Source organism: Curtobacterium sp. AC268 (genome assembly GCF_979258745.1).
In genome coordinates, this window is the sequence record NZ_OZ409878.1 from 1,207,180 (window position 1) to 1,659,696 (window position 452,517).

Annotated in this window: 427 protein-coding genes, 3 tRNA genes, 4 pseudogenes and 1 riboswitch (1 of these 435 only partly in view); of the genes and pseudogenes, 211 read left to right on the top strand and 223 right to left on the bottom strand. The window is 71.4% G+C overall.

Features of this window, described 5'->3' with window-relative positions; all coding sequences use genetic code 11:
* A protein-coding gene (proC, locus tag ACZZ9K_RS05615) for a pyrroline-5-carboxylate reductase (RefSeq protein WP_138803871.1) crosses the window boundary here: on the bottom strand, window positions 1–238 show its 5' end (the start). Its footprint begins 593 nt before the window's first position; only the first 238 of its 831 coding nucleotides appear in the window; it begins with the start codon at window positions 236–238; its stop codon lies beyond the left edge, outside the window.
* Between the two features lie 64 nt (window positions 239–302).
* Here proC and ACZZ9K_RS05620 point away from each other — a divergent pair, with 64 nt between their 5' ends.
* Window positions 303–1,259 carry a cation diffusion facilitator family transporter gene (locus tag ACZZ9K_RS05620; RefSeq protein WP_027466331.1) on the top strand — a complete coding sequence of 319 codons (957 nt, stop codon included), beginning with the start codon at window positions 303–305 and terminating at the stop codon, window positions 1,257–1,259.
* Here ACZZ9K_RS05620 and ACZZ9K_RS05625 read toward each other — a convergent pair.
* Entirely contained in the window at window positions 1,240–1,674 is a 435-nt protein-coding gene (locus ACZZ9K_RS05625; RefSeq protein ID WP_071247896.1) for a nucleoside deaminase, read from the bottom strand. The two genes, ACZZ9K_RS05620 and ACZZ9K_RS05625, sit on opposite strands and share 20 nt — an antisense overlap.
* A gap of 76 nt (window positions 1,675–1,750) precedes the next feature.
* Here ACZZ9K_RS05625 and upp point away from each other — a divergent pair, with 76 nt between their 5' ends.
* From upp to ACZZ9K_RS05655, 6 genes are all read left to right on the top strand, one after another.
* Window positions 1,751–2,386: a uracil phosphoribosyltransferase gene (gene upp, locus ACZZ9K_RS05630; protein ID WP_110861591.1), complete on the top strand. Its 636-nt coding sequence runs from the start codon at window positions 1,751–1,753 to the stop codon at window positions 2,384–2,386.
* 670 nt (window positions 2,387–3,056) lie between these two features.
* Complete coding sequence (locus tag ACZZ9K_RS05635) at window positions 3,057–3,824, top strand: winged helix-turn-helix domain-containing protein (protein WP_027466328.1); 768 nt, start codon at window positions 3,057–3,059, stop codon at window positions 3,822–3,824.
* Between the two features lie 258 nt (window positions 3,825–4,082).
* Window positions 4,083–4,595 carry a MarR family winged helix-turn-helix transcriptional regulator gene (locus ACZZ9K_RS05640; protein ID WP_027466327.1) on the top strand — a complete coding sequence of 171 codons (513 nt, stop codon included), beginning with the start codon at window positions 4,083–4,085 and terminating at the stop codon, window positions 4,593–4,595.
* Window positions 4,592–5,941 (top strand): cryptochrome/photolyase family protein, encoded by a 1,350-nt coding sequence (locus tag ACZZ9K_RS05645; protein WP_138803873.1) that lies wholly within the window; start codon window positions 4,592–4,594, stop codon window positions 5,939–5,941. The genes ACZZ9K_RS05640 and ACZZ9K_RS05645 overlap by 4 nt, the downstream gene beginning before the upstream one ends.
* On the top strand, window positions 5,938–7,014 hold the full coding sequence (locus tag ACZZ9K_RS05650; protein ID WP_463443517.1) for a serine hydrolase domain-containing protein: 1,077 nt from the start codon (window positions 5,938–5,940) through the stop codon (window positions 7,012–7,014). Before ACZZ9K_RS05645 ends, ACZZ9K_RS05650 begins: the two co-directional genes overlap by 4 nt.
* Complete coding sequence (locus ACZZ9K_RS05655; RefSeq protein ID WP_463443518.1) at window positions 6,963–7,409, top strand: hypothetical protein; 447 nt, start codon at window positions 6,963–6,965, stop codon at window positions 7,407–7,409. The genes ACZZ9K_RS05650 and ACZZ9K_RS05655 overlap by 52 nt, the downstream gene beginning before the upstream one ends.
* A 55-nt stretch (window positions 7,410–7,464) precedes the next feature.
* Here the strand turns inward: ACZZ9K_RS05655 and ACZZ9K_RS05660 are convergent, their stop codons facing one another.
* Window positions 7,465–8,436, bottom strand: a complete 972-nt coding sequence (locus tag ACZZ9K_RS05660) for a carbohydrate kinase family protein (protein WP_349849383.1) — start codon at window positions 8,434–8,436, stop codon at window positions 7,465–7,467.
* 157 nt (window positions 8,437–8,593) lie between these two features.
* Here ACZZ9K_RS05660 and ACZZ9K_RS05665 point away from each other — a divergent pair, with 157 nt between their 5' ends.
* Window positions 8,594–9,211, top strand: a complete 618-nt coding sequence (locus tag ACZZ9K_RS05665; RefSeq protein ID WP_463443519.1) for a hypothetical protein — start codon at window positions 8,594–8,596, stop codon at window positions 9,209–9,211.
* A 109-nt stretch (window positions 9,212–9,320) separates the two neighbouring features.
* On the opposite strand, the gene ACZZ9K_RS05670 is transcribed toward ACZZ9K_RS05665, so the two are convergent.
* From ACZZ9K_RS05670 to ACZZ9K_RS05690, 5 genes are all read right to left on the bottom strand, one after another.
* The gene (locus tag ACZZ9K_RS05670; RefSeq protein WP_027466323.1) at window positions 9,321–9,935 is read right to left on the bottom strand and encodes a superoxide dismutase; all 615 of its coding nucleotides are present in this window, start codon (window positions 9,933–9,935) and stop codon (window positions 9,321–9,323) included.
* Window positions 9,936–9,980: 45 nt separating this feature from the next.
* Entirely contained in the window at window positions 9,981–10,490 is a 510-nt protein-coding gene (locus ACZZ9K_RS05675; RefSeq protein WP_027466322.1) for a flavin reductase family protein, read from the bottom strand.
* A 238-nt stretch (window positions 10,491–10,728) separates the two neighbouring features.
* A complete protein-coding gene (locus ACZZ9K_RS05680) occupies window positions 10,729–12,252 on the bottom strand; it encodes an MFS transporter (protein WP_027466321.1) in 1,524 nt (507 codons plus the stop codon).
* Window positions 12,253–12,464: 212 nt separating this feature from the next.
* On the bottom strand, window positions 12,465–13,472 hold the full coding sequence (locus ACZZ9K_RS05685; protein ID WP_463443520.1) for a LacI family DNA-binding transcriptional regulator: 1,008 nt from the start codon (window positions 13,470–13,472) through the stop codon (window positions 12,465–12,467).
* Complete coding sequence (locus ACZZ9K_RS05690; protein WP_463443521.1) at window positions 13,451–15,487, bottom strand: aldo/keto reductase; 2,037 nt, start codon at window positions 15,485–15,487, stop codon at window positions 13,451–13,453. The genes ACZZ9K_RS05685 and ACZZ9K_RS05690 overlap by 22 nt, the downstream gene beginning before the upstream one ends.
* Before the next feature lie 154 nt (window positions 15,488–15,641).
* On the opposite strand from ACZZ9K_RS05690, the gene ACZZ9K_RS05695 reads away from it, so the two are divergent.
* Both ACZZ9K_RS05695 and ACZZ9K_RS05700 read left to right on the top strand, forming a co-directional pair.
* Window positions 15,642–16,190 carry a TetR/AcrR family transcriptional regulator gene (locus ACZZ9K_RS05695; RefSeq protein WP_027466318.1) on the top strand — a complete coding sequence of 183 codons (549 nt, stop codon included), beginning with the start codon at window positions 15,642–15,644 and terminating at the stop codon, window positions 16,188–16,190.
* Between the two features lie 66 nt (window positions 16,191–16,256).
* Window positions 16,257–16,427, top strand: a complete 171-nt coding sequence (locus ACZZ9K_RS05700; protein ID WP_017888559.1) for a hypothetical protein — start codon at window positions 16,257–16,259, stop codon at window positions 16,425–16,427.
* 133 nt (window positions 16,428–16,560) lie between these two features.
* On the opposite strand, the gene ribH is transcribed toward ACZZ9K_RS05700, so the two are convergent.
* The 5 genes from ribH to ACZZ9K_RS05725 all read right to left on the bottom strand — a co-directional run bounded on the left by ribH (window position 16,561) and on the right by ACZZ9K_RS05725 (window position 21,961).
* Window positions 16,561–17,040, bottom strand: a complete 480-nt coding sequence (gene ribH, locus ACZZ9K_RS05705; protein ID WP_027466317.1) for a 6,7-dimethyl-8-ribityllumazine synthase — start codon at window positions 17,038–17,040, stop codon at window positions 16,561–16,563.
* Window positions 17,037–17,726 carry a 3,4-dihydroxy-2-butanone-4-phosphate synthase gene (gene ribB / locus ACZZ9K_RS05710; protein WP_463443522.1) on the bottom strand — a complete coding sequence of 230 codons (690 nt, stop codon included), beginning with the start codon at window positions 17,724–17,726 and terminating at the stop codon, window positions 17,037–17,039. The genes ribH and ribB overlap by 4 nt, the downstream gene beginning before the upstream one ends.
* Window positions 17,726–18,379 carry a riboflavin synthase gene (locus tag ACZZ9K_RS05715; RefSeq protein WP_463443523.1) on the bottom strand — a complete coding sequence of 218 codons (654 nt, stop codon included), beginning with the start codon at window positions 18,377–18,379 and terminating at the stop codon, window positions 17,726–17,728. The genes ribB and ACZZ9K_RS05715 overlap by 1 nt, the downstream gene beginning before the upstream one ends.
* A gap of 94 nt (window positions 18,380–18,473) precedes the next feature.
* Window positions 18,474–18,608, bottom strand: a riboswitch (FMN riboswitch).
* Between the two features lie 311 nt (window positions 18,609–18,919).
* Window positions 18,920–20,593, bottom strand: coding sequence for a hypothetical protein (locus ACZZ9K_RS05720; protein ID WP_463443524.1), 1,674 nt, complete (start codon window positions 20,591–20,593; stop codon window positions 18,920–18,922).
* An 87-nt stretch (window positions 20,594–20,680) separates the two neighbouring features.
* Entirely contained in the window at window positions 20,681–21,961 is a 1,281-nt protein-coding gene (locus ACZZ9K_RS05725) for a hypothetical protein (RefSeq protein ID WP_463443525.1), read from the bottom strand.
* Window positions 21,962–22,072: 111 nt separating this feature from the next.
* Between ACZZ9K_RS05725 and ACZZ9K_RS05730 the strand changes: the two genes are divergently transcribed.
* The gene (locus tag ACZZ9K_RS05730; protein ID WP_027466313.1) at window positions 22,073–22,504 is read left to right on the top strand and encodes a GNAT family N-acetyltransferase; all 432 of its coding nucleotides are present in this window, start codon (window positions 22,073–22,075) and stop codon (window positions 22,502–22,504) included.
* Between the two features lie 15 nt (window positions 22,505–22,519).
* On the opposite strand, the gene ACZZ9K_RS05735 is transcribed toward ACZZ9K_RS05730, so the two are convergent.
* Window positions 22,520–23,047: an Lrp/AsnC family transcriptional regulator gene (locus ACZZ9K_RS05735; RefSeq protein WP_027466312.1), complete on the bottom strand. Its 528-nt coding sequence runs from the start codon at window positions 23,045–23,047 to the stop codon at window positions 22,520–22,522.
* A 9-nt stretch (window positions 23,048–23,056) separates the two neighbouring features.
* On the bottom strand, window positions 23,057–23,623 hold the full coding sequence (locus ACZZ9K_RS05740; RefSeq protein WP_463443526.1) for a TetR/AcrR family transcriptional regulator: 567 nt from the start codon (window positions 23,621–23,623) through the stop codon (window positions 23,057–23,059).
* A gap of 122 nt (window positions 23,624–23,745) precedes the next feature.
* Between ACZZ9K_RS05740 and ACZZ9K_RS05745 the strand changes: the two genes are divergently transcribed.
* Entirely contained in the window at window positions 23,746–25,221 is a 1,476-nt protein-coding gene (locus ACZZ9K_RS05745) for an MFS transporter (protein WP_463443527.1), read from the top strand.
* A 174-nt stretch (window positions 25,222–25,395) separates the two neighbouring features.
* On the top strand, window positions 25,396–25,842 hold the full coding sequence (locus ACZZ9K_RS05750; protein WP_463443528.1) for a phage holin family protein: 447 nt from the start codon (window positions 25,396–25,398) through the stop codon (window positions 25,840–25,842).
* Between the two features lie 45 nt (window positions 25,843–25,887).
* On the opposite strand, the gene ACZZ9K_RS05755 is transcribed toward ACZZ9K_RS05750, so the two are convergent.
* Together ACZZ9K_RS05755 and ACZZ9K_RS05760 are read right to left on the bottom strand one after the other, a co-directional pair.
* Window positions 25,888–26,394, bottom strand: coding sequence for a hypothetical protein (locus ACZZ9K_RS05755; protein WP_463443529.1), 507 nt, complete (start codon window positions 26,392–26,394; stop codon window positions 25,888–25,890).
* Between the two features lie 40 nt (window positions 26,395–26,434).
* Window positions 26,435–26,824: a DUF5997 family protein gene (locus tag ACZZ9K_RS05760; RefSeq protein WP_017888549.1), complete on the bottom strand. Its 390-nt coding sequence runs from the start codon at window positions 26,822–26,824 to the stop codon at window positions 26,435–26,437.
* Window positions 26,825–26,857: 33 nt separating this feature from the next.
* Between ACZZ9K_RS05760 and ACZZ9K_RS05765 the strand changes: the two genes are divergently transcribed.
* Window positions 26,858–27,664, top strand: a complete 807-nt coding sequence (locus ACZZ9K_RS05765) for a LysR family transcriptional regulator substrate-binding protein (RefSeq protein WP_463443530.1) — start codon at window positions 26,858–26,860, stop codon at window positions 27,662–27,664.
* Window positions 27,661–28,131, top strand: coding sequence for a GNAT family N-acetyltransferase (locus tag ACZZ9K_RS05770; protein WP_463443531.1), 471 nt, complete (start codon window positions 27,661–27,663; stop codon window positions 28,129–28,131). The genes ACZZ9K_RS05765 and ACZZ9K_RS05770 overlap by 4 nt, the downstream gene beginning before the upstream one ends.
* 194 nt (window positions 28,132–28,325) lie before the next feature.
* Here the strand turns inward: ACZZ9K_RS05770 and ACZZ9K_RS05775 are convergent, their stop codons facing one another.
* From ACZZ9K_RS05775 to ACZZ9K_RS05785, 3 genes are all read right to left on the bottom strand, one after another.
* A complete protein-coding gene (locus tag ACZZ9K_RS05775) occupies window positions 28,326–29,006 on the bottom strand; it encodes a DJ-1/PfpI family protein (protein ID WP_463443532.1) in 681 nt (226 codons plus the stop codon).
* A gap of 76 nt (window positions 29,007–29,082) precedes the next feature.
* The gene (locus ACZZ9K_RS05780) at window positions 29,083–29,703 is read right to left on the bottom strand and encodes a DNA-3-methyladenine glycosylase I (protein ID WP_214522265.1); all 621 of its coding nucleotides are present in this window, start codon (window positions 29,701–29,703) and stop codon (window positions 29,083–29,085) included.
* Between the two features lie 37 nt (window positions 29,704–29,740).
* Window positions 29,741–30,157, bottom strand: coding sequence for a VOC family protein (locus ACZZ9K_RS05785; RefSeq protein ID WP_463443533.1), 417 nt, complete (start codon window positions 30,155–30,157; stop codon window positions 29,741–29,743).
* On the opposite strand from ACZZ9K_RS05785, the gene ACZZ9K_RS05790 reads away from it, so the two are divergent.
* Window positions 30,138–30,782 (top strand): DUF3800 domain-containing protein, encoded by a 645-nt coding sequence (locus ACZZ9K_RS05790; protein WP_463443534.1) that lies wholly within the window; start codon window positions 30,138–30,140, stop codon window positions 30,780–30,782. The genes ACZZ9K_RS05785 and ACZZ9K_RS05790 overlap by 20 nt on opposite strands.
* A gap of 220 nt (window positions 30,783–31,002) precedes the next feature.
* On the opposite strand, the gene ACZZ9K_RS05795 is transcribed toward ACZZ9K_RS05790, so the two are convergent.
* Window positions 31,003–31,338 carry a hypothetical protein gene (locus tag ACZZ9K_RS05795; protein ID WP_071247515.1) on the bottom strand — a complete coding sequence of 112 codons (336 nt, stop codon included), beginning with the start codon at window positions 31,336–31,338 and terminating at the stop codon, window positions 31,003–31,005.
* 22 nt (window positions 31,339–31,360) lie between these two features.
* Entirely contained in the window at window positions 31,361–33,031 is a 1,671-nt protein-coding gene (locus ACZZ9K_RS05800; RefSeq protein ID WP_071405106.1) for a sodium:solute symporter family protein, read from the bottom strand.
* Window positions 33,032–33,173: 142 nt separating this feature from the next.
* Here ACZZ9K_RS05800 and aroQ (ACZZ9K_RS05805) point away from each other — a divergent pair, with 142 nt between their 5' ends.
* A complete protein-coding gene (gene aroQ, locus ACZZ9K_RS05805) occupies window positions 33,174–33,617 on the top strand; it encodes a type II 3-dehydroquinate dehydratase (protein WP_463443535.1) in 444 nt (147 codons plus the stop codon).
* A gap of 256 nt (window positions 33,618–33,873) precedes the next feature.
* On the opposite strand, the gene ACZZ9K_RS05810 is transcribed toward aroQ (ACZZ9K_RS05805), so the two are convergent.
* On the bottom strand, window positions 33,874–34,470 hold the full coding sequence (locus ACZZ9K_RS05810) for an NAD(P)H-dependent oxidoreductase (protein ID WP_027466300.1): 597 nt from the start codon (window positions 34,468–34,470) through the stop codon (window positions 33,874–33,876).
* A gap of 88 nt (window positions 34,471–34,558) precedes the next feature.
* Here ACZZ9K_RS05810 and ACZZ9K_RS05815 point away from each other — a divergent pair, with 88 nt between their 5' ends.
* Entirely contained in the window at window positions 34,559–35,026 is a 468-nt protein-coding gene (locus tag ACZZ9K_RS05815) for an MSMEG_6728 family protein (RefSeq protein ID WP_071247521.1), read from the top strand.
* A 22-nt stretch (window positions 35,027–35,048) separates the two neighbouring features.
* Here ACZZ9K_RS05815 and ACZZ9K_RS05820 read toward each other — a convergent pair whose 3' ends face one another.
* The 7 genes from ACZZ9K_RS05820 to ACZZ9K_RS05850 form a co-directional block, all read right to left on the bottom strand.
* Window positions 35,049–35,339, bottom strand: a complete 291-nt coding sequence (locus tag ACZZ9K_RS05820; protein ID WP_138803890.1) for a hypothetical protein — start codon at window positions 35,337–35,339, stop codon at window positions 35,049–35,051.
* 218 nt (window positions 35,340–35,557) lie between these two features.
* On the bottom strand, window positions 35,558–35,824 hold the full coding sequence (locus ACZZ9K_RS05825) for a hypothetical protein (RefSeq protein WP_111233264.1): 267 nt from the start codon (window positions 35,822–35,824) through the stop codon (window positions 35,558–35,560).
* Between the two features lie 79 nt (window positions 35,825–35,903).
* Window positions 35,904–37,043, bottom strand: coding sequence for a cysteine desulfurase family protein (locus ACZZ9K_RS05830; protein WP_463443536.1), 1,140 nt, complete (start codon window positions 37,041–37,043; stop codon window positions 35,904–35,906).
* Window positions 37,044–37,045: 2 nt separating this feature from the next.
* Window positions 37,046–37,948: a carboxylating nicotinate-nucleotide diphosphorylase gene (gene nadC / locus ACZZ9K_RS05835; RefSeq protein WP_463443537.1), complete on the bottom strand. Its 903-nt coding sequence runs from the start codon at window positions 37,946–37,948 to the stop codon at window positions 37,046–37,048.
* The gene (locus ACZZ9K_RS05840) at window positions 37,945–39,693 is read right to left on the bottom strand and encodes an L-aspartate oxidase (RefSeq protein ID WP_463443538.1); all 1,749 of its coding nucleotides are present in this window, start codon (window positions 39,691–39,693) and stop codon (window positions 37,945–37,947) included. The genes nadC and ACZZ9K_RS05840 overlap by 4 nt, the downstream gene beginning before the upstream one ends.
* 32 nt (window positions 39,694–39,725) lie before the next feature.
* Window positions 39,726–40,997: a quinolinate synthase NadA gene (gene nadA, locus ACZZ9K_RS05845; RefSeq protein WP_463443539.1), complete on the bottom strand. Its 1,272-nt coding sequence runs from the start codon at window positions 40,995–40,997 to the stop codon at window positions 39,726–39,728.
* 8 nt (window positions 40,998–41,005) lie between these two features.
* A complete protein-coding gene (locus tag ACZZ9K_RS05850) occupies window positions 41,006–41,713 on the bottom strand; it encodes an NUDIX hydrolase (RefSeq protein ID WP_463443540.1) in 708 nt (235 codons plus the stop codon).
* Between the two features lie 144 nt (window positions 41,714–41,857).
* On the opposite strand from ACZZ9K_RS05850, the gene ACZZ9K_RS05855 reads away from it, so the two are divergent.
* The 3 genes from ACZZ9K_RS05855 to ACZZ9K_RS05865 all read left to right on the top strand — a co-directional run bounded on the left by ACZZ9K_RS05855 (window position 41,858) and on the right by ACZZ9K_RS05865 (window position 45,143).
* On the top strand, window positions 41,858–42,139 hold the full coding sequence (locus ACZZ9K_RS05855; protein WP_035808828.1) for an acylphosphatase: 282 nt from the start codon (window positions 41,858–41,860) through the stop codon (window positions 42,137–42,139).
* Window positions 42,140–42,322: 183 nt separating this feature from the next.
* Window positions 42,323–43,789 carry an MDR family MFS transporter gene (locus tag ACZZ9K_RS05860; protein WP_463444739.1) on the top strand — a complete coding sequence of 489 codons (1,467 nt, stop codon included), beginning with the start codon at window positions 42,323–42,325 and terminating at the stop codon, window positions 43,787–43,789.
* A gap of 106 nt (window positions 43,790–43,895) precedes the next feature.
* Window positions 43,896–45,143 (top strand): D-arabinono-1,4-lactone oxidase, encoded by a 1,248-nt coding sequence (locus tag ACZZ9K_RS05865; RefSeq protein WP_463443541.1) that lies wholly within the window; start codon window positions 43,896–43,898, stop codon window positions 45,141–45,143.
* A gap of 60 nt (window positions 45,144–45,203) precedes the next feature.
* Here ACZZ9K_RS05865 and ACZZ9K_RS05870 read toward each other — a convergent pair whose 3' ends face one another.
* A complete protein-coding gene (locus ACZZ9K_RS05870; protein WP_463443542.1) occupies window positions 45,204–45,713 on the bottom strand; it encodes a 2'-5' RNA ligase family protein in 510 nt (169 codons plus the stop codon).
* 181 nt (window positions 45,714–45,894) lie between these two features.
* Here ACZZ9K_RS05870 and ACZZ9K_RS05875 point away from each other — a divergent pair, with 181 nt between their 5' ends.
* Entirely contained in the window at window positions 45,895–47,937 is a 2,043-nt protein-coding gene (locus ACZZ9K_RS05875) for a MetQ/NlpA family ABC transporter substrate-binding protein (RefSeq protein ID WP_463443543.1), read from the top strand.
* Entirely contained in the window at window positions 47,934–48,608 is a 675-nt protein-coding gene (locus tag ACZZ9K_RS05880) for a methionine ABC transporter permease (RefSeq protein WP_214529670.1), read from the top strand. The genes ACZZ9K_RS05875 and ACZZ9K_RS05880 overlap by 4 nt, the downstream gene beginning before the upstream one ends.
* A gap of 754 nt (window positions 48,609–49,362) precedes the next feature.
* Here the strand turns inward: ACZZ9K_RS05880 and ACZZ9K_RS05885 are convergent.
* The gene (locus ACZZ9K_RS05885; RefSeq protein ID WP_051596881.1) at window positions 49,363–50,139 is read right to left on the bottom strand and encodes an endonuclease/exonuclease/phosphatase family protein; all 777 of its coding nucleotides are present in this window, start codon (window positions 50,137–50,139) and stop codon (window positions 49,363–49,365) included.
* A 133-nt stretch (window positions 50,140–50,272) separates the two neighbouring features.
* Entirely contained in the window at window positions 50,273–51,682 is a 1,410-nt protein-coding gene (locus ACZZ9K_RS05890; RefSeq protein ID WP_463443544.1) for an MFS transporter, read from the bottom strand.
* A 205-nt stretch (window positions 51,683–51,887) separates the two neighbouring features.
* Here ACZZ9K_RS05890 and ACZZ9K_RS05895 point away from each other — a divergent pair, with 205 nt between their 5' ends.
* The gene (locus tag ACZZ9K_RS05895) at window positions 51,888–53,135 is read left to right on the top strand and encodes a hypothetical protein (protein ID WP_176709140.1); all 1,248 of its coding nucleotides are present in this window, start codon (window positions 51,888–51,890) and stop codon (window positions 53,133–53,135) included.
* A gap of 122 nt (window positions 53,136–53,257) precedes the next feature.
* On the opposite strand, the gene ACZZ9K_RS05900 is transcribed toward ACZZ9K_RS05895, so the two are convergent.
* From ACZZ9K_RS05900 to ACZZ9K_RS05910, 3 genes are all read right to left on the bottom strand, one after another.
* Window positions 53,258–53,749, bottom strand: a complete 492-nt coding sequence (locus ACZZ9K_RS05900) for a pyridoxamine 5'-phosphate oxidase family protein (protein ID WP_071247568.1) — start codon at window positions 53,747–53,749, stop codon at window positions 53,258–53,260.
* 284 nt (window positions 53,750–54,033) lie between these two features.
* Window positions 54,034–54,696, bottom strand: coding sequence for a hypothetical protein (locus ACZZ9K_RS05905; protein WP_463443545.1), 663 nt, complete (start codon window positions 54,694–54,696; stop codon window positions 54,034–54,036).
* A 191-nt stretch (window positions 54,697–54,887) separates the two neighbouring features.
* A complete protein-coding gene (locus ACZZ9K_RS05910) occupies window positions 54,888–55,997 on the bottom strand; it encodes an LLM class flavin-dependent oxidoreductase (protein WP_111233255.1) in 1,110 nt (369 codons plus the stop codon).
* 145 nt (window positions 55,998–56,142) lie between these two features.
* Between ACZZ9K_RS05910 and ACZZ9K_RS05915 the strand changes: the two genes are divergently transcribed.
* Complete coding sequence (locus ACZZ9K_RS05915; protein ID WP_463443546.1) at window positions 56,143–57,081, top strand: SDR family oxidoreductase; 939 nt, start codon at window positions 56,143–56,145, stop codon at window positions 57,079–57,081.
* 127 nt (window positions 57,082–57,208) lie between these two features.
* Here the strand turns inward: ACZZ9K_RS05915 and ACZZ9K_RS05920 are convergent, their stop codons facing one another.
* The gene (locus tag ACZZ9K_RS05920; protein ID WP_463443547.1) at window positions 57,209–58,000 is read right to left on the bottom strand and encodes an NRDE family protein; all 792 of its coding nucleotides are present in this window, start codon (window positions 57,998–58,000) and stop codon (window positions 57,209–57,211) included.
* A gap of 64 nt (window positions 58,001–58,064) precedes the next feature.
* On the opposite strand from ACZZ9K_RS05920, the gene ACZZ9K_RS05925 reads away from it, so the two are divergent.
* From ACZZ9K_RS05925 to ACZZ9K_RS05955, 7 genes are all read left to right on the top strand, one after another.
* Complete coding sequence (locus tag ACZZ9K_RS05925) at window positions 58,065–59,330, top strand: bifunctional phosphopantothenoylcysteine decarboxylase/phosphopantothenate synthase (RefSeq protein WP_463444740.1); 1,266 nt, start codon at window positions 58,065–58,067, stop codon at window positions 59,328–59,330.
* 49 nt (window positions 59,331–59,379) lie between these two features.
* Window positions 59,380–59,778, top strand: coding sequence for a DoxX family protein (locus tag ACZZ9K_RS05930; RefSeq protein ID WP_176709143.1), 399 nt, complete (start codon window positions 59,380–59,382; stop codon window positions 59,776–59,778).
* Entirely contained in the window at window positions 59,775–60,566 is a 792-nt protein-coding gene (locus ACZZ9K_RS05935; protein ID WP_051596878.1) for a YqjF family protein, read from the top strand. Before ACZZ9K_RS05930 ends, ACZZ9K_RS05935 begins: the two co-directional genes overlap by 4 nt.
* On the top strand, window positions 60,563–61,030 hold the full coding sequence (locus tag ACZZ9K_RS05940; RefSeq protein WP_463443548.1) for a DUF1810 domain-containing protein: 468 nt from the start codon (window positions 60,563–60,565) through the stop codon (window positions 61,028–61,030). The genes ACZZ9K_RS05935 and ACZZ9K_RS05940 overlap by 4 nt, the downstream gene beginning before the upstream one ends.
* Before the next feature lie 170 nt (window positions 61,031–61,200).
* A complete protein-coding gene (locus tag ACZZ9K_RS05945; RefSeq protein ID WP_463443549.1) occupies window positions 61,201–61,851 on the top strand; it encodes a GntR family transcriptional regulator in 651 nt (216 codons plus the stop codon).
* A gap of 176 nt (window positions 61,852–62,027) precedes the next feature.
* Entirely contained in the window at window positions 62,028–62,483 is a 456-nt protein-coding gene (locus ACZZ9K_RS05950) for a MarR family winged helix-turn-helix transcriptional regulator (RefSeq protein WP_138803909.1), read from the top strand.
* A 298-nt stretch (window positions 62,484–62,781) separates the two neighbouring features.
* The gene (locus ACZZ9K_RS05955) at window positions 62,782–63,654 is read left to right on the top strand and encodes an aggregation-promoting factor C-terminal-like domain-containing protein (RefSeq protein ID WP_463443550.1); all 873 of its coding nucleotides are present in this window, start codon (window positions 62,782–62,784) and stop codon (window positions 63,652–63,654) included.
* Window positions 63,655–63,743: 89 nt separating this feature from the next.
* On the opposite strand, the gene ACZZ9K_RS05960 is transcribed toward ACZZ9K_RS05955, so the two are convergent.
* The 5 genes from ACZZ9K_RS05960 to ACZZ9K_RS05980 form a co-directional block, all read right to left on the bottom strand.
* Entirely contained in the window at window positions 63,744–64,052 is a 309-nt protein-coding gene (locus ACZZ9K_RS05960; protein WP_463443551.1) for a hypothetical protein, read from the bottom strand.
* Entirely contained in the window at window positions 64,049–64,699 is a 651-nt protein-coding gene (locus ACZZ9K_RS05965; RefSeq protein ID WP_301601011.1) for an Asp23/Gls24 family envelope stress response protein, read from the bottom strand. The genes ACZZ9K_RS05960 and ACZZ9K_RS05965 overlap by 4 nt, the downstream gene beginning before the upstream one ends.
* The gene (locus ACZZ9K_RS05970; RefSeq protein WP_214545261.1) at window positions 64,696–65,250 is read right to left on the bottom strand and encodes an RNA polymerase sigma factor; all 555 of its coding nucleotides are present in this window, start codon (window positions 65,248–65,250) and stop codon (window positions 64,696–64,698) included. Before ACZZ9K_RS05970 ends, ACZZ9K_RS05965 begins: the two co-directional genes overlap by 4 nt.
* Before the next feature lie 9 nt (window positions 65,251–65,259).
* On the bottom strand, window positions 65,260–65,409 hold the full coding sequence (locus ACZZ9K_RS05975) for a hypothetical protein (protein ID WP_155896873.1): 150 nt from the start codon (window positions 65,407–65,409) through the stop codon (window positions 65,260–65,262).
* 124 nt (window positions 65,410–65,533) lie between these two features.
* Window positions 65,534–66,370 carry an alpha/beta fold hydrolase gene (locus tag ACZZ9K_RS05980; protein WP_463443552.1) on the bottom strand — a complete coding sequence of 279 codons (837 nt, stop codon included), beginning with the start codon at window positions 66,368–66,370 and terminating at the stop codon, window positions 65,534–65,536.
* Window positions 66,371–66,550: 180 nt separating this feature from the next.
* Here ACZZ9K_RS05980 and ACZZ9K_RS05985 point away from each other — a divergent pair, with 180 nt between their 5' ends.
* Entirely contained in the window at window positions 66,551–67,180 is a 630-nt protein-coding gene (locus tag ACZZ9K_RS05985; RefSeq protein WP_138803914.1) for an MOSC domain-containing protein, read from the top strand.
* 34 nt (window positions 67,181–67,214) lie between these two features.
* Here the strand turns inward: ACZZ9K_RS05985 and ACZZ9K_RS05990 are convergent, their stop codons facing one another.
* Entirely contained in the window at window positions 67,215–67,598 is a 384-nt protein-coding gene (locus tag ACZZ9K_RS05990; RefSeq protein ID WP_138803915.1) for an MmcQ/YjbR family DNA-binding protein, read from the bottom strand.
* 141 nt (window positions 67,599–67,739) lie between these two features.
* Between ACZZ9K_RS05990 and ACZZ9K_RS05995 the strand changes: the two genes are divergently transcribed.
* Window positions 67,740–68,039: an excalibur calcium-binding domain-containing protein gene (locus ACZZ9K_RS05995; RefSeq protein ID WP_214561282.1), complete on the top strand. Its 300-nt coding sequence runs from the start codon at window positions 67,740–67,742 to the stop codon at window positions 68,037–68,039.
* A 158-nt stretch (window positions 68,040–68,197) separates the two neighbouring features.
* Here the strand turns inward: ACZZ9K_RS05995 and epsC are convergent, their stop codons facing one another.
* The 3 genes from epsC to ACZZ9K_RS06010 all read right to left on the bottom strand — a co-directional run bounded on the left by epsC (window position 68,198) and on the right by ACZZ9K_RS06010 (window position 70,937).
* Window positions 68,198–68,758, bottom strand: a complete 561-nt coding sequence (gene epsC, locus ACZZ9K_RS06000) for a serine O-acetyltransferase EpsC (RefSeq protein ID WP_138803917.1) — start codon at window positions 68,756–68,758, stop codon at window positions 68,198–68,200.
* Window positions 68,759–68,778: 20 nt separating this feature from the next.
* Complete coding sequence (gene cysK, locus ACZZ9K_RS06005) at window positions 68,779–69,717, bottom strand: cysteine synthase A (RefSeq protein WP_027466262.1); 939 nt, start codon at window positions 69,715–69,717, stop codon at window positions 68,779–68,781.
* 182 nt (window positions 69,718–69,899) lie between these two features.
* Window positions 69,900–70,937 carry a dipeptidase gene (locus tag ACZZ9K_RS06010; RefSeq protein ID WP_027466261.1) on the bottom strand — a complete coding sequence of 346 codons (1,038 nt, stop codon included), beginning with the start codon at window positions 70,935–70,937 and terminating at the stop codon, window positions 69,900–69,902.
* 43 nt (window positions 70,938–70,980) lie between these two features.
* Between ACZZ9K_RS06010 and ACZZ9K_RS06015 the strand changes: the two genes are divergently transcribed.
* Both ACZZ9K_RS06015 and ACZZ9K_RS06020 read left to right on the top strand, forming a co-directional pair.
* The gene (locus ACZZ9K_RS06015; RefSeq protein ID WP_463443553.1) at window positions 70,981–71,556 is read left to right on the top strand and encodes a GNAT family N-acetyltransferase; all 576 of its coding nucleotides are present in this window, start codon (window positions 70,981–70,983) and stop codon (window positions 71,554–71,556) included.
* Window positions 71,553–72,062, top strand: a complete 510-nt coding sequence (locus tag ACZZ9K_RS06020; RefSeq protein WP_463443554.1) for an SRPBCC family protein — start codon at window positions 71,553–71,555, stop codon at window positions 72,060–72,062. The genes ACZZ9K_RS06015 and ACZZ9K_RS06020 overlap by 4 nt, the downstream gene beginning before the upstream one ends.
* Here ACZZ9K_RS06020 and ACZZ9K_RS06025 read toward each other — a convergent pair.
* The 6 genes from ACZZ9K_RS06025 to ACZZ9K_RS06050 form a co-directional block, all read right to left on the bottom strand.
* A complete protein-coding gene (locus tag ACZZ9K_RS06025) occupies window positions 72,029–72,862 on the bottom strand; it encodes a MurR/RpiR family transcriptional regulator (RefSeq protein WP_138803920.1) in 834 nt (277 codons plus the stop codon). The genes ACZZ9K_RS06020 and ACZZ9K_RS06025 overlap by 34 nt on opposite strands.
* Complete coding sequence (locus ACZZ9K_RS06030) at window positions 72,859–74,118, bottom strand: allantoate amidohydrolase (RefSeq protein ID WP_138803921.1); 1,260 nt, start codon at window positions 74,116–74,118, stop codon at window positions 72,859–72,861. Before ACZZ9K_RS06030 ends, ACZZ9K_RS06025 begins: the two co-directional genes overlap by 4 nt.
* Window positions 74,115–75,368 carry a pyridoxal-phosphate-dependent aminotransferase family protein gene (locus tag ACZZ9K_RS06035; RefSeq protein WP_463443555.1) on the bottom strand — a complete coding sequence of 418 codons (1,254 nt, stop codon included), beginning with the start codon at window positions 75,366–75,368 and terminating at the stop codon, window positions 74,115–74,117. Before ACZZ9K_RS06035 ends, ACZZ9K_RS06030 begins: the two co-directional genes overlap by 4 nt.
* Window positions 75,369–75,411: 43 nt before the next feature.
* Window positions 75,412–76,788: an allantoinase AllB gene (allB, locus tag ACZZ9K_RS06040; RefSeq protein WP_463443556.1), complete on the bottom strand. Its 1,377-nt coding sequence runs from the start codon at window positions 76,786–76,788 to the stop codon at window positions 75,412–75,414.
* Window positions 76,785–77,549, bottom strand: coding sequence for an aspartate/glutamate racemase family protein (locus ACZZ9K_RS06045; protein ID WP_463443557.1), 765 nt, complete (start codon window positions 77,547–77,549; stop codon window positions 76,785–76,787). The genes allB and ACZZ9K_RS06045 overlap by 4 nt, the downstream gene beginning before the upstream one ends.
* 157 nt (window positions 77,550–77,706) lie before the next feature.
* Window positions 77,707–79,272 carry an NCS1 family nucleobase:cation symporter-1 gene (locus tag ACZZ9K_RS06050; protein WP_035808813.1) on the bottom strand — a complete coding sequence of 522 codons (1,566 nt, stop codon included), beginning with the start codon at window positions 79,270–79,272 and terminating at the stop codon, window positions 77,707–77,709.
* A gap of 240 nt (window positions 79,273–79,512) precedes the next feature.
* Here ACZZ9K_RS06050 and ACZZ9K_RS06055 point away from each other — a divergent pair, with 240 nt between their 5' ends.
* A complete protein-coding gene (locus ACZZ9K_RS06055; RefSeq protein WP_463443558.1) occupies window positions 79,513–80,076 on the top strand; it encodes a VOC family protein in 564 nt (187 codons plus the stop codon).
* Between the two features lie 74 nt (window positions 80,077–80,150).
* On the opposite strand, the gene ACZZ9K_RS06060 is transcribed toward ACZZ9K_RS06055, so the two are convergent.
* Entirely contained in the window at window positions 80,151–80,882 is a 732-nt protein-coding gene (locus ACZZ9K_RS06060) for a FadR/GntR family transcriptional regulator (RefSeq protein ID WP_035808810.1), read from the bottom strand.
* A gap of 86 nt (window positions 80,883–80,968) precedes the next feature.
* Between ACZZ9K_RS06060 and ACZZ9K_RS06065 the strand changes: the two genes are divergently transcribed.
* From ACZZ9K_RS06065 to ACZZ9K_RS06080, 4 genes are all read left to right on the top strand, one after another.
* Window positions 80,969–81,874 carry a proline iminopeptidase-family hydrolase gene (locus ACZZ9K_RS06065; RefSeq protein ID WP_463443559.1) on the top strand — a complete coding sequence of 302 codons (906 nt, stop codon included), beginning with the start codon at window positions 80,969–80,971 and terminating at the stop codon, window positions 81,872–81,874.
* Between the two features lie 163 nt (window positions 81,875–82,037).
* On the top strand, window positions 82,038–83,444 hold the full coding sequence (locus ACZZ9K_RS06070; RefSeq protein ID WP_463443560.1) for an APC family permease: 1,407 nt from the start codon (window positions 82,038–82,040) through the stop codon (window positions 83,442–83,444).
* On the top strand, window positions 83,441–84,370 hold the full coding sequence (locus ACZZ9K_RS06075; protein ID WP_071247644.1) for an acetamidase/formamidase family protein: 930 nt from the start codon (window positions 83,441–83,443) through the stop codon (window positions 84,368–84,370). Before ACZZ9K_RS06070 ends, ACZZ9K_RS06075 begins: the two co-directional genes overlap by 4 nt.
* A 75-nt stretch (window positions 84,371–84,445) precedes the next feature.
* The gene (locus ACZZ9K_RS06080) at window positions 84,446–85,213 is read left to right on the top strand and encodes an SGNH/GDSL hydrolase family protein (RefSeq protein ID WP_232536507.1); all 768 of its coding nucleotides are present in this window, start codon (window positions 84,446–84,448) and stop codon (window positions 85,211–85,213) included.
* Between the two features lie 33 nt (window positions 85,214–85,246).
* Here the strand turns inward: ACZZ9K_RS06080 and ACZZ9K_RS06085 are convergent, their stop codons facing one another.
* The 3 genes and pseudogenes from ACZZ9K_RS06085 to ACZZ9K_RS06095 form a co-directional block, all read right to left on the bottom strand.
* Window positions 85,247–85,738, bottom strand: a complete 492-nt coding sequence (locus tag ACZZ9K_RS06085; protein ID WP_463443561.1) for a GNAT family N-acetyltransferase — start codon at window positions 85,736–85,738, stop codon at window positions 85,247–85,249.
* Between the two features lie 4 nt (window positions 85,739–85,742).
* Window positions 85,743–87,097 (bottom strand): annotated as a pseudogene (locus ACZZ9K_RS06090) (LLM class flavin-dependent oxidoreductase).
* Between the two features lie 185 nt (window positions 87,098–87,282).
* On the bottom strand, window positions 87,283–87,651 hold the full coding sequence (locus tag ACZZ9K_RS06095) for a VOC family protein (RefSeq protein WP_463443562.1): 369 nt from the start codon (window positions 87,649–87,651) through the stop codon (window positions 87,283–87,285).
* A gap of 62 nt (window positions 87,652–87,713) precedes the next feature.
* Here ACZZ9K_RS06095 and ACZZ9K_RS06100 point away from each other — a divergent pair, with 62 nt between their 5' ends.
* The 3 genes from ACZZ9K_RS06100 to ACZZ9K_RS06110 all read left to right on the top strand — a co-directional run bounded on the left by ACZZ9K_RS06100 (window position 87,714) and on the right by ACZZ9K_RS06110 (window position 88,651).
* On the top strand, window positions 87,714–88,163 hold the full coding sequence (locus ACZZ9K_RS06100) for a MarR family winged helix-turn-helix transcriptional regulator (RefSeq protein ID WP_463443563.1): 450 nt from the start codon (window positions 87,714–87,716) through the stop codon (window positions 88,161–88,163).
* Window positions 88,164–88,245: 82 nt separating this feature from the next.
* Window positions 88,246–88,419, top strand: coding sequence for a hypothetical protein (locus ACZZ9K_RS06105; protein ID WP_463443564.1), 174 nt, complete (start codon window positions 88,246–88,248; stop codon window positions 88,417–88,419).
* 4 nt (window positions 88,420–88,423) lie between these two features.
* Window positions 88,424–88,651, top strand: a complete 228-nt coding sequence (locus ACZZ9K_RS06110; protein ID WP_138803934.1) for a hypothetical protein — start codon at window positions 88,424–88,426, stop codon at window positions 88,649–88,651.
* Here the strand turns inward: ACZZ9K_RS06110 and ACZZ9K_RS06115 are convergent.
* Complete coding sequence (locus ACZZ9K_RS06115) at window positions 88,639–89,208, bottom strand: uridine kinase family protein (protein WP_138803935.1); 570 nt, start codon at window positions 89,206–89,208, stop codon at window positions 88,639–88,641. The two genes, ACZZ9K_RS06110 and ACZZ9K_RS06115, sit on opposite strands and share 13 nt — an antisense overlap.
* A gap of 53 nt (window positions 89,209–89,261) precedes the next feature.
* Here ACZZ9K_RS06115 and ACZZ9K_RS06120 point away from each other — a divergent pair, with 53 nt between their 5' ends.
* Complete coding sequence (locus ACZZ9K_RS06120) at window positions 89,262–89,717, top strand: GNAT family N-acetyltransferase (RefSeq protein WP_463443565.1); 456 nt, start codon at window positions 89,262–89,264, stop codon at window positions 89,715–89,717.
* On the opposite strand, the gene ACZZ9K_RS06125 is transcribed toward ACZZ9K_RS06120, so the two are convergent.
* On the bottom strand, window positions 89,671–90,246 hold the full coding sequence (locus ACZZ9K_RS06125; protein WP_463443566.1) for a TetR family transcriptional regulator: 576 nt from the start codon (window positions 90,244–90,246) through the stop codon (window positions 89,671–89,673). The genes ACZZ9K_RS06120 and ACZZ9K_RS06125 overlap by 47 nt on opposite strands.
* A 95-nt stretch (window positions 90,247–90,341) precedes the next feature.
* Here ACZZ9K_RS06125 and ACZZ9K_RS06130 point away from each other — a divergent pair, with 95 nt between their 5' ends.
* A complete protein-coding gene (locus ACZZ9K_RS06130) occupies window positions 90,342–91,394 on the top strand; it encodes a zinc-binding alcohol dehydrogenase family protein (protein ID WP_463443567.1) in 1,053 nt (350 codons plus the stop codon).
* Window positions 91,395–91,412: 18 nt separating this feature from the next.
* Complete coding sequence (locus ACZZ9K_RS06135; protein ID WP_463443568.1) at window positions 91,413–92,225, top strand: hypothetical protein; 813 nt, start codon at window positions 91,413–91,415, stop codon at window positions 92,223–92,225.
* Between the two features lie 3 nt (window positions 92,226–92,228).
* Here the strand turns inward: ACZZ9K_RS06135 and ACZZ9K_RS06140 are convergent, their stop codons facing one another.
* The gene (locus ACZZ9K_RS06140; RefSeq protein ID WP_463443569.1) at window positions 92,229–92,705 is read right to left on the bottom strand and encodes a GNAT family N-acetyltransferase; all 477 of its coding nucleotides are present in this window, start codon (window positions 92,703–92,705) and stop codon (window positions 92,229–92,231) included.
* 99 nt (window positions 92,706–92,804) lie between these two features.
* On the opposite strand from ACZZ9K_RS06140, the gene ACZZ9K_RS06145 reads away from it, so the two are divergent.
* Entirely contained in the window at window positions 92,805–93,512 is a 708-nt protein-coding gene (locus tag ACZZ9K_RS06145) for a hypothetical protein (protein WP_463443570.1), read from the top strand.
* 84 nt (window positions 93,513–93,596) lie between these two features.
* Here ACZZ9K_RS06145 and sufU read toward each other — a convergent pair whose 3' ends face one another.
* The 6 genes from sufU to ACZZ9K_RS06175 all read right to left on the bottom strand — a co-directional run bounded on the left by sufU (window position 93,597) and on the right by ACZZ9K_RS06175 (window position 100,368).
* Entirely contained in the window at window positions 93,597–94,046 is a 450-nt protein-coding gene (sufU, locus tag ACZZ9K_RS06150; protein WP_463443571.1) for a Fe-S cluster assembly sulfur transfer protein SufU, read from the bottom strand.
* Complete coding sequence (locus tag ACZZ9K_RS06155) at window positions 94,043–95,335, bottom strand: aminotransferase class V-fold PLP-dependent enzyme (RefSeq protein ID WP_027466239.1); 1,293 nt, start codon at window positions 95,333–95,335, stop codon at window positions 94,043–94,045. Before ACZZ9K_RS06155 ends, sufU begins: the two co-directional genes overlap by 4 nt.
* A gap of 136 nt (window positions 95,336–95,471) precedes the next feature.
* Complete coding sequence (locus tag ACZZ9K_RS06160) at window positions 95,472–95,684, bottom strand: Rv0909 family putative TA system antitoxin (RefSeq protein WP_071247674.1); 213 nt, start codon at window positions 95,682–95,684, stop codon at window positions 95,472–95,474.
* Between the two features lie 95 nt (window positions 95,685–95,779).
* The gene (locus ACZZ9K_RS06165) at window positions 95,780–97,063 is read right to left on the bottom strand and encodes a chloride channel protein (protein ID WP_463443572.1); all 1,284 of its coding nucleotides are present in this window, start codon (window positions 97,061–97,063) and stop codon (window positions 95,780–95,782) included.
* A gap of 100 nt (window positions 97,064–97,163) precedes the next feature.
* Window positions 97,164–99,275: an alpha-galactosidase gene (locus ACZZ9K_RS06170; RefSeq protein WP_463443573.1), complete on the bottom strand. Its 2,112-nt coding sequence runs from the start codon at window positions 99,273–99,275 to the stop codon at window positions 97,164–97,166.
* 109 nt (window positions 99,276–99,384) lie between these two features.
* A complete protein-coding gene (locus ACZZ9K_RS06175) occupies window positions 99,385–100,368 on the bottom strand; it encodes a magnesium and cobalt transport protein CorA (protein WP_027466235.1) in 984 nt (327 codons plus the stop codon).
* A gap of 153 nt (window positions 100,369–100,521) precedes the next feature.
* Between ACZZ9K_RS06175 and ACZZ9K_RS06180 the strand changes: the two genes are divergently transcribed.
* Window positions 100,522–101,331, top strand: coding sequence for a tryptophan-rich sensory protein (locus tag ACZZ9K_RS06180; protein WP_027466234.1), 810 nt, complete (start codon window positions 100,522–100,524; stop codon window positions 101,329–101,331).
* A 93-nt stretch (window positions 101,332–101,424) separates the two neighbouring features.
* Here the strand turns inward: ACZZ9K_RS06180 and ald are convergent, their stop codons facing one another.
* The 3 genes from ald to ACZZ9K_RS06195 form a co-directional block, all read right to left on the bottom strand.
* On the bottom strand, window positions 101,425–102,534 hold the full coding sequence (gene ald, locus ACZZ9K_RS06185; RefSeq protein ID WP_463443574.1) for an alanine dehydrogenase: 1,110 nt from the start codon (window positions 102,532–102,534) through the stop codon (window positions 101,425–101,427).
* Window positions 102,535–102,675: 141 nt separating this feature from the next.
* Window positions 102,676–103,635 (bottom strand): AraC family transcriptional regulator, encoded by a 960-nt coding sequence (locus ACZZ9K_RS06190; protein WP_463443575.1) that lies wholly within the window; start codon window positions 103,633–103,635, stop codon window positions 102,676–102,678.
* A gap of 48 nt (window positions 103,636–103,683) precedes the next feature.
* Window positions 103,684–104,646, bottom strand: coding sequence for a sugar-binding transcriptional regulator (locus ACZZ9K_RS06195; protein WP_027466231.1), 963 nt, complete (start codon window positions 104,644–104,646; stop codon window positions 103,684–103,686).
* Between the two features lie 192 nt (window positions 104,647–104,838).
* On the opposite strand from ACZZ9K_RS06195, the gene ACZZ9K_RS06200 reads away from it, so the two are divergent.
* Entirely contained in the window at window positions 104,839–106,581 is a 1,743-nt protein-coding gene (locus ACZZ9K_RS06200) for a glycerol-3-phosphate dehydrogenase/oxidase (protein ID WP_463443576.1), read from the top strand.
* Window positions 106,582–106,693: 112 nt separating this feature from the next.
* Here ACZZ9K_RS06200 and ACZZ9K_RS06205 read toward each other — a convergent pair whose 3' ends face one another.
* Window positions 106,694–107,350: a histidine phosphatase family protein gene (locus ACZZ9K_RS06205; RefSeq protein WP_176709180.1), complete on the bottom strand. Its 657-nt coding sequence runs from the start codon at window positions 107,348–107,350 to the stop codon at window positions 106,694–106,696.
* 28 nt (window positions 107,351–107,378) lie between these two features.
* Entirely contained in the window at window positions 107,379–107,501 is a 123-nt protein-coding gene (ykgO, locus tag ACZZ9K_RS06210; RefSeq protein WP_071247691.1) for a type B 50S ribosomal protein L36, read from the bottom strand.
* Between the two features lie 45 nt (window positions 107,502–107,546).
* On the opposite strand from ykgO, the gene ACZZ9K_RS06215 reads away from it, so the two are divergent.
* Window positions 107,547–108,575 carry a GTP-binding protein gene (locus ACZZ9K_RS06215; RefSeq protein WP_463443577.1) on the top strand — a complete coding sequence of 343 codons (1,029 nt, stop codon included), beginning with the start codon at window positions 107,547–107,549 and terminating at the stop codon, window positions 108,573–108,575.
* Between the two features lie 96 nt (window positions 108,576–108,671).
* Here ACZZ9K_RS06215 and ACZZ9K_RS06220 read toward each other — a convergent pair whose 3' ends face one another.
* Window positions 108,672–110,195: an MFS transporter gene (locus ACZZ9K_RS06220; protein WP_027466228.1), complete on the bottom strand. Its 1,524-nt coding sequence runs from the start codon at window positions 110,193–110,195 to the stop codon at window positions 108,672–108,674.
* Window positions 110,196–110,387: 192 nt separating this feature from the next.
* Here ACZZ9K_RS06220 and ACZZ9K_RS06225 point away from each other — a divergent pair, with 192 nt between their 5' ends.
* Complete coding sequence (locus ACZZ9K_RS06225) at window positions 110,388–110,912, top strand: DinB family protein (protein ID WP_173034827.1); 525 nt, start codon at window positions 110,388–110,390, stop codon at window positions 110,910–110,912.
* 196 nt (window positions 110,913–111,108) lie between these two features.
* On the opposite strand, the gene ACZZ9K_RS06230 is transcribed toward ACZZ9K_RS06225, so the two are convergent.
* Together ACZZ9K_RS06230 and ACZZ9K_RS06235 are read right to left on the bottom strand one after the other, a co-directional pair.
* Window positions 111,109–112,116: a sugar-binding transcriptional regulator gene (locus ACZZ9K_RS06230; protein WP_463443578.1), complete on the bottom strand. Its 1,008-nt coding sequence runs from the start codon at window positions 112,114–112,116 to the stop codon at window positions 111,109–111,111.
* Between the two features lie 53 nt (window positions 112,117–112,169).
* Entirely contained in the window at window positions 112,170–113,027 is an 858-nt protein-coding gene (locus ACZZ9K_RS06235) for a GolD/DthD family dehydrogenase (protein ID WP_463443579.1), read from the bottom strand.
* A gap of 107 nt (window positions 113,028–113,134) precedes the next feature.
* Between ACZZ9K_RS06235 and ACZZ9K_RS06240 the strand changes: the two genes are divergently transcribed.
* The 4 genes from ACZZ9K_RS06240 (at window position 113,135) to ACZZ9K_RS06255 (ending at window position 117,959) form a co-directional block, all read left to right on the top strand.
* Window positions 113,135–114,322, top strand: a complete 1,188-nt coding sequence (locus ACZZ9K_RS06240) for a zinc-binding dehydrogenase (RefSeq protein WP_463443580.1) — start codon at window positions 113,135–113,137, stop codon at window positions 114,320–114,322.
* A gap of 29 nt (window positions 114,323–114,351) precedes the next feature.
* Window positions 114,352–115,668 (top strand): MFS transporter, encoded by a 1,317-nt coding sequence (locus tag ACZZ9K_RS06245; protein WP_232536509.1) that lies wholly within the window; start codon window positions 114,352–114,354, stop codon window positions 115,666–115,668.
* 72 nt (window positions 115,669–115,740) lie between these two features.
* Window positions 115,741–117,480 carry a dihydroxyacetone kinase family protein gene (locus ACZZ9K_RS06250; RefSeq protein WP_463443581.1) on the top strand — a complete coding sequence of 580 codons (1,740 nt, stop codon included), beginning with the start codon at window positions 115,741–115,743 and terminating at the stop codon, window positions 117,478–117,480.
* A complete protein-coding gene (locus tag ACZZ9K_RS06255; RefSeq protein WP_138803953.1) occupies window positions 117,477–117,959 on the top strand; it encodes a ribose-5-phosphate isomerase in 483 nt (160 codons plus the stop codon). The genes ACZZ9K_RS06250 and ACZZ9K_RS06255 overlap by 4 nt, the downstream gene beginning before the upstream one ends.
* Before the next feature lie 94 nt (window positions 117,960–118,053).
* Here ACZZ9K_RS06255 and ACZZ9K_RS06260 read toward each other — a convergent pair whose 3' ends face one another.
* Window positions 118,054–119,535: an FGGY-family carbohydrate kinase gene (locus ACZZ9K_RS06260; RefSeq protein ID WP_426724674.1), complete on the bottom strand. Its 1,482-nt coding sequence runs from the start codon at window positions 119,533–119,535 to the stop codon at window positions 118,054–118,056.
* Between the two features lie 125 nt (window positions 119,536–119,660).
* On the opposite strand from ACZZ9K_RS06260, the gene ACZZ9K_RS06265 reads away from it, so the two are divergent.
* The 3 genes from ACZZ9K_RS06265 to ACZZ9K_RS06275 all read left to right on the top strand — a co-directional run bounded on the left by ACZZ9K_RS06265 (window position 119,661) and on the right by ACZZ9K_RS06275 (window position 122,594).
* Window positions 119,661–120,737 (top strand): LolA family protein, encoded by a 1,077-nt coding sequence (locus ACZZ9K_RS06265; RefSeq protein ID WP_463443582.1) that lies wholly within the window; start codon window positions 119,661–119,663, stop codon window positions 120,735–120,737.
* Window positions 120,738–120,817: 80 nt separating this feature from the next.
* Window positions 120,818–121,747: an ABC transporter ATP-binding protein gene (locus ACZZ9K_RS06270; protein WP_138804042.1), complete on the top strand. Its 930-nt coding sequence runs from the start codon at window positions 120,818–120,820 to the stop codon at window positions 121,745–121,747.
* Window positions 121,734–122,594: an ABC transporter permease gene (locus ACZZ9K_RS06275; RefSeq protein WP_027466217.1), complete on the top strand. Its 861-nt coding sequence runs from the start codon at window positions 121,734–121,736 to the stop codon at window positions 122,592–122,594. The genes ACZZ9K_RS06270 and ACZZ9K_RS06275 overlap by 14 nt, the downstream gene beginning before the upstream one ends.
* Before the next feature lie 52 nt (window positions 122,595–122,646).
* On the opposite strand, the gene ACZZ9K_RS06280 is transcribed toward ACZZ9K_RS06275, so the two are convergent.
* The 4 genes from ACZZ9K_RS06280 to ACZZ9K_RS06295 form a co-directional block, all read right to left on the bottom strand.
* Window positions 122,647–123,708: an NADP-dependent oxidoreductase gene (locus ACZZ9K_RS06280; protein ID WP_051596869.1), complete on the bottom strand. Its 1,062-nt coding sequence runs from the start codon at window positions 123,706–123,708 to the stop codon at window positions 122,647–122,649.
* A 198-nt stretch (window positions 123,709–123,906) separates the two neighbouring features.
* Window positions 123,907–124,839 carry a metallophosphoesterase gene (locus tag ACZZ9K_RS06285; RefSeq protein ID WP_463443583.1) on the bottom strand — a complete coding sequence of 311 codons (933 nt, stop codon included), beginning with the start codon at window positions 124,837–124,839 and terminating at the stop codon, window positions 123,907–123,909.
* A gap of 118 nt (window positions 124,840–124,957) precedes the next feature.
* On the bottom strand, window positions 124,958–125,299 hold the full coding sequence (locus ACZZ9K_RS06290; protein WP_412163353.1) for an L-rhamnose mutarotase: 342 nt from the start codon (window positions 125,297–125,299) through the stop codon (window positions 124,958–124,960).
* Window positions 125,296–126,651, bottom strand: a complete 1,356-nt coding sequence (locus ACZZ9K_RS06295) for an MFS transporter (RefSeq protein ID WP_463443584.1) — start codon at window positions 126,649–126,651, stop codon at window positions 125,296–125,298. Before ACZZ9K_RS06295 ends, ACZZ9K_RS06290 begins: the two co-directional genes overlap by 4 nt.
* Window positions 126,652–126,981: 330 nt before the next feature.
* Between ACZZ9K_RS06295 and ACZZ9K_RS06300 the strand changes: the two genes are divergently transcribed.
* The 11 genes from ACZZ9K_RS06300 to ACZZ9K_RS06350 all read left to right on the top strand — a co-directional run bounded on the left by ACZZ9K_RS06300 (window position 126,982) and on the right by ACZZ9K_RS06350 (window position 142,787).
* A complete protein-coding gene (locus ACZZ9K_RS06300; protein WP_463443585.1) occupies window positions 126,982–127,992 on the top strand; it encodes a LacI family DNA-binding transcriptional regulator in 1,011 nt (336 codons plus the stop codon).
* A gap of 43 nt (window positions 127,993–128,035) precedes the next feature.
* Complete coding sequence (locus ACZZ9K_RS06305) at window positions 128,036–129,142, top strand: LacI family DNA-binding transcriptional regulator (protein WP_138803958.1); 1,107 nt, start codon at window positions 128,036–128,038, stop codon at window positions 129,140–129,142.
* A 535-nt stretch (window positions 129,143–129,677) separates the two neighbouring features.
* A complete protein-coding gene (locus ACZZ9K_RS06310) occupies window positions 129,678–130,997 on the top strand; it encodes an ABC transporter substrate-binding protein (protein WP_463443586.1) in 1,320 nt (439 codons plus the stop codon).
* Window positions 130,998–131,002: 5 nt separating this feature from the next.
* Window positions 131,003–131,935: a carbohydrate ABC transporter permease gene (locus tag ACZZ9K_RS06315; protein WP_253183710.1), complete on the top strand. Its 933-nt coding sequence runs from the start codon at window positions 131,003–131,005 to the stop codon at window positions 131,933–131,935.
* 101 nt (window positions 131,936–132,036) lie between these two features.
* The gene (locus ACZZ9K_RS06320; protein ID WP_259410429.1) at window positions 132,037–132,843 is read left to right on the top strand and encodes a carbohydrate ABC transporter permease; all 807 of its coding nucleotides are present in this window, start codon (window positions 132,037–132,039) and stop codon (window positions 132,841–132,843) included.
* Window positions 132,844–132,964: 121 nt separating this feature from the next.
* A complete protein-coding gene (locus tag ACZZ9K_RS06325; protein ID WP_463443587.1) occupies window positions 132,965–135,283 on the top strand; it encodes a family 78 glycoside hydrolase catalytic domain in 2,319 nt (772 codons plus the stop codon).
* Between the two features lie 176 nt (window positions 135,284–135,459).
* Window positions 135,460–136,632 (top strand): L-rhamnose isomerase, encoded by a 1,173-nt coding sequence (gene rhaI / locus ACZZ9K_RS06330; protein ID WP_138803962.1) that lies wholly within the window; start codon window positions 135,460–135,462, stop codon window positions 136,630–136,632.
* A 40-nt stretch (window positions 136,633–136,672) separates the two neighbouring features.
* Window positions 136,673–138,721: a bifunctional aldolase/short-chain dehydrogenase gene (locus ACZZ9K_RS06335; protein WP_463444741.1), complete on the top strand. Its 2,049-nt coding sequence runs from the start codon at window positions 136,673–136,675 to the stop codon at window positions 138,719–138,721.
* Between the two features lie 26 nt (window positions 138,722–138,747).
* Window positions 138,748–140,235: a rhamnulokinase gene (locus ACZZ9K_RS06340; RefSeq protein WP_463443588.1), complete on the top strand. Its 1,488-nt coding sequence runs from the start codon at window positions 138,748–138,750 to the stop codon at window positions 140,233–140,235.
* The gene (locus ACZZ9K_RS06345) at window positions 140,232–141,557 is read left to right on the top strand and encodes an alpha-hydroxy acid oxidase (protein WP_463443589.1); all 1,326 of its coding nucleotides are present in this window, start codon (window positions 140,232–140,234) and stop codon (window positions 141,555–141,557) included. The genes ACZZ9K_RS06340 and ACZZ9K_RS06345 overlap by 4 nt, the downstream gene beginning before the upstream one ends.
* Window positions 141,558–141,848: 291 nt before the next feature.
* Window positions 141,849–142,787: a glycoside hydrolase family 16 protein gene (locus ACZZ9K_RS06350; protein WP_463443590.1), complete on the top strand. Its 939-nt coding sequence runs from the start codon at window positions 141,849–141,851 to the stop codon at window positions 142,785–142,787.
* Between the two features lie 103 nt (window positions 142,788–142,890).
* Here ACZZ9K_RS06350 and ACZZ9K_RS06355 read toward each other — a convergent pair whose 3' ends face one another.
* Window positions 142,891–143,697: an isocitrate lyase/PEP mutase family protein gene (locus ACZZ9K_RS06355; protein WP_463443591.1), complete on the bottom strand. Its 807-nt coding sequence runs from the start codon at window positions 143,695–143,697 to the stop codon at window positions 142,891–142,893.
* 114 nt (window positions 143,698–143,811) lie between these two features.
* Entirely contained in the window at window positions 143,812–144,174 is a 363-nt protein-coding gene (locus ACZZ9K_RS06360) for a hypothetical protein (RefSeq protein WP_071247743.1), read from the bottom strand.
* A gap of 193 nt (window positions 144,175–144,367) precedes the next feature.
* Here ACZZ9K_RS06360 and ACZZ9K_RS06365 point away from each other — a divergent pair, with 193 nt between their 5' ends.
* Both ACZZ9K_RS06365 and ACZZ9K_RS06370 read left to right on the top strand, forming a co-directional pair.
* Window positions 144,368–145,906: an MFS transporter gene (locus ACZZ9K_RS06365; RefSeq protein ID WP_463443592.1), complete on the top strand. Its 1,539-nt coding sequence runs from the start codon at window positions 144,368–144,370 to the stop codon at window positions 145,904–145,906.
* A complete protein-coding gene (locus ACZZ9K_RS06370) occupies window positions 145,899–146,879 on the top strand; it encodes an alpha/beta hydrolase (RefSeq protein WP_463443593.1) in 981 nt (326 codons plus the stop codon). The genes ACZZ9K_RS06365 and ACZZ9K_RS06370 overlap by 8 nt, the downstream gene beginning before the upstream one ends.
* Before the next feature lie 65 nt (window positions 146,880–146,944).
* Here ACZZ9K_RS06370 and ACZZ9K_RS06375 read toward each other — a convergent pair whose 3' ends face one another.
* Together ACZZ9K_RS06375 and ACZZ9K_RS06380 are read right to left on the bottom strand one after the other, a co-directional pair.
* Window positions 146,945–147,574, bottom strand: coding sequence for a hypothetical protein (locus ACZZ9K_RS06375; RefSeq protein WP_463443594.1), 630 nt, complete (start codon window positions 147,572–147,574; stop codon window positions 146,945–146,947).
* A 168-nt stretch (window positions 147,575–147,742) separates the two neighbouring features.
* Window positions 147,743–148,204 carry a hypothetical protein gene (locus ACZZ9K_RS06380; RefSeq protein ID WP_463443595.1) on the bottom strand — a complete coding sequence of 154 codons (462 nt, stop codon included), beginning with the start codon at window positions 148,202–148,204 and terminating at the stop codon, window positions 147,743–147,745.
* 102 nt (window positions 148,205–148,306) lie between these two features.
* On the opposite strand from ACZZ9K_RS06380, the gene ACZZ9K_RS06385 reads away from it, so the two are divergent.
* Genes ACZZ9K_RS06385 through ACZZ9K_RS06395 form a run of 3 tightly spaced genes read left to right on the top strand, consistent with a single transcriptional unit; the run spans window position 148,307 to window position 150,867 of the window.
* The gene (locus ACZZ9K_RS06385; protein WP_214560725.1) at window positions 148,307–148,912 is read left to right on the top strand and encodes a TetR/AcrR family transcriptional regulator; all 606 of its coding nucleotides are present in this window, start codon (window positions 148,307–148,309) and stop codon (window positions 148,910–148,912) included.
* A 38-nt stretch (window positions 148,913–148,950) separates the two neighbouring features.
* On the top strand, window positions 148,951–150,507 hold the full coding sequence (locus ACZZ9K_RS06390; RefSeq protein ID WP_463443596.1) for an FAD-dependent monooxygenase: 1,557 nt from the start codon (window positions 148,951–148,953) through the stop codon (window positions 150,505–150,507).
* Between the two features lie 3 nt (window positions 150,508–150,510).
* Window positions 150,511–150,867 carry a hypothetical protein gene (locus ACZZ9K_RS06395; protein ID WP_463443597.1) on the top strand — a complete coding sequence of 119 codons (357 nt, stop codon included), beginning with the start codon at window positions 150,511–150,513 and terminating at the stop codon, window positions 150,865–150,867.
* A 98-nt stretch (window positions 150,868–150,965) separates the two neighbouring features.
* On the opposite strand, the gene ACZZ9K_RS06400 is transcribed toward ACZZ9K_RS06395, so the two are convergent.
* From ACZZ9K_RS06400 to ACZZ9K_RS06415, 4 genes are all read right to left on the bottom strand, one after another.
* A complete protein-coding gene (locus tag ACZZ9K_RS06400) occupies window positions 150,966–151,811 on the bottom strand; it encodes a hypothetical protein (RefSeq protein WP_463443598.1) in 846 nt (281 codons plus the stop codon).
* A gap of 41 nt (window positions 151,812–151,852) precedes the next feature.
* On the bottom strand, window positions 151,853–152,278 hold the full coding sequence (locus ACZZ9K_RS06405) for a hypothetical protein (RefSeq protein WP_463443599.1): 426 nt from the start codon (window positions 152,276–152,278) through the stop codon (window positions 151,853–151,855).
* Between the two features lie 240 nt (window positions 152,279–152,518).
* Window positions 152,519–153,625 (bottom strand): SGNH/GDSL hydrolase family protein, encoded by a 1,107-nt coding sequence (locus ACZZ9K_RS06410; RefSeq protein WP_463443600.1) that lies wholly within the window; start codon window positions 153,623–153,625, stop codon window positions 152,519–152,521.
* Between the two features lie 142 nt (window positions 153,626–153,767).
* Window positions 153,768–154,400 carry a TetR/AcrR family transcriptional regulator gene (locus tag ACZZ9K_RS06415; RefSeq protein WP_463443601.1) on the bottom strand — a complete coding sequence of 211 codons (633 nt, stop codon included), beginning with the start codon at window positions 154,398–154,400 and terminating at the stop codon, window positions 153,768–153,770.
* Window positions 154,401–154,504: 104 nt separating this feature from the next.
* Between ACZZ9K_RS06415 and ACZZ9K_RS06420 the strand changes: the two genes are divergently transcribed.
* A complete protein-coding gene (locus ACZZ9K_RS06420; protein ID WP_463443602.1) occupies window positions 154,505–155,632 on the top strand; it encodes an FAD-dependent monooxygenase in 1,128 nt (375 codons plus the stop codon).
* A gap of 288 nt (window positions 155,633–155,920) precedes the next feature.
* Here ACZZ9K_RS06420 and ACZZ9K_RS06425 read toward each other — a convergent pair whose 3' ends face one another.
* Entirely contained in the window at window positions 155,921–156,385 is a 465-nt protein-coding gene (locus ACZZ9K_RS06425) for a hypothetical protein (protein WP_463443603.1), read from the bottom strand.
* Between the two features lie 166 nt (window positions 156,386–156,551).
* Window positions 156,552–156,959 (bottom strand): MerR family transcriptional regulator, encoded by a 408-nt coding sequence (locus ACZZ9K_RS06430; RefSeq protein ID WP_463443604.1) that lies wholly within the window; start codon window positions 156,957–156,959, stop codon window positions 156,552–156,554.
* An 89-nt stretch (window positions 156,960–157,048) separates the two neighbouring features.
* On the opposite strand from ACZZ9K_RS06430, the gene ACZZ9K_RS06435 reads away from it, so the two are divergent.
* Complete coding sequence (locus ACZZ9K_RS06435; RefSeq protein ID WP_463443605.1) at window positions 157,049–158,032, top strand: aldo/keto reductase; 984 nt, start codon at window positions 157,049–157,051, stop codon at window positions 158,030–158,032.
* 116 nt (window positions 158,033–158,148) lie between these two features.
* Here ACZZ9K_RS06435 and ACZZ9K_RS06440 read toward each other — a convergent pair whose 3' ends face one another.
* From ACZZ9K_RS06440 to ACZZ9K_RS06450, 3 genes are read right to left on the bottom strand one after another with little or no spacing between them, the layout of a single operon-like run.
* Window positions 158,149–158,682, bottom strand: a complete 534-nt coding sequence (locus tag ACZZ9K_RS06440; protein WP_463443606.1) for a hypothetical protein — start codon at window positions 158,680–158,682, stop codon at window positions 158,149–158,151.
* Between the two features lie 38 nt (window positions 158,683–158,720).
* A complete protein-coding gene (locus tag ACZZ9K_RS06445; protein WP_463443607.1) occupies window positions 158,721–161,228 on the bottom strand; it encodes a bifunctional lysylphosphatidylglycerol flippase/synthetase MprF in 2,508 nt (835 codons plus the stop codon).
* Window positions 161,225–162,556 (bottom strand): alpha/beta hydrolase, encoded by a 1,332-nt coding sequence (locus ACZZ9K_RS06450; RefSeq protein ID WP_138803983.1) that lies wholly within the window; start codon window positions 162,554–162,556, stop codon window positions 161,225–161,227. Before ACZZ9K_RS06450 ends, ACZZ9K_RS06445 begins: the two co-directional genes overlap by 4 nt.
* A gap of 183 nt (window positions 162,557–162,739) precedes the next feature.
* Here ACZZ9K_RS06450 and ACZZ9K_RS06455 point away from each other — a divergent pair, with 183 nt between their 5' ends.
* Window positions 162,740–163,432, top strand: coding sequence for an NUDIX hydrolase (locus tag ACZZ9K_RS06455; RefSeq protein ID WP_260678891.1), 693 nt, complete (start codon window positions 162,740–162,742; stop codon window positions 163,430–163,432).
* A gap of 15 nt (window positions 163,433–163,447) precedes the next feature.
* Here ACZZ9K_RS06455 and ACZZ9K_RS06460 read toward each other — a convergent pair whose 3' ends face one another.
* The gene (locus ACZZ9K_RS06460; protein WP_138803984.1) at window positions 163,448–163,945 is read right to left on the bottom strand and encodes a hypothetical protein; all 498 of its coding nucleotides are present in this window, start codon (window positions 163,943–163,945) and stop codon (window positions 163,448–163,450) included.
* Between the two features lie 68 nt (window positions 163,946–164,013).
* Window positions 164,014–164,982, bottom strand: a complete 969-nt coding sequence (locus ACZZ9K_RS06465; RefSeq protein ID WP_463443608.1) for an ROK family protein — start codon at window positions 164,980–164,982, stop codon at window positions 164,014–164,016.
* Between the two features lie 323 nt (window positions 164,983–165,305).
* On the opposite strand from ACZZ9K_RS06465, the gene ACZZ9K_RS06470 reads away from it, so the two are divergent.
* The 6 genes from ACZZ9K_RS06470 to ACZZ9K_RS06495 all read left to right on the top strand — a co-directional run bounded on the left by ACZZ9K_RS06470 (window position 165,306) and on the right by ACZZ9K_RS06495 (window position 172,576).
* A complete protein-coding gene (locus ACZZ9K_RS06470) occupies window positions 165,306–166,604 on the top strand; it encodes an ABC transporter substrate-binding protein (RefSeq protein WP_463443609.1) in 1,299 nt (432 codons plus the stop codon).
* Window positions 166,605–166,616: 12 nt separating this feature from the next.
* Window positions 166,617–167,573, top strand: a complete 957-nt coding sequence (locus ACZZ9K_RS06475; RefSeq protein WP_138803985.1) for a carbohydrate ABC transporter permease — start codon at window positions 166,617–166,619, stop codon at window positions 167,571–167,573.
* On the top strand, window positions 167,573–168,487 hold the full coding sequence (locus ACZZ9K_RS06480) for a carbohydrate ABC transporter permease (RefSeq protein ID WP_027466185.1): 915 nt from the start codon (window positions 167,573–167,575) through the stop codon (window positions 168,485–168,487). Before ACZZ9K_RS06475 ends, ACZZ9K_RS06480 begins: the two co-directional genes overlap by 1 nt.
* Before the next feature lie 43 nt (window positions 168,488–168,530).
* Window positions 168,531–170,189, top strand: a complete 1,659-nt coding sequence (locus tag ACZZ9K_RS06485) for a glycoside hydrolase family 13 protein (protein WP_463443610.1) — start codon at window positions 168,531–168,533, stop codon at window positions 170,187–170,189.
* Between the two features lie 234 nt (window positions 170,190–170,423).
* Window positions 170,424–171,359 (top strand): ABC transporter ATP-binding protein, encoded by a 936-nt coding sequence (locus ACZZ9K_RS06490; protein ID WP_463443611.1) that lies wholly within the window; start codon window positions 170,424–170,426, stop codon window positions 171,357–171,359.
* A complete protein-coding gene (locus tag ACZZ9K_RS06495; protein WP_463443612.1) occupies window positions 171,356–172,576 on the top strand; it encodes an ABC transporter permease in 1,221 nt (406 codons plus the stop codon). The genes ACZZ9K_RS06490 and ACZZ9K_RS06495 overlap by 4 nt, the downstream gene beginning before the upstream one ends.
* A 25-nt stretch (window positions 172,577–172,601) precedes the next feature.
* Here ACZZ9K_RS06495 and ACZZ9K_RS06500 read toward each other — a convergent pair whose 3' ends face one another.
* Window positions 172,602–173,234: a TetR family transcriptional regulator C-terminal domain-containing protein gene (locus ACZZ9K_RS06500; RefSeq protein ID WP_138803989.1), complete on the bottom strand. Its 633-nt coding sequence runs from the start codon at window positions 173,232–173,234 to the stop codon at window positions 172,602–172,604.
* Between the two features lie 90 nt (window positions 173,235–173,324).
* A complete protein-coding gene (pnuC, locus tag ACZZ9K_RS06505; RefSeq protein ID WP_071404263.1) occupies window positions 173,325–173,990 on the bottom strand; it encodes a nicotinamide riboside transporter PnuC in 666 nt (221 codons plus the stop codon).
* A 393-nt stretch (window positions 173,991–174,383) separates the two neighbouring features.
* On the opposite strand from pnuC, the gene ACZZ9K_RS06510 reads away from it, so the two are divergent.
* The 8 genes from ACZZ9K_RS06510 (at window position 174,384) to ACZZ9K_RS06545 (ending at window position 181,096) form a co-directional block, all read left to right on the top strand.
* The gene (locus ACZZ9K_RS06510; RefSeq protein WP_071404262.1) at window positions 174,384–174,938 is read left to right on the top strand and encodes an alternate-type signal peptide domain-containing protein; all 555 of its coding nucleotides are present in this window, start codon (window positions 174,384–174,386) and stop codon (window positions 174,936–174,938) included.
* Between the two features lie 45 nt (window positions 174,939–174,983).
* Window positions 174,984–175,562 carry a TasA family protein gene (locus ACZZ9K_RS06515; RefSeq protein WP_463443613.1) on the top strand — a complete coding sequence of 193 codons (579 nt, stop codon included), beginning with the start codon at window positions 174,984–174,986 and terminating at the stop codon, window positions 175,560–175,562.
* Entirely contained in the window at window positions 175,559–176,455 is an 897-nt protein-coding gene (locus ACZZ9K_RS06520; RefSeq protein WP_463443614.1) for a hypothetical protein, read from the top strand. Before ACZZ9K_RS06515 ends, ACZZ9K_RS06520 begins: the two co-directional genes overlap by 4 nt.
* The gene (locus ACZZ9K_RS06525) at window positions 176,452–177,267 is read left to right on the top strand and encodes a signal peptidase I (RefSeq protein WP_463443615.1); all 816 of its coding nucleotides are present in this window, start codon (window positions 176,452–176,454) and stop codon (window positions 177,265–177,267) included. Before ACZZ9K_RS06520 ends, ACZZ9K_RS06525 begins: the two co-directional genes overlap by 4 nt.
* A complete protein-coding gene (locus ACZZ9K_RS06530; protein ID WP_463443616.1) occupies window positions 177,233–177,664 on the top strand; it encodes a hypothetical protein in 432 nt (143 codons plus the stop codon). Before ACZZ9K_RS06525 ends, ACZZ9K_RS06530 begins: the two co-directional genes overlap by 35 nt.
* Before the next feature lie 608 nt (window positions 177,665–178,272).
* The gene (locus tag ACZZ9K_RS06535) at window positions 178,273–179,592 is read left to right on the top strand and encodes a GNAT family N-acetyltransferase (protein WP_232750461.1); all 1,320 of its coding nucleotides are present in this window, start codon (window positions 178,273–178,275) and stop codon (window positions 179,590–179,592) included.
* Window positions 179,592–180,056, top strand: a complete 465-nt coding sequence (locus tag ACZZ9K_RS06540) for a DUF2087 domain-containing protein (RefSeq protein ID WP_463443617.1) — start codon at window positions 179,592–179,594, stop codon at window positions 180,054–180,056. Before ACZZ9K_RS06535 ends, ACZZ9K_RS06540 begins: the two co-directional genes overlap by 1 nt.
* Window positions 180,057–180,106: 50 nt before the next feature.
* Window positions 180,107–181,096: a squalene cyclase gene (locus ACZZ9K_RS06545; protein ID WP_214521401.1), complete on the top strand. Its 990-nt coding sequence runs from the start codon at window positions 180,107–180,109 to the stop codon at window positions 181,094–181,096.
* Between the two features lie 44 nt (window positions 181,097–181,140).
* Here ACZZ9K_RS06545 and ACZZ9K_RS06550 read toward each other — a convergent pair whose 3' ends face one another.
* From ACZZ9K_RS06550 to ACZZ9K_RS06625, 16 genes and pseudogenes are all read right to left on the bottom strand, one after another.
* Complete coding sequence (locus tag ACZZ9K_RS06550; RefSeq protein WP_027466175.1) at window positions 181,141–182,145, bottom strand: ABC transporter permease; 1,005 nt, start codon at window positions 182,143–182,145, stop codon at window positions 181,141–181,143.
* The gene (locus ACZZ9K_RS06555; RefSeq protein WP_259410060.1) at window positions 182,142–183,077 is read right to left on the bottom strand and encodes an ABC transporter permease; all 936 of its coding nucleotides are present in this window, start codon (window positions 183,075–183,077) and stop codon (window positions 182,142–182,144) included. The genes ACZZ9K_RS06550 and ACZZ9K_RS06555 overlap by 4 nt, the downstream gene beginning before the upstream one ends.
* A complete protein-coding gene (locus tag ACZZ9K_RS06560) occupies window positions 183,074–184,834 on the bottom strand; it encodes a dipeptide ABC transporter ATP-binding protein (RefSeq protein ID WP_463443618.1) in 1,761 nt (586 codons plus the stop codon). Before ACZZ9K_RS06560 ends, ACZZ9K_RS06555 begins: the two co-directional genes overlap by 4 nt.
* Entirely contained in the window at window positions 184,831–186,498 is a 1,668-nt protein-coding gene (locus ACZZ9K_RS06565; RefSeq protein ID WP_463443619.1) for an ABC transporter substrate-binding protein, read from the bottom strand. The genes ACZZ9K_RS06560 and ACZZ9K_RS06565 overlap by 4 nt, the downstream gene beginning before the upstream one ends.
* 204 nt (window positions 186,499–186,702) lie before the next feature.
* Window positions 186,703–187,617 (bottom strand): cation-transporting ATPase, encoded by a 915-nt coding sequence (locus ACZZ9K_RS06570; RefSeq protein WP_463443620.1) that lies wholly within the window; start codon window positions 187,615–187,617, stop codon window positions 186,703–186,705.
* Window positions 187,618–187,732: 115 nt separating this feature from the next.
* Window positions 187,733–188,236: a tetratricopeptide repeat protein gene (locus tag ACZZ9K_RS06575; RefSeq protein ID WP_463443621.1), complete on the bottom strand. Its 504-nt coding sequence runs from the start codon at window positions 188,234–188,236 to the stop codon at window positions 187,733–187,735.
* A 53-nt stretch (window positions 188,237–188,289) separates the two neighbouring features.
* The gene (locus ACZZ9K_RS06580; protein WP_463444767.1) at window positions 188,290–188,721 is read right to left on the bottom strand and encodes a hypothetical protein; all 432 of its coding nucleotides are present in this window, start codon (window positions 188,719–188,721) and stop codon (window positions 188,290–188,292) included.
* Window positions 188,722–188,754: 33 nt separating this feature from the next.
* Window positions 188,755–189,018, bottom strand: a pseudogene (locus tag ACZZ9K_RS06585) (hypothetical protein); the annotation flags it as partial.
* Window positions 189,018–190,583 carry an alpha/beta hydrolase family protein gene (locus ACZZ9K_RS06590; RefSeq protein WP_463443622.1) on the bottom strand — a complete coding sequence of 522 codons (1,566 nt, stop codon included), beginning with the start codon at window positions 190,581–190,583 and terminating at the stop codon, window positions 189,018–189,020. The gene ACZZ9K_RS06590 and the pseudogene ACZZ9K_RS06585, both read right to left, overlap by 1 nt.
* A 363-nt stretch (window positions 190,584–190,946) precedes the next feature.
* Window positions 190,947–192,284, bottom strand: a complete 1,338-nt coding sequence (locus ACZZ9K_RS06595) for an NAD(P)/FAD-dependent oxidoreductase (protein ID WP_463443623.1) — start codon at window positions 192,282–192,284, stop codon at window positions 190,947–190,949.
* Window positions 192,265–192,822: a GNAT family N-acetyltransferase gene (locus ACZZ9K_RS06600; RefSeq protein ID WP_463443624.1), complete on the bottom strand. Its 558-nt coding sequence runs from the start codon at window positions 192,820–192,822 to the stop codon at window positions 192,265–192,267. Before ACZZ9K_RS06600 ends, ACZZ9K_RS06595 begins: the two co-directional genes overlap by 20 nt.
* Window positions 192,815–194,044, bottom strand: a complete 1,230-nt coding sequence (locus ACZZ9K_RS06605) for an MFS transporter (protein ID WP_463443625.1) — start codon at window positions 194,042–194,044, stop codon at window positions 192,815–192,817. The genes ACZZ9K_RS06600 and ACZZ9K_RS06605 overlap by 8 nt, the downstream gene beginning before the upstream one ends.
* Window positions 194,016–195,632 (bottom strand): hypothetical protein, encoded by a 1,617-nt coding sequence (locus ACZZ9K_RS06610; RefSeq protein ID WP_463443626.1) that lies wholly within the window; start codon window positions 195,630–195,632, stop codon window positions 194,016–194,018. Before ACZZ9K_RS06610 ends, ACZZ9K_RS06605 begins: the two co-directional genes overlap by 29 nt.
* Before the next feature lie 137 nt (window positions 195,633–195,769).
* Entirely contained in the window at window positions 195,770–196,378 is a 609-nt protein-coding gene (locus ACZZ9K_RS06615; protein ID WP_463443627.1) for a JmjC domain-containing protein, read from the bottom strand.
* Window positions 196,354–196,941: pseudogene (locus tag ACZZ9K_RS06620) on the bottom strand (JmjC domain-containing protein); the annotation flags it as partial. The pseudogene ACZZ9K_RS06620 and the gene ACZZ9K_RS06615, both read right to left, overlap by 25 nt.
* Window positions 196,865–198,049 carry a JmjC domain-containing protein gene (locus ACZZ9K_RS06625; protein WP_463443628.1) on the bottom strand — a complete coding sequence of 395 codons (1,185 nt, stop codon included), beginning with the start codon at window positions 198,047–198,049 and terminating at the stop codon, window positions 196,865–196,867. The pseudogene ACZZ9K_RS06620 and the gene ACZZ9K_RS06625, both read right to left, overlap by 77 nt.
* 542 nt (window positions 198,050–198,591) lie before the next feature.
* On the opposite strand from ACZZ9K_RS06625, the gene ACZZ9K_RS06630 reads away from it, so the two are divergent.
* Complete coding sequence (locus tag ACZZ9K_RS06630; RefSeq protein WP_463443629.1) at window positions 198,592–198,987, top strand: transposase; 396 nt, start codon at window positions 198,592–198,594, stop codon at window positions 198,985–198,987.
* A gap of 41 nt (window positions 198,988–199,028) precedes the next feature.
* Here the strand turns inward: ACZZ9K_RS06630 and ACZZ9K_RS06635 are convergent, their stop codons facing one another.
* The 5 genes from ACZZ9K_RS06635 to ACZZ9K_RS06655 form a co-directional block, all read right to left on the bottom strand.
* On the bottom strand, window positions 199,029–200,303 hold the full coding sequence (locus tag ACZZ9K_RS06635; protein WP_463443630.1) for a D-arabinono-1,4-lactone oxidase: 1,275 nt from the start codon (window positions 200,301–200,303) through the stop codon (window positions 199,029–199,031).
* Between the two features lie 17 nt (window positions 200,304–200,320).
* Window positions 200,321–201,856 (bottom strand): L-arabinose isomerase, encoded by a 1,536-nt coding sequence (araA, locus tag ACZZ9K_RS06640; protein ID WP_138804001.1) that lies wholly within the window; start codon window positions 201,854–201,856, stop codon window positions 200,321–200,323.
* Window positions 201,853–202,563 carry an L-ribulose-5-phosphate 4-epimerase gene (locus tag ACZZ9K_RS06645; RefSeq protein ID WP_110862339.1) on the bottom strand — a complete coding sequence of 237 codons (711 nt, stop codon included), beginning with the start codon at window positions 202,561–202,563 and terminating at the stop codon, window positions 201,853–201,855. The genes araA and ACZZ9K_RS06645 overlap by 4 nt, the downstream gene beginning before the upstream one ends.
* Window positions 202,560–204,299 carry a xylulokinase gene (locus ACZZ9K_RS06650; RefSeq protein ID WP_463443631.1) on the bottom strand — a complete coding sequence of 580 codons (1,740 nt, stop codon included), beginning with the start codon at window positions 204,297–204,299 and terminating at the stop codon, window positions 202,560–202,562. Before ACZZ9K_RS06650 ends, ACZZ9K_RS06645 begins: the two co-directional genes overlap by 4 nt.
* Before the next feature lie 702 nt (window positions 204,300–205,001).
* Complete coding sequence (locus ACZZ9K_RS06655) at window positions 205,002–206,000, bottom strand: LacI family DNA-binding transcriptional regulator (protein ID WP_463443632.1); 999 nt, start codon at window positions 205,998–206,000, stop codon at window positions 205,002–205,004.
* A gap of 164 nt (window positions 206,001–206,164) precedes the next feature.
* Here ACZZ9K_RS06655 and ACZZ9K_RS06660 point away from each other — a divergent pair, with 164 nt between their 5' ends.
* From ACZZ9K_RS06660 to ACZZ9K_RS06675, 4 genes are all read left to right on the top strand, one after another.
* Window positions 206,165–208,174 carry a glycoside hydrolase family 127 protein gene (locus ACZZ9K_RS06660; RefSeq protein ID WP_463443633.1) on the top strand — a complete coding sequence of 670 codons (2,010 nt, stop codon included), beginning with the start codon at window positions 206,165–206,167 and terminating at the stop codon, window positions 208,172–208,174.
* Window positions 208,175–208,179: 5 nt separating this feature from the next.
* Window positions 208,180–209,487, top strand: a complete 1,308-nt coding sequence (locus ACZZ9K_RS06665; protein WP_260678896.1) for an ABC transporter substrate-binding protein — start codon at window positions 208,180–208,182, stop codon at window positions 209,485–209,487.
* 87 nt (window positions 209,488–209,574) lie between these two features.
* The gene (locus ACZZ9K_RS06670; RefSeq protein ID WP_027466165.1) at window positions 209,575–210,543 is read left to right on the top strand and encodes a carbohydrate ABC transporter permease; all 969 of its coding nucleotides are present in this window, start codon (window positions 209,575–209,577) and stop codon (window positions 210,541–210,543) included.
* A gap of 4 nt (window positions 210,544–210,547) precedes the next feature.
* Complete coding sequence (locus tag ACZZ9K_RS06675; RefSeq protein WP_138804124.1) at window positions 210,548–211,501, top strand: carbohydrate ABC transporter permease; 954 nt, start codon at window positions 210,548–210,550, stop codon at window positions 211,499–211,501.
* A 206-nt stretch (window positions 211,502–211,707) separates the two neighbouring features.
* On the opposite strand, the gene ACZZ9K_RS06680 is transcribed toward ACZZ9K_RS06675, so the two are convergent.
* Window positions 211,708–212,757 carry a LacI family DNA-binding transcriptional regulator gene (locus tag ACZZ9K_RS06680; RefSeq protein ID WP_138804123.1) on the bottom strand — a complete coding sequence of 350 codons (1,050 nt, stop codon included), beginning with the start codon at window positions 212,755–212,757 and terminating at the stop codon, window positions 211,708–211,710.
* A 180-nt stretch (window positions 212,758–212,937) separates the two neighbouring features.
* On the opposite strand from ACZZ9K_RS06680, the gene chvE reads away from it, so the two are divergent.
* The 3 genes from chvE (at window position 212,938) to mmsB (ending at window position 216,889) form a co-directional block, all read left to right on the top strand.
* Entirely contained in the window at window positions 212,938–214,065 is a 1,128-nt protein-coding gene (gene chvE, locus ACZZ9K_RS06685; RefSeq protein ID WP_027466162.1) for a multiple monosaccharide ABC transporter substrate-binding protein, read from the top strand.
* Between the two features lie 102 nt (window positions 214,066–214,167).
* Window positions 214,168–215,721: a multiple monosaccharide ABC transporter ATP-binding protein gene (mmsA, locus tag ACZZ9K_RS06690; RefSeq protein WP_463443634.1), complete on the top strand. Its 1,554-nt coding sequence runs from the start codon at window positions 214,168–214,170 to the stop codon at window positions 215,719–215,721.
* Window positions 215,708–216,889: a multiple monosaccharide ABC transporter permease gene (gene mmsB / locus ACZZ9K_RS06695; RefSeq protein WP_027466160.1), complete on the top strand. Its 1,182-nt coding sequence runs from the start codon at window positions 215,708–215,710 to the stop codon at window positions 216,887–216,889. The genes mmsA and mmsB overlap by 14 nt, the downstream gene beginning before the upstream one ends.
* 81 nt (window positions 216,890–216,970) lie before the next feature.
* On the opposite strand, the gene ACZZ9K_RS06700 is transcribed toward mmsB, so the two are convergent.
* Entirely contained in the window at window positions 216,971–218,311 is a 1,341-nt protein-coding gene (locus ACZZ9K_RS06700) for an alpha-amylase family glycosyl hydrolase (protein WP_463443635.1), read from the bottom strand.
* An 81-nt stretch (window positions 218,312–218,392) separates the two neighbouring features.
* On the opposite strand from ACZZ9K_RS06700, the gene ACZZ9K_RS06705 reads away from it, so the two are divergent.
* Both ACZZ9K_RS06705 and ACZZ9K_RS06710 read left to right on the top strand, forming a co-directional pair.
* Window positions 218,393–218,791, top strand: coding sequence for a DUF3253 domain-containing protein (locus ACZZ9K_RS06705; protein ID WP_017888385.1), 399 nt, complete (start codon window positions 218,393–218,395; stop codon window positions 218,789–218,791).
* Between the two features lie 37 nt (window positions 218,792–218,828).
* Window positions 218,829–219,929 (top strand): SDR family oxidoreductase, encoded by a 1,101-nt coding sequence (locus ACZZ9K_RS06710; RefSeq protein WP_138804120.1) that lies wholly within the window; start codon window positions 218,829–218,831, stop codon window positions 219,927–219,929.
* A gap of 16 nt (window positions 219,930–219,945) precedes the next feature.
* Here ACZZ9K_RS06710 and ACZZ9K_RS06715 read toward each other — a convergent pair whose 3' ends face one another.
* On the bottom strand, window positions 219,946–221,019 hold the full coding sequence (locus ACZZ9K_RS06715) for a spore photoproduct lyase family protein (protein ID WP_463443636.1): 1,074 nt from the start codon (window positions 221,017–221,019) through the stop codon (window positions 219,946–219,948).
* A 44-nt stretch (window positions 221,020–221,063) separates the two neighbouring features.
* On the opposite strand from ACZZ9K_RS06715, the gene ACZZ9K_RS06720 reads away from it, so the two are divergent.
* Both ACZZ9K_RS06720 and ACZZ9K_RS06725 read left to right on the top strand, forming a co-directional pair.
* Window positions 221,064–221,363 carry a biopolymer transporter Tol gene (locus ACZZ9K_RS06720; protein ID WP_463443637.1) on the top strand — a complete coding sequence of 100 codons (300 nt, stop codon included), beginning with the start codon at window positions 221,064–221,066 and terminating at the stop codon, window positions 221,361–221,363.
* Window positions 221,360–221,824 carry a hypothetical protein gene (locus ACZZ9K_RS06725; RefSeq protein WP_463443638.1) on the top strand — a complete coding sequence of 155 codons (465 nt, stop codon included), beginning with the start codon at window positions 221,360–221,362 and terminating at the stop codon, window positions 221,822–221,824. Before ACZZ9K_RS06720 ends, ACZZ9K_RS06725 begins: the two co-directional genes overlap by 4 nt.
* Window positions 221,825–221,904: 80 nt before the next feature.
* On the opposite strand, the gene ACZZ9K_RS06730 is transcribed toward ACZZ9K_RS06725, so the two are convergent.
* The 4 genes from ACZZ9K_RS06730 to ACZZ9K_RS06745 all read right to left on the bottom strand — a co-directional run bounded on the left by ACZZ9K_RS06730 (window position 221,905) and on the right by ACZZ9K_RS06745 (window position 227,200).
* On the bottom strand, window positions 221,905–223,734 hold the full coding sequence (locus tag ACZZ9K_RS06730; protein WP_463443639.1) for a glycoside hydrolase family 35 protein: 1,830 nt from the start codon (window positions 223,732–223,734) through the stop codon (window positions 221,905–221,907).
* Window positions 223,735–223,855: 121 nt separating this feature from the next.
* Window positions 223,856–225,190, bottom strand: a complete 1,335-nt coding sequence (locus ACZZ9K_RS06735; protein WP_185974214.1) for an ABC transporter substrate-binding protein — start codon at window positions 225,188–225,190, stop codon at window positions 223,856–223,858.
* A 97-nt stretch (window positions 225,191–225,287) separates the two neighbouring features.
* Window positions 225,288–226,259: a carbohydrate ABC transporter permease gene (locus ACZZ9K_RS06740; protein ID WP_027466151.1), complete on the bottom strand. Its 972-nt coding sequence runs from the start codon at window positions 226,257–226,259 to the stop codon at window positions 225,288–225,290.
* Window positions 226,256–227,200 (bottom strand): carbohydrate ABC transporter permease, encoded by a 945-nt coding sequence (locus ACZZ9K_RS06745; RefSeq protein ID WP_027466150.1) that lies wholly within the window; start codon window positions 227,198–227,200, stop codon window positions 226,256–226,258. Before ACZZ9K_RS06745 ends, ACZZ9K_RS06740 begins: the two co-directional genes overlap by 4 nt.
* 195 nt (window positions 227,201–227,395) lie before the next feature.
* Between ACZZ9K_RS06745 and ACZZ9K_RS06750 the strand changes: the two genes are divergently transcribed.
* On the top strand, window positions 227,396–228,421 hold the full coding sequence (locus ACZZ9K_RS06750) for a LacI family DNA-binding transcriptional regulator (RefSeq protein ID WP_463444742.1): 1,026 nt from the start codon (window positions 227,396–227,398) through the stop codon (window positions 228,419–228,421).
* Window positions 228,422–228,723: 302 nt separating this feature from the next.
* Here ACZZ9K_RS06750 and arfA read toward each other — a convergent pair whose 3' ends face one another.
* Complete coding sequence (arfA, locus tag ACZZ9K_RS06755; protein ID WP_434769548.1) at window positions 228,724–230,229, bottom strand: arabinosylfuranosidase ArfA; 1,506 nt, start codon at window positions 230,227–230,229, stop codon at window positions 228,724–228,726.
* Between the two features lie 295 nt (window positions 230,230–230,524).
* Here arfA and ACZZ9K_RS06760 point away from each other — a divergent pair, with 295 nt between their 5' ends.
* The 3 genes from ACZZ9K_RS06760 to ACZZ9K_RS06770 all read left to right on the top strand — a co-directional run bounded on the left by ACZZ9K_RS06760 (window position 230,525) and on the right by ACZZ9K_RS06770 (window position 233,849).
* The gene (locus ACZZ9K_RS06760; RefSeq protein ID WP_138804113.1) at window positions 230,525–231,880 is read left to right on the top strand and encodes an extracellular solute-binding protein; all 1,356 of its coding nucleotides are present in this window, start codon (window positions 230,525–230,527) and stop codon (window positions 231,878–231,880) included.
* 84 nt (window positions 231,881–231,964) lie between these two features.
* Entirely contained in the window at window positions 231,965–232,936 is a 972-nt protein-coding gene (locus ACZZ9K_RS06765) for a carbohydrate ABC transporter permease (RefSeq protein ID WP_027466146.1), read from the top strand.
* 1 nt (window position 232,937) lies between these two features.
* Entirely contained in the window at window positions 232,938–233,849 is a 912-nt protein-coding gene (locus ACZZ9K_RS06770; protein ID WP_027466145.1) for a carbohydrate ABC transporter permease, read from the top strand.
* 638 nt (window positions 233,850–234,487) lie between these two features.
* Here the strand turns inward: ACZZ9K_RS06770 and ACZZ9K_RS06775 are convergent.
* Entirely contained in the window at window positions 234,488–235,318 is an 831-nt protein-coding gene (locus ACZZ9K_RS06775) for a siderophore-interacting protein (RefSeq protein ID WP_463443640.1), read from the bottom strand.
* A 28-nt stretch (window positions 235,319–235,346) separates the two neighbouring features.
* Between ACZZ9K_RS06775 and ACZZ9K_RS06780 the strand changes: the two genes are divergently transcribed.
* From ACZZ9K_RS06780 to ACZZ9K_RS06810, 7 genes are all read left to right on the top strand, one after another.
* Window positions 235,347–236,450: a FecCD family ABC transporter permease gene (locus ACZZ9K_RS06780; RefSeq protein WP_260678897.1), complete on the top strand. Its 1,104-nt coding sequence runs from the start codon at window positions 235,347–235,349 to the stop codon at window positions 236,448–236,450.
* A gap of 11 nt (window positions 236,451–236,461) precedes the next feature.
* Window positions 236,462–237,556: a FecCD family ABC transporter permease gene (locus ACZZ9K_RS06785; RefSeq protein ID WP_463443641.1), complete on the top strand. Its 1,095-nt coding sequence runs from the start codon at window positions 236,462–236,464 to the stop codon at window positions 237,554–237,556.
* Entirely contained in the window at window positions 237,553–238,470 is a 918-nt protein-coding gene (locus ACZZ9K_RS06790; RefSeq protein WP_138804111.1) for an ABC transporter ATP-binding protein, read from the top strand. Before ACZZ9K_RS06785 ends, ACZZ9K_RS06790 begins: the two co-directional genes overlap by 4 nt.
* Window positions 238,471–238,481: 11 nt before the next feature.
* Window positions 238,482–239,501, top strand: coding sequence for an ABC transporter substrate-binding protein (locus tag ACZZ9K_RS06795; protein WP_138804110.1), 1,020 nt, complete (start codon window positions 238,482–238,484; stop codon window positions 239,499–239,501).
* Between the two features lie 202 nt (window positions 239,502–239,703).
* On the top strand, window positions 239,704–240,273 hold the full coding sequence (locus tag ACZZ9K_RS06800; protein ID WP_463443642.1) for a GNAT family N-acetyltransferase: 570 nt from the start codon (window positions 239,704–239,706) through the stop codon (window positions 240,271–240,273).
* 55 nt (window positions 240,274–240,328) lie between these two features.
* Window positions 240,329–240,520: a hypothetical protein gene (locus ACZZ9K_RS06805; RefSeq protein WP_027466139.1), complete on the top strand. Its 192-nt coding sequence runs from the start codon at window positions 240,329–240,331 to the stop codon at window positions 240,518–240,520.
* A gap of 122 nt (window positions 240,521–240,642) precedes the next feature.
* On the top strand, window positions 240,643–242,409 hold the full coding sequence (locus tag ACZZ9K_RS06810; protein ID WP_463443643.1) for a hypothetical protein: 1,767 nt from the start codon (window positions 240,643–240,645) through the stop codon (window positions 242,407–242,409).
* Window positions 242,410–242,513: 104 nt separating this feature from the next.
* Here the strand turns inward: ACZZ9K_RS06810 and ACZZ9K_RS06815 are convergent, their stop codons facing one another.
* Window positions 242,514–243,008, bottom strand: a complete 495-nt coding sequence (locus tag ACZZ9K_RS06815; protein ID WP_138804107.1) for a MarR family winged helix-turn-helix transcriptional regulator — start codon at window positions 243,006–243,008, stop codon at window positions 242,514–242,516.
* Window positions 243,009–243,112: 104 nt separating this feature from the next.
* Between ACZZ9K_RS06815 and ACZZ9K_RS06820 the strand changes: the two genes are divergently transcribed.
* Window positions 243,113–244,045: an NADP-dependent oxidoreductase gene (locus ACZZ9K_RS06820; RefSeq protein ID WP_463443644.1), complete on the top strand. Its 933-nt coding sequence runs from the start codon at window positions 243,113–243,115 to the stop codon at window positions 244,043–244,045.
* A 59-nt stretch (window positions 244,046–244,104) separates the two neighbouring features.
* A complete protein-coding gene (locus tag ACZZ9K_RS06825; RefSeq protein WP_111057625.1) occupies window positions 244,105–245,094 on the top strand; it encodes an alpha/beta hydrolase in 990 nt (329 codons plus the stop codon).
* A gap of 46 nt (window positions 245,095–245,140) precedes the next feature.
* On the opposite strand, the gene bla is transcribed toward ACZZ9K_RS06825, so the two are convergent.
* Window positions 245,141–246,115: a class A beta-lactamase gene (gene bla, locus ACZZ9K_RS06830; protein ID WP_463443645.1), complete on the bottom strand. Its 975-nt coding sequence runs from the start codon at window positions 246,113–246,115 to the stop codon at window positions 245,141–245,143.
* A 42-nt stretch (window positions 246,116–246,157) separates the two neighbouring features.
* Here bla and ACZZ9K_RS06835 point away from each other — a divergent pair, with 42 nt between their 5' ends.
* Entirely contained in the window at window positions 246,158–246,715 is a 558-nt protein-coding gene (locus tag ACZZ9K_RS06835; protein ID WP_463443646.1) for a GNAT family N-acetyltransferase, read from the top strand.
* Between the two features lie 84 nt (window positions 246,716–246,799).
* Here ACZZ9K_RS06835 and ACZZ9K_RS06840 read toward each other — a convergent pair whose 3' ends face one another.
* Window positions 246,800–248,302: a mannitol dehydrogenase family protein gene (locus tag ACZZ9K_RS06840; protein ID WP_463443647.1), complete on the bottom strand. Its 1,503-nt coding sequence runs from the start codon at window positions 248,300–248,302 to the stop codon at window positions 246,800–246,802.
* Window positions 248,303–248,487: 185 nt separating this feature from the next.
* Here ACZZ9K_RS06840 and ACZZ9K_RS06845 point away from each other — a divergent pair, with 185 nt between their 5' ends.
* The 10 genes from ACZZ9K_RS06845 (at window position 248,488) to ACZZ9K_RS06890 (ending at window position 259,582) form a co-directional block, all read left to right on the top strand.
* Window positions 248,488–249,126: a TetR/AcrR family transcriptional regulator gene (locus ACZZ9K_RS06845; protein ID WP_027466131.1), complete on the top strand. Its 639-nt coding sequence runs from the start codon at window positions 248,488–248,490 to the stop codon at window positions 249,124–249,126.
* 87 nt (window positions 249,127–249,213) lie between these two features.
* Complete coding sequence (locus ACZZ9K_RS06850) at window positions 249,214–251,865, top strand: MMPL family transporter (RefSeq protein ID WP_463443648.1); 2,652 nt, start codon at window positions 249,214–249,216, stop codon at window positions 251,863–251,865.
* Between the two features lie 134 nt (window positions 251,866–251,999).
* Window positions 252,000–252,443: a MarR family winged helix-turn-helix transcriptional regulator gene (locus tag ACZZ9K_RS06855; RefSeq protein WP_017888357.1), complete on the top strand. Its 444-nt coding sequence runs from the start codon at window positions 252,000–252,002 to the stop codon at window positions 252,441–252,443.
* A gap of 51 nt (window positions 252,444–252,494) precedes the next feature.
* Window positions 252,495–252,707, top strand: a complete 213-nt coding sequence (locus ACZZ9K_RS06860) for a hypothetical protein (protein ID WP_027466129.1) — start codon at window positions 252,495–252,497, stop codon at window positions 252,705–252,707.
* Window positions 252,708–252,771: 64 nt separating this feature from the next.
* A complete protein-coding gene (locus ACZZ9K_RS06865; RefSeq protein WP_463443649.1) occupies window positions 252,772–253,866 on the top strand; it encodes an alkene reductase in 1,095 nt (364 codons plus the stop codon).
* Window positions 253,867–253,975: 109 nt separating this feature from the next.
* Window positions 253,976–256,102: an acyltransferase family protein gene (locus ACZZ9K_RS06870; RefSeq protein WP_463443650.1), complete on the top strand. Its 2,127-nt coding sequence runs from the start codon at window positions 253,976–253,978 to the stop codon at window positions 256,100–256,102.
* Between the two features lie 171 nt (window positions 256,103–256,273).
* On the top strand, window positions 256,274–257,935 hold the full coding sequence (locus tag ACZZ9K_RS06875) for a glycoside hydrolase domain-containing protein (RefSeq protein ID WP_463443651.1): 1,662 nt from the start codon (window positions 256,274–256,276) through the stop codon (window positions 257,933–257,935).
* A 29-nt stretch (window positions 257,936–257,964) separates the two neighbouring features.
* A complete protein-coding gene (locus tag ACZZ9K_RS06880; RefSeq protein ID WP_138804098.1) occupies window positions 257,965–258,180 on the top strand; it encodes a hypothetical protein in 216 nt (71 codons plus the stop codon).
* Complete coding sequence (aroQ, locus tag ACZZ9K_RS06885; protein ID WP_463443652.1) at window positions 258,177–258,857, top strand: gamma subclass chorismate mutase AroQ; 681 nt, start codon at window positions 258,177–258,179, stop codon at window positions 258,855–258,857. Before ACZZ9K_RS06880 ends, aroQ (ACZZ9K_RS06885) begins: the two co-directional genes overlap by 4 nt.
* Before the next feature lie 92 nt (window positions 258,858–258,949).
* Entirely contained in the window at window positions 258,950–259,582 is a 633-nt protein-coding gene (locus ACZZ9K_RS06890) for a TetR/AcrR family transcriptional regulator (protein ID WP_463443653.1), read from the top strand.
* Window positions 259,583–259,741: 159 nt separating this feature from the next.
* On the opposite strand, the gene ACZZ9K_RS06895 is transcribed toward ACZZ9K_RS06890, so the two are convergent.
* The 3 genes from ACZZ9K_RS06895 to ACZZ9K_RS06905 form a co-directional block, all read right to left on the bottom strand.
* Window positions 259,742–259,814: transfer RNA gene (locus ACZZ9K_RS06895), tRNA-Arg, on the bottom strand.
* Between the two features lie 110 nt (window positions 259,815–259,924).
* Window positions 259,925–260,710: a dienelactone hydrolase family protein gene (locus ACZZ9K_RS06900; RefSeq protein ID WP_412147658.1), complete on the bottom strand. Its 786-nt coding sequence runs from the start codon at window positions 260,708–260,710 to the stop codon at window positions 259,925–259,927.
* A 29-nt stretch (window positions 260,711–260,739) separates the two neighbouring features.
* The gene (locus ACZZ9K_RS06905) at window positions 260,740–262,161 is read right to left on the bottom strand and encodes a glucose-6-phosphate dehydrogenase (RefSeq protein ID WP_463443654.1); all 1,422 of its coding nucleotides are present in this window, start codon (window positions 262,159–262,161) and stop codon (window positions 260,740–260,742) included.
* A gap of 76 nt (window positions 262,162–262,237) precedes the next feature.
* On the opposite strand from ACZZ9K_RS06905, the gene ACZZ9K_RS06910 reads away from it, so the two are divergent.
* The 3 genes from ACZZ9K_RS06910 to ACZZ9K_RS06920 all read left to right on the top strand — a co-directional run bounded on the left by ACZZ9K_RS06910 (window position 262,238) and on the right by ACZZ9K_RS06920 (window position 266,890).
* On the top strand, window positions 262,238–263,395 hold the full coding sequence (locus ACZZ9K_RS06910) for a Gfo/Idh/MocA family protein (RefSeq protein ID WP_463443655.1): 1,158 nt from the start codon (window positions 262,238–262,240) through the stop codon (window positions 263,393–263,395).
* Window positions 263,392–264,318 (top strand): sugar phosphate isomerase/epimerase family protein, encoded by a 927-nt coding sequence (locus tag ACZZ9K_RS06915; protein WP_463443656.1) that lies wholly within the window; start codon window positions 263,392–263,394, stop codon window positions 264,316–264,318. Before ACZZ9K_RS06910 ends, ACZZ9K_RS06915 begins: the two co-directional genes overlap by 4 nt.
* 193 nt (window positions 264,319–264,511) lie before the next feature.
* Complete coding sequence (locus tag ACZZ9K_RS06920) at window positions 264,512–266,890, top strand: bifunctional metallophosphatase/5'-nucleotidase (protein WP_463443657.1); 2,379 nt, start codon at window positions 264,512–264,514, stop codon at window positions 266,888–266,890.
* Window positions 266,891–267,219: 329 nt separating this feature from the next.
* On the opposite strand, the gene efeB is transcribed toward ACZZ9K_RS06920, so the two are convergent.
* Genes efeB through efeU form a run of 3 tightly spaced genes read right to left on the bottom strand, consistent with a single transcriptional unit; the run spans window position 267,220 to window position 271,341 of the window.
* The gene (gene efeB, locus ACZZ9K_RS06925; RefSeq protein ID WP_463443658.1) at window positions 267,220–268,506 is read right to left on the bottom strand and encodes an iron uptake transporter deferrochelatase/peroxidase subunit; all 1,287 of its coding nucleotides are present in this window, start codon (window positions 268,504–268,506) and stop codon (window positions 267,220–267,222) included.
* A complete protein-coding gene (gene efeO / locus ACZZ9K_RS06930) occupies window positions 268,503–269,726 on the bottom strand; it encodes an iron uptake system protein EfeO (RefSeq protein WP_138804090.1) in 1,224 nt (407 codons plus the stop codon). The genes efeB and efeO overlap by 4 nt, the downstream gene beginning before the upstream one ends.
* Complete coding sequence (gene efeU / locus ACZZ9K_RS06935) at window positions 269,713–271,341, bottom strand: iron uptake transporter permease EfeU (RefSeq protein ID WP_463443659.1); 1,629 nt, start codon at window positions 271,339–271,341, stop codon at window positions 269,713–269,715. The genes efeO and efeU overlap by 14 nt, the downstream gene beginning before the upstream one ends.
* A gap of 69 nt (window positions 271,342–271,410) precedes the next feature.
* On the opposite strand from efeU, the gene ACZZ9K_RS06940 reads away from it, so the two are divergent.
* Window positions 271,411–272,172 (top strand): trimeric intracellular cation channel family protein, encoded by a 762-nt coding sequence (locus ACZZ9K_RS06940; protein WP_111038270.1) that lies wholly within the window; start codon window positions 271,411–271,413, stop codon window positions 272,170–272,172.
* A gap of 248 nt (window positions 272,173–272,420) precedes the next feature.
* Window positions 272,421–273,023, top strand: a complete 603-nt coding sequence (locus ACZZ9K_RS06945) for a TetR/AcrR family transcriptional regulator (RefSeq protein WP_463443660.1) — start codon at window positions 272,421–272,423, stop codon at window positions 273,021–273,023.
* A 399-nt stretch (window positions 273,024–273,422) separates the two neighbouring features.
* On the opposite strand, the gene ACZZ9K_RS06950 is transcribed toward ACZZ9K_RS06945, so the two are convergent.
* The 5 genes from ACZZ9K_RS06950 to ACZZ9K_RS06970 all read right to left on the bottom strand — a co-directional run bounded on the left by ACZZ9K_RS06950 (window position 273,423) and on the right by ACZZ9K_RS06970 (window position 280,535).
* Window positions 273,423–275,774: a transglutaminase TgpA family protein gene (locus tag ACZZ9K_RS06950; RefSeq protein ID WP_463443661.1), complete on the bottom strand. Its 2,352-nt coding sequence runs from the start codon at window positions 275,772–275,774 to the stop codon at window positions 273,423–273,425.
* Between the two features lie 5 nt (window positions 275,775–275,779).
* Window positions 275,780–277,111 carry a DUF58 domain-containing protein gene (locus tag ACZZ9K_RS06955; RefSeq protein ID WP_463443662.1) on the bottom strand — a complete coding sequence of 444 codons (1,332 nt, stop codon included), beginning with the start codon at window positions 277,109–277,111 and terminating at the stop codon, window positions 275,780–275,782.
* A complete protein-coding gene (locus ACZZ9K_RS06960; protein WP_463443663.1) occupies window positions 277,111–278,115 on the bottom strand; it encodes an AAA family ATPase in 1,005 nt (334 codons plus the stop codon). Before ACZZ9K_RS06960 ends, ACZZ9K_RS06955 begins: the two co-directional genes overlap by 1 nt.
* 201 nt (window positions 278,116–278,316) lie before the next feature.
* Window positions 278,317–279,321, bottom strand: coding sequence for a sugar phosphate isomerase/epimerase family protein (locus ACZZ9K_RS06965; protein WP_463443664.1), 1,005 nt, complete (start codon window positions 279,319–279,321; stop codon window positions 278,317–278,319).
* The gene (locus tag ACZZ9K_RS06970; protein WP_463443665.1) at window positions 279,318–280,535 is read right to left on the bottom strand and encodes a Gfo/Idh/MocA family protein; all 1,218 of its coding nucleotides are present in this window, start codon (window positions 280,533–280,535) and stop codon (window positions 279,318–279,320) included. Before ACZZ9K_RS06970 ends, ACZZ9K_RS06965 begins: the two co-directional genes overlap by 4 nt.
* A gap of 116 nt (window positions 280,536–280,651) precedes the next feature.
* Here ACZZ9K_RS06970 and ACZZ9K_RS06975 point away from each other — a divergent pair, with 116 nt between their 5' ends.
* Window positions 280,652–281,656, top strand: coding sequence for a LacI family DNA-binding transcriptional regulator (locus ACZZ9K_RS06975; protein WP_463443666.1), 1,005 nt, complete (start codon window positions 280,652–280,654; stop codon window positions 281,654–281,656).
* Window positions 281,657–281,734: 78 nt separating this feature from the next.
* On the opposite strand, the gene ACZZ9K_RS06980 is transcribed toward ACZZ9K_RS06975, so the two are convergent.
* A complete protein-coding gene (locus ACZZ9K_RS06980) occupies window positions 281,735–282,184 on the bottom strand; it encodes a MarR family winged helix-turn-helix transcriptional regulator (protein ID WP_463443667.1) in 450 nt (149 codons plus the stop codon).
* A 127-nt stretch (window positions 282,185–282,311) separates the two neighbouring features.
* On the opposite strand from ACZZ9K_RS06980, the gene ACZZ9K_RS06985 reads away from it, so the two are divergent.
* Window positions 282,312–283,502 carry an MFS transporter gene (locus ACZZ9K_RS06985; RefSeq protein ID WP_463443668.1) on the top strand — a complete coding sequence of 397 codons (1,191 nt, stop codon included), beginning with the start codon at window positions 282,312–282,314 and terminating at the stop codon, window positions 283,500–283,502.
* A 66-nt stretch (window positions 283,503–283,568) separates the two neighbouring features.
* On the opposite strand, the gene ACZZ9K_RS06990 is transcribed toward ACZZ9K_RS06985, so the two are convergent.
* The 4 genes from ACZZ9K_RS06990 to ACZZ9K_RS07005 form a co-directional block, all read right to left on the bottom strand.
* Window positions 283,569–283,658 (bottom strand) — tRNA-Ser (locus ACZZ9K_RS06990).
* A 510-nt stretch (window positions 283,659–284,168) separates the two neighbouring features.
* Window positions 284,169–285,455 carry an LCP family protein gene (locus tag ACZZ9K_RS06995; protein ID WP_463443669.1) on the bottom strand — a complete coding sequence of 429 codons (1,287 nt, stop codon included), beginning with the start codon at window positions 285,453–285,455 and terminating at the stop codon, window positions 284,169–284,171.
* Window positions 285,456–285,656: 201 nt separating this feature from the next.
* The gene (locus ACZZ9K_RS07000) at window positions 285,657–286,337 is read right to left on the bottom strand and encodes a GntR family transcriptional regulator (protein WP_138804076.1); all 681 of its coding nucleotides are present in this window, start codon (window positions 286,335–286,337) and stop codon (window positions 285,657–285,659) included.
* Between the two features lie 166 nt (window positions 286,338–286,503).
* Complete coding sequence (locus tag ACZZ9K_RS07005) at window positions 286,504–287,958, bottom strand: MFS transporter (protein WP_371836744.1); 1,455 nt, start codon at window positions 287,956–287,958, stop codon at window positions 286,504–286,506.
* 210 nt (window positions 287,959–288,168) lie between these two features.
* Between ACZZ9K_RS07005 and ACZZ9K_RS07010 the strand changes: the two genes are divergently transcribed.
* Complete coding sequence (locus tag ACZZ9K_RS07010; protein ID WP_027466108.1) at window positions 288,169–289,554, top strand: MoxR family ATPase; 1,386 nt, start codon at window positions 288,169–288,171, stop codon at window positions 289,552–289,554.
* A complete protein-coding gene (locus ACZZ9K_RS07015) occupies window positions 289,547–291,565 on the top strand; it encodes a vWA domain-containing protein (RefSeq protein ID WP_463443670.1) in 2,019 nt (672 codons plus the stop codon). Before ACZZ9K_RS07010 ends, ACZZ9K_RS07015 begins: the two co-directional genes overlap by 8 nt.
* A gap of 70 nt (window positions 291,566–291,635) precedes the next feature.
* Here the strand turns inward: ACZZ9K_RS07015 and ACZZ9K_RS07020 are convergent, their stop codons facing one another.
* The 3 genes from ACZZ9K_RS07020 to ACZZ9K_RS07030 are packed head-to-tail and all read right to left on the bottom strand — an operon-like array spanning window position 291,636 to window position 293,698.
* Window positions 291,636–292,394 carry an SCO1664 family protein gene (locus tag ACZZ9K_RS07020; protein WP_463443671.1) on the bottom strand — a complete coding sequence of 253 codons (759 nt, stop codon included), beginning with the start codon at window positions 292,392–292,394 and terminating at the stop codon, window positions 291,636–291,638.
* Entirely contained in the window at window positions 292,391–292,918 is a 528-nt protein-coding gene (locus ACZZ9K_RS07025) for a DUF3090 domain-containing protein (RefSeq protein WP_027466105.1), read from the bottom strand. Before ACZZ9K_RS07025 ends, ACZZ9K_RS07020 begins: the two co-directional genes overlap by 4 nt.
* Window positions 292,919–292,951: 33 nt before the next feature.
* On the bottom strand, window positions 292,952–293,698 hold the full coding sequence (locus ACZZ9K_RS07030) for an MSMEG_4193 family putative phosphomutase (protein ID WP_463443672.1): 747 nt from the start codon (window positions 293,696–293,698) through the stop codon (window positions 292,952–292,954).
* Window positions 293,699–293,766: 68 nt separating this feature from the next.
* Here ACZZ9K_RS07030 and ACZZ9K_RS07035 point away from each other — a divergent pair, with 68 nt between their 5' ends.
* The 3 genes from ACZZ9K_RS07035 (at window position 293,767) to ACZZ9K_RS07045 (ending at window position 296,667) form a co-directional block, all read left to right on the top strand.
* On the top strand, window positions 293,767–294,984 hold the full coding sequence (locus ACZZ9K_RS07035) for an MFS transporter (protein ID WP_463443673.1): 1,218 nt from the start codon (window positions 293,767–293,769) through the stop codon (window positions 294,982–294,984).
* Window positions 294,985–294,994: 10 nt separating this feature from the next.
* Window positions 294,995–296,149, top strand: a complete 1,155-nt coding sequence (locus ACZZ9K_RS07040; protein WP_463443674.1) for an AI-2E family transporter — start codon at window positions 294,995–294,997, stop codon at window positions 296,147–296,149.
* An 89-nt stretch (window positions 296,150–296,238) separates the two neighbouring features.
* Window positions 296,239–296,667 carry a BLUF domain-containing protein gene (locus tag ACZZ9K_RS07045; RefSeq protein WP_138804070.1) on the top strand — a complete coding sequence of 143 codons (429 nt, stop codon included), beginning with the start codon at window positions 296,239–296,241 and terminating at the stop codon, window positions 296,665–296,667.
* A 43-nt stretch (window positions 296,668–296,710) separates the two neighbouring features.
* On the opposite strand, the gene ACZZ9K_RS07050 is transcribed toward ACZZ9K_RS07045, so the two are convergent.
* The 5 genes from ACZZ9K_RS07050 to ACZZ9K_RS07070 all read right to left on the bottom strand — a co-directional run bounded on the left by ACZZ9K_RS07050 (window position 296,711) and on the right by ACZZ9K_RS07070 (window position 301,380).
* Window positions 296,711–297,319 (bottom strand): ScbR family autoregulator-binding transcription factor, encoded by a 609-nt coding sequence (locus tag ACZZ9K_RS07050; protein ID WP_463443675.1) that lies wholly within the window; start codon window positions 297,317–297,319, stop codon window positions 296,711–296,713.
* 131 nt (window positions 297,320–297,450) lie between these two features.
* On the bottom strand, window positions 297,451–297,921 hold the full coding sequence (locus ACZZ9K_RS07055; protein WP_051596847.1) for a BLUF domain-containing protein: 471 nt from the start codon (window positions 297,919–297,921) through the stop codon (window positions 297,451–297,453).
* Between the two features lie 131 nt (window positions 297,922–298,052).
* Window positions 298,053–299,426 (bottom strand): ABC transporter substrate-binding protein, encoded by a 1,374-nt coding sequence (locus tag ACZZ9K_RS07060; protein WP_463443676.1) that lies wholly within the window; start codon window positions 299,424–299,426, stop codon window positions 298,053–298,055.
* Window positions 299,427–299,452: 26 nt separating this feature from the next.
* Window positions 299,453–300,394 (bottom strand): carbohydrate ABC transporter permease, encoded by a 942-nt coding sequence (locus ACZZ9K_RS07065; protein WP_463443677.1) that lies wholly within the window; start codon window positions 300,392–300,394, stop codon window positions 299,453–299,455.
* Between the two features lie 11 nt (window positions 300,395–300,405).
* Window positions 300,406–301,380, bottom strand: a complete 975-nt coding sequence (locus ACZZ9K_RS07070) for a carbohydrate ABC transporter permease (RefSeq protein ID WP_228516654.1) — start codon at window positions 301,378–301,380, stop codon at window positions 300,406–300,408.
* 201 nt (window positions 301,381–301,581) lie between these two features.
* Between ACZZ9K_RS07070 and ACZZ9K_RS07075 the strand changes: the two genes are divergently transcribed.
* Window positions 301,582–302,847: a Gfo/Idh/MocA family protein gene (locus ACZZ9K_RS07075; RefSeq protein WP_395876573.1), complete on the top strand. Its 1,266-nt coding sequence runs from the start codon at window positions 301,582–301,584 to the stop codon at window positions 302,845–302,847.
* A 76-nt stretch (window positions 302,848–302,923) separates the two neighbouring features.
* Window positions 302,924–303,937, top strand: coding sequence for a LacI family DNA-binding transcriptional regulator (locus ACZZ9K_RS07080; protein ID WP_463443678.1), 1,014 nt, complete (start codon window positions 302,924–302,926; stop codon window positions 303,935–303,937).
* 70 nt (window positions 303,938–304,007) lie between these two features.
* Here the strand turns inward: ACZZ9K_RS07080 and ACZZ9K_RS07085 are convergent, their stop codons facing one another.
* Window positions 304,008–304,463 carry a winged helix-turn-helix transcriptional regulator gene (locus ACZZ9K_RS07085; RefSeq protein WP_110865514.1) on the bottom strand — a complete coding sequence of 152 codons (456 nt, stop codon included), beginning with the start codon at window positions 304,461–304,463 and terminating at the stop codon, window positions 304,008–304,010.
* Between the two features lie 84 nt (window positions 304,464–304,547).
* On the opposite strand from ACZZ9K_RS07085, the gene ACZZ9K_RS07090 reads away from it, so the two are divergent.
* Window positions 304,548–305,243, top strand: coding sequence for an SDR family oxidoreductase (locus ACZZ9K_RS07090; RefSeq protein ID WP_138804065.1), 696 nt, complete (start codon window positions 304,548–304,550; stop codon window positions 305,241–305,243).
* A gap of 17 nt (window positions 305,244–305,260) precedes the next feature.
* Here the strand turns inward: ACZZ9K_RS07090 and ACZZ9K_RS07095 are convergent, their stop codons facing one another.
* From ACZZ9K_RS07095 to serS, 10 genes are all read right to left on the bottom strand, one after another.
* The gene (locus tag ACZZ9K_RS07095) at window positions 305,261–305,824 is read right to left on the bottom strand and encodes a GrpB family protein (RefSeq protein ID WP_214562836.1); all 564 of its coding nucleotides are present in this window, start codon (window positions 305,822–305,824) and stop codon (window positions 305,261–305,263) included.
* A complete protein-coding gene (locus ACZZ9K_RS07100; RefSeq protein WP_463443679.1) occupies window positions 305,821–306,339 on the bottom strand; it encodes a GNAT family N-acetyltransferase in 519 nt (172 codons plus the stop codon). The genes ACZZ9K_RS07095 and ACZZ9K_RS07100 overlap by 4 nt, the downstream gene beginning before the upstream one ends.
* A 253-nt stretch (window positions 306,340–306,592) precedes the next feature.
* Window positions 306,593–307,714, bottom strand: coding sequence for an MFS transporter (locus tag ACZZ9K_RS07105; RefSeq protein ID WP_027466093.1), 1,122 nt, complete (start codon window positions 307,712–307,714; stop codon window positions 306,593–306,595).
* 101 nt (window positions 307,715–307,815) lie between these two features.
* Window positions 307,816–308,997: a glycosyltransferase gene (locus ACZZ9K_RS07110; RefSeq protein ID WP_463443680.1), complete on the bottom strand. Its 1,182-nt coding sequence runs from the start codon at window positions 308,995–308,997 to the stop codon at window positions 307,816–307,818.
* Entirely contained in the window at window positions 308,994–309,503 is a 510-nt protein-coding gene (locus ACZZ9K_RS07115; protein WP_139179084.1) for an NUDIX hydrolase, read from the bottom strand. The genes ACZZ9K_RS07110 and ACZZ9K_RS07115 overlap by 4 nt, the downstream gene beginning before the upstream one ends.
* On the bottom strand, window positions 309,500–310,648 hold the full coding sequence (locus ACZZ9K_RS07120; protein WP_463443681.1) for a DegT/DnrJ/EryC1/StrS family aminotransferase: 1,149 nt from the start codon (window positions 310,646–310,648) through the stop codon (window positions 309,500–309,502). The genes ACZZ9K_RS07115 and ACZZ9K_RS07120 overlap by 4 nt, the downstream gene beginning before the upstream one ends.
* On the bottom strand, window positions 310,629–311,645 hold the full coding sequence (locus ACZZ9K_RS07125; RefSeq protein WP_463443682.1) for a Gfo/Idh/MocA family protein: 1,017 nt from the start codon (window positions 311,643–311,645) through the stop codon (window positions 310,629–310,631). The genes ACZZ9K_RS07120 and ACZZ9K_RS07125 overlap by 20 nt, the downstream gene beginning before the upstream one ends.
* 1,303 nt (window positions 311,646–312,948) lie before the next feature.
* Window positions 312,949–313,033, bottom strand: a tRNA-Ser gene (locus ACZZ9K_RS07130).
* Window positions 313,034–313,116: 83 nt separating this feature from the next.
* Entirely contained in the window at window positions 313,117–313,980 is an 864-nt protein-coding gene (locus ACZZ9K_RS07135; RefSeq protein ID WP_111029845.1) for an HAD family hydrolase, read from the bottom strand.
* Complete coding sequence (gene serS / locus ACZZ9K_RS07140) at window positions 313,977–315,242, bottom strand: serine--tRNA ligase (RefSeq protein WP_027466078.1); 1,266 nt, start codon at window positions 315,240–315,242, stop codon at window positions 313,977–313,979. The genes ACZZ9K_RS07135 and serS overlap by 4 nt, the downstream gene beginning before the upstream one ends.
* A gap of 55 nt (window positions 315,243–315,297) precedes the next feature.
* On the opposite strand from serS, the gene ACZZ9K_RS07145 reads away from it, so the two are divergent.
* The gene (locus ACZZ9K_RS07145; protein ID WP_027466077.1) at window positions 315,298–316,368 is read left to right on the top strand and encodes a diacylglycerol/lipid kinase family protein; all 1,071 of its coding nucleotides are present in this window, start codon (window positions 315,298–315,300) and stop codon (window positions 316,366–316,368) included.
* A gap of 18 nt (window positions 316,369–316,386) precedes the next feature.
* On the opposite strand, the gene pheA is transcribed toward ACZZ9K_RS07145, so the two are convergent.
* The 4 genes from pheA to ACZZ9K_RS07165 are packed head-to-tail and all read right to left on the bottom strand — an operon-like array spanning window position 316,387 to window position 320,097.
* A complete protein-coding gene (gene pheA / locus ACZZ9K_RS07150; RefSeq protein ID WP_071406510.1) occupies window positions 316,387–317,343 on the bottom strand; it encodes a prephenate dehydratase in 957 nt (318 codons plus the stop codon).
* Window positions 317,344–317,382: 39 nt separating this feature from the next.
* On the bottom strand, window positions 317,383–317,928 hold the full coding sequence (locus tag ACZZ9K_RS07155; protein ID WP_463443683.1) for a MarR family winged helix-turn-helix transcriptional regulator: 546 nt from the start codon (window positions 317,926–317,928) through the stop codon (window positions 317,383–317,385).
* A gap of 28 nt (window positions 317,929–317,956) precedes the next feature.
* Window positions 317,957–318,445 carry a hypothetical protein gene (locus ACZZ9K_RS07160; RefSeq protein WP_463443684.1) on the bottom strand — a complete coding sequence of 163 codons (489 nt, stop codon included), beginning with the start codon at window positions 318,443–318,445 and terminating at the stop codon, window positions 317,957–317,959.
* Window positions 318,442–320,097, bottom strand: a complete 1,656-nt coding sequence (locus ACZZ9K_RS07165; RefSeq protein ID WP_463443685.1) for a molybdopterin-dependent oxidoreductase — start codon at window positions 320,095–320,097, stop codon at window positions 318,442–318,444. Before ACZZ9K_RS07165 ends, ACZZ9K_RS07160 begins: the two co-directional genes overlap by 4 nt.
* Window positions 320,098–320,166: 69 nt before the next feature.
* On the opposite strand from ACZZ9K_RS07165, the gene ACZZ9K_RS07170 reads away from it, so the two are divergent.
* Genes ACZZ9K_RS07170 through ACZZ9K_RS07180 form a run of 3 tightly spaced genes read left to right on the top strand, consistent with a single transcriptional unit; the run spans window position 320,167 to window position 322,721 of the window.
* Window positions 320,167–321,411, top strand: coding sequence for a glycosyltransferase 87 family protein (locus ACZZ9K_RS07170; RefSeq protein WP_214521324.1), 1,245 nt, complete (start codon window positions 320,167–320,169; stop codon window positions 321,409–321,411).
* Window positions 321,412–321,416: 5 nt separating this feature from the next.
* Window positions 321,417–322,469: a GTP 3',8-cyclase MoaA gene (gene moaA / locus ACZZ9K_RS07175; RefSeq protein WP_463443686.1), complete on the top strand. Its 1,053-nt coding sequence runs from the start codon at window positions 321,417–321,419 to the stop codon at window positions 322,467–322,469.
* 3 nt (window positions 322,470–322,472) lie between these two features.
* Window positions 322,473–322,721, top strand: coding sequence for a MoaD/ThiS family protein (locus ACZZ9K_RS07180; RefSeq protein WP_463443687.1), 249 nt, complete (start codon window positions 322,473–322,475; stop codon window positions 322,719–322,721).
* Window positions 322,722–323,196: 475 nt separating this feature from the next.
* On the opposite strand, the gene ACZZ9K_RS07185 is transcribed toward ACZZ9K_RS07180, so the two are convergent.
* The 6 genes from ACZZ9K_RS07185 to ACZZ9K_RS07210 all read right to left on the bottom strand — a co-directional run bounded on the left by ACZZ9K_RS07185 (window position 323,197) and on the right by ACZZ9K_RS07210 (window position 328,495).
* Window positions 323,197–324,297, bottom strand: a complete 1,101-nt coding sequence (locus ACZZ9K_RS07185; protein WP_412148711.1) for a calcium:cation antiporter — start codon at window positions 324,295–324,297, stop codon at window positions 323,197–323,199.
* A gap of 12 nt (window positions 324,298–324,309) precedes the next feature.
* On the bottom strand, window positions 324,310–325,350 hold the full coding sequence (locus ACZZ9K_RS07190) for an ABC transporter ATP-binding protein (protein ID WP_463443688.1): 1,041 nt from the start codon (window positions 325,348–325,350) through the stop codon (window positions 324,310–324,312).
* Window positions 325,347–326,147, bottom strand: coding sequence for an ABC transporter permease (locus ACZZ9K_RS07195; protein WP_071246956.1), 801 nt, complete (start codon window positions 326,145–326,147; stop codon window positions 325,347–325,349). Before ACZZ9K_RS07195 ends, ACZZ9K_RS07190 begins: the two co-directional genes overlap by 4 nt.
* Window positions 326,148–326,150: 3 nt before the next feature.
* On the bottom strand, window positions 326,151–326,954 hold the full coding sequence (modA, locus tag ACZZ9K_RS07200; RefSeq protein WP_463443689.1) for a molybdate ABC transporter substrate-binding protein: 804 nt from the start codon (window positions 326,952–326,954) through the stop codon (window positions 326,151–326,153).
* The gene (locus tag ACZZ9K_RS07205) at window positions 326,951–327,367 is read right to left on the bottom strand and encodes a TOBE domain-containing protein (RefSeq protein ID WP_463443690.1); all 417 of its coding nucleotides are present in this window, start codon (window positions 327,365–327,367) and stop codon (window positions 326,951–326,953) included. Before ACZZ9K_RS07205 ends, modA begins: the two co-directional genes overlap by 4 nt.
* 69 nt (window positions 327,368–327,436) lie before the next feature.
* The gene (locus ACZZ9K_RS07210; RefSeq protein WP_463443691.1) at window positions 327,437–328,495 is read right to left on the bottom strand and encodes a ThiF family adenylyltransferase; all 1,059 of its coding nucleotides are present in this window, start codon (window positions 328,493–328,495) and stop codon (window positions 327,437–327,439) included.
* Between the two features lie 95 nt (window positions 328,496–328,590).
* Here ACZZ9K_RS07210 and ACZZ9K_RS07215 point away from each other — a divergent pair, with 95 nt between their 5' ends.
* Window positions 328,591–330,243, top strand: coding sequence for a glycosyltransferase family 39 protein (locus ACZZ9K_RS07215; RefSeq protein ID WP_463443692.1), 1,653 nt, complete (start codon window positions 328,591–328,593; stop codon window positions 330,241–330,243).
* Between the two features lie 72 nt (window positions 330,244–330,315).
* Here the strand turns inward: ACZZ9K_RS07215 and ACZZ9K_RS07220 are convergent, their stop codons facing one another.
* The 6 genes and pseudogenes from ACZZ9K_RS07220 to ACZZ9K_RS07245 form a co-directional block, all read right to left on the bottom strand.
* Window positions 330,316–331,248, bottom strand: coding sequence for a 4-(cytidine 5'-diphospho)-2-C-methyl-D-erythritol kinase (locus tag ACZZ9K_RS07220; RefSeq protein ID WP_027466065.1), 933 nt, complete (start codon window positions 331,246–331,248; stop codon window positions 330,316–330,318).
* Window positions 331,249–331,257: 9 nt separating this feature from the next.
* Window positions 331,258–332,577, bottom strand: a complete 1,320-nt coding sequence (locus tag ACZZ9K_RS07225; protein ID WP_463443693.1) for an O-acetylhomoserine aminocarboxypropyltransferase/cysteine synthase family protein — start codon at window positions 332,575–332,577, stop codon at window positions 331,258–331,260.
* Window positions 332,577–333,617 carry an LLM class flavin-dependent oxidoreductase gene (locus tag ACZZ9K_RS07230; RefSeq protein ID WP_463443694.1) on the bottom strand — a complete coding sequence of 347 codons (1,041 nt, stop codon included), beginning with the start codon at window positions 333,615–333,617 and terminating at the stop codon, window positions 332,577–332,579. The genes ACZZ9K_RS07225 and ACZZ9K_RS07230 overlap by 1 nt, the downstream gene beginning before the upstream one ends.
* 86 nt (window positions 333,618–333,703) lie before the next feature.
* Window positions 333,704–334,702, bottom strand: coding sequence for an ATP-grasp domain-containing protein (locus ACZZ9K_RS07235; RefSeq protein WP_111091130.1), 999 nt, complete (start codon window positions 334,700–334,702; stop codon window positions 333,704–333,706).
* 250 nt (window positions 334,703–334,952) lie between these two features.
* Window positions 334,953–335,333, bottom strand: coding sequence for an MmyB family transcriptional regulator (locus tag ACZZ9K_RS07240; protein ID WP_463443695.1), 381 nt, complete (start codon window positions 335,331–335,333; stop codon window positions 334,953–334,955).
* A 44-nt stretch (window positions 335,334–335,377) separates the two neighbouring features.
* Window positions 335,378–335,794, bottom strand: a pseudogene (locus tag ACZZ9K_RS07245) (helix-turn-helix domain-containing protein); the annotation flags it as partial.
* Between the two features lie 101 nt (window positions 335,795–335,895).
* Between ACZZ9K_RS07245 and ACZZ9K_RS07250 the strand changes: the two are divergent.
* Window positions 335,896–336,636, top strand: coding sequence for an SDR family oxidoreductase (locus ACZZ9K_RS07250; protein ID WP_463443696.1), 741 nt, complete (start codon window positions 335,896–335,898; stop codon window positions 336,634–336,636).
* 160 nt (window positions 336,637–336,796) lie between these two features.
* Here ACZZ9K_RS07250 and rsmA read toward each other — a convergent pair whose 3' ends face one another.
* The 4 genes from rsmA to rsmI form a co-directional block, all read right to left on the bottom strand.
* Entirely contained in the window at window positions 336,797–337,648 is an 852-nt protein-coding gene (rsmA, locus tag ACZZ9K_RS07255) for a 16S rRNA (adenine(1518)-N(6)/adenine(1519)-N(6))-dimethyltransferase RsmA (RefSeq protein ID WP_111030773.1), read from the bottom strand.
* 2 nt (window positions 337,649–337,650) lie between these two features.
* Entirely contained in the window at window positions 337,651–338,583 is a 933-nt protein-coding gene (locus ACZZ9K_RS07260; protein ID WP_463443697.1) for a TatD family hydrolase, read from the bottom strand.
* On the bottom strand, window positions 338,580–340,148 hold the full coding sequence (metG, locus tag ACZZ9K_RS07265; protein WP_463443698.1) for a methionine--tRNA ligase: 1,569 nt from the start codon (window positions 340,146–340,148) through the stop codon (window positions 338,580–338,582). Before metG ends, ACZZ9K_RS07260 begins: the two co-directional genes overlap by 4 nt.
* Window positions 340,149–340,282: 134 nt before the next feature.
* Complete coding sequence (gene rsmI / locus ACZZ9K_RS07270; RefSeq protein ID WP_463443699.1) at window positions 340,283–341,104, bottom strand: 16S rRNA (cytidine(1402)-2'-O)-methyltransferase; 822 nt, start codon at window positions 341,102–341,104, stop codon at window positions 340,283–340,285.
* A gap of 65 nt (window positions 341,105–341,169) precedes the next feature.
* On the opposite strand from rsmI, the gene ACZZ9K_RS07275 reads away from it, so the two are divergent.
* On the top strand, window positions 341,170–342,801 hold the full coding sequence (locus tag ACZZ9K_RS07275; RefSeq protein WP_440227892.1) for a dolichyl-phosphate-mannose--protein mannosyltransferase: 1,632 nt from the start codon (window positions 341,170–341,172) through the stop codon (window positions 342,799–342,801).
* A 109-nt stretch (window positions 342,802–342,910) separates the two neighbouring features.
* Here the strand turns inward: ACZZ9K_RS07275 and ACZZ9K_RS07280 are convergent, their stop codons facing one another.
* Window positions 342,911–343,573, bottom strand: coding sequence for a TetR/AcrR family transcriptional regulator (locus tag ACZZ9K_RS07280; RefSeq protein WP_463443700.1), 663 nt, complete (start codon window positions 343,571–343,573; stop codon window positions 342,911–342,913).
* Between the two features lie 171 nt (window positions 343,574–343,744).
* On the opposite strand from ACZZ9K_RS07280, the gene ACZZ9K_RS07285 reads away from it, so the two are divergent.
* The 7 genes from ACZZ9K_RS07285 to ACZZ9K_RS07315 all read left to right on the top strand — a co-directional run bounded on the left by ACZZ9K_RS07285 (window position 343,745) and on the right by ACZZ9K_RS07315 (window position 354,318).
* Window positions 343,745–345,286: an MFS transporter gene (locus tag ACZZ9K_RS07285; RefSeq protein WP_138801794.1), complete on the top strand. Its 1,542-nt coding sequence runs from the start codon at window positions 343,745–343,747 to the stop codon at window positions 345,284–345,286.
* A gap of 296 nt (window positions 345,287–345,582) precedes the next feature.
* Window positions 345,583–346,443 (top strand): sulfurtransferase, encoded by an 861-nt coding sequence (locus ACZZ9K_RS07290; RefSeq protein WP_463443701.1) that lies wholly within the window; start codon window positions 345,583–345,585, stop codon window positions 346,441–346,443.
* 63 nt (window positions 346,444–346,506) lie between these two features.
* Complete coding sequence (locus tag ACZZ9K_RS07295) at window positions 346,507–347,574, top strand: NAD-dependent epimerase/dehydratase family protein (RefSeq protein WP_463443702.1); 1,068 nt, start codon at window positions 346,507–346,509, stop codon at window positions 347,572–347,574.
* Window positions 347,575–347,578: 4 nt separating this feature from the next.
* Window positions 347,579–348,109, top strand: coding sequence for an ATPase (locus ACZZ9K_RS07300; protein ID WP_463443703.1), 531 nt, complete (start codon window positions 347,579–347,581; stop codon window positions 348,107–348,109).
* A gap of 91 nt (window positions 348,110–348,200) precedes the next feature.
* Window positions 348,201–350,039, top strand: a complete 1,839-nt coding sequence (locus ACZZ9K_RS07305) for a thioredoxin domain-containing protein (protein ID WP_463443704.1) — start codon at window positions 348,201–348,203, stop codon at window positions 350,037–350,039.
* A gap of 39 nt (window positions 350,040–350,078) precedes the next feature.
* The gene (gene hrpA / locus ACZZ9K_RS07310; protein WP_463443705.1) at window positions 350,079–353,930 is read left to right on the top strand and encodes an ATP-dependent RNA helicase HrpA; all 3,852 of its coding nucleotides are present in this window, start codon (window positions 350,079–350,081) and stop codon (window positions 353,928–353,930) included.
* A gap of 19 nt (window positions 353,931–353,949) precedes the next feature.
* Window positions 353,950–354,318, top strand: a complete 369-nt coding sequence (locus ACZZ9K_RS07315; protein ID WP_463443706.1) for a VOC family protein — start codon at window positions 353,950–353,952, stop codon at window positions 354,316–354,318.
* Here the strand turns inward: ACZZ9K_RS07315 and ACZZ9K_RS07320 are convergent.
* Window positions 354,299–354,856 carry a YbaK/EbsC family protein gene (locus ACZZ9K_RS07320; protein WP_463443707.1) on the bottom strand — a complete coding sequence of 186 codons (558 nt, stop codon included), beginning with the start codon at window positions 354,854–354,856 and terminating at the stop codon, window positions 354,299–354,301. The genes ACZZ9K_RS07315 and ACZZ9K_RS07320 overlap by 20 nt on opposite strands.
* A gap of 41 nt (window positions 354,857–354,897) precedes the next feature.
* Here ACZZ9K_RS07320 and ACZZ9K_RS07325 point away from each other — a divergent pair, with 41 nt between their 5' ends.
* Genes ACZZ9K_RS07325 through ACZZ9K_RS07340 form a run of 4 tightly spaced genes read left to right on the top strand, consistent with a single transcriptional unit; the run spans window position 354,898 to window position 358,680 of the window.
* Complete coding sequence (locus ACZZ9K_RS07325) at window positions 354,898–355,551, top strand: CatA-like O-acetyltransferase (protein ID WP_173035094.1); 654 nt, start codon at window positions 354,898–354,900, stop codon at window positions 355,549–355,551.
* A gap of 39 nt (window positions 355,552–355,590) precedes the next feature.
* Entirely contained in the window at window positions 355,591–356,613 is a 1,023-nt protein-coding gene (locus ACZZ9K_RS07330; protein ID WP_463443708.1) for a Gfo/Idh/MocA family protein, read from the top strand.
* Window positions 356,610–357,638 (top strand): Gfo/Idh/MocA family protein, encoded by a 1,029-nt coding sequence (locus tag ACZZ9K_RS07335; RefSeq protein ID WP_463443709.1) that lies wholly within the window; start codon window positions 356,610–356,612, stop codon window positions 357,636–357,638. The genes ACZZ9K_RS07330 and ACZZ9K_RS07335 overlap by 4 nt, the downstream gene beginning before the upstream one ends.
* A gap of 28 nt (window positions 357,639–357,666) precedes the next feature.
* The gene (locus ACZZ9K_RS07340) at window positions 357,667–358,680 is read left to right on the top strand and encodes a LacI family DNA-binding transcriptional regulator (protein WP_463443710.1); all 1,014 of its coding nucleotides are present in this window, start codon (window positions 357,667–357,669) and stop codon (window positions 358,678–358,680) included.
* A gap of 78 nt (window positions 358,681–358,758) precedes the next feature.
* Here the strand turns inward: ACZZ9K_RS07340 and ACZZ9K_RS07345 are convergent, their stop codons facing one another.
* Together ACZZ9K_RS07345 and ACZZ9K_RS07350 are read right to left on the bottom strand one after the other, a co-directional pair.
* Window positions 358,759–359,526, bottom strand: a complete 768-nt coding sequence (locus tag ACZZ9K_RS07345) for an esterase/lipase family protein (RefSeq protein ID WP_463443711.1) — start codon at window positions 359,524–359,526, stop codon at window positions 358,759–358,761.
* Window positions 359,523–360,296 carry an alpha/beta fold hydrolase gene (locus tag ACZZ9K_RS07350; protein ID WP_463443712.1) on the bottom strand — a complete coding sequence of 258 codons (774 nt, stop codon included), beginning with the start codon at window positions 360,294–360,296 and terminating at the stop codon, window positions 359,523–359,525. The genes ACZZ9K_RS07345 and ACZZ9K_RS07350 overlap by 4 nt, the downstream gene beginning before the upstream one ends.
* Before the next feature lie 82 nt (window positions 360,297–360,378).
* On the opposite strand from ACZZ9K_RS07350, the gene ACZZ9K_RS07355 reads away from it, so the two are divergent.
* From ACZZ9K_RS07355 to ACZZ9K_RS07375, 5 genes are all read left to right on the top strand, one after another.
* Complete coding sequence (locus tag ACZZ9K_RS07355) at window positions 360,379–360,888, top strand: hypothetical protein (RefSeq protein ID WP_463443713.1); 510 nt, start codon at window positions 360,379–360,381, stop codon at window positions 360,886–360,888.
* A gap of 21 nt (window positions 360,889–360,909) precedes the next feature.
* Complete coding sequence (locus ACZZ9K_RS07360) at window positions 360,910–361,458, top strand: dihydrofolate reductase family protein (protein WP_463443714.1); 549 nt, start codon at window positions 360,910–360,912, stop codon at window positions 361,456–361,458.
* A 102-nt stretch (window positions 361,459–361,560) separates the two neighbouring features.
* Window positions 361,561–362,859, top strand: a complete 1,299-nt coding sequence (locus ACZZ9K_RS07365; RefSeq protein WP_111032782.1) for an NAD(P)/FAD-dependent oxidoreductase — start codon at window positions 361,561–361,563, stop codon at window positions 362,857–362,859.
* A 291-nt stretch (window positions 362,860–363,150) separates the two neighbouring features.
* Window positions 363,151–364,386, top strand: coding sequence for an acyltransferase family protein (locus ACZZ9K_RS07370; protein WP_463443715.1), 1,236 nt, complete (start codon window positions 363,151–363,153; stop codon window positions 364,384–364,386).
* 85 nt (window positions 364,387–364,471) lie between these two features.
* Window positions 364,472–365,665, top strand: a complete 1,194-nt coding sequence (locus ACZZ9K_RS07375; protein ID WP_463443716.1) for an FAD-dependent oxidoreductase — start codon at window positions 364,472–364,474, stop codon at window positions 365,663–365,665.
* A gap of 59 nt (window positions 365,666–365,724) precedes the next feature.
* Here the strand turns inward: ACZZ9K_RS07375 and ACZZ9K_RS07380 are convergent, their stop codons facing one another.
* The 3 genes from ACZZ9K_RS07380 to ACZZ9K_RS07390 all read right to left on the bottom strand — a co-directional run bounded on the left by ACZZ9K_RS07380 (window position 365,725) and on the right by ACZZ9K_RS07390 (window position 369,199).
* Entirely contained in the window at window positions 365,725–366,594 is an 870-nt protein-coding gene (locus ACZZ9K_RS07380) for a UbiA family prenyltransferase (RefSeq protein WP_176709316.1), read from the bottom strand.
* Window positions 366,595–366,636: 42 nt separating this feature from the next.
* Window positions 366,637–368,223: a long-chain-fatty-acid--CoA ligase gene (locus ACZZ9K_RS07385; RefSeq protein WP_138801810.1), complete on the bottom strand. Its 1,587-nt coding sequence runs from the start codon at window positions 368,221–368,223 to the stop codon at window positions 366,637–366,639.
* 70 nt (window positions 368,224–368,293) lie between these two features.
* On the bottom strand, window positions 368,294–369,199 hold the full coding sequence (locus tag ACZZ9K_RS07390) for a DMT family transporter (RefSeq protein WP_083404362.1): 906 nt from the start codon (window positions 369,197–369,199) through the stop codon (window positions 368,294–368,296).
* 71 nt (window positions 369,200–369,270) lie between these two features.
* On the opposite strand from ACZZ9K_RS07390, the gene ACZZ9K_RS07395 reads away from it, so the two are divergent.
* The 9 genes from ACZZ9K_RS07395 to ACZZ9K_RS07435 all read left to right on the top strand — a co-directional run bounded on the left by ACZZ9K_RS07395 (window position 369,271) and on the right by ACZZ9K_RS07435 (window position 378,919).
* Window positions 369,271–370,119 (top strand): LysR family transcriptional regulator, encoded by an 849-nt coding sequence (locus ACZZ9K_RS07395; RefSeq protein WP_138801811.1) that lies wholly within the window; start codon window positions 369,271–369,273, stop codon window positions 370,117–370,119.
* A gap of 85 nt (window positions 370,120–370,204) precedes the next feature.
* The gene (locus tag ACZZ9K_RS07400; RefSeq protein WP_463443717.1) at window positions 370,205–371,419 is read left to right on the top strand and encodes a sensor histidine kinase; all 1,215 of its coding nucleotides are present in this window, start codon (window positions 370,205–370,207) and stop codon (window positions 371,417–371,419) included.
* On the top strand, window positions 371,407–372,141 hold the full coding sequence (locus ACZZ9K_RS07405; protein ID WP_138801813.1) for a response regulator: 735 nt from the start codon (window positions 371,407–371,409) through the stop codon (window positions 372,139–372,141). Before ACZZ9K_RS07400 ends, ACZZ9K_RS07405 begins: the two co-directional genes overlap by 13 nt.
* A 116-nt stretch (window positions 372,142–372,257) precedes the next feature.
* Complete coding sequence (locus ACZZ9K_RS07410) at window positions 372,258–373,070, top strand: fructosamine kinase family protein (protein WP_463443718.1); 813 nt, start codon at window positions 372,258–372,260, stop codon at window positions 373,068–373,070.
* Window positions 373,071–373,332: 262 nt separating this feature from the next.
* Window positions 373,333–375,507 carry an ArnT family glycosyltransferase gene (locus ACZZ9K_RS07415; RefSeq protein ID WP_463443719.1) on the top strand — a complete coding sequence of 725 codons (2,175 nt, stop codon included), beginning with the start codon at window positions 373,333–373,335 and terminating at the stop codon, window positions 375,505–375,507.
* A gap of 35 nt (window positions 375,508–375,542) precedes the next feature.
* Entirely contained in the window at window positions 375,543–376,265 is a 723-nt protein-coding gene (locus ACZZ9K_RS07420) for a response regulator transcription factor (RefSeq protein WP_463443720.1), read from the top strand.
* Window positions 376,262–377,818, top strand: a complete 1,557-nt coding sequence (locus ACZZ9K_RS07425) for a sensor histidine kinase (protein ID WP_463443721.1) — start codon at window positions 376,262–376,264, stop codon at window positions 377,816–377,818. The genes ACZZ9K_RS07420 and ACZZ9K_RS07425 overlap by 4 nt, the downstream gene beginning before the upstream one ends.
* 100 nt (window positions 377,819–377,918) lie before the next feature.
* Window positions 377,919–378,188, top strand: a complete 270-nt coding sequence (locus tag ACZZ9K_RS07430; protein WP_138801816.1) for a hypothetical protein — start codon at window positions 377,919–377,921, stop codon at window positions 378,186–378,188.
* Between the two features lie 224 nt (window positions 378,189–378,412).
* Window positions 378,413–378,919 (top strand): hypothetical protein, encoded by a 507-nt coding sequence (locus ACZZ9K_RS07435; RefSeq protein WP_231495687.1) that lies wholly within the window; start codon window positions 378,413–378,415, stop codon window positions 378,917–378,919.
* A gap of 60 nt (window positions 378,920–378,979) precedes the next feature.
* On the opposite strand, the gene ACZZ9K_RS07440 is transcribed toward ACZZ9K_RS07435, so the two are convergent.
* Window positions 378,980–379,804: a helix-turn-helix transcriptional regulator gene (locus tag ACZZ9K_RS07440; protein ID WP_232750567.1), complete on the bottom strand. Its 825-nt coding sequence runs from the start codon at window positions 379,802–379,804 to the stop codon at window positions 378,980–378,982.
* A 113-nt stretch (window positions 379,805–379,917) separates the two neighbouring features.
* On the opposite strand from ACZZ9K_RS07440, the gene ACZZ9K_RS07445 reads away from it, so the two are divergent.
* From ACZZ9K_RS07445 to ACZZ9K_RS07455, 3 genes are all read left to right on the top strand, one after another.
* A complete protein-coding gene (locus ACZZ9K_RS07445) occupies window positions 379,918–381,210 on the top strand; it encodes a bifunctional glycosyltransferase family 2/GtrA family protein (protein ID WP_463443722.1) in 1,293 nt (430 codons plus the stop codon).
* Window positions 381,211–381,501: 291 nt separating this feature from the next.
* Window positions 381,502–387,072, top strand: a complete 5,571-nt coding sequence (locus tag ACZZ9K_RS07450; protein WP_463443723.1) for a glutamate synthase-related protein — start codon at window positions 381,502–381,504, stop codon at window positions 387,070–387,072.
* The gene (locus ACZZ9K_RS07455) at window positions 387,069–388,859 is read left to right on the top strand and encodes a sulfite reductase subunit alpha (protein ID WP_463443724.1); all 1,791 of its coding nucleotides are present in this window, start codon (window positions 387,069–387,071) and stop codon (window positions 388,857–388,859) included. Before ACZZ9K_RS07450 ends, ACZZ9K_RS07455 begins: the two co-directional genes overlap by 4 nt.
* A gap of 423 nt (window positions 388,860–389,282) precedes the next feature.
* On the opposite strand, the gene ACZZ9K_RS07460 is transcribed toward ACZZ9K_RS07455, so the two are convergent.
* Genes ACZZ9K_RS07460 through ACZZ9K_RS07475 form a run of 4 tightly spaced genes read right to left on the bottom strand, consistent with a single transcriptional unit; the run spans window position 389,283 to window position 392,284 of the window.
* Window positions 389,283–389,678, bottom strand: coding sequence for a DUF7882 family protein (locus ACZZ9K_RS07460; protein WP_027466019.1), 396 nt, complete (start codon window positions 389,676–389,678; stop codon window positions 389,283–389,285).
* Window positions 389,679–389,686: 8 nt separating this feature from the next.
* Window positions 389,687–390,907, bottom strand: a complete 1,221-nt coding sequence (locus ACZZ9K_RS07465; RefSeq protein ID WP_463443725.1) for an alpha/beta hydrolase family protein — start codon at window positions 390,905–390,907, stop codon at window positions 389,687–389,689.
* Window positions 390,908–390,911: 4 nt separating this feature from the next.
* The gene (locus tag ACZZ9K_RS07470; protein ID WP_027466018.1) at window positions 390,912–391,817 is read right to left on the bottom strand and encodes a hypothetical protein; all 906 of its coding nucleotides are present in this window, start codon (window positions 391,815–391,817) and stop codon (window positions 390,912–390,914) included.
* A complete protein-coding gene (locus ACZZ9K_RS07475; RefSeq protein WP_027466017.1) occupies window positions 391,817–392,284 on the bottom strand; it encodes a hypothetical protein in 468 nt (155 codons plus the stop codon). The genes ACZZ9K_RS07470 and ACZZ9K_RS07475 overlap by 1 nt, the downstream gene beginning before the upstream one ends.
* 79 nt (window positions 392,285–392,363) lie before the next feature.
* Between ACZZ9K_RS07475 and ACZZ9K_RS07480 the strand changes: the two genes are divergently transcribed.
* Both ACZZ9K_RS07480 and ACZZ9K_RS07485 read left to right on the top strand, forming a co-directional pair.
* Window positions 392,364–392,747 carry an ArsR/SmtB family transcription factor gene (locus tag ACZZ9K_RS07480; RefSeq protein WP_111047295.1) on the top strand — a complete coding sequence of 128 codons (384 nt, stop codon included), beginning with the start codon at window positions 392,364–392,366 and terminating at the stop codon, window positions 392,745–392,747.
* Entirely contained in the window at window positions 392,747–393,730 is a 984-nt protein-coding gene (locus ACZZ9K_RS07485) for an SRPBCC family protein (RefSeq protein WP_463443726.1), read from the top strand. Before ACZZ9K_RS07480 ends, ACZZ9K_RS07485 begins: the two co-directional genes overlap by 1 nt.
* Before the next feature lie 125 nt (window positions 393,731–393,855).
* On the opposite strand, the gene ACZZ9K_RS07490 is transcribed toward ACZZ9K_RS07485, so the two are convergent.
* The 5 genes from ACZZ9K_RS07490 to mvk are packed head-to-tail and all read right to left on the bottom strand — an operon-like array spanning window position 393,856 to window position 399,118.
* Window positions 393,856–395,007 (bottom strand): hydroxymethylglutaryl-CoA synthase, encoded by a 1,152-nt coding sequence (locus ACZZ9K_RS07490; RefSeq protein ID WP_463443727.1) that lies wholly within the window; start codon window positions 395,005–395,007, stop codon window positions 393,856–393,858.
* A complete protein-coding gene (locus tag ACZZ9K_RS07495; protein WP_027466013.1) occupies window positions 395,004–396,068 on the bottom strand; it encodes a hydroxymethylglutaryl-CoA reductase in 1,065 nt (354 codons plus the stop codon). The genes ACZZ9K_RS07490 and ACZZ9K_RS07495 overlap by 4 nt, the downstream gene beginning before the upstream one ends.
* Window positions 396,061–397,143 (bottom strand): phosphomevalonate kinase, encoded by a 1,083-nt coding sequence (locus ACZZ9K_RS07500; protein ID WP_138801824.1) that lies wholly within the window; start codon window positions 397,141–397,143, stop codon window positions 396,061–396,063. Before ACZZ9K_RS07500 ends, ACZZ9K_RS07495 begins: the two co-directional genes overlap by 8 nt.
* The gene (mvaD, locus tag ACZZ9K_RS07505) at window positions 397,140–398,141 is read right to left on the bottom strand and encodes a diphosphomevalonate decarboxylase (RefSeq protein WP_138801825.1); all 1,002 of its coding nucleotides are present in this window, start codon (window positions 398,139–398,141) and stop codon (window positions 397,140–397,142) included. Before mvaD ends, ACZZ9K_RS07500 begins: the two co-directional genes overlap by 4 nt.
* The gene (gene mvk / locus ACZZ9K_RS07510) at window positions 398,135–399,118 is read right to left on the bottom strand and encodes a mevalonate kinase (RefSeq protein ID WP_138801826.1); all 984 of its coding nucleotides are present in this window, start codon (window positions 399,116–399,118) and stop codon (window positions 398,135–398,137) included. The genes mvaD and mvk overlap by 7 nt, the downstream gene beginning before the upstream one ends.
* A 104-nt stretch (window positions 399,119–399,222) precedes the next feature.
* On the opposite strand from mvk, the gene ACZZ9K_RS07515 reads away from it, so the two are divergent.
* From ACZZ9K_RS07515 to ACZZ9K_RS07525, 3 genes are all read left to right on the top strand, one after another.
* Window positions 399,223–399,690, top strand: coding sequence for a MarR family winged helix-turn-helix transcriptional regulator (locus ACZZ9K_RS07515; RefSeq protein ID WP_463443728.1), 468 nt, complete (start codon window positions 399,223–399,225; stop codon window positions 399,688–399,690).
* 101 nt (window positions 399,691–399,791) lie between these two features.
* Complete coding sequence (locus ACZZ9K_RS07520) at window positions 399,792–400,214, top strand: organic hydroperoxide resistance protein (protein ID WP_071406102.1); 423 nt, start codon at window positions 399,792–399,794, stop codon at window positions 400,212–400,214.
* A gap of 27 nt (window positions 400,215–400,241) precedes the next feature.
* Window positions 400,242–401,216 carry a zinc-binding dehydrogenase gene (locus tag ACZZ9K_RS07525; protein ID WP_463444743.1) on the top strand — a complete coding sequence of 325 codons (975 nt, stop codon included), beginning with the start codon at window positions 400,242–400,244 and terminating at the stop codon, window positions 401,214–401,216.
* Window positions 401,217–401,285: 69 nt separating this feature from the next.
* On the opposite strand, the gene ACZZ9K_RS07530 is transcribed toward ACZZ9K_RS07525, so the two are convergent.
* Complete coding sequence (locus ACZZ9K_RS07530; RefSeq protein WP_173035136.1) at window positions 401,286–402,743, bottom strand: sugar porter family MFS transporter; 1,458 nt, start codon at window positions 402,741–402,743, stop codon at window positions 401,286–401,288.
* 155 nt (window positions 402,744–402,898) lie between these two features.
* Entirely contained in the window at window positions 402,899–403,435 is a 537-nt protein-coding gene (locus tag ACZZ9K_RS07535; RefSeq protein ID WP_463443729.1) for a hypothetical protein, read from the bottom strand.
* A 132-nt stretch (window positions 403,436–403,567) separates the two neighbouring features.
* On the opposite strand from ACZZ9K_RS07535, the gene ACZZ9K_RS07540 reads away from it, so the two are divergent.
* Window positions 403,568–404,473, top strand: a complete 906-nt coding sequence (locus ACZZ9K_RS07540) for a LysM domain-containing protein (RefSeq protein WP_463443730.1) — start codon at window positions 403,568–403,570, stop codon at window positions 404,471–404,473.
* A gap of 187 nt (window positions 404,474–404,660) precedes the next feature.
* On the opposite strand, the gene pgi is transcribed toward ACZZ9K_RS07540, so the two are convergent.
* The 5 genes from pgi to ACZZ9K_RS07565 all read right to left on the bottom strand — a co-directional run bounded on the left by pgi (window position 404,661) and on the right by ACZZ9K_RS07565 (window position 410,352).
* The gene (pgi, locus tag ACZZ9K_RS07545) at window positions 404,661–406,382 is read right to left on the bottom strand and encodes a glucose-6-phosphate isomerase (protein WP_071246100.1); all 1,722 of its coding nucleotides are present in this window, start codon (window positions 406,380–406,382) and stop codon (window positions 404,661–404,663) included.
* Window positions 406,383–406,626: 244 nt separating this feature from the next.
* On the bottom strand, window positions 406,627–408,858 hold the full coding sequence (locus ACZZ9K_RS07550) for a heavy metal translocating P-type ATPase (protein WP_463443731.1): 2,232 nt from the start codon (window positions 408,856–408,858) through the stop codon (window positions 406,627–406,629).
* Window positions 408,855–409,073, bottom strand: a complete 219-nt coding sequence (locus ACZZ9K_RS07555) for a heavy-metal-associated domain-containing protein (protein ID WP_027466002.1) — start codon at window positions 409,071–409,073, stop codon at window positions 408,855–408,857. The genes ACZZ9K_RS07550 and ACZZ9K_RS07555 overlap by 4 nt, the downstream gene beginning before the upstream one ends.
* 31 nt (window positions 409,074–409,104) lie before the next feature.
* Window positions 409,105–409,395: a metal-sensitive transcriptional regulator gene (locus tag ACZZ9K_RS07560; RefSeq protein WP_027466001.1), complete on the bottom strand. Its 291-nt coding sequence runs from the start codon at window positions 409,393–409,395 to the stop codon at window positions 409,105–409,107.
* A gap of 33 nt (window positions 409,396–409,428) precedes the next feature.
* Entirely contained in the window at window positions 409,429–410,352 is a 924-nt protein-coding gene (locus tag ACZZ9K_RS07565) for a hypothetical protein (RefSeq protein WP_463443732.1), read from the bottom strand.
* A gap of 86 nt (window positions 410,353–410,438) precedes the next feature.
* On the opposite strand from ACZZ9K_RS07565, the gene ACZZ9K_RS07570 reads away from it, so the two are divergent.
* The 12 genes from ACZZ9K_RS07570 to ACZZ9K_RS07625 all read left to right on the top strand — a co-directional run bounded on the left by ACZZ9K_RS07570 (window position 410,439) and on the right by ACZZ9K_RS07625 (window position 417,897).
* A complete protein-coding gene (locus ACZZ9K_RS07570; protein ID WP_301565851.1) occupies window positions 410,439–411,659 on the top strand; it encodes an AraC family transcriptional regulator in 1,221 nt (406 codons plus the stop codon).
* A gap of 169 nt (window positions 411,660–411,828) precedes the next feature.
* The gene (locus tag ACZZ9K_RS07575; protein ID WP_110864125.1) at window positions 411,829–412,287 is read left to right on the top strand and encodes an Asp23/Gls24 family envelope stress response protein; all 459 of its coding nucleotides are present in this window, start codon (window positions 411,829–411,831) and stop codon (window positions 412,285–412,287) included.
* A complete protein-coding gene (locus ACZZ9K_RS07580) occupies window positions 412,284–412,475 on the top strand; it encodes a DUF2273 domain-containing protein (protein ID WP_017885412.1) in 192 nt (63 codons plus the stop codon). Before ACZZ9K_RS07575 ends, ACZZ9K_RS07580 begins: the two co-directional genes overlap by 4 nt.
* Window positions 412,472–412,786 carry a hypothetical protein gene (locus ACZZ9K_RS07585; RefSeq protein WP_463443733.1) on the top strand — a complete coding sequence of 105 codons (315 nt, stop codon included), beginning with the start codon at window positions 412,472–412,474 and terminating at the stop codon, window positions 412,784–412,786. Before ACZZ9K_RS07580 ends, ACZZ9K_RS07585 begins: the two co-directional genes overlap by 4 nt.
* Before the next feature lie 9 nt (window positions 412,787–412,795).
* Window positions 412,796–413,371, top strand: a complete 576-nt coding sequence (locus ACZZ9K_RS07590) for a DUF6286 domain-containing protein (protein ID WP_027465998.1) — start codon at window positions 412,796–412,798, stop codon at window positions 413,369–413,371.
* A complete protein-coding gene (locus ACZZ9K_RS07595; protein WP_111058059.1) occupies window positions 413,368–413,931 on the top strand; it encodes a hypothetical protein in 564 nt (187 codons plus the stop codon). The genes ACZZ9K_RS07590 and ACZZ9K_RS07595 overlap by 4 nt, the downstream gene beginning before the upstream one ends.
* 83 nt (window positions 413,932–414,014) lie before the next feature.
* Window positions 414,015–414,188 carry a CsbD family protein gene (locus tag ACZZ9K_RS07600; protein ID WP_071246087.1) on the top strand — a complete coding sequence of 58 codons (174 nt, stop codon included), beginning with the start codon at window positions 414,015–414,017 and terminating at the stop codon, window positions 414,186–414,188.
* A gap of 79 nt (window positions 414,189–414,267) precedes the next feature.
* Window positions 414,268–415,269 carry an Asp23/Gls24 family envelope stress response protein gene (locus ACZZ9K_RS07605; RefSeq protein ID WP_463443734.1) on the top strand — a complete coding sequence of 334 codons (1,002 nt, stop codon included), beginning with the start codon at window positions 414,268–414,270 and terminating at the stop codon, window positions 415,267–415,269.
* Window positions 415,266–415,682 carry an MFS transporter permease gene (locus ACZZ9K_RS07610; protein ID WP_463443735.1) on the top strand — a complete coding sequence of 139 codons (417 nt, stop codon included), beginning with the start codon at window positions 415,266–415,268 and terminating at the stop codon, window positions 415,680–415,682. The genes ACZZ9K_RS07605 and ACZZ9K_RS07610 overlap by 4 nt, the downstream gene beginning before the upstream one ends.
* Window positions 415,683–415,801: 119 nt before the next feature.
* Window positions 415,802–416,341: an RNA polymerase sigma factor gene (locus ACZZ9K_RS07615; RefSeq protein ID WP_110860933.1), complete on the top strand. Its 540-nt coding sequence runs from the start codon at window positions 415,802–415,804 to the stop codon at window positions 416,339–416,341.
* Complete coding sequence (locus tag ACZZ9K_RS07620; RefSeq protein ID WP_463443736.1) at window positions 416,331–417,164, top strand: hypothetical protein; 834 nt, start codon at window positions 416,331–416,333, stop codon at window positions 417,162–417,164. The genes ACZZ9K_RS07615 and ACZZ9K_RS07620 overlap by 11 nt, the downstream gene beginning before the upstream one ends.
* 79 nt (window positions 417,165–417,243) lie before the next feature.
* Window positions 417,244–417,897 (top strand): gamma-glutamylcyclotransferase family protein, encoded by a 654-nt coding sequence (locus tag ACZZ9K_RS07625; RefSeq protein ID WP_463443737.1) that lies wholly within the window; start codon window positions 417,244–417,246, stop codon window positions 417,895–417,897.
* On the opposite strand, the gene ACZZ9K_RS07630 is transcribed toward ACZZ9K_RS07625, so the two are convergent.
* The 3 genes from ACZZ9K_RS07630 to ACZZ9K_RS07640 form a co-directional block, all read right to left on the bottom strand.
* Entirely contained in the window at window positions 417,873–418,886 is a 1,014-nt protein-coding gene (locus tag ACZZ9K_RS07630) for an NAD-dependent epimerase/dehydratase family protein (RefSeq protein ID WP_463443738.1), read from the bottom strand. The two genes, ACZZ9K_RS07625 and ACZZ9K_RS07630, sit on opposite strands and share 25 nt — an antisense overlap.
* 124 nt (window positions 418,887–419,010) lie before the next feature.
* Window positions 419,011–421,728, bottom strand: a complete 2,718-nt coding sequence (locus ACZZ9K_RS07635) for an alpha/beta fold hydrolase (protein WP_463443739.1) — start codon at window positions 421,726–421,728, stop codon at window positions 419,011–419,013.
* A complete protein-coding gene (locus ACZZ9K_RS07640; RefSeq protein WP_042537701.1) occupies window positions 421,725–422,798 on the bottom strand; it encodes a 3-oxoacyl-ACP synthase III in 1,074 nt (357 codons plus the stop codon). The genes ACZZ9K_RS07635 and ACZZ9K_RS07640 overlap by 4 nt, the downstream gene beginning before the upstream one ends.
* 141 nt (window positions 422,799–422,939) lie before the next feature.
* Between ACZZ9K_RS07640 and ACZZ9K_RS07645 the strand changes: the two genes are divergently transcribed.
* Entirely contained in the window at window positions 422,940–430,487 is a 7,548-nt protein-coding gene (locus ACZZ9K_RS07645; RefSeq protein WP_463443740.1) for an Ig-like domain-containing protein, read from the top strand.
* Between the two features lie 95 nt (window positions 430,488–430,582).
* Here ACZZ9K_RS07645 and ACZZ9K_RS07650 read toward each other — a convergent pair whose 3' ends face one another.
* On the bottom strand, window positions 430,583–431,776 hold the full coding sequence (locus tag ACZZ9K_RS07650) for a RimK family alpha-L-glutamate ligase (protein WP_463443741.1): 1,194 nt from the start codon (window positions 431,774–431,776) through the stop codon (window positions 430,583–430,585).
* A gap of 87 nt (window positions 431,777–431,863) precedes the next feature.
* On the opposite strand from ACZZ9K_RS07650, the gene ACZZ9K_RS07655 reads away from it, so the two are divergent.
* The gene (locus tag ACZZ9K_RS07655) at window positions 431,864–432,346 is read left to right on the top strand and encodes an ATP-dependent zinc protease family protein (protein ID WP_027465989.1); all 483 of its coding nucleotides are present in this window, start codon (window positions 431,864–431,866) and stop codon (window positions 432,344–432,346) included.
* A 118-nt stretch (window positions 432,347–432,464) separates the two neighbouring features.
* Here the strand turns inward: ACZZ9K_RS07655 and ACZZ9K_RS07660 are convergent, their stop codons facing one another.
* Window positions 432,465–433,358, bottom strand: coding sequence for an alpha/beta hydrolase (locus tag ACZZ9K_RS07660; protein ID WP_463443742.1), 894 nt, complete (start codon window positions 433,356–433,358; stop codon window positions 432,465–432,467).
* A complete protein-coding gene (locus ACZZ9K_RS07665) occupies window positions 433,355–433,942 on the bottom strand; it encodes a TetR/AcrR family transcriptional regulator (RefSeq protein ID WP_463443743.1) in 588 nt (195 codons plus the stop codon). Before ACZZ9K_RS07665 ends, ACZZ9K_RS07660 begins: the two co-directional genes overlap by 4 nt.
* A gap of 62 nt (window positions 433,943–434,004) precedes the next feature.
* On the opposite strand from ACZZ9K_RS07665, the gene ACZZ9K_RS07670 reads away from it, so the two are divergent.
* The gene (locus ACZZ9K_RS07670; protein WP_463443744.1) at window positions 434,005–435,207 is read left to right on the top strand and encodes an MFS transporter; all 1,203 of its coding nucleotides are present in this window, start codon (window positions 434,005–434,007) and stop codon (window positions 435,205–435,207) included.
* Here ACZZ9K_RS07670 and ACZZ9K_RS07675 read toward each other — a convergent pair.
* Window positions 435,113–435,457 (bottom strand): YciI family protein, encoded by a 345-nt coding sequence (locus tag ACZZ9K_RS07675; RefSeq protein WP_463443745.1) that lies wholly within the window; start codon window positions 435,455–435,457, stop codon window positions 435,113–435,115. The two genes, ACZZ9K_RS07670 and ACZZ9K_RS07675, sit on opposite strands and share 95 nt — an antisense overlap.
* Before the next feature lie 65 nt (window positions 435,458–435,522).
* Here ACZZ9K_RS07675 and ACZZ9K_RS07680 point away from each other — a divergent pair, with 65 nt between their 5' ends.
* The 4 genes from ACZZ9K_RS07680 (at window position 435,523) to ACZZ9K_RS07695 (ending at window position 439,791) form a co-directional block, all read left to right on the top strand.
* Window positions 435,523–436,797 (top strand): sensor histidine kinase, encoded by a 1,275-nt coding sequence (locus ACZZ9K_RS07680; protein WP_463443746.1) that lies wholly within the window; start codon window positions 435,523–435,525, stop codon window positions 436,795–436,797.
* A complete protein-coding gene (locus ACZZ9K_RS07685; protein WP_349849612.1) occupies window positions 436,779–437,495 on the top strand; it encodes a response regulator transcription factor in 717 nt (238 codons plus the stop codon). The genes ACZZ9K_RS07680 and ACZZ9K_RS07685 overlap by 19 nt, the downstream gene beginning before the upstream one ends.
* A gap of 341 nt (window positions 437,496–437,836) precedes the next feature.
* The gene (locus ACZZ9K_RS07690) at window positions 437,837–438,718 is read left to right on the top strand and encodes an ABC transporter ATP-binding protein (protein WP_138801847.1); all 882 of its coding nucleotides are present in this window, start codon (window positions 437,837–437,839) and stop codon (window positions 438,716–438,718) included.
* Window positions 438,715–439,791 (top strand): ABC transporter permease, encoded by a 1,077-nt coding sequence (locus ACZZ9K_RS07695; RefSeq protein ID WP_138801848.1) that lies wholly within the window; start codon window positions 438,715–438,717, stop codon window positions 439,789–439,791. The genes ACZZ9K_RS07690 and ACZZ9K_RS07695 overlap by 4 nt, the downstream gene beginning before the upstream one ends.
* Before the next feature lie 80 nt (window positions 439,792–439,871).
* On the opposite strand, the gene ACZZ9K_RS07700 is transcribed toward ACZZ9K_RS07695, so the two are convergent.
* The 3 genes from ACZZ9K_RS07700 to ACZZ9K_RS07710 all read right to left on the bottom strand — a co-directional run bounded on the left by ACZZ9K_RS07700 (window position 439,872) and on the right by ACZZ9K_RS07710 (window position 441,822).
* On the bottom strand, window positions 439,872–440,102 hold the full coding sequence (locus tag ACZZ9K_RS07700; protein WP_071245067.1) for a helix-turn-helix domain-containing protein: 231 nt from the start codon (window positions 440,100–440,102) through the stop codon (window positions 439,872–439,874).
* Window positions 440,102–440,713: a hypothetical protein gene (locus tag ACZZ9K_RS07705; protein WP_463443747.1), complete on the bottom strand. Its 612-nt coding sequence runs from the start codon at window positions 440,711–440,713 to the stop codon at window positions 440,102–440,104. Before ACZZ9K_RS07705 ends, ACZZ9K_RS07700 begins: the two co-directional genes overlap by 1 nt.
* Before the next feature lie 77 nt (window positions 440,714–440,790).
* Window positions 440,791–441,822, bottom strand: a complete 1,032-nt coding sequence (locus ACZZ9K_RS07710) for a YeiH family protein (protein ID WP_463443748.1) — start codon at window positions 441,820–441,822, stop codon at window positions 440,791–440,793.
* A 57-nt stretch (window positions 441,823–441,879) separates the two neighbouring features.
* Between ACZZ9K_RS07710 and ACZZ9K_RS07715 the strand changes: the two genes are divergently transcribed.
* Window positions 441,880–442,545, top strand: coding sequence for a hypothetical protein (locus tag ACZZ9K_RS07715; RefSeq protein ID WP_463443749.1), 666 nt, complete (start codon window positions 441,880–441,882; stop codon window positions 442,543–442,545).
* Here ACZZ9K_RS07715 and ACZZ9K_RS07720 read toward each other — a convergent pair.
* Complete coding sequence (locus ACZZ9K_RS07720; RefSeq protein WP_463443750.1) at window positions 442,539–443,144, bottom strand: LppP/LprE family lipoprotein; 606 nt, start codon at window positions 443,142–443,144, stop codon at window positions 442,539–442,541. The genes ACZZ9K_RS07715 and ACZZ9K_RS07720 overlap by 7 nt on opposite strands.
* A 133-nt stretch (window positions 443,145–443,277) precedes the next feature.
* Here ACZZ9K_RS07720 and ACZZ9K_RS07725 point away from each other — a divergent pair, with 133 nt between their 5' ends.
* The 3 genes from ACZZ9K_RS07725 to ACZZ9K_RS07735 all read left to right on the top strand — a co-directional run bounded on the left by ACZZ9K_RS07725 (window position 443,278) and on the right by ACZZ9K_RS07735 (window position 444,598).
* A complete protein-coding gene (locus ACZZ9K_RS07725) occupies window positions 443,278–443,727 on the top strand; it encodes an alpha/beta hydrolase fold domain-containing protein (RefSeq protein WP_463443751.1) in 450 nt (149 codons plus the stop codon).
* Entirely contained in the window at window positions 443,721–444,107 is a 387-nt protein-coding gene (locus ACZZ9K_RS07730) for an alpha/beta hydrolase (RefSeq protein ID WP_463443752.1), read from the top strand. The genes ACZZ9K_RS07725 and ACZZ9K_RS07730 overlap by 7 nt, the downstream gene beginning before the upstream one ends.
* Before the next feature lie 146 nt (window positions 444,108–444,253).
* Window positions 444,254–444,598, top strand: coding sequence for a hypothetical protein (locus ACZZ9K_RS07735; protein WP_110864146.1), 345 nt, complete (start codon window positions 444,254–444,256; stop codon window positions 444,596–444,598).
* Window positions 444,599–444,715: 117 nt separating this feature from the next.
* On the opposite strand, the gene ACZZ9K_RS07740 is transcribed toward ACZZ9K_RS07735, so the two are convergent.
* Window positions 444,716–446,080: an MFS transporter gene (locus ACZZ9K_RS07740; protein ID WP_463443753.1), complete on the bottom strand. Its 1,365-nt coding sequence runs from the start codon at window positions 446,078–446,080 to the stop codon at window positions 444,716–444,718.
* A gap of 215 nt (window positions 446,081–446,295) precedes the next feature.
* The gene (locus ACZZ9K_RS07745; protein WP_173035184.1) at window positions 446,296–446,466 is read right to left on the bottom strand and encodes a hypothetical protein; all 171 of its coding nucleotides are present in this window, start codon (window positions 446,464–446,466) and stop codon (window positions 446,296–446,298) included.
* Window positions 446,467–446,635: 169 nt separating this feature from the next.
* Here ACZZ9K_RS07745 and ACZZ9K_RS07750 point away from each other — a divergent pair, with 169 nt between their 5' ends.
* From ACZZ9K_RS07750 to ACZZ9K_RS07765, 4 genes are all read left to right on the top strand, one after another.
* On the top strand, window positions 446,636–447,397 hold the full coding sequence (locus tag ACZZ9K_RS07750) for a LamB/YcsF family protein (protein ID WP_463443754.1): 762 nt from the start codon (window positions 446,636–446,638) through the stop codon (window positions 447,395–447,397).
* Window positions 447,394–448,035 carry a 5-oxoprolinase subunit B family protein gene (locus ACZZ9K_RS07755; RefSeq protein ID WP_463443755.1) on the top strand — a complete coding sequence of 214 codons (642 nt, stop codon included), beginning with the start codon at window positions 447,394–447,396 and terminating at the stop codon, window positions 448,033–448,035. The genes ACZZ9K_RS07750 and ACZZ9K_RS07755 overlap by 4 nt, the downstream gene beginning before the upstream one ends.
* Window positions 448,032–448,916: a 5-oxoprolinase subunit C family protein gene (locus ACZZ9K_RS07760; RefSeq protein ID WP_301625638.1), complete on the top strand. Its 885-nt coding sequence runs from the start codon at window positions 448,032–448,034 to the stop codon at window positions 448,914–448,916. Before ACZZ9K_RS07755 ends, ACZZ9K_RS07760 begins: the two co-directional genes overlap by 4 nt.
* A gap of 63 nt (window positions 448,917–448,979) precedes the next feature.
* Entirely contained in the window at window positions 448,980–449,282 is a 303-nt protein-coding gene (locus tag ACZZ9K_RS07765; protein WP_232750604.1) for a putative quinol monooxygenase, read from the top strand.
* Between the two features lie 87 nt (window positions 449,283–449,369).
* Here ACZZ9K_RS07765 and ACZZ9K_RS07770 read toward each other — a convergent pair whose 3' ends face one another.
* The 3 genes from ACZZ9K_RS07770 to ACZZ9K_RS07780 form a co-directional block, all read right to left on the bottom strand.
* Window positions 449,370–449,552, bottom strand: coding sequence for a hypothetical protein (locus ACZZ9K_RS07770; RefSeq protein WP_138801858.1), 183 nt, complete (start codon window positions 449,550–449,552; stop codon window positions 449,370–449,372).
* Window positions 449,553–449,614: 62 nt separating this feature from the next.
* Window positions 449,615–450,676 (bottom strand): DUF2891 family protein, encoded by a 1,062-nt coding sequence (locus ACZZ9K_RS07775; protein ID WP_463443756.1) that lies wholly within the window; start codon window positions 450,674–450,676, stop codon window positions 449,615–449,617.
* Window positions 450,663–452,450, bottom strand: a complete 1,788-nt coding sequence (locus ACZZ9K_RS07780) for a 5-oxoproline transporter, DUF979 family subunit (protein WP_463443757.1) — start codon at window positions 452,448–452,450, stop codon at window positions 450,663–450,665. Before ACZZ9K_RS07780 ends, ACZZ9K_RS07775 begins: the two co-directional genes overlap by 14 nt.
* Window positions 452,451–452,517 lie beyond the last annotated feature (67 nt).

The window sequence follows — 452,517 nt, forward strand, 5'->3', positions numbered from 1 at the left end:
GCTTCACGCCGACCACGACGAGGGCCGCGCCACGGACGGCCGCCCGGTTGGCGTCGGGGTCGGTGTCGCTCGCGGTGGCGTCGAGGCCGCGCTCCCGGTGGGCAGCAGCGGACGCCTCCGACTTCGTGGTGAGGGTCACGGTGGCCGGGTCGAGTCCCGCGGCGAGCAGGCCGTCGAGGACCGCGCCGGACATGGAGCCGACGCCGAGCAGGGCGGTGCGGGGCAGGTCGATCGTCATGCTCCCGACCCTACCGACGCGACCCGCCTAGGATCGTGTCGCAGACCACGAGAAGGGGACAGCTGTGAGCGCTTCCGGAGGCACGAAGGCGATCTTCGCCGCACTCGGTGCCAACATCGGCATCGCGATCGTGAAGTTCATCGCGGCGGCGATCAGCGGATCGGCGTCGATGCTGGCCGAGGGCGTGCACTCCCTGGCCGACTCCGCGAACCAGCTCCTGCTGCTGCTCGGTGGCCGCAAGGCCCGGCGAGCGGCGGACCAGGAGCACCCCTTCGGCTACGGGCGTGAACGCTACGTGTACGCGTTCGTCGTCTCCATCATCCTGTTCTCGGTCGGCGGTGTCTTCTCGCTCTACGAGGGCATCGAGAAGCTCGCCCACCCGCACCCGCTCGAGAACTGGTGGCTCCCCCTCGTCGTGCTCGTCATCGCCATCGGTCTCGAGGGCTTCTCGCTCCGCACCGCCCTGCACGAGGCCCGACCGCAGAAGGGTTCGCAGAGCTGGGTGCAGTTCGTGCGCCGTGCGAAGGCCCCCGAACTGCCCGTCGTGATGCTCGAGGACACCGCGGCCCTGCTCGGCCTGGTCTTCGCCCTGTTCGGCGTCGGCCTGACGGCGATCACCGGCAACGGGGTGTTCGACGCGATCGGCACGATGCTCATCGCGGCGCTGCTCATCGCGGTCGCGGTGGTGCTCGGCATCGAGACGAAGAGCCTGCTCGTCGGCGAGGGCGCGACCGCCGCCGACGTCGAGCGCATCAAGCAGGCGGTGCTCGACGGCCCCGAGGTCGACGCGATCATCCACCTGAAGACCCTGTACCTCGGACCGGACGAGCTGATGGTCGGCGTGAAGGTCGCCGTCGACGGGGACCGCCGACTCGGCGACGTCGCCGCCGGCATCGACACCGTCGAGCAGCGTGTCCGGAGCGCCGTACCGATCGCCCGGGTGATCTACGTCGAACCGGACGTCCTGCGCACCGGGCCGCAGCCGCCGACCGAAGCGATCGTCATCCTCGCCGCGGACTGAAGAAGTCGTCGAGCAGCTCGGCACACGCCTGCTCGAGCACGCCCCCGATGACCTCGGAGCGGTGCGGCAGCCGGCGGTCCCTGGCGATGTCGTAGACGCTGCCGCTGGCGCCCGCCTTCGGGTCCCACGCGCCGAACACGACCCGGGGCACCCGTGCTGCCATGACGGCGCCAGCGCACATCGGGCAGGGCTCGAGCGTCACCACGAGCGTGTGCTCCTCGAGGTGCCAGTCCCCCGTCACCGCCGCCGCGGCGCGAAGAGCCAGGACCTCGGCGTGGGCCGTCGGGTCCTGCCGCGCCTCGCGCTCGTTCCGGCCGGTGGCGACCACGACGCCGTCGCGGTCGAGCACCACCGCGCCGACCGGCACGTCGTCGGTCTCCAGGCACCGTCGGGCCTCGTCGAGCGCACGCTCCATCGCCGGGACGAACGGGCGGGCTGCGGGCTCCTCCACGGGACCTCCTGACGGTCGGCGGCACGCTAGGCTCGACCCTATGCGAGTCCACGTCGCCGACCACCCGCTCATCACCCACAAGCTCTCGGTGCTCCGCGACCGTACGACGCCCTCCCCCACGTTCCGCGCCCTGACCGAGGAGCTCGTCACGCTCCTCGCGTACGAGGCCACGCGGGGCGTCCGGGTCACGGCGACGCCGATCGACACGCCGGTGGCGCACACCATGGGCGTCGCGATCGCCAAGCCGCGGCCGCTCGTCGTCCCGATCCTCCGCGCCGGGCTCGGCATGCTCGAGGGCATGGTCAAGCTCGTCCCGACGGCCGAGGTCGGCTTCCTCGGCATGGCCCGCAACGAGGAGACGCTCGAGCCGCAGACCTACGCCGAGCGCCTGCCCGACGATCTGTCCGGTCGGCAGTGCTTCGTGCTCGACCCGATGCTCGCCACCGGTGGCACCCTCGCCGCCGCGATCGACTTCCTGTTCGCCCGCGGCGCGCAGGAGGTCACGTGCGTGTGCATCCTCGGTGCCCCCGAGGGGCTCGCCATGGTCGAGCAGGCCGTCGGCGACCGCAACGTCTCGATCGTCCTCGGTGCGCTCGACGAGAAGCTCGACGAGAACGGGTACATCGTCCCGGGCCTCGGCGACGCCGGCGACCGCCTCTACGGCCTGGCCGAGTAGCGCAGACCCGACACGTCTCGGACAGGAGGCGCGGTGCCGGCTGGCACCGCGCCTCCTGTCGTTCGTGCGGTCGTGCGTCGCGTCGGCCCCACCCGCCCGTTCCGGGCGTACCCGCCTGTTCCGGGCGCACCTGCCCGTTCCGGGCGTACCAGGTCGGTTCTTTCGACCCGGTACGCCCGATTCGACTTTCCATCGCGTGCGCAATGGGAAAGAACGGGCGTGGCGCTCGACGTCCCTGCAGTCGCGCCCACCGCACCGTCCGCGCGGACGGTTGACACCGCGTTGGTATACCGCAGATACTCGTCACATGACTGCAACCGTGTCCACCCGCGTCCTCTCCGAGGCGTGCTCCTCCGCAGGGGCAGTGGGGACCGTCGGTGTGATGATGCCGACCATGCCGGTCATGCGTTGTCGAATGTGTGCCTGATCGGCACCCGTTCCAGCCGGATCCCCCGCGACACCACCCCCGTCGCGAGCGCGTGATCCCCGGGTGACGGACACCGTCGGCGACGCGCACCACGTCACGAGGTCTGTCTCCCGTTCCCCCGGGTCGGCCCCGGTCCGCAGCAGGACCGCAGGGCACATCGGCGTACCGCCGTACCCGGGATGACGCATTCGACACCGGCCGCCGCGCCACCCGCGCACCGGCCACACCGCCCGGAGAACCACCATGTCGCTGACCATCGCCCAGCCCCGCACCGCGCTCCGCACCGCACCGGCCCCGACCGACCTCGGCACCGTGACGCCGATCCGCCCGCGCCCGGCCTCCCCGGCAGCCACCGGACCGGCCACCGTGCCGACGAGCCCCGTGGTCGCACCGCAGCGGAACCGCGCGCTCCCCGAGGGCACCGAGGCCCGCGGCTTCGCCCTGTACGTCGGCATCGACGAAGCGAAGGCCGCAGCCGCCGGCACGACCCTGGCCGCGGTGGTCGAGCAACTGAAGGCCCTCACCGCGCAGCTCGTCCCGTCGTCCGAGACCTACGCGGCCGTCGCCGTCGCCGCCGAGCACTCCGGTGGCCGTGACGTCGACGTCGTCCGGCTCGCCCTGCAGGACCGCTCCGCGGTGGCCGCCCGCAAGCAGGCCGAGAAGCCCGAGCCCGAGGAGACCGGTGTCGTCATCGACATCTCGCGGAAGCGCGTGACCCTCGACGGCGAAGCGGCACCCCTGACCTACAAGGAGTTCGAACTCCTGCAGTTCCTGGTCCTCCGCGAGGGCCAGACCGTCGACCGTTCCGCGATCATCGAGGGCCTCTGGTCGGACGGCGAGGACGAGACCCCGAACGAGCGCACCATCGACGTGCACGTGCGTCGGCTCCGCTCCAAGCTCGGCGCGTTCGAGGAGATCGTCCGCACCGTGCGCGGCGTCGGCTACCGCTTCGACCGGCACGCGGACGTCGCCGTGCGGTACGCGTCGACCCCGTCGCCCGACCTCTTCTGAGCCTGATCGACTGCTCTTGGTGAACTCGCAGCGAACCGGCCCCGGAGAGGCTGGCGCGCCGTTACCGCTTCGTTATACAGTCGGTGGTGCAGACGGTGTTTGCTGTGGCACCGCCTGCGGAATGTGATTGCAGGAAACTCTTGGTGCAAGGGAGAGGGCCGGTCGCCGACAGGCGGCCGGCCCTCGTGCATGTCGCCCGGTCCCTGTCGGACCCCGTCGGTAGTGTGGTCAGACCGTACGACCGGAGGGAACGCGAACGTGAGCGAGACACGCCGCAGTGAGAAGGCGACCGCCGTCGCCGCCTGGGAAGCGCTCTTCCGCGCCCAGGTCGCCGTGATGCGGAGTCTCAACGCGGACTTCCCCGGCGACGAGATCTCGTTCAACGAGTACGACGTCTGCTTCAACCTGTCGACCCAGCCCGGCCGCCGCTGCCGGATGCGCGACCTCACCGGGCACCTGCTCCTCACCCAGCCGAGCGTCAGCCGCCTGGTCGACCGGCTCCTCGCCCGCGGCATCGTCGAGAAGCAGCCGGACCCCACCGATGCCCGCGGTGTGATCGTGGCGCTGACCCCGCACGGCTTCGACGTCTACCGGCAGGTCGCCGTGCAGCACGCGGCGAGCATCGCGCAGCAGGTCGGTGCCGGGCTGTCCGACCCCGAACTGCGCACCCTCACCGAACTCTGCACGAAGCTCCGGCTGGCGGTCGGCACGGCACCGGGCCGGCGATCGACGACCCGCCCGGTGGCTGCTCCGGATGCGGCGACGGTGTGACCGGCGCGATCGTCTGGCTCCGTGACGACCTGCGGCTGTCGGACAACCCCGCGCTCCGTGCGGCGATCGACCACGGTGGCGACGTCACCGTGGTGGTCGTCCTCGACGAGCAGTCCCCGGGGCTCCGGCCGATCGGTGCCGCGAGCCGCTGGTGGCTGCACCAATCGCTGACCGCCCTCGACGCCGACCTGCGCGAACGGGGTTCCCGGCTGGTCCTCCGACGCGGTGCCGCGGCGACGGTCATCGACCAGCTCGTCGCCGACACCGGTGCGGACGCCGTGTACTGGAACCGTCGGTACGGTGCCGTCGAGCGGGACATCGACGCCGGCATCAAGGCGGCCCTGCACGACCGTGGCGTCGAGGCGCACAGCTTCGCCGCGAACCTGCTCTGGGAACCGTGGACCGTGCTCACCGGGCAGGGCGAGCCGTACAAGGTCTTCACCCCGTTCTGGAACGCCGTCCAGGCTCTGCCCGAACCGCGCCACCCCCTGCCCGACCCCGACGACCTGCCCGCTGCGGCCGACGTCACCGGTGATGCTCTGACCGACTGGGCACTGCTGCCCACGAAGCCCGACTGGGCCGGCGGGCTCCGTGACGCCTGGACCCCGGGTGAGCACGGCGCCCAGCAGCAGCTCGAGCACTTCGTCGAGCACGCGCTCGAGGACTACGACCAGCGCGACGAGCCCGCGATGGAAGCCACCAGCAGCCTGTCGCCGTTCCTGCGTTGGGGCGAGATCAGCCCGTACCAGGTGTGGCACCGCCTGCACGAGCGGCTCGAGCCCGCGCAGCGCCAGAACGCCGCCGCGTTCCTCCGCCAGCTGGCATGGCGGGAGTTCAACTGGAACGAGTACTTCCACTGCGACGACATCGCCACCGTCAACGTCCGTCGGAACTTCGACGCGTTCCCGTGGCGTGACCCGGAAGCGGCCGAGCTCGACCGCTGGCGGCAGGGCCTGACCGGCTTCGACCTGGTCGACGCGGGCATGCGCGAGCTCTGGCACAGCGGCGCCATGCACAACCGGGTGCGGCTGGCGGCCGGGAGCTTCCTCGTGAAGAACCTGCTCGTCGACTGGCGCGTCGGGGAACAGTGGTTCTGGGACACCCTGGTCGACGCCGACCCCGCCAACAACGCGGCGAACTGGCAGTGGGTCGCGGGCTCCGGCTTCGACGCCGCCCCGTACTTCCGTGTCTTCAACCCCGACCGGCAACTCGAGCGCTTCGACCCGCACCGCGAGTACGTCCACCGCTGGGTCCCCGCCGACGAGCTGCGCCCCGAGCCGATGGTCGACCTGAAGGCGTCGCGGCAGCGGGCGCTCGATGCCTACGAACGGATGCGTCGATCGTGACCGGGTCGCACCCCGCGGTCGCCGCCGTCGTCGACCAGGTCGACGAGCTGTTCCGTGCTCGTGTCGAACAGGGCATCGCGCCGAGCAGCGTGTGGGGCGTGTTCGACCGCTCCGGGCTCGTCGCGTCCGGTGGGCACGGCGACCGCGGGGACGGCCGTCGACCGGACGCCGACACCGTCTACCGCATCGCCTCCTGCACCAAGAGCGTCACCGCCGCGACCCTGCTGACCCTCGTCGCACGGCGTGCGCTCGACCTCGACGCGCCGATCACCGACTTCGTGCCGGCGTTCGGCGCCGTCACCCTGCCGACCCCGGACTCCCCCGTCCCCACGGTGCGGATGCTGCTGACGATGTCGGCGGGCTTCCCCACCGACGATCCCTGGGCCGACCGGCAGGAGTCGATCTCGGACGCCGAGCTCGACGAGGTCCTGCGCGGCGGCCTGCTGTTCGACTCGCTGCCCGGCACCCGCTTCGCCTACTCGAACCTCGGCTACGCGCTGCTCGGCCGGGTCGTCGCCGTCGTGACGGGGAGGCCCTTCACCGCGGCCGCCGAAGAGACCGTGCTCCGTCCCCTCGAGCTCACCGACACGGTGTTCAGCGCCGACGAGTCCACCGGGTTCGTCGTCACCGGTGTCCGCGGCCACCAGGGCGGTTGGGAACCCCTGCCGATGACGGGCCCCGGCGCGTTCTCGTCGATCGGCGGGCTCTTCTCGACCGTCCGCGACCTGGCGCGCTGGGCGACGCACCTCGGTTCGGCGTTCTCCGCAGCGCCGGAACCCGGCCCGGTCTCCCCGCAGATCGCCGGCTCATGCAGCAGGCGATGCGGGTCGTCCCGTCGTCCGTCGTCCCGGGTTCGGCCCGCGCGACGGCGTACGGCTTCGGGCTGTTCGTCGAGCAGGACGACCGCTTCGGCGAGCTCGTCTCGCACTCCGGCGGCTACCCGGGCTTCTCCGCGCACATGCGGTGGTCCGTGCGCGACGGCCTCGGGGTCGTCGCGTTCGAGAGCGCGACGCAGGCCAAGGTGTCCGCGGCCGCACAGCAGGCGCACGACCTCGTGCTCGACGCGGCGCTGACGGCCCGGACACCCGGCCCATCGGACGCCGGCACCGACGTGACCGGAGCGACCAGCGGGGTGGCGGCGACCACCCGCGCGACGCGGGTCGCCCAGGCCGCCGTGACGCGCCTCCTGGCCGACTGGCACGACGACCTGGCGGACGCGATCTGCACGCCGAACGTGGCCATGGACGTGCCCTACGACCGCCGACGGCGGGCGGTGGCGCAGGCCGTCGCCGATGTCGGCGCCGACCTCGGCGCCGCACCGGTGTCCGAGTACTCGGCGACGCCGTCGCACCTGCGCTGGTGGCTCCCCGGCACCTGCGGGCGACTGCGCGTCGAGATCCGGCTCGCACCCGCAGCCGCGGGGCGCGTCCAGACCCTGAACGTCGTCGCCGAACCGTCGGAGCACTGACCGAGCGCTGACCCGACCGAGCGCTGACCAGGCGGTGCCACGTGGGTACCCCGGCTCAGACCGGCGGTCGACCGCCCACGAAGCCGAGTGCCCGCGCGGCGACCCGGGTGCCCTCGCGGGCTGCCGCACCGACGCGGACCGGATCCGTCGCCCACGCACGGACGAACCCGGCGACGAAGGCATCCCCGGCGCCGATGGTGTCGACGACGGTCGCCGGTGTCGCGGGGACCCGGTGGACGCTGCGGCCGCGGCGCCCGATGAGCGCGCCGTCGGCCCCGGCCGTGACGACGACCAGTGGGACGTGCTCCGTCAGCCGCCGCACCGCGGAGTCGAGGTCGTCGCCCCCGCCGAGGGCGAGCGCCTCGTGCTGGTCGGGGAAGAGCACGTCGACGCCCCGCAGGGCGTGGAGGAACCGGTCGGCGCCGATCGTCTCGATCACCGCCACCGACGAGGGGTCCACCGCCACGCGCGCCGGCCCCGTCCGGGCGCACGCCACCAGGTCGGCGAGCCGGTCGGCCCCGCCGCCGAGCATGGCGGCCCCGGTCAGGTGCACGATGTCGGCGCGGGCGACCACCGACGGCGGGACGTCGGCGGCACTGATCTTCCCGCTCGCGGCGGGGTCGGACATCGCGGTGCGACCGTGGTCGTTGCGGACCGAGACGACGACCCCGGTGGACGTCATCGCGTCGTAGCGCAGGTGGGCGCGGACCCCGGCGTCCTCGAGCGCGCGCTCGTGGCGGTAGACGTCGTCGACCCCGACCCGGGCGACGACGTCGACCTCGGCCCCGAGCCAGCCGAGCCAGGTGGCCGTGTTGCCACCGGCGCCGGTCGGACGGTGGCGGATCTCCGCAGCGGGGTCGTGCACCCCGATCCGGTGTGCGGTGGTGTGCACGAGGACACCGTCCAGGACGTCGCCGACGACCAGGAAGCGTTTTCCGGCGCCACGACGGCGACCCGTGAGCACCCGTCCGGCGCGGGTCCCCTCGGGCCGGGATGGCGGCGGAGCACCCTCGTACGGCATGGACATCCAGAACAGTGTACCCGGAGCCGAGTTTTTCTCCGTTTCTATCGGTGAAAACGGAGGTTTCCAAGAGGGATCACACACGACGACCATGGTGTCACTGAAATACTGCCTGCTAGTATGTGGGCGGTCGCGCGACCACCGCCCAGACGACGGAGATGCCATGCCCAGGAAGCCCGACCCCACCCGCAAGCCCGCGATCCTCCAGAAGGTCGTCGACCACTTCGTCGAGACCAAGATCGAGGACGTCACGGTCCGGGGGCTCGGCCGCGTGCTCGGGACGAGTGCCTACCCGGTCGTCTACCACTTCGGCTCACGCGAAGCCCTGATCGACTCCGTCGTCGAACACCTGGCGGCCTCGCGGCCGGTGGCGACGCTCGACCCCGACGCCGACGCGGACGCCCTCGCCGATCACCTGGTCGCGGCCTTCGGTGGGCTCGATGACCCGCACCGTGCGCTGGCCGCGCGACTCACCTTCGAACTCGGATCGGTCGAGTCCCTCGACGGACGCGACCGCCAGCGCCGCGCGCACCGCTGCCACGTGGCGGCCATCCGGGCGTGGTGCCGGGCACACGGTGCCGACCCCGTCCTCGCCGAACGTGCGGCACAGGACACGGTGATGGCCGCCCGCGGAGCCCAGTGGAGCGCGCTCGTCGACCGCGCGCACACCGAGGCCGACGACGCACTGCGTCGCATCGCCCACGACCTGGCTTCGAGCACGACCGGCGCCGACCGCGCGCTGCGCGCGACCGCGACAGAGAACCGGTCGCGGACCCGGTGACGGCGTGCGGTCCGGAACGGCACCCGGACCACGAACGGGAGGCACGGTGCCAGCTGGCACCGTGCCTCCCGTTCGTCAGGTGGTCACCGTGGTGACCCGCCGACGCGGATCAGAGCGTGACGAACCGCTGCGACTTCGCGTTCTCGAAACGAGCGGCGACGTTCTCCCAGTCGACGATGTTCCAGACGGCCTTGACGTAGTCCGCCTTGACGTTCAGGTAGTCGAGGTAGAAGGCGTGCTCCCACATGTCGAGCATGAAGATCGGGACCAGACCGAACGGGATGTTGCCCTGCTGGTCGAAGAGCTGGAACGTGGTGAGCTTCTGGCCCACGGTGTCCCAGGCCAGCACGGACCAGCCGGAGCCCTGGATGCCGTTCGCGACGGCGGCGAACTGCGCCTGGAACTTCTCGAACGAACCGAAGAACTCGTCGATCGCCGCGGCGAGCTCGCCCTCGGGGACCTTCGTGTCCGGGCCGAGGTTGGTCCAGAAGATCGAGTGGTTCACGTGGCCACCGAGGTGGAACGCGAGGTCCTTCTCGAGCTTGTTGATCGCGCCGAAGTTGCCGGACTCACGGGCCTCGCCGAGCTGCTGGAGCGCGGTGTTGGCACCGGTCACGTAGGCCTGGTGGTGCTTGTCGTGGTGCAGCTGCATGATCTTGCCGCTGATGTGCGGCTCGAGCGCGGCGTAGTCGTACGGCAGTTCCGGCAGGGTGTACTCAGCCATGTGAGGTCCTTTCGATCAGTGGGGTTGTGGACGCGGCTCCGCGGCTCACGAGAGCCGGGAACGATCGGTGAGGGAGTGGAATTCCCGGTTGTGGTAGACCAGCGGCTCGCCGCGGTCGGCGCCGACGATGATGTCGAGCACCTCGGCCACGACGACGGTCGAGCTGCCGATGGGCGTCGTCGACAGCGGTCGGCAGCGGAGTGCACTCGCCGCACTCGGCAGGTAGCGGTCGCCGGACGGCAGCGTGCCCCAGATCGGGTCGTCGGCGGCCGGGCTGCCGGTCGACGCGAAGCGCTTGGCGAGTGCGACCCCGAGCGAGTCGACCAGGTGCACGACGAACAGCGGCGCACCGAGCACGACCCCGGCCGAGCCGGAGTTCGTCGAGAGCGAGAAGACCAGCACGGGCGGGTCGACGGCCACGCTCGCGACGCTCGAGGCGGTGAGGCCGGTCGGTCCGTCCGGGCCTTCGGCCGTGATGACGGCGACGCCGGCAGGGTGCCCGCGGAAGGCGGACTTGTACGCGTCGGCGATGGTTGCCGGTGCTTCGTCGGGCATGGTGATCGTGGTCGTTCCTTCGGGAGGGGCTGCCGTCACTCGGCGGCTGTCACCCAACGTATGACCTGAACCCTGGTTGAGGTCAACGATTCACAGGTTCGGGCTCGGCCGGGCGCGCCGTGGCGGCGCTTCGTGAGCAGGAATGGTCGGGTCACCGTGCGCGACCCGACCATTCCTGCTCACGAAGCGCAGCTCGCGCCCGCAGTGCGCTCGCGCGGCCGCTCAACCGCGCGGCCGCTCAGCGGCGCTTGAGCATGACGAGCGCCCCCGCGGCCGCCACCACCATGAGCACCGCGGCGACGCCCGCCGTGATCGTCACGCCGGAGTCGAAGGCCGCCCGCGCCGACTCGAGCAGCACCTGCCCGGCGCTGCCGCCGAGCTGCCCCGCCGCGGCGACCGCGCCGCCGAGGGTCTCCTGCGCCGCGACGTGCGCCGCCGAGGACAATCCGTCGGGCACCACGACGTGCGCCCGGTAGGTCGTCGCCAGGATCGTGCCGAGCACCGCGGTCCCGAGCACGGCCCCGATCTCGTACGCCGTCTCCGACATCGCCGACGCCGCACCCGCCTTGTCCGCCGGAGCCGTCGAGATGATGAGGTCGTTCGTCACCGTCTCGGACGCCCCGATCCCGATGCCGAGCAGCACGAACGCGAACGCCAGGGCGGCGATGGAGGCGTGGTGTCCGAGGACCGCGACGAGGGCGTACGCCGCCGCCGAGAACAGCAGCGCGACCGACACGACCCAGCGCGGGGCGACACGCGCCACGATCGGCACGACCGCGAGCCCGGCGACGATGGTCAGGACCGACCCCGGGATGAGCACGACGCCGGATGCGAACGGGTCGAGCCCGGCCACGAGCTGCAGGTGCTGGGCGATGAAGAACAGGAACCCGGTGAGCGAGAACATCGCCGCCAGGTTCATCAGCACGCTGCCCGTGAAGGCCGTACTGCGGAACAGCCGCAGGTCGAGCATCGGCGTGCGGGACCGCAGCTGCCGACGGACGAACGCGATGCCGCACACGACACCGACCGCGAGCATGGCGATCGCGAGGCCGCGCTCCTCGGGGTGCACGACCGACTTGATGGCCCACGCGATCGGCGCGAGGGCGCCGAGGGACAGGAACATGCTCGGCAGGTCGACCGGCCCGGGCATCGGGTCGCGGGACTCCGGCACGCAGAACGGCACGCCGACGAGCATGAGCACGAGGATCGGCACCGCGACGAGGAACACGCTGCCCCAGTGGAAGTGCGCGAGCAGCGCGCCGCCGACGAGCGGGCCGAGCGCGTTGCCGGCCGCGAACATCGTCGACCAGACGGCGAGCGCCATCCGCCGCTCCCCCGCGTCCACGAACACGTTGCGGATGATCGAGAGCGTGGCGGGCATGAGCATCGCGCCGAACACGCCCATCGCGATGCGGGCCGCGACGAGCATCCAGGCGTCGGTCGCGAAGGCCGCGGCCACCGAGAACAGTGCGAAGCCGGTCGCGCCGATCACCAGGATCCGCCGTCGACCGATGCGGTCACCGATGCTGCCCATCACGACGAGCAGGCCGGCGAGCACCAGCGGGTACGCGTCCACGATCCAGAGCTGCGTGGTGGCGTCCGGGTTCAGCGCGCGACTGATCGACGGCAGCGCGAAGCTCAGGATGGTGTTGTCGACCGAGATGAGCAGGACCGGCAGCATGAGCACGGCGAGCGCCAGGAACCGTCGGGCGCGGCTCCCGGTGACGCGGGTGGCGACGGGGCTGGTGAGCAGTGCGGACACGGCGGACTCCTGGGACTTCGAGCCGGACCAGGTCGACGGCGGGTGGTACGTGGGGCAGACGAGACGGGACGCGGGATGGACACGCGCCCCGTCAGGACTCCGTTAGTGTACCGTCCGGACGGTTTTGGTTGCAAATGCAACTGCGACGGCCGGGAGACCCGTGGCGGTCCCGCCACGGGCCTTGCGTCCGTCCACTGGTCGCGTCGTCGGGCCTACGCCGATTCGCGGAGCAGCAACCGGTGTCGCACCGTGCGCTCGACGGCCTCGCCCGAGCGCGGCAGCTCGCCCGCCAGCATGCCGAGCGCCAGGTCGAGGGCCTGGCCTGCGACCTCGTCGAGGTCGACGGCGAGCGTGGTGAGCGTCGGCGCGACGAGTGTCCCGAGCGGCAGGCCGTCGACGCCGACCACGCGGACGTCACCGGGGACGTCGACACCGGCACGACGGCAGGCCGACAGCACCCCGAGGGCCAGCACGTCGTTGAAGGCCAGGACCGCGTCCACCCGGCGGTGCTCGGCGAGGATCCGCTCCGTCTGTCCGGCGCCGGCCTCGGCGGTGGGTGCGGACGCGACGACGAGGTCGGGCAGGTACCCGCGACGCCGGAGTGCCGCGACCATGTGCTCCCCGCGCTGGCTCGGCGCGCCGTCGGCCGCGGCGTCGAGCACGACGGGGTGCTTCACCCCGACGTCGACGAGGTGGTCGGCGAGGTCCTCGATCGCGGCGGTCGGGTCGATCCGGACCGCGGCGCGGGTCACCGGTCCCGAGGGGTCGAGCTCGACGACCGGGACCGAGCCGAGCCGTTCGATCCACTCCGGCGCACGGGACCCGAGGTAGCCGATCACGACGTCGGTCTGGGCACCGAGGGACTCCACCATCCGGTCCGAGTCGCTCGCGAGCCCGACGTCGGCGAGCATGACGTTCCACCCGCGGGCGGCGGCCAGGCCGAGCACGGCGGAGGCGAGTGCCGGTGCGTAGGGGTTCCGCAGGTCGTTGACGACGAGCCCGAGCTGGTGGTCGCCACCCGTGACGAGCCCGCGGCCGAACCGTGACGGACGGTAGTCGAGCGCAGCCGCGGCCTGGAGCACGCGGTCCTTGGTCGCCGCGCTGATGCCGGACATGCCGTTCATCGCACGGGTGACGGTCTGCCGGGACACCCCGGCGGCCGCGGCGACGTCGATGATCGTCGCGCGGCCGCCCGGGGTCAGGCGCGGAGGTCCAGCCATGCCACCTGTTCCGGGGAGAGGTCGACGGTGAGGCCGGTCATGGACGACCGGGCCTCCGCGATCGTACGGGGTCCGAAGAGCGGGAACGTCGGGAACGGCTGGTTGAGCACGTACGCCAGTGCGATCGCCGTCGCGGGGACACCGAACTGCTCGCCGAGTTCGCGCGCACGCCGGAGCCGCTCGAAGTTGTCGTCCGAGTAGTAGCAGCGGACGAGTTCGGCGTCGCTGGTGTCCTCGGGCGTCGCGCGGCCGGTGAAGAACCCGCGGGCCTGCGACGACCACGGCAGCAGCGGGACCTGGCGTTCCTCGAGCCAGGCCTTCGATGCCGCATCGGTCGCGTGTTCGCAGCCGTCCCACGGCACGTCGTACGCCTCGGCGAGACCGAAGTGGTTGCTGAGCACCTCGAACCCGTGCTTGCCGTTGGCCCGTGCGTAGGCGTTCGCCTCGTCGAACCGTGCGGGGGTCCAGTTCGAGCCGCCGTACACGCGGATGCGCCCGGCTCGGCGGTGCTCGTCGAGCACGTCGACGAACTCCCCCACCGGGATGTCGGGGTTGTCGCGGTGCATCATGTAGACGTCCGCGTAGTCGGTGCCCTGGCGCTCGAGGCTCTCGAGCAGCTGCCGGGTGATCGACTCCGGGTCACAGTGCGGGGTGTGGGCGCCCTTCGTGATGACGACCACGTCCTCGCGGATCCCCCGGTTCTGGATCCACCTGCCGAGCCTGCCCTCGAGCACCCCGCCGCCGTAGATGTACCCGGTGTCGAACACGTTGCCGCCCTGCTCGACGAACAGGTCGAAGATCGCGCTGGCGTGTGCCAGGTCGGGCTGGTTGTCGACACCCATCACCAGGCGGGACATCCGCTTGCCGACGCCCGGAACCTCGCCGTAGCGCATCGGGTTGCCGTCCTGCACGGTGAGCGGTCGGCCGGTCACCGTCGGGATGTCGGCGGTCTCGGCCTCGAAGGGGTAGCGCAGGCCGATCGCCGCGCGCCACCTGTCGAGCGTGCGGGCCGTGGCGAGGGTCTCGTCGATGGTCATCTGCGCCGCTTCGACCCCGCCGGCACGCAGGGCGTCGGTGGTGGCGTCGGCTTCTCGGGCGTAGGGGTGCTCACCCGCGAACGACAGCGAGCGAGGGGGTTCGTCGACGGTGTGGATCTCGATGGTGGGGTCGTCGCCGAGGGTCCACGGGTCGGTGAGCGTGATCCGGCCGCGCGAGCCGTACACCGACACGGCGTTGTCGTCCTGCACGAAGACGCCGGTCCGGACCGTCGCCGTGGTCCCGCCCTTGTAGGTGAGCTGCGCGACCGTCCACTCGTCGACCCCGGTCGGCCCGAGCGTGCCCGTGGCGGTGAGGTCCACCGGCTCGGCGACGGCGACCCCGGTGGCGGCCTGCACGATCGCCGCGGCCATCGTCACCGGGTACCCGCCCACGTCGAGGATCCCGCCGCCGGCGGTGTCGGCGTCGAACAGTCGACCGGTGCGCTCGCCCGTCCGGAAGGCGAACGAGGCGTCGACGTGGGTCACGTCGCCGATCACGCCGTCGCGGATCAGGTCGAGCAGCGCCGCGGTCTGCGGGTGGAAGCGGTACATGAACGCCTCGACGAGCGGCAGGCCGGCCTGGCGTGCGGCGTCGGTGAGCGCCATCGCGGTGCCGTGGTTCACGGCGAGGGGCTTCTCGCAGAGGACGGCCTTGCCGGCCTCGAGTGCGGCGAGCACGAGTCGGGCGTGCCCGGTGTGCACGGTCGACACGTAGACGGCGTCCACCCGCGGGTCGGCGAGGACCTCGTCGTAGGTCCCGGCGGTCACGTCCGCGAACCCGAACCCGGCGGCCTCGTCGGCGAAGCCCTGCGCCCGCTCGGCGGACGAACTGCCGGCCGCGACCAGGACACCCCCGCTGGCGGGCAGCTGCGAGAGGAAGCGTCGGGCGATGCTGCCGGGGCCGAGGACGGCCCACCCGGGGCGGTCGGTGGTGGTCGAGGTCGGGGTGGTGGCGGTGTTCGCCGTCTGCGCTGACATGCGGATCCTTGTCGTCTCGTGAACCTTCACGGTCGGCTCGACGCTAGCCGGTACCGGAACGATGAGCAACGGTCCTGCGGCATTTCGTGAGCGTTCACGGCGACTGCGGAGCAGCCGGCGTCCGCGCCCCCGGAACTGCTCCTAGACTCTCGGCATGGCCAGTGCCCGCGACCGTGTCCTCGACAGCTTCGTCGCCATCGTGTGCGAGGAAGGCGAGCGTCCCGCCACGCTCGACGCCGTCGCCGCGCGCGCCGGCGTCTCGAAGGGCGGGCTGCTCTACCACTTCGGCTCCAAGGCCGCCCTGGTCGAGGGGCTCTGCGAACGGCTGTCGGACCTGTCCGCGATCGACGTCGAGCGCATGCAGGAGGCCGAGGACGGCGCCGCGCGCTACTTCGTCCGCAACTGCCTGTTCGTCGGCAGCGAGCTGGACCTCGCCCTGCTCGCCGCGAGCCGCCTGCAGCAGGCCGGTTACGAAGAGGCCGGACGCACTCTCGACGACACCGAGAACGCCTGGCTCGCGACCCTCGTCGACGCCCTCGGCGACGAGCCGACCGCGCAGGCCGTCAAGCTCCTCGGCGACGGGCTGTACCACCAGGCCTCACTCGGCGCGGCGAGCGAGGTGCGACCGAAGCGGGGCAGCGTCGACATGGAGACCCTGCTCACCGTCGTCGACCGTCTGATCGCGACGCGACCGGGAGCGTGAACCGGCGCACCCCCGGCTGGGGATAGACTGGGGAACGATCCACTCGTCGACACCCGGAGGTATCCCGTGGGCCGCGTCATCGCCGCTGTTTTCTCGATCCTGCTGCTGCTGGTGTCGATGTACCTGTTCGGGTTCGCCTTCCAGGTGGAGTCGGGCCAGGCCTTCGTCTTCATGGCCGGCGTGCTCCTGATGAGCCTCTCCTTCTTCCTGCCGATCCACGTGTTCGGCAAGCGCTGATCAGCAAGCACAGACCAGCAACGCTGATCAGCAAGCACTGACCAGCAACGCTGATCAGCAAGCACAGACAAGCAAACACAGAACGGCCCCGCACCTCACCGGTGCGGGGCCGTTCTGCGTGGGGTCCGGCGCCTCAGACCAGGACGCGCAGGGACCGCAGCGTCACCGCGGTGCTGATCGCCGCGTGTGCGGCCTCGGCACCCTTGTCCTCCTTGGAGTCGGGCAGCCCGGCACGGTCGAGCCCCTGCTGCTCGTCGTCCAGCGTGAGCACACCGAACCCGACGGGCTTGCCGGTGTCGATCGCGACCTGCGTCAGGCCGCTCGTCGCCGCTCCCGACACGTACTCGAAGTGCGGGGTGCCGCCGCGGATGATGACACCGAGCGCGACCGCCGCGTCGAAACCGGCCTCGAGCGCGGTCTTCGCGACCACGGGCAGTTCGAAGCTGCCGGGGACGGGGATGACGTCGGCCGTCGCCCCGAGCCGCTCGACCTCGCGCTGCGCCCCGGCCAGCAGGCCCGCCGCGATCGTGTCGTGCCACTGTCCGGCGATGATGGCCACCCGGATCCCGGTGCCGTCGACCTGGTCGCGGTCCGCCGCGCCTGCTCCGCTCATCGTGTCGTTCCTTCCGTGGGCGCTGCGGTCGCTGCCGCCGCCCGGTCTGTCGCGTCCAGCCACTCGGCGAGCGCGGCGATGGTGATGACGGGCACGCCCTCGCGTGCCCCGAGTCCGACGAGCGCCGGCAGCCGCATCATGCTGCCGTCCTCGTCGACGATCTCGCAGATCGCCGCAGCGGGCCGGAGTCCGGCCGCGGTGACGAGCTCGATCGCTGCTTCGGTGTGCCCGGCGCGCTCGCGGACCCCGCCCGGTCGTGCACGCAGGGGCACCACGTGTCCGGGGCGGTGCAGGTCGTCGCGCACCGAGGTCGGGTCGGCGAGGACCCGCAGGGTGCGGGCGCGGTCGTGGGCGCTGATGCCCGTGGTCACGCCGACGGCGGCGTCGACGGTGACCGTGTAGGCCGTGCCGCGGACGTCCTCGTTGTGCGCCACCATCGGCGGGAGGTCGAGTGCGTCGGCGATCTCGGTGCTGACGGGCGCGCAGATGAACCCGGACGAGTGCGCCACGGTCCACGCGATCCACTCCGGCGAGGCGAGCTCGGCGGACAGGATGACGTCGCCCTCGTTCTCGCGGTCTTCGTCGTCGACGACGATCACCGGGCGACCGGCCGCGATCGACGCGATCGCGGTCTCGATGCTCGACAACCCGAGTGCCTGCGGGGCGGCACCGACCTCGGCGACCATCACCGGGCCTCCGATCCGACGGTCTCGAGCGAGTGCGCCGCGGCGTCGAGCCGCAGCATGCGGCGGACGTGCCGTGCCAGGACGTCGGTCTCGACGTTCACCCGGTCACCCGGCACGCGGAGCCCGAGCGTCGTCGCCTCGAGCGTCTCGGGGATCAGGCTCACCTCGAACCAGGCCGCGTCGGGCGCGGTGTCCTCGGGCGAGACCGCGCTGACCGTGAGCGAGACGCCGTCGAGCGCGATCGAACCCTTGTCGACCACGAGTGGGCTGAGCGCCGGCGTGAGCGAGAACCGCACGCGCCGCCAGCCGTCACCGTCGGCCGCCTCGAGCACGGTGGCGGTGCCGTCGATGTGACCCTGCACGATGTGCCCGCCCAGGCGGTCGCCGACCGAGGCGGCGCGCTCGAGGTTCAGGCGGTCCCCCACCCGGAGTGCACCGTGGGCGCTCATGTCGAGGGTCTGCTTCATGACGAAGGCGGTGAAGGTCTCGGGGGTCTGCTCGACGACGGTCAGGCAGACACCACTCGTCGCGATCGAGTCGCCGTGCCGGGCGTCCTGCACGACGACGGGGCCGTGGACGGTGAGCGCGACGGAGTCGCCTTGCTGCTCGACGGCGGTGACGGTGCCGAGTTCCTCGATGATGCCGGTGAACACTGGTGTCCTCTCAACGGGACTCCGGGGGCGTTCGACGATCGTCGGCATCGACGGACGGGTCGCACCCCACGGGTCGTGGGGTCGTCCTGTCCGCCCAGCGCGCCTCCCATCCGGACTTTCACCGTCGGTCCCGGAATCCCACCGGGTCAACCTCTGTCGGGTTCGCACCCGTCATCAGTTCGTGGACTGTCACCACCGGCTCGGAATTACACCGACCCCGGAGCGCTTGCGTAGTCGGAACGATACCCCAGGCCGCTGACGGCCGCGCCACGGTGGCGGCGCCGTCGTGACCGGGCGTCTCCCCCGGGCAGGGTGAGAACGTGGCACCCGCGGTGTCCGGCGTCCAGGCCGCGACGATGCACGAGTCGATCGACGAGCGCTCCGTCGGAACATGCACACGCATCCGATGCGCCGACATGTCCCGACAGGACACCCGTCGATCGTCCGGTGTCCTGTCGGGGAACGCGCACGGCCCGTCGGCGACCGGCGGCCGCGACGACGAGGGGCGCCACCATGGCGACGCCCCTCGTTCGCCTGCGGTCAGTGCCGGCGACGGAGCACGAGCGTGCCCGCTCCGGCGAGGAGCAGCAGGAGCGCGAACCCGGCCGGCAGGACCGGCGAGCCGGCTCCCGTGTAGGCGAGCTCCGGCTGGCCGTCACCGGCCGCGGCGGCTGCCGCGACGGTCGCGGCGCTCGTCCGGACCCCGCCGGTGGCAGCGGTCGTGGTGGTCACCACACCCGCCGTGGAGGCCCGGGTCGGCTCGACGACGCCGACCACGCCGACCGGGATGGTCGCCGTGCCGGGCGTGGTGCCGGTACCGGTGCCCGTCCCGTCGGTGGGGACGGTGCCCGGGTCCGTACCGGGGTCCGTGCCCGGGTCCGTACCGGGGTCCGTGCCCGGGTCCGTACCGGGGTCGGTACCGGGGTCCGTGCCCGGGTCGGTCCCGGGGTTCGTGCCGGTGCCGGGGGTGGTGCTGGTGCCGTCACCGACGATGCCGATCCCGTTGCCGCCGATGGTGATCGGCAGGCTGATCACCGGGGTGACCTGGGTGCCGGAGAGCAGGCCGCCGTCGCCGGAGGTCGAACCGCCGGTCGTCGGGGTCGTGGTGCCGGTGGCCGGAGCCGTCGTGCCGCCGGTGCTCGTGCCGTCGCCGAGGACGCCGATGCCGTTGCCACCGATCGTCACCGGGACGTCGACGACCGGGGACACCTGTGTGCCCGAGGCCGCGCCGTCCGAACCCGAGGTCGAACCACCGGCCACCGGAGCGGTCCCGGTACCCGTGCCCGCGGCGGGCGTCGTGCCCGTCGAGGTGCCGGTCCCGAGCAGCCCGATGCCGTTGTCCGCCACGGTGACCGGGATCGAGACGACCGGGGACACCTGCGTGCCCGAGGCCGTGCCGTCCGAACCCGAGGTCGAACCACCGGCCGCCGGAGCAGTCGCGGTACCCGAGCCCGCGGCGGGCGTCGTGCCCGTCGCGGTCCCGTCACCGAGAACGCCGATGCCGTTGCCACCGATCGTCACCGGGACGTCGACCAGGCCGGTCACCTGGGTGCCGGAGAGCAGTCCGTCGGTGCCCGAGGTGGTGGGCGCCGACGGCGCTTCGGCAGCCGGCGCCGGAGGGGTCGCCGACGGGGCGGTGGACGTCGCGGTGCCGTCGCCGAGGACGCCGATCCCGTTGCCGGCCACCGTCACGGGGACGGTCACGGTCGGGTCGACCTGGGTGCCGGAAGCCGTGCCGTCCTCGCCCGAGGTGCTCGGAGCCGGAGCGGCAGGAGCGGCAGGCGCCGGAGCCGGTGCCGGTGTCGGTGCTGCGGGCGCCGGAGCTGCCGCGGGTGCGGCGGCCGAGACGGCGTCACCGGCGACGGCCACGGCGTTGCCACCGACCGTCACCGGTGCCGCGACGTCCGGCACCACCTGGGTGCCCGAGAACGTGCCGTCCTCGCCCGAGGTGCTGGGGGCAGGAGCGGTCGTGGCCGGAGCCGGAGCCGGAGCGGCGGGCGTGGACCCGGTCGCCGTCGACACTGCGTCGCCGAGCACGGTGATCGCGTTGCCGCCGAGGGACACCGGGGCGTCCACGGCGGGGGCCACCTGGGTGCCCGAGACGATGCCGTCGGCACCGGATGTCGTGGCCGCGTTCGCCGCAGCCGTGCCGCCGAGCGTGAGCCCGCCGACGAAGAGGGCGAACCAGAGCCCTCTGGAGACGTACTTGTTCATGGTCGTACTCCCTGATCGAGATCGTCACCGACCGCGGACGCAGCCGGGATGTGTGCGTGCCTGCCGTGGCGGACAGGCGCACCGATCTCAGTCAGGGGCGACGTCGTGCTCGCCGACCACGGATGCGGGGACCGCGTCGTCGGAGAGCGTGCCGCGAGACCCTGCGGCGAGGGAGACGATGTCGTCGGTCGAGCCGACGATGCCGACGGCTGCTGCGCCGCCGGAGGTCGAGCAAGCGCTGCCGCCGAGCACACCGGCGTCGGCTCCGTCGAACGGGAGACCGTGGCCCTCGCCGTCCGCGGGCACGAGCAGCGCGCGCCCACCGAGGGTCGCGTCCTGCGCCTCGACGGCTGCGACGAGCGGGCCGACCGTGGCCGTCGTGGCGGCTGCGGCGACCGGCTCCGACGGGCGGAACCCGGCGGAGCGGTGGCCCAGGGCATCGGCGGCGACGGCGCGTGCGGGCGCCGAGGCGCCCTGCGCGGGGACCGTTCCGGGCCGGACGGGTGCGTTCGCGACCGGCACCGACGGGACGGGCCCGGCGGACGGGTTCGAGCCGCCGCCCACCGGGAGTGCGGGGACGTCGACGACGGGGGCCGTGCCTCCTGGCAGGGTGCCGCCGACGGACGGGACGACGCCCTCGACCACGTCGGGGACGGTACCCACGGTCGTGCCGACCGAGCCGAGCGTGTCGTCGACCAGGCCCGTGACCGGGCCGGTGACGGTGCCGAGGGTGTCGTCGCCGAGGACCGTGCCGACCACCGGCACGCTGCCGACCACGTCGTCGACGGTGTCGACGACGGCGGTGACGGGGCGCGTGTCGGTGACGCGTTCCACGGTGCCGGTGACGGGGCGCAGGACGTTCGCGACGGTGTCGGTGACCGGCCGGGAGGCACTGGTCACCTGGTCGACGACGTGTCGCACCGGGCGCGTGGCCGGGCCTGCCGCGGGGGCGGTCGTGGTGGGTGCGGCAGCCGGGGTGGTCGCGGCCGGAGCGGGGCTCGACGGCGCGGCGGGGGCCGCGGGAGCCGGAGCGGGTGCGGGCACGGGGGCCGGAGCGGGCGCCGCAGGAGCAGGAGCAGGAGCAGGAGCAGGTGCGGGCGCTGGTGCCACGGCCTTGCGGACGGGAGCCGTCACGCCGCCGACGACCTTGCCGACCTCGCCGGTCACGCCCTGCACGGTGCCACCGACGCCGTCGACGACGCTGCCGACGAGGCCGCGCTGCTCGGTCGGGACGGCCGAGGTCGTCGCGGCGGAGGCCGGTCGTGCGCCGAGCAGCAGGGACAGCAGCACGAGGGCGGCGAGGGTCCCGACGCCCAGCAGGACGATGCGGAGTGCGGCGCGCCAGGGTGCGCGCAACGGGTGGTCCATGCGCTCACCTCCTGATCTCGGCTGCGCACGTAGAGTGGTTGACCGGCAATGTACGCCGATCCGGTCCGGAACACACCCTGTTTCGGAAGAAATTCTCAGGAAGGGCCGTCCGTGGTCTCGATCTTCAACGCTCCGACCCGCAACCTGGACATCGTCACGCTGCACGAGATCCTGCGGCTCCGCCAGGACGTCTTCGTCGTCGAGCAGGAGGCCGCGTACGGCGACATCGACGGCCGTGACCTCGAGCCCGGCACCGTGCAGTTCTGGGCCGGCAACGGTTCGGTGGACGCGACGCTCCGCCTGCTCCGCGAGCCCGACGGCACCGAGCGCATCGGCCGGGTCGCCACCGCGAAGCACGCCCGCGGCCAGGGACTCGGCGCGCAGCTCATGGAGGCCGCGATCGCCGAGTCCCGCTCGCCGAGCATCGCCCTCGGTGCCCAGTCGCACCTGGAGCAGTGGTACGGCCGCTTCGGCTTCGTGCGCTCGGGCGACGAGTACCTGGAGGACCGCATCCCGCACATCCCGATGACCCGGAAGCGCTGACCCGGGTTCCGCGCGTCAGGCCCGCCAGCGCCGCAGTTCGTCGAACGAGCGGCCCTGGGTGGCCCGGTCGGCGACGAGGCGTTCGAACACGATGTTCGTCTGCGTCGTCGCCACCGAGGGGTCGCCGCTGAGTTCGTCGGCGACGAAGTCGCGGAGCTGCTCGGTCGACTCGCACGCGATGTGCACGAGGAAGTCCTTGTCCCCCGCCAGGAACGACACGTCCTGCACGACGGGCACCCGCAGCAGGCGCTTGGCGAAGTCCCGCAGTTCGTGGCGGGCCGCGGCGTGCACCCGGACGGACACCATCGCCTCGATCGAGAACCCGAGCCGGGCGACGTCCACCTCCGCCCGGTAGCCGCGGATCACCCCGGCGTCCTCGAGCGCGCGGACCCGTGCCAGGCAGGTCGACGGTGCGATGCCGACGGCGGCCGCGAGCCGGTTGTTCGGGATCCGGGCGTCGGCCGACAGGGTCCAGAGGATGCGCTCGTCGACCTCGTCGAGGCGCGGAGCGGGGTCGGGGCGACGTGCGGGACGGTCGGACACGGCTCGACGCTACCGCGGCGGTGCGAGCAGGGCGCGGAGGGCGTCCTCGAGCGCGGCCGACACGACGGCGTCGTCGGCGGATGCCAGCGGTTCCACCGCGGTGGACTGCCGGAGCATCGACATCCCGAGCACCACCGCCAGCGCGATCTCGGCACGGACGAGCAGTTCCTCGGACCCCGCACCGCCGACCGTGCCCGCGAGCCGTTCGGCGTACCGGCGCAGCGTCTCACGGCGGATGGCATCGGCACCGTCGTCGCCGGAGGACCGGAGCAGGAGCATGAGCTGCAGGGAGTCGTCGTCGGTCGGGGCCCGCACGATGTGCGTGATGATGCCGGTCAGCGCCCGTTCGAGGCCCTGTTCGCTCGTCTCGTCGGCCCCCAGGTCGCGGACGACCCGGTCGAGGCAGGCGCGGAAGAGCCCCTCCTTGGAGCCGAAGTACCGGTTGATGAGGGCGACGTTCACCCCGGCGTCCCCGGCGATGTCGCGCACCGTCGTCCCGCGGTACCCGTCGAAGGCGAACCGACGCCGGGCGGCCTGCACGAGCAGGAGTCGGGTGGCCGCAGCGTCCTTGCTCATAGAGCGCAGCCTACCGGTCCTCACAGAGATGTAAGCAAGCGTTGACATGCTCCACCGAGGGCGTACCCTCGTCATGTCAGCAATTGTTTACATCGACGACCACGACGACGACACGGAGCACGATGACCGACACCATGCAGAGCCCGCGGACCGGCTCGCACCCCACCACCGACGGACGCCGGCCGAACAGCACGGCGATCATCGTCTACCTGTCCCTCGGCGGCCTGTCCTTCGCCGTCCTGCAGTCGCTCGTCGCCCCGGCGCTGTCGACCATCGGGCAGGACCTCGGCGCCTCCACCAGTGCGACGAGCTGGGTGCTCACCGCCTACCTGCTCTCCGCGTCGGTGCTCACGCCGATCCTCGGTCGCCTCGGCGACATGATCGGCAAGCGCAAGGTCCTGATCGTCGTGCTGTCGATCCTGCTCGTCGGCGCCGTGCTCGCCGCCCTCGCACCGAACCTCGGCGTCCTGATCGTCGGGCGGGCGCTGCAGGGTGCCGCCGGAGCCGTGATGCCGCTGTCGATCGGCATCGTGCGCGACGAGCTGCCGAAGGAGAAGGTCAGCGTCACGATCGGCCTGCTGTCCGCGATCTTCGGCATCGGCGCCGGTGTCGGCATCGTCGCCGCCGGACCCATCGTCGAGCACCTGTCCTGGCACTGGCTGTTCTGGCTCCCCGCCGTGCTCGTCGTCATCGCACTGCTCGGCGCCGTCTTCGGCATGCCGGAGTCCCCGGTGCGGAAGCCCGGCCGCCTCGACATGGTCGGCACGTTCGTCCTCGCCGTCTCGCTCGTGTCGATCCTGCTGGCCGTCAGCGAGGGCGAGACCTGGGGCTGGGGTGACGGCAAGACCATCGGCCTGCTGGTCCTCGGCGCCGTGGCACTGGTCGCGTTCGTCCTGGTCGAGCTCCGCGTCGCCGAACCGCTCATCGACGTCCGCCTGTTCGCCGTCCGCGGCGTCTGGACCGCCCACGTCGTCGCGCTCGTCTTCGGGTTCGCGATGTTCGGCACCTTCGTGCTCGTGCCCACCCTGCTGCAGCTGCCGAGCGCACTGGGCTACGGCTTCGGCAAGGACGTCACCCAGGCCGGTCTCTTCCTGCTGCCGACCGTCCTGATGATGATCGTCGCCGGGCCGATCGCCGGCATCCTCGTGCGCAAGGTCGGTCCGAAGCCGCCCATGCTGCTCGGCGGGATCGCCATCGTCGCGGCGTTCCTGCTGCCCGCGATCGCGCACGGCGAGCTCTGGCAGGTCGTCGTCTCCGGCGTCCTGACCGGCATCGGCATCGGCCTGGCCCTCGCCGCGTGCTCGAACGCCATCATCGAGAGCGTCCCCGCGAACCAGACCGGCGAGGCCATCAGCGCCAACACCGTCGTCCGCACGATCGGCTCGAGCGTCGGCACCGCGGTCATCGCGGCGCTCATCACCTCGCACAGCACCCCGCAGGGCCTGCCGACCGACGACGCCTTCACCATCGGCTTCTGGGCGTGCACCGGTGTCGCGGTCCTCGCGGTCCTCGCCGCGCTCGCGGCCCCGTCGATGCGCGCGCGCCGCGCAGCGGCGGCGGCCCGTGGCATCGACGACCTCGAGGAGATCGCCGAGTAGGGCCCTCGGCCCGACCACCCGGGAGGCCCGTCCTGCGTCGTCGACGCGGGGCGGGCCTCCCGTCCGTCGCACAACCTGGGAACGCACCGGGCGCATCCGAGCCGGCGTGACGATCATCGGACCAGTCGCGTCCCGTCAGGGGACGCGGACCGCCGCGCCCGGACAGGAGAACCCATGAGCAGCACCGACCACGACGACACCACCGCTCCCGGACGGCCGTCGTTCCGCGACACGGTGACCGCGGGACTCGTGCAGAAGGCCCTCGAGCCGGTGCTGCGGGCCGTGCGCGACGAGGTCGCCTCGGCGCGGCGCGAGATCGGCGAGCGCGCGAGCGGTGCGAAGACCGGGCTGGTGCTCACCGGGGCGGCCGTCGGGTTCGCCGTGACCACCTTGGTCGCGCTGGCCGGCTTCGCGGTGGCGCTGCTCGCCCTGGCGCTGCCGCTGTGGGCGGCGACCGGGATCACGTTCGTCGTGTTCGCGATCGTGACCGCGATCCTGTTCGTCGTCGGTCTGCGCGGGATCCGGCGGGGTGTGCCGCCGGTGCCGAAGGACACGATCCAGGCGGCGAAGCAGCGGGTGACGCACGCGGATGCCCGGGCGGACGGCGCCGCGCGCGACTGACGGACTCGACGGACCGGCTGCCTGACTGACGGAGCAGACGCTCCGCTACATCGCCAGGGTCATGCCGACCACGGCGACGGTCATCGCGAAGACCTCGCCGCTGCGGACGGCCCGCCGGTCGTCACGGCCCCACTCGTACCGGAGCAGCCAGCCACTGAACGCGCAGTAGCCGATCACACCGGCGCCGAGCACCGCGGACAGGGCGATGCCGTGCCCGGCGTGGTCGCCGGCGACGCCCGAGGCGTGACCCATCAGCAGCATCCCGGCCATCACGACGGCGGAGAGCGCGCGGTGGACGTCCATCGGCTCCGCACGGCGACCGTCGGCGCGGCGGCGACGCATCACGGGCAACGGCGCGAGCAGGAGCAGGAGGGTCGCGGCGAACAGGGTCCACACCGCACCGGCGTCGACGACGGGCATGAGCATCGCGACGAGCATCACGCCCGCCGGCACGATCACGCCCGGGCGCGGGCGGTAGCGGTCACCGACGATGCAGCACACCGACGCGAACTGCGGCACGACGAGCATGGCGTCGGCGACGGTCTCGTGCACGTGGGGCGTCCTCGGTGCGGCGGAGTGGTGCGGGGTGGGGTCAGTCCTCGGCGCGGGCAGCGGCCTTGGCGGCGCGCTCCTGCTTCACACGGGCGTTCTCGGCGTGCACGGCGGCCTGCGTCGCGCGTTCGCGGACGAGCCACTCGGGCTTCTGCTCGAGCAGCGTCTTGATGTCCGCCGTCGTCAGGGCGTCGTCGATCCCCGCACGGCTCAGGCCGGAGATGGAGATGCCGAGCTTCTGCGCCACGACGGGTCGCGGGTGTGGGCCGTCGCGTCGGAGGTCCTCGAGCCAGGTCGGGGGTTCGGTCCGGAGCTCGTCGAAGGCGGTCCGCGTGAGGGGAGCGCTCTGGAAGGACTCCGGAGCGGCCGTCAGCAAGATGCCGAGCTTCTTCGCAGCCGTCTCGGGCTTCATGGTCTGTTCCTGCGCCATGAGGACAAGGGTACGGCCCCTATGCTCGTCTGCATGACCGCGGCTCTCACCATCGCCTTCGTGCCGGGGGTCTCCCCCGCAAAGTGGGCCCGTGTCTGGCGGGAACGCTTCCCCTCCGTCGAGCTCCGGCTGCGGCCGATCGGCGCCGACGACGTCGACGACACGCTGGCGGGCGAGGCCGACATGGTCTTCGCACGCATACCCGTGTCCGAGCAGCACAACGCCATCCCGCTCTGGACCGAGACGGCCGTCGTCGCGATGCCCAAGGACTCCCCCCTCGCCGAACTCGCCGAGGTCGACCTCGCCGACGCCGAGGTCCACGTGATCGACGCCGGACCGGTACCGGCCGACATCGACGGATCGCTCGACCTGGTCGAGGCGAACGTCGGCGTCGTCGTGCTCCCCCAGTCACTGTTCCGCGCCGCCAGCCGCAAGGACCTGGTGGGTCGTCCGCTCATGAACGCCGAGGGCACGCGCATCGCGCTGGTCTGGCGGGACGAGGACGCCACCGAGACCACCGAGGAGTTCATCGGCGTGGTGCGCGGGCGGACCGCCAACAGTTCGCGCCAGTCGGGAGGCACGGATCGCGACGACGACGGCTCGCGTCCGGCTCGTGGCGGCACCAAGGCCGGGTCGGCTGCCAAGGGTGCGTCCGGTGGGTCGGGCGGGTCGGGCGCGCCGGGCTCCAAGGGCGGCTCCGCCGGCGGCAAGGCCAAGGCCAAGTCGCCCGGCAGCGGGAAGTCCGGCAGCGGCAAGAAGTCGAACACCGGCAAGGGGCCCACGCCCGGTCGCGGGAAGATGCGCGGCAAGCCGAGCCGGGGTTCCAAGGGCAACCGATGACGGACACGCGGCTGGCGCTGATGCCGGCCACGCGCCTCCCGGCCTGGCTCCGGCGCACGATGGCCGAGTACGTCGAGTCACGGATGCAGGCGGGCGAGACCCGCGAGCAGGCCGAGGCGAACGAACAGCAGTCGCGGGACCGTTGGTTCCCGGGCGGGTCTCCCGCCGACGGGCACCTCGTGTGGGACGTCATCGACCAGGACGACACCGTCATCGGGTACCTGTGGGTCGGACCGCTCACGCCGGGCAGCACCGATTGGTGGGTGTTCGACGTCGAGATCGACGAGGCACACCGGCGCCGCGGGCACGCCCGGCGGGCACTCGAACTCGGGCACCGCGCCGCCGCCGACAACGGTGCGACGAGCATCGGGCTGAACGTGTTCGGCTACAACACCGGGGCGCAGGAGCTCTATGCGGCGCTCGGGTACCAGGTGACGTCGGCGCAGATGCGGAAGCCGCTGGTCTAGCCCGCGGCGGCGGCGCGGCTGCGGCTGCGGCTGCGGCTGCGGCTGCGGCGGCGGCTCGGGTCACCGCGCGGTCACAACACCCCGCGTGCATGGCCCCGAGCGGTCACGAAGTGTCGACTGGCCGCGCCCGGATCGACGTGTCGTCACCACTCGGCGGAGGCCGACGGGGATTCGTGACCGTCCGAAGGTCCACGTCAGCGCAGGACGGCTGCGGCGGCGCGGGTCACCCTCGCGCCGCGCGATTCCTCGGCTGCTGCGCGGGCCCGGGTGACGACGACGGCGTCGGCGCGCTCGGCCGATCCGTGGTCGAAGGGCGGTTGCGGGTCGTACTCGATCTGCAACTGGATCGCCTCGGCCGCCGACTGTCCGGCGAGCTCGCCCGCGAGCCACAGCGCCATGTCGATGCCCGCGCTCACCCCGGCAGCGGTGACGACGGCGCCGTCGCGGGCGATCCGGGCGTCCACCGGCTGCGCACCGAACGCCTCGAGCATCGGCTTCGAGGCCCAGTGGGTCGTCGCGCGTCTGCCGGCGAGCAGCCCGGCGGCGCCCAGCACGAATGCACCGGTGCACACCGAGGTGATCCACGTCGCGTGCTCGGTCTGGCGCCGCACGAAGGCCACGACATCCGGGTCGAGCATCGCGTCGAAGGCACCGTCACCACCGGGTACCACGAGCACGTCTGCCGTCGGGGCCTCGCTGATCGTGGTCGTCGGGACGAGTGACAGGCCGCAGTCGCTCGGCACCGGGTCGAGCGTCGCCGCCACGTACTCGACGCGTGCGCCGGGCACGCGGCTGAGGACCTGCGCCGGACCGGTCAGGTCGAGCTGGGTCAGGTGCGGGAACAGCAGGAACGCGATCCGGATGTCGTCGGCCATGTCGTGACCATAGTCCCGGCCTTCTCGTTCTCGTGCCTGCTCGTGTTGCCGGGCAGGGCTTGGCTGGGCGTGCCCGTCAGCTCCAGACGCCGGAGGTCCCGCGCCGGTGGCTGCCCATCAGGTGGGTGTCGACGATGCCGAGCGCTTCCATCAGGGCGTACATCGTCGTCGGTCCGACGAAGGCGAAGCCGCGCTTCCGCAGTGCCTTCGACAGGGCGAGGGATTCGTCCGACTTCGTCGGGACCTCGGCGGCGGACCGTGGCTCGGGCGTGGTCGTCGGCCGGAACGACCACACGAAGTCGGCGAGCCCACCGTCCTGCCGCAGGGCGATCGTGGCGTTCGCGTTGGTGATCGTCGCGAGGATCTTCGCGCGGTTCCGGACGATCCCGGCGTCGGCCATCAGCCGTGCGACGTCGTCCTCGCCGAAGGCCGCGACGGTGTCGGCGTCGAAGTCGGCGAAGGCAGTACGGAACGCCGGTCGTTTCGCGAGGATCGTGCGCCACGACAGACCCGACTGGAACGCCTCGAGCGAGAGTCGCTCGAACACGCCGCGTTCGTCGCGGACGGGCATGCCCCACTCGGTGTCGTAGTACTCGCGCAGGAGCTCGTCCGACGACGCCCAGACCGGCCGGGCCAGGCCGTCGTCACCGGTGACGAGGTCGGGCACGGGCGGGGCGTCGACGGGCTCGGTGCTCATGCGTCCATCCTGGCGGGCGCCGCCGACAGCGCCCGGCTCACTCGGCGGGCGGGCCGTCCTGCGTCGCCTGCTCGTCCATCCACACGTACTCCCAGCGGTGTCCGTCCGGGTCGGTGAAGCTCCGCTGGTACATGAAGCCGAGGTCCATCTCCGGCCGGTCCTCGGTGCCGCCGGCAGCGACCGCGGCGTCGACGACGCGGTGGACGTCCTCCTTCGACGGGGCGCTGAGCGAGTTGATGACCTCGATCGTGTCGGCGTCGGCGATCGTCTTGTCGGTGAACTCGGCGAACTTCGCCGTCGTCAGGATCATGACGTAGATCGACTCCGACACCACCACGCACGCCGCGGTGTCGTCGCTGAAGGCCGGGTTGATCGAGTACCCGAGCGCCTCGTAGAACGCCTTCGAGCGCGCGAGGTCCGTGACGGGCAGGTTGATGAAGACCATCGTGTCCATGGCGGTTCCTTTCGTCACGCTCAACCTGGACCCACCGGGACCAGCGCGCAACCGTTTCGTGGGGGAACCAACCGGTACACAATATGCTGGCGTGATGCGGGCCCTCGTGGACGAGTCAGAACCGGGTGGTGGGCGGGACCACACCGCGTACGTCCTCGCCGCGGTGATCATGCGGATCAACGGCGAGGAAGAAGCTCGCGAGGCGGTTCGACGGGCGACCCCTCGGCGCATGCGGAAGCTGCACTGGTACGAGGCGCTGCCAGCTCAGCGCATCTCGTGGCTCGATCTCCTCCGGCGTGCGGTGACCGTCATCGTGGTCCGGTACGACGGCGCCGTGGCACGGACGGAACGTCGGCGAAGACGGTGTATCGAACGCCTCGTGCACGAACTCGAGCTGCGGAAGGTCGGCCACGTGGTCCTCGAGACGCGCGGACCCGCCCGGGACAAGGATGACCGGGCGATGTTCGATGCGCTCCGCGATCGTGGAGTCGGTCATGGAGTACGGTTCGAGCACCTCAACCCGTCCGAAGAGCCGCTCCTCGCGTTGGCCGACATCGCCTGCGGGGCTCATGTTGCCGGCCTCGCCGGGGACCACGGACTGACGAGCCCGATCCTGGTTTCCTGACGCACGCCCCCGAAAGCGCAAATCCTCGGGCCCGCGCTGGCTGCAGGACATCCGAGGATCACTTTCGACCGAGCAGCACCCGATCGACATATCAATGCTACCCGCCGTGCTCGGCTCCGGTCAAGGCGCGGCCGCCGCGGCCGGAAACGACGAAGTCGCTGTCGTCCGACAGCGACTTCGTCGTTCCGTGTCAGGCCGGGGACGCCCGACCCGAGCAGCCTCAGGCCAGCTCGCGTCCCTCGCCCGCGGCACGCTGGTGCGACTCGGCCTCGGCCTGGCCGATGATGTCCTCGGCGGGCACCGGGTTCAGGCGGTCCCAGAGGAAGAACAGGCCGCCGCCGATGAGCAGCGAGATCCCGACCCACAGGTTGATGTGGATCCCGCCGGTCTTCTCGGGGTCGGTGTTCCAGTGCACGATCCCGACGATGGTCGTGATCACGCCGTAGAGCACGAACAGACCGCCGAGGATGCGGCGCAGGTCGAGTCGGCGGGTGGAGCGGACGAGGGCTGCCTTCTGCTCCTCGGTCATCGCGCCGGGGGTGGTGGTGTCACTCATGAGAAGTGGTCTCCTTCGCGGATCAGAGGAACGGGAGGTACAGGACGACGCACAGCACGAGCGCGACGGTGCCGAGCAGGGCGGGCGAGCGGTACCAGGCAGTGTCCGTCGCGACCGAGTCGCCGTGCAGGTCGATCTTGCCGACGCCGTAGACGAGCCCCCCGAGCTCCTTCTCGTCCTTCGGCTTGGTGAGCATCGAGACGACGAAGCCGACGACCAGCACGGTGACGAACGAGATGATCGCGCCGTAGAGGGTCTCCGCGGTCGCGGTGGCGAACAGGTCCGGGTTGACCAGGTAGGCGATCCAGGTGATCGTCGGGGTCACGATGCCGAGGACGTAGCCCCAGAGCGCACCCTGCGTCGTCATGCGCTTCCACAGCAGGCCGAGGATGAACACGGCGAACAGCGGTGCGTTGAAGAACGAGAACAGCGTCTGCATGTACGTCATGATGTTCGACGCCTGGGCCGCGATGAACGCGGTCGCGATGCCGACCACGACGCCGACGACGGTGACCCAGCGTCCGGTCTTCAGGTAGTGCAGGTCGGGCATGTTCGGGCGGATGTAGCGCTGCCAGATGTCGTAGGTGAAGACGGTGTTGAACGACGAGACGTTCGCCGCCATGCCGGCCATGAAGGACGCCAGCAGGCCGGTCACCGCGATGCCGAGCACACCGGTCGGCAGGTACATCTGGATGAGCTTCGGGATCGCGTCGTTGTAGGTCAGCGTGCCGTCGGCGAACTGGTTGCCCACCACGGCCGCTGCGATGAGGCCCGGGATCACGACGATGGCCGGGATGAAGAGCTTCGGGATCGCGGCGATGAGCGGGGTGCGGCGGGCCGCGGACATGTTCTTCGCCGAGAACGCGCGCTGCACCTCGGTGAAGTTCGTGGTCCAGTACCCGAACCCGAGCACGAAGCCCAGGCCGAGCACGATGGCGAGCCAGTTGGCGCCGATCGGGTTGGTGACGTCACCGAAGCCGGTGCCGGCCCAGGCCTGCAGGTGCTGCACGCCCTGGGTCTCGGTGATGGCCTTGGACAGGCCGTCCCAGCCGCCGACGCGGTGCAGACCGACGATCGTCAGCGGGATGAGCCCCGCGATGATCACGAAGAACTGCATGACCTCGTTGTAGATCGCGCTCGAGAGCCCGCCGAGGGTGATGTAGACGAGCACGAAGCCGGCGGAGACGATGATCGCCAGCCACTCCGGCCAGCCGAGCATGGCCTCGATGACGATGGCCATCGCGTAGAGGTTGATGCCCGCGATGAGCACGTTCGACACCGCGAACGCGATCGCGTTCACCAGGTGCGGCGCCTTGCCGAAGCGGCGCAGCATGAACTCCGGCACGGAGCGCACCTTCGAGCCGTAGTAGAACGGCATCATCACGAGGCCGAGGAACACCATCGCGGGCACGGCGCCGACGAGGTAGTAGTGCAGGGTGGCCATGCCGATCTGGGCACCGTTGGCCGCCATGCCGAGGATCTCGGTCGCACCGAGGTTCGCGGACACGAACGCCAGGCCCGTGATCCACGCCGGCATCGAGCGCCCGGACAGGAAGAAGTCCATGCTCGTCCGGACCTGCTTGCGGGCGGTGAACCCGATCCCGATGACGACCGCGAAGTACACGATGATCATCAGGTAGTCGACCCAGCCCAAGTCGAGCCGGATCCCTTCGTTCGCTGCAGCGAGAACCATTCACATCTCCACGTCAGTGTGTTGCAGTCGACAACTCTGCCGACCCGGACGGAGACGTTACACCGATTTGTGACCGTTCACATAGCCAGCGCATGCATCGTCCGAGCCGCGCAGCACTCCCCCGGTTCGCTACGCTCGGCCCATGACCGACGCGTCGCGCATCCTCGTCCTCAACGGCCCGAACCTCGACATCCTCGGGCGCCGCGACCCGGAGCAGTACGGCACCGTGACGCTCGCCGAGATCGAGGCGATCGTGCACACCGAGGCGGCCGTGCACGGGCTCGAGGCCGACTTCCGCCAGACGAACCGCGAGGGCGAGCTGGTCGAGTGGCTGCACGAGGCGCTGGACGACTTCGCCGCGGTCGTCATCAACCCCGCCGCATACGCGCACACCTCGGTCGCGCTGCACGACGCGGTGGAGGCCCTGTGGGTCCCCGTCGTCGAGGTGCACCTGTCGAACACGTGGAAGCGCGAGCCGTTCCGCCACGTCGACCACGTCGCCACCGCCGCGACGGCGGTCATCGCCGGCGCGGGCGCCGACGGCTACCGCCTGGCGGTCGCGCACGTCGCGTCCCTGCTCAGCTGAGCCACGGACGGACCGGACCCACGCCGCCGGTACCGGGGACGCTCCGGCGGTCTCCGTGCGGTGCGGGCGGACTGGAGGCCCGTGGCGGCGTCGCCACGGGCCTCCAGTCCGCCATCTGGTCAGGCTGGGTCGCGCCCGTTCCTTCCCATCGCACGCGCGATGCCTGGCGGTTCCGGGCGTACCTGATGAGAAGTTCCGACCCGGTACGCCCGGAAGCACCAGGTACGCCCGGAAGAGCCGGGCGCGCGCACGCTGATCAGAACTCGGCGGGGCGCCGCACGTCGGTCAGGCCGGCGGTGGCGAAGCCGCCGCGGATGAGCGGCACGGCCCGGCGCACGGCCTGGTCGATGCGGAGCTCGAGGTCCACGCTCGCGATGTCGTAGCCGCCCTCGCGCTTGGTGAAGTCCCGCTCGTTCCCGAACACCCCGAGCGGCAGGGTGGTGGACTGGAAGAACCCGAACAGCGGGCGCATCTGGTGCTCGACGAGCAGGGCGTGCCGGTCGCTGCCACCGGTGGCGGTCAGGAGCACCGGGGTGTCGACGAGGTCGTACTGGCCGACCCAGTCGAAGAACAGCTTGAAGGCACCGGAGTAGGCCGCCCGGAAGGCCGGGCTGCCGACGACGAGCACGTCCGCGGCCTCCACCGTCTCGAGGGCCCGGCGGGTTCGGTCGGACATCGTCTCGCGACCCGAGGCCGCTCCGAGGTCGGCCAGCAGCGGGCCGATCTCGATCGTCTCGGTCCGGGCGCCGTCGATCTCCTCGGCCAACCGGGCCACCGTCGCCGCGACCAGGGTCGAGGTCCGCGACGGGTCCGATGGGCTGCCACTGACGCCGACGACCAGTTCTCCGCTCATGCGGTCGATGCTCACACGCTGCCGGGGCGGGCGGCACGTTCGTGACGACATGTGTCGGGTGCCAGTCGGTCGGGGTAGCGTCCGCGCCATGCAGACCTTCCTGCCGTACGCCGACTTCCGGGCATCCGCCGAGGTCCTCGACGACCGGCGGCTCGGCAAGCAGCGGGTCGAGACCCTGCAGGTGATGCGCGCCCTGACGCTCCCGGACTACGGCTGGCAGCACCACCCGGTGACGGCGATGTGGCGTGGCTACCGTCCGGCGCTGATGGCGTACCAGGAGGCCACGTGCCGCGTCTGGGCCGAGCGCGGGTACGCCGACACGTGTCTCGAGAAGACCCTGCTCGACCTGGGCCGCGTGCCGGAGGACCTGGCGGCGTACGAGCGCGGGGACGTGCCGATCCCGCCGTGGAACGACGACGAGGCCCTGCACGTCTCGCACCGGTCGAAGCTCGTGCAGAAGGCGCCGGAGCACTACCGGGAGCTGTTCCCCGACGTGCCGGACGACCTGGACTACGTCTGGCCGGGGACCCCCGAACCGGCGACGCACACCGTCTGACGGCCGGGCAGGCGCCCGACCGTCAGGCGACCGGGATCCAGCGACCGCCCTCGCGCCGGGTGACGACGTCGGAGCGGATCTCCACCACGTCCCGCAGCCCGTCGACGGCGGCGTCGCGGACGGCCGCGGCCACACGGTCGTCCTCGGTCTCGAAGCGCACGACCGCGCACGGGACGCCACGGAGCAGCCGGACGTCCTCGGCCTCGACCACGGCGTGTTCGCGCACCAGGGCGGCAGCGGCGGGCAGGACGGCGTCCGGTGCCGTGCCGGGCGCGAGGGCGCCGATCGCCAGGGTCACGCGGTACGAGGGCATGCGACGACGCTACCGGGGAACCGGACCCCGCCGTGGGCTGCAGGGGAACCGACGCCGCTCAGGGGTGCGGACGTCGACCCACGGCGGGATCGCGGTGTACGGCGGGACACGACGACAGGGGGAACGTCGCGCCCCGCGCCGGACGTCGATCAGGGGGTCGACATCCGGTCTGGGTCCACCGCGCGGCTCGGTTCAGGGGAACCGCACGGTGGTGGACCTCAAGGGTGTTCGGTGTCCTCTCGGTACCGGTCCGTCTCGGTCGGTGCGGGCATCGACCGGTGGGCGGCGGCTGGCCGGACCATCGGGAGCAGGGCACTCCCGGCGGTCGCGAGCGCTCCGACCACGGCGATGATCCCGAGCGGGGCCGTGCCGAGGTCGTGCTGCGCTGCCAGGGCGAGCGCGACGAGGGTGGCCGGCGCCGGCAGGAGCTGCACCGCTCGGAAGCGGTCGTCCCGTCGTGTCCGGGTCATCATCGCGTTTGCCATGACGACACTCTGACGCAGATCGGTTGTCCGCAGAAGGGGGGACACGTACCCAGAGATGGAGTAGAACGTCTAGTACACCTCAGCCGAGGGCACGGACGGTCGCCACGGCGTCGGCCACGGCCCCGACGACGACCGGGACGTCGTCGGCCGTCAGGGCCGCGTCGAACGTCAGGCGGAGCGCGGTGCGCGCCACGTCCTCGGGGATCCCGAGCGCCGTGAGCACGTGGGAGGCCTCGGTGCCGCCCGCGGCACAGGCACTGCCCGACGACGACACCACGTCGCGCTGCTCGAGCTCGAGCAGGACGGTCTCGCCGTTGACGCCCGGGAAGCAGAACGACGCGTGCCCGGGCAGCCGGTGCTCCCGCGACCCGGTGACGAACGCGCCGGGGACCGCGGCGAGCACGCCGTCGAGCACCGCGTCGCGCACGGTGGTCGCCGTACCCTCCCCTGACCACACCGTCTCCGCCGCCAGCCCGAGGGCGGTCGCCACCGCCACGGCACCGGCCACGTCCTCGGTGCCGGACCGCCGCCCCCGCTCCTGTCCCCCGCCGTGCAGCAGCGGCTCGAGCGGGACGCCGGAGCGCACGGCGAGCACGCCGGTGCCCTTCGGGGCGCCGAGCTTGTGCCCCGACAACGACAGCGCGTCGACGCCCAGGGGCCCGAGACCGATCGGCAGCCAGGGCGCGGACTGCACGGCGTCCGTGTGGAACCGCGCCCCGACCTCGTGCGCCACCGCCGCGAGGGCCGGCACGTCCTGCACGGTGCCGATCTCGTTGTCGGCGTGGGCGATCGAGACGATCGTGGTGTCCGGGCGGAGTGCCGCGCGCAGCACCGCCGGGTCGACGCGGCCGTCCGGCCCGACGGGCAGCACGGTGACGTCGAAGTCGTGGAAGCGGGCGAGGTACGCGCAGCTCTCCAACACCGCCTCGTGCTCGATGGCGCTCGTGACGACGTGCCGGCCGCGGGGCATGGCGAGGGCGATCCCCTTGATCGCGGTGTTCGCCCCCTCGGTGCCTCCGGTGGTGAAGACGACCTCGGCGGGCCGGCACCCGAGCACCCCGGCGACGGCGGCCCGTGCGGCGGTGAGTCCCCGCGCGGCCTCGTCCCCGACGCCGTGCGTCGACGAGGGGTTGCCGAACACCCCCGTCAGGTAGGGCCACATCGCCTCGAGCACCTCGCGGCGGACCGGGGTGGTGGCGGCGCGGTCCAGGTAGAACACGACTAGTCCTGCACGGGCACCGCGACGTGCTCGGGCACCGCGACGTCGATGTCGAGCCCGAGGTCGAGTGCCCGCGCCGAGTGGGTCAGCGCCCCGACCGAGATGACGTCGACGCCGGTGGCCGCGATCGCCGCGACGGTGTCGAGCGACACGCCTCCCGAGGCCTCGACGAGCGCGCGCCCGGCGACGATGCCGACCCCGGTCACGAGTTCGTCCGGGGTGAAGTTGTCGAGCATGATCGTGTCGACCCCGGCCGCGACGACGGGTTCGATCTGGTCGATGCGGTCCACCTCGACCTCCACGTGCACGGTGTGCCCGAGCCGCTGGCGGGCCTGGGCGATCGCGTCGCCGATGCCGATCCCGCCGGCCAGGAGCACCGCCAGGTGGTTGTCCTTGGCGAGCACGGCGTCCGAGAGCGAGGTGCGGTGGTTGTGTCCGCCGCCGCACCGGACGGCGTACCGCTCGAGTGCTCGGAGGCCCGGCGTCGTCTTCCGGGTGTCGACGATCCGCGCAGCGGTGCCCGCGGCGGCCGCGACGTGGGCCGCGGTGGTCGTCGCGATGCCCGACATCCGCTGGACCAGGTTGAGGGCGACCCGTTCTGCCCGCAACACGGCCCGCGCCGACCCGGTCACGGTCGCGAGGACGTCGCCCGCCGCGAAGTGCGTGCCGTCGGCGACGTGCACCACGGCCTGGATCGACGGGTCGACGGCGTGCATCACGGCGACGAACACCGCCCCGCCGCTCAGCACGCCCGGCTCGCGCGCGCCGAGGGTCGCGGTCGCGGTCGCCTCCGAGGGGATCAGCGTCTCGCTGGTGACGTCCCCCCAGGGCGCGTCCTCCTCGAGCGCGGTCTCGATCACGCGACGGAGCGCGTGCGGCGGGATGGTGCCGGGGTCGGTGATCATGCGGGTACCTCCTGCGGGACGGCTGCGGAGCCGTCGGCGCGTTCGTCCGTGTGCTCGTCGGGGTGTGCGTCGGTGTGTGCGTCGGTGTGGTCGGCGACCCAGGCGTACGAGGCCGGGGCGGTGGGGTCGGTGTCGGGGTGGTCGGTGCGGGCGTGCGCCCCGCGGGACTCGGTGCGGGCCTCGGCGGCGAGCGCGACGAGTCGGGCCAGGTCGAGGAGCGCACGGTCCTCGTGCTCGCGCACGCCGCCGCCGGTCGGCGCGGTCAGCGCGTCGAGGTCGCGGCGTGCGCTGGCCAGCCCGCCGGCGTCACGGAGCAGCCCGACCCGGTCCGTCATGACGGACTGGACCGCCTGTCGGACGGCACCGTCGTCGTCGAGGCGGGTCGCGCCTCCAGGCAGGGTCGGACTGGGCCCACGCCTGCCGGTTCCGGCGCGCTGCGGAGCCTGCGGAGCGGCGTGACGGCCGAGCAGGTGGGGAGAGGCGCGGATCGCGTCGGCCGCTCGGGGCACCCTGGTGACGTGGAGACCGGCGTCCCCGCGCAGGCGGAGCAGGCCGGGTCGCGGTGCAGCGACCGCGTCCGCTGCGCGGACCGCGAAGACGAGTCCCTCGAGCAGGGAGTTCGAGGCGAGCCGGTTGGCGCCGTGGACCCCGGTGCAGGCCGCTTCGCCGACGGCGAGCAGTCCGGGCAGGCTCGTGCGGCCCTCGGCGTCGGTCGCGATGCCGCCCATCGAGTAGTGCGCGGCCGGTGCGACGGGGACGCCTTCGCGGGTCCAGTCGAACCCTGCGGCGCGGGTGGTCCGGGTGAGTCCGGGGAAGCGCGTGACCAGGAACGCGGCGTCGAGGCCGGTGGCGTCGAGGAGCACGGGTGCGCCGCCCTGGTCGCGCACCGCGGCGGCGATCCCCCGGGCGACGACGTCACGCGGGGCGAGCTCGGCGTCCGGGTGCACGTCCGTCATGAAGCGGTGCCCGGCGGCGTCGCGGAGGACGGCGCCCTCACCGCGGACGGCTTCGGACACCAGGCCGCCGCCGGGGACGGCCAGCCGCGTCGGGTGGAACTGGACGAACTCCAGGTCGGCGAGGACGGCGCCGGCGCGCCAGGCGGCGGCGACCCCGTCACCGGTCGCGACCAGGGGGTTCGTCGTCTCGCGGTACAGGTGTCCGGCTCCCCCGGACGCGATGACGACGGCGTCCGCGTCGAGCCGGCGGGGTTCCCCGAGCAGGTCGAGGACGTCGACGCCGACGACCACGCCGCCGCGGACGACCAGGTCGGTCAGGCTCGTGCGCTCCAGGATCGTGACGTGTCGGCGGTGCAGCACCGCGATGAGGGTGCGTTCGATGGCGGCTCCGGTCGCGTCACCGTCGGCGTGCACGACGCGCCACCGGCCGTGCGCGGCTTCACGCCCGCGCGCGAGGTCGTCGCCGTACCGGTCGAGGGTCGCCGGGTCCGACGACCGGTCGAAGGGCACCCCGAGGGCGAGCAGGTCGCGGACGCGGGCCGGGCCGTCGGTGCACAGGACCTCGACGGCCCGGGCGTCGGCGCTGCCCGCCGCGGCGACGTGGGTGTCGGCCTGGTGCAGCGCCGCGGAGTCGTCGGCGCCCAGCGCCACCGCGATGCCGCCCTGGGCGTACGCGGTGGCGCTGTCGGCGAGCGCCCCCTTCGTCACCAGGGTGACGTCGTGCAGGGCACTGGCGCGGATCGCTGCGGTCAGCCCGGCGATGCCGGAGCCGACGATGACGACGTGCACGGTGGTCTCCCTCGTTCGGTCGGGTCCGCGTCTCAGCCGCGGGGCTTGGCCGCGAGCATGCGCTCGAGCGCGACCTTGGCGTCGGCCTGCACGTCGGCGGGGACGACGATCTCGTTGAGGACCTCGCCGCGGACGAGTGCCTCGAGCACCCAGGCGAGGTAGCCCGGGTGGATCCGGTACATCGTCGAGCAGGGGCAGACGACCGGGTCGAGGCAGAAGATCGTGTGCTGCGGGTACTCGGCGGCGAGCCGGTTCACCATGTTGATCTCGGTGCCGATCGCGAAGGTGGTCGGCTCGGTGGCCGCGGCGACGGTCTTCCGGATCAGGTCGGTGCTGCCGGCGTGGTCCGCGGCGTCGACGACGGCCATCGGGCACTCGGGGTGCACGATGACCTGCACGCCCGGGTGCTCGCGGCGGGCCTGGTCGATCTGTTCGACGGTGAAGCGGCGGTGCACCGAGCAGAAGCCGTGCCAGAGGATGACCTTCGCCTCGAGCAGGTCCGCGGCGGTGTTGCCCCCACCGGGCTTCCGCGGGTTCCACATCGGCATCAGGTCGGTGCTGATGCCCATCGCCTTCGCGGTGTTGCGGCCGAGGTGCTGGTCGGGGAAGAACAGGACGCGCTGCCCGCGCTCGAAGGCCCACTCGAGCACCGTCGCGGCGTTCGACGAGGTGCAGACGAGGCCACCGTTCCGACCGCAGAAGGCCTTGAGGTCGGCGGCGGAGTTCATGTAGGTGACCGGGATCACGGGGACGCGGCCGTCGGCGTCGGGCTCGGTGCCGTACACCGCCGTCAGCTCCGCCCACGCCGCCTCGACGCTGTCGATGTCGGCCATGTCGGCCATCGAGCAGCCGGCGGCCAGGTTCGGCAGGATCACGCGCTGGTCGTCGCGCGCCAGGATGTCGGCGGTCTCGGCCATGAAGTGCACCCCGCAGAACACGATCGCCTCGGCGTCGGGCTTCGTCAGGGCGGCGTTCGCGAGCTGGAACGAGTCGCCGAGGAAGTCCGCGTGCCGGACGACCTCGTCGCGCTGGTAGAAGTGCCCGAGGACGACGACCCGGTCGCCGAGGGTGGCCTTCGCCCGCTCGATGCGCTCGTGGAGCTCGTCGGTCGGGGCCGTCTTGTACTCGTCGGGCAGGACACCCTGGCGCGGGGCACTCGTCGGGATGACGTCGGACATCGACGACCCCGGGCCGTACCCGGGGCGGGAGTCGAAGTCCCACGTCGGCACGGCGAGGTCGGGCGTGCAGGTGCTGCCGGCGGCCCTGCCGTTGGAGATGAGTTCGATCGTCGTGGCGATGGACACGGGGTTTCCTATCGGTTCCGCTGCTGGTGCTGATCGGCCCCGGTCTGCAGCGGGCCGTTGTCCGCGTAGGCCAGGTCGGGGTTCGAGCGGTACAGCCGGGCCGGACGGTGCCGGCCCCCGCTCGTGGTCTCGTCGGTCGGCAGGACCGCGTCGGTCTTCTCGACCTGCCGACGGAAGTTCGCGGGGTCGAGTGCTCGGCCGAGCACCGCCTCGTACACGCCCCGGAGTTCGGCGAGGGTGAAACGGTCGCCGAGGAACGCCTGCGCGATCCGCGAGTACGACATCTTGTTGCGCAGCCGCCACAGGGCGTACTCGACGATGCGGTCGTGGTCGAAGGCGAGCGGCGGGTGCTCGTCGGCCAGGAACCACCGGACGTTCCAGTCGTCGGGCACGACGTTCGCCTCGTCCGGGTGCACGAGCGCCCAGTACACGATCGACACCACGCGGCTCGGGGAGCGTCCGACGTCACCGAACGCGTACAGCTGCTCGAGGTACCGCGGCTGGACGTTCGTCGTCTCGCGCAGTCGGGCGGCCGCGGAGTCCTCGAGGCCCTCGTCGTCGCCGACCCAGCCGCCGGGGAGCGCCCAGGAACCCTCGAACGGTTCGGCGACGCGACGGACGAGCGGCATCCACAGCGCCGGGGCCCCGGTGTCGGGGTGCGGGCGCAGCGCGACGATCACGGTGGAGACCGCGACGCGGATGCCTGCTTCTTCCATGGTGGAGATAGTGTCAATCTGACTCGAAGTGTTCGGGTTGGGATGACACTATCACTGCCGACGCGGTGCGCTCGTCACGAGCCGGAAACAGATCGTCACGGGGCCGAAAACTGCCGGCAGGCCGCCGCGGTTAGCGTGGAGGACATGACGACGGTGACGAGGGTGCATGCCGTGGTGTCGGGGACGGTCCAGGGGGTCGGCTTCCGGTACTGGACCGCTCGGAAGGCCGACGGGCTCGACCTCGTCGGCTACGCGAGGAACCTCTGGGACGGCACGGTGGAGGTCGAGGCAGAGGGACCCTCGGTCGCCGTCGACTCGTTGGTCGAGTGCCTGCGCACCGGGCCGCCGTCGGCGACCGTGACCGACGTCACCCTGCGGTCGGTCGTGCCGCACGGGGACGCCGACGGGTTCGCGATCCTGCACTGAGCGGACGTGCGTGGGAGCGGTGCCGGCGCTCGGCGTGCTCGGCACCGATCGTTCACCTGCGGATGTCGGAGCGAAGCGGAATAATCGCATCCACTCAGGGAGTTGGCCTGTCTGCGCGTCCTGCGCCACACCCGTTCCACCCGTCGTGACCCACCAGGAGCACCCGCATGACCCAGGCCGTCGATTCCGCCCCCCCGCACGGGAAGCGTCTCGCAGCCGTCCGCTGCCGAGACCCGACTCGTGATCGGGCTGCTGCTCGTCTCCGCGTTCGTCGTCATCCTCAACGAGACCATCATGGGCGTGGCCCTGCCCCGGCTCATGGACGACCTGGACATCAGCGCCGCGACCGGCCAGTGGCTGACCACCGGCTTCCTGCTCACCATGGCGGTCGTCATCCCGATCACCGGGTTCCTGCTGCAGCGCTTCAACACCCGACCGGTGTTCGTCTGGGCGATGGGCCTGTTCTCGGTCGGCACGCTGATCGCCCTCCTCGCGCCGGGCTTCACCGTCCTGCTCGTCGGCCGCATCGTGCAGGCCAGCGGCACCGCGATCATGATGCCACTGCTGATGACGACGGTCCTGACCCTCGTCGACCCCGCACACCGTGGCCGCATCATGGGCAACATCTCGATCGTCATCTCGGTCGCTCCGGCCATCGGCCCGACGATCTCCGGCCTGATCCTCAACGCGTTCTCGTGGCGCTGGCTGTTCGGCTTCGTGCTGCCCATCGCGATCGCGGCGCTCATCCTCGGCATGGTCAAGGTGCAGAACGTCTCGACGCCGCGCAAGGCGCCGATCGACGTCCTCTCGGTCGTGCTCTCCGCCTTCGCGTTCGGCGGCATCGTCTACGGCCTGTCCAGCATCGGCGAAGCCGGCGCGACCGGTCCGCTCGTCCCGGTGACCGCCCTGGTCGTCGGTGCCGTCGCCCTCGCGGTGTTCATCGTCCGGCAGACGCGCCTGCAGCGCACCGACAGCGCCCTGCTCGACCTGCGCACCTTCCGCACCCGTGGCTTCACGGTGCCGATCGTCGCGATGGGCCTGAGCTTCATGGCGATGTTCGGCACGCTCATCCTGCTGCCGATCTACCTGGAGCGCGTCCTCGGCCTCGAGGTCCTGCAGGTCGGCCTGCTGCTGCTCCCCGGTGGTCTGCTGATGGGCCTGCTCTCCCCCATCGTCGGTCGCATCTACGACCGCCGTGGCCCGCGCGTGCTGCTCATCCCCGGATCGATCATCGTCAGCGCCGTGCTCTGGGCGCTCTCCACCGTCGGTGTCGACACCAGCGTGTGGTTCGTCCTCGGTGCGCACGTGGTGCTGAGCATCGGCCTGGCCCTCACCTTCACGCCGCTGTTCACCGCGGCGCTCGGCGGGCTGCCCCCGAAGCTGTACTCGCACGGCAGCGCGGTGCTCGGCACGGCGCAGCAGCTCGCCGGTGCGGCGGGTACGGCCCTGTTCGTCACGCTGCTGACGATCGGTGCAGCCACCGCCGTCGAGGGCTCCGGTGCCCGTGGGGTCCAGGTGGCCACCGCGTCGGGCGTCGGTACCGCCTTCATGGTCGGCGCGATCATCTCGCTGTTCGGCATCCTGGCGTCGGTGTTCGTCCGCCGGCCCGAGGTGCCCGAAGGCGCGCCGACGCCCCCGCCCGTGCACTGACCGACGAGCCTCGCACTGACCGACGAGCCGGGCCGGACGCCGAACCCGTGACGGGACCGGCGCCCGGCCTGCTCCCGTCTCGGGCCCGCGTGGCAGGGTGGGCGCCATGCGGTCGACGACGAGCGAGCTCAACTGGTCCGGCACGGTCACGTACACGGCCGAACGGGTCGTCCGCCCGTCGTCGATCGACGAGGCCGCCCAGGTCGTGGCCGACGCCGACCGGGTGCACGGCCTCGGCACCCGGCACTCGTTCAACGACGTCGCCGACACCGCGGGCACCCTGCTCGACCTGACCGGCATCCCCACCGACCTGGTCGTCGACGCCGAGCACCGCACCGTCACGCTCGGGGCAGGCACCCGGTACGGCGACGTCGCGGCCGACATCGACCGTGCCGGGTTCGCCCTGCACAACACGGGGTCCCTGCCGCACATCTCGGTCGGCGGTGCGGTCGCGACGGGCACCCACGGCTCCGGCACGACACTGGGGTCGCTCGCCACCGCGGTGCGCGCGTTCGAGGTGCTCGGTCCGGACGGCTCCGCCCGGACTCTCGACCGGACTGACCCCGCGTTCGACGGTGCCGTGCTGCACCTCGGACTGCTCGGCATCGTGACCCGGGTGACCCTCGACGTGGAACCTGCCTACCGGATGCGTCAGGACGTCTACGGCGCGATCCCCTGGGACACCTTCACGGCGAACGTCGCCGAGGTGCACGCCGCCGCGTACTCGGTGTGCGCCTACACGGTGTTCGGCGACGCGATCACCGAGGTCCTGGTCAAGTCGCGCGTGCCCGACGGCGCCGAGGACGTGCCGGTACCCGACGCGCTGGCCGGCGCACGCCGCCTGCCCGGCACCCCCGGCGACGACCGCCGGACCGCGCGCGACGGCTCGGTCGGCCCGTGGTGGGACCGGCTGCCGCACTTCCCGATCGGGTCCGTCCCGAGCCACGGGTCCGAGGTGCAGAGCGAGCACTTCGTCCCGCTCCGGCACGCGGCGGCCGCCCTCGACGCGCTCCGGGGGCTCGCCGACCGGATCCAGCCGCACCTGCACGTCTGCGAACTCCGGACGATGGCGGCGGACGAGCTCTGGCTCAGCCCGACCCAGGGCGAGGACGTCCTCTGCATCGCGTTCACCTGGAAGAAGCACCCGGCCGAGGTCGCCGCGCTCCTGCCCGACCTGGAGTCCCGGCTCGCGGCCTTCGACGGCCGACCGCACTGGGGCAAGATGAGCTCGCTCGACCAGGCGGCGGTCGCTGGGCTGTACCCGCGGCTGGCGGACTTCCGCGACCTCGTCGCCCGGGCCGACCCGGAGCGGACGTTCGCATCCGCGTTCGGCGAGCGGGTGCTCGGGACCTGAGCCGGGCCTCCAGGCCGTGCCCCGGAACCAGGTTCGGGAACGCACCCGATGCGTGGCCCGCTAGTCGGTCGTGAACGCGAGCGGCGTGATCGTCCGCGTCTCGCCGTCCCAGTGCCGGACGCCGCCGACGTCGAGCGTCTCCGGCAGCAGCACAGCGCGCAGCGCAGCGACGGCGCGCGGCAGGTCCTCGTCACGAACCCGGCGGGCCAGCGTGACGTGCGGCGACCAGTGCCCGGGCAGCGACGTCTCGACGCCGCCGGGGGCGACCGCGTGCACCTCGCCGTGGAAGGTCGTGAGCGCCGCGTCGACGACCACCGCGCGCACGAGGACCGACCGACCGGAACCCGCGGGGAAGAGCAGCAGCCCACCGAGCCGGATCGAGGTCGGGACCGACGTGCGGAACCCCGCCGGTACGGGCAGCGTGTCCCCGGCGGCCAGGGTGACGTGCGGAGCGTTCGACGGCGACGGGTGCCGGCCGAGGCTCGGCAGGTCGGCGTCGATCAGGGCCTGCCAGGCGGACCGCACGGCGGCGTCCGACTCCGGACCGAGGACGAGTTCGATGCTGCGCACGGTCCGAGTCAACCAACCCGGACCGCGAGGTGCCCCGTGACGGTTCAGCGGGCCGCGCCCTGGCGGCGATGTAACACAGCGGAACGGAACTCGCCCCGGGGGTGGACCGCACGTCACACTCGTCTCCACGCCGCGGACCACCGCGGCGCCCCCACACGCACGGCCCACGAGGAGCACCAGCATGTCCGCAGCCCCCGCACTGCCCGAGAAGCCGAAGGGCAAGCGCCCGATCGGCTGGATCGTCGCCGCCGCGATCGTCGTCGTGGCGATCGTCGTCGCCGTCATCGTCGGAGCCGTCCGCTCCGGGAGCAACGACGCCGGTGCCGCCGGTGACGCCGCCCCGAAGACCGTCACGATCGGTGTCGCGGACAAGTCGCTCGGCTACTGGAGCACGTACACGAAGCTCGCGAAGGACAAGCTCAACGTCACCGTCAAGCTGACGAACTTCTCGGACTACTCGCTGCCGAACCCCGCCCTGAAGGACGGCCAGCTGGACATCAACCAGTTCCAGCACATCCAGTACCTGGCGGACTACAACGTCACCTCCGACGACGACCTGCAGCCGATCGGTTCGACCGCCGTGTACCCGCTGCCGCTCTACGCGACGAAGTACGACAAGCCCTCCGAGCTGCCCGCGAACGCGAAGGTCGCGATCCCGAACGACTCGATCAACCAGGCGCGTGCGCTCCTGATCCTGCAGGCGGCGGACCTGATCACGCTCAAGGACGGCGGCTCGGCGTTCTCCACCGCGGACGACATCGAGACGAAGAAGGTCGACGTCCAGCCCCTCGACGCCTCGCAGACCGCGAACGCGCTGCAGCAGGGCTCCGTCGCCGCCGCCGTCGTGAACAACAACTTCGCCACCGCCGCCGGCCTGCCGATCTCGGACGCGATCTACCAGGACGACCCCCTCGAGCGCCAGCGCCGCCCCGTACGTGAACGTGTTCGCCGTCCGCGACGAGGACAAGGGCAACAAGACCTACCTCGACCTGGCGGAGCTGTTCCAGGACGACGCCGTGCAGAAGGCCTTCGCGAAGGACCTGCCCGAGGCCGTCGCCCGCGACGAGAGCGCCGCGAAGCTGCAGGACGAGCTCGCCCAGGTCGAGCAGGACGCGAAGGCGGCCAAGCAGTAGTGCCGGTCCTCGTCGAACTCCGCGGCGTCTCGAAGCACTACCGCCGCGCCGACACCGGCGAGACCGTGGTGGCCGTCGAGGACGTCTCCCTGGACGTGCACCAGGGAGAGGTCCTCGGCGTCATCGGGTACTCCGGTGCCGGCAAGTCCACCCTGGTCCGCCTGGTCAACGCGCTGGAACTGCCGAGCTCCGGCACGGTGACCGTCGCGGGCCGTGAACTGACGGCGATCCCCGAGCGGGACCGCCGTCTGGCGCGTCGCAACATCGGGATGATCTTCCAGCAGTTCAACCTGTTCCGGTCCCGCACGATCGCCGGCAACGTCGCGTACCCGCTCAAGGTCGCCGGCGTGCCGAAGGCCGAGCGGGACCGTCGCGTCGCCGAGCTGCTCGACTTCGTCGGCCTGCTCGAGCGCGCCCACGCCTACCCGGAGCAGCTGTCCGGCGGCCAGAAGCAGCGCGTCGGCATCGCCCGCGCCCTCGCCGCGTCGCCTGACCTGCTGCTCGCCGACGAGGCGACCAGCGCCCTCGACCCGGAGACCACGTCCGAGGTGCTCGCGCTGCTCCGCCGCGTCAACCGGGAGCTCGGCGTCACCATCATCGTCATCACGCACGAGATGGACGCCGTCCGGCAGATCGCCGACCGGGTCGCCGTGATGGAGCAGGGGCGGGTCGTCGAGGTCGGGGACGTCTACGACGTGTTCTCGACGCCGAAGACCGGCGCCGCGCAGCGCTTCGTCCGCACCGCGCTGCACGACCGACCCTCCCCCGAGACGCTCCGACGCCTGCGGGACCGCCACCCGGGTCGGCTCGTCACGGTGCAGATCACCGACGAGGCCGGGCTGCAGAACCGCATCGACGCCGCGTTCCGCGCCGCCGGGGTCACCGCCGAGCTCGTCTACGGCGGGGTCGGCGAGATCCGGGAGCGCCGGATCGGGTCGCTCACCTACGAACTGAGCGACGCCAGCGGCGGGTCCGGTCGGCCAGGTGGGCCAGGCGGTCCTGGCGGGTCGGGTGCGCCCGGCGCCATCGACGCCGCGATCGCCGCACTCCGCGCCGACGGCGTCACGACCGACGAGGAGGCCGCCGCGTGAACAACAACTCGTTCCAGAGCGTGATCGACACGTTCGACGTCTTCCTCGCCGCCATCCGCGACACCATCGTGATGTCGCTCGTCTCGCTGGTCATCGCCGGGGTCATCGGCCTCGCGCTCGGCCTGCTGCTGTACGCGACCCGTCCGGGCAACGTCCTCGGCAACCGCACCGCGTACACGGTGCTCAACGTGTTCGTGAACCTGATCCGCCCGATCCCGTTCGTGATCTTCCTCGCCGCGATCGCGCCGCTGTCACGGGTCGTCGTGCAGACCACCATCGGTGTCCCCGCGGTGACCTTCGCGATCTCGTTGGCCGCGGCCTTCGCGGTGTCCCGGATCGTCGAGCAGAACCTGCTGTCCGTCGACCCGGGCGTCGTCGAGGCGGCTCGGGCCTCCGGTGCACACCCCGTGTCGATCCTGCTGACGGTGCTCATCCCCGAGGGCCTCGGCCCCCTGATCCTCGGGTACACGTTCATCTACATCGGCATCGTCGACATGACCGCGCAGGGCGCGCTGATCGGTGGCGGCGGACTCGGCGAGTACGCGATCACCTACGGCTCGCAGCGCTACGACTGGTGGGTGGTCTACGTCTCGGTGGCGGCGATCGTCGTCATCGTGCAGCTCGGCCAGTTCATCGGCAACCGCTTGGCACGCGCGACGCTGCGTCGCTGACGCGGGCTCGCGGGGCGCCGGTGCAACGCCCTGGAGGCCCGGTGCCGGTCCACGAGACCGGCGCCGGGCCTCCGGTGCGTCGCCGCTCCGACGGACGCGCCCAGCGGCGTGCGCCGAGCGGTCACGACTCCCCGCTCACCGCCGCCGAGGTCGCACGAACCGTCGCCCGACGCCCCCGCAACCGACAGATCCCGACCACTCGACGCCACACCCGCGGCACGTCGAGCGACCTCGGCACGAGCGGCGCGCCGCCCGACGACAGGCCCGGCAACCGACTGCCGAGCGGTCACGACTCCCCGCTCACCTCCGCCGAGGTGGCACGAACCGTCGCCCGACACCCCCGCAACCAACAGATCCCGACCACTCGACGCCACACCCGCGGCATGTCGAGGGGCCTCGGCACGAGCCGCGACGAACCGCCCGCGCGCCCGGCAACCGGCTGCCGAGCGGTCACGACTCCCCGCTCACCTCCGCCGAAGGCGCACGAACCGTCGCCCGACGCCCCCGCAACCGACAGATCCCGACCACTCGGCGCCACACCCGCGGCACGTCGAGCCACCTCGGCACGAGCCGCCGACGAACCGCCGACGTGCCCGGCACCGACTGCCGAGCGGTCACGACTCCCCGCTCACCGCCGCCGAGGTCGCACGAACCGTCGCCCGACGCCCCCGCAACCGACAGTTCCCGACCACTCGGCGCCACACCCGCGGCGAGTCGAGCGACCTCGGCACGAGCGGCGCGCAGCAGCACCGGGTCAGGCGGCGGGAGCCTCGACGGTGGTGACGGCGCCGGTCTCGCCGGGGTGCTCGTAGTGGGCACGCACCAGGATCGGGCGGTGGTCGGAGATGCCGGCCGGCAGGGTCTCGACGCCGGCGATGTGCAGGCCGACGCTCGTGGCGAAGTCGAAGTGGCCGGTGAACTTGCGGTAGCGCAGGTACGTCGGCTGGTCGGACAGCGACAGGGCGAAGCCGTGCTGCTCGATCTTGCGCCGCAGGTTCGTCTGGAACCACGGGTAGTTGAAGTCACCGACCATGACCGCGGGGACGTCCTTCGCCAGCTCGCGCAGGAACTGGTGCGCCGCCTCGATCTGCTTGCGGCGCAGGGAGTTCGTCGCGGTGAGCGGTGAGGCGTGGAACGAGGCGACGACGACCTCGGCGTCGGCCTCGGTGTCACGCAGGTGCATCGCGATGAGCCGCTCGTGCGCGGGTGCGAGGACCCGGTCGTGCAGCGACTTCTGCAGGGAGTGGATGCTGAAGTCCTGCACCTCGAAGCGGTCGTCACGCTTGTAGATCGCGAGCCCGAGTCGGTTGGTGCGGGTCGACGCGGCGAGCGAGAGGCCGCCGATCGACGGTGCGAGGTCGTTGCTGTCGCACTCCTGCACGCACAGGACGTCGGCTTCGGATGCCTCGGCCAGTGCGGCGAGCTCGCTGTTCGCGGTGTGCTCGCGGAGGTTGTAACTGACGACACGGAGCTGCGTGGGCTGCACGGTCTGCTCTGATGCGATCGTGCTCTGCTGCTCTGGCGCGGCCATGCTGCCTTCCTGTCCGGGTGTTCCGGTCACCCTGCCGCGGTCACCGTACTCGGGTACCGCGGACGGTTGCTGAGACTGTAACGCCTGCCGGGTTTCGTCCGTGTGACCGTGACGGAAACGGACAGCGGCGGGATCAGGCGCGGACACGGCGGACCGGGCGGACGGTGTCGCCCGCTGTGCGACTCATCAGGATGCCCTCGACGCTGGCGACGACGAGCAGGGCGGCGATGACCCAGAACGCGGCCGTGTACGGTCCGTCGCCGCCCAGGCCGGAGGCCGCGCGGATGACCACGGCGGCGACGGCGACACCGAAGCCCGCGGCGGTCTGCTGCAGCGTCGACGACAGCGTGTTCGCGGGGGTCATGTCCGCCTGCTCGACGTCGGCGAAGGCGATGGTGTTGTACGCCGTGAAGCCCACGGAGCGGGCTGCACCGCTGACGACGAGCAGCACGGCGAGCAGCCAGAACGGTGTGTCCTCGGTCATGAACGCCATCGCGACCACGGTCAGCGCGGCGACCGCCGACGACACGATGATCACCGGGCGGTAGCCGAACCAGCGGAGGAACGGGGTCGTCATCGGCTTGATGCCGAGGTTGCCGACGAACACCCAGAGCACGGCGGACCCGGCGAGCACGGCGCTCCAGCCCCAGGCGTCCTGGAACAGCAGCGGGAGCACGAACGGCACCGCGGACACCGCCAGGCGGAACAGGCTGCCACCGGCGTGCGACACCCGGAAGGTCTCGAGTCGGAACGCGTCGAGCCCCATGATCGGGTGCGGAGCCCGGCGGAAGTGCCGGATCGCCAGCCAGCAGCACACCGCACCGAGGGCCCCGGAGACGACGACCGCGGTGACCGGCACGACCTCCAGCGCGAGCAGCGAGGCCATCACCACGAGCGAGCCGAGCCCGACGCAGGCGAGCAGCGACCCGAACCAGTCGAACGGCACGCGCTGCGCCGCACGCTCCTGCGGCACGAGCACCAGGGCGGCGACGAAGGCGATGACGCCGAGCGGGATGTTGATGAGGAAGATCCAGTGCCACGTCAGCGTCTCGACGAGCACGCCGCCGATGAACGGCGCGATGATCGGTGCGGCGAGGGCCGGCCAGGTCAGGATGGCGATGGCGGTGACGAGTTGTTCGCGCCCGGCGCTCCGGAGCACGACGAGCCGGCCGACGGGCACCATGAGCGCCCCACCGAGGCCCTGCAGGATGCGCCACAGTGTCAGCTCGACCAGCCCGGTGGACAGCGCGCACAGGGCCGACGCGATCGTGAACAGCGCGATGGCACCGGCGAAGACCGTCCGGGAGCCGATCCGGTCGGTGAGCCAGCCGGACACCGGGATGAACACCGCGAGGGTCACGAGGTACGCGGTGATCGCGACGCCCACCGCGGCGGAGTCGACCCCGAGGTCACGCCCCATGGCCGGGGCGGCGGTCGCCAGGATCGTGCCGTCCAGGAGCTCCATGAAGAAGGTCCCGGCCACCAGCACGGCGACCGCCGTGCTGCCCGTCCGTCGTCTGGGTGTCGTCGCCGTCGTCGTCATCGCCCACCGAGACTATGCCCGCGGACGTCCGCACCGTCACGGACGGCCCCACCCACCGGGCGCGGCACCGGCCGGGGGACGGACGCGCAGCAGCCCGCACGACGCGGGACGGGCCTCCAGGCACGGTTCCGGGCGATCCTCATGCTCGGGCCGACTACCCTGGCCGGGTGCCGACCCGACCACCCGAACGCCGAGGACCTCGCGCGTGAGCCGCACCGACAGCGCCGGCGTGGTCGCCGCGGGCGTGGCCAGCGGCCGACGACGTGTCCTGGACACCGTGGCCTCCCTGCCGGCGTGGGCGGCGGTCCTGCTCGTCTGGACGGGCGGCCGGGTCCTGTCGACCCTGTGGCTCGCGCTCGCCTACCCGCTCATCGATCGTGCGCTCCCGGGCAACGCGATCTGGGGCAACGAGCACGGGTTCGGCGCCTTCCTGGTGGCGTGGGACGGGCAGTACTACGAGCAGATCTCGCTGCACGGGTACCCCGACGCGCTGCCGCTCGATGCCGCCGGCAACGTCGCGCAGAACGCCTGGGCCTTCCTGCCGGCGTTCCCCTTCACGATCCGGGCGCTGACCGCCTCGACCGGGGTGCCGTTCGAACTCGGCGCCCCGCTCGTCGCGATCGTCGCCGGACTGCTCGCCACCTACCTGCTGCACCGCCTGGTGCGGGACCGTGCCGGGCACGCCGCGGCGATGTGGGCGGTCTTCTTCTTCAGCTGCGGTCCGCTCTCGTTCCTGCTGCAGGTCGGGTACGCGGAGAGCATGTTCCTCGCGCTGTCGTTCGGAGCGCTGCTCGCCCTGGAGCGTCGGCGCTACGGGCTCCTGACGGCACTCGGCGTCGCCGCGGCGTTCACCCGCCCGGGCGCCCTGGCGATCCCGCTCGTGCTCGGTGTCGTCGCACTCGTGCGGTGGGTCCGTGCACGGCGCGAGACCGGCCGGGTGTTCGAGGGCTTCCCGCTCCGCGAGCAGGTCCGGGTCGTCGCCGCGGGGCTGACCATGGTCCTCGCCGGGCTCGCCTGGCCGGTGATCGCCTCGCACGTCACCGGGACGCCGAACGCCTACCTGGAGACCGAGATGTCCTGGTGGGTCAACTTCATCGGCCGGGTGGACTTCGTGCCGCTGACGCCGTGGTTCCTGATCGCGGGCCGCTGGCTCGGGGTGGGCGGGATCCTGATCGTGGTGTTCCTGCTCGTCACGTACCCGATCTGGCTGCTGCGCCGGTCGACGCTGCGGCTCGGGCCCACGACGGTGCTGTACTCGGCCGCGTACGCGCTGTACATCTTCGCGGTGTCGCTGCCGATGGCCTCGACCCCGCGGCTGCTCATGCCGCTCGCGCCGCTGTTCGGGTCACCCGAGCTGGTCGCGAAGCCCTGGATGCGGTGGACCTTCGTGACGGCCGCGTTGGCCGGGCAGCCGGTGCTGGTCGCGGTGCTGTGGCTGCTCGGCCCTCCGTGAGCGGCTGACGCGCGGCCCGAGCATGCACCGGGCACGACACCGCGCCCCGCGCCCCGACACGACACGACGCCGCCGTCCGGACAGGACGACGGCGTTGTGCGTCGCGCGTTGTGCGTCGCGTCTCAGAGCTCGATCGTGCCGTGGTCGCCGGTGTCCGGCTGACTCTGCTTGCCGAGCGCCGCCTTGAACATCTGCACCAGGCTGCCGACCGGACCGGTGTCCTGGGTCCAGTACTCGACCGAGACGCCCTCGACCGTCAGCAGCCGGATCGACGGGTCCTGGCGGCCCTCCGGGAACCAGGCCTCGGCGAACGGCGACCAAAGCTCGTCGACGACCGAGTCGTCCTGGGTCACGGTCGCGGTCCCGGCGATGGACAGGTACCCGCCCTGCGACTCGATCGAGACGTTGACGTGCGGGTTCCGCGCGATGTCCTCGACCTTCTCGCTGCCGTCCTGCACCAGGAACCGCAGGGTCCCGTGGAACGTCTTGTCCTGCACCGCGAGGGGCCTGGCGTGCAGGTTCCCGTCCTCGCTCACCGTGGTGAGCAGTGCCGTGTGGGCGCCGTGGACGATGTCCGAGATGGCGGCGCGCTGGTCCGTCTGTGTGTCGGTCATGGTGCTCCTTTGCGTCATGCGCCCCGCTCCGCTCGACGTGCGACCGTCGGTGCACGGGGCCGTACCGTTCCGACCAGTGTGCCCCTCCGGCGCTGGACGCGTCAGCCCCGCGCGTCGAGGTGGTCCGGTCGAGGTCGGCCTGGAGGCCCGGCGCACCTCCGCCTCGCCGCCCCCTTCCGGCGCCCGCGCCGTCCACGACGTCGGGATCGTGAGCACACGATGTCGCCTCCGCACCGGCGAACCGACCGTTCCTGCTCACGAAGTGGGGCAGGGGCCGGCCGGGCTCAGGCGGGTTCGCGGATGGTGGTCTCGACGTCGACGACCTGCGGGATCTTCGGCATCGAGGCGAAGCCGAACGCTACGGGCGGGTCGAGCGGCGCCAGGTCCCCGAGCGGCTCCCCCGCCCAGGTCCCCCGCACGCCGGTGACGTCGTGCGCCCCGGTCACGCCGTAGTACTCGCGCCGACCGTTGCCCGCCGATCCCGCCGTGCCGGACCCCGGCGCGAGCAGCCGTGCCACGGGGTCGATCGCCGCGAGCCAGCGCGGGTCGCGGGCGATCGGCTTCGGGACGATGCGCAGGATCCGGCCGAGCGGCGAGATGCCGCCGACGTCGATCGAGGCCTGCAGTGCCCCGGCGGACAGCTCGAGACCGCTGGCGGTGCGGCGGGCGCGGACGTCGACGACCGAGACGGTGTCGAAGCGGTAGGTGCCGGAGACGTACGCGGCGACGATCTCGTCGGGTGCGAGCAGCACGCTGGTGCCGTCGGGGAGTTCGAGGAACACGTCCGTGAACGGGCCGAACGGCGAGCGGTCCCACATGCCGACGACGATCCGGACGCCCGAGGTGGTGCCGACGCCCATGATCCGGCCGCGGAACCGGCGTTCGACGACGGAGTCGGAGGCGCGATCAGCAGCGGGACCGGAGGCGTGGTCGGAGCGTGACGACATGCCCTGGACCGTACCCGCGGCCCCCGTGAGCCGATCTCGGCGGCCGACCCGGGCCTCCCGGCCGTTGCCCGCGCGCCCTCTGCCCGCCGGAACCTGCACGCAAGACACCGGTGTCCACGCTCCGAACACCCGCGAAGGGTGGTGCAGACTGCGAACACCGGTGTTTTGCGGACCGGACCGGACCTCGTCCGTCAGGCGACGGGGACGGGCTGCGCCAGCAGCTCGCGCACGCGGGGTGCGACCTCGGTGCCGTAGAGCTCGATCGAGCGCATCATGTCGGCGTGCGGCAGACGACCCGTGGCGTACCGCATGTCGAAGCGCGAGGCGCCGAGGATCCGCATGTTGCGCGCGACCTTCCGGGCGACGGTCTCCGGCGAGCCGACGTAGAGCGAACCGCCGGCCGACAGGCTCGCGCGGTACCCGGCGACGTCGAGGGGCGGCCAGCCGCGCTCCCGGCCGAGCTGGTCGGTGACGGCCTTGTGGTAGGGCCAGTAGCGCTCGGCGGCCTCTTCGTCGGTGGCGGCGACGAAGCCGGGCGAGTGCATCGCGATGGGCTGCTGCGGCAGGTCGAGCTGCGCGAGGGCCTGGCGGTACAGGCGCGAGAACGGGGCGAACTGGGCCGGCTGCCCGCCGATGATGGCGAGGAACAGCGGCAGGCCGTACGACGCGGCACGGATGACCGACTGCGGGGAGCCGCCGACGCCGATCCACGTCGGGATGGCACCGTGCTCGAGCTTCGGGAAGACGTCCTGGTCGACCAGGCCCGCACGCTTCGTACCGGACCAGGTGACGGCGTCGCCGCCGCGCAGGGCCGCCCAGAGCTGGAGCTTCTCCTCGAACAGGACCTCGTAGTCGCTCAGCTCGTAGCCGAACAGCGGGAACGACTCGGTGAAGGAGCCACGACCCAGGATGACCTCGGCGCGGCCGTTCGACAGCGCGTCGACGGTGGCGAAGCGCTCGTACACGCGGACGGGGTCGTCGGAGGACAGCACCGTGACCGCTGATCCCATCCGGATGCGCTCGGTGCTGGCGGCGATCGCGGCGAGGACGACCTCGGGGGCGCTCACGACGAAGTCGGCTCGGTGGTGCTCCCCGACGCCGATGAAGTCGACGCCGACCTGGTCGGCGAGGACGGCCTGGTCGACGACGTCGCGGATGCTCTGCGCGTCGGACTGCAGGCTGCCGTCGGCGCGCTCGGTGACGTCGCCGAAGGTGTCGAGGCCGAGCTGCAGCGGTCCGATCCGGTCGGGTGCGGGCGGCGGGACGTCCGAGGGACGGTCGGTGCCGAATGCGTTGCTCATGGTGTCCTCCTGGTCGCACTTCCATGCGTTTGCATCAACATAGCACGGCGGCGGCGTGCGCGCACGGGGTCAGCGGCCGGACCGGGACTGGGCCCGGGCCGCGCGCGGCCGGGCTCGGCCAGCCCGGACGAGTACGGTCACCCGCATGCCGAACCTCCCCGACCAGACCGGACGCCGCATCGTCGTCACCGGGTCCAACAGCGGCACCGGACAGGAGGCCGCCCTGCGCCTCGCCGGAGCCGGCGCCAGCGTCGTGCTCGCCGTCCGCAGCACCGAGAAGGGCGAGACCGCCGCCGCCGGCATCCGCGCCGCCCACCCCGCAGCCGACGTGGAGGTCCGCGAACTCGACCTCGCCGACCTGGCGAGCGTCCGCCGCTTCGCCAGCGGCATCGTCGACGAGGAACGTCCGATCGACGTCCTGGTCAACAACGCCGGCGTGATGGCGCCGCCGGAGCGCTTCGAGACCGTCGACGGCTTCGAGCTGCAGTTCGGCACGAACTTCCTCGGCCCGTTCGCCCTGACGAACCTCCTGCTGCCCTCGCTGCTGCGTGCGCGGACACCCCTCGCCGACGGTTCCCTGGCCCAGGCGCCCCGGGTCGTCACGATGTCGAGCCTCGCCGCGATCCCCGGTCGGATCCGTTTCGCCGACCTGCAGTGGGAGCGCGGCTACAACGGCTGGCGCGCCTACGCGCAGTCGAAGCTCGCCGACCTGCTGCTCGCGCTGCACCTGCACCGCTTGACGGTCGAGGCCGACGTGCCCCTGGTCAGCACCGCCGCCCACCCCGGCTACACCCGGACGAACCTGCAGGCCGCGGGGCGCTCGCTCGGTCGGTCGAAGCCGGTGCGGTCGAGCAACCGCGCCCTGCCGTTCACCCAGGCCGTCGAGCAGGGCACCGAGCCGCTGCTGTACGCGGCGGTCGGGCCGAACGCCGTGGGCGGCGCGTACTACGGCCCCTCGGGTCCGTTCGGCATGACCGGCCCGACCACCACCGTGTCGATCCCCGGATCCGCGCGGAGCGCCGACCTCGCCCGCTCACTCTGGGCCGTCGCCGAGGACCTCACCGGGACGCGTCCGCCGCTCTAGCCGCGACCGCGGGGCCGCGCTGGCCGCGCTGGCCGCGCTGGCCGCGCTGGCCGCGCTGGCCGCGTCCCTCGCACGGTGCGCGGGACGCGGACGGGAGGCCCGGGGCGGGTCCGGCACGCCGCCAGCGTCAGGCGCGGTGCAGCTCCACCGACCCGTCCAGCCGACCGGGTTCGGCCAGGCGGGCGTGCTGCAGGACGGTGCGGCCCGGCGCGATCGCCGCGGCGACGATCGACAGGGTCGTCATGTGCCCCTCGGCCTCGTGCACGTCGCGGAGGATCGCGTCGGGGTGGTCACTCGGCAGCGCTGCGGACTCCGCCAGCACGCCGAACCAGCCGCCCCAGCCGTCCCCGGCGTCGCCTCCGGAGTCCACGGTGCGGAGTTCGTCGAACGGGCCGAGCACCGGCGGGCCGACAGGGGCGTCGACGGCACGGAAGGCCTCGAGCCACCGACCGATGCGCGGCGCCGCGGGGTCGTCGGCCGCACCGTGCGTGACCATGTGGACGCCGGGGCCGAGGTCGGTGGTGCGGACTTGTTCGCCGTCCCAGGTCAGCACCGAGGCGCCCTCGGCCGTGGCGCGCACCAGGTTGAAGGCCCGCGTGGTCGGCAGTGTGCCGTCGTGACCGGGCAGCAGGTCGTCGGCGACGGCGTCCACCGGCACCACGCCGCGGGTCGTCCAGGTGCCGTCGACGCTCGTCACGGGTTCGGCGCGGTTGAGCACCACGGCCAGGCCGGCTCGGTCGGACGCGGCGAGCCACGCACCACCGGCGGAGCGGTCACGGACACCCCTGAGGTCCGGGTCGCGGTCCGGCCACCAGGCAGCGGGCGGGTCCCACGGACGCTCGGGCGACTCGTCCCGCAGGGCGAGCACGGTGACGGGCCACGCGGACCCGGGGTCGACGCGGACGACGACGGTGCACATGCCGTCGATCCTCGCACGTGGCCCCGGTAGCGTGAGCCAGGTGAACGCAGCAGCAGAGCGCGCCCTGACCGTCATCGTGGGGATCACCGGGGGCATCGCCGCCTACAAGGCCGTCGGGGTCGTCCGCGACCTGGTCAAGCGCGGCCACGACGTGCACGTCGTCCCGACCGAGGGCGCCCTGCGCTTCGTCGGACTGCCGACGCTCGAGGCCCTCAGCCGCAACCCCGTCACCACGAGCGTGTGGGACGACGTCGCCGAGGTGCGCCATGTCGCGCTCGGTCGCCGGGCGGACCTGGTCGTCATCGCCCCCGCCACCGCGGACTCGCTGGCCCGGATGGCGCACGGCCTGGCGAGCGACCTGCTCGGCACGACGCTGCTCGCGACCGAGGCACCCGTGGTGGTCGCCCCCGCGATGCACCCGCAGATGTGGGAGCACCCCGCGACCCGTGCGAACGTCGCCACGCTGCGTGACCGCGGCGTCCACCTGGTCGGACCGGTCGTCGGCGCACTCACCGGCGACGACGCGGGCATCGGTCGGATGGCGGAGCCCGAGGACATCGTCGCCGCCGCGCTCGCCGTGCTCGACCAGCACCCCGCACCGGCCGGCCGACGGGGCACGGACGGCACGGGGGCGGGCACCGGAGCCCGGGGCGAACAGGGCGACCTGGCCGGCGTCCGCGTCGTCGTCAGCGCGGGCGGTACCCGCGAGCCCTTCGACCCGGTGCGGTTCGTCGGCAACCGCTCGAGCGGCCGCCAGGGCATCGCGATCGCCGCCGACGCCGTCCGTCGTGGGGCATCCGTGACCCTCGTCGCCGCGAACGTCGAGGGCTCGCTGACCGCCGGCCTGGACGCGACCGTGGTGCCCGTCGGGTCCGCGCTCGAGCTCGCCGAGGCCGTGCACACCGCCGCCGCCGAAGCCGACGTCGTCGTGATGACCGCCGCCGTCGCCGACTACCGTCCAGCCGAGGTGCTCAGCGAGAAGCTCAAGAAGGACGCCCAGGGCGAGCGGATGACGCTCGAGCTGGTGCGGAACCCGGACGTGCTCGCCGACCTCGTGGCGGCACGGCGGACGGGGCAGATCATCGTCGGGTTCGCCGCCGAGACCGAACCCGACCGCGACGCGCGGATCGAGCTCGGGCGCGCCAAGATCAGCCGGAAGCCCGCGGACCTGCTCGTCGTGAACCACGTCGGCTGGTCGGCCGGCTTCGAGCGCGAGGAGAACGCGATCGAGGTCCTGGTGCCCGGTGGCGAGGTGGTCCGCGAGACCTCCGGCACGAAGGCCGAGGTGGCGACGGCGGTCCTCGACCTCGTCGCGACCGCACTGACGTGAAGCAGCGGCACTGACCTGGTTCCGAGGACCGGCGAGCACGATGGGGCGCATGCGACGACGTGAGCGGATCCGACGTGCCAACCGCACGGCCACCATCCTGGCGGTGGCCCTCGGTGCAGCGGGCACCATGCACTTCCTGCGCCCGACCCACTTCGACCGGATCGTGCCGGACGCGCTGCCCCCGCGGCTGACCACGCTGGCCTCCGGCGTGGCCGAGCTCGGCATCGCCGCCGGGCTCGCGTTCCCCGCGACCCGCCGCGCCTCGGGGTGGGCCGCCGCGGCGCTGTTCGCGGCGGTGTTCCCGGCCAACGTGAAGATGGCGAACGACCTGCTCGACCACCCCCGCTCGAGCCGGGCGATGCGTCTGGTCTCGGTGCTGCGGCTCCCGCTGCAGGCGCCGTTGGTGCTGTGGGGCGTGCGCGTCGGTCGGCACGCACCGAAGCCGTGACCCAGCCGTCGTGGACGCGCGCGGCGGTGCCGTTGCTGCACCGCCCGGTCACCCAGCACGCGTGGGAGGACATCGTGTTCGCGCACTGGCGGCACGACCCGGCGTCGCTGCAGCGGCTCGTCCCCCGCGGGACCCGTCCGGACGTGGTCGACGGCAGCGCCTGGGTGGGGCTGTCGGCGTACGTGTTCCGGGAGACCCGGGTGCCGCCGTTCCCCTCTGCCGGGCGGCTCGGCACCATGACCGAGGTCACGATCGAGGTGCTCACGGTGGACGACCAGGGGCGGCGCGGGGTGACCTACCGCACGGTCGACACCGCGAACGTGCCCGCCATCGTGGCCGCGCACGCACTGCTCGGCGTGCCGTACACGTTCGCGCACGCACGTTCCCGTCGCCGCGGTGACGCGGTGGCGCACCGATCCGTCCGGCACCCGACCCGCGCGCTGCACCCGGTGCGGTGGGCGCGGTCGCTCCGGCAGGAACGCCCGACCGGTGCGGCACGGCCGAAGCACGCGGCCTCGGTGCGGGTGACCGCCGGCGAGGTCGTCGACACCCCGCTGGCCGCCGAGCTCACCACCCGCGCCGGCATCCACGCGCGGTACCTGGCGCAGACCCTGTTCTGGCAGCGGCAGCACCCGGTGCTCACCACCCGTTCGGCCACGCTCGACCGACTCGAGGGTGACCTGCCCGACGCCGTCGGCATGCCGGGGTTGTTCGACCGTGCTCCGGACTCCCTGCTCGTGGTCGACGGCACGACCGTCCGGTACGGCTGGGGCGGGGTCGTCCGGTGACGGGCGCACGCCCCGACGCACAGACCGACGACCCGTTCGACCTCGACCGCTTCGTCCGGGCCCAGCAGGGTGTCCACGACGTCGCGCTCGACGAGCTCCGTCGGGGCCGGAAGTCGTCGCACTGGATGTGGTTCGTGTTCCCGCAGCTGGCCGGCCTGGGACGGAGCGCCACGGCCGCGCGCTACGCGATCACCGGGACGGACGAAGCCCGCGCCTACCTGGCACACCCGGTGCTCGGGCCCCGTCTGCTCGCGGCGACCGACGTCGCACGCCACGCCCCCGCCCACTCCGCCGACTCCCTGCTCGGGGGCATCGACGCGGTGAAGCTCCGGTCGTCGATGACGCTCTTCGCCCGGACCGCGGCCGACCCGCAGCCGTTCGTCGCCGTGCTCGAGCGCTGGTACGACGGCGCCGAGGACCCGGCCACGCTGCGCTTGCTCGGAGAGCGCTCGGAACACGGGTGACGCACACGCCGTACGCGAGGCGGGTCACCGGCATCTGAACGTCCACACTGACACGCCCTGAGCCGATCGGAACGCCGTTGTCATATCAGGTACGGTGATGCGAGCACGTGCGATGCCGACCGTGCCCGTTCGCCCGGCGCCCCGACGCCACCGCCCCCGAAGGAGAACGCATGCCGGTCCCCCGCAGCGCCCCGACCGAGCACCAGCTGCTCCGTGACACCGTCCGCCACAAGATCCACGACGCGATCATGGACGGCACCCTCCTGCCCGGCGAACGCCTGAACGACGACGAGCTCATCTCCTGGCTCGGTGTCTCCCGCACGCCGATCCGCGAGGCCCTCAGCCAGCTGTCCCGCGCCGGCCTGATCGAGATGGCCCCGAACCGGTACACCCGCGTCACCACGCCCGACCCGACCGAGGTCGTCCAGGCGATGCAGACCCTCGGCGTGCTGTTCGGCGGCGTCGTCCGACTCGCGGTCCCGCGCCTGGGGTCGGCGGCCCGGAAGAAGATCCTCGCGCAGCTCGACAAGACGATCACCGAGCTCGAGGCCCACGAGGTCGCCGCCGTCAACCACGACGCCCTCGACGTCTTTTCCCTGTACGTCGCCGAGTGCGGCAACGAGAACCTGCAGCGCGTCTGCCGCGACACGATGGACGGCCTGGCGTTCCGGCTGCGCCTGCCGAACCTCGACGTGCTGGTCGACTGGGACCGGATGACCGAGGACTTCCGGCGCCTGCGGGCAGCGACCGAGTCCGGCGACAACGTCGCGGCCGAGCTCGCGACCGAGGCGATCCACCAGCTGCCGGGCGAGAAGCACTGAGTCCACCTGTACCCGCGTACAGGAACCGCCCGTCTCGCCGACGCGAGGCGGGCGATCGACGCTCCACGGGCCTCCCGGTCGGCTGCCCGGGCACGCGCGAGACGCTCCCAGTCCCGGGGCCGCGCGGACCGATAGCATCGCTGGCGACCACCTGAACCAGGCACCCGGAGCAGCACATGAACCCCCGCCCGACGGACCGTACCGAGGTCGCCGCACGCCTGGCCGCCGCGGTCGGTCGGATCAACCGCCGGGCCCGTACCGACTCGGCCTCGCTCGGGTACGGCATCGTGTCGGCGCTCGCGTCGATCCAACGGCACGGACCCCTGCGCCCCGGCGACCTGTCGCGGATCGAGGTGGTCACGAAGCCCACGATGACCCGCATCCTGACCGAGCTCGAGCAGCGCGGCTTCATCCAGCGCGAGGCCGACCCGCGCGACGGCCGGGCGTTCATGGTGACGGCCACACCGGAGGGCATCGAGGCGGTCGAGCAGGCCCGCGCGAACCGCACCGGGATCGTCGCCGGGCTCATCGCCGAGCTCGACGAGTCGGACGTCCAGGCGATCGCCGGCGCCCTGGCCGCGCTCGAGCGTGTCGCCCAGGGCGAGCACGCCCAGGAACCTCACACCTTTTAAGCCCCACACGACCGTTACCGAACCGTTACCAAGCGGTGGACGGACCGTTCTGCCAGCGTTCCTGGACGTGCTGCCCAGTCTGACCGGTCATGGTGTCGGCTCCGCCTGACCGCGGCCACCCCACGGCTGCGTCCGGCGGACGGACGGGCCCCACACCACCGTCCGGTCCTCACCGGCTCGAGGACTCCTCGTCGTCGCCGACGGTGTCACCGACACCGCCAGCCTCCGGCGTGCCCGTACGACCTCGGTCGCGCGAGCGGGAGTCCCTCCCCCACCGAGCCGACGACCTGCGGAACCGATGCGACACACCCCTGAGCTCCCCACCACGACGGCCTCGACCCGACGTGAAGCCCTGAACACCCCCACCCGCCGGATGCGCCGGGCCCTGCGGCACCGCGCGACGCTGATCGCCGGCGGCGCGGCGGTCCTCGCCGTCGCCGGTGGCGCCCTGACCGTCGGCACGCAGCCCGCCATCGGCGAGGCCCTCGGCATGCCGACCGGCACCGCGAGCGCCTCGGCGACCGCGGAGCCTGCCCTGCGCGGCACCGCGCTCGACCGCGCCCAGGCCGCCGCCACGATCACCACGGCGAAGACCGTCATGCAGACCGCGAACGACAAGGTCGACACCTCGGCGCTCGAACAGCGTGTCGACGCCCTGAGCGACTACCCGGACCTGTCCGGCGCTGCGCTGACGAACCGGATCTCGATGACGGTCGCGTCAGCCACCGACGTCGCGCAGGCGAGCGCCACGCAGGACAAGCGGGACGTCGACGCGAAGGCCGCGGCCGCAGCGAAGGCCGCAGCCGATCGGAAGGCTGCCGCCGAGGCAGCGGAGGCCGCCCGGAAGCTCGCCGCCGGCAACACCGTCGCCGGCGCCAAGGCCACGGCGACCTCGCTCGCGTCGTCGAAGTACGGCTGGGGCGCCGACCAGTTCCAGTGCCTGGACAACCTGTGGACCAAGGAGTCCGGCTGGAACTACCAGGCCGTCAACGCGAACGGCGGCGCGACCGGCATCCCGCAGGCGCTCCCCGGCTCGAAGATGGCCACGATCGCCGCGGACTGGCGCACCAACGCCACCACCCAGATCACCTGGGGCCTGCAGTACATCAGCGCCGCGTACGGCACCCCGTGCGCGGCGTGGGGGCACTCGCAGGCGAACAACTTCTACTGATCGGCGCGGGTCGCGAAGGCGACCGGCAGACGGACGGGAGGCCCGTGGCGGATCCGCCACGGGCCTCCCGTTGCGTTTTCTGGTCGCGGTCAGCCCACCCGCGCGACGCGCACGTCGACGCGACTGAGCGCCAGGCCGTGCGCCGCCGCGGTCGCCAGGGCGACGTCGTGGACGGCGCGTGCGACCTCGGGGGCCGGGCGGAAGCCGTCGGTGCCGATGACGACACGCAGGGCGCCGTCGTCGACGACGATCCGGAGCGGTCCGGTGCTCGTGGCGATGCTGCGGACCGCCTGCACGGCGCTCGCGACCGTCGGGCGGGAGCGGTACAGGTCGGTGACGCCGGGGACCTCGAGGACGGCGGCCTCGATCGCGGCGAGGGTCTCGTCGGTGGTGCTCATCGGGCCTCCTCGGGGTCGGTGCCGGGCTCGGGGTCCGGCAGCAGGTCGCGGACGACGACGTCGACCGCCTCGACGAGCAGGTCCGTCTGCTCGGCCAGGGCGCCGGCCACGGCGGTGCGGACCAGCTCGGCGGTCGCGGGGATCGAGGGACCGGACGCGATCGCGATCTCGACGACCACCCGGATCGGGGACGCGAGTTCGGTGACGTCGCCGTCGAGGTGGCAGCGGGCCACCAGGACGCCGGGGACCTCGTCACCGGTGCGGCGGATCAGGGACCGGATGGCCCCCTCGGTCATCACGGGGCGCTCGGTCTCGGACAGGGGGCGGAGCGGGACGTCGCGACCGGAGCGGGACTCGATCGAGATGTTCGCCAGGACGCCGCTGATCCAGGACTCGTCGGCCGGGGCCTCGTCGCGGGCGGCCGCCTCGAGCGAGCGGAGCGACGCGTGGCGGACGCGGATGATCGCGGCCAGGGCGTTCTGGCAGGCGGGCGAGTCGTCGATGCTCGGGTCCGCCGGCTGCATCCCGGCGTCGAGGTAGTCGGTGAGCTCGTCGATCGAGTGGCCGTCGAGGTCACCGGGTTCGAGGGCGTCGAGTGCTTCCGGGCTGTCGGGCAGGTCCGGCCGGATGCCGTCGTGGTCGGTCATCGCCATCCCTCCATGAGTCGGATCATGTTCTTCCTCGCTCGGGACAGCAGTCCCCGGACCGTCGATGGTGGCAGGTCGAGTTCGGCGGCGATCTCCTCGTACCGGTACTCGAGCACCTCCTTCATGATCCAGCACCGTCGTTGGGCTTCGGGCAGTTCGGCCAGCGCGCGTTCCACCGCGTCCTCGCGGGAGCGCGCTTCGGCGACCCGGTCGGGTGCGTCGTCGGCCGGCGCGGCGACCTCGAGCTCGGTGACGTCGTCGTGGACGCGCCGCGCGCGGATCCGGTCGAGGCACTTCCGGCTGAGAATGCGCATCAACCACGACTTCACGCGCGCGAGGTCCTCGAGGGAGTCGAGGCGGTCCCACGCGGTGATGAAGGTCTCCTGCACGACGTCGTCGAGTTCGTCGGTGGAACCGAGGGTCCGACGGGCGTAGGCGCGGAGCAGTGGGGTGTGGCGACGGATCAGGACCTCGAAGGCCCGGACGTCGCCGTCGGACGACCGGCCGGCGAGGACCGCGTCGTCGAGCTCGGCGAGGGACTGGTGGTGCACGCGTTCCTTCTACTGGTGGTGGATGGTGAACGGCTGGGTGCGCCGGTGTGCCGGCACGACCCTGAAGGGTCCGGCCGGCCGGGCGGCGAGCGCGCGGACACGCGCCAGGGCGAGCACGTGTGCGGGGGCGTTCCTGGGGACTGCAGCGGTGCGGGTCACGTCGGCTCCTCGTGGTGTGGTCACCGATGGGACGTGCGTCGCACCCGTTTCGTCACACACGACGTCAGGGGCGCACCCGGACGGTTCCGGTGTGCGCCTCTGACGTCGTGCTTGTCGGCTCGTCCTACTGCTGGATGAAGGCGAGCAGGTCGGGGTTGATGACGTCCGCGTGGGTCGTCAGCATCCCGTGCGGGTACCCCTCGTAGATCTTGAGCGTGGCGTTGCTGAGCAGCTCGGCCTGCTTGAGCGAAGCCGCCTTGTACGGCACGACCTGGTCGTCATCGCCCTGCGTGACGAGGACCGGGACGGAGATCGCCTTGAGGTCCTCGGTCTGGTCCGTCTCGGAGAACGCCTTGATGCCCTCGTAGTGGGCCAGGGCGCTGCCCGTCATCCCCTGCCGCCACCAGTTCGCGACGACCGGGGCCGAGACCTCGACGCCGGGGCGGTTGAACCCGTAGAACGGCCCCTCGGCGACGGCCTGGAAGAACTCGGCGCGGTTCGCGGCGAGTGCGCTCCGGAACCCGTCGAACACCGAGATGGGAGTGCCTTCCGGGTTCGAGTCGCTCTGCAGCATGATCGGGGGCACCGACGACACCAGGACGGCCTTGGCGACCCGTCCCTGCGGCTCGCCGTACTGCGCGACGTACCGTGCGACCTGTCCACCACCGGTGGAGTGCCCGATGTGGACCGCGTTCTGCAGGTCGAGGTGCTGCACGAGCGCATCCGTGTCGCTCGCGTAGTGGTCCATGTCGTGACCGGTGCCGATCTGCGACGAACGCCCGTGCCCACGGCGGTCGTGCGCGATCACCCGGTACCCCTTGCCCAGGAAGAACAGCATCTGGGCGTCCCAGTCGTCGGACGACAGGGGCCATCCGTGGTGGAAGACGATCGGCTGCGCGTCGCGCGGCCCCCAGTCCTTGTAGAAGATCTCTGCCCCATCGCTCGTGGTGACGAACGCCATCTCGTGCCTCCCTGGTTGTCTGTTCCACTCGTGACGCGGGCTGGCCGCTGCCTCCACGTCGGCGGGAGGCCGGAACTCGTTCACCGTAGTTCCGAGGGAGACTCATCCGCCAGCACCAATGTGTCGCTCTCGCTCGGGCGCGGCTTGGTGCACGGGCATGCGTGCGCCAGAGTTGGCTCCATGTCGCTCGTCACCGCCGTCTGCCGCGTCGACCGCCTGCTGCCGGACTCCGGCATCATCGGCGTCACCGCCATCGACAAGCGCCCGGTCACCGGGAGCGTCCGGGTCCGGCCGCTCGGCCTGCGCGCCGACGTGCAGGCGAACCGCAAGTACCACGGCGGTGTGGACCAGGCCGTGTACGCCTACGCCGACGAGGACGCCGCGTACTTCGCCGACCTGCTCGAGCGCGAGGTCCCGCCCGGCCTGTTCGGCGAGAACCTCCGCACCAGCGGCATCGACGTGACCGGGGCCGTGACCGGGGAACGCTGGCGGATCGGCGACACCCTCGTGCTCGAGGTGACGGTCCCCCGCACGCCCTGCGGCACCTTCGCCCGGCGCATGGGCATCGACGGGTGGGTGAAGCGGTTCGCCGACGAAGGGCGACCGGGGGCGTACTTCCGCGTGGTCAAGTCCGGTTCGGTCGCCGCGGGTGACCCGATCGAAGTGACGTACCGGCCGGAACACGGTGTGACCATCGGCGAGATCTTCGGCGACCTGGCGCCCGATCGTGCGCGGGCCGTGCTCGAGTCGGGCGAGCGCCTGGCACCGAAGGTCGTCCAGGACCTGTCGAAGGTCGCCGCGCGAGTCTGATCCCGACGAGCCCGTCGAGCCCGTCGAGCCGGACTCAGCCCGGCAGCGCGCCGCGCGAGGGGTCGATCGGACGCTTCGCCACGGGCAGCCCGGCGACCACCAGGTCGTACGCGTTCGCCACGAGGTCTTCGACCAGGGTCTCGTCGATGCCGTCGCCCGGTGTCAGCGTGATCCAGTGCCGCTTGTTCATGTGCCACCCCGGCGTGATCTCGTCGTGGTCGCGCACCAGCGCCGCCCCGTGCGGTGGCGCGCACTTGAGGTTCACGATCGGGGTCCCACGCACCTCGGTCACCATCACGAACATCTTGCCGACGACCTTGTAGACCACCGAGCCCTCGCCGAACGGCTGCGTCTCGAGTGCCGCCGGCAGCCCCAGGGCCGTGCGGCTCGCGATCTCGTGCAGCTGCTCGCCGTCCATGTGACCAGGATGCCGCAGGCCGCCGACAGCGCACCCCGTTCGGGGGCGGGTCATGAGCGTCGATCACGTCGTAGGATCACCACGCCGCGTACCCGACGCGGCGGTCGCTCGCGCGATCACCACCAGTTCCAGGGGGAACCCGTGCGCATCATCCGTACCCTCGGCATCGCCGCCGCCACCGCCGTCCTCGCGACCACCGTCGTCGTCGGCGGGACCTCGACCGCGCAGGCGGCACCGAAGTCGTACGCCAACTGCACCGCGGTGCACAAGGTGTACTCCGGCGGCATCGCCAAGAAGTCCGTCACGAAGAACAAGGTCGTCTCCGGCGGCAAGACCACGACCCGTGCGCTCAAGGGCACGGTGAAGAAGGACGACGCCCTGTACAAGGCGAACGCCAAGCTCGACCGCGACAAGGACGGCATCGCCTGCGAGAAGAGCTGACGCTCGCTCGCGCTCTGTGACCCGGCACGACACCGGTGTTCGCGTGCAGAACACCCGCACACCGCGGTGCGATGCGCGAACACCGGTGTCTTGCGTGCCCGGGCCCGCGCCCGGCCCGCGCCCGGCGTGCGCCCGCGGCTGGCGTGCGCCCGGCGTGCTCAGAGCGTCGGGACGCCCTCGTGCCCGGACCGGGGGCGCGGAGTCCCGGCGACCCCGGTGACGACCGACCCCGCCGGGACGTCCTTCGTCACCACGGTGTTGGCGCCGACGACGGAGTCCGGACCGATCGTGATCGCCCCGATCAGCGACGACCCGGCGCCGAGCACCACGCGGTCCCCCACCACCGGGTGCCGTCGGGCCCCCGGGCCGTGGTCGCCCCCGCGTCCGCCCAGGGTGACACCGTGGAACACGAGCACGTCGTCGCCGATGACCGCGGTCTCGCCGATGACGACACCCATGCCGTGGTCGATGAAGAACCGGCGGCCGATGCGCGCGCCGGGGTGGATCTCGATGCCGGTGACCGACCGTGCGACCTGCCCGAGCAGCCGGGCCGCGAACCGGGACCCGGGCAGCCCCTGTGCGTTCCAGAGACGGTGGGTCACCCGGTACGTCCAGATGGCGTGCAAGCCGGAGTAGACGATCGCGTTCTCCAGGTCGCCCCGGGCTGCGGGGTCACCGCGGCGTGCTGCGGCCAGGTCCTCCCGGATGGTCCGCAGCACGCCTCGTCGAAGAGGACGACTCACGCAGTGAGCCCCTCGAAGAGCACCGTCGACAGGTAGCGCTCTCCGGTGTCGCACACGATGGCGACGATCCGCTTGCCGGCGTTCTCGGGGCGTGCGGCGATCTCGAGCGCCGCGTGGATGATCGCGCCGGACGAGATGCCCGACAGGATGCCCTCCTGCGTCGCCAGGGCACGGGCGACCCGGAGCGCGTCGTCGAGCTCGACGTCGAACACCTCGTCGATGACGCTCTGGTCGAGGACCTCGGGCACGAAGTTCGCGCCGATGCCCTGGATCTTGTGCGGACCGGCCTTGCCCTCGGTGAGCAGGGGCGAGTCCTTCGGCTCGACGGCGACGATCTGCACGCCGGGCACGCGCTCCTTGAGCACCTGCCCGACACCGGTGATCGTGCCGCCGGTGCCGACACCCGCGACGAACACGTCGACGTGCTCCTCGGTGTCGCGGAGGATCTCCTCCGCCGTGGTCTTCCGGTGGATCTCGGCGTTCGCAGCCGTCTCGAACTGGTGGGCGAGGATCGCGCCGGGGGTCTCCGCGACGATCGACTCGGCCTTGGCGACCGCACCCTTCATGCCCTCGGGCCCGGGGGTCAGGACGATCTCGGCGCCGTACGCACGGATCACCGCTCGGCGCTCGACGCTCATGGTCTCGGGCATCGTGATGACGACCCGGTACCCGCGAGCGGCACCGACGAGCGCGAGGGCGATGCCGGTGTTGCCGGACGAGCCCTCGACGATGGTGCCGCCGGCCTGCAGCGCACCCGAGGCCTCGGCCGCGTCGATGATCGCGACGCCGAGGCGGTCCTTGACGCTGGCGCCCGGGTTGTAGAACTCGAGCTTCGCGAGCACCTCGGCCCCGCCCGCCTTCGGCAGCCGGTTCAGCTTGACGAGGGGGGTGTTGCCGAACGCCTGGGAGATGTTCTCGTAGATGGTGCCGCTCATCCGGTCCGTCCTTCGCAGCTCGGGTCGCGCATCGCTCTTCCTGGAGGCGCGGTGTGCGCCCGATCCTAGCGACCGGACCCCAGGCGGTCCTGTCCGTGACGGCGCGTGCGCGCCCAGCAATCGGTCCACACGCTGTGGACCAATTGCCGCTTCCTCGGGCCATGCCTCCGCGCCCCACCGCGTCAGCGCACGAACGCCGTCCGGGCGAACCGCTCGTCGGTCGCCTCCAGCACCCGCAGCACGTTGCCGCCAGCCAGCGCACGCAGGTCCGACTCGCCCCAGCCGCGCCGGACGAGTTCCGCCGCGAGCACCGGGTACCGCGACACGTCCCGCAGGTCCGGCGGCAGCACCGGGGTGCCGTCGTAGTCACCGCCGAGGCCCAGGTGCGCCACACCGGCGACGTCGCGGGCGTGCTCGACGTGGTCGGCGACGTCCGACACCGTGACCAGGGGTGGCTCGCCGGACATACCCGACTCCTCCCAGTCCGCCCATGCTCGCGACACGAACTTCGGCACGAAGGTGATCATCACGACGCCGCCGTTGTCGGCCAGCCGTGCGAGCACGTCGTCGGGCACGTTCCGCGGGTGGTCGTCGATCGCGACGGTCGACGAGTGGCTGAACACGACGGGTCGGGTCGCCACGTCGAGGGTGTCCCGCATGGTGGCCGGGGCGGTGTGGGACAGGTCGACGAGCATGCCGATCCGCTCCATCTCGGCGACGATCTGCCGCCCGCGGTCGGTCAGGCCGCCGTGCGCCCGCTCACCGGTCGCGGAGTCGGCCCAGGGGGTGTCGTCGTTGTGGGTGAGCGTCATGTAGCGGACGCCGAGCCGCGCGAGGGTCCGGAGGACCGCGAGGTCGTCGCCGATCGAGTGCCCGCCCTCGGCGCCGAGCAGCGACGCGATCCGGCCGGAGTCGACGGCGGCACGGACCTCGGCGGCGGTGCGGGCGAGCGCGAGGTCGTCGGGGTAGCGCTCGATGATCCGGTGTGCGAGGTCGACCTGCTGCAGTGTCGTCGTCACGGGGTCCGGGTCGTCCGCGGGCACGAACACCGACCAGAACTGTCCGACGACGCCGCCGGCGCGGAGCTTCGGGATGTCGGTGTGCAGCGAGTCGGTCTCGGTGTCGATGCCCTCGACGCCGGAGTCGTGGCTGTCACGGCGCTCCCACGGCAGGTCGTTGTGGCCGTCGATGACCGGGAACGGGAGCGCGTCGAACGTCATCCCCCGACGCTACCGCCCGAGCCATCGTGGCTAGGCTCGAACCGTGCAGCCCGTCACACTCCGCACCGATCGACTGGTGCTCTCGGCCCCCGAGCTCGGCGACGCCGACGACGTGGTGGCCTACGCCAACGACCCGGACGTGATCGCGTACACCCCGGTGCCGGTGCCGTACGGGCATGCTGAGGCACGGTACTGGATCACGGACGTCGTCGCGGCCGGCTGGGCGGCGGACAGCCGGTACGAGTTCGGGATCCGGCGCGCGGACGACCTCCGGCTGCTCGGCACGGTCGGCCTGTTCGCCTTCGCCGACGGGGCCGCCGAGATCGGGTACGCCATGCACCCGGACGGTCGCGGCTCCGGCATCATGACCGAGGCCGCCGAGCGCGTGCTGCACTGGGCCTTCGCCGGAGAGCCCGAGGGACTCGGTCTCCTCCGGGTCCAGTGGCGCGCGATCGCCACGAACACCGCGTCGGCCGCGGTCGCCCAACGGCTCGGTCTGCGGTTCGAAGGACGTACCCGGTCGAGTGTGCTGCACCGCGGCAGCCGGCACGACCAGTTGCTCGCCGCCGCGCTGCACGACGACGATCGGTCCGCCCCGACGGTCTGGCCGGCGTCGTGACCGTCTCGTTCCGGGTCGTGACGGACCTGCCGGTTCCGCCGGAGCGCGCCTTCGCGCTGTCGCTCGACATCGGCGCGCACGAGCGCTCGATGGCCGCGACCGACGAACGCGCCGTCGCCGGCACGACGGCCGGCACGATCGGCCTGGGCGAGACCGTCACCTGGCGCGCGCGGCACTTCGGGATCGTCTGGCGGATGACGAGCGGGATCACCGCCCTGGAGGCCCCTCACCGGTTCGTCGACGAACAGGTGCGTGGGCCGTTCGCCCGGTTCCACCACGAGCACCGCTTCGAGCCGTCGGCCGGCGGCACGCGCATGGTCGACACCATCACGTTCCGCGCGCCGCTCGGCCCGCTGGGCCGCCTGGCCGAGGTGCTCGCGCTGGCCCGGTACATGCCGCGGCTCATCGCCGACCGTAATGCCTCGCTCGCCGCCGAACTGCGTGCCGAGCAGCGCGCCGGATCCGACGGCGATCAGGGCGCAGCGAGCTCCCCCAGCGCGTCGTAGGCGGCGGCGACGGCGTCGACCCGCACCCGGCCACCCGGGCCCGAGGCGTCGTAGACGTCGTTCGTGATCGCGGCGACGACGGCGAACAGCGCGGCCATCGAGTCGAACGCCGACGGCGAGTCGACCGGGCAGAGGATCGCGGTGGCCGCAGGGGCGGCGATGACCGCGGCCGTCGGGTCGCCGAGGACGATGACGTCGGCCCCGGAGTCGACGCAGTGCCGGACGATCCGCTCCACCCCGGCGGTGTGCCGACGGACGGTCACCAGGACCACGAGGTCGTGCCGGTCGAGGTCGGCGACCTCTTCCCCGAGCCGCTGCCCGGGCGACGGACCGACCCGGACGTCGGACCGCACCTGCGCCAGCTGGGACCGCAGTTGCAGCGCGATCGGGTAGGCGCCGCGCTCACCGAGGACGAGCACACGGCGGGCACGGACGATCCGACGGGCCAGCCGCGGGCGGTCCGCTCGACCCAGGGATGCGAAGGCCGCGTCGATGTTGCGCGCCTCGACCGCGCGCTGGTCGACGTGGGCAGCGTCCTCGGCGACCCACGGCAGGCCCGAGCCCCGTGCGGACATCAGGTTCTGCCGGACCTCGGCGGCGTCCTGGAACCCCAGCGACCGCACGAGTCGCGAGACGGTGGCCTTCGAGGTGCCCGACTCGGCCGCGAGTTCGGCGGAGGTGCCGACGAGCAGGAGTTCCGGGTCGTGGCGGACCATGGCGGCGACGCGTCGTTCAGCGGGCGAGAGCTGTTCCCAGACGGAGTCGATCCGGGCGCGGACGTCGGGGCCGGCGGTGCTCATGCGCGGGCCACCCGGTCGACGGCGACGGCCAGGGCGTCGAGGCCGAGGGCGATGTCCGGCGTCGACACGAACTCGTCCGGGTGGTGGCTGATGCCGTCGGGGTTGCGGAGGAACAGCATCGCCACGTCGGTCACGAGCCCGAGCGACATCGCGTCGTGGCCGGCTCGTGAGAACAGCTCCATGGGCGCGGTCTCGCCCGTCGACGCGATCCCGGCGCGGACGGCGTCCATCAGCCGGGGCGCGCAGAACACCGCGGGCGCACGGTGCACCTCGGTCGGGGTGACGCTCACCCCGCGCCGTTCACCGATGAGCGTGAAGGCCTTGGTGAGTTCGTCCCAGACCTCGTCGCGCTCGTCGTCGAACTCGCCGCGCAGGTCGACGGAGAACCGTGCGAGCCCGGGGACGACGTTGACGGCTCCGGGTTCGACGGTCATCGTGCCGACGGTGCCGACCTGGTGCGAGGCCCGGCAGATGCGTTCCACCGCGAGCGCAGCCTCGGCGGCGGCGAGCAGGGCGTCGTGCCGGCGCTCGTAGGGGGTGCCCCCGGCGTGCCGGGCCTCTCCCACGGCCTCGACCGAGAACCGGCGGGCACTCGCGATGCTCGTGACGACCCCGAGGGCCTGCCCGGCCTGTTCGAGGTGCGGCCCCTGCTCGATGTGCGCTTCGAGGTAGCCGACCACCGAGGCCGGGTCGACCGCGGCGTCACCGACGCGGTCCGGATCGAGGCCGAAGTCGGTGAAGGCCTGCCGGAGCGTGACGCCGTCGCCGTCGGCCAGGTCCCACCAGGCGTCGTCCCAGACGCCGGCCACGGCGGACGAACCGAGCAGGGCCTTGCCGAAGCGCGTGCCCTCTTCGTCGGAGAACGCGATGACCTCGAGCGCGACGGGCAGCGGACCGTCGGCGGTGAGCCGGGCGGCGGTGCGGATGGCCATGAGCACCCCGACGACGCCGTCGTACCGGCCGGCGTCCACCACGGTGTCCAGGTGCGAGCCGAGCAGCAGCACGGGCGCGTCGGGCGTCGCGCCCGCGGCCCGGCCGTGCAGGTTGCCGGCGGCGTCCTGCCAGGTGGAGAGTCCGGCGTCCTGCATCCAACCCGCGACGAGGGCGTTCGCCCGGGCGTGCTCGGGTGACAGGTAGACACGGGTGATGCGGCCGGGTTCTGCGCTGAGGGCGGCGAGCTCGTCGCACCAGCGGGCGACGAGTTCGGCGTCCGCGGTGCCCACGGCGGTGGCGTTCAGGACGGGCACGGCGCTCACGCGAGCACCTCGGCCCGGGCGGGAGCGACCGCGGCGGTGTCGTCGCGGTAGACGTCGAGTGCGGCATCGACACCGCCGCCGTGCGGGACCGCGTGCCCGGCCCGACGCAGGGTGTGCTCGAGCGCGGCCAGGGTCGTGACGACGGTGTCCTTCCGGGCGTTGTAGCCCATCGTGCCGATGCGCCAGACCCGTCCGTGCAGCGGCCCGAACGAGGTGCCGATCTCGATCCCGTGGTCGTCGAGCATCGCGCCGCGGACCTGGTCGCCGACGACGTCGGACGGGATCTCGACGGCGACGACGTTGTGCATCTTGTGGGCGACGTCACCGAAGACCCGGAGTCCGAGGGCCTGCACCCCGGCGAGCATCGCCCGACCGGCGGTCTCGTGGCGGGCGACGACGGCGTCGCGGCCTTCCTCGAGCAGGATGCGGGCGCACTCGTGGGCCGCGTAGAGCATCGAAGCGGCCTCGGTGTGGTGGTTCAGGCGGCGGGGGCCCCAGTAGTCGAGGATCATCGCGAGGTCGAGGTAGTTCGACCGGATCGGTTCGTCGGCGACGTCGTCACCGGGTTCGCGGATGCCGGCCTCGACACTCCGCCGCTCGTCGAGCACGGCCACGGCCCCCGGCGACAGCGTGACGGGTGCGCTGCCGGACGGGCCGCCGAGGCACTTCTGCAGCCCGGCGCTGACGGCGTCGATCCCCCAGGCGTCGACCTCGAGCGGGTTGCCGCCGACCGTCGCCGTGGCGTCGGTGTAGAGCAGGACGCCGTACCGCTCGCAGATCGCCCCGAGCTCGTCGAGCGGCTGGTTCATCGTGGTCGAGGTGTCACCCTGCACGACCGCCAGCACTTTCGGACGGACGCGGGCGATCGCCGACTCGATGGCGGACGGTGTGAAGACCTGGCCCCAGTCGGTCTCGATCGTGTGGACCTCGGCACCCGCACGGCCGGCGATCTCGGCGAGCAGGTGCCCGAACCGACCGAACACCGGCACGAGCACGCGGTCACCCGGGGCGAGCAGTGACACCAGCACCGCTTCGATCCCCGCGCGCGAGGTGCCGTCCACGAGCAGCGTCGCGTCGTTGCGGGTGCCGAACACGCGGCGGTAGAGCGCCTGCGTCTCGTTCATCGTGGCGGTCATCCACGAGTCGTACTGGCCGACGAGCGGCGTCGACAGCGCACGGAGCACGCGCGGGTCGGCGTCGATCGGACCGGGCCCCATGAGGAGACGGGCGGGTGGGTTCACTGGGAGCATGCTGGTTCCTTCCGTTCCTGATCCGACGATACCGGAACGATCGTTACAGGGGTGTTTCCGCCGCGAGCACGGGCCGTCCGGCCAGCTGCCCCTCGACGCCGACCACACCGCCGTCCGCCGTGGCGATGCGACGGCCGCGGAGCCAGGTCTCGGTGACGCTGCCGCGCACGCGGAGCCCGTCGAACGCGGACACCGGGTTACGGTGCTCGAGCCCGGCGACGTCGACGACGGACTCGGCGGACGGGTCGAACACGGCGAAGTGCGCCAGGGCACCGGGAGCGATCACCCCGCGGTCGCGCAGCCCGACCAGGGCGGCCGGACCGGTCGTGAACAGCGGCAACAGCGCCTCGAGCGGGATCCCTCGGCGCTCGGCCTCGGTCCACACCGCCCGGAACCCGACCTGCAGGCCGGCGACCCCGCCCCAGGCCAGACCCCAGTCGTCGGTCTTCAGGTCGGCGGTGGAGGGCGAGTGGTCCGACACGACGAGGTCGATCGTGCCGTCGAGCACGCCCGCCCACAGCGCGTCGCGGTTGGCGTCGTCGCGGATCGGTGGGCAGCACTTGTAGGCGGTCGCACCGTCCGGGATCGTGCCCGCCTCGAACGACAGGTAGTGCGGGCAGGTCTCGACCGTGATCCGGACGCCGTCGTCCTTCGCGGCACGGAGCATCGGCAGCGCACCCGCGTCGGACAGGTGCAGCACGTGCACCCGCGCACCGGTCGCCCGCGCGCCGTCGATGACCTGCGCGATCGCGGACCGTTCGGCGGCGACGGGCCGGGTGGCCAGGAAGTCGGCGTACCGGCCACCGAGCGCCCGGTGCGGCACGAGGTGCTCCGGGTCTTCGGCGTGCACGATCAGCAGGGCGTCGATCCGGGCGACCTCGGCGATCGCGGCTCGGAGTTGCTCGGGGTCGAGGTGCGGGAACTCGTCGACACCGCTCGGCGCCGTGAAGCACTTGAACCCGAAGACGCCGGCATCGTGCAGGGTGTCGAGCGACCCGAGACTCGCGGGGACCGCGCCGCCCCAGAACCCGACGTCGACCGCCACCCGGCCCTCGGCACTCGCACGCTTGACGGCGAGCGCGTCGACCGTGGTCGTCGCGGGGATCGAGTTGAGCGGCATGTCCACGATCGTGGTGACCCCGCCCATCGCAGCTGCCCGGGTCGCGGACGCGAAGCCCTCCCACTCGGTGCGGCCGGGCTCGTTGACGTGCACGTGGGTGTCGACGAGTCCGGGGAGCAGCACCTGCCCGTCCGGCACGGTGTGGTCCTGCACGGCGTCGACGACCGCGTCGACGGGCAGGACCCCGGTGATGCGGCCGTCGTGGACGACGACCACGGCCGGGCGGAACGTGCCGTCGACCCAGGCTCGCTGCGCGCGGACGACCAGGTCCGCCGTGTCGCCCGGCGCAAGGCCCGTCATGCGCCCGCCCCGGCCGTCGCGACCTGTGCCGGGTGGCGTTCGAAGCCCGCCAGCAGCCCCGACATCGCCTTCACCGGCGGCAGGGCGTACTCGCCGCGCTTGCCCGTGGACAACCCGAGCCGGACGAGCGACTCCGCCAGGACCGTGGCCGCCGCGACACCGTCGACGACCGGTGCCCCGATCGCCAGCGAGACCTCGGCGCAGAAGTCGGCCATGCCCGCGCACCCGAGCACGACGGCGTCGGCTCCCCCGTCGATGACCGCTCGGCACTCCTCGATCACGAGCGCACGGGCACCGGACTCGGGGTCGTCGAGCTCGAGCACCGGGACCTCGCACGCCCGGACCTCCGTGACGAGCGGGGCGAAGCCGTAGCGCTGGGCGAGCTCGTGGGCGCGGCCGGTCGTGCGCGCCAGGGTGGTGACGACACCGAACCGGCGGCCGAGCATCGCGGCGGCGTGGAACCCGGCCTCGGCGATCCCGATCACCGGCACCGTCGCGAGCTCCCGCGCGGCGTCGAGCCCCGGGTCCCCGAAGCAGGCCACGACGAAGGCGTCCACCCCGTCCTGCTCGCCGCGGGCGATCTGCTCGAGCAACCCGGGCACGGCCAGAGCCTCTTCGTAGTGGCTCTCGATCGAAGCCGGCCCCATCGTGGGCTCGACCGGTTCGATCAGCGTGCCGGGAGCGGCGACGGCACGGGCGGCGACGCCGATCGCCCGCGTCATCGACGCGGTGGTGTTGGGGTTGACGACGCGGATGCGCATCGGGGTCCTTCCGGTGGAGCGAGTGGAGCCGTGGAACGGGTGACGCCGGGTGGTGACCATCGTGGCCGGGGGCGGGGCGGGCCTCCCGGCCGTGTCTCGGATCCGTGGACGACCGAGCGCCGCGACCCGCCCTGTGGAGGACGGGCGACGCCGGCGGTCAGGCGCGACCGACGGCCGCGCCGTCGTCGACGGTCGGGTCGTCCGCGTCGAGCACGGGCATGCTCGGCCGGGCACGCTCGAGCGCCCAGAAGACGACGAGACCCAGGCCGCACCCGATGAACCAGCTGTAGCTCGCCAGCCACGGCAGCACGCCCAGTGCCGGGGGCAGGACCGCGCTCGCGACCGAGACCGCGCCGGTGACCACGAGGGTCCAGATGGCGTTCGGGTTGAACCCGCCGCGGTACCAGTACCGGGCGGTGCGGCTCGTGGAGTACATGTCGTCGATCGCGATGCGCTGCTTGCCGACGATGTAGTAGCCCGCGATGAGGATGCCGAACAGCGGGCCGATCAGCGCACCGAGCACCCCGAGCGTGTACAGGATCGCCTGGTCGTTGCCGTACCAGTTCCACGGGGTGAGGAGCACCGAGCCGACCGCGGCGATCATGCCACCGGCCCGCCACGAGATCTTCCGGGGTGCCACGTTCGAGAAGTCGAACGCGGGGCTGATGAAGTTCGCCACGATGTTGATGCCGACGGTCGCGGTGACGAACGTCAGGCCGCCGAGCAGGATCGCGAACGGCGCACCGATGGCCTGCACGGTCTCGATCGGGTCGGTGATGAGCTTGCCGAACACCGGCACCGTCGCACTGGCGCAGAGCACCGTCAGGACCGAGAAGAACAGGAAGTTGATCGGCAGCCCCCAGAAGTTGCCGCGCTTGACCGCGCGGAACGACCGGCCGTAGCGCGAGAAGTCCCCGAAGTTCAGCATCGGGCCCGAGAAGTAGCTGACCACCAGGGCGACCGCCGACAGCATCACCGGGATCGATGCCCCGAAGGACAGCGGCTCGCCGACCGACAGCGTGAACGAGATGTTGCCGATGCCCGCCTGGCTGACCAGGTAGACCGCGAGCGCGATCATCACCACGTAGACCGCCGGTCCGGCCCAGTCGATGAACCGCTTGATGGCCTCCATGCCCATCCAGAACAGCGCGCCCTGCGCCACCCACAGGATCGCGTACGAGATCCACCCCAGCGCCGACAGCCCGAGGAACGAGTGGTCGAGCAGCCCCGCGGACGCCGGGATGAACTTGAGGAAGATGATGTTCAGCGACTGGGCGGCGAGGAAGGTCTGCACGCCGTACCAGGCCATCGCGATGAGGCCGCGGATGATGGCGGGGACGTTCGCGCCGAGCACCCCGAACACCGCGCGGTTGATCACCGGGTACGGCACACCGGTGCGCTGCGACGGCTTGGCGACCAGGTTGGCGAAGACCTGCACGATGAGGATGCCGACCACCAGGGCGATGAGCACCTGCCAGCTCGCGATGCCGAGGGCGAAGAGTGACCCGGCGGTGACGTAGCCGCCGACGGAGTGCACGTCGGACATCCAGAACGCGAAGAAGTTGTAGCTCGTCCAGCGCTGCTCGCGCAGCGGGGCGAGGTCCTCGTTCGTGAGCGCCGGGTCGTACCCGGGCTTGACGACACCGGCACCCGCTGGGGCGGGAGCGGCGGTCGTGGTGGGGGCGTGGGGCGCGGCGACTGGTGTCGCGATGTCGGTAGCCATGGCGTCCTCCGAGGGAGTGGGAAGGGGGGCGGTGCGGGCTTGAGCACGAAGCTACGGAGCGACTTCGCCCCCGCCGTTTCCCTCGTGTAACGGTCGTGTGTCCCGCACCCCGTCCTGGAACGACCGTTCCGGAACCGGGCAGGAGACCCGCGCTGCGGCTTGCCGCATCGATGCGCACCGACCCCGCACGGACGCCGCACGGAACCGAGCGGCGGTGACCGCCGGTGGTACGAATCGACCATGAGCAGGGGAATCAGGATCGACCACGTGGGCGTCACGGTGCCGGACATCGACGCAGCCACGCAGTTCTTCGAGGCGGCGTTCGACGCCGTCGTCCTGTACGACATGCGACGTCGTGACGAGACGCCGAACAGCAGTTCCGAGGCGCACGGCTACCTCGGCATCCCGAGCTCCATGGCGCAGGGGGCCATGCGGATGCTCGCGCTGCCGGAGGGGCCGGGGCTCGAGCTGTTCGAGTACCTGGGGCCCGAGCAGCGGAACCCCGCACACCCGTCCGACCTGGGGTGGCAGCACCTGGCGATGTACGCCGACGACCTGGACGAGACGCTCGCCCGGGTCGAGGCGGCCGGCGGTACCCGGAACTCCGACCCGCGCGACCTGCGTGGTGACGAGGCGGGGGCCGGCAACCGGTTCGTGTACACCCGCACGCCGTGGGGGTCGACGCTCGAGCTCGTCAGCTACCCGACACCGCAGCCGTACCTGGTGTACGCGCCGCGGCCGAAGTGGGCACCGTGGCCGATGCCGGACGACGTCTACCCGGTGCCGGCACCCGCCGTGCACTGACGACCGACCGCCGCACCGACCGACCGACCGACCACCCAGCCAACCGACCACCACACCGACCGACGGACCGAGCCTCAGTGCCGGGGCACCTGCCCCGTCCGCCGCACGGCCCGTTCGAGCAGTTCGACGTCGATCCCGACGTGCTGCCGGGCGATCACGCCCGCCTCGGGCGCCCGCCCCGAACACACCGCGTCCACCAGCGACTCGTGCTCGCGGAGCGCGCGGGTCTCCATCTCCGCCATGCCCTCGGCCGTGCCCCACAGGTGCGCCGGAGCGGCGATGGAGATCTGCGCCTCCAACCCGGCGAGCGCCGTCCGCAGGGCGTCGTTCCGCGCGGCGTCGATGATCGTCCGGTGCAGCACGGCGTCGGCCTGCTGCTTCTCGAGACCCGAGGTGGCGTCGCGGAACACCTCGAGCCGTGCACGGATCAGGGCGGCGTCCTCCGGGGTCACCCGTTCCGCGGCGGCCGTCGCGAGCGCTCCGTGCAGCAGCGCGATGGCGTCGGCGGTGTCCTGGATCGCCTCCCACCGGGCGAGCAGCACCCGCCCGACGGCGTCCGATGAGCTGTCCGGCCACTCGGTGCGGACGAACGTGCCACCGCCCCGGCCTCGACGGGTCTCGAGCAGCCCCCGTTCGACGAGCCGGGCGATCGCGCCCCGCACGGTGACCCGGGCGACGCCGAGCAGGCCGGCGAGTTCGCGTTCCGGCGGCAGGTTCGCGCCGGGCAGGTACTCGCCCACGGCGACGGCGGTCACGAGGCGGTCCTCGACCTCGTCGACGCGCGTCTCGGTCGCACGATCGGACACACGGACCCCCTTCGCGGTGTTACGACCACGTTAAGGCAGCAGAAAAGGTATTGCGTGGGACCTTTTTCCGCTCCATGCTGACCCCCATGTCCAGCATCACCGAATCCACGATGCCGTTCCGCGACGGCGAGACCTGGTACCGGGTCACCACGCCCGACACCCCGGTCACCGGCGCGCTGCCCCTCGTCGTCCTGCACGGCGGGCCCGGCATGGCCCACGACTACCTCCGGAACCTCGCGGCCCTGGCCGACGAGACCGGCCGGACCGTCGTCCACCACGACCAGTTCGGCTGCGGCCGGAGCAGCCACCGCCCGGACGCCCCGGTCGACACCTGGCAGCCGCAACTGTTCGTCGACGAGTACGCCGCCCTCATCGAGCACCTCGGGCTCGGCGACCACCACGTCCTCGGGCAGTCGTGGGGCGGCATGCTCGGCGCCGAGATCGCGGTGCGGCAGCCCGCTGGCCTCCGCTCGCTGGCGATCTGCAACTCCCCCGCGTCGATGCAGCTCTGGGTCGACGGCGCCGCCGAGCTCCGCGCGCAGCTGCCCGCCGACGTGCAGGACGCCCTGACCCGGCACGAGACGGCCGGCACCGTCGACGACCCCGAGTACCTGGCGGCGACGCAGGTCTTCTACGAGCGGCACGTCTGCCGCGTGGTCCCGAGCCATCCGGACTTCGTCGCCTCCGAGGAGCAGATGGAGCGCGAGCCGACGGTCTACCACACGATGAACGGCCCGAACGAGTTCCACGTCATCGGCACGATGCGCGACTGGACCATCGTCGACCGGCTCGACCGCGTCGCCGTGCCGACGCTCGTCGTCGCCGGCGAGCACGACGAGGCCACCCCCGCCACGTGGGCCCCGTTCGTCGAGCGGATCGCCGACGTCCGGCAGCACGTCCTCCCCGGCGCGAGCCACTGCTCGCACCTGGAGCAGCCGGCGGAGTTCCGCCGGGTCGTCGCGACCTTCCTGGCCGCGCACGACGACGCCTGACCCGGCCACCTTCGGTCTGGAGGCGCGGGACGGCCCCGACCCGCGCCTCCAGGCCGCAGTTCCCACCCCCACAGCCGCACCCGCCTTCCCGACGACACCACCCGCTCCCCTTCCCCCAGCACCGCCCCCTGCACCCGTCCCTCCACCCGAAACGGAACCCGACATGTCGCAGCAGCACAATGAGCTCTCCGCACAGCAGCAGCTCGAGGCCTACGGCTACAAGCAGGAGCTCAAGCGCTCCGTCTCCACCACCGACCTGCTCATCTACGGCCTGGTCTTCATGGTCCCGATCGCCCCGTGGGCGATCTTCGGGACCGTCTACAACGCCTCCAGCGGCATGGTGCCGCTGGTGTACCTCGTCGGCCTCGTCGCGATGATCTTCACCGCCCTGGCCTACGCGCAGATGGCGAAGTCGATCCCCCTCGCCGGCAGCGTGTTCTCGTACGTCGGCCGCGGCATCCACCCCACCGCTGGGTTCTTCGCCGGCTGGGCGATCCTGCTCGACTACCTGCTCGTCCCGACGCTGCTCTACGTGTTCGCCGCCGAGAGCATGGTCGGCATCTTCCCGGGCACGCCCCGCTGGCTGTGGGCGCTCGTGTTCGTCGCGATCAACACCGTCATCAACCTGGCCGGGGTGTCCTCGCTCAAGCTCGCGAACCGCATCTTCCTGCTCATCGAGCTCGTCTTCGTCGCGATCTTCGTCGTCATCGCGATCGTCGCGCTGACCGGTGGCACGATCCCCGACGCGTCGTTCGGTACCGAGCAGATCTGGGACCCCGCCAAGGTGTCGGCGCCGCTCATCGCCTCGGCCCTGTCGATCGCGGTGCTGAGCTTCCTGGGCTTCGACGGCATCTCGACGCTGTCCGAGGAGTCCACCGGCCGTCGTGGTGGAGCGGGCACGGCGATGATCCTGGCGCTCGTCATCGTGGCGTTCCTGTTCATCCTGCAGACCTGGCTCGCGTCCGCCCTGGCCGCGGGGCGGGACTCGTTCTCGGACAGCGAGGCCGGCAACGCCTTCTTCACCATCGTCGAGCAGGCCTCGTCGAGCGGCTGGGCCACCGCGTTCTTCGCCGTCAACGTGCTCGCCGTCGGCATCGCGAACGCCATGGCCGCACAGGCCGCGACGAGCCGTCTGCTCTTCTCGATGAGCCGCGACCGTCAGCTGCCCGCGTTCCTGCACAAGCTCAACGGGCGGCAGGTGCCGCAGAACGCGATCATCGTCGTCTCGGTGCTCTCCGCGATCCTGGTGCTGTTCTTCGTCGGGCAGATCGACACGATCTCGTCGCTCGTGAACTTCGGCGCGCTGTTCGGCTTCATGCTCCTGCACGTGTCCGTCTTCGTGCACCACGTCGTCAAGGGGAAGTCGCGCAACTGGCTGCTGCACCTGGTCGTGCCGCTGATCGGGTTCCTGATCATCGGGTACGTCCTGCTGAACGCCGCGGTCGAGGCGAAGGTCGGCGGGATCATCTGGCTGATCGTCGGCGCGGCCGTGTTCCTGTACTACCGACGCACCGGCCGTTCCACCGAGGTCGGCTCCGAAGCAGAACCGACGACGGAGGACGCACGATGACCCCGGACCACTTCCTGCCGAACACCCTCGGCCGCCCCGGGTTCTCGGCCGACCGGGAGCCCGTGCTGCGGGTCCGCCCCGGCACCGGCGAGACCATCGGCTTCGAGACCACCGACGCCGTCTACGCCGAACTCGACCAGCACCACGACATGGCACAGTTGCAGGCTCCGATCAACCCGGTGACCGGCCCGGTGTTCGTCGAGGGGGCAGAACCCGGCGACACCCTCGTGGTGACCATCCACGCCATCGAGCTGACCACGCACGGCTGGTCGGTGTCCCTGCCCGGCTCCGGGGCCCTGCAGCACGTTATGGGCGACCGGGTCTTCGCCCGCCGCTGCCCGATCTCGGACGGCTCGGTGCAGGTGTCCGACCGGCACCGGTTCCCCGTCCGGCCGATGATCGGGTGCATCGGGACGGCCCCGGCCGAGGGCGAGAACTCGACGATCATGCCGGCCTACCCGGAGGGCGGCAACATGGACGTCACCGAGGCCCGCCCCGGCTCGACGGTGTCCCTGCCCGTCCGGGTCCCCGGTGCACTGCTGTCGATCGGCGACATCCACGCACTCATGGCCGAGGGCGAGTCGTCGTTCGTCGCCATCGAGGCCCAGGGCACCGCGATCGTCTCCGTCGACCTGGTCAAGGGCGGTCCGGTGCTCCGCGCACCGCGCATCGAGACCGCCGACGACTGGCTGTTCGTCGGCCTCGGCGACCCCGTGCAGGAGAGCGTCCGGCGCGGGTACGAGGACGCCTTCGCGTTCCTGGTCGACGAGCACGGCTGGACCGCCGAGGACGCCTACGCGGTGCTGAGCGCGGTCGGTGACTCGAAGCTCGGTGGGCCGACCGGCTCCACCGCCCCGGACCCGTTGCACCCCTTCGCCGCCGTCGGCGCGGTCACCCTGCACCGGGTGCCGAAGTCGGTGCTGTGAGGGTTCGCTGATGCGGGTTCCCGGTACGGCAGGCGTGCCGGGAACCTGCACAGGCATGTGCAGGATGATGGGCGCATGCACGACACCATCCGCTACGTCGCGATCGGCGACAGCTTCTCGGAGGGCATCGGCGACGCCGGACCCGCTCCGTTCCCCGGCTGGACCGGACGACTCGCGAGCGCGATGGCGGGAGCCTCGGACGCCCACGTCTCGTACGCGAACCTCGCCGTCCGCGGCCGACTGCTCGCCGGGGTCCTCGACGGCCAGCTCGGGGCCGCACTCGCGCTCGACCCGGCGCCGACCCTGATCACCTTCTGCGCCGGCGGGAACGACCTGCTGCGCCCGCGCTTCGACGTGGACGCACTGATCGGGCTCGTCGAGGCCGCAGCCGACCGCGTCGAGGCCACCGGGGCCCGCCTGGCGCTCCTCAGCCCGGCCGACCCGAGCGCCCGCCTGCCCCTCGGCTCCCTGATCAACCGCCGCGGTGACGCCTGGGCCGAAGCACTCGGCACGCTCGCCCGACGCCGTGGTCTGCCGTTCGTCGACGTCTCGCGCGACCCGCACCTCGGCCGCGCGGAGTTCTGGTCGGACGACCGGCTGCACATGAACGCCACCGGGCACCAGCGCGTCGCGGACCTGGCGCTGCACGCGGTCCTCGACGGCCCCGCGCCGGTCGAACCCGCGGACGCCGGTGCCGCCCGGGCCCGCCTGGGCGAGGAACTCCGCTACTACCGCGAGTACGTCCTGCCGTGGGTGCAGCGTCGGATCACCCGCACGTCGTCGGGCGACGGGCGCTCGGCGACCTACCCGACGTGGACGCCGGTGCGCGGTCGGGACGCGTAGCCCGCGTCAGCCAGGGAGCCAGTGTCGGCCCGCTCAGCCCGCGACGTACACGCGGGTGGTGACCCCGCTCAGCGCGTGCGCGAACTCGTCGCCCGTCGCCACGAAGCCGCCCGCCTCGTACAGCCGCACCGCCCGGTCGTTGTCGCCGAGCACGTGCAGCACCACGCGGGGGTGTCCGGCAGCCCGGGCGTCGTGCACCGCCTCGGACAGCAGCGACCGTCCGACCCCGCGGGCCTGCACCCCGGGGCGCACCGCGAGCAACGACAGGTAGGCGGCGTCCGCCGGGTCCGTCGACCGCCCGGTGCCGGGTGCCGTCACGAGGACGAAGCCGTCGACCGCACCGTCCGGGCCGGGGGCCACCAACCAGGCGACGTGCTCCGCCGCGAACTTCTGCCGCGCGCGCTCCCGCACCGCCGGGTCCTCGGCGGCACCGTCGCGGGCGGCCACGGCCGCGGCCCACAGGTCGATGCAGGTGTCGGTCTCGTCCGGGGTCGCAGGACGCACGATGACGGACGACTCGATCACCCGATCAGCCTACGACCGCCCGGCTCCCGATCCTGAACGACGCCCCACGGTGCTCGTCGGGCAGCCGGTCCCCGCGGCCGTGCAGCTTCTGGCGGAGCGACCCCGACCCGTACTCCTCCGGGTAGGCCCCGCGGGCACGGAGCTCCGGGATCACGAACTCGATGACGTCCTCCCACGTGCCCGGCGTCACCGCGTACGCCAGGTTGAAGCCGTCGACGTCGGTGAGCTCCTGGATCTCCTGCAGCCGGTCGGCGATGGTCGCTCCCCCGCCGACCGCCACCGGGCCGAGTCCACCGATCGCCGTCTGCCGCGCCAGGTCGCGGATCGTCCACTTCGACCCGTCCTCCCCCGTCGCCGCCGCGATGTTCGCCGCCGCCGACTGGATCGCGTTCGACTCGACGTCACCGAGGGGCTGGTCCGGGTCCCACTGCGACAGGTCGACGCCCATCCAGCCGGAGTTGAGCACCAGCGCACCGAGCTCCGACGCGTACGACAGGTAGTCCTCGTACTTCGCCTGGGCCAGTTCGTCGGTGGCGTCCGTGATCACGGTGAGCAGCGTGTAGACGCGGGCGGCGTACCGGTCGCGACCAGCTGCCTCCAGGGCGTCCCGGACCTTCGCGACGGTCGACGCGAGCTGCTCGAGCGTCGGTGCGCCCACGAAGACGGCTTCCGCGTTCTCCGCGGCGAAGCGGATGCCGCGCGGTGACGCGCCCGCCTGGTAGATGACGGGCGTGCGCTGCACGGACGGCTCGGACAGGTGGATGCCGGGCACGTCGAAGTGCGTACCGTGGTGCTCGATCGGGTGCACCTTCGCCGGGTCCGTGAAGACCCCGGCTTCGCGGTCGGCGACGACCGCGTCGTCCTCCCACGAGCCCTCCCACAGCTTGTAGAGGACCTCGAGGTACTCGTCCGCCACGTCGTACCGGTCGTCGTGCGACAGCTGGTCGGTCTGGCCCATGTTCCGTGCGGCACTCGGCAGGTACCCGGTGACGACGTTCCAGCCGACCCGGCCCTTGGTCAGGTGGTCGAGCGTCGACATGCGTCGGGCGAACGGGTACGGGTGCTCGTACGCGGTGCCGGCCGTGATGCCGAAGCCCAGGTGCTCGGTCACCGACGCCATCGCCGACACGAGCAGGATCGGGTCGTTCACCGGCACCTGCGACCCGGTGCGGAGCGCGGCCTCGTTCGAGCCGCCGTACACGTCGTAGGTGCCCAGGACGTCGGCGATGAAGATGCCGTCGAACGCCCCGCGCTCGAGCGTCTTCGCCAGGCCGGTCCAGTAGGTCAGGTCGCGGTAGTCCCGCGACCGGTCGCGGGGTGCCGCCACAGTCCGGAGGACTGGTGCGCGACGCAGTTCATGTCGAACGCGTTGAAGCGGATCTGCCGGTGCTCGCTGCTGGTGGTCACGGGTCGAGACGCTACGTCGGAGACCTTGGACGGTCACGGATCGTGACGAAGCGTGACGGTCGGCGCCGGCAACTGCCTGGAGGCGCGACCCACGCCCGCCCCGCCGCCCACGTCGGACGCGGGGCCGGCTCCAGGGCTCAGGCGCGGTCGTGGAGCGTGACGTGGTAACCGTCGGGGTCGGCGAACGTGAACGTCCGACCGAACGGACCGTCGATCGGCGCCGAGACGATCCGGTGTCCGTCGGCGACCAGCGCGTCGTGGATCGCCTGCACGTCCGTCGCGTGCAGCCAGATCGCGGCGCCGACGCCGGGCTGCGCCACCGTGTCGAGGTCCGTGCCGGGCACCAGGTCGCGCAGGGCGAAGGCGATCGGCGTGGTCTCGAACACGACGGCGTGCGGCGGGCCGGCCTCGGAGCGGACGAGACCGAGGTACCGCTCGTAGAACGCCTGCGAGGCATCGAGGTCGCGGGTCTGCAGGGAGATGAAGTCGGGGCCGGTGACGGGCATGTGGTGCTCCTTGGGTATGTGTCAGTCTTCTGACACGGGACAAGCTATGTCAGACTACTGACATGCGTCAAGACGACACCGGCATCCACCTCGAGACGTCGATCGGCTACCTGCTCAAGGAGACCGCGAGCGCCCTCCGCGCGTCGATGGAGGCCGTGCTGCGCCCACTCGGCATGACGGTGACGCACTACTCCTGCCTCGAACTGCTCGCACAGCGCCCCGGCCTGTCGAACTCCGAACTCGCGCGGGGCACCTTCGTCACCCGACAGTCGATGAACGTGCTGCTGCAGGCCCTGGAGCGGGACGGCTTCGTCACCCGCGCCACCGAGCCGTCGGCCGGCAAGGCACTCCCCACGCAGCTCACCGACAGCGGGCGTCGGAGCCTGGCGCAGGCGAGTGCGGCGATCCGCGGCGTCGAGCAGCGGATGCTCGGCGGTCTGACCATCGTCCAGCAGACCGAGGCCCGCCGGATCCTGCGGAGCATGGTCACGGCGCTCCGCAGTCAGGGCTGATCGCGCCGGGCCCGCCATCTGGATGTTGTGTTTCGCTCACCCTTCCGGCGCGTCCGTTTCGCCAGACTGATGTTCCACATTGATGCTTCTCCTCGTCGACCACGAGGAAGAGGACATCATGACGACACTGAAGCGCCCACTCATCCGGACGAGCCAGCTCGCGTTGGCACTCGCAGCCTTCGGCAGCGCCCTCGGCGAGCGCTGCCACCAGCACCGAGGGCCCTCCCGATGTTCGTTCAGCGTCGTCGGCGGGTAGCGCTGTGCACGAGGACTTCACCGGCCTGTACCTGTCGAGCGTCTGGCTCAGCCTGGCGATGCTCTCCGGCAGCCACGCGCGTTCGCGGGGCCGCTCGGCCTGGACCTGGTCCCTCTTGACCCTGTTCCTCGGCCCGCTCGCCGTGCTGCTCCTGGTCACGTGGCCGGCGCGGCCCGCGCAATCGCCCAGGGCGCCGTCGACGGCGGAGACCGATCCAGGTCAGGCCAGGTAGCGCACCGTCGCGGCGTCCTTCGGTGCGTAGCGCTCCTCGAAGTCACGTTCGTTGGGGACCCACACGTCCCGCCAGAGGGCATCGTGCCGGCGCCCGAGCGCGCGATCGCGAGCCATGCCCCGACGTGCTGCCGTGTCGAGGTCGACGTCACACCAGATGCTGACGTCGAGGTGTGGGAGCGCGTCGGGGTGGAAGAGTCCGATCAGGTCGACGATCAGGACGTCCGTCTGCGGCAGCGGCTCAGCCGGACCGAGGGCCCGAACCGACCAGTCGAACCGCTGGAACGTGCTCGCCCGACCGGCCCGGTGCGGTTCGAGCACCGACGACACCAGACGGGGACGATCGACGCCGTCCCAGTCGACGGAGCGCCGGTGGGACCGGACGGGGTCGAGGAAGTCGTCGCCGCGGATGCGGACCGCGCCGGGGAGTCCCTCGACGAGCGTGCGCGTCAGCGTCGACTTGCCGGATCCGCAGTAGCCGGAGACACCGACGACGATCGGTGCAGGCGCCGAGGCACGACGGGACGCGACCAGGTCGATGACGCCGTCGCGGTCCATCGGGCAAGCGTACGAGGTCGATGACGGTGCGCCGGGGTTCGTAGGCTGAGTGGATGGACGTCGCACTGCGGGGCAGCACCACCGAGGACCTCGAGTGGCTCGTCGAGCTCCGGGCCGTGGTGCTGCGCGACGACCTGACGCGGCTCGGCGTGTTCGACGAGACGCGCGTCCGACAGCGCCTCCGCGACGCGTTCCGGCCGCGGCTGACCCGCATCGTGGTGGTCGACGGGCGCGACGTCGGGTCGGTCACCGTGCGGGTCGAGGACCACGTCCGCTGGGTCGAGCACTTCTACCTCGCGCCCGACGCCCAGGGGCGTGGGGTCGGGTCGACGGTGCTGCGCGCCGTCCTCGACGAGCCCCACGACGGCCCGACGCGGCTCAACGTGCTGGTGGGCAGCCCGGCTCGCCGACTCTACGAACGCCACGGCTTCGTACTCGACACCGACGACGGCGTCGACGTGTTCATGACGCTGCGGGCCGCCGATCGAGCACCCCACGGAGCGCACTGAGCTGCTCGTCGACGACGTCGGCCATCCGGCGCTCGGCTGGTCCGGTGAGCCACGACTCGAGGGCCAGGTGGAACAGCATCACGGTCGTCTCGGCGATCACCGCCGCCTCGGCCGGATCGAGCCCGCGGTCGACGAAGGCCCCGCGCACCGCGTCCGTCAGGTCGGCACGCTTCCGGGCGTCGCGCTCCCGCAGTGAGGACTCGGACAGCACCAGCCGCCGCACCGACCCGACCTCACCGTGCCGCCCCTCGAACCGCTCGTCGGTGACGGTGCGGAGGCCGTGCACCACGATGTCGAGCGGGTCGATCCCGGCCGGCGCGCCCCCGATGGCGGCCCGGGCGAGATCGGGGATCTCGTCGCCGGCGAAGATCACCTCGCGCTTGTCGGCGAAGTACCGGAAGAAGGTGCGGGTCGTCAGGCCGGCCCGTGCGGTGATCTGCGGCACGGTCGTCGCCTGGTAGCCCTGCTCGGCGAAGAGCTCGAACGCCGCTCGCTCGAGTCGCCCTCGGGCATCCGGAGACCAACGCATGGGGCAAGAGTACTGGTGATGACACGTCGTGTCATGATTGACTGGGTGATGACACGTCGTGTCATGACCCACTTCGAGCAAGAGATCGGGACACCATGTCGTCGTCGGGCAACGCAGCACTCTGGACCACGTCGACCGGGCGGTTCGCCGTCGGGCCCGCCACGGTCCCCCAGCCCGGCCCCGGCGAACTCGTCGTCCGCGCCGAGGCCGTCGCCGTCAACCCGGTCGACGCCGTCGGCGGGCTCTTCCGGCACCTGGTGTACCCGAAGCTGCGGTTCCCCGCGGTCCTCGGGTCGGACGTCGCCGGCACCGTGGTCGCGATCGGTCCCGGCGTCGAGCGGTTCCGTGTCGGCGACCGGGTCGTCGGGCACGCCGCGGGACAGGAGCAGCACCGGAACAGCGCTGCCGAAGGGGCCTTCCAACACCTGGTCCTGCTGCTCGACCGTGTGACGACCCCGATTCCGGATGCCCTGCCCGCCGAGCAGGCATCGGTCCTGCCGCTCGCCGTCTCGACCGCCGCCGCCGGGCTCTTCGAACCGGACCAGCTCGCGCTGCCGCTCCCCACGGCCGATGCGGTCGACCGCGACGGGGTGGTCCTGGTGTGGGGTGCGTCCACGAGCGTCGGCGCCAACGCCGTCCAGCTCGCCCGCGCCGCCGGGTACGCCGTGATCGGTACCGCTTCGCCGAAGAACCACGCGTTCGTGCAGGACCTCGGGGCCGAAGCCGTGTTCGACTACCGCGACGACGGTGCCGCCCGCCGCATCCTCGAGGCACTCGCCGACCGGGAGCTCGCCGGCACCCTCGCCTTCGGCCAGGGCTCGCTGACCCGCACGCTCCCGATCGTCCGGGCAGCCCCCGGCTCCGGCCGACTCGCGTCGGCGTACCCGACGCCGGTGACGACGATCCGTGCACGCCTCGAGCGCCGACACGGGGTCCACGTCACCGCGATCTGGGGCGGCCGCCCGACGGAGTCCGAGGTCGGCCCCGCGATCTACCGCGACTTCCTGCCCGAGGCGCTCCGCACCGGTCGGTACCGCGCCACCCCGACCGCATCCGTCGTCGGATCGGGACTCGCCGCGATCCCGGACGCCCTCGCCGAGCTCCGCGCGGGTGTCTCTGCCAAGAAGCTCGTCGTCACGCTCCCCTGAGCCGGTAGCGTCAGCGACGTGACCGATGCCCACGAGCAAGACGACGAGACGTTCGAGATCACGATGTCGGGCGGTGGCACGCCGCGGGGGCACCTGCAGGACCCGAGCGCCGTGACGCTGCACCTGGACCCGCGGCTCCTCGGCGACACCGCCAGGGGCAAGGAGATGTTCGCACTGGCGATCGACCAGCAGCACACCGCGCTGTCCGACTACGCCACCGCCATCGCGGCCGCCGACGGTGACGTGACCGCTCCGGCCGTGCAGGACGCCGCGACCGCGCTGCACCAGGCGCTCCAGTTCCTGCCGATCGCCCACACCGCGTACACGGGTGCCGGCTTCCCCACGGGCCGCGTCGGGGACGGCTCCCGCCCGACCTCGCTGCGACCGGAGCGCGGCGAGCGCGGCCTCGGCGTCCACCCGGACATGTTCACGGCGATCCACGGGGACGCGTCGCAGCGCTGGGAGCTCGCGTGCGAAGAGGACCTCCCCCTCGCCGTCGAGATCACCCTGGCGACCGATCCGGACGAGAACGTGCGGTCCGCCTTCCTCATGGGGACGAGGTCACGAACCGTCGTCCTGCTCATGGAACAGCGAGAGACCGACCCGGAGATGCTCGAACAGCTCGCCCAGCAGGGCTACGCGAGCCCCGAACGGAAGTTCCCCGTGCCGCTCGCCGACCTCGTTCCCCGAGAGCTGGACGGCCTCTACGAACTCCTCGGTCTCGACGACGACGCCGTCGCGCTCGCGAAGTCCCGCTGGGCACGGGCGCAGGAACGCGGCGAGCGCATCACCGTCGGCGACGCGCTCCGCGAGATCGGCGTCATCGCCTGACCGCTACTCCGGAGCGAGCGACTTCGTGTACCAGCGGTCCGAGTACGGGCCGTCGTTGAACGGCGGGACCCGGACGAAGCCGAGCCGTTCGTAGAGCGCACATGCCTCGGCGAGCTCGGCGCGGGTGTCCAGCCGCAACGACGTGATCCCGCGTCCCCGGCAGACGTCCTCGACGTGGCGCAGGAGCGTCGAACCGACGCCTCGGCCGCGGTGCTCGGGCAGCGTGAAGACCTTCGTCAGCTCGCCGACGGCACCCACGAAGCGCACACCGGCGCAACCGACCACGGCTCCCCCGTCGGCGGCGACGAGGAACACCCCGGAGTCCCCCTGCAGGTCGTCGTACGGCTCCTCGTCGAGCGCCCGGTCGACCTCGGCCGACGCCGCCACGCGCCCGTACCACCGCGACGCGACCTCCGTCAGGTAGGCCCGCACGATCGCGTCGGATCCGGCCGAGCCGGGATGCGCTGTCTCGACGATCACGTGGTCCATCCTCGTGCTCGTGCTCGTGACCGTCATCGGTCCGCGCCGACGTCCGTCAGGATCGCCCGGACGACGACACTGCAAGGTGAAGGGAGAATCATGACCACGCTCCGTACCACCATCCTCACCGTCGGCATCGCCACGCTCCTCATCGGGGCGGCTGGCTGCGCGACAGGGTCCGCGCCGAGCGCGCCGAGCCCCACGCAGACGAGTGCGACGGCCGTCACGCCGACGACGACCCCGAAATCGACCCCGACGCCGACGAGCGTCCGGCCGTCCTCCAGCCCGACCGGCCCCGCGAGCTGGGTCTTCGGCGACGCGTCCTTCGGCCCCGTCCAGCTCGGAGCCACGGACGCCAGCAAGCTGCTGCCGGCTGCCGGGTTCTCGCGTCAGCCGTCGAGCGGCTGCCCGACGTTCTGGGAGTGGCAGTCCGCCGATCTGTCCACCCCCAGCGGGTCCGGGTACCGGATCCTCGTCACGTCCGACGACTCCGGACCCGGTGTGCGCTACGTCCGCGTTGCGGGACAGGCAACCGACCCCGGCGCGTTCTCGTCGCCCGTGCTGACGTCCACCGGCATCGCGCTCGGTTCCACCGCAGACGACGTGCGCGCGGCGTACCCCGGGCTCGAGAAGACGATCGACACGTGGGAGCCACCGATCGGCGGTTACCGCGAGTACGTGGCACCGACCACGGATGGCCACTGGCTGCACTTCGACACCACGGGTGGCGCTTCCGGCGCTGAGGACATCGTCACGACGATCGTCATCAACGACACGAAGGCGGCAACGCAGGACGTCTGCCGCTGACCGTGCTGCGGACGGGAGGCGCGGGGCGGGCCCGCAACGGGCCTCCCGACTGTCCGGTGCTCGCGATCGCGAGCCGCACCCGGGTCAGCGGGACGCGGTCGCCTCGCGCGCGGCGGCTTCCGCCGCGACCCAGGCGAGCATGCCGCACTTGACCCGCATGACGAACTTGGAGACGCCGTGGAAGGCGACGAGGTCCTCGAGGACGTCCTCGTCGGGCTCACCGACGCCACGCGAGCGCATCATGGTGCGGAACTCCTCGGTCAGTGCGAGGAACTCGGGCGCGGTGCGGCCGACCGCCATGTCGGTGAGGACGGATGCCGACGCCATCGAGATCGAACAGCCGTCGCCCTGCCAGGCGAGCCCGGCGATGCGGTCGGTGCCGGGTTCGAGCCGCAGGCTGACCGTGATCTCGTCGCCACACGTGGGGTTCCGCTCGAAGTGCGAGGCATCCGCGTCGGGCATCGCACCGTCGCCGTGACGCGCCTTCGCGTGGTCGAGGATGACCTGCTGGTACAGGCTGTCGAGGGCGTTCACGCGGTCGCTCCGAAGTAGTCGCGGACCTCGGCGACGGCTGCGAGGAACCGGTCGACGTCGTGCTCGGTCGTGTAGACGTAGGTGCTCGCCCGGCTCGTGGCGACGAGTCCGAGGCGGCGGTGCAGCGGCTGGGCGCAGTGGTGGCCGGAACGCACGGCGATGCCCTGGGCGTCGAGGTACTGCGAGACGTCGTGGGCGTGCACGCCGTCGACGTCGAACGCGACCAGACCGGAGCGCGGGACGCCGGCGGGTGGGCCGACCACGCGGATGCCGGGCACTGCTGCCAGACCGTCGAGCATCCGGCGGGCCAGGTGCTCCTCGTGGGCACGGACACGTTCCATGCCGATGCCCTGCAGGTAGCGGACGGCCTCGGCGAGGGCGACCGCCTGGGAGACGGGCTGCGTGCCGGCCTCGAACCGCTCGGGCGCCGGCATGAACTCGGAGCCCTCCATCGTCACGGTGGTGATCATCGAGCCACCGGTGCGGAACGGCGGCAGGGCGTCGAGCAGCTCGGCACGGCCCCAGAGCACGCCGATGCCGTTCGGGCCGAGCATCTTGTGCCCGGAGAACGCGGCGAAGTCGACCCCGAGCTGCTGCACGTCGAGGGGACGGTGCGGTGCGGACTGGCAGGCGTCGAGCACGACGAGGGCGCCGCGGGCGTGGGCGAGACCGACGACCTGCTCGACGGGGGCGATCATCCCGGTGACGTTCGAGACGTGCGAGAACGCGACGACCTTCGTGCGGTCGGTGATCAGGGCCGCGGCGTCGTCGGCGGTCCAGGTGCCGTCGTCGGCGACCGGGATCCAGCGGAGGGTGGCACCGGTCAGCGCGGCGAGCTCCTGCCACGGCACGAGGTTGGCGTGGTGTTCGGCCTCGGTCACGAGGATCTCGTCACCGGCGCCCAGGCGGAAGCGCTCGGCGTCGGCACCGCCGCGGCCACGGCTGGCGTTGGCCATGCCGTAGGCGACGAGGTTGAGCGCGTCGGTGGCGTTCGCGGTCCACACGACCTCGGTCGGGGCGGCGGCGCCGATGAAGCCGGCGACGGTGGCGCGGGCGTCCTCGTAGGCGTCGGTGCTGAGCGCCGCGAGCGTGTGGGCCCCGCGGTGGACGGCGGCGTTGTCGTGTTCGAGGAACCGGCGCTCGGCGTCGAGGACCTGGCGCGGGCGTTCAGCCGTCGCCCCGGAGTCCAGGTACGCCAACGGCTGCCCGTTCACGTCCTGCGCGAGGATCGGGAAGTCCCGCTTGATCGCCTCGACCTCGGTCTCGGTGAGCGGCTGGTTCGGCGCCACGACTGTCACGTCTCGTCCTCCTGGTGCTGCTGTCCGGAGCAACCCGTCCATGGTGTCCGTTGTTCCCGACCACGTCCAGTCGGCACGTGCAACGGCCCAGGACCACGCCGGGTCCTGGGCCGTTGCACGTCGTCCGCTACTCGTTGCCGATCTTCTTGTCCGCAGCGTCGCGGGCCCCGTCGATCTTGTCGTCGTACTTGCCGCCCGTGGCCTTCTTGACCGCGTCGGCCACGCCGCCGAGCACCTTGTCGCTGACGCCCTCGGCCTTCTCGCTCTGCAGGGCGTCCTGGACCTTGCCGTCCTTCAGGAACTCCTGGGCCTTCTTCGTGATGTCGTCGAACCCCGCCATCGGCTGCTCCTCGTCTCGGTGCGGAGCCCGTCGCTCCGTCCTGGCGCCGACAGTAGGCCGCCGGGCACCCGTCCGTACCGGAACGCTCGGGGTCTTCACACCATCTGGGCGCTGCGGCGGCGGGCGAGCACGTACCCGACGGCGACCGCGCCGGACACCGCGAGCAACGAGGGCACGAGGATGTCGGTGCCCTGCTGGGTGAACTCGACGACGAGCACGAGGGCGGTGAACGGCGCCCGCATGGTGGTGGCGAGGAAGGCCGCCGCACCGACGAAGGCGAAGGCCGCCAGACTCGGACCGTCGGCCGGCCACAGCAGCAGCCAGGCACCGCCCAGGCCACCGCCGATCGCCGAACCGATCGCGATCGACGGGGTCAGCGTGCCACCGACCGCACCGGCCCCGATGGTGGCCGACGTGGTCACGGTCCGCAGGACACCGAGCAGCAGCAGGAGCACGATCGGCGAGAGGCCGGCGAACGAGGCGTCGTCGAGCGTGGTGTTCATCGCGACGAGACCGAGCGCCCGACCGTTGCCGAGGATCTCCGGGAACGGGATCGCGATGAGCCCGACCATCGCGAAGACCACCGGCAGCACGACGAGCAGGTGCCAACCCTTCGGGGCGATGCCCTGCAGCCGGTTGGTCAGCTTGACGAACCCGACCCCGGCGAGCCCCAGCACGGGTCCCACGACGACCGCCCAGACGAGCAGCGACGGCGAGAGGTGCATCGCGGGCACGTGGTACAGCACCTCGTCCGGGATCACGAGCCGGGCGGTGATGGCGGCGACGGCACTCGTGGCGAAGGCGGGCAGGGCGGTCGCGAAGCTGATCTCCCCGAGCAGGACCTCGACCGCGAACAGCGCGCCGCCGAGGGGCACGTCGTACACGGCGGCGAGGCCGGCCGCGGCACCGCAGGCGACGAGGATCTTCGTCTCGCGTGCGGTCAGCCCCGCACGACGGGTGACGAGTTGGGCGAGCCAGGCCCCGACCTCGCGCGGCGCCACCTCTTTGCCGATGGACGCGCCGAGCCCCACGGCCAGGATCTGGATGCCGGCGTTCGCGAGCGTCGCCAGGGCCGGCATCCGCTTGCCCTCGACGGCCGCGGTGACCGAGACGATCGAGCGCCCCCACCGCCGGAGCGCCCACCAGGCGACCCCGGTCAGGACGCCGGCCGCGGTGAGCGCGAGGAACCGGTTCAGCCCGGAAGGTGCGTCGGCGGCCTCGAGGTGCCCGCCGAACCCGTACCCGAAGGCGACGAACTGGATGAGCTGGAGCGCGAGCCAGACCGCGATGCCGGCGATGCCGCCGGAGACGCCCACCAGGGCGGTGACGACGGCGAGCTTGAGGGCCCAGACCGGGGTCGCGTGTCCGGAGTGCGGCATGACCGGAAGCCTAACGGGCTGGACCCCACCCGATGACGGACGGCGACGCGCCCGCCGGACGCGGGACGCGCCTCCAGGGCGGGTCCCCGACCACCCGCCGTCAGACGGCCGTCACCCGGAACGGCACCACGCAGTCGGCCGGCATGAGCGGTGGCTGCAGGCCGACGGTGCCGAGCACCCGGCCGCTGAACACCCGCGGGCCGGACCACCAGCCCGGTCGCACCAGGTCGTGATCGTCGCCGATGACCACCGGGTCGACGCGGTAGGTCGTGTCGGGGTCGAGGTCGCGGAAGGTGACCCGGCCGGTGCCGGAGACCTCGGAGCGGCCGATGCCGGCGAGGAAGAAGACGGCCTGCTGCCGGTCCGGCGCGACCGTGCCGTACACGAGCCGCGTGTCGTCGACCTCGTCGGAGCGCACCAGGTCGCCGCCGTGCAGGAGCGGGCGGAGCTCGCGGTACAGCGCGATCCACTCGGTGAGCGCGGCGGACTCGTCGGCGGTCGCGCCGGCCAGGTCCCACTCGATGCCGAGGTGCCCGACCAGCGCCGTGCCGGCACGGAAGGCGAGGTCGTGCACGCGACCGGTCGTGTGGTTCCGGCCGCTCGCGATGTGCGACCCGAGCAGCTCCGGCGGCAGGAGCTGCTGCGTCCACCGGTGCATCTGCTGGCGCTCGAGCGGGTCGATGTCGTCGGACACCCACACCCGCGCGGTGTGCTCGATGACGCCGAGGTCGACCCGACCGCCGCCCGACGAGCACGACTCGATCTCCAGGGACGGGAACCGCTCGCCGAGCGTCGCCATCAACCGGTACGCGGCGAGGGTCTGCTCGTGGACCGCTGCGCCGCCGCCCGGGAACCCCGCCTCGACGAGGTCGCGGTTGTGGTCCCACTTCACGGCGTCGACCGCGTACTCGCCGATGATCGCCGTCATCCGTTCGAGGACGTGGTCGAAGGCCTCGGGGATCGCCAGGTTGAGCACCTGCTGGTCGCGGGACCGGGCGGGCAGCCGACCGTCGGCCTGCAGGATCCACTCCGGGTGGGCGCGGGCGAGGTCGCTGTCCTCGTTCACCATCTCGGGTTCGAACCACAGGCCGAACTCCATGCCGAGCGCACGGACGCGGTCGACCAGGGGGCCGAGTCCGTCCGGCCAGACGTCCTCGTCGACGTACCAGTCACCGAGGCCTGCGTGGTCGTCGCGGCGGCCGTGGAACCAGCCGTCGTCGAGCACGTAGCGTTCGACGCCGAGGGTCGCGGCACGCTCGGCGAGGTCGACGAGGCGGGCCAGGTCGTGGTCGAAGTACACGGCCTCCCACACGTTGATCGTCATCGGGCGGGGCGTCGTCGGGTGCTGCGGGCGGCTGCGGAGCCAGCGGTGGAACCGTCGGGCCTGGTCGTCGAGGCCGTCCCCGTGCGCGAAGTACACCCACGGCCCCTCGTAGGTGGCGCCGGTGTCGAGCCGGACCTCGCCGGGCAGCAGGAGTTCGCCGCCGCCGATGACCTGGCGGCCGGTGGCGAGCCGTTCGGCGTGGTGCCGGTGGTTGCCGCTCCAGGCGGTGTGGACGCCCCAGACCTGGCCGTGCGCGAAGCCGAAGCCCGGCTCCCCCACCGTCAGCAACGTCGCGGCGTCGGTGCCGGTGCGGCCCTTCCGGCCCTCGCGCTGGTGGGTCCCCACGACGAGTTCGCGGCGCTGCGGGGTCCGCTCCTTGCCCCAGCGGCCGGCGAAGTCCAGGATCTCGCGGGCCCCCGACGGGATCGGCATCGCGAGCGTCAGGTCGTCGACGGTGTAGACGCCGTCGGCGGTGTTCGTCACGCCCGCTCGGGCCCGGACGAGCCCGGAGCCGAGCATCTCGATGGTCACCCGCACGGTGAGCCCGGCGACGGTGTCCTCGGCGTCGGCGGTGACCGCGGAGTCGGTGACCGCGAGCGACGTCACCGTGAACGCCGGCGACCAGTCGGCGCCGTCACGGTGCCCGGCGAGCCCCGGACGACCGCTCCAGCCCCGGTGCGGCTCGGGCAGCACGGACAGGCGGACCGGGTCGTCCATCTCGTTCGGTGCGACGGGCGCGACGTCGGCGTCGGCGAGGGCCGTCAGCGCCTCGGTGTCGAGCGGTCCGAGTGCCGCTCCCCAGTGCACGACGGCGGGGAGCGCGTCGTCGCGGCAGTCCAGGACGAGCGAGACGCCACCGGCGGTCAGGTGGACGAGTTCGTGCGGCATGCGGGGCTCCAGTCGGCGTCGTTGCACGTCAGAGCTTTCCGGTCAGGAGCCGTCCGCTGCAAATCCGGCTGCGGCGCGGCTCCGGTTGCGGCTCAGGTTGCGGCGCGGCTCAGAACCAGCGCTTGACCTTGAACACCACGTACAGGATCGCGGCGAACAGGACCATCGCGACGATCGACAGCGGGTACCCCCACGTCCAGCCGAGTTCGGGCATGTGCGTGAAGTTCATCCCGTAGATCGCGGCGATGAGCGTCGGCGCGAACAGGATCGCCGCCCAGCCGGAGATCTTCTTCGTGTCGTCGTTCTGCTTCTGCGCCGCCAGGGTCGAGTCGACGGTCAGGGCGTTCTGCAGCAGCTGCCGGAACGTGTCGAGGCGCTCCACCACCCGGATCGCGTGGTCGAGGACGTCGCGGAACCGCCGCTGCATCTCGATCGGCAGGTGGTACTTCTCGGCGCCGCGGTGCAGGTTCTCGATCATGTAGACGAGTGGACGCGCCGCACGCTGGAAGTCGACGACCTCGCCGAACAGCTCGTACACGCGCCGGGACACCCCGGCCTCGCCCGAGAACAGCTGGTCCTCGATCTGGTTGATGTCCTCTTCGAGTCCGTCGATCACCGGCACGTAGCCGTCGACGATGGAGTCCATCAGCGCCCAGAGCTGCGCCTGCGGGCCGACGGTCACCAGCCCCGGCTTGCCGCTCAACCGCTGCAGCGCCCGGGGAACGGTCTGCTTGCCACGGGGGTCGGCCTTCACGACGGCGAGGAAGAAGGTCTCACCGACGAAGGCGTGCACCTCGCCGAACGCCACCTCTTCCTGCTGGTCGTTGTACAGCGCCGGCTTGAGCACCACGAACAGCGTCGAGCCGTACCGCTCGAGCTTCGGTCGCTGGTGCCCCTCGGCGGAGTCCTCGACCGCGAGTTCGTGCAGGCCGAGGGCGACCGCGACGTCGCCGAGTTCCTCGGCGTCGGGCTGGTGCAGGACGATGCACGCGCTGGCGCCCTGGTCGTCGAGCATCCGGAAGGTGTCGTCGAGGGACGGACTCGCGATCGGGGCGATCCGGTCGATGTAGACGGTGTTCAGTTCGACGCTCACGCGCCCACCGTACGCAGGGTGGCCGGTTCCCGGTCTGGAGGCCCGTGGCACGCCCGCCGTGCGCCCCGCGTCCTGCCTGAACGCGCGCTGCACGACCGGCGGCACCGGCCGCCTACGGTGCAGGTCATCAGCATGCTGACGAAAGGGACTGTCATGAAGAGGATCTGGAAGCGCATCGCGGTGGCCGTGAGCGCGGTCGTCGCCGTCATCGGCGCGTACGTCGGGTCGGGCGCTGCCGGTGGGACGCCCATCCAGGACGCCGCCGGTGGCGCACTGTCGGCGTCCTCCACCGCGATCGCTCCGGACGGCCCCGCCTTCTCGATCTGGAGTGTCGTCTACGCCGGGCTCATCGGCTACGCGGTGCTGCAGCTCTTCCGCACCGCGAACGACGAGCGGCACGAGCGGCTGGTGGTGCCGGCGGTGCTCTCCCTGCTCCTCAACGCCGCGTGGATCCTGTCGGTGCAGTTCGGGTTCCTGTGGGCGAGCGAGCCGATCATCGTCGCACTGCTCGTCGTGCTGATCTGGACGTTCACGATCCTGCGCCGGACCCCGTCCCGCGGGGTCGTCGAGGCGATCCTGACCGATGGCACCTTCGGGCTGTACCTCGGGTGGGTCTGCGTCGCGACGGCCGCCAACACCGCTGCGGTGCTGACGGCGGCGGGCTTCCGGGGCTTCGGACTCGGGCAGGACCCGTGGGGTGTGGTCGTCGCCGCGGTGGCCGGGCTCGTCGGGGTCCTCATCGCGCTGTGGGGCCGGGGACGCCTGGCGCCGATGGCCTCGGTCGCGTGGGGTCTGGCGTGGGTCGCCGTGGCTCGGTTCGAGGGGCCGCTCGTCTCCGTGCCGACGGCGGTGGCGGCCGTGGTGGCTGCGGCGGCCGTGGTCGTCGTGACCGTGGTGGTGCGTGCCCGCGCCGGCTGGGTCGGCGGGCGTGCCGGTCGGGCGGCGGCTCCGGTCGCGGCCTGACGTGCGTGGTATTGCGCGTCGTTTCGCGCTGAGCGACACCTCACGCGGCCGCTGGCCCGTGAGGTGTCGCTCAGCGCGAAGACTCGCGCGGGCTCAGCGCGACGACTGGGCGGACGCCACCAGGCCGTGGGCGGCGGCGACCGCGGCGTTCGTGACCCGGCCGGCGTGCACGTTCAGGCCGGCGGCGAGCGCGGGGTCGGCCTCGAGCGCGGTCTCCCAGCCACGGTCGGCGATCGCGACGGCGTAGGGCAGCGTAGCGTTCGTCAGCGAGATCGTGCTCGTGCGCGGGACGGCCCCGGGCATGTTCGCCACGCAGTAGTACACGGTGTCGTGCACGGCGAACGTGGGGTCGTCGTGGGTGGTCGGGTGGGAGCCCTCGAAGCAGCCGCCCTGGTCGATCGCGATGTCGACCAGCACCGACCCCGGCCGCATGTCGGCGACCATCGCGTCGGTGACGAGCTTCGGCGCCGACGCCCCGGGGATGAGCACGGAGCCGATCACCAGGTCGGCGTCGCGCAGGGCCTCGGCCATGGCGTGCGCCGATGAGCGCAGGGTCGTGACGCGGCCGCCGAACCGGGCGTCCAGGGCCCGGAGCCGCGGCAGGCTGATGTCGAACACGGTGACGTCGGCGCCCATGCCGAGCGCCATCGTCGCGGCGTGCTCCCCCGCGACGCCGCCGCCGATGACGACCACACGGCCCTTCGGCGTGCCGGGGACCCCGCCGAGCAGCAGCCCGCGCCCACCGTTCGTGCGCATCAGGTGGAACGCGCCGACCTGGGCGGACAGTCGCCCGGCGACCTCGGACATCGGCGACAGCAGCGGCAGCGAGCGGTCCGGCAGCTGCACGGTCTCGTAGGCGATCGCCGTCGCGCCCGAGTCGATGAGCGCGTCGGTCAGCGGTCGGTCGGCGGCGAGGTGCAGGTAGGTGAAGAGCACCTGGCCCGGCCGGATCATCGGGTACTCCGACGCGACCGGCTCCTTCACCTTGAGGATCAGCTCGGCACGCTCCCACACCTCGGCCGCGGTGTCGACGATCGTGGCCCCGGCGGTGCGGTACTCGTCGTCGGTGAAGGCCGAACCGGACCCGGCACCGGCCTGCACCAGCACCTGGTGGCCGTGCGACCCGAGCTCGGCGACGCCGGCCGGAGTGGCGGCGACGCGGTACTCGTTGTTCTTGATCTCGGTGGGGACGCCGATGCGCATGCTGACTCCTTCGTGGGCGGTGCGTTCGTCCCGTCCATTGAGCACCGGATTCGCCCACAGCACTGCTGCGCCGAACATCCGGACAGCAGCAGCGCGATCCGTGTCACGAGATTCGGCGGAACGGTCCGCAGCGGCAGTCGGTCAGTGCCCGCGCAGCGACTCGCTCGGCAGCTCCCCGAAGCGGCTGCGGTAGGTCGCCGAGAAGCGTCCGAGGTGCCCGAAGCCCCACGTCCGTGCGATCTCGGCCACCGTCGTCTCGTCCAGGCCACTGCCGACCAGGTCGGTCCGGGCGCCGTCGAGTCGCACGCCGCGCAGGAGTTCCCCCGGCGTCTGGTCGAGGTGCCGGCGGAGGGACTGCTGCAGCCCGCGCGGGCTGAGCCCCGCCGCCGCCGCGATGTCCGGGGTGCCGATCGCTTCGCGCGCGTGCTCGTGCACGAACTCGAGCGCCCGGCGCAGGCGGTCGTGCTCCGGGCCGCTGCCGGACACCGACGCACGCCACTTGTTGCGCTGCGGGAACGCCCGGATCGCCGCGATCGCGAAGGCCTCGGCGATGTCGCGCTGCACCATCGGGCTCATCGACCGGTCGACGTCGAGCCACGTGGCCGAGTACGTCCGCACCACCGACCGCCACAGCGCGATGCCGTCGGCCGTCGGGCGGCGCATCGGCTCGAAGGCGAAGTTGTCGTCGCCGGCCACGGCTCGGACGAAGTCGCGGTCGAGCTGCACCAGGTTCAGGGCGATGTCGTGGTGGTGCAGCGCGTACGGCTCGGCGAAGGGCAGCACGACCGGCACCCCGGCCTGGAGCTCGAACGTCTCGCCGCCCGTGGTGATCCGGCTCGAACCGCTGCGCAGCCACGCGACCAGGAACTCGTCGTCGACCTGGCTCTCGCTGCGCAGGTCGACCATGAACCGCGACGAGCGCAGGGACATCCGCTCGTCACCGACGCCGGCGAAGTCCCAGTGGGCGTTCTCGTGGGTGCGACGGACCAGTGGTGCACGGAAGTCGTAGTCGCCCGTGAAGAACGCGAGCGCCTGGTCGACGTCGCTGCCGACCATCCGCCGGAAGTACCGCTGACCGGGCTGTTCGAGAGAAAGCACCATGGTCGAGAACCTACGACGGACCACCGACAAACTGCGTCAGGTCCTGACTCAGGGCTGCAGGATCGCCTGCCCCACACTCTCGTCCAGGATCAGGTCCGTGATGAGCCCGGCGGCCAGCGCGCCCCGCAGCGACGCCGCCTTCGACCGCCCGGCGACGACGCAGACCCGCCGCGGCGCGCGCTTGATCGTGTCGAGGTCAGGAGCGCCGGCGCGGGCGTTCACCCCGATGTCCTTCCACGAGCCGTCGGCCCGGTAGAACACCGTCGAGACGTCCCCGACGACCCCCGCCTGCGTGAGCTCGTCGCGGTCCTCGGGGTCGAGGTACCCGCCGGAGTACACGTGCGAGGGCACCGGGGCCTGCGGGGCACCGACACCGAACACGACGAGGTCCATCCGCTCGTGCAGGTCGAGCACACGGCGGATCGAGCGCTCCCGGAACAGGGCCTCCTTCGTCGCGGGGTCGTCGAAGAACGCCGGCACCGGGAACTGCTGCACGAACGCCCCGTAGGCCTCGCCGAACCGCCGCAGGATCTCCGACGCGTAGACGATGCCGGTGGTGCGGGTGTTCGCGGCGCCGTTGATCTGCACGATCGTCGAGCCGTGGGTGGTCTTCGGCACCAGGTAGCGGCTGACCGCGCTGACCGTCGAGCCCCACGAGATCCCGATCACCATGTTCGACTCGACGTACTGCGTCAGGATCCGGGCGGCGGACAGCGCGACCCGTTCGAGCCGGTCGACGTCGCTCGTGTGGTCCGGCACCGGGACGACGTGCGCGTGCACCCCGAAGCGGGAGCGGATGCTCCGGCTCAGCGCAGCGGCCTGGTCCAGGGGCGAACGGATCTGGATGTCGACGAGCCCGGTGTCCCTGGCGTACTTCAGCAGCCGCGACACCGATGAGCGCGAGGTGCCGAGTTCGTCGGCGATCGCGTCCATCGTCAGGTCCTGCAGGTAGTACAGGTGGGCGGCGCGCAGCGCCTGCTGCGTGCGCATGGGCTGAGCCGCATCGCTCATGGTGCTCCGATCTGTCGAACGCAACCATGCACGGACGTGCAGGGCCTCTGCAACCCCTGCCGCGCCTCCTGACCGCCGTGTCGGGCCTGGACGACACGTGTGCTGCACGTTCGTGCACGCGAGTTGCCCGCCCTGTCGAACGAGCGCACGATCGATCCTGACCCCACGAACAGACGAAGGAAGCGACGAACCATGTCGAAGAAGACACAGCCCCGGAACACGGTGACCGCCCTCACCGAGCGCCCGAACGCGCAGGTCCTCGTCGTCGGCGGCGGCATCAACGGCATCGCGACGTTCCGCGACCTGGCGCTCCAGGGCGTCGACGTCGCCCTGGTCGAGCGTGGCGACTACGCCTCCGGCGCCTCCGCGGCCTCGAGCCACATGATCCACGGCGGCATCCGCTACCTGGAGAACGGCGAGTTCCGCCTGGTGCGCGAGAGCGTGCAGGAGCGCAACGGCCTGATCCGCATCGCCCCGCACTACGTCAAGCCGCTGCAGACGACCATGCCGATCTTCTCGACGTTCTCCGGCATCATGAACGCCCCGCTGCGCATGCTGACGCACAAGCAGCGCTCCACCAAGGAGCGCGGCGCGATGCTCATCAAGATCGGCATGACGATCTACGACTCCTTCTCGCGTGACGGCGGCTCCGTCCCGAAGCACGTCTTCCGCACCAAGAAGGCCGCGCTCGAGGACATGCCCGCCCTCAACAAGGACCTGAAGTACACGGGTACCTACTACGACGCGAGCGTGCACGAGCCCGAGCGCCTGGCCCTCGACGTCCTGAAGGACGGCCTGGCCGCGGGAGCCGGGAGCGGCTCCGCCGCGACCGCCCGCGCCACGAACTACGTCGAGGCAGCCGGCACCCGCGACGGCGGCGTCCTGCTGCGCGACCGCGAGACCGGCGACGAGTTCGTCTTCACCGCCGACGTCGTGATCAACGCTTCCGGCCCCTGGACCGACCTGACGAACGAGGCGTTCGGCGGCGAGACGAAGTTCATGGGCGGCACGAAGGGCTCGCACATCGTCGTCCACAACGACGAGCTGCTCGAGGCCACCAAGGGCCGCGAGCTGTTCTTCGAGAACGACGACGGCCGCATCGTCCTCATCTACCCGCTCAAGGGCCGGGTCCTCATCGGCACGACCGACATCGACGCCGACCCCGCGAAGCCGGTCACGACGACCGACGAGGAGATCGACTACTTCTTCGGGCTCGTGAAGCACGTGTTCCCGCAGATCGACGTCACCCGCGACCACATCGTCTACAGCTACTCCGGCATCCGCCCGCTCCCCCGCCACGAGGACACCGCCCCCGGCTTCGTGTCCCGCGACTACCGGATCGTGGACACCCAGATCGCCGGGCTGCCGAAGTCGACCGTGCTGTCGCTCGTCGGTGGCAAGTGGACGACCTTCCGTGCCCTCGCTGCACACCTGTCCACCGAGGCGACGACCAAGCTCGGCATGAGCCGCAAGGTCGACACCACGGGCATGCCGATCGGCGGTGGCAAGGAGTTCCCGACCACCGACGCGCAGCGCGCCCTGTGGATCAAGTCGCACCGCGACGGCCTGGACGAGTCGCTGGTCGAGGGCCTGCTCGAGCGCTACGGCACCCGTGCCGCCGAGGTCGTGGACGTCCTGACCGACGGCCCGGTCGAGCCGCTCGAGTCCGACCCGTCGCTCACCCGCGCCGAGGTCGCGTACTTCGCCCGCCACGAGCAGGCCGTCCACCTGGTCGACGTCGTCCTGCGCCGCACGAACCTGGCGTTCGTCGGCGGGGTCACGATCGACCTGCTCGACGAGCTGGCCGACGTGCTCGCCGGTGCGCTCGGCTGGACGACCGAGGAGCGCGCGGACGAGGTCCAGCGCACGCTCGACGTGCTGCGTGAGTCGCACGGCGTGATCGTGCCGCTGACGTCGGCGTCGCAGCTCGCGTAGTCGACGCAAGGACAAGACGGACGGGAGGCCCGGTACCAGCTGGTACCGGGCCTCCCGTCCGTTCGTGGTCGCGTCTGCGAGCCGTTGGTCGCGTCGGCGACCGCTGGTCGCGTCAGAAACGCTCGCCGGTGGGGTCGAGCGCCGTGCGGTCGATGAGCTGGTCGCCGCCGACCGGCTCGCCTTCCCAGTCGACCAGGCGCCAGCCGTCGGCGAACGAGCCCTCGAGCTCGACGATGCCGGTGTTCTCCAGGTGGCGCTTCGTGCCGAAGTGGTCCGGGGTGTTCTGCGCAGCCGCGCTCGCCCACGTGCGGATCGCGGCACCGTGGCTGACGGCGGCGGCGACCGCGACCCCGGTGGCCTCGATCTGCCGGACGGCGTCGTCGTAGCGCTCGAAGAACTCGGTGCCGCTCTCGGCGCCGGGCATCCGGGTCGTCCGATCGCCGCCGGACCAGCCGTGCACGGTGGAGATGTAGGTCTGCACGGACACCTTGTCGCTCTTGCCCTGGGTGTCGCCCGCCTCGATCTCACGCAGGCCCGGCAGCACAACGGGCTCGAGGCCGAGCGAGGTCGCGAGGGGCGCCGCGGTGATCTGCGTGCGGATCATCGACGACACGAACAGTCGCTCGATCCCCCGGTCGGCGAGCGCTGCCGGCAGCGCGTCGGCCTGCTGCTGCCCGAGCTCCGTCAGCCCCGGTCCGGGCACCACGGCATCGAGGATGCCGTGCACGTTCGCGGGGGTCTGGCCGTGGCGGATGAGCAGCAGTCGCATGCCGCCACCCTACGGACCGCCGCTGACGTCAGCCCTGCCGTGTGTTCCAGCGGGGGTTCTTCTTGTTGATGACGTAGACGCGGCCGCGGCGTCGGACGACCTGCGAGCCGGGGATCTGCTTCAGGGCCTTGAGGGAGTTGCGGACCTTCACGACGAGCCTCCTTGTTGATAACGGTTTTCAGTTACAGTAGCGGACATGCGTGCTGCTGCCATCACCCTCGTCACCGCCCTGCACCAGGTCGACGCCGACCGCGTCGCCGCCCGGATCTCGGACGGGCACCGGATGCACGTCGCCGGGAGTGCCTTCGCCACCGCCCGCGCCGTGGCCGACCGTGCCGACCAGCTCGACCGGGTCTGCGGGCCCGACTCGGGCCACGGGCTCGTCGTCACCCTGCACCCGGGAGCCGATGCCCGAGCGGTCGGCATGCTGCTCGCCAACGCGGCACGGTCCGAGACCGGCGACGACCGGGTGCTGCGGCACGTCGTCGGGGTGCTGCGGGCCGACGACGTCGCGCACCTGCTGTGGTCGGACGTCGACGACGCCTTCGTGGCCGCGGACCGGATGGCCGCACTCGTCGAGTACGCGACGGTGATCGCCCTCGACCGCATCGAACCGCTGTCGGGCCGTCGGCGACGGGCGCTCGTCTCGCTGCTGCACCGGATGGCGCCCCAGGCCGTGATCGTCGCCCTGCCCGCGATCCGCAGCGCCGCCGACCTGCCGGCGTCGAACGGTGGAGCCGCGCGGGTGCTCGCCACCGGTGCCGGCTGGATGCGGGCGCTGTCGAGCGGTGCGGACACCGGGCGCGAGGCCCGCGACGCCCTGGTCTCGATGCGCTACCGGGAGCCGCTGCCGTTCCACCCCGGACGACTGTCGTCCGTCATCGCCGACGACCTGTCCGCCGGGGTGAACGGTCGCGTGCTGCGGTCGCGGGGGTTCTTCCGCCTGGCGTCCCGGCCGGACCACGTCGGCTCGTGGTCGAGCTTCGGGTCGATGCTCGCGCTCGACCCCACCGCGAACCCGTCGTGGGACGCCGACGCCCCGATCGGGCAGGCGCTGTGGTTCGTCGGCGAGCAGCTCGACGTCCGGGCGATCGAGCGGGCGCTCGACGGGGCGCTGCTCACGCCGTCGGAGCTGCTCGCCGGGCCGGACGTGTGGCGCGGCTGGCCGGACCCGTTCCCGGTGTGGCCCGCGGTCGACCCGGCGTCGGAGCACCGGCACGAGTGAGGCGGGCGGGCGCGGCCGGGTTGCGCACTCGTCTTGCGACAGAGCACGAGTCGATCGACGCGTGCATCGTCGTCTCATGCGCACACATCCGCAGCGTCAGCGCGCTGGCACCCCCTCAGCCTCGCGCGCAGCAGCAGCCGCCGCGTCCTGCGCCGCGAACGGCAGGTCACCGAGGTCCAGGTGCGGGTTCGTGTCCTGCGTGAGCACGAGCTCCTTCGCCTCGTCCTCGGTCTCCACCGCCGGCATCGACCCGGGCAGCGGGCGCTGCGAGGACTCCTTCATGCAGAAGACCCCGATCGCTCCGACGACGCTCATCGCCATCAGGAAGTACGCCGGCGCGAGCTCGTCACCCGTGGCGGTGAGCAGCGCCTGCACGATCAGGGGCGTGGTCCCGCCGAACACCGCGATCGCGATGTTGTATGCGAACCCCATGCCGCCGTACCGCGTCGAGGTCGGGAACAGCGCCGGCAGCGACGCAGCCTGGTTCGACACCCACAGCGCCGTCATCAGCGCGAGCAGCCCGAGGCCGGCGAGCGTCGACCACTGCGCCCCGTGCCCGATGAGCATGAACGCCGGCACGACGAGCACGACGGTGGTGGCGGCACCGATCCACATCACGACGCGGCGGCCGAGGCGGTCGGAGAGCTTGCCGGTCAGCGGCAGCATCACCGCGAGCAGCAGGAGCACCGGGATCGTCAGCAGCGTGCCGTCGATGGCGGAGTACCCGAGCGAGTCGGTCAGGTACGTCGGCATGTACGAGGTCAGGGCGTAGCCCACGGTGTTCGACGCGGCGACGAGCATGATCGCGATGACGATCGGGCGCCAGTGCTGGCGGACCATCGCGACGACGTTGGCCGGACGCTCACCCTCGAAGGACGCACGGGACTCGGTCGCGGCCTCCTGCGCGGCCTGGGTCGCCTGGAACACCGGCGACTCCTCGATCCGCAGGCGGAAGTAGATGGCCACGACGCCGATCACCCCGGCCGCCAGGAACGGGAACCGCCAGCCGTAGGCGGTCATCGCCTCGTCGCCGAGGGTGAGCTGCAGCACCGACACGACCGTGGCACCGAGCGCGAAGCCGAGGTAGCTGCCGAAGTCCAGGATGCTCGCGAAGAACCCCCGACGGCGGTCCGGGGCGTACTCGGTGACGAAGGTCGTCGCCCCGGCGTACTCACCACCGGTCGAGAAGCCCTGCGCGAGCTTCAGCACGACGAGCAGGATCGGGCCGAACACGCCGATCGTCGCGTACGCGGGGAGCGCCCCGATCAGGAACGTCGACGCCGCCATCATGATCAGCGTCGTCGCGAGCACCTTCTGCCGACCGATCCGGTCACCGAGGCGTCCGAACACGATGCCACCGAGCGGCCGCGCGATGTACGTCGCCGCGAACACCCCGAGGCTGAACAGGATCTGCACCGCTGGTTCGGCCGTCGGCAGGAAGACCTTCCCCATCGTGACGGCCAGGTAGCCGTACACACCGACGTCGTACCACTCCATGGTGTTGCCGACGACCATGCCGCTGACGGCTCGCCGCATCATGCTCTTGTCGACCACGGTGACGTCGCTCTCGCGCAGCCGTCGGTGCGGTCGGGGGTGGGTACTGCTGGGGTCGGAACCCATGCATCGCTCCTCGAGAAGATCGGTGGGCCGTCGGGAACCGGCCCAGAACAGCGAGCGACGTTACCGAGCAACCGAAATGTCATTGGGCGGTGATTCTCAGGGAACGGCGTGTCACCCGAACGGGGGTCGCCGCCGATCCGCACCAGTCCGGCGAACCCGGAAGCTGAGTAACGAGGCCGTAACATCGGGCTCATGGCGATCGAACCCGAGACGAAGAACTGGACGTGGGTCATCGAGTCCGCGTGTCCCGAGTGCGGCTACGACGGCAGCGCGGTCACCGTCCGCGACGTGCCGGGCATCATCGACGAGAACACCGCAGGATGGCCCGCGGTCCTCGGACGCGATGACGTGCGCGACCGCCCCGACGACCAGACCTGGTCACCGCTCGAGTACGGCGCCCACGTGCGGGACGTCCACCGGAAGATGGCGGAGCGCCTCGAGCTGATGCTCACCGAGGACGCCCCGACGTTCCCGAACTGGGACCAGGACGCCACCGCCGTCGAGGACCGCTACGGCGAGCAGGACCCCGCGGTCGTTGCCGAGGAACTGCGGGAGTCGGCCGACCGCGCGGCCCGGGCCTTCGCAGCGGTGCCCGACGAGGTGCTCGAGCGCACCGGGCTCCGGTCCGACGGCAGCGCCTTCACCGTCGCGACGCTCGCCACCTACTACGCGCACGACCCGGTGCACCACCTGTGGGACGTGCGGCGCACGCTCTAGACGTGGGGACCACCGGCCTGGAGGCGCGGTGCGGCCCCGCCCCGCGCCTCCAGGCCGCACGCGGTCGCCCCCGAAACCGGGCGTACCTGCCGGAACCGGGCGTACCTGCCGAAACCGGGCGTACCTGCCAAGAGGAAACGACCAGGTATGCCCGAAAGTACCCTCCATCGCACGCGTGATGGGAAGGAACGGGCGCTCAGGCGAGTGCGTCGAGCACGGCGCGCGCCGTCGCGGCGTCGGTCACCAGCTCGTTGACCAGCCCGCCCCGCACCGCGGCCACGATGCTCGTGACCTTGGCGCTGCCCACGGCGACCCCGACCGCGTGCGGCACGGTCGACAGGATCTCGCGCGAGGTCCGCACCATCCGGTCGCTGCCCGGGAACTCGATCGGCGAGCCGTCCGCGGCGTAGAAGTTCAGGCAGACGTCGCCGGCGGCCCGGTCGAACGCCACGTCCTCGACCGGGATGCCCCGGGCCAGGGCGTCACGCGTGTGCGTCGGCGCCCCGATGCCGAGGATCGCGCCCTTCGCCCGGCTCCACAGCCCGACGACGTGTTGGAACGCCGGGTCCTCGTCGAGGGTGGACCGCATCGCCGGGGACGGCAGCGCCTGGGCGAACAGGAACGCCGGGATCGCGCCGGAGTGCTCCGCGGCCGTCCGGGTGATCTCGTTCGTCTGGAACCACGGCATCGGGTCGGCCTGCCCGCCCACGGTGGGCACGAGCTGCACGCCGGGCATGGTCGGCATGCCGGACCGTGCGACGTCGTACACGGTGCGGCCGGACGACATCAGGACGGCGTCGCCGGGGACGAGCCCCATGCCCTCGACCGCGGCGGCCAGCGGTGCGGCCAGGTCGGCGCCGAGCGTCGCGGCGTGGGTGACCGCCGCGAGGTGCACGGCTCGGAGCCCGAGCACGACCTGCAGCCGTTCGGCGAGTGCCACGGTCTCGTCCTGGAACGGGTCGACGACCTCGATGCGGACGAGTCCAGCCTTGCGGGCCTCGGCCACGAGCCGCGAGACGGTCGGGCGCGAGACGCCGAGGCGCGAGGCGATCTCGACCTGCGTGGCGTCCTCGAGGTAGTACCTCCGCGCCGCCTGGTAGACGGTGTCCAGCGGGAACCGGGTCCGCGACGCGTCGGGGCCGGGGCCGGGGCCGGGGCCGGGGCCGGGGCCGGGGCCGGGGCCAGCGGTGCTCTCGGACGACATGGAGCAGGACCCTTCGACTCGATCGGACACCGCGATCGTAGTCCGAGCAGGCCTCAGCGGATCGTGAACCCGCCGTCCACCCGGAGGTCTGCACCGTTCACCATGGCGCTCGACTCCCCCGCCAGGAACAGCACGGCCGCGGCGATCTCGTCGGGGGTCGCGAAGCGGCCGGTGGGGATCTCGTCCTGGTGCCGGATGCCGTTCTCGTTCGCCCAGGCAGCACGGCCGAGGTCGGTGAGGACGACGGTCGGCGACACGGTGTTCACGGTGACGCCGCGGCCACCCCACTCGAGTGCGAGCACGGTCGTCAGGCCGATGACGCCGGCCTTCGAGGCGCAGTAGGCGGCGTGGCCGTCGATGCCGACGTGGGCCGCCTGCGATGCGATGTTCACGATCCGCCCGTACCCGGCGTCGAGCATGTGCCGGCCGACGGCCTGCGCCACGCGGAACGTGCCGGTCAGGTTGACGTCGATGGTCGCCGCCCAGGTCTCGGCAGCCAGGTCCTCCGCCGGGGCGAGCGCGGCGATGCCAGCGCAGTTCACCAGCACATCGACGCCGCCGAAGTGCCGGACGACGTCCGCGACGGTGCGGGCCACGGAGTCGGCGTCGGTCACGTCGCAGGCGAAGCCGGCATGGAGGCCCGTAGCCGCGTCCGCCCCGTCGGCCGCGGCGTCCGGCCCGGTCGTCACGGGCCGGGCAGACACGGGCAGGTCGGCCGCCGCCGACGTGGCGCCGTCGGCACGGACGTCGACGACGGCGACGCGGGCACCCCGCGCGGCCAGGGCCCGGGCGATGGCGTTGCCGATGCCGGACGCCCCACCGGTCACCACCGCCGTGCGGCCGCTGAAGTCGTTGGTCAGGTCGATCGTGTCGGGGCCCGGTCGGAGGGCCGCGGCGAAGTCCGTCGTCATGTTCGCTCCCTTGCGTTCGGTGTGGAACCTACCAGAAATTGTGTTCTGGACAAACGTTCTGCAGGGTGTACAGTCATCGCCGAAGCCACCCAACGGAGGAACAGCTCATGTCGACGACGACCGAGAACGCGGCCACGACCGCCCCCACCACGATCCCCACGACGATGCGCGCAGTCGTCGTCCACGGCCCCGGTGACTACCGGCTCGAGGAGCGTCCCGTCCCGACGCCCGGTCCCGGGGAACTCCTGCTCCGCACCGACGCCGTCGGCATCTGCGCGAGCGACCTGAAGTGCTACCACGGCGCCGCGAAGTTCTGGGGCGACGAGAACCGTGCGGCCTGGGCCGAGCGCGACCGCATCCCCGGACACGAGTTCGTCGGCACGATCGTCGCCGGTGACGACACCGCCCTGACCAAGCGTGGCGTCGCCCTCGGTGACCGGATCGCCTGCGAGCAGATCGTGCCGTGCTGGGAGTGCCGCTACTGCCTCGAGGGCGCGTACTGGATGTGCAACGTGCACGACATGTTCGGCTTCAAGGGCTACGACGGCGCGATGGCCGAGTACGTGCTCGTGCCGGCGAAGGCGCTGACCCACCCGGTGTCGAAGGCGCTGCCCGGCCAGGTCGCTGCGTTCTCGGAGCCGTTGTCCTGCGCGTTCCACGCCGTCGAGCGCGGGGACATCAAGTTCGGCGACACGGTGGTGATCGCCGGTGCCGGCCCGATCGGCCTCTCCGCGATCGCCGGTGCGCGGCAGAAGAACCCGCTCCGGATCATCGCGCTCGACGTGGTCGAGGCGAAGCTCGAGCTGGCCCGCAAGGTCGGCGCCGACCTCACGATCAACATCGCCCAGGAGGACGCGGTCGCCCGGGTCAAGGAGCTCACCGACGGCTACGGTGCCGACGTCTACATCGAGGCCACCGGGCACCCGTCCGCGGTGCCGCAGGGCCTGAACCTGCTCCGCAAGCTCGGGACCTTCGTCGAGTACTCGGTGTTCAAGGACGACGTGTCCGTGGACTGGTCGATCATCTCGGACGACAAGGAGCTCGACGTCCGCGGCGCCCACCTCGGTCCGCACACCTGGCCGGCGGCGATCAAGCTGCTCGAGGCCGGGACCCTGCCGATGTCGGAGATCTGCACGCACCAGTTCCCGCTCGAGCAGTTCCAGGAGGCCCTCGACCTGGTCGGCGACTCCGCCGGTGCCAGCGTCAAGGTGTCGATCATCCCGTCCCTGACCGCCCCCACCACGGCCGCACCGGCCGCACCGGCCGCACCGGCCGCACAGGCCGTACAGGCCTGACCGACTCCGCCAGCAGGGAGAGAACGAGCATGTCAACGACGACAGCCCGCGCCACCGGCGCCCGCACGACCGCGCCCCGCACCGAGGGCCGCCTGGACCGGATGGGCATCCCCCGTCCGCTCGCCCTCGGGTTCGTCGCCGTCCTGGTCTTCATGACCGGGAACGGCGTCGAGTCGAACTTCATCACGCCGCACATGGTGGCGGTCCTCGGCAGCCCCGAGGCCACCGTGGCGACGATCGTCACGTTCTACAGCCTCGCCGCACTGATCGGCAGCTACGTCTCGGGGGCCCTGTCCGACCTGGTCGGGCCGCGCCGCGTGATGATCCTCGGCTTCGCCGTCTGGGTCGTGTTCGAGGTCCTGTTCCTGCTGGCACTCGGTGCCGGCAGTGTCCCGTTCGCCGCCGTCACCTACGCGTTGCGGGGGTTCGGCTACCCGCTGTTCGCCTTCGCGTTCCTGGTCTGGGTGAACATCACCACCCCGGTCGAACGGAACGGCTCCGCGGTCGGCTGGTTCTACGTCGCCTTCACGGGTGGCCTGCCGACCCTCGGCTCGCTGTTCGCGATCGGTGCCATCCCGGTGTTCGGCGGCGGCACGGTCGGTGAGACCGGTGCGATGGTCGCCTCGATCGGCCTGGTCGTGATCGGGTTCCTCATCATGCTGTTCGGCGTCCGGCTGCCGAACGGGTTCACGCGCATCGCCCCCGCCGGCGAGAGCGCCTGGCAGGTGCTGACGAGCGGCATCCGCCTGACGGTCACGCGACCCAAGATCCTGATGGGCTTCCTCGTCCGCCTGATCAACACCGCGCCGGAGTTCGGCATGTTCGTCGTGCTCCCCGCGGTCATCGCGAACGAGCGCGGCTGGGGCCAGAGCCGCTGGCTGCTCATGACCGTCTGCGTCTACGCGACGAACATCCTGGTCAACGCCCTGTTCGGCTGGGTGGGCGACAAGATCGGCTGGCAGCGCACCGTCAAGTGGTTCGGCATCGTCGGCTCCGCCCTCGGGCTCATCGCCTGGTGGTACGTGCCGCAGCTCGTCCCCGCCGGGTCGGACTGGGGCTACGTGCTCTCCGTCGTCGCCGGCTGCGTGTTCGGCTGCCTGCTCGCCGGGTTCGTGCCGATGGGCGCGATCATGCCGGCGCTCGCCCCCGAGCACAAGGGCGCCGCGATGGCGATGTACACCACGGCCGCCGGCGGCGCCGCGTTCCTCGGCACCGGTGTCGTCGCCGCGGTCTTCGCCCTGGGCGGCGGCGGCCAGGCCGCCACGTGGACGTTCGTCGGCCTGTACGCCTGCGCCTTCGTGATGATCCACTTCCTCAAGGTCCCGCAGGGCGACCGAGGACACTGAGTTCCGGGCGACGACGGCCGTCCCGTCGTCGCCCGGTGCACCACCCACCACCATCCCCGGAGGACCCGCACCATGACCACGATCCACGACGACCCGGACGAGTTCGCCGAAGACCAGCTGAGCGGCTGGCTCGCGCTCTACGCCGACCGGGTCCGCGGCGTCCACGGCGGCGTCGTCGCCCTGCCCACCGAAGGGGCCGCACCGCAGGTCGCCGTCGTCGTCGGGGGCGGCTCCGGCCACTACCCCGCGTTCTGCGGCGTCGTCGGTCCGGGCTTCGCCACCGGCGCCGTCGTCGGCAACGTCTTCACCTCGCCGTCGACCGCGCAGGTCTACTCGGTCGCCAAGGCCGCCGACCAGGGCCGCGGTGTCGTGCTGTCGTTCGGCAACTACGCCGGCGACACCATGAACTTCGGGCTCGCGGCCGAGCGGCTGCGTGCCGAGGGCATCGACACCCGCATCGTCGTGGTCACCGACGACGTCGCCAGCGCCGACGACGAGACGAAGCGGCGCGGCATCGCCGGCGACTTCTCCGTCTTCAAGGCGATGGGTGCCGCTGCTGCCGAGGGGGCCGATCTCGACGAGGTCGAACGGATCGGCCGTGCGTCGAACGCCGCGACCCGCACCATCGGCGTCGCGTTCTCCGGCTGCACCATGCCCGGCGCGACCGAACCGCTGTTCACCGTCCCCGAGGGCCACCTCGGCCTGGGACTCGGCATCCACGGCGAACCGGGCATCCAGGACGTCCCGCTGCTCCGTGCGACGGACCTGGCGTCCCTGCTCGCCGAACGGCTGCTCACCGACCGCCCCGCAGCCGCCGGCTCCCGGGTCGCCCCGATCCTCAACGGGCTCGGTGACACCAAGTACGAGGAACTCTTCCTGCTCTGGGGCCGGGTGCTGCCCCTGCTGCAGGACGCCGGGCTCCAGGTCGTCGAACCCGAGGTCGGCGAACTCGTCACGAGCCTCGACATGGGCGGCTGCTCGCTGACGCTGCAGTGGCTCGACGACGAACTCGAGCGGCTCTGGCGCGCCGACGCCTACACGCCCGCGTACCGCAAGGTGGCGGCGCCGGTCGCAGCGCTCGTGCCGGCCGACGCGGTGGACGCCGCCGAGGACGAGGCGACGGTCGTCCCGGAGGCGACCGATGCCTCCCGGCAGGCCGCGCAGACGGCGCGAGCCGCCGTCGAGGCGATGGACGCGCTCCTGCGCGAGCACGAGGAGACGCTCGGCCGCATCGATGCGGTCGCCGGGGACGGCGACCACGGCCGCGGCATGGTCAAGGGGATCGGCGCGGCGCGCAAGGCGGTCGACGGGCTCGGCCCGGAGGCCGGGGTCGCCTTCGTCCTCGGACGCGCCGGTGACGCATGGGCCGCGTTCGCGGGCGGTACCTCCGGTGTCCTGTGGGGCGCCGCACTCGAGGCGTTCGGCCGTTCCCTCGGCGACGACCGTGACTCGTACCGGGCGTCCGACGTCGTCGACGCGGCGCAGGCCTTCGCCGACTCGATCGTCCACCTGGGCGGGGCGTCCCGCGGGGACAAGACGCTGCTCGACGCCCTGCTGCCGTTCGTGGACGAACTGCGCGGGGCCGTCGACACCGGCGCACCGCTCGTGGCAGCGTGGGAGACCTCGGCGCGGGTCGCGGTCGAGCAGGCCGAGGCCACCGCCGACCTCACGCCGAAGGTCGGACGGGCAAGGCCGCTGGCCGAGAAGAGCCTGGGGACACCCGACGCGGGTGCCACCTCGATGGGGATGGTCCTCACGCGGATCGGCGAGGTCCTCGCCGCCCGTGCTGACAAGGAAGGAACACACGCATGACGTACCGTCTCGTGATCGGGTCCGACGACGCCGGGTTCGACTACAAGGAGATCATCAAGGCCGACCTGCTCGCCGACGACCGGGTGTCGGGTGTCACCGACGTCGGCGTCGACGCGGACGGCCACACTGCCTACCCGCACGTCGCCGTGGACGCTGCGCGCCTGGTGGCGAACGGCGAGGCCGACCGCGCGATCCTGATCTGCGGCACCGGCCTCGGTGTGGCGATCAGCGCGAACAAGGTGCCGGGCATCCGCGCCGTGACCGCGCACGACTCCTACAGCGTGGAGCGGTCGATCCTGTCGAACGACGCCCAGGTGCTCTGCATGGGGCAGCGCGTCGTCGGCATCGAGCTCGCCCGCCGTCTGGCGAAGGAGTGGCTCGGCTACGAGTTCGACCGTTCCAGTGCCAGCGCCGAGAAGGTCAACGCCATCTGCGAGTACGACGGCAGCGCGCCCGCCGGCGTCGACGCCCAGGCGTAGATCGCTCGGGTTGCGCACGGCACCGGTGTTCGCGCACGCCCGTTCGGGTGTTCGGCACGCGGACACCGGTGTCCTGCGAGCCGTCTCGCGCCGCTCAGCCGCGGGCGGCCAGGCGGTGCACGACGGCCTTCGTCGCCTCGTACAGCTCGCGGTAGTCCCGGTAGCCGGCCTCGTACGCCGCGGTCGCCGCAGGGTCAGGCTCGATCACCGTCGCCGGCGGGTTCCACGCGCCGATGTCCACGGTGTCGCCCGGCCCCGCGACCAGCTCGGCAGCCAGGTACGCCGAGCCGAAGCACGCACCGATCGTCACGCTCGGCACCGTCTGCCGCAGCCCGGTGACGTCCGAAACGATCGTGGGCCACAGCCGCCCGAGCAGCCCACCGCCGGCCCCGACGAGTTCGCGGACCTCGACCCCGGCGTCGCGCAGGGCCTCGAGGTGGTGCCGTACCGCGTACGCCGTCGCCTCGAGCGTCGCCCGGTAGATGTCCCCGCGCGTGTGCCGGACCGTCAGTCCCGCGAGCACCCCGCGGGCGTCGGGGTCGGCGATCGGCGTCCGCTCCCCCGCGAAGTACGGCAGCATCAGCAGCCCGTTCGCGCCGATGCCGGAGCACCGCGCTTCCTCGAGCATGGTCGACCACTCGCCGTCGACCAACCGTCGCAACCAGTCCGTGATCGCCCCGGAGGTCGCCATCCCCCCGGACACGCTCGGCTGGCCCGGGTGCGTGCCGACGGTCGTCCACATCCCCGGCACCGCCGTGGGTTCGGCCGTCGGAACGATCATGAACATCGTGGTTCCGTACTGCAGGAACATCCGGCCCGGCACGGACTCACCGACGCTCACACCCTCGGCCCAGGCGTCGATGGTCCCGGCCGTCACGGGGATGCCGGCCGGGAGGCCCGTGGCCGCGGCCGCCTCGGGTGTCACGACGCCCGCCTGGTCGCCCGACCACAGCAGGCGCGGCATGGCGAGACCGGGCGCCAGTCGGTCGCACCACTCCGGGATCCACCGGTTCGTGTGCACGTCGTAGAGGGGTGTCGTCTGACTGGCCGAGTGGTGGTCGAGGACGTACTCACCCGTCAGCCGCTCGACCACGCGGGACGACGGCATCGTGAAGCGGGCAGCCCGCGCCCAGACGTCGGGTCCGTGCCGGGCGAGCCAGGCGAGCTTGACGCCGGCGGCCTGCGTGCTCAGGGCGGAGCCGCAGCGGGCACGGATCGCACCCTCGCCGCCGAGCTCGGCCGTGACGTCGTCGAGCAGCGTCGCCGTGCGGGTGTCGATGCCGTACAGGATCGCCGGGCCGAGCGGCGCACCGTCGACGTCGGTCAGCAGCGCGCACGGTCCGATGCCGCTCACGCCGACCGCCTGCACCTCGACGTCGGGCACGCGGTCGAGCAGCGAGCGGGTGAGGGCGGTGAACTCCTCCCACCAGACTGCGGAGTCCATCTCGACCAGGCCCTGTTCGGGACGGTCGACGTCGTGTCGGCGGCTCACTTCGGCGAGCACGGTGCCGTCGAACCGGGCCAGCAACGCCTTCGTGCTCGACGTCCCGATGTCCAGACCGAGCACCGCTCGCATGCCGCCTCCTTCGCCGCCACACGACCGCCGTCGGTCGCGCCACGAGTCTACGAGCGACGCCCAGCTGCCTGTCGGGGGCCGGACGTACGGTACCCACGACTCGAACGCTCCACGAGGGGAACCCGATGAAGAAGTCAGCCTGGCTGCCAGCCGTCATCGCACCGGTCGTCGTCGCCGGCGCCGTTGCCGCCCCGATGATCGCGAACGCCGCGAACGACCCGATCGCGGGGACGGACCCCAGCGCGGCGGCCGTCATCGCCAGCGTCGCGAAGTCGTCGGACGCCCAGTACTCGGGGAAGCTCTCGCAGACGAGCGCGCTCGGCCTCCCCGAACTGCCGACGGGTTCGGGCGGCTCCTCGCTCGAGGGTGACGCCTCCGACGTGCTCGGGCTGCTCACCGCGTCGCACACCGCCCGGGTCTACGTCGACGGCCCCGACAAGCAGCGCGTCCAGCTGACGCAGCAGCTCGCCGAGCAGGACGTCGTCCGCAACGGTTCCGACGTCTGGACCTGGGACTCGAAGGAGCGCACGGCCACGCACGTGACCCTGCCGAGCGACACCGCGAAGGACCCGCAGGACGGTACGACCACCCCGGCCGACATCGCGAAGCAGGCCATCGACGCAATCACCCCGACCACCACCGTGTCGAAGCCGACCGAGGTCAGCGTCGCCGGACACGACGCCTGGCAGATCACCCTGACGCCGAAGTCGTCCGACACCCTCGTCGGAGCCGTCCGGTTGGCCGTCGACCAGCAGACCGGACTCCCGCTCCGCGCGAGCGTCCAGGCCGCAGGCGCGGACGACCCCGCGGTGCAGGTCGGGTTCACGAGCCTCGACTACGGCGCCCCGGCAGCGCGGCTCTTCGACTTCACCCCGCCGTCGAACGCCAAGGTCACCGAGAAGGACCTGTCCGAGGCCGGATCCCACGCGAAGGGCGAGCACGGCGACCACCGTGGCACCCCGAGCGGTGACGAGCCGACCTTCACCGGCACGGGCTGGAGCACCATCGCCGAGCTCCCCGCCGGCACGGTCGACCGGTCCGGGCTCGAGGGCGAGGCCTCCGGCCTGCTCGACCAGCTGACCAAGCCCGTCGACGGCGGCCGTGCCGTGCAGACGTCGCTCGTCTCGGTGTACCTGACCGACGACGGCCGCGTGCTCGCGGGTGCTGTGCCGGTCGCCTCCCTGGTCGACGCCGCGAAGTGAGCGCGGACGACCACGAGGTGAGCACGGCCGGGGCGAGCACGGCCGACCGCGGGGCGGGCACGGGGGCACCGGCGCCCGACCTGGCGATCCGCACCACGGGCCTCCAGAAGGTGTTCCGCAAGCAGCGCGCGGTCGACGGGATCGACCTGGCGGTGCCACGTGGCGCGGTCTTCGGGTTCCTCGGGCCGAACGGTTCCGGCAAGACCACCACGATCCGGATGCTGCTCGGGCTCTCGAGCGCGAGCGGCGGCACCATCGAGCTGCTCGGCGAACCGATGCCGAAGGCGCTGCACGACGTCCTGCCCCGCGTCGGCGCGCTCGTCGAAGGGCCGGCCTTCTACCCGTACCTGTCCGGCCGGGCGAACCTGCAGCGCTTCGACGCCGCCGACCCCACGTCGGACCCGCGCACCCGCAAGGCCCGCGTCGCCGGTGCCCTCGACCGCGTCGGGCTGACCCACGCGGCCGACAAGAAGGCGCACGCGTACTCCCTCGGCATGAAGCAGCGGCTCGGTCTCGCGAACGCCCTGCTGTCCCCGCGCGACCTGCTGGTGCTCGACGAGCCGACCAACGGCCTCGACCCGCAGGGCACGCGCGAGGTCCGCAACCTCATCCGCTCCCTGGCCGACGACGGCACCACGGTGTTCGTCTCGAGCCACCTGCTGGCCGAGATCGAACAGGTCTGCACGCACGCAGCCGTGATGCGGACGGGCAAGATCGTCGCGCAGGGCCCCCTCGACGAGCTGCGCGCAGCCGGGGCCCGGACCGTGACCGTGCGGACGCCCGACGTCGGGCAGGCCGGTTCCGTCCTCACCCGACTCGGGCTCACCCCGCGGCACGACGGCGGGGCCGACGTGCTGGTGGCCGACCTGCCGAACGAGCTACTGCCCGAGACGATCACCGCGGAGCTCGTGCGCGCCGACGTCCGGGTGCGCGGCCTGACCGTGGGCGGCGGCACCCTCGAGGACCTGTTCGTCGCACTCACCGGAGAGGGATTCGATGTCGCAGCCTGACGCGGCCGTGCGCGACCTGCCCGTCCGCCGCCGGCAGCGCCCGTTCGCACTGCTCGGTTCCGAACTCGCGCTGGTGTTCCGGCGTCGCCGCACCTGGGCGATGCTCGGGGCACTCGCGCTCGTGCCGATCCTGATCGCGGTCGCCGTGAAGCTCACCACGGACGGCGACGACGGTGGGCCGGCGTTTCTCGGCGACATCACCAACAACGGCCTGTTCGTGGCGTTCACCGCACTGACCGTGTCGATCCCGCTGTTCCTGCCGCTGACCGTCGGCGTGGTCGCCGGTGACACCGTCGCGGGCGAGGCCAGCCACGGCACGATCCGCTACCTGCTCGTCGCGCCGACGGGCCGCGTGCGGTTCATCCTGGTGAAGTTCGCCGGTGCCGTCGCGTTCTGCCTGGCCGCCACCCTGCTGGTGGTGCTGGTGGGTGCCGCGATCGGCGCCGTGCTGTTCCCGATCGGCCCCGTCACGCTGCTGTCCGGCACCCAGGTGGGCGGCTGGTCGTACGCCGGCCGTGCCCTGCTGCTCGCGCTGTACGTCGCGATGTCGATGCTCGGGCTCGTGGCGATCGGCATGTTCACGTCGACGCTGACGAACGTGCCGGTCGGCGCGATGGCCGCGACGGTCGTGCTCGCCGGGGCGTCGCAGGTGCTCGACCAGCTCCCCCAGCTCGACTGGCTGCACCCGTTCCTGTTCTCGCACCAGTGGCTCGGGTTCGGCGACCTGCTGCGCGACCCGATCTCGTTCGACTCGTTCGGGTCGAACGCGGTGCTGCAGCTCGGGTACGTCGTGGTGTTCGGGGCGCTGGCGTACAGCCGGTTCGCCTCCAAGGACATCCTGAGCTGACGCGGCAGGGGCCCGGCACGAAGGTGTCGAGCCCCTGCGACGCTCAGCTCGCTCAGCTCGCGGGCGACGCCGATCCGCCGGCCATCGTCTCCGTGTCGGTCCCCCGCGCATCGGCGTACCGGTCACGCAGGTCACGGGCCTTCTCGGAGCGGTACCAGTCGAGCCGCGCCCCGGTCTCCACCGTCTGCATCCCGATCACGACCTTGCCGCGGGACTTCATCTCCGCCAGGTCCTCGTACGCCTCGACGATGTACTCGAACGGGTAGAAGCCCGAGATCAGGACCTGCACGCGGCGGTCCTGCACGGCCTTCGCCAGCAGGGTCAGCAGCTCGCGGGTCTCCTCGTCCTCGGCCGGCGCTCGGAGGAACCGGACCTCGATGTCCCGGCGCTCCTCCGACGACACGAACCGCTCCTGGCCGACCCCGAGGCGTTCGGCCAGGAGCTCGGCGTTGCTCTCGCCGTGGTTGTCGATGAACGCGGTGATCGGTCGGCCGTCGGCGATGTCGCGGATGCGGTCTTCCTCGCCTTCACCGTAGGCGACGGGCAGCGTGCCGATCTGTCGCAGGTAGTCGTGGTTGCGGGGGCTGCCGAGGGCGATCACGGTCGCGCCTGCGTCGTGCGCCAGCTGGCACTCGATGTGTCCGACGCCACCGGCTGCGGCCGAGATCACGACGGTGTCCTGCGGTCCGAGCCGGAGCGACCGGACGACCGACACCGCGGTGCAGCCCGCCAGGTACAGGCCCCCGGCGACCTCCCACCCGACGTGCTCCGGCTTCTTGATGACGGCGCCACGCGGCACCGCGATCCAGGTGGCGTGGGCGCCGCCGGTCGGCGCGTGCCCCATCACCTCGTCGCCGATGCGGAGGTCCTTCACGCCGTCGCCCCGCGCGCGCACGATGCCGGCGAAGTCGACGCCCTGGTGTGCGGGGAACTCGAGGTCGACGTGGTCGCGGAGCTTCCCCTCGCGCAGGAACCGCTCGATGTGGTTCAGGCCCGCGGCCACGATCTCGACGACGATCTCGCCCGGACCGGCCTCGGGCTTCTGCTGGGGGACGAGCTCGACGACGTCGAAGTCGCCGTACCGGTCGTACTGCACTGCACTGCCGACTCGCATGGGTGCTCCTTCGCTCCAGGTGTGCGTCCGTGCTACTCGGTGTTCCCGCACGCAACCCGAAGACGTGGGGTACCGCGGCTGTGGACGTGACCAGACGACGGACTGGAGGCCCGTGGCGGCGCCGCCACGGGCCTCCAGGCCGCCGTCACGCGCGTCCACGGCGCGTGGGGACCGTGCGCGGAGCCCGCGCAACCGGGCTCAGTGCTTGCCGGCGGCCGCGATGACGGCGCGGACCGTCTCGGGGTCGAGGCGGAATGCCCGCGGATCGGCGTCGCCCCGGGGCACGCGGACCGGTGTCGACCAGACGGAGCCGTCCGGGGCGACGTCGACGACGAGTGCGCCGCTGTCGACGACGGCCGATTCCTCGTCGTACGGGCCGACGACGTCGGTGTCGTTCGCGACCCCGGGGGCGACGAGGACCGGGACGCCGGCGAGCGACCCGGCGAAGTGGTGGTGGTAGTGGCCGGCGAGGACGACCCGCACGTCGGAACCACGGATGACGTCGGCGAGCGCCTCGGGGTTCTGCAGGCGGAGGGCCTCGTGCAGCTCGGTCGGTGCGGGCAGCGGCGGGTGGTGCAGGACGACGACGGTGCCGTGCGGGGCGTCGTCCGGGCCGCTGTGGGCGTCCTCGGCCAGGACTGTGCGCAGGTGCTCGAGCGCCGTGTCGCTGAGCTCGCCGTACCCGGCACCGGGGACGCTCGTGTCGACGGTCACGATCCGGCGCCCGGTGACGACCGACTGCCCGGAGACCGGGACCGTCGGCGGCAGGTACTCCATCGTGTGCATCAGCGCCGTGCCGCCCTGGCCCAGGACGTGCCCGTTCGCCAGGACCTGCCGGAAGCCCTCGCGCAGGTCGTGGTTGCCGGGGACCGCGACGAAGGCTGCACCGTGCCGCTCCGCCCAGCCGCCGACGCGGTCCCGCACGGTCGCGTAGGACTCGGGGGTGCCGTCCTCGGAGACGTCGCCGGAGACGACCACCAGCCCGATGCCGGGCACCTGGTCGACGTGGGCGAGCAGCCGTTCGAGCGCGGCCGTGGTGTCGACCGCGCCCTGGTGCAGGGCGCCGTCGCCGGTCAGGTGGGTGTCGGAGAGGTGGAGGATGCGGAGGGTCCCGGCTGCTGGCGGCTGCATGGGTCCACGGTAGCCACGGCCCCCGTCAGTCCGGTGCTGCGGGCGCTTGGTGAGCAGGAATGGTCGGGTCGCGCCGGCGGACCCGACCATTCCTGCTCACGAAGTCTGCGTCCGACCGTCAGTCCGGAGCTGCGGCCAACTGGTCCTCGAGGTTGAACACCTCGGGCAGCACCCGCGCCGTCTGGTCGGCGCGCCCGGTGGCGCCGGCGAAGAGGTCCTGCATGTGCGCCTCCCACGCCGCGGCCACCTCGGACGCGGCGAGCGCGGCGTCCGCATCGGCCACCGAGTCCGTCTCGTAGTACCCGATGAGCAGCCCGTCGTCGTCGAGGAACAGCGAGTAGTTCCGCCGCCCCGCCGCCGCGATCGTCCGGAGCATCGCCGGCCACACGGCGGCGTGCCGCTCGCGGTAGGCGTCGAGCAGCTCGACCTGCACCTGCAGCCGGAAGCAGACGCGGGTCACCGGCCGGCCTGTTCGCGGCGACGCTGCTCGGCGTCGTGGACGGTGCGCTCGTCGGCGGTGCGGACCGTCCCGGTGACGGTGGTGACGGTGCCGTAGCGCTCGGCTTCGATCGCCTCGAGGGTCTTGCCCTGGGTGCGCGGCGCCCAGATCGTGCCGACCAGGAACGACAGCGCGAGGAGCCCGAGGATCAGGCCGCCGAGGGCCCGCAGCCCGATGTCCGACAGCAGCAGCGGGAACCAGATGCTCAACAGTCCGACCATCACGCGGGCGGCCAGGAACAGCACGCCCTGGGCGCTGGCGCGGTACCGGGTGGCGAAGAGCTCGCTCGTCCACAGGCCGTAGAACGCCTGCGCGCCGATGCCCGACGAGATGCCCCACGCCACGGCGAAGAACAGCAGGGTGCCGAGGTTGGCGGGCGCGTAGATGAGCACGGCCCACGCGATGATCGCCAGCACGGCACCGGCGGCGTAGAGCGCGCGTCGGCTGACCCGGTCGGCGTACCGCATGAAGCCGAAGTACGTCGCGGCCACCGTGCAGCCCCAGACCAGGATCTGCAGTCCGTACTGCTCGGTGACGCTCGTGACCCCGGTCGCCGCGTACACCCGGGGCTGGAAGATGCCGGCCTGCCCGGCGACGGTGTTCCAGAGCGCGTAGACGCCGAACAGGAACAGCATCGCGGTCAGGTTCTTCCGGCGGCTGAACAGCTGCGTGATCCCGTGGAAGAAGTTCGCCGTGCCGGTGGCCGCGCGCTCGTCCTTCCAGATCGCCGACTCGGGCAGCCCGCGGCGGAGCCACCACACGATCGCGGCGACGACGAACAGGTGGGCGAAGATGAGGCGGCTGCCGAGCAGGCCGAGCGGGGCGGCGGCGATCGCCAGGGCGAACCCGACCATCGGCCCGATCGACCACGCGAGCTGTGCCGTGCCGACGTGGGCCGCGCGCTTGTCCGCGGGGGCCTGCCCGGCGATGTAGGTCCAGCTCGCCGGTACGCCCGCACCGACGGCGATGCCGGTCAGGATGAAGCCGACCAGGAGCATGCCGTAGCTGCCGGCGAACACCGCGAGCAGCATGCCGAGCATGTACAGGAGCAGGTCGTACGTGTAGATGAACTTCCGGCCGTACCGGTCGCACAGCGGTCCGCCGACGATCGCGCCGACGGCGGCACCGAAGGCGTTCGCGGACAGGCTCGCGAGCAGGCCCACCTCGAGGTCCCCGATCCGGAACTCCGCCTGCCACAGGCTGAGGCTCGTGGCGATCGCGATGATCGACCCCGACTCGATGTAGTTCGACATGGCCACCGAGACGGTGGCCTTCCAGCCCGTGGTGTTCCGGGCTCCGATGCGGACCGCCATTGGTCCTCCGTTCGCGTGTTCGTCGGTGAATCGTTTCAACGGGACGACGAGGACGATAGCGCTCCGGTGTGCGCGCTGGCAAGAGCGGGTTCGCCCCGTGCGACGTTGCGCACTCCGTACGAGCCTTTCCACCCCGCACCGAGTGCGGAGCCTCGCACCAGCTTCACGCCTCACACCAGCCGCGCGCCTCGCACCGTGCGCGGGCAGTGGACGCGACCACCCCATGGACGGGAGGCCCGCCACCGGCCCGCCCCGCGCCTCCCGTTCGCGTTTTCCACAGATTACGGCGCGGGCCGACCGCGCGGACCGCGCCGATGCCAGGATGGCCACATGGCGGTCAGTGTGCGAGAGGTGGCGGCGCTCGCGGGCGTGTCCCTCGGCACGGTGTCGAACGTGCTGAACCGCCCTGACAAGGTCGCTCCCGGCACGGTGGAACGCGTGCAGTCGGCGATCGCGACGCTCGGGTTCGTCCGCAACGACTCCGCACGGCAGCTCCGGGCCGGACGCAGCTCCACCGTCGGGCTCATCGTGCTCGACGGCGGCAACCCGTTCTTCACCGACGTCGCCCGGGGTGCCGAAGACGCCGCGATGGACAACGGCCTCGCGGTCCTGATCGGCAACTCCGACGAGTCGACCGACCGCGAACGCACCTACGTCGACCTGTTCGAGGAACGCCGAGTCGCCGGACTCCTGATCTCCCCCGCCGGCGACGACCTGTCCCGCCTCGCGCGGCTGCGTGACCAGGGCACCGCCGTGGTGCTGGTGGACCGCCGCGCCGACGACGAGCACTTCGCCTCGGTCTCGGTCGACGACATCGCCGGTGGTCGCATCGCGGTCGAGCACCTCGCGGCGATCGGCCGCACCCACATCGCCTTCGTCGGCGGGCCGTTCGGCATCCGCCAGGTCGCCGACCGGCACGCCGGGGCACTCGCCGCCGCACAGGCCGCGGGCATCCGGCTCGAAGCCCTGCCGACCACCTCGCTGTCCGTGCTCGAAGGGCGCCGCATCGGCGAAGCGATCCAGGCACGGCCGGCCGCCGAACGCCCGGACGCCGTCTTCGCCGCCAACGATCTCCTCGCCGTCGGGCTCGAACAGGCCTTCATCATGCGCGGCACCATCGCGGTGCCCGAGCAGATCGCCATCGTCGGCTACGACGACATCGCGTTCGCCGAGGCCGCCGTGGTCCCGCTGACGTCGGTGCGGCAGCCCGCGCAGGACCTCGGTCGTCGCGCGATCGAGCTCCTGACGAAGCAGGTCGAGCAGGGGCAGGACATCGACCTCGAGCACGTGGAGTTCACACCGGAGCTCGTGGTGCGGCAGTCCTCCGTCGCCGACGTCTAGGGCGCGGTCCGGACACGGCTCCCCCGCCGCCTACGATCGGAGCATGGTGCATGTCCCCCGGCGCGACGGTCCGCCGAGCGTGCACCACGTCGCAGCCCGGGCCGGGGTCTCGCTCGCGACCGTCTCGAACGTCCTGAACCACCCCGAGCGGGTCGCCGACGCGACCGCCGCACGCGTGCGGGACGCGATCGACGCGCTCGGGTACACGCCGAACCGCAACGCCCGGGCGCTGGTGTCCGGCAGCACGCGCGCGATCGGTCTGGTGGTGATGTCGCTGCGGAACTCCCTGTTCAGCGACATGGTCAACGGCGCACAGCTGGCTGCGCGGGAACGCGGCTTCACCCTGCTGATCGCCAGCAGCGAGGACGACCTGCAGGCGCAGGGCGAACACCTCGCCTACCTCGAGAGCGCCCGGGTGTCGGGAATCCTGCTCGCTTCGATGACGGAGTCGCGCGACCAGGTCGAGGTCGCGCGGCGCCACGGCCGACCCGTCGTGTACGTCAACTACGAACCGAGCGAACTCGACGCGTGCGCGGTGGTCGTGGACAACGAGCAGGCCGGGTTCCTGGCGACCGAGCACCTGATCGACCGCGGCTGCCGACGCATCGGGTTCGTGAGCGCCCGTCCGGACCTGCAGCCCGTCGACCGCCGGCGGGCCGGGGTGCTGCGGGCCGTCGCGGCGCACCCCGGGGTCGAGCTCGTCGACGTCGACGCCGGGGACATCGACCCGCCGGGTGGTACCGACGCCGGGCTCCGCATCGCCCGGATGCCCGAGGACGAACGCCCCGACGGGGTACTGGGTGTGACCGACCTGCTCGCGATGGCCGTCGTCTCCGAGCTCCGAGCCGCCGGGATCCGCGTCCCCGAGGACATCCCCGTGTCGGGCTGCGACCACAATTCCGTGGCGTGGGGCGGTGCGGTGCCGTTGACCTCGGTGACGATGCACGGCTCGGAGATGGGTGCGGCTGCGGTGGAACTGCTGCTCGAGGAACTCACCGACCCGATGCACGTGCACCGGACCGTCGTGCTCGGCAGTGAGCTGGTGCCGCGCGAGAGCACGCTCGGTCGCGAGGGCGCGGCCGCAGCAGCCGCCGCGTCCGCCGTCGCGGGCACGATCACGTCGAGCGACCCGAGGCGCACCGAGGCCTGACCGGCGGCGGACCAACCCGCGAAAGCGACTTATTCACGATGGCCACGCCGTCCGGTCCGCCAGAGCGACAGATCGGCGCGAACGTTCGGCGGCGCACTGTCGCTTTCGCGGGCCACGGGCAGCGGGCCACGGGCCGACACGTCGGCGCGCACGAGGCGACGCGGGCCCGCGGACGCGACCGGGCACCGGACGGGAGGCGCGGGGCGGGGCCGGCACGGGCCTCCCGGCCGGCGGGCGGCGCGACCACCGCACGGTGCAGCACCGCGCGTCGGCTCGGTGCGCGGTTCCGCACTCCGTGCGAGCCCGCGAGCCCGTCACCGAGTGCGCAACCTCGCACCAGACGAATGGACGAGCGAGCGAGCGCTCCGCGGGATCGCGTAACGAAATCGGCACAGCGATTGACACGCTTCAATCCGCGTGGTTCCATCCTGATTGAAACGTTCTAAAACGCAGTGACCGGACCCCGCGACGGCGCGGGATCCGGGTCCGTTTCACCCGGGGTACCCCCGCCCCGGGCCTTACGAGGAGGTAAGGAATGTCAGTTCGTTCCATGACCAAGCGCGCGATCGCCATCGGCGGCGCGACGGTCCTGATCGGCGGGCTCGCCGCGTGCTCGTCCGGCGGCTCCGCCGACGAAGGCGGCGGCAAGGTCGAGATCACCTACCAGGCCGACAACGCCCCGGCCACCGCGGCCACCGCGAAGCCGCTCATCGAGGCCTTCGAGAAGGCCAACCCCGACATCACCGTCAAGTTCGACACCCGACCCCAGGGCACCGACGGCGACAACCTGATCAAGACCCGCCTGTCGACCGGCGAGGCCGCCGACGTCTTCAACTACAACTCCGGCTCGCTCATGCAGGCCCTCAACCCGGACAACACCCTGGTGGACCTGTCCGAGGAGAAGTGGGCGGGCGACGTCGACCCGCAGTTCACCAAGGTCGTCAGCACCGACAAGGGCATGTACGGCGCCCCGTTCGGCACGAGCTTCGGCGGTGCGGTGCTCTACAACACGAAGGTCTACGACGACCTCGGCCTCAAGGTCCCGACCACCTGGGACGAGTTCGTCAGCAACAGCGAGAAGATCAAGGACGCCGGCGACGTCGCCCCGATCATCCAGACCTACGGCGACACCTGGACCAGCCAGCTGTTCGTCCTCGGCGACTTCGCGAACATCACCGCACAGGACGAGAAGTGGGCGGACGACTACACCGCCAACAAGGAGTCCTACGCCGACGAACCCGCACTCGCCGGGTTCGAGCACCTCGCCGAGGGCAAGGACAAGGACCTCTACAACGAGGACTACGCCTCGGCCACGCAGGCGAACGGCCTGAAGATGCTGGCCGACGGCACCGGTGCGCAGTACCCGATGCTCACGAACGCGATCTCCGCGATCCAGCAGGACTCCCCCGACGCCGTCGACGACATCGGCGCGTTCGCCCTGCCGGCCGAGGACGCCGCGGACACGAACCTGACGATCTGGGAGCCGAACGGCCTGTACATCCCGAAGACGACCACGGGCGACAAGCTGGCGGCGGCGAAGAAGTTCATCGCCTTCGCGAACTCCACCGAGGGCTGCCAGGTGCAGAACGACACCGGCACCCCCGCCGGCCCGTACGTCATCTCGACGTGCTCGCTGCCGGACGACGTGCCCCCGATGATCGACGACCTGCAGAAGTACCTGGACGACGGCAAGGCGAGCCCCGCGCTCGAGTTCCTGTCCCCGATCAAGGGCCCGAACCTCGAGAAGATCTGCGTGCAGGTCGGCTCGGGCATCACCACCGCGAGCAAGGGCGCCGACCAGTACGACGACGACGTCGTCCAGCAGGCACAGCAGCTCGGCATCAAGGGCTGGTGATCGGTGTGACCGCGACCCTCACGACGGCGGTGGCCCCGCCGCAGACACGCAAGGCCGGCCGCCCCGGACCAGCGCGCAAGCGGATGCGCTCGTTCTACCCCGCGTGGTTCTTCATCCCCGCGATCGCGCTGTACGTCGTGTTCTTCGCGGTCCCGACCTTTGCCGGGTTCTACTTCTCGCTCACCCGCTGGACGCTGTTCGACCAGACCTTCATCGGCTTCGACAACTTCGTCCGGTTCTTCCAGGACCCGCAGCTCGTCTCCGGGTTCGTGCACACCTTCCAGTACGGCTTCGTGACGAGCGCGGCGAAGGTGGTCCTCGGACTCGCCCTCGCCCTGCTCCTCACGTCGCCCGTGCTGGGGCGCGGCTACCTGCGGGCGGTCGTGTTCTTCCCGGTGCTCGTGTCGACCATCGGCATCGGCATCACGTTCAAGGCGCTGATGGACCCGTTCCACGGGATCATCAACGGCGTGCTGGGTTCGGTCGGCCTGCCCACCCCCGGGTGGCTGACCGACCCGGCGCTCGCGCTGTGGAGCGTCGCAGCGGTGGACGTCTGGAAGGGCGTCGGCATCGCGACGCTCATCTTCATCGCCGGCATCGTGGCGATCCCGCAGGAGTACTTCGAGGCGGCACGGGTGGACGGCGCGAGCGCGTGGTCGATCTTCCGGAACATCACGTTGCCGCTGTCCCGCCCCGCGATGGGCACGGTCATCATCCTGTCGCTCATCGGCGGTCTGCGGTCGTTCGACCTGATCTGGGCGATGACCGGCGGCGGGCCGGGGTTCACGAGCGACGTGATCGCGAGCGTGATCTACAAGCAGTACCAGGCCGGGTTCTACGGCCTGTCCACCGCCGGCAACGTGGTCCTGTTCGTCGTCGTCACGGCGATCATGGTGCCGATCTCGTGGCTCCTCAACCGCAAGGAGGCGGACCTGTGACCGCCGTCACCACTCCCGGGACCGGTCACGCGCCGGCGTCCGGCAGCCGCCGCCCGACACCGGCGAGCCGGAACCGCCACCCGGGCCGCGCCCGCCGGTGGATCATCGGCTCGATCGCCATCGTCGTCAGCTTCGTCGTGTTCCTGGTGCCGTTCGTCTTCGTCCTGCTCCAGGCCGCGAAGAACCCCGCCGAGGCGAACCAGCTCGGCTTCAGCCTGCCGACCGACTGGCAGCTGTGGCAGAACCTGCAGGCGGTGTTCCAGAGCGGCGACGGCGGGATCCTGCGCGCGTTCTGGAACAGCGCACTGCTCACCGTCGGCAGCGTCACCGTCATGGTCGTGTTCTCCGCGATGGTCGGGTACGTCCTGCAGCGGCGGCCGAGCAAGTGGAACGGCCTGATCAACTTCTTCGTGCTGGCGGGGCTCATCGTGCCGCCGGCGATCGTGCCGACCATCTGGGTGCTGCAGGGGCTCAACCTGTTCAAGACCATGGGCGGGATGATCCTGATCGAGGCGACCTTCGGCCTGTCGTTCTGCATCCTGCTGTTCCGGGCGTTCGTCGCGACGATCCCGAAGGAGCTCGACGAGGCCGCGGTGCTCGACGGCGCCGGCCCGGTCCGCCTGTTCTTCGGGGTGGTGCTGCCGCTGCTCAAGCCGGTGATCATCACGGTCGTGCTCGTGCAGTCGGTGACGGTGTTCAACGACTTCACGAACCCGCTGTACTTCCTGCCGGGGTCCGAGAACGCGACGGTGCAGCAGACGCTCTACGCGTTCCAGAGCCAGTCGGTCAGCCAGCTGAACCTGCTGTTCACCGACGTGCTGCTCATCACGATCCCGCCGCTGATCCTCTACGTCTTCTTCAACCGTCAGATCGTCGCCGGCATGACCAGCGGCGCTGTCAAGGGCTGACCGCCCACCCCCGGCCTGGAGGCGCGACCCGCCTCCGCCACACCGCCCACCCGGGCGGACGGCCGGGCCCACGACCCCCGCACCGGTCGACGACGACCGGTCGCGTGAAAAGGACCACCACATGACCACCTGGACCGCACCGTTCATCGCGGCCGACACCGACCTCGGCAGCGCGCCGATCCTGCGTCGGGAGTTCCCCCTGGACGACGGCCACGGCGCCGTCACCGCCGCCACCCTCGACGTCAGTGCCCTCGGTGTCGTCGAGGCCTGGCTCGGCGGGCAGCGCGTCTCCGACCACCTGCTCGAACCGGGGTGGACGAGCTACGAGTGGCGCATCCGCGTCGTCTCGCACGACGTCACCGAGCACCTGTCCGACACGCTCCCCGGCCAGCCGGCCGTGCTCGCGCTCGTCGTCGGCAACGGCTGGGCCGCCGGACGCCTGGCCTGGGGCGGCGGTGGCGGCTGGTACACCGACGAGCGCGCCGGGTTCGCCGAGCTCCGGATCACGTTCGCCGACGGGCACGAGCAGCACGTCACGACCGACACCGACTGGCAGGCCCTGTCGAGCGCGATCACCGCGGACCAGCTCTACGACGGGCAGGACATCGACGCCCGACTCCGCGACGGCTCGTTCCTGACGCCCGGCGAGGTCACCGTGCCGAGCGTCGACGGGCACCGGGGGCGGACGAGCACGGTGCACCCGGTCGACATCGGCGAGCGCGAACTCGTCGCCGACACGGTGCCGCCGGTGCGCCCGCTCGCCGAGATCGCCCCGGTGGCGATCTGGACGAGCCCGTCGGGGGCGACCCTGCTCGACTTCGGCGTGAACCTGGTCGGGTGGCTCCGGGTCACCGCGACCGGCCCGGCCGGCACCGTGCTCACCCTGCAGCACGCCGAGGTGCTCGAGCACGACGAGCTCGGCACCCGCCCCCTGCGCACCGCGAAGGCGACGGACCACTTCACCCTGCGCGGTGACGACGAGCCCGAGACGTTCGAACCCCGGTTCACCTTCCACGGGTTCCGGTACGCGCAGGTCGACGGCTGGCCGGGCACCCACGACGAACTCCGTGCCGCGGTCACCGCCGTGCAGGTCGGGTCGGACCTCACCCGCACCGGCACGTTCGCGTCGAGCCACGAGCTGCTGAACACCTTCCACGACAACGTCGTCCGGGGCATGCAGGGCAACTTCCTGAGCGTGCCGACGGACTGCCCGCAGCGCGACGAGCGACTCGGCTGGACGGGTGACATCGCCGCGTTCGCCCCGACGGCCTCGTACCTGTTCGACACGCGGACGTTCCTGGCCGACTGGCTGCGCGACGTCTGGCTCGAGCAGCAGCACGCCGACGGGGTCATCCCGTTCGTGGTGCCGGACGTGCTGAAGTACTCCCCCGCCGAGGACTTCGGCACGCCCGACGCGACCGCCGTGTGGTCGGACGCCGGCGTCTGGGTGCCGTGGACGCTGTACCAGGCGTACGGCGACACCGCGGTGCTCGAGGAGCAGTTCGACTCGATGGCCGCACACCTGCGCCGGGTCCGTGACCACCTGTCCCCGGAGGACCTGTGGGACACCGTGTTCCAGTTCGGCGACTGGCTCGACCCGGACGCCCCTCCCGAGGCCCCGGCCGACGCGAAGGCCGACAAGGGCGTCGTCGCGACGATCTGCGCCTACCGGTCCGCGACGATCGTGGCGGACGCGGCGGAGCTGTTGGGCGGTCACGAGGCGGAAGCAGCGGAGTTCCGGGAACTCGCCACGCGCCTCCAGGCCGGGTTCCGCACCCACTACCTGCAGGACGACGGGCGGATCCTGTCGGACGCGACCACGGTGTACACGCTGGCGATCGTGTTCGGGATCCTGTCCGAGCAGGAGCAGGCCGTGGCCGGCGAGCGGCTCGCCGAGCTGGTCGAGGCGTCCGGGTACCGGATCTCGACGGGCTTCGCGGGGACCCCGTTCATCACCGACGCGCTGACGCAGACGGGCCACCTGGAGGACGCCTACCGGCTGCTGCTGCAGACGGAGTGCCCGTCGTGGCTGTACCCGGTGACGATGGGCGCGACGACGGTGTGGGAGCGGTGGGACTCGATGCTGCCGGACGGGACGATCAACCCGGGTGAGATGACCTCGTTCAACCACTACGCACTCGGTGCCGTGGCGGACTGGATGCACCGGGTGGTGGGTGGCCTGTCGCCGCTGTCGCCGGGGTACTCGGCCGTCCTGATCGCGCCGCAGCCGGGCGGTGGCCTGACGTGGGCGGAGACGTCGCTCGACACCGTGCACGGGCACGTCGCCGTGCGGTGGGAGCTCGTCGACGGGGAGTTGCGCGTCCGGGCGACCGTGCCCGAGGGCGTCTCGGCCGTGGTGCGCCTGCCGGGTGCGCCCGAGCAGCGGGTCGGCGGCGGAACGCACGACCTCCGCGCCCCCGCCGCGGTCCCCGCCGCGTAGGGGTCTGGCTCGCAAAACACCGGTGTTCGCGCGTCGAACCCCCGAACGCGCGTGTTCAACACGTGAACACCGGTGTTTTGCGGCACCAACGGCACCACGGCACCACCACGGTTGCGGCAGACCGCCGCCGGCCGTACTGTATGAAACGATTCAATCGCACACGAGGAAGTGACACGATGACATCGACCCCGAGCTTCGCCGGCATCGCCGACCAGCTGGCACGACAGCAGATCGAGCTGCCCAGCTGGGCCTTCGGCAACTCCGGCACCCGCTTCAAGGTGTTCAGCACGCCGGGCACCCCGCGCGACCCCTACGAGAAGATCGCCGACGCCGCCCAGGTGCACGAGTACACCGGCCTGGCCCCCACCGTCGCGCTGCACATCCCGTGGGACCTGGTCGACGACTTCGCCGACCTCAAGCGCCACGCCGAGGAGCACGGGGTGTCGCTCGGCACCGTCAACTCGAACACGTTCCAGGACGACGACTTCAAGTTCGGCGCCCTGACCCACGTCGACGAGACGATCCGGCAGAAGGCGATCGACCACCACCTGCGCTGCATCGACGTGATGGACGCCACCGGCAGCCGCGACCTGAAGATCTGGCTCGCCGAGGGCTCGAACTACCCCGGTCAAGAGGACATGCGCTCCCGCCAGGACCGCCTGCACGAGTCGCTCTCGACGATCTACGACCGCCTCGGTGCCGACCAGCGGCTCGTGCTCGAGTACAAGTTCTTCGAGCCGTCGTTCTACCACACGGACGTCCCCGACTGGGGCACCAGCTACGTGCAGACGGCGGCACTCGGGCCGAAGGCGATGGTCTGCCTCGACACCGGGCACCACGCCCCCGGCACGAACATCGAGTTCATCGTGATGCAGCTCCTGCGCCTCGGCAAGCTCGGTTCGTTCGACTTCAACTCGCGCTTCTACGCCGACGACGACCTGATCGTGGGCGCCGCGGACCCGTTCCAGCTGTTCCGGATCCTGGTCGAGGTCATCCGCGGGGGCGGCTACGACAACCCCGACGTGGCGTTCATGCTCGACCAGTGCCACAACGTCGAGGACAAGATCCCCGGCCAGATCCGCTCGGTGCTCAACGTGCAGGAGATGACGGCCCGCGCGCTGCTCCTCGATCGCGTCGCGCTGACCGCCGCGCAAGAGGCCCACGACGTCCTCGGCGCGAACGAGGTCTTCATGGACGCGTACCAGACCGACGTCCGGAAGGACCTGGCCGAGTGGCGCGAGTCCCGCGGGCTGCCGGCGAACCCGATGCGCGCCTACCTGGAGTCCGGGTACCAGCAGTCGATCGCGGCGGACCGCGTCGGCGGCGTCCAGGCCGGCTGGGGCGCGTAGGAACATGACGAACACAGTGGAGGCACGGGTGGACCCCGCAATGCACGGCACCGACGCAGACACCACGATCCGGGCGCTGGTCGCGCGCTCGAACGCGCTCGGCTCGGATCCGCGGATCACGAACTACGCGGGCGGGAACACCTCCGCCAAGGGCACCGACACCGACCCCGTCACGGGCGAACCGGTCGAGCTGCTCTGGGTGAAGGGCTCCGGGGGCGACCTCGGCACCCTCACCCCGGCGGGCCTCGCGGTCCTGCGCGTCGACCGCGTCCGTGCCCTCCAGGACGTCTACCCCGGCGTCGAGCGCGAGGACGAGATGGTCGCCGCGTTCGACTACACGCTGCACGGCAAGGGCGGTGCGGCACCGTCGATCGACACCGCGATGCACGCCCTGGTCGACGCCGCGCACGTCGACCACCTGCACCCCGACGCCGGCATCGCGATCGCCACCGCGGCGGACGGTCCGGCCCTGACCGAGCGGATCTTCGGCGCCCGTGTCGTCTGGGTGCCCTGGCGCCGACCCGGGTTCCAGCTCGGGCTCGACATCGCCGCCGTCAAGCGGGACCACCCGCAGGCGATCGGCACGATCCTGGGCGGCCACGGCATCACCGCGTGGGGGGACACGAGCGACGAGGCGCAAGGCAACTCGCGCTGGATCATCGACACCGCCGAGCAGTACCTCGCGGAGCACGGCACGGCCGACCCGTTCGGCGGCGTCCGAGCGGGGTTCGAAGCACTGCCGACCGACGAACGTCACGCACGCGCCGCCGCCCTCGCCCCGACGATCCGCGGCATCGCCGGGCACGACAAGCCGGTGGTCGGGCACTTCACCGACAGCGATGTCGTGCTCGAGTTCCTGGCGAGCGAGCGCGCCGAAGGGCTCGCGGCCCTCGGCACCAGCTGCCCGGACCACTTCCTGCGCACCAAGGTCAAGCCGCTCATCCTCGACCTGCCGGCCTCGGCGAGCGTCGACGAGCAGACCGCCCGCCTGCACGAACTGCACGAGCAGTACCGCGCGGACTACCAGGCCTACTACGACCGGCACCGGACGCCGGACTCCCCCGCGATCCGCGGCGCCGACCCGCTCATCGTGCTGGTGCCCGGCGTCGGGATGTTCTCGTACGGCAAGGACGCCCAGACCGCCCGCGTCGCCGGCGAGTTCTACATCAACGCGATCAACGTGATGCGCGGTGCCGAGTCGGTCAGCACCTACGCCCCCATCGACGAGGCCGAGAAGTTCCGGATCGAGTACTGGGCCCTCGAAGAGGCGAAGCTGCAGCGGATGCCCGCGCCCAGGAAGCTCGCGACGCGCATCGCCCTGGTCACGGGGGCTGCGTCCGGCATCGGCAAGGCGATCGCGAAGCGCCTGGCGGCCGAGGGCGCCGCCGTCGTCATCGCCGACCTCGACCTCGAGAAGGCCACCGCAGCGGCGGCCGAGATCGGCGGCCTCGACCAGGCCATCGGCGTCGCCGCGAACGTGACGGACGCCGCCGCGATCGACCAGGCGATCCAGCAGACCCTGCTGCACTTCGGCGGCCTCGACCTCGTCGTCAACAACGCGGGGCTGTCGCTGTCGAAGAGCCTGCTCGAGACCACCGAGCAGGACTGGGACCTGCAGCACGACGTGATGGCGAAGGGGTCGTTCCTGGTGTCGAAGGCCGCGGCGAAGGTGCTCATCGAGCAGGGCCTGGGCGGCGACATCGTCTACATCTCGTCGAAGAACTCGGTGTTCGCCGGGCCGAACAACATCGCGTACTCCGCCACGAAGGCCGACCAGGCCCACCAGGTGCGGTTGCTCGCGGCCGAGCTCGGTGAGCACGGCGTCCGCGTCAACGGCATCAACCCCGACGGGGTCGTGCGCGGCTCCGGCATCTTCGCGAGCGGCTGGGGCGCCAACCGCGCCAAGACGTACGGCATCGAGGAGCAGGACCTCGGCAAGTTCTACGCGCAGCGCACGATCCTGAAGCGCGAGGTCGTGCCCGAGAACGTCGCGAACGCCGTCTACGCCATCTGCACCGACGACTTCTCGCACACCACCGGCCTGCACGTGCCCGTCGATGCCGGTGTCGCCGCGGCCTTCCTGCGGTAGCGACGAACACCGAGCAGGAGCAGAACATGCACACCAGCGGCAGCGTCGCGGCGGTCGACCTCGGGGCCACCAGCGGCCGGGTGATCGTCGGCCACGTCGACCCGGACGGGGTCCGGATGGACCACGTCGCCCGGTTCCCGAACGGCCCCGTCACCCTGCACGAGGGCGACGCCGACACGGGCCGCGACGCCCTGCACTGGGACGTCGTCGAGCTGTACCGACAGGTGACCGAGGGGCTGCGGCGTGCGTTCGCCGAGCACCCCGCGATCGCCGGCATCGGCATCGACTCGTGGGCGGTCGACTACGGCCTGCTCCGCGACGGCCGACTGCTCGGGCTGCCGTCGCACTACCGCGACGACCGGCACCAGGGCGGTGTCGTCCCCGTGCACGACCGGATGGCCGCCACCGAGCTGTACGCCCGGAACGGCCTGCAGCACCTGCCGTTCAACACCCTGTTCCAGTGGGCTGCCGACCCGTCGCTGCGGCTCGCGCAGCGTGCGCTGCTCGTGCCCGACCTGCTCGGGTACTGGCTGACGGGGGTCGAGGCGGCCGAGCGCACGAACGCCTCGACGACCGGGGCCCTGAACGCGACCACCCGTGGGTGGGACCCGGCGGTGCGGGCTGCTGCGGGCCTCCCGGCCGGGCTGCTGCCCACGCTGCGCGACCCGGGCGACCGACTCGGCCCGCTGCTGCCGTCCGTCGCCGCGCTCGTCGGCGGGCAGGCCGACGTGACGCTGGTCGGCTCGCACGACACGGCGAGCGCCGTCGTCGCGGTCCCCGCGACGGAGCCGGACTTCGCCTACATCTCGTCGGGCACGTGGTCGCTCGTCGGCGTCGAGCTCGACGCGCCCGTCCTGTCGGACGCGGCACGACGCGCGAACTGCACGAACGAGGGCGGTGTCGACGGCCGCGTCCGGTTCCTGAAGAACGTGTCCGGACTGTGGTTGCTGTCGGAGAGCGTCCGTACCTGGGAGCGCGGTGGCGACCACGTCGACCTGGAGGCCCTGCTCGCCTCCGCCGCGGCCGTCACCGCCCCGGTCCCCGTCTTCGACCCCGCGGACGAGTCGTTCACGGCACCCGGCGACATGCCGGCGCGGATCGCCGCGTGGTGCGCGGCGCACGGGCTGAGCGCGCCCGCGTCGCGCGCGGAGTTCGTGCGGAGCATCCTCGAGTCGCTCGCGACGGCGTACGCCGAGACCCTGCGCACCATCGCCGACGTGACCGGCAAGGCCATCCGGGTCGTGCACGTCGTGGGCGGCGGCTCGCAGAACCGCCTGCTGTGCCAGCTGACCGCGGACCGCACCGGCCTGCCGGTCGTGGCCGGCCCGGTCGAGGCCACCGCACTCGGCAACGTGCTGGTGCAGGCGCGCGCCGTCGGACTCGCAGGCCTCGGAGGGGCTTCACTGGAGGCACTCCGCAGCGTCGTCGCACGGAGCGTCGAGCCCGTGCGGTACACCCCCTCGGCGTCGTCGCGCGCCGACCCCGATCGATCCCCCGTCAGGAGCCACGCATGACCACGACCGACGACCAGCACCGGATCGACCCCGCAACCGGCGCACCGGCGCCCGCGACCGGGTCCGCGTCCGCCGCTCGCACGCGGGTCAAGCGGCAGCTGCCGACGGTGCGGGACCTCGCGCCGCTCATGCAGTTCAAGAAGCCGTCGCTGCCGGGTCGACGGCAGCGCCTCGAACAGGCCTTGACGATCTGGGACCTGCGGGACATCGCCGCCCGGCGCACCCCGAAGGCCGCGTTCGACTACACCGAGGGTGCGGCCGAGGCGGAGATCTCACTGGCCCGCGCGCGGCAGGCGTTCGAGGACATCGAGTTCACGCCGGCGATCCTCCGCGACGTGTCCTCCGTCGACACGTCCCGCTCCGTACTCGGGGCGCCGGTGTCGTACCCGTTCGGCATCGCGCCGACGGGCTTCACGCGGATGATGCAGACCGAGGGCGAGCGGGCCGGTGCCCGGGCCGCCGGACGTGCCGGCATCCCGTTCTCGCTCTCCACGATGGGCACCACCGCGATCGAGGACGTCCGCGACGCCAACCCGCACGGGCGCAACTGGTTCCAGCTGTACATGTGGAAGGACCGCGAGAAGTCGATGGCGCTGGTCTCCCGCGCCCAGCAGGCCGGCTTCGACACTCTCCTCGTCACCGTGGACGTCCCCGTCGCGGGTGCGCGGCTGCGGGACAAGCGGAACGGGTTCTCGATCCCGCCGCAGCTCGGCGCGAAGACGATCGTCAACGCGATCCCCCGGCCGTGGTGGTGGTTCGACTTCCTGACCACCGAGCCGCTGGCGTTCGCGTCGCTCGACCGCTGGTCCGGCACCGTCGGCGAGCTGCTCGACCACATGTTCGACCCGACCGTCACCTACGAGGACCTCGCCTGGATCCGCGACCAGTGGCAGGGCAAGGTCGTCGTGAAGGGCGTGCAGTCACTGGCCGACGCCAAGCGCCTGGCCGACCTGGGGGTCGACGGCATCACGCTGTCGAACCACGGCGGCCGACAGCTCGACCGCGCCCCCGTCCCCTTCCACCTGCTGCCCTCCGTGGTGAAGGAGGTCGGGAAGGACACCGAGGTGCACCTCGACACGGGCATCATGTCCGGCGCCGACATCGTCGCTGCCGTGGCCCTCGGCGCGAAGTTCACGATGGTCGGCCGCGCCTACCTGTACGGGCTGATGGCCGGTGGCGAGGCCGGCGTGGACCGGATGATCCAGATCCTGTCCGAGCAGATCGAGCGGACCATGCGGCTGCTCGGGGTGGCCTCGCTCGACGAGCTCGAGCCGGGGCACGTGACGCAGCTGCAGCGGTTGCAGCCGATCCCCCGGGTCTGACCCGTCGGCTCGCCGCACGTTGCACCGTGCACGTTCGACGGTCGGACACCGGGCGTTCGTCGGTCGATTTCCGTGACGCCCCCCGAACGGGTCACAAATGATGCAAGATGTCCGTGGACGTGTCAACGAAACCCTCGGCATCCGGCCGGCTGATGCGTCCGTCCCTCCCCGCATCCTGCGCCCGAGCATCCACGAGGAGCCCGACATCTCGACCCGAAGCACGTGCACGCCCTCGCGCGGCACGACCCCACGGACCACGTCCACACCCCCGACCACCCGAGGGGGCACCCGATGATCCGCCACCGCGCGATCCTGGCGGTCGCGACCGCGGGCGCCCTGGTCCTCGGTGTCCCCACCGCCGCCTCCGCCCGCACCTGGTGGGGCTGGGACGGCGAACGCCGCTGGCACAACGCCCCGGTGAACCCCACCCCGACGCCGGCCCCGGACGAGACGGAGACCCCGGCCCCCACCGACGAGTGGACCCCGGATGCGGAGCCCGAGCAGGACTCCGCGCCGATCGAGGACTCCGCCCCAGTCGCCGAGCCCGCCCCCGAGGCCGCGCCGGAAGCAGCGCCCGAAGCGGATGGCTCCCCCGCGGACCTGTCCGCCATCGCACCGGACGCCTCGTTCGTCGAGGACTTCAGCAAGGACGCCGTCACCGGCCTGGTCTCGTCGCTGTACCCGCAGTCGTGGCAGGCCTACCCCGACGGCACCTCGGGCATCTACGCGCCGAGCAAGACCGTGTCGGTGCACGACGGCGTGATGGACGTCGCCCTCGGCACCGGTGCCGGAGCGGCCGGCACCTTCGGCTCCTCCGACGGCGCCTGGGACCACGTCGGCGGCTCGTTCTCGGTCCGCGCGAAGGCGACCGGCGGCGACGGCAACGGCGCGGCCTTCATGCTGTGGCCGACGTCGAACGTGTGGGCCGACGGCGAGATCGACTTCCCCGAGGGCAACTTCGAGGACAGCCCCTCGGTGTTCCACCACTCGATGACCCCGGGCAAGGAAGCCGAGCGCGTCCAGCTCGGCACCGGCGTCTCGTGGCGCGACTGGCACACCTACAAGGTCGACTGGGTCCCCGGTGAGTCCGTCACGTACAGCGTCGACGGCAAGGTCCTCGGCACCGTCACGCACGACGTGCCGACGACCCCGCACCGCTTCATGTTCCAGGTCGGCAACTGGGGCGAGCGGGGCAACCTGCTCATCGACTGGGTCTCGACGACCGAGTAGCGTCCGCAGGTCCGCACCACGGACGGACGGGAGGCCCGGTGCCAGCTGGCACCGGGCCTCCCGTCCGTCTGCGTGGTCGCGTTCCGGGCGTCACGCGCGCCGCTCAGAAGAGCGCGTTCAGGTCTGCGTAGTCCACCCCGGCCGCCAGCGAGTCGTAGGTGCCGGAGGTCAGGAGTTCGGCCGTTGCCTGCCGAGCGACGGCGTACGCGGCCTGCGCGACGGCGGAACCGAGACTGATGCGGGCCACACCGAGACGGGCGAGTTCCGACACGGTCGGCGACCCCGGACCGGCCATCACGTTCACCGGGCTGTCGATCGACTCCACCAGCGCACGGATGGTCTCGGCGTCTCGGACTCCGGGGACGAACACGCCGTCCGCGCCGGCTCCGCGGTAGCGACGAGCACGCTCGAGCGTCTCGGCCAGGAGTCGTTCGGGATCGACGAGGCCAGCGAGGTGGACGTCGGTCCGTGCGTTGACGAACAGGCGCACCCCGGCTCGGTCGGCCGCGCGCCGGGCCGCCCCGATCCGGTCGGCGAGCGCATCCGGATGCAACCTGCCGTCCTCGATGTTGATCCCGACGGCGCCCGCTTCGAGCACCGCGTCCACCGTGCGCGCCACGCCGTCCGCGTCGTCGGCGTACCCGGACTCGACGTCGACGGTGACCGGCACCGACACCGAAGCCGCGATCCGCGCGACCGCGTCCATCGCTTCCGCGCGGGTCAGGGTGTTCCCGTCCGGTCGTCCGAGGGACCAGGCGACGCCCGCACTGGTCGTGGCGATCGCGGTCGCGCCGGCATCCTCGACGAGTCGAGCGCTCGCGGCGTCCCAGACGTTGACGAGGACGAGTGGCCGGGCTGGGTGGTCGTGGAGGCCGTGGAAGGTCGCGGCTCTGGTCGAAGTCGTGTTCACCCCTCGATCCCATCGGTCCGAGCGCCGACGAGCTAGCGGATTCCGGACGACGCGGTGGGGCCGCTCAGCCCTCGGGGAGAGGAGACCTGCTCAGCAGGCGCATCGTGCTGCTGCTCAGAGCTTCTCGTCGACGAGCGCGATGAAGCGGCTGCCGATGCCCTCGACCTCGCGCCGCGTCAGGCCGGTGGTGGGCTCGGGTGCCTGGTACGGGGCGTGGTAGTCGCACATCAGGTAGTCCCATTCGGGCCACCACTTCTTCGGGCGCGCCTCTTCGTCGAAGCCGCAGACCACGCACTCCAGGCGCGTCCAGACCTTCTTGGTGCCGGTGCGGTTGGCGCGGGACTGCACGAGCCAGGCGGGCGGGTCCTGCTCGATCGCGTCGAGCTCCGCTTCGCTCAGGCGCGACGGGATGCCGTGGCGGGTCGCCATCTCGAGGGGGATGTCGAGCCGGACGGCGGCTTCGCGGCGGGAGAGCATCCGTCCAGGGTAGGTCCTGCCACTTCCCACCTCGAACTGCGTCAACGGTCGAGGGCTCCGACCACGGACTTTCCTCGAGCTGGCAGTCCGTGTATGGTCTGGATCACTGAGGTAAAAGGCGCCGCGATCTGCGACGCACCAGCACGCGGCATCGAACGAGTCGCCACTTCTTCCCTCGAAGGAGTGCGCCATCGTGTCCCCCAGTCCCGCTCTCACCACCGGGCACGTGCCCGCCGGTGACTCGTCGCCTCGTCTGCGCGACGCCTGGATCGCCCTCGCCGGGCTGTCCGCGGTGTTCCTGTTCGAGATGCTCGACAACTCCGTGCTCAACGTCGCCCTGCCGACGATCGGCCGCGACCTGGGCTCGTCGACGACGGGCCTGCAGTGGGTCTCGGGTGCCTACTCGGTCGCCTTCGGAGGGCTGATGCTGCTCTTCGGCGCCGTCGCCGACCGCATCGGACGCCGTCGGGTCATGCTCGCCGGTCTCGTCCTGCTGGCCCTGGCGAGCCTCGCCACGGCGGTGGTCACGTCGACCGAGCAGCTGATCGCCGTGCGGGTCGTGATGGGCGTCGCCGCGGCGATGACGACGCCCGGGTCGATGGCGCTGGCGTTCCGCCTCTTCGACGACGAAGGCCTCCGGGTGCGGGCGCTCACCGTCATCTCGACGGCCGGGCTCGTGGGGCTGGCAATCGGTCCGACCGTCGGCGGGTTCGTGCTCGCCGTCGCCCCGTGGCAGGTGCTGCTGTTGGCCGACGTGCCGATCGCGGTCCTCGCGCTCGTCGGCATCCGGTTGGGTGTCGCCCGCGACGAGGTGGCGGGGCTCCGTCGCGATCCGGTCGACGTGGTCGGAGCGCTGCTCGGCACCGTGACCACGGCCGGAGCACTCGTGGCGCCGACGATCCTGGTCGAGTCCGGAGCTACCGGCTGGTGGGGGTGGGCCGTCCTCGCCCTCGCCGCCACGTGCGCGGTGGGGTTCGTCGCCCGCGAGCGGACCGCGCGGCACCCGCTGATCGACCTGCACCTGCTCGCCCGACCACTCGTCTCGAGCGGCCTCGCGTTCAAGGCCGCGTCGGGTCTGGCCGTCGCCGGACTGTCGTACCTCGTGACCCTGCAGCTGCAGTTCGCCTGGGGCTGGCCGCCGGCCCTGGCCGCGGTCGGGACGCTGCCGCAGGTGGTCGTGCTGCTCGTCGGCGGCCGCTTCGTCGGGCCGTTCGTGCAGCGGGTCGGCCTGGGCCGCGCCGCCTGGATGAGCGCCGCCTCGGTCGTCGCAGGGCTCGCGGTCTTCGGCGCCCTGAGCCGGCACGGGTACCCGTGGGTGCTCGTCGCGCTCGTGCTCGTCGCCGCCGGCATGCGGGTCGTCGGCGTCGTCGCCGGCGCGTCGGTCCTCACGGGACTGCCCGCGGACCGCACCTCCGTCGGAGCTGCGCTCGTCGACACCTCGAGCGAGCTCGCGGGCGGTGCCGCCGTCGCCGCGGCGGGGACCATCGTCGCCGCCTTCGTCGCCGGGAGCATCACCACGACCACCTGGACCGCCGCCCGGCTCGAGGGCTTCCAGGACGCCCTCACCGTCGCTGGCCTCGGCCTCGCCGCGGTCGCAGCGCTGCTCGTCGTGGTCGGCTTGCTCCGAGCCCGGACCACCGAACAGGGAGACGCGGCCCCGTCCGAACCTGCCGACACCACCCCTGCACACGCCGACCCGACCACCATCACCGAGGAGACCTCCCGTGCCTGACACCATCGCCCTCCCCCGCCCGCCGTTCGATCCCGAGTTCGTGCCCTTCCTCACCGCCATGGACGCACGAGGCCGCTTCCACCTCACGACCCAGATGCTGCCGCAGATGCGACAACTGGACACGACGGAGGCGCAGCTCGACGAAGGACTGCGTGCTCGCGGCCTCGAGCGCAGCAGCATCACGATCCCGGGGCACCGCGGCGACCCGATCGACCTCGCCGTGATCCAACGCACCGGCCGAACCGGCACGGCTGCCCTGGCCTACGCGATCCACGGCGGCGGCATGATGTTCGGCCATCACCTCGGCAACCTCGACTCCTACGACGAGTGGCTGCTGGTGCACGACGTCGTCCTGGTCAGCCCCGACTACCGCCTGGCGCCGGAACACCCGGACCCGTACCCGGTCGAGGACTGCTACGCCGGTCTCGTCTGGGCAGCCGAGCACGCCGACGAACTCGGCATCGACCCGGAGCGCATCGTCCTCGTCGGGCAGAGCGCCGGTGCCGGTCTCGCCGCCGGCACGGCCCTCCTGGCCCGCGACCGACAGGGGCCCTCCGTCCTCGGCCAGGTGCTCGTGAGTCCCATGCTCGACGACCGCGACGCGACACTGTCGGCTCGGCAGTTCGACGGTGTCGGGGTCGCCGACCGGGAGATGACACGGTTCGGCTGGGACGCCTACCTCGGTGACCGGCGGGGTGGCGAAGACGTCTCCGTCTACGCTGCACCGGGCCGCGCGACCGACCTCACCGGGCTCCCGCCCGCGTACATCGACTGCGGCAGCACCGAGGTGTTCCGCGACGAGACCGTCGCCTGGGCCAGCTCGCTGTGGGCTGCAGGAGTCCAGGCGGAACTGCACGTGTGGCCGGGAGCGTTCCACGGATCGACGAGCATGATGCCCGACGCGACGCTGTCGCGGCGGGCCGTGCAGGCTCTGCGCGAGTTCACCGGTCGCCTCCTCAACCCGGCCGCTTGACGGCCGCCCCGGCACGAGCGCGTCGCGGCGCTCGTGCCGGGACCGGCTCCTGTTCGCAGCAACAGCTAGATCCGGTCCAGGGACACCACCGTGACGACGATCGGCCACGCCTCACCGTCGAGCTGCACGGACCGCAGCCCGCGCGGCAGGGCTTGTCCGTCTTCGGACTCAACGACGACTCCCTGCAGCCCGATGAGGTGCCCGGAACCCCTGCTGTAGTGCACGCGATCACCGACGACGGGCATGATGATGGTGTCCGCCGCCAGCTCCTCTGCGGCGAGTTCCACGGTGAGAGGCCAAGACTCCGTGAGCACCTCGGCGAGCTGTGCCTCGAACACGCCGCGTTCGTCGAGCTCCGCGTCGCCCGCCTCGGGATCCACGATCCTCGCGATTGGCAGGATCTGCTGGCCGATCGTGCGCGCGACTCCGCATCCGATCGCGACACCCAGGCCGGCGAGGGACAGCCTCATGCTCGCCATCTCGAACCGCAACGGGACTGGCTCAGCAACGACCTGACGGATTCCGCCGTTCGAGCCGCCGGCGGTGTGCGCTCGCACGGCAGTCGCCTTCACCGCGCCGTGGAGTCGTGGCGCGACCGGAGCTGCTCGTGTCCGCCGGAGATCACCACCGAACTGCTCGCCGAGATGCTTCTTGAACGCAAGGGCGCCAGGCCGTCGCTCGTCGCAGTTGTCCATCGGGTCGCCTTCGGGTCGGCTTCTCGCAGCCTCGAGTCAGGCTGTTCCCGGACCGTACTGCCGGACCGTCGGCGCACACGATGGTTCCTCACCGATCTTGCGGTAACCAGCAAGGCCGATTCGGAGTTCGCGCCGGCACAGCCCCCGTTTGCTCCGACCTCGGCCTCCTCAGCGGACGAGCGCCGATGCATTGCGGCGGGCTCTTCGCCGCAGGGCCTGACGGACCCCCGTGAGCACGGCGCCGCACACGACCGTGACGACGATCCCGATGGCCGTCCCGCCGGCCGGTCCGCTTCCGGAGTTCGACCATGGCAGCCCGAGAGCCCACTGGAGCGCGGGGCCCAACACGAGGAGCACCCCGGCCGGAACGACGATGATCAGCAACGCGCGGCGGCCGCTCCAGGCAGGATGCAGCAGGATGACAACGGCGGCCAGGGCGACGACCGCGAGAGCACCGTAGATCCACGATGCGCCGGACATCCGCCAGCCGTCGTGCGCGAACCAGTCGTGGACTTCACGGACGGTCCGCGCCCACGCGTGCTGACCGCGGCCGTGTGTCGACGAGATCACGGGCAGCGGCCATCCGATGACGGCGAGAACTCCGGCGACCGCGCTCGCGACTCCGAGCACGACCACCCCGAACCGCGAACCGTCTGTGAAGCGATGCCCCGAGGTCCAGGTTGCCCATTGAGTAAATTTGCCCAATGGGCAAATATGTTCTAGTTTGGTGTCATGACAGACAAGGTCTCGTTCCGTGACCAGAAGAAGGCAGCGATCCGTGACGCGTTGAGCGTGACGACTGTGCTGCTCGCTCGGGAGCGGGGGCTCGACAACATCCGTGTCGAGGACATCGTCGGTCGGGTCGGAGTGTCGAGGCGGACGTTCGGGAACTACTTCTCGAGCAAGGAAGACGCGATCGCGGACCGCCACGTGCAACGCGTGCGCAGGGCAGCCGACGATCTGCTCCAGCGGCCACTCGAGGAGCCGTTGTGGACTGCCATCACGGAGGCGCTGCTCGCGCCGTACGAGGCAGAAGAGACGACGACCCCGTCCCGGGAGGAGCAGAGCGGGCTGCTTGCAGTGCTGTCGACGCCGGGCATGCAGTCAGCCGTCGATCGAGGTGCTCGCGCAGCGAACGCAGTGTTCGCGGCCGCCGTCGCGGCGCGCTCAGACGCAGCACCGGAGGATCCCATTCCTGGTCTGGTGTCCGCCGCTGCGCTTTCGACCTTGTTGACAACGCTGGAGTCCTGGGCGGCGCGCGCGGAGCCACAACCCCTCCAGCCGTTCCTCCGAGCTGCGTTCCAACTCCTCGGCGACGGTTTCGACCACCTCCGCTGACCACTGATCCCACACTCTTCGTCAGAAGGAAGACCATCATGTACGACGTCGTCATCGTCGGAGGCGGCCCCGTGGGCATCTTCGTCGCCTGCGAGCTGAAGCTCGCGGGTGTGAACCCCCTCGTCCTCGAACGCCTCCCCGAGATCAACCAATGGGACAAGGCGCACGGCTTGACCGGGCAGGTCGTCCGACTACTGGACCACCGCGGCTTGTTCGAGCGGTGTGCTGGGAGGGCCGTCCCGGAGCCGGCTCCGGGCTTCTTCTTCGGAGCGCTGCCATTGCCGCTCCACACGCTCGGCGACCGCAACCCGATGTACCTGCTCCACATCAACCAGCGCGACCTCGAGCGCGTGCTCAACGACCGCGCAGCAGAACTCGGTGTTGAGATCCGTCGCGGCGTCGAGATGCGCTCCTTCACCCAACACGACGACTCCGTCACCGTCGACGTTGTCGACGTCGCGAGCGGAGCAGAGAGCACCGTGTCGGCGCAGTACCTCGTGGGTAGTGACGGGGCGCGAAGCACTGTTCGGAAGCTCTCCGGTATCGGCTTCCCTGGCAACACCGACCACCACATCGTGGACCGCACAGCCCTGATCTCGCCAACTGAGCAGCTGACGCCCGCCGGCCCCGGGAAAGTGCACGTCGCGGGTCTGGGAGAGATCGCGGAGAGCTTCCACCGCACTGAAACCGGCGTCGTCACCATCGCCCTCCGTGACCCGGAGCACCCGCTGGTCTACACCGCGGAATGGGAGGACCAGCCTGACCGCAGCTTCCCCGGTGAGGGAGCAGCCATGACATTGCACGAGATGGAGGACAGCCTCGAGCGCGTCCTCGGCGTCCGTCTCGACCTCAACGCGCCGGCCGACGGTGAGCCGACGTTGCTGCGCCGTCTGACCGGTCGGAGCACACGCGTCGCTGACCGCTATCGCGACCGGCGGATCTTCCTCCTCGGCGATGCCGCACACGTGCACTCTGCCGCAGGCGGACCCGGCCTGAACCTCGCGCTCCAGGACGCGGCGAACCTCGCCTGGAAACTCGCCGCCAGCCTCCACGGCTGGGCCCCCGCGAGCTTGCTCGACACCTACGAGACTGAGCGGCGCCCGCTCGGACAACGCGTCTTCATGCAGACCCAAGCGCAGACCGCGCTCATGGCGCCCGGCTCGGATGTCACCGCCCTCCGGAACCTCTTCGCCGAGATGCTCGCAGACACGACCACCGTGCAGCGCATCGCAGATCTCCTCGCCGGCTCGGACGTCCGCTACGACACGAGCCCCGCGAACCCAGATGGCCCCACCGGATGGTTTGCACCGTCACAACGGGTCGAACTCGCCGACGGGACCATCCGCAGAATCCCGGAACTGCTCCGCACCGCCCACCCCATCTTGGTCGACGCGACCGGCACGTACCGCGACACCATCGCTCCGTGGAACGACCGCGTCGACTACGTGCCGCTTGCCGCAACGCACGAACAGACCTCGATGCTGATTCGGCCCGACGGATTCGTCGCCTGGTCCCACAGCGACCCCGCCTCCCTCACAGAGGCACTCGCCGCCTGGTGCGGAACACCCGAACACGGCTCTACCGGAACGGTGTAACGCATGAACCTCGACGTGATCGGAGCCGCGATCGTCTCGATCAGCGGCGCGCTCTTCGCGACAGCTTCGATCTGGTGTCTGATCGGCCTTTTCCTCAGAACACGAGCAATGCCTGTGCTCCCAGCAGCTTCCAGAGCCCACCTGTTCACGTCGGCATTGACGGTCTTCGCCGGGCTCGTGGTCCACATCATCGGCTTCTTCCCCGAAGCCTTCGTGCTCGTCTACGGAGGCGCGACGTCGATGCTCGTCGCCGCCTTCTTCGCACGTACGACGGAACGGCCCGCGCCCGGCCGGGTCGCGGGGCCGGCCCTGCTCACGGCGGGCGGGATCGTCGTGCTCACCATCGGGCTGCTCATCTAACCGCTGAACAGTCACAAGCGCGCGAAAGTGAGCGAGCAAGCGAGCCCGTGACCGTCCGTCCGTCCCGTAGCCGATTCCTCACCGGGGGTCTGGTCGTCTCAGAGCTCTGACGTCGGCTGTTGGCGGGGGTTGAGAAGATCGCCGTCCCGGCTCAGGTCGTCATCTTCGTGCACCTCGAAGGCCTCGAAGTGATCGTCCGCGAGGATGCTGTCGACGAGTGCGCGTGAGCCGGCGACGATCGTCGAGTCCCAGTCTTCCTCGGAAGCGACGACCCAGGTGTGATCCGCGGGCCACATCAGCGACGTGTACGGCCCCTCCTGCTGGGGGCGACTGCATCCCCATCCGGGGACGGAGCACTGCGCCCACGATGGGTCAGCAAGCTCGCGCAGGCTCGAGCTGAACAACCACATGTCCCGACCGGGCCATGGCATCTGCATGCGAGCCCGCGCGCGTGTGTTCCGGCCTCCCTCGGCCCAGGGCGGGTTGCCGGTGCCTTCCCACGCACCGATGACCAGGTCGTCCGGGTTCCGCGTCGCGCCCCGCAGGTGCGTGGTCAGGACCGCGAGGTCCTCCGGGTTGAACCACCCATCGTCGGACTGACCGACACTCCACCCATCCGACCAGTCCCTCGTGTGCTCGTCATCGCTGATGCGGAACCACCGCACCAGGGGATGCATCACCCGGCCGTTACGGCGCGCAACCTCAGCCCACCGCCAACGCGTGTACTCAACTTCGACGGGATTGCCCCACTCGTCGACCGTGTTCGGGTCAGTACGGTGCGCATCCACCGGGTGCAGCAGCCGCGCGTACGCATCGAAGCCCGTGCCAGCGACACCGCCGACGGTCGCCCATCGACCGGCTCGCTTCACGAGCCAGTCACCTCGCAGGGCTTCGGTCAGCAGGAGCACATGCATCAGCATCCCACGGTGAACGCCTTCACTCACGAGAAGCAGTCTCCGAAGACCATCCGCAACCGGAACCGCCGCTACTCCCCCACGTCCGAGCATCTCGGCAACGCCGCGATGTCCGTGCACCCGTACTCGCTCCACCCACCCTGGCCGTAGGTGTCGTACGCCGCAGTCGACGCCACCGTGGCCCCTGCACCACCCGTCCGGACGAAAGACGGAGTCGGATCACCCTCGGTCGTCCACCGGACCCACTGGAGCGAGGCCACCTCGCCCGCTTCGCTCGCGTCCCGCAGGCACCGCAGACTCTCGGCCGGGAGCGCACCGTCGGCCTCGAGCTCCACGTCACCGCAGTCGGTACCGCTCGGGTTGCTGACCCACTCGGGCGCATCGGCGAGTGTGCGGGCGGATGCGATGGGGTCAGCTGGCTGCTCGCTGCACGCCGACAGGAGCGGCAGCGCGACCAGCGCGAGTCCGGCGGCGGCGAGGACGAGTGGCTTCTGCACAGGACGAGCATGGCTCAACGAGACGCCCTGCCGGGTCACGGTCCGACAACATGTCGAGCGCTGGCGACCTGACGCCCGGTGGTCCACACGAGACGGACGGGAGGTGGGCCCCACCAGCCGGTACCGGCGCACCGCGCCAGCGGGGTGACGGCCGAGTCTGGAGGGACGGTGCCAGCTGGCACCGGGCCTCCCGTCCGCCTGCTGGTCGCGTCGACGACGCGACGAGCAGGCGCTGGTGCGTCAGCGCGATCGGACGATCGCGGCCTTGGTCTGGTCACGCAGGTACGCGATGCCGGCGGCGTTCGGGTGGAGTGCGCCGAACAGGATGCTGTACTTCGTCCCGGCCAGCGGCGTGCTGTCCGCAGCGGTGCCGCGATCCGTCAGGGTGAGTCCTGCCATCCAGGCGGAACCCGACGCAGCACAGGGCGTGTGCGCGGCAGAGCCCTGGAGCGTCGAGACGTAGGTGAAGCCACGAGCCTTCGCCGCAGCCTTCACCGCTCCGTCGAGCGCGTTCTGGGTGCGGTGGAAGTAGGCGGTGTCGGTCGCGGTGAAGGGGAACGCGTTCTGCGGGAACGGCGGCTCGAGTCCGGAGTCACCGAGGAGGCTCGAGAAGCACCCCTTCGGGGACTGCGCCGAGCCCGGCGCGATCATCGGGTAGCCGACGACGAACACCTTCGCCCGCGGAGCACGCTGCGCGATCACGCGGAACGTCTGCGCGAGCCGTGGCGCGACCGTGTTGTGGATGCGCGCTGCGAGACGGTCCCGCTCGACGCCGTGCACGACCGGTGCGTAGTAGTCCTTGCAGTGGTCGTAGGTCTTCCCGTGGATCTCCGAGAACACCGGGCCGTCCTTGTCCAGCGCGACGCAGTTCGAGATGACGTCGGTGAACCCCAGGTCGTTCCCGCCGATCGACACCGTGACGACGTCCGTGTCCTTGGACAGCGCGTCGGCCTGGACGGGCGCGGTGGCGCTGCCGACACCGGTCGCCTGCGGGACCCGGGTGATGTTGCCGGTGGTGGCACCGGCACAGGCACGGTCGTCGAGCCGGAGCCCCAGCGATGCCGCGACCTGGTGCGGGTAGTCGGTGGTGGACTGGAAGCAGCCGGCCACCGGACCCGAGCCGTAGGGGGCGACGCCGAAGCCGCCCGCGTACGAGTCGCCGAGGGCCACGTAGCTGTCACCGCGGGACGGCGAGGACACGGCGGCCACGGACTGGGCGGGCGCCGCGCCGTCGGCGTTGGCCGCGGAGACGGGCCCCGCTGCCCCGACAGCGAGCGCTGCCGCCGTCAGGACGCCACCGGTGATCAGCAGCGCGTTGGTCCGGCGGAGGCGAGGAGCGTGACGCATGGAGCAGGTTCCTTCCAGAGGTCCATTCGACAGACGATCGTCTGACAAGTAGACGGTAGGTCGGCGGGACGCCCCGCGCCATGAGAGGGCCACAAGGTGCGAGGGATGCGTTCCGCGCACCCGTCCTGTCCCTCGACGTGGATCAGGCCGGCGCGCACCAGGTGGACAGGTGGTCCAGCGCCGCTCCGGCCGTGGCCACCAAGCGCTTGCGGGTCGATTCCCGGTCGGCATCCGCGAGGACCGCGTCGCCGATGGCCTCGGTGGCCTGCTGCACGACGGCCACGAGTGCGGCAGCCTGAGCACGCCGGGTCATCGAGTCGAAACCCGTGTCCGCCAGTTCTTCTGCCACCGCGGACGTGACCTCGTCGTAGAACTCCAGCGCCCGTCGACGGAGCACCGCGCTGAGCCGGCACTGCGCCGGGAACTCCCCTCGCGCCAGAGCCGGATCCTCTGCGACGTACCGATCGACGTCCTCGAGGACGATGGTGCGCATCGCTTCCGCCGGCGACTGGTGCGCACCTCGGTCAGCGACCGCAGCTCGGATCTTCTCGAGCACCTCGTCGGCTCGGTCGAACACCAGATCGGGTTTGGTCGGGAAGTAGTTGTAGACGGTCTGATCCGAGACGCCTGCAGCTCGGGCCACGTCTGACATCGACACCTCGTCGTACCCGTGCTCAGCGAACAACCGTGCAGCAACGTCACCCAGGCGCTCGCGGGTCTCCCGTTTCTTGCGCTCTCGCAGCCCCGACGGAACACCCGTACTCGACTCCACCATCCCCCGAGTCTCACACGAAACGTTGAGTGACCCAAAGTTCTGGTACGTTTGCCGAACTTAGAGTCACTACAAGTTCGGTGGATGCCGAGGAACGAGGACGATCGATGACCACGCAGACACAGGAACAGGTACTCATCGCAGGAGCGAGTTTCGCTGGGCTCACGACCGCGCTGTGGATGCGTCGGCTCGGGTACGACGTCTCGATCGTCGAGGTCGCTCCCGGTCTGAAGCGAGGCGGCACCCCGGTCGACATCCGCGACGACACCATCGCGATCGTCGACCGGATGGGCCTGCTCGAGCAGATTTCGGCAAAGGCGCTCGCGCCGCGGGTGACGGAGTTCACATCGCCGGAGGGAGACCGCATCGCGCGGATGGATCCCGTGCCGCCCTCGGCCGGATCGACGGGCGACGGCTACGAGATCCACCGCGACGACCTCCTCGACATCCTCGCCGCCGCGACCGAGGGCGAAGTGGAGATGCTGTGGAACAACTCGATCACATCCCTGCACGAGACCGAGGAGGAGCGCGTGCACGTCACCTTCCGCGACGGAACCGAACGGGACTTCTCCATGGTGTTCGGCTGCGACGGCAACCACTCCACAGTGCGTCGACTGCACTTCGGGCAGGAAGCGCGGTACAGCCACTTCCTGCGGACGTACTTCTCCGTCGCCACCCTCGACGACCTCGTCATCGAACCGCAGACGACCCGGATCACCAACGCACCGGGCGTCACGATGCTGGTCAACTCGTACGACACCACCACCGACCTCGTCCTCGGATTCCGCTCCGAGCAGGAGATCCCCTTCGACCACCACGACGAAGCGGCACAGAAGCGCATCCTCCGCGAGCACATGCTCCAGGCCGGTTCGCCGTTCTCGGACCACGTTGACGAGGCCGTCGGCGCCGAGACGTTCTACTTCGACAAGCTCAGCCAGATCAAGATGTCAGCGTGGACGTCCGGCCGCGTCGCACTCGTCGGCGACGCCGGTTACTGCCCCTCCCCGGCCGCCGGGATGGGCGGCTCGCTCGCCATCATCGGCGCCACCGCACTCCACGACGCCCTCCGGGACGCGGACGGCGACGTCGAGCAGGCCTTCGCCGGCTACGAGCGCGCGCTCAGGCCGGTCGTCGACGCGGTACAGCACGACGCCGAGCACATCGGAGTCAGCAGCTACTTCCCCGCGACCGCCGACCAGATCGATGCGCGCAACAGGATGCTGCTCGGCCGCTGACCACCGCCCGAGCCGCCGCCTCGGCTGCGGAGGTGACCAGGCACCGGACGAACACCCGACGAGCGGTCGTCGTGACCGTTCTGATCGTGGGTGCCGCGGCCGTCGTGTTCATCGGTCTGCGCGCCGCGCGAGACTGCCCGGGACGCTGTGGGATCCCCGCGTCGTCAACCTGACTTCGGAGGTCCAGGGCGAACTCCTCGTGGTCCGAGCGGACTACTGGTCGCGCGAACTCCCACCCTGACAGGCGGGTGGGACTGTCACCGACGCCCGCACCGTCACCGACCGTGCTCAGTGGCTGTCGGTCATCCCGCTGCTGATGTACGAGGACCCCACCGTGTCGTCGGTGAGCGTGCAGTTGTACATGGCGTACGGGTCGGTGTGCCCGTCGTCGAAGGTGAAGGGGTAGACGAGCTGGTAGGTCCCGTCGTTGCCCGGGTACCCCGACGGGTCGTCCGTGAACGTCAGGGTGACCCCGGCGTCCGCGGCGCCCTTGCTGCACTCGTCGTAGACGTGCTGCGCGAGCGCCGACGTTGCGGGCCCCTGCGACGGGGAGGACGACGGGGTCGACGGGGTCGACGGGGTCGCGGCGTCCGTCGCGGTCGCAGACGGGGACGGGGCCGAGGTCTCGTCCCCGGTCGTCGCCGAGGCGGCGGACGGCGATGGAGTCGGTGCGCTCGCTGCGCAACCGGCGAGGGCGGCGACCATGACGCAGGCAGCAACCGCGGTGACGCTGAGGCGGGTTCGGGTGTTCATCGGCGGTCTCTTCCTCGGTCGGAGCGGGGGTCGCTCACTGAGAGATGTCGTGTGACGGCCGATCCTGACATGGTCACAAGGCCTGTGAGCAGCTTCGATCGGTGTCGTGGTTCTCGCGCCGCGCCGTTGTCGCGTCCTGTAGCTGATTGCCGACCGGCCACAAAGATCATGCCGCCGATGGGGCGCCGGTCGCGGCGATGGTCTCCCGGTACGCCTCGATCTTCCGTTCCAGTGCCGCGAGGTGCCGCTGCACCTCCGCCTGCCGAGCGAGGACGGTCGCATGGTGCTGCTCGAGGAACGCGAGTCGTGCGACATCGTCGGCACCATCTCTGTAGGCGGCCGCGTAGTCACGCATCTCCTGCACGTTCATCCCGGTCCCGCGGAGCATCACCGTCCCGGCGAGCCAGCTCAGCGCCGCCGTATCATACCGCCGCCACCCATCCGGACCGCGATCAGGAGCCGGCGCGATCCCTTCCTTCTCGTAGTAGCGGATCGTGTCGACCGTGATGCCGAGCAGTTCCGCCGCAGCGCCGATCGTGACCGGTCCGTCGACGTGGACCTCGGGAAGCAGCATGAGCCGAGTCTCCCACTTGACATGGTGTGCACACCAGGGTGGAGGGTCGTCATCGTCCGGGTGATCCCGGCGACGAACGGAGAACACGCATGCAGCAGACCCATCTCGGCTCCCAGGGCCTCGTCACGTCCGCACTCGGGCTCGGATGCATGGGCATGAGCGCCTTCTACGGCGGTGCAACCGAAGCCGGTTCCGTCACGACCATCCGTCGCGCCCTCGACCTCGGGATCACCCTGTTCGACACCGCGGAGGCGTACGGACCGTTCGAGAACGAGAAGCTCCTCGGGCATGTGCTCGGCTCGGATCGTGACCGCGTGATCATTGCTTCGAAGTTCGCCACCGACTTCACCGACGACGGCCAGCCGATCGGTCTCGACGGCTCCCCGGAGCATGCACGACGCGCGATCGACCGGTCCCTCAGCCACCTCGGTACCGACCGAGTCGACCTCTGGTACCTCCACCGGGCAGACCCGAACGTGCCGATCGAAGACACGATCGGCGCAATGGCCGAAGCCGTCAACGCCGGCAAGGCCCGCTACATCGGGGTCTCCGAGACCTCGGCCGAGACCCTGCGACGTGCGCACGCGACGTTCCCGATCACGGCGATCCAGTCCGAGTACAGCCTCTTCGAGCGCGACGCCGAACACAACGGCGTCCTCGACACCGCGTCGGAGCTCGGCATCGGGTTCGTGCCCTTCTCGCCGCTCGGCCGCGGGTTCCTCTCCGGCACCGTCACCCGCAAGGACGACCTCCCCGATGGTGACGCACGGCGAACCCTCCCCCGGTTCTCCGACGAGGCCATCGACGCGAACTTGCACGTCGTCGAGGCGCTGAAGGTCATCGCCGACGAGAAGGGCGTCACGACCGCGCAACTCGCGCTCGCGTGGCTGATGCAGGCCGGCACCGTCCCGATCCCCGGCACCACGAAGGCCTCCCGAGTCGAGGAGAACGTCGCCGCTGCCGACGTCGTACTCACCGAGAACGACCTCGCCCGGATCGGGGCTGCCTCCCCGCACGGCGTCGCCGTCGGGACCCGCAACACCGAAGCAGGAATGGCACGCGACCGCGGCTGAGCCGAACGGAACGCCCCCAACACCAGCAGGTACCGCGGGGCGTCCATCGCGTCCGCCAACCCCCTTCGTCGAGCCGCAGACCTCGACCGGGCCGCCAGATGCGTGACGACCGAGGTTCAGCCGCCGCTGCGCTCCCGACGACGCACCCGCAGCGTGCCGATCCCCTGCACGATGCACAGGACACCGCTCGCGACGACGATGACCCCGGTCACGATCCGGCCGATGGAGACCCCACCGAACAGCAGCGGGGCGACCGCGACCCCGATGAAGATCGCGCCCATCACGATGACGACGACCGGGTTCTGGGCGACGAAGAACCGGCGCCCACCGTTCGCTTCGGCGATCGCGCGGTCCCGAGCACGAGGGACGGCGTCCGGCGATCGACCCGCGCGGCGATCTGCACGCCGTCGCCGGCTGCGCAGGAGCAACCAGACCGCGGCGCCGATGACGACGGCCGCTCCGATCGCGAGCCACTCGACGATGTGGAAGGAGCCGAAGACGATCACCAGGACGAACCCGACCGCGATGCCCACGAACATGTCCGTGGTCATCCGGTCGGTCCGGCCGTCGCCACTCGTGACGTACCCGGGGCGGCGTTCGTACGGATCGTGCTCGTCCACGGCCGGTCCGTCGGCCCGTTCGGTTCCCATGCTCCGAACGTACCGACGGCGGTCGGGACCCGTCCGGGTCAGCCCACTCGTTCCGCCGGGGGCTCGGCCCGGACGCCGCGTGCTGGACGCCGCTCCCGCACGATCGCCACCGCCTGGCGCAGCGACAGCCCCGGCAGGTAGGTGCGGACGATCGCGACGCCGATGGTGGGCAGCGCCACCGGGTCCGGGTACGCCATCACCAGGGGGTGCAGGTCGGGCCCGAACTTCGCCTTGAAGCGCAGCAGGGAGCGGAACCCGTAGACGGGTTCGAGCGCACCGCCGACGACGTCGAGGACCGACTCGACGCCGCTCCGGCCGGCGCCCTGTGGTTCCGCCGAGGACGCGAGCGGGGCCGCGGACAGGCTGAGCCGCTCGGCACCGTCGGCGCGCATCCGGTCGACCGCACTCGCGACCAGGAACTCCATCACACCGTTCGGGGCGTCGGGCGCGCGGCGCATCACGTCGAGCGTCCACCCGACCACCTGCCCGGCCCGGTACGCGGGGAGCCAGCTGGTGACGGCGAGGACGGTGCCGTCCTCGCTCAGGGCGACGAGCGTCCGGACGGCGGGGTCGCGCATCTCGTCGATCCCGCCGAGGGTGAACCCCATCTCCGGCAGTTCGCGCTCGGCGACCCACTCCTCCGAGATCGCCTCGACCTGGCGGGTGACCGATCCGGGCAGCGAGGCCCAGTCCGACCAGAGCGCGGTGGTGCCGGACCGTGCAGCCTTGTTGACGGCCGTGCGGACGTCCTGCTTCCGCTTGCCCGTCGTGGTCCAGGTGCGCGGGTCGAGGTCGGCGTCCTCGGCCACGGGGAGCGTCGTCCAACCGAGACGTGCGAGTGCAGCGCCGAGGGTGGCGTCGATGCCGTAGAAGACGGGCGTCCAGCCGTGGTCGTCCGCGGCCCGTGCAAAGCCCTCGAGCGCCGCCAGCCGTGCGTCCTCGTGTCCGAAGGGACCGCCGGTCGTCACAGCGACGCTGCCGGTGCGGTGGTAGGCGACGCCGGCGCGCCCGTCCTCGGTGAACCAGTACTCGTTGCCGGGCCAGGTCGTCATCCACCCGAAGGTGTCGCCGCCGCCGGCGACCAGGAGCGCCCGAGCAGCCGCCCGCGCGGCGTCCTGCCCGTCGAGGTCACTGTCCGAGCGTACGGCACCGGTCGGCCGGACCGCGGCGATCGCCACCGCGAGCCACAGGAGCGGGCCCGAGATGCCAACGACGAACCGCAGCGCCGGCTCGGCTTGTCCGAGGTGCGTGGGCAGGGTCACGGGGGCGATCGGACCGAGCACGGCGAGCGCCAGGTGGAGGGGCTCCCGCACGCTGTCGCCCGAAGCCACGGCGACGCCGACGACGACGACCGCGAGCACCACGGCCGAGCCCGCGACCGTGGCGGCGAACCCCAGCAGTCGTCGCCGGTCGGTCCGCACCGGGAAGTCCGCGCGGCGCAGGACGAGCACGACGGCGGTGGCGATCGGCACCAGCACCGACGCGACGAGCGAGAGCGAGACCGCGAGGTGGTCCGAGGCCAGACGCTGCACGACGGCGTGGTGCCGCTCGGGCAGCACCCCGTACGAGACGGCGGTCGCGACGCCGGTGACCAGGTCGACGGTCGCGACGAGCCACAGTGCGAACCGGCTCCCACGCCGCAGACCCACGGCGCCGACCGCCAGGACCACGAGCGGCATCACGGCCAGCAGCGAGTGGAACAGGCCGTGCGGGTGCACTTCGGCGAGCGCCCGGACGCAGCTGGCGGTCACCCCGGTCACCGAGCAGTGCGGCATCCGGCCGGTCGGGCCGGTGTCGAGCACCACGGCGAGCGGGGCGAGCAGCCCGAACTGGGCACCGGTGACGAGCGCGAGGACGGGCCCGACCGCCGACACCGTCACCGCGGCCACCAGCAGCACCCGGGTCTCGCGTGAGGAACTCCGGGTCCAGCCGCTCCGCACCGGCGACCGTCGCAGCACGCGGCCGAGCACCAGGCCGACGAGCAGGGCGAGTGCCGCGTGCAGGTCGGACGCGTGTCCGGCGTAGAGCAGCAGCGCGGCGACGACGGCGATCGACACGACCCGGATCCGGCGTCGCCACAGGGCGCCGGCGAACGCGCTCGCGGTGACGATGGTCCCGACGATCCAGGTCCAGGGGCCGACGTGTCCCAGGTGCACGAGGAACCCGCGGTTCGCCGGGGCGCCGTCGAACAGCTGCAGCACGGCGCCGAGCGCGGTCCCCACGACGGTCGTGACGACCATCGCGAGCAGGGTGCGCCGCCAGCCGAGCAGCCGTTCGGACGCCCCGGTGCACACCACGACGGCGACGGAGGTGACGAGGAACCCGACGACACTGCTCGTCACCGCGACCACGCCGAGCGGACCCATCGTCCCGCCCAGGGTGTCGGGCGACCGGCCGTCGAGCGCGCCGACGCAGCGGAGCACCACGGCGGCGATGCCGGCGACGATGGTCAGGGCCGAGACGACACTCGTCAGCGGGTACCGACGGGCCACCGGCACGAGTCGCTTCGGGGTGGCCCACGCGAGGGCCGCGGCGACGGCGCTCACCGGAGGCCCAGGTGCGCGATGACGCCGGGCATCCCGACGCGCAGGGCGTAGCGCACGGTGTTCCAGTCGTGCGCGGAGCCCTCGGACACGAACAGTCGGGTCTGCATCCCCGCGGCGTCCGCAGCTGCGCGGAGCGCCGTGGTCGACTCGACGTAGGGCTCGTCGTCGCTGCCGTAGGCGAAGACGGTCAGGTGCCCCGGGTACGGCCCGTGCGCCCGCATGATCGCCCGTGGTGCCGCTGCGGCGTACCGGCTGGCGGAGCCGCCGAACCCGACCTGGATGCTGTGCTGGACGGAGCCGTTCAGGGGTGCGAGCTCGCTCGAGATCGCGAAGGTCGTGCCGAACACGCCGGGGTGCGCGGTGGAGAACTGCATGGCGCACGTCGCGCCCTGCGAGAACCCGACGATGCCCCAGGCCGAGGGCGCTGCCCCGACGCGCAGGTGCTGCCGGATCCAGTTCGTGGTGTCGGTCATGACGTACGTCGCGGAACGGCCGAGGGGCGAGTCGACGCACATCGGGTTCCGGTCCGGTGCCCCGAGTTGGTCCGGCGCGACGACGATCGGGGCAAGTCCGTGGTGGGCCTCGGCGAACGCGTCCATCACCGCGCCGAGCCGACCGGCCTGGAACATGTCGCTCGGCTGGCCGGGTTGTCCGGCCAGGCTGATCAGGACCGGCAGGGTCGGTGGTCGCTCGGTCAGGGCAGCGGGCGGCAGGTACACGACCGTCGGCCGCGCGTGGAAGTGGGAGACGGTCGACGGGATGGCGACGGAGAGCACCTTCCCGCGTCGCGGCATGTCGGCGGGTGCCCGCCAGGTGGCCGGGTCGACCACCGGACTGGAGGCGCGCCCCACCCCCGTCTCGTGTCCCAGCGGACCGGACGGGTACGGATCCGTCGTGACGGCCTGCTCGATCGTGCGGTACGCCCCGAAGTCGACGTTGACGCCGAGGACGGCGGCCAGGGCCACCGCCACCGCCGCGAGCACGCCGAGCACGCGGCGGACCCAGCCGCCCTGGACGACCGTCACGACGAGCAGACCGACGGCGCCGAACGCCAGGGCCACCCACATCCGGGTGATCGGGGTGAACGACACCCCGTACAGGTCCTGCACGTCCCCGAACCACCACACCGCGACCAGGCCGACCACAGCACCGACGGCCATCGCGCCGAGCCGCCAGACCAGCCCCCGGACCGGATGCCGGGAGCGACGACCGAACGCGGGCAGGAGCGCGGCGACGGCGAGGAGCCCCGCGGCGACGTCCACCGGGACGAGCACGGACGGTGCGACGACGGCGACGTGGAACAGGGGTCGGAGCAGATCGTGGAACATGGGGCCTCCCGGCGGACGGTGCAATCGTGGCGGCGGCCCGCTGCGAACGGGGCACCGAGGCGCTTCCGGTTCGCACAGTTCCCACCTGTGCGGCTCCCAGGCAGCGCTCGAACAACCCCCAGCGAACCGTCCGGAGCGACGGGCCCGCCGGACCTCTCGGTGGCGCACACCTAGGGTGAACGGGTGACGCACGACGGATCGGTACGGGCTGCACTCGCGGCGGTCGCAGCGGACGGCTGGGGTGACGGCGGGCCGCTCGTCGAACCCGGCGGCACGGCCTCGCCACGTCGGGCCGCGGTCCTGATGCTCTTCGGTGCGCTCGACCACACCCCGAGCGACCGACCGGCAGCAGCACCCGGGGTCCCGCGCGACCTCGACGTCCTGCTCCTCGCCCGGGCCACGACCCTGCGCGCGCATGCTGGCGAGGTCGCGTTCCCCGGCGGACGCATCGACCCCGGTGACGTGGACGCCGTCGCCGCCGCACTCCGCGAGGCACAGGAGGAGACGGGGCTCGACCCCGCCGGCGTCGAGGTGCTCGGCACACTGCCCGCCGTGCCCCTGGCGTTCTCGAACCACCTGGTCCGGCCCGTCATCGGCTGGTGGCGCGACCCCTCACCGATCCGCGTCGTCGACGAGCACGAGTCGGCTGCGGTGTTCCGGGTCCCCGTGGCCGACCTGCTCGACCCGGCGAACCGCGGCGTGACCGTGATCCGCCGCAGTGGTCAGGAGTGGCGCGGACCGGCGTTCACGATCGAGGCCGACGGGGACGAGCACCTGGTGTGGGGCTTCACCGCGATGCTGCTGGATGCGCTGTTCGACCGACTCGGCTGGACCGAACCGTGGGACCGCGAACGGGAGATCCCACTGCCGAGCTGATGCGCCCGGTTCGCGTCAGAGCCCGTTCGCACGGCGACGGAGTTCCTCGCGCACGACCTCGGCCTTCGCGAGCGCGCGGGGCGTCGTGATCACCGAGAACAGCAAGAAGCCGACGAAGAACGCCACCCCGAACCACCACCAGGGCGTCGAGGTCAGGGCGAGCCAGATGGCGAGCACGACCATCACCCCGAAGACGACTGGTCCGAACCACAGGCTTCGCCGCAACTGTCGGTGGTGATCGTCGACCCTGGCGGACCACGTGGCGAGATCAGCGTCCTCGGGTACCTCGCCGCGCTTCAGACCGCGCTGCACGTCCGTCAACTCCGTCGCGCCGCCGGCTCGCCGACGAGCCTGGCTGATCCAGACGCCGAAGAACGCCGTCATCGCACCGGCGTAGAAGACCGTGGCGATCGCCCGCCCGAGCAAGGACATGTCTCGAGGGGAGACGAGCAGCCCGATCCCGAACCACAGCCCGCCCGCGAACAGGAAGAGCACCGGCAACAACACGGGCATCGGGAGGGATCGGAGACGGTGCACCACGAGATTCTGTCAGATCTGCGAGTACCCGGTGCGCCGTGTGGTCATGATGCGAGTACTGGCCGGAGCACGAACGACAGCGGGTCGGCCCGCACCGCGTCGACCGCGTGGGCCACGGCCCCGATGACGACGACGTCGGCCCCGAGCGACGACGCGACGAGTTCCGGCACCGGGTCGAAGTGCCCCTTCGCGAGCAGGTCGCGCGCGCGGTCGATCACGGCGACCGCCGGCTGGGCGATCGCGCCGGCGACCACGACGCGGTCGATGTCGAGCAGGCTCGCGAGCAGGATGCAGACCCGGGCCAGGCGGTCGCCCAGGCGGTCGACGATGGTGCGCGCGACCGGATCACCGCTCCGCGCGGCCGCGAACACCAGGGCGGCGTCGCCGGCGAGTGCGGCGTCCGCGGGGACCTGCCCGTCGGCGACGGCGTCGGCCACGAAGGTGCGGGCGACCGCGCCGATGCCGTCGGAGGAGCCGACACCCTCGACGAGTTCGAGCACCCGCATCTCCCCGGCACCGCCGTGGGCACCGCGCAGCAGGACCCCGTCGACGACGAGGCCCGCGCCGAAGCGTTCGCCGGACAGCAGCGCCGCGAACGAGGCGTCACCCGAGGACGGCCGCTCGGCGAGCGCGGCGAGGTTCGCGTCGTTCTCGACGAGCACCCGCCCGTCCGGCACGGCGTCGGCGAACCCCGGGTTCATCCGGACCCAGAAGCCGCCGTCGTCGGGCGAGGCCCCGGCAGCGTCGACCGGCGCCGGGATGCCCACGACGGTGACCAGGACCCGGGTGCGGTCGACGTCGGCCGAGGCGAGGGCGGCGGCCACGGTGTCGGCGAGGACCCCGAGTCGCACGGGCACGTCGAGGCCCGATGCACCCAGCGACCCCTCGGCACGACCGAGCACCGTGCCGCGCAGGTCGGCGACGAAGGCCGTGACCCGGTGCTGGCCGGCGTCCACACCGACGACGACCCCGGCGACCGTGTCGAGCTCGTAGCGACGGGCGGGGCGTCCCATCCGGTACTCCCCGCGGCGCGGGCGTCGTCGAGCTCGCGGAGCCAGCCGAGCCGTACGAGCTCCTCGGCCGCCCCGAGCACGGTCGACCGGGTCAGGCCGGTGGCGTCGATCGCCTCGGTCGCGGTGAACGCCGACGAGTCGAAGGCGTACGCGAGCAGCGTCTCTGCGCTCGTTCCACGGGGTGGCGGCATGTCGTGACCCTATCGCGCGACGAGTTCCTTGCGGAATTAGATTTTCTCGCTACATTTAGTTCCGCGGGCAGCATCGGAGCCGCTCGCGGGACGGAACGGCAGGGACGCCGGGTCCGGACGGACGGAGACGACGTGCAAGCACACGCCACCGCCAGGAGCGCAGCATCGGTCAGCCGACGCGGGTTCCTGCTCGGAGCGGGCGGCATCGGGGCGGGCCTCGCGCTCGCCGGATGCGCCCCGATCGGGTCCTCGAGCGCCAAGCCGGAGACCATCACGTTCTACGTGTCGAAGCCCGAGGTCATCGGCTACTTCGACGACGTCATCGCGCAGTTCCACCAGAGCCAGTCGAAGGTCCGGGTCGTGCGCGACTCGACCTCGAGCATGTCCGCGAACTTCGTGCGGAACCGGCCGCCGGACCTCGGCTGCTGGAACTACAACTTCTCGGTCGTGCCGTTCGTCGAGCACGGCGCGCTGACCGACCTGTCCGACCTGCCGCAGGCCGACACCATCAACCCCGACCTGTGGCCGCTCATGGAGCAGACCGCCGACTACCCTGGCCGGAAGAGCGCCCTGCCGTACTCGGTGACGGCGGCGTCGGTGATCTACAACAAGGCGCTCTTCGCGCAGCAGGGGCTCGAGGTCCCGACGACGTGGAGCGAGTTCGCCGACGTGTGCGAACGCCTGACCAGGGCCGGCATCGCGCCGATCTACGGCACGTTCAAGGACAACTGGACGATCGCCCAGGGCATGTTCGACTACTCGATCGGCGGCATGATCGACACCCCGGCGACCTTCGAGGCGCTCCGCCGCGAGGGCACGAACGTCGGCAAGGGATCCGCCGTCTCGTTCGAGCGCGACCTGCGGAAGCCGATGGAGCGCATGGTGCAGCTCCGCGCCTGGCACCAGGACGGCGCCGCGAGCCGCGGGTACGGCGACGGCAACCTCGCCTTCGCCCAGGGCAAGGCGGGCATGTACCTGCAGGGACCGTGGGCCCTCGGCGAGATCGCCAAGACCACGAAGGACATGGACCTCGGCACCTTCCCGCTCCCCGTCACCGACGACCCGGCCGACCGCAAGGTGCGCGTGAACGTCGACCTGGCACTCTGGATCCCGGAGGCGTCTCGCAAGCAGGAGGCCGCCCGCGAGTTCCTGTCGTTCCTGATGTCCAAGCGGGTCAACGACAGGTACAACGCGGACAACAACGGCTTCGGGGTGCGCAAGGACGCTCCCCCGGCGTCGAACCCCGCCCTCCGCGGCATGCAGTCGTACTACGACGACGCAGCCTTCTACCTCGGCGCCTCGCAGCTCATCCCCGCCGAGATCCCGGTCGCGAACTACGCGCAGTCGATCGCCTTCGGCGGCGACCCGCAGCGCCAGCTCCGCACCCTCGACGCCGACTGGGCGCGTCTCGCGCTCCGCACGGCCGCGTAAGGAGACGTCCGAATGGCAACCACGACCACCGAATCCATCACGACGGCGGACCGCCGCCGCCGTGGCGGAGCCGCCACGGGCCTCCAGGCCGGACGACGGGACGGACGACGCAAGCCCCGCGTCGACCCGCTCTTCCTGGCGTTCCTGCTGCCCACCCTGGTGCTCTTCACGCTCGCCATCACGCTGCCAGCGGTGATGGGCATCGTGCTGAGCTTCACGAACTCCGTCGGCTTCGGCGAGTTCCGCTTCACCGGGCTCACCAACTACATCGCGGTGTTCTCCGACCCCGCGATCCTGCAGGCGTACCTGTTCACGCTCGGGTTCTCGCTCGTCACCGTGATCGTCGTGAACGCGATCGCGTTCCTGCTGGCCATCGCGCTGACGTCGAAGATCCGCGGCAAGATCGCACTGCGTGCGGTGTTCGTGCTGCCGATGGTGATCTCGGGGATCGTCATCGCCTACGTGTTCTCGTTCCTGTTCGCGAACAGCCTGCCGGCCTTCGCCACCACGATCGGCTTCGGGCCGCTCGAGCAGAGCATCCTGGCGAACCCCGACCTGGCGTGGCTGGCGATCGTGGTCGTCACCGCCTGGCAGGCGATCCCGTCGACGCTCCTCATCTACATCGCCGGCGTCCTCTCGATCCCCGGCGAGGTGTACGAGGCAGCCGCCCTCGACGGTGCCAGCGCCTGGCGGCAGCTCGTCTCGATCACCGCACCGCTGACGGCGGGCTACATCCTGATCAACCTGGTCATCGGGTTCAAGAACTTCCTGAACTCGTACGACATCATCGTCGGCCTGACCGACGGCGGCCCCGGCACCTCGACCACCAGTGTCGCGATGTCGATCTTCAAGGGCTTCAACGGCGGCGACTACGCCTACCAGATGGCGAACGCCACGATCTTCTTCGTCATCGCGGTCGTCATCGCCGTGATCCAGCTGCGGGCGACCCGCGGGAAGGCAGCGCTCTGATGTCCCTGCAAGCACCCCTGCGACCGGGGACCACCGCGACCGGCAGCATCCGTTCCGTCGACGCCGACCGGTCCTCCGGCTCGGGCAAGGCCGGCCGCGGTCGTTCGAACTGGCCCGTCACCGTCGTCCTCGTCCTGTGCGCGCTGTCGGTGCTCGTGCCGCTGTACGTCACGCTGACGATGGCGTTCAAGACCACCGGCCAGGCCGTCGACGGCAACGCGTTCTCGCTGCCGGCACCGTTCAGCGTCGACGGCTTCGTGCAGGCGTGGCAGCTGACGGACTTCCCGCGGGCCTTCGCGGTCTCGGTGTTCGTCGCCGCGATCACCGTCGTCGGCACGATCCTGCTCGCCTCGTTCACGGCCTACGCGATCGCCCGGAACTGGGACCGACGACTGTTCCGCTGGTCGTTCTTCTACCTGCTCGCGGCGATGTTCCTGCCGTTCCCGGTGCTCGCACTGTCGCAGGTGAAGCTCACCGGGCTGGCGCACCTGGACAACCCGCTCGGCGTCGCGATCCTGCACGTCATGTTCCAGCTGTCCTTCAGCGTGCTGCTCTTCACGGCCTTCCTGCGGTCGATCCCGGCGGAGCTGGAGGAGAGTGCTCGCATCGACGGTGCGAGCACGGGGCAGGTGTTCTGGCGACTCGTGTTCCCGCTGCTGGCACCGATGAGCGCCACCGTCGGCATCTTCGCGTTCCTCGCGTCCTGGAACGACTTCGTGATGCCGTCGCTGATCACCTCCGACCCGGCGCTGCAGACCCTGCCGGTGCTGCAGCAGATGTTCCAGACGCAGTTCAGCAACAACTACAACGTGTCGTTCGCCTCGTACCTGATGGCGATGGCCCCCGCGATCATCGTCTACCTCGTCACCCAGCGGTGGGTGATGGCCGGCGTGACCCAGGGCGCCATCAAGTGACCGACACACACCCTCGACCCCCTCGACCCACGAAAGGCCCGACGTGACCGACACCCTCGCCCAGCCCGCCACCACCTCGCACGACGAGACCTGGTGGCGCCAGGCCAGCGTCTACCAGATCTACCCCCGCTCGTTCGCCGACGCGAACGGCGACGGCATCGGCGACCTGCCCGGCATCACCGAGCGGGTGCCGTACCTGGCCTCGCTCGGCATCGAGGCCGTCTGGCTCAGCCCCTTCTACCCGTCCGCCCTGGCCGACGGCGGCTACGACGTCGACGACTACCGCGACGTCGACCCGCGCCTCGGTACCCTCGACGACTTCGACCGGATGGTCGACGCGCTGCACGCCGCCGGCATCCGGGTGATCGTCGACGTCGTCCCGAACCACACGAGCGACCGGCACGAGTGGTTCCGCGAGGCCCTCGCAGCACCCAAGGGCTCCCCCGCCCGCGACCGCTACGTGTTCCGTGACGGCAGCGGGCCGTCCGGCGAGGACGCCCCCGCCGACTGGATCTCCATCTTCGGCGGCCCGGCCTGGACCGCCGTCGGCGACGGCCAGTGGTACCTGCACAGCTTCGCGAAGGAGCAGCCCGACCTGAACTGGGCGAACCGCGAGGTCCGCGACGACTTCCTGCACACCCTGCGCTTCTGGTCCGACCGCGGCGTCGACGGGTTCCGCATCGACGTGGCCCACGGCCTGGCGAAGGACCTGGGCGAGACCCTGCCCACCTGGGCCGAGCTCGCCGAGATGCCGAAGGACGGCACGCACCCGCTCTGGGACCGCGACGACGTGCACGAGATCTACGCCGAGTGGCGGACGGTCTTCAACGAGTACACGCCGGCCCGCACCGCGGTCGCCGAGGCCTGGGTCCCCGCCCACCGCCGTGCCCGCTACGCCAGCGCCGAGGGACTCGGGCAGGCGTTCAACTTCGACCTGCTCGAGGCCGACTTCGACGCCGGACAGTTCCGCACGATCATCGAGTTCAACCTCGGCCTCGCCGAGCAGTCCGGCTCGTCGACCACGTGGGTGTTCTCGAACCACGACGTCGTCCGGCACGCCACCCGCTACGCCCTGCCGCCCCGCGCCGGTGGCACCGACAAGCAGGGCAGCGCGTGGCTGCTCGCCGGCGGCTCGCAGGACGCGCTCGACCGGTCGCTCGGCCTGCGCCGCGCACAGGCCGCCACGCTGCTCGAGCTCGCCCTGCCCGGCTCGGCCTACCTGTACCAGGGCGAGGAGCTCGGCCTGCACGAGGTCGGCGACATCCCGGACGCCGACCGCCAGGACCCGGCGTTCTTCCGCAACCCGGGCGTCGACGTCGGTCGTGACGGCTGCCGTGTGCCGATCCCGTGGACGCGCACCGGCTCGTCGTTCGGCTTTGGTCCGGACGGTTCGCACCTGCCGCAGCCGGCGTGGTTCGCCGACTCCAGCGTCGAGGCCGAGGACGCAGACCCCGACTCCACCCTGAACCTGTACCGGAAGGCGCTCGGCCTGCGTGGCCAGCTGCAGTCCGAGGAACAGCTCGAGTGGATCGAGACCGGCCGCGACGACGTGCTCGCGTTCCGTCGGCCGAACGGCTGGACCAGCGTGACGGTCTTCGGCGACGAGCCCTTCGCGCTGCCGGTCGGCGAGCTGCTGCTCGCCTCGGCCCCCGTGGTCGACGGTGCCCTGTCGGGCGTGGGGACGGCCTGGTTGCGTTCCTGACGCGACGCTCGCGCCCTGGGCGCGACCGGATGACGGACTGGAGGCGCGGTGCCAGCTGGCACCGCGCCTCCAGTCCGTCGTCGCCCGCGTCTACCCGCGGAACCCGCGCTACCCGACGGAAACCGGCGTACCTGCCGGAAACGGGCGTACCGGGTCGAAAGTTCCGACCAGGTACGCCCGTTCTCGCATACCATCGCGGCCGTTCTGGGAAGAAAGTCCCGGTAGGGTCACCGCATGAGCGGGGCGAGCATCAGCGTGCAGGACTTCGTGATGCGGTTCGGCGACCGCAACGTGGTCGACGGACTGTCGTTCGACGTCGCCCCCGGTGAGACGTTCGGGCTGCTCGGCAGCAACGGCTCCGGCAAGACCACGACGATCCGGGCCCTGCTCGGCATCACCACCGCGACGGCGGGCACGCTGATGATCGACGGCCACCCCTACCGGCCGGCCACCGGCGGCATCGGCTACCTGCCCGAGGAGCGCGGGCTGTACCGCAAGGAGTCCGTCATCGACGTGATGACCTACTTCGGGCGCCTGCGCGGGCTCCGCGGAGCCGAGGCGACCGCGTGGAGCATGGACTACCTGGCCCGGGTGGGGCTCGCCGACCGCGCGAAGCTGCGCGTCGACAAGCTGTCCGGCGGGCAGCAGCAGAAGGTGCAGCTCGGCATCACGATCATGGACCGGCCGCGGCTGCTCATCCTCGACGAGCCGACCAAGGGGCTCGACCCGGTGAACCGGCGGCTCCTGCTCGACCTGGTCGACGAACGGAAGGCCGACGGCGCGACCGTGGTCCTCGTGACGCACCACATGGACGAGGTCGAGCGGCTCTGCGACCGCATCCTGCTCCTCAAGGACGGGAGGGCCGCCGCGTACGGATCCGTGCCCGACGTGCAGGACGCCTTCGGTGGCGCCGTCGCCCGCGTGGGGCTCGACGGCCCCATACCGAAGTCGTCGCTGTACCGGCTCGCCCGCCACGAGGGGCACGTCGCCTACCTGGTCCCGACCCAGGCCGCCGCTCTGGACGGTGCGGACGTCCTGGCGGAACTGGTCGCGGCCGGGGTGCACGTCACCGCGTTCGAGATGCGCCGGATCCCGCTCGACGAGATCTTCGTGCAGGTCTACGGGCACGACGCCCTCGCCGCTGCGTCGTCGGACGGAGCGGCGGCGTGAGCAACCTCGGCACGGTCGTCCGGTTCGAGTTCGTCCGCGCGGTCAAGAAGCCCGCGTTCTGGATCGGCACCCTCGCGCTGCCGGTCGTCATCGTGGTGGTGTCACTGCTCGTCGGCATCGGGCAGGCCGCCGGCACGAACTCCGTGGTGTCCGGGTCGTCCGCCACGAAGACCCCGTTCCACTACGTCGACGAGTCCGGCCTGGTGTCGGAGTCCGTGGCGGCGAAGTGGGGTGGGACGCCGTCCACCGATGCCGCCGCCGACCGTGCCGCCGTCCGGTCCGGTGACCTCGACGCCTTCATCGCGTTCCCGTCGTCGCCGTCCACGACGGCCATCCGGGTCGACGCCGCCGACCGGGGGCTCTTCGCCAACGGCGTGTACTCGTCGCTGGCCGAGCGGGTGCTCGAGCAGAGCGTCGCCGCGTCAGTCGACGACCCCGAGACCGTGCAGCTGCTCCGCAGTCCACCCGCCACCGACGTCACCACCTACGCCGACGGCCGGGTCGCGCCGGGCTGGTTGTCCGTCGTGCCGCCGTTCCTGTTCGTCGTCGCGTTCTTCGGACTCGTCATCCTGCTCGCCGCCCGGATGGTCACCGTCGTGGTCGAGGAGAAGGAGAACCGGATCTCCGAGATGATCCTGACCACGGTGACCGCGGGCGACCTGATCCGCGGCAAGGTCATCGCGATGCTGCTCGTCGGCTTCGTGCAGGTCAGCGTGTTCGTCGTGCCCGGCCTGGTCGGGCTGCTCGTCGCCCTGCCGTTGGTGTCCTCGCAGCTCGGCGGGCTGACGGTCGACCCGTGGCGGATGGTGACCGGGGCGCTTCTGCTCGTCGGCGGGGTGCTGCTGGCGTCCGGGCTGTTCGTCGCCGTCGGGGCTGCCGTGCCGTCGATCAAGGACGCCTCGGCCCTGCAGTCGGCAGCGATCTTCGCGCTGATCATCCCCCTGTACGCGGCGTTCTTCGTGATGACGACGCCGACGTCGCCCGTTGCGCAGTTCTTCACGTACTTCCCGACCTTCACGCCGATCACCGCGATGGTGCGGAACGCCGTCGGGGCCCTGACCGTGACGGAGTCGGTGGTCTGCATCGTCGAGGTGTTCGTCGTCGCCGGGCTGCTGCTGTGGTTCGCGGAGTACCTGTTCCGGCACTCGGTCGCGCAGTACGGGTCGAAGGTGACGGTGCGGCAGATGCTGTCGTGGCGGCGGGGCCGGCGGGGCTGACCTCGCCGGTCGGCGCCGCACAACGTCAGACGCGGACAGGTGCCTCGTCGAGGTCCCACGACGGGACGGCGTGCCGCTTCCACCCCTGGCGCAGGGTGTTCACCGCGCGGTCGAACTCCACCAGGACGTCGATGTGCGGGCGGACCAGCATCTGGATCTGCAGCCCCTCGTAGACGGCGAGGAGCTGGGTCGCAGCCTGGTACGCAGGGATGCCGGCCTCTTCCGAGCCCTTGTCGAAGTCGCGCTGCAGCCCGACGGTCAGCTGCTCGGCGTACTCCTCGAACCGCTTGCGGAATAGTTCGGCGAACCCGGACTCCGAGCTGGCCACGGTGATCAGCCCCGCGAGCACCCGGACGAGCCCGGGGTCGGCGACGTCCTCGGCCAGGGTCAGACGGACGTGCTCGATCGTGCACGTGGGCGGGTTCTTCCGCCGGGTCCCCCGCAGCTGCGCCCACCGGTCGTAGGTGACCAGGAGCAGGGCGTGCCAGGTCGGGAACAGCCGCTCGACGGTCTCGAGCGGGATGCCGGCCACCTCGGCGACGACCGCCGCGTCGACCGCGTCGAACGGGTGCAGCCGGTAGGCGCGGATGGCCGCGCGCACCGTGCGCTCTGCGAGGGACTCGTCGTCCTCGACGCGTTCGCCGTGCAGGGGTTCCATCCGACCATTGCAGCGCATTCCGGGCCGTTTGTCTCGTCCCAGAGCGGGGGCCGTGCTCCCGGCGGCGTCAGCGCGCCGCGACCACGGCGGTCAGCCGACGGTGACGGGTGCCGCCGGAGGCCGCACCCGCTGGCGCATCCACACGAAGAACCCGGTCAGGGTGAAGACGCCGTAGAAGACGTACATCAACCCGGAGGCGTAGTACCCGGCGGAGAACAGCAGCGGCACGCCGACCAGGTCGACCGCCACCCAGATGAGCCAGAACTCGACCCACCCCTTCGCCATGCCGTAGGTGGCGAGCAGCGATCCGACGAAGATCCACGCGTCGCTCCACACCGGCTCGTAGGACCCGAGCGCGCGGAAGACGGGGGTCAGCAAGGCGGTGCCGCCGACCATGCCGACGACGAGCAGCAGACGGGTCCGCCAGGAGGCCCAGCGCGGGTCGATCACGGTCGTCGCGTCCTCGGGGCGGTGCGTCCACCGGTACCAGCCGTAGATGCTCACGATGATGAACATGACCTGACGGCCGGCCTGCCCGAGCAAGTTGACAGGGTTCGGGGTGTCGAAGAGCGCCCCCATGAACACGGTGAAGAGCAGGGCGTTGCCGACCAGTCCGACCGGCCAGGCCCAGACCTTCCGGCGCATGCCCCCGAGGGCGCTGAGCAGCCCGAAGACGTTGCCGATCACCTCGCGCCAGAGCACCGTCTGGTCGCCGATGACGATCTGCGCGTCGAACAACCAGCGCACGATGTCCATGGGCCCTCCTCGTTTCCGGACGGTGCAACGACGCCGTGCCTACCGGCATTCCTTCTGTGATCGCTCTGCCGACGCGCAGCGCACACCCAGAAACCGGGGTACAAATCATGTCCTCCCTAGCGGGGACAAAAATGACCCCCGTTCTGGGGTCCGGGTGAACGAGCGTTCTCGCTTGTCCGCACTTTGGGGGACAGCTAACGTCGACACCAGAGCGAGTCCAGCCCGCCCGAGCAGCAGTACCTGCGCTCCGAGGCCCGGCGACCGCTCTCGGCACCGGTCAGCCGCGACCCCCTCCAACCACTGGGTCGATGACAACCTCCCCACCGGACACGACGCCCGAATGTCCCCGGTGGGCTTCAGCGTGCCCCGAGCACGCAGGAACGGATCCACCCCATGCACAAGATCGTCACCGGTGCCATCGCCGGCGCAGCAGGCGTCGCACTCCTCCTCGGCGGCGCGGGCACGTTCGCCCTCTGGAACGCCAGTGCCTCGAGCGCCGCGTCCGCCGTGAGCGCCGGCACCCTGACACTGAGCGCCAACAACGACGGTGCCTGGACCGACATCACGAACGGTCGTTCCACCGCGATCGACCCGACGAAGGCCCTGATGGTCCCGGGCAACACGTTCCAGTTCACCCAGACGCTGAACATCGGTGCGACCGGCCAGGACCTCAAGGCGAACCTGACCTACGCCAACCAGAGCATCACCGGTGACGCCGCGCTGCTCGCCGCCACGACGAAGACGCTGGCCGTCACCTCGACGAGCGCCTCGGTGGTGCAGTCCTCGTCGAACACGAACACGTTCGTCGTCTCGCCGTCCTCGTCCACGTCGACCGTCAAGGTCGTCTTCACGGTGACGCTCCCCGCGTCGGCGACCACCGGTCAGGGCGGCTCGATCAACCTCAGCGCGCTGGCCTTCACGCTCACCCAGACCGCGATCGGTTCCTGATCCACCGATCGCACCCCACCGACCACGACGACCAGGAGCAGGCACGTGACCGCCACACCGCGGACGACGGGACGCCACCGCGCAGCCCGACGGCACCGCTGGGTCTGGCCGGTCACGCTCGCCCTGGTCGTCGCGGTCGGAACAGCACTCCTCGGCACCGGCGGCACGTACGCGCTCTGGAACGGGACCGCCAGTACGGCGGCCACCACGGTGCGCTCCGCCACGGCGACCGTCAGCGTCAGCAGCACCACGGCGATGAACACCGCGGTCCTCGGGCCGGGCACGAGCACCACCGGCACCTTCACGGTGCGGAACACCGGGTCGGTCCCGCTGTCGATGCGCGTCACGACGACGGCCTCGAAGTCGTCCGTCGCGGCGGCGACCGGTGAGCTGACGCTCCACCTCGTGATGGTGTCCTCGACCGCGAAGTGCGTGCCCGGGCTCACCGGCACGAGCGGGCGGCTCGCCACCTTCGACACCGGTACCGGGGCATTCACCCTGCCGGCCGGGGTCAGCGGCACAGCGTGCCTCGAGATGGCCCTCGACACCGACGCCCCGCAGACCGTCGCCGGCGCCACCACCGACTTCACCCTCACCGTCACCGGAACGCAGGTCTCCGCATGAACCGCCGCCTCCGGCTCCTCATCGCCGTGCTCCTCACCGCCCTGTTCGTCGGCGGTACCTCGAGCGCCGCGTGGGCACTGTGGAGCGCGTCGGGCACCACCGCGGCGAGCACCACGGTCGGCACGATCGCGGCGTCGATCAGCGGCACGAGCGCCCTCACCACGGCGTTCTCGTCGAGCGTCACCTCGACGACGAAGCCGATCACCCTGACCGACTCGGGCACCCTCGCCGGCACCGCCACCACCACGGTCTCCGTCGTGTCCGGCAGCTCGACCGCGCTCGCCAAGGCCGTCACCGTCGTCGCCTGGCCGGTCGCCTCGACCGCGGGCTGCACCACGAGCACGGCCGTGGGCACCGGATCCGTCACCGGCACCTGGGCCTCGCTGCCGAGCATGAGCGCGAAGCTCGCCGCCGGCGCCTCAGCCGTCTGGTGCACCCGCAGCACCCTGCAGTCGTCGGCCCCGGCCGGCTCGACCGCCAAGGTGAACGTCAACCTCACCGTCACGAGCGGCACCTGGACCTCGGGCGTCGTCGCGGGCGGCTTCACCCTGACCACCCCGGCGGCGACCGTCGACACCACCCCGTCGCTGGTCTGCACCGACCACGGCGGCTGGTACGTCGAGATCCGCTGGGACGCCGCGAACCGCCCGATGGACACCTGGTACGGGGCCTTCGTCGGCTCGACGCCGGTCGGGCAGAAGGCGCAGGACTACTCCGCGTTCATCACGATCGCGCCGCCGGACGTCCCCGCGAGCGCCGGCACCGCGGGCACGCTGACCGTCACCGTCAAGGTGCTCGACAGCGCCGGCAACCCCACGTCGACCGTCGCGGGCACCGGCAAGGTCACGCTCTTCACGCAGGACAACGGGGCGGCGATCCGGTGCGGCGCATGAGCACCCCCACCCCGCGCACCGGCTGGCGCGCCGTCGTCCACGCCGTCGTGCTCGGTCTCAGCACCGGGCTCCTGCTGCTCGTCGCCGCCCTGGCGGTCGTGCTGATCGTCGTGCCGAAGGCCACGGGCTCGATGCCGCTCACCGTCCTCACGCAGTCGATGGAGCCGACCCTGCCCCCGGGGACGCTGCTCGTGGTCCGTCCGACCCCGATCGACGACATCCGGGTCGGCGACGTCGTCACGTACCAGATCGTGTCCGGCCAGCCCGCGGTCGTCAGCCACCGCGTGGTCTCGGTGTCGTCGTCGTCGGACGGCGAGCGGACCTTCGTGCTCAAGGGCGACAACAACGCCGAGGCCGACCCGGCACCGGTCACGGCCGTGCAGATCCGCGGCGTGGTCTGGTACTCCGTGCCGGAGATCGGCATCGTCAACCAGGTCGTCAACGGGTCGCGGAGCTGGCTCATCCCCGCGGTCGCCGGCGTGCTCCTGACGTACGGTGCGGTCATGATGACCGCGGGCTTCGTGAGCGCCGCACGTCGTCGCCGAGCCGGCACCGGCCGCGTCGGCGCCAGCCACGGACGCCGCAGCCACGGACGACGCAGCGCAGCGCACCACGTCGAGCGGACCACCACCGAGACCAGGGCCGAGACGACGACCACCACCCGGTCTAGGCTCGGTGGACGTGACGGACGGAGTGCAGCGGGCGCGGGAGCTCCTCGACGCAGCGGCCCGACGGCTCCGCGCCGCGGACGTCCCGGACGAAGCACTCGGCGAGTACGTGCAGCCGAAGGCCGTCCTCGGGATCCGTCGTGACGCGACGATGCGGCCCCTCGGTCGGGTGTGGCGGGTCGGGGCGCTCCTGATCGGGTCGTCCCCCGAGACCGCCGGCCGTGTCTGGGCGACCGGGTCGATCACCCGCGTCACCGAACCCGGTCGGTCGCAGTACCAGTCGGTCTCCGCCGAGGTCCGTCGCGCCTACCGAGCCGCCGCCGCGAAGGGGCACTTCGGCGCCGGTGACACGGTGAACCACGGTGCCGCCCCGATCCCCGTCGACGACTCCCTGATCGGCACCGAGGGCGTGCTCGTCGTCATCGACGACGTGCCGTCGGTCCGGTGGTCCCCGACCGCCGGCGCCGCAGTCGCCCTCGCCGACTACCTGGACGACCGCGTCGGGCTGCTCGTGAACCCCCCGCGGGGCGCGACCGACTGACGCGGCACCGGAATCGCACGGTGCGGGGTTCGTCGTGCAGTGCCGGTTCCGCGGACACGCGCACCGTGCAGTGCCGGAGACTCCGTGCGCGTTCCCACTCTGGGTGCGAGCTCGTGCTCAGAGCCACACAACCGCACCGTGCCGGATCTCCTGACTCGTGCGAACTTGCCCGCCCCGTGCCCCGCCACGACCCCGCACCGAACCACCTCCACCGCCCTGGCCCACGAACCCCGCACCGTGCGGCTCCGGGCGAGCCCCGACGACGCGAACACGGAACCGCACCGCGCCGGGTTCGTTCTGCGTGCCGGTTCCTCGTGTCTGCGCACCGTGCCGGATCGTCCGACCCGTGCGAACTTGCCCGCCCCGTGCCCCGCCACGACCACGCACCGAGCCATCTCCACCGCCCCGACCCACGAACCGCGCACCGCGCACCGTGCACCGACGAACCGTGCACCGTGCACCGACGAACCGCGCACCGTGCTCCGCAGCACCGGAACCGGCCACCCCCCACACCGCACACGGTCCGCCGGACGCGATCCGCGCCTCCAGTCCGACCGGACCGACCACGCGCCTGTCGTGACGTCACCCGGTCCCGATAGTGTCGGAGCGTGAGCAACGAGGCATTCGACGACCGCTACGAGCTGCGCGAGTTCGCGCCCGGGACGGACGACAAGGGGGCACCGAACGCCGAGACGGCAGCGTGGATGCAGGCCGTCGGGATGGGCTTCCACGAAGCCGACCCCGACGCCGAGGGCGCAGCCCGCATGGCGTCGCACTTCATCGCCGACGAAGAGACGTTCCTCGGGGTCTACGTGCGTGAGCCGTTCCCGGGGTCCGTCGACGAGACGTGGCCGGCCGGCACCTTCACGTGGTTCCGCAAGGCGCTGAGCTGGGGCGACGGCTCCTCCGTCGACACCCAGGCGATCTCCGCGGTCACCGTCCGCCCGACCGAGCGTCGCCGCGGCATCCTGCGCCGGATGATGACGCACGCGCTCGAGCGCGGGGTCGCCGAGGGCTACGCCGTCGCGTCGCTGACCGCGTCCGAGGGCACCATCTACCGCCGCTTCGGCTTCGGCTGCGCCATCCGCGAGCGTGCCGTGCACGTCCGCCGCGAGCGCGCGCTCCCCCTGCTCGCCCCGACCTCCGGCACGGTGTCGGTCGTGACGCCGCAGTGGCTCGCCGACGGCCCGGGCAAGGCGGTCTTCGACCGGTTCCACGTCCGCACCCCCGGCTCGATGGTCCGCAACACCGGCACCTGGCCGATCGTGTTCGGCCTGCTCGGCCACGACGGGCAGAAGGCGAAGGACGTCCGTGCGGCGGTGCACCGTCCCGAGGGCTCCGACGAGATCGACGGCTACGTCACCTGGCGCGTCAAGGAGGACCGCGGTTCCGACACCGCACTCGAGATCGTCGACCTGGTGTACGCGGACGACCAGGCCTACACCGCCCTGTGGGAGTTCCTGCTCTCGGTCGACCTCAACGACGTCGTGAAGTACAACCGCTCCCGCCTCGACGACCCCATCGTCGCGGCGCTCGGCGACAACCGTGCGTACGACGTCGACCACGAAGAGGACCACGTCTGGCTGCGCGTGCTCGACGTGCCCGCGGTGCTGGCCTCGCGGCCGTTCGCCGTCGACGGATCGCTGACACTCGGGGTCACCGACGCGCTCGGCTTCACCACCGGCACGTACCGCCTCGACGTCCAGGAGGCCCGTGGCACCGTCACGCGCATCGCCGACGACGTCGACGTGGCCGGGTCTGACGTCCAGCTCGACGTCGCGGAGCTCGGTGCGCTGCTGATCGGCTCCGTCTCCCCCGTCACGTTGGCCGCCGCGGGGCTCGTCCGCGCCACGGACCCGGCGTCGGTGGAGCTGCTCCGCGCGATGCTGCTGCCGCCCCGGACGCCGCACGGCATCACGTACTTCTGATGGACGTCGGCCGCGTGGTGGGGCGTGCGCGTCAGGTCGTCTCCGTCCTGGCGTCACCTGCCCTGCGTGCGGCCGCGCTCGGTGGGAGCCCCGTCGATGACCGCACCCGGGCTGCGATCGACTCGTTCGACTGGCTCACCGACGAGGGTCCCGACGTGTCGGTGCTCGGCCGGACGTCACGCGAACTCCAGCGACTGCAGTCGCCGGCCGCGGTGCTCGAGTTCGACCGGATCGAGCGGATGCCGGTGAAGGACGTCGAACGACATGCGCTGTCCGTCCGGATCGTCGAGCTCGTGTTCGAGCGACTCGGACCGGACCGAGCCGTGCCGGAGCCCGTCCTGAACGCGGCCGTCGGCATGTTCGCGACCGATGTGTCCGTCGTGCGCCGGGATGCCGTGGACCTCGGCGTCCTGACGCGCACCGACGACGGTTCGGTCTACCGAATGGTGCGTCGTCCGGCCTGAGGCTGCTGGGTCTTCCCGCACAGCGCGCAGCAGCGAGTAGTCTCCCCGCCATGACGGACGACACGGTGGTCGACTGGCTCGTCGCCTCCGACCCGGCACTGCGCTGGCAGGTCGAGCGGGACCTCGTCGACGCCCCCGCCGCGACGTGGCAGGCCACCCGTGCCCGGGTCGCGACCGAGGGGTTCGGCGCAGCGCTCCTCGCCCGCCAGGACCCGGACGGACAGTGGGCTGGCGGCTCGTACTTCCCCGCCGACTTCGACCCCGACGGTCCGGAGGCCCAGGCCCCCGGCCAGCCCTACACGGCGACGACCTGGTCGCTCAACACGCTGCGCGACTGGGGGCTCGACGCCGCTGTGCTCGGGGACACCGCCGTGCGCCTCGCCGAGAACAGTCGGTGGGACTACGACGACCTGCCGTACTGGGGCGGCGAAGTGGACTGCTGCATCAACGCCTTCACGCTCGCCAACGGCACCTGGCTCGGTGCGGACGTGGATGACATCGCCGAGTGGATGCTCGAGCACCAGCTCGCCGACGGTGGCTGGAACTGCGAGTGGGTCGAAGGGTCCACCGTGTCGTCGTTCCACTCGACCCTCAACGTGCTCGACGGGCTGCTGCAGCACGAGCAGCTGTCCGAGGGATCACACCCGCGCGCCACGGAGCTCCGCGCCGCCCGGCACCGCGGAGCCGAGTACCTGCTCGAACGGCGGCTGCTGTACCGGAAGTCCGACGGCGAGCTCGTCGGCTCCTGGGTGCACCGTTTCGCGTACCCGTCGCGATGGATCTACACCGCGCTTCGGGCGACCGATCACCTGCGAGCGGCCGGGTTGCAGGACGGGACCCCGCCGGACCCCCGTGCTGCCGAGGCGATCGACCTCGTCCGGGCGGCTCGCAACGCCGACGGCACCTGGACCCAAGGTGAACGTGCACCAGGGCGGCAGTGGTTCGAGGTCGACGTGCCGGCGGGAGAACGTTCGAAGTGGCTCACCCTGATGGGGACGCGGGTCCTGCGGTGGTGGGACGGCGCGGCAACGGCTGGCTGACCTCGCACGGTGCGAGGCTCGGCACCTCGCACCGTGCGGCGCCCCTAGGCCCGGCGCCGCACGCGCGGGTCGACGAACGCGTAGACCACGTCGACGATCACGTTCGCCGTGACGATCAGCAGCGCCGAGAACAGCGTGAAGCCGACGACCACCTGCAGGTCGAGCGTGTGCACCGCGTCGATGAGCAGCGCGCCGAGACCCTGCATCGAGAACACCTTCTCGGTGATGACCGCGCCACCGAGCAGCGACCCGAGGTCGAGCCCGAACAGCGTCACCACGGGCAGGATCGCCGTCCGGAGCCCGTGCCGCACGACGACCTGGCGCTCCCGCAGCCCCTTGGCACGGGCGGTCCGGACGAAGTCCTGCGACATCGACTCGAGCATCTCACCACGGGTCAACCGGGCGTAGATCGCAGCGCTGATGAAGGCCAGCACGCACCACGGCAGGATCAGGTGGGTGAACCAGCCGACCGGGTCGTCGCCGAAGGCCACGTACCCGCTCGTCGGCAGGATCCCCAGCACGAACCCGAACAGCAGGATGCCGAGCAGCCCGACCAGGTACGCCGGGGACGAGACACCGGCGACCGCGACCGTCATCACGGCCCGGTCGACGAAGGTGCCACGGCGCAGTGCCGAGACGGTGCCGCCGAACACCCCGGCGACGAGCCACAGCACGGCGGCGCCCACGGCGATCGAGGCCGTGACGGGCAGGCGCGCCAGGATCAGCTCGGTGACGCTCTCGTGCAGCTGGAACGAGTACCCGAAGCACGGCGCCGCGCACTCGATGACGCTGTTGCCGCTGCCGAAGGTCCGGCCGGTGAAGATGCCGGCCAGGTAGGCCCCGAACTGTGCGAGCCAGGGCTTGTCGGTACCGAGGAACGCCTGGACCTCCCGCAGCCGGTCGGGCGTGCAGGGCTTGTCGCAGATCGCCCGGGCCGGGTTGGTCGGCAGGAGCATGAAGAGCGCGTAGGTGATGGCCGCGACGACGAGCAGCACGACGGCGGCCCCGAGCACGCGGATCGCGAGGAACCGCAGGGTGGCGGCGTTCACGCGGTGCCTCCTCGTGGGTCGAGGGCGTCGCGCAGGGCGTCACCGAGCACGTTGAAGGCGAGGGTGATGAGGAACAGTGCGGCTCCGGGGAACACGAGGTACATGGGATCGGTCTGCACCCAGCCGATGGCGTCGCCGATGCTGCGACCCCACGACGGTGTCGGCGGGTTCACGCCGACGGCCAGGAACGAGAGCGCGGCCTCGGCACCGATCATCGACGGGATCGAGATGGTGGCGTAGACGGTGATGGTCGCGGCGAGGTTCGGCAGCAGCTGCGTGCGGATGACGTGCCAGCGCCCGGCGCCCATCGCGGTGGAGGCGACGACGTAGTTGCGGCTGACGAGCGACAGCGTCTGCCCCCGCACGACACGGGCCACGGCCGGCCAGCCGAAGAACCCGATGACGAGCACGACGAGCACGGGCTTCGGGAACGTCGACGGCACGATCGCGGTGAGGGCGATCATGAACACGAGCGACGGGAAGCCGAAGATCACGTCGACGACCCGTGAGAGCACCCGGTCGTACCAGCCCCCGAAGAACCCGGTCGTGACGCCGACGAGCACGCCGATGACGATCGACACCAGGGTCGCGGCGAGTCCGATGCCGAGCGAGGTCCGCGCACCGTACGTGACGATCGAGAACAGGTCACGTCCGGTCAGGGGCTCGACCCCGAACCAGTGGTCTCCGCTGATGCCGCCGCCGGCACCCCGGGGCGCACCGAACGAGTTGAGGGCGTCGATGTCGTACGAGTACGGGTCCTGCCCGGACAGCTTCGCGATGAGCGGGGCCGCCACGGCGACCACCAGGAACACCGCGATGACGACGGCCGAGGCCACCGCCCAGCGGTCCTGCCGGATGCGTCGCACCACGGCCCGGAAGCCGGTCGTGCGGCCGGACGGTGCGACCGGTCGGTCGACGACGTTGGCCGTCACGAGGCCACTCCTTCCCATGCACGCCACGCCTCGCGGCGAGCGGCCTGTCGCACGGGATCCGCGACGGGCGCTGCGGCGAGGAGCATGCGCGTGTAGTCCCGGTGCGGGTCGTCGAGCACGGCGTCGGTGCTCCCCCGCTCGACGACCCGGCCGTCGCGCAGCACGATCACCTGGTCGGCGAGCTGGCGGACGACGGCGAGGTCGTGGCTGATGAGCAGCATGCCGAAGCCGAACTCCCGCTGCAGCCCGGCGAGCAGGTCGAGCACCGCGGCCTGCACCGTCACGTCGAGTGCCGAGGTCGGTTCGTCGGCGATGACGAGTGCCGGCCGCAGCGCGAGCGCACGCGCGACGGCGACGCGCTGCCGCTGGCCGCCGGACAGCTGGTGCGGGAACCGCTCGGCCCACGTCGGGTCGAGCTGCACGGCGGTCAGCAGTTCACGGACCCGCTCGGCACGGTCGGCGGCGGAGTCGGTGCCGTGGACGAGCAGCGGTTCCGCGATGCTCCAGCCGATGGTCTGTCGCGGGTTGAGCGACGACGCCGGGTCCTGGAACACGATGCCGACCCGACTGCGCAGCTCGCGCAGTCGTCGTCCGCGAGCGGTGCGCAGGTCGCTGCCGTCCACCTCGACCGAGCCGGCGACGACGGGCACCAGGCCCGCGAGCGCGCGCCCGATCGTGGACTTCCCGGAACCGGATTCGCCCACCAGGCCGACGGTCTCGCCGGCGTGCAGGTCGAGGTCGATGCCGGACACGGTCGGTCCGCCTCGGCGCGAGTACCGCACGGCGACGTCGCGCAGGCGCGCGACGGGCGGCCGGGAGGCGCGACTCGCGTCCGCCTCGTCGCGCACCGCAGCGGTCTTCGCGCTGGGCGACACCTCACGCGCACCCGGAGCCGTGAGCTGTCGCTGGGCCCGTGAGCCGGGCTCGCCGGCCCGGGCGTCCGGGTCCGCAGCCGGCGTTGCGGACGCCGGACGCCCCTCCAGGCTCGGGACGGCTGCGAGGAGCTCGCGCGTGTAGTCGGCGGTCGGGTGGGCGAAGACCTCGGCGACGGTCCCGTGCTCGACCGGGTCGCCGCGGCGCAGCACCAGCAGGTCGTCCGCGACGTCCGCGACCACGCCCATGTCGTGGGTGATGAGCAGCACGGCGAGGGAACGCTCGCGGCCGAGCCGCCGCAGCAGGTCGAGGATGCCGGCCTGCACGGTGACGTCGAGCGCGGTCGTGGGCTCGTCGGCGAAGAGTGCGACCGGGTCGCCGGCCAGGGCCATCGCGATCATCGCGCGCTGGAGCTGGCCGCCGGACAGTTCGTGCGGGTAGGCCTTCCGGATGCGCTCCGGGTCGGTGAGCCCGGCGTCACCGAGCAGTTCGTCGACGCGTGCCCGGACCCCGGCGCGGTCGAGCCCGGTCGGGTGTGCCCGGACGGCCTCGGCGATCTGCGTGCCGATCGAGAGGACCGGAGTGAACGAGTTCATCGGCTCCTGGAACACCACGCCGATGCCCGCACCCCGGACGGAGCGGACCGTCTCGACGGGGGCACCGATGAGTTCCTCGCCACGGAACCGGGCGCTGCCCGACACCGAGGCCTGCGGCGGCAGGAGCCCGAGCACGCTCATGGCGCTGACGGACTTGCCCGAGCCGGACTCCCCCACCAGGGCGAGGACCCGGCCGGGCGTCAGGTCGAAGGAGACGTCACGGACGACGGGCTCCGCGTCGCCGAACGCGACGCGGAGCCCCTCGACCTGCAGGATCGGTTCGGTCACTGCTTGAGCGAGACCTTGAGGTAGTTCGGGTACGCGGGGAAGTCCGCGATCTGGAAGTTCTGCACGTTCGAACCGGCGAGGAAGGACTGCTTCGCGTAGATCAGCGGCACGACCGGAGCGTCGGCCATGATCTTCCGGTCCGCCTGGGCCCAGAGCTTCTGCGCGTCGTCCTGGTCGACCGTGGAGCTCGCCTTCGCGATGAGGGCATCGACCTCGGGGTTGCTGTACTTCGAGACGTTGTAGCCACCGCCACCGATCTGCGACGAGTCGTAGAGGGGCTGCAGGTTGGCGTTCGCGCTCGGGAAGTCCGGCTGCCAGCTCGACAGCGACAGGTCGAAGTCGGTGCCGTTGGTGGTCGCCTGGGTGAAGGAGTCGTAGTCGAGCGGCTTGAGCGTCACGGCGATGCCCGCACGCTTCAGGCCGGACTGCAGCGCCTGCGCCTGGGCGAGGTAGGTCGGGTCGTTCTGCGTCACGAGGGTCAGCTTCAGGTTGCTGACGCCGGCCTCCTTGAGCAGCTGCTTCGCCTTGTCGACGTCGCCGGTGGCCTTCGTCTCGTACAGGTCGTAGTCCTGGCGCCCGGCGATGCCCGGGGTGATGAGCGTCGAGGCGTACGAACCGGCGATCGCGCCGCCGGCGGCGATCCGGAAGGACTTGCGGTCGACCGCGTACTGCAGCGCCTGGCGGACCTTGAGGTCCTTCAGCTCACCGCGCTGCGTGTTGATCGCCATGTAGCTGATCGGGCCGGCCTTCGACGTGGCCAGGCGGTCCTGGGCTGCAGGGTTGCTGCGCACCTGGTTGAGCTCGGCGGCACCCAGGTAGATGGCGCCGAACGAGTTCTTGGCGTCGCCGTTGTCCGCGATCAGCGTCTGCGTCGCCGTGGACTGGTCCTGGCTCTCCTTGAAGACGATCTTCGACGGGCCGGCGGTGCGGACCTCGTCGGTCTTCGCGCTCCAGTTCTTGTTGCGGACGAGCGTGACCTGCGAGCCCTGCGTGTTCGACTGCACCTGGTACGGGCCGGACGCGACCGGCTTCAGGTCGTAGGCGCCGGTGTCCTTGCCGTCACCCTCGGGCACCGGCGTGAAGGCCGGCATCGACGCGAGCCATGGCCAGTCGCCGTACGCGTCGTTCAGCTTGAAGACGATGGTCTTGTCGTTCGGGGTCTCGATGCTGTCGAGCGACTTGCCGTCGAAGGGGCCCTTGTAGTCGGCACCGCCCACCAGGAGCGACTTGTGGTAGCTCAGGCCACCGCTCAGCGTCGGCGCGAACGAGCGCTCGATGCCCCACTTGATGTCCTTCGTGGTGATCGGCGTGCCGTCCTGGAACTCGACGCCGTCCTTCAGCGTGTAGGTCCAGGTCTTGCCGTCGTCGCTCGAGACCCCGGTGTTGGTCGCCAGGTCGGGGACGACCTTCGCCGTCTTGCCCGGCTCGACGTCCCACGTGGTGAGCCGTCGGGCGACGAGGCCCATCGACGTGATGCCGAGGCTCTGGCTGGTCGCGGGGTCGAGGTGGAACGTGGTCTGCGGCGTCAGGATGTTGAGCGTGCCGCCCTTCGCCGTGCCCTCGGCGCCGTCGTCGGACGAACCCCCACCCGAGCAGCCGGTCAGGACCAGGGCTGCTGCTGCGGCGACGGCCGCGGTGATCGTCAGGCGGTTGGGGCGTCTCATGACGGTGCTGCTCCTCGGGGAAGGGGGTCGCGATCGCGGTGGCGGTCGCTGCGACGGCGGAACGGTTCACCCGCCGGGCGGCGTCCATCCTGACACCGCGACGGTGGCCCGTCCGAATCTCGCGTGCGACGGACGACGCACGACGAAACATTGCAAGCGCCGGACGCCGTCCCGCTATTCCCGATGCGTTCGCACAGCAGGGCGTCAGCGGTCGAAGAGCCCACCGAGGAAGTCGTTGCCGAGGTTCGACGCCTGCTCGCCGAGGCCCGATGCCTGCTCCCCGAGGCCCGCGGCCTGCTCGCCGAACCCGCCGAGGAGCTGCTCGCCCTGACCGAAGAGCCCCTCGACGCCACCGCCGAGGTCACCGAGCCCGAGGTCGCCCATGCCCGAGGCGATGCCCTCGAAGTCCACGCCGAGGTCGGCGGCCCCTGCCAGGACCGGCCCGGCGGCGGCACTCAGCACCGCTCCCCCGGCCACCGCGGCGGCGAGGCCACCGAACGCCATCGCGCCGGCGCCGACCGCTGCACCACCGGCGAAGGCCCCGGCGCGGCCGCGGCCGTTGCCGTTGCCGTTGCCGTTGCGGCCGGAACCACCGAGGACCCGTCGGACCAGACCCGGACGCGACATCTCACCGCGGGTCATCGCACGGGCCATGCCGCCGGCCGAGTCGTCGCGCAGGTGTTCGTGGGGCGGGAGCTCGGAGTTCAGGCGGTCGCGGACCTGCTGGCGCTGCGCGGGGGTGAGCCGCGCGAAGGCGTCGTGGTGGACCTGTTCGAGCTGCTCCGGCGACGAGGTGCGGAGCAGGTAGTCGTACTTCGCCAGCGCGACCTTGTCGGAGTCGGCCCCGTGCTGCTGCTGACCGTGCTGCTGCGGCTGGCCGTACTGCGCCGGCTGCGGCTGGCCGTACTGCTGCGGCTGCTGCTGGCCGTACTGCTGCGGCTGCTGCTGGTTCCGGTCGTCGCCGGTCAGCTTGTCCGCGGCGCTGCGCACGATGCCGCGCCAGTCGGTCCCGCCCTGCTGCGATCCGGCGCCGGGCGCGGTTCCCCCCTGCCCACGCTTCTGGAGCTGCTTGTCGATGGCCTTGGAGGCCATGCCGAGGATGCGGTTGAGGTTCGCCATGCCCCCCACCTTTGCGTCCTCACATGTGAAGGCCCAGGGGCACAGCGGCGAACCCACCGCCTACGCCGTGAGAACCAACTGTGAATCAGGAACGCAGCCGCACGCGCGGTTCCTCTCAGGACGCGTCGAGCGATGCGACGAACTCCGCATTTCCCCGGATCGCTGGCTTGTACCGATCGATGTCCGCGCTTTGGACGTGATGCGCGATCGTCGCAAGGAGGCTAGCGACGGCGGCGTCGTGACGTTCCGCTGCATGAAACGTCAACGCTTCGAACACCGCCAGCGATGCTGACTCAGGGAAACGCTCACGGGCTTCGGCGAACACCGCGAACGATTCATCGAGACGACCGAGGTTCCTCAACGTACTTCCGTACTGCAGCGCACAGCGGCGGCGCAGGTCGCCTTCCAGTCCAGCCCGCATCGCGCGTTCGTAGAACCCGACGGCGGTTGCCTCCTCCCCTGCGGTGTCGTAGGCACCACCGACCTCGTACAGCACCCTCGGGTTCAGCGGGTGCTGGTCGAGCAGTGGAAGGAGCGCAGCGATGGTTCTGGACATGTCGGTACGGTCGCGGTCTTCGAAGATCTGATCAAGCTGTTCGTCGAGGTTGGTTGCGCTCATCCGAAGAGTGTCGCATAAGGGCGGATCCACGGCGTTCTGCGTCTTTCGACGACTCACAGGTCGACAGCGGTCCGGTCGGGAACCCACGTGCTCCCGGCATCGAGCACGCCGTGGGACCCGATCAACTCGGTCCCTCCGGGCAGGACAGTTCGTTGAAGTTTGGAGTAGTCGATCGTCGGAGTTTCGGTGGCATTCGCCGGTTGGATCGACACGACCTGGAGCCCCCGGGTCGACAGCAGCGCTGCGTTCAGACAGGCGTCGGGGAACCGCAGCGCCGCGTATGCAGCGGCTTCCCACAGTGGACGCTCCACCCCTCTGGCGCGGAACAACAATGCGAGCTGCAGAAGGTATGCACTGTCCGTCCGAGCCGGGTGGGGAGCCACGCGGGCACCTGCGAGCTCTTCCACGAGGTCCCACATCGCGCTCACCGGGTCACAGAAACCGTTGTGCACCAAGGCGTGTCCGGGTGCGGTGATCGGCTGCACGCTGGCCAGTGACCGTCCGAGACCGGGCGACGCTTCGCGGAGATGGAGGACGTGGTACCGGCTCTCGGCGGAGTGCAGCACACGGCTGAGCGTGCCGTCCGCGCACGACTCCGCTAGGGACGATTCACTCCGCTCAGTTCGAACGACCGCGAGATCGCCTCCTTCATCGAGCCAGGCAAGGCCCCACCCATCCCGATGACGGCCCGCGAGACCGACCAGGCGCTGGATTGTGGCCCTATCGATCACGTCGTCGGCCCGCCTTGGCCACCGACTGGCAGCGGCGAGGAACCGGCACATCAGGAGACCCGGCCGATCCGCTCACTCAACCAACGGGTGACCATTTCCACCCGGGCGAGCCGCTGTTCAACTGGGCCGGACCTGGAGAGCTCGTGATCGCCGTTGACCGCAATGCAGAGCTCGACGTCCTTCCCTCGCCGAGCAAGCGCGTACTGGTATGCCTGTGCATCGACGAACGGCGCGTGCCCGTCACGGTCCGAGTGGAGGATCATCAGGCTGCCATCGAAGGACTCTGCGTGCGTGATCGGGCTCTGCCGCACGAGGTCCTCGTCATCAGTCCCCCACAGCGCCGACACGAGATTCGTGCCGCCTGGGCTCGCGGCACGATGGAGCACGAGGTCGTAACAACCGCGTTCCGCTATGCCAGCCGCGAACCCGAGTCCTCGGCTCATGAGCCACGCGACCATGTAGCCGCCGAACGATCCGCCGAACAGCGCCAGACGGCTGCGGTCGATCGGGGACGCTCGAGTGCAGGCCTCGATGAACGCCAGGATGGATCGCTCGGTGTTCTCAGCTACTGCTGTGCCGAGGGACTCGGCAAAACGTTGACCGCGGCCGGACGACCCGCGCGGGTTGCACATCGCGACAGCGAAGCCGGCTTCCCGGAGATAGCGGGCTTCCTCGAACGAAGCATGACCGGACATCGCGTACCCGAACTGTGTGTACGGGCCACCCTTGATCAACACCACGAGCGGGTGCGGGCCCGACCCCGCTGGCTCGACGAGCCATCCGCGCACTTCGAAGCCGTCATCGTCCTCGGCGGCGATGCTCGTGTACGGGATCGGACCGAGCTGATCGACGAGCGCACCGCCGAAGTCGGTCGTCCAGGACGTCCAGTCGTCGGCATGGATCAGGACATCCCCAGCTGAGTCGGCCGTCGTCACCGCGGCGGTGATGACGCAGCCGTCAGCGGACGTGGCGAACACGTTCACCTGCGAACGTTCAGGGGCCACGTGATGCGCCGTTGCAGGCCCGCCTTCGAGCGCCACTGAGCCCAACACCACGTCGCCGTCGTCGTCGTAGGCGAAGAACACGGCGGCCTCGGTCTCGACGAACGTCTGCGAGCTGTAGCTGACGCTCAGTTCCTCAGGCGTCAGGCGGACGGGGCCGGTACCCGAGAGCGGAGTCCGCCAGACTCCGATGCTCGCGTAGCCGAGGCTGTGTCCGGCGTCCGAGACCTCGACCCCCAGGGATAGCACCGAAGCCCCGTCCATGGCAGCAACCGCGCCGAACAGATTCGCCCTTCCGGACGACAGGCGGACTGAGGACGCATCGTTCGTCGTGAAGCGGTACACGTCCCGTACCGCGCCTCCATCGCTGAGCCGGGTCTGGTCCGGCGCTGTGAAGACGAGGTCGTCCGTTCCCGGCAGCCATCCGACGTCACCGACGCCTTCGAAGGGAACGACGTGCTGCATCGGTTCGGCACCACCATCACCGGCCTCGAAGACTGTGACGGTGGTGGTGGCGGCGGCGCGGTACGAACCGTCTGCTGTCAGATACTCGAGATCGGTTGTTCGGTAGAAGCCAGTCGGTGCTGATGGGCCGACCTGTTCGGTCGATTGCACGACGAACCGGGACCCTTCGTCGTCCCACTCGTACGCGACAGCTCCGCGTGGCAATGCATGATCTCGGACTGCGTCGTGGTGCCGAGGATCGACGACCCGCAAGATGGGCTGGGGTCCGCTGTTATCGATGAACGAGAACCTGTCGCTCCGTCCAACAACGCGCAGCTGCCCGAGCTGCGCGCCTCGGATCGTCAACGACTCAGAACGAGTCGCGACGTCGCGGAGAGTGATCTCGAACTCGTACCGACCACGGTCGACCGCGTTGTGGCGGACCAGGGATCCAGTCCACGCCCCCGATCTCGTGCAGGCGACCTGCATGATTCGGGGGGTGACTGCGAGGAGGTCTCTGCTGAACATCTGCTGTTAACCGATCATTTCGTGAAGCGAACGAGTGGACGTCTCAAGGGACGTCGCGACGTCGAGGGCCACCGCCGGAGCCATCGCAAATCCGCCGGTGTTGTGGCCAGTGACCAGGTGCACCGAGCCAGATCCTGTCCGCCGGACGTCGTGGAGCGGCACGGAGTCTGCCGTCCAGGGGCGCACGCAGAATCGCGGCTCCGCGATCTGCTCTGCGAGATTCGCCCGTAAGCTGGCCCGCGGGAACAGCGCGCGGCACAGCGCGACGATGTCTTCGGTCATCGCGCGAAGCGCATCCGGAGCCACGTCGTCCGGGTCCTCCCCGGTGTGCCCGTAGCCGGAACCGACCAGGAGCGCCGGACGGCCTTCGTGCACCCCGACCGTGATGTTCGCGTCCTCACACGCTGCCCCGGGGCGCCGGACCTTCATCGAGTGCCTCACGCCGTAGACGTCCGGCAGCGCGATCCAGGCACCGACCATCCCGGTCACCGTGGAGCGGAATCCGCTTGCGTGAGCCAGCGGGTTACCAGAAGCACCGACCGCGAGGACGACGTGTCGTGCGGGCAGGCGGCCACCGTCATGCGTACACACGGTGTGCTGCTGGTGATTCCCATCCGGGCTGAGTACACGTTCGACCACCGTCTCGAAGTGGAGTTGCCCACCCGCTGCGACGATCGCCGTGATCATCGAAAGCATCACCCGGTGAACGTCGACGGTGAAACCATCGACCCAGATCCCTCCGGCGACGGTCCTGGGATGCCGTTCCCTGAGCGCGGGTACCTCGTCGCCGACCTCATCAGCGGCGACCACGCGGATGAGGTCGCCCAGACGTCGGTGCCGTTCGACGGCGTGCAGGTGTGCAGCCCGTGTCGAGTACCCGCGGAACACGATGTCGTGTCTGCGGTGTTCGTGCCCGCTCGGGAGCGACGCGAGGAGCTCGTCCCAGAGCCGTCCAGCCCGCAGGGTCGTCGCGTACACCGCGGCTGCGCGGTCCCCCGCGGACGGGCGGTCAACCGCGGGAGGTCGCCCTGTCAGGGACCTCGGCGAGCGCGCTCTGAAGTCGAGGCCACCTGGTCCCCAAGGGATCGTGGATTGGTCCACGTCACCGTCGAGTCCGAAGAACTCGTCGTACACGTCGGCCTCGGTCCGCGTGTACATCCGTGCACCGAGGCCAGCCCAGGACGCGCCGAGACCGTGGTCGGTCAAGGTCTTCCTCGGATCCTTGCCCCGGTCGAGGACGCGGACCCGCTGCCCCGAGCGCAACAGCGTCAGTGCGGTGGTCAGGCCGACGATTCCCGCGCCGACCACCACCACCTCGCCCAGCTCAGCCCGCGATGTCGTCATGGATGTGCTCCTTGTTCCGATGGTGGACCCATCTGCCGTAGCCGCGAGGCTCCGCCTGGGTGTCGTAGGTCCGGAGCGCTCTCCAGGACCTGTCGCGGACGAGTCCGAGACGATCCGCGACCCGCTGACTGGCCACGTTGTCGAGGGCGACAAACGCGGAGATCTCGTCCAACTCGGTCGGGCTGCACTCAGCGAGGACTGCGCGCCCTGCAGCGGTGGCGTAGCCATTCCCCCAGTGCTCACGCGCGAGGCGCCAAGCAATCTCCAGGTGCTCGCCGTCGGAGGTCCAGGTCGTGTGCGCAACCCCGGCCAGGCCGACCAGCTCGTCCTCGGCGCTGCGGACAGGGCGGAGTCCTGATCCGGTACAGGCGAGCTCACGCATCCACCCATCGATTGCTTGGTGTGTCCGTGCAGCGCTCATCGGGCCGCCGAGGTACCGCATCACGTCGGCGTCGCGGTGCATCGCCACCACGAGTGCTCGGTCGCCACACCGCCAGTCGTCGAGGCGCACGAATGGCTCACGGGCGCGCTCAGGCATTGCTACTCCCCGCTCGCGCCGGCCCGGTCCGGCGCAGGATCACACTCGCGCAGACCGTCACCAGGAGCGCCGCTGCACCGATGACGATGTAGGTGCCGCGCGGGTCGAGCACCTGCAACAACACTCCGCCTAGGAGGAACCCGCCGAACGGAGCCGCATTCGAGACCGCGCCGAGTGCAGCGAAAGCACGGCCGACGTGGGCCTCGTCGACGCGGGTGTTGATGAAGATGTGCAAGCTCGATGCCATCCCCCCGTTCCCGAGCCCTCCAACCACGTTGAGTGCGATGACGACCCAGATCGATGGTGCGAGCCCCTCCCCGAAGAGCGCGACACCCATGAGCGCGAAGGCCGTGACGAGCGCGGTCCCTACGTTCCGTCGCGCGATCCGTGTCACGAGCAGGCCGCCTGCGACGACACCGACCACCCACATCGTCTCGACCACGCCGAACTGTCGTGCATCTCCCCCAAGGGTCTCGCGGATCAGGAACACCGCCGCGACGCTGTTCGCGCTGACGAACAGGACGACTGCTCCGGCGGCGGCGAGCACGGTGAGGAGCACATGGTCCCGCAGTACCGAGTAGGCACGGGCCGATTCCGTCATTGACGGTCCGGTTGACGGTGGTCCCGTGATGGCTGGCCCCAGGCGGAGGAACAGGGCGATCAGGCCGACGATGAGCGAACAGCACGCAGTCGCGCAGAGCGCGAGGGTGATGCCGCCGATCGCGAACAGGACGCCACCTGCCGCCGGCGCCGCGAGCATCGCGACCTGGACCGAGGTCTGCGACGCGGCGGAGGTGCGTGCGACCTGGCCCGGTTGCGCGAGCTTGCGCGGGAGCGAGCTGTAGAGCGGGTTCACCAAGGCGAGGCCGGAGGCGACGACCAGGATGCCCCCGATCAGAACCGGGATCTGGCTTGACGAGGCCATCACGAGGAGTACGACGACCTGCACACTCGCCACTGCGACGATCAGGACCTTCGGATGAGCCCGGTCGGACAATCGTCCGCTCAGCGGCGCGAGCACGATCGGCGGAACCGCCGCGGCGACCAGGCCCACCACCACGAGGTACGCGGACTCCCCCCGCTCCTGCAGGAGCAGCGTGATGGCCGTCGCAGCGAGGAGATCTCCGAAGAACGAGAGCGCCCGCATGCTGATCGCGGCGGTGAGGATCATCGAAGAGCGGGTGCGAGCGACGTCACCGCGCAGCGAAGTGCTGTGCGACATTGTTTCCTTTCAAGTCGACGTTGGATGCAATGGCGAGTGCCACGCCGCAGCGGAGGGCCGGTGACGGGTGGATACCCACCTCCAGCGAGCCGCGGCCGTCGTGACGCGCACTGCCGCGGAACCGGGTGGCCCACAGGCTCAGGAACCGGAGGGTTTGCAAGCGCGTGACGCCACCGCCGGAGAGGTCCTCCCGGGCAGCGACGACCGCCCATCGGAAGCCGAGTGCGTCACACAGGAGTTCGCGACGTTCCTGCAGGGTGTAAGACCGGTCGGGACGTTCCGCGTCGAGTGCGCGGTCGATCCCGATCTGCCGGCACCAGCGGTCGACCTCGGCGGGTTCACGGGGAACGATGGCGTGCGCGAGTTCGTGCCCGACGACGCCACCGAAGTACGCGTAGTCACCGAGGTCGGCTTCACCTTCACCGAGCATCGGGTAGCTCAGCATCGCGACGGGGAAGGTGACGCTGTTCGTGCTGTTCCGGTACGAGACGCTCGTCGAGAACGCGCGGAGATGTTCGGTCGGCGGAGATGCCCCGCACAGCGCCGCCCGCCGGCGCTCCGCAGCTCCCGCGACATTCGCGATGACGGACGAGGCGTTGTGCTCGGTCGGGGACGAGACGGCGGCACCGACGTCATCGCCGAATTCGAAGCGGACGTCGCGCAACCTCGCCAGGCCCGCGGCGTCCAGCAGCTCTTCGACGACCGCGTCGTGCCGCGCCGCGGTCGCGACGCGCTGCGTCATGCCCCGAGCCGTCCGGAGTTTGCCGAGGTTGCGCGAGTACGTGCGGTAGAAGTTGTCCGTACCCCGCGGGAAAACCGTCTTCAACAGCGACGCGAGCCGATCCTCACGAGGGCGCGCGCGAACCCTTCCCAGGACGCGGCCGGCGAAGAACGCCGAGTTCCGGACGAGGACGTCTTCGGACACGTAGGGGCCGAGCTCGTAGAGCGTCCTGCCGGTCAGCCAAGCGGCCTGGTCCGTCTCGCGAGCGGCTCCCCACGCGACGAGGGCAGCAGCGTCGTTCGAGGGCGCGACGACAACACTCCCGAGCGCCTCGGCGAGCATGGCGCCGAACCGACCACCGATCACGACCATGCCGGAAGTGGTATCTGAATCGACGGTCCGTGCTCGGACGGTCGCGCGGTCGAGATCGTAGCTCGCCGACGCCGACACGCCGGGCAGCTCGACTCCACAAGAGCTGGCGAGGAACACCATGTGGTCGATGTACTCCGCACGGAGCGTGCTGCCGCTGTACCAGCTCAGTGGGAACGGAAGTCCGGCCGCGGTGACCTGGAGAGCTGAGGCCCCACTGCTGCCACTGCTGTGCTTCACGCGGCCGACGACCGTCGCGGGCCCGCCCCAGCCCGCGACCACCCGGGCCACCGCGGCGCGAAGTGGGTCGCCTCCGCGATCCAGATCGGCCACGAGTCCTCGGATGACGCGTCGCTCGCGGTCGACGTCGAACGCATCGGTGAAGAGCTCTGCCAGGCGTTCGAGGGCGGGCTCCGCACGGCGCGGCCGCGCGGCCCACAGCCCTGTCCATTCGTCCTCGATCGCGAAACGCAGAGTCTCGTTGAGCGGACGACTCATCGCAGCGTGACTCGCCTCCCAACGGTCATTCACGAGCGCGAGCACATGTGCGCCCGATCTCGCGTGCCCCACCGCCGCCGGGTCGTCAACTGTCCGCCAAGCCGCCAACGTCACGCCCGGACGTGCATCGATCGACATCACTCGACGATCCCGACTCTGTGGAGCTGCTTCAGCAGTCGGACCTTCGTCGGCAGGCCTCCGGTGGGTACCGGGAGGTCGTTCGCACAGAATCCACGGGTCGATGCCCGGTCCGAGAGCAACAACTCGACGACGTCCAGCGGGACGTCCATCGTGACCCCGTTCGCCTTGACCCTGGAAGTTGCTCCGGACGTCCGCTCGACGACCTCGAGCACGCCTACCCGGGTACGCACCACAGAGTGGCCGGTGAGCACGTCCGCGCGTGCGAGGCCCGCCAGCGAACCGACGACGCGACCGAGGGTGGACGGAGCAGGTCGGACCGCCGCAACCATCTCCGATTCCAGCGCAGCAAGCCGTGTGGCCATCGGTGTAGTGACAGCATCCGCGAGCAGGTCGCTGAATTCTGCTCGGATCCACCCGAGCCTGGGCTCGGCAGCGAGCCCGAACGACAGGTGCATGCTGAGCTCCTGTGTCGCAGACGCGGCGTGGGGCGTTCCGGCGGGCAGGTAGAGGACGTCACCGGGCTCCAGGGTGACCTCGAGAGCTGGACAACCGAGCTCAGCGACGTCGTGCTCACGGTTCGCGACGGACCCCCTGGCCGGGCCCACACGCGCCAGTCCTTCGTGCCCACGGTCTGCAGCACCACGACGTCGGACGCATCTGCATGAGGACGGAATCCAGCGTTCCCCGCGGGCGTCACGAACAGCACTGCTTCGGCCGACGTGCCGAACGCCTCCTCGACGGCCGCGACGATCGCCGCGGAACGCGGCTCGATGTGGTGCAAGTCGTTCACCGAGAGGGTCGCCCCCGTGCGCATGAGCTCCCCGACCGCTGCAGGGTCAACCGCGGTCACCACCTGGTAACCCTTCTGATGACGCAGGTACGCCTGTGCGGGTACCGGAGCCCCGCCCCTGACCATGCGTACCGTGGCGGGATTCAGCGCACGCAACGCCAAGACCTCGTCGATCTGCTCTGCTCCGGGCAGTCCGTGCAACTCATGGTCAGCGATGCCGACGAGGAGGCACGCCTCGCTCGAGCCACGCTCGACGATTGCAGCGTGGACGTCGTCCACCCAGTTCCGGTCCACGGCGGGCTCAGCCTTGCACAGGCTCGAAGGCGCCGAGCCGGACGAGCGCTTTAGTAAGAGCGGCAACACGTTCCGGGGAAGCATCGTCCCCGATCAATTCGGAGGGCACGACGTCTGTTCCCGTCGGAATGTTCTCGACACGTCGGGCAAGGGCAGTTTCGAGTGCAAAACGCAAGCCGCCTGACTCCAGCATCGTTCGGCCGTCGGTCATGGCTGAGAATGAAGCGTCTCGGGAATTTCTCCGCAGGAGCGTCTGCGATGTCAGCGAGCTCTCTCGAACGCTGTTTGCGAGCACGTTTCCGGCCGAGCCTCCAAGAAGGTGACGACCATGTTCTCGAGCGTTTTCCCAAGCCTCCGCAACATCGACCGAACGGAGTTCATCCAGGAGCGCATCAATGGTTCCGCGGAACTCGTCGACAATGACGCCATCAGCCACTTTAGCAAGCGGCGGATACTCCATCGCGCCGATCGAATCCAATGCATCCGACACGAGGTCTTCGAGCAGATGACGCCACATCCTCGGGCGCATCATGACCGAGAGATGCAGCGAAGGCTCGTCGAGAGCCATCGCCTGGTGCGGCGTACCGTACGGGAGGTACAGCACGTCGCCGGCCTTGAGCTCGCGATCGATGACCGGTGCGCCCAACTTGTCCTCGTCGTAGGAGGCGCTCTCGGCGCGACGGTCGTCCGCGACGTCCCAGAGACGCCACCGTTTCGACCCGCTGAGCTGCACGATGAAGAGGTCGACACCGTCGTGGTGGGCAGGGTAGCCCTTCTTCCCAGCCGGCGTCATGAAGCCCACTGCGTCCACCCGGACACACATGTGCTCGGCGACCATCCGAGTGAACGCCCGCACCTTCGAGTTGTAGTGGTTGATCGAAGCCCAGGTCAACGTGCCACCTGCGCGGTACAGCGCAGCAGCCTTCTCGGGGTCAACGACGCGCGTCTGCGTCTCACCCTGGACCACGATGTCCCTGGTGTAGCCCTGCTCAGGGACGCCCTGTCCGTTCAGGTTGATCTTGAAGTACGGGAACTTGATGGTTTCAGAGTGCAACAGGTCGTCGAAGTCCTCGACTCCCATGAGGTCCTCGGCAACGTTCGGCAGCGCACGCTCCCGGAACTGCGGCTTACGGTTGAACGTCTCCGCGAGGAAGTCGGCGAAGTCGCCGGTCAGGTCCTCAATCTCGATCATCTTCCACTCCTCGTTGGATGTGTTCCGAATACGCGGTCGACGGGACCGCAGTTCGAGGCTGGGTGACGAAGATTTCCCCCGCCACCCAGCCTCTATGCCTTCAGCCTGAGCCTCAGACGATGTTCACGTAAGCCGACATAGCGATGAGCTCAGAGTCGGTCTCGACGAACTCGATGTCCGCGAAGTCATTCTTGGTCTCCATTGGTTTCCCTCCTCCCAGTGATCCGCCGACCGCCCTATTCGGCCGGTGAAAAGAATTAAACACTGACCCCGACCACCGGTCAACGTTTACGAGACAAGGCTTCAACCGTCCGCGAATCCACCGCATAGACATGTATTAGTGTCGGAGCGCCGAGACTTGCTCTCGACGTTTGCGAGCCTTGAAATCGGCAAAGATTCATGTCTCGTAATTGCACACAAGGGGGGACCGACGCCTTCTGCACGAACCGAAGGCAACGATCGTTGAACCTGTCATCGACGTTGATGTCCGCTGGTTCCGGGGGAGGGGGCGTGGGTCCGCAAGAGATTGAAAGGGACTCACTATGTGGCGTTACCAACTGCTGTCCGACAGGCAGTGGAAGCTCATCGCTGATCGACTTCCACATCACACCGGGCAGAAAGGGCGGCCGTTCGCGGACGGTCGACGAGTCGTCGAAGGAATCGTCTACCGGCATCGAACCGGCATCGCTTGGCGACAGCTGCCGGCGGCGTTCGGTCCGTGGCAGACCATCTGGGCCTGGCACAAGCGCCTGGTCGAGAGCGGCGAGTGGCGGGTGATCATGTCCGTGCTCGCCGGTGCTGGTGAACGGGTGGGACCGCCGGTGTGGTCAGGCACTGTCGACGTGCCGTTTGCACGCGCTCATCGTCGTGCCTCGTCGGTTTCCCGCGCTGGCAGAGGCTTCATCGAGCTCCAGATCGACGGGGCCCGCACGGAATGATCGACTCGGGCGGGGGCGGCGCGATGTCTCCCCCGCCCGCGTCAGGACAGGATGCGCGCGAGGAACGCGTTCCGGAACCGCCCCGTGGGGTCGAGGTCCCGGGCGAGTGCGGCGAAGTCGGACAGCCGCGGGTACGCCTCGTGCAGCCGCTCGGCACTCGCGGCGGAGACCTTGCCCCAGTGCGGCCGCGGGTCGAAGGGCTCGAGCACGTCCTCGATCCGGGCGACCGCCGCGGCCACGGCGGCGGCGTCGCGGCGGAACGTGAAGTGCAGGCCGACCGACTGCCGACCGGACGACGGCGCGAGCCAGGCGGTGTCGGCCGCGATGGTGCGGACCTCGGCGGCGATGAGGATCGGGGCGAACAGCGACGCCAGCGGTCGGAGCGCCTCGAGCGCCTCCACCGCGGAGGCTGCGGGGATCAGGTACTCCGCCTGGATCTCGGCCCCGGTCGACGGGGTGAACGAGGACCGGAAGTGCGGCAGCCGCTCCGACCACGGCCCCGGCACGCCGCCCTGCTCGGTGACCCCGGCAGGGTCGTTCTCGCCCGGGTGCACCGGACCCGATGCCGCTCGGGCGCCCAGGGCGACGAGGTCGACGGTCGGTGCGACCTCGTCGACGCGGTGCTTGACCCAGACCTGCCGGGCACCGCGGTCGTCGAACGACGTGAACATCGACACCGAGTACGCGTCGGACATCACCCGGTCGAACTGCGCGGCGACGGCGTCCCACGGAAGGTCGAGGTGCACCGTCGTGGCGACCTGGAACGTCGGCTCGATCGCGAGCTCCACCGCGGTGACGACGCCGAGCGCACCGATCCCCACCCGGTGGGCGTCGAGCAGCCCGTCGGGCGACGAGGCGTCGACGTGCACGAGTTCACCGGAGGCGCGGACGACGTCGAGGCCGACCACCGCCTGCGCGAGCGACGGGTTCCGCACACCGGAGCCGTGCGTGCCCGTGGCGACGGCCCCGGCCGTGGAGATGTGCGGCAGGGACGCGAGGTTCCCCAGTGCCCAGCCACGGGCCTCCAGACCGGCCGCGACCTGGCTGTGCGTCATGCCGGCCGCGACCCGCACGACGCGACGCGACGTGTCGATGTCGAGCACGGGCGGCAGGTCCGACAACGCGACCTGGACGGCATCGGTGTCGGCGATGGTGTTGAACGAGTGTCGCGAGCCGAGCGCCGTCAGGCGCGGCGTCGAGGCGACGAGCTGCTGGAGCTCGGCCACCGACGTCGGCCGGGCCAGCGCCGAGGCGCGGTAGGCGACGTTGCCCGCCCAGTTGGTGCGGGTGCGCTCGGCCGCGATCACGTCGTCCATCGTGGGTCCTGACTCCTCTAGAAGCCGCGGTCCAGACGGTGCCACGTCTGCTGGAGACGCAGCTCGTCGCGGAACCCGCGTGCGGTGGTGTGCTCGTCGATGACCAGGAACTCGGTACCGACCATGGTCGCGAAGTCCTCGACGACCTGCAGGCCGACCGCCGTCGTCATCACGGTGTGGTGGGCGGCGCCGGCGGTGAGCCAGGCCTCGGCGGCGACGGGGAACGACGGCCGGGGCTCCCAGACCGCGCGGCCCACGGGCAGCTTCGGCAGGGCCTCGGTCGGGGGCACGACGTCGACGACGTTGGCGGTGAGGCGGAAGCCGTCGCGGGTGTCGGACAGCGCGACGACGACGGCCTCGCCGGAGTCGGCGGTGAAGACCAGGCGGACCGGGTCGTCCTTGCCGCCGATGCCGAGGGGGTGGATCTCGAGCGTCGGCTTCGTGGTGGTGAGCGTCGGCGAGACCTCGAGCATGTGCGCCCCGAGGATCTTCTCGGCGCCCGGGGTGAGGTCGTACGTGTAGTCCTCCATCAGGGAGGCACCACCGGGCAGGCCGGCACCGGCGACGTTCATCGCGCGGACCAGGACCGCCGTCTTCCAATCGCCCTCGGCACCGAAGCCGTAGCCGTCGGCCATCAGTCGCTGCACGGCCAGGCCCGGCAGCTGCTTGAGCGAGCCGAGGTCCTCGAAGTTCGTGGTGAACGCGGCGCTGCCGTTCTGCGCGAGCAGGGTGCGGAGGCCGATCTCGATGGCGGCACCGTCGCGGAGCGCGGCGTGCCGTTCGCCGCCGGCGCTGCGGAGTGACGGGTCCACGTCGTAGTCGCGCTCGTACGTCGCCACGAGTGCGTCGACCGCTGCCGTGTCCGCTGCTGCGGCGTCCACCGCTGCCGCGAGCTCGTTGACGGCCCACGTGTTGACCTGCACGCCGAGCTCGATCTCGGCCTCGGTCTTGTCGCCCTCGGTCACGGCGACGTAGCGCATGTTGTCGCCGAAGCGGGTCAACTTCAGCTCACGGACGGCCGCGGCGCCGGCGGCGGCACGGGTCCAGTTCGCGACCCGCTGCTGGACGCGGGGGTCCGAGACGTGGCCGACGGCCGTGGCGTGCCGGACGCCGAGGCGGGCCAGGGCGTAGCCGAACTCACGGTCGCCGTGCGCGGCCTGGTTGAGGTTCATGAAGTCGAAGTCGATGTCCGCCCAGGGCAGCGTGACGTTCGCCTGCGTGTGCAGGTGCAGCAGCGGCTTGGTCAGCGCCTGCAGGCCGCCGATCCACATCTTGGCCGGGCTGAACGTGTGCATCCACGTGGTGACCCCGATGACCCTGTCGTCGGCGCTTGCCTCGATGAGCGCCCGGCGGATGCCGTCGGCGTCCTTGAGCACGGGCTTCCAGACCAGCTTCACCGGCAGGTGCCCGGCGAGTTCCGCGTGGACGGCCCTGCTCTGCTCCTCGACCTGGCGCAGGGTCTCCTCGCCGTAGAGCCCCTGGGAGCCGGTGAGGAACCAGACCTCGTAGCTGTCGAGCGTTTCCTGGGGGTCGACGGTGGTGTCCTGCGTCATCGCATGGCTCCTTCGGGGTTCTGTCCGTAGACGTTCTGGTAGCGATCGAAGAGTCGATCGATGTCTGCTTCGGGGATCGGCACCGCATCGCCGAGCTGCCGCGAGATGTGGACGGTCCGTGCGACGTCCTCGCACATCACGGCCGCCTTGACGGCGTCCTTCGCGTCCTTGCCGATCGTGAAGACGCCGTGGTTCTGCATCAGGACCGCGCGGCTGCGGTGGCCGCTCAGGGTGTCGACGATCCCGTGACCGATCGAGTCGTCGCCGATGATCGCGAACGGGCCGACCGGGATGGGTCCGCCGAACTCGTCCGCCATCGCCGTGATCACGCACGGGATCGCCTCGGCGCGGGCGGCCCAGGCGGTGGCGTACGTCGAGTGGGTGTGCACGACACCGCCGACCTCGGGCATGTTCCGGTACACGTAGGCGTGCGCGGCGGTGTCGCTGGACGGGCCGTGCTCGTTGCCCCAGCCCTCGGCCGGCACGCCGTCGAGGGTGCAGACGACCTGGTTCTCGGGCGTCAGGTCGTCGCTCGACACCCCGCTCGGCTTGATGACGAACAGGTCCGTGCCGGGCACGCGCTCGGAGACGTTGCCGCCGGTCCAGATCACGAGGCCGTAGCGGACGAGTTCGCCGTGCAGGCGCGCGACGCGCTCCCGCGTCGTCGCCACCGCCTGGCGTGTGGTCTCGTCGATCGCGTCCGTCATCGGGTCACTTCCTTCTGGGTCGTCTCGGTCGTGTCGGCCTGGAGGCCCGGCCCGGCTGCCGTCGTCGGCTCGCCGCCGTCGGTGGTCGCGCTGGGGCGGGTCGCCGCCGCGGCGACGTCCTGCACGGGCAGTGCGGCCCGGTAGCGCTCCAGGTACCTCTGGAACCCGGCGACGTCCGCCGGCTCGGGTTCGGCCACGTGCACGGCGTCCCCGCCGAACACGGTGTCGGACAGGTAGTCGGCGAGCTGCTGGTCGGTGTGCTCGAGGTAGGCGGCCAGGACGGCGATCCCCCACGCACCGCCTTCGCCCGCGGTCTCCTCGAGCGCGATCGGCACGCGCAACGCCGCCGCGAGGAGCCGCTGCGGGCTGCCGGGCGTGCGGAACAGCCCGCCGTGCGCGGTCATGCGGTCGACCTGCACCTGTTCGCCGTGCAGGACGTCCATGCCGATGGCCAGGGTCGCGAACGCGCCGTGCACCTCGGAGCGCACCAGGTTGCCGAGCGTGAAGCGTGCGCCGGGGGTGCGGAGCAGCAGGGGCCGGCCGTCCTCGACGTGGGTGACGGGTTCGCCGGCCAGGTAGTTGAAGGAGAGCAGGCCGCCGGCGTCGGGGTCGGTGCCGTCGGCGACGGCCTCGGCGAGCAGGGTGGCGTAGACGTCGTCGATGCCGATCGGCGTCGCGCCGATCGGCGTCGCGCCGGTCCGCTCGCTCGAGGCCTCGGCGAAGCGTCCGAACACCCGGGCCCAGCTCGCGATCTCGCTCGCGCCGTTGTTGCAGTGCACCATCGCCACGGCATCGCCGGCCGGGGTGGTGACGACGTCGAGTTCCTCGTGCGCGGTGGTCAGCGGCTGCTCGAGCACGACCATCGCGAAGATGCTCGTGCCGACGCTGACGTTGCCGGTGCGCGGGGCGACGGCGTTCGTCGCGACCATGCCGGTTCCGGCGTCGCCCTCGGGCGGGCAGAGCGGTGCGCCGGGTTCGAGCGTGCCGGTCGGGTCGAGCCAGGTCGCGCCCTCGGGGGTCAGCTCACCGGCGTCCGCGCCGGCGACGAGGACCTCGGGCAGCAGGGACCGCAGGTCCGGCACGCCGATCAGGTCCTGCGCGGTGGCGAGCATGGCGTGGTCGAAGTCCTTCGCGCCCGGGTCTCCGGGGCCGCTGTCGACGGGGCCGCCCTCGATGGGGAACATGCCGCTCGCGTCACCGACGCCCAGGACGTTCCGCCCGGTCAGGCGTCGGTGCACGTAGCCCGCCAGGGTCGTGACACCGGCGATCTCGGCCACGTGCGGCTCGTCGTCGAGGACCGCCTGGTACAGGTGGGCGATCGACCACCGCAGCGGGATGTTGAACCCGAGGGCCTCGCTGAGCCGTTCGGCCGCGGGGCCGGTGGAGGTGTTGCGCCAGGTGCGGAACGGCACGAGCAGCTCGCCCGCGGCGTCGAACGCCAGGTAGCCGTGCATCATCGCACTCACGCCCACGGCGCGGTACGTGGTGGGAGTGAGGCCGTACTGCATCTCGACATCGGCCACCAGGGCGGCGTACGCGGCCTGGAGTCCGGTCTCGACGGCCTCGAGCGAGTAGGTCCAGCGGCCGTCGACGTACTCGTTCTCCCACTCGTGGGAACCGGCCGCGATGGGCACGAGGTCCTCGTCCACCAGGCAGGCCTTGATGCGGGTGGAGCCGAGCTCGATCCCCAGTGTGGTGCGGCCGTCCACGATCCGCTGTCGGCGGTCGTCACCCATGCGTTCCTCCAGAACCTCGTCGTCCCCAGTGAGCGCTCACATCCTGGCACGTGAGCGCTCACTCACGCAACGCCGCGGCGCGCCGCCCGCCCGCCAGTCCGGCTCGTCCGGTCGCCCCCGCCCGCCCCGCTCCTCCGCCCTCCCGCCGGCCCCACCGGTCGAAACACCCCGCTCAGTTCCCCCCACCGGTCACGAAACGTCGTCCAGCGCATCGGTGGCCGACCGTTCCTGACCACTCGACGTCGCACGCACGACGGGTCGTGACCGTGCGGCGAACGAGGGGCGACGACGACGTGCGACCACCGCAGCCCCACACCCGCGCAAGTCCCGACCACGGGCCACCCCGCACCCGCGCAAGTCCCGACCACGGGCCACCCCGCACCCACGCAAGTGACCGACCACCGGCCCGCCGAACCCACGACACCCCGAACCGCGGCGCCGGGGATGGTCACGACACCCCGCTGCCTCCTCGCCGCGCGGTCACGAACTGTCGGTTGGAGGTGCGCCGAGCGACGAGTCGTGACCGCCCGACCACGGCGGACGGGGTGTCCTGACCCCCGACCACGGCGGACGAGGTCTCCCCACCGCGCGGTCACGAACTGTCGGCTGGAGGTGCGCCGAGCGACGAGTCGTGACCGCCCGACCACCGCGGACGGGGTGTCGTGACCGCCCGACCACGGCGGACGGGGTGTCGTGACCGCCCTAGGCGCCGACGGTGCTCTCGCGGATGACGAGCGACGGGGTCACGGCCGCCGACGACGCCGTCCCGCCGTCGATCAGGGCGAGGAGCGCCTGCCCCGCGACGCGTCCGAGCTCCTCGAGCCGCAGGTCCACCGTGGTCAGCGGCGGCCTCGAGGCGAGCGCCATAACGTCCCAGTCGTCGAACCCGGTGACCGCGACGTCTCCGGGCACCGAACGCCCGAGCTCCCGCAGCCGGTCGCACACGCCCCGGGCGATCTGGTCGCTGCCGCAGACGATCGCGTCGACGTCGGGCGACTCCCGCGCGAGCACGTCCACCGCCTGCCGCCCCCAGCGCTCCGACCACTCGCCGTACAACGGGTCGGTGACCAGGTGCGGCCCGAGGACCGACGCGGCACCTGCCACCCGTCGTGCCGCGGACCGGTGTCGGGCCGGCCCCGTCACGATCGCCACCCGCTGCCGCCCGAGCGAGCGCACGTGCGAGGCGACGAGCGCCGACCCGGCGGCGTCGTCGAGGGTGATCGACACGTCGGCGTCGTCGGTCGAGGGCGTGAAGGCGTAGACGACGGGGATCGACACGTCGATCGGGGGCCGGGCGTCGGCGGAACGGCCGGTCACGATGATGCCGTCGACGCCGCGGGCCGCCAGGGAGCGCAGGTAGTGGGCCTCGCGCACGTGGTCGTCGCGGGTGTCGCACAGCAGGACGGCCATCCGCCCGGCGGACAGGGCGTCCTCGGCGCCGAGCAGCACCGGGATCGAGAACCGGCCGAACGAGTCGGTGGTGATCATGCCGACGGTGTAGGTCCGCCCCGACGACAGCGCACGGGCCCGGGCATCCCCGACGAACCCGAGCTTCTCGGCGGCTTCCTTCACCCGCAGCCGGGTGGCGTCCCGCAGCTGCCCGGTGCCGTTCAGCGCCTTCGACGCGGTGCCGATCGACACCCCGGCGAGCGCCGCCACGTCGGTGATCCGGATCGGCTGACCGGTGCGTTCGAGCGTCACGGCAACCACCTTTCCGACGACGAGGACGTGCCGATGACCTTACACAAAACCACCGGGATGCCCTTGCGCGGCGTCCACCCCGTGTCGTAACGTCCACCGCAGAAACCGTTTTCCGGATGGCCAGTCCATCCGAACGGCACCGAGTCACATCGCAAGGAGGCGACATGACCACCACGCTCGCGACCGATCGCGGCGCGCACACCGCGACCCCGGTCCTCCCGACCGCCGACGCGCACCTCACGCTCCGGCCGCTGCCGACGGGCGACGCCCGGATCACCGGCGGCTTCTGGGCGCTCCGCCAGGAGCGCAACGGCCGCGACGCCGTCCGCAGCGGCTACCAGCAGCTGGAGACGGCCGGCAACTTCCGCAACCTCCGCATCGCCGCCGGGCTCGAGGAGGGCGAGGCCGTCGGCCCGATCTTCATGGACTCCGACGTGACGAAGTGGCTCGAGGCCGTGGCGTGGGAGTACGGCCGCGCCCCCGCCGAGGACCTGCTCGACCTGCAGCGCGAGGTCACCGCCCTGTACGCCCGGGCGCAGGCCGACGACGGGTACCTGGACTCCGTGCAGCAGGTGCGCGGGAAGGGTGAGCGGTACACGGACCTCAAGTGGAGCCACGAGATGTACTGCGCCGGGCACCTGTACCAGGCGGCGGTGGCCCAGCACCGTGCGACGGGCGACACCGGGCTGCTCGACGTCGCGATCAAGAACGCCGACCACCTGGTCCGCACGTTCGGCGACGGCACCGCGCCCGACGGCACACCGAAGACCCGCGACGTCGACGGCCACCCCGTCGTCGAGATGGGCCTGGTCGAGCTGTACCGCGAGACCGGCAACCGCGACTACCTCGACCTGGCGCACTGGTTCGTCGACGCCCGCGGGCACGGCATCATCGAGCGCGCCGGCGGCGAGCCGACGTACTTCTCCGACCGGGTGCCGAGCCGGCAGGCCACGACCGTCGAGGGGCACGCCGTCCGCGCCGTGTACCTGGCTGCGGGTGCCGTGGACGTCGCGATCGAGACCGGGGACACCGAGCTCCTCGCCGCGAGCGAGCGCCAGTTCGCGGACATGATGGCGACGAAGGCCTTCATCACCGGGGGCCTCGGTGCACGCTGGGACTGGGAGGCGTTCGGCGACCCGTACGAGCTGCCGACCGACCGCGGCTACGCCGAGACCTGCGCGGCCATCGGCGGCGTGCAGTGGGCCTGGCGGCTGCTGCTCGCGACCGGCAAGCCGGTCTACGCCGACGCGATCGAGCGCCTGCTCTACAACGCGTTCCTCGCCGGGGTGAGCCTGGCCGGCACCGAGTACTTCTACGTGAACCCGCTGCAGCAGCGCGACCACGCGCACCAGGACGAGAACCGCTCCCCCGCCCACGGGCGGCGCGGATGGTTCGACTGCGCCTGCTGCCCGCCGAACATCATGCGCACCTTCGCGAGCCTCGACGGCTACCTGGCCACGGCGACCGACGGCGGGCTGCAGGTCCACCAGTACGCCACCGCCGACCTCGGTCCGGTGCGGGTCGAGACCGACTACCCGCACGACGGCCGTGTCCGTGTCACGGTCACCGAGGACGGCCCGCTCGCCCTGGGCCTGCGGATCCCGGCCTGGTCGGACACCACGACCGTCACGGGTCCGGACGGGTCCGGGAGCCCGACAGCGGGCACGCTGCACGTCGTCGACCGCGAGTGGTCGGCGGGCGACACGGTCGAGCTCGTCTTCGACACGACGCCGCACCGCTACGTCGCCGACACCCGCATCGACGCCGCCCGCGGGCAGGTCGCGATCGAGCGCGGCCCGCTCGTGTACGCGGTCGAGCAGGCGGACCAGCAGGGCTTCACGGTCGACGACCTGACGGTCGACGCGGACGCGCCGATCACCGAGGAGCGCCGCGACGACCTGCTCGACGGCGTCGTCACGCTGCGGATCCCGGGGCACGCCCCGGCCGAGCACGTGCAGCCGGCCTGGCCGTACCAGCGTCTGGACGGGCCGGGAGGCGCGACCACGGCCCGCGACGCGACCCGCGTCGACGACGTGGCCGGTCCGCAGGGCGCCACCACGGGCCTCCAGGCTGGTCACGACGGCCGCGACGTCACCGCGACCGCGGTCCCGTACTACGCGTGGGCCAACCGGGGAGCCGCGCCGATGCGCGTCTGGCTCCCGCTGGCGCGGTGACCGGCGTGGACCGCCGAGCGTTCCTCGTCGGCGGCGTCGCCGGCGGGGCCGCCCTCGCCCTGGCCGGGTGCTCCGGCACCCTGCCGAAGGTCGTCGCGAAGCCCGCGAGCTTCGGGAAGAACGCGACCGGCACCGTGCAGGTGTGGTGCCGGTCGGCGACCCAGGCCGGCCTGACGTCGGCCGTCGCCGGGTTCAACAAGGCGAACCCGGCGCTGCAGGTCCAGCTGACGCCCGTGCCGGACGCGCAGTACGTGACCAAGCTCGCGACCGCGATCCGCGGGGGTGAGCCGCCGGACGTCGTGGACATCGACGACATCAACTCGCAGCTGTTCATCTTCCGCGAGGCGTTCGCCGACCTGACCGACGTGGTCGAGAGCCTGGACTACTTCGACGCGATCTCACCGGGGCACCTGCGCCTGCTCGAGTACCGCGACCGGTACTACGGCCTGCCCTACCTGGCCGACAACTCGCAGCTGTTCGTGAACACCGAGCTGTTCGAGCGTGCGGGCCTCGACGTCGAGGAGTCGACGAAGGACCTGTCCACGCTGCTCGACGCGGCGAAGGCCATCCGGAAGCTCGACGACGACGTGTACGGCTGGTCGATCTCCGGCAACGCCGCGGGCATCATCGGCTTCGTCACGCAGCCGCACGTCTGGGCGACCGGGGTCGACATGATGACCGGCGAGGTGGGGTCCCAGCGGGCGAACATCACCGGCAACGAGGCCCTCGAACGCATGCTCGAGTTCTACCGGCAGCTCTGGAAGGACGGCGTGCTGTCGAAGGCGACGTACTCCGACGCCGGCACCACGTGGGGTGCCGACTTCCGGGCCGGCAAGGTGGGGATCTTCCCGACCTCGTACGGGGCGACCGTGCCCGCGGCCACCAAGGCGATGCGGGCGAAGATGCAGACGGTGCTCATCCCGTCGTGGGACGGCCAGCGGTCGTTCTTCGACGGCGGCGACAACATGTGCATCCCGAACGGGGCGGCGAACCCGTCCGGCGGGTGGGCGTTCATGCAGTACGCGAACGGGCTCCAGCAGCAGCAGGCGCTGCCGGACGGCGGGTACTTCCCGACGCGGTCCGACGCCGCCACCCCGGAGTACCGCAAGCGGTTCCCGCTGGCGTACGGGCCGCTCGACGCCATCGACAAGGGCTACGCACCGCAGACGCTGGCGTACAACCTGCTCAACAACCAGCCGTCGTCACCGTACTTCGCGATGTTCCGCGAGGCCGTGTTCGGGTCGGGGAGCGCTGCCGCCATGCGGACGGCGCAGTCCGACTACCAGCGGATCCTCGACCAGGTGCAGGCCTGAGCCTGCCTGCCTGTCTTCTCCGCTCGTCCCGCTCGTCTCGCTCGTCTCGCTCGTCTCGCTCTTGTTGATGCACAGAGAGGTGCACGCATGTCGACCATCTCCACCCGGCGCCCCGCCGGCCGGACCGGCCCGGGCCGTCCCACCGTGGGCCGCCGCCCGGGGCGTGGCGGCTCCGTCCGGACCCGCAACTCGCTCACCCACCCGCCGCGCACCGGTGCCGTCCTCGTCGCCCCGGCGATCCTGTTCGTCGCCGTCTTCGTGCTCGTCCCGCTCGTGTTCGCGCTCTACATCTCGTTCACGAACTGGCCCCTGATCGGCCCGTACCGGTTCATCGGGCTGCAGAACTACCTGACGCTGTTCCAGGACCCGACGTTCGTGCACGCCATCGGCTACACGCTGCTGTACACGGCGATCGTGACCCTGCCGATCCTGGCGCTGGGGTACTTCCTGGCCGTGCTCGTCCGGGCCCGCCGCCGGGGCAGCACGATCCTGCGGACGGTGTTCTTCCTGCCGTACGTGGTCGGGCTGACGACGCTCTCGTTCATGCTCGTGCTCGAGGCGCAGCCGAACTCCGGGGCCGTCAACATGGTGCTCCGCTGGCTCGGGATCACCGACGGCAGCACCGCGTGGCTCGTGAACGGTCCGCTGGCGACGCTGCTCATCTGCGTGCTCGTGGTCTGGGCGGTGTCGGGGCTGACCATGGTGCTGCTCATGTCGGCGATGCAGGGCGTCCCCGACGAGGTCTACGAGTCGGCGCAGCTCGAGGGGGCGTCCTGGTGGCAGACCGAGCGCTTGATCACGTTCCCGATGATCCGCTCGACCGTCGCGCTGAGCGTCATCATCTCGGTGATCGGGTCGCTGCTGGCCTTCAACCAGTTCTACATCCTGACCCAGGGCGGGCCGGGCACCGAGACCACCACGATCGTGAACGCGATCTACAACCGCGGGTTCGTGAACCTGCAGCTCGGGGCCGCGACCGCCCAGTCGATCGCCCTCGTCGTGGTGATCGCCGCCGTGACGGTGTTCCAGTTCTGGGCACTGCGAGAGAAGGACTGACGCCATGAGCACCACGACCTCCCGTGCGGCCCTCGCGGCGCCGGATGTGTCCACCAGGACCCTGACCACCACGGGTGACGGCCGACGTCGGCGCCACCAGCAGGGCAGCGTCCAGCACCCCCGCGACACCACCGTGAAGCGCACCCTGTACGCGATCGCCGGCATCGGTTCCGCGCTCGTGTTCGGGGTCCCGCTCATCTGGTCGATCCTGCGGGCGTTCCAGTCCGAGGCCGTCATCACACAGGCCCCGGACCCGGCGACGTTCTTCCAGCTCGGGTGGCAGAACTTCGCCGCCGTGTTCGCCTCGTCGTCGCACCTGCTCACCGGCGTCGTGAACTCGCTCATCGTGTCGATCGCCACGGCGGTGCTGACCGCGGTGATCGCGACGATGGCCGGCTACGGGTTCGCCCGCTTCCGGTTCCGGGGCGCCGGGCTCGTGTTCGGCCTGGTGCTGCTGACGATGATGGTGCCGTTCCAGGCCATCCTCACGCCGCTGTACCTCGAGATGAACGCCATGGGGCTGACGAACTCGCTGCTCGGGCTCGTGCTGTTCTACACGACCGTGAACCTGCCGTTCGGGGTGTTCGTGATGCGGAACGCGTTCGAGTCGATCCCCACCGAGCTCGAGGACTCGGCCTTCGTCGACGGCGCCTCGCGCTTCCGGGTCGTCGTGTCGGTGCTCCGCCCGCTGCTCCTGCCCGGGGCGGCGACCGCGGCGCTCTACGCGTTCCTGGCGTCGTGGACGGAGTTCCTCGGAGCCCTGACGTTCCTGACGAAGGACTCGCTGTACACGCTGCCGGTCGCGCTGCTCAACCTGCAGACCGGGGCGTACGGGCAGGTGTCCTACGGCAACCTCGTCGCCGGGTCGGTGGTGGCGATGATCCCGTGCATCGCGCTGTACGTCGGGTTGCAACGGTTCTACGTCGCCGGGCTGTCGTCCGGGGCGTTGAAGGGCTGAAGGTCGGGTCAGCTCGGGGTCGTGCGCGGCTTCGCACCGTGCGCGGCCCCTCGGCCGGTGCGGGGTTGGCCGCTCGGTGCGTGACTGTAGCTCCGCACCGAGCGGTCAACCTCGCGCCGGCCGCACAACGCTGCACCGTGCGCCGCGCCACCGCGCAAGGAAGAACCTCGCACCACCCGCACACCGCCGCACGGTGCGAAGGGGCGCTACGTGCTGCGCCGCACCACCAGCTCGGGCGCGAGCAGTGTCTCGTCGCGGGGCTCCCCCTCGACCAGGGCCCGCACGGTGTCGAGCACCCGCTCCCCCATCGCCCGGAAGTCCTGCCGCACGGTGGTCAGCGGCGGCGTGAAGTGCGCGGCCTCGGGGACGTCGTCGAACCCCACCACCGCGATGTCGTCGGGAACCCGCAGCCCCTCGTCGGCGAAGGCGTGCAGCACCCCGAGGGCCATCTGGTCGTTGCCCGCGAAGACGGCGTCGACCGTCCCCACGTCGATGTGCCGGGCGGCCGCGAAACCGCTCGCCGGGGTCCAGTCGCCCTCGAGCACGACCGGTTCGAGCCCGGCGTCCTGCATGATCCGCACGTAGGTGGCACGGCGCACCTCCGACTCCTGCGACACGTGCGGTCCGGCGATGTGCACGATCCGGCGGTGTCCGCGGTCGAACAGGTGCTGCATGACGAGCGAGGTGCCGGCGGCCTGGTCGATGGCGACGGCGGCGACGCTCGGCGCGACCGGGGTCCGGACGGCGTCGCGCTGCACGGCGTTCGACACCACGACGGGCACCGTGACCGGCACGGTGAGCGACGCGAGGGCGTCGAGCACACGGTTGTCGGCGGCGACCAGCACGATCGCGGCGACGTCCTGCGCGAGCAGCGTGGTGAGCGCCCCGGACAGGTCGGCCGGCCGCGGCTCCTCGGGCAGGGTCGACAGCAGCACGTGGTACCCGGCGGACCGCGCGGCCCGTTCGAAGCCGATCGAGGTGCTCGACGGACCGTACAGCGCGTCGCCGGCGGTGATGATGCCGAGCGCCTTGCTCCGCCCACCGGCGAGCGCCCGGGCGGCGGCGCGGGGCCGGTACCCGAGCTCGGTGACGGCGTCGGTGACCTGCGTCCGGTACTGCTCGCGGACGGTCGGGTCGCCGTTGATCACGCGGGAGACGGTCTGGTGGGACACGCCGGCGCGTTCGGCGACGTCGAAGATCGTCGGGGCCTTCCGGCGCTTGCCGCCCCTGCCCTCGGGGGCGGTCGTGGTGCTCACGTGGCCAACCGTACCGCTCGGTCCGGTCGCCGCGGCAAGATCACGAAACGGCGGTGTTGAGTTGACACCCCGTCACGGAACCCACAAGATGTGAGCGCTCACACGAGCGCATCCCACGGGGCACAGCAGCCCCGGCACCCGACCGCGTCGAGGACGACGCGAAGGAACAGAGGTACTTCGATGATGAAGCGCAGGATCATCGCGGGCGTCGCAGCCGTCGGCATCGCGATCTCGCTGGCCGCTTGCTCGGCCGGCGGCCGTGCGTCCACCGATGGTGGCGGCAGCGGCGACAACAAGGGCGCCCTCGTCGGCGTCGCCATGCCCACCAAGGTCTCCGAGCGGTGGATCAAGGACGGCAACGCCGTCAAGAGCGACCTCGAGAAGGCCGGCTACAAGGTCGACCTCGAGTACGGCGACAACAAGGTCCAGCAGCAGGCCCAGCAGGTCAGCAACATGATCACCAAGGGCGCGAAGGTCCTGATCATCGCGTCGATCGACGGTGGCGCGCTCTCCGACCAGCTCGACGCCGCCGCCAAGGCCGGCATCAAGGTGATCTCGTACGACCGTCTGCTCACGGGCAACAAGAACGTCGACTACTACGTGTCCTTCGACAACGAGAAGGTCGGCGTCGACCAGGCGAACAGCCTGCTCACCGGCCTGGGGGTGCTCGACGCTGACGGCAAGAAGACCGGCGAGAAGGGCCCCTTCAACATCGAGGTCTTCGCCGGCTCGCTCGACGACAACAACGCCGGGTTCTTCTTCAACGGCGCCATGAAGACGCTCAAGCCGTACCTCGAGGACGGCACGCTGAAGATCCAGTCCGGCCAGGACCAGCTGTCCCAGGCCGCGACGCAGCAGTGGGACCCGGCCACGGCCAAGGCCCGCATGCAGAACCTGATCGCCAAGTCCTACTCGGGCGGCACCACGCTCGACGGCGTGCTCTCGCCGTACGACGGCATCTCGATCGGCATCATCTCGGCACTCCAGGGCGCCGGGTACGGCACGAGTGACCGTCCGCTCCCGACCGTCACGGGCCAGGACGCCGAGGCCGCCTCGGTCAAGTCGATCATCGCCGGCCAGCAGTACTCGACGATCTACAAGGACACGCGCAAGCTCGCCAAGCAGTCGGTCACCATGGCCGAGGACCTGCTCACCGGCAAGAAGCCCGAGGTCAACGACACGAAGAGCTACGACAACAAGGTCAAGGTCGTCCCGACCTTCCTGTTCCAGCCGACGGTCGTCACGAAGGACAACTACAAGGAAGTCCTCGTGGACTCGGGGTACTACACCGAAGCCGACCTGAAGTAGTCAGGCCCATCTCACGGACCGGAGGCGCGGTGCCAGACCGCACCGCGCCTCCAGTCCGTCTCCACCAGCGCGCCCACGCGCGCACGACGGAAAGGCGTCCACATGGCGGACACCATCCTCGAGATGCGGGACATCACCAAGACGTTCCCCGGCGTCAAGGCCCTGCAGGGCGTCTCGATCGAGGTCGAGCGCGGCCAGGTCCACGCGATCTGCGGCGAGAACGGCGCGGGCAAGTCGACGCTCATGAAGGTGCTGTCGGGTGTCTACCCGGCCGGCTCCTTCGACGGCGAGATCCTGCTCGACGGCGAACCCGTGCGGTTCGCGAACATCAACGACTCCGAGGCTTCGGGCGTCGTCATCATCCACCAGGAGCTGGCGCTCAGCCCCTTCCTGTCGATCGCCGAGAACATCTTCCTCGGCAACGAGCAGTCCAAGGGCGGCTTCATCGACTGGAACAAGACGAACCTGACGGCCGCCGAGCTGCTCAAGCGCGTCGGGCTGAAGGACAACCCCGTCGCCAAGGTCGTCGACCTCGGTGTCGGCAAGCAGCAGCTCGTCGAGATCGCGAAGGCGCTCTCGAAGGAGGTGAAGCTCCTCATCCTCGACGAGCCCACCGCCGCGCTGAACGACGACGACTCCGCGCACCTGCTCGAGCTCATCCGCTCGCTGCAGGCCGAGGGCATGACGGCGATCATCATCAGCCACAAGCTCAACGAGATCAAGGCGATCGCGGACAAGGTCACGATCATCCGCGACGGCAAGACCATCGAGACGCTCGACATGCGGGCCGACGACGTGTCCGAGGACCGGATCATCCGCGGGATGGTCGGTCGTGACCTGTCGAACCGGTACCCCGAGCGCGAGAACCCCGTCATCGGCGAGGAACTGCTGCGGATCGAGGACTGGACCGTCCACCACCAGCTCGACTCGTCGCGCGAGATCATCCACCAGGCCAACCTCAACGTCCGCGCCGGCGAGGTCGTCGGCATCGCCGGGCTCATGGGCGCCGGCCGCACGGAACTCGCGATGAGCGTCTTCGGCCAGTCCTACGGCACCGGCATCAGCGGCACCGTCTACAAGCGCGGCACCCCGATCAAGACGCACACCGTCTCGCAGGCGATCGACAACGGCATCGCCTACGTCACCGAGGACCGCAAGCGGTACGGCCTGAACCTGATCGACGACATCAAGCGGAACATCTCCGGCTCGGCACTCGGCAAGCTCGCCAGCTGGGGCTTCGTGAACTCCTCGGAGGAGACCACGGTCGCGACCCAGTTCCTCAAGAGCCTCAACATCAAGGCGCCGAACGTCGACGTCGTGACGGGGAAGCTCTCCGGCGGGAACCAGCAGAAGGTCGTCCTGTCGAAGTGGATGTACGCCGACCCCGACGTGCTCATCCTCGACGAGCCGACCCGCGGCATCGACGTCGGCGCGAAGTACGAGATCTACACGATCATCAACCAGCTCGCCGACCAGGGGAAGGCGGTCATCGTGATCTCCTCCGAGCTCCCCGAACTGCTCGGCATCTGCGACCGCATCTACACCCTCTCCGAGGGCACCATCACGGCCGACGTCCCGCGCGCCGAGGCGACGCCCGAGGTCCTCATGCAGTACATGACCCAGGAACGGGAGACCCCTGTCAATGAACGCGCTTAAGTCCGCCGTCGGCTACCTCACCGGGCAGCTCCGACAGATCGGCCTGTTCATCGCGCTGATCGTCATCGTCATCTTCTTCCAGGTGACCACGAACGGCATCACGCTGGCCCCGATCAACGTCTCGAACCTGATCGTCCAGAACAGCTACATCCTCATCCTGGCCATCGGCATGGTCATGGTCATCATCGCCGGACACATCGACCTGTCGGTCGGGTCGGTGGTCGCCTTCACCGGTGCCATGGCCGGCGTGATGATCACGCAGTGGAACATCCCGTGGCCGATCGCGGTCGTGCTCTGCCTGGTGGTCGGTGCGCTCGTCGGCGCCTGGCAGGGCTTCTGGATCGCGTACTTCGGGATCCCGGCGTTCATCGTGACGCTGGCGGGCATGCTCGCGTTCCGCGGCGCGGCGCAGATCGTCCTGCAGAACCAGCAGATCTCGCCGTTCCCCGCCGGCTTCCGCTCGCTCGGCTCCGGCTTCCTGCCGTCCTTCGGCACCACCGGGTACGAGCCGCTCACGATGATCCTCGGCTTCGCCGCCGCGGCCGTCATGGTGATCGCGGCGTTCCGCGGTCGCATCACGCGTCGCAAGTACCAGCTCGAGAGCGAGCCGTTCGCCTGGTTCATCGTGAAGACGGCGTTCGGTGCCGTGCTCGTGATCTACGTGGCGCTCCTGCTCGCCAGCTACAACGGCACCCCGATCGTGCTCGTCGTGCTCGGTGCCCTCGTGGTGATCTACTCGGTCGTCATGCGGAGCGCGGTGTTCGGCCGCCACATCTACGCGATCGGTGGCAACGCCCTGGCCGCGCAGCTGTCGGGTGTGAAGACGAAGCGCGTCACGTTCCTGCTCTTCGTCAACATGGGTGTCATCTCGGCCCTGGCGGGCGTGGTCTTCACCGGCCAGCTCAACCTGGCGGCACCGGGCGCCGGCAACGGCTTCGAGCTCGACGCCATCGCCGCCGTCTTCATCGGTGGTGCGGCCGTCACCGGCGGCATCGGCACCGTGCCGGGTGCCATCGTCGGTGGTCTGATCATCGGCCTGCTGAACAACGGCATGTCGATCCTCGGTGTCGGCACCGAGTTCCAGTCCCTGATCAAGGGTCTGGTGCTGCTCGCCGCCGTCGCGTTCGACGTGTTCAACAAGCGCCGGGCGGCGTCCGCGCGCAAGTAGCGGTCGCGCGCGTGCGCGTTCGCGCGTTCGCTTGGTGAGCAGAAACGGTCGGGTCCTCGATGGGGACCCGACCGTTTCTGCTCACGACCGCGACAGGACGGCCCAACCCCCGGCCGGGAGGCGCAGGGTCCCGTCCCCGAGATCGGCCCCGCCCGCCTCGACCTGCGTCGCGTCGGCCACGGGCACCTCGACGGGATCGTCCGACAGGTTCAGGGCGGTCACCACGGCGGCGTGCGCCGTCGCGGTCCGCAGCACCACGGCGGTGTTGGTCAGGTGCACGACGTCGGTGTGCGCGCGGTGCAGCCACGGGTTCCGGCGACGCAGGGCGATGAGCGCCTCGTACGCGTGGGTCAGGTCCGTCGGCTCCGGCACCTCGGCCGGGAACTCCGGGCGCACCGCGTCGTCGCCGCCCTCGCGTTCCTCCTTCACCCCGGTCCAGCCGTACTCGTCGCCCGCGTAGACCACCGGGGTCCCCGCCACGGTGAACAGCACCGCGGCGGCGTGCCCGGCGAACCGCTCCCCCACCGCGCTCGCGATCCGGGTGACGTCGTGGTTGCCGACGAACGTCGTCGGGGCGAAGGTGGCCAGCAGTGCGTCGTGCCGCTCGATCGCGTGCGCGAGCTCGTGACCGTTGCGGTCCGCGATGCCGTGCCAGGTCCCCTGCCACAGCTCGTACTGGGTCAGCGAGTCCATCGTCGAGTCGCGCGCGATCGCCGCCGCGTCTCCGTGGATCACCTCGCCGCTGAACCAGGCGTCCGGGAACCGCTCCCGCACCCGCGGCAGCACCCGCGCCCAGAACGCCGGCGGCACCGCGTACGCCGCGTCGAGTCGCCAGCCGTCGACCCCGCGCGCCAGCCAGTGCGTCATGACCTGCACCACGAGGTCCTCGGTGGCGCGGCTGTCGTGATCGAGTGCGACGAGGATGTCGTGGCCCTCGAACAGTCCGACGGGCACGGGCTCCCCCGGCTGCCACCCGGACCAGTCGATGGCGAACAGGTCGGCGGTCGGCGCCTCCGGGCCGTGGTCGGACAGCGCGCGGAACGCCGGGTGGTCACGGCCGACGTGGTTGAACACCCCGTCCAGCAGCACCCGCACGCCCCGCTCGTGCGCCGCGGCGACCAGGGCGTCGAAGTCGGCGTCGTCGCCCAGGCGCGGGTCGATGCGGAAGTGGTCGACCGTGTCGTAGCCGTGGGTCGAGCTCGCGAACACCGGGCCGAGCAACAGGCCGTTCAGGCCGAGGTCGACGACGTGGTCGAGCCATTCGGTCAGGCGGTCGAGGCGGTGTTCGAACGGCCGCTCCCCCACCGGTGCCGCGGGGCGGACCTCGGCGCCGACGAAGCCGAGCGGGTAGACGTGCCACCACATCACGTGCTGCACCCAGGCAGGCTCGGACGGACGGGCGGGGACGGTGTCGGGGTTCACCGCTCCGATGCTGCCAGGCGCACCTGGACCGCGTGCGTGGTCGCTGTGCACCGCCCTGCCGAGCAGGACGAGGATGGGGCCATGGGACGGGCGATCAGGACGGAAGCCGATGCGTCGGCGTCGGAATCGGCACACGCCGAGCGCACCTGCGCCTCGTGCGGGCGACGGATGCCGTCGTCGGCGGCGCCGGAGGCGAAGTGGTGTTCCGGAGCCTGCCGTCGACACGGTCTCGACGACACCGACCGGGCTCTGGAACAGCGCATCGACGAACTGCTCGCGGCACGGGCACGGACCTCGAGCATCTGCCCGTCCGAGGTGGCACGCTCGCTCGACCCGGACGACTGGCGACCGCTGATGGAGCCCGCGCGTCGAGCCGCCCGCCGCATGGTCGCGCGCGGCGAGGTCGAGATCACCCAGGGCGGGTCCGTCGTCGACCCGTCGACCGCCAAGGGTCCGATCCGCATCCGCCGTCCGCGGTGAGGGAACACGTGTCGCCCAACGTGGGTTGCATCGAGGGATGACTGCAACCGGATCGACCGAACCGACCCCTGCCCGCCGCGAAGCCCTGGTCGTCGGAGCCAGTGGCATCACCGGTTCCGCCCTGGTGCGCCACCTGCTCGACCTCGGCTGGGACGTGACGGCGCTCTCCCGCCGACCGCTCGCCGAACAGGGCGTCCGGACCGTCGCAGCCGACCTGCGCGACCCGGAGAGCCTGGCGGCCGCACTCGCCGACGAGCACCCGACCCACGTCTTCTTCACCGCCTGGCAGCGGCAGGAAACCGAGGCGGAGAACATCCGAGTGAACGGTGGCATGGTCCGCGACCTGCTCGCGGCACTGTCGCACGCTCCGCTCGAGCACGTCGCCCTCGTCACCGGCCTGAAGCACTACCTCGGCCCGTTCGAGGCGTACGCCGCCGGCGAGATGCCCGACACCCCCTTCCACGAGGAGGAGCCGCGCCTCGACACCCCGAACTTCTACTACGCGCAAGAGGACGAGCTCTTCGCAGCCGCCGAGCGCCAGGGGTTCACCTGGTCGGTGCACCGCTCCCACACCGTGATCGGGCACGCCGTGGGCAACGCCATGAACATGGGCCTCACACTCGCCGTGCAGGCCACGCTGGCGAAGGAACTCGACCTGGACTTCGTGTTCCCCGGCAGTGAGGCGCAGTGGAACGGCCTCACCGACATGACCGACGCCGGCATCCTCGCCGAGCACATGGTGTGGGCCTCGACGTCACCCGAGGGTGCGGACGAGCCGTTCAACATCGTCAACGGTGACGTCTTCCGGTGGCGCTGGATGTGGCCGCGTCTGGCCGCGCACCTCGGTGTCGACCCCGCGCGCGTGGTGGGCTACGAGGACGCTCCGCGACCGCTCGAGGAGCAGATGGAGCCGTACGAGTCCGAGTGGGCCGGCATCGCCGAGCGCCACGGTCTCGCCGAGGCTGACATCACGCGGCTCGCCTCGTGGTGGCACACCGACGCCGACCTCGGTCGAGCGATGGAGGTCGTCACCGACATGGGGAAGAGCCGCGACGCCGGGTTCACGGCGTTCCGCCGGACCGAGCAGGCCTTCGCGGACCTGTTCGCGCGGTACCGGGCGGACCGGCTCATCCCCTGATCGGGGAGGTCGCCGATCAGAAGGCGTACCGGATCCGGCACGACGGCAGGTGCTCGGCCACGAGTTCGCGGAAGCGCTCGACGAGCTGCCCCTTCATGCCGGACCGGTAGCGCACGTTCACGGCACCGTTCTGGGACACCTTCTGCTCCTGCAGGTCCGGACGCCACAGCAGGTCTTCGGCCTTGGGATGCCACCCGAGGTTGACCTCGTGCAGGGGCTGGTTGTGGGTCAGGAAGATCACCTCGGCAGCGAGCTGCGCCTTGGCGGCCGGGGACAGCACGTCGTCGACCTGCCGGAGCAGCTCTGCCCAGTCCGACTCCCACGTCGGCGTAAGGATGACCGGCGAGAAGTTCAGGTGGACCTCGTACCCGGCGTCGACGAAGTCGTTCACCGCGGCGATGCGCTCGGCGATCGGGCTCGTGCGGATGTCGGTGACCTTCGCGGTCTCGTGCGGCATCAGAGAGAAGCGGATCCGGGTCCGTCCCATCGGGTCCCAGGCGAGCAGGTCGCGGTTGACGTACTTCGTGGCGAACGAGGCCTTGGCCGTCGGGGTCATCCGGAACAGGTCGCAGAGGTCGCGGACGTTGTCGCTGATCATCGCGTCGACGGAGCAGTCGCTGTTCTCGCCGATGTCGTAGACCCAGGCTTCCGGGTCGCACTGGTTCGGTTCGGTCTTCGGCCCCTGCTTGGCGATGTTCCGAGCCACGTGCTTGGTGATCTGATCGATGTTCGCGAACACCGTCACGGGGTTGCTGTATCCCTTGCGCCGCGGCACGTAGCAGTAGGCGCACGCCATCGCGCAGCCGTTCGCGGTGGACGGTGCGATGAAGTCGGCGGAGCGACCGTTCGGCCGGGTCACCAGCGACTTCTTCACACCGAGCACGAGCGCCTCGGTCTTGATCCGCACCCAGCGCTGGACGTTCCGTTCGTCGCCGTGCACCTCGGGGATGTTCCAGTGCGACTCGACCGGGACGATCTCGGCGTCCGGCCAGCGCCCGACGATCTCCTGGCCACGCTGCAGTTCGAGCGCGGCCGGCTCGGCGTAGATGCGTCGGACGTCGAGCATCGGGCGGACGCGTTCGTGGCTCATCGGTTCCTGTCTACCCGGCACCACCGACGGTGCAGACTCGGACCATGACCGCCGAACCCGACGACCACTTCTTCGTCGTGGACGGCCGACGCTGGCGCCGCACCGACCCCGCCCTGCCCGAGGAACTCGCCGCCGCACTCCGCTCCCACCTGGGGCGCGGGCGCAACGCCGTGAAGACCGCGAAGCGCGCGGGCGACGACGAGGCCCTGGCGGCGGCCCGGCACCGGAACGGCCTGGCCAAGCACGGCCTGGGCGAACGCGGCCCCGAGTGGTGGACCCGCCCCGAGGCCGACCGGATCGCCGACGCCGAGCGCGCCCTCGCCGACCTGGACGCCCTGCCGTGACCACGATCCGTCCACCTCGACTGGACCGCACCCTGACCGCCGTCGTCTTCGGCCCGGTGATCATCGGGACCGGAGTCACACTCGCGAGCGTGGCCTTCCTGCCCGGAGCATCGGTAAGGGTGTTCGTCTTCATCCTCGGTGCCGCCTTCATCGCCGGTGGGATCTGGGCGACGTCCAGGACCCGGTACGTCGCCGTGCACCTGTCCGACGACACCCTCCGGTACTCGGGCTTCTTCGTGTCGTGGACGGCACCACGTGCCCAGATCACGACGGTGCTCGACGACGCGTTCGTCGAGTGGCGCGACGATCACGGGGCCGAACACCGACGGCAGATCTGGATGCTGACCCGAGCATGGGAGGACGACGGCACGAAGTTCGCTCCGCTCTGGCGGTGGCGACGCGAGGCACTCCTCGAAGTTCGAGCGTGGGCGGCGGCTCGCGAGGTCCGAAACGTCCCATAACGCCCGCGATGGGGAGCAGAATCGGGCGTACCTGGTCGAAACTTCCGACCAGGTACGCCCGATTCGACCAGGCCGCCCGACTAGGCCTCGGTGTGCCCCAGGTCGGGCTCGACGAGCAGGCACGCGGTACGGGAAGCGGCGGCGTGCAGTTCGAGCACGACGAGCTCGTTGCGACCGTGGCGGAGCACCGGCCCCGGGATCGCCAGGGTCCGCTGCGGGCCTCGCGACCAGTACCGACCGAGGCAGAACCCGTTGACCCAGGCGACACCCTTCCGGAACCCGTCGAGCGACAGGTACCGGTCATCCACGGTGTCGAGGTCGAACGAGCCGGCTGCGAACGTCGGTCCGGCGAGCACCTCACCACCGGTCGGAGCGACCTCGGACAGCGCGGTCACGGCGGCAGGTGCGACGGGGTCGAGGGCGAGCGGCGATGCCGTCCACCGGGCGACCGGGACGCCGTCGATCGAGACGCCGCCGATCAGGCCCTTCGGCTCACCGATGCGGATGCCGTAGTCGACGCGGCCCTGGTCCTCGACGAGGAGCTCGAGCGTGCCGGTCACCGGCGGCAGAGCGATGGCGCGGTCGTGGTGCTCACGCTCCAGTACGCCGACGACGACACCGTCGGCCGACACGATCGCCCGGTCGCGCACCTCGGTGCCGACGGTCAGCACCCCTCCGGCGGGCAGGTCGACCTCGGCGCGGTAGGCGACGAAGCCGCTCGCGGCCCCGAGGGCGTCGAAGGTCGGCGGCTCGTCGTGCGCGGACCACGTCGTGAGCGTGGGCAGCAGGGAACGGAGCGACGCGACGCGGTCCAGACGGACGGCGAGGTCCGTGGCGGGGGTGATCCGGGCCTCCAGGCCGTCGCCGGACGCGGCATCGGACGCGAGTCGACCCGATCCACCCGGCTCCATCGTCGCGGGCAGCGGCGGGACGGGCGCGTAGCGCGCGATCACCGAGCGGAACGCGTGGAACTTCGACGTCGGCCGACCGGCCTCGTCGAGCGGTGCGTCGTAGTCGTAGGACGTCGCGATCGGACGGTAGACGCCCTTGTCGTTCGCGCCGTTCGTGAAGCCGAAGTTGGTGCCGCCGTGGAACATGTAGATGTTCACCGAGCCGCCGGCCGCGAGCAGGACGTCCAGGTCCTCGGCGCTGGCGGACGCCGGCGTGGTGTGGTGGTGCTCGCCCCAGCTGTCGAACCAGCCGTCCCAGAACTCCGAGCACATCAGGGGCCCGGTGGGCTGCGCCTGCCGCAGGCGCTCGAGCCGGGCGGCGGAGCGTGAGCCGAACGACCCGGTCTTGTGCAGCGAGGGCAGGGAGCCGTCCTCGAGCATCGTGCCCATCGGCTGGTCGACGCTCGTGAAGGGGACGGTCAGCCCGATGTCGCGGTGCATCTGCTCGAGGGCGCGCAGGTACTCGGGGTCGGAGCCGTAGGCGCCGTACTCGTTCTCGACCTGCACCAGGACGATGGGCCCGCCCTGGTCGATCTGCCGCGGGACCAGCACGGGGGCCAGGTGCTGCAGGTACGTCCGGACCGCTGCGAGGAACCCGGGCTCGTTGCGGCGGACGCCCACGGAGCCGTCCGCGAACAACCAGTACGGCAGCCCGCCGTTGGTCCACTCGGCACAGATGTAGGGGCCGGGGCGGACGATGGCGTGCATGCCCTCGGCGGCGACGAGGTCGAGGAAGCGGCCGAGGTCCAGGCCACCCGACAGGTCGAACACCCCGGGCGACGGCGCGTGCGCGTTCCAGGCGACGTAGGTCTCGATGGTGTTGAGGCCCATCAGCTTCGCCTTGCGGATCCGGTCGGCCCACAGGTCGGGGTGCACGCGGAAGTAGTGGATCGCGCCGGAGAGGACCCGGTGCGGCTCGCCGTCGAGCAGGAAGTCGGTGTCGCCGATGGCGAAGCGCATGGTGTGGTTCTTTCGTTGCCGGCCGGGCCGGGCGTGGAGCCGGGCCGGGCGTGGAGCCGAGCCGGGCGTGGAGCGGGGCCGTGCGGACGTGTCCGCACGGCCCCGCGGGGATGCTGTCGAACTACTTCGACGAGACCGTGAAGCCCTGGTCCTTGCCGTACTTGGCGAGGGCCTTCTGCCAGGCCTCGAGACCGGCGTCGAGCGAGGTGCCGTTCTCGTACGCCTGACCGACGGTGTCGGCGTAGACGCTGTTCGCGTACACCTGGTACGGCAGGTAGGTGAAGTCGTTGTCCGAGGACTTCGACGCGTCGACGAGCACCTTGTTGATCTGCTGGCCGCCGAAGTACTCCGGCTTCTCGTCGAGGAACGCCGACGAGTCGAGGTCAGCGGTGGTCGACGGGAAGCCGCCGGACTCCATGAAGACCTTCGTGGACTCCTTCGAGGAGTTCAGCCACTTGAGGAAGCCCGCGGCGAGGGCCGGGTTCTTCGACTGCTTCATGACGACCTGGGCGCTGCCGCCGTTGTTCGCGGTCTGGGCGGTGCCACCGTCGTAGGTCGGCATCGGGGCGACGCGCCAGTCACCCGAGGCCTGGGCGACGCCGGACTCCAGGTTGCCGGGCATCCAGGCACCGGTGATCATCGTGGCGATCTCACCGTTGCCGAGCTGCTTGTACCAGTCGTCGGTCCAGCCGACCGTCTTCGACAGCAGGCCCTGCTCGACGAGCTCGTTCCAGGTGCTCGTCCACTTCTTGGTGCCCTCGTCCTGCAGGTTGATGGTCACCTTGTCACCGTCGGTGGTGAAAGGGGTGCCGCCAGCCTGGGCGATCATGCTCGTGGTGAAGCCGGCGTCGCCGGAGTCCGCCGCGATGTAGGCCTTCGGGTCCGCCTGGTGCAGCTTCTTGGCCGCGGTGACGTACTCGTCCCACGTCTTCGGCACGGCGATGCCGTGCTTGTCGAAGACCTTCTTGTTGTAGAACAGCGCCATGGGGCCGGAGTCCTGCGGCAGGCCGTAGACCTTGCCGTCGATCGACACCGAGCTCCAGGTGCTCTTCGCGAAGTCCTTCTCGAGCGAGTCGAAGCCGTAGCTCGACAGGTCGAGCAGCGACTCGGACAGCGCGAACTGCGGCAGGGCGTAGTACTCGACCTGGGCGACGTCGGGGGCGCCCGAGCCGGCCTTGATCGTGTTCTGCAGCTTCGTGTACTGGTCGGCACCGGTGCCGGCGTTGACGAGCTTGACCTTCACCTTGGGGTACTGCTTCTCGAACGCGGCGACCTGGGCCTTCGCCGACGGGGTCCACGACCAGTAGGTCAGGGTGCCACCGTCCTTCAGGGCCTTGTCGATGTCATCGGCCGATCCGCCGGAGCCGGAGCCGCCGGAGGCGCACGCGGCGAGGGCGATCGCGGCGGTGACGCCGATGGCGAGGGCGCTGAGCCCGCGCCGGAGACGCTTGTTCATGGGAGTGCCTTTCACTTCTTCGTGGAGGGGGTGGTGCTGCTGTGTGCCGGACCGGTCGGCGCGTGGCGGGGTCGCCACGGGCCTGGTGTCCGAGGGATCAGGCCTTGACCGACCCGGCCGCGAGGCCGGACTGCCAGAAGCGCTGGAGGAAGAGGAACGCGACCACGATCGGGATGATCGTGAGGAGCGATCCCGTGACGACGAGGTTGTAGATCGGCTGCGCGCCGGACCCGGTGGCCTGCGCGTTCCACTGGTTCAGGCCGACCGTCAGCGGGTACCACTTCGGGTCGCTCAGCATGATGAGCGGCAGGAAGTAGTTGTTCCAGGTGGCGACGACCGCGAACAGCAGGACGGTGACGACACCGGGCGCGAGCAGGCGGAGCGCGATCGTGAAGAAGATGCGGAACTCACCGGCACCGTCCATGCGGGCGGCCTCGAGCAGTTCGGCCGGGATCGCGTCGACCGCGTAGGTCCAGATCAGGTACATGCCGAACGGGCTGATCAGCGAGGGCAGGATGATCGCCCACGGGGTGTTGGTCAGGCCGACCTGCGAGAACAGCAGGAAGGTCGGGACCGCCAGGGCCGTGCCGGGGACCGCGATGGCACCGAGGACGACGGCGAAGACCGCGCGGCGACCGGGGAACTGGAACTTCGCCATGCCGTAGCCCGCGACGGTGGCGAGCAGGGTGGCCCCGCCGGCACCGACGACGACGTAGAGCAGCGTGTTGCCGAACCACTGCAGGAAGATGCCGTCGTTGTACGTCAGCGTGTCGACGATGTTCTGCCAGAGGTTGAAGTCCCCGCCGAACCACAGACCGAACGTGGAGAGCAGCGACGCCTGCGTCTTCGTGCTGTTCACGAGCAGGTAGAACAGCGGCGCGAACGAGTACACGACGAAGACGACCATGACCGCGGTGAGCAGGCCGGAACGCTTCGGCTTGCGTCCGCCTTCCGCGGTGCGGAGCTGCCTGGAGGCGCGGATCGAGCGGGTGCGCGGCGCACGTTGCGTCGTGGTCGCCTCGGTCACCGTGGCCGCTGCGGGCCCGGCGGGGTGCTGGATGGTGCTCATCGGTTCTCCTCGCGGGTGCCGCGGACCTGGACGACGTAGGCGATCACCGCGGTGATCACGCCCATCACGATCGCGACCGTGGCGGAGTAGTTGAACTGCTGACCGCTGAAGGACAGCGAGTAGGCGTACATGTTCGGGGTGAAGGCGCTGCCGATGACGTTCGGGGCGAGCGTCTTGAGCAGGTTCGGCTCGTTGAAGAGCTGGAAGCTGCCGATGATCGAGAAGATCGTGGCGATGACCATCGGGCCGCGGAGCGCCGGGAGCTTGATCGAGAAGACCGTGCGCATCGGGCCGGCGCCGTCGAGCTCGGCCGCCTCGTACAGCTCACCGGGGACGGTGCGGAGTGCGGCGTAGAAGATCAGCATGTTGTAGCCGAGGAACTCCCACGTGACCACGTTGCCGATCGACGTCAGGACCCAGCTCGGGCTGAACGGCTGCAGCAGGTCGATGCCGAGCGCGTCGTTCGCGGCACCCGTCAGGCCGAACTGGTTGCCGTAGATGAAGCCCCAGATCAGGGCCGCGACGACCCCGGGGACGGCGTAGGGCAGGAACACCGCGATGCGGAAGAAGCTCGTCCCCCACAGTCGGGCACTGTCCAGGGCCAGGGCGGCGACGAGCGCGAGGCCGAGCATGATCGGCACCTGGACGACCAGGAAGATCGCGACCCGGCCGAACCCGGACCAGAACTTGGCGTCCTGGAAGAGCTGCACGTAGTTGGCGAACCAGACGAACTGGTTGCCGCCGATGAGCTGGTCGCGGAACAGGCTGAGCCAGAGCGCGTAGCCGATCGGCACGATGAGCATCAGGACCAGGACGACGACGAACGGGCCGACGAACAGCCATCCGGTGAACCGTCCCCGCGGCTTGGGGCGGCGGCCGGCGGGGCGCTCGGCGGTGGGGCGCGGTGCTGCCTCACCGGGGCGCGCTGCGAGCGTGCTCATGTGACTCCTTCGTCTGCTGCGTTCGGGTGGTCGATGTCGGCGGCTCGGCCCGGGCCGGATCAGGGTGTCCGGGCGGTCACCGATGTTGACGTCAACATCGAACGACGCGACGATAGCATGGCAACGTCAACATGCGCTAGCGTCCGGGGAGGCCGACCGCTCGGCCCTCGATCCGGAAGGAGCGCCAGCGTGACGATGGAGTCCCCAGCCGGCACCCGCCGCGCCCCCTCGATGGCCGCCGTGGCCGACGCCGCCGGGGTGTCGATGCAGACGGTCTCACGCGTCGCCCGGGGCTTCGACAACGTCAGCCCGGAGACCCGCGACCGCGTCCAGCGCGCGATGGAGTCCCTCGGCTACCGGCCCAACCGTGCCGCCCGCGCCCTGCGCTCCGGTCGCTTCCGCACCATCGGCGTGATCATGTTCACGCTCGCTTCCTTCGGCAACATGCGCACGCTCGAGGCGATCGCCGACGCCGCCGGGGTCGCCGACTTCACGATCACCCTGCTGCCGATGGCCTCGCGCACCGAGGCGGGCGTCCGCTCCGCGTTCTCGCGCCTGCACGAACAGGCCGTCGACGGCGTCGTGATCATCATCGAGTCGCACATCATCGACACCGCCGAGGTCGTGCTGCCCGACGGCGTGCCCATGGTCATCATCGACTCCACGGGCAGCACCGACCACCCCGCGATCGACACCGACCAGGCCGACGGCGCCCGGCAGGCCACGCAGCACCTGCTCGACCTGGGCCACGACACCGTCTGGCACGTCGCCGGGCCGGAGTCGTCGTACTCGGCCGCCCGTCGCCTCGCCGCGTGGCAGGACACCCTGACGCGCGCAGGTCGACCGGTCCCCCCGGTGTTCCGCGGCGGCTGGACGACCGAGCACGGCTACGAGGCCGGGCTCGAGATCGCCGCACGGCCGGAGATCACCGCGGTGTTCGCCGCGAACGACCAGACCGCCCTCGGGGTCCTGCGCGCCGCCCACGAGTCCGGTCGCCCGGTGCCGTCGTCGCTCAGCGTGGTGGGGTTCGACGACTCCCCCGAGTCCGACTCGTTCTGGCCGCCGCTGACCACCGTGCACCAGTCCTTCGACGAGGTCGGCCGCCGAGCGGTCGCGAACCTGCTCGCCCAGATCGACGGCGAGCGGGTCAGCGTCGCGGCCGACCTGGTGCCGGTGCGGCTCGTCGAGCGGGCGAGCACGGCCGCGCCGCCGGCGCGCTGACGCGGCGGGCCCGTTCGCCGAAGCGACACTCTGCCGCCGAACATCCGTGGAGAACTGTCGCTTTCGCGACCACGCGCCGGTCGGGAGGCCCGGTGCCAGGCCGCCCCGGGCCTCCCGGCCGCCGCGCGGGCCACGTCACGGGCCCAGCGACAGTCCACGCGCCCGTCACCCCGTGAGGTGTCGCCCACCGCGTGGACTCGCGCCCGGGTCGCACGCGCAACGCGCAGAGGACGTGGGGCGCGAGCGCCCGACGTCCTCTGTGCTCACTCGACGCCCGCCGTGGCGTGCGCCGAGGCGTCTTGTCAGCCGATCGAGACGGCGGTCCAGGAGACCGGCGGGAGCTCGATCGTGACGGTGTCGCCCTCGCGACGGACCGACTCGTTCGTGCGGAGCCCCACGCGTGAGGTGTTCTCCAGGTCGTTCACGGCGTGCAGGTCGTCGTCCCAGACACCCTCGGCGTGGACGTCGCCCGTCGCACCGATGCCGGCCAGGTCGATCGTCACCGTGGTCGGCTCGGAGGGGTGGCGGTTGATCAGGAAGACCGCTGCCTTGCCGTCCTCGGACACGGTGGCGGCGGAGTCCACGACCGGGACCTCACCGTGCTTGCCACCGTCGACCGTGTCGCCCGAGGCCTTGACCTGCAGCGAGGTGCCCTGCGCCAGGCGCGAGGTGACCGAGAACGGGAAGAAGGTCGTCTGGCGCCAGGCCGGGCCACCGGGCTCGGTCATGATCGGGCCGATCACGTTGACGAGCTGGGCGAGCGAGGCCGAGGCGACGCGGTCGGCGTGGCGGAGCAGCGAGATGAGCAGGCCACCCACGACGACGGCGTCGGCGACGGTGTAGACGTCCTCGAGCAGACGCGGGGCGACGGGCCACTCGTCGAGCGTGAAGGTCTTGGCCTTCGCCTCCCACTTCTTGATCGACCAGACGTTCCACTCGTCGAACGAGATGTCGATGCGCTTGTCGGACTTCTTCTGCGCCTGGACGTGGTCGGCGGCCGTGGTGACCGTCTTGATGAAGTGGTCCATGTTGGCGCCCGAGGCGAGGAACGACGGCAGGTCGTCGTCCTCCTCGTAGTAGGCGTGCGCGGAGATGTAGTCGACGTCGTCGTAGGTGTGCTCGAGGACGGTGCGCTCCCACTCGCCGAACGTCGGCATCGACGCCCCCGAGGAACCGCAGGCGACGAGCTCGAGGTCGGGCTGGATCTGCCGCATGGCCTTGGCGGTCATCGCGGCGAGCTTGCCGTAGTCGTCGGCGTTCTTGTGGCCGAGCTGCCACGGGCCGTCCATCTCGTTGCCGAGGCACCACATCTTGATGGCGAAGGGTTCCTGGCGACCGTTCGAACGACGGTATTCGGACAGTGCGGTCCCGGCGTCGATGTTCGCGTACTCGAGGAGCTCGATCGCCTCCTGCGTGCCGCGGGTGCCGAGGTTCACGGCGAGCATGAGCTCCGAGCCGACCTGGTCGAGCCAGTGCTGGAACTCGTGCAGGCCGACCTCGTTCGTCTCCGTCGAGTGCCAGGCCAGGTCGAGGCGGCGGGGGCGCTGCTCGACGGGGCCGACGCCGTCCTCCCACTTGTAGCCGGAGACGAAGTTGCCACCGGGGTAGCGGATAGCGGAGACGCCGAGTTCCTTGACGAGTTCGACGACGTCCTTGCGGAAGCCGTGCGCGTCGGCGGTCTCGTGGGTGGGCTCGTGGATGCCGTCGTAGACGTGGCGGCCGAGGTGCTCGACGAACCCGCCGAACAGGCGACGTCGCACCGGCCCCACGGTGAACGCGGCGTCGAGGACGAGGTGTGTGCGGGGCATGGATCTCCTTCGATCGTGGCAGTGCGGTTCGTGCGGGGAGCGGGTGGGGCCACGGACGGGAACCGAAGCGGGCCGTCACGAAAGTGAGCGCTCACCTGACAGAAACGCTACCGGGTTCCACGCCGTCGCGAAAGGGGTGGCGGATGCCGGGAGCGAGCGCTAATGTGAGCGCTCACGGAGCACCGGAAGGTCGTTCCGTGTCCGGAGCAGCAGTGCTCCGGGTCCGGAGCAGCGATGCTCCGGCGGGAGCACCGACCCTGTTCCCGAGCCCGGCCCATCCCGATGGAGTGATGCCATGCCGATCCCACCCGCAACACCCGCGTCGCGCCTCTCGCGCCGGGGCTTCCTCGCCGCCGGTGCAGCGGCCGCGACGGTCCTGCCGCTCGCCGCCTGCTCGAGCCCCCTCGCCGCCGGTCTCGCCGGCAGCGCACTCAACCCCGAGACCCTCGTCTTCTGGAACCTGTTCGGCGGCGGTGACGGCGTCCGCATGCAGTCCATGGAGGACGGCTACGCGAAGCAGCACGGCGGCTCGAGCGCGCTGCAGGGCACCACGTTCGCGTGGGGCAACCCGTACTACTCGAAGCTGACACTGGCGACCGTCGGGAACAAGCCGCCGGACGTCGCGGTCGCGCACCTGACCCGCGCGAAGCCGCTCTGGGACGGTGACCTGCTCGACCCGATCACCTCCGACGACCTGGCGAGCGTCGGCCTGAGCGCCGCCGACTTCAACCAGAAGGCCTGGGCGGCGCAGAAGACCGACGGCAACAACATCGCGGTCCCGCTCGACACCCACCCCTTCGTCCTCTTCTACAACGTCGACGTCTGCAAGAAGGCCGGCCTGATCGACGGCGACGGCAACCTCGTCGACCTCAACGGCATGGACAACTTCGAGAAGGCCCTCGCCGCGGTCGCCAAGGTCACCGGCGGCACGGCGCTCAACGTCGCGAACGTGGTGCCGGAGACGGCCACCCCGTGGCGCTTCTTCTGGACCATGTACAACCAGCTGAAGGACGCCACCCCGTTCATCAGCGACGGCGGATCGAAGCTCACCGTCAACGAGGACGCCTACAACGAGGTCACGAGCCGCACCCAGAAGTGGGTGAAGGAGGGCTGGCTGAACAAGGCCCTCGACTACGCCACCGCGCAGTCGCTCATGTTCGACGGCAAGGCCGGCTTCTTCATGCAGGGCGAGTGGGAGATCAGCACCGCGCAGTCGATCAAGGGCCTGAACTTCGGCATGGCGCCGATCCCGCAGCTCTACGACAAGCCAGCGACCCAGGCGGACTCGCACACGTTCGTCCTGCCGAAGAAGGCCCGCACGCCGGAGCAGCGCAAGCAGCACATGCTCTTCATCAAGCAGATGCTCGAGCAGAGCCTGACGTGGGCCGAGGGCGGGCACGTGCCGGCCTACATCCCGACGTTCGACAGCGCCGCGTACAAGAAGCTCACGCCGCAGTCGAACTACGCGGCCGCAGCCGAGACCGCCGTGTTCGACGACGCCGCCTGGTACGGCGGTTCGGGTTCGACGTTCGAGGGCACGGTGGGCGCCCAGCTCGCCCTCGTGCAGCAGGGCAGCTCGTCCCCCGCACAGGCCCTCAGCGCCATCAAGTCGCAGCTCGCGACGTACCTCAACACCCCGAGCCCCCTGTGACCCGGCACGCAACCGCCCGGCCGGACCACCCCGGGCAGACGACCCCCGCGATCGCCGTGAACACCGCGCGAAAGGCACGATGACGTGACCACAGCACCTGTCCTCGACCGGCCGACCGACGCGGCCACCGCGCCGCGTCTCCGCCGGAACCGCTCCTACGGCTCCAGCGTGAACCGCGGCCAGGGCCGCAGCGGCTGGCTGTTCCTCGCCCCGTTCGGCCTGTTCTACGTGGCCTTCCTGCTCGGCCCGACGGTCTGGATGATCGTCACGAGCTTCTTCAACACCTCGACCGTCCGCACCGGGCTCGGCAGCTTCGCCGGGTTCGCGAACTACGCCGAGATGCTCGGGCGCAGCGACTTCTGGTCGTCGCTCTGGCACACGCTGCAGTTCACGCTGTACACGACCCCGCCGCTCGTCATCCTGGCGTTCGTGTTCGCCGTGCTGACGAACCGGATGAACCGCGGGCAGTGGTTCTTCCGCCTGGCGTTCTTCCTGCCGTTCATCCTGCCGTCGGCGACGATCTCGCTGATCTGGGTGTTCATCTTCACGCCGAGCACCGGTCTGTGGGCGAGCCTGCAGTCGGCGATCGGCATGACGCCCGGCTCCGGCATGCTGTCGAGCCCGAACACGGCCATGATCGGTGTCGCGATCGCAACCGTGTGGTGGACCCTCGGCTTCAACTTCGTGCTCTACCTGGCCGGTCTGCAGGAGATCCCGCGCGAACTGTACGAGGCAGCCGCCGTCGACGGTGCGTCGAACTGGCAGCAGATCAAGTCGATCACGCTCCCCCTGCTCGGCCGCACGACGACGCTGGTCGTCCTGCTGCAGATCATCGCGAGCCTGAAGATCTTCGACCAGGTCTACCTGATGACGAACGGCGGGCCGGGCATCTCGACCCAGGTCTCGCTGCAGCTCATCACCGGCGTCGGCTTCACCGACAACCGGCTCGGTGCCGCATCGGCCGCGTCGGTCCTCCTGTTCATCGTGATCGTGGCGATCGCGGTCATCCGGCAGCTCGTCGAGCGCGCTGCCGCCAAGCGAGAGATCGGGGCCTGACATGACCGCCACCGAGAGCATCACCACCGGCCGCAAGCTCCGCACCGGCGTCTCGTCCGCCGCTCCCACGAGCGCCGCGAAGATCGGCGTCAGCGGTCGCGGCTTCACGATCGCGTCGGGGATCGTCCTGACGATCTTCGCGATCATCTGGCTCATCCCGAGCGTCTTCGCCCTGAAGACGTCGCTGTCCGACAACGGCGTCGCCGCCCTCGGCGCGAACGCGATCCTGTCGAACTGGAACCCGACGCTGCACTCGTACTCGTCGCTGTTCCAGGCCGGCGACATCTGGAACTGGTACCTCGCCAGCGCCATCACGAGCGTCGTCACCGCGGCACTCACCGTGCTGTTCGCGTCGATGGCGGCGTTCGCCCTGTCGCGGCTGGTGTTCCGCGGCCGCAACATCGCGTTCCTGCTCATCATCCTCGGGATCATGATCCCGACGCAGGTGCTGATCATCCCGATCTTCCAGGAGCTCAACGCGGTCGGCCTGCTCAACACCTACTGGTCGGTGATCTTCCCGCAGGTGCCCGCCGTGATCGCGGTGTTCATCTTCAAGCAGTTCTTCGACGGCATCCCGAAGGAGCTCGAAGAGGCGGCGCGCATCGACGGCGCCGGCATCTGGAAGGTCTACTGGTCGGTCATCCTGCCGCTGTCGCGTCCGGTGATCGCGGCCGTGACGATCCTGACCTTCGTCGGGGTGTGGAACAACCTGCTGCTGCCGCTGTTCGTGCTGTCCAACCCGGACCTCATGACGATCCCGGTCGGGCTCGCCACGGTCCAGGGCAGCTTCGGGCAGCGCTACGCCGACATCCAGGCCGGGGCGATCCTCGCGGCGCTGCCGCTGATCATCCTCTACCTGATCTTCCAGCGGCAGATCGTGGAGGGCGTGACGGGCTCGGGCCTCAAGGGCTGACGCCACCCCACCACGGACGGGAGGCCCGGTGCCAGCTGGCACCGGGCCTCCCGTCCGTCCGGTGGTCGCGTCGCGTGCGCGGCGCGGCTGGCGAGAGCGGGCGTACCTGGCGGGACCGGGCGTACCTGGGCGGAACCGGGCGTACCCGGTGGAACCGGGCGTACCTGGGCGGAAGTTCCGTGACGGTATGCCCGAAAGCACCAGGCATCGCGGGTGCAAGGGGAAGGACCGGGCGTACCTGGCGGAACCGGGCGAACCTAGGGGGAACGGGCGTACCTGGCGGAACCGGGCGTACCCGGGCGTACCCGGGCAGAAGTTCTGTGGCGGTACGCCCGAAAGCACCAGGCAACGCGCGCGCAAGGGGAAGAACCGGGCGTACCTGGCGGAAGCGGGCGTACCTGGCGGGACCGGGCATACCTGGGCAGAACGGGCGTACCTGGGCGGAAGTTTTGTAGCAGTACGCCCGAAAGCGCCAGGTATCGCGGGCGCCAGGGGAAGGACCGGGCGTACCCGGCGGGACCGGGCATACCTGGCGAGACCGGGCATACCTGGGCAGACCGGGCATACCTGGGCAGAACGGGCGTACCTGGGCAGGAGTTCTGTGGCGGTACGCCCGGAAGCACCAGGCACCGCGCGGGTCAGCCGGGGACGGAGACCTTCGTCTCGTGCTTCCAGAACCCGGAGAACGTGATGCGCGACTTCGGCAGGCCCGCACGGTGCAGGTGGCGGCGGCCCTCCGTTGCGAGGCGCGACTCCCCCACGACGAACGCGTAGCCCTGGTCGTCGTACGGCACGTGCCGCTGCAGTTCGGCGAGGGCGCCGCTGCCGGGGACGGCGCCCGGCTGCCGGACGATCCACGTCACCTGCACGCCGGTGGGGGCGTCGAGGTCGCGGATGTCGGCGGCGGCCGGGACCTCTTGGATGATGCGGCCGACGGTGTCGCGCGGCAACGAGGCGGCGATGCCGACGACGCCGGGCAGGCCGGTCTCCTCGGCGGCGACGACGACCTCGCTGGTGCCGGCGGGGACATCGAAGATGCAGCCTTGGTCGAGCATCGCGAGCTCCTCGCCGGGGCGTGCGGCGCAGGCCCAGATCGCGGCGCGGCCCTCGAGCTCACCGCGGTGGTCCAGGTGCACGACGAAGTCGATGTCGAGCTCAGCGGTGCCGTCGGCGAGCAGGCGGTACGCGGCGACGGTGTAGTTCGCACAGTGGGGACGGATGTCCTCGGGGATGCCGAGGAACGTCGGCCACCACTTCTTGCCGTCCAGGTCGGGCATCCGGAAGGCGTCCTGGTCGGGGCGTCGGACGAACAGGCGGAACCAGTGGTCGAAACCGAGGTAGCCGAACTCGTGCAGGTCGTCCCCGGTGACGGTGACGCGCTGCATCGAGGGGGTCACCCGCTGGGTCCGGAGGACACGGGCGCGGAAGAGCCGGGGGTTCGTCGGCAGGAGCCGCGGGGTCTTCGCCATGAGGCAAGGCTAACCTAAGATGACTTCCGTGCCAGCCCCCAATCCCGTTCTGGCTTCCGGTCCGGAGGCCCCCGAACCCGACGCGTCCAGTGCCCGAGACGGCGGTGCGTCCCGCGCCCTCGGCGTCCACCGGACCGCGATGCGGCGGCGGACCGCGGTGCTCGTCGGACTCGTCGTCGCCCTGGTGCTCGTCGCCGTGGCGAGCATGCTGCTCGGCAGCAACCGCATCGGTGTCGCCGAGGTGTGGGCGGGGCTCACACGCTCCGGGTCGAGCACCGACGAGGCGATCGTGTGGGGCTCCCGCATCCCGCGCACGCTGATCGGTGCTGCGGTCGGTGCGGCCCTCGGCATCGCCGGACTCCTCATGCAGGGACACACCCGCAACCCACTCGCCGACCCCGGCCTGTTCGGCGTCTCGTCGGGAGCAGGGCTCGCGGTGGTGCTCGGCGTCTACGTGTTCGGGGTGACGAGCACGAGCGCGACCGTCTGGTTCGCCCTGGTCGGGGCCCTGGTCGCCAGCGTCGTCGTCTTCTCGGTGACCATCGCCGGCAGCGGCACGGCCAGTCCGGTTCCGCTCGCCCTCGCCGGGGCCGCGGTGTCGGCCCTGCTCGCGGCCCTGACCTCCTTCGTCGTGCTGACCGACCAGGCCTCGCTCGACGCGTACCGGCTCTGGGTCGTCGGATCGCTCGCCGCACGACAGCTCGACATCCTCGGGGCGGTGTGGCCGTTCCTGGCCGCCGGGCTCGTGCTCGCGGTGCTGAACGTCCGTGCCCTCGACGCCCTCGGGCTCGGGTCCGAGCTGGCGAAGGGGCTCGGCGAGAACGTGCTCGTCGCCCGGCTCGTCGGCCTGGGCGGGATCACACTGCTCGCCGCCGGCGCCACCGCTGCTGCCGGCCCGATCGGCTTCGTCGGCCTGACCGTGCCGCACGTCGCCCGCGCGCTCGTCGGCACCGGACACCGCTGGACCCTGCCGGTCTCCGGTCTGGTCGGCGCCGCCCTCGTGCTGCTCGCCGACGTCATCGGCCGCCTGATCGGCGGGTTCTCCGAGGTCGAGGTCGGCATCGTGCTCGCCGTCATCGGTGGCCCCGTGTTCGTCGCGGTGGCCCGTCGCCGATCGCTGGTGTCGCTGTGAGCGGGGCAGCGGTGCGCAGCACCGGCAGCACGCCCGCCCCCGCTCCCCACACCCCCGGCCGCGCCGGCATCCGCATCGGCCCCGTCGGCCTCGCCTGGCGCCCGCGGGTGTTCTGGTACACCGTCGCCTCGCTCGCCACCGTCCTGGTACTCATCGTGATCGGGACGGCGGTCGGCTCGACGTGGATCGCTCCCGGGGTCGTCATCCGGTCCCTGCTCGGCCTGGAGTCCGGGCCGGACGCCTTCATCATCACCACCCTGCGCCTGCCCCGCGTGCTCACCGGCGCACTCGTCGGCCTGACGCTCGGGGTCGCCGGCGCGCTCACCCAGACCTTCACCCGAAACCCCCTCGGCACCCCGGACATCATCGGTGTCACCGCGGGCGCGAGCGTCGGTGCGGTCGCGGCCATCGTGCTCGGCGGCGGGACGTACTCGGTCTCGTCCCTGCTGCTCGGTGGCGGGATCCCGGTGGCCGCCACGATCGGCGCCCTGGTCGCTGCGGTCCTGGTGTACGGCCTGGGCTGGCGCGGCGGTGTGCAGAGCTACCGGCTCGTGCTGGTCGGCATCGGCGTGAGCGCGACGCTCGACGCCGTGACCAGTTACCTGCTCGTCCGCGCGAAGATCACCGTCGCCACCGCGGCGTCGCAGTGGCTCGTCGGCAGCCTGTCGAGCACCTCGTGGGAGAGCGTCTGGCCGCTGCTCGTGGTGGCCGCCGTCGCGGTGCCGATCGCACTGGCGACGAGTGCGGCGCTCGGCATCGGGCAGCTCGGCGACGAGGTCGCGACGGGCGTCGGACTCGGCGTCCAGCGGCACCGGCTGCTCGTCATCGCGCTCGCGGTCGTGCTGACCGCCGCCGCCGTGGCCGCCGCGGGGCCGGTCGGATTCGTCGCGTTCGTCGTACCGCAGGTCGGGCTCCGGCTCGCCGGCACGAACCGGCCGCCGCTGCTGCTCGCCGGTGCCCTCGGCGCCGTGCTCGTGCTCGCCGCCGACCTGCTGTCCCGTTCCGCGTTCCCGTGGCAGGTGCCGGTCGGCATCATCACCACCGTGATCGGGGCGCCGTACCTGATCTGGCTCCTCGTCCGTCACCGCAAGGAGATGTCCCGATGACAACACCGCACCCGCACGACACCCCCGTCCTCGAAGCCACGGCCCTGTCAGTCGGCTACGACCGCCAGCCCGTGCTGCGCGACCTGGACCTGCGCATCGAACGCGGCACCGTCACGACGTTCCTCGGCGCGAACGGCTGCGGCAAGTCGACGCTGCTCAAGGCGTTCGGCCGCGTGCTCAAGCCGCAGGCCGGCGAGGTCCTGCTCGACGGCACCCCGATCCGCAGGGAGCCGAACCGCCAGGTGGCCCGCAAGCTCGCGATCCTGCCGCAGTCCCCCGTCGCCCCCGCTGGCACCAGCGTCCTCGACCTGGTGATGCGCGGCCGGAACCCGCACCAGTCGTGGGCGAAGCCGTGGACCGCCGAGGACGCGGCCGTCGCCGAAGAGGCCATCGCCGCCACCGGTCTGACCGAGGTGGCGCACCGCGACGTCACGAGCCTGTCCGGCGGGCAGCGCCAACGTGCCTGGATCGCCATGGTCGTCGCACAGCAGGCCCAGACGCTCCTGCTCGACGAGCCGACGACCTACCTGGACCTCGCGCACCAGCTCGAGGTCCTGCGGCTCGTCCGGCGGCTGAACCGCGAGCAGGGTTCGACGATCGTGATGGTGCTGCACGACCTGTCGCTCGCGGCGCGGTACTCCGACCGGCTCGTGGTGCTGCACGACGGCGGGGTCGTGGCCGACGGCACACCCCACGACGTCCTCACCCCTGCCCTGCTCGAGCACGCGTTCGGTCTGCACGCCCGGGTGTTCCCCGACCCGGTGACCGGTGCGCCGATGATCGTGCCCGAGGCGGACGAGCACGACCCCGTGCCGAGCGCTCCCACCGAGCACACCGTGCCGGGCGCCCGGACCGAGCACACGGTCCCGACGAAAACCGAAGACGTGCTGGCAAGTGCCGCGAACTTAGGTTAGCCTCTCCTAACGTGAAGACCTCCCGACGTGGCCACCTGCGCGCCGCCCTCCTGACCTCCGTGACCGTCTCGGCACTCCTCCTGACCGGCTGCTCGAGCACCGGCAACTCGAACGACTCCGACTCCGACGGCGGCACCGCCGCGTCGAAGGCGTGGTCGTACGAGGACGCCACGGGCGCCACCGTGAAGGTCGACCACACGCCGAAGCGCGTCGTCGTGCTGAACGACATCGCCCTGTCGTTCATCGAGTACGGCCTGAAGCCCGTCGGCACCTTCGGGCAGCTGACGATGGCGAAGGACGCCCGCTTCGAGGGCCTGGACACCGACGGCATCACGCAGCTCGGCACCGCCTACGGCGACATCGACCTCGAGCAGCTCGCCGCGCTCAAGCCCGACCTCGTCGTCACGTCGGTCTACCCGACCGACGCCAAGGGCACGCTCGACACGAAGCAGCCCGGCTACGGCTTCAAGGACACGGCGCAGGAGAAGCAGATCGAGGCCATCGCGCCGGTCGTCCAGGTGAAGTGGGGCGGCAAGGGCGAGGACGTCATCGAGAAGATCGCGGAACTGTCCGAGTCCCTCGGCGCGAAGGAGTCGACGGTCGACGCCGCCGAGAAGCGCTTCGACACCGCGGCCGACGAGCTCGAGAAGGTCTCGAAGGAGAAGGACCTGTCGGTCGTCTCGATGTACGCCGACGGTGACGGCGCCTACGTCACCCGCCCGACCGACGAGCCGTCGCTGCAGATGTACGCGTCGTACGGGGTCGACTTCGTCAACCCGAAGCCCGAGGGCTTCTACTGGGGCATCTACTCGTGGGAGAACGCCGGCCAGATCACCGGTGACGTGCTGCTGCTGTCGCAGCAGGGCTACCAGGTCGCCGACCTGGAGAAGCAGCCGACCTTCGCCGACAACGCCGCGCTCGAGGCGGGCCAGGTCCACAGCTGGACGTTCCCGGCCCTCGACTACGCGTCGCAGGCCGACTACATGACCAAGCTCGCGGGCTGGCTCGAGGACAGCAAGAAGCTTTCCTAGGACCCACGCCCAGGGCGGCCTGGAGGCGCGGTGCCAGCTGGCACCGCGCCTCCAGGCCGTTCGTGGTCCCGTTCCGGGCCGTCAGCCGACCGCGTCCGTGTCGCCGCCCGGCGCAGCGCAGCCTGACCACCGGTCGCGCGCCGTTGGGAGCACCACGGTCGCGGGGGTGGCGGGATCGCCGGGGCCGGAGGATCATCGGCCCATGGAGTACTCGACGGCGTTGCTCACCGAGGAGACGTGGCCCGACTTCGCCGCGCTCGTGACCCGCAGCAACGGCGTGTGGGGCGGGTGCTGGTGCATCGGTTTCCACCCGGACGGTCCACGCGGGACGCCCGACCCGACGGTGTCCCACCAGGAGGCGAAGCACCGGCACGTGCGGAACGGCACGAACCACCAGGTGCTCGTCTACGCCGACGGCACGGCGGTCGGCTGGTGCCAGTTCGGGCGGCCGGTCGAGCTGCCGACGATCCTGAACCCCGGCGCCTACGCCCGGGATGCCCAGGCGCCGCCGGACTGGCGGATCGGCTGCGTGTTCGTCGAGTCCCGACACCGCGGTCAGGGGGTCGCACGCGCCGCGGTCACGACCGCGCTCGAGGAGATCCGGCGGGCGGGTGGCGGGACCGTCGAGGCCTACCCGGAGCAGACGGTCGAGCGGAAGCCGCAGCGCGGGGCCTACCTGCACACCGGACCGGAAGAACTGTTCACGCAGTTCGGGTTCGTGCGCGACCGTCGCATCGCCAAGTGGCGGTGGGTGATGCGCACGACGGTGTGACCGTCGTACCCGCTCGACGCCGCACTGCCAGCCCGGCGCGCGTACCGTGGGCACCGTGACACGCACCGCTCCGGTACGACCGCACCGCCTCGCCCTCATCGGCGCCGCCGTGGCCCTGGTGATCGGGGTCGGACTGCTCTTCACCCCCTGGGACGGGCCGGTCATCGTGCTCGCCTGGGCGCTCATCGTCGCCGCGGTCGTGCTCGGCGCCATCACGTTGTTCTTCGTGCGGGCTCCCCGCAGCTAGTGCCCCACCGGGGGCACTTGTCCCCTTTTCTCCCGACTGTCCGAGCGCGGCAACGGGTCTACGGTCTGTCCCGTGCGGCAACGACGCCGCACGATGACGAATCGAGCATCATGCAACGACGGATGAAGCGAATCCTCGCGCTCGCCCTGAGCGTCGGTGTCGTGGGGGCACTGGCTCCGGCGATCTCGGCCCAGGCAGTCGCCACGAGCGACACCCCGGACTTCGGCAGCAACGTGAAGATCTACGACCCCACGGTGCCGGCGTCGACCATCCAGGCCGACGTCGACGCGGCGTTCACCAGCCAGCTCCGCAGCACGACGGCGCAGTTCGGCACGCAGCGGCACGCCTTCCTGTTCAAGCCCGGCAGCTACGGCCGGGTCTGGGCGAACCTCGGCTTCTACACGTCGGTCGCCGGGCTCGGCAAGAACCCCGACGACGTCACGATCAACGGTGCGGTGAACGTCGACTCCGGGTGGAATGCCGGCGACGAGAAGAACGCGACACAGAACTTCTGGCGGTCGGTCGAGAACGTGGCGATCACGCCCGAGAGCGGAACCGACCGGTGGGCGGTGTCCCAGGCCGCTCCGATGCGCCGCGTCCACGTGAAGGGCAACCTCACGATGGGCCCGTCGAACCAGGACGGTGGGCAGGGGTACTCGTCCGGCGGCTACATCGCCGACACCAGGGTCGACGGCACGGTGACCTCCGGGTCCCAACAGCAGTGGTACACGCGGAACTCGACCATCGGGGCGTGGCAGGGCGGCAACTGGAACATGACCTTCTCGGGGGTCCAGGGCGCCCCGGCGAACGACTTCTCGAAGAGCTACACGACGCTCGCAACCACGCCGACCACACGGGAGAAGCCGTACCTGTACGTGGATTCGTCGAACAAGTACCACGTGTTCGTCCCCTCGCTCAAGCAGAACGCGAGCGGTGTCACGTGGCCGAACACCGCTGGCACCGACCTCCCGATGCGGAACTTCTACGTCGCTCACCCGGGCGACTCGGCCGCCACGATCAACGCCGCTCTGGCGCAGGGCCTCAACCTCTTCTTCACGCCGGGCACGTACCAGCTCGACTCGCCGATCGCCGTCACCAGGGCGGACACCGTCGTGACGGGCATCGGCTTCCCGACCCTCGTCCCCACCAGGGGCAACGCCGTGCTGACGTCGACGGACGTCGCCGGGGTGAACGTGTCGAACCTCGTCGTGGACGCCGGCGCGCAGAACAGCGCACAGCTCGTCCGCCTCGGCAGCGCTGGGTCGCACGTCGACCACGCGGGAGATCCGCAGAGCATCCAGGACGTCTTCTTCCGCGTCGGTTCGAGCGTGCAGGGCAAGGCGACGACCACCCTGCAGGTGAACGCCGACGACACACTCATCGACCACATCTGGGCCTGGCGGGCCGACCACGGCGGCGCGCCGACGGGCTGGAACGTCAACACCGGCGCGACCGGGGTCGAGGTGAACGGCAACGACGTGCTCGCCACCGGGCTCTTCGTCGAGCACTACCAGAAGTACGAAGTGCTCTGGAACGGTGAGAACGGCAGGACGATCTTCTTCCAGAACGAGATGCCGTACGACGTCCCGGACAACGCATCCTGGCAGAGTCCGACCGGCGCGGGCTACGCGGCCTACAAGGTGGCGTCCTCGGTCACGAAGCACGAGATCTGGGGCGGCGGCGTCTACGCCTTCTTCAACACGAACCCGTCCGTGCACGCCGACCGGGCGTTCGAGGTCCCGCAGACCGCCGGCGTCCGCGCCCACGGGCTCGTCACGGTCTCGCTCGGCGACACGGGCACCATCTCGAGCATCATCAACGGCGTCGGCGGCGCGGTTCCCACCCCTGCGGGCAACACCGCTCCGAACCGACTCGCGTCGTACAACTGATCGGCACCCGTGGGAGCGGATGCTCCTGACGGTGCGCACGGGAGCGTCCGCTCCTGACGGACGACGGCCGGCTGCTCCACGAGCAGTCGGCCGTCGTCCTGCGATCAGCTGCGCTTCCGGGACGCGGCCGATCGAGGCGGGTCCGCACGCAGGTGCTCCGCCGCTCCCCCGAGGATCCGCGCGAGGTCGTCGACGTCCGCGTCCGACATCGACGCGAACAGCAGGGTGTGCAGCGCCTCGATGTGCCCGGGGAAGACCGCGGCGAGGACGTCACGACCGGCACGGGTGATCGTCACGACCGTGCTGCGTTCGTCGTCGGGCGAGGGCCCACGGGTGACCAGTCCACGCTGCTCGAGCAGTTGCGCCTGGTACGTCAACCCGCTGCGGCTGTAGACGACCCCGTCGGCGAGGTCGGTCATGCGCTGTTGCCCGCCCGGGGCGTCACCGAGCCGGGCGAGCAGCTGGAACTGCACGTAGCTCAGGCCGCCCACGTCGCGCAGCTGCCGCTCGACCGCGTGGCGCAGCAGGCTGCTCACCTCGGTGAAGGCGAAGTACGCCCCGAGCTGCGTCGGGGTCAGGGAGTTCGGCGCATCGGTCACGGAACCCATCCTACCCATTGCTTCGAGTTCGAAGCAGTGCTAGTGTCGCCGTCAGGTACTTCGAACTCGAAGCACAACGTGCAACACCGACGAAGGGCACGATCATGCAGGCAGTACGGTTCCACGAGGTCGGCGGTCCCGAGGTGCTCCGCACCGAGGACGTCGAGCAGCCCACCCCGGGCGCCGGGCAGGTGCGACTCCGCGTCGCCGCCTCGGCGTTCAACGCGGCGGACAACGGGATGCGGGGCGGGTTCCTGCCGATCCCGGTCCAGCTGCCGCACGTCCCCGGCTACGACGTGTCCGGCACCGTCGACGCGCTCGGCGACGGCGTCGAGGGGATCGCGGTCGGGGACGCCGTCATCGCGTTCCTGCCGATGGAACGCGACGGCGGGGCGGCCGAGTACGTCGTCGCCCCGGCGGACGCGGTCGTCGCCGCACCGACGAGCATCCCGCTGCCCGACGCGGCGGCCCTGCCCTCGGTGGCACTCACCGCGTGGCAGGCACTGTTCGACGACGGGCAGCTCGAGGCTGGCCAGCGCGTGCTGGTCATGGGCGCCGGAGGCGTCGTCGGGAAGTACGCGATCCAGCTCGCCGTGCGCGCCGGGGTCCACGTCATCGCGACGGCGAGTCCGCGCAGCATCGAGGCCGTCCGGGCAGCCGGCGCCCACGAGGTGATCGACCACAGCACGACCGACGTCCGCGCCGCCGTGACGGAGCCGGTCGACGTGCTGCTCAACCTCGCCCCGATCGACCCGCAGGACTTCACGGCACTCGTCGACGTCGTGCGCGACGGCGGCGCGGTCGTGAGCACCACGGCGTTCATGGCCACGCCGGGCGACGAGTCCCGCGGGGTCCGGGCGGCGACGGTGTTCGTCCTGCGCAACCGCGAACGCCTGGCGGAGCTGGTGTCCCTGGTCGACGCCGGGGCGCTCACGGTCGAGGTCACCCGGCGCATCCCACTGGCAGAACTGCCGTCGCTGCACGCCGAGGCGGCCGCGGGACGGATCAGCGGCAAGGTCGTGGTCCTGGCCGGGTGACGGCGGCGCGACCCCGCCGCACCCGCACCACCCGCAGCAGCGCCGGATACGCTCGGCGCATGACGGACCAGGGGTGGCACGAGGACGTGCTCGGAGCACCGTACGAACGGCTCGAACTGCCGCTCGGCACCGACTCCGAGGGCCCCGTCGTCGCCACCCTGGTCCGCCGCCGGCACACCCCGACGGACCTGCTGCTGCACGGCCGCGGGCCCCTGCACGGGGTCGACGTGCTCTACGTGCACGGCTGGTCGGACTACTTCTTCCAGGTCGAGCTCGCCGAACGCCTCGAGCGACTCGGTGCCCGGTTCCACGCGCTGGACCTGCGGAAGTACGGTCGGAGCCTGCGCCCGTACCAGACCCCGGGCATGGTCGACGACCTGGCCGTGTACGACGAGGACATCGCCGCGGCGCTCGACGCGATCTCGGCCGAGCACCCCGGCTCGGACCGCCGCCGGCTCGTCCCGATGGGCCACTCCACGGGTGGCCTGACCCTGTCGCTCTGGGCAGCCCGGCACCCGGAGCTCGTGCACGGCCTCGTGCTGAACAGCCCGTGGCTCGAGTTCCAGGCCACCGCGGTCGGCCGGGCCATCGTCGCACCGGTCATCAAGCTCGGTGCCCGGCGGAACCCCCTCGCTCCGATGCCCGCCGTCGACCCCGGCTTCTACACCCGCACCGTCTCGGCCGAGGGCGAGGGGTCGTGGACCTACGAACAGAAGTGGCGGCCGGAGCGCGGCTTCCCCCTGCACCCCGGGTGGCTCGCCGCGGTCTTCGACGGCCAGGCACAGGTCGAGAAGGGCCTGGGCATCGGGGTCCCGACCCTGGTGATGCTGAGCGACAAGAGCATGCTCCAGCCGCGGTGGGACCCCGGGATGGCGCGCGCCGACGTCGCCCTGAACGTCGACACGGTGGCGCACCGCTCGCTCTCCCTGGGCGAGGAGGTCACGGTCCGCCGGCTCGAAGGTGCCCTGCACGACGTGGTGCTGTCCGCGCCGGAGGTGCGGGAACGGGCGTACGACGCCATCGGGCGCTGGGCGACCACCCTCCGCTAGTCCCGCGACGACAGTCCCGCGACGATGATCCCGCGACGCGTGCGACTCAGTCGCTCAGCCCGGCGACCGCGGCACGGGTCGCCGCGGCGACGAGCGCGTCCGACGGCTCCGCACCGGGATCGGCCCGGCTCGTCATCACGACGAGCACGATGGGCGCCCGCCCGGGCGGCGTCACGATCGCGATGTCGTTCCGCACCCCGGAGGACGCCGTGCCGGTCTTGTCGGCGACCTGCCACGACGGGTCCACCCCGGCACGGATCGTCGCGTCGCCGGTCGTGTTGCCGAGCATCGCCTCGCGGAGCACCCGCCGGTCGGCGGCGTCGAGGGCGTCCCCGAGCAGCACGGTCCCCAGGTCCGCCGCGAACCGCTCCGGTGTCGTCGTGTCCCGTGGGTCGCCCGGGGTCGCCTCGTTCAGGTCGGGTTCGACCCGGTCGACACGCGTCGTCCGGTCCCCGATGCCGCGCAGCCACCGCTCGACGGCGTCCGGCCCGCCGAGCCGCTCCACCAGCAGGTTCGCCGCGGTGTTGTCGCTGGAGCGGAGCGCGGCGTCGATGAGCTCGCGCACCGTCATCCCGGTGTCGACGTGCTCGCTCGTCACGGGCGCGTACTCGAGCAGGTCGCCGCGGTCGTAGTGCACGACGGTCGCCAGGTCGGCGTCGGACGAGGCGCCGAGGACCGCCGCCGCGATGAACACCTTGACCGTCGACGCGAACGCGAACCGCTCCCCCGCACGGTGCGCGATCGTCCGACCGTCCCCGGTGTCGACGGCGACGACCCCGAGCCGTGCGTCGTACCGCCGTTCCAGCGCCGCGAAGGCCCGGGCGGTGGCCGGGTCGGTCGACGGCGCCACGGACTCGGAAGCCGACCCAGAACCAGAAGCCGTTGCAGAAGTCGACGCAGACGCCGACGCCGACGACGTCGGCCCGGTCGACGCCCCACCCGGGCCGCCGGAGCACCCCACCAGCCCGACCAGCACCAACGCCGTCAGGGCCGCGGTCGTCGTCCCCGTCCCACCTCGCACGCCCCGAGCTTGCCCGATGACCGTGCAACTACCCTGATCGGCATGCCAGCTCCCGCCGTCCACCTCACCCGCCTGGACCCCACAGGCGCCGACCGTCAGGAGTTGCTCGCGTTCCTGACGTCCGAGGAGTTCCCGTTCCACGTCCGACGCCGCATCAGCGCGGCCGACGCGGAGAGCGCCGTCGACTCCGGTGCCTACCGCGACGACGAGCACGACACCTCCTGGCTCGACCACGACGACCACGGCCGCATCGGTCTGGTCCGCCTCGAGGACCTGGCCGATCCCGTCCCCCTGTTCGACCTGCGCCTGGCCGGTCGGTTCCGGGGTCGGGGCCTCGGGGCCCCCGCCCTGCGTGCGGTGACCGACCACGTGTTCACGACGATGCCGGCGATCACGCGCTTCGAGGGCCAGACCCGCGAGGACAACACCGCCATGCGCCGGGTCTTCGTCCGCGCCGGGTGGGTGCAGGAGGCCCACTACCGCGAGGCGTGGCCCGTCGACGGCGGCCCGGCCGTCGGGTCGGTCGGCTACGGCGTGCTGCGTCGCGACTGGGAGACGGGCGAGACCACCCCGGTGCCGTGGGACGACGTCGCGCGGTGAGCGGCTGACGGCAGCCGCCAGCAGGCGGACGGGAGGCCCGTGGCGGCGCCGCCACGGGCCTCCCGTCCGTCGGTCGGTCGCGTCTCAGGACCGCGACAGGCGCGCCACGGTGGCGTGCGCGCCGTTCGCGATGAGCCCGTCCAGGGCGTCGCGGTACGCCGCGACGAACCGTTCGTCGTCGACCAGGTCGCCGAAGACCTGGCGGTTCGCGACGAAGGCGAGGCGGTCCTCGCGCTGGGTCAGGGCGATGCGGTGCAGGGGCTCGGCGAGCCGGTCGACGATCTCGATGGGTTCACCGGACTCGTCGGTGCCCTCGTCGTAGCGGGCCCACGACGCGACGATGCCGGCGGACAGCGTGACGGGCCGACCGGCGGCCAGGTTCTCGCGCACGACGGGGAGCAGCCACTTCGGGATCCGGTCGCTCGACTCGGCGCAGAGCCGGGCGAGGGTGTCGCGCACCTCGGGGTTCTGGAAGCGCTCGATGAGGGTCGACTTGTAGTCCTCCAGGTCGATGCCGGGCACCGGGTGCAGCGTCGGCGTGCCCTCGTCGTCCATGTAGCGGCGCAGGAAGGTCGCGATAGCCGGGTCCTGCGTGGCCTCGTGCGCGTAGCGGTACCCGGACAGGTACCCGAAGTAGCAGAGCCCCTGGTGGCTGGCGTTGAGGAGCCGGAGCTTCATGAGTTCGTACGGCTCGACGTCGTCGACGAGCTGGACGTCGGCGTCCTCGTAGGGCGGGCGGCCAGCGGGGTGGTCGTCCTCGAGCACCCACTGGAAGAACGGTTCGGCGACGACGGGCCAGGCGTCGTCGATGCCGAGCTCGTCGCGGACCCAGGCGCGGTCCTCGTCGGCGGTGACCGGGGTGATGCGGTCGACCATCGAGTTCGGGAACGCCACGTGCTCGTCCATCCAGTCCGCGAAGGCCGGGTCCTGCAGCCGGGCGTAGGCGGTGAACATCGACCTGGCGACGTGCCCGTTGCCCTGGATGTTGTCGCAGGACATCACGGTGAACGGGTCGAGGCCGCGGTCCCGTCGGCGGCGCAGTGCCTCGACCACCAGGCCGAACACCGTGCGGGGCGGGCCGTCGCCGCGCAGGTCGGCCGCGACGCCGGGCTCGTCGGCCGCGACGCCGGGCTCGTCGGCGACGAACTCGCCGGTGACGTGGTCGAAGTTGTAGCCGCCCTCGGTGATGGTCAGGCTGACGATCCTGGTGTCCGGGTGCGCCATCTTCTCGACGACGGCGTCGGGGTCGTCGACGGCGAGCAGGTACTCGACGATGCTGCCGACGACACGGGACTCGCGGGTGCCGTCCGGGTGCTTGAGGACGAGTGTGTACAGCCCGCCCTGTTCTGCCATCGCGGTCGCCATCCGACGGTCCTGCTCGAGCACGCCGACGCCGCAGATGCCGTACTCGCGGGCTTCGCCCTGCTGCAGGAGCCGGTCGATCACCATCGCCTGGTGCGCGCGGTGGAACCCGCCGACGCCGAAGTGGACGATGCCGGCGGTGATGCCGTCGCGGTCGTAGGTGGGCACGGCGACACCGCTCGCGGCGATCTCGTCGAGGGTCTCCGGGGACAGGCGGACGGGCATCGGGTACTCCTTCGTACGGCGGCGGATCCGCGGGCGGTGACGCGGCGGTTCGTCCGTCCAGTCTGGCACCCGACCCCTCCGACAGAACAGTGGTGCAGCACATGCGTTCTGCTCCGGGGGACGAACCTGGGGATGCACTCAACCTCGTTGCACCGAGTGCATCGATGCACCTAGTGTTCCGTCTCGTGACCATCGCGACCGACCGCCGTGCTGCCCTCAAGGCGAAGCACCGCGCGGCGATCCTGCAGGCCGCTCGCGACCTGATCGACGAGCGCGGCGGCCGCGACTTCAGCGTGGACGACCTCGCCGCCCGGGCGGACATCGCCCGGCGCACCGTCTTCAACCACTTCGCCTCGCTCGACGAGGTCCTGCTCGCCGTGTGCGAACAGGAGCTGTCCGTCATCATCGACCGGTTCCTCGCCGACATGGCCCGGACCCCGGTGGGCGACGGCAGCCGGGCGTCGATGTTCGACGAGCTCGAGTCCGCCGCCCGCGGTGCCGACCTGGCTCCGGCGATCGCCAGCATGTACCGGATCCTCGGCGACCCTGGCAAGGACGACCCGAAGGCCGCGGTGCTGACCCAGACGGCGTTCTCGCGTGTGACCGAACGGCTCCGGCACGAGGTCGCCCGGCGCTACCCGGCCGCCGACCCCCTCGACGCCGCACTGCTCGTCGAGTCGCTCATGAGCGGCATCGTCGTCATCGCGGAGCACTGGCTGGCGACGTCCGGCCCCGAGCTCGACCAGCCGGCGCTCGACGCGTGGGACGACCTGCTCGCCCGACTCGTGCACAGCGTCCGCAGCGGCTACATGGCCGACGACTGACACCGCCCCACCTCCTCATCCCCCAGGGGTCCACCGGCGCACCCCGCACCACCAGCACCTGACAACGAAAGGACCGCAGGCAACCGCATGGCCGGTCTCCTCTACCGTCTCGGACGGTTCTCCGCACGACGCCACTGGCTCGTGATCATCACCTGGGTCGCGATCATGGCCGTCGCGGGCGTCACGTACACGCTCTTCGCCGGCACGATCTCGTCGTCGATCACGATCCCGAACACCAAGACCAGTCAGGTGCAGGACCAGCTCGCCGACAAGTTCCCGTCGGCGAACGGCGGCAACGGCACGATCGTCTTCGAGACGAAGGACGGCAAGGCGTTCTCGTCGTCGCAGCAGTCCGAGATCGACGACTTCCTGACCAGCCTCGAGAAGCTCGACGGCGTCAAGGGCACGACGAGCGGCTTCGCCACCCAGCAGCAGCTCGACGACCAGCGGCAGAAGATCGTCGACGGGCGCGACCAGATCGAGTCCGGTCGCGCGAAGATCGAGACCGGCCAGCAGCAGCTCGACGCCCAGAAGGCGCAGCTCGAGTCCGGCAAGCAGAAGATCCAGGACGCCCAGGCGCAGCTCGACGCGCAGAAGGCCCAGGCGCAGGCAGCCGGCGGCGCGGCCGTCCCCGCCGCACAGGCGCAGGCCGCGGCCGCCCAGCTCCAGCAGGCGCAGGCGCAGATCGACGCCCAGCAGGCCCAGATCGACGCCGGAGCGCAGCAGATCGCGACCGCCCAGAAGACGATCGACACGAACAAGCAGAAGCTCGACGACAACGAGCAGCAGCTCGAACAGGGCTCGGACCTGCTCGACCTGTCGAAGGACATCCGCTTCGTGTCGGACAACGGCAGCGCCGCGATCGGCACCGTGCAGTTCACGAAGTCGACCTACGAGGTTCCCGCGGACACGAAGACCGCCATCGCGGACGACGCCGAGTCGGCCGACATCCAGGGTGTCAACGTGTACGTCTCGAACGACATCGCACAGGGCGTGCCGTCGATCCTCGGCCCGGGTGAGATCGGCGGTGTCATCATCGCCGCGATCGTGCTGCTCCTGATGCTCCGCACCGTCATCGGCGCCGCGGTCCCGCTCGTCAGCGCCGTCCTCGGCGTCGGCGTCGCCTCGCTCACCGCCCTGTCGTTCTCGAGCGTCGTCGAGTTCATCTCGGTCACGCCGGTGCTGGGGGTGATGCTGGGCCTGGCGGTCGGCATCGACTACTCGCTGTTCATCCTGAACCGGCACCGGACCCAGCTGAAGCAGGGCATGCAGGTGCACGAGTCGATCGGGCTCGCGAACGGCACCTCGGGCAACGCCGTGGTGTTCGCCGGTGCGACGGTCATCGTCGCGCTGCTCGCGCTGAACATCACCGGCATCCCGTTCCTCGGCCTGATGGGCACCGTCGGTGCGGTCGCGGTGCTCTTCGCGATCCTCATCGCGACCTCGTTCACCCCGGCCCTGCTGTCGCTCATCGGCATGCGGATCCTGCGGAAGAAGGAGCGCGCGAAGATCGGCAACACCGACTCCACGCGGATCCCGAACAAGCCGATGTCGAGCTGGCGCGCGGTCATCACGCTCGTCCTCGGCGTCGCGGTGCTCGGCACCATCGCCCTGCCCGCGACGCAGATGCGCCTCGGCCTGCCGAGCGGTTCGTCCGAGGCCGTCGAGTCGAGCCAGTACAAGGCCTACAAGGCACTCGAGAAGGAGTTCGGCGCCGGTCAGAACGGCCCGCTGCTCGTCGTGGCGACCCTGCCGGAGTCGATCAGCAAGAGCGACGTCACCGCGACCGAGGTCACCATCGGCCAGGCGATCGCGAAGAACGACGACGTGGAGGCCGTCCTGCCGATCGGGGCCTCGAAGGACCGCGACATCATCGCGTTCCAGGTGAAGCCCGCCGGCGGCCCGGACAGCGTCTCCACCGAGAACGTCGTGAAGGACCTGCGCGAGCAGACCGTCTCCACCGACGACGGCAAGGTCACGCTCGGCGTCGCCGGCAACGCGTCGGCGAACATCGACGTGTCCGAGAAGCTCTCGAACGTGCTGCCGCTCTACCTCGTGGTGGTCGTCGGGCTGTCGCTGATCATCCTGATCATCGTGTTCCGGTCGTTCCTCGTGCCGATCACCGCCACCGCCGGGTTCATCCTGTCCGTGCTGGCGTCGTTCGGTGGACTGACCGCGATCTACCAGTTCGGCTGGCTCGGCTCGGTCTTCGGTGTGCACGACCCGGCACCGATCCTGAGCTTCCTGCCCATCATCGAGATCGGCATCCTGTTCGGTCTGGCGATGGACTACCAGCTGTTCCTGGTGTCCGGCATGCGTGAGGCCTACGCCCACGGTGCGAGCGCGAAGGTGGCCGTCCAGCGCGGTCTGCACGCGGGTCGCGCGGTGGTCACGGCAGCCGCGATCATCATGATCTCCGTGTTCGCGGGCTTCATCTTCTCGGACTCGTCCACCATCAAGCCGATCGGCTTCGGGCTGGCCTTCGGTGTGCTGATCGACGCCTTCGTCGTCCGCATGCTGCTCATCCCGTCGGCGATGCACCTGCTCGGCAAGAGCGCCTGGTGGTTCCCGAAGTGGCTCGACCGCATCGTGCCGGACGTCGACGTGGAGGGCGCGAAGCTCGAGCGCACCCACCCGGTGGCCGGCCACGAGGACACGCACACCGGCACCCACGCGCTCCCCGTGGAGCCGGACGCGAACGCGCACGACTCGGGGCACCCGCCCGCGCACCGCGCGTAGTCGACGCACCAGCGCCACCACCCTGGAGGCCCGGCGCCGGTCCACGAGACCGGCACCGGGCCTCCAGGCCGTCGCGCCCACCGCCCCGGGTCGCGAGCACGCCACTTCGTGCACGAACGAAGTACCCTGAACGCATGACCCAGACCGCCCCGGACCCGCTCGCGCTCGACCGGCAGCTCTGCTTCGCACTCGCGGCGACGAGCCGCAGCGTCATCGGGCTGTACCGCGACCTGCTCGAACCGATGGGCCTGACCCACCCGCAGTACCTCGTCATGCTCGCCCTGTGGGAGCGGGACCCGCGATCGGTGCGCGAGATCGCCGGCGAACTGCGACTCGACTCCGCGACGCTGAGCCCGCTGCTCAAGCGACTCGAGGCCTCCGGGTACGTCCGCCGCACGCGCAGCGCCGCCGACGAACGCCAGCTCGAGGTCTCCCTGACGACCGCCGGGCACGCCCTGCGCGACCGCGCCCAGGCGGTCCCGCTCGCCGTCGCCGACCGGCTCGGGTGGCCACTCGCCCGGCTCGAGTCCCTGAAGGACGAGCTGACCGAGCTGCTGGAGCGCGTCGACCAGGTGTGATCCGCGGCCATCGGTGCCATAATGGTTCGTGCACGAACGAAAGGATGCACCGTGGGACGCTTCGGCCAGTGGTACGAACGGTGGAACACGACGCTCATCAACAAGATGGGCCCCTCGCAGATCGGCGCCGGTCGCCCCGAGGGCATCGACGACCGGACAATCGACCGGGGGTGCCCCCTGTGCGGCAAGCCCCTCTCGCAGCACCAGGTGATCCGGCCTGAGGGCCAGGTCCGCTCCTCGACGCTGGTGTGCCCGCGCGACTGACCGCGCTGCCTGAAGAAGTGCTCCGAGGCGGAATTGCATCGGACAACTCGTCGTTCGCCCTGAGGTGAAGCTCTTCGAACCCGCCTCCATCGGCGCCCTGTCCCTGTCGAACCGCGTCGTCATGGCCCCGCTCACGCGCACCCGCGCCGGCGAGCACGGCGTCCCGAACGACCTGCTCGTCGAGCACTACCGGCAGCGCGCCGGCCTCGGCATGATCATCACCGAGGGCACCTGGCCCGTGCAGGAGGGCCGCTCCTACCCCGGGCAGCCCGGCATCGAGACCGAGGACCAGATCGCCGGCTGGCGCCGCGTGACCGACGCCGTGCACGCCGCCGGCGGCACGATCGTCATGCAGCTCATGCACGGTGGCCGCGTCTCGCACACCGACATCTCGCAGACCCCGCGCATCGTCGCCCCGTCCGCCATCGCCGCCCCCGGGCAGACGCACCTGGCCGACGGCTCGAAGGCCGACATGCCCGTCCCGCACGAGCTGACCACCGCCGAGGTGCAGGAGGCCGTGCAGGGCTTCGTGCAGGCCGCCCGCAACGCGATCGCCGCCGGGCTCGACGGCGTCGAGGTCCACGGCGCCAACGGCTACCTGGTGCACGAGTTCATGTCGCCGGTGTCGAACACCCGCACCGACCAGTACGGCGGCTCCCCCGAGAACCGCGCACGCTTCGCGATCGAGGTCACGACCGCCATCGCCGAGGCCATCGGCGCCGACCGCACCGGCATCCGCCTGTCGCCCGAGCACGGGATCCAGGGCGTCATCGAGGACGACGCCGACGACGTCCGCGCCACCTACACCGCCGTCGCCGAGGGCCTCGCGCCGCTGGGGCTCGCCTTCGTCGACGTCCTGCACGCCGAGCCGACCGGCGACCTGGTGCAGCACGTCCGCCGCACCGCGGGTGCGCCGTTCATCGTGAACTCGGGCTTCTCGTCACTCACCACCCGCGACGAGGCCATCGCGATCGTCGAGGGCGACCACGCCGACGCCGTCGCCGTGGGCCGCGCCGCGATCGCCAACCCGGACCTCGCGCACCGCTGGGAGCACGACGCCGAGCTCAACGAGCCCCGTCCGGAGCTCTTCTACGGCGCGACCGCCGAGGGCTACACCGACTACCCGTCGCTGGCCGAAGCGCGCGCGACCGTCGCGTAGTCGACGCACCACCTGACGGACGGGAGGCCCGTGGCGGTGTCGCCACGGGCCTCCCGTCGGTTGCGGGGATGGTTCCGAGGCGACACACGCTTCTCGTAGGATCGTGGCAGTGAACACTGCAACGTCGGGCGAGCGCGGCCCCGCGCACCAGGCGCGCGACACGACGCGGTGGGACATCCAGGGGCTCCGCGCCTTCGCGGTCCTGTCGGTCGTCGTCTACCACCTGTGGCCACACGCGCTCCGCGGTGGGTTCGTCGGCGTCGACGTCTTCTTCGTGATCTCCGGTTTCCTCATCACCGGACACCTGGTGCGCGAACAGCTCGCGACCGGCGCCATCCGCCTCGGCCGGTTCTGGTCGCGCCGGGCGAAGCGTCTCCTCCCCGGCGCGTTCCTGACGATCCTGGTCACGGGCGGCGCCGTCCTGGTGGCCGTGCCCAACACGCTCTGGGGCCAGTACGGGCGCGAACTCATCGCGTCGACGATCTACCTGCAGAACTGGGAGCTGGCGGCGAGCGCGGTCGACTACCTGGCCTCGACGAACGATCCCTCGCCCTTCCAGCACTTCTGGTCGCTGTCCGTCGAGGAGCAGTTCTACATCGCGCTGCCCCTGGCGCTGATCGGGCTCGGGTTCCTCGTCCGTCGGCGCTGCTCGCCCCTGACGACCGCGCGACTGCTGCTCGGCGGCGTCGTCGTGCTGTCGCTCGCCTGGAGCATCGTGCAGACCAGCACGAACCCCGGCGTCGCGTACTTCTCCACCGGCACCCGCGCGTGGGAGTTCGCCCTCGGCGGGCTCGCCGCCACCGTCCGTCTGCCCGAGGTCCGCACCGACGTCGCCCGACGGGTACGCCTCGTGCTGGCGAGCACCGGTGCCGCCGCGCTCGTCCTGTCGCTCGTCGCCATCGGCCCCGGCACACCGTTCCCCGGTGTCGCCGCACTGCTCCCCGTCGCGGGGGCCACCCTCATGGTGCTCTTCGGTGGGAGCACCGTGTTCGCGACGCTCGGCGCCCTCGCCCCGATCGCGTTCACCGGGCGCATCTCGTACTCGCTCTACCTGTGGCACTGGCCGCTCGTCGTGATCCTGCCGATCGCCCTCGGACACCCGCTCGGCTGGGCGACCAGCGCCGCTGTCCTGCTCGTCTCCTTCGGACTGGCCGCGGTCACGACCGTCTGGTTCGAGGAACCCGTCCGGTTCTCGGCCTGGATGCGCGACCTCCGGCCGCAGGGCACCGTCGCGCTCGGCGTCATCTGCACCTTCACCGTCGCCACCCTCGGTGCCGCGACCCTGACCGTCGTCCACGTCCAGGACGTGCAGGCCGAGCGCGCCACGCAGCAACTCACGAAGCAGCTCACCAGCCAGCGTGGCCAGGACGACCCGTCGTGCATCGGTGCGGCGGCGCTCATCGGCTCCGCGCACCCCTGCGTCGACCCGAGCCTGGCCGACGTGCGCATCCCCGCCCCCGCTTCGGCCGCACGCGACGACGCGAACCGTGGCGAGTGCTGGAACGAGGTCTTCACGACCTGCGTCCTGGGCAAGGCGACCGGGTGGTCGAAGCACCTCGTCGTGATCGGCGACTCGCACAGCAACGCCCTGCTCGGAGCGTACGAGCGGATCGCCGACGACAACGGGTGGCGGATCGACCTGGCGGGCACCGGTGGGTGCTACCTCACCACCGCGCGACAGAGCTCCGTCAGCACCGACTTCATGCGCAAGTGCGACGACTGGAAGCACCAGGCGATCGACTTCGTCCGAGCCCACCGGGACGCCGACGCCCTGGTCGTCACCCACTCGGCCACCCAGCGACCGGTCGACCTGCCCGCCGGCGCAGCCCGCGACGCGGCGACCCGCGACGGCCTCGTCGATGCCTGGGAGCAGGCGGCCGGCGACGACCTGCCGGTGATCGCCATCCGCGACAACCCGGTGCCCCGACCCGACGTCGTGGAGTGCGTGAGCAGGATGTCCGGACCGACGAACAGCTCGTGCGACCAGCCGCGCTCAGAGGCCTTCCGGCAGACCGACTCGACGGACGACGCCGTGCGGGCGTTCAGGGCCGCCGGGGGTCACGCCGCGGAGGTCGACCTGACGGACCACTACTGCACCGCGACGACCTGCCCGGCGGTGATCGGCGGCGTGCTGGTCTACCGCGACAAGTCGCACGTGACGGCGACGTGGGCCTCGTCGCTCGCGCCGTACCTGGAGCGCGGGCTGCAGGACCGGTTGGCGGCGTTCGCGCGCTGAGCAGGGCGGCCCGAGCGGCCGGACTGAGCGCTTCATCAGACGATCGTCTGTCGAATTGCAGGACCGTCCCAAGTTGAGGGACGAAGTTGCTCGGACCATGCCGCGGCCATCAGCATCGCACAGTGCGATCGACGGCCAGCGGACGCTCGAGGCAACTGAAGGGGCACCCCCGTGCACATCTCGCGCCGAACTGCGCTCATCGGCATCACCGCCGCCGTCCCGCTCGTCACGACCGCACTCGCGGCCCCGGCCGACGCCGCCACCCCGTCCGGCGCGGCGGACTCCACCGGATCGACCGGTTCCTCCGGCTCCGCCGACTCGGGCGTGCTCGCCGTGCAGCGCTGGCTCAACACGACCTTCGGGCACCTGCACGGGTGGGTGCACGTCGACGAGGACGGACTGACCGGCAGCGGCACCGTGCTCGGGATCGTGCAGGCCACCCAGTCGCTCCTCGGCATCTCCCCCGTCGTCGCGACGCTCGGGCCGACGACCCGTCGGAAGCTCGAGCAGCACGGCGACGTCGGGGCCGAGACGGGTGCCGACGCCGCGACCTGGTGCCGGCTCGTCCAGGCCGGACTCGTCTGCAAGGGTGCTGCGACCGTGACGCTCACCGGCGAGTACGACGCGGCCACCGTCGCGGCCGTGCAGGCGCTCCGGTCCGACCTGGGTGCCGAGCCCGGAGCACTCCCGCTGTCGGCCCACCTGTTCGGCGCCCTCCTGACCGTCGACCCGGTCCGGCTCGCCTCCGGCGGATCCCGATCGGTGCGCGCGGTGCAGCAGTACCTCAACCGCACCTACGCCGAGGCGACCGGCGGCGCGTACGGCAGCACGAGCGGGCTCGTCGACACGAGCACGTACTCGGCCGCGATCCGCGCGGTGCAGGTCGCGGTGGGTGTCACGGTCGACGGCGCCTGGGGACCGGGGACGGCTGCCGCGCTCCGTGCCGCGGGACCGAGCGTCGTCGCGGTCGGGGCCACCGGCGCCTGGGTGCTGCTCGTCAAGGCGCTCCTGGTGCTGAACGGCGAGCGCGTCGTGTTCAGCAGTGCATACTCGGCAGCGGACGCCGCGGTGGTCCGTGCGTTCCAGCAGTTCCAGGCGTTCCCGCCGGCCGAGCAGACCGGGACGTGCGACGCCGGCACGTGGGCAGCCCTGGCCGCGAGCACGGGTGATCCGGACCGCGCGACGACCGGTGCCGACACCGCGGTGCGCCTCGACGACGCCAGTGCGGCCGCTGTCCGTGCGTCCGGTGCCACCGGCGTCGGCCGCTACCTCACCAACCACCAGCAGTCCGGAGCACTCGACAAGGCCCTGACCCCCGCCGAACTCCGTGTGATGGCGAGCGCCGGGCTCGGGCTGTGGCCGATCTTCGAGGAAGGCGGGTTCACTGCCTCGTGGTTCACCGAGGAGCAGGGTGTCCGCGACGCCCACCGCGCCCACGACGCCGCCCGACAGCTCGGGATCCCGAAGCAGACCACCGTCTACTTCGCCGCCGACTTCGACGCTTCGGCGGCGCAGGACGAGTCGCTCGTGGTGCCGTACTTCCGCGGCGTCGCCGCCGGCCTGCGGGACCGCGGGAACCTGTACAAGGCGGGCGTCTACGGTTCCCGCGCCACGTGCACCGCCGTGAGCAGCGCCGGACTCGCGCACTTCTCGTTCGTCGCCGGGATGTCGCCAGCCTGGGCGGGCAACCAGCTCGAGCCCCTACCGGGCAACTGGTCGCTCAACCAGATCCAGAACCGCACGGTCGGGTCGGGCAACGGATCCACCGAGATCGACGCCGTGGTGGACTCCGGGCGCGACCCCGGCGTCCCCGCGGCTCGGCTGGTCGGCTGACCGGCTGCCGACCGGGATCGAGCACCGCCGTGACCACCACGACCCCGCGTGAGCCGCGCGCCGCGTTCCCGCACCGTGCCACCTACGTCTTCTCGAACTTCGAGGAGGCGATCTCGATGGACTGCTACTGCGACGAGGGCGCCGACCACTTCGGCGTCTACCCGTTCTACGACGAGGTCATCAAACCGATCATCGACGATCTGACCCGACGCTTCCGGCGCCGGTTCGGGAAGGAAACCCCGTGAACACCGCACACCCCACCACCCCGACCACCGCCCGGCACCGCAGCCGCCGGACCGCCGCGACGGCCCTGACCCTCGGGCTGCTCGCGGCGGGCATCGCCCTGCCGACCACGGCGGCGAACGCCGACCCCCTGCCCACGTCCGCCGAACCGACGGGTTCCACGATGACCATCTCCCACGACGGTTCCCGTCCCGCGGCGTCGACGGCAGAGCTCGACACCATCGGCGCGCTCATCATCCGCCGACTGGAGCTCGCCGACCCGGTGGCGGAGTCGAAGTGGCTCAGCGGCAAGCCGGTCGCCGACCCGGTGCGCGAACAGGCCGTCGTCGACGAAGCGGTGACCCTGGCGGAGCAGCAGGGCGTCGACCCCGTCCTGGTCACCCGGGTGATCCGCGCGCAGATCGCCGCGAGCAAGGTGGTCCAGCGTGGCCTCATCAACCACTGGACGCACAACCCGTGGACCGCGCCCACGACGGCACCGGACCTGGCGACCATCCGGCCCCAGCTCGACGCCATCGACACGGACCTGGTGACCGCGCTCGGCCAGGCCCAGACCGTCGCCCAGGACCACCGGTGCGCGCACCTGGTGGACGCGGAGCGGAAGCACCTCGACGTCGGACTCGACTCGCTGCACCGGAAGGGGATCGACGTGGCCTGGCACACGTTCTGCGCCGCCTGACGCGGGCAGGGGACGGGCCGTCATCACGAGCGGCCCTAGGATGTGGTGTTCACTGATCGCTCGACTCCGGGCGAGGAAGGACACCGCGCCAGATGAACCAGCGGCAGCTCGCCATGGAGGCGTCTCGACGAGCCATCATCGACGCCGCGGGGCAGCAGTTCGCGGCCTTCGGCTACGAGGCGACCACGTTCTCCCGCGTCGCCGAGGCGATGGGCAAGCCGAAGTCGGCGATCGGGTACCACCTGTTCCCGTCGAAGAAGGACCTGGCGACGGCGGTCATCGAACTGCAGCAGCAGCGCTGGCGTGGACTCTTCGACGCGCTCCCCGCGCAGCCCGGCATCGAGCGGCTGACGGTGTTCCTCCTGACCACCGGGATGGACGTCCGCCGGGGCTCGGTGGCGGGCGGCGCGGTCCGGCTCCTGCACGAACTCGGCAAGGCCGGCGTGCCGGTGCCGCGCGGCTTCGACTGGTTCGAGATGACGCGGGGCGAGCTCGTCAGCGCCGGGGTCGCGGCGGCGGACGTCGACGCGGCCGCGGTCCAGCCGTCCGTCCTGCTGCTCCTCAACACGACGCTGGGCATGGTGGACGGTTCGACGCAGCTGACCGACGACGAGCTCGTGGCGCAGCTCAAGGCGCTGTGGGCACCGCTCTTCACGTCGTTCGGCATCGCCGGTGCGTCGGAGGTCATCGCGGCGGCCCAGCCGTACTCCCCTGCCACTTCGTGAGCAGGAACGGTCGAGTCCAGCTCCGGGACTCGACCGTTCCTGCTCACCGAGTCGCACGGACGTGACGCGCGACGGGTGGACCCGGGCGCGAACGCTGCTGATGAACGAAGAAGGGCCCCGGTGGAATCCACCGGGGCCCTTCGTCTTCCTGCTTGCCTGTGCGCTCGAAGGGACTCGAACCCCCAACCTTCTGATCCGTAGTCAGATGCTCTATCCATTGAGCTACGAGCGCGTGGCCTTGCGGCCGTGGAAGACTCTACAACAGGTGCGGCCCGGGCGCCAATCGAGGCGCTCCGGCCCCCGTGCTCGGCGTGTCGCGAGCGGTCTCCGACGGCCGCACCGTCACAGCGCCGCGGGCTCCTCGTCGAACACCTCGGCCAGGAACACCCGGAGCGCCTGCCACGATCGGCGGTCGGCGCGCTCCTGGTACTGCGCGCCGTGGTCCGGGGCGTCGGTGCCGGGCACCGCGAACGCGTGCATCGCACCGGAGTACGTCACGACCTGCCAGTCGACGTCCGGCGCCGCCCGCATCTCGTCCTGCCACGCGTGCACGGCCTCGTCCGGCACGACGGGGTCGGCTCCCCCGGTGAGGACGAGCAGCTTCGCCCGGATGTCGGCGGCGTCCGAGGGGTCGTGCGCGATGAGGCCGCCGTGGAACGCCACGGCACCGACCAGGTCGGCCCCGGTCCGTGCGAGTTCGAGTGCGGTCGAGCCGCCGAAGCAGTACCCCATGACGACGACGCGGGCGGGGTCGACGTCGGGGTCTGCGAGCAGTCGCTCGAGTCCGGCGGTGGCGCGGGCGCGCAGCAGCGGCAGGTCCTGGTAGAAACCGCCGGCGACCTGGGCCGCGGTGTCGTCACCGGGGCGGACGCCCGCGCCGTAGATGTCCGCGCCGAAGGCGACGTAGCCCAGTCGGGCGAGCATCGTCACCCGTGCCTCGACGTGCTCGTTCACGCCGTGCCAGTCGTGCACGACGAGGACGGCCGGACGAGGGCCCGCGATCGCGGCGTCCTTCGCGAGCACACCGAGCAGTTCGGTGCCCTCGTGGTCGTAGGGCACGTCGTCGACACGGATGTCGGCGCCGGCGGGTTCGGGAACGGTCTGCAGGACGTCGTCGGTGGTGTTCACGTCGCCCGACGCTACGCCGCCGCCCGGGGTCAGGCCTCGATGTTGTCCCAGCCGTCGGGGCCGACGGACCCGGCGGCGTACTCGTCGAGGGGCGCCTTGCCGGCCTTCCACGCGTCGAGGAACGGGCCGACGACCTTCCAGCCCTGCACGGCGCTGTCACCGCGGACCGACAGCGTGGCGTCACCCTCGAGCACGCCGGCCAGCACCTCGCCGTAGGCGCTCAGACGCCCGGGGTTGAAGGTCACCTCGAGGCTCGTGTGGTCGATCGTGTACGGGTCACCGGCGCCGTTGACGTTGAGCTCGAGCTGCATCTCGTCCGGGGCGATCCAGATGCGCAGCCGGTCGGGCAGCTCGGTGCCGGTGAGCCCCTCGGGCACGTGCGGGGAGTCCTTGAACGTGATGACGATCTCGCGGCGCTGCGCGGCGAGCGCCTTGCCGGACCGCAGGGTGAACGGGACGCCGGCCCATCGCCAGTTCGCGATCTCCAGGGTGAGCTGGGCGAGGGTCTCGGTGCCGAGCGACGGGTCCACGCCGTCCTCGTCGACGTACGACGGCAGCTGGCGGTCCCCGACGGTGCCGGCGGTGTACCGGGCGCGCTTGCCCGCGGTGACGACGTCGCCACCCCACGGCCGGACGGCCCGCAGCACGAGCTCCTTCTGGGTGCGCAGGTCGTCGGCATTGATCGAGGCGGGGGCCTCCATCGCGACGACGGCCATCACCTGCAGCAGGTGGCTCTGGATCATGTCGGTGAGCGCCCCGGCCTTGTCGTAGTAGCGCGCCCGGCCCTCGAGCCCGAGGGTCTCGTCGTAGACGATGTCGACGCGCTCGACGTGCTGCGACGACAGCAGCGGCTCGATGATGCGGTTGGCGAAGCGCAGCCCGAGCAGGTTGAGCACGGTGGAGCGGCCGAGGAAGTGGTCGACGCGGTGGATGCGCTCCTCGGGGATGAACGAGTGCAGCAGGTCGTTGAGGTGCGAGGCGCTGTCGGCGTCGGTGCCGAACGGCTTCTCGAGCGCCAGGCGGGTGCCGGCGGCCAGGTCGAGGTGGGCGAGCTGCTCGCAGCTCTTCTCGGTGACCGCCGGCGGCAGTGCGAAGTAGATCGCGGGGTCGTGGTCGCACGCGGCGAGCAGTGCCCGCAGGTCGTCCGGGTCCGTGACGTCGGCCTTCCGGTAGGTCGAGGCGTCGACCACGGCCTGCAGTCGGTCCGGCAGTGACGTCTCCCCCGAGGCGCCCTCGTCCTCCTCGTTCTTGGACGCCTGCGCGTTCTCGAAGGACTCGCGCACCTGCGCCTTCCAGTCGGCGTCGGACAGGTCCTCGACACCGGCCCCGACGAGCTGGACGTCCCAGTCGTCCTTCACCTGGAGCAGGGTGGCGAGGCCGGGCAGGAGCAGGCGCTTGGACAGGTCGCCGCTGGCTCCGAGGATGAGCAGGCTGGTCTGGAGGCTCGACATGCACCAGACCGTACTCACCGTCCCCGGTGGACGGCCGGGCCGCTACGGTGGTGTCAGTCCGGCGCGAGGGAGCACCATGAGCAGTGGGTACGAAGGGCGACGCCTCCGTGTCGCCGTGGTCGGGACGGGCATGATCGCCGGGGTCCACGCGCGGGCGGCCCGGGCCTCCGGTGCCGAGGTCGTCGGTGTGCTCGGCCGGAACGCCGCCCGGTCGGAGCAGGTGGCGGCGCAGCTCGACCTGCCCCGTGGCTACGCCTCCCTCGACGAGGTCATCGCCGACGCCCCCGACGTCGTGCACATCTGCACCCCGAACGACCAGCACCACCCGCAGGCGCTCGCGGTGATCGCGGCCGGCATCAACGTGGTGTGTGAGAAGCCCCTGGCGATCGACCCCGCGCAGGCCGCCGAGCTCGTCGCCGCCGCCGACGAGGCCGGTGTCGTGGCCACGGTGCCGTTCGTGTACCGGTACCACCCGATGGTCCGCGAGATCCGGGCGCGCATCGCCGACGGGGAGCTCGGCCGGCTGCTCGCGGTGCACGGCCACTACCTGCAGGACTGGATGCTCGACGAGGACGCCTCGAGCTGGCGCGTCGACCCGACCTCGAGCGGGCTGTCCCGCGCGTTCGCGGACATCGGCTCGCACTGGTGCGACCTGGTCGAGTTCGTGACGGCTGAGCGCTTCGCCTCGGTGTCCGCGGCGACCGACATCGTCTACCCGACCCGGCCGGCGGCGTCCGGTCCGTCGTTCTCCGGCTCCCCCGACCCGGACCCGGTGGCCGACGCGGCCGAACGCGCCGAGGTCACCACCGAGGACACCGCCGTCGCCACCTTCCGCACGGCCACGGGCCGCATCGGCAACGTCGTGATCTCGCAGGTCGCCTCGGGCCGCAAGAACCGCCTGTGGTTCGAGGTCGACGGCACCCGCGGCAGCGCGGCGTTCGACCAGGAGCAGCCCGAGTCGGCCTGGTTCGGCAACGAGCGCGGCGCGCAGATCGTGGTCCGCGACCCGTCGCAGGGGTACCCGGACCAGCGCCGGCTGGCGATCGTGCCGGCCGGGCACCCCCAGGGGTACCTCGACGCCTTCGCGGCCTTCGTCGCCGACACCTACACCGCGGTCCGCACCGGGGTGGCCCCCGACGGGTTGCCGACGTTCGCGGACGGCGCCCGCTCCGCGGACATCATCGAGGCCGTGATCGGCAGCGCGGCCGAGACGACCTGGCGGGAGATCCGGTGAAGCTCGGCATGCTGACCGCCTGTCTGCCCGGCTGGTCGCTCGACCGGATCGCCGGGTTCGCCCAGCAGCAGGGGTACGAGCGGCTCGAGGTCGCCGTCTGGCCGGGCACCGGCGGCCGTGACTTCGAGGCGGCGCACCTGCCGGTCGCCACGTTCACCGACGAGGACGCCCTGGCCACCCGCGACCTGCTCGACCGCACCGGGCTCGAGATCTCCGCGCTCGCCTACTACGAGAACAACCTACACCGGGACCTCGAGCACCGTGCCGCGGTGCGGACCCACCTCGAGCACGCGATCGACACCGCGCAGACGCTCGGCATCCCGTACGTCGGCACCTTCATCGGGCGCGACACCACGAAGTCCGTCCGCGAGAACATGGCCGAGGGGAACCGGGTCCTGCCCGAGCTCGTCGACTACGCCGGCGAGCGCGGTGTGCGGCTGGTCATCGAGAACTGCGTGATGGAGGGCTGGCACCCGGACGGGTACCCCGGCAACCTCGCGTACTCCCCCGAGCTCTGGGGCTGGGTGACCGGTCTGGGCTTCGGGCTGAACTGGGACCCGTCGCACCTGACGTGGATCGGCATCGACCCGGTCGAGACGATCCTGCCGTTCGCCGAGCACATCGTGCACGCCCAGGCGAAGGACCTGGAGCTCTTCCCCGAGCGGCGCAACGAGTACGGGTTCTTCGGCAAGGTCGACAAGGGCGACGACCCGTGGGACATGGGCTGGTGGCGGTTCCGCGTGCCGGGCCGCGGTGTCGTGGACTGGCCGCGCGTCGTCGACCGCCTCTACGAGGCCGGCTTCGACGGCACGCTGAGCGTCGAGCACGAGGACCCGCTCTGGGGCGGCACCGACGACAGGGTGCTCGAGGGGCTGCGCATCGCGCACCGCACGCTGCGTCCGCTGATCGCGCAGGAGCAGTAGCGAGCACCCACCGGCAACGAGCGCGGGGCCTTGGACTGGAGGCCCGGATCACGTGACCGACGTCGGTCACGTGATCCGGGCCTCCCGTCCACTCCGCGTGGACCGACCACGCGTGTTGCCGATGTGAACGTCGTGTGACGAGTTCGGCAGGGGTCTGGCGAGTCGCCTGTGCGTCTTCGTAGGTTCGACGGCGATGAACACTTCCCACACCACCGGAACCGCCGGTGCGACGACCCGACGACGCCTCGGCGCCGGCGCGGCCCTCGCCACCGCCGGGGTCCTGGTCGCACTCTCCGTCCCGTCCGCAGCCGTCGCCGCCGAGGGCGACACGACGATCGACATCATCGACGTCAACGACTTCCACGGTCGCATCGAGTCCGAGGGCACCGCCGCCGACAAGGCCGCCGGCGCCGCGAAGCTCGCCGGCGTCGTGCAGTCGTACCGCGAGGCCAACCCGAACACGATCTTCGCCAGCGTCGGCGACAACGTGGGCGCCTCGACCTTCACCTCGCTCATCCAGCAGGACTCCCCCACGATCGACGCCCTGAACGCCATGGACCTCGACGTCAGCGCGATCGGCAACCACGAGCTCGACAAGGGCCAGGACGACCTGAAGAACCGCATCGACGGCCGCGCCGACTGGCCGTACGTCTCGGCGAACATCGTCACGGCCGGCACCACCGACCCCGCGTTCACGCCGTACTCCATCGTGGAGAAGGGCGGCGTGAAGGTCGGCTTCATCGGCGCGACCACCGAGGACCTCATCCCCGGGCTCGTCAGCCCCGGCGGGGTCGAGGGCCTCGCGATGGCCCCGATCGTCAGCCAGGTCAACCGGTACGCCGAGCAGCTCACCGACGGCAAGGACGACAACGACGAGGCCGACGTGCTCGTCCTGCTCGTGCACGAGGGCGCCACCACGAGCGCGCTCGCCGACGCCACCGGCACCGGCGCCTTCGGCAAGATCACCTCCGGCGTCTCGTCGAAGGTCTCGGCCATCGTCTCGGCGCACACCCACGCGACGTACAACCACTCCATCGCCGGCCCCGACGGCACGAAGCGTCCGGTGATCCAGGCCGGGTCCTACGGGGTGAACCTCGGACACCTGCAGCTCACCGTGGACGCGGACAAGCAGCTCACCGGGATCACGTCCTCGGTCACTCCCGTGAACGACGACAAGCGTGTCCCCGCCGACACCACCTCGGTCACCGAGGTGAGCGACATCGTGACCGCCGCGAAGGCCGTCGCCGACGTCAAGGGCGGCGAGAAGCTCGGCGAGATCACGGGTGACCTGCGTCGCGCCGTGCAGTCCGACCGCAAGGCCGAGAACCGCGGTGGCGAGTCCGTCCTGGGCAACTACATCGCCGAGGTCCAGCGCAGCGCGACCGCCCGCAACGGCTCGAAGATCGCCTTCATGAACCCGGGCGGCCTCCGCACCGACATGGTCTACGCGTCCAGCGGTGCCGGCGACCCCGACGGCACCGTCACCTACAAGGAGGCCGCGCTCGTCCAGCCGTTCGCCAACACCCTGGTGACGAAGGACATGACCGGCCAGCAGATCAAGAACGCCCTCGAGCAGCAGTGGCAGCCGGACGGCCTCGAGCGTCCGTTCCTGAAGCTCGGCGTCTCGGACGGCTTCGCGTACACCTACGACCCGTCGAAGGGCCGCGGCGAGCGCATCACCGGCATGACCCTCGACGGCAAGCCGATCGCGCTGACCGACACCCTCAAGGTGACCGTCAACTCGTTCCTGTCGACCGGTGGCGACAACTTCGCCGCCTTCGCGACCGGCACGAACGTCGCCGACTCCGGCCAGGTCGACCTGCAGGCCCAGGTGGACTACTTCGTGGCGAACAAGAAGGTCACACCCCAGGTCGACCAGCGCGCCGTCGGCGTCACGGTCACGCCGACCCCGGCCGGTGGGTTCCAGCCCGGTGACGAGATCGAACTCGACCTGTCGTCGCTCGTGTTCAGCAGCGAGGACCCCGCGAAGGCCGGCACCGTCTCGGTCAGCGCGGACGGCAAGGAGCTGGCGTCGTCGGCGATCGACCCGACGATCACCGACAAGAACGACGAGCAGGGTCGCGCGACCCTGACCGTCACGGTCCCCGAGATCGAGGCCCCGGCGGCACGCGCCGCCGCCCGCACCGCCGGCTCCGTCTCGCTCGCCGCGGCGGCCGAGCCCGTCGCCACGACGGACGCACCGCTCGTGGTCACCCTGCCCGGCCAGACCATCACCCTCGCCGTGACGATCCCGGTCGCCGCCGCGGTCGACCCGACCGACCCCACGGACCCGACGGACCCGACGGACCCGACGGACCCGGTCGACCCGACCCCGGGCACGGGCGGCGGGGTCACCCCCGGCCCCGGCGCGGGTGGCGGTGACGACGCCGGCATCGGTGGCGTCGGCGGGACCGACGACGACCCGCGCGCCGGTGGCGACCTCGCCTACACGGGTGCGGACCTGACCGCTCCGGCGATCGCGGCGGGCCTGCTCCTGCTCGCCGGGATCACGGCGCTCGTGGTCCTCCGCCGCAACCGCGCACGACGTGCCGCGACGGCCCTGACGGACTGACCCCGAGCCTGCGGGCACACACGCGAACGGGCCGTCTCACCCTGGTGAGGCGGCCCGTTCGCGTCGGTCAGGAGGCCCGGCACAGCTCCGGCGCACGCGTCGCGCGACCCGGCGGTCACGGTTGCTGTCCCATCCCGGTCGATCACTGCGGATCCGCGGATCCGCGGGGTACTCTCGGGGTTGTCGCACCGCGACGCGTCGTGCCGGGTCGCTTTCAGCAAGTCGACGGTGGTTCCGTTCGGCGAGACTCCGCGACGCGGGCGTCCTCCGCCTCCAGGGAAACGGCGGAGGGCGCCCACCCTGGCGTCTCAGCGACTCAGCGACTCAGCTCACCGGAACAGCTGCTCGCCGATGTACGAGCCCTTGCGGGGTGCCGGCGGGACGGCGAACACCGCGGAGCCGATGTGCGAGACGTACTCGTTCAGCCGGTCCGAGGCGCCGAGCTTCCGCTGCAGCCGCGTGAAGTGGTCCGGGTCGTTCACGTAGGCGATGAACAGCAGCCCGGCGTCGAGCTGGCCGTACTCGTTGAGCCCGTCGGTGTAGTTGTACGGCCGCCGCAGGATCTTCACGCCGCCGTTCGCCTCGTGCGCGGCGAGCGCGATGTGTGACGTCGCGTCGATCTTCGTCGCACCGTCGCTGTCCTTCGCGTGGAAGTCCGGCGTGGTGTGCTCCTGTCCGCCGGAGAGCGGTGCGCCCTGGATCTTCGTCCGCCCGAACACCCGCTGCTGGTCGCTGACGACGTCGGCGTCCCACGTCTCGATGTTCATCCGGATCTTCCGCACCACCTGGTAGCTGCCGCCGGCCATCCACCCGGCGTCGCGGTCGAGCCAGACGAACCGGTCGTGGTCGGCGTCGGTCGTGATGTTCCGGGTGCCGTCCTTGAACCCCATCAGGTTGCGGGGCGTGCTCTGGTGCGGTCCCGCCGATGCCCGGCCGAAGCCGAGCACGGTCCAGCGGACGGTCGCGGTGCCGCGGGCCATCCGTGCCAGGTCGCGCACCGCGTGGTACGCCACCTGGGGGTCGTCGGCGCAGGCCTGCAGGGACAGGTCGCCGCCGGTCAGCCCCTCCTGCAGGTTGTCGCTCGGCAGGGTCGGGATGTCGGCGAGCGACGCCGGGCGCCGGTCGGCCAGCCCGAAGCGCTCGTCGAAGACGCCGGGCCCCAGGCCCACCGTGACGGTGAGGGACGCGGGTCCGAGGTCGAGCGCCTCGCCGGTGTCGGCGCCGACCCCGTTGCCGTGCGCCGGTTCGACGCTGCCGACGGTCTTGCCGGCCTGCAGCTGGGCGATCGCGGCCGACCAGCGGGCGAGGAGCACCTGCAGGTCGGTCGTGACGGTGGTCGACAGGTCGAACGTCATGTAGACGCAGTACCGCTGCGGGGTGGTGCGGATCCCGCCCTGCGGCTGCCGTGCCGCGGTGGCGTAGAACGGCTGGCTCTGCGACAGGTCGATCGACTCGTCACCGTTCGTCGCCGCCGTGAACGGGTTCACGCCGGTCGCCGCGGTGGCGCCGCCGATGCCCGCAGCCGCCCCGACCCCGGCACCGGCCACGGCCAGGCCGGCGCCGAACAGCCCGCGGCGGGAGACGTTCGCCCGGGGTGCCTCGTCCGGCTCGGTCACGCGGTCGCGACCTTCTCGGCCAGGCGGGACAGCGGGTCCTGGAGCGCCTGGATCTGCTGCGAGATCGTGTTCGCGTCAGACTTCTTGGTCGCGGCGTCCCAGCTGGCGAAGCCGCCCAGGTCGTCGGCGTCGCGGTAGCCGTCCATCAGCGTGTTCGTGGCGTCGAACTGCTTCGCGATCTGCTTCGTCAGGGTCGGGTCGAGCTTGGTCAGCCCCGGCTTGAGGTACGCGAAGGCCTGACGGGCACCCTCGACGTTGGCAGCGAGGTCGACGAGGTCGATGTGGCTGTACGCCTCTTCCTCGCCGGTGATCTTGTTCGACTGCACCTCTTCGAGCAGGCCGGCGGCACCGTTCGCCAGGTCCTCCGGCTTGTAGTCCAGGGTCGGCACCAGCTTCGCGAGCAGCTGCACGTCCTCGGTCAGGTCCGCGGCGGTCTGCTTGGTCGACGCGGTGATCTTCCCGGCCTGGAACAGGTCCTTCTCGACGGCGTGGAACCCGCTCCAGCCGACGGCCGGGTCGAGGTTCGAGGCGCGCATGTCGATCAGGTAGTCGAGGTTGCCGGCGTTGTCGGTGGCCTTGAACCCCTTCTTGACGAAACCGTCGACGTCGCTCTCGACGTGCTCGTAGAACGGGCGGGCGTTCGCGTAGTCGGTCTTCGCCGCGACGAGGTCGCCGGCGTCGATGTCCTTCTGCAGCTGCTGGACGGCGGCGACCATGTCGGTGACCTGGCCGTCGACGTAGGTCGCGTAGCCCTTCGTCCCGTCGCGGAGCAGGGTCGAGGCGCTGCTGTTCGCGGTCGACGCGGCCTTGCCGGTGACGGTGAAGTCCGTCAGCTCGGTCTCGGCACCGGGGCAGTACACCTGGTACTTCCCGCCGGTCAGCGTGGCGGTGAAACGGACGGCGTCGAGGCCGGGCGCCAGGTTCTCCTTCTCGCCGAGGATCCGCTGGTCCTGCAGCAGCTCGACCTCGGTGATCGCGGTCGACGACTCGTTTTTCACCGTGAAGGTGACGGGACCCGCGGGGACCTTCGTCGAGGACACCGCACAGGCGTCCTGCCCGTCGTTGGTGAGCGTGATGGTGACGCGGGAGACCTTCGCGTCGCCGGAGCCGGAGCCGCCGGCCTCGGCGGACCCACCGGCGCAACCGGTGAGCGCGAGGGCGGTGACGGCGCCGAGGGCGCCCAGGGTGATCAGGGGTCGGACGGGCTTACCGAAGGACATGGTCGGTGCTCCTTGCAGGGTCCGCGGCCGGAGGGCCACGAGCGGGGACGGGTTCGGGGGTGGGGGTGGTGGGGAGTCGCCGGCGACGGCGGTCACGGAGGGCCAGCAGCGCCTGCGCGGCGGCGGCGATGCCGAGGGCGATTGGCAGCCAGGCCTTCCAGAGCAGCAGGTCGGCTGATCGTGAGTCCGCGGCGGCCACCGAGGCGGCCGACCGCTCGACGCGGGCGTCGGGGACGGACCAGACGGTGCGGTCCAGGCTCGTGGTGCGCGCGGACGGGAGGCCCCCACCGCTCAGCGTCAGCACCTCGCGTTCGTCGCGGGCCGCGTCCAGGACCCCACCGCGGACCGTCCACAGGGTCACCGTGTCGCGCACGGCCCAGCGGGCCGCGAACGGACCGGGGTTCGTCGATGGGGAGACCCCGACGGGCAGCCGACCGAACAGGGTGACGAGGTCGTCAAGGGTCAGCGTCGACGGACGGTCGGCACCGCTCCCCTGATCGCCGGCCCCGTCCTGCGCACCGGTGCCGTCCTGCACGACGCGCCACCGGTCGGCGGTCACGCCCGCGCGGGTGACGCGGCGGTGAGCCGACGTCGGCAAGTCGAGTCGGGCCTCCTGGCCGGTTCCGGTGCCGGCCACCCGCAGGACGCCGGACGCACCGTCGACGCTGGCGGAGACGGAGCTGGCGTCACCGCTGACCGCGGTCGTGCGGGGCAGGTCGACCCCGCCCGTCGGCACGGCGATCGCGAGCGCCGCTGCGGCCACGGCCAGTGCACCGGCGACGACGGCGCGCACCCGGGGCACGCGCTCCGGCGACGGACGCCAGGCGCGCGGCCACAGGGTCAGGGCCAGCACCGGGACGACGTAGAGGAACCAGCCGAGCACCTCGATGACCCGCGGGTCCGGCGGGATGCCGAGCACGCCGGTGACCAGGGCGCCCTGCACCGAACCGTTCGGGGCGAGCCACGACAGGTCGACGGTGCGCTGCTGGCCGATGACGATCCAGCCGGCCTCGTGCGCCCGGCGGAGGACGGTCAGCACCAGGCCGCCGGCGACGAAGACCAGGAAGACCCCGGTGCCGGTGAAGAACCGCGACAGGTTGAGGCGGACGCCACCGGTGTAGATACCGAAGCCGACGACGACCGCGGCCCCGATGCCGATCACGGCGCCGAGGGCGGCGAGGCCGGTGTCCGACGACGCCTGGAACGTGGCGAGGAGGAAGACCGAGGTCTCGAAGCCCTCCTTCAGGACGGCGAGGAACGCCATGCCGGCGAGTGCCCAGGCGGTGCCCCGGCCGAGCGCCGCGGTGGCGCTGGCCTCGAGGTCGGCCGTCATGGTGCGCGCGTGCGTGCGCATCCACACGATCATGCCCGTCACGAAGACGACGGCGACGATGCCGATGACCGCCTCCATGCCCTCCTGCTGGGCCTGCGGCAGCGCCTGCTCGACGGCCTGCAGCCCGAAGCCGACGGCGATGCTGAGCAGCACCGCGAGCCCGACGCCCGACCACATCGGGGCGAGCGGGACGCGGTTGCGACGCAGGAACGCGGCGATGATGCCGACGATGAGCGTGGCTTCGAGGCCTTCACGGAGACCGATGACGAGAGTGGCGAGCATGACGAAGGTGAGGCTAACCTAACCGCCGAACGGCCCGCCAGTCGTGCGACGTGATGTTTGATGGTTCTCATGAACCTGCTGTCCGTCGACGGCCTGGCGTCGGTCACGAACGTGCTCGACCTCGCCGGGGTCTTCGCGTCCGCCCTGCTCGGCGGCTCCATCGCCCGCGCGATGGACTTCGACCTGTTCGGGTTCCTGGTCGTCGGGTTCGTCTCCGGACTCGGCGGCGGGATGCTCCGCGACACCCTGCTGCAGAACGGACCACCCGTCGCGCTCGTCGACCCGCTGTACGTGCCGGTCGCCGTCGCCGGGGCGCTCATCGCGTTCCTCGTGTCGTTCTCCGAGGTGACGTGGGACCGGCTGTTCACCGTGCTCGACGCCGCCGTGATCGGGTTCTGGGCCGTGGTCGGCGTGCAGCGGACCTACGACGCCGGACTCGACTGGCCCGCCGCGATCATCATGGGGACCATCACCGCGGTCGGCGGCGGGGCCATGCGCGACCTGCTGCTGCGACGGGTGCCGGCGGTGTTCGGCGGGAACGCGCTGTACGCCACCGTGGCCGTCGCCGCGTCGGCCGTGATGGTGATCGCCTCGGCGCTCGGGTCGCCGTCGCTCGGCATCCTGCTCGCGATCACCCTGTCGCTCGGGCTCCGCTGGGGAGCGGTCCGCCGGGGTTGGGGGCTGCCGAACGGCCGTGACTGGCAGCCGAAGTCGACCCTCGGTTCGCTGCTGCGGCGTGGTCGGAGCCTGCGGCCGGACGCGCTCCGGTTGCTCCGGCGTCCGGGCCGTCGGACCGGTGCCGGCAGTGTCCGGGAAGAGCACGAGGACTGAGGGGCTGTCATCCGCGGCGTCGCGACGCTACGATCAGTACCGCCGGGTATCGTCCTGGCAGTTCTACCGGGGATCGTCCCGGTGAACGCTGTCCGCACAGCACCGACGCGACCCGAACGCGCCGGTTCCGAGCAGACGTGGGGATGGGGGCTTCGCTGATGCCGCGCGGGATCAGACGCGCGGCGCGGCAGGTCTCCACCACGATGCTCTCCCCGACGACCACCTGCACAGGTCGAAAGCAGCAACCGATGAGCGACGACGCTTCCCCCACCCAGCGCATCCCGCGTGCCGAGGTCCGGGAACGCCTGCTCGCCGCCGGAGCCGCGGTCTTCGCCGAACAGGGTGTGTACGGTGCCCGGCTCGACGACGTCGCCGCGCGCGCGGGGTTCAGCAAGGGTGCGGTCTACTCGAACTTCTCGTCCAAGGAAGACCTGCTCGCGCAGGTCATGCAGCGGTCCACGAACCTGGTGCTCGGCTCACTGCAGGAGCTCGTGCACGCCGACATCGCCGCCGTCGACGTCGGGGACGTCCTGCGCGCCGCGTTCGGGCAGCACGACCAGAGCGAGCAGTTCGCGCTGCTCTCGGCGTTCCGCGGGTACGCCGTGCGCCACCCGGAGTTCCTGCCCGAGTTCATCCGGCAGCGCCGGGTCCTGCAGGACGGGGTGCTCGAGCTGGTGCGGCTGTGGCTCGGTGCGCACCCCGAGGTCGAGGTCGGCATGACCCCGGAGGAGTTCGCGACCGTGCTCATCGGGGCGAACGTCGGCCTGGTGTTCGACGCGCCGGCGCTGCCCGGCGTCGACCCGGGTGAGCTCATCGCGACGCTGGTCGAGGCGGTCGTCCGCCGGCGCTGACGCGCGGCGGCGAGCGCGGGCGCGGGCGCGTGCAGAGCTGCGCGGTTCCTGCGGCGGTTGGGCGGTGCGTGCGGGGGTCGGGGCTGGGGCGGGGTCGGGGGCTTCGCACCGTGCGAGGTTCGCGAACCCGTGCCCGCTCGACCGCCCCGTGCCCGCCTACAGCCCCGCACCGAACCACCAACCACGCACCACCCGACGAACCCCGCACCGTGCAACACCCGCCGAGCCATCGCCCAACGGAGCCCGCACCGTGCGAGGTTCGCGAACCCGTGCCCGCTCGACCGCCCCGTGCCCGCCTACAGCCCCGCACCGAACCACCAACCACGCACCACCCGACGAACCCCGCACGGTGCGAGGCTCGCACGGTGCGCACGGTGCGCACGCGCGCTCGCGCTCGCGTCAGGCCGTGCGACGATCGCGACGACGGGGCTTCGGCCCGTCGTGGGACCAGGAGGACGACGGCAGCAGGCTCGGCGGCAGCAGGCGCGACCGCACGACACGCAGGGCGGGCACCGACGCGTCGAGAGCGACACGAGCTTCGCGGACGTGCCGCTCCAGCGCCGAAGTGTCCACCGCTGCAGCCCCGTCGGCGGCGAAGCGCTCACGATCGACCGCGTCGACCGTGGCCTCCAGGTGCGGCACGACCGAGGCCGGCAACCCGGGACGCAGTCGTCCGAGCACGGCTCGGGCGGTCCGGGCCACGGCGGCGGCATCACCCGGCGGCGCGATGCCCGGGGCGTACCCGTGGTCGGCGACGTCGTCGAGCAACTCCCGCCAGGCCTGCACGGCGGGCGACCGGCCGGCGGCGATCGCCGACAGCCTCGACCGGCGGCGGACAGCGCGCACGAGGCCCGGGGCGACGAGGACCGCGAGCACGAGCAGCAGCCCCACGAGCAGCCCGACGGGGCCACCCGCGTCGCCGGAGCCGGACGCACCCGCGGCACCCGGCGCCGGGGAGGCCGACGGGGTCGGTGACGCGGAATCCTGCGCCGGGGTGGTCTGCTCGGGCGCCGGCAGCGGGGTCTCCGGTGCCGCCGCGGTCGGCGAGGCCGAGGGCTCCTCGGACGGCGCGGCCTCGTCGGAGTCGGGCGTCGGCTCGAAGGCGACCCACCCCGCGCCCTGGATGTACAGCTCGGGCCAGGAGTGCAGCTGCCGGTTCGACACCGCGTACTCGCCGTCGGCCTGCGGCGACCCGGCCCGGTACCCGACCGCGATGCGCGAGGGGATGCCGAGCGTGCGGGCCATCACGGCCATCGCGGACGAGAAGTGCACGCAGTACCCGTCGCGGACCTTCAGGAACGTCGAGACGACGTCCATGCTGTCGCCGTCGTACCCCTGCTCGACGGGGGCGGTCTCGGAGTACGTGAACAGGTCGCTGCGGAACCACTGCTCGAGTGCCCGCGCACGCCCGTAGTCGTCGGTCGCGGCTGCGGCGACGCGGGTCGCGGTGGTCGAGATGTTCGCCGGCAGGTCGTCGGGCAGGGCGAGGTCGGTGCGCAGCTGCTGGCGGCTGGGCTCCCGGAAGCCACGGCCGTCGGAGCGGGCGAGCACCCCCGAGGCGGCGACCGCGTCGAGGTAGTCGTTGGCGAAGGTCGAGGCCCCGTAGACCTCGTACATCGCTCCGCGGGCGGTCGCGGCTCCGGTCGACCGGACGGTGCTCGAGTTCCCCATCCACCGCCACTGCGACAGGTCGAGGTTGGTGGACTGCGACTCGATCGACACCGCACCCGACGGCACCGGCAGGTAGGTGCTGGACAGCCCGGTGATCCGGACGGTCACGTCGCCGCGGCTCGCGAGGCGCGGGTTGACGCCCTCGGCCCACTGCTGCTCGTCGGCGGTGTCGGCCTCGGCCGCGTTCGTCACGGTCGGCACCCAGTCCCCCGTGCCGAACTCGTCCAGGTCGGCGAGCTTGAGGTACTCGGGCTGCCCGTCCGACGAGCGGTAGCGGAACACCTCGAGCTCGCTCGGGCGGCGCAGGTCGTTGCCGAGTTCGAGCAGGGTGCCGGGCCGTCCGGGCTGGATCGGCGACTGGATCGCACCGGTCACGCCGGACAACCAGCTGGCGTTGAGCGGGACGATCGTCGGCAGCCCGATGGCCACGACGAGCCCGATCGCCCCGACCACGGCGGCCGGCAGTGCGCGCTGCACGGGGCGGACGGACAGCCAGAGCAGGGCGAGGAACGCCACCGCCGTGGCGATGACGAGCGGGGTGCCGGCGGGCTGCCCGGTGATGACACCCGGAACGATCAGGATGACCAGGGCCGGTGCCGCGGCGAGCGACGGGATCCGCGCGATGGCGGCGAGGAACAGCGAGACCGCCGCCACCCAGCCGATCGACGCGGTGACGACGAGCCGGATCGCGTCGGTCTGCGGCAGTGGTGCGGGGTTCAGGCGGATCGCGGCGAGCGTCTCCCCGAGGGCCCCGTCGGCGTCGAGCCACCCGAGCGGTTGGATGTCGTTGACCAGGGCGGCGGCGCACGAGCAGGCGATGACCGTGCCGACCAGGACGACGAAGCGGATGCCGGGCGTCTGGCGGCGCACCGCGAGCATCACGGCGACGAGCACGGCGACGACGACGACGCCCGACGCCCACCAGGCGATGCCCTGCACGAGCGGCCGGATGGCGAGTGCGGCGAGGAGCACGGGCACCGGCGCGAGGGCCACGACCCAGGCGCTCGGGACGTCACGCAGGTCGTCGTCGCGCTCGAGGATCTCGCGCACGTCGGCACGGCCACGCGCGGGTGCGCTCACCCCGGTCACCGTGCGGCTCCGGACGGCGTCGCGCCGACGACCGGCACCACGAGGGTCCGCCAGCCGCCACGGTCGAGGATGCCCCGCACGGCCGGGTCCGGCGGCACGATCGTCGCCAGGATGCCGCGGCTCGACCCACTGGTCGCGCTGACGAGCTCGGCGGCTTCGTCCGCGGTGCAGGTGCCGGTCACCACGGCGGTCATGCCGTGCACGTCGCGGCCACGGACCTCGGGCAGGACGTCGGTCACCTGTCGCGCGTCGGAGCGGAGCCGGACGTCGGCGAGCCCGACGAGCACGTCGGTGAGCCCGCCGACGTCGCCCGCGTGCCGGGTCGCGCCCTCGGGGCCGTCGAACACGAGCACGACGCGGGAGGTCCGGGCGGCGAGCGCCCGGGCGACACTGGCGGCCACCACGACGGCGTGCTCGAAGGCCTGTTCGCCGCCCAGGTCGGAGAGCTCGGCGAGGTCCTCTCGACCGAGCCGCTGGTAGGACTCGCGCCGGACGTCGAGGGCGATCACGGCCTCGGGCGGCTGGGCCTGGGTGGTCTGGCGGACGTGGAGTTCACCGCGCCGTGCACTCTGGGCCCAGTGCACCCGGCGGATCGGGTCGCCCGGTCGGTACAGGCGGAGTTCGCTGTCGTCGGCGGAGCCGCCCTGTCCGACCCGGCCCTCGTCGGCCGAGACCGCACCGGCGAGCGCCCCGGCGTCGATCGCCCCGAGGGGTGCCGAGGCCGGGACGACGACGACTTCTTCGACCGGGACGACGGGACGGTCGATCCGGAGCAGGCCGAACGGGTCCTCGACCCGGATCGTCACCGGCCCGACCAGCGTCCGGCCGCGGTGCATCGCGAGCGCCTCGACGTCGAGCACGGCGGGCGGCAGGTTCGGCCCGACCTCGGCGTAGGTCTCCGCCTCGGCCAGGCTGGCGAAGGCGTCCTCGAGCTGTTCGCGCACGAGCAGCGTCGCCCTCGGGCCGATCCGCAGGCTGGTGCTGCCGAGGGTGATGCGTTCCCGGTAGACCTCGCCCACCTGGACGATCGCCCGAGCGGTGCTGCGGCTGCCGCGGAGCGGGGTGGCGACGACGAACGCCATCGCGATGCCGAGCACGACCAGCACGAGCAGCAGCAGGCCGGCCGTGACGGCGACGCTCGTGGTGCCGACCAGGCCGCCGCCGACCAGGCCGATGCCGACGGCGATGACCGTCCAGCCCCGGATCGTCGGGCGCGGGAACGGGGTGCGGCGTGCCAGTGACAGCCCGCGTCGGCCGAACCGTGCCGCCGTGGACCGCGCGGCACCGACGCGTCGCAGCAGCGACGGCGGTGCCGATGGAGCGGCCATCAGGAGCGGACGGGGGTGGCCGTGAACGGGATGGCGGTGTCGGAGACGATGCGGACGACGATCTCGCGCACGGTGTCCTCGCCGGTGCCGCCGAGCCCGCGGGCGACCGGCACGAGCCGGTGCGCGAGCACGATCGGGGCGAGCGTCGCGACGTCGTCGGGGGTGACGAACGGGCGGCCGAGCAGGGCGGCGTGCGCACGGGCGGCCTGCGCCAGGTGCAGCGTCGCGCGGGGGCTCGCACCGAGCACGAGGTCGGGGTGGGTGCGCGTCGACCGGACGATCGCGATGATGTACGCCTCGACGTCGGGGGCGATGTGCACCCTCGCGACGGTCTGGATGATCGCCCGCAGCGTGCCGACGTCGACGATCGGCCGCAGGCGCGACAGCGGGTCGCTGCCGCCGCGGTTCGCGAGCATCTGCCGTTCGGCGTCGACGCTCGGGTAGCCCATCGCGATGCGCGCCATGAAGCGGTCGCGCTGCGCCTCGGGCAGCGGGTACGTGCCCTCCATGTCGATCGGGTTCTGCGTCGCGACGATCATGAACGGCCGGTCGAGCGGGCGCGTGACACCGTCGACGGTGACCTGCGACTCCGCCATCGCCTCGAGCAGGGCCGACTGGGTCTTCGGGCTGGTGCGGTTGATCTCGTCGCCGATGACCACGTTCGCGAACACCGGGCCGGGCGAGAACCGGAAGGTGCCGGACGACTGGTCGAAGATGTTCACGCCCGTGACGTCGGACGGCAGCATGTCCGAGGTGAACTGGATGCGGTTCACCGACCCGCCGACCGAGGCACCGAGCGCCTTGGCGAGCACGGTCTTGCCGACGCCGGGGACGTCCTCGACGAGCAGGTGCCCCTCGGCGAGCATCACCGTCAGGGCCGTGCGGATGGCTTCCGCCTTGCCGTCGATCACCGTGGCGACGGAGGCCACGATGTCGTCGCCCACCGCCCGCACGTGTTCGAGCGGGAAGGCGGGGTCGGTCGGGTCCGGCACGCAGGGCTCCATCGTCGGGGACAGGTGTCGTGCATGCTACATCGGGCCGGTGACAGCACCCGGTACGGGTGCACGGACTGGTCGTTCCGCGCACCGGCGGCCGATCCGCGCAGGGTACGGCCGGGAGGCACGGCTCACCACATGCGGATCCGTCACCGGTGCGCGGAACGGTTCACGGGCCTCCAGGCAGTGACCGGGTCGGCTGACGGACGGTCAGGACCGGTGCGCCAGCGCCGCGTCCGCGGCGCGCAGCACGCGCGCGGCGACCGCGACCCCGTCTTCGCGCCCGAGCTCGGTGTCCTCGTGCTCGATGTTCACCCACATGTCCGGGTCGATCGCACGCAGGGCCTGGAGGAACGTCGTCCAGTACGCCTGGTCGTGCCCCTTGCCGAGCGCGACGAAGTCCCACGCCGACGGCTTCGGCCACTCGTTCGCCCACTCGTCGCCGCCGAGGTTCGTGCGCGACTCGTCCGGCGACAGCCGGCGGAACGAGTTGTCGAGCACCCCGTTGATCGCGGCGTGCGGGTTGATGCGGACGTCCTTCGCGGCGGCGTGGAACACGAGCGGACCGAGGTCGTGGGCGACCGCCACCGGGTCCATCTGCTGCCAGAACAGGTGCGAGGCGTCCAGCTCGACCCCGATGTTGGTCAGCCCGCCGCGCTCGACGAGCTCCCGGATCGACGCCGGGTTGAACACGAGGTTCTGCGGGTGCAGCTCGAGCGCGACCTTGACGCCGTGCTCCCGGGCCAGGGCGTCGATCTCCTGCCAGAACGGCACCGCGACGCCCCACTGGTGCTCGAGGACGTCGAGCGCGGCCGAGTTCCAGGCGTTCACGATCCAGTTCGGCCGCGTCCCGCCCGACTCCCCCGCCGGCAGTCCGGACATCGTGACGACGCGGTCCTGCCCGAGGCGGGCCGCGAGGCGGATGCTCCGCCGGACGTCCTCGGCGTGCGCGGGACCGATCGCCGGATCGGGGTGCAGCGGGTTGCCGTTGCAGTTCAGCCCGGCGATCTCGACGCCGGTCCCCGCGAACTGCGCGAGGAACGCGTCACGCGCCCCGTCGTCCTGCAGGATCGCGTCGATGTCGGGCACGTGCACCGGGGGCAGGAACCCGCCGGTGTTCAGCTCGATGCCGGTGAGGCCGTTGGCCGCGATGACCCGGAGCGCGTCGGCGAGGGGCCGGTCGTGCAGGATCGCGTCGTAGAGACCGAGCTTCATGCCGTCACTGCTTCCTTGATCGTCTCGGTGGCGCCCCCGGCCGCGGCGGACCGTGCCACCGCGTCGAGGACCTCCATGTTGTGCACGCCGTCGTCGAACGTGGCGTTCGCGGGCAGGGCGTCGGGCACGGCGCCGGTCAGCCCGGCGATCTCGTCGAGGAACGCCCGCGCCTGGTACTCGAACATCTGGTTCTGCCCCCAGCCGACGCCCGGGGCGTCCATCGCCATGCCGCCCGCGACGTAGGGGTGGTCCGGGCCGAGCACGACCTGGCGGTACCCACCCGTGCGCGAGCCGTCGGACTGCAGCGCGAGGCCGATCTCGGAGGCTCGCTCCTGGTCCCAGCGGGCGGCGCCGCGCTCGCAGAACACCTCGATCACGAGGCCGTTCGGGTGCCCGGCCGCGACGCGGGAGGCCTCGAGCGACCCGACGACCGTGCCGTCACCGAAGCGTGCGCTGAACGTGGCGTAGTCGTCGTTGCCGACGGCCGCGGTCTCACCGGTGAGCGGGACGGCCTGCCCCCGCAGGGCGTGTCCGGCGGCCACGGGGCGCTCGGTGATCGACGTGGTGAACGTCCCACCGCTGACGCTCCGGACCGGGCCGGCCAGGAACTCGGCGACGTAGGACAGGTGCGAGCCGACGTCGGCGAGCGCGCCGGACCCCGGCTCCCCTGCGAAGCGCCACGAGAACGGGACGTCGGGCGAGGCGCCGTAGTCGGTCCAGTACCGGCCGGAGACGTGCAGGACCCGGCCGAGCGTGCCGTCCTCGACGAGCTCCCTGATGGCCGCGAGCCCGGGAGCCCGGCGGTAGGTGAACCCGATGCGGCCGAGCACCCCGCGCTGCGCGGCCTCGGCAGCGGCGGACGCCATCGCGCGTGCGTCGTCGAGCGAGTCGGACAGCGGCTTCTCGCACAGCACGTGCTTGCCGGCGGCGAGCAGCCCCTCGACGATCTCGCGGTGCAGGGTGTTCGCGACGACGACGCTCACCACGTCGATGTCGTCCGCTGCCGCGATGGCCCGCCAGTCGGTGTCGTGCCGCTCGTAGCCGAAGCGCCGTGCGGCCTCGGCGGCGAGGGGCTCGTAGACGTCGCCGACCGAGACGAGCCGGACCGGCGGCACCGTCGAGGTGAAGAGGGAGGGTGCGTTCCGCCACGCAGCCATGTGGGCCTTGCCCGCCATGCCCGCGCCGATGACGGCGACGCCGATGCTGTCGCTCATGTTCTCTCCTTCGAGAAGGTCGCTGGATCCCGATTCTGGAACGTTCCAGAACGTGTCGGTAGACTGTAGCCGCACCAGCCCATGTCCTGTCAAGCACCGTGCCGGAAAGGCTCAGCGTGACCCCTCGCCCGCCGACGATCATCGACGTCGCCGCACGCGCAGGCGTCTCGAAGTCCCTGGTGTCGATGGTGCTGCGCGACGATCCCGGGGTCTCCCCGGCCCGCCGCTCCGCGGTGCTCGCCGCCGTCGCGGAGCTCGGCTACCGCCCGAACCGCGCCGCCGCCATCCTCGCCGGAACCCGGACCCGCACCATCGGGGTCATCGTCGACGACTTCCGGAACCCCTGGTACGTCCCGATGCTCGACGGCATCCGTGAGGCCCTCGCCCCGCACGGACTCCGCCTCACCCTGGCCGACACCCGCGCCAACGCCCACCTCGACTCGTCCCCGTTCGACGACCTGGTCTCCCTGCGGGTCGACGGCGTGGTGCTCGCCGCCGAGGGCTTCCCCGACATCGTCATCCCCGCCGACACCCCGGTCGTGATCGCCGGCGCGCGAGAGGAAGTCCCGGGCGGACTCGACGTGGTCGCCTCCGACGAAGCCGCCGGCGGGCGGTTGGCAGCGGATCACCTGATCGGCCTGGGTCACCGCCGCATCGCCCACGTCACCGGCTCGGGAGGCCCGGCTGCCGTCCGCCGTCAGGCCACCGTCGCGCAGCTGGCCGCGTCCGGCATCGAGCCGCTGGTCTACGGCTCCGGCCCGACCTCGGAGACGACCGGCTACGAGGGCATGCGGCTCGCACTCCGGGAGCACCCCGACCTGACCGCGGTGTTCGCCGCGAACGACGTCATGGCGATGGGCGCGATCGCCGCCGTGCAGGAAGCCGGACTCCGCGTGCCGCAGGACGTCTCGGTGATCGGCAACGACGAGACCCCGCTCGCCGCGTCACCCCTGCTGCGCCTGACGACGGTCGACCCGCACAACGACGAGGTGGGGCGCCTGGCGGCCGCGCGGTTGGTCGAGCGGATCGGCGCCGCAGCGGGGACGCCGACGGATCCCCTCCGGACGCTCGTGCCGCCGACGCTCGTCGTGCGGTCGACGACGGGGCCGCCGCGCGCCTGAGTGGTGACCACCCCGGGGCCGACGCCGGCGGGGCGGAGGTGCGCCGGGCCTCCAGGCCGGGTGCGAGGTGACCCGAGGTCAGACGCGCGCGCCCTCGAGTCGCTCGACGGACTCGGCCAGGTCGGCGAGTTCGGGGACCTCGTGCGCCTCGGCGAGGGCGCCCTCGAGCGCCGCGGCGTGGATCGGTGTCGCACGCTCGAGCAGGACCTGCCCGGCGTGCGTGAGCTCCGTGTAGAGCCCGCGACGGTCGTCGGCGCACAGGACGCGGGTCAGCAGGGCGCGCTCCTCGAGCCGGTTCACCAGCCGGGTGGTCGCACTCGGGCTGAGGGCAGCCGCGCGAGCGAGCTGCTGCATGCGCATGTGGAAGCCGTCCTGCCGGCGCAGCGCATCGAGCACCGTGAACTCCACGACGGACAGGTCGACCTGCCGGAGGTCCCGCTCCAGGCGCGTCTCGATCAGGCCGTGCAGTGCCGCCAGGGTGCGCCAGCCGTCGGCACGGACGGCGGTGGAGGTGTCGTCGACGGACATCGGTGCTCCTTCGGTCGGTGCAGACGACGACAGTTGCTTGCGCGGATACCCCGCGTGTGCAACTATCGATGTCCCGCGTCTGCAACAACCAGCGTACGCGGCACAGCTGCACGACGGAAGGACATCCATGCCCGCGGGACTCATCGCCCTCGCACTCGGCGGATTCGGCATCGGCCTGACCGAGTTCGTCATCACCGGGCTGCTGCCCGAGGTGGCAGCCGACTACGGCGTCACCGAGACCACCGCCGGCTGGCTCGTCACCGGGTACGCCCTGGCGGTCATCGTCGGGGCCCTCGGGCTCACCGCCGCGACCACCCGACTCCCCCGCAAGCCCGTCCTGCTCGGGCTGCTCGTGCTGTTCATCGTCGGCAACACCCTGTCCGCGATCGCCCCGACCTACGGCGTGATGATGACCGGCCGTGTCATCGCCGCCCTGTGCCACGGAGCGTTCTTCGGCATCGGCTCGGTCGTCGCCGCGAACATGGTCGAGCGGTCCAAGCGCGCGTCGGCCGTCGCCCTGATGTTCACCGGGCTCACCGCGTCGAACGTGCTCGGCGTGCCGTTCGGCACCTTCCTCGGCCAGGCCGCCGGCTGGCGTGCGACGTTCTGGGCGATCGCGGCCATCGGTGTCGTCGCCCTGGTCGGCGTGCTCGTCCTCGTCCCCGCGGTCCGCTCCACCGAGGTCCCGTCGCTCGCCCGCGAACTCAGCGCCTTCCGGTCCGGGCAGGTCTGGCTGTCGCTCGGCATGACCGTGCTCGGCTACGGCGGGATGTTCGGCGCCTTCACCTACATCGCGTACACGTTGACCTCGGTGTCCGGGTTCCCGTCGTCGGCGGTGCCGTGGCTGCTCATCGTGTTCGGGATCGGGCTGTTCGTCGGCAACTTCGCCGGCGGCAAGCTCGCGGCCCGCTCGATCGACCGCACGTTGCTCGTGGTGCTCGTCGTGCTGACCGTGGTGCTCGCGGCGTTCGCCCTCGTCGCGACCTCGCCGGTGCTCACCGTGATCGCCCTCGTGCTGATGGGGGCGTTCGGGTTCGCGACCGTCCCGGCCCTGCAGACGCGGGTCATGCAGTACGCCGACCACGCGCCGACCCTGGCGAGCGGGGCGAACATTGCCGCGTTCAACCTCGGCAACGCGCTCGGGGCCTGGATCGGCGGCCTGACCATCGCCGCCGGGCTCGGCTACACGTCGCCGATCTGGGCGGGGTCGGGGATCACCCTGGCGGCCGTGGTGCTGACGCTCGTGGCCATGGGCGCGGTGCGTCAGGGGCGTGCGGGAGCGCGGACCACGACGACGGGGAGCATCGCGACGGTGTGACGCGAGCGCTTCGGGCGCCAGGAACGACGAAAGCCCGGTCCGATCGGACCGGGCTTTCGTGGAGTGCGGAGACGGAGGGATTTGAACCCTCGGTCCCCTCAAAGGGGACTCCACCTTAGCAGGGTGGTGCACTCGGCCGGACTATGCGACGTCTCCAAGCACTCTCGCGAGCGCTGCGACCACCATACAGGAGGACCGCGCCACTCTCGACCCGACGCACGCCCGCGCGTGGCACGACCCGTCGCACTCGGTCCCCCGAAGTGGGGACACGTGGGGGTTGTCGGGGCGTACCCCACTGCATAGCATCATCGGGACGCGGCAATCACGTTCCGGGGCTCGTCCCCGTCGTCGCGACACAGCACCCGACGTCGTTCCCCGTGCGGGCCCGGCGCGCCCGATCGCGTGGCGCCCGGCGGGGAGCGACTCCCCTGGGGGCGCGGCCCACCACCGCGCCCCCGTTTCTGCGTTCGAGGCGGGTGCACTGCTGAGGTCCCGGCGCACGCACGCACAGCAACGGTCGGGCCCTCGAAAGCGACACTGCGCCGCCGAGCTCGGCGGTCACTGGCGCCAGGGCGACAGAGTGCCGCGGGTGTTCGGCGGCAGTCTGTCGCTTTCGCGAAACGGGGCGAGGGACCAGGCGCAGCCACCCGCGCCCGCGCCCGCGCCTCAGTACCCGAACGCCTTGGAGCAGGTCTGCTGGTCGGCGGACTGCCCCTCGAGCCCGTCGATCGTCTCGGGCGTCGCCGAGGGGGTGCGCGGCGCGGCGGACGACGGCGTCGCGGGGGCCGCGGGGGTCGCGGGCGCCGGCGCAGCCGCTGGCGACGAGGGTGCCGCGTTCGGCTGCGTCGGACTCGGCTGCGTCGGACTCGTCTCGGACCCGATCCCCGTGCTGTCCGCCCCGAGGGAGAACGACTGGTCGGCCTTGATCTTCGCGAACAGCCGGTCGGCCAGGTACGTCGTCGGCTCGACCTTGCCCTCGTAGACACCGGTGCCGCCCGTGGTGCCCGGGTACTGCACGAAGTTCACCTGCGCCAGCGGCAGGTCCCGCAGCGCCAGGCCCATCTGCACCATCGTCCCGATGTCGTTCAGGCTCTGGGACAGCTGCATGTTCGACGCCGCCGCCCGGGCCAGCTTGTACAGGCGGGCCGGCGAACCGAGGGTGTCGTTCGACTTCACGGTGCGAAGCAGCGACGACAGGAACACCTGCTGGCTCGAGATCCGGCCGAGGTCCGACCCGTCGCCGACCCCGTGCCGGGTGCGCAGGAACGCCAGGGCCTCGTCACCCTGCAGGGTCGAGGTGCCGGCGGGCAGGTTCAACCCGGTGTACGAGTCGGTGATCGGCTGGGCGACGCAGACCGGCACACCGCCGATCGCGTTCGACATCTCGATGACGCCCTTGAACGACACCGCGGCCGAGTACTGGATGTCGAGTCCGGTCAGCCCGGCGACCGTCTGCGTGACGCAGTTCAGGCCCCCCTCGCCGAACGAGGTGTTGATCGGCTGCGCCGCCATCGCCGGGGCCGTGCCCGTGCCGTCGGTCTTCGTGCAGGCCGGGATCGGCGTGACGAGGTCGCGCGGGATGCTCACCGCGGTCGCGTTGGTGTGGTCGGCGGAGACGTGCAGCAGGATGTTGACGTCGTTGAGGGTCGCGTCACGCTCCCCGAACGCCGCGCTCTGGTCGGGGTCGTTGTCGGTGCCGACGACGAGCATGTTGAACCCGCCCGTGAAGGCGCTGAGCGGCTTCGCACCGCCCTGCGCCTGCGGTGCGGGCTGGCCCTGGATCTCCACGCCGTCACCGAGGTCGTCCGTGACCTGCTTCGCCGCGATCGCCGTCACCGAGACCGAGCTGACCAGGGCCACTGCGACGACGGCGGACACCGTCTTGGCAGCGGTCGCGAGGGGGCTCGAGCGCCGCAGACGTCCGTGCCGTGCGATCCCGGGTGCTCGGTTCAAGCGGTGGGATCGATCGCGGACGTCGTTCACGGGCACTCCTGTCGTCGGTGGACACGCCGGGGACGGCAACCGGTCAAGGCTGCCACGACGTTGCCTGACGATCCAGTGCGAGGGGCGCCGGCACCGCTCACTGCGCGGCGGCGGGACCTGCGGACCACGGCGGCGGACGCGGACCTGAGCGGATCCGCAGCCGCCGCCGGTTCAGGCCGACACGACCACCCGGAAGCGGTCCGGCAGCGCGATCAGGGCCGCCGACAGGTCGAGGAGTGCCGCGGCGCAGTCGTCGAGGGCGTCTCGCTCCGCGGCGTCCGCGGCCCGCTCGACGATCTCGACCCGTCGTCGCCGGTCGACCACCGCATCGATCCCGTTCGCCAGGGCGACGTCGTCGGTGAAGAACATGTCGAGCACGATGCGCTGCGACAGCAACCAGTCACCGCTGACCGACGACCCGCGGCGTCGCAGGTACCAGGCCCCGAGTTCGACGAAGGCGCCGGCTTCGGTCCAGCACTCCCGCAGCCACGCCTTGTCGAACCGGTCGTGGTACCCGACGGAGTTCGACGGCGGATCGACGAGCAGGGCCTGGGCGATCCGCAGTCGCTCGATCATCTGGTCGACCGACCACTGCGCGATCACGACACCGACGTACCGCTGCACACTGGCCAGCTGCAGGGACTCGAGGGTCACGAGGGCTTCGCGCACCGGTGTGCGCGACACCCGCATGTCCGATGCGAGGGTGTCGAGCCGCAGCCGCTGCCCACGGCGGTACTCCCCCCGCAGGACGTTGTCGAGCAGTCGCAGGAACACCGCGTCGCGCAGCAGGCTGCGGCGCAGGCCGTGGGGATCGAGGCCGTCGGCCCCGGCTCGGGCGGGAGTGTGCTCCATCACCCCAGGCTCACGCACGGGCGGCACCCCCGAGGCGAGGGCGGTCGCTGCCGTGGATCGTGGTCGCCGGTGTCGTGCTGTGGAGGAGTGCCATGCACGCACAGTGACAGCGCTGCGACGGCGGCGCTAAACACTCTGAATACAGAATGTCAGACCGCCGCCGGGCTCACCTCCGGTCGGACTTCGCGTCCCCGGTGAGCACCGAGAGTGGTTGGGTGACGTCCTCGAGCCCCTTCCGCGCGGCGTCGACCCCGAAGATCAGGGCCACCACGCCGCCGCCGATCATCACCGCGGATCCGAGCAAGTACCCCCAGAACAGCGGCTCCCGCGACGACCCGTCACCGATGAAGGCGCCGTAGATGGCCGGCGCGACCGCACCGAAGATCTGCGCCAGGGCGAAGAAGTACGAGATGGCCTGCGACCGCAGCTCGAGCGGGAAGATCTCGCTGACGGTCAGGTAGGCGCTCGACGCACCGGCCGAGGCGAAGAAGAACGAGACGCACCAGAACGCGACCTGCACCGTCGCCGAGATCGCGTCGGCCCGGAACAGGAACGCCGACGTGGCGAGCACGAGGCCGGACACCAGGTACGTCAGGAAGATCATCTGGCGACGACCCCAGGTGTCGAAGAAGCGCCCCAGGATGATCGGGCCGAGCAGGTTGCCGATCGCGAACGGGAAGAAGTAGACCGCCGTCTCCGCCGTCTTCAGGCCGAAGAAGTTCGTCAGGACCAGGGCGTAGGTGAAGAAGATCGCGTTGTACAGGAACGCCTGCGTGATCATCATCGTCGCGCCGACGAGCGTGCGGGTCGGGTACTGCTTCAGCAGCACGCGCGCGATGGCGAGGAACCCGACGCGGTCGGTCGGCGTGACGGTCATCGCCTTCGACTGGTCGACCTCCGGCAGGGGCTTGCCGGTCGCCTTCTCCACCGACTCCTCGATGCGGGAGACGGTGGCCTCGGCCTCTTCCTCGCGACCGTGCGTCATCAGCCACCGCGGACTCTCCGGGATGTGCCGTCGCAGGAAGATGATCGCGATGCCGAGCACCGGGCCGAGGAAGAACCCGATGCGCCAGCCGATGTTCTCGGCGAAGTAGGACGTGTCGAGCAGGTAGATGTTCGCGAACGCGCCGAGTGCCGCACCGCCCCAGTACGTGCCGTTGATGGCGATGTCGACGTGCCCGCGGTACTTCGCCGGGATGAGCTCGTCGATCGCCGAGTTGATCGCCGCGTACTCACCGCCGATGCCCAACCCCGCGACGAACCGGAAGGCCGCCAGGAACCAGAAGTCCTGGGCCAGGCCCGCGATGCCCGAACCGACCAGGTAGATCGCGAGCGTCAAGATAAACAGCTTGCGGCGCCCCAACCGGTCGGACATGCGCCCGAACACCAGGGCACCGACGACCTGGCCGACCAGGTAGATCGTTCCGAGGGACGTCACCTGCTGCGTGGACAGGTTCAGGTCCGCCTGGAAGCCCGCGTTCGACACGATCTGGATCTCGAGACCGTCGAGGATCCAGGACACGCCGAGTCCGACGACGACGCTCCAGTGGAACCGGGTCCACGGCAAGCGGTCCATCCTGGCGGGCACCAGGCTCTTGATGGTTGCGTTCGCGCTGCTCACGAGATGGGACCGTACGCCGAGATCGCCGATGTGGTTCAGATGCGGAACGAGCAACCGGGGGCGGAGCCGGATCCCCCTACTTCGAATCCGGCTCCGTCGCCGGGATCTCAATGATCGCAAGTGCGATGGAAACCCACAAGCGGACGGTCGGGAGGCCCGTGGCGGGCCCCGCCACGGGCCTCCCGTCCGACAAGGCGTAACGTCCAGAACGTGACCCGACCTGACATCCGCACGGTCGGCGAGCTCCGCACCTCTGGTCACGTCCAGAAGACGGTCCGCGCCGAGATCCGCGACAACCTGCTCACCGCCCTGCGCCAGGGCACCGATCCGTGGCCCGGCCTGCACGGCTTCGAGACCACCGTCATCCCCCAGCTCGAACGCGCCCTGATCGCCGGCCACGACGTCGTCCTGCTCGGCGAGCGCGGCCAGGGCAAGACCCGGCTGCTCCGCACCCTGCAGGGCCTGCTCGACGAGTGGACACCGGTCATCACCGGCTCCGAGCTCGGCGAGCACCCGTACGAACCGATCACCACCGCGAGCATCCGGCGTGCCGACGACCTCGGCGACGCCCTGCCGATCAGCTGGCGGCACCGCGACGACCGCTACGTCGAGAAGCTCGCGACACCGGACACGAGCGTCGCCGACCTGATCGGCGACGTCGACCCGATGAAGGTCGCCGAGGGCCGCAGCCTGGGCGACCCGGAGACCATCCACTTCGGGCTCGTCCCCCGCGGGCACCGTGGCATCGTCGCGATCAACGAGCTGCCCGACCTGGCCGAACGCATCCAGGTCGCGATGCTCAACGTGATGGAGGAGCGCGACGTCCAGATCCGCGGCTACGTGCTGCGTCTGCCGCTCGACGTGCTCGTCGTGGCGAGTGCGAACCCCGAGGACTACACGAACCGCGGCCGGATCATCACGCCGCTGAAGGACCGCTTCGGCGCCGAGATCCGCACGCACTACCCGATCGAGCTCGACGACGAGATCGCCGTCATCCGGCAGGAGGCCCAGCTGACGGCCGAGGTCCCCGACGCCCTGATCGAGATCCTCGCCCGGTTCACCCGGGCACTGCGTGGTTCCAGCGCCGTCGACCAGCGCAGCGGTGTGAGCGCCCGGTTCGCGATCGCCGGTGCCGAGACGGTGTCCGCCGCCGCGGTGCACCGCGCGGCACGCCAGGGCGAGGACGAGGCGGTCGCGCGGCCGATCGACCTCGAGACCGCGGTGGACGTCCTCGGCGGCAAGATCGAGTTCGAGAACGGCGAAGAGGACCGGGCCGACGAGGTCCTCGAGCACCTGCTCCGCACCGCGACCGCCGAGACCGTGCGCTCCCGGTTCAAAGGCCTCGACTTCGCGGTGCTCGTGGACGCGCTCGACGGCGGCACGATGGTGACCACGGGCGAGCAGGTCAGCGCCCGGGCGTTCCTCGAAGGCCTGCCGTCGATCGGCGAGTCCGACCTGTACGACCAGGTGTGCGACCGGATGGGTGCCACGAACGACGGCGAACGCGCCGGCGCGATCGAGCTCGCCCTCGAGGGCCTGTTCCTGGCCCGGCGCATCAGCAAGGAGTCCGGCGGGGGCGAAGCCGTCTATGGCTAGGCAGAACCGGCGCCTGACGCGCGACACCCGGTACGGCCGGTACACCGACGGACCCGACCCGCTCGCCGCCCCGGTCGACCTGGCCGAGGCGCTCGACGCCATCGGGCAGGACGTGATGGGCGGCACGTCGCCCGAGCGCGCGATGCGGGAGTTCCTGCGACGCGGCGGCCGGACGCAGCGCGGCCTCGACGACCTGGCCCGACGGGTGGCCGAGCGCCGCCGTGAGCTGACGAGCAAGAACAACCTCGACGGCACCCTGCAGCAGGTGCGCGAGCTCCTGGACCAGGCGCTGCTCGCCGAGCGCGGGGAGCTCGCCCGCAACGTCGACCTCGACGACGGCGACCGGGCCCTGGCCGAACTGCAGCTCGACAGCCTGTCGCCCTCCCCCGCCGCCGCGGTGCAGGAACTCGGCGACTACGACTGGACGAGCCCGACCGCGCGCCAGAAGTACGACGAGATCAAGGACCTGCTCGGCCGCGAGGTGCTCGACCAGCGCTTCGCCGGCATGAAGCAGGCGCTCGAGGGTGCCACCGACCAGGACCGGGCCGCGGTCAGCGCGATGATGCAGGACCTCAACGCGCTGCTCGAGGCACATGCCCGCGGCGAGGACACCCGGCAGCAGTTCGACGACTTCATGGACCAGCACGGCGAGTACTTCCCGTCGAACCCGGCGAACGTCGACGAGCTGCTCGACGACCTGGCAGCCCGCGCGGCCGCGGCGCAGCGCATGCGGAACTCGATGACCCAGGAGCAGCGGGACGAACTCGACGCCCTCGCCCAGCAGGCCTTCGGCTCCCCCGACCTGATGGGGCAGTTGTCCCAGCTCGACGACACCCTGCGCGCGCTGCGTCCCGGCGAGGACTGGGGCGGATCCGAGCGCATGGAGGGCGAACAGGGCCTCGGGCTGGGCGACGGCACCGGGGTGTTCCAGGACATCGCGGACCTCGACGCCCTCGCCGACCAGCTCGCCCAGTCCGGGCCGGGCTCGGAGCTCGACGACCTGGACCTCGACGCGCTGTCCCGGCAGCTCGGCGACGAGGCGGCGGTCGACGCGAAGACCCTGCAGCGCCTCGAGCAGGCGCTCCGGAACTCCGGGGCGATGCGCCGCGGTGCCGATGGGCAGCTCCGGCTCACCCCGAAGGCGATGCGGCAGCTCGGCAAGAGCCTGCTCAAGGACGTCGCCCAGCGGATGTCCGGTCGGCAGGGCGCGCGGGACCTCCGTCGCTCGGGCGCCGCGGGCGAACCCTCGGGGGCGTCGCGGCAGTGGGCGTTCGGCGACACCGAGCCGTGGGACATCCCCCGCACGATCACGAACGCCGTGGTGCGGACGGCGGCCAGCGGTCGACAGGGTGCGGGCGTGCGCCTGAGCATCGAGGACGTCGAGGTGCAGGAGACCGAGGCGCGCACCCAGGCCTGCGTCGCGCTGCTCGTCGACACGTCGTTCTCGATGGCGATGGAGGACCGCTGGGTGCCGATGAAGCGCACCGCCCTCGCGCTGCACACCCTGGTGTCGACCCGGTTCCGCGGCGACGACCTGCAGCTCATCGCCTTCGGTCGCGAGGCCGAGGTGATGGACGTCGAACAGCTCGTCGGTCTCGACGCGATGTGGGACAAGGGCACGAACCTGCACCACGCCCTGCTGCTCGCCAACCGGCACTTCCGCAAGCACCCCACGGCCCAACCGGTGCTCCTCATCGTCACCGACGGTGAGCCGACGTCGCACCTCGAGCCGAACGGGCAGGTCTGGTTCGACTACCCGCCCGACCCGGTGACGATCGCGCTGACCGTGCGGGAGCTCGAGAACGCCGGACGCCTCGGCGCCCAGACGACGTTCTTCCGGCTCGGCGAGGACCCGGGGCTCGCCCGGTTCATCGACGCGATGGCGAAGCGGGTGGACGGCAGCGTCGTGGCACCGGAGAACGACGACCTCGGGGTCGCCGTGGTCGGCTCGTACCTCGGCTCGCGTCGCGGGGCCGGTGGCGCGCTCTTCCGCGACGACTGGGGGCTCTGAAGCCCACACGAAACGGACTGGAGGCCCGTGGCGAGACCGCCACGGGCCTCCAGTCCGTTGTCGGGTGCGTCTAGAACAGTGGCCAGGGCACGGCGGGGCCGTGACCGGGCGGCGGCGGGAAGATCCCGACGGCGCGCAGAGCCGCGCAGCGCGCCCGGAGCGTGTCGATCTCCTCGTCCGTCAGGTGCTCGGCGAGCTCGTCGCCGAGACCACCGCGCAGGGCTTCGGACACGCGGTCGAGGCCCTCGAGCTCGTCCGGACCGAGGGGCTCCCCGATCCAGCCCCACAGGACCGTCCGGAGCTTGTGCTCGATGTGGAAGGTGAGCCCGTGGTCGACGCCGAAGCGGTGGCCGTCGGGCATCGCCAGCACGTGCCCGCCCTTGCGGTCGGCGTTGTTCACGACGACGTCGAAGACGGCCATCCGGCGCAGGGCCTCGGAGTCCTCGTGCACGAGCGTGACGGGCTGGTCGTGTTCGTCGATGGCCTCGAGCACGGGCAGCCAGGGCGAATCCGCTGCCTCGGCGAGCTCCGGCGTCACCAGGTCGACGGCGTCCTGCTCGGGGTCGACGTCCTGCCAGCGCTGCACCATGCCGGGCCCGAACGGACCGTCACCCATCCACGTGGGCGGCACGACCCCCCAGCCGAACGCCTCGGAGACCAGGTGCGCGGCGATCTCGCGGCCGGCGAGCGTGCCGTCCGGGAAGTCCCACAGCGGGCGCTCGCCCTCGATGGGCTTGTAGACGACGGTCGCACCGTCGAGTTCGGCGAGGAAGGTGGCGTTGGACGCCTCGCGGATGCGCGCCCGGACGGAGAGCGAGCCGTCGCTCATGCGTCGCCGGGCGGACGACCGGCGGCGACGACCTCGCGCGTGCGCTCGACGAAGGCCCGGGCGGTGCCGACCGGGATCTTCACCTGGAACAGCTCGGCGGGCTCGGGGATCTCGACGACGGCCTCGATCTCGATGCCGTCCTCGCTCTCCTCGGACACGATCTCGACCTCGTCGTCGATCGGGTACGCCTCGATGACGACCTGCGCGGTGGCCGGGTCGAAGCCCAGGCTCAGGGCTCCGGCGCGGAACTCGGCCTCGACGGGCTGGTCGAGCGGCTCCGGGTCGCGGAGCTCGGCAGGCACCGACGGCGGCACGCTGAAGCGGTTGTCGTCGACGGTCGCGACCTCGTCGAGGAGCTCGTCGATCTTGTCGGCGAGCACGGCGGTCTGCTCCTTCTCGAGCGCGACGCTGGTGACGCGCCGACCGGAGCGGGCCTGGATGTAGAAGGCGCGCTCACCCGGACGGCCGATGGTGCCGACGACGAGGCGGTCCGGCCAGTCGAAGCCGTGGACGATGGTGGGCATACCCGCATTGTAGGAGCGCTCGGCTCCGGCCGTTCAGGGTCGGGCAGGACCCTCGGGCGCGTCGGGTGCCGGGTTGCCCGCGCCGCCGCCAACCGCGGCGTCCCCGCTGGGTGCCGGGGCGGTGCGCAGCCAGGACAGGTCACCGGACTCGGTGTTCGTCGCGACGACCTCGGGGCGGTGCTCGCCGTAGCGCACGACGGACACCGAGGCCGGGCCGACGCCGATGCGCTGGAACAGGTCCAGGTGCATGCCGAACGCGTCGGCGAGGACGCTCTTGATGATGTCGCCGTGGCTCACCGCGACCCAGACGGCTCCGGGTCCGTGCTCCGCCTCGACCTCGGCGTCGATGCGACGAACGGCCGCGACTGCGCGGGACTGCATCGTCTGCATGGACTCACCACCGGGGAACACGACGGCGCTCGGGTTCGCCTGCACCGTGCGCCAGAGAGGCTCCTTCGCCAGGTCGGCGAGCTTCCGGCCCTGCCACTGCCCGTAGTCGGCCTCGGTGATGGCCCGCTCGATCAGCGAGGCGGGTGCACCGGTCTGCCGGTCCGTCTGCCCGTCCGTCTGCCGGTCCAGGATCGCGCGGGCGGTCTGCCGGCAGCGCTCGAGCGGACTCGACACCACGGCGACGACGGGCACCGCGGCGATGCGCTCCGCGGTCCGCTCGGCCTGGGTGCGGCCGACGGCGTCGAGTCGCACGCCGGCGGTGCGTCCGGCGAGGACGCCGGTGGCGTTCGCGGTGGTGCGTCCGTGACGGACGAGGAGGACGGTCGCCATGCGCCCGATCCTAGGCGCGGGACGCGGTCGCCCTTGACGGGCCGCCCGGGGACCGATCAGATGGGGGCATGGCCGGGCGGCATCGACTCGCACTCTTCGCCACGTCGACGGTGACCGGGTTCGGGATCGCGACGTGGATCACCCGGACGCCCGCGATCCGCGACGAGCTCGGTGCCTCGATCGAGGCGATGGGCCTCGTCCTGCTCGGGCTGTCGATCGGGTCGATGATCGGGATCCTCGGAGCCGGAGCCCTGGTGCGACGCCTCGGCAACCGCCCGCTCATCCTGCTCGGGGGCGCGCTGCCCGTCGTCGGCATGGTGCTCGTCGCGCTGCTCGCCCCGGCACAGGTCGCCGCCGGGGTCTGGGTCGGGCTGTTCCTGATCGGCTTCGGGGCGGGAGTCGCCGAGATCGGGCTGAACGTCGAGGCCGCCGCGGTCGAACGGCAGATCGGGCGACCGGTCGTGCCGGTGCTGCACGCCTGCTTCAGCCTCGGCAGCGTGGTCGGCGGGGTCGTCGGCATCGCCATGACGGCGGCGGGGACCCCGGTCCGGGTGCACCTGCTCGTCGGCGCCGCGGTGATGGCCGCGCTGGCGGTGTTCGCGGCGCTGAACCTGCGGCCGGTGCCCCGTGAGGCACCGACCGATGCACCGGCCGATGCCCGCGGCCCCCGTCGGGGAGCCCGCCGCTCCGTCCTCACCGTGCAGCTCGCCATGATCGCCGTGATCACCCTCGCGATGGCCTTCGCCGAAGGTGCCGCGAGCGACTGGCTCCCGCTGCTGATGACCACCGACCACGACGCCCCAGAGTCGGTCGGGTCCCTCGTGTTCACCGGGTTCGCCCTCGCCATGCTCATCGGTCGCGCGGCCGGCACACCGCTCGTCGCCCGGTTCGGTCGCGCCCCGGTCGTCCGGGTCTGTGCCGCGGTCGGTGCGGTGGGGGTCCTGCTCGTCGTGCTGTCACCGAGTCCGGTGGTCACCGCGGCCGCCGCCGGCGTCTGGGGGCTCGGCATCGCCCTCGGGTTCCCGCTGTCGATCTCCGCCGCGGGCGACCACCCCACCGACGGCGACCGCCGGGTGTCGGTGGTGGCCACTGCCGGGTACATCGCGTTCCTGGTGGGGCCGCCGCTGCTCGGCTTCGTCGGGGAGCACCTCGGCCTGCAGACGGCGATGCTCGTGCCCCTGGTCCTGCTGGTCGCGGCGTTCGTGGTCGCCCCGGCGACGCGGGGACGGGACACCGGGCGGACGATCGAGCCGGCGGAACCGGCGCGTCGGCCGTCCGGTCGGTAGCGTCTCGGGCATGCCGTTCTTCCGCGACGCTCCGCGCCCGATCACCCCAGCCGCTCCGTCCAGGGTCCAGGCCGCGTGGTCCGACTCCGCCGGGCACCTCGCGACCCGGTGCCTGCAGCTCATCATCGTCGTGGTGGTCGTCGCCGGCGTCGTCTGGGCGAGCAACATCCTGAGCGTCGTCACGATCCCCGTGCTCCTCGCGCTCATCATCGCGTCGGCCATGCACCCCGTGGTGTCGTGGCTCCGCAAGCACCGGGTGCCGTCGGTGGTGGCCACCCTCGCGGTGCTGATCGGCGTCCTCGCGATCCTGGGGCTGATCGGCTGGCTCATCGTCGTCGCCGTCGAGAACCAGTGGGCGCAGCTGCAGAAGTCAGCAGTCGACGGGTTCCAGCAACTGCAGGAGTTCGCGAAGAACCTGCCGTTCTCGATCTCGGACAAGCAGATCGACGACGCGGTCGCGTCGGCGTCCGACTTCGTCACGAGCGCCCAGTTCGGATCCGGTGCACTCGCCGGCGCCTCGGCCACCGCGAACTTCCTGACCGGGCTCGTCCTGATGATCGTCGTGCTGTTCTTCTTCCTGAAGGACGGCCCGAGCATCTGGGAGTTCCTGCTCCGCCCCTTCACCGGCGAGCGCTACGCCCGAGCTCGTCGCGTCGGCGACCGGGTCGTCTCGACCCTCGGCGGGTACGTCCGCGGCACGGCCACGGTCGCGGCGGTCGACGCGATCGGCATCGGAGTCGGCATCGCCATCGTCGGCGTCCCGCTCGCCCTGCCGCTGGCCGTCATCGTCTTCATCACCGCGTTCATCCCGATCGTCGGTGCCACCGCCGCCGGCGTCCTCGCCGCCCTGGTCGCGCTCGTGGCCCTCGGCCCGGTGCAGGCGCTCATCGTGATCGGCATCGTGGTGCTGGTGAACCAGCTCGAGGGCAACCTGCTGCAGCCCGTCTTGATGGGGCGCACCCTCAAGCTGCACGGCCTCGTCATCCTGATCGGGCTGACCGCCGGCACCGTCCTCGCCGGCATCACCGGCGCGATCATCTCGGTGCCGCTGATCGCCGCGGCCTGGGGCGCGATCCTGGTGTGGGACGGCCCGAACACCCCGGCCCGTCCGTGGCGGAAGAAGCGCAACGAGGACGTCACCGCGCACGAGCTGCCGCAGGGCTGACCCGCGGAGGCGATCCGCGGCGCCGATCCGCGGGGCGCGTTGCGGACATCCGCTTCGCGCAGCGGCCGTCCACCCAGCAGGATGGAGGAGTGCTCGTCTCCATCGTCTACATGAGCCGTGCCGTCGTCCCCTTCGACGACCAGGCCATGGCGGTGCTGCTCGCGGAGTCCCGGCTGCGCAACGAAGCGCTCGGGGTCTCCGGGCTCCTGCTCGCCAAGGGCGGTCGGTTCATGCAGCTGCTCGAGGGTCCGGCGTGGAGCGTGCAGGACCGGTACGACGTGATCGCGAAGGACCCGCGCCACGGTGAGGTCAAGTCACTCGTGCGCGAGGACATCGAGCGACGACGCTTCGACGGCTGGTCGATGGCCTACCGCGCGCTCGACGACTCGGACCTCCGCTCCGAGGAGGGCTTCAGTCCCTTCCTGTCCGGCACGATGGACTTCCCGCGCTCGTTCGACCGGACCAGTGCGGCCTGGCTGCTGAAGTGGTTCCGCGACCGCGAGCTGCACGACCTCTGACCCGCCGGCAGCGACGCACTCCGCCCGCGCCGTACCCAGCGGTTCAGTCGATGCCGAACGCGTCCTCGACGACGGCGAGCAGCCGGTCGCGGTGCTTCGGGTCCGCCGTCGCCGCGATCACCACCCGCCACATCGTCGCCACCGCCGGCATCAGGTCGGTGCGCCGCGTCCGGACGTCGGACACGAGCTGCACGCCGGTGAAGTAGGGCACCACCGTAGAGCCGAGCTGCTCCGCGGTCAGGTCCGTCCGGAGTTCCCCGCTCGCGATCGCCAACCGGAACACGTCGACGATCCCGCCGATCCACTGCTCGTAGAAGCTACGCGTCGCGGTCTGGAACTCGCCGCGCTCCAGCGACAGCCGGATGCCCGCCCGCACGATCGGGTCGGTCCGGAGCAGGTCGGCGATGCCGTGCGACGCCCCGATCAGGGCGGCGACCGGCGAGCTGTCGGTGTGGCTGACGACGTCGAAGGTGCGGGCGTTCTGCTCGCCGATGACACCGAGCGCCAGGGCGAGCTTCGTCGGGAAGTGGAAGTGCAGCGTGCCCTGCGAGACGCCCGCCGTGCGGGCGACGCCCGCGATGGTCGCGCCGGCGAAGCCGACGCGGTCGAACTCCTCCGCCGCGGCCACCAGGATCTGCTCACGTCGTTCCACGTGACCAGTCTGTCGGTCTGGAGGCCCGGGGCGGGCCCGCACCGTGCCTCTCCCCACCGGCACGGCCGGTCCGCCGCTGGCGCGTCGGCCCGGAACCGGCGGCGTGGGCCCAGACCGAGGGGTGGTGCGTCTCAGGCCGCGTGCCGGCCGAGCGTGATGCGCTCCTCGGGCAGGTCCTGCAGGTCGCGCCCACGGAACCAGCGGAGCAGCCAGTCGGCGGGCGTGCCCGCCACCCCGGTCGGCAGACCGGTGCGGTCGCTGAGGAAGGTGCTGAACCCGGGCTCGTCACGGAGCTCGTCCCCGGTCGGGCTGCCGAACGCCATCGCCCAGCCGTCGAACCGACGCGTGCTGATGGACTCACGCGACAGCGACTTCACTCCGGTGTGCCGCGGGTCGCGCTCGATCGCGGCGAAGCGGTCCTCGACGCTCCAGACCGGACCCTCGAGCACCTGCATGAAGCGGCCGCCCTTGGCGAGCAGGAGCCCGGAGACGCCGAGCGCGTGGTTGCGGAGCCGCGCCTCGCGCAGCATGGCGACCAGCTGGTCGTCGGTCAGGTCGTCGACGGCGACGGACATGTAGACGAGGGAGGTGAGCGAAGTCATCCCCTGCAGTCTGGATCGTGGTCAGTGGCACGGTCAACGCGTCGTCCGCACACCGCACCGGACGGTGCGGCATGCGGACGACGGGCGGGGTGTCGGGTGTCGGATATCGGGTCTCGGGTGTCGGGTTTCGATCAGGTGAGGGCGAGCAGGTTGTTGACCTGTTCGTTGACCCCGGTCAGCGTCGAGATCGGCTTGCCGTTCGCGTAGACGTCGTCGAAGGCGGGCTGCAGCAGGGCCTGCACGTCGGCGGGGTTCTTCGTGACCGGGAACAGGAACGTGGTGTCCTCCTCGACCTGCCGGGTGAACGCCGAGACGTCGAGCCCGCGCTTCCGGAACGAGGCCACTGCGGCCTCGGTGCCCGCGGGACGAGCGGGGAACACGATCCCGCTCTCACCGACGATCCGCTGCGCCTCGTCGCTGCCCAGGAACGCCACCCACTTCGCGGCGGCCTCGGGGTCCTTCGCCTGCTTCGTGATCGAGTCGCCGAGCCCGTTGAACATCGACGCACGGTGACCCGACGGGCCGATCGGGGTCGGGGCGACCGCGACGTCGAGGTCCTCCATGCCGAGGTACGAGCCGATCATCCACGAGCCGTTGAAGGACAGCGCGCACTTGCCGGCGCCGAGCTGGACCTCGGGCCCGGTCGTGGTCGAGAACACCCCGTACTTCGCCATGTAGCCCTTCTCGGCCAGCCGGTAGTACCAGGCGAGGGTGTCCTGCACGACCCGCTCGTCGTAGCGGAACCGGTCGCCCCACGGGTTCTCGTTCGTGTAGAACCAGTCGACCGACCCGGTGAACGGCGACCACTGGGTCTGCCCGAAGCCGTCGCCGCCCGAGCCGTTCGACGAGATGCCGTAGACGGCGACGTCGTCCTTGTCGAAGCCGTCCTCGTCCCCGCGTCGGCCCTTCGAGTCCACCGTCAGCCGCGCGAGCATCCGCTCGAACGTGCCGCCGTCGTCCGGGTTCCACGCGAGCGACCCGAGTTCCTCGGCGGAGACCCCGGCCTTCGCCATCGCCTTCCTGTCGTAGAACATCGCGACGGTGTCCCAGTCCTTCGGGGAGCCGTAGCGGTGGCCGTCCTGGCCCTTCCACAGTTCGGCGAGCCCGGACTGGTAGTCGTCGTCACGGATGCCCTTCGTGGCGTCGAGTTCGTCGAGCCCGTAGAGCACGTCGAGGTCGGCGTACTGCGGGAACTTCGTCAGGTGGTCGGTGAAGACGTCGGGCGCGGTGCCGGCGATGAAGCCCGCGGTGAGCTTGGTCCAGTAGTCGTTCCACCCGAGCTGGGTGATCTTCACGGTGATGTCCGGGTTCGCGCGGTGGAACGCGTCGGCGACGGCCTGGTACGCGGGCTGCTGGTTGGCGTCCCAGAGCCAGTAGCTCACGGTGCGCGCACCCGACCGGTTCGTCGTGCGGCGACCGGGCGACGAGCAGGCGGCGAGCGCGCCGAGGGCCAGGGCGGAGGCGCCGCCGGCGAAGAGCGTGCGGCGGGTCAGTTGGTTCGTCATGGTGTTCGTCCTGTCCGAGCGCCGGGTCACTTGATCCCGGAGAAGCCGATGGAGTTGACGATCCGCTTGGCGAAGACGCCGAACAGCAGGATCATCGGGAGCGCCGCCACCAGGGTCGCGGCCATGAGCCCGGCCCAGTCGGTGCCGGACTGCGGGGTCTGCGACTTGAAGACGCCGAGCGCGACGGTCAGCACCCGCGAGCTGTCGGTGTACGACACCATGAGCGGCCAGAAGTAGTCGTTCCAGCTCGTGATGTACGTCAGCACGGCGAGGGTGGCGATCGGGGCCGCCGCCATCGGGATGACGAGCCGGAAGAACACGCGGACCTTGCCGGCGCCGTCGATGAGCGCCGCCTCTTCGACCTCCTTCGAGATGCCGAGGAAGAACTGCCGCAGGAAGAACACCGCGAACGGGGTCATGAACATCGTCGGCAGGGCGATGCCGAACAGGTTGTCGACGAGCCCGAGCTGCTTGATGAGCGTGAAGTTCGGCAGCAGCGTGAAGATCGCGGGGACCATCAGCCCGGCCAGGAACACCCCGAACACCTTGTCGCGACCGGGCCAGCGCAGCCGGGCGAAGGCGTAGGCGGCCGCCGCCGAGAAGAACACCTGGCCGACGGTGACGAGCGTCGACACCAGGATCGAGTTGAGCAGGTACCGCCAGAAGTCCAGCGCGGCGCCGGACCCGCCCTGGGCCAACGCCTCTTCGGTGGACTGCAGACCGAAGACCCGCTCGAACCCGCCCAGGCTGAACCCGACGGGCAGCAGCGAGGTGGGGTCGGAGTTGATCGCGGTGTTCGACGACAGCGCGGTGCGCAGGATCCAGTAGAACGGGAACAGGGTGACGACGATGACGAGGATCATCGCGACCCAGGCGAGCACACGGCCGAGCGACGGGCGACGACGGTGGCCGGCCCCCATCCGCGGCGGGCGGGACGTGGTGACGGAACGGGTGAGTGTCGTGGTCATGGCGCTTCCGTTCAGTCCAGGTCGGACTCACCCGAGCGGGTGAGGCGGTACTGGATGATCGTGATGATGCTGAGGACGATGAGGAGCGCGACCGAGACCGCGGACGCGTAGCCGAACTGGAACCGGCCGAACGCCAGGTTGTAGATGTAGTTCTGCACGACGTTCGTGGCGTTCGCGGGGCCGCCCTGCGTGGTGACGGCGACGGTGTCGAACACCTGGAACGACCCGATCACGGTGATGATCAGCACCAGGGACAGGATCGGGCGGAGCAGCGGCACCGTGATGCGCCAGAACATCTTCCACTCGCTCGCACCGTCGATTCGTCCGGCCTCGTACACGGTCTCGGGCAGCGACTGCAGGCCTGCGAAGATGAGCAGCGCCGTGTAGCCGACGTGCCTCCAGACGTTGATGAGCGCGATCGAGGGGATGCCCCAGACGTCGCTCTGCAGGAACGGGATGCGGTCGAGCCCGAGTGCGGCGAGCATCTCGTTGCCGATGCCGAGCTGGGTGTCGAGGATCCAGAGCCAGACGAGGGCGGCGACGACGTTCGACACCAGGTACGGCGCGAGCACGATGCCGCGCACGAAGGTCGACTTGGTCAGGCGGTGCATCATCACGGCGATGAACAGCGCGACGACGGTCTGGATGACGATGTTGATGAGCACGTACTCGACGGTCACCACCATCGAGTGCCAGAAGATCGAGTCCTGCACCAGGCGGGCGTAGTTCTGCAGGCCGGTGAACTCGGGCTCGGTGAGCAGGTTGTACGAGGTGAAGCTCAGGTAGATGCCCCGCACGGTCGGCCAGGCGAGGAACACCGCGAACCCGACGGCTGCCGGGGCGATGAAGACGAGCGCGAGCCACAGGTCGTTCCTGGGGCGGCGCCGTGGTGCGGTGGTGCGGGCTCGGGCGAGGTCGGCGGACCGACTCCTCCGTCTCGTGCTGGCGGTCGTCAAGGGTGACGACACAGGGCTCTCGGTTGCCATCGCGACTCCTTCGTCTGCGGTGGACTGACGTGCAGCAGTCCGTGAGCCGGGAATCTACACGTGGGGACCACGGCTGGCAAGGGTCTTTTTCCGGGCCGTGGACGGGGGTTGTCACGTGTAGACAACGTGTGTCAGGATGGCGTTCGATCGCATCGGAGCGACCCGCTCGGCGACGCATCCCACACCCTGGAAAGGTCACTGATGATCTCTGTCGGAATGGTCGGCGCGGGCCAGTTCGCCCCCCAGTTCGCCAAGCTGTTCAAGCTCCACCCCGACGTCGACCGGGTCTACGTCACCGACCTCGTCGGCGAGCGCGCGTCCGAACTCGTCGAGACCCAGCACCTCGACGGCACGTTCCCGGACTTCGACGCCGTCCTCGCCTCGGACGTCGACGCCGTCGCGATCTTCACGCAGCGCTGGACCCACGGTCCGCTCGTGGTCAAGGCCCTGCGCGCCGGCAAGCACGTGTACTCCGCCGTGCCGATGGCGATCTCCGTCGACGAGATCCGCGACATCATCCAGGCGGTCCGCGAGACCGGCCTGACCTACATGATGGGCGAGACGAGCTACTACAACCCCGCGACGGTGTTCGCCCGCAAGCAGGTCGCCGCCGGTGCCTTCGGCCGGGTGTTCTACGCCGAGGGTGACTACGTGCACGACATGGACCTCGGCTTCTACGCCGCCTACCAGTACAGCGGCGGCGACGAGTGGAAGCGCACCGCCAGCTACCCGCCCATGCTCTACCCGACGCACTCGGTCGGTGGGGTCCTCGGCGCGATCCCCGGGCACGCGGTCAGCGTCAGCTGCATCGGTGTCAAGGACGACCGCGGCGACGGCGTCTTCGACAAGGACGTCAGCCAGTTCGACAACGACTTCTCGAACGCCACCGCCCTGTTCGAGCTCGACAACGGCGGGGTCATGCGCATCAACGAGATGCGTCGCGTCGGCTACCCGTCGCACATCCGCGAGTCACGGTTCCGCTACTTCGGCACCGAGGCCAGCTTCGAGCAGCTCGCGAAGACCAGCGTCTGGCAGGACAAGGAGGACTCGTACGACATCAGCGACAAGATCGACACCCAGGCGACGATGTCCCTCGACGACCCGCGCCTGGCCGACGTCGACCCGTCCCTGCGCGACGCGTTCGTCTCCGGCTACGCCGAGGTGCACGACACCGACCGTCTGCCCGCCGAGTACGACGGTGTGCCGACCGGGCACGAGGGCAGCCACCAGTTCCTCGCCGACGACTTCGTCCGCGCCGTCGTCGACCGGACCCTGCCGCCGGTGAACGCCTGGACCGCCGCGCGCTTCACCCTGCCGGGCATCATCGCCCACCAGTCCGCGCTGCAGGGCGGCGCCCGCCTCGAGGTGCCGGACTTCGGTGACGCCCCGGAAACGACGAGCGCTGCGACGCCGAGCGCACCGACGTCGGCCGGCAGCACGTCGTCGGCTACGATCGCGTCCGAGTAACACGTGTCGTTCGGGTGCCGGTCCGTCGTGGGCCGGCACCCGAACGACGCTCCCGGACCCGACGAAGGTGGCACCCGTGACCGTCCCGACGAACCCCAGGGCGGTCACCCGTGCGGACGTCGCCCGCTACGCCGGGGTCAGCACCTCCGTCGTCAGCTACGTCGTGCACGACGGACCGCGCCCCGTCGCCGCCGCCACCGCCGCCCGGGTGCGCGAGGCCATCCGGGTCCTCGGCTACCGCCCGAACGCGAGCGCCCAGGCCCTGCGCACCGGCTCGTCGAAGATGCTCGGACTGATCGTGCCCGAACTCGACAACCCGTTCTGGTCCGAGCTCGCCGTCGCCGTCACCCACGCCGCCGCTGCACGCGGCTACGACGTCCTGCTCGCCAACAGCGACGGCGACGCCGCCCAGGAACGCGAACGGCTCCGCAGCCTGTCCGCCCGCCAGGTCGACGGCATCATCGTGACGAGCATCATGACCCACCCGGACCTGTCGACCGTCACCGACCCCGGTCTGCCGATGGTCCTGCTCAACACGTTCTTCGAGGTCCCCGAGTACGCCAGCATCGGTGTCGACGCCCTGCGTGGCGCCCTCGACGGCACGCAGCACCTGGTCGAGCACGGCTACCGCTCGATCGGCCTCGTGATGGGGCACACCGGCTCGATGGAGCTCCGCGAGCAGGGCTGGATGCGTGCCCTGCGCCAGGCCGGCCTGCCCGACGGCCCCATCGTCCGCACCGACTTCACCCGGCGCGGAGGCTACGAAGCCGGCCTCCGCATGTTCGCCGACGAGACCGGACCCAGAGCCGTCTTCGTCAGCTCCGACATGCAGGCGATCGGCGTCATGCGCGCACTGTGGGAACTCGGTCTGCGCGTCCCCGAGGACGTCGCGATCGTGTCGTTCGACGGTGCGGCCGAGGCGGACTACACGAACCCGCAGCTCACCACGGTCCGGCAGCCGATCGAGACGATGGCGGTCGCCGCGGTCGACCGCGTGCTCGGCCTCGACGCCGACAACCAGTGGCACCGCGACCTGGTCCCCGCCGAGTTGGTCCTCGGCGGGAGTTGCGGGTGCGACGTGCGTCGCTGACGCACCCACCGACAGGCTGGAGGCGCGGGGCGGGGCCGCCACGGGCCTCCTGGCCGTCAGCTGGTCGCGTTCAGGACGCCGGCTCCATGACGGCGCGGAGGCGCGCGGTCGGGATGCGCTGCTGCGCATCCACCGTCACGGCGGCGGCCTCGACCGCCTCGCCGGTCTCGGCGTCGACGAAGCGCAGGTCCGACGCCCGCTCGGACGGACGGTGCCGGTCGGCCCAGCCGCCGAGGGCGAGCAGCACGAGCGACAGGTCGCGGCCGGCGTCGGTCAGGACGTACTCCTCGCGGGCACGTGCCCCCTCGGGCTTGTAGGTCGTGCGCTCGAGCACTCCCCCGTCGACGAGTGAGGCCAGCCGTGCAGTCAGGACCTCGCGCGGGATGCCGAGGCTCTGCTGGAACTGGCTGAAGCGAGTCGAGCCACCGACGGCGTCGCGGACGATCATGAGCGTCCACTTCTCGCCGAGGACGTCGAGGGAGCGTGCGATGGGGCAGCGCTCGTCGCCGCCGAGGATGCCGAGCATGTGTTCATCCTAGCTGGGTTCGATTTCCGGACACAACGTGCTAGGTTCGTTTTCCGTACTCAACTTCTCTTGTCTGGAGCACTCATGACCGACCTCACCAACGCCGTCGTCCTCGTCACCGGAGCGAACGGCGGCCTCGGCGCCGAGTTCGTCCGCCAAGCCCTGGAGCGTGGCGCCACGAAGGTCTACGCGACCGCCCGCAACCCGCGCACCTGGGACGACGAGCGCATCGTCCCGCTCGCCCTCGACGTCACGAGCCAGGAGAGCGTCGACACCGCAGCCCGCGCCGCAGCCGACGTGACCGTCGTCGTGAACAACGCCGGGATCGCCGGCTCCGACCCGCTCGTCGACGTCTCCGTCGAAGAGGTCGAGCGCATCTTCGCCACCAACGTCTTCGGTGCACTCCGTGTCGCCAAGGCCTTCGCCCCCTCGATCGCCAACGGTGCGCTGATCGACGTGCACTCCGCCCTGAGCTGGGTCGCCCTCGCCGGCGCGTACTCGGCGTCGAAGGCCGCGTTCTGGTCGATCACGAACTCCCTGCGCCTCGAGCTCGCACCACAGGGCACCCAGGTCGTCGGCGCCCACCTCGGCTACACCGACACCGGCATGATCGCCGACCTCGACGTCGAGAAGTCCGACCCCGCCGACATCGTCCGCTCGATCTGGGACGCGGTGGAGGCCGGCGAGCACGAGGTCCTCGCCGACCAGGTCAGCCGTGACGTCCGGGCCGGCCTGAGCGCCCCGCTCACCGCGCTCTACCCGATGCTCGCCAGCGCCTGAAGGCCGTCCCCGTCGGGTCAGCCGCCCGCGCCGCGGTCGGTGATCCGACGGTTCGTCGCGGTGATGGCGGCGCGCTCGTCGTCGGACAGGCCACCGGCGTGGAGGATCCGGCTCAGCACGTCGCTCTTCCGCTCGATGTAGTCGTCGATGTCCTCGGCCTCGGTGGCTGCCCGGCGTTTCACGGCGGCGTACTCGTCGCGGAGCGCCGGGTCGGCACGCAGCACGTCGCGGACGGCCAGGTGGTTCCGCAGCGCGAGCGACCCGGCTGCGACGACGTAGGTGTTCGTCGGGGCGAAGCGCTCCGGAGCCCGGAACGCCTGCCGCCCCGGAACCCCCAGGTCACCACGCGGCGCGAACCCGATCGTCGCCATCGCCGCCACCGCGGCCGGCACGTCATCGGTGTCCACCACGACGTCGACGTCGAGCACGGGCTTCGCCGCCAGGCCCGGCACGGACGTGCTGCCCACGTGCTCGATGCTCCGGAACGGCACGTCGGCGTCGTCGAGTGCGGCGGCGTACGCATCGTGCAGCTGCCGGAACCGCTCGGGCCAGGCAGGTCGGTACTCGACGACCTCGATCACGGGGCCGGCGTCGGCGCGAGGAGCTGGAACATGACGTGGTCGCGCCAGACCCCGTCGATCTTGATGTACTCCGGCGCGAAGCCGTAGCGGGTGAAGCCTGCAGACTCGAGTGCGCGCTGCGAGCCGACGTTCTCGGGCAGCGTCTCGGCCTGCACGCGGTGCAGGCGGAGCACGTCGAACGCGTGGGCCGCAGCGGCGCGGACGGCGCGGGATGCGTGGCCCTGGCGCGTGCGGTCAGAGCGGATCCAGTAGCCCATCGCGCACGACTGCAGCGCACCGCGGGCGACACCGCTCAGCGTGATCCGGCCGAGGATTTCCCCGTCGGTCGACTCGATGACGAACGGCACCGCGTTGCCGGCCCGCTGCGCGGCGAGGGCCTGCGTGATGACGTCCCGCTGCCCGGACTCCGTGTAGTACGACGGCGCTCGGGCCGGTTCCCACGGACGCAGGAACTCGGCGTTCTCGGTGATGACCGCAGCCAGGACGGCCGCGTCGTCGAGGCGGAGTGGGCGCAACCGTGTGTCCATCGCGGAGGTTCACCAATCGGTCGGTGCAGAGAGATCCCGCCAGTCGGCGTCATCCCCTGTGGGGACTGCATCCGGACGACAGCGAGGTGTGCGTTACATCACGGTAGCGGCAAGGGCTCTGTGGCACGGCCGTCCTCTGAGCCCGCTTACGTGCTCGACGACCTCCGATCGGTCCGCCTCCAGGTGAGTTCTTGAAGGCATCGTGGATCCCCCAGGTGATCGAGGTCTCCTCACTCTTGATTCAGCTCACACTGCCGAAGACCGACCTCGATGCGCCAGATCTCGAGTGCACCACCCAGCCGAGTGCGGCCGCTCCAAACGACATCGCCGCAGCTAGCCAGAAGATTGCCGGGGAGTACCCCGGCACCACGAGCGGCAACAATGCGCCGAGAACCGTCCCCACCTGCGTCACCGCCATGTACGCGCTCGCCCCAGCCCCCGCATCCGACCCTCGAACGTCAGAGAGCAGCAACAGGCCGACACTCTGGAATCCGGCTCCGACGAATGAGTAGAGAGCTTGCACGATGAAGAGTGCCCAGATGCCGGTCGATGAGGCCATCAGGACGAACACGGCGATGGAAACGCTAGCGACGACGACGGAGGCGAGAGCGGATCCCTGCCGTCGCATAAGCATGCCGAGAATCGGCAGCATCGCAAACTCCAGCAGTGACCCGACCATGAAACTCGCCGAGATCAGTGACGGCTCGATACCACCGGAAGCCGCAACCAAAGGAAGGTAGAGCCCTCGAAGAGTGTCCACCGACTTGAGTAGAGCGACAACGACCAGCGCGGCGCAGACCACCAATGCTGGCGGACGCCGAAGCGGTGAGCGCGTCGCCTCCCCCAAAGCCCTAGGCGACGGAGCCACCTTGCCTCGAAACACTGAGGACACCGGTCCGGTCAGGCACAGGCTCGCGACGAGTGCCGCTACGAGAAGAGGGTCCAGGTGCAGCGCTACACAGACGCTGTACAGGAGGAGACCGGCGATGTAGCCCGCGATGAGCACTCGCCTGAACCGCAGGACCATCGTCGTCGTGATCTCTCCACCCAGGGCAGTTCCAGCTCGCCCGAAGATCTGGGGCACGACCGCACTCACGCAGAGCATGAGCACTCCGCCGGTGTAGAGGACCTCAGGCTGGTCCGCCGAGCGCGCCACGAGGAGAGTCCCGACCGGCACACAGCAGAGCGTTCCGATCAACGCCAGCCGCGGGTACCCCGCCCGGCGGATCCTCGGGACGAGCACAGTGTTGTAGAACACTGCCACGAACGCATTGGACACGAAGAACACGGCTATGGCGGCCTTCGAGAGGCCTGCACTGTTCAAGGCGAGTGGGAGTCCGACGGCCGTGAGCCCTCCGAACATCGCGTTGAAGAGCAGAACCAGTTCGTAGGGCCGAGATCCCGGGCGACCCGATGGGCTTGGCGCAGGTGCATGCTCGTGACCTTGTTCCCCCTCTCCGCGCCTCATCGGCTACCTGTCCGATCGACTCGATGAGCGAGTCGTGAGGCCTCCGCGGTCACGAATTCAGACCAATGGGCAAGGAGTGGTCTGAACCGCTGCGTTATGACTGCCCGATCGAATTGACCTTCGTTGAAGAGAGTCGCCATGCCGAGAGACGAGACGAGACCGGGGTCGTGCTCCGAACGGCTGCGGTGGACGCATGGGTCGAGGACCACGTCGTCAGCGCCAATCGGAATCTCCGGGACACCGAAGTAGACAATCCGCTCCGGGCCGGGCTCCGTGCGTCGTGACGGAGCGCACGGCGTCATCCGTCGAAGCTCCGCTTCGAGGAGCTCGCCTTCGACTTGCTCGCTCCGGGCCGAGGGACGGACTGCGCGGTAGAACTCCACCCACACATCGTCGTACTTCCGTTGCATCGCCCGGAGATTGCTATCGTTCTCGGCCGCCTTTTGCGTCGAGCTCAGATCAGCGACTTCAGGAATCTCCAAAGCCCAGGCCGCCCGTTCCCACCTGACCTGACATCCGGAGGCAAGAAGACGGTATCCGAGATCGATGTCCTCGACTCCATAGCTCCTGAAGTTCTCGTCAAATCCGCCGACCTTGGAGAAGGCGGTCGCAGCCACCGCTACGTTACGGCCCCAGAACAAGCGCCACGGCATCATGATTTCGGCAGGGTGAACTGCGGCTGCGAGGGCCAGCTCTCGGTAGTCCGCAACGCCGGGGATACCGAAGAAGCGATGCGGCTGGAAGTCGGCGCCAGCGTCGCAGAAGACCCTTGCGACGTAGGAGGCGTACGGCGGCGCGACGTCATACCCGTACGTTGGCCCCATCGCAACGAAGTCAACCGACGATGCTCGCTCTGCTGCTGCAAGGTATGTCTCCACCAACCGCGGTCCGGGCAACGTCCCGCAGTCAAGGAACACGAGGAGCGCGCCGCTCGCTGCGCTCGCCCCCAGGTTCCGTGCCGCCGCCAGTCGAAATCCGTCACGCTCCTGCCGAACGTGCGTCATCGGGAACGAGAACGTCCCCTCGACTTCATCAACAACGGGGTGTTTTGAACCATCGTCAGCCACGACGACCTCGAACGAAGACGACGTCTGCCTGTCGAGTGCCTCGAGTGTCTGGGAGAGTTCCCTCGATCGGTTGAAGGTCGGGATGACGACCGACACCTCGGTGCGCGTCATCCCGCTTCCTCGTCCATGAATCTCTTCGCGAATGCCCTGGTGGCATCGAAGACGTCCATCTGTTCGAGGATCTCGGCGCGCGTGAACCAGCCGCACGCTTCCACCTCTGCAAGGTCGACGGTGGTCGTCAAACCCGCGCCTTCTCTCACGGACAACCGAAAGATGTGATCGATGTGAATATGCGGTTTCCCGATTCGAGAGTCGCCGTGTCCGATGAACTGCGCGGATACCGCGATCGGTGCGGGCAGTTGCACGTCAATAACACCTCCGAGTTGCAGGTCCCACTGGACTGCGGGGTGAATTGCTTCGACCCCGGTCTCCTCAAGAACCTCACGGAGGACTGCGTCGTGTGCAAGTTCGCCGTCCTCGACGTGCCCTCCCGGAGGTAACCACCGCCGCAGCTTGCGGTGGGCGACGAGCAACAGCCGCACCTGGTCCGGCGTGGTCACGTATCCGGAAGCAGTGTCGTGACGCTGGTAGTCGTACATTCCCTCAATCACGCTCACGCTGACGTTCCCATCGTCTCCTCAATCGCGCGCTCGATCCGGCCGAGGTCCGACTCGGCCAACCCCTCATGCGTTGGGAGGGTCACAAACTCGGCCAGAGCTCGTTCCGCATTCGGCGTGTCAGCGGATCTGTACTCCGCGAAGAGCGGCATGCGGTTCAGCGGTACGCCTCCGAATCGGAAGATGTCTGACACGATGCCTCGACTGTGCAGGACACGGCCAACGCCCGTGGCGTCGGAACCACGGGGCCCCTCGACCACCAACGAGTAGTGATTCGGCGTTCCCGACTCGACAGGCCGTGGTCGGTAGTCGTGGCGCAAACGACGAACTGCCTCAGCGAGACGTGCCGCGTTCGCCGTCCTTGCCGCTATCTTGCGGTCGAGCTTCAGCAATTGCTGCCTTCCCAGAGCCGCCGCGATCGCTGATGTTCTGAAGTTCAGCCCGAATGCGTGCCCGTAGGTCCCCGCCAGAGCCGCAAGAGACGGATGGGCAGGGTCGATCTTCCCGAAGTCACGGATCTCCCGGACACGACGCGCGAGGTCGACGTCGTCTGTAAGGATGAAGCCTCCTTCTCCGGTGGACACCATTTTTCGCTCCTGAGTGCTGAAGAAACTGGCATGGCTGGTGCGGCCGGCCAGTCGCCCGTTCCCCTCAACGGTCCCGTGCGCGTGCGAAGCGTCTTCGATCACTGGAATCGCCCAGTCAGAAGCAAGGCTTTGCACCTCTTCGACGTTCGTCGGATATCCCCACATCGGCACCGTGACAATCAGCCGAGTGCGGGCGGAACGCGCGAGCTCGAGGCCCCGCAGGTCCAGGCCGAACGTCGTTGCAGCGATGTCCACGAACACCGGGCACGCCCCCGAAGCGATGATCGGAAGCACCGTCATCACCGGAGCAGTCGGTGGAAGAATCACCTCGTCACCCGGGCCGATGCCGTACGCATAGAGCAGGACTTGCAATGCCGCCGTACCGCTCGAGACAGCAAGCGCGAACGCCGATCCGAAGTACTCAGCGAGCTCGGTCTCATAGACTCGAACCAGGGGCGAGGTTCCCGAGAGCGCTCCTGACTGTACGGCCGCCACGACTGCCGACACGTCTCGCTCATCGATGTCGATGTTCCGGTTCTCAAGCAGCTTCAAGGACATTCGCCGCCTCCATCCTGTCCATCAACTCGTACATCGGCAAACAGGCAGCCAAAGTCGGAGCCATTTGAGCATGCGAGGTTTTGTCGTTCAGAAAAGATTCGAACTGCAGAGTGAAGCCATTGCGCCTGTGACCGGTCGACACCGGACTCGGTCGCCAGCTGCTTCGCCACCACTTCGGGCCGACCCCGAGAGGATGAGTGACTCCTTGAGTCGATATCTCGATCTCCAGCAGCGAGTTGATCGTGATCATCGAACCGTTGTCAGAGATTGCTTGGAGACTCCAATCGAAGAACGGAGCGGACGACGAGGCGACCAATTCAAAGGTGAAGGGGTTTCCAGATCGTCGGCTCACGAACTGTTTGTTGAGTGACATGAGTACCCCAACCTGACTGTCGTACGCAGTGAAATGCTCGTCATCACTCGCAGGCGCACCAGCCTCGAAGACGACACCCAACGCATGGATCACTTGTGATAGAAGAAAATCCCGGCGGTGATTGTTCTGCAACCAAAGCGGCTGGTCGGGTTTGTTGTTCAGATGGTTGATACGCATGTACGCCAGGTTGCCAAAGGCCGCGTCCTGCATGGCCTGGAGCGCTATCTGCACTGGCTCGGAGTAGCTGAAGTTGAGCCCCACCCGGGTAGGCGTGCCCGACGTGCGATTCAGCCGCAGGAGTTGTTGAAGGCCACTCGTCGTCAACGTAGGAGGCTTCTCGACGAACGTCGGGATCCCGCGCGGGATAGCCATTTCCAGAACACGCTGGTGCACTGTCGGAGTCGACGCGACGATCAGTGCATCCGGTGTAACTGAGCCGAGGAGCTCTTCAACTGATCCGAATTGAACTGCTTTCAACTTCTCCGCAGCTCGGGAGCGCGTGACCGGGTCGGTGTCACAGACCCAATCGATACGCACGTTCGGTATGGTCGCGAGGCTGGGCACGAGATTCGTCCAGGCCTGCTCACCAACCCCGATCACCGCAATTTTTTTCATACTCGCCATTGAGTCCCCCTCGTGGTCAGTGAAGGTACCACAACGTACCCCCATCAGGGCACGCTAGCATGAGCTCCGGTTCGCATCGAATCAGTTCTCGACGAATCGAGGAACGGAGGGATTCCCTTGCGGGTGTTATTCTTCCCTTGGGGTGGCGGGAACGGGCACGTCGGCCGACTTCTGCATATCGCGCGTGAAGCAAACGAAGCCGGCCATTCGTGCGCGATGGCGGTCTCGACTCAGAAGCACGTCGATCTCGTCGCACGGTCCGGTGTGCATCCCGTCGTGTACCCAGAGGGTCTCATCTCGGCCGGTTATTGGGACCGCTGGACCGACCCGGCGTACTTTTCCTTGTCAGTCGAATGGGACGCGAGCACGCTGCGAGCGTTCAACGCAAACCTCGCGGTGCACGACGGTCGCCCATCAGTGGGATCGGCCGCGGCGCGGTTCGGCATACCCGTGACGTCCGTGCTCCAATCGCTGCATCTTCCCGGGCACCGGTACGCCGGGCGAGCGTCCGAGCAGATCTGGACAGACATGGCGGATTCACTCGGCGCAGGGCGACTCGTCGACGGCCGTGAACTCTTGGCAGTAGGCGGCGTTGGTGTTCCGAGTGTGCCGCAGATCGATCAGGTACCGAAGGGCTTCAGGGGGAAGGTCACGTACCTCGGACCGTTGACGGGTCGACAGACGCCTTCTGGTCCAACGTCGCCAGACGGCCATCGAACGCTCTTCTACGGCGTCGTTCCCGAGTCCGACGACGTGGACGCGTTTCTTGGCGCTTTCGCTGATCTCGGCCCGTCACTGTCCGTGGCGTGGGGGCGAACGCCCCCGACGCGGCTGGCGCGGACGTTACGTGCGATCGGTGTCGATTGCTTGGAGCTGGCCTCCGACGATGTACTTGCTTCGTGCGACAGCGTGGTCTTTCACGGCGGCCACGGCACAACTTTGCTGCTCCTTCAGTTCGGCCTCACCGGGGTTGTCCTGCCTGGGGGAAGCCCCGAGCGGTTGGCGAATGCTCACGCCCTCCGGCGCCTCGGGCTTGCTCAAGTCATCGAGACCAGCGGTGAGACGTCGTGGGCGGCACACGATGCGGGCTCCGTCCGACCCGATTGGCGGGGAGTCCGCGCTCGACTGGACTCGCTGCGCATCGATGAGTCAGCACGGGCAGCTGCTCATCGTTGGAGGAAGACGTTGGCAGGAGCTCCTACCGAGAGTCCATGGACCAAGGTGCAAGCAATCGCAGCGCAGCCGCGAACGGTGGTGGATCGCTAGCACGTTCTTGGGCTGTTCGGACTCCGAACGGCCATCGCGGAGGGTGTGGGATTCGAACCCACGAGACATCTCTGCCCACCTGTTTTCAAGACAGGCTCCATCGGCCGCTCGGACAACCCTCCAGTGACGCGACCACGTGGCGAGACGTGATCGCGTCCCGGGAAGTCTACCCGGGCCTCCAGGCAGGGGTGCGCGCGAGCGCAGACTAGCGGGGCAGGGAGTCGAGCGCCGCTGCCAAGCCGTCGTCGGTGATGCCGCCGGTGAGCTCGTTGCCGGCGTCGACGACGTCGTCGGGAGCCTGGCCCATGACGACGCCGCGACCGGAGGTCGAGGCCCAGCGGAGCATGTCGATGTCGTTGCGGCCGTCGCCCGCGGCGAAGACGCGCGATCGCGGGATGTCGAGCCACTCGCGCACGCGCTCCATCGCGGTGGCCTTCGTGACGCCCTCGGGAGCGATGTCGAGCCACGACGTCCAGCCGACGGAGTACGAGACCTTGTGCAGGCCCATCTGCTCGACGATCTGCAGGAAGTCCTCGGTGTCGTGGCCGGGCGAGATGACGACGACGCGGGTGGCCTCGACGCCGAGCAGCTGCTCGAACGGCACGTGCTCGCCCTCGACGGTCATCGTGTCGTCGGGGAAGTTGCCGGACAGCAGGAAGTGACCGGTCTCGTCCTCGACGCCGAACGCCGCGTTCTCGAGCGCTCCGTGGATGGTCTGCAGCACCTCGGACGGGTCGAACCGCTCGACGTGTTCGCGCACGTAGGAGCCGTCGGCACGACGGGCCAGGATGAGCGCTCCGTTCGCGCACACCAGGTACTTCGGCCGGATGCCGAGGGTCTCGAGCAGGGGCACGGTCATGCCCTCGCTGCGGCCGGTCGAGAGCATGACCTCGTGCCCGGCGGCCTCGGCGTCACGGACGGCGGCGACCACCGCCTGCGTGATGACACCGTCTTCGCGCATGGTGGTGCCGTCGATGTCGAGCGCGACCAGCCAGCGCTTGGTGCGGGCGGGCGCGTCGGTGCCCGCGCCCTGCTCGGTGCCGTCCACGAACCGTCCCTGGGTGCTCATCGGGGCTCGATCACCTCGACGCCACCGAGGTAGGGGCGGAGGACCTCCGGCACGACGACGGAACCGTCGGCCTGCTGGTGCGTCTCGAGGATCGCGACGATCCAGCGGGTGGTGGCGAGGGTGCCGTTCAGCGTGGCGACCGGAGCGGTCTTGCCGCTCTCGGTGCGGTACCGGATGTCGAGGCGGCGGGCCTGGAACGTCGTGCAGTTCGACGTCGAGGTGAGCTCGCGGAACGTGCCCTGCGTCGGGACCCAGGCCTCGATGTCGTACTTCTTCGCCGCGCTCGTGCCGAGGTCGCCGGCGGCGACGTCGATCACGCGGTAGTGGAGGCCGAGGTCCTGGAGCATCTGCTCCTGGTGCGAGACGAGGCGCTCGTGCTCGGCCTCGGCCTGGTCCGGGTGGACGTAGGCGAACATCTCGAGCTTGTTGAACTGGTGCACGCGGAGGATGCCGCGGTTGTCCTTGCCCGCCGAACCGGCCTCGCGTCGGTAGCAGGTCGACCAGCCGGCGTAGCGGTGGGCCTGTCCTTCCTCGAGCGGCAGGATCTCGTCGGCGTGGAACCCGGCGAGGGCGACCTCGCTCGTGCCGGTCAGGTACAGGTCGTCGGCTTCGAGCCGGTAGACCTCGGCCGCGTGCTCACCGAGGAACCCGGTGCCGGCCATCGTCTCGGGGCGGACGAGCGTCGGGGTGATGAGCGGTTCGAAGCCGGCGGCGATCGCACGGTCGAGGCCGAGCGACATCAGCGCGATCTCGAGCCGGGCGCCCATGCCGCGCAGGAAGTAGAAGCGCGAGCCGGAGACCTTCACACCACGCGGGATGTCGATGATGCCGAGGTGCTCGCCGAGGTCGGCGTGGTCCTTCGGCTCGAAGTCGAACTCGGGCTTGGTGCCGACGGTGCGGAGCGTGACGAAGTCGTCCTCGCCGCCCTCGGGCACCCCGGGGAGCACGACGTTCGGGATACCGCGGACGACGGTGTTGAAGGTGTCCTCGGCCGCGGTGACGGTGGCCTGCGCCTCCTTCACCTTTGCGGCGAGGGCCTGGGCCTGCTGCACGAGCGCGGCCTTCTCGTCCTTCGGGGCCTTGGCGACGGTCTTGCCGAAGGCGTTCTGCTCGGCGCGGAGCGACTCGAACGAGGTGATCGCACTGCGGCGGGCGGAATCGGCGGCGACGGCTTCGTCGACGACGGCCACGGAGGCACCACGCGCCTGCTGTGAAGCCTTGATGACGTCCGGGTTGTCGCGAAGCAGCTGTGGATCGATCACCGCCCCATCCTAGACGGGGGCAACCGCACGCAGCCTCGATCGGTAGCGTGGACGTATGTCGACCCCTTCGGAGACCGCGCCCGCGGACCAGGACGCCCTCCCCACCGAGCAGCGGACGGCCGCGGTGGTCTACAACCCGGTCAAGGTCCACCTGCCGACCCTCAAGCGCACGGTCGAGGCACACCAGCAGCAGGCCGGCTGGGCCGAGACCCTGTGGTTCGAGACCTCGGAGGAAGACCCGGGCGGCGGCATGGCCCGCGCGGCGATCGAGGCCGGTGCCGACGTCGTCGCGGCGGCCGGCGGCGACGGCACGGTCCGTGCGGTCGCCGAGGTCGTGCACGAGTCCGGTTCGACCCTGGCGCTGCTGCCGAGCGGCACCGGCAACCTGCTCGCGCGCAACATGAAGCTCCCCCTCGACGACCTGGCCGCGAGCGTCCGGACGATCTTCCACGGCGACGACCGCAAGATCGACTTCGGCATGCTCAAGGTCGAGCGCCCCGGCGGCGAGCGCGAACGCTTCGGCTTCCTGGTGATGGCGGGCCTCGGGCTCGACGCCCGGATGCTCGTGAACACCCGCCCCGAGCTGAAGAAGAAGGTCGGCTGGCTCGCCTACGTCGACTCGCTGTTCCGTTCGGTGCGCGACGCCAACGCGTTCGAGTTCCGCTACCAGCTCGACGACGACGGCAACCACTCGCTCCGGGCGCACTCGCTCATCGTCGGCAACTGCGGGATGCTCCAGGCCGGCGCGATCCTGCTGCCCGACGCCGAGATCGACGACGGGGTGTTCGACATCGCCGTGATGCGTCCCCGCGGGTTCTTCGGCTGGGTGCGGATCGGTGCCCGGGTGTTCTGGGAGAACGGGATCCTGCGGGCGTTCCGCCGGTCGAACCTGGGCAAGACCGCCGTCGGCAAGAAGATCGTGTCGCGTTCACGCGAGGAGCGGCCCCTGCGCTACCTGCGCGGGCAGGAGTTCACGGCGCGGCTCGAGCGGCCCGACGAGTTCGAGATCGACGGCGATCCGGTGGGCGAGGTCATCGCCTTCCGTTCCCGCATCGACCCGATGGGGCTCTCCGTGCGCGTGCCGGACCCCGCGGACGATCGCCACGGCTCGCGCCAGGTGCCCTGACCCGGGGCGGTTCCGCCGCTACCGCGCCCCGGGCTCGCCCGACACGATCGCGCGCAACCAGTCCCGCGCCTCGACGAACGCGGCGTCCGAGTAGCGCGCGGGCACCTCGGGGCGGGCTCCGTCGGCGCGCGGGTACGACCCGAGGAACGTCACGCGCGGGCTGAACCGACGCAGGCCGAGCAGCGCGTCCGCGACCCGCTCGTCGCGCACGTGCCCGTCGAGGTCGATGACGAACCGGTAGCGGCCGAGCTCGTCACCGATCGGGCGTGACGACAGCAGCCCCATGTTGATGCCCCGCGTCGCGAACTGCTCGAGCATGTCGACCAGGGCGCCGGGGTGGTCGGCGGGCAGCTCGACGATGACGCTGGTCTTGTCGGCGCCGGTCGGCTCGGGCAGGGCGAGGGTCTTCGACACGAGCACGAACCGGGTGACCGCCGAGGCGTTGTCCCCGATGGACGATGCGAGCACGACGACGTCGTGGTGATCCGTGATGCCGGGCGGCGCGACGGCGGCGTCGGCGGTGGGGTTCGCCTCGAGCAGAGCGAGGGCCGCGGCGACGTTCGACGACGCCGGGATGTGGCCGTGGCCGGGCAGGTTCGCCTCGAGCCAGTTGTGCGTCTGCGCGTAGGCGACGGGGTGCGCGTTCACGGTGCGGACGTCGGCCAGCGTCGTGCCGGGCCGGGCGACGAGCACGAAGTCGACGGGGACCAGGTACTCCCCCACGATCCGCACGCCGGGGATCCGGGCCAGGGCGTCCTGCGTGGCGCTGACTCCGCCGTCGACGCTGTTCTCGATCGCGATGACGGCACCGATCGACCGGCCGGACATGACGTCGTCCAGGGCCTCACCGACGTTGTTGACGCTCCGCCAGGGCTTGCCGGCGGCGGCCTCGACGAGCTTCAGGGCCGCCTCGGTGAACGTGCCGGCAGGTCCGAGGTAGGAGTACGTGTCGGACGGCGCGGCGGGGTCGGTCATGCGGCGAGCCTATTGCAGGGACGCGGCGGCCAGGCGGCCTCAGTCCGTCGTCGCACCCGTCAGTCGCTGCTCGCAGATCGCGGTGTCGTCGTCCTCGCGCGGGTAGGTCAGCGCCGCGAAACGCCCCTCGGGGTCGAGCCGTGTCAGGAGCGACGCCGCGATGCCGTCGAGCTGCGCGACCTGCTCGTCGGAGAGCGCGTCGATGACCACCCGGCGGGCGGTGCGGACGTGGTCCGGAGCTGCCTCGACGATGGTGGCGTACCCGGCGTCGGTCAGGCGGACGTCGGTGGCGCGGCGATCGGAGGTCGACGGGCACCGGGTGACGAGTCCGCGCTTCTCGAGGCGGGACACCACGTGCGACAACCGCGGCAACGAGGCGTTCGTGGCCGAGGCGAGCGCCGACATCCGCAGGGTCCGGGTGTCGGTCTCGGAGAGCATCGCGATGACCATGTAGTCGAAGTGCGTCAGGTCGGCGTCGCGCTGCAGCTGCTGGTCGAGCGCCGCCGGCAGGAGTTCCATGACCGCGACGAGCTTCATCCACGCGCGCAGCTGCTCGCGGGTGAGCCACGGGGTCTCGTCGGTCATGACCTGATCATACCGAAAGGTTGTCCCTTTAACCAGTGCTGCGCACCGCGGACGAACCGGACGAACGGGCCGAACCGGCCGAACCGGACGAACCGCCAGCGCGACGCGACCGCACCACCCCGACCACGAGCACCACCACCACGACGACGAGCAGCACCCCCTCGACGAGCAGCAGCCGCGTGCCGTAGTCGAACGGCAGCACGGTGGGGTTCTTCTGCCCGTGGTCCTTCGCAGCGATCTCCGGCAGGACCACCAGGGCGAGCACGCTGCCGAGCACGATCGCCGCCTGCACGACGACGAGCACCCAGGCCCGCAGCGAGCGTCCGGCCCGACGCAGCAGCAACCCGGCACCGACCACGAACGGGGACAGGACCGCGTCGTGCAGCACCACCGCCGCGAGCAGCCACACTCCGAGCCCGCCGATGCGGTTCGGCTTGACGGACGTCACGAGCACGTACGCCCCGAACGCGATGACCAGCACGCCGATCACCACGAGCACGATCCGCGCGGCCTTCACCGGAGCACCTCGATCTTCTCGATCCACTTGGTCTGCAGCACACCGGGCCGCCCGGGAGCGATGATCCGCGCCGGGAACCCGTGGTCCAGGTCGAGCGTCGCACCGTTCAGCTCGAGGGCGATGAGCGTCGTCGGGTCCTCGGCGTACTCCGGTCCCATGTCCATGATCCGGTAGCCGCCGTGCCGTTCCAGGCTCGTCACCCGCACGTGCGACCCCTGCGGCGCCTGCACGGCGTCGAGCAGGTCGCGCATCCGCACGCCCTTCCAGGTCGCCATCTGGCTCCACCCCTCGACGCACGAGATCGGCAGGTCGACCTGCGCGGTGCCGAGCGCGACGAGTTCCGCCCGGACGAACGTCCGGCTCACGTCGTGGCCGACGACGGTGAGCGTCCAGTCGGCGGCGGTCGCGGTGGCGAGCACCCCGGCTGCACGCGCGGTCCGGTTCACCGGCAGTCCGTTCGCGCCGATGCCGCGGCCACGGGCGCCGAACACGTTGAACGGTTCCGCGAGCTTCGAGGACTGCCCCGCCGTGAGCGCGACGACACCGACCGTCGCCGCCGTCACGCCGGCGAAGAACCCTCGTCGGGCGATGCGCTGGCGTCGTCCGGTGGCTGCGTCCGGCGTCGGCCTGGAGGCCCGGCTCGGCTCCCCCACGTCGGCCGTCGGCTGGCCGGGACTCGGCTCCTCGGACACCTCGCGGGTCTCCGGGGCCGTGTCCGGTCCGGTGGGACTGGACTCGGCGCCGCCGGGGGCGGCGTCGACGCCGTCGATCCAGCGGAACACGCGGCCCAGCAGGCCGGGGGCGGTGGACCCGGTGGTCTCGGCGACCGCAGCGTGCGGGGCGGACGCGGGACCCTCGCTCGCAAGCTCGCTCGGCGCATCCCGCGGATCGCTGGCGCGATCCCGCTGAGCGGGCTGCGCCAGGCCGGGGGGAAGCAGCTCACTGCCGGACGCGGGGTCCGCGATGAACCGGCCGTGCGCGTCGTAGGAGTCGCGCTTCCGCCAGTAGCGGGCGATGACCGGCAGCTTGGCGGCGATGTGGATGGCCAGCGACCCGATGATCACGTAGGCCATCGCGTTGTGCACCTGGCGGAACGGGAACGGCCACGGGTACCACTGGTAGGTGTTGAGCAGGCCGGTGACGACCTGGATGATCGACGCGGACACGAGCACCGCGATCGACAGCCGCTCGAGCAGGTGCAGCACGCCGCGCACCGGCGGCACCTGCACCAGGGCGGGCATGACGGTGTTGAGCTTGGCGAGCAGCAGCGGGATGATCGCGATCCCCGTCGTGATGTGCAGGCCCTGCGTGAACTGGTACAGCTGCGTCGGACGGGTCGGGAACCGCATCCAGCCGAGCGGTTCCTGCAGCAGGTGGCTGTAGATCCCGGTGCCGAAGCAGATCAGGAACGCGATGCCGAGCAGACGCCCGAGCACCACCGCTGAGCGGGCGTTGCGGTTGGGGGACGCCAGAGCTGCTCGTCCGTCGTGCAGCAGGCGCTGGAGGCCGGATAGCCTCGACGGACCATGAGCGACCGACTGCGTGCCCTCCGACCGTCCCTGGCCGACGGCACCGCCGTCCGGATCGGCACGGTGCTGGCCGTCGTGGGAGTACTCGCCCTGTCGGGCGTCATCGCCGTCGGCGTCACGCATCTGGGGTTCCTCCGATCGGGCCATCGTTCTGCATTCGTTGCGTGGACGCTGATCGCTTGGACCGTCTTCGTGATCGCCGTGCTCGCGGTGCGTTTCGTGCCCGTCCGGTGGATGACCACCATGGTCATCGGCGGAGCGGTGGTGATCGGCATCGCCGCGCTGGTCGGCCCACCGAACACGAGCACCGACTCCGCCCGGTACGCGTGGGACGGCATCGTCCAGCATGCCGGTGTCTCACCGTACGCGCACACCCCCCAGTCCGCGGCACTGTCCGGTCTCCGACCCGACTGGTTGTTCCCCGACAAGGTGGACGGCACGTGCGATCCGCTGAAGCCCCGGTTCCGCGGGCTCGGCGACGGCGCGGACGGGCACTGCACCGCGATCAACCGGCCCGACGTCACGACGATCTACCCGCCGATGGCGCAGCTGTGGTTCGCCGCGGTGCGGTTCTTCGTGCCGGCGACCGCGCAGTACCTGCCCTTCCAGGTCGCCGGGCTGCTCGTGTCGCTCGGTGTGACCGTCGGGCTCGTCCTGGTGCTCCGCCGCATCGGCCGTCCGACCTGGTGGGCGGCGCTCTGGGCCTGGTCGCCGCTCGTCGCGTCCGAGGCGGTCACGAACTCGCACGTCGACGTCGTCGGCGCCGCCCTCGCCACGGCCGGTGTCGTGCTCGTCGCGTTCGGCCGGCCGATCTGGGGCGGCATCGCGCTCGGGGCCGCGACCGCGACGAAGCTCATCCCGGCGATCGTGTACCCGCCGTTGCTCGGCCGCGGTCGGGCCTGGTGGGCGATCCCGATCGGCATCGCGGTGTTCGGGCTGCTCTACGTGCCCTACGTGCTGACGACCGGGCTCGACGTGCTCGGGTACCTGCCCGGCTACCTGAACGAGGAGGGCTACGAGGACGGCTCCCGGTTCGCGCTGGTGTCGCTCGTGGTCAAGGGCGACGCGGCGACACTGGTGGTGGGGCTCCTGGTGCTGCTGGCGGCGTTCGTGGCGTGGCGGTTGTCGGACCCGGCGCGGCCGTGGTCGGGCGAGGTCCTGATGATCGGCGTGACGTTCCTCGCCGTGACGCCGCGCTACCCCTGGTACGCGCTGCTGCTCATCCCGTTCGTGGTGCTGTCCGGGCGGTGGGAGTGGTTGTCGATCGGCCTCGCCATCGCGCTGCGCGGGGTGTGGCCGTCGGCGGACGCCTACCGGTGGTGGTTGCTCGCGGCCGTGGTGGTCATCGTGGTCGTCACGCTCCTGCGCACGGAGCGGTCGGAGTGGCGACGGTGGTGGGAGCGGCTGTCGTTCCGGCGCGTGGAACACGTACGCTGACGACCATGGCACCCGCGATCCTGCTCGGCACGACCGGCTCCGTGGACCCGGCTCCCGCCGGGCTCGTCGACCGCTTCGGGCGTCGCGCCGTCGACCTCCGGGTGTCGCTGACCGAGCGCTGCAACCTGCGCTGCACCTACTGCATGCCCGCGGCCGGGCTGCCGTTCGCCCCCGACGAGGCCCTGATGACGGCGACTGAGATCGAGCGCCTGGTCCGGATCGGCTCGTCGCGGTTCGGCGTCCGCAAGGTCCGGTTCACCGGCGGGGAGCCGATGCTCCGGCACGACCTGGTCGACGTGATCGCCCGGTGCGCCGCGCTGCCCGACGCACCGGAGCTGTCGCTCACCACAAACGCGATCGGCCTCGCCCACCGCGCCCAGGGCCTGTACGACGCCGGGCTGCGGCGCGTGAACGTCTCGCTCGACACCGTCGACCCCGACGTCTTCACCACCGTGACCCGCCGCCCGTTCCTCGACAAGGTGATCGCCGGGCTGTCGGCCGCGCACGACGCCGGGCTCGACATCAAGGTGAACGCAGTGCTGCTGCGCGGGATCAACGACGAGGCCGCCCCGGAACTCCTCCGCTGGTGCCTGGAGCGTGGCTACGAGCTGCGGTTCATCGAGCAGATGCCCCTGGACCCCGACCACGCCTGGGACCGCACCGAGATGATCACCGCCGCCGAGACCCGCGCGCTGCTGGCGACGTCGTTCGTGCTCACCCCGGACGACGCCCCGCGCGACGGTGCCCCGGCCGAGCGGTACCGCGTGCACGACGCCGTCACCGGCGAGCCCCTCGGCACCGTCGGCATCATCGCGAGCATCACCGAGTCGTTCTGCGCCGACTGCACCCGCACCCGACTGACCGCCGACGGGCACGTGCGCAGCTGCCTGTTCTCCGACGAGGAGACCGACGTGCTCGGACCGATACGCTCCGGGGCGGACGACGACGAGGTCGCCGAGCTCTGGCGGCTCGCGATGTGGGCGAAGCCGCGCGACCACGGTGACGACAGCGACGAGCTCGTGCACCCGACGCGCGGCATGAGTGCGATCGGCGGCTGAGGCATGACCACGATCCGGTTCTTCGCCGCTGCCCGCGCTGCCGTGGGTGTCGACTCGGTGACCACGACGGGCCCCACCATCGAGGCCGCCCTCGACGCGATCGACGCGGCCGACGTGGTGGACCCTGCGCGCTGGAGTGCGTTGCAGGAGCGCTGCTCGTACCTGGTCGACGGCGTGACCACGCGTGACCGGGCGACCTCGCTCGACGGTGTCGAGGTCGTCGACGTCATGCCGCCCTTCGCCGGGGGCTGAGTTCGGCGGCTGAGCGGTACGCCCGTTCCTTCCCAGAACACCCGCGATACCTGGTGCTTCCGGGCATACCTGGTGCGAACTTCCGACCAGGTACGCCCGATTCGACCAGGTACGCCCGGAACGACCCGGCGCAGCCCGACCCGACCCCGCGCCCGCGCCCGTGCCCCGCACCCCGCGCCCGTTCCTTCCCAGAACACCCGCGATACCTGGTGCTTCCGGGCATACCGTGTCGGAACTTCCGACCAGGTACGCCCGATTCGACCAGGTACGCCCGGAACGACCCGGCACGCCCGACTCGACCCCGTGCCCGGCCACCCCGCGCCCGTTCCTTCCCAGAACGCGCGCGATGCCTGGTGCTTTCGGGCATACCTGGTGCGAACTTCCGACCAGGCACGCCCGATTCGACCAGGCACGCCCGGAACGACCCGGTACGCCCGGAACGACCCCGGCGCAGCCCGCCCCGACCCACCCCGCCCTACGGCGAGACGGACAGCACGATGAACGCGGCGAAGATCACCAGGTGCACCCCGCCCTGCAGCCGCGTGGCACGACCGGGCAGCACGGTGAGCACCGCCGCGACGATCGTCAGCGCGAGCAACACGATCTGCGACGGCCCGAGCCCGAGCAGCAGCGTCCCCGGCATGAACAGCGACGCGACCGCGATCGAGGGGATCGTCAGACCGATCGACGCCATCGCGGACCCCATCGCCAGGTTCAGGCTCGTCTGGATCCGGTTCCGTGCGGCGGCCTTCGACGCGGCGATGCCCTCCGGCAGCAGGATGAGCAGGGCGATCACGACACCGACGAACGACGGCGGGAACCCGACGGCGGCGACCCCGGCCTCGATCGCGGGCGACTCCACCTTGGCGAGCCCGACCACGGCGACGAGCGCGACGACGAGCAGCCCGAGCGACACCATCGTGGTGCGTCCCGACGGGCGGGCGGCGTGGGCGTCCTCGGACTCGACGAGCACCCCGCCGGCACGGTTGACCGGCAGGAAGAAGTCGCGGTGCGCCACGGTCTGCGTGACGACGAACAGCCCGTAGAGCACCAGTGACGCGATCGCGACGAACACCAGCTGCGTCCCCGTGAAGGAGGCGTCGTCGGTGCCGGTGGTGAACGTCGGCAGCACCAGGGTCAGCACGGCGAGCGCGGCCACCGTCATGGTCGCGGCGCTCGCGCCCTCCTGATTGAAGCGCACGGTGTTGTGCCGCAGGGTCCCGATCAGGATCGCGAGACCGACCAGCCCGTTCATCGTGATCATCACCGCCGAGAACACCGTGTCGCGTGCCAGGGTCTCGGCCTGCGCACCGCCCGAGCTCGACAGCGAGATGATGAGCGCGACCTCGATGATCGTCACGGCGACGGCCAGCACGAGCGAGCCGAAGGGTTCCCCGACCCGGTGCGCGACGACCTCGGCGTGGTGGACGGCAGCCAGGACCGTGACGGCGAGCACGACGGCGACGACGACCACCACGGCGGTGCCGAGCCCGTAGCGGCCGTACGAGAACGCGAGCACGACGGCCGCCAGGATCGGCGTGCCCACGGGCCACACCTTGGGGAACCAGGAGGTCATCCGACCATTGTCTCAACCACGGGGCGCGTAGACCGCCACCTCGGCTGCGGGGACGTCGATGCACACCGCGTCACCGGGCACGATCCCGAGTGCGGTCAGCCGCGCGAGCGTCAGGTCCGCCACCAGGTCACCGGCCCGCACCCGCACCAGTCCGTCGCGCGGCTCGAGCGACGAGACGGTGCGCACGGCTCCGGCACCGTCCCGCGTCAGCACGGCGGCCGTCGGGTGGAAGGCGGCCAGGGCGGGCCGGCCGGGAGGCACGGTGTGCGTCCCGGACGCCAGCTCGCCCCCGCCGTCGATCGCGATCCCACCCCCGGTGGCGGTCCCCCGCACCAGCGCGAGTCCGGAGAACGTCGCGGCGAACGCACTCGTCGGACGACCGAGCACGGCCGCGGGGGTGCCCTGCTCGACCACCCGTCCACCCTCGAGCACGACGACGCGGTCGGCCAGGGCGACGACCTCGACCGGATCGTGCGTGACGAGCACGGCGGGCCGGCCGGCGACCGCGGTCCGGAGTGCCGCGCGGACCTCGTCCTGCGCGCCGACGTCGAGCGCCGAGGTCGGTTCGTCGAGCATCAGCACCGCCGGGTCGGTGGCGAGCGCCCGGGCGATCGCGACGCGCTGCGCCTGACCGCCCGAGAGTGTTCGTGGGTCGCGGGTGGCCAGGTCGGCGACCCCGACGGCGTCGAGCGCATCGCGGGCGAGCTGCCGGGCCGCGGCGCGACCGGCTCCGGCGGCTCGGGGCCCGAAGGCGACGTTCCCGACGACGTCGAGGAACGGGAACAGGTCGGACCGCTGCGCGACGAGTCCGGTCCGGCGACGGTGCGCGGGCACGGTGTGCTGTGGGGTCGAGACCCGGACCCCGTCGAGTTCGATCCGGCCGGCGTCGATCGGCAGCAGCCCGGCCAGGGCCTCGAGCACCGTCGACTTGCCCGCACCGTTCGGCCCGATGACCGCCAGGCACTCCCCCGCGCGGACCTCGATCACGACGTCGACGTCCCGCGGCCCGACGACGACGTGCGCCCGGACCCCCACCGCACCCTCGGCCGTCACGCCAGGGCTCCGCGGGTCCGGAACGACGAGGCCCCGATGACGACGACGGCCACCACGACGAGCACGACCGCCAGCGCCACCGCGGTGTCCGGGTCGACCTCGCGTTGCAGGTAGACCTCGAGCGGCAGGGTCCGCGTGACCCCCTGCAGGCTGCCCGCGAAGGTCAGGGTGGCCCCGAACTCGCCGAGTGCCCGGGCGAAGCAGAGCACGAGCCCGGACACGATCCCCGGCAGGACCCGCGGCGTCGTGACGGTCAGGAACGTCCGGGTCGGCCCGGCGCCCAGGGTCGCGGCGACCCGCTCGTAGCGGTCGCCCTCGACGCGGAGTGCCCCCTCGACCGAGGACACCAGGAACGGCATCGCGACGAAGGTCTGCGCGATGACCACCGCCGTCGTGGTGAACGCGATGTGCAGGCCGTGGTCGTCGAGGAACGCCCCGACCACCCCGAGCCGACCGAAGGCCGCGAGCAGGGCGAGACCACCGACGACCGGCGGCAGCACGAGCGGTAGGAGCACGACGGCCCGGGCGACGCCGACCCAGCGCGACCGCGACCGCGCGAACAGCACGGCGAGCGGGTACCCGAGGACGAACGCGACGCCCGTGGCCGCGAGGGCTGTGCCGAGGCTGAGCCCGAGCGCGGTCAGTGACGCGGTGGAGGTCACGAGCCCGACGAACGACGACCAGTCCACCCGGCCGAGCATCGCGAGCACCGGCACGACGACGAACAGCCCGCCGAGCACCGCGGGCAGCGGGAGCCACCACGCGACCGGCGGCCGTCCGTCAGCGCGCGGAGCCACGGGTCAGGGCTTCCCGAAGCCCGCGTCGGAGAGCACACGCTGCCCGGCGGCGGAGCGGACGTACTCCGAGAACGCCTGCGCGAGCTCCGGGTCCTGGGATTCCCGGAGCACACCGATCGGGTAGGTGTTGACGGCCTTGCTCGACTCGTCGAACGGGACGCCGTCGACCTTGCCGCCGGCCCCTCTGACGTCCGTCACGTAGACGAGTCCGGCATCGGCCTGACCGGACTCGACCTTGCCGAGCACGTCGGTGACGGACTGCTCCTCGCTGACCGGCTCGAGGTCGATGCCCGATGCGGACTCGACCTTCGCCGTCGCGGCACCGCACGGCACCGGGGCGGCGCACGTGACGAGCTGGACGCCCGGAGCCGTCAGGTCGTCGAGGCCGCCGATGCCCCGCGGGTTGCCCGGGGCGACCGCGATCTCGAGCGTGTTCGTGGCGAAGGCCCGCGGCGACCCGGTCACCAGGTCACCCGAGGTCAGCTTCGCCATGTTCGCCTGGTCCGCCGCGGCGAACACGTCGGCGGGGGCGCCGTTCTGGATCTGGGTGACGAGGTCGCTGGAGCCGGCGAACGAGAACCGGATCGAGGCGCCGGGGTGCGCGGTCTCGTACTGCTTGCCCAAGGTCGTGAAGGTCTGCTGCAGGGACGCGGCGGCGAAGACGGTGATCGAACCGGTCGGCGCCTCGGTGCCGGAGCCCGCCGGGGCCTGTGCCCCCGAGCCCGTGTCCGGAGCCGTGCACGCAGCGAGCCCGAGCGCGACGGTGGCGGCGAGGGCCAGCGCCGCGAACGGCCGGAGACGGCTCATCGTTCGTCCTCGTGCCGGGCGGGCGCCTCGACCGCGACCATCGTGGCCTTGACGGACGCCACCGCGACGGACCCGATTTCGAGCCCCAGGTCGCGGACGGCCTCGGCACTCATCAGGGACACCACGCGGTGCGGGCCGCACTGCAGTTCGACCTGCGCCATCACGGTGTCGACGACCAGGTCGGTGACGATCCCGACGAAGCGGTTCCGCGCCGAGCTCTTCACCGCGGACGCCGGGTCGGTCGGCTCGGAGCTGCGTTCCCGGGCGTAGGCGGCGACCTCGCGACCGTCGACCACGGCTCGCCCCGCGTCGTCCGTGGCACGGGTGAAGGTGCCCCCGTCGACGAGCCGACGAACGGTGTCGTCACTGATCCCGAGGAAGGCCGCAGCGTCCCGTACCCGCAGTTGCGTCATGATCCACCGATCCTATCCGCGGATGCGGCGGCAAGGGGTGATAGGGGTGGTAGGGGTGACCAGGCTGGGTCAGGACCGGTGCTCGATCGCCACGGGCAGCCCCTCGCGACGCCAGGCCTCGAAGCCGCCGTCGAGGACCGCCACGCGCCTCCCGGCCGGCTGCCGCGCCGCCCACGCGTCCGCACGGGGTCCGCGTGCGCAGTAGACGACGACCTCGTCCGCGCCGGTGTCGTCGGGGACGGCACCGGCGACCACGCCGGCCGCCCGTTCCTCGTCGGTCCGGACGTCGACGACGACCAGCGGGTCCGACGGGTCCGCCACCCTGGCGGCCAGGGCGGACGGCGCGATGCGCGGCGTCGCGTCGGCACCGGCAGCAGGTGCCGGTCGACGCGAGGCGGGCCCGCGACGGACGGGGCTCTCGGTCCAGCGCCACCGGCGGGCGTCGACGGTCAGGACGCGTCCGAGCAGCGGGTCACCGCTACCGGTGACCAACGCGAAGACCTGTCCCGCCATGACCGCGCCGACCGCGCCGCACAGTGCGGGGACGACGCCGTCGAGGGCGCACGAGCCCTCGTCGGGCAGGGCGTCGGGGTGCAGGTCGTGGAAGTCGACGCCGTCCGGGGCGGCGTCGCGGAAGACGCTGACCTGCCCGTCGTGGCCGAGCACCGTGCCCCACACGAACGGCACCCCGGCCGCGGCGCAGGCGTCCGAGATCGCTCGGGTGACCACGACCGAGTCGGCGGCGTCGACCACGACGTCGTGTCCGGCGACCAGGTCCGGCGTGAACGACGCGACCACGGCGACCGCGTCGAGTTCGGGGTCGACGGCGACGGCTCGGGCCACAGCGACCCGTGCCTTCGGCGAGCCGACGTCCGCGGCCGTGAAGAGCGTCTGCCTGGCCAGGTTCGACGCGTCGACCACGTCCGGATCGACCACGGTGAGCCGACCGAGCCCGGCGAGGTACGCGACCACCGGCGCCCCGAGCCCGCCGGCCCCGACCACGAGGATGCGCGATGTGGCCAGGCGTCGCAGCCCGGTGACCCCGACGTCGGCGAGCGCGGCGGTCCGCGAACCGAGCTGCGTCCGCCCCGGGGAGAGCGCGGCGGCGGGGGCGACGAGGGGTTCCATCCCGTCATTCTGGCCCGTCGCACCGAACTCCTGCATGTGAGAGTTCAGTGCCCGGACGCGGCGGATCCCCAGAGCAGATCGGTACGGTCACGGGCGTGAGTTCCCCGCGCACCGGCACCGTCCCGGTCCGACGTACGACGTCGGACGCGTCGGTGCGCGCGCGCTCACTGGGGCTCGTCGCGGCGGCCGTCCGGGCCCTCGCCCGGACCCCCGAGATCACCGTCGGTGCGCTCGGCGTCGTCGTCGCAGCGGCCTTCAGCTGGGTGCCGTCGGTCTGGTACGACGAGGCCGCGACCATCGCGAGCGCGCAGCGGAGCTGGCCGGCGCTCTGGGCCGAGCTGCAGAACGTCGACGCCGTCCACGGCCTGTACTACGCCGTGATGCACGTCTGGTTCACGCTCGTCGGGTACTCGCCGTTCACGCTGCGGTTCCCGAGTGCCCTCGCCATCGGGGTCTCCGCCGGGCTCGTCGTCGCCCTCGGCCGTCGTCTCGGCGGTGTGCGGCTCGGCGTCGTCTCCGGGATCGTGTTCCTGGTCCTGCCCCGCGTCGCCTGGGCCGGCACCGAGGGGCGCCCGTACGCAACCGTCACGACCTTCGCCGTCGCGCTGACCCTCGTGGGGATCACCGCGGTCCGGCGCACCCGGATCCGGCACCACGCGACCCGGTGGTGGGTCGTCTACGCCCTGCTCGCCGTGGTCGCCGTGCTGTTCAACGTCTACCTGGCCCTGGCCGTCGTCGCGCACGGGGTCGTGCTCCTCTGGACCGCCGTCGCCGACCGTGCCGCACGTCGCGACGCCGTGCTCTCGCAGCGCAGCGGTCTGGTGGCCGCGCCGATGGTCGACCGCGCCGCGTTCGTGCGCTGGGGCGTCGCCGCCGTCGGGGCCGCCCTCGTGGTGTCGCCGTTCATCGTCCTCGCCGCCGGGCAGGCCAAGCAGGTCGGCTGGATCACCGGCGTCGGGTGGGCCACCGTGCGCCAGGTCGTCGCGACCGCCTGGTTCGGTGCCGTCTGGCCGTACGCGGTGCTCGGGTGGGTCCTGATGATCGTCGGCGTCGTGCTCGCCGTGCGTGCCGCCCGACGCCCTGCCCCGGCTGCCCGCGACCTGCTGCGGATGCAGGCCGTCCGCGTCGCCGTCCCCCTGACGATCCTGCCCACCGCACTGCTCGTCGGTGCGACCGCAGCCGGGGAGCACCTGTACTCCCCGAAGTACGCCAGCCTGAGCCTGCCCTTCGTCGCGCTGCTCATCGGCCTGGCGATCACGGCGATCCGACCCCGGCGGTGGCTGGCGCTCGCCGTCGTCGGGATGCTGCTCGTGTCGGCGCCGACGAGCACGCTCGTCCGGCTGCCCCACGCCAAGCAGGACTCGCACTGGGCGAACGCGGCGGCGATCATCGAGCGCGAGCGGGACCGGCGCACCGACCAGAACGAGGGCGTCGTCTTCGGCAGCGTCTGGGAGCACCCGGGCACCACCGCGCAGGTCATCGCCGACTCCTACCCCGAAGCCTTCACCGGGATGCGCGACCTCGCCGTCACCGAGACCGGTGCCGAACGCGGACAGCTCTGGAACGTGAACGGCGACGTCGCCGCGACGGTGCCCGAGCGGATCTCCGGCATCGACACCGTGTGGTTCGTCGGCGGCAAGTCGCGGAACATCCGCCCGCAGGTCACCGAGACGCTCGTGGCCGAGGGCTTCCACGTCGTGCGCTACTGGCACACCGGCACGGTCATCCTCTGGAAGTACAGCCGCTGACGCTGGACCGACCGCGGCGGGACTGACCGCCGCTCGGCGTCGAGCCGCTCGCCGGGCGGGCCGGACGTCGGGTCAGTGCACCACGCGTGCGCCGTGCACCGGACCGGTGGCCCGGAGTGCGACGAGGCCGGCGGCGCTGAGCTCGACCTGCAGTTCGAGCGCGGCATCTCGGTCGCCCACCAGGAACGCCACCGTCGGGCCGCTGCCGGACACCAGGCCGGCCAGGGCACCGGACTTCTCACCGAGCTCCAGCGTCGCCGCGAGCCGGGGCTGCAGCCGCATGGCCGGTGCCTGCAGGTCGTTGTGGACGCAGTCGGCGAGCAGGTCGGGGTCGCCCGCACGCAGGGCCTGCAGCACGTTGGCCTCGACCACGGGGTGCGACGGCGCCGGGGAGATGTCGGCGCGGTACCGCTCCCGGTGCTCGTCGAGCGCACGGTAGACGGCCGGGGTGCTCAGCCCGTCGTCGCTCAGGGCGAGGACCCAGTGGAACTCACCCTTGGCGAGCGCCGGGCTCAGCTCGTCACCGCGGCCGGTGCCCACGGCGGTGCCGCCGGCGAAGGCGAACGGCACGTCGGCGCCGAGCTGCGCGGCGAGCCGGAGCAGCTCTTCGCGACCGAGCGCGGTGCCCCAGAGCGTGTCGACGGCGAGCAGGGTCGCCGCGGCGTCCGCGGAGCCACCGCCCATGCCGCCGGCGACGGGCACCTGCTTGTCGATGGTCAGCCGCACCCCACCGCGGTGTCCGGCCGCGTCGGCCACGAGCCGGGCCGCACGGATGGCCAGGTTCGACTCGTCGACCGGCACGGTGCTCGTGTCGATCGGACCCGTGAAGGTGACCGAGAAGTCGTCGGCGGCCTCGGCGGTGACGTCCTCGTACAGGGACACCGCTTGGTACGCCGTGGCGACGTCGTGGTAGCCGTCGTCCTGCAGCGCCCCGACGGACAGGAACACGTTGATCTTGCCGGGGGCGCGCGTCCGCACGCGGGTCGGTGCGGCCAACGTGGTCATGCCCCCAACCTATCCCGCTGCGGCTGCCGTGAACCCCCGCGCCAGGTCCGCGGTGATGTCGTCGATGTGCTCGAGGCCGATCGACAGGCGGATGAGTCCGTCCCCCACCCCGGCGGCTGCCCGCTCGGCGGAGGTCATCTGCACGTGGGTGGTCGATGCCGGGTGCACGACGAGCGATCGGACGTCACCGAGGTTCGAGACGTGGTCGAACAGCTCGAGCGCCGCCACGAACCGTCGGCCCGCGGCGACCCCGCCGGCCAGGTCGAACGACAGCACGGCCGACGGTCCCTTCGGCACGTAGCGCTGCTGCAGGTGGTGCCACGGCGAGTCCGGCAGGCCGGCGTAGTGCACGTGCTCGACCTGGTCGTGGGCGTCGAGCCAGCTCGCCACGGTGGCGGCGTTCGACACGTGCCGGTCCATGCGGAGCGACAGCGTCTGGATGCCCTGGAGCACCAGGAACGCGTTGAACGGTGCGATCGCGGGCCCGAGGTCGGCGGACAGCTTCGAGCGGGTGCGCTGGATGAACGCCCGTCGCCCGAACTTGTCGGCGAAGTTCGTGTTCGCGAACCCGGACTGCTCGGTCGTGGCCAGCTGGGGGTAGGCGTCGGCGTGGGCCGCCCAGTCGAAGTTCCCGCTGTCGACGATGAGCCCGGCGATGGCGCTGCCGTGTCCGGCCAGGTACTTCGTCGCGGAGTGCACGACGATGTCGGCACCGTGCTCGATCGGGCGGACCAGGTACGGCGTCGCGATGGTGTTGTCGACGATGAGCGGCACACCGGCCTCGTGCGCGACCCCGGCCACCCCGGCGAAGTCCAGGACGTCCCCGCGGGGGTTCGGGATGGACTCGCCGAAGAACGCCTTCGTCTCCGGACGCACCGCCGCCGCCCACTCGGACAGGTCGGTCGGGTCCTGCACGAACGTGAAGGTGATGCCGAGGTCCCGCAGGGTCGAGGCGAACAGCGTGTAGGTCGCGCCGTACAGCGAGGCGCTCGACACCACGTGGTCACCGGCGCGTGCGACACCGAGCACGGCCAGCGACGTCGCCGCCTGCCCGGACGCCAGCGCCAGCGCACCGATCCCGCCCTCGAGGTCGGCGATCCGGCGCTCGAGGGCTGCCGCCGACGGGTTGTTCACCCGCGTGTAGGTGTGGCCGGGGGCGTCGAGCATGAAGCGCGCGGCGGCGTCCTCGCCCGACGGGTAGACGTATGCGGCGCTCTGCGCGATCGGCGGCACGTTCGCGCCCCAGCCCGGATCGGCCTTGAAGCCGGCGCGGATCTGGCGGGTCTCGAACGCCCAGCCGTCCTCGGCGTTGGTCGGCGTGGCCGCCATCAGGACTGCGCCCCGACCGACTGCCGGACGAGCGGGATGACCTGCTCGCCGAACCGGTCCATCTCCTCGAGCTGCGGCGAGAACTGCAGCAGGAGCGTGTCGACGCCGGCGTCCTCGAACTCCCGGATGCGGTCCGCCACCTGCGACGGCGTCCCCACGAAACCGGGGCGCAGGCCGCGGTTCGACACCGAGTAGTCCTCGAGTGAGGGCACGTGCTCGAGCTGCGACTTCGAGATGAAGTCCTGGTACGACGCGTACGCCTTGCCGTGCTGCACGTCGGTGATCCGGGCGAGCTCGGCCTGCGCCTCTTCCTCGGTCTCGCGCACGATGACGTACGCGGCCATGCCGAACGCCTCGAACGGCGGCAGGCCGGCGTCGACGCGGCGCTGCTTCATCTCGTCGATCTTCGCGCGGAGCTCCGGGGCCGTGCCGCCGTGCGTGACGTAGGCGTCGGCGTACCCGGTGATCGCGGCCTTGCCGGCCTCGCTCTCCCCACCGGCGTAGATGCGCGGCGTCACGCGGGGCTTCGGCTCGAGGTGCGCGTTCTCGATGTCGTAGTACTCGCCCGAGAACGAGTACGGGGTCTCGCGCCACAGGCCCTTCATGACCTCGACGAACTCCGCGGTGCGCTTGTACCGGTCGTCGTGCTCCGAGAAGATCCCGCCGTACTGCTTCGCCTCTTCCGCCCACCAGGCGCTCACGACGTTGAAGGTGAACCGGCCGCACGAGATGTCGTCGATCGTCGCCGCCTGCTTCGCCGTCACCGCGGGCAGGTGGTACCCGGGACGCATCGCCGCCATGATCTCCAGGCGCTCGGTCGTCGCCGCGATGGCCGCCGCGAGCGACCAGGCCTCGAGCGAGGGCGCCGCCGTGCCCTTGATGTCGTTGAGGTTGAGCTCCGGCACGAGCGTCAGGTCGAAGCCGATCCGCTCGGCGCGCTGCGCCAGGCGCTTCACGTAGTCGAAGGTGACCGGCATGTTCTCGTTGTCGACGTTGCGCAGCCAGCCGCCGAAGAGCGGGGTCCAGTATCCGAATCGCACGTTGGTTCCTTGGGGGTGTGGGAAAGGCGGACGGGAGGCCCGTGGCGGGCCCGCCACGGGCCTCCAGTCCGGTGGTTCTTGCGTTCTCAGGCCGTGAGCTGCGCCGCGTACTGCGTCTCCAGCAGACCACCGAGGTACTTCGCGATGGAGCGCGGGCCGGAGGCCGGCGCGGACTCCTCGACCGCGGGGTTGTAGTTCGTGTTCGTGTTGATGTCGTAGACGACGGTGCGGCCGTCCGTCGTCTCCATGAACTCGACGCCCGCGATGGTGATGCGCTGGTCGGCGAGGAACGTGCGGAGCTGCTGGACCAGCGGGTGCTCGGCGGTGATCTCGGTCCGGACGGCGAACGCCGGGGGTGCACCGACGGTCTCGGTGCCGGGGACGTCACAGACGGCGCCGGCGATGACCTGCGGCACCTCGCACGCGTCGGCGGGGCAGAGCTCGAAGCTGCCGGCGCTGGTGTCGACGCGGACCGCGTACACGAACTCGCCGCCGACGAACTCGACGCGGGTGATGAAGGGCTCGCGGGCCGTCAGGTACTCCTGCAGCAGGGTGATGCCGTCGACCGGCGCCTCGAACTCGGGGCTGTCGACGTAGGCGTCGAACTCGGCGAGCGAGTCGAACCGCCGGACGCCCAGGCCCTTGCCGCCCTGGTTGTGCTTCGTGATGAAGGGGACGTCCTGCCCGTCGGTGAAGGTGCGGGCGGCGTCCTTGAGCGTCGTCGTGCCGAACACGGCGGTCGTGCGTGGCACGTCGAACCCGGCCTGCTGCAGGAGACCGTGCTGCGCGACCTTCGACACCTCGAGTTCGAGCACGTGGCTGCCGCCGACCACCTGGCGGCCGGCACGCTCGAGCCATCCGAGGACCGCCCGGGTGTACTCCTTGCTGTGCTCGTGGCCGCGGGTGTGGGAGCTCGCGGACATGCGGCTCCAGTAGACGCCGGGTGCCGGCTCGGCCGCGAGGTCGATCTGCCCCTCGGTCAGCAGGATCTCCTCGACCGGGACGCCCTCGGCTTCGAAGGCGGCGGCGAGCGGGGGGAACCACTCGGGGTTCTCGTGGATGACGTACACGCGCGGAGTGCTCACGCCCCCACCCTAGGCACGGTATACCGCACGTGCCCAAGTGTGTGACGTGGCGTTGCTTCGCGGCGGCGGGGGCGGGGGCGGGGGCGGGGGCCGCACGGTGCGCGCTGGTCCGGTCGGTGCGAGGTTGATCGCTCGGTGACGGACTGTAGGGCGGCACCAAGCGGTCAACGATGTACGGGCTCACCAACCTCGCACCGTGCGGGGTCGACCAACCTCGCACGAGCCGAGCGAACCCGCACCGTGCGACGCGTCAGCCGGCGAAGGTCTGCTGTCCGACGACGCCGAGGAGCTCGAGCTTCTGCGCGTCTTCCGATCCTGCAGGCGCCGTGAACAGCAGCAGTGCCTGCGCCTGGTCGTCGGTGTGCAGCACCTGGCAGTCGACGGTGATGCGGCCGAGCTCCGGCTGCACGATCGTCTTGTTGTCCGACCAGCGCGTGGCCACCTCGTGCTTGGCCCAGAGGTCGCGGAACTCCGCGCTGCGAGTCTGCAGCTCGGCGACGAGTTCGGTCGCCCGGCGGTCGCCCGGTCCCGCGAGCCCGACAGCCGCCCGGAGCGACGCGACCACCACCCGCCCCAGCCGCTCGTGCTGCTCGGGCGCGTACTTCGCGAGTTCCTCCCCGTCACGAACCACCGCCACGCCTGGTACCGCCGGTTGCCCGGCAGGTCGACCGAGCTGCTGAGGAGCGCCGCCGCGAGCCGGTTCTCGACCAGGGTCTCGCCCAGGTGGCTGACGACGATCGCCGGGGTGTCCTCGAGCCGGTCGAGCACCCGCAGGATCGCCGGGTCGACGTGGTCGGCGCGGTGCATCCGGGTCGGGGCGTTCTGCCCGGCCAGGTGGAACAGGTGGTCGCGCTCGTCGAGGCTGCAGCGCAGGGCCCGGGCGATCGCGGCGATCATCTGCTCGGACGGCTGCGGTCCGCGCTGCTGCTCGAGTCGCGTGTAGTAGTCGACGGACATGCCGGCGAGGGCAGCGACCTCTTCACGGCGGAGCCCCGGGGTCCGGCGACGCGGCCCCTGCCCGAGACCGACGTCCTCGGGGCGCAGCAGCTCACGTCGACGGCGGAGGAAGTCGGCGAGCGCGGCACGGTCCATGGATCGATCATCGTCCGCTTCCGGCCCGGGTGCCAGGGATCGCCGATCCCCCGATGACCGCGCTCTGGTTGCGACCCTGTCCACGGAGCATCGTGGTGGTCATGGACATCACGAACTCCACCGTCTTCATCCCCGGCGCGACCTCGGGCATCGGTCTCGCGCTCGCCCAGCGCCTGCAGGCCGCCGGCAGCACCGTCGTCATCGGCGGCCGTCGCCAGGCGCTCCTCGACTCCCTCGCCGCCGAGCACGGCTTCGGCACCGTGCAGATCGACGTCGCCGACGCGTCGTCGATCGAGGCCGCTGCCACCTCGGTGCTCGAGGCCCACCAGTCGCTCGATGCCCTCATCACCATGTCGGGGATCATGCGCGACGAGGACCTCCGCGACCCCGAGCACATCCACGACGCCCTCGAGCTCGTCCAGACGAACCTGGTCGGCACGATCCGGCTCATCGACGCGTTCCTGCCGCACCTGCTCGCCCAGCCCTCGGCCACCCTGATGACCGTCACGTCCGGTCTCGCGTTCGTCCCGCTCACCGCGTCGCCGACGTACAGCGCGACGAAGGCCGGTGTGCACGCCTACACGCAGGCCCTCCGTGAGCAGCTCGTCGGGTCGTCGCTCGAGGTGCTCGAGCTCGCCCCGCCGGCCGTCATGACCGACCTGATGGGCGGCGCCGACTTCGGTGGGATGCCGCTCGACGCCTTCGCCGACGAGGTCATGGCGCTCATCGAGTCCGGCGCTGCCCCGGAGATCCTGGTGCAGAACGTGCACCCGCTGCGCTTCGCCGAGCGGAACGGCAACCACCAGCAGATCCTCGAGATGATGGCGTCCCGCGAGCACTGAGTCGGGCGACGGCCCACGTTCGCACGGTGCGAGGTTCCGTGTTCGGTGCGAGGCACTTCGGCTCGCACGGAACACGGAACCTCGCACCATCGCGGGCACGCGGCACGCGGCACGCGGGGCGCGGGCGTCACGCGGATCCGGACGCGGAGCGGGGAACGGACTACTCCGCAGCCGCCAGGACCGTCCGCCCGAGCCGCACGAAGTCGTCCACACCGATCGCCTCACCCCGGGCGGTCGGGTCGATACCCGCCGCCGTCAGGACCTCGGACGCGTGCGCACTGCCGCCGAGCACCCCGGACAGGCTCTGCCGCAGCATCTTGCGTCGCTGCTGGAACGCCGCGTCCACCAGCGTGAACACCCGCGACCGCAGGAGCTCGTCACCCGGCGGCTCGTGCCGGTCGAACGCCACCAGGACGCTGTCGACGTTCGGCACCGGCCAGAAGACCTGCCGGCTGACCAACCCGGCGGTGCTCCACGACCCGTACCAGGCGGCCTTGACGCTCGGCGAACCGTAGACCTTGCTGCCGGGGCCCGCGGCGAGCCGGTACCCGACCTCGGCCTGCACCATCACGAGCGACCGCTCGATCGACGGGAAGGTCGCGAGCAGGTGCAGCAGCACGGGCACGGAGATGTTGTAGGGCAGGTTCGCGACGAGGTGCGTCGGCTCGACGTCGAGGTCCGCGGCGGCGACGGTCATGGCGTCCTGCTGCACGACCGTCAGCCTGGCGTCGGGCTGCATCGACGACACCGTCGACGGGAGCTTGGCGGCCAGGCGCTTGTCGATCTCGACCGCGGTGACGGGTGCGCCGGTCTCGGTGAGCCCGAGCGTCAACGACCCGAGCCCCGGGCCGATCTCGAGCACCCGTGCCGACGGGGTCACACCGGCGACCGACACGATCCGCCGCACGGTGTTGGCGTCGTGCACGAAGTTCTGGCCGAGCTTCTTCGTCGGGGTGACGTCGAGTTCGGCCGCGAGCTCCCGGATCTCCGCCGGGCCGAGCAGGGCGCCCACGACTACTCGTCCACCGTCACGGGCTCGGCGTCCCACGCGCCGTAGACGAGCTCGGTGTTCGAGGCGATCTGGGCCGCGAGCATCGAGGCGTCCGTGCCGAGCGTCTCCGCCATCGACCGCAGGGTGAGCGGGATGAGGTACGGCGCGTTCGGGCGGCCACGGAACGGGGTGGGCGTCAGGAACGGCGCGTCCGTCTCGATCATGACCAGGTGCCGCGGCGCGACGAGCAGCGCTTCACGCAGCAGTGCGGCGTTCTTGAACGTCACGGTGCCGGCGAACGACATGTACCAGCCGCGCTCGGCGCAGAGCCGGGCGAGGTCCGGGCCGCCGGAGAAGCAGTGGAAGACGGTCCGCTCCGGGGCACCCACGCGGTCGAGGACCTCGACCACGGCGTCGTGCGCGTCACGGTCGTGGATCGTCAGCGCGAGGTCGTGCTCCTTCGCGATGCGGATGTGCTCCTCGAACGAACGGACCTGGGCGTCGCGGCCGTCCTCGCCGGTGCGGAAGAAGTCGAGGCCGGTCTCACCGATCGCACGGACCCGCGGCAGCGCGGCGAGCCGTTTGATGCCGGCGAGGTGCTCGTCGAGCAGCCCCTGTTCCTGCAGCACGGGCGCTTCGTTCGGGTGCAGCGCGACGGCTGCCAGGACCCGGGGCTCCCGAGCGGCGATCGACGCGGACCACTCCGAGGTGGCGAGGTCCGTGCCGACCTGCACGACACCGCGCACGCCGACGCTCGAAGCACGGTCGAGGTGCTCGCGGTACTCGAGCGGACCGTCACCCCCGTCGCCGACACCGTCGGCGATCTCCATGTGGGTGTGGTTGTCGTACACCGGCACGACGAGCGCCTGGGGCAGCGGCGGGTACGTCAGGTCGCGCTTCGAGCCACCGGACCCCCCGTCCCCGCGGGACCGGACGTGCGACTCGGCGTCGGTCACGCGGAGACCTGCTCGATCCGGGGGAACAGCCCGCTCTCGAGCGGCACCACGTGCGACGCTCCCTGCCACTCGAACGCGCGGTCGACCCGCTGCTCGGCGACGGACCCGCCGGCGCCGATCGAGGCCCAGAGCTTCTCGGTCGCCTTCGGCATCACCGGGGACAGCAGGACGGTCACGGTGCCTAGGCCGCGGAGCGCGGTGGTCAGGACCGTGCCGAGGCGCTCGCGGTTGGCGTCGTCCTTCGCCAGGGCCCACGGCGCCTGCTCGGTGATGTACCCGTTCAGGGCGTCGACGAGCTCCCACACGACGGCGATCGCCTCGTGCGGGGCGAAGGCCGCGATGGCGGCGTCGGCACGCTCGGTGACCGACACGGCCAGGGCGTCGATCGCCTGGTCGGACTCGGTCAGCGCACCGCGCTCCGGGACCTCGCCGTCGCAGTACTTCTGCAGCATGGCGACCAGGCGTGACGCCAGGTTGCCGTAGCCGTTCGCGAGCTCGGCCTGGTACCGCGCCGAGATGTCCTCCCAGCTGAAGTTGCCGTCCTGCCCGAAGGTGATGGCACGCAGGAAGTAGTAGCGGAAGGCGTCGGACCCGAACGTGTCGGTGATCTCCGACGGCGCGATGCCGGTCAGCTTCGACTTGGACATCTTCTCGCCGCCGACGAGCAGCCAGCCGTGGCCGAAGACGCGCTCCGGCACCGGCAGCCCGGCGGCCATGAGCATCGCCGGCCAGATGACAGCGTGGAAGCGGGCGATGTCCTTGCCGACGATGTGCACGCTCGGCCAGAGGCGCCGGAACGCCTCGTCGTCGTCGGTGCCGTAGCCGAGCGCCGTGACGTAGTTGAGCAGGGCGTCGAACCACACGTACAGCACGTGGTCGCTGTCCCACGGGATCTTGATGCCCCAGTCGAAGCTGGAACGCGAGATCGACAGGTCGCGGAGCCCCTGCTTGACGAACGAGATGATCTCGTTGCGGACGCTCTCGGGCTGGATGAACAGCGGGTTCGACTCGTACAGGTCGAGCAGGCGCTGCTCGAAGTCGGACATCCGGAAGAAGTAGTTGCGCTCGGCGAGCACCTCGACCGGGATCGAGTGGATCGCGCAGACCTGCTGGCCCTCGTACGCACCGGTGCCGGCGACCAGGTCGCTCGGCTGCTTGTACTCCTCGCAGCCCACGCAGTAGAAGCCCTCGAACTCGCCGGCGTAGATGAAGCCGTCGTCGTAGAGCTTCTGCAGGAACGCCGTCACGCCGCGCTCGTGTCGTTCGTCGGTGGTGCGGATGAAGTCGTCGTTCGCGACGTCGACCGTGTCGAGCAGTGGTTTCCAGGCGTCGTTGACCAGCCGGTCGGCCCATTCCTTGGGCGAGACGTCGTTCGCCGAGGCGGTGCGCAGGATCTTCTGCCCGTGCTCGTCGGTGCCGGTGAGCAGCCAGGTGTCGTCACCGCGCTGCCGGTGCCAGCGCGCGAGGAAGTCCGCGGCGACCTCGGTGTAGGCGTGCCCGATGTGGGGCACGTCGTTCACGTAGAAGATCGGCGTGGTGATGCTGAACGAGGACCCGGCGGACATGCGGACCATCCTACGGGCGCACGGAACCCCGATGACGCGTGCGGCGGTGGACTGTGGAGAACCGGGTCCGGGAGGCCCGTGACGGGCCCGCCCCGCGCCTCCAGACCGGCGAACGGGAACGTGACGAGCCCCGCTCAGCGCGCCGCGAGCGCCCCTTCGTACAGGTCGCGCTTCGACAGCCCGGTCGCGTCCGCGACCGCCGCGGCGGCCTCCTTCATGCGCATGCCGGCGGCCACCCGCTCGAGCACCAGCCGCACGCCGTCGTCGATCGTGGCTTCTTCGGCGGCCTCTGCCGCGCCGGCGACGACGATGCAGATCTCGCCCCGCACACCCTCGGACGCCCACGTGACGAGTTCGTCCAGCGGCCCGCGACGGACCTCTTCGTAGAGCTTCGTGAGCTCGCGGCAGACCGCGGCGCGGCGGTCGCTGCCGAACCCGACGGCCATGTCCGCCAGGGTCTCGGCCAGCCGGTGCGGCGACTCGAAGAACACCATCGTCCGCTGCTCCCCAGCCAGCGCCTGGAACGCCCGGCGGCGCTCCCCGGCCTTGCGGGTCGGGAACCCTTCGAACGTGAAGCGGTCGGTGGGCAGCCCGGACACGGCGAGCGCCATGAGCACGGCCGACGGCCCGGGCAGGGCGGTGACGGTGACGCCGGCGGCCGCGGCGGCCTCGACGAGCGGGAAGCCCGGGTCGCTGATCGCGGGCATGCCGGCGTCGGTGAGGACGACGACGTCCTCGTCGCGGGCGAGCTCGACGACCTCGGACGCCTTCGCACGTTCGTTGTGCTCGTGCAGGGCGATGAGCCGCGGACGGTTCTCGATGCCCAGGGCGCGCATCAGGTGGATGGCGGTCCTGGTGTCCTCCGCCGCGACGACCGTGGCGTTGGAGAGGGTCTCGACGAGACGGCGCGAGGCGTCCCCGAGGTTGCCGATGGGCGTTGCTGCGAGGACGATCACGCACCCATTGTCCCCGCACCCCAGTCGCAGCGCGGACATACGGTCGATCCGTAGGATGCTCAGCGATGACCAGCGAGCTGACCGACGACCGCACGGCCGTGCCCGACGGGCCGGTCGGCTCGCGCCTGGACGACTGGTGGGGGCGGGTGCTCTCCACGTCGCAGCGGGTCGCCGTGTGGCGGTGGACGGGTCCGCTCGCGGTGACGCTCCTCGCCGCCGTGCTGCGGCTGGTGAACCTCGGCACCCCCCACTCGCTCGTGTTCGACGAGACGTACTACGTCAAGGACGGCTGGTCGATCGTGCACCTCGGGTACGAGGGCACCTGGCCCGCGAACCCGAGCGGTGACACCGCCCCGACGACCGACGACCGGTTCGTGCGCGGTGAGACGGACATCTTCACGAGCGCCGCGGAGTTCATCGCGCACCCGCCGCTCGGCAAGTACCTCATCGGCCTCGGGATGCTGCTGTTCGGGGCGGACAACTCGTTCGGCTGGCGTTTCACGGTGGCCGTGCTCGGCATCGCGACGGTGTTCCTGACCGCGGTGATCGCCCGGTCGCTGTTCCGTTCGACGATGATCGGCACGCTCGCCGGCTTCCTGCTCGCGATCGACGGGCAGGCGATCGTGATGTCGCGGGTGACGCTCCTCGACGGCATCCTGACCTTCTTCGTCATCCTCGGGTTCGGGGCGCTGCTGCTCGACCGTCGGCAGGGTCAACGGCGGCTCGACGAGTGGGTCGCCGCCCGCGCCGCCGCCGGGCGGACCACCCTGTGGGGGCCGGTGTTCTGGTGGCGACCGTGGTTGTTCGCGATGGGCCTGGCCCTGGGGCTGGCAGCGGCGACGAAGTGGTCGGGGGTGTACTTCCTGGCGTTCTTCGCCGTGTACTCCGTGCTCAGCGACATGATGATGCGCCGCCGCGCCGGGGTCGAGTTCTGGTCGTCGAGCGCGCTGCTGCAGCAGGCACCGGTGTCGTTCCTGCTGACCGTGCCGATCGCCGCGGTGACCTACGTGGCGTCGTGGACCGGCTGGTTCGTGTCGAAGGACGGATGGGACCGCAACTGGCTGTCCTCGGGCGGCGAACGCTGGACCGGGCTGCTCGCCTGGGTGCCGGACGGCCTGCAGAACTGGTGGCACTACCAGTCGGAGATCTACGCCTTCAACATCGGGCTGCACACCCCGCACTCGTACCAGGCGAACCCGCTGCTCTGGCTCGTGATGCAGCGCCCCACGTCGATGTTCTACGTCGGCACCGACGCCGGACAGGACGGCTGCTGGGCGAACCGCTGCGGCGAGGCGATCACCGGCATCGCGAACCCGTTCATCTGGTACGCCTCGGTCATCGCCACGGTGGCGCTGCTCGTGCTCTGGATCCTGCGCCGGAAGTGGGAGTACGGCTTCGTCCTGCTCGGCGTCGCGGCGGGGTACCTGCCCTGGCTGATGTACGTCGACCGGACGGTGTTCCAGTTCTACACGATCGCCTTCGAGCCCTACATGGTGATGGCGCTGGCCGCCGCGATCGGGTTGGTGCTCGGCAGGCGGAGCGACGAACGGTCACGCAGGTCGCGGGCGATCCTGTGGGTCGGCGTGTACCTGGGCGTCGTCGTGCTGGCCTCGGTCTACTGGTACCCGATGTGGACGGCGATGCAGGTGCCGTGGGACTTCGTCCGGTCGCACTACTGGGTCCCCAGCTGGCTGTAGCCGGTCTGGCCGGGCTCGCCGCGCCCGTTGCGCTGGGCGCTCTGGTGGCGACCACCGCCGGACTGGAGGCCCGTGGCGGCGCCGCCACGGGCCTCCAGTCCGTCCCTGGTCAGGACTGCGCGTGCAGCGCGCGCTCGATCGACTCGCGGTCCAGCGGGTCGCCGAGCATCGGCGCGGTGTCGTCCGTGCCCGGCAGGACGCCCTGGATCAGGAGTTCCGCGTAGCGGCGCCAGGCGTCCGGGTCGTGTTCGCGGGTGGCGTCGGCGACCGCACCGACCATCGCGGTGAGCATCGGCAGGTCCCGGTAGTCGAAGCCGGGGCGGACGACGCCGGCGGTCTCGGCACGGCCGATGATCGCGGCGACCTGGCGTTCGAGCCGGTCGCGCTCCTGCACGATGGACGGACGGGCCTTGCCGGCACGGACGATGGCGTCGGCGAGGGCTCGGTCGCGTGCACGGAACGCGAAGACGCCCATCAGGTAGACGCGGAGCGCCTCACGCGGGTCGGAGACGTCCGCGGCGCGCGCTGCGGCGTCGTTCATGGCCTCGAACTTGGCGGCGAGCAGCGCCTCGATCAGGGAGTCCTTGTCGGCGAACCGTCGGTAGACGGTGCCGACCCCGACGCCGGCCTCGTGCGCGATGTCGTTCAACGTGACGGAGAGCCCGCGCTCGGCGAAGCACTTGCGCGCCGTCTGCAGGATCAGCTCGCGGTTGCGCGCAGCGTCGGCGCGCAGCGGTCGCTCGAGGTCGGACACGGAGTCGGTGGTGCTCACGATCCGACCGTAGTTGCACTTTCTGGGAACAAGTGGATGCCCTCCTTCCGTTTCGGTCTACACTGACCACAAACGGATGCCTCGCATCCGGTTTCGTCACCACCACATCTCGGGAGTGCCCGACGGCGCGCACCTCCACCCCACCCTCCAACCTTCTCGAAGGAGGCTGCCGTGACGGCAGAACACACCGTGCCGACCCCCACCGGGACAGCACCCACGACTCCGGGCACCACCCCCGCCAAGAGCAACCACCGCTGGATCGCCCTGGCGGTCATCGCCCTCGCACAGCTGATGGTCGTGCTCGACGCGACCATCGTGAACATCGCCCTGCCCTCGGCTCAGGCCGACCTGGACTTCGGAACCGACCAGCGACAGTGGATCGTCACCGCGTACTCGCTGGCGTTCGGCTCGCTGCTGCTGCTCGGCGGTCGTCTCGGCGACCTGTTCGGCCGCAAGAACACCTTCATCATCGGGCTGGTCGGCTTCGCCGTCGCCTCGGTGCTCGGCGGCCTGGCCGACTCGTTCGGCCTGCTCGTCGCGGCCCGTGCGCTGCAGGGCGTCTTCGGCGCACTGCTCGCCCCGTCCGCACTCGGCATGCTGACCACCACGTTCCGCGACCCCAAGGAACGCGGTCGCGCGTTCGGCATCTTCGGGTCCATCGCCGGCTCCGGTGCGGCCATCGGTCTGCTGCTCGGCGGCGTGCTGACCGAGTACGCCTCGTGGCGCTGGTGCCTCTACGTCAACGTCGTCTTCGCCGTGCTCGGCGTGATCGGCGCCCTCGTCTTCATGGAGAAGCCGCCGAAGGTCGAGCGTCCGCGCATCGACGTCCTCGGGGTCATCACCATCACGCTCGGGCTCGTCGGCGTCGTCTACGGCTTCTCGAACGCCGAGACGAACGGCTGGGACTCCCCCGTCACGATCGCCATGCTCGCCGGCGGTGTCGTGCTGATCGCCGCGTTCGTGTTCATCGAGACCCGCGTCGCCCACCCGCTGCTGCCCCTGCGCGTCGTGCTCGACCGTGACCGCGGCGGCTCGTTCATCGCGATCGGCCTGGTCGCGATCGGCATGTTCGGCATCTTCCTGTTCCTGACCTACTACCTGGAGCAGACCCTCGGCTTCAGCTCGCTGCAGACCGGTCTCGCGTTCCTGCCGATGCCGCTGTCGATCATGATCTCGGCGACGCAGATCGGTGGCCGCCTGCTGCCGCGCGTCGGGCCGAAGGTGCTCATCTTCGCCGGCGGCCTGGTCGCCGCGACCGGGCTCCTCCTGCTGCTCCGCACCGACCTGGACAGCTCCTACGCGGGCACCGTCCTGCCGGCGCTGATCGTGATCGGCCTCGGCATGGGCACGATCTTCTCGTCCGCGATGAACACCGCGACGACAGGGGTCGCCCGGGCCGACGCCGGTGTCGCCTCGGCGACGGTGAACACCATGCAGCAGATCGGTGGCTCGATCGGCACGGCGCTGCTGTCGACGATCTTCGCCGACGTGGTGTCGAACAGCCTGTCCGGGCTGTCCGCCGCCCCGACGAAGCTGCAGCAGGCCCAGGCCACGCTCGACGGCTACCACGTGGCGTTCGGCATCTCGGCCGGCGTGCTCGTGCTCGTCGCCCTGGCCGGCGGACTGCTCATCAACCGGCAGTCGGTGCGGGTCGAGCGGCTCGCACGTGCCGGGTCCGCCACGACCGGGAGCATCCCCGCCGCGGCGCACTGACGCTGGCGGTTCGCTCCGCGTCTTCGGCCCGTTCCGGTTCTGCCGGGGCGGGCCGTCGTGCGCGCGGGGCGGCGGGGGCGGCGACACCCGTTCCACGACGATCCACCTGTCGAACGACGCGTGCATCGTCGAAGGATGCGCACACAATCGGTGCCCGCGCATGTTCCGACAGACCACTCGTCGAACGACTGGTGGATCGTCGATCACTGCCCACGCATGCACCCCGTCCCACCCCCGGTTGCGCCGTGTGTCCACGACTCTGGCCCACGTCAGGGGTGCGGATTATGGTTTGCGGCATGGCCCCCGTCCTGACCTCACCACTCGTGTCGACGCAGTGGCTCGCAGACCACCTCGGTGCTGACGAGCTCGTCGTGCTCGACGCCTCGGTGCACACGGTCGGGGCCGGGTTCGACACCACCTGGCTCCCCGGGCGGAACGCCCACGAGCAGCGCGGCCACGTGCCCGGTGCCCGCTTCGCCGACCTGATCGACGACTTCTCCGCCGCCGATGCCGACGTCCCGTTCACCCGCCCCGGCGCCGAGCGCTTCGAGGTCGCCGCGGCACAGCTCGGCGTGACGAACACCTCGACCGTCGTGGTCTACGACGACAGCGTCGGTGAGTGGTCGGCACGCCTGTGGTGGATCTTCCGTTCGTTCGGCTTCGACTCGGTCGCGGTGCTCGACGGTGGCTTCACGAAGTGGCGCGACGAGGGCCGCCCGGTCCGCGTGGGCGCACTCCGCACGCCCGCGACGCCGTCCGACCCCGATGCCGGTGCGTTCCTGGCCGGCGAAGAACGTGCGCTCTGGGCCGACCACGACCGTGTCACCCGAGCGGTCTCCGGCGAAGAGCCGGCGTCCCTGGTGTTCGCCGCGCCCTGGGCCGCCCTCGGCGACGACCACCCGCCGATCGTGCCGGGCAGCAACCCGATCACGGCGGACACCCTGGTGGACCCCGAGACGAACGCGTACCTGCGCGGTGCCGAACTCGAGCGGGCCTTCGCCGCGGTGATCGGTGCCGACGAGATCGTCACGTACTGCGGGGTGGGCAGCGCCGCGTGCGTCGATGCCCTCGCCCTGACGGTGCTCGGGCACGACCGGGTGAAGGTCTACGACGGTTCGCTCGCCGACTGGTGGCGGCACGAGCAGCTCGCCTCCTGACGGAACCGATCGCGGAACGACGACCCCGTCTGGCCGACGGCCCTGCCGCACTACCGTTGCACCATGAGCACCAGACGCGCGGTCATCCTCGGCGGCACCGGCGGGATCGGCTCGGCCGTCGCACGTGCGCTCCTCGACGCCTCCGGCCGCGGCGGCGACGACTGGCAGGTGGACGTCCTGGCACGCCGAGGCGGCCCCACAGCCGATGCGCTGACCGCTTCCGGCGCCACGTTCACGTCCGGCGACCGCCGCGACCGTTCCGTCCTGCGCGACCTGCTCCGCCCCGGAGCCGACCTGCTCGTCGACACCGTCGGTGCGACGCGCGACGACGCCCAGCAGCTCCTGCCGTTCCTCGACGACGTCGGCTCGACGGTCTTCGTCTCGTCCAAGGCCGTCTACGCCGACGAGCAGGGCCGGCACGCGAACTCGCTCGACAAGCCGGTGTTCGGCGGCGCGGTCACCGAGATCCAGCCCACGGTCACCGCCGGGGACGGTGACCCGACGAGTCGTGACGGGTACGGCGCCGCGAAGGTGGCGGCCGAACAGGTCCTGCTCGACCACGGCGCCCCGGTCACCGTGCTCCGCCCGTCGAAGGTGTACGGCGTCGGCATCGGCCGCCCGCGGGAGTGGTTCGTCGTCCGCCGTGTGCTCGACGGCCGGGAGCGCATCCTCCTCGCCGACCACGGCCGCGGCATCGACCACACGACGGCGGCGAGCGGCATCGGTTCGCTCGTCCGACTCGTCGCGGACGCACCGGACCGCCGGATCCTCAACGTCGCGGACGCCGCTGCCCCGACCGTGCTCGAGATCGTCCGCACGATCGCCGGGCACCTGGACCACCGGTTCGACGAGGTCCTGCTCGACGAGGACGCGCCCGCCTTCGTGGGTGGCACGCCCTGGTCGTCGCCGTCGCCGTTCGTCCTCGACACCACGGCAGCGCGTGCCCTGGGTTGGGAGCCTCCGGAGTTCCGGACCGCCGTCGCCCCGGAGCTGGCATGGCTGGTCGAGACCGCGCACGCGACCCCTGCCGATGGCGACGTCCCGTGGGCCGACGACCCGTTCTGGGACCACATGTTCGACTACGGCCCCGAGGATGCGGCGCTCGCGCTCCTCTCCCTCAACCTGGGCTGACACGATGCTCCGATCCGAGGTCCTGTTCATCGGCGGGCGTTCCGGCGTGGGCAAGTCCACGGCGGCCGAGGCACTGCACGACCTGCTCGTCGCGGCGGACGTCCGGCACGCGGTGATCGAGGGCGACGTGCTCGACCTCGCCCACCCTGCACCGCACGTCGAACACCCCGAGGCGCACCTGGCCGAACGGAACCTGGCCACGATCTGGGCCGGCTACCGGGCGATCGGTCACCACCGGCTCGTCTACACGAACACCGTGTCCGTGCTCGAGCACGAGCGCCTCGCGGCGGCGATGGGCGACGATCCGCTGGTGCGCGTCGTCCTGCTCCGCGCATCCGACGACGCGACCGCCGACCGGCTCGCACGACGAGCGGGTGGTGCGGTCCCGCAGGCGCAGCTCGCGCACAGCACGCGGACGGCCGGGAGGCTCGACTCGGCCACCGCGGACACGGTCACCCGGGTGGACACCGACGGCCAGAGCCCCGCCCAGGTGGCCGCACGGCTCGCGTCGATCACGGGGTGGCTCGAGCGCTGATCTCCCCGCTCGGCCTGTGCAGAGCGGGCGTCCCGTCCACAGATGTCCCCGGGCGGTGGTCCGCCCAGTCGCGGGCGGGCACGCTGGAGCCATGAACGACAACCGCCTCGGCACCTCGGTCAGCCCGTACCTGCGTCTGCACGCCGACAACCCCGTCGACTGGCGCGAGTGGGGTCCCGAGGCGTTCGCCGAAGCACGCGAGCGCGGGGTCCCGGTGCTGGTGTCCGTCGGGTACGCCACGTGCCACTGGTGCCACGTCATGGCGCGCGAGAGCTTCGCCGACCCGGAGATCGGCGAGCTGCTCCGGCGGGACTTCGTGTCGGTGAAGGTCGACCGCGAAGAACGGCCGGACGTCGACGCGAGCCTGATGGCCTCGGCGAGTGCGTTCACGCAACAGCTCGGCTGGCCGCTGACGACGTTCCTGACGCCCGACGGCCACGTCTTCTTCGCGGGGACGTACTTCCCACCCACTCCGGTCGGGCAGGTCCCGGCGTTCCGGCAGATCCTGGCCGCGGTGCTCGACGCCTGGACCGAGCGTCGGCACGAGGTCGACGCGAACGCCTCGGCCATCGCGACGGCGATCCGGCAGGGCGCCGTGGCGGACGCTGCCACCCGTTCCGGCGAGGGCGGCGCCGGTGCCGGAGCCGACCCGGGCCTCCCGTCCGTCGACGCCATCCGGGCCGTCACGGACCAGCTGTCCCGGGCAGAGGACACCACCTACGGTGGTTTCGGCGGCGCGCCGAAGTTCCCGAGCACACCGCTGCTCGAGTTCCTCGCCGATGCGGCGGCCGACGGCGACGCCGAAGCCGACGGGCTGCTCGACCGGTCGTTGCACGCGATCCGCGCGTCCGAGCTGACCGACGCCGACGGCGGCGTCTTCCGGTACGCGACCAAACGCGACTGGAGCGTGCCGCACTACGAACGGATGCTCTACGACAACGCGGGGCTGCTCGCGGTCGCGGGGGCCGAGCAGGCCCGCGGCATCGCCGACTTCCTCCGGCACACCCTGCGCCGTGCCGACGGGGCGTTCGTCGCCGCGCAGGACAGCGAGTCGACCATCGACGGCCGTCGGGTCGAGGGCGAGTGGTACCGCCGACCGGTCGCCGAGCGCGCCCGGCTCGACCCGCCACCGCTGGACGACCAGGTGCTCACGGGCTGGAACGGCCTGGCGATCCGGGGGCTGGCGATCGCCGGCGCACGGCACGGTGATCCGGAACTCGTCGCGCTCGCGCGGGCAGCGGCCGACGCGGTCCTCGCCGCCCACGTGCAGGACGACCACGTGACGGCGCGGTCCAGCACACCGCGCGGGGCGTCCTCTGCTCCGGCCACCGTCGAGGACGTCGGACTGCTCGCCGAAGGGCTGCTCGAACTGGCCCTGGTGACGGGCAAGGTCTCCTACGCGACCGTCGCACGCTCGCTGGTCGACGACGGCCTGGCCGAACGCTTCGACGTCGACCCGGTGCTCGCCGCCGCGGGGACGGCCACGGGCGAACAGCCGCAGACCGCGATGCGGTCCGGCACCGTGGCGCTGGCGTCGGCCGCCGCGACGCTCGGGGCGCTCACGGGCCACGGGGCGCTGCGGGTCGCCGCGGCACGACTCGTCGCCGACCGCGCCCGCACCGGGACCGAGCGACCCCTCGGTCACGCGGATGCCCTCGGCGTCGCCCTCGCGCTGCAACGGCCGTCGCGCGAGATCGTCGTCGTCACGAGCGGCATCGACGACCCGATGCGGGCCGTGGCACACCGTGCTCGGCGCCCCGGCACGGTCGTCGCCACCACCACGCCGGAGCAGGCACGCGACTGGGCCGAGGCGGGGTTCTCGTTGTTCGAGGGTCGCGACGTGCTCGACCCTGCCGCGTACGTCTGCCACGACCGGGTGTGCGAACTGCCGTCCCGGTCGGCGGACGCCCTGGCCCAGCAGATCGCCTGACGCACCAGCCGCCCGGCGCGCCTGTATCCTGGAATGCTCATGTCTTCTCCGCTGCCCGTCATCACGTACCCGCCCGAACTGCCGGTCTCGCAGCGGCGGGACGACATCGCGGCTGCCATCCGTGACAACCAGGTGGTCATCGTCGCCGGGGCCACCGGCTCGGGCAAGACCACGCAGCTGCCGAAGATCTGCCTCGAGCTCGGGCGTGAGCACATCGGGCACACCCAGCCCCGCCGTATCGCGGCGCGGACCATCGCCGAGCGTGTGGCGGAAGAACTGGGCGGCGGGGAGCTCGGCGGGCTCGTCGGCTACCAGGTCCGGTTCACCGACAAGGTCAGCTCCGAGACCCGCGTGAAGCTGATGACCGACGGCATCCTGCTGAACGAGATCCACTTCGACCGCGACCTCAAGCGGTACGACACGATCATCATCGACGAGGCGCACGAGCGGTCCCTGACGATCGACTTCCTGCTGGGCTACCTGAAGCGGCTGCTCCCCCGACGCCCCGACCTGAAGCTCATCATCACGAGTGCGACGATCGACCCGGAGTCGTTCTCGAAGCACTTCGACGACGCCCCCATCATCGAGGTGTCCGGCCGCACCTACCCGGTCGAGATCCGGTACCGCCCCCTCGTCGCCGAAGACCAGGACGACGACGCCGACGACGAGTCGGACTCCCGCACCGGTGACAGCGGCAACGCAGCCGACGACCGCGACACCCTGCAGGGCATCACCGACGCCCTCGACGAGCTGGCGCAGGAGGACCCGGGCGACGTGCTCGTGTTCCTGTCCGGCGAGAACGAGATCCGCGACGCGCAGGACGCGATCGAGGGCAAGCGCTACCCGGGCACCGAGGTCCTGCCGCTGTACGGCCGCCTGTCCGCGGCCGACCAGCACCGGGTCTTCGAGCGCCGGCACACCCCGGGCATCCGCCGTCGTGTCGTCCTCGCCACGAACGTCGCCGAGACCTCACTGACCGTGCCCGGCATCAAGTACGTGATCGACACGGGGACGGCGCGCATCTCGCGGTACTCCCCGCGGGCCAAGGTGCAGCGCCTGCCGATCGAGGCCATCTCGCAGGCCAGCGCCAGTCAGCGTTCCGGTCGAGCGGGCCGCACCAGTGCCGGCATCGCGATCCGGCTCTACTCCGAGGACGACTTCGGCCGCCGCCCCGAGTACACCGACCCCGAGATCCTCCGCACGAACCTCGCCGCGGTGATCCTGCAGATGATCTCGCTCGGCTTCGGGGACATCGAGTCGTTCCCGTTCCTGCAGCCGCCGGACAGCCGGGGCGTGAAGGACGGCCTCGACCTGCTCCGCGAGCTCCGTGCCGTCGACAAGGACGGCCGCATCACCAAGTCCGGGCGACAGCTGACCCGGCTGCCGATCGACCCCCGGCTCGGACGGATGGTGCTCGAGGCCGGACGGCAGGGCGTCGGACGCGAGGTCATCGCCATCGTCAGCGCCCTGAGCATCCAGGACCCCCGCGAGCGCCCCCTCGAGAAGCGCGCGCACGCCGACCAGCTGCACGCCCGCTTCGCCGACCCGACGAGCGACTTCCTGACCCTGCTGAACCTCTGGAACCACATCGAGGACCAGCAGGAAGAACTGTCGTCGAGCGCGTTCCGCCGGCTGTGCAAGGCCGAGTTCCTGAACTACCTGCGCATCCGCGAGTGGCAGGACCTGTACCGGCAGCTCTCCCGTGCCGCGAAGCAGGTCGACGTCCGAGTCGGGCAGTCCCGCTCCGACGACGGCGACGCCGTGCACCGTGCGCTGCTCGCCGGACTCCTCAGCCAGATCGGGCTGCGGGACCGCGAGAAGCGCGACTACCTCGGCTCCCGGAACACCCGGTTCGTGGTGTTCCCGGGCAGCGTGCTCGCGAAGAAGCAGCCCGACGCCGTGATGGCCGCCGAGCTCGTCGAGACCAGCCGGCTGTTCGCCCGGACCGTCGGCCGGATCGACCCCGCCTGGGTGGAGCCACTCGCCGGTGACCTGCTCAAGCGCACCTACGGCGAGCCGCACTGGGAGAAGAAGCAGGGCGCGGTCGTCGCCTACGAGCGGGTGACCCTGTTCGGTGTCCCGATCGTGCAGCGCCGCCGCGTGCAGTACTCGCGGATCGACCCGGAACACTCCCGCGAGCTCTTCATCCGGCACGCGCTGGTCGAGGGCGAGTGGGAATCGCAGCAGGCCTTCGACCGCGCCAACCGGAAGCTCCGCAAGGAACTCGAGCAGCTCGAGGAACGCACCCGCCGCCGGGACATCCTGCTCGACGACGAGAACGTCTACGAGTTCTACGACGCCCGCATCCCGGCCGACGTCGCCACGACCCGCGACTTCGAGGGGTGGTGGCGCACCACCCGCCGGGAACAGCCGGACCTGCTCACGATGCGCCGGTCGGACCTGCTGGACGAATCAGCGGCCGAGGCGGCCGAAGACGACGTCGAGTACCCCACCCAGTGGCGGAGCGGCGACCAGCGTCTCGCCATCCAGTACCGCTTCGAGCCCGGCGCACAGGACGACGGCGTCAGCGTGCAGGTCCCCCTCGCGCTCCTGCCCCGGATGCGTGAAGAGGGCTTCGACTGGCAGGTGCGCGGCCTCCGCAAGGAACTCGTCACCGCGCTCATCAAGTCGCTGCCGAAGCAGATCCGCAAGAACGTCGTGCCCGCTGCCGACTGGGCCGAGAAGATCGTCGCCGAGCTGCCCGACGACGCCCCGACCGAGCCGACGGAGTCGTTCCGCGCCACCCTCGCGAAGGCGATCCAGCGCATGACCTACGTGCCGGTCTCCGAGTCCGACTTCGACCTGTCCCGTGTCCCCGCGCACCTGCTGCCGACGTGGGCCGTGGTCGACGAGCGTGGTCGCCGGGTCGAGACCGGCAAGGACCTGTCGGCCCTGCAGACCAAGCTCAAGGACCGGACCCAGCAGAGCGTCGCCTCCGCCACGGCGAAGGGCGCGGGACGGACCGGAGGCGCGGCTCGCGTCGCCTCCGCCGGCGCCGGTCGCCCGCTGGAACAGTCCGGACTCACCGCCTGGCCCGACCAGGACCTGCCGCAGACCCTCGACACCGAGCAGGCCGGCGGCGTCATCCGCGCGTACCCGTCCCTGGTCGAGGAAGGCACCGGTCCGAAGGCGACCGTCGGCGTGCAGCTGCTCGCCACCCCGTCCGACCGCGTCGTCCGGATGCCCGCCGGGGTCCGCCGTCTGGTGATGCACGCGGTGCCGTCGCCCGTGTCGTACATCCAGTCGCACCTGACCGCGCAGGAGAAGCTCGCCCTCGCCGCCAGCCCCTACCCGTCGACCGCCGCGCTGTTCGACGACGTGCTGGCCGCCGTGGTCGACGCCGGCATCCGTCGGGCCCACCCGGACGGCCTCGTCTTCACGAAGGCCGAGTTCCAGGCGGTGCGCGATGCCGTGTCGGCCTCCGTCGTCGACACGATGTTCGCAGCGGTGTCCGAGGTCGCGGCCGTCCTGGCCGCACAGCGCTCCGCCGAACGAGCACTCAAGCAGGCGAACTCGATGTCGCTGCTCGCCGCCCTCAGCGACATGCGGCAGCAGATGGAGCGCCTGGTGTTCCCGGGGTTCGTCGCCGTCGCGGGGCTCGACCGGCTGCGCCGCATCCGCGTGTACCTGCAGGGCATCGAGGCGCGCGTGCAGAAGCTGTTGCAGAACCCCGGACGCGACGCGACCTGGATGCGCGAGGTGACCGTGGCGACCGACCGCTACACCGATGCCGGCGGCACCTTCCCGCCCGCGGTCGGGGCGCACCCGGAACTCGTGCACGCTCGGTGGATGCTCGAGGAGTTCCGGCTCAGCCTGTTCGCGCAGGAACTCGGGACCGCCGAGACCGTCTCGTTGCAGCGGATCACGAAGGCCCTGACCGCCGCACGCTGATGGGTCTACCGTGTCGGCCATGATCGGCACACTCGACGTCGTCGTCCTGGACTGCCCGGACACCCGCGCCCTCGCCCGCTTCTACGCCGAGCTGCTCGGCGGGGAGATCGTCGGCTTCGACGAGGACTGGGCGGAAATCGCCCTCCCGTTCACCGACCACCGTCCGATCCTGGCGTTCCAGCAGGTCGACGACTACCGGGCGCCGGAGTGGCCCGGACAGGCGGTGCCGCAGCAGAGCCACCTCGACGTGAAGGTCGACGACCTGGACGACGGCGAGGCCGCGGTGCTCGCGATCGGTGCGACGGCGACGGGGTCGGGCACGGAGACGTTCCGCGTCTACCTCGACCCCGCGGGGCACCCGTTCTGCCTCATCCGGCCGTCGGACTGACCGGTTCGGTCGCCAGACCCTCGACCACGGTCACGTTCGGCAGCGCGGTGAGTGCGGCGCCGGGCAGGAACAGCTTGGCGGCGCGACGCCCGGCACCGATGACCACCTCGGGGGCGCCGAGGACGCGCGCGTCGACGTAGAGCGGCCACGAGGGCGGCAGCCCGATCGGGGTGATGCCGCCGTACTCCATGCCGGTCAGCTCGACCGCTTCGTCCATCGGGGCGAAGCTCGCCTTGCGGACGTCGAGCAGCTGCTTCACGACCCGGTTGACGTCGAGCTTGGTCGATGCGAGGACGACGCAGGCGGCGTAGCGGACCTCGTCGCCGCGCTTGCCCGCGACCACGATGCAGTTGGCACCGCCGGCCAGCGGGTAGCCGTACGCCTCCGAGAACGCGGCGGTGTCGGCCAGGTCGGCGTCGATCGGGGCTCCCTCGATCTTCATGACGACCTCGGTCGGCAACGCGACGAGGGCTTCGGCGACGGGGATCGCGAGGAATCCGGTGGCGACCAGGGCGGGAACACGTTCGAGCGTCGGCATGGCTCCACCGTAGGGAAGCGATCCCGCACGAGGGTGGAGCCATGACCGAACTCCGGGCGATCGACGTCGACCAGTGGCCCCGTCGGGAGCACTTCGAGCACTACCGGCACCGCGTGCCGTGCGCGTACGAGGTGACCGTCGAGCTCGACGTCACGGCCTTCGTCGAGCGCGTCCGAGCGACCGGCCGTCGGACCTACGCGTCGCAGCTCTGGGCGATCGCGACCGTGGTGAACCGGCACGACGAGTTCCGGATGCAGCTGCTCGACGACGGTTCCCCCGCCGTGTGGGACCGTGTCCACCCGATGTTCACCGTGTTCCACCCGGACACCGAGACGTTCTCCGCTCTCGTCGTGCCGTACGACGACGACTTCGGCACCTTCCACGACGCTGCGGTGTCGACGATGGCGCAGTACCGGGACGACACCCGGATGTTCCCGCAGGACGACCGGCCCGGCAACGTCTTCGACGTCTCGACGCTGCCGGGAGCATCGTTCACCGGCTTCTCGTTGCAGGTGCGCGACGGCTGGGACCACCTGCTGCCGATCATCACGCTCGGCGGGTACCGGACCACTGGTGACCGGACGCTGCTGCCACTGGCGTTGCACGTCGACCACGCCGCTGCCGACGGCTTCCACACGACCCGACTGCTGCGTGAGCTCGAGGAGCTCTTCGCCGCCCCTGGCTGGCTCGGCTGACCGTGCCCCTCATCCCACCGCATCTCCTACGCTGACCCCATGACGTCGCAGTCGGAGACCCCCGCCCGCAAACGCATCGGGCTCGTCGGCGCGGGCGGCATCTCGGTCGCCCACCTGCCCGGGCTGCTCCGCCTGGGCGACGTGGTGGTGCACGCTCGCGAGGGCGCCCACGAACTCGTCGCCGCGTTCACCGACACCGCCCGGGCCGAGGGCAGCACGATCACCGTCGCCGACAGCCTCGACGAGCTCCTCGCCGCGGTCGACGTCGTCGACGTGGTGGTCCCGACGCACGCCCACGCCGAGGTCGTCCGTGCGGCGATCGCGGCCGGCAAGGACGTCGTCTCCGAGAAGCCACTGGCCCGGACCGACGCGGACGCGGCGGACCTGGCGGCGCGCGCTGCGGACGCAGGCGTGCAGCTCTACCCGGCCCAGGTGGTGCGCTGGTTCCCCGCGTACGCGCGCCTGCACGAGGCCGCGACCACGGGCCTCCTGGGCGACCTGGCGGTGTTGCGGTTCTCGCGGTCCGGTGCCTTCCCCACCCACGTTCCCTGGTTCGGCGACCGCGCGCTGTCGGGCGGGATCGTGATGGACCAGATGATCCACGACCTCGACATCGCGCGCTGGGTGGCGGGCGAGGTGACCCGGGTGTCGGCGGTGAGCGTCCGCGCGGGTTCCGAGGCCGAGCCGGTCGAGGCGGCGCACGTCCTGCTCACGCACCAGTCGGGCGCGATCAGCCACGTCGCCGGGCTGTGGGGGCCGCAGCACCTCGCCTTCACGACCGAGTACTCGGTGACGGGGACGCTCGGCAGCCTGTCGCACTCGTCCCGGGCAGAGGAGGACACCCGCAGTGACCTCGCGGCACCGGCAACCGTGGACGGTTTCCTGCCGACGGTCGACCCGGCGGACGACCCGTACGCGCTGGAGCTCGCCGACTTCCTCGCCGCGTTCGACGGTGGTGCACCGCCCCGGGTGACCGTGGACGACGGCGTCGCTGCGGTGCGGATCGCGAACGCGGCGATCGCCTCGATCGAGTCCGGCCAGCCGGTGGAGGTGTCGCGGTGACGCTCCGGGTCGGGGTGCTCTCCTTCGCCCACACGCACGCCATCAGCTACCTCGGTGCCCTGGCGGCGATGCCCGACGTCGAGGTGCGCGGCACGGATCCGGACGGCACCTCGACGGGGACGGAACTCGGCGACCTGCGCGGAGCCGAACTGGCACGCGCGCTCGGCGTCGGGTACGCGGACTCCGTCGACGAGCTGCTCGCCTGGGGCCCGGACGCGGTGATCGTCACGAGCGAGAACGCCCGGCACCGCGAGCACGTCGAGCTCGCGGCGGCAGCGGGGGCACACGTGCTCTGCGAGAAGCCGCTCGCGACCTCGTGGCAGGACGGCCTCGCCATCCGCGATGCGGTGGACCGCGCCGGGGTGCTGCTCATGATGGCGTTCCCGGTGCGCTTCGCCTCGGCGTTCGACCGGCTGCGCGCGACGCGGGACTCCGGCGCACTCGGCAGGGTGTTCTCGGTGCGGGGCGCGAACAACGGCATGCTGCCCCTCGCGCGGGACTGGTTCACCGACGTCCGGTCGAGCGGAGGCGGCGCCCTCGTCGACCACGTCGTGCACGTCGCCGACCTGATCGACGGGCTGACCGGCGCGGCGCCGGTGTCCGTCACCGCCGTCGCCAACCGGGTGCTGCACGCGGACCGAGCGAACGCCGAGACCGCCGGCCTGGTGACCATCACGTACGACGACGGCACGATCGCGGCGATCGACTGCTCGTGGAGCCGACCGGACACGTCGCCGGTGTGGGGTGGGCTGACGCTCGACGTCGCCGGGACCGGTGGCACGGTGTCGGTGGACTTCTTCGGAGCGGCTGCTCGCGGGCTCGACGCGGTCGGGGGCCGGCCGATCGAACTCCGGTACGGACCCGACCACGACCTGCCGATGCTCCGGACGTTCCTGGCGTCCGTGGGGTCCGGGGAGCAGCCGCAGCCGGACGTCGGGGTCGGGCTGCGGACGCTGTCGATCGTGCTGGCGGCGCAGGAGTCGGTGCGGACGGGCAGGACGGTGCCGGTACCGGTCGCGGGCTGAGCCCCGCCCCCGCGCTACGCTCGTCCCGATGCGCGCAACCGTGCGGGACGTGGCCGCCCTCGCCGGGGTGTCCCCGAAGACCGTCTCCAACGTCGTCAACGGCGGCGTGGTCGTGCGCCCGGAGACCCGCGAACGCGTCGAGCGCGCGGTCGCCGAGCTCGACTACGTGCCGAACCTGTCCGCCCGCGGGCTCCGGAACGGCCGCTCCGGAGCCATCGCGTTGACGCTGCCGGAGATGGGCAGCGCCTACTCCGCCGAACTCGCGCAGTCCTTCGTGGAACTCGCCCGCGAACGCGGCTGGGTCGTGCAGCTCGAGCAGACTGGCAACGACCCGGCCCGCGAACGTGAACTGGTCTCCCGTGCCCGCGCACACCTGGTGGACGGGCTGATCCTCAACCCGGTGTCGCTCAGCGCGAGCGTCCTGGCCTCGACCGAGGGGCTGCCGCCGACCGTCGTCATCGGCGAGGTCGAGCCCGAGCACGTCGACCAGGTGCACGTCGACAGCCGCGCGGCGGCCGAGCAGGTCACCGAACACCTCATCGCCCACGGGCACCGGCGCATCGCGCTCGTCGGGGCGTCACCGGAGGGCGCCGCGACGGCGACGAGCGAGCTCCGCGAACGCGGCTACACCGGTGCGCTCGCCGCCGCCGGCATCACGCCCGACCCGTCGCTCCGGGTCCCGCTGCCGTCGTGGACCACGAGTTCCGCGGCGACGACCTTCGCGGCGTGGCTCGACGAGCACCCCCTGCCCGACGCGGTCTTCGCCTTCACCGACTCGATCGCGTTCGGGGTGCTGCACGTGCTCGCCGCCCGCGGTGTCCGGGTGCCGGACCAGGTCAGCGTCATCGGGTTCGACGACGTCGACGGCGCCGCGTACGCGATCCCGTCGCTCAGCACGGTGTCGTTCGACCGTCGGGCGTTCGCGACGGCTGCGCTCGACCTGCTGACCCGTCGGATCGCTGACCGCGGTGCCGCGCCGGAGACCGTCGTCGTGCCGCACCGGATCGTCGAGCGGGCGAGCGTCACCGACCGCCTGCGCTGACGCCGCCGCGGCCGCCGCCGTCGCCGCCGTTTCGCGCTGACCGACACCTCACGCCGTCGCGCGCCCGTGACGTGTCGCTCAGCGCGAAAGACCGCCGGAGCCGCCGCCGCCCCCACCCGGGTCCGCCGCCGCCAGCACCGCCGACCGCGTCCGCGCATCGCCGAGGATCCGGAAGTGCCCACCCACCGGCAGCCGCACGTTCGTCGCCCCCTGGAGCTCGCTGCCCTCGGGGATGAGCGTGTCGAACACCCCGTACACCGAGGTGATCCGCGCGTTCGCGTCGAGTTCCCGTGCCAGCCCCGCCAGCACCGGGTCGGCCGCCCGGAACGCCCGCAGGTGCGGCACCGGCGCGAGCCGCGCGTAGACGGAGCCCGCGAAGGGCGTCGACACCGCGACCATCCGGTCGATCCGGTCGTGCTGGTCGAGCTGCGTCATCGCGTACTTGCCGATCAGCCCGCCCTTGCTGTGTGCGAGCACGAGCACGTTCCGCAGGTCCTGTTCCTCCAGGGTCGCGATCACCTCGCGCGCCGAGTCGGGCACGGGTCGCAGGTTGTGCCGCAGGACGGGGAGCACGTGCACCGGGTGGCCCCGATCGTGGAGCGCGTCCATCAGCGGCCGCATGAAGTGCCAGGTCTCGTAGACGCCGGGGACCACGACGACGGGCTGCCCGGCGCCGGTCCGGTAGTCGTCCGCGGTGGTCGGCCCGAGGCTCCGCACCTGCCACCTGGCGGCGTACCCCCAGTCGAGTGCGGCCCACCACGCGCGTCGCACCAGCGGGACACGGCCTGGAGGCCCGGATCGCGCCGTCCACGCCGTCCCCGTCCCCGGCGTGGCCGGCCGGGTCATCGCAGCCCCTCCAGGCGCTCGGCGCTGCGGAAGGTCTCGAGGAGGCGCGCGAGGGCGTCCGGCTGCCGTTCCTGCACGTGGTGCGGGCCGGCCAGTTCCACGAAGGTGCCGTTCGGCGCAGCGGCCGCGACCCGCGCCGACCAGTCGTGCCGCGCGATCGGGTCCTGGTCACCGCGCACGACGAGGACGGGCTGCGTCACCTCGGTGATCGTCTGCTCGGTCGGGTAGCGGAGCATCGGTCCGAGCTCTCGCGTGTACTGCCGCATGCTCCGCAGGTAGTCGGTGACCAGGACGCCGTTCATCCGGACCCCCTCGACGAACCCGTCGCGGCCCAGGTCGAGCGCCTGCAGCGGGAGCGATCGCCGCTCGGAGTCGATCACCGGACCGACGAGCACGATCGCCGCGACGGTCTCCGGGTGGTGCCGGGCGGACTCGACCACGACCTGCGCACCCATCGACTGCCCGACGAGCACCAGGTCGCCGTCGACCAGGTGGCGGACCGCCCGAACGACGACGTCGCCGAGTTCCTTGATCGACAGCCGCCGACCGGCCGCGGGCAGCCAGCCGAACCCCGGCAGGTCGACGCTGATCGTGCGGTGCTCGGCGGCGACGGCGCGCTGCGACCGGGCGAAGGACCGGTGCGACATCCCGATGCCGTGGACGAACACGACGGTGGGGTCGGTGTCGTCGCGGACCGGTTGCCGCGACGCCATCGCGTGCAGGCGCACGGGCAACCCGTCGATCCGGACGGTCTCCACAGCAGCGCGCACGAGCCGAGGCTACGCGGCTGTTCGCAGCACCGGGTCAGCCTCGTCATCGGCTGCACACAGCCGCGCCGTGTGCACTCCTGGCATGAGCGACACCACTCCCACCAACGGCCACGAACCGGACGGCTCCGACCCGGCGAACCGGGCGACGACGCCGACCGGCTGGGGCGCCGCCCCGACCCCGACGTCGACCTCCACGCTCGACGCCCCCGCGCCGCCGCAGCAGCAGCCGCAGCCGCAGCCGCCGTACCGCGCGGACGCCGGCGCCACGACCCCGGGCGCCTGGGACTCCACCGCCCCGAACGGCACCACCCCCTGGTACGGAGCCGGCGCCGCGAGCCCGACCAACCGCCGCAGCGCAGGCCCGAAGCCCCCGTGGTTCTGGCCGCTCCTCGCCGCGATCGTCGGGCTCGCCGCGCTGCTCGTCGGCGGAGGCGTCGGGTTCGCCATCGGGCACGCGATCGGTGCGGACCGGACGCAGTCGACGACGCAGGTGCCCGGCACGGACCGGTTCCCGGGCAACGGCACCGGCCAGGCCCCCGGGTACGGCTCCGGCAGCAGCGACGGGAGCAGCACCGACGGCACCGGGAGCTGACCGGCGAGTACGATCCGTCCCATGCGGAAGACCACTGCCGGTCTGTTCACGTCGGTCGACGGCGTCGTGCAGGACCCCTACGAGTTCCAGTACGACAGCTTCGACGACGAGCTCGGCGCCGGGATGGGTGCCTTCATGGCCCGCACCGACACCGTGCTGCTCGGCCGGAACAGCTACCTGGAGTGGTCCGAGTGGTGGCCCGCCCACCCGGAGGACCCCTTCGGGCAGTGGATCAACCCGATCGAGAAGCACGTGGCCTCCACCACGCTCGGCGACGACCTGACCTGGCAGAACAGCACGCGGATCCCGGGCGACGTCCCCACGTTCGTGCGCGATCTGCAGCAGCGCGAGGGTGCGGACATCGCCGTGTGCGGCAGCGTCACGCTCGTCCGCAGCCTGCTGTTCGCCGGGGTCCTCGACGAACTGCAGCTCATGATCCACCCGGCGATCGCCGGCCGTGGCCGGCGACTGTTCGAACCCACCGATCCGCCCACGCGCCTGCGTCTGGTCGACAGCACCGTGACGAGCAAGGGGAACGTGCTGAACACCTACGGTCGGTTCGACGCCTGACGGACGCACCACGGGCCTCCCGGCCCCACCCGTCATGCGCCCCGGCAAACCGCGCGTACCCTCGATGGTGACCATCCGCACCCGAGGAACACCGGAGCACGCATGACCCAGGACACCCGCCCGCACGTCGTCATCGTCGGCGGTGGATTCGCCGGTGTGGCCGCCATGCGCGAGCTCGCCGATGCGCCGGTCCGGGTGACCCTGGTCGACCGCCACGTCTACAACATGTTCCAGCCCCTGATGTACCAGGTGGCGACGGGCGGCCTGAACGCCGGCGACGTGACGTACTTCCTGCGCTCGCTCCGGGCCCGCCAGTCGAACGCCGAGTTCCGGCACGGCCTGCTCACCGGCATCCGCACCGACGAGCGCATCGCCGAGATGTCCGACGGCGAGCACCTGCACTACGACTACCTGATCCTGGCCAACGGCGTGAACACGAGCTACTTCGGCACCCCCGGTGCCTACGAGTACGCGTACTCGATGTACTCCCGCTCGCAGGCACTCCGCATCCGCGACGAGCTGTTCACCCGGCTCGAAGAAGCGGCGGCGAACCAGGGCCCCGACGAGATCCGCATCGTGATCGTCGGTGGCGGCGCGACCGGCGTCGAGATGGCCGGCGCGCTCGCCGAGCTCCGCGACCAGGCGCTCGTCGGCGCGTACCCGGAGATCGAACGCGGCAACATCTCGATCACGCTCGTGCACCGCAGCGGCGAGCTGCTCAAGCCGTTCGCCCCGCGCCTGCGCCGCTACGCCGCCAAGGTGCTGCGCAAGCGCGGTGTCGTGCTGCGGCTGAACACCGGCGTCTCCGAGGTCAAGCGCGACGGCGTGATGACCGCGGACGGCGAGTTCATCCCCGCGTCGCAGGTGATCTGGGCGACCGGTGTCGCCGCCCACAAGGAGGTCTCCGGCTGGGGCCTGCCGCAGACCCACGGTGGCCGCATCCAGGTGAACGACGACCTGAGCGTGAAGGGCGCCGAGCGGATCTTCTCCGCCGGCGACATCGCGGCGCAGGACGACGCCCTCGCCCAGCTCGCCCAGCCCGCGCTGCAGGGCGGACGGCACTCGGCGCGGCAGATCGTGCGCCTGCTCGAGGGCAAGGCCACCGAGCGCTTCAAGTACTTCGACAAGGGCACCATGGCGACGATCGGTACGAACGCCGCGGTCGCCCAGCTGCGCGGCGGCATCACGATGGTCGGCCCGATCGCCTGGCTTGCCTGGGTGTTCGTGCACATCACGAGCCTGCTCGGCGCGGGCAACCGGATGTCGACCCTGACGCACTTCTTCGTCCGCTACGTGTGGTTCATGCGGAAGCGCTCGATCCCGATCGTCGGCGACGTGCGCCCGGTGCGCCCGAACGGCGACCGCGAGCCGGACCCCTGGCAGCTGCAGAAGGCCGAGTAGCCGCCGAGGTCGCTCGCACGCTCGCTTCGTGAGCAGGAACGGTCGGGTCCGCACGTCGGACCCGACCGTTCCTGCTCACGGTGTGCGTGCGGTGGACGCGGGGCGCGACGGCCTGGAGGCGCGGTGCGGGCCGGCCACGGGCCTCCCGGCCGGCGCGTGGTGCGCGGGGCTGGCGCCGACGTGTGGCCGGGACCGTGGGACCGGCCTGGTGCACCCGCTCGTTGAGACTCCTCTTACCCGCGAGGAGGACCCTGGTCGGCGACACGCAACCGAGCAGCGCGGGGAGGGACCATGGCGACGACCACGCTGACACACGCGCCGACGCAGGCGCAGCCACAGCACCGTCCGGCCGCCCCGGAGCACTCCGGGGTGGGGACGCAGCAGGCCCCGCCACCCCCGCTGACGCAACGCGCACCCGCGCTCGACGGACTCCGGACCCTCGCCATCCTGGTCGTCGTCCTGTACCACCTGCACGTGCCGCGGTTCGAGGGCGGCTTCATCGGCGTGACGGTGTTCTTCGTGCTGTCCGGCTTCCTCATCACGACGCTGCTGCTCGGCGAACGGCGTCGCACCGGGCGGGTGCGCCTCGGCTCGTTCTGGGTGAAGCGGCTGCTCCGCCTCTACCCGGCGCTGCTCGCGTTCGTCGTCGTCGGGCTCCTGCTCTGGAACTGGGTCGGCGACTACAAGGGCGCCTCGCTGTCGTCGGGCGAAGCCGCGTTCATCGCGCTGACCTACACGGGCAACCTGTTCCGCGCCTTCTGGGACACGTCGCAGGGCGTCTTCGCGCACACGTGGAGCCTGTCGATGGAGGAGCAGTTCTACCTGGTCTGGCCGCCGGTGCTGGTCCTGCTCGCCGCGCTCCGGGTCCGCCGTCGCTGGCTGCTGACGGGGCTCGGGGTCCTGGTCATCGGGGCGTCGGCGGCGTCGTGGGCGAGCTACCGCAGCCCGAGCGGCGGTGCCACGCCCGACGTCTACTTCTCGCCCGTGCTCGGGGTCGTGCCGCTCGCGATCGGCTGCGGGCTGGCCCTGGTGCTCGACGACGGCCGGGTGCGCGTGCGGGCCGCCGGGGTCCTCGGGCACGTGGCGACCGGGCTCGGTCTCGTGCTGCTGGTCGGGGTGCTGCTCCGGATCGACGACGACTGGACGCAGCACGCGTCGACGTTCGGCCTCGTGCTGCCGCTGACCGGGCTGATCGCGGCGGTGACGATCGGCGGGCTGGTCTCGGTCCGCTCCCCCGTGTCCGCCGCCCTGGCGTGGACGCCGGTGTCGTGGTTCGGCCGCCGGGTCTCGTACTCGGCGTACCTCTGGCACCCGCTGGTGATCGCGTTGCTCGGCACCTTCGCGATCGGCCCCTGGGGCACGGTCGGCCTGGTCGGCGCGGTGGTGATCGTGTCGATCGGCGCCGCGTACGCCGTCGAGGTCCCCGTCGAGCGCTTCCGCGCGCGGGTCCGAGCGGGTCGCAGTGCTGCGACGCACGCCGCGCACGCGCACGCGCCCGCGCCCGCGCCCGCGCAGCGCATCGAGTGAGCAGAAGACGTCGAGTACGGCCCGCTGACCCGACGCCTCCTGCTCACTGAACGCCGCGGCGAACGGTGACCGTAGGCTCAGCGGCGTGCCCATCGAACGCGTCGACGTCCTCGTCGTCGGCGGCGGCCCCGTCGGGCTGTTCCTGGCGGCACTCCTGGCGGCGCGGGGCGTGGACGTCCGGGTGTGGGAACGCCGGGCCGAGCCGCCGACCGGTTCGCGGGCGATCGGCATCCACCCGCCGTCCCTGGACGCGTTCGCCGCGATCGGCCTGGACACCGCGGTGCTCGCCGAGGCGTCGCTGGTGCACGCCGGCGTCGCCCGGAGCCGCGGTCGGACCCTCGGGACCCTGCGCTTCGACCGCGCGTCGCCGACCCACCCGTACGTGGCCACCCTCGACCAGCACCGCACCGAGTCCCTGCTCCGAGACCGGCTCCGGGCCAGCGCACCGAGCGCGCTGCGGACCGGCACCACCCTGACGGCGCTGTCCCGGCACCCCGACCACGTCGACGCCACCGGGACCGGACCGGACGGCGACACCGTGACGGTCCGTGCGGCCTTCGTCGTCGGGGCCGACGGTGCCCGGAGCGCCGTCCGCGACCTGCTCGGCATCCGCACGACCGGGCGCGAGTACCCGGACCGCTACGTGATGGGTGACTTCGCCGATCCCGAGGCCCCGTCGGCCCGGTCGGCCGCGCTGGTCGACGTCGGCCCGGACGGGGTCGTCGAGTCCTTCCCGCTCCCGAGTGCGCGGCGCCGGTACGTCGCCCTGGTGCCGGACGACGACGCCTTCGCCTCGGCCGAGGGCAGCTGGACGGACACACCGGACCCCGCCGTCGTCGCACGCCTGGCTGCACTCGTCGCGGCGCGCACCGGTGTCGTGCCGGACCCCGCGACCTGCTCGATGACCAGCGGCTTCCGGGTCCGCCGCCGCGCCGCCGACCGCGTGGGCATCGGCCGGGTCGTGCTCGTCGGCGATGCCGCCCATGAGATCAGTCCGATCGGCGGGCAGGGCATGAACCTCGGGTGGCTCGACGCCGCCGAGCTCGCGCCCCTGCTGGCGGGTGCCGTCCGCACCGGCGTCGCCGGTCCGTGGCCGGGCTACGCCGCCCGCCGCCAGGCAGCCGCCCGACGCGCGGCACGGCAGGCCGAGGTGAACATGGCCCTCGGCCGTCCGCTCGGCCCCGTCACGGCGACCGGCCGGGAGGCGCTGCTCCGGACCGCCCTGTCCCTGCCGACCGCGCACGGCCTGGCCCGGCTCTACGCGATGCGCTGGGCCTGACGGCTCGCGTCCGGCCCGCAGACGCGCGCCTGCGCAGAGGCGCAGCGTGTTCCGCGCCGTCAGGCGACGAGTCGCGCGCCCGCGAAGCCGAGCTCGACGACGAGCACGAGGGATGACGCGATGACCAGCCGGAACAGGGTGCGTGATGCCCGCCCCGCGAGCACCAACCGGACGCCGACGACGGCGAGCACGGCCACCACGACGGCACCGAGGACCGCGAGCACGACGCCGAGGCCCCGCACCGGGTCGTCGCCGAGCACCTGTCCGCCGAGCACCAGGGCGGCCGCGACGACGAGCGAGGCGAACGCGACGATCCCCGCGCCGCGGAGCCCGAGCCGGTGCGGGAAGCCCCGCACCCCGGTGGCGGCGTCGTCGACCAGGTCGGGCAGCACGTTGGTGCAGTGGATCGCGATCCCGAAGACGGCTCCCGTGGCGATCGCCCACCACGCCGGCCACTGCCCCTCGGGCCCGGCCGCGACGGACACCACGGGCAGCAGCCCGAAGGCGACGACGAACGGCGCCACCGACCACACCGAACGCTTCAGCCCGGCGTCGTAGGCCCACCCCGCGGCGACCAGCACGAGGTGCGCGAGGGCGGCGACCGGCCCCAGGAACAGCGAGAGCACCACGGCGATCCCGGCGGTGGCGTACGCGGCGGCACGGACGGTGCCGACGGCGATGAGGCCACGGGCCACGGGCTTGTCGCTCCGCCCGACGGCCCGGTCGCGGTCCGCGTCGATCCAGTCGTTCGCCAGGCCGATGGACAGCTGGCCCGCGACGACGGTCAGCGCCACCAGCACCACGAGCCACACGGGGTGTCCGACGGCGGCGGCGATCACCGCGGCGAGGACGGTCACGGTGACCGTGGGGCCGGGATGCGACGACGCGAACAGCAGGCGCGCGGTCGACGGGGTACGGCTGGCGGTCACCCGGTCAGCGTACGGATCGCGCCTGCGCGGTCGTGGCAGGCGTCACGGAACGGCCGTCACCTCGACGCCGAACCGGTCGACGAGCTCGCGCTTGAGCACCTTGCCGCTCGGGCCCAGCGGCAACGCGTCGAGGACGTGCACCACTCGGGGGTACTTGTACGCGGCGATCTCGGCGGCGACGAAGTCGACCAGGACCTGCGGCTCGACGGACGCGCCGGCGTGCAGGACCACCGCGGCCTCGACCTCCTGCCCGTGCACCGCGTGCGGCACGCCGAAGACCGCGGCCATCGCGACGTCGGGGTGGGTGGCGAGGACTTCCTCGACCTGCCGCGGGTACACGTTGTAGCCGTTGCGGATGATCATGTCCTTGGTGCGGTCGACGATCGTCAGGTACCCGTCGTCGTCCTTCGTGCCCAGGTCACCGGTGCGGAACCACCCGTCGACGATGGCCTCGGCGGTGTCCTCCGGCCGGTCGAGGTACCCGTTCATCAGGTTGTGGCCGCGGATCACGAGCTCGCCGATCTCGCCGTGCGGCAGCATGACGATCGCGTCGCGGACCTCGGGGTCGGCGATCTCGACGTCGATGCCCCACACCGCTGTGCCGATGGTGCCGGGGCGCGGCGGTTGCCCGACGTGGTTGAAGGTGGCGACCGGCGAGGTCTCGGTCAGCCCGTACCCCTCGTGGATCGGCGCGTCGAAGACCTGCTGGAACCGTTCGAGCACCGCGAGCGGCAGCGAGGCCCCGCCGGAGATCGCGTACCGGAGCGTCGGACGGGCCTCGGACCGGGTCGCGGCGTCGAGCAGTGCCATGTACATCGTCGGGACGCCCATGAAGATGCCGCAGCCGTGCTCGACCATCGCGGCGAGCGCCGTGTCACCGTCGAACTTCGGCAGCATGACGAGCGTCGCGCCGGTCCGGAACCCGGTGTTCATCGTGCAGGTCTGCCCGAACGTGTGGAACAGCGGCAGGGCGCCGAGCAGGACGTCCCCGCGGTGCATGTCGAACGTGGTCATCAGGTTGGTGTTGACCTGTTCGAGCAGCGCGAAGTGCGAGCCCTCGGCACCCTTGGGCTGGCCGGTGGTGCCGCTCGTGTACAGGATCGTGGCGGTGTCGAACGGGTGCCGCGGCACGTAGGTGTCGAGCGGTTCGCTCTGCGCGGCCAGGGCCTCGAGCCGGTCGGGGCCGGCCGCAGACCCGTCGTCGGTCGTCGCCGGCGCGAGCACGGTCACGACGTCGACCCCGGCGAGCTCGGCTCCGGAGGCGCCCTCACCGAGCAGCGGGGCGGCACAGACGAGCAGGGTCGCGCCGCTGTCACGCAGGACGTACTCGATCTCGCGGCGCTTCAGCAGCGCGTGCACGGGCACGGCCACCGCGCCGAGGGCGAGGGTGGCGTAGTAGACGCGGGGGAAGTCCGCGACGTTCGGCACGAGCATCGCCACCTTCGACCCCTCGGTCACGCCCCGCGCGCGGAGCGCCCCGGCGTAGGCCAGGGTCTGCGCCCACAGCTCGGCGTAGGTCGTGCGGACGTCGCCCACGATGACGGCGACGTCGTCCGGGTAGCGTGCCGCCGACTCGGCGAGGATGGCTGCGACCGAGGCGGTCGCGCGGGTGGTGTGGGTGTCGTGCATGCCGGTCTCCGTCTTCGCGACGACCTCGTCGTCGTCACCGCCGATCCTACGGCTCGACCCGGCGGACCGGTCAGGCAGCGGACGCCGCAGGTTCCCGCCGACGGAGGAGCACCCCGGACGCCAGGGCGATCCCGAGCAGGACGACGAGTCCGCCGACGGGCTCGTTCCACCGCACCCGCTCCCCCAGCACGAGCACACCGAGCGCCACCCCGACCACCGGCGTCAGGTACGTGACGGTGGAGGCGCGGCCGGCGCCCCACGCCTGCACGAGCCGGGTGTTCCAGGCGTAGGCCAGCCCCGTGCCGACGCAACCGAGCGCGATCATCGCGGCCACGATCCTCCCGTCCAGCTGCACCGGACCGGTGGCGATGACGGGCGCGACCAGCAGGAGCATCCCGGAGGCCAGCGTCAGCTGGACCGTCGCGAGCGTGACCGGGTCGTACGCGCTCGCCACGGCAACCCGGCGCAGGTAGGCGAGCCCGATGCCGTAGGACGCGGTCATGCCGAGCAGCGCGACCTGCCCCGGCACGCTCGCCAGGACCTCCGGGTCGGTCAGGACGTCCCACGGGCCGACCAGCACGAGCACCCCGACGATGCCGAGCACGATCCCGAGCACCTGCCGTCCGCGCAGCCGTTCGGACGGCACGAGCACCGCGAGCGCGGCCAGCGTCATGATCGGCGTCGTCGCGTTGTAGATGCTCGCGAGCCCGGACGGCACCGTCTGCTCGGCCCACGCCATCAGTGACGACGGCACCGCGTTGAGGAACACCGCGACGACCGCCAGGTGCGCCCAGGTGCGTGGCTCCCGGGGCCACCGGCGACGGGTCGCCAGGAGCACCACGACGAGCGTCACCCCACCGAGCACGGTCCGCACGGTGGCGACCTGCTGCGGGGCGAGTCCGTCGAGTCCGATCTTCGCGAAGAGGAAGCTCGAGCCCCAGGTCAGTGCGACGAGGGCGTAGAGGAGGGCGTTCACGTGGCCTAGTGTCGGACCAGCGAGCGGCATGCGGCAAACGCATGGGGCTCATGCCGACATGAGGAGGACGCATGACCGTCTCGGTCCAGCAACTGCGCGCGTTCGTCGCCACGCTCGACGCCGGGTCCTTCACCGCGGCGGCCACCGTCCTGGGCGTCGGGCAGTCCGCGGTGTCCCACGCCGTCGCCGGGCTCGAACGCGAGGTCGGCGGCCCCGTGGTGCGCCGCGGCACGGTCGCCGCCGCCACACCGCTGGGCGACCGTCTGCTGGCCCACGCCCGCAGCGTGCTCGCCTCGGTCGAAGCCCTGGAGGCGGTGGTCCGGCCCGCCACGGCGCGCGGCACCGTGCGCCTCGCCGCCGTCCCCACCGTCTGCCAGGGCCTGCTGCCGCGGCTCCGCGAGCTGTGGGCGGTGACCCTGCCGGACGTCGACGTGCAGGTCTACGAGGGCGACGACGACGAGATGCCGGAGTGGCTCGAGGCGGGCACCGTCGACGCCGCCGTGCTCGTCGACCCGTCGCCGGCACCCGCGGGTGGCGTGGTCGTGGCGCGGGACGAGATGGCCGCCGTGATCCGCCGCGACCACCCCCTCGCCGAACTGCCCGCACTCACCCTCGACGATCTGCACGAGGACGGCCTGGTGGCGGGCGGCGGCGGCTGCGAGTACCAGGTCCAGAAGCTGCACGAGCTCGACGGCCGCCCGTTCCGCTACGCCCACCGGGTGCGGGAGATGAGCACGATGTTCGGGATGATCCAGCGGGGCGAGGGCGTGTCGATCGTGCCGACCCTGGGCCGCGGGATGCTGCCGCCCGACCTCGTGATGATCCCGATGGCCCGGCGGCTCGAACGGACCCTGGTGCTGAGCGGGCCGTCGTCCCGTGCGTGGCACCCGTTGGCGCGGGCCCTGGTCGACGCGGTCTGAGACGGACGGTCCCCTGGTCAGGCAGCTCCGGCAGCTCCGACCTTCGGCGGATCCGCTCGTCCCGACGGCTCCCTAGGCTCGGGGCATGACCTCGACCGCGCTCCCCGCCGTGCCACTCGGGCAGCGTGTGTGGTCCCAGACCTGGCGTGTCGCCGTCGCGGCCTTGACCGGGCTCCTCACCGCGGGGCTCGTGTGGCCGTCGATGGACACCCGCGGGTGGAGCGACCTGCACGTCGGCGCACTGATCCTCGGCGACGTGGGAGCCGGCCTGATCGCCCTCGTCCTCCTGCCGTTCCGGCACCGGGCACCGCTGGTGATCACCGTCGTCATCGGTGCCCTCAGCTCGGTGTCGACGCTGGCCGTCGGTGCAGCCGGACTCTCCCTCGTGTCACTCGCCACCCGGCGTCGAGCCGTGGAACTCGCCGTCGCCGGCGCGGTGCTGCTCGGCGCCACACTGCTCTACGACGTCGTCCTGGCACCGCCCGCCGATGACATGCCGCTCTGGCAGATCATGCTCGTGGGCCTCGTCGGCATCGCACTGCTCGTGGCGATCGGCATCGGGATCGGACAGCGCCGGGCGCTCCTGCTGTCCCTGCGCGAGCGCGCGGCCCTGCTCGAACGCGACCAGCAGCTGCGCGAGGACCGTGCCCGCGAGCAGGAGCGCGCCCACATCGCCCGCGAGATGCACGACGTCCTCGGCCACCGGCTGTCCCTGGTGGCGCTGCACGCCGGTGCGCTCGAGTACCGCGGCCCGGGGCTCACCCCCGACGAGACCGCCGCGGCGGCCGGGGTCGTGCGGGCGGAGGCACACTCCGCGCTCACCGACCTGCGCGACGTCCTCGGGGTGTTGCGCGACCCCGCGGCGAACGGCGGCGACGAGGTGACCGGCACCGCGCCTCCGCAGCCGACGCTCGTCGACCTGCCCGGCCTGCTCGACCAGGCGCGTTCCGGCGGTGCGACCGTCCGGGCGCGGGTCGACACCGACGGCACGGCGGTACCGACGGCCGTGGGGCGACACGCCTACCGGATCGTGCAGGAGTCGCTGACGAACGCCCGCAGGCACGCCCCCGGAGAGCTCGTCGACGTCGTCGTCGAGACCGTCCCCGGCCCGGCGATCCGGGTGGTGGTGTCGAACACACTGGCCGACGGACCTGCGCCCGTGGACGCCTCCGGGCACACGGCCGGGCACGGCCTGCGCGGGCTCGCCGAGCGCGCCCGTCTCGTCGGCGGGAGCTTCCGCGCCGGCAGCGACGACGGACGCGTGCACGTGGTCGAGGCGGTGCTGCCGTGGACCACGTGACCGCTCCCGTCCGCGTCGTCCTGGTCGACGACGACCAGCTCGTGCGCGTCGGGCTCCGCATGCTCCTCAGCGGCGACGACGGCCTGGTGGTGGTGGGCGAAGCGGGCGACGGGCTCGAAGCCGAGGGCGTCATCGCGTCGACCGCGCCCGACGTCGTCCTCATGGACATCCGGATGCCCCGGTGCGACGGACTCGTCGCCACCGAACGCGAACTGCGCCGACGACCCGACCTTGCCGTCCTGGTGCTGACGACCTTCGAGGGCGACGACCTCGTGCTCGGAGCGCTGCAGGCCGGCGCCCGTGGGTTCCTGCTGAAGGACACCCCGCCGCACGAACTCGTGCAGGCCGTGCGGACCGTCGCGGCCGGACGCTCGATCCTGTCCCCGTCCGTGCTCGACCGGGTCATCGCGTTCGCCGCCGGGCCCCGCTCGGGCCAGGCGGCCGGTCGTCCTGGCGGCGGACCGCCCGGACCATCGGCCGGCACCGCTCCGGACGGAGCCGAGGAACGTCGGCTGCTCGCCCTGCTGACCGAGCGGGAGCGGGAGGTCGCGCTCGCCGTGGCGAACGGGGCGTCCAACGCGCAGATCGCCGCCGACCTGTACGTGGGCCTGGCCACCGTGAAGACGCACGTCGGGCACGTGTACGAGAAGTTCGGCGTCGAGAACCGGGTGCAGCTGGCACTCGTCGTGCACGCGGCCCGGCGGGGAGCGCCGAGCGCGTGACCGGGCGCCGTGTGACTGAGGCGCCGGGTCTCCAGGTCTCCGGGTCTCCGGGTCTCCGGGTCGCCGGGTGATCGTCGGCTGAACGGTCGACGGGGTCCCCTCGGCAGGATGGACCGATGGCCGAGACGCACGGGAAGACGTTCACCACCGCGGACGAAGCGGCAGCCGAAGCCGCCGGACTCGCCTGGCTCGCCGAGGCCGAGGACACCGGAGGCACCCGCATCGCCCGCGTGCTCGGGCGTCCGGGCCCGACCGTGCTCGACCTCGAGCTGATCTCCGACGGCGCCCCCACCGCCGCCCAGGCGGAGCGGTTCGGCCGCTCCCTCGCGCACACGCACGCCGCCGGCGCCGACCACTGGGGTGCGCCGCCCGCCGGATGGACCCGCGGTGCGGCGCTGCGGATGGGCCGCTCGCGGACGCCGTTCGTCGCGGCCGATCGGGCACCGGCGACCTGGGGCGAGTTCTTCGCCGAGTACCGCATCCGCGACTTCGTCCGGCGCATCGTCGACGCCGGCGGGTTCGACCAGGCCGAGGCCGCGGTCTTCGAACGGGTCGCCTCGCGCGTGCAGGACGGCACGCTCGGGTCGCCGCAGCCCGCGCTCGTCGGGGACCGACCCGCTCGCCTGCACGGTGACCTGTGGGCCGGCAACGTCCTCTGGCCGACGGACTCGTCCGAACCGACCGGCGCCGTGCTCATCGACCCGATCGCCCACGGCGGGCACGCGGAGACCGACCTGGCACTGCTCGGGCTGTTCGGGCTCCCCCGGCTCGAGACGGTGCTCGCCGCCTACGACCGGGAGTCACGGCTGGCCGACGGCTGGCAGGAGCGCGTCGAGCTCCACCAGCTCGCGCCGCTGCTGCTGCACGTGTTCCTGTTCGGCGGCTCGTACACCGGGGCCGCACTCCGAGCAGCCCAGCGGTACGCCTGACCCCTCGCACCGTGCGGCCTCGCTCACCCCGTGCGAGGTTGCCCGCCGCGGTGCCGGCACCGCACCGTGCGGCCTCGCTCACCACGTGCGAGGTTGCCCGCCCCGTGTAGCGCTACAACCGCGCACCGAGCAGGCGACCCCGCACGGACCGAATGACAGCGCACCGTGCGCCGCCCGCCCGCCAACCTCGCACCGAGCGTCCTTAGCCCGCACATAGGCGGCGCAGTGCAGCAGTCGGGGAACGCCCCGGATGCTCATCGACATGACCACGTACCCGATACCCGTGACCGACCGACGCGACCCCGCGCGCAGTGCCGCGCGGGATCGGCGCCGCCCGCCCTTCGCACGGCTGTTCCTCGGCGAGCGCGAGGACGCCCGCTGGCTCCGGCCGGCGTTCTGGGCGCTCCTGGCCGTGACCGCCGTGGTGTACCTGTGGGACCTCAGCGTCTCCGGGTACGCCAACAGCTTCTACGCCGCCGCCGTGCAGGCCGGCACGAAGTCGTGGGAGGCGTTCTTCTTCGGCTCCCTCGACTCGTCGAACTTCATCACGGTCGACAAACCGCCCGCCTCGCTGTGGGTGATGGTGCTGTCGGCCCGACTGTTCGGCTTCTCGAGCTTCAGCCTGCTGCTCCCCCAGGCGCTGATGGCCGTCGGCTCCGTCGCCCTGGTCTGGGGCACCGTCCGCCGCACCCTGGCCCGACTCGGAGCCACCACCGCGAACGTCGGCGCACTGCTCGCGGGCTTCGTCGTCGCAGCGACCCCGGCGGCGGCGCTGATGTTCCGCTTCGACAACCCGGACGCCCTGCTCGTCCTGCTGATGACCGCCGGGGCGTACTCCACGGTGCGGGCGCTGCCGAAGGGCAGCTGGAAGTGGATCGCGCTCGCCGGGGTCGCCCTCGGGTTCGCGTTCCTGACGAAGATGCTGCAGGGCCTGCTCGTCCTGCCTGCCTTCGGCCTCGTCTACCTGTTCGCCGCTCGCACCGGCTGGGGCCGGCGTGTGATCGGCCTGCTCGTCGCCGCCGGCTCCCTCGTGGTGGCCGCCGGCTGGTGGGTCGTCGCCGTCTGGCTCTGGCCCGCCGAGTCCCGCCCCTACATCGGCGGCTCGACGAACAACACCGTCCTCGACCTGGTGTTCGGCTACAACGGGCTCGGCCGGATCTTCGGGGGCTCGGGCAACGGCGGCGGAGGCGGCGGCACGACCGGCGGCACCGCCGGAGGCTCGTTCGGCGGCTCGACCGGCCTGAACCGCCTGTTCTCGTCCGAGATGGGGCTCGAGATCTCGTGGCTCCTGCCCGCGGCGCTCATCGCCCTGGTCGTCGGTCTGGTCGTCGTCGGCCGTCGGCACCTGGCCGATCCCGCACGCGCCGGGCTGGTCCTGTGGGGAGGCTGGCTCCTGGTCACCGGCCTCGTGTTCTCGTACATGTCCGGCACGATCCACCCGTACTACACGGTCGCCCTCGCCCCGGCCATCGCCGGACTCGTCGGCACCGGTGGCGCCCTGCTCTGGCACGCACGAGCCCGGTTCGTCGGCCGCCTCGGCCTCGCTGCGATGATCGGCGTGACCGCGTTCTGGGGCTGGTGCCTCCTCGACGAGAACCCGACCTGGCTGCCGTGGCTGCGTTGGGTGATGCTCGCAGGGGGGCTGCTGTCCGCAGCACTGATCGTCATCGGCAGCCTGCCGTCGCTGCGCAGGCTCGTCACGATCGGCGTCCTCGCCGGCACCCTGTTCGGGCTGTCCGGCACCACCGCCTACGCCCTCGCCACGACGACCGTCGCGCACTCCGGTTCGATCCCGAGCGTCGGTCCGGCGGGCAGCAGCTCCGGCGCGATGGGCACCGGCGGCACCGGTGGTTTCCCGGGAGGCACGGGCGGACCGGGCGGGTCGGCCTCCGGCTCCGACGGCGGCGGCTCCGACAGCACGTCGGACACCCAGCAGGGTCCCGGCGGGACCCCGCCGGAGGGCGCGTCCGGCGAGGCGCCGGAGATGCCGGACGGCACGTCCGGCACGGCACCGGGCAGTGGCCAGGACGGCACGGACGACGCGACCTCCGAGGACGGGTCGGGGACGGGCCTCCAGGCCGGGGGTGGTGGCGAGGGTGCGTCGACCTCGTCCGCCCTGCAGGAGCTGCTCGAGGCATCCGACGCGAAGTGGGCGGCCGCGGTGAACGGATCGCAGTCGGCCGCCCAGCTCGAACTCGACACCGACACCGCCGTGATGGCGATCGGCGGCTGGTCGAGCGACCCGGCACCGACGCTCGCGCAGTTCAAGGCGTACGTCGCCGACGGCGACATCGGGTACTACGTGTCGTCCGGCTCCGGCGGCGGCATGGGCGGCGGCTCGTCGACCGCGTCGGCGATCAAGGAGTGGGTCGCGGCGAACTACGAGTCGACGACCGTCGGCGGCCAGACCGTCTACGACCTGAGCAGCACGGAGTGACCGGCGACGAGGGCGCGGTGGATAGGCTCCGGGACATGCCCGGCCCCCCGCTGCAGCGCACCGACGGCTCCCCCGTCCGCGCCCTCGTCGTCGACGACGAGCACGCCCTGGCCGAGGCCGTCGCCCTGGCGTTCGAGGGCGACGGCTGGGCCGTGCGGTCCGTGCACCGCGGGCGCGACGTGCTGTTCGCTGCCCGGGAGTTCCAGCCGGACGTCATCGTGCTCGACGTGATGCTGCCGGACATCGACGGGTTCGAGGTGCTCGAACGGCTCCGCGACGCCCGCGACGGCGTGCGGGTGCTGTTCCTCACCGCACGCGACGCCCCCGAGGACCGGCTCGCCGGGCTGACCGGCGGGGGCGACGACTACCTGACCAAGCCCTTCGGCATCGAGGAGCTGCTCGTCCGTGCCCGGATCCTGGCGCGCACCTCGACCCGGGTCGCCGCGGCCGGGGCGAGCGCCGAGGTCGTGGTCGGGGACCTCCGACTCGACGAGGACTCCCGCTCGGTCAGCCGTGCCGGGGACCCCATCGAGCTCACGCCGACCGAGTACGAGCTGCTGCGACACCTGGCCCGCAACGCCAACCGGGTGCTGTCCCGCGAGCAGCTGCTGGCGAGCGTCTGGGGCATGGACTTCGGCACGTCGTCGAACCTGGTGGACATGTACGTGTCGTACCTGCGGAAGAAGCTCGACGCCGGACGTGAGCCGATGCTGCAGACCGTCCGTGGGGCGGGGTACGTGCTCCGGCCGGCGACGTGAGCCGCCCCGGGCGCACCGGGCGTGTGCCGTCGTTGCGCTGGCGGATCGTGGCGGCCGTGGCCCTGCTGCTCGTGGCGACGAACGTCGTCGTGGGGGCGGTGACCGTCGTCGCGTTCCGGGGGTACCTGGTCGACCGGCTCGACGCGGAGCTGTCGACGGCGGCGATGCGGACCGTCGGCGGACGGGACGGGGCGGAACCGCCGCCGGGGGCTTCCGGGCCGCCGCCGGGGTCGTCGTCCTCGTCCTCGTCGGACGATCTGCCGGATCCCGACAACGCCTTCATCGGTGCGCCGGGACAGTCTGCGGGCACGGTCATCGCCATCGTCCGCGACGGCGACGTGGTGCTCGGTGGCTACACCGACGGGGACGGTGACCAGCGCCGCCTGACCGCGGCGCAGCAGCGGACGCTCGCAGCGGTCCAGACCGGCCGTGACCCCGTGACGGTCGAACTCGGCGTACTCGGCGACTACCGGGTGCAGGCGGTCGGCGACGACGGCGACGTGTTCGTCACCGCGCTCCCCCTCGGTGACCTCGACGCCGCGATCGCCCGACTGCTGCTCGTCATCGGGGTCGTCACGGTGCTCGGGCTCGCCGTCGCCGCGTGGGCCCTCACGGTGCTCGTCCGCCGATCGCTCCGGCCGCTCGAACGGGTCGCCGCGGTGGCGTCCGGTGTGACTGCACTCGACCTGGAACGCGGCGACCCGGACATCCCCGTCCGCGTCTCCGACTCCGACCTGCGCGCGAACCGCGAGGTCGCGCAGGTCGGCAACGCGCTGAACCGGCTGCTCGGTCACGTCGCCCGGGCGCTCACCGTCCGTCGCGACGCCGAGGCCGGCATGCGGACGTTCGTCGCCGACGCCTCGCACGAGCTGCGGACCCCGATCGCGACCGTCCGGGCGTACGCCGAGCTCTCGGAGCGGACCTCCGACCTGGACGCCGTGCACCGCAACGTCGACCGGATCGGACGCGAGGCCGTCCGGATGGGCGACCTCGTCGACGAGCTGCTGCTGCTCGCACGGCTCGACGCCTCGGCCCTGGCGTCGGGGGCGCCGGGCGCGCAGGTCGTCCGCGAACCGGTCGACCTGACGTCGCTCGTGGTCGAGGCCACCATGGACGCCCGCGCGACGGCGCCGGAGCACCGATGGACGCTGCAGGTCGTGGACGACCGGCCGGTGCTCGTGGCCGGTGACGAGGTGCAGCTCCGACGGGTGGTCACGAACCTGTTGACCAACGCCCGGACGCACACGCCACCCGGGACGGCCGTCGTGGTGTCGTTGCAGTCGGTGCCCGGGTCGGCGTCGGCGGCTGACGGTGCCGTCGTCCGCTTCGTCGTGGCGAACGACGGGCCGCCGATCCCCGCCGAGTCCCTCCCGACACTGTTCGACCGGTTCACCCGGGGCGAGGCCTCGCGCTCACGGGAGCACGGCACGAGCGGACTCGGGCTGGCGATCGTGCGGGCCGTGGTCGTGGCACACGGCGGCGGGGTGCGGGTCGCGTCCGAGCCCGGGCGGACCGCGTTCACCGTGGACCTGCCGACCTCGGGCGCTTCGTGAGCAGAGGACGTCGGGTGCCGCGACCGCACTCGACATCTCCTGCTCACCGAGTGCCGCCCGGGCCGCATACTGGTCGGAGAACGCCGGACGAGGAGGCCCCGTGACGAACGCGTACGACAAGCTCCCGGGCCGCCCGGACCCCACCGACCTGGTGGTCGAGGTCCCGGCGTTCGAGGACGACCGCCCCCAGCCCGAACCCGCTCCGCCCGCCGCGGCGCCGGAGCTCGTGGCCGCGACCGAGTTCGCGCGGTCCTCGCACGCACCGCCCACGATCCGCCGGACGCAGATGCGGGCGGGAGCCTGGATCGCGGGCGTCCCGATCGCGGCCCTCGTGATCGTCGCGATCGTGCAGATCCTGCTGCCCCGCTGACCGAGAGCGCCACTGGGCGGGGCGCTCGGACGCGTTCTCACGTGCTCAGCGACACCTCACGCACAGCCGACCGCGTGAGGTGTCGCTGAGCACGAAAACCGGGCGTGGTCCGGATCGTCAGACGATCGACCAACGTCGAGCCCCATCGCGTGCATCCGCGCCGGAGCGCACGCAGGCTGGTTCTTGTCCGAGCAAGACGACCCGAACGGGTCACCACTGCAGAGATGGGAAACACGATCATGAACTCGTTCAAGCGCAAGTCCGTGAAGCTCCTCGCCGGCACCGCCCTCGGTGGCGCCGTCATCGCCGGGGCGTTCGTCGCAGCCCCCGCGCAGGCCGCCGAGCCCGCGCCGCCCAGCACCTCGTCGTCCGTCGGCGGCAACGTCAACGTCAACCTCGACCCGGTCGCGATTGTCAACGCGATCAAGGACGCCGTCAACGACCAGAGCGACCGAGGTGGTGCCGTGCAGGCGGCGCTCGACGTCGGCTACTGGAACGCCGGCAACCCCGACCGTCTCACCGTCGCGGTGGTCAACAAGAATCAGGACATCACCGTCGAGGGCGACGTCGCGGACGCCCAGTCGATCGACATCAAGGGTGGCAACTACGTCATCTACTGGTTCAAGGGCCCCGGCAAGGTCACGAACAACGGTGACGGCGGCTGGCTGAACTGGGGTGTGTTCGGCAACATCGAGCGCATCGACAACGTCATCCACGTCAACGGCGGCTGACTCCTCCGCTCGTCGGCGACGCCCCCTGGGACCTCGGTCCCAGGGGGCGTCGCCGTGCTGTCAGCTTCGGGGAGCGTCGTCGTCCGCCCGCGCCGCTTCGATCGCCGACGGCCGGTTGCGTGCAGCCAGCCTGGAGTCCCTCCGAGACCGGATCCAGCCCCGGACGAAGGCGACCGACACCAGCGCCGTCCGGTTCGGCGCGTTCCAGGACTTCATCAGCCGGCCGAGGTGCCAGGCGACGGCCTGCCGGCTGTAGGCGGTCTCCTTGGCGATGGCGTCGTTCGAGAGCCCACGGGCGGCGAGCGCCAGCATCCGTTCCTCGGTCTCGTCCAGACCGGGCGCCGATGCCACCAGGTCGATGTCGTCGGCGCCGAGTGCTGTCGTCGCGTCCGCCGACGCCCCTCCGCGGTGCTGCGCCCAGGCCTCCGCCCAGCACGAGCCGAGTTCGTGCGCCACGAGTGATGCCCGGCTCATCGCGAGCATTGTCCGGCCGGCGTGGTCGATCGTCGTCGCGTGCTCGCGGGTGGCCGTGTGCATGACGAGGGCGAAGACACGGATCGCGGGCAGGGCGCCGCGGAGCACGACCGAGACGTCGACCTGCGGGTCGTCGGCGCTGGCGGCTGCGACCTCGCGGAGCCGGACCAGGCACTCCGGGTCGAGTGGTTCCCCACGTTCGACCGCGCGCAGTGCCGCGGGGAGCACGAGCGGGACGATCTGCTCGTACCGACGCCGGAGCCAGTCGTGCCCGTCGGGTCGGATCCCGTGCAACGGTGGCGCGAGCAGCAGCTCCGTGAACTCCGGGCACCGCTCGTCCAGCGCCAGCCCCAGCCGCTCCCCGGGGAGCAGCACGGCCGTCCGTCGTGCGTCGTCGCGCTCGGTCGTCATCGTGCGTCGACCGTATCCGGACAACAGGTGTCGTGTCCGCTGCGTTCACGTGGTGTTCGTTCTTACCCGGGCCACAGCGCCCTGCCTCGGCCCCCGTAGCCCCGCTGCCGAGCATGAGCGGCATGACGGAGACGAACCAGCCCCTCGACATCGACATCGTCGTCCCCTGCTACAACGAGCAGGACACACTCGCCGCCCACGTCCGACGGCTCCACACCTTCTGCCGGACGTCGTTGCACCACTCGTGGCGGATCACGATCGCGGACAACGCCTCGACCGACGACACCGCCCGGATCGCCGACGACCTCGCCGCGATGCTCCCCGGCGTGCACGCGGTGCACCTGCCCGAGAAGGGCCGGGGCCGTGCGCTCAAGGAGGTCTGGGCGGCATCGCCGGCGACCGTGCTCGTCTACGTGGACGAGGACCTGTCCACCGACCTCGCCGCGCTCGAACCCCTCGTGGCGCCCCTGCTGTCGGGGCACTCGGACCTGGCGATCGGCACCCGGCTGGCAGGTTCGTCCCGCGTGGTGCGCGGCAGCAAGCGGGAGTTCATCTCGCGCTCGTACAACCTGCTGCTCCGGACGACGATGGGGGTGTCGTTCTCGGATGCGCAGTGCGGGTTCAAGGCGGTCACGAAGGCCGCCGCCGACCACCTGCTGCCGTTGTGCGAGGACGATGCCTGGTTCTTCGACACCGAGCTGCTCGTGCTGGCCGAGCACGCGGGACTCCGCATCCACGAGGTCCCCGTCGACTGGGTCGACGACGTCAACTCCTCGGTGCACATCGCGTCGACCGCGACCGAGGACCTGAAGGGCATGTGGCGGGTGTCGAGGAACATCGCCACCGGGCGGGTGCCGATCAGCACGGTCTACGCGGCGATCGGTCGGCAGCCGTTCACCCCACCGAGCGTGGGGTTCCTGGGGCAGGTCCTGCGGTTCGGGGCGATCGGGGTGCTCTCGACCCTGGCGTTCGCTGCCCTGTACGCCCTGTTCCGGCCGGCGATCGGCGCCCAGACCGCGGACTTCCTCGCGCTGCTGGTCACGGCGATCGGCAACACCGCACTGAACCGGCGGTTCACGTTCGGGGTGCGGGGCCGTGCGGGAGCGGGTCGGCACCACGTGCAGGGCCTGGTCGTGTTCGGCATCGCCTGGGCGATCACGTCGGGGTCGCTGGTGGTGCTGCACGCGTCGGTACCGGGCGCGTCGCACGGTGCGGAGATCGCGGTGCTCACGGCGGCCAACCTGGTGGCGACGGGCGTGCGGTTCGTGTTGTTCAAGGCGTGGGTGTTCCGTGGTCGCCGACGCCCGGAGCTCATCCGCCCCGGCACCACCCCGGCCGCCGACGCCAGCACGGCGTTCACCGAACCGATCGCGGCCCCCGAGCGCACCGGCGACCGCGCTGCCTGACACCGCGAGCAGCACGGCAGCTGCCCGCCGCGTCACCCATCCGGTGCGAGGTCGTCCGCTCCGTGCGGCGCTACGACCTCGCTCCGAGTGATCGACCTGGCACCAGCCGGAGAGCCCCGCGCCGCGCCCCACACCACCCGTGTTGCACGGTCGGTATACCAAGCCGTAGCATCGCCCTACCGCACCACCACCCCACAGGGCCCGACTGCCACCATCGGTCTGCCCGCGGCGAGCGCTCCATCGATGCAGCCCGCGCCGTCCGCTGCCGGCAACGCCCCACTGGACCCGCACGTGAACCCCACCTCTTTCGGTCTCTACGACCCTGCCCGCGAATCGAGCGATTGCGGCGTCGGTTTCATCACCCGTCTCGACGGGACGCCGAGCCACGACGTCATCCGCAAGGGCGACGAAGCGCTGTGCTCCATCCCGCACCGCGGCGGCAAGTCCGCCGAGGGTGTCGGTGACGGCGCGGGCGTCAGCATCGACCTGTCGGTGGAGTTCTTCAGCGCCATCACCGGCGAGCAGCTGCGCGCCGGGCACTTCGGCGTCGCGAACTGCTTCGTGCCGAGCAGCGACGGAGCCGACGGCCCGGACGAGCGCGCCCGCGCCGAGCAGACCGTCACGGACGCCATCACGGCCGAGGGCTTCGAGCTGCTGCTGGTCCGTGACGTCCCGGTGGACCACTCCGTCGCGCGCCCCGAGGCCGAGCAGTACCAGCTGCCGATCGTGCAGTGGGTCTTCCGTGCTCCGTCCGAATGGGACCGCACCGAGGTCGACGCCGCTGCGAACCGCGCCCTGCTCGCCATCGAGGCGGTCTCCTACGCCCAGGCAGCCGCCGAGCGCGCCGAGCACGCCGCCCTGTACCCGCTGTCGCTCAGCGCCCGGACCCAGATCCTGAAGGGCCGGCTGAACTCCGGTGAGGTGATCGGGTACTTCACCGACCTGCGCGACCCCCGGCACTCGGTGCGGACGCTGTACTTCCACACCCGGTTCTCGACGAACACCGAGCCGCACCCGACGATGGCGCAGCCGTTCCGCCTGATGGCGCACAACGGCGAGTTGAACACCGACCGCAAGAACCGGCTGTCGGACGAGGCGCTCGCGCGGGCCCGCACCCGGAGCATCGTGCGTCCGCCCGGGCAGTCGGACTCGAGCCGACTCGACCAGACCCTGCAGAGCCGCGTGTTCGACGACGGGCTCGAGATCATCGAGGCCGTGGTCTCGCTCATGCCGCCCGCGTGGGAGAACGACCGCACCCTGACCCCGGACGTCCGGGACATGCTCGAGTACTTCTCGCTGTACGAGGAGAAGAACGACGGTCCCGCCGCCGTGATCTTCAGCGACGGCGACGTCGTCGGCGCCCGCCTGGACCGCCTGGGCCTGCGCCCGCTGCGCACCGTCGAGACGGCCGAGTACCTGATGGTGTCGTCCGAGGCCGGGCAGGTCGAGTTCGACGCCGACGAGGTCGTGCACCGCGGCCGCATCGAGGCCGGCGGCATGCTCGTCGTCGACCACCGCACCGGCACCCGCATGCGCACGGGCGAGGTGCTGCACATGCTCGCGGCCCGCCGTGACTACGGCACCCTGCTCGACGCCGCCCGCGTGAACCTGGACGACGTGCCCGCTCCGGACTACGAGCGCACGACGTCCACCCTGGGCTACGACGGCGACCTGTCGCTCGCGGGCCGGTACGTGGCGTACTCGCTGAACCAGGAGAGCTTCCGGTTCATGCTCGACCCGATGCTGCAGAACGGGTCGGAGCGCATCTCGGCGATGGGCTACGGCAACGCCATCAACGCCCTGAGCGACACCGAGGGCGGCATGGCGAAGTACTTCTCGCAGCGCTTCGCCCAGGTGACGAACCCGCCGCTCGACTCGATCCGCGAGGCCGACGGGATGTCGATGCGCGTGGCACTCGGCGCGAAGCCGGACGGCACGGGCACCACGGGGCGTCAGCTCGTCGTGCAGTCGCCGATCCTCGGGCACCTCGACATGGTGCGGCTGCGCGAGCAGGACATCGTGCCGCTCGAGCGCTTCGACATGCTCTACGTGCCGGTGCCCGCCGACGAGCAGGCCAACGCCGACGCGATGCGCGGCGCGCTGGACGCGCTGTGCGACGCGATCGAGGCGTTCGCGGCGCGCGGCGGCGGGATCGCGGTCGTGACCGACCGCGAGGTGTCGTCGACCCACGCGCCCCTCCCCGTGATCCTGGCCGTGGCCGCTGTCAACCAGCGGCTCATCGAGACCGGTCTGCGCCTGCGGGTGTCCGTCGTCGCGGAGAGCGGTCAGCTGCCATCGTCACACCACGTCGCGACCGCGCTGGGCTTCGGTGCCGCCGCTGTGTACAGCTTGAGCGCTCGGCTGCGTGCGGAGGAGAAGTACCCCGCCGCACCCGCACCCGCCGGTGAGCTGACCGCGACCGACCTGGCGCTCAAGCAGTTCCGCAAGGCCGCCGAGAAGGCCCTGGCGAAGACCATGGGCCGCGTCGGCCTGTGCACCGCCGAGAGCTACATCGGTGGCGAGTTCTTCGAGCCGAACTACCTCGACACCGGTGACGACGTGCTCGCGCGGATCTTCCCGCACATGCAGGCACCGGTCGGCGGGGTCGGCTTCGCGCGCATCGCCCAGGCGGCGACGGACTGGCACGAGCGTGCCCGCTCGGTGGCGTCCGAGGGCCAGGTCCCGCTGCTCGGCCTGTTCAAGGAACGCTCCGACGGCGCCGGCCACTCGTTCGGCGTCGCGAGCGTCCGAGGGTTCGGCGGCATGACCGAGGAGCGCCCGGCCTTCGAACGCTCCGGCGACTCCGACGCGCTGCGCCTGCTCACGCTCGGCCAGCTCGACGACTCGTTCGGCATCACCGACGCCGCGTACCGGAACACCGGGTACGACCGGCTGAGCGACGCCGAGATCGACGCGCACCGCATCACGCCGGGCTACGTCACCTTCCTGCAGACGACCCACGACGAGCGGTCCCGCCGCCCCGCCGCGCTCCGCGACGTGCTCGCGCTGCCCGCGGACGTCACCGGCATCGACACGGCCGAGGACTTCGCCCGCGAGCTCGGACGCTTCTCGACGAGCGGCAACGCCAGCGTCACCGTGCGCGGGCTCTCCGGCTCGCGTCCGTCGGACGACCAGGACCTGCCGGGAGGCACGGAGCGGTTCCGCCTGGAGCTCACGTCGACGGGGACCACGGGTGCACTGCGCCACGCGGCCCTGGCGGACGGCCTCGCGCTGCTCCACCCCGGACAGATCGACGTCGACGCCGTCGACGACACCGGGGTGACACTCCGCGCCACCGGTGCGGCCGTCGCCCTGCTCGCGCTGCTGCAGAGCGCCCCGGCGAGCGTCGAGCTCGACGAGGTGCAGCCGGCCCACGAGATCACCCGGACCCTGGCGTCCGGCGCGATGAGCCACGGCGCGCTCGTCGCCACCGCCCACGAGGCCGTCGCGCACGGCACGAACATGGTCGGCGGCATGTCGAACAGCGGTGAGGGCGGCGAGCACCACTCCCGCTACGGCACCATCCGCGGCTCCCGCATCAAGCAGTTCGCCTCGGGCCGGTTCGGCATCTGGGCCGGCTACCTCGCCGACCCCATGCTCGAGGAGCTCGAGATCAAGATCGGCCAGGGCGCGAAGCCCGGCGAGGGTGGCCAGTTGCCCGCACCCAAGGTCACGGTGGACATCGCCGCGGCCCGTGGCGGCACGCCCGGCGTCGAGCTGATCTCGCCGCCGCCGCACCACGACACGTACTCGATCGAGGACCTCGCGCAGCTCATCCACGACTGCAAGGCCGCCCGCGTCCGGGTGATCGTGAAGCTCGTCTCGTCCGAGGGCATCGGCACCATCGCGGTCGGCGTCGCGAAGGCCGGCGCCGACGTGATCAACGTCGCGGGCAACACCGGCGGCACCGGCGCCGCGGCCGTCACCAGCCTGAAGTACGCCGGCCGCTCCGCGGAGATCGGCGTCGCCGAGGTGCACCAGGCCCTGGTCGCGAACGGCCTGCGCCAGAAGGTCACGCTCCGCTGCTCGGGTGCGCACCAGACCGGCAGCGACGTCGTCACGAGCGCCCTGCTCGGCGGCGACAGCTTCGAGTTCGGCACAACCGCGCTCATGATGCTCGGCTGCGTGATGGCGAAGAACTGCAACGTGAAGTGCCCGGCGGGCCTGACCACGAACGCCGAGGCGTTCGAGGGCGACCCCCGCGCGCTCGCGCAGTACCTGCTCAACATCGCCCACGACGTGCGGCAGATCCTGGCCCGTCTCGGCCTGCGTTCCCTGCGCGAGGCCCGCGGCCGGACCGACCTGCTGCAGCTCCTGGACCACCCGGCGAGCGTGGGCCGGCTCGACGCCCGCGCCCTGCTCGCCCAGGTGCCCGAGAAGATCGTCGCGGACCCGGAGTACCTGGAGAAGGACTTCCACACCGACGACGCCCTGCTCGAGCGCGTCCGCACCGCCCTCGTCGACCACGCGCAGGAGCACGTGCTCGTGCACGGCGTCCTGCTCGGCAACGCCGACAAGTCGGTCGGTGGCCAGCTCGGCATCGACCTCGAGCGTCTGCTCAACCACGAGCTCCGCGCCGAGGAGGTGCAGGGACTGCCCGCCGTGACGACGGACGACCGCGGACGCCGCCGGCTGGTGGACGGCGCAGTCACGATCCGCACGCAGGGATCGGCCGGGCAGTCCTACGGCGTCTTCAACAACGACGGCGTCGTGCTCGAGCACACCGGCACCGCGAACGACGGCGTCGGCAAGAGCCAGAGCGGCGGACGGATCATCGTCCGCGCCCCCGGTGGCGGCAGCGCCGAACAAGGCGGCAACGTGCTGGTCGGCAACTTCGCACTGTTCGGCGCCACGGGTGGCCGCACCTTCGTCGAGGGCGAGGCCGGCGACCGGTTCGCCGTCCGCAACTCCGGCGCGACCGCCGTCGTCGAGGGCCTCGGCGACTTCGGCTGCGAGTACATGACCGGCGGTGCCGTGTTCAACCTCGGCGCGTTCGGCAAGGGCCTCGGCAACGGCATGTCCGGCGGGTTCCTGTACCAGTACGACCCCTCCGGCCAGGTCGCAGAGCGTGCCAGCACGGACTCGCTCCTGGTGTTCCCGGTCACGGACACCGAGCGCGGTGCGTTCCACGAGGCCGCCGCCCGCCTGCTGCTCGAGTGGCACCTCGAGGCGACGGGTTCGGCCCTGGCCGAGCGGCTGCTCGCCGAGTGGGACACCGCCCGCGCGCACGTGTACGTCGGCATGCCCCGTGCCCTGCTGCTCACGCAGGACGCCGGCGCGATCCTCGCGGCGGCGACCCGGCCCGAGCTCCTCGACGAGCTCGCGACCTCGATCGCCACCGACAAGCTCCGCGCGTTCAAGCTCGACTACCGCGACCAGCGCACGGTGCTCGACGGCCGCGCCCCGGCGCTCGGCGACCAGGGCGAGGACATGTTCTCGCTGCTGTCGTCGTACACGGTGCTCGGGGTCGCCCAGGACGTCGCCCTCGAGCGCGTCCCGGGTGCGTTCGGCGCCGCCGACCCGCGGGTCGCCGAGGCCGTCAAGAACCTCGTGCTCACCGAGGACTTCTCCGTCAAGCAGCGCGTCGTGAAGTACCTGCGCGGCACGCTCGACCGGTTCGCCGACGACCAGCTCGCGACCCTCATCGCGATCAAGCGGCTCGACGACTACAAGCGCGCGCTCACGCAGCGGAACAACCGCAGCATGGACGCGCCGGGCACCACGGGGTGGATCATGCACCAGAACGCCAAGAACGACGGCCGCGTCCGCGAGGCCCGCTTCGACGAGCTGCTCGCCACCGCGGCGCTCGAGGACATCGCCCGCCGGGCACCGCAGGCGCCGACCGAGGCGGTGACCGCGTGAGCCTGCTCCCCCCGACCGGGTCGCTGATCCCCGTCGACGCACCGTTCTCGGCCGCCCAGGAGTCCTGGCTCGCCGGGTTCATCGCGGGCATCGCCGCCGCCGGCAAGAAGGTCGCAGCCAGCGCGCCCACGACGACGATCGACGTGCTCTTCGGCACCCAGACCGGCAACGCCGAGTTCCTGGCCGACGAGCTCGTCGCCGGCGCGAAGGCCCGCGGACTCGGCGGTCGTGCCAGTGCGCTCGACGCCGTCACCCCCGAGCAGCTCGCCGAGATGTCGCACGTGCTCGTCGTCACCTCGACCTACGGCGAGGGCGAGATGCCCGACAACGCCGGGCTGTTCTGGGACGCGATCCAGGCGAGCACCGTGCCGCGGCTCGAGGGGCTGCAGTACGCCGTCCTGGGCCTCGGCGACACGAGCTACGACGAGTTCTGCCAGGCCGGCAAGCTCCTCGACACCCGGTTCGAGCAGCTCGGCGCGACCAGGATCCACGACCGCGTCGACTGCGACGTCGACTTCGAGGACCCGGCCGCGCTGTGGACCGCGGCCGTCCTCGACCGCCTCGCCGCCGAGGCCGGCGCGACGGCTGCACCCGGCGCGACCACGGGCGGTGGTGCCGGCGACGGTGCCGGCGCGACCGGCGGGGCAGGCGCGGGCCGTGCCTCCCGGCCGGGGTCGCAGTGGAACAAGCGCAACCCGTACCCGTCGCGCCTGGTCGAGAACCGGCTGCTCTCCTCGCCGCGCAGCGCGAAGGAGATCCGGCACTACGAGTTCGACCTCGGCGACTCGGGCATCGAGTACGCGGCCGGCGACGCCCTGGCGGTCGTGCCGGTCAACGACGAGGTCTTCGTGGCGGACCTGCTCGAGCAGGTCGGCGCGAACGGCGGCGAGGCGTTCGACGGCCGGCCGATCACCGAGGTCCTGCGGACCGACCGTGAGATCCGGACGCCCTCGAAGGACCTCATCGCCGACCTGGTGCAGCGCGCGCCGTCGAGCGAGCTCGCGGCCGTCGTGGCGCACGGCGACAAGCACGAGCTCGACCGCTGGCTCTGGGGACGCGACGTCCTCGACCTGCTCCGCGACGCCGGCCCGGCCGCCCCGGGACTCGACGAGCTGCTGCCGAACCTGCGGCCGCTGCAGGCGCGGCAGTACTCGATCTCGTCGAGCCCGCTGGCCCACCCGGACCGCATCCACCTGACGATCGCGTCGGTCCGCTACGGCGACCCGCACCGCATGTACGCGGGTGTGGCATCGACGTTCCTGGCCGACCGGGTCGACCGGGACGGCACCGTCGACGTCTACCTGCAGCCGAACGCGTCGTTCGGGGTGCCGGCGGACGAGTCGGCCCCGATGATCATGATCGGCCCGGGCACGGGTGTCGCGCCGTTCCGCGGGTTCCTGCACGAGCGCGCGGTGTCCGGGGCGACGGGGCGCAACTGGCTGTTCTTCGGCGACCAGCACCGAGACACCGACTTCGTGTACCGGGACGAGCTCACCGAGCTGCAGGAACAGGGCGTGCTCGACCGTCTCGACCTGGCGTTCTCGCGCGACCAGGCCGAGAAGGTCTACGTGCAGACGCGGATGCTCGAGCGCTCGGCGGAACTGTTCGCCTGGCTCGAGGACGGCGGCCACGTGTACGTCTGCGGCGACGCCTCACGCATGGCCAAGGACGTCGAGGCCGCGCTGCTCCAGGTCATCCGGACCGGACGCGGGCGCGGCGAGGACGACGCGCAGGCCTACCTGGCCGACATGCGTCGCGCGAAGCGGTACGTGCGCGACGTCTACTGAGCCGCACACGGACGTGACGGCGGATCCGCATCCAGACGTGATGAGTCCGCCCCGGCCACGGAACCCGAATCCGATGGCCGGGGCGGTCCCGGAGGAGCGCCGGTCGATGGGACCGACCGGTGAGCCCTGCAGCGTGACGCGCGGCTCCCGACGCACAGCGTCGGTCGTCCGAGCATCGAGTCCCCTGATCCCGGATTCGACTCGACCGCTCGTCTCGGCCACCGGTGGTTCGCCGGTGCCGGGCTCGCAGTCCGTCACGGTGCTGTTCGGGTCCCCCTCCTGCCGCGGACTCTGTCAGCACCGGAGCCCTAGCAGACCGGTGCGGGGGACGACAGCCGACCGCGGTACGCAAACCGTACGACGTCGGACATCACGAGCGGAACCCGTTGACCGGGATCAGCGCACTGTGCTAACACCCCGGGATCATCTCGCGGTGCTCCCGCTCGGTGTCCCCGAGGCGTCGTCCGCGTCGCCGGCTGCCACCGCCCGCGACCACGCCGAGTCGGCCGCCGTGCTGGTGTCCGCCGGCTCCGGCGTCAGCACCAGCCCCGACCCCGAGGTGGCCGAGGCGTAGAGGTCCTCGAGCCAGCTGCGGTTGATCGACGGCACCCGGCTGCCGGTGAACTTGAAGTGCAGGCTCACGTTGGGGTGCAGCCAGATCGTGCTGCGACCGTTGCCGTGGACGACGTCGTCCTTCCACGAGAACGCGAAGCGGTGGTCACGCCGGAGCATGTTGACGATGACGATCTGCAGGTGCGTGAGCGCGCGGTCGTCGATCCGCAGGTCGAGCGGTCTTCCGTCGTAGATGAGCTGCCCCATGGCTCCTTCTACTCCTGCGCTCCGGTGTGGGCGAGGCCGGACGCCCAGGTGGTGATGGTTCGGTCGAACCAGACGGCGTCGACGTTGCGCTCCCAGGCGTGCTCGGCCGGCTCGCTGACCGCCAGCGTCACCGTGCCGGGGTGGGCGGCGGCGAACTCCTGACTGGCCGAGAACGGCACCGTGGTGTCGCCGGTGGAGTGGATGAGCAGGGTCGGTGGCAGCTGCCGGGGTGCGCGCAGCCAGGACAGCGCGCGCACGTCGACCGGCGAGCGCAGCCCCACCAGCCGGCAGAGGACCGGAGTCGCCATCGCCCCGAGGGCAGCGCCCACCACGGGGCCGGGCAGCCCCGCGCGACGGGCCTGGGACCGGACGGTGACGGCCCAGTCCAGTGCCGGGGCGACGAGCACGATCCCGGCCAGGCGGTCGCGGTGCGCCGAACGGGCGAGGAGCTCGTGCGTGATCGTCGCGCCCATCGACCACCCCACGATGACGAGCCGTTCTGCGCCGTTCGCGACGGCGTGGTCGAGCGCCGCTTCGACGTCGACCCACTCGCGCGCGCCGAGGTGCGAGGCCCGGCCTTCCCACGGTGCTTCGCCGTCCCCGCGGAACGACGGGACGATCGAGGTCCAGCCGAGCTCGAGCGCGGCGGGGACGGTCCGGAGCGCGGTGACCCGGGTCGTCCGGATCCCGTGCACGTGGACGGCCCAGGTCCGGGCGGCCACGGGGTCGGCGCCCCGGGCAGCTGCGCGGTCGGGGTCCGCGCCGCGTTCGGCCGCGCGGTCCGGGCGCGCAGCGCCGTCCGGACCCGGACGCACCACCCACGCGGGTGCCGGCCCCACCGGCGTCGGCAGCGACACCTCCGACCAGTCGACGTCCATCGCCGCCGGGTCCGGGTGCACGTGTCCGCTCCACCGCACCCGCGACGACACCGCGCCGGTCGTCCGCACCACGGCGCGGCGCACGAACCCGGCGGCTTCGTCGACCTCGAGCACCGGCCCGACGGTGGTGTGCCCCGGGCCGTCGTGCCACAGCCCGTACTCCCCCGGCCGCACGGTGTCGTCGGTGATCGGCATCAGGACGGAGTCCGCGTCGGACTCGATCACGGGCGTCCACCGATCGCCACCGGGCAGCACGATCCTGCCGACGACCTTCCGCAGGACGACCAGGACCGCCAGGGACACCGCCGCCAGCACCACGAGCGCTCCGAGCACCCACCACACGATCGTCACGCCGTCATCCTCCGAGGCTCCGGGTCAGGGTCCGTTCCGCCGACCGCACCTGCGCGAGTTCGGCGTCGTCGAGGGTCCGTCCCTGCACCTCGGCGTCGCGGATCGCGATGACCAGGTCGTAGGTCCGGGCCTGCGGGTCTCCCGGCCGCTCGACCGCCCGCACCGCGTGCCGACGGGCGATGCGGCGCAGGCGTCGGTGGTGCCCGCGGTGGCGCAGGTCACGGCCCCACCGCCGGAACGTCAGCGAGGCCATCGCCACGACGATGAGCACGATGCCGAGGTAGAACGGCGGGTCGAAGGCCAGGCGCAGGCCGTCCCGCACCCCGGCCGGGAAGAGCCCGAAGTGGTCGGCGGTGAGCGAGGCCACCTCGTCGAGACTCGCCACGACGACCAGCGCGAGCCCGACGCGGAACACCACGAGCGCCACCGGGTTCTGCAGCACGCCGCGGCGCAGTGTCGTCGCGGCGATCAGTCCCACGCCCACCATGTACGCGGTCGCGTAGAGCCACATCGGGGTCTGCTCGATCTCGCGCACGATGAAGTGGAAGTCGGTCCCGCCACGCTCCTCGACCAGCAGGAACGGCACCGTGAAGGCCACGACCACGACGAGCAGCGCCACCGGCCTGGCGAGCACCGGGCGCTCCGGCAGGTCGTCCGTGCTCGCGCGGAGCATCAGCCAGAAGGCGACGGTCGCGCAGACGTTCTGCACCAGGTTGATGAGGTTCGAGCCGCCCAGGGCACCGTCGAGCACCGGCTGCGGCACGACGCTGCCGAGGGTCAGGAGCCCGAGCGCCCCGACGCCGGTGGCACCCCAGGCCGCCCGGCCACGGGGGTTCCGCAGCACGTACGGCGTGCGGGCGAGGAAGATCAGCGCCGCGAACCAGAAGGCCGCGGCGTGCAGGACGGCCATCAGCCGTAGGCCCGCTCGTCCGCGCCCGTGGCCCCGGCGAGCAGGACCGTCGCGAGCTCGTAGGCGAACCGTTCGGCGAAGTGCTCGTCGTCGTCGGAGATGCTCACGAGCCCTGAGTCGGCGTCGAGCGCCCGACGGCAGACGTGGCCCCCGGCGGCGAACTCGGCCACGGACGACGGGGTGGGGGTGCCGACGTCGCCGTGCACCAGGTGCCCGAGCTCGTGCAGCACGCAGTGCATGCGGTAGAGCGGCGGTGCGTCGGCCGGCACGAGCACCAGGTTCTCGTGCTCGAACTGCGACACGAGTGCGGTGAGCGGACCCCAGCTCGGGCCGTCGACGTCGACGACGCGCGTGGGCTTGCCGACCATCCGACCGACGCCGGTCACCACGTCGGACAGCTGCGGCGCACGGGGCAGGGTGGCGACGAGGGCACGGACGGCACCGGACGCACCGAGCTGCTCCGCCATCGCGCCTCCGATCTCCGCGGCAAGACTACCGGCAGGTCCCCCTTGTGGACGAGAACGGCCGGACGTAACCTACAACCAAATGGTTGTACGAATCGAACTGTCCGACGCCGAGGTCGACCGGGTGTTCCACGCACTGGCCGACGCGACCCGTCGTGACATCGTCCGGCGCACGCTCGTCGGGTCGTCGTCCGTGAGCGAGCTCGCGGACGCCTACTCGATGTCGTTCGCCGCCGTCCAGAAGCACGTCGCCGTCCTCGAAGGAGCCGGACTCGTGAGCAAGGAGGCCCGCGGCCGCACCCGCATCGTGCGCGCCGAGCCGGAGCAGCTCGACCGGGTCCGTGCCCTCCTCGACGCCTACGGCCGCCTCTGGCACAGCCGGATGGACCGCCTGGGCGACCTGCTCGACGGCGACGCGTCCGGACACCCAGCACCAGACGACACCCGACGACACCAGGAGCGATGATGCCCACCACGTCCGTCCACACCGATCCCGACACCCTCTCGATGACCCTCGTCGCCGAGTTCCCCGTCCCCGTCGAACGCCTCTGGGCCGCCTTCGCCGACCCACGCCAGCTCGAGCGGTTCTGGGGACCGCCCGGCTTCCCCGCGACCTTCACGACGTTCGACCTGCGCCCGGGCGGCCGTGCCGATTACCGGATGACGTCACCGCAGGGCGAGCGGTTCCACGCCGTCTGGCAGGTCACCGAGGTCGACGAGCCCCGTCGCATCGTCTTCCGCGACCTGTTCACCGACCCCGAGGGCACCGTCGACGAGTCACTGCCCGCGGGCGAGACCGTGTTGTCGTTCGGCCCGGCCGACGACGGCTCACGGGTCACCGTGGTGTCCTCGTTCGCCTCGGCCGCCGACCTCGACGCGATGCTCCGGATGGGCATGCTCGAGGGCTACCAGCAGGCGTTCGGCCAGCTCGACCGGGTGCTCGCCGACCTGCGCGAGTGGGCCCTCGGTGCGGGCACCGAGACCGAGGTCCTCGACGACACCCACGTCCGGATCACCCGGGGGTTCGCGGCGCCGCGGCACCTGCTCTGGCGGGCGCACACCGAGCCCGACCTGGTGCGCCGGTGGCTGCTCGGCCCCGACGGGTGGGAGATGACGGTGTACGAGAACGACCTGACCCCGGGCGGCGCGTTCCGACAGGCCTGGGCACCGACGGGTGACACCGAGGGCGAGCCCTTCGGGTTCGAGGGCGAGAACCTCGTCGTCGAACCGGAACGCCGGATGGTGTCGACCGAGCGCATGACCGGGGCGCCCTTCCCGCCGAACACGAACGACCTGCAGTTCGACGAGGACGACGGCGTCACGCTCATGACGCTGCTCGTCACCTACCCGGACCGGGAACAGCGGGACATGATCCTCGCGACCGGCATGACGGAGGGCATGGAGGCCAGCTACCAGCGGCTGGAGCGCGAGGTCCTGTCCGCGACGTGACCAGCAGACGGACGGGAGGCCCGTGGCGGCGCCGCCACGGGCCTCCCGTCCGTCCGGTGTCCGGTCCAGGACGCCTCGTGCCGGTCCAGGACGCCTCGTGCCGGTCCAGGACGCCTCGTGCCGGTCTAGGACACCTCGTAGTGCCGCGCGCCGCCGCGCACGCCGGCGAACCGGAACGGCGCGGTCGTGACGCGCGGACGCTCGACGTCCTCGCTGGTGGCGGCACCCGCGGCGTGCAGCGCGCGGTACGCGTCGACCGTCAGCGGGACCCGTGCCTCGAGCAGCGACCGCACACGACCCGCACGACGGTGCTCGCGGTAGTCGGGCCGGACGGTGCCGGTGATGAGCTCACCGACGCTGCCCGAGCCGTAGCTGAACAGGCCGAGTCGCTCCCCCGCCAGGTCGTCGTCCAGGTCGAGCAGCGCTGCGAGCCCGATCCAGAGCGACGCCGTGTAGGTGTTGCCGGTCTGCCGGTTGTAGGTGAACCCGATCGCCAGGTCGGCCTCGTCGAACGGTGCGCCGACGTGCTGCGTGAGCTTGCGGTGCGCCTTGATCGCCATCTTGGTGAAGGGCTGGTGGTGCACGAAGCGGGCGATGTCGTCGTACGCCGGGCCGCCCTGTTCCGCCAGGTCGTCCCAGGCACCGACGAACGCGTTGACGTACGCGCTCACCGAGAGCCGACCGTCGACCAGCGCGGTGGAGCGGTCGTTCGGCCGCCAGAAGTCGTCGACGTCCGCCGTGTAGACGCCCGCTGCAGGCTCGATCTCGATCAGGTCGGGGTCGGCGGACACCAGGATCGCGGCGGCACCGGCACCCTGGGTCGGCTCGGCCGGGGTGTCGGCGTCGTACCGGGCGACGTCGGCGGCGATGACGAGCACCCGCTCGTGCGGGGCACGGGCGACGATGCCGAGTGCGAGCTGCACCGCGGCCATCCCGCCGTAGCAGGCCTGCTTCAGCTCGACCACGCGGACGGCCTTCGGCAGCCCGAGCAGGCCGTGCACGTACACGCCGGCGGCCTTCGACTGGTCGACGCCGGACTCGGTGGCGAACAGCACCGTGCGGATGCCGTCGACGCCGTGCCGGTCGATGAGCTCCTTCGCCGCCGCGGCGCCCATCGTGACGATGTCCTCGTCGGGCGCGGGCACGCTGAAGGCGTCCTGCCCGATGCCGACGTGGTACTTCGCCGGGTCGACGCCGAGCCGCTCGGCCAGGTCGTCGAGCTCGAGCACGTGGTGCCCGGTCGCGATCGCGATGTCGTGGATGCCGACGCCGGTCATGCCGCACCCCCTGCGGGCTTCGCGCCGCGGCGTTCCATGGCGACGTGGGCGGCCATCAGCTCACCCGGGTTGGTCTGTGCGGCGAGGAGCGAGAGCTCCCCGCACAGGACGGTCGCGGCGCACAGGGCGGCGAGGCGGCGGGCGTTCCCGCCCGGCTCGCGGTCTTCGCGGCAGCCGAGGCGCACCAGGGCGTCCTCGACGACGGGCAGGTCCCCGCCCTTGCCGTTGCCGACCGTGCCGACGATCAGGTGCGGCAACGAGGTCGCGAAGTACAGGTCGCCGTCGCGGTCCTCGGCGCTCGTGATGCCCTGCGAACCCTCGACGATGTTGGCGGCGTCCTGCCCGGTGGCCAGGTAGAAGCCGAGCAGCATGTTCGCGTAGTGGGCGTTCGCCGAGCGGATGGCCCCGGCGATCGTCGACCCGATCAGGTTCTTCGCGATGTTGAGCTCGACGATCCGCGCGGTGCTCGACCGCAGGCGCTTCTCGACGACCTCGCCGGGGATCACGATCTCGGCGATGGTGTTGCGGCCGCGGCCACGGATGCCGTTCACCGCGGTCGCCTTCTTGTCGGTGCAGAAGTTGCCCGACACCGAGACGTACCGCAGGCCCGGCTGCCAGTCCAGGATCGCCGGCAGCAGCTTGTCCGCCGCCTGCGTGACCATGTTGTGGCCGGAGGCGTCGCCGGTGGTGAACGCGAAGCGCAGGAACAGCAGGTCCCCGACGATCTCCGGGTGCACCTCGATGAGCTTGGCGAACCGGCTCTGTCCGGACACGATCGCGGCGAGCTCGTCCTGGCGCGCGAGGATCTGGCCCGCGGCGACGTGAGCTGCTGCGGCGCTGTCGGCACGGACCACGACGGAGCGGGTCATGCGCTCGTCGACGACGGTCGCGACGATGCCGTCCTCGACCATGCGCGAGATGCGGGCGCCGCGGCCGACGGACGGCCAGAGCGGCGACTCGTAGGTGGCGAGGGGGACCTCGTGCTCCCCCTGCACGGCGTTGCCGCTGACGCGGATCGGGCCGACCCACTTGGTGGGGATCGGTGTGAGCAGGTCACTCATCGAGGGCTCCTTCTGGTGCTCGCACCGCGACGCTGAGGTGTCTGATGTCGTGCGCCTCCCAGGCGCGGTGGATGCCGGCGGGGTCGGTGTCCGCCGGGACGAGCGCGATGCCGCAGTCGCCGCCGCCGGCCCCGGACGGTTTCGCCGCCCCGCCCGCGGCCTCGACGACGTCGCACAGGGTCGCGAGGCGCTCGGTCTCGATCTGCGACCCGACGGACGCACCGAGGCGCTGCAACAGCCCGCGGGCGCGTCGGAGGGCACCGAGCGTGCGCTCGGCGTCGCCGGTCTGGAGGCCCGTGGTCAGGTCGTCGACGGCGCTGCGGCTCTCGTCGAGGAACGCCTGGTACCCGCCGTTGCGGTGCCGACGCACCACGTCGACGAGCTTCGTGGTGGACGCGGGCGAGCCGGTCCAGCCGACGAGCAGCTGCAGGTTCTCGGGGGCGGGCAGCCGCTGGACGTCGAAGCCGGCCCAGGCGTCGGCGTCCGTCAGGATCGCGGACACGGCGTGGTCGCCGAGCATCGCGGCGAGGCGCTCGCGGTCGGGGGCGCTGTAGCGCAGCCAGCCGCCGAACGTGCTCGCAGCGAGGTCGCCGCCGGAGGCCCGGGGGTTCACCCGGATGGTGGCGAGCAGCGCGACCTGGAAGCGCTGGCGCTGCGTCAGGCCGATGCCGTAGAAGCGGTCGAGGGCGCCGACCGTGGCGACGGTGACCGCGGCCGAGGACCCGAGCCCGAACTTCCGGCCGCTGGCGTCGTCCAGTTGGCTCTCGATGCGCAGGTCGTGGAACCGCGGGGCGATGCCGTGCTCGGCGCGGAGCTTCTCGACCAGGTCGATCGTGGCCATCACGTAGTCGTACGGGTGGTGCTCACGGTCGAGCGCCAGGCCGTCCTCGGCACGGGTCCACGTGAGCGGCAGGTGCCCGTACTCCTCGGAGTGCACGCTGCCCGCACCGTGGCCCTCGCGCACCTTCGCCGTGATGGCGCGGTCGAGGGCGATCAGGACGGACGGCTGGCCCGGCTCGACGACGGCGTACTCGCCGGCGACGAACAGCTTGCCGTGTGCACGGAACTCGATCACTGCGCGGACTCCTTCTGGTCGGGATTGCTCCCGATCTCTTCGGAGCGGAGCACCCGCGCGGCAGGTCCGGTGCCGGACTCGATGACGTCCCCCAGCGACGCGAGCGCGCCGGCGACCGCCGACCGGTCCTGCGGCTTCGTGAGCACGACGACGTTCGGGCCCGCGTCGGCCGTGGCGTAGGCCTCGGTACCGCCGGCGCGCAGCTCGGCGACGGCGTCGAACACGGCGACGCTGCGGGCGGTGAGGTAGCGGATCGGCGGGAACGCGCCCTCGATCGTCGCGTGCATGCGGAGCGCGTTGCTCTCGGTGATCTCGCCGATGCGGGTGAAGTCGCCGGCCGCGCAGGCCGTGAGCATGTCGCCGACGGTCTCGGTCGTCGAGGTCACCCAGGCCGGGTAGAAGGGCGACGTCGCGATGGTGCGGCGCATGGCCTCGCGCGACCCGATCGGCTTCGGGCCCGCGTCGATCGTGACCACGACCATCGCCATCGGCGGGGCCGGGATCGGCTCGGCGAAGGAGCCCTGGTCGTCGCCCGCGTGCCAGACGGCGACACCGCCGGGGATCGAGCGCGTGGCCGAGCCGGAACCGCGACGGGCCAGACGGGACAGGTCGCGCGGCGACAGGTCGAGGCCGTAGGCCGCGGCGGCCGCGGTCGCCAGGGCGGCGAAGCCGGACGCGCTCGAGGCCAGCCCGGCACCGGTCGGGACCGTGTTCTCGGACACCACCGACGCCCGCTCGGACGACCCCGCGAGCTCGCGCACCAGGTCGAGGAACTGCTGCACGCGCACCAGCGCACCGTCGTCGACGACGTGACCGTTCAGCGTGAACGCGTCACGCGCCTCCCGTCCGCCGTCCACCGTGACGGTGGTCGTCGTCGGGAACACGTCGAGCCCCATCGAGACGCTGCCCGTGGCGGGCAGCGCGAGCTGCGCGTCCGCCTTCCCCCAGTACTTGACGAGGGCGATGTTGGGGTGCGCGACGGCGGTGGCTGTCAGCAAGCGCGGGCTCCGATCGTGGTGGTCCAGGTGGCTGCGGCCCCTGCGCCGCGGAGTGCGGCCGCGATGCGGGCCGCGTGGTCGTCGTCCGTGGCGAGCGCGAGGACGCACCCGCCCCGCCCGCCGCCGGTGAGCTTCGCGCCGAGGGCGTCCGCAGCGCGTGCGGCGTCGACGAGCCGGTCCAGGTCGTCACTCGACACGTCGAGTGTGCTGAGCAGGTCGTGCGCGGCGTCCATGGTGGCACCCAGAGCCTGGGCGTCGCCGTCCTCGAGTGTCCCCCGTGCCCGCCGGGCGAGCGCGCCGATCCGGTCGATCACGGCACCGACACCGACCGGGTCCTGGTCGTGGCGGGCGCGGACGGCCGAGACGGCCTCGCGAGTGTGCCCGGGGACGCCGGTGTCCGCGACGACGAAGGTGAACCGGGCGCCGAGCGCCACGGGTTCGATCCGGCCGCCCTCGAACCAGACCGGTGCGGACGCGACGACGCCCCGGGCGTCGAGGCCGGACGGTCGGCCGTGGGCGACGCGCTCGCACTCCTGGATGAGCTCGTGGTGGGTCTCGACGTCGAGGGTCTCGCCCAGGGCATCGGCGACGGCGGCGGTCACGGCGGCGGCGACCGCGGCGCTCGAGCCCATGCCGCGGGCGGTCGGGACCTCGCTGTCGACCCGGACGTGGAAGTGGCGGTCGGTGACCCCGAAGTGGCGCAGGGTCGCGGTGACGGCGGTGACGGTCGGCATCACGGCCGCGGGTGCGAGGTCGAGAGGGCCGGTGTGCACGGTCGACTGCAGGCTGTGACCGGGCTGCTCGGCGTCGGCGGCGACCGGCGTGACCGTCGCCACGACCCGCGCGTCGAGCACCGGCAGGACGAGAGCGGGTGCGCCGTAGACCACGGCGTGCTCACCGATCAGGATCGTCTTGCCGTGGGACGACGCCGATCCGTTGCCGGGGGTCGTGGTGTTGTCGAGGTCGCTGCTGGTCATCGTGGGTCACGTCAGCCTAACCGTCCGGGCCGTCGGCGTGTTCGTCAGCTGGGCATCCGCTGCATCGAGTTGTGCACAACTGGGTTGCGTGACAGTGTGGACGCATGCCCGTGACCGACGAAATGGTGTGCTTCTCCCTCTACGCGGCGTCCCGCGCCACCACGCAGGCGTACCGCACGATGCTCGAACCCTGGGGCCTGACGTACCCGCAGTACCTGGTGCTCGTGACCCTGTGGGTCGAGGGCGACCAGACCGTCTCGGGCCTCGGCGAACACCTGCAGCTCGACTCCGGCACCCTCTCGCCGCTGCTCCGCCGCATGGAGCAGAGCGAGCTGGTCCGCCGCGAGCGCCGCAGCACCGACGAGCGCGTCGTCACGGTGACCGTCGGTGAACGCGGCCGCGAACTGCGGTCCGAGCTGAGCGGCATCCCCGCGCGGATCGCCGCAGGCATGGGCCTGGCCGACGAACGCGCGGCCGCCGAGCTCATCGCGACGCTGCACCGGCTGACCGAGACGATGCACGCGGCAGCCGACCCCGCCGGTGCAGCTGGCACTGGCGCCGTTTCGCGCTGAGCGACACCTCACGCCCCCGTGCGCCCGTGAACTGTCGCGGAGCGCGAGAGCACGCCGCACGCCCCCGAACTTCACGATCCGCCCCACAAGGAAGGAACCCCATGGAAACCCTCTACACCGCCGAGGCCCTGGCCACCGGCGAAGGCCGCAACGGCCACGTCGCCACGAGCGACGGCACGGTCGAGTTCGACCTCGCCATCCCGAAGGAGATGGGTGGCTCCGGCAACGGCGCCAACCCCGAGCAGCTCTTCGCCGCCGGCTACGCCGCCTGCTTCCACTCCGCACTGCAGGGCGTCGCCCGCAGCCAGAAGGTGAAGATCACCGACTCGTCCGTCGGCGGTCGCGTGTCGATCGGGCCGAACGGCAACGGTGGCTACCAGCTCGCCGTCATGCTCGAGGTCGTCATCCCCGGCCTGGAGCACGACCAGGCGCAGGCCCTCGCCGATGCAGCCCACCAGGTCTGCCCGTACTCGAACGCGACCCGCGGCAACATCGACGTCACCATCGTCGTCTCGGAGGACTGACCCATGAGCACCACCACCCCCACCACCATGCGCACCGTCGTCCACGAGACGTTCGCCGAGCCCGCCGACGTCCTCGAGGTGCAGGAGCGCCCCGTCCCGACGCCCGGCGCCGGTGAGGTCCTCGTCCGCACGGTCCTCTCCCCCATCCACAACCACGACCTGTGGACCGTCCGCGGCACCTACGGCTTCAAGCCGGAGCTCCCCGCCGCCTCGGGCACCGAGGCACTCGGTGTCGTCGAGGCCCTCGGCGAGGGCGTCACGAACCTGCACGTCGGCCAGCGCGTCGCCGGCGGTGCCTTCGGCGTCTGGGCCGAGTACTACACCGCGAACGCCGCCGGGCTCGTCCCGGTGCCGGACGCGATGACCGACGAGGCCGCCGCCCAGCTCGTCTCGATGCCGTTCAGCGCCATCAGCCTGCTGCACTCGCTCGACCTGCACGAGGGCGACTGGATCATCCAGAACGCCGCCAACGGTGCGGTCGGTCGCATGGTCGCCCAGCTCGGTGCCGCCCGCGGCATCAACGTGATCGGACTCGTCCGTCGCGCCGCCGGTGTCGACGAGCTCCGCGAGCAGGGCATCGAGCGCATCGTCGCCACCGACGCCGACGACTGGCAGGACCAGGTCGCCGCGATCACCGGTGGTGCACCGATCATCGCCGGCGTCGAGTCGGTCGGTGGCAAGGCCGCCGGCGACATCGCCTCCGTGCTGGGCGAGAACGCCACCCTCGTCGTCTTCGGCGCGATGGCGTCGCCGACGCTCGAGATCCCGTCGGGCAAGGTCATCTTCGGCCAGCTCACCGTGAAGGGCTTCTGGGGCTCCGTCGTCAGCAAGACGATGCCGGCCGAGACGAAGGGGCAGCTCTTCGGTGAGCTCATCACCCGCGTGCTCGACGGCTCGCTGACGCTCCCCGTCGCCGAGACCTTCGCCTTCGAGCAGGTCCGCGACGCCGTGCGCGCCAGCGACACCGCCGGCCGCGTCGGCAAGGTGCTCCTGCGCCCGTAGCGCGCCACAGGACGGACGGGAGGCCCGGTGCCAGCTGGCACCGGGCCTCCCGTCCGTCTGTCGTTGCGTCTAGCGGCGTGACGCCTTCTCCGGGACGGTGAAGATGTTGCCGGTGGTGACGCCCTCTTCGACCTCTTCGAGGGTGCGACCGCGGCTCTCCGGCACGAACTTCCAGATGAAGAGCAGCGCCAGCAGTCCGACGACCCCGAAGCCGAAGAAGGTCCCGGTGATACCGGTCGCGGCGACGATCGTCGGGAAGTACAGCCCGAGGAACGCGTTCGCGATCCAGAGGCAGAACACCGAGATGCCCATGCCGAGCGCACGGATCTGGGTCGGGAAGATCTCGGACAGCACGACCCAGACCGCGATGTTGAGGAAGGTCTGCATCGAGCCGACGAACGCGACGACCAGGAACAGGATGACCCACGGGCGGGCCGGGTTGCCCTCGGGCAGCGCCACCGACGCGATGCCGATGAGGAAGTGGCAGATCGTCGTCAGCGTGAACCCGAGGATCAGGGTCGTGCGGCGGTTGATCTTCTCCATGTTGTACAGCGCGATGACGCCACCGATCACGGCGATCACGCCGGGGGCGATGTTGGCGATGAGCGCGGCCGACGCCTGGAACCCTGACTCGATGAGCACGGTCTGGCCGTAGTACATGATCGAGTTGATGCCGGTGAGCTGCTGCGCGACGCCGAGCCCGGCACCGATGAGCACGATGCGGATGAGCCACTTGTTCCCGCGCAGCGTGTGCCAGCCGCTGACGCGCTCGACCTTCGCTTCGAGGTCGTTGCTCCGCTTGATGTCGTCGAGCTCGGCGCGGGCCCGATCGGTGGTCCGGACCTGCTCGAGGACCGAAAGCGCCTCGTCGTAGCGGTCCTTCGACGCGAGCCAGCGCGGCGACTCCGGTACCCGCAGCATCCCGACGAACAGCGCGATCGCGGGGAGCGCACAGACGGCCAGCATGACGCGCCACACCCCGTTGCCCTCACCCCACACGTTGCCGATGATCGCGTTGACCACGAACGCGGCGAGCTGACCGATCACGATCATCAGTTCGTTGCGGCCGGACAGCGACCCGCGGATCTCGTACGGCGCGAGTTCGGCGAGGAACACCGGCACCACCGTGGATGCACCACCCACCGCGAGGCCGAGGAGCACACGACCGACGACGATGACCTCGAACGTCGGCGCGAACACGCAGATCAGCGTGCCGACGAAGAACGTGACGGCGAGCAGGATGATGGTCTTGCGACGACCCCAGCCGTCGGCGATGCGGCCGCCGAGCATGGCGCCGATCGCGGCGCCGAAGAGCAGCGAGCTGGTGACCACGCCCTCGGTGAAGTTCGTGAGACCGAGCTCGGCCTTCATCGGGTTCAGCGCACCGTTGATGACACCGGTGTCGTACCCGAAGAGCAACCCGCCGAACGTGGCGACGAGGGCCAGCACGCCGAGTCGTCGGCGGTGCGGCCCGGTCCCCAACGGGGGCAGTGCGACAGTCGGGGCTGTCGGTTTGATGTCGACCATTCGGTGACTCCTTCGTCGGTGATCGCGCGTCAGTGCGTGGACCGATCGTAACCCGATTCCATGTCCTGTCAATTGGACATTCTGTCGTCAGGTCGTTTGGATCGGTCCACAGAAGGCCTGATGAGGACGGGAGCGGTCCAATCCGCGGATCGGGCTCAGCGCTCGTCGTCGACGGGGCCCTGGCCCAGGACGTCCCCCAACGAGGCCATGTCGGCACCGTGGTCGGTGTAGCGGCGAACGGTCCGTCGGGCGGCGGCACTCGCGGCACCGGACAGGGCGGGGTTGCGTCGGGCGGCGTCGGCGACGCGTCCGGCGTGCCCCGCGGTGGAGAGCAGCACGTTCGCGAGCGCACGGGCGTCGCCGCGTTCGGGGACCCCGGTCACGGTCCAGGCCGTGCGGACCTGGGCGTCGGGGGTGACGCCGCGACGAGTGCCCATCCGGTGCCAGTCCGACAGCACGCCCTCGGTGCGTGAGGCCGCGCGGTCCGCCTCGCCTGCGCGTCGGCGTGCGGCGTCGCGGGCGTCGGACTCGGCGTCCGCACCCTCGACCGTGTCGTACCGGTCGGTGAGCCCCTCGGCACGTCGTCGGACGCTGTCGGCCCGTTCACGCGCTGCGGCGTCGTCACCACCGGCCGCTGCGATGCGGGCGGCGTGCGCGGCGGCAGCCGCGGCGAGGATCTCCGAACGCTCCATGCCCTCGACCGTAGCCGCTCCGACCGACACCATCTCGCCGCTCGACGACCGGGGTGCATCCCGGGACACACCCCGACGTTCACCGTCGATCGCGCACCCGCCGCCGCGTTACCCTCGAGGTGAGGGGGGATCATGAAACAGACCGGCGCGATCGCCATCGTGATGGTGGCCGGCGTGGTGCTGTCCGGCTGCTCGCTGCTGCGGGGACCGGACGATGTCCCGCCCGCTCCCTCCAGTCCGCCGGCATCCAGCCCGACGGCGAGCGAGACCCCGGCGGCGACCCCGACCGGCGAGTCCGCATCGGACCTGATCGAGGCGTCGGCGAACCCGCGCACACCGACCCCGGTGCCGACGGAGGCCGCCGCACCCGCACCGACGCTGACCCCGATCCCCGCCGGGACCGTCCTGGCCCAGGGCGACGTGGCCTCGCCGAAGGGCAGCGTGCACTTCCACTTCCGGGTGGTCGCGGACGGCGACGACACGTTCACCGCGCAGTACTCCGGGATCACCTCGACGCTGCCGGTGCCGATCGGCGTCGCGTTGTTCGACCTGCCCCGGGCGGTGGGTGACGGCCTGACCTACCCCGGAGTCGGCGACCGGACGCTCGGTGGCCCGACCAGCGGGACGATCGCGACCGACGTCCCGTTGGACGGATCCGGGGTCGACCCGTCACACCTCGGCACCCTCGTGACCTACTCCGCCGCGGCCGCCGGGCAGGACGTCCCCGTCGAGATCTCCGCGGGCAAGGTCCTCGCGGTGTCCACCGTGCGGTGGTCCGTCCCCGCGCGGCAGACGAACGTGCACCCCAAGGACGCCGGACGACGGGCGAACGCGACCGGTACCGTCACCGCGACCACAGCCGCCGGCGCGCCGAGGTCCTACGGCGTCGCACCGGACGACCTGATCGGGGACGTCGCGGCGCGGTTCGGCATCACCGTCCGCGACCTGGTCTGGCTCAACGAGGGCGTCCAGGTGTTCGGCGAGGACCAGCACCTGTACGAGGGCACGTCCCTCAACCTCGACCCGCTCGCCCGCTGAGCTGCGGCGCGGGGCGGCAGGCGGCGTTTCGCGCTGAGCGACACCTCACGGGCCAGCGCGCGCGTGAGGTGTCGCTGACCGCGAAACCGGCCCGGCGTCCGCCCCGCGGCCAACGCACGCACACGACAGACGGGAGGCCCGTGGCGGATCCGCCACGGGCCTCCCGTCCGTCAGGTGGGGGCGTGCGCTACTTCCGCAGCTCCAGGTACTTCGCGATGAGCGCCTTGGTCGACGGGTCCTGCGCGTCGAGCGCAGCCTGGTCGCCCTCGACGGCCGGCGTGACCTGCAGCGCCAGCTGCTTGCCGAGCTCCACACCCCACTGGTCGAACGAGTCGATGCCCCAGATCGTGCCCTCGGTGAACACGATGTGCTCGTACAGGGCGATGAGCTGGCCGAGGACGCTCGGGGTGAGCTCCGGCGCGATGATCGACGTGGTCGGCTTGTTGCCGGGGAACGTGCGTGCCGCGACGATGCCTTCGTCCGTGGTGCCCTCGGCGCGGACCTCGTCGGCGCTCTTGCCGAACGCGAGCGCCTTGGTCTGCGCGAAGAAGTTCGCCAGGAACAGCGTGTGCACGTCGGTGCCGGGCGCGACACCCTTGCCGTCGCCGGTCTCGTCCTTCAGCGGACGGGCCGGGTTGGCGACCGTGATGAAGTCGGCCGGGATCAGGCGGGTGCCCTGGTGGATGAGCTGGTAGAACGCGTGCTGGCCGTTCGTGCCGGGCTCACCCCAGAAGACCTCGCCGGTCTCGGTGGTGACGGGCGAGCCGTCCCAGCGGACGCGCTTGCCGTTCGACTCCATCGTGAGCTGCTGCAGGTACGCGGCGAACCGGTGCAGGTACTGCGTGTACGGCAGGACCGCGTGGCTCTGCGCACCGAGGAAGTTCGTGTACCAGACGTTGAGCAGGCCCATCAGGACGGGGACGTTCTGCTCGAGCGGGGTGGTGCGGACGTGCTCGTCGATGGCGTGGAAGCCGGCGAGGAACTGCTCCCAGTTCTCCTTGCCGATGGCGATGACAACGCTCGTGCCGATGGCCGAGTCGACCGAGTAGCGGCCGCCCACCCAGTCCCAGAAGCCGAAGGCGTTCTCCGGGTCGATGCCGAACGCCTCGACCTTGTCGAGCGCGGTGGAGACGGCGACGAAGTGCTTGGCGACGGCGTTCTTCTTCTCGTCGTCGGCGGCGTCGGTCAGGCCGAGCTTCTCCCACAGCCACTGGCGGGCGAGGCGCGCGTTCGTCAGGGTCTCGAGCGTGCCGAAGGTCTTCGACGCGACGATGAAGAGCGTGGTCTCGGGGTCCAGGTCAGCGGTCTTCTCGTAGATGTCCGCCGGGTCGATGTTCGAGACGAAGCGGGCCTCGAGGCCGGGCTGGACGTAGGGCTTGAGTGCCTCGTAGACCATGACCGGGCCGAGGTCGGAGCCACCGATGCCGATGTTGACGACGGTCTCGATGCGCTTGCCGGTGACACCGGTCCAGGCGCCGCTGCGGACCTGCTCGGCGAAGCCGTAGACCTTGTCGAGGGTGGCGTGCACGTCGGCGTCGACGTCCTGGCCGTCGACGGTCAGGGGTGCCGCCGGCACGAGGCCCTCGGTCGCCTTGGGGCGGCGGAGCGCGGTGTGCAGCACGGCGCGGTCCTCGGTGACGTTGATGTGTTCACCGGCGAGCATCGCCTGGAAGCGTTCGGCGACGCCGGTGTCCTTCGCGACCTGCAGCAGCGCGGCGAGGATCTCGTCGGTCACCAGGCCCTTGGACAGGTCGACGGTCAGGTCGGCCGCCTGGAAGGTGTACTGCTCGGCACGACCGGGGTCGCTGTCGAACCACCCTCGCAGGTCCGGGGTGAAGCCGGCAGCGATGCTGTCGAGCTTCTTCCAGCCTTCGGTCGATGTGGGGTCGACGGGAGCGGATTCGGTCACTTCGGTCCTCCTGGGGATCACGTTCAAGACGTACAGCCCGCGGGTCACGCAGCGCTGCGTCGCGGACCGTCTTCGAGCGTAGTGCGCTCCGGCGGGTGGTGCGCACAGTCGGCCGGGAGGCGCGGCTCGCGTTCGCTGCGCGCGTCACGCCTCCGGCCGGTCGCGTTCACGGCTGCGGTCGGCTCGCCCGGTTCACGGCTGCGGTCAGCTTGCCGGGTTCACGGCTGCGGTCGGCTCGCCCGGTTCACGGCTGCGCCGCGAAGCGACGCAGGCGCAGGCTGTTCGTCACGACGAAGACCGACGAGAACGCCATCGCCGCACCGGCGAGCACCGGGTTGAGCAGCCCCGCCATCGCGAGCGGGATCGCCGCGACGTTGTACGCGAACGCCCAGAACAGGTTGCCCTTGATGACGCCGAGCGTCGCGCGCGACAACCGGATGGCGTCGGCGACCACGGTGAGCCGGCCGCTCACCACCGTGATGTCGCTCGCCGCGATGGCCGCATCGGTGCCGGCCCCCATGGCGATGCCGAGGTCGGCCGCGGCAAGGGCCGCTGCGTCGTTCACGCCGTCGCCGACCATCGCGACGCTCCGCCCCTCGGACTGCAGCCGGCGGACGGTCTCGAGCTTCGACGCCGGGGTCGCGCGGGCGTGCACCTCGTCGATGCCGACCCGGGCGGCGACCGCACGTGCGGCACCGTCGTTGTCGCCGGTGAGCAGCACCGGGTGCAGGCCGAGCGCCCGGAAGCGGGCGACCGCGTCGGCGGCCTCGGGCTTCACCGTGTCGCCGACGACGACCACGCCGAGGGCCGTGCCGTTCCGGGCGACGACGACCGCCGTGCCCCCGTCGGCCTCGGCGCGGTCGACGGCGTCGGACAGCACCGGGGGCAGGGTGATCGACCACGAGTCGGTGAGCCAGCGGGTCGTGCCGACCAGGACGACGTCGCCGTCCACGACGGCATGCACACCGGCGCCGGCGGTCGCGGTGAACTGCTCGGTCTCGGCCAGGTCGACGCCTCGGGCGCGCGCCGCGGTGGTGACGGCACGGGCGACGGGGTGTTCCGAGCCGTCCTCGACCGCGGCGGCGAGCCGGAGCACGGTGTCCTCGGTCTCGTCGACGGCGGTGACCGACCGCAGGGTCATCGATCCCGTGGTGACGGTGCCGGTCTTGTCGAGCACGACGGTGTCGACGCCGCGGGTGCGCTCGAGCACCTGCGGACCGCCGATCAGGATGCCGAGCTGGGAGCCGCGGCCGGTCCCGACCAGCAGGGCGGTGGGCGTGGCGAGCCCGAGGGCGCACGGGCAGGCGATGATCAGGGTCGCGACGGCCGCGGTGAAGGCCGCGGTGACCGAGCCGCCGAACACGAGCCAGCCGACGAAGGCCAGCACGGCGAGCGCGATGACGATCGGCACGAAGACCCCCGACACGCGGTCGGCCAGGCGCTGCACCTCGGCCTTGCCGGTCTGGGCGTCCTCGACCAGGCGACCCATCCGGGCGAGCTCGGTGTCGGCCCCGACGCGGGTGATCGCGACGACGAGCCGGCCGCCGACGTTGATCGTCGCGCCGGTGACCCGGTCGCCCGGGCCGACCTCGACCGGCACGGACTCACCGGTGAGCATGCTGAGGTCGACGGCCGAGGAGCCGTCCTGCACCAGGCCGTCGCTCGGGATCCGTTCGCCGGGTCGCACCACGACGACGTCACCCACGACGAGGGACGAAGCCGGCACGCGGTGTTCGCCGCCGTCGCGCAGGACGGTGGCGTCCTTCGCGCCGAGCTCGAGCAGTGCCCGGAGCGCGGCACCGGACTGCGTCTTCGCACGGGCCTCCATGTACCGGCCGGCGAGGATGAACACCGTCACGGCCGTCGCGACCTCGAGGTACAGGTCGGCGGCCTCGGGGTCCGTGGCGAACCACGAGAACGTCATGTGCATGCCGGTCGTGCCGGCGTCGCCGAAGAACAGGGCGTACAGCGACCACCCGAAGGCAGCGACGACGCCGACGCTCACCAGGGTGTCCATGGTGGCGGCACCGTGCCGGGCGTTGACCCACGCGGCACGGTGGAACGGGAGCGCGCCCCAGACCGCGACGGGCGCGGCGAGCGCCAGGGCGAGCCACTGCCAGTTCGGGAACTGCAGGGCCGGCACCATCGAGAGCACCACGACGGGCACCGCGAGCACGGCGGACACGATCAGACGCCGGCGCAGCGGGCCGGTCGGGTCCTCGTCCACCGCGGGGTCGGCGTCAGCAGCGGCGGGCGGGGCCGGCACCGTGGCGCCGTACCCGGCCGACTCCACCGCGGCGATGAGCGCCTCGGGGTCGGCGGTACCGTCCGCGGCCACCTGCACCTGCGCCTTCTCGGTGGCGTAGTTGACCGTGGCGGTGACCCCGGGCAGCTTGCCGAGCTTCCGCTCGATGCGGTTCGCGCACGAGGCGCAGGTCATCCCGGTGATGTCGAGTTCGACGGTGCGGTCGGTCACGAGCGCACGACCTCGTACCCCGCCTCGGCGACGGCGGCGCGGAGGGCGTCCGCGTCGACGGGTGCCGCGGAGCTGACGGTGACCTCGGACGACCCGCCGGGGACGAGTCGGACGTCGACGCCCGACACCCCGTCGACCTCGGTGAGTTCCTCGGTGACGCTCATCACGCAGTGGTCGCAGGTCATGCCCTCGACGAGCAGCGTTTCGGTGGTCATGGTGTCTCCTTCTCGGTGGTGGTCGTCAGGGTCAGGAGCGGACGAGCCGGGCGATCGCCTGGCTGGCCTCGCGCACCTTCTCGTCGGCGGCGTCCCCACCCTCGGCGACGGCCTCGGCGACGCAGTGCGCCAGGTGGTCCTCGAGCAGCGACAGCGCGACGCGTTCGAGCGCCCGGTTCGCCGCCGAGATCTGGGTCAGGACGTCGATGCAGTACGTCTCGTCCTCGACCATCCGCGCGATGCCGCGCACCTGCCCCTCGGCGCGACGGAGTCGCTTGAGCAGGTCGTCCTTGTCGCCGATGTACCCGACGTGTTCGTGCATGTCCGCCTCCACCGTTCTCAATACGGTACCCCCCTAGGGTATTCCGATCTCGTCCGCGCGCAACTCCCCGTCAGCGGCGGTCGCCGCACCCTGAGCGCTCGGCCGTGCGTTCCGTCGGCTACGGTGCGCGAGGAGACCGACTTCTGCAGCGTTGATGAGAAGCATCGTCGTCGCAGCCCCAAGCACCGTCGACTCGAGTCCGGTCTCGAAGCCGAAGGCGTCAACCGCGACAGCGAATGCGAGCAGGACCGTGAGGGCTGACTGCCGCAACAGGAATTTCGTCCCGTCCCGTTGGGCATCCCCGAGTCCCGCCCAGCCCCGGGTGACGAGGATGCACACGACGACGATGAGAAGACCGGCCACCAGCGGGACGAACTGCTTGGGGGCGAGCCCGTCTGGGATGAGTGCCGCGAAAAGACACCCGTAGACGATGGACCCGGTCCACGCGTACCAAACATCGAACCGCATCACAGGACCCCGCCCCATCGGTTGTCCGGTCAGCGCCGCGCCATCCGGCGTCCGGACGAGCGCGCGCCAGAGCTCAACAGCGAAGTAGAGCGCCATGAGGAAGATCAGGCCGAAGAAGACACCCATGAGGACCGACGGCCCCACAGCATCTCCGGCAGCCTCGCCATCTGATCGGGGAACGAGTGGGACTGCGACGGTCAACAGGAGGAAAACTAGAGCCGCAAACAAGTAATGCAGGATCGCTGGTAGTCGCGGTCCGTTCGGCTTGGTCTTCTTTGCCGGCGCTTCGAGCATCAACCAACACACCTCAGCAATGCCCATCAGGACACCGAGTGCGACGGACAGCGGCGACCAGGCGCCTTCGAACGTTCGCACAGCCACGGCTGATGCGAGAAACAGGACCCCGACGATCAAAGCCGCGAGACGGAGTCCCTTCCGGTGATCGGTGATGCGGCGCAACAGGGCGGGCTTGATTTCTTGAATATTCATCGGGTTTAACTGTCGGTCGATCGCGAGAGACTGTCAGTACGAAAAGCGCGGATGACTCCGCCTCGCTGGGATGACAGGATGCGCGCATGGACCCCTCGACGACGAACGGATTCCGCCGGCTGCGGTTCTCCGACGGTGAGGGCTCCGACTACTCCGAGATCTTCGCGGCCGAGTACGGCGGCTCGGACTTCGCCTCCGAGACCTTCGCCACCGACGACACCCGGTACGAGTACACGGTCGTCGGCGACGACGACCTGTCGCTCCGCACCATGCGTGCCGAGGGCGGTCGACGCGGCGGGGTCATCGGCGTGCGGGACGACCACGTGGTGTTCTGGCTGACCAAGGGCCGGCTCGAGATGCACTTCGCCGACCGCACCCGCGTCGTCGAGCCGGGCAGCCCGTACATCGCCTCGGCGTCCGAGGCGTACCGGTTCGAGTCGGACGGCACGGTCTACAACGGCGTGCACGTGTCCGACCGGTTCCTGCGGAGCGTCGGCCGTGACCTCGGCTACCGCCTGCCCGACGGCCCACTGCTGTTCGACCAGCAGGACGAGGTCGTCGCCCGGCGTGAACCACTGCGGCACCTGATCCGCGAACTCGGGCCGGCCCTGGTCGACGACCGCGTGCTCGGACCGATGCGGACCGCCCTGAACCGCCGGCTGGCCGTCGTCATCCTCGACACGTTCCCCATCCGCAACCGCGGTGACGACGTGCCCGTGGCGAACCGGCTCCGCGACGCGATCCGGTTCATCGAGCTGCACGCCGCCGAACGCCCCTCGGTCCCCACGATCGCCGCCGCGTGCGGACTGAGCCAGCGCGGGCTGCAGGACGTCTTCGCCCGGACGCTCGACACCACTCCGCACCGCTTCCTGCGCGACCACCGCCTGGACCGTGTGCGCGAGGAGCTGCTCCGCGCGGACCGGGGTGGCCCGGTCGCCCCGGCCGACTGTCCGCTCGTGTCCTCCGGCATCGCCGCGATCGCCCGCCGCTGGGGCTTCACCAACCCGGGTCGGTTCGCCGAGACCTACCGCGACCGGTTCGGTGAGGACCCGGCCGTGACGAAGCGCGCATCGCTGGCTGCGCAGCCGGAGGCCGGCAAGGCGTCGTGGCGTGTCCGCCGTGCGGTGTCGTACATCGAACAGCACCTCGACGACCCGCTCACGCTCGACGACATCGCGGCGGCCGCAGGGGTGCTCCCCCGACGCCTGCAGCAGCTCTTCCGCGAGGAGCGCGGCGAGTCGCCGATGGCCTGCGTGCGCGCCATGCGGGCCGCTGCAGAACGCAACGACGCGGCCGGAAACGGCTGAAAGGCCTGACGGAACACCCCGGGGGTACACGCACATCCCCGGATTTCCGGGGTTCCCTGGAAAGCACCCGAATCCGAGAAGTCGTGTGTGACGAATCTCTTCCACAGCCCGTCTCATCCGTGAACAGCAACCGCTGGGAACGCCCGGCGGGTCAACGGAAGGAACGAACATGGCTGACACCATCACCCCCACCCCGGCCACCACGGCGACCCGTGCCACCTCGCACGCCGGCACCAGCGGCGTCACCGGCAAGACCGTCATCGACGACACCGTCGTGTCGAAGGTCGCCGGCATCGCCGCCCGCGAGGTCAACGGCGTGCACTCCCTCGGCAACGGCGCAGCCCGTGCCATCGGTGCCCTCCGCGACGCCATCGGCCAGCGCGACTTCGGTCAGGGCGTCAAGGTCGAGGTCGGCGAGAAGCAGGTCGCCGCGGACATCGTGATCGTCGCCGAGTACCCGGTGTCGCTCCAGCAGGTCGCCGACGGCGTCCGTGCCGGTGTCGCCCGTGCCCTCGAGCAGATCGTCGGCATGGAGGTCGCCGAGGTCAACGTCACCGTCCAGGACGTCTACATCCCGGGTGACGACGACGACAACGAGGACGAGAAGAAGGAAGCCCGAGTCGCATGAGCAACACGCTGATCGGCGCCCTCATCGGCGCAGTCCTCGCCGTCGTGGCACTGCAGTTCGGGTTCTGGGGCTTCGTGCTCGTCATCGTCTTCGGTGCGATCGGGGCCCTCGTGGCCGCACTCGCCACCGGGCGCATCGACCGCGGTGCCCTGACCGACGTGCTGACCGGACGCCGGAGCTCCCGGTGAACGCCGGCCCGGACGTCCCGGGCCGCGTCGAGATCACCGCACGCGCGCTCACCTCGCTGGCGCGGGCCGTCGCAGCCGAAGGGCTCGGCGCCCCCGCCAAGCGGGTGCGCGTCGGACTCGGCGACGCGTCGGGAGCACTGTCGCTCGACATCACCGGGCCGATCTCCGCGAGCGACGACATCGTCTCCGGGTCGATCCGGATCGCGGAGCAGGTCAAGGGCCGCGTGAGCGACCTGACCGGGCGCCGCGTCGGCAGTGCCCACATCGAACTCACCGGGATCGTGCGCGAGCACGAGTCCCGTGCCCGCTAGGAGGCCATCATGAGCAACGGTTCCGTCGAACGACGCATCCGTCGTCGGAGCGTGCACCGCTCCCGCTCCACAGCAGTGGCGGTGGCACTCGTGGTGCTCGCCCTGGTGGCCGCCTGGATCGGCACCGAGGCGGTGCTCAGCGCCATCGGACGCCCGCCGCTGGTCGCCGACCCCCAGACCGTGGTCGACACGGCGCTCCGTCCGGACGCCGCGTTCGTCACCATCGTCGAGGTCATCGCGGGTGTGCTCGTCGTCCTCGGCGTCGTGCTGGTCGTCCTGGCGCTCAAGCCCGGCCGCCAGCACCGATCGGTCGTCGAACACGAGCGCGGTGCGGTCGTCATCGACGCCCGCATCGTCGCCTCCACCGCGGCGAACGCTGCAGGCATGGCGGCCGGTGTCCCTGAGGGGAACGCCTCCGCCACCGCCCGTGGCCGTTCCACCGAGGTCCGAATCGTCCCCGTCACCGGTGTGCCGGTCGACGAGGCGAGCGTCCGTGCCGCCGTCGTGGAGCGTCTGAGCGGCCTCGACGAGCGATTCGGCCGACGCGTCCGCGTCCGGGTCGAGGAGAAGGGAACCCTCGCATGACCAAGAGCAACCGGACCCTCAACCGGATCATCCTGTTCGTCCTCGGCCTCGTCGCCGTGGTCGTCGGGATCGCGATGGGCGCGGGTGTGCTGCCCGCCGTCCAGGACGCCGTCAAGCCGTACGTCGACCTCCCCCGCAGCCTCGACGTCCCCGCGTCCGCGCTGTGGATCGTCGCCGGGGCCGCGGCCCTCGTGATCGTCCTGTCGCTCGTGTGGGTGTTCACCCGCGGTGGTGGCGGCACGTCCGTCGCCGTGCGGGAGCACTCGGGCGACGACGCCGTCACGATCAACGTCGCTCTCGTCCGGGACGTCCTCGAGCACGAACTCGCGGGTGTCCGCGACGTGGTCGGCTCCCGTGTCGACACCTACCTCGTCCGCCGGCAGCGCGCCGCACGGATCCGTGTCGCGGTCCGCCGCGGCGGGGACGCCGTCACCGTGCTCGACGCCGTCGACCGAGCCGTCGCGGTCCTCGACCGCACCCTCGGCCGTCCGGTCCCGGTGCTCGTGCACCTGACCGGCGGTACCCGCTCCGCACTCGCGAAGTCGACCCGCGTCCACTGACACCCGTCTGCCGGACGCGCCCCGGGCCTCCCGGCCCACCACCACACCACCGGGCGCACCGCCCACTCACGAAAGGACCCGTCATGGGACTCGACGACAAGATCAAGAACGCCGCCCAGGACCTCGCCGGCAAGGCGAAGGAAGCCGTCGGCAACCTGACCAACGACGACTCCAAGGTCGCCGAGGGCAAGAAGGACCAGGCCGCTGCGAGCGCGAAGCAGACCGGCGAGGACGTCAAGGACGTCTTCAAGAAGTAGGTCGCACGAACCGTGTCGGGGCACTCGCGCAGTCGGGTGCCCCGATGCGTTCCGGCGGAACCCGAACGAGGAGAGAACCATGCAGCACGACCCGAACGCGCACACGCAGGTCACCGAGGTGGCACTGCCCGCGGAGCTCACGGAGCCGTTGCCCGACGACGCGAGCACCGTCACGATCGTCGCCCGGACGGCAGCGGAGACCGCACTCGGCGTGCCCGGTGTGCACCACCTCGGCGGGATCGCCGCCCGTGCAGCCGACCAGCTCCGCAAGCAGCTCGGGCGGAGCGCCGGCGCCGCAGGCGTGCAGGTCGACGAGGACGACGGCGCGCTCGGCGTGCAGGTCTCCATCGTCGTCAGCTACCCGGAGCCGGTGCTGCACGTCGCCGACGAGGTGCGGAAGCAGGTGACCGCCGCGACGCGGCAGCTGTCCGAGCTCCCGACGAGCGTGGACGTCCGCGTCCTCGACGTGCACGGCCCCTTCGACGACGAGCAGTCACCGCTCGGCCGCGCGACCGAGGCCGCGACCGACGCCGTCAAGCAGGCTGCCGAGACCACTGGTGATGCCGTCAAGCAGGCCGCCGAGACCACGGCGGACGCGACGAAGCGTGCTGCCGCAGCGACCGCCGACGTGACGAAGCGCGCAGCGGACGCCACCGCCGATGCCTCGAAGCGCGCTGCCGACGCCACCGCCGAGACCACGAAGCGCGTCGTCGAAAGCGCCGCCGACACCGCCGAGGACGTGCGTGACGCCGCCGCCGAGTCGCTCGCACGGGCGTCGGAGCAGGCCGCCGACGCCGCGTCGTCCGCGAAGGACGCTGCCGAGCAGGCAAGCGACGTCGTGGTCGACGCCGCCCAGAGCACGAAGGACCGAGCCGACGACGCGGTCGAGACCGTCCGCGACGCGGCATCCACCGCACCCGCCGACCGTGCGGCCTCGGCTGCCGACGCAGCGTCCGACGCTGCCGATGCCGCGTCCGACGCCGCCGACGCCGCTGAGGACGCCGCTGCCGCCGCCGCCGACTCCGCCGATGCGGCCGCGGCCGACACGGACGTCGCCCGGCACCGTCGGGAGCAGCCGTGACCACCGCCTGGTCCGGGAACCGCCGGGCGAAGCTCCGTCGCCCCCGGCCACGCGGCGTCTGGATCGCCTCGGGCATCGGCGTGGTCCTGGTCCTCGGCACCGCACTCGGGGCGTTCCTGCCCCTCGTCGGGTTCCTCGGCGGTGTCACGGCGACCACCTCGGGACTCGTTCCGTTCCCGTTCGTGCGGGTGGCACTGATCACGATCGCGGGGTCGTTGGTCGTCCTCGCGCTGCTCGTCCTCGCCTTCACCCGGCGGCACACCGCGACCGCAGCCTCGGCCGTCGTGCTCGCCGTCCTCGTGGCCGTCGCCGTCACGATCGTCCCGATCGTCCTCGTCGCGATCGGGTCTGCCGACCGCGCCGGTGACGTCTGGCCGATCGTCACCGAGCTCTGGAACCGCTTCACCGGCTGACGCGCCGACCCCGCCGACGCCTCTGGCGCATCACACATGGATCACGACGTGGACGACTCGCGTCGTGATCCGTGTCAGGTTCGGCCTCTTCACGACATTGTCGTAGTGAAGGGAGCACCGTGGACAACACCGCAGAAGACGACGCCGGCCTCGCACGGCGCCTCGCCTCGGGGGACAGAGCAGCACTCGCGACGGCGTTCGACCGGTTCGCGCCGACGCTGACCCGGTACGCCTGGGCGATCGCGGGGAGCAAGCAGGACGTCGAAGAGCTGGTCCAGGACACGTTCCTGACGCTCTGGCAGCGAGCCGACGGCCTGCAGCTCCCGACCGGCACACTCCTGCCGTGGCTGCTGGTGGTGTGCCGCAACCACGCCAAGAACCTGGGACGGCGCAACCAGAAGCACGCCGGCGACGAGCTCCCCTTCGACCTCGCCGCCCCCGCTGACACCACCGAGGCGTCCGAGCAGCTCCGCTGGGTCCGCGCCGAGATCGCCGCGCTGCCGGAGACCGACCGCCGGATCTGCGAACTCTGCCTGCTGCAGGGGTACTCCTACGCGGAAGCCGCACAACTGCTCGGCCTCAGCGTCGGTGCCGTCACCCAGCGGGTCTCCCGGTCCCGCCGACGACTCAGGAAGGCGGTGACGCACGATGAACACTGAACCTCCCCAGGGAGACGACCTGCAGCGCATGCTCGTCTCGATGAAGCAGAACGTCCTCGAACGGGCCACCCCTCGCCCGAAGCGACGGGGCCGCCGTACAGGCATCGCGATCGGTGTCGTCGGGGTGCTGCTGCTCGGTGCTGCGGGCGGCGGGGTCGCGCTCGGCCTCATCCCGACGTCGATCACGACCGCCCCCGCCCCCACCGCGACGACGACGCCCGAGCCGGCGCCGACCGAGACCTCGTCCGGGGCCCCGGTCGTGGGCGGCCCGACGCCCACGGCGAACCCGACCCCGACCCCGACGCCGACCCGGCCGCCGTACTCGCTGTCCGATCCGGACACGTGGACGATCTCCGGCAGCGAGGTGGGACCCATCGCGCTCGGCGGGGAGTACGCCGCCGAGACGGACGACCTGACCGGCGTGTTCACGGCGGACCAGGGGTGCCTCAACCCGAACGTCGTGTTCTGGTACTCCGACGATCCCGACAACCCGGCACTGACCGTCGTGAAGGCGGACGACGGCACGATCGCCAGCGTCATGGTCGGGATGAACACCGACGAGGTGGCGGGACCGACGACGGCTGCGGGGCTCGGGGTCGGCAGCACGCTCGCCGAGTTGCGGGCGGCGTACCCCGACCTCCACTACACGGAGCCGGGCAACGACGACGCCCAGCCGTCGGACTCGCCCTACGGCGGCTGGACGACGACGATCAACGGCGTGTTCGTCAGCTTCCGGTTCCCGCCGGTCGGCTCCGGTGACCGAGCGCAATCGGTCTGGGTGAGCAAGGTCGATCAGTCCCCGCCGCCGGAGTTCTGCGGCTGACGCCGCCGGACCGGAGGCGCGGATCACGCAAGCCGATCGGCTCGCGTGGTCCGCGCCTCCGGTCCGCTACCCTCGCGACGTGAAGCGTCTCTCCCCCGGCCAGCGCTGGGTCATCGGTCTCGGCGCGTTCGCGCTCGTCTGCCTCGTCGTCGGCATCATCGCCATCGCCGTCGGGATCGCGAATGGCGCAGCCACCTGCGTCGACGCCGAGGACGACGGGTTGCAGTACGCGTGCCCCGGTGACACCGGCAGCATCCTGTGGGGCAGCGTCCTCGCCGTCGTCGGGCTGCTCCACCTCGGACTCACCGGGCTCGCGGGGGCACTCGTCTGGACCTCGACACCGACGATCGGTCCGAAGCCGGTCCGGCGACCCGAGCACCTGCCCGGCCAGACCCAGCGGGTGTTCTCCTACGGCACGCTCCAGCAACCCCTCGTGCAGGAGTCACTGTTCGGCGAGCACGTCCCGACCACCCCGGACTCCCTGCCCGGCTGGCGCCTCGACCGGGTGACGATCACCGACCCGGACGTCATCCGGACGAGCGGCTCGGACCAGCACCCGATCCTTCGCCGCGGCACTCCTGACGACGTCGTCGAGGGCGTGGCCCTGTCCCTCGGGTACGAGTGGCAGCTCCGCGCGGTCGACGGGTACGAGGTCGCCGACTACCAGCGCGTGCGGGTCACACTCGCCTCGGGTCGGACGGCCTGGGTCTACGTCGCCGCCGACGAAGCCTGAGCCGCTGCCCCTGCCGCTGTCGCTGCCGCTGCCGCCAGCCGCTCGAGCCCCTCGTCGATCGACACCGACGGGGTCCACCCGAGGTCCCGCCGGGTCCGCCGCTGGTCGAACCAGTGCGCCGTGGAGAGCTGCTCGGCCAGGAACCGGGTCATCGGCGGCTCGTCCTCGCCCGGTCGGACGCGCCAGACGGCCTCGACCACGGAGCCCGCGGCCCGTGCGACCGCGGCCGGCACGTGCCACTGCGGGGACCGGACGCCCGACGCCGTGCAGATGCCGGCGAGCAGATCGGCGACGGGTCGGGGCTCACCGTTCGTGACCACGTAGGCGTTGCCGTGCACGCCGTCGTCCGTGACGCGTTCGAGTGCCGCGACCATGGCCGTCGCGGCGTTGTCGACGTAGAGCGTGTCGATGAGCGCAGCGCCGGAGTCGAGCAGCGGGAGCCGTCCGGCTCGGGCCCGCTCGACGATCCGTCCGACGAGCTGGGTGTCCCCCGGACCCCACACCAGGTGCGGCCGGACGGCCACGACGGCGAAGTCCGGGGCGTCGGCACCGAGTGCCAGCAGCTCCGCCGCGGCCTTGGTGCGGGCGTAGTCGCCACGGGCACGGGACGGTTCGGCCGGACCGGCGTCGGCCCCGACGAGCGACGAACCGGTGTGCGCGACCGACGGCGACGACACGAAGACGAAGCGCTCGACGCCGGCGGCGCGGGCGGCCGCCAGCAGTGAGCGGGTTCCCTCGACGTTGACCCGGGCGAAGTCGTCCGGGTCCCCGGCGAGCGACACCTTCGCGGCCAGGTGCACGACCGCCTCGACCCCGTCGACCGCGCGGGCGATCGCAGCGTCGTCCGTCATCGTCCCGGCGACGTCCTGCACGCCCGACACCCCGGAGGGACGGCGCTGGAAGGTCCGGACCTCGTGCCCGGCGTCCCGCACGGCTGCGGCGGTGGCCTGCCCGAGGAACCCGCTGGCCCCGGTGACCAGGACCTTCACGGGCGCACCATCCGGCCGCCGTCTCGAACCGCGACGGGTCGGAGATTCGTGCTCACCGACACCTCACGCACCCGACGGCCCGTGAGGTGTCGCTGAGCGCGTGAGAACGCGCCGAACGCCCCGCTCACGGGCGCACCATCCGGCCGCCCGACAGCACCGAGCCGGCCCAGCGGGACAGCCGGGTGCGGTCGACCTTGGAGTTGTGCCGGATGTCGGTCGGCAGCACGGGCACCACGAGCACCGCGGCGAGCGGCAACCCGGCGGCGGCACGGACCGCTGCGGCGAGCTGCGGTGACGCCAGCCCGGGCCGGCGCGCCGCGGGGTCGGTCTCGACGACGGCCACCACCTGCTGGGTGCCGATCGGCCCGATGCCAGCGACCCCGGCACGTCCGACACCGTCGACGCCCTCGATCCGCTGCTCCGGCCCCACCGGCGTGACGACCCCGTCCGGGGTGGTGAGCACGTGCTGCAGCCGGCCCTCGACCCAGATCCGCCCCGCGGCGTCCAGGTGCCCGACGTCCCCGGTGCGGTGCCCACGCGGGTCGTCGACGCCGAGGCGCGAGACCCGGTCGGTGCGCCAGAGCCGGTCGTAGTGGTCGCGCACGTGTGGTGCCGCGACGACGATCTCGCCGGTGATCCCGGGCTCGTCCGTCAGGGCTCCGGTCGAGCGCCCGGAACCGTCGAGCGGTGCGATGCGGACGCGGACGTTCGCTGCCGGCGCCCCCACGCAGATCCCCTCGTCACCGGACCGGCCGGCGGCACGGACCCCGTCCAGGTCGACGTCCGTCATGAGGAGCCCCTCGGTCATGCCGTAGGGGGTGTGCGCGCTGGCGTTCGGCATCAGCTCGGTCGCCGCGGTGAGCAGCGCGGCCGAGACGGGAGCCCCGGCCGACAGGAACAGCCGCACGCCCCGCAGCGCCTGGCGGTCGGCGTCGGTGAGTTCCGACGCGGTCGCGACGACGTTCGCCAGGGCCGCCGGCGACAGGAACACCACGGTGGCGTCCGCCGCGGCGACCGAGGCCGCGACCGCCTTCGCCGTCAGGGTGCGCGGCGCGGTGACGTCCATGTCGGGCGCGACCGACCGCGCCCCGAGGGCCGGGCCGAGCAGCGCGAACGGTGCGAACCCGGCGACGAGGCCGGTGCCGACACCGACGTCGTACTGGGTGGCCAGGGCGTCCCGGACGGCACTGAGTTGCCCGTGCGTGTACACGACACCCTTCGCCGGCCCGGTCGATCCCGAGGTGAAGAGCACGGCAGCGGGCGCGTCCGGCGACGGGGCCGTCGGCAGCGCGGTGCCGTGCGCGAGACGGCGGGCGCCGCGGCGGGCGACGTCGACGAGCGTGTGCTCCACGCGCAGCGCCTTCCGGGCCGGCGCGGGCAACGAGACCGTCGCGATGCGTCGCCCCGGCCAGCCGAGGGCACGCGCGGCACCGAGCCCGGGCAGCGCGCCGATGATCCAGTCCGGTCGGGCTCCGCGGACGGCCCGGGTCAGGCCGCCGAGTCCGAGTCCGGCGTCCGCGACGACGACGACCGCCCCGATCCGCACGCAGGCGTACAGGACGGCGGTCAGGTCGGCGCCGGGGGTCACCAGCAGCGAGACACGGTCGCCGCTCCGGACGCCCAGGTCGTCGAGTCCTGCGGCGATCTCGTCGACCCGTCGGGCGAGCAGCCGCCACGTGATCGTGCGGGGGCCACCGGCGGCGGCCATCTCGACCAGCGCGGGTTCGTCGCTCTCGAGCAGTTCGTCGAGCCGCGCCCAGAGCGGCGGGGTCGCCTGTGCGGGCTGGCCCGGGTCCACGGCGTCGGACTGGAGGCCCGTGGGGGCCTGGGCAGGACGGCCACCGTCCGGCAGGCGGTCACCGAGCCAGTCGAACACCGCGCCCGCCACGTCGGCGTCATCAGGCAGCAGGTGCCCGGCGCCCTCGAACCGGTGGACGTCGGCGTGCGGCACGCGTTCGGTCAGGTCGTCCAGGTAGCGCTCGAGGAACACCGGGTCGCGCGGACCCCAGAGCAGGAGCACCGGCACGTCGAGCGCGGCGACCCCGGCGGCGATGCGGTCGAGTTCGGGTGCGCTCGGGTGCCGGGCGTCGACGGGGATGTCCGCGACGAACCCGCCGATGCCACCGCGTCGGGCGGCACCGCGGTAGGGCGCCCGGTAGCCGTCGGCGACGGCCCGCTCGAGCTTCGGGTGCGCGATGGCCAGGGTGGTCTCGAGGAACGCCGGGGTCACGACCGTCGCACGGCCGAGCATCCCCGGACCGAGGGCGAGCCGCAGCGGTGCGGGGATCGGGGCGTCGTCGGGCTGGTGCACGGCGGTGTTGCACGTCATCGCGGCGGCCAGGACGTCCGGGTGGTCGACCGCCCAACCGAGCGACACCACACCGCCCCAGTCGTGGCCGAGGGTGACGACCGGTCCGGTCAGCCCGAGTTCGTCGGTCAGGGCTCCGAGGTCCGCGACGCGCTGCGCCACTCCGCGCTCGACGCCGGTGCGCTCCGAGAAGCCCATGTCGAGCTGGTCGACCGCGACCACACGCCAGGCCGGTCCGCCGGCCTGCGCGACCTCGAGCGAGGTGCGGAGCACCGACCGCCACAGGTACGACCACGTCGGGTTGCCGTGCACGCAGAGGATCGTGCCGATCGGTTCCACGCCGATCGCGGCCAGGGACCCGGCCGTGTCGAGGAGGTGCCAGGTGCGCGCGGCGCGATCTGTGCCTCCCGTCCGATCTCCGGACCACGCGGGGACGGTGACCAGACGCGACCAGGCCGGGTCGAGGCCGGGCAGGGAGGGCGGCTGCGTCGCCGGAGCCGTGCTCGCGGCGACGCGGGGCAGCCGGGACCTCACCAGTGGAGTTCCATCATCGCCGTGTTGATGCCGGAACCGACGCCACCCAGGAACACACGGTCACCGCGACGGATGCCGCCGGAAGCGACCTCGTCTGCCAGGGTGATCGGGATCGACGCGGGGCCGACGTTGCCGAACCGCTGGTACGTGGTGGGGACCTTGTCGCGCGGGATGCCGATCGCCTCGACGAAGGCGTTGGTGTGCACGTCGGAGACCTGGTGCAGCACGTAGCGGTCCATGTCGGCCCAGTCGAAGTGGGCTCGGGCCTCGGTCCAGGCAGCGACGACGAGTTCCATGCCGCCCTTGAGCAGCATCTTCGCGTCCGTGAACATGCCGTCGACGCTGCCGACGCACAGGTCATACCACTGGGTCGCCGCGCGGGTGACGCCGCCGACGATCCGGTGGCCTTCGGGGTGCAGGTCCGCCGGGCCGAGCACGGCCGCCGCGGCACCGGACCCGAGGGTCAGGCTCGCGAACTCGCTCATGAAGTCCTTGCGGTTCCGGCCGCCCTGGTTCAGGCGGTCGATCGTGTTGAGCTGCACCTGGTCGGCGTCCTCGCCGTCGACGACGAGCGCGTACTTGATCTGCCCGGAGTCGATCATGCCCGCGGCGACGCTCATGGCGTTGACGAACCCCAGGCAGGCGTTCGCGATGTCGAAGTTGATGGCGGACGACGGCAGCCCGAGGCCGTGGTGCAGGCGGACGGCCACCGACGGCTCGAGGTGCGGGCGCGTCACCGAGGTGTTGATGAGCAGCCCGATCTCGTCCGGGCGGACACCGGCTTCGGCCATGGCACGACGGCCGGCGTCGATCGCAGCGTCCTGGAAGGTCTGACCCTCGCCCCAGTTGCGACGCTCGATGACCCCGGCGACGCGTTCGAGCAGCCCCATCGGCAGACGCAGCCGACGGAGGACCCCGCGGAGCTTCGCCTCGATGTCGGCCGAGGTCGTCACACGCTCCGCAGTGGTGGTCGCCACGGAGAGCAGTGAGACGTTCCGGTGCTTCGCCGTGGCGTTGCCGGGCTGCTCCGGTTCACTGCTCGATGCCTGGTCGACCGGCCGTTCCGTCATGATCGTCACCGACACATACTTCCGCATCTGGCCTGTGTGCGCGATCCGGATGCGCTGGACGGCCCTGAATCCAGGCAACGCATTGCATGTGAAATACATATTGCATACGATGGCTACCGACCACTTCGATCGGAGCCCCGAATGCCCCCGCTCAGCAAGTCCACCTCTGCCGCAGCCCTCCTGCTGGCCTTCGCGCCGTTGGCCGTGCCGGACATGGCCGCCGCGACGACCGTCACGACGGCAGCCGCGCCAACCGAGGAGCGAGCCGACGCGTCCGTGGAGCCGGAGGCGCCGGGCGAGGCCGAGGCACCTGTCGACAGTGGTTCGCCCGTCGAACCCGAGGCCCCCGCGGACACCGCGCCCCCGGTCGACGCCGACCCCGCCACGGAGCCGGAGCCGGAGCCTGCCCCGGCGCCGAGCACCGCGCCCGCCCCGACCCCCACGCCCGAGGCACAGCCCACGACCGACGAGGTCACGCCGAACGAGACGCCGATCAACGTCTACGTCATCGGCGACCAGGACACGACCGGCCAGCCGGGACAGCGGTTCGAGACGTCGATCTTCAACGTCAAGAACGCGAGTGGCTTCACGATCCCGAGCCGCTCGCTCGACTTCCACTGGACCATCACCGGCCCCGCGACCTTCACACGCGGACGACCGCCGTTCAGCGTGGCGAACTCGGGCACGGCGAACGTCGCGAACTGCACGTTCACGTCTCCCACGCAGACCGACTGCCTCGGAGCGAATCCCCAGCCGCTCAACACCGGTGGAGCGAACTTCAACCACATCCGGGTGCCGATCACCGTCGACGCTTCGGCGCTGCCGGGCGACGTCGTCACGGTGCACGGCTCGTTCGCCCCGAACGCCGCCACCGACTACGTCAACACGAACGAGCAGACGACATCGACGTGGAAGGTCACCATCCCACTGACCTCCGCCGTCATCGACGAGCCGACCGCAGCAGTCGGACCGAAGCCGACCATCACCGGCCAGGGCGTCCCCGGCGGCACCGTCGACGTCATCGTCGGTGACCGGGCTCCGGTGAACGTCCCCGTCGGCGACGACGGCATCTGGTCGCTCCCCGTCACAGAGGCGCTGTCAGACGGGTCGGTCACCGTCACCGCCGTGCAGCACCGCAACGGCTTCACCGCCGAACCCACCACGGCGACCCTCGACGTCGACGCCACCGCCCCCGACGTCCCGATCGTCGACGACCCCGGCACCCTCGCCGACCCGACCGGACCCATCACCGGCACCGCCGAGCCGGGCTCCATCGTCATCGTCCGCGACGAGGCCGGCAACGAACTCGGCCGCGACCGCGCGAACGAGGACGGTGACTTCTCCGTCCGTCTCGACGCACCGCTGCCCGAGGGCGCGACCGACCTCGTGGTCGTCGCCGCCGACGCGGTCGGCAACGAGTCCGGCCCGGCGACCGCGACCGCGGTCGTCCCGGACACCACCGCGCCCGATGCTCCGATCGTCGAGCGCCAGGACCTCGCGACCCCGACCGGTCCGGTGGTCGGCGCCGCCGAGCCCGGCTCTATCGTCATCATCCGTGACCAGGACGGCAACGAGATCGGCCGGGGCGAAGCGAACGACGACGGCGACTTCTCGGTCGATCTGGACGAGCCGCTGACCGAGGGCGACCACGGCCTGGAGGTCGTCGCACAGGACGACGCCGGCAACGAGTCGGCTCCCTCGCCCGTGACCGTCACCGCACCCGACGTCACCGCACCCGATGCGCCGATCAGCACGACCCCCGAGTTCCTCGCCGACGGCACCGGCCCCTTCACCGGATCGGCCGAACCCGGTTCGACGGTGATCGTGCGTGACGCCGACGGCAACGAACTCGGCCGTGCCGAGGCCCGCGACGACGGGCAGTTCACCATCGTGCTCGACGAGCCGCTCGACGACGGCGCGCACGACCTCGAGCTCGTCGCGCAGGACGAGGCCGGCAACGTCTCGTCCCCGACGCCGGTCACTGTGGACGTGGACGACGACGCTCCGAACGCACCGATCGTCACCGGTCCGACCGACCTGGCTGACGGCAAGGGCCCGATTACCGGGACCGCCGAGCCCGGTGCCACGGTCATCATCCGTGACGAGGACGGCAAGGAGATCGGCCGCGGCGAGGCCAACGACGACGGCGACTTCAGCATCGAGCTGGACGAGCCCCTTGATGACGGCGAGCACAAGCTCGAACTCGTCGCCCAGGACAACGCCGGCAACATCTCGACCCCCACCCCGACCACGGTCGACATCGACACGAAGGCCCCCACGGCGCCGGTCGTCACCAGCCCCAAGGACCTCGACAACGGTAAGGGCCCCATCACGGGGACCGCCGAGCCCGGTGCCACGGTGATCATCCGTGACGAGGACGGCAACGAGATCGGCCGCGGCGAAGCCAACGACGACGGCGACTTCTCCATCGTCCTCGACGAGCCGCTCACCGATGGCGACCACAAGCTCGAACTCGTCGCGCAGGACAAGGCCGGCAACGCCTCCGAGGAAACGAAGACCACGGTCGACGTCGACACCGAAGCACCCACGGCACCGGTCGTCACCAGCCCGTCCGACCTCACCGATGGCAAGGGACCCATCACCGGGACCTCCGAGCCCGGCTCCACCGTGATCATCCGTGACGAGGACGGCAACGAGATCGGCCGCGGCGAAGCCAACGACGACGGAGACTTCAGCATCGAGCTGGACGAGCCCCTCGACGACGGCGAGCACAAGCTCGAACTCGTCGCGCAGGACAAGGCCGGCAACGCCTCCGAAGAGACGAAGACCACCGTCGACGTCGACACCAAGGCACCGACCGCACCCGTCGTCACCAGCCCGTCCGACCTGAGCGACGGCAAGGGCCCGATCACCGGGACCGCCGAGCCCGGCTCCACCGTGATCATCCGCGACGAGGACGGCAACGAGCTCGGCCGCGGGGAGGCCAACGACGACGGCGACTTCTCCATCGAGCTGGACGAGCCCCTCGACGACGGCGAGCACAAGCTCGAACTCATCGCCCAGGACAACGCCGGCAACATCTCGACCCCCACCCCGGTCACGGTTGACGTCGACACCGAAGCACCCGACGCACCAGTGGTCACCAGCCCCTCTGACCTCGACAACGGCAAGGGCCCGATCACCGGGACCGCGGAGCCCGGCTCCACCGTCATCATCCGCGACGAGGACGGCAACGAACTCGGCCGCGGCGAGGCCAACGACGACGGCGACTTCTCCATCGAGCTGGACGAGCCCCTCGACGACGGCGAGCACAAGCTCGAACTCATCGCCCAGGACAACGCCGGCAACATCTCGACCCCCACCCCGGTCACGGTTGACGTCGACACCGAAGCACCCGACGCACCAGTGGTCACCAGCCCCTCTGACCTCGACAACGGCAAGGGCCCCATCACCGGGACCGCGGAGCCCGGCTCGACCGTGATCATCCGTGACGAGGACGGCAACGAGATCGGGCGCGGCGAAGCCAACGACGACGGCGACTTCAGCATCGAGCTCGATGAGCCCCTTGATGACGGCGAGCACAAGCTCGAACTCGTCGCGCAGGACAAGGCCGGTAATACCTCCGAAGAGACGAAGACCACCGTCGACGTCGACACGAAGGCCCCGACCGCACCCGTCGTGACCAGCCCGTCCGACCTGAGCGACGGCAAGGGCCCCATCACCGGGACCGCGGAGCCCGGCTCGACGGTCATCATCCGTGACGAGGACGGCAAGGAGATCGGCCGCGGCGAGGCCAACGACGACGGCGACTTCAGCATCGAGCTGGACGAGCCCCTTGATGACGGCGAGCACAAGCTCGAACTCGTCGCCCAGGACAACGCCGGCAACATCTCGACCCCCACCCCGACCACGGTCGACATCGACACGAAGGCCCCCACGGCGCCGGTCGTCACCAGCCCCAAGGACCTCGACAACGGTAAGGGCCCCATCACGGGGACCGCCGAGCCCGGTGCCACGGTGATCATCCGTGACGAGGACGGCAACGAGATCGGCCGCGGCGAAGCCAACGACGACGGCGACTTCTCCATCGTCCTCGACGAGCCGCTCACCGATGGCGACCACAAGCTCGAACTCGTCGCGCAGGACAAGGCCGGCAACGCCTCCGAGGAAACGAAGACCACGGTCGACGTCGACACCGAAGCACCCACGGCACCGGTCGTCACCAGCCCCAAGGACCTCGACAACGGTAAGGGCCCCATCACCGGGACCGCCGAGCCCGGTGCCACGGTGATCATCCGTGACGAGGACGGCAACGAGATCGGCCGCGGCGAAGCCAACGACGACGGCGACTTCTCCATCGTCCTCGACGAGCCGCTCACCGATGGCGACCACAAGCTCGAACTCGTCGCGCAGGACAAGGCCGGCAACGCCTCCGAGGAAACGAAGACCACGGTCGACGTCGACACCGAAGCACCCACGGCACCGGTCGTCACCAGCCCCAAGGACCTCGACAACGGTAAGGGCCCCATCACCGGGACCGCCGAGCCCGGTGCCACGGTGATCATCCGTGACGAGGACGGCAACGAGATCGGCCGCGGCGAAGCCAACGACGACGGCGACTTCAGCATCGAGCTCGACGAGCCCCTCGACGACGGCGAGCACAAGCTCGAACTCATCGCCCAGGACGACGCCGGCAATACCTCCGAGGAAACGAAGACCACGGTCGACGTCGACACCGATGCACCGGAAGCACCCGTCGTCACAAGCCCCAGCGATCTCGCTGACGGCAAGGGACCCATCACCGGCACCGCCGAGCCGGGCTCCACGGTCATCATCCGTGACGAAGACGGCAACGAACTCGGCCGCGGCGAAGCCAACGACGACGGCGACTTCAGCATCGAGCTGGACGAACCGCTCGACGACGGCGAGCACAAGCTCGAACTCATCGCTGAAGACAAGGTGGGCAACACCTCCGAAGAGACGACGACCACCGTCGACATCGACACGAAGGCACCGGACGCACCCGTCGTCACCAGCCCCTCTGACCTCGCTGACGGGAAGGGCCCGATCAGCGGCACCGCCGAGCCCGGCTCGATCGTGATCATCCGTGACGAGGACGGCAAGGAGATCGGGCGCGGCGAAGCCAACGACGACGGCGACTTCAGCATCGAGCTGGACGAGCCCCTCGACGACGGCGAGCACAAGCTCGAACTCATCGCCGAAGACAAGGCCGGCAACGAATCTGGCCCGACCGACACCACGGTCGATGTCGACACCGAAGCCCCCATGGCCCCGGTCGTGACCAGCCCCAAGGACCTCGACAACGGCAAGGGTCCCATCACCGGGACCTCCGAGCCCGGCTCCACCGTGATCATCCGCGACGAGGACGGCAACGAGCTCGGCCGCGGGGAGGCCAACGACGACGGCGACTTCTCCATCGAACTCGACGAACCCCTCGATGACGGCGAGCACAAGCTCGAACTCATCGCCGAAGACAAGGCCGGCAACGAGTCCAACCCGACCGACACCACGGTCGACGTCGACACCAAGGCACCGACCGCACCGGTCGTGACCAGCCCGTCCGACCTCGACAACGGCAAGGGCCCCATCACCGGGACCGCCGAGCCCGGTGCCACGGTGATCATCCGTGACGAGGACGGCAACGAACTCGGCCGCGGCGAAGCCAACGACGACGGCGACTTCAGCATCGAGCTCGATGAGCCCCTTGATGACGGCGAGCACAAACTCGAACTCATCGCCCAGGACAACGCCGGCAACATCTCGACCCCCACCCCGACCACGGTCGACATCGACACGAAGGCCCCCACGGCGCCGGTCGTCACCAGCCCCAAGGACCTCGACAACGGTAAGGGCCCCATCACGGGGACCGCCGAGCCCGGCTCGACGGTCATCATCCGTGACGAGGACGGCAACGAACTCGGCCGCGGCGACGCCAACGACGACGGCGACTTCTCCATCGTCCTCGACGAGCCGCTCACCGATGGCGACCACAAGCTCGAACTCATCGCCGAAGACAAGGCCGGCAACGCCTCCGAGGAAACGAAGACCACGGTCGACGTCGACACCGAAGCACCGACCGCACCGGTCGTGACCAGCCCGTCCGACCTCACTGACGGCAAGGGCCCCATCACCGGAACCGCCGAGCCCGGCTCCACGGTCATCATCCGCGACGAGGACGGCAACGAACTCGGCCGCGGCGAAGCCAACGACGACGGCGACTTCTCCATCGTCCTCGACGAGCCGCTCACCGATGGCGAGCACAAGCTCGAACTCATCGCCGAAGACAAAGCCGGCAACGAGTCCAACCCGACCGACACCACGGTCGACGTCGACACCAAGGCACCCACGGCACCGGTCGTCACCAGCCCGTCCGACCTCACCGATGGCAAGGGCCCCATCACCGGGACCGCCGAGCCCGGTGCCACGGTGATCATCCGTGACGCGGACGGCAACGAACTCGGCCGCGGCGAAGCCAACGACGACGGCGACTTCTCCATCGTCCTCGACGAGCCGCTCACCGATGGCGAGCACAAGCTCGAACTCATCGCCGAAGACAAAGCCGGCAACGAGTCCAACCCGACCGACACCACGGTCGACGTCGACACCAAGGCACCCACGGCACCGGTCGTCACCAGCCCGTCCGACCTCACCGATGGCAAGGGCCCCATCACCGGGACCGCCGAGCCCGGTGCCACGGTGATCATCCGTGACGCGGACGGCAACGAACTCGGCCGCGGCGAAGCCAACGACGACGGCGACTTCTCCATCGAACTCGATGAGCCCCTCACCGATGGCGAGCACAAGCTCGAACTCGTCGCGCAGGACAAGGCCGGCAATACCTCCGAGGAGACGAAGACCACGGTCGACGTCGACACCGAAGCACCCACGGCACCGGTCGTCACCAGCCCGTCCGACCTCACCGATGGCAAGGGCCCCATCACCGGGACCGCGGAGCCCGGTGCCACGGTGATCATCCGTGACGAAGACGGCAACGAACTCGGCCGCGGCGAAGCCAACGACGACGGCGACTTCTCGATCGAACTCGACGAGCCACTCACGGACGGGGCACACGACCTCGAACTGATCGCGCAGGACAAGGCCGGCAACACCTCCGAGCAGACGAAGACCACCGTCGACGTCGACACCGAGGCCCCGGCGGCACCCGTCCTCGAGGCGTTCGACGACATCGTCGACGGCACCGGCATCGTCCGGGGCTCGGCAGAACCCGGCTCGACGGTCGTCATCCGCGACGCCGACGGCCGCGAGATCGGCCGTGGGACGGCGGACTCCGACGGGCGGTTCGCCTTCCGGACGACGGTTCCCCTGGAGCCGGGAGCCCACCTGCTGTCGGTCGTCGCCGTGGACCGCTTCGGTCACGTCTCACCGGGCTCGAGCATGCTCGTCACGCTCGTCCCCGAGAGCGAAGGCGAGGGCGAGAGCGACAACGGGGCCGGAACGGGAACCGCGTTCCCGGGGGTCGTGGCCCCGGGCACCGGCACGCAGCTCGGCATGACCGACGACCACAACGCGCCCGCTCCGAAGACCGACGAAGCCAGCACCCCCGGCACCGTCACCACCAACCGTGAGCTCGCCTTCACCGGTGTCGAGCTCGGCGGCTGGCTCGCCGCCGCGCTCACCGCACTCGGGCTCGGCGCCGTCCTGCGCCTGCTCGCGCGCCGACGCGAAGGCGACGTGCGCGGCGACTGAGCCCCGGACTGCGGACTGGAGGCCCGGATCACGTACCCGACGAGGGGACGCGATCCGGGCCTCCCGGCTGTCACGACGCTGCAGCGCCCGAGCGCTCAACCCTCGGTCTGCAACGGCTCCTTCGGCAGCTTCCGCACCTTCGCGCGCCGCTTGCGGCGCTCCGGGATCATCGACCGCATCTCCTCGAGCTTGCCGAAGCAGAGCAGGCGGTCCCCCGGCTCGAGGGCGACGCCACTGCGCGGGTTCGGGACGACGTTCGAGCCGCGGTGCAGCGTGAGGACCGTGATGTCACGGTCCCAGAGCCCGGACTCCTTGATCGTCTTGCCGACCAGGTCGGCGTTGGTGTGCACGAGGAGCTCGGCGACGCCGTAGCCGGTCGAGACGGACAGCCGCTGACGGACGTCGATCTCGGGGAACGCGACCTGGTTCGCGATGAAGTCGACGATCGCACCGGCGATGTCGAGGCCGGTGGCGCGCTCGACGCCCTCGAGCCCAGGCGAGGAGTTGACCTCCATCACGAGCGGCCCGTCGTTGCCCTCGAGCATGTCGACGCCGGCGACCTTGAGGCCCATGATCTGCGCCGAGCGCACGGCCACGGCCTCGTACTCGGGCGAGAGCGTGACCTTCTCGACGGTGCCGCCGCGGTGCACGTTCGAGCGGAACTCGTCACCCGAGGCGGTCCGGCGCATCGCCGCCACGACCCGGTCACCGACGACGAGGGCCCGGATGTCACGGCCACGGCTCTCGGCGATGAACCGCTGGATCAGGACGTTCTGCTTCGTGGAGTGCAGGGTCTCGACGATCGACTCGGCGACCTTCGCCTCGGGCGCCAGGATCACGCCGATGCCCTGCGTACCCTCGAGGAGCTTGATGACGACGGGCGCGCCACCGACCCGTTCGATCGCCCCGCGCACGTCGTTGCGGCCGGCCACGAAGGTCGTCGCCGGCATGCCGATGTCGTGCCGCGACAGGATCTGGTTCGCCCGGAGCTTGTCGCGCGAGTTCGTGATGCCGTTCGCCGTGTTCGGCGTGTAGACGTCCATCTGCTCGAACTGGCGCACCACGGCGGTGCCGTAGTAGGTGATCGAGTTGCCGATGCGCGGCAGCACCGCGTCGTAGTCGCTCAGCAGCTTGCCGCGGTAGAGCAGGTCCGGGTCGTCGCCGGACAGGTCGATCGCGAAGCGCAGGGTGTTGAGCACCTTGACCTCGTGACCGCGGTCGAGTGCCGCTGCGCGGAGGCGCTGGGTCGAGTACGCCTGGGGCGCGCGCGACAGGATGGCGAGTTTCATCGAGGGGTTCTCCGCTGGGTCGGATCGACGGCGACGCTCCATCAAAGCATGCGGACGTGGCCCCGGAGCATGCGACAGGATGGGCACATGGCCCGAGCTCCGAAGTCCTCCGACAGCGGGCTCGTCGTCGCCGGGTGGCGGGAGTGGGCGGGACTGCCGGACCTCGGCGTGCCGTGGATCAAGGTGAAGCTCGACACCGGCGCCCGGAGCTCCGCGTTGCACGCCTTCGACCTCGAGGAACTCCCCGGCGAGCGGGTCCGGTTCTCGCTCCACCCCTGGCAGGACACCGATGCCGACGCCTCCACCATCGAGTGCGACGTGCACGACCGCCGCATCGTCCGCAGCTCGACCGGACACACCCAGGAGCGCATCGTCGTCCGCACGCGGATCGCGTTGGCCGGGCAGGTCGTCGAGTCCGAGGTCACCTTGAGCAACCGTGACCAGATGGGGTTCCGGATGCTCGTCGGTCGCGAGGCGCTCCGGCAGGGCTTCCTCGTCGATCCTGCACGGTCCTTCATGGCCGGGCGGGCTCCGAAGGAGATCCGGCGCCGCAACCGCGGTCGCGCCTGAGCGCTCCTGGTCACGCGGCACGGGCCGTTGCGGTGACCGGTCGACGGCCCGGAGGCGCGGTGCGGGGCCGCCACGGGCCTCCCGTCCGTCTCGACGCGCGTCCCGGGCGCGGGCCCGGTCAGTGACCGAGGTGGCGGCCGAGGAAGGCGAGCTGCTGTGGCGCCAGGCGGCGCCAGTACCCGTGCGTGTGGGCGCCGGGCGCGAAGCCTCCGGCCGGAGGCGTGTCGAAACCGTCGACGTAGGTGTGCACCGCCGGCGCGAACCCGTCACCGTTGCCGCAGTCGACGCGGACGGCGACACCGTCCAGGGCGCGCTGCCGCCCGAGGACGGTGTTCGCGCGGAAGTCGGCGGCGTCGTCGAAGGCGCCGCGAGCGGTGTCGGCGGCCGACTTCCAGAGCGCGGGGCTGATGGCCGAGACGGCCCGGACGCGCGAGGCGCCGAGGACTCCGCCGAGTCGGAGGGCACCGAAGCCACCCATCGAGTAGCCGGTCAGGGCGAGGCGGTCCGTGTCGAAGCCGCGGCGGGCGATCAGGGGCAGGAACTCGTCGACGACCATCGCGGCGGGGTCGTCCCCGTCGGCTCGTGGGTGCCAGTAGCGGTTGCCGCCGTCGATCGAGGCGATCGCGAACGGCGCTCCGCCGTCGGCGACGTGCGCTGCGAGGAACCGGTCGTAACCCAGGCTCCGCCCGAAGAACGAGGTGTGGTCGTCGCCGTAGCCGTGCAGGGCGACCGCCACCGGCAAGGGGGTGTCGGATGCCGGGGCCGCGATCGTCCACCCGACGGTGCGGCCGTTCCGAGCGGTCGAGACGAAGGTGCCGGAGGCCGTGGGGACCGGCTCGACGTCGGGGACCGTGCCGTCGGTGCCGTCCAGACCGAGCACCCGGTACAGGGTCGAGCGTCCGGGCAGCAGGCCGAGGTTGATCCCCTCGGCCACGGCTCCCGCGGCGACGACGCCCGTGCCACCGATCAGCAGGGAACGGCGGGTGATCGTGGCCGCACGCGATCGGGTCATGTGGTGGGCGCCGTTCCGTCAGGGGTGTGTTCCCGGATGAGGGACGCGGCGACGGACCGTGCCGTCGTCGTGTCGAGCGCGGGGTCGCGCAACCGCATCGCAAGGTAACCGGAGACGATGAGCAGCAGCTGGTCGGCGAGGACCTCGGCACGGGGACCGAGCACCGGCACCGCCTGTGCCACGAGCCGCCGGCGCAAGGTGGTGGTCTCGAGGTCCAGGACCCGTCGAACCTCGGCGGGGGCGTCCGCGTACTCGGCGGCGGTGCCGAGGAAGGCGCACCAGCGGGAGCCCGTGGGCGTCGAGCGGTAGTCGTCGAGGGCGTCGAACACCGCCAGGAGTCGGCCCAGGTCGTCCCGTTCGGCGGCGACCGCACGGTCCCAGGTGGCGATCCAGTCCTCGTGGCGACGGGTGAGGGCCGCGGCGACCAGGGACTCCTTGCTCGCGTAGCCGCGGTACAGGGTGGCCGTCGAGACCCCGGCCCGTTCGAGGACGGCGTCGATCGGGGTGGCGGCGATGCCCTGTGAGAAGAAGAGCTCCTCGGCGGCGTCGAGCAGCCGCTGCTCGGTCCCTGGGCGCATCACCATGAGAGCACCCTAGGCTCTGAAAAGTGAAACGATCGTTTTCGTTACGACATCGACTGCTCCTGGTGAGCGGACTCGGCCTGATCGCCGCCACCTACGGCCTGGTGCGCCTGGCGTACGGGCTGTTCCTGCCCGACGTGCAGCGCGACCTGGGGCTGCGGTCCGATGCCGCCGGGTGGGTCTCGTCGGGTGCCTCGGCGCTGTACTGCGTCGGTGCGGTAGCCGGGTTCCTGCTCGCCGCACGGATGCCCCGCGTGCTCGTCACGGTCGCGACCCTGGTGGCGGGAGCCGGTGCGATCGCCATGGCGACGGCCGGCGGGTCGCCGGCGTTCGGTGTCAGCGCCGTGGTCGCGTCGGCGGGCGCCGGACTCGCGTCGCCCGCCCTCGTCCGGATCGTCGCGGCGCAGGTGCCCCAGGCGCTGCAGGGCCGCGCGCAGGCGATCGTGAACGCCGGCACCGGCCCCGGGCTGGTGGGCGCCGGCGTGCTCGCACTCGTGCTGCTGCCCGACTGGCGGACGGCCTGGGCGGTGTCCGGGGTGTTCGCCCTGGCCATCGGAGCGCTGCTGCTCGTGGTGTCCCGCGGCGGGACTGCCGCGTCCCGGTCACCGCTGCCCGGCGCTCCCTGGTTCGCGGCGCACCGAGGGGTGCTCGTGCTGGCGCTGCTGTTCGGGGCGGGGTCCGCCGTCGTCTGGACCTACGGACGTTCGGCGCTGGTGGAGGCCGGCGCATCGGTCGTCGTCTCGGTGTCGGCCTGGATCGCGCTCGGGATCGGCGGAGCGGCCGTCGTGGTCACCGCGCGTTGGACGAACGGACTGCGCGCCCGGACGCTCTGGGCGGTCACGGCGGGGTCGGTCGCCGTCGCCGTCGTGGTGCTGGGGGCAGCGCCGCAGTCGACGGTCGCGGCACTGCTGGCGTGTGCCGTGTTCGGCTGGGGCTACACGGCGGCGACCGGGGCGCTGATCGCGTGGACGACCGAGATCGATGCCGAGCGGTCGTCGGCCGGCACGTCGATGCTGTTCGTCGCACTCGTGCTCGGGCAGGCCGTCGGCGCCGCAGCTGCCGGAGCGCTCGTCGGTGCGATCGGGTTCGTCGCGACGTTCGCGGTCGGGGCGGTCGTGACCGCGGCGAGCGCCGTCCCCGCGGTGCTCCGTCGGCCGGGTGGAGTCCGTGCCGTCAGAGCAGCGGGCGGAGCTCGATCTTCCGGTTGCACGCCTGCGACGCCTGGTGCGCCACCCGGGCCGCCGTCTCGGCGTCCGGGAGGTCCATGACCCAGAACCCGGCGACGTACTCGTCGGGGTCGGGCCGGTTCGTCGTGTCGGCCGTCGTGTCGGCCGCGCCTTCGCGGGCGTCGACCACGGTGGCGTCTGCCGGTGCGGAGACCCCGGCGGCGAACACGATCGCGTCGGCCATCCGTTCGTTGAAGGCATCGACCGCGGCGGCTTCGACGTCGGTCGCGGAGTACGTGTTGCCGACGGCGGCGGCCTGACCGTCGTCGATGACGTTGACGAGGAACTGCATGGCGTCTCCCCTGCTCGTTGGCGGCAGGCTACTCCTGGTCGAACACACCCAGTAGCGTTTCCTGCATGGGGACGACGGCGGAGTGGTCGCGACTGCCGGTGGGGCGGCACGAGTACCGACAGGACGCGGTGCTCGCCGTGGTGCTGGCCGGCGGGCTCGCCGTCACGACCTTCCTGTACGGGTCGGCCGGTACGTACGGTGACGACCAGGCCGAGTGGTGGGTCTCCGCGCTGATGATCGTCGCGAACGCGGCGCCGATCGCGTTCCGCCGACGGTTCCCGATGTCGGTGGCCCTGGTGTCGGCGGTGGCGTTCGCCGCGACGCAGCTGCTCCAGGTGCCCGAGGTCTTCCTCGTCAACTTCACGCTCTTCATCGCGCTGTACACGGTGGGTGCGTGGTGTTCCGACCGGGTGCGGGCCGAAGCGGTGCGCTGGGTCGTCATCGGTGGCATGTTCGCGTGGCTGTTCGTCGCGATCTCGTTCGGGTGGGCGTCACCGAACACCCTGCCGAACGACACGGACTCCCCCGTGGCGCCCTACGTCGCGATCTCGCTGCTCAACATCGTCATCAACGTCATCTACTTCGGCGCCGCCTGGTACGCCGGCAACCGGGCCTGGGCCGCTGCGGTCGCACGACACGAGCTCGCCGAACGCACCGCCGAACTCGCCGCCGAGCGGGAGCGGTCCGCGGCACAGGCCGTCACGATCGAGCGGGTACGGATCGCCCGCGAGCTGCACGACGTCGTCGCCCACCACGTCTCGCTGATGGGCGTGCAGGCGGGTGCTGCACGACGCGTGATCGACCGCGACCCCGCCCAGGCCACCGCCTCACTCGGGGTGGTCGAGGAGAGCGCCCGCACCGCGGTGGAGGAACTCCGGCGGATGCTCGGCACCCTGCGCTCGGACGACGACGCGGACGGCCTCGCGGCCGCCGGGGGCGACGGCCCGAGCACCGAGGGCATCACGCGGATCGCCGAGCTGGCCGAGTCCGCCCGGGTGGCGGGCCACCCCGCCGAGTACGTCGTCGTGGGCGACGAGCGCCCGGTGCCGCCGACGGTGGCCGCGGTGGCGTACCGGATCGTGCAGGAAGCCGTGACGAACATCCTCAAGCACGCCGGCCCGACCGCCCGCGCCGACGTCCGGCTGCGGTACCTGGACGGCGGCGTCGAGGTGGAGGTCGCGGACGACGGGCTCGGTGCCCGTGCCGCCCGGAGCACCTCCGGCAGCGGGCTCGGACACGTCGGGATGCGGGAACGCGTCGCCGCCGTGGACGGACGGATCGAGATCGGGCCACGAGCCCGAGGAGGCTACCTGGTGCGCGCATGGCTGCCGACGACGTGAACGGCACGACCGACCTGACCATCGTGCTGGCCGACGACCAGGAGCTCGTCCGCGCCGGGTTCCGCGTGATCCTGGAGTCCGAGCCCGGGTTCCGGGTGGTCGGCGAAGCCTCGGACGGCGCGCGGGCGGTCGAGGCCGTGCAGGAGCTGAACCCGGACGTGGTCTGCCTCGACGTGCAGATGCCGGGCGTCGACGGACTCGAGGCCGCGCGACGGATCGCGGCGCTGCCGGCCCCGCCGGCGGTGCTCATCCTCACGACGTTCGACAGCGACGACGCGCTGTTCCAGGCGCTCGAGGCGGGAGCGAGCGGGTTCCTGCTGAAGAACGCCTCCCCCGAGCGGCTGATCGACGCGGTCCGGACCGTCGCAGCCGGGGACGCCCTGCTCGCGCCGGACGTCACACGCCGGGTGATCAGCCGGGCGACGGCGTCGGCTGCGGCGCAGCCCTCGGCGACCACCACGACCGCGACACCTTCGACGACGGGCGAGGACGCGCTCGCCGCCGCCGGGCTCACCGAGCGGGAGACCGAGGTGCTGCGACTCCTCGCCCGTGGCCTGAGCAACGCGGAGATCGCCGCCGAGCTCTACGTCGGTGACGCCACCGTGAAGACCCACGTGTCGAACGTGCTGCAGAAGCTCGCACTGCGCGACCGCATCCAGGCCGTCGTCTGGGCGTTCGAGCACGGCGTCGCCGGCTGACCGAGCCGGGTCGAACCCGCACGAGCCGAACAAGCCCGCACCGTGCTGACCCGCACCCAGCCCGCACCGTGCAGGGTCGCTCAGCCAGTGCGGCGTTGATCGCACCGTGCGCCGCCAGTACGACGCACCGAGCGACCAAACCCGCACGAGCCGAACAGGGCCGCACCGTGCCGATCTGCACCAAGCGCGCACCGTGCCGAGCCGGGTCGACGCGCGGTCCTCCCCCACGCGGTGGAGCCGACCACCTGGCCAAGTCCCGCCTGGCGGCGGAGGCGGGGCGTGCCTCCCGGCCAATAGCGTCGGACGCAGCGACGACCAGCGTCGCGACGAAGGGGAACGACATGCTCACCATCGAAGGGGTGACCAAGCACTTCGGTGACCGCCGGGTGCTCGACGACGTGGGGTTCACGGTCGGCAGCGGCCGCCTCACCGGCTTCGTCGGCGGCAACGGTGCCGGCAAGACCACCACCATGCGCATCATGCTCGGCGTGCTCCAGGCGGACGCCGGCTCGGTCTCGATCGACGGCACCGCGGTCCGCCCCGCCGACCGCCGCCGCTTCGGCTACATGCCCGAGGAACGCGGCCTGTACCCGAAGATGCCGGTGGCCGAGCAGATCACCTACCTGGCCCGGTTGCACGGCGTCGACAAGCGCGCGGCGACGACCCGCACCGGCGAACTGCTCGAACGCCTCGAACTCACCGCACACGCCGGCGACCCCGTCGAGAAGCTCTCGCTCGGCAACCAGCAGCGCGTGCAGATCGCCGCGGCGCTGGCACACGACCCCGAGGTGCTCGTGCTCGACGAGCCGTTCTCGGGCCTCGACCCGATGGCCGTCGACACCGTGCTCGGCGTCCTGCGCGAGACCGCGGCCCGGGGCGTCCCGGTGCTGTTCTCGAGCCACCAGCTCGACGTGGTCGAGCGGCTGTGCGACGACGTCGTCGTCATCGCCGGTGGCACGATCCGCGCCGCCGGTCCGCAGGAGGAGCTCCGCAAGCAGGCCGGCCCCGCCGCGTGGGAGCTGCTGGTCGACGGGGACGTCGCCTGGCTCCGCGACGAGCCGGGTGTTGCCGTGCGGGAGTTCGACGGCGGGTACGCGGTCTTCGAGGCCGACGCCACCACCGCCCAGCGTGTCCTGCAGCGTGCCGTCCAACACGGCGCCGTCGGGTCGTTCTCGCCGCGGGTGCCGCGGCTCAGCGAGGTCTTCCGGGAGGTCGTCCGATGAACAACTCCTTCGTGCAGGCCGTGCGGCTCGTCTCCGCACGTGAGATCCAGGCACGCATCCGCAGCAAGGCCTTCGTGGTCTCGGCGCTCATCCTGATCGGCATGGTCGTCGCGTCGATCGTCGTCGGCGGGATCGTGAGCAAGGCCACCGCCGACGACACCACCCCGGTCGCCGTCGTCGCCGGCGTCTCGCTGCCGACCACCAGTGGGCTCGACGTCACGGAGTCGGCATCGGTCGACGACGCCGAACGGCTCGTGACCAAGGGTGACGTCGACGCGGCGATCGTGCCGTCGGACGACCCGCTCGGCTACAAGGTCGTCGGACTCGACGAAGCCCCGTCCGAGGTCGTCTCGGCGTTGAGCGTCACCCCGCGCATCGAGTTGCTCGACCCGGACGCGCTGCCGGGTGGCCTGGTGTACCTCATCGCCATCGCGTTCGGCGTCGTGTACTTCGCGTCGGCGGTGACGTTCGGCCAGTCGATCGCGCAGAGTGTCGTCGAGGAGAAGTCGACACGGGTGGTCGAGATCCTGATGTCCGCGATCCCGGCCCGGGCGCTGCTCGCCGGCAAGGTGCTCGGCAACAGCATCATGGCCTTCGCGCAGATCGTCGCGGTGGCCGTCGCCGCCATCGTCACGCTGGCGGTGACCGGGCAGGACAACATGTTCGCGATGCTCGGCCCGAGCATCCTGTGGTTCATCGGCTTCTTCGCGATCGGGTTCGTGCTCCTGGCGTCGCTGTTCGCCGCGGCGGCCGTACTCGTCTCCCGCCAGGAGGACGTCGGCAGCGTCACCACCCCGGTGATGATGCTCGTGATGATCCCGTACTTCCTGATCATCGTCGCCTACGACAACCCGACGATCCTCGGCATCATGTCGTACGTGCCGTTCAGCGCCCCGATCGGCATGCCCATGCGGATCTTCCTGGGGACCGCCGAGTGGTGGGAGCCGATCCTGTCGCTCGTCATCGTCGCCGCTTCGGTCGTCGCGGTCGTGGTCATCGGCGCCCGCGTCTACGAGAACGCGCTGCTCCGAACCGGCAGTCGCGTGAAGCTGTCGGAGGCGCTGCGCGGCTGACGCCGGCAGATCCGTCAGGTACGGCCAGGAGGCCCGCCCAGCGTGAGCAGATCAGCTCACGTCGGGCGGGCCTTCCGTCGTCAATCCGTGCGCACCGAGAAGACGTCGCCCGGCTGGCAGCCGAGCACCTCGCACAGTCGGGTGAGGGTGGAGAACCGGATCGCGCGAGCCCGGTTGTTCTTGAGCACCGAGAGGTTGACGACGGTCACGCCGACGCGGTCGGCGAGCTCGGTCAGGGTCATCCCCCGCTCGGCGAGCAGGTCGTCGAGGTGACAGACGACCGCGTGGCCGTCCTCCTGTTCCGGGGGCATCAGACCAGCCCGGCCTGGTCCCGCACCATCCGCTGCGAGGCGGTGAGCGCGAACCGGAAGCAGACGACGACGAGCAGGCCGAGGTACACGGGCAGGAACTGGTGGTCCACCACCGGCGTGGGCAGGTACCCGTCCCAGCCGAGGCCCGACACCACCCAGTTCCACCCCATGCGGCGGACGAACGACGGCAGGAACCCGGCGGCCAGCACCGCGCCGACGAGCCAGTCGAGGATCCGCGTGGTCGAGGGGTCGAAGAGCCCGCCGCGCGAGATCTTCCAGGCCACCGCCGCCACCAGGGCGATGAGGGCGCTGACGAGCAGGACCTCCAGGGCGTCGCCGACGCGGATGTACCCGATCGCACCACCCGGCACGTCGGCGATCGGTGCCCGGAGCACGAGCTGGTCAGACGTCACCGTCGCGCCACCCGGAGGCTGCGGGACGGTACTGCTCTCGCGGATCCGGATCGGCACCACCACGGTGCCCGAGGCGATCGAGTGGACGAGCAGGTCGACGTACCGCCACACCACGATCGCGATGCCGAGCGCACACGAGACGACGTAGGCCAGGTAGGAGTTCCGCCCGCGGGGCGGTTCGTAGACGGGCGTGGTCATGGCTGCTTCCCCTGTCGATCATCGATACCATCGAATTTCGATGCAACGATAAACGATAGGTCCGGTGCCGGCAACCCCTACAGCAGGCCGAAGGCCGCCTGCATGCCCAGGCTCGTCCCCGCCACCAGGACCCAGAGCGCGATGCCGAGCAGCATCGGCCGGAACCCGGCGCGGCGGAGTGCCGCGAAGTCCGTCGAGCAACCGATCGCGGCGAGCGCCACCGTGATGAGGAACGAGGCGGCCGTCGCGAACCCCGGCGCCACGGACGCGGGCAGGACCCCGACCGTCCGGAGCAGTACCACCACGAGGAACCCGATCAGGAACCACGGCACCAACCGGAACACCCGGAACCCGCGACCCGGCCCCGAGGCGGGGGTGAGCTGCTCGCGGGAGGCGCGGCGGGCCTCCAGTCCGGCCAGCCCGATGACGATCGGGATGATCATCAGGGTGCGCACCAGCTTCACGACGACCGCGGTGTCGGTCGCCTGGCGGCCGTAGACGGTCGCGGTGGCGACGACGGACGACGTGTCGTTCACGGCGGTCCCCGCGAAGACGCCGAAGGCGTGCTGGCTGAGGCCCAGAGCGTGCCCGAGCAGCGGGAAGGCGAAGACAGCGGCGATGTTGCAGAGGAAGATCGTGGACATCGCGTAGGCGACGTCCGCACTGACCGCGCCGATGACGGGTGTCACGGCGGCGATCGCCGAGGCACCGCAGATGCCGGTCCCGACGCCGATCAGGGTGCGGAGTGCGCCCGAGACCCGGAGCAGTCGGCCGATCCCCCACGCGGCCACCAGGCAGACGACGAGCGTCGCGAGCATCACCGGCAGGGTCTCACCGCCGATGCGCAGGACCTCGCCGATGGACAGCTGCGCGCCGAGCAGGACCACCGCGAACTGCAGGACCCGGCTGGACGAGAACTTCACACCGGGAGCCAGCGCGGCGAGCGTGCCACCGGTGCGGGGCCGGACGAGCCACCCCACGACGGCACCGATCAGGACGGCGGGGACGGGACCGCCGACCACCGGGACGACCCGCCCGACGAGGGTGGCGACGATGCCGATCGCCACGGCGAGGGCGACACCGGGTACGGCGGCACGGACGGACTGCATGTGAACAGCATGTCGCGCCCGCGGCCGATCGGTGACCGCGACGGGCAGGATGGCACGGTGGAGTACTCCGGGGAACGGTGGGTGCAGCGGCTGCGCGACGGGGAGATGCCGAAGCGGGGGCCGGTGCTGCTCGCGGCGGTCGTCACCACGGCGGTGGGGCTCGCCGCGCTCGTCGCCGAGTTCGCGTTCCCGGACTTCCTGCGCGGCATCGACAGTGCCCGGACGCAGGGGTCGTTCGTGCTGTGGCCGATCGTGGTCACGGGGTTCGGGCTGCTGCTGGCCGTGTCGACGCTGTCCGCCAGGCGAGGCGACCGCCGGACGCTCGCGCGCATCGGAGCGGGCCGGGCACCTCGGTTCCACCTGCCCGTGCTGACGTCCGGCCTGCGCACCTCCGACGACTTCCCGAAGCCCCGCCCCGAGGTCTGGACCGTCGACGAGTTCGGCCTGCACGGGTGGGCACCGTCACGGGACGCGCCGGTGTTCGACCTGCCGTGGGCGCGCATCCGGCGGTTCTCCGTCGCGACGAGGGAGTCCCGCGGCCAGCGTGCCGACTTCGGCGTCTGGATCACCACGACCGACGGTGACGACGTGGTCGTGCAACCGCGGTCCACCCTCGGACGTGGGTTCGAAGCCGGACCGGACAAGCTCGACACCCTCGTGCGGGTCCTGCGCACCCTGCAGCGGGAGCTCGGCGTGGCCTCGGCGCCAGCTGACCGTCACTGAGCGGGCGGGGTGTCCCCCGTCATCTCGACCCGGCCGGTCTCGTCATTCCAGGTGAAGGTGGCCGTGGTGAGGCCGGAGGGCGCTGCGTTCGGCTCGCCAGCCTCGGCGAACCGGTAGGTCACCGTGACGGCCGAGTCGCTCTGTCGTTCGACGGTCGGCTCGAAGGCGTACTGCTGGGCAGTGGCCGTGCCGAGGTACCGGCCTTCGTGGAACAGCAGGATCGCGTACGGGGATCCTGCCGTGCCGAACTCGGGTGCGACCACGGACCAGGACAGCGGCGCGCAGGCGTCGTAGCCGGAGTAGTCGGCGTTCGCGGCGTCCCACTTCGCATCCTCGAGTCCGGCGGGCAACGGCAGGGCCGCGATGCCATCGGCCGCAGCCTCGGCACCGCTCGACGGGCCACACGTCGGGGTGGGGGTGGGCGTCGGCGTCCGCGTCGGGGTCGACGCGCTCGCGGCGTCGGAGGGCGGGGCAGTGACGGTCTCGGTCACGGTCGGGGTCGCAGCACCGCCGTCCGCTCCGTCCGCGCCGGAACACCCCGTCAGCAGCGCTGCCAGGGTCGCAGTGGTCAGGATCAGGGCGGCTCTCGTCAGGCGCATGCCTCCACGCTGCCTGCCCGGCCGAGCGGTCGCCCGCATCGTTACCGGGCCGTGTCCCGCACGACGCTCCTGACGGACGCGAGTTGAAGCGACGCGAGCCTGACTCCCGCCCGCGTGCTGCGACACTGCTCCCATGCGGGGGAAGCACCAGGACACGATCGAGGTCGCCGATGACCGGATCGACGGACCGCACGGGCCGGTCCCCATCAGGCGCTACCGACCCCTGGACCGGAGCGGCGGCACGGGATCCCCGACCCTGGTCTGGGTGCACGGCGGCGGGTTCTTCCGGGGCGACCTCGACCTGCCGGAATCCGACGCCGTCGCACGGGCACTCGCCGAGCGCGGCCTGCCGGTCGTGACCGTCGACTACCGCCTCGGACCGCTGCCCGGGCTGCCGTGGCTCGGCCGGGGTGGAGCGCGAGGGCGACGACGAGCGCCGCACGCGCGGGACGAGATCGTCGCCGTCCTCCGCCACCTGCACCACGAGACACCGTCCGGCCTGCTGCTCGGCGGGGCGAGCGCCGGTGCCTGCCTGGCGGCATCCGCGGTCGCGACCGCCCGCCGCTGGTCGGCCTCGTGCTGACCTACGGGTTCCTCCACGCCCGACTCCCGCGCGACCCGGCGGTGCGGCGACTCGTCCGAGGCCACCGGCGGCTCACGCACGCGCCGCTGCTGCTCGACCTGAGCAACCGGGCGTACGCGGGCGGCCGCCCCACTGCGGTCTACCCGGCGCCCGACGACCTCGGCGGGTTCCCCCGCACCCTGGTGATCGACGCCGAGCGGGACGTGATGCGCGCGTCGGGCGAACGATTCGCGGACGAGCTCGAGGCAGCGGACATCGAGGTCGAACGACACGTCCTGCCGGACAGCCGTCACGCGTTCCTCAACCGACCCGGCACGCGGGACTTCGACGACACGATCGAACGCATCGTGGACTGGGCCGGCCGGACCCCCATCCGCTGAACGCTCATCCGCCTGCGAACGGCGGACATCCGGGGACGGCACGCCCGCGGCGGACGTACTCTGGAAACGGAAGCAACGGCGGTTCCGAATCCCCTTCGCCACGCTCCCTGCCGTGGCGCCTCACCACCGTGACGAAGAGTTCCATCGTGACCGAACACCTCATCGAGTACGTCGCCCGCGACCGCACGGGCATCACCGCCGTCGTGACACCGACCGGTGTCATCGACGTGGACACCGTGATCCAGCACATCCGCGCCGGCCACGCGGGGTACTACGTGGCTGCCGACTCGTGGAAGCGCACGCCGGTCCGGAGCATGTCCTTCATCGGCGGGACCTACCTGTTCGCGAACTGGGACGGATCGAAGCGGAACATGCTGCACGACCTGGCGTTCCGCTCCCCGACCCGCTCGATCGAGACGCCCCACGAACCGGAGTCGCGGTTCTCGCGGTTCCTCGACGCACTGTTCGGCAGGCGCACACCGCAGCTCTGAGCCATGCCCCCTGCTCGTCACGGCGCATGAACAGACGGGTACGTGGGGTGGAGGTGACCGCCTGGAGGCGCGGCGTGCGTCGCGGACGCAGGTCGCGCCTCCAGGCGGTCGCGTCGGTCAGCGGACCGACTTGATGGGCAGGATCACCAGGGCGCCGAGGATGACGGCGACGCCGGCACCCCAGAGCATGAGCGTGTAGTTCTGGCCACCACCGATGCCGAGCAGGAACAGACCGACGGCGGGGGCGAGCGACTGCGGCAGGGCGTTGGCGATGTTGATGACACCGAGGTCCTTGCCGGGGCGCTCCGGGTCGGGCAGCACGTCGACGATCAGGGCGGTGTCGATGGCGGCGTAGATGCCGAAGGCGAAACCGAGGACGATCTCGGCGAAGTAGAACCCGCCGACGCTGTCGACGTGGGCCAGGATCACCAGGCCGACGGCGGTCATGGCCGTCGAACCCCAGACGAAGACCTTGCGACGCTGGATCCGGTCGGACACCCAGCCGGAGACGGCCGCACTGACGAGCAGGGCGATCGTGTACAGCAGCACGCCGAACGCGACGACCCCGACCGCTTCGCCCTGCGGGAGTCCGATGCGGTCCTGCATGTAGAGGAGTCGGTACGTCGTGAACATGAACGTGCCGAAGGTGATGAGGAAACGGCCCCACCACGCGAGCCCGAAGTCGCGGTGCTTGATCGGGTTCGTCCAGAACGAGCTGATCAGGTTGATCCAGCTGAAGGGCTTGACCGGCGTCGTCGGCAGGTCGTCACGGGCGACGAACGAGTAGACGAGGACCGCGAAGATCGCCAGGACGCCCGGTGCGATGAACAGGACCGGCAGGTTGCCGACCAGGTACACGGCCAGGTAGAGCCCGGCCAGGATCGCGATGTTCTGTGCCAGCGCGATGACGCTCGAGGCCTTGCCACGCTGGAACTCCGGCACGTTGTCGGCGAAGCTCGCCGTGAGCGTGGACAGGACCGCGTTGGCGGAGACCTGCGCCAGCACCCAGGCCAGGGTGAGCTGGAGCACGTCGGGCGAGAACGCGAGCCAGGCGAGGGAACCGACGAAGACGACGACACCGCCGACCATCCAGGGGCGGCGACGTCCCCACCGCGTGCGGGTGCGGTCGGAGAGCGCGCCGAACAGGGGGTTGGCGAACAGGGCGCCGAGCGCGCCGAACGGCAGGACCGAGCCGACGACGGTCTCGGGGCTCGTCGGGTTCAGCTCCGTCGCCTTGATCGACATGCTCACGAAGACGGGCGTGAGCAGGGCGACGAACAGGCCGAACTGGGCGAAGCTGAGGCCCCAGAGGTAGCCGCGGCCCACCCGGACGGTGCTGACCGACTGCGTGATGCCCTCGACCGAGAACGCTCGGGACGCCGCGGCGTCCGTGGCGGTGGCTCCGGCGGCTGCGGTGACCGCTGGGGACGCGGTCCCGGCGATGCCCCGCGTGGGTTCTTCCTTCGACGTCGGTGTCGACATGACTCCTCCTTGAGTCACAGGGGCTTCGGCGCCCGCGAATCCCTAGTGCTGCTAGGTGATCGGGACTGTAGCACCGGAAACCTCGTGCCGGAAGGTTTTGTGACGCATGTTTCGTCGGGTGCGGACGCACGTGGCGCCGACGCAGAACGACACCGCCGTTGTCGGAGGACAACGACGGTGTCGTTCTGCATCGACCCGCAGGCCGGAAGGGGCCGCTAGTGCTCGCCGTCCTCTTCCGGGTTGAAGTGCGAGTCGTCACCCGTGTGGCCCGCGGCCAGGCCGTCGGGGTTGTTCGGGATGGTGTTGTCGTCGCCGAGGCCGCCCGGCTTCTCGGTGCCCTCGGAGTCGTTCTTCGGGGCGTCCTGCGTGTTGTCACTGTCGGTCATGAGCTGCTCCAGTGCAGAGATCGATCCGGCAGCACTGCCGCCGGTGGTACTGAGGACTCGGACAGTACGTGGCGCACCTCGGAAACCGCCGTCCACCCGGAGGCAACGGATGACAGGGACCGGGACGATCGGTAGATTGTTCAACAACCCGCGAGGACAGGGAGCACCCGTGACCACGATCGACCTGAACAGCGACCTGGGCGAGGGCTTCGGCGCCTGGGCCATGGGCGACGACGCCGCGATGCTCGACGTCGTCTCGAGCGCCAACGTCGCGTGCGGGTTCCACGCCGGCGACCCGACGATCATGCTCGCCACCGCCCGCGCCGCCGCCGGACGTGGTGTGGCGGTCGGGGCACACGTGGCCTACCGCGACCTGATCGGGTTCGGCCGCCGACCCGTGCACGTCACCCCCGACGAGCTGTACGCCGACGTCGTCCACCAGCTCGGCGCGATGGCCACCACTGCGCACGTCGCCGGCACGGCCGTCACCTACGTCAAGCCGCACGGCGCCCTGTACAACACCGCCTGCGCCGACCCGGTGCAGGCCGAGGCCGTCGTCCGCGCCGTGGCCGACGTCGACCCGTCCCTCGCCGTGCTCGCGCTGCCCGGGTCGGAGCTGCTGCTGGCGGCCGAGCGGCACGGGCTCCGCGCGGTGAGCGAGTCCTTCGCCGACCGCGCCTACGAACCCGACGGCTCACTGGTGTCACGGAAGCAGCCGGGGTCGGTGCTGCACGACCCGGACGAGGTCGCAGCCCGGGTGCTCCGCATGGTCACCGACGGGGTCGCGAACGCTGTCGACGGGTCCGAGATCGCCGTGCGTGCCGACTCGGTCTGCGTCCACGGCGACTCCCCCGACGCGGTCGCGATGGCCCGAGCCATCCGAGCGCTGCTGACCGAGCACGGCGTGACGATCGCGCCCTTCGCACCGTGACTGGTCCGGAGGTCCGCTCCGCGGGCGGCACCGCACTCCTCGCCACGTTCGGCTCCCTCGCCGACGTCGTCGCCTTCCGCGCCGGGCTCGCGCAGGCTGCCCTGCCGGGGCTGACCGAGGTCGTCTCCGGCGCCCGCACGCTGCTGCTCCGCTTCGACCCGACCACGACGGACGCCGGGCGGCTCCGCACCGAGCTCACGCAGGTCAGCCCGGTCAGCCCGGTCAGCGCCACGCGCGAAGCGCACGACGCCGACCCGCTCGTCATCCCCGTCACCTACGACGGCGAGGACCTCGACACCGTCACCGAGCTGACCGGCATGCGGCGTGACGAACTCGTGGCGTGGCACACCGGACAGCTCTGGACGAGCGCGTTCTGCGGCTTCGCACCCGGCTTCAGCTACCTGACCGGCAGCGATCGGCCGCTCGACCTGCCCCGCCGCAGCACCGCCCGCACGGCCGTCCCGAGCGGGGCCGTCGCGGTGGCCGGCGAGTTCAGCGCCGTCTACCCGAGGACCTCCCCCGGCGGCTGGCAGCTCATCGGCCGCACCGACGTCCCGATGTGGTCGCTCGACCGCACGCCCCCGGCGCTCGCCCCCGCCGGCACGCTCGTCCACTTCGTCGTGGCGGGTGCGGCATGACCGCGCTGACCGTCGTGCAGGTCGGCTACGGCGCGACCACGCAGGACCTCGGGCGCCCGGGCTTCAGCGACATGGGCCTCGGCGCGGCCGGAGCAGCCGACCGCGGGTCCGCAGCGCTCGCCAACCGGCTGGTCGGCAACCGTCCCGACGCGGCCGTCCTGGAGGCCCTGCTCGGCTCCGTCACGCTGCGCGCCGACGCGTACGTGGTCGCGGCCACCACCGGCGCGGCCTGCCCCGTCGAGGTCGAGCGGGCGGACGGGTCGGTCCGCGGGGCGGCGTCACACGAGGTGCTGCTGCTGGCTCCGGGCGACACGCTCCGGATCGGCACCGCGACCGTGGGCCTGCGCACCTACGTCGCGGTCCTCGGTGGCTTCGCGGTCGACCCGGTGCTCGGCAGTCGCTCGTGGGACTCCCTCGCGCGCCTCGGTCCGCCGCCGCTGTCCGCCGGTGACGTCCTGCCCGTCGGTGACGCCCGGGTGTCGTGGCCGATCGTCGACGCGGTGCCGCAGCCCGAGCTCCGGTGGCCCGACGAGCCGGTCGTGCTCGACGTGGTGCCCGGACCGCGCGACGACTGGTTCACCCCGGAGTGGCGTGCGACCCTGACCGGTCAGGACTTCTCCGTCAGTGCGGACAGCGACCGCGTGGGGGTCCGCACCACGGCCGAGACGCCGCTCGTCCGCTCCGTGGCACGCGAGCTGCCGAGCGAGGGCGTGGAGACCGGTTCACTGCAGGTGCCGCCCGAGGGCTTCCCCGTGCTGTTCCTCGCCGACCACCCGGTCACCGGCGGCTACCCGGTCGTCGCGGTCCTGACACCGTCGTCGATCGACCTCGCGGCGCAGCTCCGTCCGGGCGATCCGCTCCGGTTCCGCATCGTCGACTGACCGACCCGGAACAAGCGCAGGGGGTCAGGGGTTGGCTTGGACACCGCTGACGAAAGGTTCCCCATGTCGATGACCGTCCTGCTCGAGGTCCAGTTCCAGAGCGATGCCCCCGACGACGCACTCCGGGGTGCGATCCGCGAGACGCTCGAACAGACCGCGTCGTTCCACGGCCTGGAGTCGCTCGAGGTCCTGGTCGACGACGAGGACCCGGCGCGCATGGTCGTCGTCGAGTCGTGGACGACCGCCGAGGACCACGACACCTACGTGGCCTGGCGTGCGACGCCGGAGGGCGCTCCGGCGATGGCACCGTTCCTCGCCGCCGCTCCGGTCACCCGCACCTTCGCGCGGACCCTGCCGCTCGACTGAGCGGATACCGACACCGAAACTGACGCCAACGCCGGTGCTGACGCCGACGTCGGCACCGGCACCGCGGCACGACGGCGGCGCGATGGCTCAGACCGTGTCGTCGTCGGTGTCGAGCGGCACCGGTCGGTCGTCGTCGGGGAGCAGTTCGTCGTCCGCGTCGTCGACCACCGGCAGGTCGTCGGGGTCGAGCACGGCCGGCTCCGGTTCGTAGTCGGTGTCCTGCGCCTCGCGGAAGTCGTCGAGGGTCTCGTCGTCCTTCGGATCGCTCATGGCCCCGAAGGTACCTCCGGATCCTCGACGTGTCCGCAGACGATCAGCGGTCCCGAGGACGATCAGCGGGCGGCGTGCTCCCGGGCCTCCATGGCGTCCCAGGCGAAGCTCGCCAGCCAGTGGGTGGAGTAGTACTCCTCGCCCACGCTCGCCGCGAGCCCGGAGGCCAGCAGCCGATCGGCCGCGTCGTCGAGCAGGTCGGCGATCCCGGTGCCGGAGTCGTCCGAACCGTCGGCGCGGAGTGCGTCCGTGATGCGCCGGGCCGAGCCCGCGCGCGACAGGTCGAGCCCGAACAGGTGCACCTGCTGCGGGTCGTTCTCGTCACGGACCACCGTCGACCGCAGGATCGCGTCGCCCGGCTGCACCGCGGCGAAGAAACCGCGCGCCCACGTGGTGAACTCCGGGGCGGGCAGCACCGCCCGCATCAGGTCGGCTTCGGCGAGGCCCGCGGACAGGAAGTCGTGCCCGCTCCGCTCCCAGGCGAACGGCCACCCGGCGTCCGCCCCGAACCAGTCCTTCGCAGCCCCCTCGACCGCCGCCGCCAGGGCCGGACGGTCGAGCGACCGGGCGGCCTCGAGCACGAGCAGCAACCCGAACGCCGAGTTCGAGTGCACACCGTGCCGGACCGGGTGCGCGGCGCCGTCGATCCACCGGACGACCAGGTCTTCGAGGACGTCGACGACGGGCGCGAAGCCCGGTGCCAGTGCCCGGACGGCGGGCACCTCGGACGCCGACACCTCGGCGGCGAGCCGGGCGAGCCAGGCCCAGCCGTAGGGGCGCTCGTAGTGCGGCGTCCCACGCAGGTAGGCCGCCTCGGTCGCCAGGTGATCCGTCGTGAGGTGCGCCTGCAGGATCGAGGTGAGCCGGGCCTCCAGGTCGGTGGGCAGGCCGTGCGCGATCAGGCGCGCCGCGAGCCAGTGCATGTGCACCGACGAGTGCCAGTCGTACGACGTGGCGAAGGCGGGGTGGAGCTCGACGGGCAGTGCCCGGTCGTCCGGCCCGGACGTCGCGTGGTGCGCGGCGTAGGGGTACTCGCGGGTCGTGTTGTCCGCGGCGACCGCCGCGAAGCGGTCGGCCCACGCGGCCCGGGTCAGGTCGATCGGGGCGGCATCAGAATGCGACAAGGTACATGACTCCCATGTTGACGACGAGCAGGATGGCGGCGGTGGGGATCTGCGCCTTGATCGGGCCGTACTTGTCCCGCATCTCGAGCAGGGCAGCCGGCACCAGGTTGAAGTTCGCGGCCATCGGGGTGACGAGCGTGCCGCAGAAGCCGGCGAGCATGCCGATCGCGAAGATCGCCGCGGGGTTGCCGTCGAAGCCCTGCACCAGCACCGGCCAGCCGATCGCGGCCGTCATGATCGGGAAGGCGGCGAAGGCGTTGCCCATGATGATCGTGAACAGGGCCATGCCCAGGCAGTAGATGACCACGGCGGCGAGCAGCGAGCCGTCGGGCAGGACCGACTTGATGATCGTGCCGACGGCGTCACCGACCCCGGCCTGGGTGAAGACGATGCCGAGCGTCGAGAGCATCTGCGGCAGCAGCGCCGCCCAGCCGATCGCCTGCAGCAGGCGACCGCCCTCGCGGATCGGGGTGGCGATCCTCGGCGGGCGCAGGACGAACACGGCCACGACCACGGCGAGCACCGAACCGATGCCCAGACCGGTCAGGGTCGCGCTGCCCTCGGCGAGCAGCGGTTCGCCACCGAACGAGACGAGCGGGCCGAGCGTCGCGACCAGCACGGCGACCACCGGCACCACGAGGGCCGGGATGAAGAGCCGGTTGCCGTACTTCGTCGCGAAGGCCGCGCGCTCGTCCGGGCTGGTGGTGGCGAGCACACTCGTGCTGCCGCTACCGGCATTCGTGACCTTCTGCGTCACGCCGGTGGGTTCGGCGGGGCCGGTCTCGGCACCCGTGCCCGCGCCGGGGATGCTCGCGACCCGGGTGCGGCTCGTCGTGCCGGTGAAGCCGAGTCCGGCGAGCGCGACCATCACGAGGACGGCGATCCCGAGCGTCCAGGCCGGGACGGTGCCGGCGGCGACGAAGGTGCCGTAGAAGAACGACAGCCCGAGGATGCCCCAGAACGCCGCGTTGCCCAGGCGCTTCGCGTGCGCGGTGTCGGTGACGATCAGGACGGCGACGGCGATGAAGAACGCGCCGATGAGCCAGTAGAGCCATTCGCTGGTGATCACGCTGCTGCCCCCCAGGGTCGGGGCGTCGGCACGGGCGTCCGCCGCCATCTTGTCGAGTCGGCGGTCGAACAGCAGCAGGCGTCCGCCGTGCACGATGAGCGCCGCGATGCCCGTCGGGATCGCCCACAGGGCCAGGTCGATCGGCTCGAGCGACAGCCCGTAGGTCGAGTCGACGAACGTCGTGATGAGCAGGATCGAGCCGACCGCGACGAAGACGTCCTCGCCGAAGAACACACCGACGGTGTCGGACGACGCCGAGTAGCCCTTGATCTTCTCGCGCATGCGGTCGTCGATCCGCCCGTACTTCTTGGTGGCCGCGCCCTCGGCCATCGGGTAGACCAGCGGACGCACCGTCTGCGCCGGCCCACCGATGCTGGTCAGGCCGACCGCGGCGGTGACCTGCCGGATCACCAGGTACCCGGCGAGCAGACGACCCGTCGTGAGCTTGTCGAGCTTCGCGATCAGACGCTTCGCCTGGTCCTGCAGGCCGTAGCGCTCGATCAGACCGATGACGGGCAGGACGAGTGCGAAGGTCGTGACGGACCGGCTCGAGGCGAACCCGTTGCCGAACGCGTCGAGGATGCCGACGGGACCGATCCCGCCGATGGCCGCGGTCACGATGCCCGCGACCGTGACGACGAGGAGCGCGTTGACGCGCAGCGCGAAGCCGACGATGACGACGGCGACGCCGATGAGGACGAACATGCGGGACAGTCTGGACCGCATTGTTCAACAATCGCAAGAGCCGGTTCCGCTCTGTAACACGCCCTTC

Coding starts and splice junctions, on each gene's coding strand:
- ACZZ9K_RS06955 (WP_463443662.1), bottom strand. CDS start 277,111: ATGGCCGCTCCATCGGCACCGCCGTCGCTGCTGCGACGCGTCGGTGCC.
- ACZZ9K_RS06100 (WP_463443563.1), top strand. CDS start 87,714: ATGCGTCAAGACGACACCGGCATCCACCTCGAGACGTCGATCGGCTAC.
- ACZZ9K_RS07300 (WP_463443703.1), top strand. CDS start 347,579: ATGCTCCGATCCGAGGTCCTGTTCATCGGCGGGCGTTCCGGCGTGGGC.
- ACZZ9K_RS06740 (WP_027466151.1), bottom strand. CDS start 226,259: ATGAGCACCATCCAGCACCCCGCCGGGCCCGCAGCGGCCACGGTGACC.
- ACZZ9K_RS07570 (WP_301565851.1), top strand. CDS start 410,439: ATGGACCCCTCGACGACGAACGGATTCCGCCGGCTGCGGTTCTCCGAC.
- ACZZ9K_RS06545 (WP_214521401.1), top strand. CDS start 180,107: ATGACGGACGACACGGTGGTCGACTGGCTCGTCGCCTCCGACCCGGCA.
- ACZZ9K_RS07495 (WP_027466013.1), bottom strand. CDS start 396,068: ATGAGTGACCTGCTCACACCGATCCCCACCAAGTGGGTCGGCCCGATC.
- ACZZ9K_RS06790 (WP_138804111.1), top strand. CDS start 237,553: ATGACAACACCGCACCCGCACGACACCCCCGTCCTCGAAGCCACGGCC.
- ACZZ9K_RS05665 (WP_463443519.1), top strand. CDS start 8,594: ATGCCCAGGAAGCCCGACCCCACCCGCAAGCCCGCGATCCTCCAGAAG.
- ACZZ9K_RS06295 (WP_463443584.1), bottom strand. CDS start 126,651: ATGGCGGTCCGCATCGGAGCCCGGAACACCACGGGCTGGAAGGCCACC.
- ACZZ9K_RS06360 (WP_071247743.1), bottom strand. CDS start 144,174: ATGCTCTCCCGCCGCGAAGCCGCCGTCCGGCTCGACATCCCCCTCGAG.
- hrpA (WP_463443705.1), top strand. CDS start 350,079: ATGTCTTCTCCGCTGCCCGTCATCACGTACCCGCCCGAACTGCCGGTC.
- ACZZ9K_RS07250 (WP_463443696.1), top strand. CDS start 335,896: ATGGACATCACGAACTCCACCGTCTTCATCCCCGGCGCGACCTCGGGC.
- ACZZ9K_RS06035 (WP_463443555.1), bottom strand. CDS start 75,368: ATGCTCCCAGTGAACCCACCCGCCCGTCTCCTCATGGGGCCCGGTCCG.
- ACZZ9K_RS07180 (WP_463443687.1), top strand. CDS start 322,473: ATGACCACGATCCGGTTCTTCGCCGCTGCCCGCGCTGCCGTGGGTGTC.
- ACZZ9K_RS07060 (WP_463443676.1), bottom strand. CDS start 299,426: ATGACGAACCAACTGACCCGCCGCACGCTCTTCGCCGGCGGCGCCTCC.
- ACZZ9K_RS06200 (WP_463443576.1), top strand. CDS start 104,839: ATGTCGAAGAAGACACAGCCCCGGAACACGGTGACCGCCCTCACCGAG.
- ACZZ9K_RS06480 (WP_027466185.1), top strand. CDS start 167,573: ATGTCCCTGCAAGCACCCCTGCGACCGGGGACCACCGCGACCGGCAGC.
- ACZZ9K_RS06230 (WP_463443578.1), bottom strand. CDS start 112,116: ATGTCGTCCGAGAGCACCGCTGGCCCCGGCCCCGGCCCCGGCCCCGGC.
- ACZZ9K_RS06510 (WP_071404262.1), top strand. CDS start 174,384: ATGCACAAGATCGTCACCGGTGCCATCGCCGGCGCAGCAGGCGTCGCA.
- ACZZ9K_RS06165 (WP_463443572.1), bottom strand. CDS start 97,063: ATGCCGCACTCCGGACACGCGACCCCGGTCTGGGCCCTCAAGCTCGCC.
- ACZZ9K_RS06115 (WP_138803935.1), bottom strand. CDS start 89,208: ATGGACCGCGACGGCGTCATCGACCTGGTCGCGTCCCGTCGTGCCTCG.
- ACZZ9K_RS07640 (WP_042537701.1), bottom strand. CDS start 422,798: ATGACGGAACGGCCGGTCGACCAGGCATCGAGCAGTGAACCGGAGCAG.
- ACZZ9K_RS06660 (WP_463443633.1), top strand. CDS start 206,165: ATGACCACCACGCTCGCGACCGATCGCGGCGCGCACACCGCGACCCCG.
- ACZZ9K_RS06570 (WP_463443620.1), bottom strand. CDS start 187,617: ATGGCGAACCTCAACCGCATCCTCGGCATGGCCTCCAAGGCCATCGAC.
- ACZZ9K_RS06055 (WP_463443558.1), top strand. CDS start 79,513: ATGAGCAGGGGAATCAGGATCGACCACGTGGGCGTCACGGTGCCGGAC.
- ACZZ9K_RS07580 (WP_017885412.1), top strand. CDS start 412,284: ATGAGCAACACGCTGATCGGCGCCCTCATCGGCGCAGTCCTCGCCGTC.
- ACZZ9K_RS06775 (WP_463443640.1), bottom strand. CDS start 235,318: ATGGCGAAGACCCCGCGGCTCCTGCCGACGAACCCCCGGCTCTTCCGC.
- ACZZ9K_RS05790 (WP_463443534.1), top strand. CDS start 30,138: ATGAAGACCATCGTGTCCATGGCGGTTCCTTTCGTCACGCTCAACCTG.
- ACZZ9K_RS05850 (WP_463443540.1), bottom strand. CDS start 41,713: ATGGAAGAAGCAGGCATCCGCGTCGCGGTCTCCACCGTGATCGTCGCG.
- ACZZ9K_RS07490 (WP_463443727.1), bottom strand. CDS start 395,007: ATGACCGGCGTCGGCATCCACGACATCGCGATCGCGACCGGGCACCAC.
- ACZZ9K_RS05765 (WP_463443530.1), top strand. CDS start 26,858: ATGACCGCGGCTCTCACCATCGCCTTCGTGCCGGGGGTCTCCCCCGCA.
- ACZZ9K_RS06855 (WP_017888357.1), top strand. CDS start 252,000: ATGACCCAGACCGCCCCGGACCCGCTCGCGCTCGACCGGCAGCTCTGC.
- ACZZ9K_RS05900 (WP_071247568.1), bottom strand. CDS start 53,749: ATGACCGACACACAGACGGACCAGCGCGCCGCCATCTCGGACATCGTC.
- ACZZ9K_RS06945 (WP_463443660.1), top strand. CDS start 272,421: ATGAGCGACGACGCTTCCCCCACCCAGCGCATCCCGCGTGCCGAGGTC.
- ACZZ9K_RS07600 (WP_071246087.1), top strand. CDS start 414,015: ATGGGACTCGACGACAAGATCAAGAACGCCGCCCAGGACCTCGCCGGC.
- ACZZ9K_RS06265 (WP_463443582.1), top strand. CDS start 119,661: ATGAAGAAGTCAGCCTGGCTGCCAGCCGTCATCGCACCGGTCGTCGTC.
- ACZZ9K_RS07665 (WP_463443743.1), bottom strand. CDS start 433,942: ATGGTGATGCGCCCAGGGACCGAGCAGCGGCTGCTCGACGCCGCCGAG.
- ACZZ9K_RS06310 (WP_463443586.1), top strand. CDS start 129,678: ATGTCAGTTCGTTCCATGACCAAGCGCGCGATCGCCATCGGCGGCGCG.
- ACZZ9K_RS05685 (WP_463443520.1), bottom strand. CDS start 13,472: ATGGCTGGACCTCCGCGCCTGACCCCGGGCGGCCGCGCGACGATCATC.
- ACZZ9K_RS06800 (WP_463443642.1), top strand. CDS start 239,704: ATGGAGTACTCGACGGCGTTGCTCACCGAGGAGACGTGGCCCGACTTC.
- ACZZ9K_RS05980 (WP_463443552.1), bottom strand. CDS start 66,370: ATGGCGTTCGTCACCACGAGCGATGGGGCAGAGATCTTCTACAAGGAC.
- ACZZ9K_RS07680 (WP_463443746.1), top strand. CDS start 435,523: ATGGGGACGACGGCGGAGTGGTCGCGACTGCCGGTGGGGCGGCACGAG.
- ACZZ9K_RS05945 (WP_463443549.1), top strand. CDS start 61,201: ATGCCGGTCCCCCGCAGCGCCCCGACCGAGCACCAGCTGCTCCGTGAC.
- ACZZ9K_RS07480 (WP_111047295.1), top strand. CDS start 392,364: ATGGTTGTACGAATCGAACTGTCCGACGCCGAGGTCGACCGGGTGTTC.
- ribB (WP_463443522.1), bottom strand. CDS start 17,726: ATGGTCGCCGAGGTCGGTGCCGCCCCGCAGGCACTCGGGTTGTCGAGC.
- ACZZ9K_RS07155 (WP_463443683.1), bottom strand. CDS start 317,928: ATGACCGACGAGACCCCGTGGCTCACCCGCGAGCAGCTGCGCGCGTGG.
- ACZZ9K_RS07710 (WP_463443748.1), bottom strand. CDS start 441,822: ATGCAGTCCGTCCGTGCCGCCGTACCCGGTGTCGCCCTCGCCGTGGCG.
- ACZZ9K_RS07065 (WP_463443677.1), bottom strand. CDS start 300,394: ATGACCACGACACTCACCCGTTCCGTCACCACGTCCCGCCCGCCGCGG.
- ACZZ9K_RS06595 (WP_463443623.1), bottom strand. CDS start 192,284: ATGACGACATCGCGGGCTGAGCTGGGCGAGGTGGTGGTGGTCGGCGCG.
- ACZZ9K_RS06010 (WP_027466261.1), bottom strand. CDS start 70,937: ATGACGTTCGACGCGCTCCCGTTCCCGGTCATCGACGGCCACAACGAC.
- ACZZ9K_RS06280 (WP_051596869.1), bottom strand. CDS start 123,708: ATGCGAGTCGGCAGTGCAGTGCAGTACGACCGGTACGGCGACTTCGAC.
- ACZZ9K_RS07220 (WP_027466065.1), bottom strand. CDS start 331,248: ATGACCACGTTGGCCGCACCGACCCGCGTGCGGACGCGCGCCCCCGGC.
- ACZZ9K_RS07440 (WP_232750567.1), bottom strand. CDS start 379,804: ATGACGACCGAGCGCGACGACGCACGACGGACGGCCGTGCTGCTCCCC.
- ACZZ9K_RS07690 (WP_138801847.1), top strand. CDS start 437,837: ATGCTCACCATCGAAGGGGTGACCAAGCACTTCGGTGACCGCCGGGTG.
- ACZZ9K_RS06160 (WP_071247674.1), bottom strand. CDS start 95,684: ATGGCGGGGTTCGACGACATCACGAAGAAGGCCCAGGAGTTCCTGAAG.
- ACZZ9K_RS05695 (WP_027466318.1), top strand. CDS start 15,642: ATGGCCAGTGCCCGCGACCGTGTCCTCGACAGCTTCGTCGCCATCGTG.
- ACZZ9K_RS06300 (WP_463443585.1), top strand. CDS start 126,982: ATGGCGGTCAGTGTGCGAGAGGTGGCGGCGCTCGCGGGCGTGTCCCTC.
- ACZZ9K_RS06435 (WP_463443605.1), top strand. CDS start 157,049: ATGCAGCAGACCCATCTCGGCTCCCAGGGCCTCGTCACGTCCGCACTC.
- ACZZ9K_RS07165 (WP_463443685.1), bottom strand. CDS start 320,097: ATGCGTGACGCCGACGGCGATGACGCCCGACAGGGCGAGTACTCCCAC.
- nadC (WP_463443537.1), bottom strand. CDS start 37,948: ATGATCACCGACCCCGGCACCATCCCGCCGCACGCGCTCCGTCGCGTG.
- ACZZ9K_RS06065 (WP_463443559.1), top strand. CDS start 80,969: ATGTCCAGCATCACCGAATCCACGATGCCGTTCCGCGACGGCGAGACC.
- ACZZ9K_RS07105 (WP_027466093.1), bottom strand. CDS start 307,714: ATGTTCGGAGGGCTCACGGCCGTCGGACTCCCACTCGCCTTGAACAGT.
- ACZZ9K_RS05785 (WP_463443533.1), bottom strand. CDS start 30,157: ATGGACACGATGGTCTTCATCAACCTGCCCGTCACGGACCTCGCGCGC.
- ACZZ9K_RS06145 (WP_463443570.1), top strand. CDS start 92,805: ATGACCACGCTCCGTACCACCATCCTCACCGTCGGCATCGCCACGCTC.
- ACZZ9K_RS05960 (WP_463443551.1), bottom strand. CDS start 64,052: ATGAGCACCACCGACGAGACCCTCGCCGCGATCGAGGCCGCCGTCCTC.
- ACZZ9K_RS06305 (WP_138803958.1), top strand. CDS start 128,036: ATGGTGCATGTCCCCCGGCGCGACGGTCCGCCGAGCGTGCACCACGTC.
- ACZZ9K_RS06840 (WP_463443647.1), bottom strand. CDS start 248,302: ATGCCCGTCCGCCTGTCCCCGGAGACCCTCGACGAGATCGCCGCGAGC.
- ACZZ9K_RS05910 (WP_111233255.1), bottom strand. CDS start 55,997: ATGAGCAACGCATTCGGCACCGACCGTCCCTCGGACGTCCCGCCGCCC.
- ACZZ9K_RS07700 (WP_071245067.1), bottom strand. CDS start 440,102: ATGCCCCCGGAACAGGAGGACGGCCACGCGGTCGTCTGTCACCTCGAC.
- ACZZ9K_RS06130 (WP_463443567.1), top strand. CDS start 90,342: ATGTCGTCGTCGGGCAACGCAGCACTCTGGACCACGTCGACCGGGCGG.
- ACZZ9K_RS06575 (WP_463443621.1), bottom strand. CDS start 188,236: ATGAGCGCAACCAACCTCGACGAACAGCTTGATCAGATCTTCGAAGAC.
- ACZZ9K_RS05955 (WP_463443550.1), top strand. CDS start 62,782: ATGCGACACACCCCTGAGCTCCCCACCACGACGGCCTCGACCCGACGT.
- ACZZ9K_RS06980 (WP_463443667.1), bottom strand. CDS start 282,184: ATGTCCGTCGACGACACCTCCACCGCCGTCCGTGCCGACGGCTGGCGC.
- ACZZ9K_RS06105 (WP_463443564.1), top strand. CDS start 88,246: ATGCTTCTCCTCGTCGACCACGAGGAAGAGGACATCATGACGACACTG.
- ACZZ9K_RS05725 (WP_463443525.1), bottom strand. CDS start 21,961: ATGGACCACCCGTTGCGCGCACCCTGGCGCGCCGCACTCCGCATCGTC.
- ACZZ9K_RS07020 (WP_463443671.1), bottom strand. CDS start 292,394: ATGAGCGACGGCTCGCTCTCCGTCCGGGCGCGCATCCGCGAGGCGTCC.
- ACZZ9K_RS06285 (WP_463443583.1), bottom strand. CDS start 124,839: ATGCAGCCGCCAGCAGCCGGGACCCTCCGCATCCTCCACCTCTCCGAC.
- ACZZ9K_RS07125 (WP_463443682.1), bottom strand. CDS start 311,645: ATGGCGAGTATGAAAAAAATTGCGGTGATCGGGGTTGGTGAGCAGGCC.
- ACZZ9K_RS06180 (WP_027466234.1), top strand. CDS start 100,522: ATGAAGAGGATCTGGAAGCGCATCGCGGTGGCCGTGAGCGCGGTCGTC.
- ACZZ9K_RS06335 (WP_463444741.1), top strand. CDS start 136,673: ATGCACGGCACCGACGCAGACACCACGATCCGGGCGCTGGTCGCGCGC.
- ACZZ9K_RS05875 (WP_463443543.1), top strand. CDS start 45,895: ATGTCCGCAGCCCCCGCACTGCCCGAGAAGCCGAAGGGCAAGCGCCCG.
- ACZZ9K_RS06430 (WP_463443604.1), bottom strand. CDS start 156,959: ATGCTGCTTCCCGAGGTCCACGTCGACGGACCGGTCACGATCGGCGCT.
- ACZZ9K_RS06350 (WP_463443590.1), top strand. CDS start 141,849: ATGATCCGCCACCGCGCGATCCTGGCGGTCGCGACCGCGGGCGCCCTG.
- ACZZ9K_RS06525 (WP_463443615.1), top strand. CDS start 176,452: ATGAGCACCCCCACCCCGCGCACCGGCTGGCGCGCCGTCGTCCACGCC.
- ACZZ9K_RS07030 (WP_463443672.1), bottom strand. CDS start 293,698: ATGGCGACCGTCCTCCTCGTCCGTCACGGACGCACCACCGCGAACGCC.
- ACZZ9K_RS06075 (WP_071247644.1), top strand. CDS start 83,441: ATGACCCCGGACCACTTCCTGCCGAACACCCTCGGCCGCCCCGGGTTC.
- ACZZ9K_RS05885 (WP_051596881.1), bottom strand. CDS start 50,139: ATGGCCGCGCCAGAGCAGCAGAGCACGATCGCATCAGAGCAGACCGTG.
- ACZZ9K_RS06170 (WP_463443573.1), bottom strand. CDS start 99,275: ATGCCGCACGAACTCGTCCACCTGACCGCCGGTGGCGTCTCGCTCGTC.
- ACZZ9K_RS06635 (WP_463443630.1), bottom strand. CDS start 200,303: ATGGACGACGTGATCGCGGCCGAGCGCACCCGCACCAACTGGGCGGGC.
- ACZZ9K_RS07530 (WP_173035136.1), bottom strand. CDS start 402,743: ATGGTCGACATCAAACCGACAGCCCCGACTGTCGCACTGCCCCCGTTG.
- ACZZ9K_RS06630 (WP_463443629.1), top strand. CDS start 198,592: ATGTGGCGTTACCAACTGCTGTCCGACAGGCAGTGGAAGCTCATCGCT.
- ACZZ9K_RS07070 (WP_228516654.1), bottom strand. CDS start 301,380: ATGGCAACCGAGAGCCCTGTGTCGTCACCCTTGACGACCGCCAGCACG.
- ACZZ9K_RS06080 (WP_232536507.1), top strand. CDS start 84,446: ATGCACGACACCATCCGCTACGTCGCGATCGGCGACAGCTTCTCGGAG.
- ACZZ9K_RS06050 (WP_035808813.1), bottom strand. CDS start 79,272: ATGGCTACCGACATCGCGACACCAGTCGCCGCGCCCCACGCCCCCACC.
- ACZZ9K_RS05825 (WP_111233264.1), bottom strand. CDS start 35,824: ATGGCAAACGCGATGATGACCCGGACACGACGGGACGACCGCTTCCGA.
- ACZZ9K_RS06730 (WP_463443639.1), bottom strand. CDS start 223,734: ATGCGCTTCGCCATCGGCGACACCGACTTCCTGCTCGACGGCGAGCCG.
- ACZZ9K_RS06610 (WP_463443626.1), bottom strand. CDS start 195,632: ATGAGTCGTCCGCTCAACGAGACTCTGCGTTTCGCGATCGAGGACGAA.
- ACZZ9K_RS06460 (WP_138803984.1), bottom strand. CDS start 163,945: ATGCCCGTGTTGTTGCCGGTGCTCTTCCTGTTCGCGGGCGGGCTGTGG.
- ACZZ9K_RS06770 (WP_027466145.1), top strand. CDS start 232,938: ATGACCGCCACCGAGAGCATCACCACCGGCCGCAAGCTCCGCACCGGC.
- ACZZ9K_RS06835 (WP_463443646.1), top strand. CDS start 246,158: ATGCCAGCTCCCGCCGTCCACCTCACCCGCCTGGACCCCACAGGCGCC.
- ACZZ9K_RS07145 (WP_027466077.1), top strand. CDS start 315,298: ATGTCGACCCCTTCGGAGACCGCGCCCGCGGACCAGGACGCCCTCCCC.
- ACZZ9K_RS06600 (WP_463443624.1), bottom strand. CDS start 192,822: ATGCCTGAGCGCGCCCGTGAGCCATTCGTGCGCCTCGACGACTGGCGG.
- ACZZ9K_RS06940 (WP_111038270.1), top strand. CDS start 271,411: ATGAACCTGCTGTCCGTCGACGGCCTGGCGTCGGTCACGAACGTGCTC.
- ACZZ9K_RS06675 (WP_138804124.1), top strand. CDS start 210,548: ATGAGCACCACGACCTCCCGTGCGGCCCTCGCGGCGCCGGATGTGTCC.
- ACZZ9K_RS06960 (WP_463443663.1), bottom strand. CDS start 278,115: ATGGAGCCCTGCGTGCCGGACCCGACCGACCCCGCCTTCCCGCTCGAA.
- ACZZ9K_RS07485 (WP_463443726.1), top strand. CDS start 392,747: ATGCCCACCACGTCCGTCCACACCGATCCCGACACCCTCTCGATGACC.
- ACZZ9K_RS07770 (WP_138801858.1), bottom strand. CDS start 449,552: ATGAGCGATCCGAAGGACGACGAGACCCTCGACGACTTCCGCGAGGCG.
- ACZZ9K_RS07575 (WP_110864125.1), top strand. CDS start 411,829: ATGGCTGACACCATCACCCCCACCCCGGCCACCACGGCGACCCGTGCC.
- araA (WP_138804001.1), bottom strand. CDS start 201,856: ATGACGCAGGACACCACCGTCGACCCCCAGGAAACGCTCGACAGCTAC.
- ACZZ9K_RS06325 (WP_463443587.1), top strand. CDS start 132,965: ATGACCACCTGGACCGCACCGTTCATCGCGGCCGACACCGACCTCGGC.
- ACZZ9K_RS05770 (WP_463443531.1), top strand. CDS start 27,661: ATGACGGACACGCGGCTGGCGCTGATGCCGGCCACGCGCCTCCCGGCC.
- ACZZ9K_RS05660 (WP_349849383.1), bottom strand. CDS start 8,436: ATGTCCATGCCGTACGAGGGTGCTCCGCCGCCATCCCGGCCCGAGGGG.
- ACZZ9K_RS05815 (WP_071247521.1), top strand. CDS start 34,559: ATGCAGACCTTCCTGCCGTACGCCGACTTCCGGGCATCCGCCGAGGTC.
- ACZZ9K_RS06760 (WP_138804113.1), top strand. CDS start 230,525: ATGCCGATCCCACCCGCAACACCCGCGTCGCGCCTCTCGCGCCGGGGC.
- ACZZ9K_RS06705 (WP_017888385.1), top strand. CDS start 218,393: ATGGGACGGGCGATCAGGACGGAAGCCGATGCGTCGGCGTCGGAATCG.
- moaA (WP_463443686.1), top strand. CDS start 321,417: ATGGCACCCGCGATCCTGCTCGGCACGACCGGCTCCGTGGACCCGGCT.
- cysK (WP_027466262.1), bottom strand. CDS start 69,717: ATGAGCGGCACCATCTACGAGAACATCTCCCAGGCGTTCGGCAACACC.
- chvE (WP_027466162.1), top strand. CDS start 212,938: ATGATGAAGCGCAGGATCATCGCGGGCGTCGCAGCCGTCGGCATCGCG.
- ACZZ9K_RS07565 (WP_463443732.1), bottom strand. CDS start 410,352: ATGAATATTCAAGAAATCAAGCCCGCCCTGTTGCGCCGCATCACCGAT.
- ACZZ9K_RS06205 (WP_176709180.1), bottom strand. CDS start 107,350: ATGCGACTGCTGCTCATCCGCCACGGCCAGACCCCCGCGAACGTGCAC.
- ACZZ9K_RS07410 (WP_463443718.1), top strand. CDS start 372,258: ATGGCCGAGACGCACGGGAAGACGTTCACCACCGCGGACGAAGCGGCA.
- ACZZ9K_RS07290 (WP_463443701.1), top strand. CDS start 345,583: ATGGCCCCCGTCCTGACCTCACCACTCGTGTCGACGCAGTGGCTCGCA.
- ACZZ9K_RS07355 (WP_463443713.1), top strand. CDS start 360,379: ATGAGCGACACCACTCCCACCAACGGCCACGAACCGGACGGCTCCGAC.
- ACZZ9K_RS06255 (WP_138803953.1), top strand. CDS start 117,477: ATGACGTACCGTCTCGTGATCGGGTCCGACGACGCCGGGTTCGACTAC.
- ACZZ9K_RS06420 (WP_463443602.1), top strand. CDS start 154,505: ATGACCACGCAGACACAGGAACAGGTACTCATCGCAGGAGCGAGTTTC.
- ACZZ9K_RS06920 (WP_463443657.1), top strand. CDS start 264,512: ATGAACACTTCCCACACCACCGGAACCGCCGGTGCGACGACCCGACGA.
- ACZZ9K_RS07325 (WP_173035094.1), top strand. CDS start 354,898: ATGACCGAACTCCGGGCGATCGACGTCGACCAGTGGCCCCGTCGGGAG.
- ACZZ9K_RS07535 (WP_463443729.1), bottom strand. CDS start 403,435: ATGGAGCGTTCGGAGATCCTCGCCGCGGCTGCCGCCGCGCACGCCGCC.
- ACZZ9K_RS07315 (WP_463443706.1), top strand. CDS start 353,950: ATGATCGGCACACTCGACGTCGTCGTCCTGGACTGCCCGGACACCCGC.
- ACZZ9K_RS05635 (WP_027466328.1), top strand. CDS start 3,057: ATGTCGCTGACCATCGCCCAGCCCCGCACCGCGCTCCGCACCGCACCG.
- ACZZ9K_RS05780 (WP_214522265.1), bottom strand. CDS start 29,703: ATGAGCACCGAGCCCGTCGACGCCCCGCCCGTGCCCGACCTCGTCACC.
- ACZZ9K_RS06970 (WP_463443665.1), bottom strand. CDS start 280,535: ATGAGCGACAGCATCGGCGTCGCCGTCATCGGCGCGGGCATGGCGGGC.
- ACZZ9K_RS06235 (WP_463443579.1), bottom strand. CDS start 113,027: ATGACGACGGACTTCGCCGCGGCCCTCCGACCGGGCCCCGACACGATC.
- ACZZ9K_RS07655 (WP_027465989.1), top strand. CDS start 431,864: ATGGCCCGAGCTCCGAAGTCCTCCGACAGCGGGCTCGTCGTCGCCGGG.
- ACZZ9K_RS07685 (WP_349849612.1), top strand. CDS start 436,779: ATGGCTGCCGACGACGTGAACGGCACGACCGACCTGACCATCGTGCTG.
- ACZZ9K_RS07295 (WP_463443702.1), top strand. CDS start 346,507: ATGAGCACCAGACGCGCGGTCATCCTCGGCGGCACCGGCGGGATCGGC.
- ACZZ9K_RS07000 (WP_138804076.1), bottom strand. CDS start 286,337: ATGGAGCACACTCCCGCCCGAGCCGGGGCCGACGGCCTCGATCCCCAC.
- ACZZ9K_RS07330 (WP_463443708.1), top strand. CDS start 355,591: ATGACGTCGCAGTCGGAGACCCCCGCCCGCAAACGCATCGGGCTCGTC.
- ACZZ9K_RS06195 (WP_027466231.1), bottom strand. CDS start 104,646: ATGAGCGATGCGGCTCAGCCCATGCGCACGCAGCAGGCGCTGCGCGCC.
- ACZZ9K_RS06225 (WP_173034827.1), top strand. CDS start 110,388: ATGGCGATCGAACCCGAGACGAAGAACTGGACGTGGGTCATCGAGTCC.
- ACZZ9K_RS05800 (WP_071405106.1), bottom strand. CDS start 33,031: ATGGTTCTCGCTGCAGCGAACGAAGGGATCCGGCTCGACTTGGGCTGG.
- ACZZ9K_RS05990 (WP_138803915.1), bottom strand. CDS start 67,598: ATGGACGGCGAGCAGCTGCACGAGATCGCGAGCCGCACGGCCCTGGGG.
- ACZZ9K_RS05625 (WP_071247896.1), bottom strand. CDS start 1,674: ATGGAGCGTGCGCTCGACGAGGCCCGACGGTGCCTGGAGACCGACGAC.
- ACZZ9K_RS07705 (WP_463443747.1), bottom strand. CDS start 440,713: ATGACCACGCCCGTCTACGAACCGCCCCGCGGGCGGAACTCCTACCTG.
- ribH (WP_027466317.1), bottom strand. CDS start 17,040: ATGAGCGGAGCAGGCGCGGCGGACCGCGACCAGGTCGACGGCACCGGG.
- ACZZ9K_RS06825 (WP_111057625.1), top strand. CDS start 244,105: ATGACGGACCAGGGGTGGCACGAGGACGTGCTCGGAGCACCGTACGAA.
- ACZZ9K_RS05820 (WP_138803890.1), bottom strand. CDS start 35,339: ATGCCCTCGTACCGCGTGACCCTGGCGATCGGCGCCCTCGCGCCCGGC.
- ACZZ9K_RS06395 (WP_463443597.1), top strand. CDS start 150,511: ATGAACCTCGACGTGATCGGAGCCGCGATCGTCTCGATCAGCGGCGCG.
- ACZZ9K_RS07605 (WP_463443734.1), top strand. CDS start 414,268: ATGCAGCACGACCCGAACGCGCACACGCAGGTCACCGAGGTGGCACTG.
- ACZZ9K_RS06375 (WP_463443594.1), bottom strand. CDS start 147,574: ATGGACAACTGCGACGAGCGACGGCCTGGCGCCCTTGCGTTCAAGAAG.
- ACZZ9K_RS07470 (WP_027466018.1), bottom strand. CDS start 391,817: ATGGCCGTCCTGCACGCCGCGGCCTTCTGGTTCGCGGCGCTGATCTTC.
- ACZZ9K_RS07185 (WP_412148711.1), bottom strand. CDS start 324,297: ATGACCTCCTGGTTCCCCAAGGTGTGGCCCGTGGGCACGCCGATCCTG.
- ACZZ9K_RS06415 (WP_463443601.1), bottom strand. CDS start 154,400: ATGGTGGAGTCGAGTACGGGTGTTCCGTCGGGGCTGCGAGAGCGCAAG.
- ACZZ9K_RS05795 (WP_071247515.1), bottom strand. CDS start 31,338: ATGAGTGACACCACCACCCCCGGCGCGATGACCGAGGAGCAGAAGGCA.
- ACZZ9K_RS06910 (WP_463443655.1), top strand. CDS start 262,238: ATGAGCAGTGGGTACGAAGGGCGACGCCTCCGTGTCGCCGTGGTCGGG.
- ACZZ9K_RS05675 (WP_027466322.1), bottom strand. CDS start 10,490: ATGCCCGACGAAGCACCGGCAACCATCGCCGACGCGTACAAGTCCGCC.
- ACZZ9K_RS07520 (WP_071406102.1), top strand. CDS start 399,792: ATGGAAACCCTCTACACCGCCGAGGCCCTGGCCACCGGCGAAGGCCGC.
- ACZZ9K_RS05930 (WP_176709143.1), top strand. CDS start 59,380: ATGCGACGACGTGAGCGGATCCGACGTGCCAACCGCACGGCCACCATC.
- ACZZ9K_RS06025 (WP_138803920.1), bottom strand. CDS start 72,862: ATGAGCACCGCCGGCCCCGACGTCCGCGCCCGGATCGACTCCGTCTGG.
- ACZZ9K_RS06715 (WP_463443636.1), bottom strand. CDS start 221,019: ATGAGCCACGAACGCGTCCGCCCGATGCTCGACGTCCGACGCATCTAC.
- mmsA (WP_463443634.1), top strand. CDS start 214,168: ATGGCGGACACCATCCTCGAGATGCGGGACATCACCAAGACGTTCCCC.
- ACZZ9K_RS06820 (WP_463443644.1), top strand. CDS start 243,113: ATGCAGGCAGTACGGTTCCACGAGGTCGGCGGTCCCGAGGTGCTCCGC.
- ACZZ9K_RS07370 (WP_463443715.1), top strand. CDS start 363,151: ATGGCGACGACCACGCTGACACACGCGCCGACGCAGGCGCAGCCACAG.
- ACZZ9K_RS06670 (WP_027466165.1), top strand. CDS start 209,575: ATGTCGACCATCTCCACCCGGCGCCCCGCCGGCCGGACCGGCCCGGGC.
- ACZZ9K_RS07340 (WP_463443710.1), top strand. CDS start 357,667: ATGCGCGCAACCGTGCGGGACGTGGCCGCCCTCGCCGGGGTGTCCCCG.
- ACZZ9K_RS05855 (WP_035808828.1), top strand. CDS start 41,858: ATGACGACGGTGACGAGGGTGCATGCCGTGGTGTCGGGGACGGTCCAG.
- ACZZ9K_RS05775 (WP_463443532.1), bottom strand. CDS start 29,006: ATGGCCGACGACATCCGGATCGCGTTCCTGCTGTTCCCGCACCTGACC.
- ACZZ9K_RS07560 (WP_027466001.1), bottom strand. CDS start 409,395: ATGCACGAACACGTCGGGTACATCGGCGACAAGGACGACCTGCTCAAG.
- mmsB (WP_027466160.1), top strand. CDS start 215,708: ATGAACGCGCTTAAGTCCGCCGTCGGCTACCTCACCGGGCAGCTCCGA.
- ACZZ9K_RS07365 (WP_111032782.1), top strand. CDS start 361,561: ATGACCCAGGACACCCGCCCGCACGTCGTCATCGTCGGCGGTGGATTC.
- ACZZ9K_RS07725 (WP_463443751.1), top strand. CDS start 443,278: ATGCGGGGGAAGCACCAGGACACGATCGAGGTCGCCGATGACCGGATC.
- ACZZ9K_RS06475 (WP_138803985.1), top strand. CDS start 166,617: ATGGCAACCACGACCACCGAATCCATCACGACGGCGGACCGCCGCCGC.
- ACZZ9K_RS05905 (WP_463443545.1), bottom strand. CDS start 54,696: ATGTCGTCACGCTCCGACCACGCCTCCGGTCCCGCTGCTGATCGCGCC.
- ACZZ9K_RS06490 (WP_463443611.1), top strand. CDS start 170,424: ATGAGCGGGGCGAGCATCAGCGTGCAGGACTTCGTGATGCGGTTCGGC.
- ACZZ9K_RS07025 (WP_027466105.1), bottom strand. CDS start 292,918: ATGCCCACCATCGTCCACGGCTTCGACTGGCCGGACCGCCTCGTCGTC.
- ACZZ9K_RS05865 (WP_463443541.1), top strand. CDS start 43,896: ATGCGGTCGACGACGAGCGAGCTCAACTGGTCCGGCACGGTCACGTAC.
- ACZZ9K_RS07650 (WP_463443741.1), bottom strand. CDS start 431,776: ATGAAACTCGCCATCCTGTCGCGCGCGCCCCAGGCGTACTCGACCCAG.
- ACZZ9K_RS06710 (WP_138804120.1), top strand. CDS start 218,829: ATGACTGCAACCGGATCGACCGAACCGACCCCTGCCCGCCGCGAAGCC.
- ACZZ9K_RS06240 (WP_463443580.1), top strand. CDS start 113,135: ATGTCGACGACGACCGAGAACGCGGCCACGACCGCCCCCACCACGATC.
- ACZZ9K_RS06070 (WP_463443560.1), top strand. CDS start 82,038: ATGTCGCAGCAGCACAATGAGCTCTCCGCACAGCAGCAGCTCGAGGCC.
- ACZZ9K_RS06120 (WP_463443565.1), top strand. CDS start 89,262: ATGGACGTCGCACTGCGGGGCAGCACCACCGAGGACCTCGAGTGGCTC.
- ACZZ9K_RS06345 (WP_463443589.1), top strand. CDS start 140,232: ATGACCACGACCGACGACCAGCACCGGATCGACCCCGCAACCGGCGCA.
- ACZZ9K_RS06045 (WP_463443557.1), bottom strand. CDS start 77,549: ATGCGCATCCGCGTCGTCAACCCCAACACCACCGCGTCGATGACGCGG.
- allB (WP_463443556.1), bottom strand. CDS start 76,788: ATGACGGGCCTTGCGCCGGGCGACACGGCGGACCTGGTCGTCCGCGCG.
- ACZZ9K_RS06520 (WP_463443614.1), top strand. CDS start 175,559: ATGAACCGCCGCCTCCGGCTCCTCATCGCCGTGCTCCTCACCGCCCTG.
- ACZZ9K_RS07445 (WP_463443722.1), top strand. CDS start 379,918: ATGAGCGGCATGACGGAGACGAACCAGCCCCTCGACATCGACATCGTC.
- ACZZ9K_RS07275 (WP_440227892.1), top strand. CDS start 341,170: ATGACCAGCGAGCTGACCGACGACCGCACGGCCGTGCCCGACGGGCCG.
- ACZZ9K_RS07090 (WP_138804065.1), top strand. CDS start 304,548: ATGACCGACCTCACCAACGCCGTCGTCCTCGTCACCGGAGCGAACGGC.
- ACZZ9K_RS06260 (WP_426724674.1), bottom strand. CDS start 119,535: ATGCGAGCGGTGCTCGGTCTGGACATCGGGACGTCGAGCACGAAGGCG.
- ACZZ9K_RS07055 (WP_051596847.1), bottom strand. CDS start 297,921: ATGACTTCGCTCACCTCCCTCGTCTACATGTCCGTCGCCGTCGACGAC.
- ACZZ9K_RS07740 (WP_463443753.1), bottom strand. CDS start 446,080: ATGTCGACACCGACGTCGAAGGAAGAACCCACGCGGGGCATCGCCGGG.
- ACZZ9K_RS07555 (WP_027466002.1), bottom strand. CDS start 409,073: ATGACCACCGAAACGCTGCTCGTCGAGGGCATGACCTGCGACCACTGC.
- ACZZ9K_RS06440 (WP_463443606.1), bottom strand. CDS start 158,682: ATGGGAACCGAACGGGCCGACGGACCGGCCGTGGACGAGCACGATCCG.
- ACZZ9K_RS06540 (WP_463443617.1), top strand. CDS start 179,592: ATGGACGTCGGCCGCGTGGTGGGGCGTGCGCGTCAGGTCGTCTCCGTC.
- ACZZ9K_RS07395 (WP_138801811.1), top strand. CDS start 369,271: ATGACCGTCTCGGTCCAGCAACTGCGCGCGTTCGTCGCCACGCTCGAC.
- ACZZ9K_RS07135 (WP_111029845.1), bottom strand. CDS start 313,980: ATGAGCACCCAGGGACGGTTCGTGGACGGCACCGAGCAGGGCGCGGGC.
- ACZZ9K_RS06500 (WP_138803989.1), bottom strand. CDS start 173,234: ATGGAACCCCTGCACGGCGAACGCGTCGAGGACGACGAGTCCCTCGCA.
- ACZZ9K_RS07460 (WP_027466019.1), bottom strand. CDS start 389,678: ATGGGGCAGCTCATCTACGACGGAAGACCGCTCGACCTGCGGATCGAC.
- ACZZ9K_RS07120 (WP_463443681.1), bottom strand. CDS start 310,648: ATGTCCTTGAAGCTGCTTGAGAACCGGAACATCGACATCGATGAGCGA.
- ACZZ9K_RS06385 (WP_214560725.1), top strand. CDS start 148,307: ATGACAGACAAGGTCTCGTTCCGTGACCAGAAGAAGGCAGCGATCCGT.
- ACZZ9K_RS06215 (WP_463443577.1), top strand. CDS start 107,547: ATGCGTGCTGCTGCCATCACCCTCGTCACCGCCCTGCACCAGGTCGAC.
- ACZZ9K_RS07385 (WP_138801810.1), bottom strand. CDS start 368,223: ATGCACGACACCCACACCACCCGCGCGACCGCCTCGGTCGCAGCCATC.
- ACZZ9K_RS05915 (WP_463443546.1), top strand. CDS start 56,143: ATGCCGAACCTCCCCGACCAGACCGGACGCCGCATCGTCGTCACCGGG.
- ACZZ9K_RS06985 (WP_463443668.1), top strand. CDS start 282,312: ATGCCCGCGGGACTCATCGCCCTCGCACTCGGCGGATTCGGCATCGGC.
- efeU (WP_463443659.1), bottom strand. CDS start 271,341: ATGCTCGCCACTCTCGTCATCGGTCTCCGTGAAGGCCTCGAAGCCACG.
- ACZZ9K_RS07360 (WP_463443714.1), top strand. CDS start 360,910: ATGCGGAAGACCACTGCCGGTCTGTTCACGTCGGTCGACGGCGTCGTG.
- aroQ (WP_463443535.1), top strand. CDS start 33,174: ATGACCGACGCGTCGCGCATCCTCGTCCTCAACGGCCCGAACCTCGAC.
- ACZZ9K_RS07620 (WP_463443736.1), top strand. CDS start 416,331: ATGAACACTGAACCTCCCCAGGGAGACGACCTGCAGCGCATGCTCGTC.
- ACZZ9K_RS06125 (WP_463443566.1), bottom strand. CDS start 90,246: ATGCGTTGGTCTCCGGATGCCCGAGGGCGACTCGAGCGAGCGGCGTTC.
- ACZZ9K_RS06245 (WP_232536509.1), top strand. CDS start 114,352: ATGTCAACGACGACAGCCCGCGCCACCGGCGCCCGCACGACCGCGCCC.
- ald (WP_463443574.1), bottom strand. CDS start 102,534: ATGCGCATCGGCGTCCCCACCGAGATCAAGAACAACGAGTACCGCGTC.
- ACZZ9K_RS07660 (WP_463443742.1), bottom strand. CDS start 433,358: ATGACCCGATCGCGTGCGGCCACGATCACCCGCCGTTCCCTGCTGATC.
- ACZZ9K_RS05750 (WP_463443528.1), top strand. CDS start 25,396: ATGAGCAGCACCGACCACGACGACACCACCGCTCCCGGACGGCCGTCG.
- pnuC (WP_071404263.1), bottom strand. CDS start 173,990: ATGGACATCGTGCGCTGGTTGTTCGACGCGCAGATCGTCATCGGCGAC.
- ACZZ9K_RS06275 (WP_027466217.1), top strand. CDS start 121,734: ATGTCGCAGCCTGACGCGGCCGTGCGCGACCTGCCCGTCCGCCGCCGG.
- ACZZ9K_RS06250 (WP_463443581.1), top strand. CDS start 115,741: ATGACCACGATCCACGACGACCCGGACGAGTTCGCCGAAGACCAGCTG.
- metG (WP_463443698.1), bottom strand. CDS start 340,148: ATGTCCGCCGGGTCCTCGTTCAGCATCACCACGCCGATCTTCTACGTG.
- ACZZ9K_RS07435 (WP_231495687.1), top strand. CDS start 378,413: ATGGGAAACACGATCATGAACTCGTTCAAGCGCAAGTCCGTGAAGCTC.
- ACZZ9K_RS06565 (WP_463443619.1), bottom strand. CDS start 186,498: ATGAGACGCCCCAACCGCCTGACGATCACCGCGGCCGTCGCCGCAGCA.
- efeO (WP_138804090.1), bottom strand. CDS start 269,726: ATGTCCTTCGGTAAGCCCGTCCGACCCCTGATCACCCTGGGCGCCCTC.
- ACZZ9K_RS05690 (WP_463443521.1), bottom strand. CDS start 15,487: ATGTCAGCGCAGACGGCGAACACCGCCACCACCCCGACCTCGACCACC.
- ACZZ9K_RS07515 (WP_463443728.1), top strand. CDS start 399,223: ATGCCCGTGACCGACGAAATGGTGTGCTTCTCCCTCTACGCGGCGTCC.
- ACZZ9K_RS05670 (WP_027466323.1), bottom strand. CDS start 9,935: ATGGCTGAGTACACCCTGCCGGAACTGCCGTACGACTACGCCGCGCTC.
- ACZZ9K_RS06850 (WP_463443648.1), top strand. CDS start 249,214: ATGGCCGGTCTCCTCTACCGTCTCGGACGGTTCTCCGCACGACGCCAC.
- ACZZ9K_RS07675 (WP_463443745.1), bottom strand. CDS start 435,457: ATGCAGTTCCTCGTCAACGTCATCGACGACGGTCAGGCCGCCGCCGTC.
- ACZZ9K_RS06890 (WP_463443653.1), top strand. CDS start 258,950: ATGAACCAGCGGCAGCTCGCCATGGAGGCGTCTCGACGAGCCATCATC.
- ACZZ9K_RS06425 (WP_463443603.1), bottom strand. CDS start 156,385: ATGAACACCCGAACCCGCCTCAGCGTCACCGCGGTTGCTGCCTGCGTC.
- ACZZ9K_RS05760 (WP_017888549.1), bottom strand. CDS start 26,824: ATGGCGCAGGAACAGACCATGAAGCCCGAGACGGCTGCGAAGAAGCTC.
- mvk (WP_138801826.1), bottom strand. CDS start 399,118: ATGACCAGCAGCGACCTCGACAACACCACGACCCCCGGCAACGGATCG.
- ACZZ9K_RS07645 (WP_463443740.1), top strand. CDS start 422,940: ATGCCCCCGCTCAGCAAGTCCACCTCTGCCGCAGCCCTCCTGCTGGCC.
- ACZZ9K_RS06645 (WP_110862339.1), bottom strand. CDS start 202,563: ATGACGGACGCGATCGACGAGACCACACGCCAGGCGGTGGCGACGACG.
- ACZZ9K_RS06650 (WP_463443631.1), bottom strand. CDS start 204,299: ATGGGTGACGACCGCCGACAGCGGATCGTGGACGGCCGCACCACACTG.
- ACZZ9K_RS07015 (WP_463443670.1), top strand. CDS start 289,547: ATGGCTAGGCAGAACCGGCGCCTGACGCGCGACACCCGGTACGGCCGG.
- ACZZ9K_RS05890 (WP_463443544.1), bottom strand. CDS start 51,682: ATGACGACGACGGCGACGACACCCAGACGACGGACGGGCAGCACGGCG.
- ACZZ9K_RS06465 (WP_463443608.1), bottom strand. CDS start 164,982: ATGGGACGCCCCGCCCGTCGCTACGAGCTCGACACGGTCGCCGGGGTC.
- ACZZ9K_RS06810 (WP_463443643.1), top strand. CDS start 240,643: ATGAAGCGAATCCTCGCGCTCGCCCTGAGCGTCGGTGTCGTGGGGGCA.
- ACZZ9K_RS06965 (WP_463443664.1), bottom strand. CDS start 279,321: ATGAAGCTCGGTCTCTACGACGCGATCCTGCACGACCGGCCCCTCGCC.
- ACZZ9K_RS05965 (WP_301601011.1), bottom strand. CDS start 64,699: ATGACCGACCACGACGGCATCCGGCCGGACCTGCCCGACAGCCCGGAA.
- ACZZ9K_RS07085 (WP_110865514.1), bottom strand. CDS start 304,463: ATGCTCGGCATCCTCGGCGGCGACGAGCGCTGCCCCATCGCACGCTCC.
- ACZZ9K_RS07475 (WP_027466017.1), bottom strand. CDS start 392,284: ATGGCGGAGCAGCTCGGTGCGTCCGGTGCCGTCCGTGCCCTCGTCGCC.
- ACZZ9K_RS05810 (WP_027466300.1), bottom strand. CDS start 34,470: ATGAGCGGAGAACTGGTCGTCGGCGTCAGTGGCAGCCCATCGGACCCG.
- ACZZ9K_RS07415 (WP_463443719.1), top strand. CDS start 373,333: ATGACCACGTACCCGATACCCGTGACCGACCGACGCGACCCCGCGCGC.
- ACZZ9K_RS07400 (WP_463443717.1), top strand. CDS start 370,205: ATGACCTCGACCGCGCTCCCCGCCGTGCCACTCGGGCAGCGTGTGTGG.
- ACZZ9K_RS06905 (WP_463443654.1), bottom strand. CDS start 262,161: ATGTCGAGCCTCCAGACCAGCCTGCTCATCCTCGGAGCCAGCGGCGAC.
- ACZZ9K_RS07205 (WP_463443690.1), bottom strand. CDS start 327,367: ATGACGCAACTGCGGGTACGGGACGCTGCGGCCTTCCTCGGGATCAGT.
- ACZZ9K_RS06735 (WP_185974214.1), bottom strand. CDS start 225,190: ATGAACAAGCGTCTCCGGCGCGGGCTCAGCGCCCTCGCCATCGGCGTC.
- modA (WP_463443689.1), bottom strand. CDS start 326,954: ATGAGCCGTCTCCGGCCGTTCGCGGCGCTGGCCCTCGCCGCCACCGTC.
- ACZZ9K_RS07305 (WP_463443704.1), top strand. CDS start 348,201: ATGAACGACAACCGCCTCGGCACCTCGGTCAGCCCGTACCTGCGTCTG.
- ACZZ9K_RS07695 (WP_138801848.1), top strand. CDS start 438,715: ATGAACAACTCCTTCGTGCAGGCCGTGCGGCTCGTCTCCGCACGTGAG.
- ACZZ9K_RS07110 (WP_463443680.1), bottom strand. CDS start 308,997: ATGACGCGCACCGAGGTGTCGGTCGTCATCCCGACCTTCAACCGATCG.
- ACZZ9K_RS07780 (WP_463443757.1), bottom strand. CDS start 452,450: ATGTTCGTCCTCATCGGCGTCGCCGTCGTCATCGTCGGCTTCGCGCTG.
- ACZZ9K_RS07345 (WP_463443711.1), bottom strand. CDS start 359,526: ATGACCCGGCCGGCCACGCCGGGGACGGGGACGGCGTGGACGGCGCGA.
- ACZZ9K_RS06410 (WP_463443600.1), bottom strand. CDS start 153,625: ATGCGTCACGCTCCTCGCCTCCGCCGGACCAACGCGCTGCTGATCACC.
- ACZZ9K_RS06390 (WP_463443596.1), top strand. CDS start 148,951: ATGTACGACGTCGTCATCGTCGGAGGCGGCCCCGTGGGCATCTTCGTC.
- ACZZ9K_RS07225 (WP_463443693.1), bottom strand. CDS start 332,577: ATGGCGGCCACGCCGACCAACGCCGAGGACGGCTGGGCGTTCGAGACC.
- ACZZ9K_RS07765 (WP_232750604.1), top strand. CDS start 448,980: ATGTCGATGACCGTCCTGCTCGAGGTCCAGTTCCAGAGCGATGCCCCC.
- ACZZ9K_RS07720 (WP_463443750.1), bottom strand. CDS start 443,144: ATGCGCCTGACGAGAGCCGCCCTGATCCTGACCACTGCGACCCTGGCA.
- ACZZ9K_RS06720 (WP_463443637.1), top strand. CDS start 221,064: ATGACCGCCGAACCCGACGACCACTTCTTCGTCGTGGACGGCCGACGC.
- ACZZ9K_RS06095 (WP_463443562.1), bottom strand. CDS start 87,651: ATGCCCGTCACCGGCCCCGACTTCATCTCCCTGCAGACCCGCGACCTC.
- ACZZ9K_RS07320 (WP_463443707.1), bottom strand. CDS start 354,856: ATGCCGACGCTCGAACGTGTTCCCGCCCTGGTCGCCACCGGATTCCTC.
- ACZZ9K_RS06190 (WP_463443575.1), bottom strand. CDS start 103,635: ATGGTGCTTTCTCTCGAACAGCCCGGTCAGCGGTACTTCCGGCGGATG.
- ACZZ9K_RS07595 (WP_111058059.1), top strand. CDS start 413,368: ATGACCAAGAGCAACCGGACCCTCAACCGGATCATCCTGTTCGTCCTC.
- ACZZ9K_RS07210 (WP_463443691.1), bottom strand. CDS start 328,495: ATGGAACCCCTCGTCGCCCCCGCCGCCGCGCTCTCCCCGGGGCGGACG.
- upp (WP_110861591.1), top strand. CDS start 1,751: ATGCGAGTCCACGTCGCCGACCACCCGCTCATCACCCACAAGCTCTCG.
- ACZZ9K_RS07040 (WP_463443674.1), top strand. CDS start 294,995: ATGCCGTTCTTCCGCGACGCTCCGCGCCCGATCACCCCAGCCGCTCCG.
- pheA (WP_071406510.1), bottom strand. CDS start 317,343: ATGACCGACCCCGCCGCGCCGTCCGACACGTACTCCTACCTCGGACCT.
- ACZZ9K_RS06450 (WP_138803983.1), bottom strand. CDS start 162,556: ATGTTCCACGATCTGCTCCGACCCCTGTTCCACGTCGCCGTCGTCGCA.
- ACZZ9K_RS05950 (WP_138803909.1), top strand. CDS start 62,028: ATGAACCCCCGCCCGACGGACCGTACCGAGGTCGCCGCACGCCTGGCC.
- ACZZ9K_RS07525 (WP_463444743.1), top strand. CDS start 400,242: ATGCGCACCGTCGTCCACGAGACGTTCGCCGAGCCCGCCGACGTCCTC.
- ACZZ9K_RS06750 (WP_463444742.1), top strand. CDS start 227,396: ATGGAGTCCCCAGCCGGCACCCGCCGCGCCCCCTCGATGGCCGCCGTG.
- ACZZ9K_RS07745 (WP_173035184.1), bottom strand. CDS start 446,466: ATGACCGACAGTGACAACACGCAGGACGCCCCGAAGAACGACTCCGAG.
- arfA (WP_434769548.1), bottom strand. CDS start 230,229: ATGCCCCGCACACACCTCGTCCTCGACGCCGCGTTCACCGTGGGGCCG.
- ACZZ9K_RS05920 (WP_463443547.1), bottom strand. CDS start 58,000: ATGTGCACCGTCGTCGTCCGCGTCGACCCCGGGTCCGCGTGGCCCGTC.
- ACZZ9K_RS05985 (WP_138803914.1), top strand. CDS start 66,551: ATGTCGCTCGTCACCGCCGTCTGCCGCGTCGACCGCCTGCTGCCGGAC.
- ACZZ9K_RS07760 (WP_301625638.1), top strand. CDS start 448,032: ATGACCGCGCTGACCGTCGTGCAGGTCGGCTACGGCGCGACCACGCAG.
- ACZZ9K_RS06625 (WP_463443628.1), bottom strand. CDS start 198,049: ATGATCGAGATTGAGGACCTGACCGGCGACTTCGCCGACTTCCTCGCG.
- ACZZ9K_RS05745 (WP_463443527.1), top strand. CDS start 23,746: ATGACCGACACCATGCAGAGCCCGCGGACCGGCTCGCACCCCACCACC.
- ACZZ9K_RS05720 (WP_463443524.1), bottom strand. CDS start 20,593: ATGAACAAGTACGTCTCCAGAGGGCTCTGGTTCGCCCTCTTCGTCGGC.
- ACZZ9K_RS07075 (WP_395876573.1), top strand. CDS start 301,582: ATGATCTCTGTCGGAATGGTCGGCGCGGGCCAGTTCGCCCCCCAGTTC.
- ACZZ9K_RS07035 (WP_463443673.1), top strand. CDS start 293,767: ATGGCCGGGCGGCATCGACTCGCACTCTTCGCCACGTCGACGGTGACC.
- ACZZ9K_RS05740 (WP_463443526.1), bottom strand. CDS start 23,623: ATGAGCAAGGACGCTGCGGCCACCCGACTCCTGCTCGTGCAGGCCGCC.
- ACZZ9K_RS07590 (WP_027465998.1), top strand. CDS start 412,796: ATGAGCAACGGTTCCGTCGAACGACGCATCCGTCGTCGGAGCGTGCAC.
- ACZZ9K_RS06220 (WP_027466228.1), bottom strand. CDS start 110,195: ATGGGTTCCGACCCCAGCAGTACCCACCCCCGACCGCACCGACGGCTG.
- ACZZ9K_RS07540 (WP_463443730.1), top strand. CDS start 403,568: ATGAAACAGACCGGCGCGATCGCCATCGTGATGGTGGCCGGCGTGGTG.
- ACZZ9K_RS07420 (WP_463443720.1), top strand. CDS start 375,543: ATGCCCGGCCCCCCGCTGCAGCGCACCGACGGCTCCCCCGTCCGCGCC.
- ACZZ9K_RS06745 (WP_027466150.1), bottom strand. CDS start 227,200: ATGAGCACGCTCGCAGCGCGCCCCGGTGAGGCAGCACCGCGCCCCACC.
- ACZZ9K_RS06605 (WP_463443625.1), bottom strand. CDS start 194,044: ATGTCGCACAGCACTTCGCTGCGCGGTGACGTCGCTCGCACCCGCTCT.
- rhaI (WP_138803962.1), top strand. CDS start 135,460: ATGACATCGACCCCGAGCTTCGCCGGCATCGCCGACCAGCTGGCACGA.
- ACZZ9K_RS06340 (WP_463443588.1), top strand. CDS start 138,748: ATGCACACCAGCGGCAGCGTCGCGGCGGTCGACCTCGGGGCCACCAGC.